This window comes from Burkholderia sp. Bmkn7, from assembly GCF_041103175.1.
GTDB classification, from domain to species: domain Bacteria; phylum Pseudomonadota; class Gammaproteobacteria; order Burkholderiales; family Burkholderiaceae; genus Burkholderia; species Burkholderia cepacia.
Window position 1 is genome coordinate 908471 of sequence record NZ_JBGCUH010000002.1, and the last position, 451699, is coordinate 1360169.

General features: G+C 66.5%; 413 protein-coding genes, 1 tRNA gene, 7 pseudogenes and 1 riboswitch (2 of these 422 cut by a window edge). Of the genes and pseudogenes, 259 read left to right on the forward strand and 162 right to left on the reverse strand.

Translation table 11 applies throughout. The features are described 5' to 3' along the window. Positions 1–452: the 3' portion of a hypothetical protein gene (locus AB3K92_RS10020; RefSeq protein WP_369464940.1), read on the forward strand. Its footprint begins 82 nt before the window's first position; 452 of the gene's 534 nt are visible here — the last part of the coding sequence; its start codon lies off the left edge, out of view; its stop codon occupies positions 450–452. A gap of 19 nt (positions 453–471) precedes the next feature. Here the strand turns inward: AB3K92_RS10020 and AB3K92_RS10025 are convergent, their stop codons facing one another. Continuing rightward, positions 472–1419, reverse strand: a complete 948-nt coding sequence (locus tag AB3K92_RS10025) for a LysR family transcriptional regulator (protein WP_021162619.1) — start codon at positions 1417–1419, stop codon at positions 472–474. Positions 1420–1645: 226 nt separating this feature from the next. On the opposite strand from AB3K92_RS10025, the gene AB3K92_RS10030 reads away from it, so the two are divergent. Beyond that, the gene (locus tag AB3K92_RS10030) at positions 1646–2674 is read left to right on the forward strand and encodes a DUF1338 domain-containing protein (protein ID WP_059488881.1); all 1029 of its coding nucleotides are present in this window, start codon (positions 1646–1648) and stop codon (positions 2672–2674) included. 364 nt (positions 2675–3038) lie between these two features. Here the strand turns inward: AB3K92_RS10030 and AB3K92_RS10035 are convergent, their stop codons facing one another. The 3 genes from AB3K92_RS10035 to AB3K92_RS10045 form a co-directional block, all read right to left on the reverse strand. Then, positions 3039–3236: a CsbD family protein gene (locus tag AB3K92_RS10035; protein WP_021162617.1), complete on the reverse strand. Its 198-nt coding sequence runs from the start codon at positions 3234–3236 to the stop codon at positions 3039–3041. Between the two features lie 56 nt (positions 3237–3292). Beyond that, entirely contained in the window at positions 3293–3643 is a 351-nt protein-coding gene (locus AB3K92_RS10040) for a BON domain-containing protein (protein ID WP_174415695.1), read from the reverse strand. 82 nt (positions 3644–3725) lie between these two features. Beyond that, on the reverse strand, positions 3726–3890 hold the full coding sequence (locus tag AB3K92_RS10045) for a hypothetical protein (RefSeq protein WP_021162615.1): 165 nt from the start codon (positions 3888–3890) through the stop codon (positions 3726–3728). 371 nt (positions 3891–4261) lie between these two features. Between AB3K92_RS10045 and AB3K92_RS10050 the strand changes: the two genes are divergently transcribed. The 4 genes from AB3K92_RS10050 to AB3K92_RS10065 all read left to right on the forward strand — a co-directional run bounded on the left by AB3K92_RS10050 (position 4262) and on the right by AB3K92_RS10065 (position 9062). Further along, a complete protein-coding gene (locus AB3K92_RS10050) occupies positions 4262–5794 on the forward strand; it encodes a PAS domain S-box protein (RefSeq protein ID WP_021162613.1) in 1533 nt (510 codons plus the stop codon). Between the two features lie 140 nt (positions 5795–5934). Next, a complete protein-coding gene (locus tag AB3K92_RS10055; protein ID WP_021162612.1) occupies positions 5935–6126 on the forward strand; it encodes a CsbD family protein in 192 nt (63 codons plus the stop codon). 416 nt (positions 6127–6542) lie between these two features. Next, positions 6543–7694, forward strand: coding sequence for a branched-chain amino acid ABC transporter substrate-binding protein (locus AB3K92_RS10060; protein WP_021162611.1), 1152 nt, complete (start codon positions 6543–6545; stop codon positions 7692–7694). 195 nt (positions 7695–7889) lie between these two features. After that, positions 7890–9062 carry an FAD-binding oxidoreductase gene (locus tag AB3K92_RS10065; protein ID WP_048021606.1) on the forward strand — a complete coding sequence of 391 codons (1173 nt, stop codon included), beginning with the start codon at positions 7890–7892 and terminating at the stop codon, positions 9060–9062. 92 nt (positions 9063–9154) lie between these two features. Here AB3K92_RS10065 and AB3K92_RS10070 read toward each other — a convergent pair whose 3' ends face one another. Continuing rightward, positions 9155–10336 carry a serine hydrolase domain-containing protein gene (locus AB3K92_RS10070; RefSeq protein WP_369464941.1) on the reverse strand — a complete coding sequence of 394 codons (1182 nt, stop codon included), beginning with the start codon at positions 10334–10336 and terminating at the stop codon, positions 9155–9157. Between the two features lie 335 nt (positions 10337–10671). On the opposite strand from AB3K92_RS10070, the gene AB3K92_RS10075 reads away from it, so the two are divergent. The 3 genes from AB3K92_RS10075 (at position 10672) to AB3K92_RS10085 (ending at position 12928) form a co-directional block, all read left to right on the forward strand. Continuing rightward, on the forward strand, positions 10672–11799 hold the full coding sequence (locus tag AB3K92_RS10075) for an aminotransferase class V-fold PLP-dependent enzyme (protein ID WP_369464942.1): 1128 nt from the start codon (positions 10672–10674) through the stop codon (positions 11797–11799). Between the two features lie 178 nt (positions 11800–11977). After that, positions 11978–12388: a GNAT family N-acetyltransferase gene (locus tag AB3K92_RS10080; RefSeq protein ID WP_059556121.1), complete on the forward strand. Its 411-nt coding sequence runs from the start codon at positions 11978–11980 to the stop codon at positions 12386–12388. Between the two features lie 141 nt (positions 12389–12529). Further along, positions 12530–12928 carry a hypothetical protein gene (locus AB3K92_RS10085; protein WP_369465803.1) on the forward strand — a complete coding sequence of 133 codons (399 nt, stop codon included), beginning with the start codon at positions 12530–12532 and terminating at the stop codon, positions 12926–12928. A gap of 433 nt (positions 12929–13361) precedes the next feature. Here the strand turns inward: AB3K92_RS10085 and AB3K92_RS10090 are convergent, their stop codons facing one another. Then, positions 13362–13997, reverse strand: coding sequence for a glutathione S-transferase family protein (locus AB3K92_RS10090; RefSeq protein WP_369464944.1), 636 nt, complete (start codon positions 13995–13997; stop codon positions 13362–13364). 169 nt (positions 13998–14166) lie between these two features. Here AB3K92_RS10090 and AB3K92_RS10095 point away from each other — a divergent pair, with 169 nt between their 5' ends. The 11 genes from AB3K92_RS10095 (at position 14167) to AB3K92_RS10145 (ending at position 27038) form a co-directional block, all read left to right on the forward strand. Further along, a complete protein-coding gene (locus AB3K92_RS10095; protein ID WP_051392129.1) occupies positions 14167–14475 on the forward strand; it encodes an acyl carrier protein in 309 nt (102 codons plus the stop codon). Further along, complete coding sequence (locus AB3K92_RS10100; RefSeq protein WP_369464945.1) at positions 14472–14987, forward strand: gamma-glutamylcyclotransferase family protein; 516 nt, start codon at positions 14472–14474, stop codon at positions 14985–14987. The genes AB3K92_RS10095 and AB3K92_RS10100 overlap by 4 nt, the downstream gene beginning before the upstream one ends. A 467-nt stretch (positions 14988–15454) precedes the next feature. Continuing rightward, on the forward strand, positions 15455–16759 hold the full coding sequence (locus AB3K92_RS10105) for an MFS transporter (protein WP_048021613.1): 1305 nt from the start codon (positions 15455–15457) through the stop codon (positions 16757–16759). Between the two features lie 37 nt (positions 16760–16796). Then, entirely contained in the window at positions 16797–17321 is a 525-nt protein-coding gene (locus AB3K92_RS10110; RefSeq protein ID WP_048021615.1) for a flavin reductase, read from the forward strand. Positions 17322–17347: 26 nt separating this feature from the next. Beyond that, complete coding sequence (locus AB3K92_RS10115) at positions 17348–18418, forward strand: DUF6421 family protein (protein ID WP_369464946.1); 1071 nt, start codon at positions 17348–17350, stop codon at positions 18416–18418. 51 nt (positions 18419–18469) lie between these two features. After that, positions 18470–20311: a dihydroxy-acid dehydratase gene (ilvD, locus tag AB3K92_RS10120; RefSeq protein ID WP_060159995.1), complete on the forward strand. Its 1842-nt coding sequence runs from the start codon at positions 18470–18472 to the stop codon at positions 20309–20311. Between the two features lie 2 nt (positions 20312–20313). Further along, positions 20314–21504, forward strand: a complete 1191-nt coding sequence (gene metC / locus AB3K92_RS10125; RefSeq protein WP_021156685.1) for a cystathionine beta-lyase — start codon at positions 20314–20316, stop codon at positions 21502–21504. Between the two features lie 68 nt (positions 21505–21572). Next, positions 21573–22889 carry an LLM class flavin-dependent oxidoreductase gene (locus tag AB3K92_RS10130; protein ID WP_021156686.1) on the forward strand — a complete coding sequence of 439 codons (1317 nt, stop codon included), beginning with the start codon at positions 21573–21575 and terminating at the stop codon, positions 22887–22889. Between the two features lie 36 nt (positions 22890–22925). Beyond that, positions 22926–24587 carry a glutamate--cysteine ligase gene (gshA, locus tag AB3K92_RS10135; RefSeq protein WP_369464947.1) on the forward strand — a complete coding sequence of 554 codons (1662 nt, stop codon included), beginning with the start codon at positions 22926–22928 and terminating at the stop codon, positions 24585–24587. A 40-nt stretch (positions 24588–24627) separates the two neighbouring features. Continuing rightward, on the forward strand, positions 24628–25818 hold the full coding sequence (locus AB3K92_RS10140; protein ID WP_059488897.1) for a benzoate/H(+) symporter BenE family transporter: 1191 nt from the start codon (positions 24628–24630) through the stop codon (positions 25816–25818). A 59-nt stretch (positions 25819–25877) separates the two neighbouring features. Beyond that, positions 25878–27038, forward strand: coding sequence for a mandelate racemase/muconate lactonizing enzyme family protein (locus AB3K92_RS10145; protein ID WP_369464948.1), 1161 nt, complete (start codon positions 25878–25880; stop codon positions 27036–27038). Positions 27039–27167: 129 nt separating this feature from the next. Here the strand turns inward: AB3K92_RS10145 and AB3K92_RS10150 are convergent, their stop codons facing one another. Together AB3K92_RS10150 and AB3K92_RS10155 are read right to left on the reverse strand one after the other, a co-directional pair. Continuing rightward, positions 27168–28079: a LysR family transcriptional regulator gene (locus AB3K92_RS10150; RefSeq protein WP_021156690.1), complete on the reverse strand. Its 912-nt coding sequence runs from the start codon at positions 28077–28079 to the stop codon at positions 27168–27170. A 329-nt stretch (positions 28080–28408) separates the two neighbouring features. Further along, positions 28409–28867, reverse strand: a complete 459-nt coding sequence (locus tag AB3K92_RS10155) for a GNAT family N-acetyltransferase (RefSeq protein ID WP_021156691.1) — start codon at positions 28865–28867, stop codon at positions 28409–28411. A gap of 244 nt (positions 28868–29111) precedes the next feature. Here AB3K92_RS10155 and AB3K92_RS10160 point away from each other — a divergent pair, with 244 nt between their 5' ends. The 8 genes from AB3K92_RS10160 (at position 29112) to AB3K92_RS10195 (ending at position 36416) form a co-directional block, all read left to right on the forward strand. After that, positions 29112–29978, forward strand: a complete 867-nt coding sequence (locus AB3K92_RS10160; protein ID WP_369464949.1) for a helix-turn-helix domain-containing protein — start codon at positions 29112–29114, stop codon at positions 29976–29978. Between the two features lie 85 nt (positions 29979–30063). Further along, positions 30064–30978, forward strand: a complete 915-nt coding sequence (locus AB3K92_RS10165; protein ID WP_060129323.1) for an alpha/beta hydrolase — start codon at positions 30064–30066, stop codon at positions 30976–30978. 742 nt (positions 30979–31720) lie between these two features. Then, positions 31721–32095, forward strand: a complete 375-nt coding sequence (locus AB3K92_RS10170) for a VOC family protein (RefSeq protein ID WP_021156694.1) — start codon at positions 31721–31723, stop codon at positions 32093–32095. A 127-nt stretch (positions 32096–32222) separates the two neighbouring features. Next, positions 32223–32450 carry a hypothetical protein gene (locus AB3K92_RS10175; RefSeq protein ID WP_021156695.1) on the forward strand — a complete coding sequence of 76 codons (228 nt, stop codon included), beginning with the start codon at positions 32223–32225 and terminating at the stop codon, positions 32448–32450. 157 nt (positions 32451–32607) lie between these two features. Next, positions 32608–33051, forward strand: coding sequence for a hypothetical protein (locus AB3K92_RS10180; protein WP_060376961.1), 444 nt, complete (start codon positions 32608–32610; stop codon positions 33049–33051). 108 nt (positions 33052–33159) lie between these two features. After that, the gene (locus AB3K92_RS10185; protein WP_369464950.1) at positions 33160–33696 is read left to right on the forward strand and encodes a GNAT family N-acetyltransferase; all 537 of its coding nucleotides are present in this window, start codon (positions 33160–33162) and stop codon (positions 33694–33696) included. Between the two features lie 44 nt (positions 33697–33740). Then, complete coding sequence (locus tag AB3K92_RS10190) at positions 33741–35633, forward strand: SAM-dependent methyltransferase (RefSeq protein WP_369464951.1); 1893 nt, start codon at positions 33741–33743, stop codon at positions 35631–35633. A gap of 105 nt (positions 35634–35738) precedes the next feature. Next, a complete protein-coding gene (locus tag AB3K92_RS10195; RefSeq protein ID WP_021156699.1) occupies positions 35739–36416 on the forward strand; it encodes a hypothetical protein in 678 nt (225 codons plus the stop codon). Between the two features lie 83 nt (positions 36417–36499). Here the strand turns inward: AB3K92_RS10195 and AB3K92_RS10200 are convergent, their stop codons facing one another. Beyond that, positions 36500–37471 carry a LysR substrate-binding domain-containing protein gene (locus AB3K92_RS10200; RefSeq protein WP_021156700.1) on the reverse strand — a complete coding sequence of 324 codons (972 nt, stop codon included), beginning with the start codon at positions 37469–37471 and terminating at the stop codon, positions 36500–36502. 136 nt (positions 37472–37607) lie between these two features. On the opposite strand from AB3K92_RS10200, the gene AB3K92_RS10205 reads away from it, so the two are divergent. Next, the gene (locus tag AB3K92_RS10205; protein WP_369464952.1) at positions 37608–39908 is read left to right on the forward strand and encodes an NADP-dependent malic enzyme; all 2301 of its coding nucleotides are present in this window, start codon (positions 37608–37610) and stop codon (positions 39906–39908) included. Between the two features lie 23 nt (positions 39909–39931). Here the strand turns inward: AB3K92_RS10205 and AB3K92_RS10210 are convergent, their stop codons facing one another. After that, positions 39932–40618: a TetR/AcrR family transcriptional regulator gene (locus tag AB3K92_RS10210; RefSeq protein ID WP_369464953.1), complete on the reverse strand. Its 687-nt coding sequence runs from the start codon at positions 40616–40618 to the stop codon at positions 39932–39934. A 99-nt stretch (positions 40619–40717) separates the two neighbouring features. Between AB3K92_RS10210 and fabF the strand changes: the two genes are divergently transcribed. Together fabF and AB3K92_RS10220 are read left to right on the forward strand one after the other, a co-directional pair. Then, entirely contained in the window at positions 40718–42007 is a 1290-nt protein-coding gene (fabF, locus tag AB3K92_RS10215) for a beta-ketoacyl-ACP synthase II (RefSeq protein ID WP_369465774.1), read from the forward strand. A gap of 742 nt (positions 42008–42749) precedes the next feature. Further along, positions 42750–43652, forward strand: a complete 903-nt coding sequence (locus AB3K92_RS10220; RefSeq protein WP_224052045.1) for a hypothetical protein — start codon at positions 42750–42752, stop codon at positions 43650–43652. Between the two features lie 40 nt (positions 43653–43692). Here the strand turns inward: AB3K92_RS10220 and AB3K92_RS10225 are convergent, their stop codons facing one another. Then, complete coding sequence (locus tag AB3K92_RS10225; RefSeq protein WP_048021638.1) at positions 43693–45387, reverse strand: bacteriophage N4 adsorption protein A; 1695 nt, start codon at positions 45385–45387, stop codon at positions 43693–43695. After that, positions 45384–47345 carry a glycosyl transferase family protein gene (locus AB3K92_RS10230; RefSeq protein ID WP_059654021.1) on the reverse strand — a complete coding sequence of 654 codons (1962 nt, stop codon included), beginning with the start codon at positions 47343–47345 and terminating at the stop codon, positions 45384–45386. Before AB3K92_RS10230 ends, AB3K92_RS10225 begins: the two co-directional genes overlap by 4 nt. A 961-nt stretch (positions 47346–48306) precedes the next feature. Between AB3K92_RS10230 and AB3K92_RS10235 the strand changes: the two genes are divergently transcribed. From AB3K92_RS10235 to AB3K92_RS10260, 6 genes are all read left to right on the forward strand, one after another. Beyond that, entirely contained in the window at positions 48307–48612 is a 306-nt protein-coding gene (locus AB3K92_RS10235; protein ID WP_081058816.1) for a hypothetical protein, read from the forward strand. Positions 48613–48624: 12 nt separating this feature from the next. Then, positions 48625–50268: a DUF2334 domain-containing protein gene (locus tag AB3K92_RS10240; protein WP_059654018.1), complete on the forward strand. Its 1644-nt coding sequence runs from the start codon at positions 48625–48627 to the stop codon at positions 50266–50268. A gap of 106 nt (positions 50269–50374) precedes the next feature. Further along, positions 50375–51343 carry a hypothetical protein gene (locus AB3K92_RS10245; RefSeq protein WP_369464954.1) on the forward strand — a complete coding sequence of 323 codons (969 nt, stop codon included), beginning with the start codon at positions 50375–50377 and terminating at the stop codon, positions 51341–51343. A 321-nt stretch (positions 51344–51664) separates the two neighbouring features. Further along, the gene (locus tag AB3K92_RS10250; protein ID WP_060225222.1) at positions 51665–52864 is read left to right on the forward strand and encodes a PLP-dependent aminotransferase family protein; all 1200 of its coding nucleotides are present in this window, start codon (positions 51665–51667) and stop codon (positions 52862–52864) included. A gap of 12 nt (positions 52865–52876) precedes the next feature. After that, positions 52877–53068, forward strand: a complete 192-nt coding sequence (locus tag AB3K92_RS10255) for a hypothetical protein (RefSeq protein WP_048021647.1) — start codon at positions 52877–52879, stop codon at positions 53066–53068. Between the two features lie 95 nt (positions 53069–53163). Continuing rightward, positions 53164–53760 carry a pyridoxamine 5'-phosphate oxidase family protein gene (locus AB3K92_RS10260; protein WP_369464955.1) on the forward strand — a complete coding sequence of 199 codons (597 nt, stop codon included), beginning with the start codon at positions 53164–53166 and terminating at the stop codon, positions 53758–53760. A gap of 10 nt (positions 53761–53770) precedes the next feature. On the opposite strand, the gene AB3K92_RS10265 is transcribed toward AB3K92_RS10260, so the two are convergent. Next, complete coding sequence (locus tag AB3K92_RS10265; protein WP_369464956.1) at positions 53771–54052, reverse strand: hypothetical protein; 282 nt, start codon at positions 54050–54052, stop codon at positions 53771–53773. Between the two features lie 26 nt (positions 54053–54078). Next, positions 54079–55020: a transcriptional regulator GcvA gene (gene gcvA, locus AB3K92_RS10270; RefSeq protein WP_369464957.1), complete on the reverse strand. Its 942-nt coding sequence runs from the start codon at positions 55018–55020 to the stop codon at positions 54079–54081. Between the two features lie 134 nt (positions 55021–55154). Here gcvA and AB3K92_RS10275 point away from each other — a divergent pair, with 134 nt between their 5' ends. Continuing rightward, positions 55155–55859, forward strand: coding sequence for an SDR family oxidoreductase (locus AB3K92_RS10275; RefSeq protein WP_027790713.1), 705 nt, complete (start codon positions 55155–55157; stop codon positions 55857–55859). A gap of 95 nt (positions 55860–55954) precedes the next feature. Here AB3K92_RS10275 and AB3K92_RS10280 read toward each other — a convergent pair. Beyond that, positions 55955–56744 (reverse strand): annotated as a pseudogene (locus tag AB3K92_RS10280) (transposase). A gap of 1119 nt (positions 56745–57863) precedes the next feature. Here AB3K92_RS10280 and AB3K92_RS10285 point away from each other — a divergent pair. The 11 genes and pseudogenes from AB3K92_RS10285 (at position 57864) to AB3K92_RS10335 (ending at position 72075) form a co-directional block, all read left to right on the forward strand. Further along, on the forward strand, positions 57864–60653 hold the full coding sequence (locus tag AB3K92_RS10285; protein WP_369464958.1) for a type VI secretion system Vgr family protein: 2790 nt from the start codon (positions 57864–57866) through the stop codon (positions 60651–60653). Positions 60654–60656: 3 nt separating this feature from the next. Continuing rightward, a complete protein-coding gene (locus AB3K92_RS10290) occupies positions 60657–63047 on the forward strand; it encodes a DUF3274 domain-containing protein (RefSeq protein WP_369464959.1) in 2391 nt (796 codons plus the stop codon). 93 nt (positions 63048–63140) lie between these two features. Then, positions 63141–64691: a DUF2875 family protein gene (locus AB3K92_RS10295; protein ID WP_369464960.1), complete on the forward strand. Its 1551-nt coding sequence runs from the start codon at positions 63141–63143 to the stop codon at positions 64689–64691. Positions 64692–64700: 9 nt separating this feature from the next. After that, positions 64701–64961, forward strand: coding sequence for a PAAR domain-containing protein (locus tag AB3K92_RS10300; RefSeq protein ID WP_369464961.1), 261 nt, complete (start codon positions 64701–64703; stop codon positions 64959–64961). A gap of 514 nt (positions 64962–65475) precedes the next feature. Next, entirely contained in the window at positions 65476–65724 is a 249-nt protein-coding gene (locus tag AB3K92_RS10305; protein WP_369464962.1) for a hypothetical protein, read from the forward strand. Between the two features lie 17 nt (positions 65725–65741). Then, positions 65742–66017, forward strand: a pseudogene (locus AB3K92_RS10310) (epoxide hydrolase); the annotation flags it as partial. A 441-nt stretch (positions 66018–66458) separates the two neighbouring features. Then, on the forward strand, positions 66459–67238 hold the full coding sequence (fabI, locus tag AB3K92_RS10315; RefSeq protein ID WP_369465775.1) for an enoyl-ACP reductase FabI: 780 nt from the start codon (positions 66459–66461) through the stop codon (positions 67236–67238). Positions 67239–67306: 68 nt separating this feature from the next. Then, on the forward strand, positions 67307–69655 hold the full coding sequence (locus AB3K92_RS10320; RefSeq protein ID WP_369464963.1) for a DUF3141 domain-containing protein: 2349 nt from the start codon (positions 67307–67309) through the stop codon (positions 69653–69655). A gap of 19 nt (positions 69656–69674) precedes the next feature. After that, on the forward strand, positions 69675–70613 hold the full coding sequence (locus AB3K92_RS10325; protein WP_059494477.1) for a phosphate acetyltransferase: 939 nt from the start codon (positions 69675–69677) through the stop codon (positions 70611–70613). A gap of 4 nt (positions 70614–70617) precedes the next feature. Further along, positions 70618–71796: an acetate/propionate family kinase gene (locus tag AB3K92_RS10330; protein WP_059494479.1), complete on the forward strand. Its 1179-nt coding sequence runs from the start codon at positions 70618–70620 to the stop codon at positions 71794–71796. Positions 71797–71820: 24 nt separating this feature from the next. Beyond that, positions 71821–72075, forward strand: a complete 255-nt coding sequence (locus AB3K92_RS10335) for a hypothetical protein (RefSeq protein ID WP_021156724.1) — start codon at positions 71821–71823, stop codon at positions 72073–72075. Between the two features lie 120 nt (positions 72076–72195). Here the strand turns inward: AB3K92_RS10335 and AB3K92_RS10340 are convergent, their stop codons facing one another. Next, positions 72196–72600, reverse strand: a complete 405-nt coding sequence (locus AB3K92_RS10340) for a hypothetical protein (RefSeq protein ID WP_219705791.1) — start codon at positions 72598–72600, stop codon at positions 72196–72198. A gap of 339 nt (positions 72601–72939) precedes the next feature. Between AB3K92_RS10340 and AB3K92_RS10345 the strand changes: the two genes are divergently transcribed. Both AB3K92_RS10345 and AB3K92_RS10350 read left to right on the forward strand, forming a co-directional pair. Continuing rightward, positions 72940–73983: an alpha/beta fold hydrolase gene (locus AB3K92_RS10345; RefSeq protein ID WP_059488935.1), complete on the forward strand. Its 1044-nt coding sequence runs from the start codon at positions 72940–72942 to the stop codon at positions 73981–73983. Continuing rightward, entirely contained in the window at positions 73983–74528 is a 546-nt protein-coding gene (locus AB3K92_RS10350) for a cytochrome P460 family protein (protein WP_060160024.1), read from the forward strand. Before AB3K92_RS10345 ends, AB3K92_RS10350 begins: the two co-directional genes overlap by 1 nt. Before the next feature lie 235 nt (positions 74529–74763). On the opposite strand, the gene AB3K92_RS10355 is transcribed toward AB3K92_RS10350, so the two are convergent. Next, the gene (locus AB3K92_RS10355; protein ID WP_226281727.1) at positions 74764–76020 is read right to left on the reverse strand and encodes a virulence factor; all 1257 of its coding nucleotides are present in this window, start codon (positions 76018–76020) and stop codon (positions 74764–74766) included. 258 nt (positions 76021–76278) lie between these two features. Between AB3K92_RS10355 and AB3K92_RS10360 the strand changes: the two genes are divergently transcribed. The 10 genes from AB3K92_RS10360 to AB3K92_RS10405 all read left to right on the forward strand — a co-directional run bounded on the left by AB3K92_RS10360 (position 76279) and on the right by AB3K92_RS10405 (position 87945). Next, the gene (locus tag AB3K92_RS10360; protein WP_059494485.1) at positions 76279–76605 is read left to right on the forward strand and encodes a DUF4148 domain-containing protein; all 327 of its coding nucleotides are present in this window, start codon (positions 76279–76281) and stop codon (positions 76603–76605) included. A gap of 93 nt (positions 76606–76698) precedes the next feature. Further along, a complete protein-coding gene (locus tag AB3K92_RS10365; RefSeq protein WP_059494487.1) occupies positions 76699–77490 on the forward strand; it encodes an alpha/beta fold hydrolase in 792 nt (263 codons plus the stop codon). A 76-nt stretch (positions 77491–77566) separates the two neighbouring features. Next, positions 77567–78967 carry an amidase family protein gene (locus AB3K92_RS10370; protein WP_059494489.1) on the forward strand — a complete coding sequence of 467 codons (1401 nt, stop codon included), beginning with the start codon at positions 77567–77569 and terminating at the stop codon, positions 78965–78967. Between the two features lie 422 nt (positions 78968–79389). Continuing rightward, positions 79390–79860 carry a rhodanese-like domain-containing protein gene (locus AB3K92_RS10375; protein WP_021156736.1) on the forward strand — a complete coding sequence of 157 codons (471 nt, stop codon included), beginning with the start codon at positions 79390–79392 and terminating at the stop codon, positions 79858–79860. 28 nt (positions 79861–79888) lie between these two features. Beyond that, positions 79889–80827 carry a serine O-acetyltransferase EpsC gene (gene epsC, locus AB3K92_RS10380; protein ID WP_069254189.1) on the forward strand — a complete coding sequence of 313 codons (939 nt, stop codon included), beginning with the start codon at positions 79889–79891 and terminating at the stop codon, positions 80825–80827. Between the two features lie 8 nt (positions 80828–80835). After that, complete coding sequence (locus tag AB3K92_RS10385) at positions 80836–81057, forward strand: helix-turn-helix domain-containing protein (protein ID WP_021156738.1); 222 nt, start codon at positions 80836–80838, stop codon at positions 81055–81057. Positions 81058–81195: 138 nt separating this feature from the next. After that, positions 81196–82128 (forward strand): family 2A encapsulin nanocompartment shell protein, encoded by a 933-nt coding sequence (locus tag AB3K92_RS10390; protein ID WP_021156739.1) that lies wholly within the window; start codon positions 81196–81198, stop codon positions 82126–82128. Beyond that, on the forward strand, positions 82103–84103 hold the full coding sequence (locus AB3K92_RS10395) for a family 2A encapsulin nanocompartment cargo protein cysteine desulfurase (protein WP_369464965.1): 2001 nt from the start codon (positions 82103–82105) through the stop codon (positions 84101–84103). The genes AB3K92_RS10390 and AB3K92_RS10395 overlap by 26 nt, the downstream gene beginning before the upstream one ends. Positions 84104–84873: 770 nt before the next feature. Further along, positions 84874–86433 carry a methyl-accepting chemotaxis protein gene (locus tag AB3K92_RS10400; protein ID WP_021156742.1) on the forward strand — a complete coding sequence of 520 codons (1560 nt, stop codon included), beginning with the start codon at positions 84874–84876 and terminating at the stop codon, positions 86431–86433. Positions 86434–86796: 363 nt separating this feature from the next. Next, positions 86797–87945, forward strand: a complete 1149-nt coding sequence (locus AB3K92_RS10405; protein ID WP_124922550.1) for a porin — start codon at positions 86797–86799, stop codon at positions 87943–87945. A gap of 41 nt (positions 87946–87986) precedes the next feature. Here AB3K92_RS10405 and AB3K92_RS10410 read toward each other — a convergent pair whose 3' ends face one another. From AB3K92_RS10410 to AB3K92_RS10425, 4 genes are all read right to left on the reverse strand, one after another. Continuing rightward, complete coding sequence (locus AB3K92_RS10410; protein ID WP_124922551.1) at positions 87987–88880, reverse strand: acetylglutamate kinase; 894 nt, start codon at positions 88878–88880, stop codon at positions 87987–87989. A 48-nt stretch (positions 88881–88928) separates the two neighbouring features. Next, positions 88929–89450 carry a PTS sugar transporter subunit IIA gene (locus AB3K92_RS10415; protein ID WP_124922552.1) on the reverse strand — a complete coding sequence of 174 codons (522 nt, stop codon included), beginning with the start codon at positions 89448–89450 and terminating at the stop codon, positions 88929–88931. Between the two features lie 137 nt (positions 89451–89587). Continuing rightward, positions 89588–89806 (reverse strand): hypothetical protein, encoded by a 219-nt coding sequence (locus tag AB3K92_RS10420; protein ID WP_369464968.1) that lies wholly within the window; start codon positions 89804–89806, stop codon positions 89588–89590. Between the two features lie 47 nt (positions 89807–89853). Further along, a complete protein-coding gene (locus AB3K92_RS10425) occupies positions 89854–90225 on the reverse strand; it encodes a DUF6697 family protein (RefSeq protein ID WP_021156747.1) in 372 nt (123 codons plus the stop codon). Between the two features lie 84 nt (positions 90226–90309). Between AB3K92_RS10425 and AB3K92_RS10430 the strand changes: the two genes are divergently transcribed. Beyond that, positions 90310–90441: a hypothetical protein gene (locus AB3K92_RS10430; RefSeq protein WP_257250325.1), complete on the forward strand. Its 132-nt coding sequence runs from the start codon at positions 90310–90312 to the stop codon at positions 90439–90441. Positions 90442–90667: 226 nt separating this feature from the next. Here AB3K92_RS10430 and AB3K92_RS10435 read toward each other — a convergent pair whose 3' ends face one another. From AB3K92_RS10435 to AB3K92_RS10450, 4 genes are all read right to left on the reverse strand, one after another. After that, on the reverse strand, positions 90668–91960 hold the full coding sequence (locus tag AB3K92_RS10435) for a hypothetical protein (protein ID WP_369464969.1): 1293 nt from the start codon (positions 91958–91960) through the stop codon (positions 90668–90670). A 185-nt stretch (positions 91961–92145) separates the two neighbouring features. Next, on the reverse strand, positions 92146–93786 hold the full coding sequence (gene groL, locus AB3K92_RS10440) for a chaperonin GroEL (protein ID WP_021156751.1): 1641 nt from the start codon (positions 93784–93786) through the stop codon (positions 92146–92148). Between the two features lie 12 nt (positions 93787–93798). Further along, positions 93799–94089, reverse strand: coding sequence for a co-chaperone GroES (gene groES / locus AB3K92_RS10445; protein ID WP_027790739.1), 291 nt, complete (start codon positions 94087–94089; stop codon positions 93799–93801). A gap of 154 nt (positions 94090–94243) precedes the next feature. After that, positions 94244–95203: a LysR substrate-binding domain-containing protein gene (locus AB3K92_RS10450; protein ID WP_059653926.1), complete on the reverse strand. Its 960-nt coding sequence runs from the start codon at positions 95201–95203 to the stop codon at positions 94244–94246. Positions 95204–95387: 184 nt separating this feature from the next. Here AB3K92_RS10450 and AB3K92_RS10455 point away from each other — a divergent pair, with 184 nt between their 5' ends. The 3 genes from AB3K92_RS10455 to AB3K92_RS10465 are packed head-to-tail and all read left to right on the forward strand — an operon-like array spanning position 95388 to position 98605. Further along, the gene (locus tag AB3K92_RS10455; protein ID WP_369465776.1) at positions 95388–96521 is read left to right on the forward strand and encodes a M20 aminoacylase family protein; all 1134 of its coding nucleotides are present in this window, start codon (positions 95388–95390) and stop codon (positions 96519–96521) included. A gap of 50 nt (positions 96522–96571) precedes the next feature. After that, a complete protein-coding gene (locus AB3K92_RS10460) occupies positions 96572–97369 on the forward strand; it encodes an ABC transporter substrate-binding protein (protein WP_059494531.1) in 798 nt (265 codons plus the stop codon). A gap of 51 nt (positions 97370–97420) precedes the next feature. After that, positions 97421–98605, forward strand: coding sequence for a porin (locus tag AB3K92_RS10465; protein ID WP_369464970.1), 1185 nt, complete (start codon positions 97421–97423; stop codon positions 98603–98605). Between the two features lie 49 nt (positions 98606–98654). Here AB3K92_RS10465 and AB3K92_RS10470 read toward each other — a convergent pair whose 3' ends face one another. Further along, positions 98655–99674, reverse strand: coding sequence for an NAD(P)-dependent alcohol dehydrogenase (locus AB3K92_RS10470; RefSeq protein WP_059494536.1), 1020 nt, complete (start codon positions 99672–99674; stop codon positions 98655–98657). 127 nt (positions 99675–99801) lie between these two features. On the opposite strand from AB3K92_RS10470, the gene AB3K92_RS10475 reads away from it, so the two are divergent. Continuing rightward, entirely contained in the window at positions 99802–100713 is a 912-nt protein-coding gene (locus AB3K92_RS10475) for a LysR family transcriptional regulator (RefSeq protein WP_048021706.1), read from the forward strand. 36 nt (positions 100714–100749) lie between these two features. Here the strand turns inward: AB3K92_RS10475 and csgH are convergent, their stop codons facing one another. From csgH to AB3K92_RS10505, 6 genes are all read right to left on the reverse strand, one after another. Then, positions 100750–101070 (reverse strand): curli-like amyloid fiber formation chaperone CsgH, encoded by a 321-nt coding sequence (gene csgH / locus AB3K92_RS10480; protein WP_059494537.1) that lies wholly within the window; start codon positions 101068–101070, stop codon positions 100750–100752. Positions 101071–101141: 71 nt separating this feature from the next. Further along, the gene (locus AB3K92_RS10485; RefSeq protein WP_124922623.1) at positions 101142–102518 is read right to left on the reverse strand and encodes a hypothetical protein; all 1377 of its coding nucleotides are present in this window, start codon (positions 102516–102518) and stop codon (positions 101142–101144) included. Between the two features lie 129 nt (positions 102519–102647). Then, on the reverse strand, positions 102648–103190 hold the full coding sequence (locus AB3K92_RS10490; RefSeq protein ID WP_369464971.1) for a hypothetical protein: 543 nt from the start codon (positions 103188–103190) through the stop codon (positions 102648–102650). A gap of 29 nt (positions 103191–103219) precedes the next feature. Further along, a complete protein-coding gene (locus AB3K92_RS10495; RefSeq protein WP_042976486.1) occupies positions 103220–104119 on the reverse strand; it encodes a CsgG/HfaB family protein in 900 nt (299 codons plus the stop codon). Between the two features lie 64 nt (positions 104120–104183). Further along, the gene (locus tag AB3K92_RS10500) at positions 104184–104606 is read right to left on the reverse strand and encodes a curli assembly protein CsgF (protein ID WP_225723295.1); all 423 of its coding nucleotides are present in this window, start codon (positions 104604–104606) and stop codon (positions 104184–104186) included. Between the two features lie 46 nt (positions 104607–104652). Next, positions 104653–105258, reverse strand: coding sequence for a CsgE family curli-type amyloid fiber assembly protein (locus tag AB3K92_RS10505; RefSeq protein ID WP_369464972.1), 606 nt, complete (start codon positions 105256–105258; stop codon positions 104653–104655). A 460-nt stretch (positions 105259–105718) separates the two neighbouring features. Between AB3K92_RS10505 and AB3K92_RS10510 the strand changes: the two genes are divergently transcribed. From AB3K92_RS10510 to AB3K92_RS10535, 6 genes are all read left to right on the forward strand, one after another. Continuing rightward, positions 105719–106438 carry an SDR family oxidoreductase gene (locus tag AB3K92_RS10510; protein ID WP_021161665.1) on the forward strand — a complete coding sequence of 240 codons (720 nt, stop codon included), beginning with the start codon at positions 105719–105721 and terminating at the stop codon, positions 106436–106438. Positions 106439–106653: 215 nt separating this feature from the next. Continuing rightward, positions 106654–108612, forward strand: a complete 1959-nt coding sequence (locus AB3K92_RS10515; RefSeq protein ID WP_048021715.1) for an arylsulfatase — start codon at positions 106654–106656, stop codon at positions 108610–108612. 15 nt (positions 108613–108627) lie between these two features. Continuing rightward, positions 108628–109677 (forward strand): formylglycine-generating enzyme family protein, encoded by a 1050-nt coding sequence (locus AB3K92_RS10520; protein WP_060070924.1) that lies wholly within the window; start codon positions 108628–108630, stop codon positions 109675–109677. Further along, positions 109674–110519: a MetQ/NlpA family lipoprotein gene (locus AB3K92_RS10525; protein ID WP_369464973.1), complete on the forward strand. Its 846-nt coding sequence runs from the start codon at positions 109674–109676 to the stop codon at positions 110517–110519. The genes AB3K92_RS10520 and AB3K92_RS10525 overlap by 4 nt, the downstream gene beginning before the upstream one ends. Then, the gene (locus AB3K92_RS10530) at positions 110513–111499 is read left to right on the forward strand and encodes a flagellin N-methylase (RefSeq protein ID WP_369464974.1); all 987 of its coding nucleotides are present in this window, start codon (positions 110513–110515) and stop codon (positions 111497–111499) included. The genes AB3K92_RS10525 and AB3K92_RS10530 overlap by 7 nt, the downstream gene beginning before the upstream one ends. Positions 111500–111564: 65 nt before the next feature. After that, a complete protein-coding gene (locus AB3K92_RS10535; RefSeq protein ID WP_021161671.1) occupies positions 111565–111891 on the forward strand; it encodes an antibiotic biosynthesis monooxygenase in 327 nt (108 codons plus the stop codon). A gap of 182 nt (positions 111892–112073) precedes the next feature. Here the strand turns inward: AB3K92_RS10535 and AB3K92_RS10540 are convergent, their stop codons facing one another. Beyond that, positions 112074–113006, reverse strand: coding sequence for a LysR family transcriptional regulator (locus AB3K92_RS10540; RefSeq protein ID WP_021161672.1), 933 nt, complete (start codon positions 113004–113006; stop codon positions 112074–112076). A 193-nt stretch (positions 113007–113199) separates the two neighbouring features. Between AB3K92_RS10540 and AB3K92_RS10545 the strand changes: the two are divergent. From AB3K92_RS10545 to pdeR, 4 genes and pseudogenes are all read left to right on the forward strand, one after another. Beyond that, positions 113200–113985: pseudogene (locus AB3K92_RS10545) on the forward strand (putative hydro-lyase); the annotation flags it as partial. Positions 113986–114075: 90 nt separating this feature from the next. Continuing rightward, the gene (locus tag AB3K92_RS10550) at positions 114076–115374 is read left to right on the forward strand and encodes an MFS transporter (protein ID WP_021161674.1); all 1299 of its coding nucleotides are present in this window, start codon (positions 114076–114078) and stop codon (positions 115372–115374) included. Positions 115375–115494: 120 nt separating this feature from the next. Further along, a complete protein-coding gene (locus AB3K92_RS10555) occupies positions 115495–119142 on the forward strand; it encodes a hydantoinase B/oxoprolinase family protein (protein WP_369464975.1) in 3648 nt (1215 codons plus the stop codon). 575 nt (positions 119143–119717) lie between these two features. Next, positions 119718–121721, forward strand: a complete 2004-nt coding sequence (gene pdeR, locus AB3K92_RS10560; protein ID WP_048024380.1) for a cyclic di-GMP phosphodiesterase — start codon at positions 119718–119720, stop codon at positions 121719–121721. A gap of 45 nt (positions 121722–121766) precedes the next feature. Here the strand turns inward: pdeR and AB3K92_RS10565 are convergent, their stop codons facing one another. Continuing rightward, positions 121767–122630: a crotonase/enoyl-CoA hydratase family protein gene (locus AB3K92_RS10565; RefSeq protein WP_021161677.1), complete on the reverse strand. Its 864-nt coding sequence runs from the start codon at positions 122628–122630 to the stop codon at positions 121767–121769. A 503-nt stretch (positions 122631–123133) separates the two neighbouring features. Between AB3K92_RS10565 and AB3K92_RS10570 the strand changes: the two genes are divergently transcribed. Further along, positions 123134–125104 carry an APC family permease gene (locus tag AB3K92_RS10570; protein ID WP_060048384.1) on the forward strand — a complete coding sequence of 657 codons (1971 nt, stop codon included), beginning with the start codon at positions 123134–123136 and terminating at the stop codon, positions 125102–125104. Positions 125105–125174: 70 nt separating this feature from the next. Here AB3K92_RS10570 and AB3K92_RS10575 read toward each other — a convergent pair whose 3' ends face one another. Beyond that, on the reverse strand, positions 125175–125333 hold the full coding sequence (locus AB3K92_RS10575; RefSeq protein WP_021161679.1) for a hypothetical protein: 159 nt from the start codon (positions 125331–125333) through the stop codon (positions 125175–125177). A 198-nt stretch (positions 125334–125531) separates the two neighbouring features. Between AB3K92_RS10575 and AB3K92_RS10580 the strand changes: the two genes are divergently transcribed. Then, complete coding sequence (locus AB3K92_RS10580; protein WP_369465778.1) at positions 125532–127418, forward strand: DUF3857 domain-containing transglutaminase family protein; 1887 nt, start codon at positions 125532–125534, stop codon at positions 127416–127418. Between the two features lie 70 nt (positions 127419–127488). Beyond that, complete coding sequence (locus AB3K92_RS10585) at positions 127489–127656, forward strand: hypothetical protein (protein WP_021161681.1); 168 nt, start codon at positions 127489–127491, stop codon at positions 127654–127656. 16 nt (positions 127657–127672) lie between these two features. Here AB3K92_RS10585 and AB3K92_RS10590 read toward each other — a convergent pair whose 3' ends face one another. Further along, complete coding sequence (locus AB3K92_RS10590) at positions 127673–128722, reverse strand: AraC family transcriptional regulator (protein ID WP_124922566.1); 1050 nt, start codon at positions 128720–128722, stop codon at positions 127673–127675. A 70-nt stretch (positions 128723–128792) separates the two neighbouring features. Between AB3K92_RS10590 and AB3K92_RS10595 the strand changes: the two genes are divergently transcribed. Further along, positions 128793–129995 carry an MFS transporter gene (locus tag AB3K92_RS10595; RefSeq protein ID WP_021161683.1) on the forward strand — a complete coding sequence of 401 codons (1203 nt, stop codon included), beginning with the start codon at positions 128793–128795 and terminating at the stop codon, positions 129993–129995. A 67-nt stretch (positions 129996–130062) separates the two neighbouring features. Here AB3K92_RS10595 and AB3K92_RS10600 read toward each other — a convergent pair whose 3' ends face one another. Next, a complete protein-coding gene (locus tag AB3K92_RS10600) occupies positions 130063–130941 on the reverse strand; it encodes an aldo/keto reductase family oxidoreductase (protein ID WP_059488999.1) in 879 nt (292 codons plus the stop codon). A gap of 95 nt (positions 130942–131036) precedes the next feature. On the opposite strand from AB3K92_RS10600, the gene AB3K92_RS10605 reads away from it, so the two are divergent. After that, positions 131037–131936: a LysR family transcriptional regulator gene (locus AB3K92_RS10605; RefSeq protein ID WP_060196616.1), complete on the forward strand. Its 900-nt coding sequence runs from the start codon at positions 131037–131039 to the stop codon at positions 131934–131936. Between the two features lie 37 nt (positions 131937–131973). On the opposite strand, the gene AB3K92_RS10610 is transcribed toward AB3K92_RS10605, so the two are convergent. From AB3K92_RS10610 to AB3K92_RS10625, 4 genes are all read right to left on the reverse strand, one after another. Beyond that, positions 131974–132819, reverse strand: a complete 846-nt coding sequence (locus AB3K92_RS10610) for a helix-turn-helix domain-containing protein (RefSeq protein ID WP_060160076.1) — start codon at positions 132817–132819, stop codon at positions 131974–131976. Positions 132820–132867: 48 nt separating this feature from the next. Then, the gene (locus tag AB3K92_RS10615; RefSeq protein WP_048020420.1) at positions 132868–133425 is read right to left on the reverse strand and encodes a carboxymuconolactone decarboxylase family protein; all 558 of its coding nucleotides are present in this window, start codon (positions 133423–133425) and stop codon (positions 132868–132870) included. Between the two features lie 138 nt (positions 133426–133563). After that, positions 133564–134325 (reverse strand): isocitrate lyase/phosphoenolpyruvate mutase family protein, encoded by a 762-nt coding sequence (locus tag AB3K92_RS10620; RefSeq protein WP_059489005.1) that lies wholly within the window; start codon positions 134323–134325, stop codon positions 133564–133566. After that, the gene (locus AB3K92_RS10625) at positions 134322–135368 is read right to left on the reverse strand and encodes a trans-acting enoyl reductase family protein (protein ID WP_369464976.1); all 1047 of its coding nucleotides are present in this window, start codon (positions 135366–135368) and stop codon (positions 134322–134324) included. Before AB3K92_RS10625 ends, AB3K92_RS10620 begins: the two co-directional genes overlap by 4 nt. 117 nt (positions 135369–135485) lie before the next feature. Here AB3K92_RS10625 and AB3K92_RS10630 point away from each other — a divergent pair, with 117 nt between their 5' ends. Further along, positions 135486–136097: a TetR/AcrR family transcriptional regulator gene (locus AB3K92_RS10630; protein ID WP_060129449.1), complete on the forward strand. Its 612-nt coding sequence runs from the start codon at positions 135486–135488 to the stop codon at positions 136095–136097. An 18-nt stretch (positions 136098–136115) separates the two neighbouring features. Here AB3K92_RS10630 and AB3K92_RS10635 read toward each other — a convergent pair whose 3' ends face one another. Continuing rightward, positions 136116–136583 (reverse strand): MarR family winged helix-turn-helix transcriptional regulator, encoded by a 468-nt coding sequence (locus AB3K92_RS10635; protein ID WP_369464977.1) that lies wholly within the window; start codon positions 136581–136583, stop codon positions 136116–136118. A gap of 81 nt (positions 136584–136664) precedes the next feature. Between AB3K92_RS10635 and AB3K92_RS10640 the strand changes: the two genes are divergently transcribed. Then, positions 136665–137033 (forward strand): hypothetical protein, encoded by a 369-nt coding sequence (locus tag AB3K92_RS10640; RefSeq protein ID WP_048020413.1) that lies wholly within the window; start codon positions 136665–136667, stop codon positions 137031–137033. A gap of 86 nt (positions 137034–137119) precedes the next feature. Beyond that, on the forward strand, positions 137120–137737 hold the full coding sequence (locus tag AB3K92_RS10645; protein ID WP_060275530.1) for a glutathione S-transferase family protein: 618 nt from the start codon (positions 137120–137122) through the stop codon (positions 137735–137737). Positions 137738–137845: 108 nt separating this feature from the next. On the opposite strand, the gene AB3K92_RS10650 is transcribed toward AB3K92_RS10645, so the two are convergent. The 4 genes from AB3K92_RS10650 to AB3K92_RS10665 form a co-directional block, all read right to left on the reverse strand. Continuing rightward, complete coding sequence (locus AB3K92_RS10650) at positions 137846–138568, reverse strand: HAD family hydrolase (RefSeq protein WP_369464978.1); 723 nt, start codon at positions 138566–138568, stop codon at positions 137846–137848. A 23-nt stretch (positions 138569–138591) separates the two neighbouring features. Further along, on the reverse strand, positions 138592–139563 hold the full coding sequence (locus AB3K92_RS10655; protein WP_369464980.1) for an ornithine cyclodeaminase family protein: 972 nt from the start codon (positions 139561–139563) through the stop codon (positions 138592–138594). A gap of 108 nt (positions 139564–139671) precedes the next feature. Continuing rightward, complete coding sequence (locus AB3K92_RS10660; protein ID WP_369464981.1) at positions 139672–140802, reverse strand: DSD1 family PLP-dependent enzyme; 1131 nt, start codon at positions 140800–140802, stop codon at positions 139672–139674. A gap of 145 nt (positions 140803–140947) precedes the next feature. Beyond that, the gene (locus tag AB3K92_RS10665; protein ID WP_369464982.1) at positions 140948–141874 is read right to left on the reverse strand and encodes a LysR family transcriptional regulator; all 927 of its coding nucleotides are present in this window, start codon (positions 141872–141874) and stop codon (positions 140948–140950) included. Positions 141875–142105: 231 nt separating this feature from the next. On the opposite strand from AB3K92_RS10665, the gene AB3K92_RS10670 reads away from it, so the two are divergent. Then, entirely contained in the window at positions 142106–142234 is a 129-nt protein-coding gene (locus tag AB3K92_RS10670; protein WP_369464983.1) for a hypothetical protein, read from the forward strand. A gap of 283 nt (positions 142235–142517) precedes the next feature. Here the strand turns inward: AB3K92_RS10670 and AB3K92_RS10675 are convergent, their stop codons facing one another. Further along, a complete protein-coding gene (locus tag AB3K92_RS10675; RefSeq protein WP_369464984.1) occupies positions 142518–142928 on the reverse strand; it encodes a lecithin retinol acyltransferase family protein in 411 nt (136 codons plus the stop codon). A 40-nt stretch (positions 142929–142968) separates the two neighbouring features. Here AB3K92_RS10675 and AB3K92_RS10680 point away from each other — a divergent pair, with 40 nt between their 5' ends. The 7 genes from AB3K92_RS10680 (at position 142969) to AB3K92_RS10710 (ending at position 149380) form a co-directional block, all read left to right on the forward strand. Continuing rightward, a complete protein-coding gene (locus tag AB3K92_RS10680) occupies positions 142969–143334 on the forward strand; it encodes a helix-turn-helix domain-containing protein (RefSeq protein ID WP_369464985.1) in 366 nt (121 codons plus the stop codon). Between the two features lie 315 nt (positions 143335–143649). Next, a complete protein-coding gene (locus tag AB3K92_RS10685) occupies positions 143650–143970 on the forward strand; it encodes a hypothetical protein (protein ID WP_369464986.1) in 321 nt (106 codons plus the stop codon). Continuing rightward, a complete protein-coding gene (locus tag AB3K92_RS10690; protein WP_369464987.1) occupies positions 143967–144392 on the forward strand; it encodes a hypothetical protein in 426 nt (141 codons plus the stop codon). Before AB3K92_RS10685 ends, AB3K92_RS10690 begins: the two co-directional genes overlap by 4 nt. Positions 144393–144559: 167 nt before the next feature. Continuing rightward, on the forward strand, positions 144560–146299 hold the full coding sequence (locus AB3K92_RS10695; RefSeq protein ID WP_369464988.1) for a hypothetical protein: 1740 nt from the start codon (positions 144560–144562) through the stop codon (positions 146297–146299). A gap of 71 nt (positions 146300–146370) precedes the next feature. Further along, positions 146371–147309: a patatin-like phospholipase family protein gene (locus AB3K92_RS10700; RefSeq protein WP_369464989.1), complete on the forward strand. Its 939-nt coding sequence runs from the start codon at positions 146371–146373 to the stop codon at positions 147307–147309. 10 nt (positions 147310–147319) lie between these two features. Continuing rightward, positions 147320–148210 carry a nucleotidyltransferase gene (locus AB3K92_RS10705; protein WP_369464990.1) on the forward strand — a complete coding sequence of 297 codons (891 nt, stop codon included), beginning with the start codon at positions 147320–147322 and terminating at the stop codon, positions 148208–148210. A gap of 117 nt (positions 148211–148327) precedes the next feature. Then, positions 148328–149380: a hypothetical protein gene (locus tag AB3K92_RS10710; RefSeq protein WP_369464991.1), complete on the forward strand. Its 1053-nt coding sequence runs from the start codon at positions 148328–148330 to the stop codon at positions 149378–149380. 97 nt (positions 149381–149477) lie between these two features. On the opposite strand, the gene AB3K92_RS10715 is transcribed toward AB3K92_RS10710, so the two are convergent. The 3 genes from AB3K92_RS10715 to AB3K92_RS10725 are packed head-to-tail and all read right to left on the reverse strand — an operon-like array spanning position 149478 to position 152256. Then, positions 149478–150176 (reverse strand): HNH endonuclease, encoded by a 699-nt coding sequence (locus tag AB3K92_RS10715; RefSeq protein ID WP_369464993.1) that lies wholly within the window; start codon positions 150174–150176, stop codon positions 149478–149480. A gap of 32 nt (positions 150177–150208) precedes the next feature. After that, positions 150209–150436 carry a helix-turn-helix domain-containing protein gene (locus AB3K92_RS10720; protein WP_369465779.1) on the reverse strand — a complete coding sequence of 76 codons (228 nt, stop codon included), beginning with the start codon at positions 150434–150436 and terminating at the stop codon, positions 150209–150211. Further along, a complete protein-coding gene (locus AB3K92_RS10725) occupies positions 150433–152256 on the reverse strand; it encodes a hypothetical protein (RefSeq protein ID WP_369464995.1) in 1824 nt (607 codons plus the stop codon). The genes AB3K92_RS10720 and AB3K92_RS10725 overlap by 4 nt, the downstream gene beginning before the upstream one ends. Positions 152257–152566: 310 nt before the next feature. Here AB3K92_RS10725 and AB3K92_RS10730 point away from each other — a divergent pair, with 310 nt between their 5' ends. The 6 genes from AB3K92_RS10730 (at position 152567) to AB3K92_RS10755 (ending at position 159837) form a co-directional block, all read left to right on the forward strand. After that, on the forward strand, positions 152567–154453 hold the full coding sequence (locus AB3K92_RS10730) for a P-loop NTPase fold protein (protein WP_369464998.1): 1887 nt from the start codon (positions 152567–152569) through the stop codon (positions 154451–154453). Next, complete coding sequence (gene qatB, locus AB3K92_RS10735; protein ID WP_369465000.1) at positions 154453–155274, forward strand: Qat anti-phage system associated protein QatB; 822 nt, start codon at positions 154453–154455, stop codon at positions 155272–155274. Before AB3K92_RS10730 ends, qatB begins: the two co-directional genes overlap by 1 nt. Then, the gene (gene qatC, locus AB3K92_RS10740; protein ID WP_321900398.1) at positions 155271–156557 is read left to right on the forward strand and encodes a Qat anti-phage system QueC-like protein QatC; all 1287 of its coding nucleotides are present in this window, start codon (positions 155271–155273) and stop codon (positions 156555–156557) included. Before qatB ends, qatC begins: the two co-directional genes overlap by 4 nt. Continuing rightward, positions 156554–157288, forward strand: a complete 735-nt coding sequence (qatD, locus tag AB3K92_RS10745) for a Qat anti-phage system TatD family nuclease QatD (RefSeq protein ID WP_369465003.1) — start codon at positions 156554–156556, stop codon at positions 157286–157288. Before qatC ends, qatD begins: the two co-directional genes overlap by 4 nt. Positions 157289–157548: 260 nt before the next feature. Further along, the gene (locus AB3K92_RS10750) at positions 157549–158400 is read left to right on the forward strand and encodes a hypothetical protein (RefSeq protein ID WP_369465006.1); all 852 of its coding nucleotides are present in this window, start codon (positions 157549–157551) and stop codon (positions 158398–158400) included. A gap of 459 nt (positions 158401–158859) precedes the next feature. Next, positions 158860–159837, forward strand: coding sequence for an HNH endonuclease (locus AB3K92_RS10755; RefSeq protein ID WP_369465008.1), 978 nt, complete (start codon positions 158860–158862; stop codon positions 159835–159837). Positions 159838–160157: 320 nt separating this feature from the next. Here the strand turns inward: AB3K92_RS10755 and AB3K92_RS10760 are convergent. Further along, positions 160158–160487 (reverse strand): annotated as a pseudogene (locus tag AB3K92_RS10760) (FAD-dependent oxidoreductase); the annotation flags it as partial. Positions 160488–160626: 139 nt separating this feature from the next. Between AB3K92_RS10760 and AB3K92_RS10765 the strand changes: the two are divergent. From AB3K92_RS10765 to AB3K92_RS10780, 4 genes are all read left to right on the forward strand, one after another. After that, complete coding sequence (locus AB3K92_RS10765) at positions 160627–161067, forward strand: Rrf2 family transcriptional regulator (protein ID WP_059489022.1); 441 nt, start codon at positions 160627–160629, stop codon at positions 161065–161067. 250 nt (positions 161068–161317) lie between these two features. Beyond that, the gene (locus AB3K92_RS10770; protein WP_021158373.1) at positions 161318–161908 is read left to right on the forward strand and encodes a DUF2760 domain-containing protein; all 591 of its coding nucleotides are present in this window, start codon (positions 161318–161320) and stop codon (positions 161906–161908) included. Beyond that, positions 161905–163746: an Hsp70 family protein gene (locus tag AB3K92_RS10775; RefSeq protein ID WP_059624180.1), complete on the forward strand. Its 1842-nt coding sequence runs from the start codon at positions 161905–161907 to the stop codon at positions 163744–163746. The genes AB3K92_RS10770 and AB3K92_RS10775 overlap by 4 nt, the downstream gene beginning before the upstream one ends. A 5-nt stretch (positions 163747–163751) precedes the next feature. Beyond that, positions 163752–166502 (forward strand): Hsp70 family protein, encoded by a 2751-nt coding sequence (locus AB3K92_RS10780; protein WP_369465013.1) that lies wholly within the window; start codon positions 163752–163754, stop codon positions 166500–166502. A 130-nt stretch (positions 166503–166632) separates the two neighbouring features. Here AB3K92_RS10780 and ctlX read toward each other — a convergent pair whose 3' ends face one another. Together ctlX and AB3K92_RS10790 are read right to left on the reverse strand one after the other, a co-directional pair. Beyond that, complete coding sequence (gene ctlX / locus AB3K92_RS10785) at positions 166633–167634, reverse strand: citrulline utilization hydrolase CtlX (RefSeq protein ID WP_059489024.1); 1002 nt, start codon at positions 167632–167634, stop codon at positions 166633–166635. A 58-nt stretch (positions 167635–167692) separates the two neighbouring features. Then, the gene (locus tag AB3K92_RS10790) at positions 167693–168772 is read right to left on the reverse strand and encodes an ornithine cyclodeaminase (protein ID WP_059494576.1); all 1080 of its coding nucleotides are present in this window, start codon (positions 168770–168772) and stop codon (positions 167693–167695) included. A 297-nt stretch (positions 168773–169069) separates the two neighbouring features. On the opposite strand from AB3K92_RS10790, the gene AB3K92_RS10795 reads away from it, so the two are divergent. The 6 genes and pseudogenes from AB3K92_RS10795 to AB3K92_RS10820 form a co-directional block, all read left to right on the forward strand. After that, positions 169070–169501, forward strand: a complete 432-nt coding sequence (locus AB3K92_RS10795) for an Lrp/AsnC family transcriptional regulator (RefSeq protein WP_042974028.1) — start codon at positions 169070–169072, stop codon at positions 169499–169501. 631 nt (positions 169502–170132) lie between these two features. Next, entirely contained in the window at positions 170133–174980 is a 4848-nt protein-coding gene (locus AB3K92_RS10800) for an RHS repeat-associated core domain-containing protein (protein ID WP_369465017.1), read from the forward strand. Between the two features lie 12 nt (positions 174981–174992). After that, positions 174993–175478, forward strand: coding sequence for a hypothetical protein (locus AB3K92_RS10805; RefSeq protein ID WP_369465020.1), 486 nt, complete (start codon positions 174993–174995; stop codon positions 175476–175478). 401 nt (positions 175479–175879) lie between these two features. Then, positions 175880–177244, forward strand: coding sequence for an RHS repeat domain-containing protein (locus AB3K92_RS10810; protein WP_369465021.1), 1365 nt, complete (start codon positions 175880–175882; stop codon positions 177242–177244). Then, on the forward strand, positions 177214–177699 hold the full coding sequence (locus AB3K92_RS10815) for a hypothetical protein (protein ID WP_369465022.1): 486 nt from the start codon (positions 177214–177216) through the stop codon (positions 177697–177699). The genes AB3K92_RS10810 and AB3K92_RS10815 overlap by 31 nt, the downstream gene beginning before the upstream one ends. A 223-nt stretch (positions 177700–177922) precedes the next feature. Continuing rightward, positions 177923–178033, forward strand: a pseudogene (locus AB3K92_RS10820) (Lrp/AsnC ligand binding domain-containing protein); the annotation flags it as partial. Between the two features lie 59 nt (positions 178034–178092). Here AB3K92_RS10820 and AB3K92_RS10825 read toward each other — a convergent pair. Genes AB3K92_RS10825 through AB3K92_RS10840 form a run of 4 tightly spaced genes read right to left on the reverse strand, consistent with a single transcriptional unit; the run spans position 178093 to position 181737 of the window. Then, entirely contained in the window at positions 178093–178686 is a 594-nt protein-coding gene (locus AB3K92_RS10825; protein WP_175891058.1) for a peroxidase-related enzyme, read from the reverse strand. After that, on the reverse strand, positions 178683–179213 hold the full coding sequence (locus AB3K92_RS10830) for a CMD domain-containing protein (RefSeq protein ID WP_369465023.1): 531 nt from the start codon (positions 179211–179213) through the stop codon (positions 178683–178685). The genes AB3K92_RS10825 and AB3K92_RS10830 overlap by 4 nt, the downstream gene beginning before the upstream one ends. A 44-nt stretch (positions 179214–179257) precedes the next feature. Further along, the gene (locus tag AB3K92_RS10835) at positions 179258–180691 is read right to left on the reverse strand and encodes an NAD(P)-binding domain-containing protein (protein ID WP_369465024.1); all 1434 of its coding nucleotides are present in this window, start codon (positions 180689–180691) and stop codon (positions 179258–179260) included. Next, the gene (locus AB3K92_RS10840; protein WP_059676773.1) at positions 180688–181737 is read right to left on the reverse strand and encodes a LysR family transcriptional regulator; all 1050 of its coding nucleotides are present in this window, start codon (positions 181735–181737) and stop codon (positions 180688–180690) included. Before AB3K92_RS10840 ends, AB3K92_RS10835 begins: the two co-directional genes overlap by 4 nt. 355 nt (positions 181738–182092) lie before the next feature. On the opposite strand from AB3K92_RS10840, the gene AB3K92_RS10845 reads away from it, so the two are divergent. From AB3K92_RS10845 to AB3K92_RS10860, 4 genes are read left to right on the forward strand one after another with little or no spacing between them, the layout of a single operon-like run. Next, positions 182093–183286, forward strand: a complete 1194-nt coding sequence (locus AB3K92_RS10845) for an ABC transporter substrate-binding protein (RefSeq protein ID WP_021158383.1) — start codon at positions 182093–182095, stop codon at positions 183284–183286. A gap of 34 nt (positions 183287–183320) precedes the next feature. Continuing rightward, the gene (locus AB3K92_RS10850; RefSeq protein ID WP_369465780.1) at positions 183321–185132 is read left to right on the forward strand and encodes an ABC transporter permease; all 1812 of its coding nucleotides are present in this window, start codon (positions 183321–183323) and stop codon (positions 185130–185132) included. 11 nt (positions 185133–185143) lie between these two features. Further along, positions 185144–186001 carry an ABC transporter ATP-binding protein gene (locus tag AB3K92_RS10855; RefSeq protein ID WP_059653840.1) on the forward strand — a complete coding sequence of 286 codons (858 nt, stop codon included), beginning with the start codon at positions 185144–185146 and terminating at the stop codon, positions 185999–186001. Next, positions 185998–186759 (forward strand): ABC transporter ATP-binding protein, encoded by a 762-nt coding sequence (locus AB3K92_RS10860; RefSeq protein ID WP_124625306.1) that lies wholly within the window; start codon positions 185998–186000, stop codon positions 186757–186759. Before AB3K92_RS10855 ends, AB3K92_RS10860 begins: the two co-directional genes overlap by 4 nt. Before the next feature lie 57 nt (positions 186760–186816). Here AB3K92_RS10860 and AB3K92_RS10865 read toward each other — a convergent pair whose 3' ends face one another. After that, complete coding sequence (locus AB3K92_RS10865) at positions 186817–187437, reverse strand: TetR/AcrR family transcriptional regulator (protein ID WP_021158387.1); 621 nt, start codon at positions 187435–187437, stop codon at positions 186817–186819. A 370-nt stretch (positions 187438–187807) separates the two neighbouring features. On the opposite strand from AB3K92_RS10865, the gene AB3K92_RS10870 reads away from it, so the two are divergent. The 8 genes from AB3K92_RS10870 (at position 187808) to AB3K92_RS10905 (ending at position 197877) form a co-directional block, all read left to right on the forward strand. After that, positions 187808–189865 carry a beta-glucosidase gene (locus AB3K92_RS10870; RefSeq protein ID WP_369465026.1) on the forward strand — a complete coding sequence of 686 codons (2058 nt, stop codon included), beginning with the start codon at positions 187808–187810 and terminating at the stop codon, positions 189863–189865. 32 nt (positions 189866–189897) lie between these two features. Further along, positions 189898–191145: an MFS transporter gene (locus tag AB3K92_RS10875; RefSeq protein ID WP_059512256.1), complete on the forward strand. Its 1248-nt coding sequence runs from the start codon at positions 189898–189900 to the stop codon at positions 191143–191145. Between the two features lie 31 nt (positions 191146–191176). Further along, entirely contained in the window at positions 191177–192664 is a 1488-nt protein-coding gene (locus tag AB3K92_RS10880) for a sulfatase-like hydrolase/transferase (RefSeq protein ID WP_369465027.1), read from the forward strand. A 160-nt stretch (positions 192665–192824) separates the two neighbouring features. Beyond that, complete coding sequence (locus AB3K92_RS10885) at positions 192825–193862, forward strand: porin (protein ID WP_059653825.1); 1038 nt, start codon at positions 192825–192827, stop codon at positions 193860–193862. A gap of 66 nt (positions 193863–193928) precedes the next feature. Further along, a complete protein-coding gene (locus AB3K92_RS10890) occupies positions 193929–194336 on the forward strand; it encodes a BON domain-containing protein (protein WP_369465029.1) in 408 nt (135 codons plus the stop codon). Between the two features lie 128 nt (positions 194337–194464). Continuing rightward, the gene (locus AB3K92_RS10895) at positions 194465–196090 is read left to right on the forward strand and encodes a sulfatase (protein WP_369465030.1); all 1626 of its coding nucleotides are present in this window, start codon (positions 194465–194467) and stop codon (positions 196088–196090) included. Positions 196091–196165: 75 nt separating this feature from the next. After that, entirely contained in the window at positions 196166–197137 is a 972-nt protein-coding gene (locus AB3K92_RS10900) for a formylglycine-generating enzyme family protein (protein WP_165589145.1), read from the forward strand. Between the two features lie 287 nt (positions 197138–197424). Then, positions 197425–197877 (forward strand): hypothetical protein, encoded by a 453-nt coding sequence (locus tag AB3K92_RS10905; RefSeq protein ID WP_060225169.1) that lies wholly within the window; start codon positions 197425–197427, stop codon positions 197875–197877. Between the two features lie 51 nt (positions 197878–197928). On the opposite strand, the gene AB3K92_RS10910 is transcribed toward AB3K92_RS10905, so the two are convergent. Then, complete coding sequence (locus AB3K92_RS10910) at positions 197929–199350, reverse strand: sensor histidine kinase (protein ID WP_060048334.1); 1422 nt, start codon at positions 199348–199350, stop codon at positions 197929–197931. Further along, on the reverse strand, positions 199337–200002 hold the full coding sequence (locus tag AB3K92_RS10915; RefSeq protein ID WP_059489055.1) for a response regulator transcription factor: 666 nt from the start codon (positions 200000–200002) through the stop codon (positions 199337–199339). The genes AB3K92_RS10910 and AB3K92_RS10915 overlap by 14 nt, the downstream gene beginning before the upstream one ends. Before the next feature lie 238 nt (positions 200003–200240). Between AB3K92_RS10915 and AB3K92_RS10920 the strand changes: the two genes are divergently transcribed. From AB3K92_RS10920 to AB3K92_RS10935, 4 genes and pseudogenes are all read left to right on the forward strand, one after another. After that, positions 200241–201257, forward strand: a complete 1017-nt coding sequence (locus tag AB3K92_RS10920; protein ID WP_027790810.1) for an ABC transporter substrate-binding protein — start codon at positions 200241–200243, stop codon at positions 201255–201257. Positions 201258–201368: 111 nt separating this feature from the next. Then, on the forward strand, positions 201369–202679 hold the full coding sequence (locus tag AB3K92_RS10925; RefSeq protein ID WP_369465031.1) for an MFS transporter: 1311 nt from the start codon (positions 201369–201371) through the stop codon (positions 202677–202679). A 117-nt stretch (positions 202680–202796) separates the two neighbouring features. Next, positions 202797–203072: a YlcI/YnfO family protein gene (locus tag AB3K92_RS10930; RefSeq protein ID WP_059494613.1), complete on the forward strand. Its 276-nt coding sequence runs from the start codon at positions 202797–202799 to the stop codon at positions 203070–203072. Next, positions 203069–203369 (forward strand): annotated as a pseudogene (locus AB3K92_RS10935) (type II toxin-antitoxin system RelE/ParE family toxin). Before AB3K92_RS10930 ends, AB3K92_RS10935 begins: the two are co-directional and overlap by 4 nt. A 54-nt stretch (positions 203370–203423) precedes the next feature. Here AB3K92_RS10935 and AB3K92_RS10940 read toward each other — a convergent pair. Next, a complete protein-coding gene (locus AB3K92_RS10940; RefSeq protein ID WP_369465032.1) occupies positions 203424–205214 on the reverse strand; it encodes an MASE4 domain-containing protein in 1791 nt (596 codons plus the stop codon). Continuing rightward, the gene (locus tag AB3K92_RS10945) at positions 205211–205855 is read right to left on the reverse strand and encodes a response regulator (RefSeq protein WP_369465033.1); all 645 of its coding nucleotides are present in this window, start codon (positions 205853–205855) and stop codon (positions 205211–205213) included. Before AB3K92_RS10945 ends, AB3K92_RS10940 begins: the two co-directional genes overlap by 4 nt. A gap of 344 nt (positions 205856–206199) precedes the next feature. Between AB3K92_RS10945 and AB3K92_RS10950 the strand changes: the two genes are divergently transcribed. Continuing rightward, a complete protein-coding gene (locus tag AB3K92_RS10950) occupies positions 206200–206652 on the forward strand; it encodes a hypothetical protein (RefSeq protein WP_059484700.1) in 453 nt (150 codons plus the stop codon). Between the two features lie 102 nt (positions 206653–206754). Beyond that, positions 206755–208773 (forward strand): LssY C-terminal domain-containing protein, encoded by a 2019-nt coding sequence (locus AB3K92_RS10955; RefSeq protein WP_301855127.1) that lies wholly within the window; start codon positions 206755–206757, stop codon positions 208771–208773. Between the two features lie 16 nt (positions 208774–208789). Here the strand turns inward: AB3K92_RS10955 and AB3K92_RS10960 are convergent, their stop codons facing one another. From AB3K92_RS10960 to AB3K92_RS10975, 4 genes are all read right to left on the reverse strand, one after another. Beyond that, positions 208790–209119: a DNA-binding protein gene (locus tag AB3K92_RS10960; RefSeq protein ID WP_011356110.1), complete on the reverse strand. Its 330-nt coding sequence runs from the start codon at positions 209117–209119 to the stop codon at positions 208790–208792. After that, the gene (locus AB3K92_RS10965) at positions 209116–209448 is read right to left on the reverse strand and encodes a type II toxin-antitoxin system RelE/ParE family toxin (RefSeq protein ID WP_369465034.1); all 333 of its coding nucleotides are present in this window, start codon (positions 209446–209448) and stop codon (positions 209116–209118) included. Before AB3K92_RS10965 ends, AB3K92_RS10960 begins: the two co-directional genes overlap by 4 nt. A 338-nt stretch (positions 209449–209786) precedes the next feature. After that, positions 209787–212237, reverse strand: a complete 2451-nt coding sequence (locus AB3K92_RS10970; protein WP_226286183.1) for an alpha/beta hydrolase fold domain-containing protein — start codon at positions 212235–212237, stop codon at positions 209787–209789. Then, complete coding sequence (locus AB3K92_RS10975) at positions 212224–213933, reverse strand: GMC family oxidoreductase (RefSeq protein WP_111997417.1); 1710 nt, start codon at positions 213931–213933, stop codon at positions 212224–212226. The genes AB3K92_RS10970 and AB3K92_RS10975 overlap by 14 nt, the downstream gene beginning before the upstream one ends. Positions 213934–214231: 298 nt before the next feature. On the opposite strand from AB3K92_RS10975, the gene AB3K92_RS10980 reads away from it, so the two are divergent. Next, complete coding sequence (locus AB3K92_RS10980; protein WP_369465035.1) at positions 214232–215263, forward strand: AraC family transcriptional regulator; 1032 nt, start codon at positions 214232–214234, stop codon at positions 215261–215263. A gap of 55 nt (positions 215264–215318) precedes the next feature. Further along, entirely contained in the window at positions 215319–215828 is a 510-nt protein-coding gene (locus AB3K92_RS10985; protein WP_369465036.1) for an N-acetyltransferase family protein, read from the forward strand. A gap of 16 nt (positions 215829–215844) precedes the next feature. Here AB3K92_RS10985 and AB3K92_RS10990 read toward each other — a convergent pair whose 3' ends face one another. The 3 genes from AB3K92_RS10990 to AB3K92_RS11000 all read right to left on the reverse strand — a co-directional run bounded on the left by AB3K92_RS10990 (position 215845) and on the right by AB3K92_RS11000 (position 217823). Then, positions 215845–216798: a leucyl aminopeptidase (aminopeptidase T) gene (locus AB3K92_RS10990; protein WP_048020334.1), complete on the reverse strand. Its 954-nt coding sequence runs from the start codon at positions 216796–216798 to the stop codon at positions 215845–215847. A gap of 58 nt (positions 216799–216856) precedes the next feature. Then, positions 216857–216979, reverse strand: coding sequence for a hypothetical protein (locus AB3K92_RS10995; protein WP_021158412.1), 123 nt, complete (start codon positions 216977–216979; stop codon positions 216857–216859). A gap of 388 nt (positions 216980–217367) precedes the next feature. Next, the gene (locus tag AB3K92_RS11000) at positions 217368–217823 is read right to left on the reverse strand and encodes an Lrp/AsnC family transcriptional regulator (protein WP_011356102.1); all 456 of its coding nucleotides are present in this window, start codon (positions 217821–217823) and stop codon (positions 217368–217370) included. A gap of 123 nt (positions 217824–217946) precedes the next feature. On the opposite strand from AB3K92_RS11000, the gene AB3K92_RS11005 reads away from it, so the two are divergent. Together AB3K92_RS11005 and AB3K92_RS11010 are read left to right on the forward strand one after the other, a co-directional pair. After that, on the forward strand, positions 217947–218492 hold the full coding sequence (locus AB3K92_RS11005) for an alpha/beta hydrolase (RefSeq protein WP_042974041.1): 546 nt from the start codon (positions 217947–217949) through the stop codon (positions 218490–218492). 165 nt (positions 218493–218657) lie between these two features. Further along, complete coding sequence (locus AB3K92_RS11010) at positions 218658–219926, forward strand: YbfB/YjiJ family MFS transporter (protein ID WP_124588740.1); 1269 nt, start codon at positions 218658–218660, stop codon at positions 219924–219926. Between the two features lie 11 nt (positions 219927–219937). Here AB3K92_RS11010 and hpaC read toward each other — a convergent pair whose 3' ends face one another. Beyond that, complete coding sequence (hpaC, locus tag AB3K92_RS11015; protein ID WP_048020438.1) at positions 219938–220483, reverse strand: 4-hydroxyphenylacetate 3-monooxygenase, reductase component; 546 nt, start codon at positions 220481–220483, stop codon at positions 219938–219940. 353 nt (positions 220484–220836) lie between these two features. Here hpaC and AB3K92_RS11020 point away from each other — a divergent pair, with 353 nt between their 5' ends. Then, positions 220837–221469: a response regulator transcription factor gene (locus tag AB3K92_RS11020; protein WP_369465038.1), complete on the forward strand. Its 633-nt coding sequence runs from the start codon at positions 220837–220839 to the stop codon at positions 221467–221469. A 104-nt stretch (positions 221470–221573) separates the two neighbouring features. On the opposite strand, the gene AB3K92_RS11025 is transcribed toward AB3K92_RS11020, so the two are convergent. The 5 genes from AB3K92_RS11025 to AB3K92_RS11045 form a co-directional block, all read right to left on the reverse strand. Continuing rightward, on the reverse strand, positions 221574–222317 hold the full coding sequence (locus AB3K92_RS11025) for an SDR family NAD(P)-dependent oxidoreductase (protein ID WP_021161076.1): 744 nt from the start codon (positions 222315–222317) through the stop codon (positions 221574–221576). Between the two features lie 59 nt (positions 222318–222376). After that, positions 222377–223501 (reverse strand): amidase, encoded by a 1125-nt coding sequence (locus tag AB3K92_RS11030; protein ID WP_369465039.1) that lies wholly within the window; start codon positions 223499–223501, stop codon positions 222377–222379. Between the two features lie 31 nt (positions 223502–223532). Further along, on the reverse strand, positions 223533–224096 hold the full coding sequence (locus tag AB3K92_RS11035) for a nuclear transport factor 2 family protein (RefSeq protein ID WP_369465040.1): 564 nt from the start codon (positions 224094–224096) through the stop codon (positions 223533–223535). Between the two features lie 8 nt (positions 224097–224104). Further along, positions 224105–224482, reverse strand: a complete 378-nt coding sequence (locus tag AB3K92_RS11040) for a hypothetical protein (protein WP_021161073.1) — start codon at positions 224480–224482, stop codon at positions 224105–224107. Positions 224483–224595: 113 nt separating this feature from the next. Continuing rightward, positions 224596–225789, reverse strand: coding sequence for an acyl-CoA dehydrogenase family protein (locus tag AB3K92_RS11045; protein WP_059589487.1), 1194 nt, complete (start codon positions 225787–225789; stop codon positions 224596–224598). Positions 225790–225955: 166 nt separating this feature from the next. Here AB3K92_RS11045 and AB3K92_RS11050 point away from each other — a divergent pair, with 166 nt between their 5' ends. Beyond that, on the forward strand, positions 225956–227503 hold the full coding sequence (locus AB3K92_RS11050) for an ATP-binding protein (protein ID WP_369465042.1): 1548 nt from the start codon (positions 225956–225958) through the stop codon (positions 227501–227503). A 50-nt stretch (positions 227504–227553) separates the two neighbouring features. Here the strand turns inward: AB3K92_RS11050 and AB3K92_RS11055 are convergent, their stop codons facing one another. The 3 genes from AB3K92_RS11055 to AB3K92_RS11065 all read right to left on the reverse strand — a co-directional run bounded on the left by AB3K92_RS11055 (position 227554) and on the right by AB3K92_RS11065 (position 229903). After that, a complete protein-coding gene (locus tag AB3K92_RS11055; RefSeq protein WP_021161069.1) occupies positions 227554–227940 on the reverse strand; it encodes a 2-hydroxymuconate tautomerase family protein in 387 nt (128 codons plus the stop codon). Positions 227941–228119: 179 nt separating this feature from the next. Then, positions 228120–228623, reverse strand: a complete 504-nt coding sequence (locus AB3K92_RS11060) for an aromatic-ring-hydroxylating dioxygenase subunit beta (protein WP_021161068.1) — start codon at positions 228621–228623, stop codon at positions 228120–228122. Beyond that, complete coding sequence (locus AB3K92_RS11065) at positions 228620–229903, reverse strand: Rieske 2Fe-2S domain-containing protein (protein ID WP_369465043.1); 1284 nt, start codon at positions 229901–229903, stop codon at positions 228620–228622. Before AB3K92_RS11065 ends, AB3K92_RS11060 begins: the two co-directional genes overlap by 4 nt. A 322-nt stretch (positions 229904–230225) precedes the next feature. Here AB3K92_RS11065 and AB3K92_RS11070 point away from each other — a divergent pair, with 322 nt between their 5' ends. From AB3K92_RS11070 to AB3K92_RS11095, 6 genes are all read left to right on the forward strand, one after another. Continuing rightward, entirely contained in the window at positions 230226–231560 is a 1335-nt protein-coding gene (locus tag AB3K92_RS11070) for an MFS transporter (protein ID WP_060222100.1), read from the forward strand. Between the two features lie 62 nt (positions 231561–231622). Beyond that, positions 231623–232816 carry an acyl-CoA dehydrogenase family protein gene (locus AB3K92_RS11075; RefSeq protein WP_059484712.1) on the forward strand — a complete coding sequence of 398 codons (1194 nt, stop codon included), beginning with the start codon at positions 231623–231625 and terminating at the stop codon, positions 232814–232816. A gap of 38 nt (positions 232817–232854) precedes the next feature. After that, the gene (locus AB3K92_RS11080; protein ID WP_059589592.1) at positions 232855–233376 is read left to right on the forward strand and encodes a flavin reductase; all 522 of its coding nucleotides are present in this window, start codon (positions 232855–232857) and stop codon (positions 233374–233376) included. Between the two features lie 3 nt (positions 233377–233379). Next, the gene (locus tag AB3K92_RS11085; RefSeq protein ID WP_124588748.1) at positions 233380–234084 is read left to right on the forward strand and encodes an ethyl tert-butyl ether degradation protein EthD; all 705 of its coding nucleotides are present in this window, start codon (positions 233380–233382) and stop codon (positions 234082–234084) included. Positions 234085–234148: 64 nt separating this feature from the next. Further along, complete coding sequence (locus AB3K92_RS11090) at positions 234149–235069, forward strand: LysR family transcriptional regulator (RefSeq protein WP_369465044.1); 921 nt, start codon at positions 234149–234151, stop codon at positions 235067–235069. Positions 235070–235161: 92 nt separating this feature from the next. Then, positions 235162–236082 (forward strand): LysR family transcriptional regulator, encoded by a 921-nt coding sequence (locus tag AB3K92_RS11095; protein ID WP_021161061.1) that lies wholly within the window; start codon positions 235162–235164, stop codon positions 236080–236082. Between the two features lie 171 nt (positions 236083–236253). Here AB3K92_RS11095 and AB3K92_RS11100 read toward each other — a convergent pair whose 3' ends face one another. After that, positions 236254–237243: a PDR/VanB family oxidoreductase gene (locus AB3K92_RS11100; RefSeq protein ID WP_059494647.1), complete on the reverse strand. Its 990-nt coding sequence runs from the start codon at positions 237241–237243 to the stop codon at positions 236254–236256. A 156-nt stretch (positions 237244–237399) separates the two neighbouring features. Then, positions 237400–238797, reverse strand: coding sequence for a spinster family MFS transporter (locus tag AB3K92_RS11105; RefSeq protein WP_369465045.1), 1398 nt, complete (start codon positions 238795–238797; stop codon positions 237400–237402). Positions 238798–239207: 410 nt separating this feature from the next. On the opposite strand from AB3K92_RS11105, the gene AB3K92_RS11110 reads away from it, so the two are divergent. Beyond that, a complete protein-coding gene (locus AB3K92_RS11110; protein WP_369465046.1) occupies positions 239208–240326 on the forward strand; it encodes a porin in 1119 nt (372 codons plus the stop codon). 47 nt (positions 240327–240373) lie between these two features. Here the strand turns inward: AB3K92_RS11110 and AB3K92_RS11115 are convergent, their stop codons facing one another. Together AB3K92_RS11115 and AB3K92_RS11120 are read right to left on the reverse strand one after the other, a co-directional pair. Continuing rightward, positions 240374–241408, reverse strand: a complete 1035-nt coding sequence (locus tag AB3K92_RS11115; protein WP_369465047.1) for a LysR family transcriptional regulator — start codon at positions 241406–241408, stop codon at positions 240374–240376. After that, positions 241405–242379 carry an AraC family transcriptional regulator gene (locus tag AB3K92_RS11120; RefSeq protein WP_369465048.1) on the reverse strand — a complete coding sequence of 325 codons (975 nt, stop codon included), beginning with the start codon at positions 242377–242379 and terminating at the stop codon, positions 241405–241407. The genes AB3K92_RS11115 and AB3K92_RS11120 overlap by 4 nt, the downstream gene beginning before the upstream one ends. Positions 242380–242528: 149 nt before the next feature. Here AB3K92_RS11120 and AB3K92_RS11125 point away from each other — a divergent pair, with 149 nt between their 5' ends. Together AB3K92_RS11125 and AB3K92_RS11130 are read left to right on the forward strand one after the other, a co-directional pair. Continuing rightward, the gene (locus tag AB3K92_RS11125) at positions 242529–243635 is read left to right on the forward strand and encodes an NAD/NADP octopine/nopaline dehydrogenase family protein (protein WP_369465049.1); all 1107 of its coding nucleotides are present in this window, start codon (positions 242529–242531) and stop codon (positions 243633–243635) included. Continuing rightward, positions 243632–244642 (forward strand): 3-hydroxybutyryl-CoA dehydrogenase, encoded by a 1011-nt coding sequence (locus AB3K92_RS11130; RefSeq protein WP_369465050.1) that lies wholly within the window; start codon positions 243632–243634, stop codon positions 244640–244642. Before AB3K92_RS11125 ends, AB3K92_RS11130 begins: the two co-directional genes overlap by 4 nt. Positions 244643–244764: 122 nt before the next feature. On the opposite strand, the gene AB3K92_RS11135 is transcribed toward AB3K92_RS11130, so the two are convergent. The 8 genes from AB3K92_RS11135 to AB3K92_RS11170 form a co-directional block, all read right to left on the reverse strand. Further along, a complete protein-coding gene (locus AB3K92_RS11135) occupies positions 244765–246129 on the reverse strand; it encodes an MFS transporter (RefSeq protein WP_369465051.1) in 1365 nt (454 codons plus the stop codon). A 164-nt stretch (positions 246130–246293) separates the two neighbouring features. Next, complete coding sequence (locus AB3K92_RS11140) at positions 246294–247340, reverse strand: ABC transporter substrate-binding protein (protein WP_048020295.1); 1047 nt, start codon at positions 247338–247340, stop codon at positions 246294–246296. Further along, positions 247337–248488: an NAD(P)/FAD-dependent oxidoreductase gene (locus AB3K92_RS11145; RefSeq protein WP_369465052.1), complete on the reverse strand. Its 1152-nt coding sequence runs from the start codon at positions 248486–248488 to the stop codon at positions 247337–247339. The genes AB3K92_RS11140 and AB3K92_RS11145 overlap by 4 nt, the downstream gene beginning before the upstream one ends. Continuing rightward, entirely contained in the window at positions 248481–249914 is a 1434-nt protein-coding gene (locus AB3K92_RS11150; RefSeq protein WP_369465053.1) for an FAD-dependent oxidoreductase, read from the reverse strand. Before AB3K92_RS11150 ends, AB3K92_RS11145 begins: the two co-directional genes overlap by 8 nt. Further along, positions 249911–250258 (reverse strand): (2Fe-2S)-binding protein, encoded by a 348-nt coding sequence (locus AB3K92_RS11155; RefSeq protein ID WP_021158738.1) that lies wholly within the window; start codon positions 250256–250258, stop codon positions 249911–249913. The genes AB3K92_RS11150 and AB3K92_RS11155 overlap by 4 nt, the downstream gene beginning before the upstream one ends. Further along, positions 250258–251052: an ABC transporter permease gene (locus AB3K92_RS11160; protein WP_021158739.1), complete on the reverse strand. Its 795-nt coding sequence runs from the start codon at positions 251050–251052 to the stop codon at positions 250258–250260. The genes AB3K92_RS11155 and AB3K92_RS11160 overlap by 1 nt, the downstream gene beginning before the upstream one ends. Then, entirely contained in the window at positions 251049–252032 is a 984-nt protein-coding gene (locus AB3K92_RS11165; protein ID WP_369465054.1) for an ABC transporter permease, read from the reverse strand. Before AB3K92_RS11165 ends, AB3K92_RS11160 begins: the two co-directional genes overlap by 4 nt. Then, the gene (locus AB3K92_RS11170) at positions 252033–253115 is read right to left on the reverse strand and encodes an ABC transporter ATP-binding protein (RefSeq protein ID WP_059484727.1); all 1083 of its coding nucleotides are present in this window, start codon (positions 253113–253115) and stop codon (positions 252033–252035) included. Positions 253116–253409: 294 nt separating this feature from the next. Between AB3K92_RS11170 and AB3K92_RS11175 the strand changes: the two genes are divergently transcribed. The 5 genes from AB3K92_RS11175 (at position 253410) to AB3K92_RS11195 (ending at position 259062) form a co-directional block, all read left to right on the forward strand. Next, on the forward strand, positions 253410–254297 hold the full coding sequence (locus tag AB3K92_RS11175; RefSeq protein ID WP_059653728.1) for an IclR family transcriptional regulator: 888 nt from the start codon (positions 253410–253412) through the stop codon (positions 254295–254297). 351 nt (positions 254298–254648) lie between these two features. Further along, positions 254649–255737 carry a porin gene (locus AB3K92_RS11180; RefSeq protein ID WP_369465781.1) on the forward strand — a complete coding sequence of 363 codons (1089 nt, stop codon included), beginning with the start codon at positions 254649–254651 and terminating at the stop codon, positions 255735–255737. 39 nt (positions 255738–255776) lie between these two features. After that, entirely contained in the window at positions 255777–255989 is a 213-nt protein-coding gene (locus AB3K92_RS11185) for a DUF3311 domain-containing protein (protein ID WP_059494669.1), read from the forward strand. Beyond that, the gene (locus AB3K92_RS11190) at positions 255986–257464 is read left to right on the forward strand and encodes a sodium:solute symporter (RefSeq protein WP_059484730.1); all 1479 of its coding nucleotides are present in this window, start codon (positions 255986–255988) and stop codon (positions 257462–257464) included. Before AB3K92_RS11185 ends, AB3K92_RS11190 begins: the two co-directional genes overlap by 4 nt. A 113-nt stretch (positions 257465–257577) precedes the next feature. Further along, on the forward strand, positions 257578–259062 hold the full coding sequence (locus tag AB3K92_RS11195) for an amidohydrolase family protein (RefSeq protein ID WP_124841631.1): 1485 nt from the start codon (positions 257578–257580) through the stop codon (positions 259060–259062). Between the two features lie 158 nt (positions 259063–259220). Here AB3K92_RS11195 and AB3K92_RS11200 read toward each other — a convergent pair whose 3' ends face one another. Continuing rightward, positions 259221–260276, reverse strand: coding sequence for a DUF1176 domain-containing protein (locus tag AB3K92_RS11200; protein WP_369465055.1), 1056 nt, complete (start codon positions 260274–260276; stop codon positions 259221–259223). A 258-nt stretch (positions 260277–260534) separates the two neighbouring features. Between AB3K92_RS11200 and AB3K92_RS11205 the strand changes: the two genes are divergently transcribed. Further along, a complete protein-coding gene (locus tag AB3K92_RS11205) occupies positions 260535–261197 on the forward strand; it encodes a hypothetical protein (protein WP_175851161.1) in 663 nt (220 codons plus the stop codon). A gap of 36 nt (positions 261198–261233) precedes the next feature. Here AB3K92_RS11205 and AB3K92_RS11210 read toward each other — a convergent pair whose 3' ends face one another. After that, positions 261234–261821: an N-acetyltransferase family protein gene (locus AB3K92_RS11210; RefSeq protein WP_369465056.1), complete on the reverse strand. Its 588-nt coding sequence runs from the start codon at positions 261819–261821 to the stop codon at positions 261234–261236. Between the two features lie 114 nt (positions 261822–261935). On the opposite strand from AB3K92_RS11210, the gene AB3K92_RS11215 reads away from it, so the two are divergent. Next, a complete protein-coding gene (locus tag AB3K92_RS11215; protein ID WP_048020274.1) occupies positions 261936–262319 on the forward strand; it encodes a hypothetical protein in 384 nt (127 codons plus the stop codon). Positions 262320–262397: 78 nt separating this feature from the next. Here AB3K92_RS11215 and AB3K92_RS11220 read toward each other — a convergent pair whose 3' ends face one another. From AB3K92_RS11220 to AB3K92_RS11230, 3 genes are all read right to left on the reverse strand, one after another. Continuing rightward, positions 262398–263168, reverse strand: coding sequence for an ABC transporter substrate-binding protein (locus AB3K92_RS11220; RefSeq protein WP_369465058.1), 771 nt, complete (start codon positions 263166–263168; stop codon positions 262398–262400). A 144-nt stretch (positions 263169–263312) separates the two neighbouring features. Further along, positions 263313–264542, reverse strand: a complete 1230-nt coding sequence (locus AB3K92_RS11225; protein ID WP_369465059.1) for a cyanate transporter — start codon at positions 264540–264542, stop codon at positions 263313–263315. A gap of 285 nt (positions 264543–264827) precedes the next feature. Next, a complete protein-coding gene (locus AB3K92_RS11230; protein ID WP_369465060.1) occupies positions 264828–265679 on the reverse strand; it encodes a helix-turn-helix transcriptional regulator in 852 nt (283 codons plus the stop codon). 95 nt (positions 265680–265774) lie between these two features. Between AB3K92_RS11230 and AB3K92_RS11235 the strand changes: the two genes are divergently transcribed. After that, positions 265775–266668, forward strand: coding sequence for an SDR family oxidoreductase (locus AB3K92_RS11235; protein ID WP_369465061.1), 894 nt, complete (start codon positions 265775–265777; stop codon positions 266666–266668). A 204-nt stretch (positions 266669–266872) separates the two neighbouring features. On the opposite strand, the gene AB3K92_RS11240 is transcribed toward AB3K92_RS11235, so the two are convergent. Then, the gene (locus tag AB3K92_RS11240) at positions 266873–268252 is read right to left on the reverse strand and encodes an FAD-containing oxidoreductase (protein WP_048020266.1); all 1380 of its coding nucleotides are present in this window, start codon (positions 268250–268252) and stop codon (positions 266873–266875) included. A 223-nt stretch (positions 268253–268475) separates the two neighbouring features. After that, positions 268476–269054, reverse strand: coding sequence for a hypothetical protein (locus AB3K92_RS11245; protein ID WP_369465062.1), 579 nt, complete (start codon positions 269052–269054; stop codon positions 268476–268478). Positions 269055–269309: 255 nt separating this feature from the next. Between AB3K92_RS11245 and AB3K92_RS11250 the strand changes: the two genes are divergently transcribed. After that, positions 269310–269948: a LysE family translocator gene (locus AB3K92_RS11250; protein ID WP_021163579.1), complete on the forward strand. Its 639-nt coding sequence runs from the start codon at positions 269310–269312 to the stop codon at positions 269946–269948. A 142-nt stretch (positions 269949–270090) separates the two neighbouring features. Here AB3K92_RS11250 and iteS read toward each other — a convergent pair whose 3' ends face one another. Both iteS and iteA read right to left on the reverse strand, forming a co-directional pair. Next, a complete protein-coding gene (gene iteS / locus AB3K92_RS11255) occupies positions 270091–272391 on the reverse strand; it encodes a S8 family anti-phage peptidase IteS (RefSeq protein ID WP_369465063.1) in 2301 nt (766 codons plus the stop codon). Further along, positions 272339–273520: an anti-phage ATPase IteA gene (gene iteA / locus AB3K92_RS11260; RefSeq protein WP_260435579.1), complete on the reverse strand. Its 1182-nt coding sequence runs from the start codon at positions 273518–273520 to the stop codon at positions 272339–272341. Before iteA ends, iteS begins: the two co-directional genes overlap by 53 nt. Positions 273521–274057: 537 nt before the next feature. Between iteA and AB3K92_RS11265 the strand changes: the two genes are divergently transcribed. The 4 genes from AB3K92_RS11265 to AB3K92_RS11280 are packed head-to-tail and all read left to right on the forward strand — an operon-like array spanning position 274058 to position 279175. Continuing rightward, entirely contained in the window at positions 274058–274849 is a 792-nt protein-coding gene (locus tag AB3K92_RS11265; RefSeq protein ID WP_059676823.1) for a DUF3348 domain-containing protein, read from the forward strand. 10 nt (positions 274850–274859) lie between these two features. After that, positions 274860–277907: a DUF802 domain-containing protein gene (locus AB3K92_RS11270; RefSeq protein WP_369465064.1), complete on the forward strand. Its 3048-nt coding sequence runs from the start codon at positions 274860–274862 to the stop codon at positions 277905–277907. Positions 277908–277910: 3 nt separating this feature from the next. Then, positions 277911–278555 (forward strand): OmpA family protein, encoded by a 645-nt coding sequence (locus AB3K92_RS11275; RefSeq protein WP_021163899.1) that lies wholly within the window; start codon positions 277911–277913, stop codon positions 278553–278555. Then, positions 278552–279175 (forward strand): DUF2894 domain-containing protein, encoded by a 624-nt coding sequence (locus tag AB3K92_RS11280; protein WP_369465065.1) that lies wholly within the window; start codon positions 278552–278554, stop codon positions 279173–279175. The genes AB3K92_RS11275 and AB3K92_RS11280 overlap by 4 nt, the downstream gene beginning before the upstream one ends. A gap of 34 nt (positions 279176–279209) precedes the next feature. Here the strand turns inward: AB3K92_RS11280 and AB3K92_RS11285 are convergent, their stop codons facing one another. After that, positions 279210–279713 (reverse strand): DM13 domain-containing protein, encoded by a 504-nt coding sequence (locus AB3K92_RS11285; RefSeq protein ID WP_027790874.1) that lies wholly within the window; start codon positions 279711–279713, stop codon positions 279210–279212. Between the two features lie 248 nt (positions 279714–279961). Between AB3K92_RS11285 and AB3K92_RS11290 the strand changes: the two genes are divergently transcribed. Beyond that, positions 279962–280279: a DUF4148 domain-containing protein gene (locus AB3K92_RS11290; protein ID WP_048020252.1), complete on the forward strand. Its 318-nt coding sequence runs from the start codon at positions 279962–279964 to the stop codon at positions 280277–280279. Between the two features lie 79 nt (positions 280280–280358). Here the strand turns inward: AB3K92_RS11290 and AB3K92_RS11295 are convergent, their stop codons facing one another. From AB3K92_RS11295 to AB3K92_RS11310, 4 genes are all read right to left on the reverse strand, one after another. Continuing rightward, positions 280359–280931, reverse strand: coding sequence for an NADPH-dependent FMN reductase (locus tag AB3K92_RS11295; protein WP_369465066.1), 573 nt, complete (start codon positions 280929–280931; stop codon positions 280359–280361). A gap of 54 nt (positions 280932–280985) precedes the next feature. After that, positions 280986–281663, reverse strand: a complete 678-nt coding sequence (locus AB3K92_RS11300; protein ID WP_369465067.1) for a histone acetyltransferase — start codon at positions 281661–281663, stop codon at positions 280986–280988. A 757-nt stretch (positions 281664–282420) separates the two neighbouring features. After that, positions 282421–283704, reverse strand: coding sequence for an isoprenylcysteine carboxylmethyltransferase family protein (locus AB3K92_RS11305; protein WP_369465068.1), 1284 nt, complete (start codon positions 283702–283704; stop codon positions 282421–282423). Positions 283705–283824: 120 nt separating this feature from the next. Continuing rightward, entirely contained in the window at positions 283825–285126 is a 1302-nt protein-coding gene (locus AB3K92_RS11310) for a collagen-like triple helix repeat-containing protein (protein WP_021163890.1), read from the reverse strand. A gap of 37 nt (positions 285127–285163) precedes the next feature. On the opposite strand from AB3K92_RS11310, the gene AB3K92_RS11315 reads away from it, so the two are divergent. Both AB3K92_RS11315 and AB3K92_RS11320 read left to right on the forward strand, forming a co-directional pair. Then, a complete protein-coding gene (locus AB3K92_RS11315; protein WP_369465069.1) occupies positions 285164–286501 on the forward strand; it encodes a highly repetitive protein in 1338 nt (445 codons plus the stop codon). Positions 286502–286640: 139 nt separating this feature from the next. Further along, positions 286641–287039 carry a carboxymuconolactone decarboxylase family protein gene (locus AB3K92_RS11320; protein ID WP_059484750.1) on the forward strand — a complete coding sequence of 133 codons (399 nt, stop codon included), beginning with the start codon at positions 286641–286643 and terminating at the stop codon, positions 287037–287039. Positions 287040–287102: 63 nt separating this feature from the next. Here the strand turns inward: AB3K92_RS11320 and AB3K92_RS11325 are convergent, their stop codons facing one another. From AB3K92_RS11325 to AB3K92_RS11335, 3 genes are read right to left on the reverse strand one after another with little or no spacing between them, the layout of a single operon-like run. Next, positions 287103–288089, reverse strand: a complete 987-nt coding sequence (locus AB3K92_RS11325; RefSeq protein WP_059589546.1) for an alpha/beta fold hydrolase — start codon at positions 288087–288089, stop codon at positions 287103–287105. A gap of 7 nt (positions 288090–288096) precedes the next feature. Beyond that, positions 288097–289662, reverse strand: coding sequence for an NAD(P)/FAD-dependent oxidoreductase (locus AB3K92_RS11330; protein ID WP_059484752.1), 1566 nt, complete (start codon positions 289660–289662; stop codon positions 288097–288099). Continuing rightward, positions 289659–290561 (reverse strand): SDR family oxidoreductase, encoded by a 903-nt coding sequence (locus AB3K92_RS11335; protein ID WP_021163138.1) that lies wholly within the window; start codon positions 290559–290561, stop codon positions 289659–289661. The genes AB3K92_RS11330 and AB3K92_RS11335 overlap by 4 nt, the downstream gene beginning before the upstream one ends. A gap of 103 nt (positions 290562–290664) precedes the next feature. Between AB3K92_RS11335 and AB3K92_RS11340 the strand changes: the two genes are divergently transcribed. From AB3K92_RS11340 to AB3K92_RS11350, 3 genes are all read left to right on the forward strand, one after another. Then, on the forward strand, positions 290665–291306 hold the full coding sequence (locus AB3K92_RS11340) for a TetR/AcrR family transcriptional regulator (protein ID WP_369465070.1): 642 nt from the start codon (positions 290665–290667) through the stop codon (positions 291304–291306). Positions 291307–291406: 100 nt separating this feature from the next. Continuing rightward, positions 291407–291679: a type II toxin-antitoxin system Phd/YefM family antitoxin gene (locus AB3K92_RS11345; RefSeq protein ID WP_060058995.1), complete on the forward strand. Its 273-nt coding sequence runs from the start codon at positions 291407–291409 to the stop codon at positions 291677–291679. After that, a complete protein-coding gene (locus AB3K92_RS11350; RefSeq protein ID WP_124468696.1) occupies positions 291676–292005 on the forward strand; it encodes a type II toxin-antitoxin system RelE/ParE family toxin in 330 nt (109 codons plus the stop codon). The genes AB3K92_RS11345 and AB3K92_RS11350 overlap by 4 nt, the downstream gene beginning before the upstream one ends. Positions 292006–292048: 43 nt before the next feature. On the opposite strand, the gene AB3K92_RS11355 is transcribed toward AB3K92_RS11350, so the two are convergent. Then, positions 292049–292990 (reverse strand): LysR family transcriptional regulator, encoded by a 942-nt coding sequence (locus AB3K92_RS11355; protein WP_369465071.1) that lies wholly within the window; start codon positions 292988–292990, stop codon positions 292049–292051. Between the two features lie 127 nt (positions 292991–293117). Here AB3K92_RS11355 and AB3K92_RS11360 point away from each other — a divergent pair, with 127 nt between their 5' ends. The 6 genes from AB3K92_RS11360 (at position 293118) to AB3K92_RS11385 (ending at position 301012) form a co-directional block, all read left to right on the forward strand. After that, positions 293118–293762, forward strand: coding sequence for a glutathione S-transferase family protein (locus AB3K92_RS11360; protein ID WP_175925090.1), 645 nt, complete (start codon positions 293118–293120; stop codon positions 293760–293762). 36 nt (positions 293763–293798) lie between these two features. Further along, positions 293799–295919 carry a pyridoxamine 5'-phosphate oxidase family protein gene (locus tag AB3K92_RS11365; protein WP_369465072.1) on the forward strand — a complete coding sequence of 707 codons (2121 nt, stop codon included), beginning with the start codon at positions 293799–293801 and terminating at the stop codon, positions 295917–295919. Between the two features lie 123 nt (positions 295920–296042). Further along, entirely contained in the window at positions 296043–296246 is a 204-nt protein-coding gene (locus AB3K92_RS11370) for a DUF2970 domain-containing protein (RefSeq protein ID WP_021164122.1), read from the forward strand. Positions 296247–296861: 615 nt separating this feature from the next. After that, positions 296862–299093 carry a TonB-dependent siderophore receptor gene (locus tag AB3K92_RS11375; protein ID WP_369465073.1) on the forward strand — a complete coding sequence of 744 codons (2232 nt, stop codon included), beginning with the start codon at positions 296862–296864 and terminating at the stop codon, positions 299091–299093. A 59-nt stretch (positions 299094–299152) separates the two neighbouring features. Beyond that, the gene (gene pnuC / locus AB3K92_RS11380; protein WP_060322359.1) at positions 299153–299785 is read left to right on the forward strand and encodes a nicotinamide riboside transporter PnuC; all 633 of its coding nucleotides are present in this window, start codon (positions 299153–299155) and stop codon (positions 299783–299785) included. 36 nt (positions 299786–299821) lie between these two features. After that, positions 299822–301012, forward strand: a complete 1191-nt coding sequence (locus AB3K92_RS11385; RefSeq protein ID WP_369465074.1) for a phosphotransferase enzyme family protein — start codon at positions 299822–299824, stop codon at positions 301010–301012. 163 nt (positions 301013–301175) lie between these two features. Here the strand turns inward: AB3K92_RS11385 and AB3K92_RS11390 are convergent, their stop codons facing one another. Continuing rightward, positions 301176–301625: an OmpA family protein gene (locus AB3K92_RS11390; RefSeq protein ID WP_081078247.1), complete on the reverse strand. Its 450-nt coding sequence runs from the start codon at positions 301623–301625 to the stop codon at positions 301176–301178. A gap of 15 nt (positions 301626–301640) precedes the next feature. Then, positions 301641–302357 (reverse strand): M35 family metallo-endopeptidase, encoded by a 717-nt coding sequence (locus AB3K92_RS11395; protein WP_081057293.1) that lies wholly within the window; start codon positions 302355–302357, stop codon positions 301641–301643. A gap of 477 nt (positions 302358–302834) precedes the next feature. On the opposite strand from AB3K92_RS11395, the gene AB3K92_RS11400 reads away from it, so the two are divergent. From AB3K92_RS11400 to AB3K92_RS11420, 5 genes are all read left to right on the forward strand, one after another. Then, complete coding sequence (locus AB3K92_RS11400) at positions 302835–304175, forward strand: TolC family protein (protein WP_369465075.1); 1341 nt, start codon at positions 302835–302837, stop codon at positions 304173–304175. A 34-nt stretch (positions 304176–304209) separates the two neighbouring features. Further along, positions 304210–305685 carry an efflux RND transporter periplasmic adaptor subunit gene (locus AB3K92_RS11405; protein ID WP_059649165.1) on the forward strand — a complete coding sequence of 492 codons (1476 nt, stop codon included), beginning with the start codon at positions 304210–304212 and terminating at the stop codon, positions 305683–305685. A gap of 173 nt (positions 305686–305858) precedes the next feature. Next, positions 305859–309083, forward strand: a complete 3225-nt coding sequence (locus AB3K92_RS11410; protein ID WP_059493688.1) for an efflux RND transporter permease subunit — start codon at positions 305859–305861, stop codon at positions 309081–309083. After that, a complete protein-coding gene (irlR, locus tag AB3K92_RS11415) occupies positions 309083–309766 on the forward strand; it encodes a heavy metal response regulator transcription factor IrlR (RefSeq protein WP_021157388.1) in 684 nt (227 codons plus the stop codon). Before AB3K92_RS11410 ends, irlR begins: the two co-directional genes overlap by 1 nt. Further along, positions 309763–311187: a heavy metal sensor histidine kinase gene (locus AB3K92_RS11420; protein ID WP_369465076.1), complete on the forward strand. Its 1425-nt coding sequence runs from the start codon at positions 309763–309765 to the stop codon at positions 311185–311187. Before irlR ends, AB3K92_RS11420 begins: the two co-directional genes overlap by 4 nt. Positions 311188–311266: 79 nt before the next feature. On the opposite strand, the gene AB3K92_RS11425 is transcribed toward AB3K92_RS11420, so the two are convergent. After that, positions 311267–311554: a DUF4148 domain-containing protein gene (locus AB3K92_RS11425; protein ID WP_059622338.1), complete on the reverse strand. Its 288-nt coding sequence runs from the start codon at positions 311552–311554 to the stop codon at positions 311267–311269. Between the two features lie 206 nt (positions 311555–311760). Here AB3K92_RS11425 and AB3K92_RS11430 point away from each other — a divergent pair, with 206 nt between their 5' ends. Next, positions 311761–312108 carry a hypothetical protein gene (locus tag AB3K92_RS11430; RefSeq protein WP_369465077.1) on the forward strand — a complete coding sequence of 116 codons (348 nt, stop codon included), beginning with the start codon at positions 311761–311763 and terminating at the stop codon, positions 312106–312108. 310 nt (positions 312109–312418) lie between these two features. Here the strand turns inward: AB3K92_RS11430 and AB3K92_RS11435 are convergent, their stop codons facing one another. Then, the gene (locus AB3K92_RS11435; protein ID WP_369465078.1) at positions 312419–313579 is read right to left on the reverse strand and encodes a porin; all 1161 of its coding nucleotides are present in this window, start codon (positions 313577–313579) and stop codon (positions 312419–312421) included. A gap of 317 nt (positions 313580–313896) precedes the next feature. Here AB3K92_RS11435 and AB3K92_RS11440 point away from each other — a divergent pair, with 317 nt between their 5' ends. Together AB3K92_RS11440 and AB3K92_RS11445 are read left to right on the forward strand one after the other, a co-directional pair. Next, on the forward strand, positions 313897–314172 hold the full coding sequence (locus AB3K92_RS11440; protein ID WP_369465079.1) for a DUF4148 domain-containing protein: 276 nt from the start codon (positions 313897–313899) through the stop codon (positions 314170–314172). A gap of 65 nt (positions 314173–314237) precedes the next feature. Beyond that, positions 314238–314741, forward strand: coding sequence for a hypothetical protein (locus AB3K92_RS11445; RefSeq protein ID WP_059554536.1), 504 nt, complete (start codon positions 314238–314240; stop codon positions 314739–314741). Between the two features lie 22 nt (positions 314742–314763). On the opposite strand, the gene AB3K92_RS11450 is transcribed toward AB3K92_RS11445, so the two are convergent. Further along, complete coding sequence (locus AB3K92_RS11450) at positions 314764–315489, reverse strand: ZIP family metal transporter (protein ID WP_059684648.1); 726 nt, start codon at positions 315487–315489, stop codon at positions 314764–314766. A 182-nt stretch (positions 315490–315671) separates the two neighbouring features. After that, positions 315672–316967, reverse strand: coding sequence for an O-acetylhomoserine aminocarboxypropyltransferase/cysteine synthase family protein (locus AB3K92_RS11455; RefSeq protein WP_021157380.1), 1296 nt, complete (start codon positions 316965–316967; stop codon positions 315672–315674). A 133-nt stretch (positions 316968–317100) separates the two neighbouring features. Between AB3K92_RS11455 and AB3K92_RS11460 the strand changes: the two genes are divergently transcribed. Continuing rightward, a complete protein-coding gene (locus AB3K92_RS11460) occupies positions 317101–317769 on the forward strand; it encodes an O-methyltransferase (RefSeq protein ID WP_021157379.1) in 669 nt (222 codons plus the stop codon). A 19-nt stretch (positions 317770–317788) separates the two neighbouring features. On the opposite strand, the gene AB3K92_RS11465 is transcribed toward AB3K92_RS11460, so the two are convergent. The 6 genes from AB3K92_RS11465 to AB3K92_RS11490 form a co-directional block, all read right to left on the reverse strand. Continuing rightward, complete coding sequence (locus tag AB3K92_RS11465; RefSeq protein ID WP_369465080.1) at positions 317789–319093, reverse strand: nitrite reductase; 1305 nt, start codon at positions 319091–319093, stop codon at positions 317789–317791. Positions 319094–319154: 61 nt separating this feature from the next. Then, positions 319155–320303, reverse strand: coding sequence for a DUF1176 domain-containing protein (locus tag AB3K92_RS11470; RefSeq protein ID WP_369465081.1), 1149 nt, complete (start codon positions 320301–320303; stop codon positions 319155–319157). 261 nt (positions 320304–320564) lie between these two features. Beyond that, positions 320565–321377, reverse strand: a complete 813-nt coding sequence (locus AB3K92_RS11475) for a nucleotidyltransferase domain-containing protein (protein ID WP_369465083.1) — start codon at positions 321375–321377, stop codon at positions 320565–320567. 57 nt (positions 321378–321434) lie between these two features. Then, positions 321435–322658 (reverse strand): RtcB family protein, encoded by a 1224-nt coding sequence (locus tag AB3K92_RS11480; RefSeq protein WP_059554548.1) that lies wholly within the window; start codon positions 322656–322658, stop codon positions 321435–321437. A gap of 62 nt (positions 322659–322720) precedes the next feature. Further along, complete coding sequence (locus tag AB3K92_RS11485) at positions 322721–323860, reverse strand: slipin family protein (protein WP_059554550.1); 1140 nt, start codon at positions 323858–323860, stop codon at positions 322721–322723. Positions 323861–324118: 258 nt separating this feature from the next. Then, positions 324119–324191 (reverse strand) — tRNA-Cys (locus tag AB3K92_RS11490). A 336-nt stretch (positions 324192–324527) separates the two neighbouring features. Between AB3K92_RS11490 and rtcR the strand changes: the two genes are divergently transcribed. Together rtcR and AB3K92_RS11500 are read left to right on the forward strand one after the other, a co-directional pair. Beyond that, positions 324528–326147, forward strand: a complete 1620-nt coding sequence (gene rtcR, locus AB3K92_RS11495) for an RNA repair transcriptional activator RtcR (RefSeq protein ID WP_059554552.1) — start codon at positions 324528–324530, stop codon at positions 326145–326147. 79 nt (positions 326148–326226) lie between these two features. Further along, complete coding sequence (locus AB3K92_RS11500) at positions 326227–326739, forward strand: SUKH-3 domain-containing protein (protein ID WP_230950850.1); 513 nt, start codon at positions 326227–326229, stop codon at positions 326737–326739. A gap of 25 nt (positions 326740–326764) precedes the next feature. Here the strand turns inward: AB3K92_RS11500 and AB3K92_RS11505 are convergent, their stop codons facing one another. After that, positions 326765–327355 carry a nuclear transport factor 2 family protein gene (locus AB3K92_RS11505; protein WP_369465084.1) on the reverse strand — a complete coding sequence of 197 codons (591 nt, stop codon included), beginning with the start codon at positions 327353–327355 and terminating at the stop codon, positions 326765–326767. 128 nt (positions 327356–327483) lie between these two features. Between AB3K92_RS11505 and AB3K92_RS11510 the strand changes: the two genes are divergently transcribed. Beyond that, positions 327484–328026, forward strand: a complete 543-nt coding sequence (locus tag AB3K92_RS11510; RefSeq protein WP_059554553.1) for a MarR family winged helix-turn-helix transcriptional regulator — start codon at positions 327484–327486, stop codon at positions 328024–328026. A 39-nt stretch (positions 328027–328065) separates the two neighbouring features. Here the strand turns inward: AB3K92_RS11510 and AB3K92_RS11515 are convergent, their stop codons facing one another. After that, the gene (locus tag AB3K92_RS11515; protein WP_059554556.1) at positions 328066–329277 is read right to left on the reverse strand and encodes an IscS subfamily cysteine desulfurase; all 1212 of its coding nucleotides are present in this window, start codon (positions 329275–329277) and stop codon (positions 328066–328068) included. A 255-nt stretch (positions 329278–329532) separates the two neighbouring features. Between AB3K92_RS11515 and AB3K92_RS11520 the strand changes: the two genes are divergently transcribed. From AB3K92_RS11520 to AB3K92_RS11535, 4 genes are all read left to right on the forward strand, one after another. After that, positions 329533–330081, forward strand: coding sequence for a flavin reductase family protein (locus tag AB3K92_RS11520; protein WP_081052576.1), 549 nt, complete (start codon positions 329533–329535; stop codon positions 330079–330081). A 36-nt stretch (positions 330082–330117) separates the two neighbouring features. After that, positions 330118–331596, forward strand: a complete 1479-nt coding sequence (locus AB3K92_RS11525; RefSeq protein ID WP_369465086.1) for a 4-hydroxyphenylacetate 3-hydroxylase family protein — start codon at positions 330118–330120, stop codon at positions 331594–331596. Between the two features lie 48 nt (positions 331597–331644). After that, positions 331645–332031, forward strand: a complete 387-nt coding sequence (locus tag AB3K92_RS11530; RefSeq protein ID WP_059554557.1) for a hypothetical protein — start codon at positions 331645–331647, stop codon at positions 332029–332031. Positions 332032–332102: 71 nt separating this feature from the next. Next, positions 332103–332792 carry a DUF2848 domain-containing protein gene (locus AB3K92_RS11535; RefSeq protein ID WP_060071238.1) on the forward strand — a complete coding sequence of 230 codons (690 nt, stop codon included), beginning with the start codon at positions 332103–332105 and terminating at the stop codon, positions 332790–332792. 19 nt (positions 332793–332811) lie between these two features. On the opposite strand, the gene AB3K92_RS11540 is transcribed toward AB3K92_RS11535, so the two are convergent. Further along, the gene (locus AB3K92_RS11540) at positions 332812–333576 is read right to left on the reverse strand and encodes a bifunctional 2-polyprenyl-6-hydroxyphenol methylase/3-demethylubiquinol 3-O-methyltransferase UbiG (protein WP_059622324.1); all 765 of its coding nucleotides are present in this window, start codon (positions 333574–333576) and stop codon (positions 332812–332814) included. A gap of 13 nt (positions 333577–333589) precedes the next feature. After that, entirely contained in the window at positions 333590–334216 is a 627-nt protein-coding gene (locus AB3K92_RS11545; protein ID WP_059521594.1) for a LysE family translocator, read from the reverse strand. A 181-nt stretch (positions 334217–334397) separates the two neighbouring features. Here AB3K92_RS11545 and AB3K92_RS11550 point away from each other — a divergent pair, with 181 nt between their 5' ends. From AB3K92_RS11550 to AB3K92_RS11560, 3 genes are all read left to right on the forward strand, one after another. Continuing rightward, entirely contained in the window at positions 334398–335198 is an 801-nt protein-coding gene (locus tag AB3K92_RS11550; RefSeq protein WP_042973320.1) for a helix-turn-helix domain-containing protein, read from the forward strand. Between the two features lie 122 nt (positions 335199–335320). Further along, complete coding sequence (locus AB3K92_RS11555; RefSeq protein ID WP_021157363.1) at positions 335321–335740, forward strand: hypothetical protein; 420 nt, start codon at positions 335321–335323, stop codon at positions 335738–335740. A 99-nt stretch (positions 335741–335839) separates the two neighbouring features. Beyond that, positions 335840–336841, forward strand: a complete 1002-nt coding sequence (locus AB3K92_RS11560) for a LysR family transcriptional regulator (RefSeq protein ID WP_369465088.1) — start codon at positions 335840–335842, stop codon at positions 336839–336841. A gap of 25 nt (positions 336842–336866) precedes the next feature. On the opposite strand, the gene AB3K92_RS11565 is transcribed toward AB3K92_RS11560, so the two are convergent. The 3 genes from AB3K92_RS11565 to AB3K92_RS11575 all read right to left on the reverse strand — a co-directional run bounded on the left by AB3K92_RS11565 (position 336867) and on the right by AB3K92_RS11575 (position 339765). Next, positions 336867–338138 carry a type II toxin-antitoxin system HipA family toxin gene (locus AB3K92_RS11565; RefSeq protein WP_021157361.1) on the reverse strand — a complete coding sequence of 424 codons (1272 nt, stop codon included), beginning with the start codon at positions 338136–338138 and terminating at the stop codon, positions 336867–336869. Continuing rightward, positions 338135–338647, reverse strand: a complete 513-nt coding sequence (locus AB3K92_RS11570; protein ID WP_059554568.1) for a helix-turn-helix transcriptional regulator — start codon at positions 338645–338647, stop codon at positions 338135–338137. Before AB3K92_RS11570 ends, AB3K92_RS11565 begins: the two co-directional genes overlap by 4 nt. A gap of 197 nt (positions 338648–338844) precedes the next feature. Continuing rightward, positions 338845–339765, reverse strand: coding sequence for a LysR substrate-binding domain-containing protein (locus AB3K92_RS11575; protein ID WP_059859312.1), 921 nt, complete (start codon positions 339763–339765; stop codon positions 338845–338847). Positions 339766–339873: 108 nt separating this feature from the next. Between AB3K92_RS11575 and AB3K92_RS11580 the strand changes: the two genes are divergently transcribed. Together AB3K92_RS11580 and AB3K92_RS11585 are read left to right on the forward strand one after the other, a co-directional pair. Continuing rightward, positions 339874–340956, forward strand: a complete 1083-nt coding sequence (locus tag AB3K92_RS11580; protein ID WP_021157358.1) for a tartrate dehydrogenase — start codon at positions 339874–339876, stop codon at positions 340954–340956. A gap of 216 nt (positions 340957–341172) precedes the next feature. Continuing rightward, positions 341173–342483, forward strand: a complete 1311-nt coding sequence (locus AB3K92_RS11585) for an MFS transporter (protein WP_059586089.1) — start codon at positions 341173–341175, stop codon at positions 342481–342483. 67 nt (positions 342484–342550) lie between these two features. On the opposite strand, the gene AB3K92_RS11590 is transcribed toward AB3K92_RS11585, so the two are convergent. From AB3K92_RS11590 to AB3K92_RS11610, 5 genes are all read right to left on the reverse strand, one after another. Beyond that, complete coding sequence (locus tag AB3K92_RS11590; RefSeq protein ID WP_260435709.1) at positions 342551–342685, reverse strand: hypothetical protein; 135 nt, start codon at positions 342683–342685, stop codon at positions 342551–342553. A 51-nt stretch (positions 342686–342736) separates the two neighbouring features. Next, positions 342737–343234, reverse strand: coding sequence for a shikimate kinase (locus AB3K92_RS11595; protein ID WP_175851130.1), 498 nt, complete (start codon positions 343232–343234; stop codon positions 342737–342739). Positions 343235–343457: 223 nt separating this feature from the next. Beyond that, positions 343458–344792, reverse strand: coding sequence for an argininosuccinate synthase (gene argG / locus AB3K92_RS11600; RefSeq protein ID WP_021157353.1), 1335 nt, complete (start codon positions 344790–344792; stop codon positions 343458–343460). A gap of 328 nt (positions 344793–345120) precedes the next feature. Beyond that, entirely contained in the window at positions 345121–346191 is a 1071-nt protein-coding gene (locus AB3K92_RS11605) for an FUSC family protein (protein WP_021157352.1), read from the reverse strand. Between the two features lie 164 nt (positions 346192–346355). Further along, a complete protein-coding gene (locus AB3K92_RS11610) occupies positions 346356–347888 on the reverse strand; it encodes a diguanylate cyclase (RefSeq protein ID WP_124590089.1) in 1533 nt (510 codons plus the stop codon). 609 nt (positions 347889–348497) lie between these two features. Between AB3K92_RS11610 and AB3K92_RS11615 the strand changes: the two genes are divergently transcribed. From AB3K92_RS11615 to AB3K92_RS11655, 9 genes are all read left to right on the forward strand, one after another. After that, positions 348498–350033, forward strand: coding sequence for an amino acid permease (locus AB3K92_RS11615; RefSeq protein ID WP_042973318.1), 1536 nt, complete (start codon positions 348498–348500; stop codon positions 350031–350033). Between the two features lie 263 nt (positions 350034–350296). Next, positions 350297–350542 carry a DUF3717 domain-containing protein gene (locus AB3K92_RS11620; protein ID WP_042973317.1) on the forward strand — a complete coding sequence of 82 codons (246 nt, stop codon included), beginning with the start codon at positions 350297–350299 and terminating at the stop codon, positions 350540–350542. Between the two features lie 185 nt (positions 350543–350727). Then, positions 350728–351645, forward strand: coding sequence for a LysR family transcriptional regulator (locus AB3K92_RS11625; protein ID WP_021157347.1), 918 nt, complete (start codon positions 350728–350730; stop codon positions 351643–351645). 109 nt (positions 351646–351754) lie between these two features. Then, positions 351755–352615, forward strand: coding sequence for an alpha/beta fold hydrolase (locus AB3K92_RS11630; protein ID WP_369465094.1), 861 nt, complete (start codon positions 351755–351757; stop codon positions 352613–352615). Between the two features lie 437 nt (positions 352616–353052). Next, positions 353053–355947: a type VI secretion system Vgr family protein gene (locus AB3K92_RS11635; RefSeq protein WP_081057292.1), complete on the forward strand. Its 2895-nt coding sequence runs from the start codon at positions 353053–353055 to the stop codon at positions 355945–355947. Further along, entirely contained in the window at positions 355947–356507 is a 561-nt protein-coding gene (locus AB3K92_RS11640) for an NlpC/P60 family protein (RefSeq protein ID WP_046549398.1), read from the forward strand. The genes AB3K92_RS11635 and AB3K92_RS11640 overlap by 1 nt, the downstream gene beginning before the upstream one ends. Continuing rightward, positions 356507–357406, forward strand: coding sequence for a hypothetical protein (locus AB3K92_RS11645; protein ID WP_124468646.1), 900 nt, complete (start codon positions 356507–356509; stop codon positions 357404–357406). Before AB3K92_RS11640 ends, AB3K92_RS11645 begins: the two co-directional genes overlap by 1 nt. Positions 357407–357478: 72 nt before the next feature. Next, a complete protein-coding gene (locus tag AB3K92_RS11650; protein WP_124468644.1) occupies positions 357479–358081 on the forward strand; it encodes a hypothetical protein in 603 nt (200 codons plus the stop codon). After that, a complete protein-coding gene (locus AB3K92_RS11655; RefSeq protein WP_219705987.1) occupies positions 358068–359039 on the forward strand; it encodes a hypothetical protein in 972 nt (323 codons plus the stop codon). Before AB3K92_RS11650 ends, AB3K92_RS11655 begins: the two co-directional genes overlap by 14 nt. Positions 359040–359145: 106 nt before the next feature. Here the strand turns inward: AB3K92_RS11655 and AB3K92_RS11660 are convergent, their stop codons facing one another. Next, on the reverse strand, positions 359146–359499 hold the full coding sequence (locus AB3K92_RS11660; RefSeq protein ID WP_021157344.1) for a hypothetical protein: 354 nt from the start codon (positions 359497–359499) through the stop codon (positions 359146–359148). A 250-nt stretch (positions 359500–359749) separates the two neighbouring features. Further along, positions 359750–360370, reverse strand: a complete 621-nt coding sequence (locus AB3K92_RS11665; protein ID WP_060309665.1) for a TetR/AcrR family transcriptional regulator — start codon at positions 360368–360370, stop codon at positions 359750–359752. 94 nt (positions 360371–360464) lie between these two features. Between AB3K92_RS11665 and AB3K92_RS11670 the strand changes: the two genes are divergently transcribed. Next, on the forward strand, positions 360465–361706 hold the full coding sequence (locus AB3K92_RS11670; protein ID WP_369465096.1) for a glycosyltransferase: 1242 nt from the start codon (positions 360465–360467) through the stop codon (positions 361704–361706). Between the two features lie 15 nt (positions 361707–361721). Here AB3K92_RS11670 and hutC read toward each other — a convergent pair whose 3' ends face one another. From hutC to AB3K92_RS11685, 3 genes are all read right to left on the reverse strand, one after another. Further along, on the reverse strand, positions 361722–362417 hold the full coding sequence (gene hutC / locus AB3K92_RS11675; RefSeq protein ID WP_048022472.1) for a histidine utilization repressor: 696 nt from the start codon (positions 362415–362417) through the stop codon (positions 361722–361724). Positions 362418–362599: 182 nt separating this feature from the next. Beyond that, positions 362600–363727, reverse strand: a complete 1128-nt coding sequence (locus AB3K92_RS11680) for a porin (protein WP_060217920.1) — start codon at positions 363725–363727, stop codon at positions 362600–362602. A gap of 152 nt (positions 363728–363879) precedes the next feature. Continuing rightward, on the reverse strand, positions 363880–364194 hold the full coding sequence (locus AB3K92_RS11685) for a hypothetical protein (RefSeq protein WP_081071587.1): 315 nt from the start codon (positions 364192–364194) through the stop codon (positions 363880–363882). 334 nt (positions 364195–364528) lie between these two features. Between AB3K92_RS11685 and kdpF the strand changes: the two genes are divergently transcribed. From kdpF to AB3K92_RS11750, 13 genes are all read left to right on the forward strand, one after another. Then, on the forward strand, positions 364529–364609 hold the full coding sequence (gene kdpF / locus AB3K92_RS11690; RefSeq protein ID WP_063623159.1) for a K(+)-transporting ATPase subunit F: 81 nt from the start codon (positions 364529–364531) through the stop codon (positions 364607–364609). A gap of 138 nt (positions 364610–364747) precedes the next feature. Further along, entirely contained in the window at positions 364748–366451 is a 1704-nt protein-coding gene (gene kdpA, locus AB3K92_RS11695) for a potassium-transporting ATPase subunit KdpA (protein ID WP_060230279.1), read from the forward strand. A 10-nt stretch (positions 366452–366461) separates the two neighbouring features. Continuing rightward, the gene (gene kdpC, locus AB3K92_RS11700) at positions 366462–367160 is read left to right on the forward strand and encodes a potassium-transporting ATPase subunit KdpC (RefSeq protein ID WP_369465099.1); all 699 of its coding nucleotides are present in this window, start codon (positions 366462–366464) and stop codon (positions 367158–367160) included. Positions 367161–367243: 83 nt separating this feature from the next. Next, positions 367244–369268 carry a potassium-transporting ATPase subunit KdpB gene (kdpB, locus tag AB3K92_RS11705; RefSeq protein WP_369465782.1) on the forward strand — a complete coding sequence of 675 codons (2025 nt, stop codon included), beginning with the start codon at positions 367244–367246 and terminating at the stop codon, positions 369266–369268. Positions 369269–369348: 80 nt separating this feature from the next. Further along, complete coding sequence (locus AB3K92_RS11710) at positions 369349–371055, forward strand: DUF4118 domain-containing protein (RefSeq protein WP_059493630.1); 1707 nt, start codon at positions 369349–369351, stop codon at positions 371053–371055. Further along, on the forward strand, positions 371052–371804 hold the full coding sequence (locus AB3K92_RS11715; protein WP_021157331.1) for a response regulator: 753 nt from the start codon (positions 371052–371054) through the stop codon (positions 371802–371804). Before AB3K92_RS11710 ends, AB3K92_RS11715 begins: the two co-directional genes overlap by 4 nt. A 300-nt stretch (positions 371805–372104) precedes the next feature. Then, positions 372105–372878, forward strand: coding sequence for an ABC transporter substrate-binding protein (locus tag AB3K92_RS11720; RefSeq protein WP_369465100.1), 774 nt, complete (start codon positions 372105–372107; stop codon positions 372876–372878). 175 nt (positions 372879–373053) lie between these two features. Further along, positions 373054–373743 carry an ABC transporter permease gene (locus tag AB3K92_RS11725; RefSeq protein ID WP_021157329.1) on the forward strand — a complete coding sequence of 230 codons (690 nt, stop codon included), beginning with the start codon at positions 373054–373056 and terminating at the stop codon, positions 373741–373743. Beyond that, complete coding sequence (locus AB3K92_RS11730) at positions 373740–374453, forward strand: ABC transporter permease (RefSeq protein WP_011355969.1); 714 nt, start codon at positions 373740–373742, stop codon at positions 374451–374453. Before AB3K92_RS11725 ends, AB3K92_RS11730 begins: the two co-directional genes overlap by 4 nt. A 43-nt stretch (positions 374454–374496) precedes the next feature. Continuing rightward, positions 374497–375264: an ABC transporter ATP-binding protein gene (locus AB3K92_RS11735; protein ID WP_042973307.1), complete on the forward strand. Its 768-nt coding sequence runs from the start codon at positions 374497–374499 to the stop codon at positions 375262–375264. Positions 375265–375338: 74 nt separating this feature from the next. Beyond that, positions 375339–375773, forward strand: coding sequence for a cupin domain-containing protein (locus AB3K92_RS11740; protein ID WP_021157328.1), 435 nt, complete (start codon positions 375339–375341; stop codon positions 375771–375773). 333 nt (positions 375774–376106) lie between these two features. Continuing rightward, positions 376107–376244, forward strand: coding sequence for an HHHH-motif protein (locus tag AB3K92_RS11745; RefSeq protein WP_021157327.1), 138 nt, complete (start codon positions 376107–376109; stop codon positions 376242–376244). Between the two features lie 61 nt (positions 376245–376305). Next, complete coding sequence (locus tag AB3K92_RS11750) at positions 376306–376773, forward strand: DUF3761 domain-containing protein (RefSeq protein WP_059493626.1); 468 nt, start codon at positions 376306–376308, stop codon at positions 376771–376773. 108 nt (positions 376774–376881) lie between these two features. On the opposite strand, the gene AB3K92_RS11755 is transcribed toward AB3K92_RS11750, so the two are convergent. Beyond that, on the reverse strand, positions 376882–378237 hold the full coding sequence (locus AB3K92_RS11755; RefSeq protein WP_059859293.1) for a polyhydroxyalkanoate depolymerase: 1356 nt from the start codon (positions 378235–378237) through the stop codon (positions 376882–376884). A 288-nt stretch (positions 378238–378525) separates the two neighbouring features. Here AB3K92_RS11755 and AB3K92_RS11760 point away from each other — a divergent pair, with 288 nt between their 5' ends. From AB3K92_RS11760 to AB3K92_RS11820, 13 genes are all read left to right on the forward strand, one after another. Next, positions 378526–379188 carry a glutathione S-transferase family protein gene (locus AB3K92_RS11760; RefSeq protein WP_021157324.1) on the forward strand — a complete coding sequence of 221 codons (663 nt, stop codon included), beginning with the start codon at positions 378526–378528 and terminating at the stop codon, positions 379186–379188. A gap of 237 nt (positions 379189–379425) precedes the next feature. Next, the gene (locus AB3K92_RS11765; RefSeq protein ID WP_048022418.1) at positions 379426–380670 is read left to right on the forward strand and encodes a Crp/Fnr family transcriptional regulator; all 1245 of its coding nucleotides are present in this window, start codon (positions 379426–379428) and stop codon (positions 380668–380670) included. Between the two features lie 14 nt (positions 380671–380684). Next, positions 380685–381449 carry a flagellar motor protein gene (locus AB3K92_RS11770; RefSeq protein WP_021157322.1) on the forward strand — a complete coding sequence of 255 codons (765 nt, stop codon included), beginning with the start codon at positions 380685–380687 and terminating at the stop codon, positions 381447–381449. Positions 381450–381486: 37 nt separating this feature from the next. Further along, entirely contained in the window at positions 381487–382152 is a 666-nt protein-coding gene (locus tag AB3K92_RS11775; protein ID WP_369465105.1) for a flagellar motor protein MotB, read from the forward strand. A gap of 158 nt (positions 382153–382310) precedes the next feature. After that, the gene (locus AB3K92_RS11780; protein ID WP_059649136.1) at positions 382311–384173 is read left to right on the forward strand and encodes a methyl-accepting chemotaxis protein; all 1863 of its coding nucleotides are present in this window, start codon (positions 382311–382313) and stop codon (positions 384171–384173) included. A gap of 104 nt (positions 384174–384277) precedes the next feature. Then, positions 384278–385066: a hypothetical protein gene (locus AB3K92_RS11785; RefSeq protein ID WP_059649187.1), complete on the forward strand. Its 789-nt coding sequence runs from the start codon at positions 384278–384280 to the stop codon at positions 385064–385066. A gap of 181 nt (positions 385067–385247) precedes the next feature. After that, a complete protein-coding gene (locus tag AB3K92_RS11790; RefSeq protein ID WP_369465107.1) occupies positions 385248–385703 on the forward strand; it encodes a GNAT family N-acetyltransferase in 456 nt (151 codons plus the stop codon). A gap of 266 nt (positions 385704–385969) precedes the next feature. Then, a complete protein-coding gene (locus AB3K92_RS11795) occupies positions 385970–386173 on the forward strand; it encodes a cold-shock protein (RefSeq protein ID WP_006485974.1) in 204 nt (67 codons plus the stop codon). A 280-nt stretch (positions 386174–386453) separates the two neighbouring features. Beyond that, positions 386454–386678 (forward strand): hypothetical protein, encoded by a 225-nt coding sequence (locus tag AB3K92_RS11800; protein WP_021157316.1) that lies wholly within the window; start codon positions 386454–386456, stop codon positions 386676–386678. A 325-nt stretch (positions 386679–387003) separates the two neighbouring features. Next, the gene (locus AB3K92_RS11805; RefSeq protein ID WP_048022468.1) at positions 387004–387414 is read left to right on the forward strand and encodes a TIGR02594 family protein; all 411 of its coding nucleotides are present in this window, start codon (positions 387004–387006) and stop codon (positions 387412–387414) included. A gap of 144 nt (positions 387415–387558) precedes the next feature. Continuing rightward, positions 387559–388191 (forward strand): glutathione transferase, encoded by a 633-nt coding sequence (yfcF, locus tag AB3K92_RS11810; protein WP_081057290.1) that lies wholly within the window; start codon positions 387559–387561, stop codon positions 388189–388191. 147 nt (positions 388192–388338) lie between these two features. Next, positions 388339–388962 carry a LysE family translocator gene (locus tag AB3K92_RS11815; protein ID WP_060217927.1) on the forward strand — a complete coding sequence of 208 codons (624 nt, stop codon included), beginning with the start codon at positions 388339–388341 and terminating at the stop codon, positions 388960–388962. Positions 388963–388969: 7 nt separating this feature from the next. After that, a complete protein-coding gene (locus tag AB3K92_RS11820; protein ID WP_369465112.1) occupies positions 388970–389152 on the forward strand; it encodes a hypothetical protein in 183 nt (60 codons plus the stop codon). Between the two features lie 50 nt (positions 389153–389202). On the opposite strand, the gene AB3K92_RS11825 is transcribed toward AB3K92_RS11820, so the two are convergent. From AB3K92_RS11825 to AB3K92_RS11845, 5 genes are all read right to left on the reverse strand, one after another. Next, positions 389203–390639, reverse strand: coding sequence for an efflux transporter outer membrane subunit (locus AB3K92_RS11825; protein ID WP_369465113.1), 1437 nt, complete (start codon positions 390637–390639; stop codon positions 389203–389205). 16 nt (positions 390640–390655) lie between these two features. After that, a complete protein-coding gene (locus tag AB3K92_RS11830; RefSeq protein WP_059484128.1) occupies positions 390656–392230 on the reverse strand; it encodes a DHA2 family efflux MFS transporter permease subunit in 1575 nt (524 codons plus the stop codon). A 13-nt stretch (positions 392231–392243) separates the two neighbouring features. Next, on the reverse strand, positions 392244–393338 hold the full coding sequence (locus tag AB3K92_RS11835) for an HlyD family secretion protein (RefSeq protein ID WP_059493614.1): 1095 nt from the start codon (positions 393336–393338) through the stop codon (positions 392244–392246). Between the two features lie 68 nt (positions 393339–393406). Next, positions 393407–393838, reverse strand: coding sequence for a MarR family winged helix-turn-helix transcriptional regulator (locus tag AB3K92_RS11840; RefSeq protein ID WP_059649132.1), 432 nt, complete (start codon positions 393836–393838; stop codon positions 393407–393409). 107 nt (positions 393839–393945) lie between these two features. Further along, positions 393946–394866 (reverse strand): LysR family transcriptional regulator, encoded by a 921-nt coding sequence (locus AB3K92_RS11845; RefSeq protein WP_021157308.1) that lies wholly within the window; start codon positions 394864–394866, stop codon positions 393946–393948. Positions 394867–394957: 91 nt separating this feature from the next. Here AB3K92_RS11845 and AB3K92_RS11850 point away from each other — a divergent pair, with 91 nt between their 5' ends. The 3 genes from AB3K92_RS11850 to AB3K92_RS11860 all read left to right on the forward strand — a co-directional run bounded on the left by AB3K92_RS11850 (position 394958) and on the right by AB3K92_RS11860 (position 397267). Next, entirely contained in the window at positions 394958–395386 is a 429-nt protein-coding gene (locus AB3K92_RS11850) for a MarR family winged helix-turn-helix transcriptional regulator (protein ID WP_021157307.1), read from the forward strand. 185 nt (positions 395387–395571) lie between these two features. Beyond that, the gene (locus AB3K92_RS11855) at positions 395572–396819 is read left to right on the forward strand and encodes an aconitase X (RefSeq protein ID WP_369465116.1); all 1248 of its coding nucleotides are present in this window, start codon (positions 395572–395574) and stop codon (positions 396817–396819) included. Continuing rightward, complete coding sequence (locus AB3K92_RS11860) at positions 396812–397267, forward strand: DUF126 domain-containing protein (protein WP_059484125.1); 456 nt, start codon at positions 396812–396814, stop codon at positions 397265–397267. Before AB3K92_RS11855 ends, AB3K92_RS11860 begins: the two co-directional genes overlap by 8 nt. 29 nt (positions 397268–397296) lie before the next feature. On the opposite strand, the gene AB3K92_RS11865 is transcribed toward AB3K92_RS11860, so the two are convergent. From AB3K92_RS11865 to AB3K92_RS11875, 3 genes are all read right to left on the reverse strand, one after another. Continuing rightward, positions 397297–397884 carry a hypothetical protein gene (locus AB3K92_RS11865; RefSeq protein ID WP_369465117.1) on the reverse strand — a complete coding sequence of 196 codons (588 nt, stop codon included), beginning with the start codon at positions 397882–397884 and terminating at the stop codon, positions 397297–397299. Between the two features lie 11 nt (positions 397885–397895). Next, the gene (locus tag AB3K92_RS11870; protein ID WP_060155351.1) at positions 397896–398441 is read right to left on the reverse strand and encodes a hypothetical protein; all 546 of its coding nucleotides are present in this window, start codon (positions 398439–398441) and stop codon (positions 397896–397898) included. 97 nt (positions 398442–398538) lie between these two features. Continuing rightward, positions 398539–399621, reverse strand: coding sequence for an AraC family transcriptional regulator (locus tag AB3K92_RS11875; RefSeq protein WP_060128008.1), 1083 nt, complete (start codon positions 399619–399621; stop codon positions 398539–398541). A gap of 75 nt (positions 399622–399696) precedes the next feature. Between AB3K92_RS11875 and AB3K92_RS11880 the strand changes: the two genes are divergently transcribed. Continuing rightward, on the forward strand, positions 399697–401730 hold the full coding sequence (locus AB3K92_RS11880) for an FAD-dependent oxidoreductase (protein ID WP_369465119.1): 2034 nt from the start codon (positions 399697–399699) through the stop codon (positions 401728–401730). Between the two features lie 24 nt (positions 401731–401754). Here the strand turns inward: AB3K92_RS11880 and AB3K92_RS11885 are convergent, their stop codons facing one another. Both AB3K92_RS11885 and AB3K92_RS11890 read right to left on the reverse strand, forming a co-directional pair. Beyond that, entirely contained in the window at positions 401755–402165 is a 411-nt protein-coding gene (locus AB3K92_RS11885; RefSeq protein WP_021157300.1) for a DUF2471 family protein, read from the reverse strand. 138 nt (positions 402166–402303) lie between these two features. Then, on the reverse strand, positions 402304–403197 hold the full coding sequence (locus AB3K92_RS11890; RefSeq protein WP_369465121.1) for a LysR family transcriptional regulator: 894 nt from the start codon (positions 403195–403197) through the stop codon (positions 402304–402306). Between the two features lie 86 nt (positions 403198–403283). On the opposite strand from AB3K92_RS11890, the gene AB3K92_RS11895 reads away from it, so the two are divergent. After that, entirely contained in the window at positions 403284–404066 is a 783-nt protein-coding gene (locus AB3K92_RS11895; RefSeq protein ID WP_060058875.1) for an NAD(P)H-dependent oxidoreductase, read from the forward strand. A gap of 209 nt (positions 404067–404275) precedes the next feature. Here AB3K92_RS11895 and catC read toward each other — a convergent pair whose 3' ends face one another. The 3 genes from catC to AB3K92_RS11910 are packed head-to-tail and all read right to left on the reverse strand — an operon-like array spanning position 404276 to position 406677. Further along, on the reverse strand, positions 404276–404566 hold the full coding sequence (gene catC, locus AB3K92_RS11900) for a muconolactone Delta-isomerase (RefSeq protein ID WP_011355923.1): 291 nt from the start codon (positions 404564–404566) through the stop codon (positions 404276–404278). Between the two features lie 43 nt (positions 404567–404609). After that, entirely contained in the window at positions 404610–405512 is a 903-nt protein-coding gene (catA, locus tag AB3K92_RS11905) for a catechol 1,2-dioxygenase (protein ID WP_042973294.1), read from the reverse strand. A gap of 31 nt (positions 405513–405543) precedes the next feature. Next, positions 405544–406677 carry a muconate/chloromuconate family cycloisomerase gene (locus tag AB3K92_RS11910; protein ID WP_060071319.1) on the reverse strand — a complete coding sequence of 378 codons (1134 nt, stop codon included), beginning with the start codon at positions 406675–406677 and terminating at the stop codon, positions 405544–405546. A gap of 91 nt (positions 406678–406768) precedes the next feature. Here AB3K92_RS11910 and AB3K92_RS11915 point away from each other — a divergent pair, with 91 nt between their 5' ends. Further along, a complete protein-coding gene (locus AB3K92_RS11915) occupies positions 406769–407659 on the forward strand; it encodes a LysR family transcriptional regulator (protein WP_021157296.1) in 891 nt (296 codons plus the stop codon). Between the two features lie 230 nt (positions 407660–407889). Here AB3K92_RS11915 and andR read toward each other — a convergent pair whose 3' ends face one another. Continuing rightward, positions 407890–408849: an anthranilate 1,2-dioxygenase regulatory protein AndR gene (gene andR / locus AB3K92_RS11920; protein WP_021157295.1), complete on the reverse strand. Its 960-nt coding sequence runs from the start codon at positions 408847–408849 to the stop codon at positions 407890–407892. Positions 408850–409062: 213 nt separating this feature from the next. Here andR and andAc point away from each other — a divergent pair, with 213 nt between their 5' ends. The 5 genes from andAc to AB3K92_RS11945 all read left to right on the forward strand — a co-directional run bounded on the left by andAc (position 409063) and on the right by AB3K92_RS11945 (position 413892). Continuing rightward, positions 409063–410334, forward strand: coding sequence for an anthranilate 1,2-dioxygenase large subunit AndAc (gene andAc / locus AB3K92_RS11925; protein ID WP_059694307.1), 1272 nt, complete (start codon positions 409063–409065; stop codon positions 410332–410334). Positions 410335–410351: 17 nt separating this feature from the next. After that, positions 410352–410837 (forward strand): anthranilate 1,2-dioxygenase small subunit AndAd, encoded by a 486-nt coding sequence (gene andAd, locus AB3K92_RS11930; RefSeq protein WP_034196026.1) that lies wholly within the window; start codon positions 410352–410354, stop codon positions 410835–410837. A 20-nt stretch (positions 410838–410857) separates the two neighbouring features. Next, entirely contained in the window at positions 410858–411184 is a 327-nt protein-coding gene (gene andAb / locus AB3K92_RS11935) for an anthranilate 1,2-dioxygenase ferredoxin subunit AndAb (protein ID WP_006479527.1), read from the forward strand. Then, positions 411174–412394, forward strand: coding sequence for an anthranilate 1,2-dioxygenase system ferredoxin--NAD(+) reductase (gene andAa / locus AB3K92_RS11940; RefSeq protein ID WP_369465131.1), 1221 nt, complete (start codon positions 411174–411176; stop codon positions 412392–412394). Before andAb ends, andAa begins: the two co-directional genes overlap by 11 nt. A gap of 211 nt (positions 412395–412605) precedes the next feature. After that, the gene (locus AB3K92_RS11945) at positions 412606–413892 is read left to right on the forward strand and encodes a DUF445 domain-containing protein (protein ID WP_021157291.1); all 1287 of its coding nucleotides are present in this window, start codon (positions 412606–412608) and stop codon (positions 413890–413892) included. 56 nt (positions 413893–413948) lie between these two features. On the opposite strand, the gene AB3K92_RS11950 is transcribed toward AB3K92_RS11945, so the two are convergent. Both AB3K92_RS11950 and AB3K92_RS11955 read right to left on the reverse strand, forming a co-directional pair. Continuing rightward, entirely contained in the window at positions 413949–414248 is a 300-nt protein-coding gene (locus tag AB3K92_RS11950; RefSeq protein WP_021157290.1) for an addiction module antidote protein, read from the reverse strand. Between the two features lie 3 nt (positions 414249–414251). Continuing rightward, on the reverse strand, positions 414252–414569 hold the full coding sequence (locus AB3K92_RS11955; protein WP_021157289.1) for a type II toxin-antitoxin system RelE/ParE family toxin: 318 nt from the start codon (positions 414567–414569) through the stop codon (positions 414252–414254). Between the two features lie 360 nt (positions 414570–414929). On the opposite strand from AB3K92_RS11955, the gene AB3K92_RS11960 reads away from it, so the two are divergent. The 12 genes from AB3K92_RS11960 to AB3K92_RS12015 all read left to right on the forward strand — a co-directional run bounded on the left by AB3K92_RS11960 (position 414930) and on the right by AB3K92_RS12015 (position 431624). Further along, positions 414930–416570: an acetolactate synthase large subunit gene (locus AB3K92_RS11960; protein ID WP_369465135.1), complete on the forward strand. Its 1641-nt coding sequence runs from the start codon at positions 414930–414932 to the stop codon at positions 416568–416570. A gap of 29 nt (positions 416571–416599) precedes the next feature. Beyond that, entirely contained in the window at positions 416600–418033 is a 1434-nt protein-coding gene (locus tag AB3K92_RS11965; RefSeq protein WP_369465137.1) for an aldehyde dehydrogenase family protein, read from the forward strand. A 272-nt stretch (positions 418034–418305) separates the two neighbouring features. After that, entirely contained in the window at positions 418306–419889 is a 1584-nt protein-coding gene (locus tag AB3K92_RS11970; protein ID WP_021157285.1) for a Na+/H+ antiporter, read from the forward strand. A gap of 483 nt (positions 419890–420372) precedes the next feature. Beyond that, complete coding sequence (locus tag AB3K92_RS11975; RefSeq protein ID WP_021157283.1) at positions 420373–421506, forward strand: hybrid sensor histidine kinase/response regulator; 1134 nt, start codon at positions 420373–420375, stop codon at positions 421504–421506. A 122-nt stretch (positions 421507–421628) separates the two neighbouring features. Next, positions 421629–423305, forward strand: a complete 1677-nt coding sequence (locus tag AB3K92_RS11980) for a methyl-accepting chemotaxis protein (protein ID WP_042973283.1) — start codon at positions 421629–421631, stop codon at positions 423303–423305. Continuing rightward, complete coding sequence (locus AB3K92_RS11985) at positions 423302–423817, forward strand: chemotaxis protein CheW (RefSeq protein ID WP_021157281.1); 516 nt, start codon at positions 423302–423304, stop codon at positions 423815–423817. Before AB3K92_RS11980 ends, AB3K92_RS11985 begins: the two co-directional genes overlap by 4 nt. Then, the gene (locus AB3K92_RS11990) at positions 423814–425235 is read left to right on the forward strand and encodes a CheR family methyltransferase (protein ID WP_048022198.1); all 1422 of its coding nucleotides are present in this window, start codon (positions 423814–423816) and stop codon (positions 425233–425235) included. Before AB3K92_RS11985 ends, AB3K92_RS11990 begins: the two co-directional genes overlap by 4 nt. 45 nt (positions 425236–425280) lie before the next feature. Then, entirely contained in the window at positions 425281–425988 is a 708-nt protein-coding gene (locus AB3K92_RS11995; RefSeq protein ID WP_059484112.1) for a chemotaxis protein CheW, read from the forward strand. Then, entirely contained in the window at positions 425985–428294 is a 2310-nt protein-coding gene (locus tag AB3K92_RS12000) for a hybrid sensor histidine kinase/response regulator (RefSeq protein ID WP_369465144.1), read from the forward strand. Before AB3K92_RS11995 ends, AB3K92_RS12000 begins: the two co-directional genes overlap by 4 nt. Beyond that, complete coding sequence (locus AB3K92_RS12005) at positions 428291–429310, forward strand: chemotaxis response regulator protein-glutamate methylesterase (RefSeq protein WP_369465146.1); 1020 nt, start codon at positions 428291–428293, stop codon at positions 429308–429310. Before AB3K92_RS12000 ends, AB3K92_RS12005 begins: the two co-directional genes overlap by 4 nt. 92 nt (positions 429311–429402) lie before the next feature. Then, positions 429403–429506: riboswitch (Fluoride riboswitch) on the forward strand. Positions 429507–429585: 79 nt separating this feature from the next. Continuing rightward, on the forward strand, positions 429586–430827 hold the full coding sequence (locus AB3K92_RS12010) for a voltage-gated chloride channel family protein (protein WP_369465148.1): 1242 nt from the start codon (positions 429586–429588) through the stop codon (positions 430825–430827). A gap of 218 nt (positions 430828–431045) precedes the next feature. Then, a complete protein-coding gene (locus tag AB3K92_RS12015) occupies positions 431046–431624 on the forward strand; it encodes a hypothetical protein (RefSeq protein WP_369465151.1) in 579 nt (192 codons plus the stop codon). A 14-nt stretch (positions 431625–431638) separates the two neighbouring features. On the opposite strand, the gene AB3K92_RS12020 is transcribed toward AB3K92_RS12015, so the two are convergent. Beyond that, entirely contained in the window at positions 431639–432352 is a 714-nt protein-coding gene (locus AB3K92_RS12020; RefSeq protein ID WP_048022213.1) for a riboflavin synthase, read from the reverse strand. A 208-nt stretch (positions 432353–432560) separates the two neighbouring features. Then, on the reverse strand, positions 432561–434423 hold the full coding sequence (locus tag AB3K92_RS12025) for an ABC transporter ATP-binding protein (protein ID WP_369465153.1): 1863 nt from the start codon (positions 434421–434423) through the stop codon (positions 432561–432563). Between the two features lie 488 nt (positions 434424–434911). On the opposite strand from AB3K92_RS12025, the gene AB3K92_RS12030 reads away from it, so the two are divergent. Next, entirely contained in the window at positions 434912–435793 is an 882-nt protein-coding gene (locus tag AB3K92_RS12030; protein WP_021157611.1) for a Dyp-type peroxidase, read from the forward strand. Positions 435794–435898: 105 nt separating this feature from the next. Here AB3K92_RS12030 and AB3K92_RS12035 read toward each other — a convergent pair whose 3' ends face one another. Together AB3K92_RS12035 and AB3K92_RS12040 are read right to left on the reverse strand one after the other, a co-directional pair. Further along, entirely contained in the window at positions 435899–436300 is a 402-nt protein-coding gene (locus tag AB3K92_RS12035) for an OsmC family protein (RefSeq protein WP_059591685.1), read from the reverse strand. A gap of 169 nt (positions 436301–436469) precedes the next feature. Then, complete coding sequence (locus AB3K92_RS12040; protein ID WP_059675043.1) at positions 436470–437393, reverse strand: LysR family transcriptional regulator; 924 nt, start codon at positions 437391–437393, stop codon at positions 436470–436472. 498 nt (positions 437394–437891) lie between these two features. On the opposite strand from AB3K92_RS12040, the gene AB3K92_RS12045 reads away from it, so the two are divergent. The 6 genes and pseudogenes from AB3K92_RS12045 to AB3K92_RS12070 all read left to right on the forward strand — a co-directional run. Continuing rightward, a complete protein-coding gene (locus tag AB3K92_RS12045; protein WP_369465783.1) occupies positions 437892–438944 on the forward strand; it encodes a helix-turn-helix domain-containing protein in 1053 nt (350 codons plus the stop codon). Further along, positions 438893–440209: an Nramp family divalent metal transporter gene (locus tag AB3K92_RS12050; protein WP_042973617.1), complete on the forward strand. Its 1317-nt coding sequence runs from the start codon at positions 438893–438895 to the stop codon at positions 440207–440209. Before AB3K92_RS12045 ends, AB3K92_RS12050 begins: the two co-directional genes overlap by 52 nt. An 81-nt stretch (positions 440210–440290) precedes the next feature. Further along, positions 440291–440881: a phosphatase PAP2 family protein gene (locus AB3K92_RS12055; RefSeq protein WP_021157606.1), complete on the forward strand. Its 591-nt coding sequence runs from the start codon at positions 440291–440293 to the stop codon at positions 440879–440881. 458 nt (positions 440882–441339) lie between these two features. Then, entirely contained in the window at positions 441340–442128 is a 789-nt protein-coding gene (locus AB3K92_RS12060) for an SDR family oxidoreductase (protein ID WP_369465159.1), read from the forward strand. Between the two features lie 37 nt (positions 442129–442165). After that, complete coding sequence (locus tag AB3K92_RS12065) at positions 442166–443182, forward strand: NADP-dependent oxidoreductase (protein ID WP_021157603.1); 1017 nt, start codon at positions 442166–442168, stop codon at positions 443180–443182. 145 nt (positions 443183–443327) lie between these two features. Further along, positions 443328–443405, forward strand: a pseudogene (locus AB3K92_RS12070) (thioesterase); the annotation flags it as partial. A 43-nt stretch (positions 443406–443448) separates the two neighbouring features. Here AB3K92_RS12070 and AB3K92_RS12075 read toward each other — a convergent pair. The 4 genes from AB3K92_RS12075 to AB3K92_RS12090 form a co-directional block, all read right to left on the reverse strand. Next, positions 443449–444501 carry an AI-2E family transporter gene (locus AB3K92_RS12075; protein WP_042973615.1) on the reverse strand — a complete coding sequence of 351 codons (1053 nt, stop codon included), beginning with the start codon at positions 444499–444501 and terminating at the stop codon, positions 443449–443451. Between the two features lie 250 nt (positions 444502–444751). Then, positions 444752–445336 (reverse strand): YSC84-related protein, encoded by a 585-nt coding sequence (locus AB3K92_RS12080; protein WP_369465163.1) that lies wholly within the window; start codon positions 445334–445336, stop codon positions 444752–444754. 64 nt (positions 445337–445400) lie between these two features. Continuing rightward, positions 445401–445787, reverse strand: coding sequence for a YqjD family protein (locus AB3K92_RS12085; RefSeq protein WP_021157600.1), 387 nt, complete (start codon positions 445785–445787; stop codon positions 445401–445403). 285 nt (positions 445788–446072) lie between these two features. Further along, positions 446073–447938: an ExeM/NucH family extracellular endonuclease gene (locus AB3K92_RS12090; protein WP_369465166.1), complete on the reverse strand. Its 1866-nt coding sequence runs from the start codon at positions 447936–447938 to the stop codon at positions 446073–446075. A 204-nt stretch (positions 447939–448142) separates the two neighbouring features. Between AB3K92_RS12090 and AB3K92_RS12095 the strand changes: the two genes are divergently transcribed. The 6 genes from AB3K92_RS12095 to AB3K92_RS12120 all read left to right on the forward strand — a co-directional run. Next, the gene (locus AB3K92_RS12095; RefSeq protein WP_021164040.1) at positions 448143–448496 is read left to right on the forward strand and encodes a YciI family protein; all 354 of its coding nucleotides are present in this window, start codon (positions 448143–448145) and stop codon (positions 448494–448496) included. Positions 448497–448621: 125 nt separating this feature from the next. Continuing rightward, entirely contained in the window at positions 448622–449041 is a 420-nt protein-coding gene (locus tag AB3K92_RS12100; RefSeq protein WP_021164039.1) for a YciI family protein, read from the forward strand. Positions 449042–449076: 35 nt separating this feature from the next. Then, entirely contained in the window at positions 449077–449493 is a 417-nt protein-coding gene (locus tag AB3K92_RS12105; protein WP_321898182.1) for a VOC family protein, read from the forward strand. Beyond that, on the forward strand, positions 449490–450758 hold the full coding sequence (locus tag AB3K92_RS12110) for an RNA polymerase sigma factor (RefSeq protein WP_021164037.1): 1269 nt from the start codon (positions 449490–449492) through the stop codon (positions 450756–450758). Before AB3K92_RS12105 ends, AB3K92_RS12110 begins: the two co-directional genes overlap by 4 nt. Positions 450759–451142: 384 nt before the next feature. Then, on the forward strand, positions 451143–451565 hold the full coding sequence (locus AB3K92_RS12115; RefSeq protein ID WP_006497294.1) for a rubrerythrin family protein: 423 nt from the start codon (positions 451143–451145) through the stop codon (positions 451563–451565). Between the two features lie 118 nt (positions 451566–451683). After that, a protein-coding gene (locus AB3K92_RS12120) for a heterodisulfide reductase-related iron-sulfur binding cluster (protein ID WP_021163255.1) crosses the window boundary here: on the forward strand, positions 451684–451699 show its start. 1322 nt of this gene lie beyond the right edge of the window; the window shows 16 of its 1338 coding nt (coding positions 1–16); the start codon lies at positions 451684–451686; the stop codon falls past the right edge of the window.

A 451699-nucleotide genomic window follows, 5' to 3' on the forward strand; every position in this document is an offset into this window, starting at 1 on the left:
CCCGCACGCTGTGCGCCGTATTGTTGCTGGCGTGCGGCCCGGCCGCGGCGGGCGAGCAGCCGATCCTGGCCGATGCCGAGCCGGAATGCCATGCCGTGCATGTCGACCGGACGATCACGCTGTCGGGGCGTTACGCGGTCGATTACGACGATGAAGCGATCGGCCCGGACGTGTGGTTCGAAGACGACGATGCGTCGGCGATGCGCTTGCCCGACCGCTCGCAACGTGCGGGCATGATCGTTTTCACGAACCAGGACGTTGCGCGGCGCGGGCTGCGGCTGCCCGCCGCGCAGCCTCACGGCGTTTGCCGGCTCGACGGGCGCGCGACGCTCGTGATCCGCGATCTGTATACCGCGTGCCCGGGGCTGGAAACGCCCGATAGCGCGCGGCTGGTGAAAGTCGTCAAGGCCAGCGTACCGGCGCGGCATGCCTGCAACGCCACCGTGCCCTGACGCCGACGCCACCGCGCCGTTACTCGACGTCCTCGTCATCCTCCAGATCGGCATCCTCCTCCGCGCACTCCGGCGCCGCATACGCGCTCGCCTGCTCGAGCAGCCAGCCGCGAAACAGTTCCAGCGGCTTGCTGTGGCTGAACTCCGTCGGATACACGAGGTAGTACGCGGAATCGCCGACCGTCGCCGCGTCGCACGGCACGACCAGGCCGAGCTGCTGCAACTGTTCCTCGACGAAGAATTTCGGCACGAGCGCGACGCCGAGCCCGGCCGCGGCCGCGCTGATCAGCATCGTGTGCAGCTCGTAGCGCACGCCCTGCATCGTGCGGATGTCCTCGACGCCATGTGTCTCGAACCACTGCGCCCACGCGCCGGGGCGTGTCGTCGAGTGCAGCAGCGGGTAGGCGAGCAGATCCTCGACGCGCTCGACGGGCCGGTCGAGCAGCGCGGGCGAGCAGATCGGCACGACTTCCTCGCCGAACAGGTAGTCGGACGACGTACCGGGCCAGGTCGGCTTGCCGTAGTGGATCGCGGCCTCGAAGTGCGTGTCCTCGAACGAGAACAGGTCGGTGCGGCTGCCCATGTTCACGCGCACGTCGGGCGTGCGGTCGTAGAAGCTCTTGATGCGCGGGATCAGCCAGTGCGACGCGAAGGTCGGCAGCACCGCCAGCTCCAGGTAGCCGCCGCCGCTGCCGTGCGCGATGATCGACAGCGTGTCGCGGTCGAGCGCTTCCAGCGCGCGGCGCACCTGCGTGCCGTAGAGCTTGCCGGCGCGCGTCAGCACGACGCGCTGCTTCACGCGTGCGAACAGCCGCACGCCGAGGCTGGCTTCCAGCGTCGCGATCTGGCGCGAGACCGCGCTTTCCGTCAGGAACAGCTCCTTGGCCGCGTGCGTAAAGCTCTCGTGGCGGGCGGCGGCTTCGAAAGCCACGAGCGCGCCCATGTTGGGGATCTTGAATTTGCGCATGATGTTCGATTCGTCTGACGGTCAGGCCCGCGCGGCGCCGGGCGGAAGGCGGGGCCGAGGAACGGCTGATAATTCCAAAAACTCATCACGTATCAATTTAATCTCGCTTTACGCCCGGCTGCAACCCTTTGAATAATGCTCCCCACGCAAGGTCAGGCGCCCGCTGGGCAGCCGGCCGACGAGTTGCCGGCACGTTTGCCGGCGGTCCCCCGAGACGAGAATCCTGATGCGCAATCCGAATATCGAGAGCTTGCTGACGAAGCTGCTGGGACAGGCGAAGACCGACGCCCTGTTCTCGACCCTGAACATGCCGGCCATCCTGGAAGAATGGGAAGAAGGTGTCGTGACGCGCGCGGAAATCGCGCAGGCGATGAACATGGCGCTGTTCGAAGGGCTGCTCGAGCGTTCGGCGAACGGCCGCGCTTATACGGCCGACGCGATCGAAAGCGGCGGCTCGGTCTATTTCGACCACGGTGCGCTGCGCACGGTGCGCTGGCCGCATACGGGCGCGCTGCCGCCGGGCGAGGCCGCGTTCACGCGCATCCTGCGTCCGCTCGGCTTCCGCCTGAACGGTCGTTACCCGCTCGACAAGCTCGGCATGACGGGCCGCGCGTATGCGCATGAAGACGCGCCGGACGAAATCGCGCAGTTCTTCGTCAGCGAACTGCATCCGGAACGTTTCTCGAAGGAATTCCAGCAGGCCGTGACGAACGTCGTCAGCTCGTCGCGGGATCCGCTGTCGCCGGCGGCCGTCGCGCTGCTGTGGGAAGTCGAGCGCGAAGGCTGGCTGTCGCTCGACGCCGCGCACGCGCTGCTGCCGGAGATCGTCGGTGCGTTCGCGCGCCAGCACGATGTGCCGAACGAACTCGATTACGAAACGCTGCTGCTGGAATCGGCGGAAATGGCGTGGATCGCGACCGAAGGCAACGCGTTCAACCATGCGACCGACCGCGTGGCCGACGTGTTCAAGCTGTCCGACGACGAGAAGGCGAAGGGCCGGCCGATGAAGCCGGAAGTCGAGCGTTCGCGCTCGGGTCGCGTGTTCCAGACCGCGTATCGTGCCGACACCGTCGAGCGCGAGTTCCGCACGCGCGACGGCGGCACGGTGAAGCGCAACGTGCCGGGCTCGTTCTACGAGTTCATCACGCGCAAGCGCACGTTCGACCAGGCGGCGCGCCGCTGGGTGACCGACCTGCGTTTCGATGCGGGCAACGCGCAGGGCATCTTCAAGATGACGGCGAACGCGGCGAAGTAACGACGCGAAAGCGCGGTACGTCGCTTTCGGAAGAGACGAGCGGATCGGGCAGGACGCAAGGGCGTTCTGCCCGATTTGCGTTGGGGACCCCGCGATGCCGCGCAATACGCGCGATCGGGCGAATGCCGGATCGCGGCGTCACGGTCATCGATCTGATTGGGGAAAGTGGAAAGCGGAAAGCGGCATAGCGGCTGGCGCATGCCGCGCGCCGTGCCGTCAGAACACGTGCGTGATCAGAAAGAACAGCACCAGCAGCCCGACCGGCACGCCGAGCAGCCAGGCGATCAGGTATTTGCCCATGTCGTAGGTCCTGGTGGCCGCGACGCCGTCGGCGCCGCGGCGGTTGGATGAATGTGCTGTCGCGTCACAGCTCGCGGTCGAATTCCTTCAGCTGCTTCTCGGCCGCGTCGCGGGCGATCCCGTACCGTTCCTGGATCTTCCCGGCGAGATACTCGCGATTGCCGTCCGCGACGGCCAGGTCGTCGTCGGTCAGCTTGCCCCACTTGGCCTTCAGCTTGCCGGTGAGCTGCTTCCACTGGCCCTTGATCTTGTCCTCGTTCATCATGTGCTCCTTGTCGTGCAGGGATAAAAAGCGCGGCGGCGTGCCGCGCCGGGAGGTCAGGCCTTCGCCTTCAGGCCGGATGCGTCGACGTGCTTCACGCCCTTGACCGCGCGCGACACGGCGATCGCCTTCTTCACGGCGATCTTCGTCGGCAGCACGCCCGTCAGCGTGACGACGCCGTCGACGGTCTTCACGCTGATGTCGACGCTCTTCAGGCCGTCGGTGGCGGCCAGCTGGCCCTTCACCTTGGTCGTGATCCATGTGTCGGTGACGGGCTGGTTCGATTCGGTCTTCACGCCGTTGTCGGTGGATGCGTCCTGCGCAACCGCGTTCGTGAGCGGCGCGGCGCCGAGCAGGAAAGCCGCGCTGACGGCGAGCAGTGTCGAAAGGTGCGAGATTTTGTTCATTGATGTTCTCCTTCGATTGATGGGGTGAGTGGACCGATCGTGGAGCACGGATCGTGCCGCGCGTTACTACCGCGTGACTTCATTACCCGGCGATCGGCGTGTCGTAGCCGGGCTCGCGCGGCGGCATGTCCGGGCGCGGCACGTCGGGCGGCAGCGGAACCGGCGGATCGGTGCCGGGCGGCGGTTCGGGCGGGTTGTCCGGAGGCGGTTCAGGCCGCGTCGGATCGGGTGTCTGATGCAGCTTCATCGTGCTTCTCCTCTGCGGTTCGGATGGCAGCGCATGAGCGCCGATGCAGAACCAGCGTACCGGGTCGAACGTGCACGGGCATCGCGCAAATTCACCTGATCGGCTAGTGCGTTTGCACGGGGGCGTCGTGAAGGGGAGGAGGGGCGCCCGCGCGTTGCGGTGCGCGCAAAGCAGGCGCGGAGAATGCTTCGGGGATCGGCGGGATGCCGCACGGTGGCGGCACGCGATGCGAATGTACTATGGCGGTTAGTGCATCCGCGCCTGTCGCGCACGGATGCGGCGCGCGATCATCGCCACACGCGCCGGCCGGCGCGTGCCGACGAAGCTGCAACCGGGCCGGCGGTCATGCTGACGACATGGACAACCATTCGATGAACGAACAGGTAAACGAACAGGCGCTGAAGTCGCATACCGACCGGCGCCAGCTGCACCAGATCATCGCGGGGCTCACCGAGGGCGTGATCCTGGTCGAGCCCGACCAGCGGATCGTCTGGGCGAACGAGGCCGCGCTCGCGATGCACGGCGTGACCGAGCTGAAGGCGCTCGGCGAGACCGTCACCGATTACCGCGAGCGCTTCCGGCTGCGCTACCGGAACAACCATCCGGTGCGCGACGGCCACTATCCGATGGATCGCGTGATCGCGGGCGAGGAGTTCAGCGACGTGACGGTCGAAGTGGAATCGGCTGCCGACGAAACCGTGAGCTGGGTCCACCGCATCCGCAGCCTCGTGCTGACGAACGCGGCCGGCGAACCCGACTGCCTCGCGCTGGTGCTGCACGACGCGACCGAATGGGCGAGCGCCGAGGAGCGCTTCGAGCGCACCTTCAACGCAAACCCGGCGCCGGCCGTGATCTGCCGGCTCGACGACCTGCGCTACGTGAAGGTCAACCAGGGTTTTCTGGACATGACCGGCCACGCGCGCGACGACGTGCTCGGCCGCTCGGTATACGAGGTCGACGTGCTCGAACAGGCCGAACGGCGCGAGCTCGCGATCGAGCGGCTCGGCGAAGGCGCGACGATTCCGCAGATGGAGGCCGTGCTGAAACTCGCGGACGGCAGCACGAAGGCCGTGGTCGTCGCCGGGCAGCCGATCGACATGAACGACGAGGCATGCATGCTGTTTACGTTCATGGATCTCGAGCCGCGCAAGCAGGCCGAGCGCGCGCTGCGGCAGAGCGAGGAACGCTTCGCGACGGCGTTCCGGATGGCGCCGGTCGCCACCGCGATCGTCACGGCCGACCGCTTCGAATTGCTCGACGTGAACGACGCATTCGCCGCGATGACGGGCCATGCGCAGGACGACCTGCTCGGCAAATCCGCGGAGGAAATCGGGTTGTGGGCCGAACGCGGCGCGTGGCAGCGCATCGAAGGCCGGCTCGCGCGCGACGGCAACGTGCGCAACGCCGACGTGCAGATTCGCACGCGCGACGGTGACGTGCGCGATTGCGTCGTGTCGGCCGACCCCGTCGCGATACACGGGCGCGACTGCCTGCTCGTCGCGCTGCTCGACATCAGCGATCGCAAGCGCACGGAGATGGAACTCGTGTACGCGATCGAAACGGCGATGCAGGATGCGTCATGGTTCAGCCGCACGCTGATCGAGAAGCTGGCGAACGTGCGGCGCGCGAACGCGCCGGATGCGGGCGCCCAACTGTCGGACCTGACCGCGCGCGAGCGCGACGTGTTCGACCTGCTGTGCCACGGTCTCGCCGACAAGGAAATCGCCGGCCGCCTCGGGCTCGCGCCGAACACCGTGCGCAATCACGTCGCGACGATCTACGCGAAGCTCGACGTGCACAGTCGCGCCGAGGCGATCGTGTGGGCGCGCGAACGCGGGATCGTCGGCGCGGCCGATGCGAACGGCACGCGCGGCGCGAAGGCGGGCGAGAACGGCAAGGACTGACGCCGTCGGTACGAATGCACCATGCGCGCTGGTGCATCCGCATCTGCCGCGCGCGGCGCCCGCTTGCGATCCTGTCCACTCGGCGGTGCGGCGCTGGCCGTCACGCCGCCGGTTCTCCCCAACCATCGCAGGAGACGACCATGGACAGGAATCGGATCGAAGGCAAGCTGAAACAGGTCAAGGGTTCGGTCAAGGAAGCGCTCGGCAAGGTCACGGGCGACCGCAAGACGGAACTGGAAGGCGTCGCCGAACAGCAGGCCGGCAAGCTTCAGGAGCAGGCCGGCGAGGCGGCGGATGCGGCGCGCAAGCAGACGGACGCCGATCGGCATTGACCGATGACGCGGCGCCGCGGGCGTCGCGGTGGCCGGCCGGGCCGTCGTCGCAACGATGATGCGCTGCCGGCATGACCACGACCGGCCTTGATGGACGGGCGCCGGCGCCGCTTCCCATGAAAACTGCCTGCCCGCGGTTCACGGTTGCGCGGGCCGCGGGCCGGCCGCGCATGCGGAACTTGATGACAAATCCTCACTACATAGTTCCGATATTTCGTTTGCTGCACGGGTATTGGCTGCCCACAATCCATTCACCTCTTTCGCGATGAAAGGCTCTTCGGAGACGGAGCTGCGGCGATCGACCGGCCAGGTGCGTTGCACGACGCCCCGGTAGCGGACGAGACGACCGGCACGCGAGAGGGCGCCGACGCGCGGTGGTCGCGCGTTGCATCCCGGCCCCCAGAACAAGGATTGTCATGACGTTCCGCATTCGTTCGCTTTCCGGCGTCGCATTGACCGCCGCGATTCTCGCGCTCCAGACGGGCGCGGCCCACGCGCAGGAGACGGTCGTCAAGGTCGGCGTCGCCGGCCCGCTGACGGGAGGCGGCGCCGCCTACGGCAAGGACATCGAGAACGGCGTGCGCATGGCCGTCGACGAAGCGAATGCCGCGCATCCGACGGTGGGCGGCAAGCCCGTGAAGTTCGTCGTCGCGTCGCAGGACGACCAAAGCGATCCGCGCACCGGCGTGCAGGCCGCGCAGCAGCTCGCCGACGCGCAGGTGGCCGTCGTGATCGGCCACTTCAATTCGGGCACGACGCTGCCCGCGTCGAAGATCTACGCGAAGGCCGGCATTCCGATGATCACGCCGTCGGCGACCAATCCCGACATCACGCGCGCCGGGCTCGGCACCGTGTATCGCGTGATCGCGACCGATACGCAGAACGCCGGCAATGCGGGCGCCTATGCGGCGAGCGTGACCAAGGCGAAGCGCATCGCGATCATCGACGACCGCACGGCGTTCGGCCAGGGCGAAGCCGACGAATTCGAGAAGGCCGTGAAGGCGAACGGCGGCACGATCGTTGCGCGCGAATTCACGAACGACAAGGCGGTGGATTTCAGCGCGCAGCTCACGAAGATCAAGAGCACCAACGCCGATCTCGTGTTCTTCGGCGGCCTCGACGCGCAGGCCGCGATGCTCGTGAAACGCATGCGCCAGCTCGGCATTCGCGCGCAGTTCCTCGCGGGCGGCGGCGTGATGAACGCGAACTTCATCAAGCTGGCCGGCAACGCGGCGGAAGGCGCGGCCGTGTGGGAATACGGGCAGCCGCTGTCGCGTCTCGCGAAGGGCAAGACGTTCGAAACGAAATTCCGGCAGAAGTACGGTGTCGACATGCTCGCGTATGCGCCGTTCGCGTACGACGCGACGTGGATCGCGATCAACGCGATGCAGAAGGCGAACTCGACGAAGCCGGCCGATTTCAACGGCGCGCTGAAGGGCACGCGCTACGACGGCATCACGGGCACGATCGCGTTCACGAACACGGGCGACCTGAAGAACCCGAGCTCGACGCTGTACGAGGTGAAGAACGCCGCGTGGCAGCCCGTCACGACGAAATCGGCGGATTGAACGCAACAGGCGCGCGCGGACTTTCGCGGAGCTGCCGGACGTGCTGAAATGCCATCGGCGATCGGTTGCGATCGCGGCGCACGCCGGTGCGGCAGCCGCACGAGTCCGCCTGCGCGACGCCGCGTGCGACGCGGCACGAACAACCCACGGGCGCAGCCGGCCGGCCGCGCCCTTCATGTGCAACTGGAGTCAGTCGTGAGTTCTCAAGTCGTCATCGTCGGCGGTGGTGTGATCGGCAGCTCGATCGCCTATTTCCTGCGCGCCACCGATCCCACGGTATCCGTGACCGTCATCGAGCGCGACCCCACCTATGCGAGATCGTCGTCGGCGTTGTCGGCCGCGTCGATTCGCCAGCAGTTCTCGACGCCGCTGTCGATCCAGATGTCGCTGTTCGGCATCGACTTCCTGCGCACGATCGGCGAACGGCTCGAAGTGGACGGCCACCAGCCGTCGATCGACCTGCACGAAGGCGGCTACCTGTTCCTCGCGACGCCGGCAGGCGACGCGACGCTGCGCGAGAACCATGCGCTGCAGACGAGCCTCGGCGCGGATATCCGGCTGATGGACCGCGATGCGCTGCGCGCGAAGTTTCCGTGGCTGAACGTCGACGATCTCGTATCGGGCTCATATGGCGTGAGCGGCGAAGGCTGGTTCGACGGCTACGGGCTCGTGCAGGCATTGCGCAAGAAGGCGCAGGCGCTGGGCGCGCGCTACGTGCCGTCCGACGTGACGGCGGTGGTGCGCGACGGCCGCAAGGTGACGCATGCGGTCACGGCCGACGGCGAACGCCATGCGTGCGACACGCTCGTCAACGCGGCCGGTGCATGGGCCCGCACGCTGTCGTCGATGATGGGCATCGACATCCCCGTCCATGCGCGGCGGCGCAGCATCTTCAACGTGTCGTCGCCCGCCAGGCTCACGGATTGCCCGCTGCTGATCGACCCGACCGGCGTGTATTTCCGGCCGGAAGGGCGCACGTACATCTGCGGGACGTCGCCGAGCCCGGATCGCGATCCGGACGACCTGCCGCTCGACGAAGTCGACCACGACCTGTTCGACGAGGTGATCTGGCCGACGCTCGCGAACCGCGTGCCGGAGTTCGAGGCGCTGCGCGTGGAGAACTGCTGGTCCGGGTACTACGAGTACAACGTGTTCGACCACAACGCGATCATCGGGTATCACCCGGACCTCGACAACGTCGTGTTCGCGAACGGCTACAGCGGCCACGGGCTGCAGCAAGGGCCGGCGACGGGGCGCGGGGTCAGCGAACTCATTCTGGGCGGGCGTTACGACACGCTCGACCTGTCGTCGCTCGGCTGGGCGCGAGTGCTGGAAAACCGGCCGATCGTCGAAAAGAACGTCGTGTAGCGCGGCGTACCCCGCCCCGTGTGGTGGGCGGGATTCTCCTTGTGTCTCGACTCATTGGCCCGACCGTGTCGGGCCTTTTTTTGTTGCGCGTGTCAGCCGGCGCCGTAGATCGCGTCGCGCAGATCGATCGTGTACTGGCCGTTCATCCCTTCGTAAAGCGTGTTCGACAGCGACACGACGGTGAGCCCCCGGGCGCGGTCGACGAACCACGAATGCCCGTACACGCCGCCCCAGCGCCACGTGCCCACCGACTCCGGCGAGGCCGCCGCGAGCGGGTCGCGCAATACCGAGAACCCGATTCCGAACCCCGCGCCGGGCAGGTCGGGCAATTCGAGGTTGCCGGTGTGGATGCGGCCCATCTCGTCGACCAGGTCGGCCGGCAATAGCGAGCCGCCACCGGCACGCAGCGTGTCCAGCAGGTTCAGCACGTCGGCGGCGGTGCCGACCATCCCGGCGCCGCCCGACGGGAAGGCATCCGCGTCGAGCGCGCGCGACGGCGAATACGTCACGCCGACGGTTCCGTCGAAGATGGGCACGGTCTCGTTTTCGGCGAGCCGGTGCGGTTGCGGCGTGTCGTTGACGTAGGGCGTCGCGAGCCGCGCGGGATCGCGTGCGACGAATCCCGTGTCGCGGGCGCCGAGCGGGCGGAGCACGAGCGTGTCGATGGCGTCGGCGAGCGGCAGCCCGCTGACGGCCTCGATCAGCGCGCCGACCACGTCGATGGAAAGCGAATAGTTCCAGCCGGTTCCCGGCGCGAACTGCAGCGGCACGCTCGCGATCCTGCGCAGGTTTTCGGCGAGCGTGATCGATGCGGCATCGAGCCCGTCGGAGGCGCCCGCGCGCGCATAGGGGCCGGTCGCGTCGGCTTCCGTGAAGCGATAGCCGAGGCCGGCCGTATGCGTGAGCAGGTGGCGCACCCTGATCACCGGCACGCTGCCGTCGCGCAGCGCCGGGCGGAACTCGGGCAGCCAGCGCGTGACGTTGTCGTCGAGCGACAGCTTGTGTTGCGCGACGAGCGCCATCGCGGCCGCCGAGACGATCGGCTTCGTCACCGATGCGAGCCTGAACAGCGTGTCCTCGCGCATCGGCGTGCGCGCTTCGCGATCGGCGAACCCGGCCGCGCGGCGATAGACGAGTTCGCCGTCGCGTGCGATCAGGACGACCACACCGACGAGGCGATGTGTTTCGAGTTGACGGGACAGTACCGCATCGACGCGCTCGGCGAGTGCGGGATCGGCCGACGGCTGCCGGGATGATGCGCGGTTGGGGATCATCGAAGACTCTGTCGTGAAAGGTGTGCCGACATGGTAGGCGGCATGCGCCGGAAGTGGCGTTTATCCATACGTCGAACAGGGCTTCGTGCGCCGCACCGGCCGGCGCGGGCGGCCACGGGGCAGGAGATTGAACCGGGCGCCACGGCAGCCGCGTTGCGGTGCGTCATGCCGGGCCTGCGCCGGGCAGCCGCCAAAATATGCCCCAAGCGGCGGGCGGCGTTCGTTAGAATCTGCTTTCGTCGAGGAAACAGCGCAATTGCATTGGGGCAGGGCGGTATCGCGTCACGGACACTGCTTGCCCGGAATTCATCGTTCATTTTTCACCGGAGGCGAGCATGCCAGGTTTACTTCCCGATGTTGACCGCGAGGGGCTCCTCGAATATTCGGTGGTGTACACCGATCGCTCGGTCAACCATATGTCGCAACGCTTTCAGGGCGTCATGCGCGACATCTCCGGCACCCTGAAAAAAGTCTACAACGCGAAGTCGGTCGTGATCGTCCCGGGCAGCGGGACGTTCGGCATGGAAGCCGTCGCGCGGCAGTTTGCAACGAACAAGAAGTGCCTGGTCATCCGCAACGGCTGGTTCAGTTTCCGCTGGTCGCAGATTTTCGACATGGGCAGCATTCCGTCCGAAACGACGGTGCTGAAGGCGCGCCCGGTCGAAGCGGGGCGGCAGGCCGCGTATGCGCCGGCCCCGCTCGACGAAGTGGTCGCCGCGATCAAGGAACACAAGCCGGATCTGGTCTTTGCGCCGCACGTCGAGACCGCGTCCGGGATGATGCTGTCCGATGCGTATCTGCGCGCGGTGGCCGACGCCGTGCATGCGGTCGGCGGCATGTTCGTGCTGGATTGCATCGCGTCCGGCACGGTGTGGGTCGACATGCAGGCGAGCGGCGTCGACATCCTGATCAGCGCGCCGCAGAAGGGCTGGAGTGCGTCGCCGTGCTGCGCGATGGTCATGCTGAGCCCGCTCGCCCGCGAGCGCATCGACGGCACGACCAGCACCAGCTTCGCGTGCGATCTCCGCAAGTGGCTGCAGATCATGGATGCCTACGAGGGCGGCGGGTTCGCATACCACGCGACGATGCCCACGGACAGCCTCACGACGCTGCGCGACGTGATGAAGGAAACCGAGGCATACGGGTTCGACAAGGTGAAGGCGGAGCAGCTCGAGCTCGGCAAGCGCATTCGCGCGCTGCTGGCCGACAAGGGTTTCCGGAGCGTCGCGGCTGAAGGCTTCGAGGCGCCGGGTGTCGTGGTCAGCTACACGGACGACGACGCGATTCGATCGGGGAAGAAGTTCGCCGACGTGGGCTTGCAGATCGCGGCCGGCGTGCCGCTGCAATGCGACGAGCCGGAGGATTTCAAGACCTTCCGTCTGGGGTTGTTCGGCTTGGACAAGCTGCATGATGTCGACGGTGCGGTTGCGCGGTTTGCCGACGCGCTGGAGCGGATTCTCTAAGCCGCTTTGCGGACCTGGGCGAGGCCGTGGGCGGTGGGGCGTTGTACCCGCGGCCTGCCGCCTCGCCCGATTCGTCGTCACGGTCTCGTTCGATGCGCGCGCCCGGGCTCCGGGTTCGACGGACTCATCCGCGGCGGGGCCGATCCATCCGCCTGTACGGCTTACCTGAAAGGCTCGCATGGCTTACATCATTCGACACGAAGTTCCGCCGGTATCCACCTACATCGACATTCGTCTCGCCGCAGGGTTGAGCAGGAAGTCGGAACAGGCCGCGACGATCGGGTTGAAGAACGGGCTCTTCAGCGTCGTGGCTTACTGCGACGGTGTGCCGGTCGGAATCGGCAGGGTCATCGGCGACGGCGGCTGCTTCTTCGAGATCGTGGACATCGCGGTGTTGCCCGCTCACCAGAAGAAAGGCGTAGGTGACCTGATCATGCGGGCGCTGATGGGTTACGTTCACGAGAATGCGCCGCCGACCGCGTATGTCAGCCTGATGGCCGATCACGGTACACCGAAGTTCTACGAACGCTATGGTTTCCAGCCGTCGTCGCTGCCGGAGAAGGCGGGGATGTTCCTGCGGATTGCGTAGCGCGCGGGAGGCCGATCGTCGCGGGTGATCGCTGGCCGTCGACAGCGCCGGAGACAGTAGATGTGCGCGCTCACCGCCGCTCATCGTGGCGACGGTCCGGTCTTCCTCGAGTTTGTCGACACGCTTTTGCACTGAGCGCGCGTGCTTTTCGTTGTCATGCTCACGGCCCCAGGCGGCGACGCGTTTGCCGCCGATGGCGAGCCGGTCAATTTCCTTTTGTTCGGCGGCACGGCGCACCTGCGTTGCCGCGTCGGCATCGGTGATCCGAATGAACCACAGGCGGGCTGGCGCCGTGCGTTCGGCAATACCCAGCAATACGCAGCCGGGCTCGACTTTGTCGTTCGCGAGCGGCGGGCCGCTGTTCCGCACGGCCATCGTGGCTTTCGTTGCGCTAACAACGACCTCGGCGGAACAAGTCGGAACAAGTCGGCACGACGTCGGCAGCCGAAGCATTCCGCGAATTCACTCAACGAAATCCGGAAGCTCGATTGCGTTGCTGACGTGCTATATCGAAACCGCTCGGGGTTGGTCGCCAGTTGAAGCCAATTTTGCCCCGGCAATGCACGCTAATCCCGCTCCATCCGTTGCAATCAATTCGCAAGGATTGGCAATATCGGACTCGCTGGCCAATCGCTGATTAATATGCGTGGCGACTTAGTGGAAGACGAAAAATATATTGGACGTCACGAAATGGATGTTGCATTGTTCACGCATTCGATGCGATCGCAGAAAATGAGCTGAGCGGTGTAGCGCCGCACAAGCAGAGAACGTCATATGCGATTGCGGTCGTGGCTCCTGTTCCCGGAGTCGCGGCCTGGACGATCCGCGGCGTGCGCGACGCCTGTGCGCGCGCGTATGCAGGATCGGCGCAACAGACAAAGAAAAGCGGCGAAAAGGACCTGAGAAGATGAAGGAGACGCGACGGACGCGGGCGGCATTCCGGATCGGGCGCAAACCCGACCCGGCTTCGCCGCTACGCCCAGATCGAGATCTGTTCGACCGACAACGCGGTCGCGACGGCAGGGCGGCGGAGCATGCGCTCCGTATGCGCGGCCCAATGTTCGAACCCGCGCATGTCGAGCTTCAGCATGTTCCCCCATTTGAAAAATATCAGCAGCATCGGATCGACGATCGAGTAGTGCTCGCCGAGCGCCCAGTCGCGCGCCGCGAGCCGTTCGTCGATCTGCGCATACGCGGCGAGGATGCCCGCACGGCCTTTCGCGCGAATGCCGTCGTGCGCAGCCGGGTCCTCGCTGAAACGCGACGGATGGAAGTTGAGCGCGACCGTTCCGGGCAACACTGACGCCAGCCAGTTCATCCACTCGACGGCACGTGCGAGGCCCATTGCGGTATCGGGCACGAGCCGCGCCTGCGGAAAGCGCAGCGCGAGATAAAGCAGGATCGCCGACGACTCCGTCAGCACGTCGTCGCCGGTGTGCAGCACGGGCACCTTGCCTTTCGGGTTGAGCTGCCGGAATTCGGGGCTCTGCGTCGCACCGTCCTTGATCGAGACGAGTGCGAGTTCGAATGGTTCGCCCAGCTCGCGCAGGATGACGTGCGGTGCAAACGAAAGATGGCCGGGGCAGTAGAACAGCGTATGAGTTGTCATATTGATTAAGTCTCCTATTTATCTCTGGTGGAGATGCTGACCGGGTTTGTCGTGTCGACGCGTCGCATGGTGCATGACGCCCGATCGAAAGTCAAAAGCGAAGGACGATGTGAAGGATCTTGCGGTTCGGTGAAGACGAAGCCGGCCAGTGCGATGCGCGCGGGCCGGGATGAACGTGCGTTTCTGGAGCGTGATCGTGATGCGGATGATGAGCCTCGACGAATTGATCGACAGCGTGAAGACGTTTCTGGCCGGGATCGACCCGGGCGCGCCGGCGCGCGTGACCGCGCAGACGAACCTGCTCGACGCCAACCTGCTCGACTCGCTGTCGCTCGTGCACTTCGTGCTGTTCATCGAGCAGACGCTCAGGATCGACATCCCGATCGGCGACTTCGTGCTCGACTCGATCGCGTCGGTCGCGGCGATCTACGACCACTACGTGCTCGGCACGCCGCATGCCGCGAGCGCGTCGCGATGACGCCGGACAACCTGCTTCGTGACGAGTCGTTCACGTATTTCGCATACGGCTCGTGCATGAACCTCGCGAGCCTGTCGACGTCGCTCGGCTGCGACGCGGCGACGTACTTCGCGGGCGCGGCGCAGCTCGACGGCCATCGCCTCGCGTTCAATTACGCGTCGCTCAACGAGCCGGTCTGCTGCGCGAACATCGAGCCGGCTGCCGGTGCGATCGTCGAGGGCGCGTTATACCGGTTGCCGATGCGCATGCTCGACGCGCTCGAGCGTCGCGAAGGCGTGCATCTCGGCCGCTACGTTCGCTACGCGGTCGAGGTGCTGGCGCCCGGCGGGCGGCGCGTACATGCGCTGACGTATCGCGGTGCGGTCACGCTCGATTGCGACGCCGCGCCGAGCGCGCGCTACCGCGACCTGCTGGTTCGCGGGCTCGCCGACGCGGGCGTGTCGGCGGCGTATCGCGAGCGCACGGTCGCCTACATGGCGGGGCTGCGCGATCGGCCGCCGCGTGCGGCATGACGGAATCAAGGCATCGTGCGCTCCACAAGAGCGCCCGATCCAGCGGTGCGTTCGCGACTTCGAACGTCGACGAGCGTTTTAAAGGCGCCCTAAGCGGGCATGTGAGCAAAAGGTTGAACATGAACCAGGCTTTCGACCATCCGCGCGTCATGCGCATCTTGCGCGTTGCCTGCGACGCAGCGCCCGGGCACAACGACGTACAACGAGCCCCCGGATCCGCAGCAACACCACGAACCGACCTCGCGAGGCCGATGCGCACCTGATCCGCGCCCGCGAGCCGGATCGACACCCGCCCGGCGTGCCGCACACAGGTGTGCGGCACGCGGCACCCCGCATGCGAGAACGCGCCGACCGGAGGAGGACGGCTCGCTGCCTCGTGCGCTGGATCGCGGGTGCCGCCGTCGGGCGACGCGTGCAAGGCGCCGCGCGCAACGAATGACAATCGATCGCAAACAAGGAAAAAAATCATGGAGACGCTCGTATCGACCGTATTGCCCGCAGCGGGGGTGTCGGAAGACGCCGCCTATCGCAAGGTCGCGTGGCGGCTGATGCCGTTGCTGCTGTTCTGTTACCTGGTGTCGTATCTCGACCGCGTGAACGTGGGCTTCGCGAAGCTGCAGATGGCCGGCGATCTCGGGCTGTCCGACGCGGCCTACGGGCTCGGCGCCGGCATCTTCTTCTTCGGTTATTTCATCTTCGAGGTGCCGAGCAACCTGATCCTCCACCGCATCGGCGCACGCGTCTGGATCGCGCGAATCATGGTGACGTGGGGCGCGGTGTCCGCGCTGACGATGTTCGTCACGACGCCGACGGCGTTCTACGCGATGCGGTTCGTGCTCGGCGCCGCCGAGGCCGGTTTCTTTCCGGGCGTGATCCTGTACCTGACCTACTGGTATCCGGCCCATCGGCGCGGGCGGATCACGACGGTGTTCATGACGGCCGTCGCGCTGTCGGGCGTCGTCGGCGGCCCGATTTCCGGCTACATCCTGAAAGCATTCGACGGCATCAACGGGTGGCACGGCTGGCAGTGGCTGTATCTGCTCGAAGGGCTGCCGTCGATCGTCGCGGGTTTGCTCGTCTACGCGCTGCTCGACGACCGGATCGCGCAGGCGAAGTGGCTGAGCGACGAGGAGCGCGCGCTGCTCGAACGCAACGTGAATGCCGAGGACGCGGTCAAGTCCCACCTGTCGCTCGGCGCGGTGCTCGCGAATCCGCGCGTGTGGCTGATGTGCGCGATCTACTTCTCGTTCGTGATCGGCCTGTACGGCGTGGGCTTCTGGCTGCCGACGCTCATCCATGCGACGGGCGTGGCCGATCCGCTGACGATCGGGCTGCTGTCGACGGTGCCGTATGCGCTTGCGGTGGTCGCGATGATCGCGATCGCACGCAGTTCGGATCGCCTTCGCGAACGCCGCTGGCACCTTGCGGTGCCCGGTGCGATGGGCACGGTGGGGCTCGTGCTCGCGGTCGGCTGGGCGCATCAGACGGGGCTTGCGATCGCGGCGCTGACGCTCGCGACGATGGGCATCCTCACCGCGATCCCGCTGTTCTGGAGCCTGCCGACCGCGTTCCTCGGCGGCACCGCGGCCGCCGCCGGGATCGCGATGATCAATTCCGTCGGCAACCTCGCAGGCTTCCTCGGCCCTTACCTGATGGGGCTGCTCAAGCAACTGACCGCATCGAACGACGCGGGCCTCTACATGATGGCCGGCTGCATGGCGCTGGGCGGACTGCTCGCGCTGTCGCTGCCGAAGGCGCTGGTGAACCGGTAGCGATGCGCGGCTTTTCCCCCATGCACGGAGACAGGACATGATCCACAACGAACCCGCACTGTTCCCCGACCAGTCGATGGGCGCCTCGCCGCAGCGCTTTCGCGACGCGATGTGCCGCGTGGCATCGGCCGTTCACGTACTCACGAGCGACGGACCTGCCGGGCGCTGCGGCATGACGGCGACCGCCGTGCTGTCGGTGTCCGATGCGCCGCCGACGGTGCTCGTGTCCGTCAATCGCGGCAGCGTATCGGCGCAGCGGCTGATCGCGAACGAGGTGTTCTGCGTGAACACGCTCGGCGCCGCCGACCGGTTTCTCGCCGACGTGTTCGCGGGCCGGACCGCGCACGCGCGCGATGCGCGCTTCACGGTGGGCGAATGGGGCGAGCTCGCGACGCGCGCGCCGGTGCTGGCGAGCGCGCGCATCGCGCTCGACTGCCGGCTCGTCGCGTCGATGAGCGCGGCGACGCACGAGCTGCTGGTCGGCGAAGTCGTGGCGCTGCACTGTGCGGCGCCCGACGACGACACGCTCGTCTATCTGCAGCGGGAGTTCCGCGTCGTGTGACGACGCGTGCCGACAGGATGACCGACATGAAACGCGAAATCGTACTAGCCACCAACCGCTGCCGCGGCGAGATCCTCGCCGGCGGTTTTCGCACCGACGTCGCGCGCATCGCGCAGTGCGCACGTACGCATCTCGGCGACTACGCCGACAACCCGCATGTGCGAGCGCTGCTCGTGGCGCTGGAGAACCGCTGCCTCGCATCGGGGCGCCTGCTCGATCTCACGTACTCGGTGGACCCGAGCTTCATCCTCGGGTTCTTCGACGTGCCCTACAACGTCGACGCGTTCCTCGAGGCGGCCGCGATCGCGCCCGTGCCGATTCCGCCGAGCGTGCTCGCGATCGCGCCGGACGGCAACGCGTTGCCGGTGCAGATCCGCATGTGCACGGACGGCTTTCTCAATCCGCTCGCGGTCGCGGTATTCGGCGAGAACTTCATCGACGCCGACCTGCGCGCGTATCACAAGGCGTACTACTTCATCGACAAGTTCGTCGAGCGCTTCAAGCGCCATACGCGCCCGGCAATCGAAGCGAACTGGTCGCCCACCGCGTTCCCGGATCTGCTCTCGGCGGACGACGAGCTGCTGACGCAGGCGAGCGCGATCTGGGTCCATCTGCACGAGTACCACCATCGCACGGGCTTCCTGCCGATCCCGGAGTACCTCGATGCGAAGAGCACGCGCAACGGTGCGGGCGCGGAGGAGTTGCGGGTCGACATCCTGTCGATCCTCGCGCTGTTCCGGCTGCGCTCGGACGACCGCGTGCTGCGCGCTTCGATCCAGTACATCCTGGCCGAACGCCTGATCCGCTACCCGCTGCAGGCGCCGCCGCTCGACAACTACGACGCGCGCTCGTCGGTCGCGCTGTTTCATTACCTGTCCCGTCACGGCGTGATCGCGCAGCGTGGCGGCTCACTCTATTTCGAAGGGGGCTACGAACGCCTGACCCAGGCGCTCAGGTCCATCGTGATCAAGCTGACGGCGCTCGAATACAAGCTCAGCGTGTCGTCCGATCTCGACCGGAGAAAGATCCTGTCGTTCGTGCTGCCGACGCTCGCGAAGAACGACAACAACTGGGGCGCGGCCGGCAGGCCGCATTGACGGAAGTCCGCCGCCCGCCCCCATTTCGCAACGAATCAACCGAGGATCACGATGCCCACCTATCGTTCACGCACTTCCACGCACGGCCGCAACATGGCGGGCGCGCGCAGCCTGTGGCGCGCCACCGGGATGACCGACGCCGATTTCGACAAGCCGATCATCGCGGTCGTCAATTCGTTCACGCAGTTCGTGCCCGGTCACGTGCACCTGAAGGATCTCGGCCAGCTGGTCGCGCGCGAGATCGAAGCGGCCGGCGCGGTCGCGAAGGAGTTCAACACGATCGCGATCGACGACGGCATCGCGATGGGCCACGACGGCATGCTGTACAGCCTGCCGTCGCGCGAGCTGATCGCCGACAGCGTCGAGTACATGGTCAACGCGCACTGCGCGGACGCGATGGTCTGTATCTCGAACTGCGACAAGATCACGCCGGGGATGCTGATGGCCGCGATGCGCCTGAACATCCCGGTGGTCTTCGTGTCCGGCGGCCCGATGGAGTCCGGCAAGCTGACGTTCCGCGGCAAGCGCCGCGCGTTCGACCTGATCGACGCAATGGTGGTGGCGGCCGACTCCCAGGTGACGGACGACGAGGTGCGTGCGGTCGAGAACGTCGCGTGCCCGACCTGCGGCTCGTGTTCCGGGATGTTTACCGCGAACTCGATGAACTGCCTCGCCGAGGCGCTCGGGCTCGCGCTGCCCGGCAACGGCTCGGTGCTGGCGACGCATGCCGAGCGCAAGCGCCTGTTCATCGAGGCCGGGCGCACGATCGTCGATCTCGCGCGCCGCTACTACGAGCAGGACGACGCGAGCGTGCTGCCGCGCTCGATCGCGACGCGCGATGCGTTCGAGAACGCGATGACGCTCGACATCGCGATGGGCGGCTCGACCAATACGGTATTGCACCTGCTCGCCGCCGCGCACGAAGGCGAGGTGCACTTCACGATGGCCGACATCGACCGGCTGTCGCGCCGCGTGCCGGTGCTGTGCAAGGTCGCGCCGTCGGTGCAGGACGTTCACATGGAGGACGTGCACCGGGCCGGCGGCGTGATCGGGATCATGGGTGAACTCGATCGCGCGGGGCTGCTGAACACGACGCTGCCGACCGTTCATGCGCCGAGCGTCGCGCACGCGCTCGCGCGCTGGGACGTGATGCGCAACCGCGTCGACTCGGTGTCGCGCTTCTATCGCGCGGCGCCCGGCGGCGTGCGCACGCACGTCGCGTTCAGCCAGGACAACCGCTACGACGAACTCGATCTCGACCGCGCGAACGGCTGCATCCGCGATGCCGAGCACGCATTCTCGCGCGATGGCGGGCTCGCGGTGCTGTTCGGCAACATCGCGCGCGACGGCTGCATCGTGAAGACCGCGGGCGTCGACGGCGGGATGCTGAAATTCACCGGCACCGCGCGCGTGTTCGAAGGGCAGGAGGAGGCGGTCGAAGGCATCCTCGGCGGTGCGGTCGGCCCGGGCGACATCGTGATCGTCCGCTACGAGGGGCCGCGGGGTGGCCCGGGCATGCAGGAGATGCTCTATCCGACCAGCTACCTGAAATCGAAGGGGCTCGCGAAGCAGTGCGCGCTGATCACCGACGGTCGTTTCTCCGGCGGCTCGTCGGGGCTGTCGATCGGGCACGTGTCGCCCGAGGCGGCGGAGGGCGGCGAAATCGGGCTGCTCGAGAATGGCGACGCGATCGAGATCGACATCCCGAACCGCTCGATCAACGTCCTCGTGTCCGACGACGAACTGCGGCGGCGCCGCGCGGCGATGGAGGAGCGCGGCGCGCGTGCGTGGCAGCCCGAGAAGCGGCAGCGCCGCGTGTCGGGCGCGCTGCGCGCATACGCGGCGATGACGACGAGCGCGGCGCGCGGCGCCGTGCGGATCGTGAAGGGCTGACCGTGCGGCCCGCCCCGAACCATCCGGCGGCCGATGCGCAGGTCGACACCGTGCTCGTCACGGGCGGCCGCGCGCCGGCCGCGCATCACGGCTTCGTCAACCCGCCGGTGTATCGCGGCTCGACGGTGCTCGCGCCGAGCGTGGCCGACCTGCTCGGTTACACGCAGCCGTACGTGTACGGCCGGCGCGGCACGCCGACCACGGCCGCGCTGCAGGACGCGGTGCGCGCGCTCGATCACGGCGCGGGTGTCGTGCTGTGCCCGTCGGGGCTTGCCGCGATCACGACCGCGCTGTCGTCGTGCCTGTCGGCCGGCGACCATCTGCTGATGACGGATGCGGTGTACAAGCCCGCGCGCCAGCTGTGCGACGGCGTGCTGCGGCGCGCGGGCATCGAGACGACCTACTTCGATCCGCTCGCGTCGGTTGACGCGCTCGCCGCGCTGATCCGGCCGAACACGCGCGCGCTGTATCTCGAAGCGCCCGCGTCGCAGAGCATGGAGCTGTGCGACGTGCCGGCGTTCGCCGCGCTCGCGCGCGACCGCGGGCTCGTGGTGCTGTTCGACAACACGTGGGCGACGCCGCTGTTCTTCGACGCGTTCGCGCACGGCGCCGATCTCGTGATCCAGGCCGGCACCAAGTACCTGGCCGGTCATGCGGACGTGATGATCGGCATGGTGTCGGCGTCCGCGCGCGCGCTGCCGGCGCTCGAACAGTATCAGCGCGACACGGGGCAGTGCGTCGGCTCGGACGACGCGTTTCTCACGCTGCGCGGCATCCGGACGCTCGGCGTGCGGCTTCGCCAGCACCAGGCGAACGCGCTGCGTGTCGCGCGCTGGCTCGCCGCGCGTCCGGAAGTGCGGCGCGTGTGCCATCCGGCGCTCGAGGACGATCCCGGCCATGCGCTGTGGGTGCGCGACTTCGGCGGCGCGACGGGGCTGTTCTCCGTCGTGCTGCGCCCGGCGCCCGCGCAGGCCGTCGCCGCGCTGCTCGAGGGGCTCGCGTATTTCGGGCTCGGTTATTCATGGGGCGGCTATGAAAGCCTCGCGATGCCGTTCGACTGCAGTGCGTACCGCACCGCGTCGCACTGGGACCCGGGCGGCCCGTGCGTGCGCTTTCACATCGGGCTCGAAAACGCCGACGACCTGATCGGCGACCTCGAGACCGGCTTCGCCCGCTTCAACGCCGCGCGCTGACGCCGACACGGGCAGCACGCGCGCGGCCCGCACGTTTCGCGCCGCATTCCAATGACGAGGAATCCCGTATGACGAAGCAACTCTGCCTGGGTGGATTCATGCGCCCCATCTGCCTGCACACGGCGTGGTGGCGGCACCCGAGCGCGCCGACGCTCGCGAACTTCAACTGGCCGGTGATCCGGTCGCTCGCGCAGAAGCTCGAGCACGCGTGCTTCGACGCGGTCTTCACCGCCGACCACCTCGCGGTGATGCCGATGCCGCCGAATGCGCTCAAGCGCAGCGGCACGATCACGTCGTACGACCCGCTCGTGATGCTGTCGGCGATCGCCGCATGCACCGACCGCATCGGCCTGATCGCGACCGGCACGACGAGCTACGAGGATCCGTACCTGCTTGCGCGCCGCTTCGCGTCGCTCGACCACCTGAGCGGCGGCCGCGCGGGCTGGAACATCGTCACGACGGTGAACCCGGAGGCTGCGCTCAACTTCGGTCTCGAGACCGCGCTGCGCCACGCCGAACGCTACGAGCGCGCCGAGGAGTTCTTCGACGTCGTGACGGGGCTGTGGGACGGCTGGTCCGATCACGCGCTCGTGATGGACAAGGAGGCGGGGGTGTTCTCCGATCTCGACAAGATCCGGCCGCTCAACCACAAGGGCAAGTTCTTCTCGGTCAAGGGGCCGCTGAACATCGCGCGGCCCGTGCAGGGCTGGCCGGTGATCGCGCTCGCCGGTGCGTCGGAGGAAGCGCGCGACATGGCCGCGCGTTCGGCCGACCTGGTGTTCGGCAACGCGCGCAGCATCGAGACGGGCCGTGCGTTCTACCGCGACGTGAAGTCGCGCGCGGTCGCGGCCGGGCGCAACCCCGATCACGTGAAGATCCTGCCCGCCAACCAGGTGTATGTCGGCCGCACGCGCGCGGAGGCGCTCGCGAAGAAGCGCTACATGGACGATCTCGTCCACGTGGACAGCAACATCCCGAACCTGTCGATCCGGCTCGGCGTCGACTGCTCGAAGTTCGATCCCGACAAGCCGTTGCCCGAGCTGCCGCACACGGAACAGGGGCAGGGCAACCAGCGCGAATGGGCGGCGCTCGCGCGCCGCGAGGGATTGACGGTGCGCGAGCTGGCGAAGCGGGCGGCCGAATCCGGCACCGGCGAGATGGTCGGCACCGCGTCCGAGATCGCCGACCAGATGGAGGAGTGGCTGATGACGGAGGCGTGCGACGGCTTCATCGTCGTGTTCTATACGGTGCCTGACGGCTACGACGACTTCGTGACGATGGTGGTGCCGGAACTGCAGCGGCGCGGGCTGTTTCGCACCCGCTACGAAGGCACGACGCTGCGCGAACACATCGGCCTGCCGCGGCCGAAGAGCCCGCTCGACTGAGCGGCGCGTCGCCAGATTTCGTTCCGGGAGACCGCAATGACCCACGATTCACCCCGATCCACATGGATGACGACGCCGTACCACCGCCGGCTCGGCGTGCTGAGCGACGCCGCACATCTGCCGCTGCTGGGCGACGGGTTATGCGGCGTCGAGCGCGAGACGCTGCGCGTCGATGCCGCCGGCCGGCTCGCGCTGACGCAACACCCGCACGCGCTCGGCGCGGCGCTCACGCACCCGTCGATCACGACCGACTACGCGGAGCCGCTGCTCGAGTTCGTCACGCCGCCGCAGCACGACGCGGCCGACGTGATCGAGCGGCTCGACGAGCTGCACCGCTTCGCGTGCCGCGCGATCGGCGACGAGCTGCTGTGGAGTCAGTCGATGCCGTGCCCGCTCGACGACGACCGGCGCATTCCGATCGCGTGGTACGGCACGTCGAACATCGGCATCCTGAAGCACGTGTACCGGCGCGGGCTGGCGTTCCGCTACGGCAAGGCGATGCAGTGCATCGCCGGGATCCACTACAACTATTCGCTCGCCGATGCCGTGTGGCCGCTGCTGCGCGACGTGCGCGACGGATGCGAGCCGGCGGGCCGCGACGCGCGCGACATGCGCTCGGCAGGCTATCTCGCCCTGATCCGCAATTTCCATCGCTACGGCTGGCTGCTGCTGTATCTGTTCGGCGCGTCGCCGGCGCTGTGCGCGGGTTTCGTCGCCGGCGACCGGCACGGGCTCGACGCATTCGATGCGCAGACGCTGTACCTGCCGCACGCGACGAGCTTGCGGATGAGCGACCTCGGCTACCAGAACCGGGTGCAGGGTGCGTTCGCGCCGTGCCTCGACAACCTGCCTGCGTACCTGGACGGCCTTGCGCGAGCCGTCGCGCAGCCGTGCCCCGAGTACCAGGCGATCGGCGCGAAGCGCGACGGAGAATGGCTGCAGCTCAGCACGCACTTGCTGCAGATGGAGAACGAGTTCTACTCGTCGATCCGCCCGAAGCGCACGGTGCGCAGCGGCGAGCGGCCGCTCGACGCGCTGCGCAGCCGCGGCGTCGAATACGTCGAGGTGCGTTGTCTCGACATCGATCCGTTCGCGCCGCACGGCGTCGCCGAGACGACGCTGCGCTTTGTCGACGCGTTCCTGCTGTTCTGCGCGCTCGACGACAGCCCGTGCCTCGCCGGTGCCGAGCAGGACGCGTGCCGGCGCAACTTCGCGGCGGTCGCGCGGGAAGGGCGGCGCCCGGGGCTCGAGTTGCAGCGTGGCGGCGAGCGCGTCGCGCTGCGCGTGTGGGCGCACGAACTGCTCGCGCGAATCAACGAGGCGGCCGGCGTGCTGGATCTGCAGCGCGGTGACACGCGCACGACCGCCGCGCTCGACGCGCAATACGCGAAGCTCGACGATCCGCGGGCGACGCCGTCGGCGCGCGTGCTCGATGCGCTGCACACGCTGCGCGACGATCCGGGCGGCGCGTGCTTCGCGTTCGGGATGCGGCAGACGCTCGCGCATACCGGGGCGTTCCGCGCGCGTCCGCTGCCGGCCGACGTGCAGGCGCGTTTCGACGCGATCGCGGCCGAATCGCTGAGCCGGCAGGCCGACCTGGAGCGCACGCAGATCGGCAACTTCGACGCGTTTCTCGCCGCGTATCACGCGGGAACGTTGAACCAGGAGTGCGGCGAGCCGACATATGGTGCGCACTGATACGGTCGCCGCCGTATCGAATCCATCTCACGGAGGACAGATGAGCAGTATCGCGGAAATGAAGACCGATCGCGGGTTCTCGGCGCGGGCGGCCGGCGCGGGCGCGCTAGCGTCGTTCGTCGGCTTTGCATCGACGTTCACGCTGATCGTGAATGCGCTGACGAACGTCGGTGCAACGCGCGCGCAGGCCGCGTCCGGCCTGATGGCCGTCTCGATCGTGATGGGGCTGGCCGGCATCGTGCTCAGCTACCGGACCCGGATGCCCGTCAGCGCTGCGTGGTCGACGCCCGGCGCCGCGCTGCTGCTCGGCCTGGGCGCCGTGAAGGGCGGCTATCCGGCCGCGGTCGGCGCGCTCGTGCTGACCGGCGTGCTGCTCACGCTGGCCGGGCTGTGGAAGCCGCTCGGCCGCGCGATCTCGAGGATTCCGCTGCCGATCGCCAACGCGATGCTCGCGGGGATCATCCTGAACCTCTGCGTCGCCCCGGTGCACGCACTCGAGCAGTATCCGCTGTACGTCGCGCCGGTCCTGCTCGTGTGGGTCGTGATGATGCGGGTTCGCAAGATTCTCGCGGTGCCGTGCGCCGCGGTCGCGACGCTGATCGTGATCGCGTTCATTGCGAAGACGGGTGGCGTCGGCGCGACCGGGATGTTGCCGCACCTCGCGCTCGTCGGGCCCGTGTTCTCGGCATCGACGATGGTGAGCGTCGCGGTGCCGCTCTTCATCGTGACGATGGCGTCGCAGAACATCCCGGGCGTCGCGGTGCTCAACGTCAACGGCTACCGGCCCGAAGCGTCGCGGCTGTTCACGGCCACGGGGCTGTGCAGCCTGCTCGCGGCGCCTTTCGGCGCGCCGCCGATCGGACTGGCCGCGATCACCGCCGCACTGTGCGCCGGCGAGGAGGCCGGCCCCGACGAATCGCGGCGCTACTGGGCCGGCATCGTCTGCGGTGCCGCGTACATCGTGTACGGGTTCGCGGCGAGCGCCGCGACGCTGTTCATCGCGGTCGCGCCGCCGATCATCATCGAAGCGGTTGCCGGCCTCGCGCTGATGAACGCCCTCGGCGGCGCGCTGCTCAACGCATTCACCGACAAGGACGCGCGCGAGGCCGCGATCCTGACCTTCCTCGTGACGATGGCGGGCCATGCGTTTCTCGGCATCGGGGGCGCGTTCTGGGGCCTGCTGACCGGCATCGGGCTGACGTTCGTGCTGCGTCGCGAGAAGGGCCGGTGATGCCGCGCGACGACGCGGCCCCCGCAGTTCTGCCATTCCCTCAAAAAAACGGAGAAGAGATGCAGCACAACATCGTGAAAGTGACCGCGACGCCGGTGTTCGCGCGCGGCGACGCTGAGATCGCCGGCGTGCGGTTGTCCGGCAAGCTGTCGGGCGTCATCGTCGAAATCGAGACGTCGCAGGGCGTGGTCGGCCACGGCTTCACGGCGATTACCGACGAAGCGGTCGTGGCCGCGGCGATCGATCACGTCGCCGCACCCAACCTGGTCGGGATGAACGTCGTCGAGCGCGAGCGGATTCTCGACAAGCTGTACTGGCTGTTATGCCCGCGCGGGCAGACCGGCTATGCGGGGCACGTGATTTCCGCGATCGACATCGCGGTCTGGGATGCGATCGGCAAGATCGCCGGGCTGCCGGTGTGGAAAATGCTCGGCGGCGCGCGCCCGGTCGTGCCGCTGTATACGACGTTCGGCTTCGCGTCGCTCGAGCGCCCGGAGCTGATACATGCCGCGCGGGCGCTCGTCGGCGCCGGACATCGCCGCATCAAGATGATCGTCGGTTATCACGCGCTGGCGCGCCGCGACGAAGGGCGCTCGCTCGACCCGGTCGTCGCGGACGACGTCGCGCGCGTGCGCGCGGTGCGCGATGCGGTGGGCGCAGCCGCCGAGATTTACATCGACGCGAACTGCGGGCTCGACCACTATCACGCGCTGCGGCTTGCCGAGCGCGTGGCCGATTGCGACATCGGTTTCTTCGAGGAGCCGATCGCCGAGAACGACCCCGCGAAGCTCGCCGACCTGAGAAAGCGCGGCGGCATTCCGGTCGCCACCGGGCAAAGCGAGGGGCAGTTGTTCCGGTTCAGGGATTTCCTCGTGCACGACGCCGTCGACATCCTGCAGCCAAACGTGTGCGTGTGCGGCGGCTTCTCCGTTGCGGCGCGTGCGGCCGCGCTCGCGCAGGCGTTCGGCGTGCCGATCGACAATGGCGGCACGTTCCCGTTCCACAACATGCATCTGCACGCCGGGCTCGCGAACGGCGGCTCGGTCGAGTGGCACGTCGTCGCGGTCGAGATCTGCCGGAACCTGTTTACCGGCCTGCCGGCCGAGCAGAACGGGACGCTGGCACTGCCCGACACGCCGGGCCTCGGCTTCGGCATTAATCGCGATGGTGTCCGCGAATTCTCGTCGGGCCCGGGATCGCAGGGGCACGGCAAGGCGTGAGCGTCGGCCGGCGCGTCCGCGAGCGAGGACGCGCCGGCCGTGCGTCGACGGCTTCCCGCGCGTCGTCGCGCGGCAAGCGGCCTGCCGATCCGCCCGGACATGCCGGAACGGATCCGCCTGCGGCCGGCATCATGCCGAGGCCAGTGTCCGCACGATATTGATGAAGCTGGCAAGGACGTGCCCGATATCGCCTTTGCGCCAGACGAGGCCGGTTTCGACGACGAAGGAACCGTGTGCGAGCGGGCGATAGACGACACCCGTTCGCCGCAGATTGCGCAACGATTGCGGCACCAGCGCGACGCCCATGCCGGCGGACACGAGGCTGACGATCGTCTGCATCTGGATTGCTTCCTGACCGATGTGCGGGACGACACCGACGTCGCTGTAGCACTCCATGATCGCGTCGTAAAACCTCGGGGCGAGACGGCGCGGAAAAATCACGAGCGGAAGGTCCGCAACTTCCTTCAGGTGAATCGGCACATCGTCGGGTGCCGTCGACGCGGCGCTCGGCATCGCGAGCACGAGCGGCTCGCTCAGGAGCGGCAGATACGACAGCTCGGCCACGTAGCGTGGCGGCAATGGCGGAATGATCAGGCCCGCGTCGATGTGGCCCGCGACCAGCTCTTCGATCTGCACGTCGCTCGTCGCTTCGGTCAGTTGCAATCGCACCAGCGGATAGCGCATGCCGAATTCGCGCAGCAGCGAGGGCAGCAGCCCGTAATCGGCAATCGAGACGAACGCGAGCGACAGTCTTCCGGTCTCGCCGAGGGCGAGGCTCTTTGCCAGCGCGGGAAGCTCCTCGGCCGCGGCAAGCAGTTTCAGCACCGTCGGAAGCAACGCCTCGCCGACTGCCGTGAGCGCGACCGCACGCTTCGTGCGTGCGAAGAGCTCGACGCCGAGTTCGCGTTCCAGCGAGCGTATTGCCTGCGACAGCGGCGGCTGGGTCATCGAGAGGCGCGCAGCCGCACGGCCGAAGTGCCGCTCCTCGGCAACGGCCGCGAAGTAATACCACTGGCGAAGATCCGGGGGGAAGTTGGGCATTCGTTCGACCTGAAGCGGCTGAATGGTGATGAATCATATATTGGACCAGCGGCCTGTGGCGCATCGGGAGCCGGTTCGTTCTTGTGTGTGCGAGGCGTATAAGCCGATGGCCAGCGCGCCACTTCATGCGACGCAAACGCCTGGAAAGCCAGCAGGTAATTGACGGATCGCGTGTCGCTACGGCTTTTGTGACACGTGATGGCAACACCGGATCGAGATGGCCGACACAACACGGCCGTTCGCCGACGAATTGCCCCGTCTTTTCCGGCTCCGAGCCCGCTTCAATCCCACCGACGACAGACCGGCGACGTGGAGCATGCGGACGGAAGCTACCGCGTCAGGCAATACAACACATCGGGACACCCTTCCTCGTTCCTGCTTCCGTCGTTATATGCAATGGCTACGAAACCATGCCGCTCATAAAACGCGGCGGCATCGCGATTCATCTGGAACGTATAGAGCTGGAGCTTGCCAACCGTCTGCGACTTCACCGATTCCAGGAGGGCGGAACCGATCCCTTGTCGTTTGAATTCGGGGCACACGTACAACTGGTCGAGCCATGCCGTACCGTCGGTGATGACGTGTGCGGCCATGCCGACCATGCGATCGTCGTTCATCGCAACGGTCACGTTGCCCGACGGTACGAGTACGTCGGCAATCCAGTCGCGGACGGCGGCTTCGGAGTGCGCGAGCGGCGCGTAGGATGCGAGCGTGTTGCGCGACCGCAGATACACGTCAGCCACCTCCGCGGCATCAGCCGCCATCGCTCGGCGCAAGATCAAGGGCATGTATCGGCTGCTCCGGAAAATTAATTGCGTGCACAACGATAGCAGCACGGAATCGAACTTCCAAGTTCGCACGGCATGCCGCTGAAACCGGCGACACCGGAAGTCCGGCGCTGCTTGTCGAGTTTGCGGTATGGCGGTGAGATCGGGTTGCCGATTTACTGCTTCATTCCGACATTCCCGTATCATCCGTCCGGTTCGCCGGATCGCACGCGACGGCGATTCCGCACACATGAAAGGACGAGCGATGAAGGTCGAAAGGCGCGGCCACGGCAAAGCGATCGGGCACGGCGAGGCGGCGGATCCGAAGCGGACCGGCGTCCCACCGGTCACGAAGAGTACCGACCCGCGCGACTACCAGCATGCACCCGCCATCGCGGCCGTGATGCCGAAAGCATTTCCCGACGGCTTCGTCGTCGCGGAGCACCGGCACACGCGCGCGCAACTCGTCTACACCACGACAGGTATCGCCGAAGTCATCGCCTGCCAGTCGCTGTGGATGATCCCGCCGCATCGCGCACTCTGGATTCCACCCGACCTGCCGCACGCGATGCGCGCACACGGGCAACTCGAAATGCGCACCGCCTACGTCGACCCGCGAGCCTGCCGATCCGCTTACCCGGATCAGCCGGGCCTGGTCAACGTTTCGCCGCTGCTGCGCGAGTTGATCGTGCGTGCGTCGTCGTTCCCGGTCGAGGTCGATCCCGACGGACGCGACGCGCTCGTCATCCAGCTCATGCTCGCCGAAATCGAGTGGTCCCCCGAGCAACCGTTGCGGCTGCCGTCCGGCCAGGACCGGCGTCTTGCCCGGGTCTGCGACGCGATGCTCGCGAATCCGGCCGATCAGCGAACGCTGACGCAATGGGCCGACGAAGTCGGTGCGTCGAGCCGGACACTGGCCCGGCTGTTCACTGCCGAAACCGGGCTGTCGTTCAGCCAGTGGCGCCAGCAGGCCAGGATTTCGGCCGCGCGCCCGCTGCTGGCCTCGGGACGCTCCGTGATCGCCGTCGCGGCCGAACTCGGCTACGAAACCACGAGCGCCTTCTCGACCGTGTTTCGCCGGTTTGCCGGCATGACACCCAGCGCGTACGCGAAACTGTCCGATTCCGCGTAGCAAACGTCTTTCCAGCAAACGCGGGGCGCGGCGCGCACGCTTATCGTGTCGGTCATCGAATCCACACCGAACGAGGCAAGCCGACATGACGCGACACGACATCGAATTCCTGTCCGAAGCCGCCACGCTGCGAGGCTGGTACTACGAACCGGCGCGGCGCATCGCCGGCACGCAGGCGTATCCGGCCATCGTGATGGCGCACGGCTTCTCAGGCGTGAAGGAACAATATCTGGACCGCTACGCCGAGGTGTTTGCCGCCGGCGGCTTTGGCGTGCTGCTCTACGATCACCGGAATTTCGGTGCGAGCGACGGGTATCCGCGTCAGGAGATCGACCCCGTGCAGCAGAAGCGCGGTTATCGCGATGCGATCAGCTATCTGCTGACGCGCCCGGACGTCGATGCCGCACGCATCGGCATCTGGGGCACCAGCTACAGCGGCGGCCACGTGCTCGAAGTCGCGGCCATCGACCGGCGCGTCAAATGCGTGGTGTCGCAGGTGCCGACGATCAGCGGATATCAGTCGGCGTTGCGCCGCACGCGTTCCGATCTGGTGCCCGCGGCGCTGGCTCGCTTCGATGAAGATCGCAGGCAGCGATTCGCGGGCGGCGTGCCGGCGATGTTGCCGGCGGTCAGTGCGGACCCCGCGACAGCCTGCGCGATGGCGGGCGCGGATGCGTACCGGTTCTTCACCGAGTCGGCGGCGCGGTGTGCGCCGAACTGGAAAAACGAAGTGACGCTGCGCAGCGCCGAAATGTCGCGCGAGAACGAGCCGGGCCAGTATGTCGATCGCATCTCGCCGACCCCGTTGCTGATGATCGTGGCCAACGAGGACCTGCTGACGCCGACCGACCTGTGCCTCAAGGCGTGGGAAAACGCGCTGGAGCCGAAGCGCCTGCTGCAGATCAAGGGCGGGCATTTCACGCCGTATATCGAGCATTTCGACGAAACGAGCCGGGCGGCGGTGGAGTGGTTCACGCTGCATCTGTCCGGCGCGCGCTGACCTGACCGGTTGCGGCGCGTGCGTGCGGTGTCCACGGCGGGCGCGAATGGCGATACCGCCAGCTTCGGTGGTGCCTGCGTTTGCGGGGAAGGCGGCAACGCATGCCGAGGCGCGACCGCATCCATCGCCCGCCCGAAGCGACACCGGCGAACGGCACGCCGCGATGCCGCACGCGCTCGCGGACGATGTGTCGCCTCTTGGCCCGCACACGGCGGCGGCCGATGCTTCGTCATATGGAGTAATAGCTGTAATCCGGCCTGAAATTTTCTTTCCGGCGACTCGGGCTAGACTGGTCTCGCCTTGATCCCCCCCAAGGTGTTGTGTGTTCTCGGCTTGGCCCGCGCTTTCAGGTTCTCAGGTGCGGGCCAATTTTTTCGGGCGGGCGCCACCGGCCGTTCCGCTCCCGACCCTGCCGGCGGGGGCGTCATCCGGCACCCCCGTTTCGCCATAGCCATTCTTTCCGAACCCTTTCATGGAATCCTGACGATCGACGATCGGTCGCAACGTCGTGTGCAATCGTCGGCTCTTGCCCGGATCGTGATGACGTCAGGCAGCACGGTGTGACCGCTCGATGAGGGGTGAGCGGGATTCTTCTTGTATCCCGCTCGTTGGCCCGACCGTGTCGGGCTTTTTTTGTTCGAGGGCGGGCAGGTGTGCCACCGATCGCTGCATGTGGCAACATCGCGGTGATTTGCATATCCGATCCGGGTGCCGGCAGACCCATCCATCCGAAGGGGGAGTCATGTTTGACCATGTCAAATTCGGCGTGAGCGACTTTGCAGCCAGCAAGACGTTTTTCCTCAACGCACTTGAACCGCTTGGCGTCGTGGTGGTGGGTGAGGGCGATCCGTCGTACGGCATCGAGATGTCGCCACCTGGCAAACCATCGTTGTGCCTGTTCCAGACGTCGGAGAAGCCGGCGCATCTTCACATCGCGTTCGTGGCCGACGACCGGCAGCAGGTCGATGCGTTCTATCGCGCGGCGCTGGAGGCGGGCGGGAAGGACAATGGCGCGCCGGGGCTGCGGCCGCATTATCACGCGAACTACTACGCGGCATTTGTCATCGGGCCGGACGGGCACAATATCGAGGTGGTGTGCCATCAGGCGCAGGGGTGATGCCCTGTCGGGCAGCATGGGGCGGCGCGGCGGCTTGCAAGGTCAGGTGCGGAGGGACGGCGGTCGACCGACGCCGTCGAATCGATGAGCGAACGCATGCCTCATGCGAGCAACGGAGCTTTCCGGGATGAGTGACATCGCCATTGACCTGCCTTTTCCCGTCATCGCGATTCTCATGGGGGCCATCTACTGGCCCGTGACGCTTTGCGTCGGCGCTGTCGGGTTGTATGTCGGCGTGGCGCGCCTGCGCGGTATCGGGCGCGTTGTGTGCGTCGCCATTGCACTCCTGTTCATCGTTGATGCCGGCGCGGGGATCTACGAGGCTCTCCGGCAGGGCTTGAATGCTTCGCACTAGACGCGTGTTCGGCGTGCGTGCGCGTACGCGTACGCGTCTGCGGCGATCGCGGATGGACTAGACTCGGCCGAAACTCGCTGCGTCGTGAAATCGGCAAGCGGCAAATACGATACGAACACAATCCGGGGCGGGGAGCGCAAGCTTCCTGAAAGAGACGATGCCAATCAGCAAGTTGAAGGCCATGCCGGCGTTTCGCGCCGACGCACCGCTGCAGATCCGTCACGCTATCGCGCTCTTCACGATCGTCTGGCTCATCGAGGCCGGATTCGCCGTCTGGCTCACGATGCTGGGTTTCGACCAGGCTGGCGAAATCCCCGCGGCGAAAGCCGTGCTCATGCGCAAAGGCGCTGCGATGATCGGGATCATCCAGGCCTTCTGGCTTTTGCTGAACGCGAGCCTGATCGTGGGCCTGTGCCAGCGACAAAAGCTGGCGCGTGTGCTGGAACTGGGGCTCACGGTCGTCACGACGATGGCCCTTCTCGTGATGGGGCTCCCTTTCAGGCTGAGCCTGATCGAAGTGGGCTTTCTCGCCAATGCGATCGCGACCGTGCTCATTTACACGGGCCCGTGTACGCGCTGGTTCCAGACGGCAGCTTCATGAGAGCGTCGTCCCTTCGGCTGACCGGGCGAGTGCCCGCTGTCGAAAATGCGGCTTGGCGGGATGGCGGCTGCCGAGCCGCGACGTGACGACGCCACGGAGAAACGGGCGATGACTTCGACAAGCATCCGCAGGGCAACGGCAGACGACGTACCGGCGCTGACCCGGATCCGGAACGACGCACACGCGAAGAAGCTCACGTACGGCGACCATGCGTGGGGCAAGGAAGGCGACGGATTCTCCGAACGGTGGGTGCGGCGCAACGTTTCTGAAAAGGACGTGTATGTCGTCGAGCTGGACGGCGCGTTGGCCGGAACGTTCTCGCTCGGCTTCGGCGAAGACCGGCACTGGGGGCCGCAGGCACCGATCGCCGGTTACGTGCACGGGCTTTGCGTGCGGCAAGGCTTCAACGGGCTCGGGCTCGGCGGTTTCATGCTCGACTGGTGCGCTCGCCAGGTGAGCAGCTTGAACCGGCATTATGTCCGGCTCGATTGCGCTGTCGAAAACGTGACGCTCTGCGCTTATTACGAGTCGCTTGACTTCATTCGCGTGGGGTTGATATCGGACGGGATTGTCTGGTCGCTGTACGAGAAACCCGCTCCTTGGCGTTCAACTGGATACGCCCCCTTCGATTTCCCTTGCACCTGACGCTACGTCAGCTTTTATGGTCGACACCGACGACCGGGAAAAAAATGCGACTGAAAATCGGCGATCTGGCGAAGAAGGCGGGACTGAGCGTCCGTGCGTTGCACCACTACGATGCGATCGGGCTGCTGTCGCCGACGCAGCGCACGGACGGCGGCGCGCGCCTGTATGGGCGGGACGACCTCATCCGGCTGCATCGGATCGAGGCGCTGAAACGCTTCGGGTATTCGCTGCCGGACATCAAGGCGAGCCTCGACGGCCAACTGGCCGGCTCGCCGCTCCAGCTTCTGCAGCGCCAGATCGCGGAACTCGATGCACAGGCATCGCGCGCGCAGCGCCTGAGTCGTCACCTGCAATACATCGTGGACATGATCGCCGCCGGCGACGAGACCACGGCGACCGACTGGCTGAACGCTCTGGAGTGGATGAACATGATCCAAAAACACCTTGAAGACGACGAACTCGATGCGTTGCTCGCATCCGAGCCGGATACGATCGCGCCGACGGATCCGTCGTGGGCCGCGCTGATCGAAGAAGTTCGCGTTGCCCGGCAGCAGGCGCTGCCGGCCGGCAGCGAGGCCGCCCAGGCACTGGCGTGGCGCTGGATCCGGCTCGTGGTCCGGATGACCCGCAACGATCCGACGCTCGCGACCAAGCTGATGGCGATTCAGCTCGACGAACCGCGTGCTCCGCAAATCGTCGGCATCACGGCGGAGATGCTGGCATGGATCGACGAAGCGTTCGTGCACGCGCGCTGCGCGCTGCTTGCGAAACACCTCGACCCGACCCAGGCCGACGAGGTGCGGCGGCGCCAGTTCGCCGCCATGAAGCATCGAGCGTGGCCGGCGCTGGTGGTCGAACTGAGAGCGCAAATGGATGCGGGCGTCGACGCCGGCGCCGCACCGGTGCAGGCGATCGTCAAGCGCTGGCAGCAGCTGTTTCTCGACAGCTTCTGCGGCGACGACGCGGCGCTCGAAGCACGCGTGCGCGATGCGATGATGCGCGAACCGGATCTGCAACTGGGCATCGGCCTCGACGATGCGTTGCTTGCTTATCTGAACCGGGCGTATGTCGTCGGCCCCGACACGACGCCGGTGAACGCCGGGCCCAAGCCGAGCGCGTTGCTGGTGGCCACGCAGCGGGCCGCGCACCAGCTGCTCGACCGGCCGCTGGTGCTCGACGATCCGGCCGCGCTGACCGTCCTCGGTGCGGCTGAGGCGCAAGCCTTGCGCGACAACCTCGACAAGTTCCGCCAGCCAATGACGGTGGGTATGCGCAGTACGGTGGTGGTACGCAGCCGGCTTGCCGACGACGTGTGGGCCGACGCGATCGAACGCGGCATCCGCCAGTATGTGGTGCTGGGTGCGGGGCTCGATACCAGCGCATACCGGCGAGCCGATGCGCCGGGGCGCGTGTTCGAGGTCGACCTGCCGGCGACGCAGGCGTGGAAGCAGGCTCGTTTGCGCGAGGCGGGCATGGCGGTGCCGCCGTCGCTGCAATTCGTGCCGGTCGATTTCGAGCGGGTCGGTCTCGCGCAAGGGCTGGCGCGCGCCGGTTTCGATGCCGATGCACCGGCGCTGTTCAGCTGGCTCGGCGTGACGATGTATCTCGACGAGGCCGCGGTGATCGACACGCTGCGCTTCATCGCCGGGTGTGCCAAAGGCAGCGCGGTCCTGCTCGAATATGTGGTTCCGCTGTCGAGCCTGCCGCCGATCATGCGCATCGCGATGGAGCAGATGACGGCGCGATTCGCCGAGCGTGGCGAGCCGTGGAAAAGCTTCTTCGAACCCGACGCACTGACCGCGACGCTCGCCGCGCTGGGCTTCAGCCACAGCAACACATGGACGCCGGACGAGTTGAACCGGCGCTATCTCGCGAATCGCGCCGACGGGCTGCACATCGGCGCGTCGCCGGGGCGGCTGGTTCTGGCGACGGTCTGACGAACCGGCGCGACGCGCAGCGCCGGCCGCAACCGCCCATTCGACAGAAGCGGCCGGATCATCGACAATTCGCGGCTATCAAAACATGAGAGAGAGGGCAGGTGCATGCGCAGGGTCGTCAAGTCGCTCGGGGTGATCCTGGGCATTTCCGTCGCCGGCATCGCGGGTGCGCAGGCCGCCCCGAGCGAACCGGCATTCCCGCGTTTCACCCAGGCGGAGGGCCGGCAGGATTCGGACGGGCTTCCGCTGTCCGGCGTGAAACTCTGCGTGCTCCCCGATCGTGCGCCGTGCTTCGAGATGCCACCCGAGCCGGTTCCCCATTCGTCGAAGGAGCTTTACCAGTTCGGTCTGATGCCGCGGTCCGAGCGGCTGCCGATTGCGTCGGGCGGCTCGTGGGTGTTCTTCTCGGGGATGTTCTCGGGCGGGGGCAGCGGGATGCTGGAGCGCGTGGCGATATTGCGTTATGGCGCGAACGGCAAGATCGAGAACCTGATGCCGGAAGTCACCCAGACCGAGACGGCCGATCGCGCGATGTGGAAGGTGCCGGACGTGTCACCCTATCCGGTGTTCGTGCGGGCGGACTTCGTGTGGGCCGACGACGAGGATCATTTCGGCAAGCACTTTTTCGTCGTCGACGCGTGGACGTTCGATCCCGCCATCGGGCAGTACAGGAAGCGGTTTTCCTACCGGACCGCGAAGCGTTATGACCGCGGCGAGGGCTCGGATCACGTGTTGAGCGCCGAGCGTGCGGACATTCTGCGTCACCTCGCCGCCAGCAAGTAGCGCGCTGCCGGTGCGGCGAGCCGCCGCCGCGCGCGTGGGTTGCCGGCGGGGGCGAACCGCCGTTCAGGCGGCCGCCCGCAGCCTCATCGCTGCGCTTCCCCGTAAGTCTCCCTGCATACCTCGCGCAACGCGTCGACGAGCAGATCCCGCGCCGGCGAGCGCGAATCGGCGGCGCGGGTAAAGAGCGCGATGGGCGGGAGTGTCCAGACCAGCGAGTACGGCACGATCGCCACGCCGGCGATCCGCACCAGTTCTTCCGCGATGTCGGCGGGCACGATCGATACGGCCTCGTCGCTCGACGCGATCATCTCGCCGATCAGCTTGGACGAGTAACTTTCGACGATCGGCACGGGCGGCGGGATGCCGGCCGACAGGAACAGGTCGGTGACCTGTTCCCGCATCGGCGTATGCGGGGCGCCGAGAATCCAGTCGAGCGCGTGCAGCTTGTGCCAGTCCAGCGCGGTGCGGGCCAGCTTCGCGGCAAGACGCCGGCTCGCGATCATGCGCGGCTGCTGCTGGTACAGCACCTCGAAGGAAACCTGCCCCAGGTCGATCGCCGACGACGCCCGCCCGATCACGATGTCGACGCTGTGGTCCTTGAGCTGCAGCAGGAGCTGATCGCTGGTGCCTTCGTGAATCGTCACGGTCAGGCGCCGTTCCATGCGCGCCTGCAGCCGCTTGAGCGCCGCCGACAGCATCTGCCCGGAAATGAACGGGATCACGCCGATGTGCAGGTGGGCCGCATGCCCGGCGGCGACGGCCTCCATTTCGCGGGCGAGGTGGTCGAGATCCTTGATCATCGCCTTCGCCCGCTCGAGCACGACCGCGCCGAGCGCGGTAGGCCGCATGCCGCGCGACGAGCGCTCGAAGAGCGGCGTGCCGAACATGCTCTCCAGCTCGGACAGCGCGTTCGTCACGGCCGGCTGGCTGCTGGCCATGTGCTCCGCGACACGCGTCAGCGACCCGTGCTGCTGGATCTGCAGCAACAGCACCAGGTGCCGCATCTTCAGGCGCGCGCCCAGCCGCCTGACCACGTCGTTCGCGTCAAAAGTCATTGACTGGTCACGTATTCATCATGAAAAAGTGATGGAGCGATATTAAAACAGAATCATCACCTTATGGCGGATCCCTAGAATCACCTTCAAGGATCGCGCCGGGACTGGCCTGGCGCCCGTGCCCGGATCGAAAAACATGAAACAGACTGAGACACAGCAGCAGGCAGCGTTCGACTATCACGAATTTCCGACCCCGGGAAAGATCTCGGTCGTCGCCAGCAAGCCGCTCGTGACGCAGCGCGATCTCGCGTTGGCGTACACGCCGGGCGTGGCGGGCGTGTGCGAGGCCATCGCCGCCGATCCGCTGCAGGCGCACCGCTTCACCAGCCGCGGCAACCTGGTCGGCGTGATCACGAACGGCACGGCCGTGCTGGGTCTGGGCAACATCGGCCCGCTCGCCTCCAAGCCGGTCATGGAAGGCAAGGCCGTGCTCTTCAAGAAGTTCGCGGGGATCGACGTCTTCGACATCGAGATCAACGAAACCGATCCCGACAAGCTGGTCGACATCATCGCGGGCCTCGAGCCCACCTTCGGCGGCATCAACCTCGAGGACATCAAGGCGCCCGAATGCTTCACCGTCGAGCAGAAGCTGCGCGAACGCATGAAGATCCCGGTCTTCCATGACGATCAGCACGGCACCGCCATCACCGTGTCCGCCGCGTTCATCAACGGGCTGAAGGTCGTCGGCAAGTCGATTTCGGAAGTGAAGGTCGTGACGTCGGGCGCAGGGGCCGCCGCGCTGGCCTGTCTGGACCTGCTGGTCGACCTCGGGCTGCCGGTCGAGAACGTGTGGGTGACCGATATCGAAGGCGTCGTCTATCGCGGGCGCACCGCGCTGATGGACCCGGCCAAGTCGCGCTTTGCGCAGGAAACCGATGCGCGCAAGCTGGCCGACGTGATCGGCGGCGCGGACGTGTTCCTGGGCCTGTCGGTCGGCGGCATCCTGAGTGCCGAGATGCTGAAGGAGATGGCGCCGCGCCCGCTGATTCTCGCGCTGGCCAATCCCACGCCGGAAATCTTCCCGGAACTGGCGCATGCGACGCGCGACGACGTCGTCATCGCGACGGGCCGTTCGGACTACCCGAACCAGGTCAACAACGTCCTCTGCTTCCCGTACATCTTCCGCGGCGCGCTGGACGTGGGCGCGACGACGATCACCCGCGACATGGAGATCGCCGCGGTGCACGCGATCGCGGGGCTGGCCGAGGAAGAGCAGAACGAAGTCGTCGCGGCGGCCTACGGCGCATACGACGTGGCGTTCGGCGCGCAATACCTGATTCCGAAGCCGTTCGACCCGCGCCTGATCGTCCGTATCGCGCCGGCCGTGGCGAAGGCGGCGATGGAGGGCGGCGTGGCGAAGCGCCCGCTGACGGATCTCGACGCGTATGTCGAGCAACTGCAGCAATTCGTCTACCACTCCGGCGCGTTCATGAAGCCGCTGTTCGCGACGGCGCGCCGGCTGGTGCGTGACGGCGGCAAGGCGCGGATCGTCTTCACCGAAGGCGAGGACGAGCGCGTGCTCCGCGCGGTGCAGGTGATCGTCGACGAGAAGCTGGCGCGTCCGATCCTGGTCGGGCGCCCGGAAGTGCTGCTGGCGCGCATCGAGCGGTTCGGCTTGCGGATCCGGCTCGGCCAGGATGTCGAGGTGACGAACCCCGAGTACGACGAGCGGTTCCCGCAGTACTGGACGACGTATTGGGAGCTGCGCTGCCGGGATGGCATCTCGAAGGAAATGGCGCGGGTCGAGATGCGGCGCCGCCTGACGCTGATCGGCGCGATGATGGTGCGGCTCGGCGATGCGGACGGGATGATTTGCGGCACGGTCGGCGAATATCACAACCACCTGCGGTTCGTCGACGAGGTGATTGGCAGGAAGCCGGGTGCGTCCACGTATGCGGCGATGAACATCCTGTTGCTCGACCAGCGGACGGTCGCGCTGGTGGACACGCACGTCAACGACAATCCCGATGCCGAGCAGATCGCGGAATTCACGATTGCCGCGGCTCGTCAGATGGAATGGCTGAACCTCACGCCGAAGGCGGCGTTGCTGTCGCGGTCGAACTTCGGGTCGGGGAGTGCGGCGTCGGGCGTGAAGATGCGCCGGGCGCTGGAGATCATCCGGGGGCAGGCGCCCGATATCGAGGCGGACGGCGAGATGCATGGCGACTGCGCGCTCGACGAGGGCTTGCGGTCGAGGCTGCTGCCGATGTCGCCGCTGAAGGGGGCGGCGAACCTGCTCGTGTGCCCGAACGTGGATGCGGGGAATATCGCGTACAACCTGCTCAAGACGGAGGCGGGCAGCAATGTGGCGGTGGGGCCGTTCCTGTTGGGCGTCAACGCGCCGGTGAACATTCTGACGTCCAGCGCGACGGTGCGGCGGATCGTGAACATGACGGCGTTGACGGTGATCGAGGCGAACCGGAACGCGTTTGTTTGAGCGGAAACCGGAAGGGGGCGGGTTCACCGGACGCGGTGTGGTTCGGGGGGACTCGCCCCTTCGGCGATCGATTTCCAGTCGCGCCCGTCGACGTTGGCTTCATCGAGGCCCCATGTGGCCGCAAGATGATCGCGCAAGGTCGCGAGAATCTCGTCCGATAGCGCGGGCAATCCCCGCGCGGTGGCTCGGGCGAGGATCAATCCGCCCACCATTGTCGACAGCATCGAAATTGCTCGAACCCGGTCCTCGGGTTCGATCTGCGCAGCCTCGGTGCCATCGGGCCTCCGCTGCGCGAATAGCGTCATGTAGCGCCCGATGCCTTGGGCGAAAGCGTCTGCGATCGCACCCGTTTCGCGTGCCGCGTCTGCCGCGAGCGCGGCCACCGGGCAGCCCTGGCCGACACTGTCGCGATGCTGCGGCGACAGGTAATTCGCGACGCCGGCTCGAAGGAACCCGTCGGCGTCGGTGTTCGCATCGGCATCCGGTGTCTCCAGCTCGGAGAGTTTCCACTCGAACGCATATTCCGCGGCCTCCGCTGCCAGTGCATCCTTCGATTCGAAGTGCCGGTACAGCCCGCCGTGGGTGAGCCCGGCCTCGCGTGTGATGTCGGCCACTCCCACGCCGGTGAAACCGCGTTCGCGGTACAGCCGGGCCGCGGCCTGCAGGATGGCGAGGCGGTTCTCGGCCACCTGCGTTTTCGAGACTTTCATGAAGATCCTTTCGTGCGCATGGCATTGCGTGTTGATGACAATCATACTCAATACTGTATGATGTCGATCATCATCAATAGATCGACCAGGACAGAATCCATGCACATCATGCCCACTGCGAACCGCCGAATCGTCGTCACCGGGATGGGAATGGTCTCGCCGCTGGGGTGCGGAGTCGAGCTGGCGTGGCAGCGGCTGCTGGCCGGTCAGTCAGGCTTGCGCCGGCTACCGGATTCGATGACGGCGGACATCGCGGCCCGCGTGGGCGGTGTGGTGCCCGATGTGCACGAGGACGGGTGCGGCGGCTTCGACATCGACCGCATCGTGTCGACCAAGGACCAGCGCAAGATCGACCGCTTCATCGCCTTCGCGCTCGCCGCCGCGCAAGAGGCACTCGCGCAGGCGCAATGGGCTCCGGCCGACGAAGCGTCCCAGCGGCGCACCGCCACGGTCATCGCGTCGGGCATCGGTGGATTTCCGGCGATTGCGGGCGCGGTGCGGACGACCGAGACGCGCGGACCGAAGCGTCTGTCGCCGTTCACGATCCCCTCGTTTCTCGTCAACCTTGCCGCGGGCCACGTGTCGATCCGGCACGGCCTGAAGGGGCCGATGGGTGCCCCGGTGACGGCTTGTGCCGCGAGCATCCAGGCCATCGGCGACGCGGCACGGCTGATCCGCTGCGGCGAGGCCGACATCGCGGTGTGCGGTGGCGCCGAGGCCGCAATCGATCGCGTCAGCCTGGGCGCCTTCGCCGCAGCGAAGACCTTGTCCACCGGCTTCAATGACACGCCCACCCGCGCATCGCGACCCTTCGACCGGGCCCGCGACGGTTTCGTGATGGGCGAAGGCGCCGGCATGCTGGTGATCGAATCGCTCGAGCACGCGCTTGCGCGCGGCGCCGCGCCCCTGGTCGAACTCATTGGATATGGCACCAGCGCCGATGCGTTTCACATTACCTCCGGCCCCGAAGACGGCAGCGGCGCGCGACGCTCGATGCAGACGGCGCTGACGCAGGCCGGCCTGACTCCGTCCAACCTGCAGCATCTCAACGCTCATGCCACCTCGACGCCGGTCGGCGACCTGGGCGAATTGGCCGCGGTGCGCGACCTGTTCGGCGTCGACGTCCCGCTCGCCATCACCTCCACCAAGTCGGCGACGGGCCACTTGCTGGGCGCGGCCGGTGGCGTAGCGGCGATCTTCACCGCCCTGGCCTTGCGCGATCAGGTCGTCCCGATGACGCTGAACCTCGAACAGCCGGACGCACTCGCCGAGGGCCTGGACATCGTGCGCGATGCGCCGCGGCACATGCCGATCGTTCACGCGATGGCCAACGGTTTCGGCTTCGGCGGCGTGAACGCCAGCGTCGTCTTCAAGCGTTGGGGAGCGTGATGTCGCATGCGTCTGCGAAGCCTGCCGGGTGCCGGTGGCCCGGTCGGCTTCTCGATCGGCGATCGGTTCACGGTCAAACGCTCGGCGGATGCCTGAAGTCCGGGCCATTCGCCGAAACCCTTCGGGGCACGGTCTAATCGGAATATTCAATTGAGCATTCGCTCTCGGCATCAGCGAATGCGCCAGAGTGCGTCGGCTTCGGGTCGATCACGGCCCGTGATGGCGTGACGGCGAAGCAATCCCAGGTCTGATCTGACGCAGGCCGAGAGATCAGGGTTTTGACTTACCCGTCTGATCTCACTCTCGCGACGGACGTTCCGGCCGCCCTGATTTCTTCGGGCCGTTTCAACGAGGCGCGGCCCTGGCGAGCGGCTCCCTTCACGCTGCCGCGCTTGTCAGTCGAAATCCGTTGTTACCGGCTTGGGATGTCCGCAATCGTTTGCAAGCAACCACCCGGATATCGGCTAAACCCTTGGACGCCTCCACCGCGTCTCCGCGCCTCGTGCCGATTTAATCAGTATTTCGTAACAATCGCCCGTCGCGACACGCCGGATAGCGCGTATTCGATACCAATCCTAACGAAGTTTTAGGGCCCGCTACTTCGCGTATCATCCGATAATTAGCTTTTATTTTCGTCTAAAATCGCGCTTCCTCTTACTTTATAACGGAAAGCGTTTTGAAAGGACTGACGAAAAAAATCTCGCGCACGGCCATCGCCGCATGCGTCGCTTATGCCGGGCTCATGCCTTTATCCCGGCCCGCCGAAGCCCAGGTCGAACCTCTGAAGAATCCCGTCTACGGTGTGACCCTCGACGACCTGACCAAACTGGACGCCATCGTCGCGTCGCTGCAGAACCTGCCGTACAAGCCCACCGTGCGTGTCGTGTTCGATCCGGGTACGTCGGCCGCCGACTACTACGCGCCTCTGCTGCGCCTGCACGCAGTCGCGTACGTGATGGGCGAAGTCTACGATTCCTACTATTTCCCGACGGATCTCGCCACGTATCAGGCGCGCACGCAGGAACTGGTGTCGCAGCTGAAGAACACCGTCGACGTCTGGGAGATCGCGAACGAAATCAACGGCGAATGGCTGCGTAACAACCCGAGCGGCACGAATTCCGTGGTCAACTCGCAAGAGCAGCAGATCGGCCAGATGGTTGCGGCGGCCAACCAGATCGTCAAATCGAACGGCGGCAAGACGGCCATCACGCTGTACTACAACGACGACAGCAAGGGCAACAACTGCTGGGAGAAGCCGCAGGATTACTGGAAGACGTGGCCGACCACGTTCCTGTCGTCGACGGTCCGCCAGCAGGCCGACTACGCGCTGTTCAGCTACTACCCGTATCAGGATTGCCCGGGGCTGAACCCGACGTGGAAGAACGATTTCGCGGCGCTGGAAAGCATCTTCCCGAACGCGAAGGTCGGCTTCGGTGAAATCGGCACCTCGGATACCTCCGCGCCCGCATCGGTGCAGCAGAACCTGATCAAGACCTACTACCCGATGGTCAACAGCATGGCCGATCCGCGTTTCATCGGCGGATTCTTCTGGTGGAACTACGTCGAGCAAATGCTCCCGTATTCGACGAGCTCGTACTTCCAGCTGTTGCGTCAGACGATCATCACGCTCAAGGCGCCCAACTAAGCGAAAAGCGCCATCCAGGAGCAAGCGTCAGCGTCGTTGGTTAGAACCACAATGTCGCGCGTACCACGAGACCACGTGCGCGTGCCGCTGACGTCAATCCGAACCGGTATTGCACCGTGACATCCAGATAACTTGCCGGCGCGCTGTACCGCCCTTCGCGGAACCAGTACCGCAACTGGATGCCGGGCCCGGCGCCGATCGCCGTCTTTTCCGGCTGTCGATTGTCGTGATCGCCGGCCACCGCCGCGTGCGGGTAGATGGTCAGCCGATCGCTGATCATCGGCAAACGCCAGGTGTGCCCGTAACGCAACTCCGAATAAATGATGTATCGACCCGCGCTGATGAAGTACGCGCCCTCGACATACGCCTGCCAGCTGCGCCAGCTCGGTTCGGTCACCCTCAGGTCGGTCCCGGCCTCCGACGAATAACCCACGCGCATCAGCCAGTCCGTCATCGACAGGCTGCCGACGTGGAACAGCCGCTCGGCGGTCAGCACGACGTTCTGGTCGGGCAGCGGCTTGTAGCGCGCGCCCACCGAACCCTGCACGGTCGGCATGCCGGTCACGTTGCCCGTCCCGTCGTAGGCCGTGCCGTATCCACGCACGAAGAACTGGAAGATGCGGCCGTTCTGGTAGCCGATCTTCGGCGGCTGCCAATACGCTTCGATACCCGGCTGCAACACGCTGATCGTGCCTTGCGGGCCGAACGCGGCCGACTGGTACGGCGCGCTCAGCACGAAGCCCCAGGTGCGCTGAAGCTGCTCGACTTCCCGTCGATAGCCGAACTTGTGCTGCGCATCGAATTTGTGTTCGTTCTCGTCGGCGTCGAGGCTGTGCTCGAACAGGTCGATGGACTCGTCGTTCAACCCGATCCGCTTGGCGGCATAACCCGCGTCCGCGTAGTTCATCGCGTTGCCGGCGCCGCCGGCGAATCCCTCCTGGAATGCGTCGAGTGCCTCGCGATCCTTGTGGTCGCGCAGCAGGTCATAGGCTTCCTGCAATTTCTGTTGCGCGGTATTGTCCACCGGCGCCTGGGCGGGCTGGTCTTCCTGCCGCGCCTGCGCCGCGATCGATGCGGCCATGTTGCGCTCGCCTTCGGTCGTCGCATCGCCGGCCGCGAGATCCGCCATCCGGATCGCGGTATCGCGGTCGCCCGCCTGCAGGCTCAACTGCGCGATGCGCAGCTGCACCACGGCCGATTTTTCATCGGCGAGCGGGGCCAGCGCAATGCCGGCTTCATGCGGACGATTCGCCGCGAGAGCGCTGTCCGACCAGGCGAGACGCAGGTTGCGCTGCTGCTCCTTGCTCCATGTCCCGGTTGCGACGGCGGCCGAGAAATCGCTGCAGGCGACGTCGTAGCGCATCTGCCGCTGCGCCAGGTAGCCGTGCTGCGCGCGCACCGCCGCACTCTTCGGAAAACGAACCATCAGCGATTCCACCAAGGCGTCCGCTTCGTCGACCTTTCCTTCCCGCCTGTATACGTCGACGAGCAGCAGCCCGAGCTGTTCGCTACCGGGCTGAATCCGGATGGCGCGCGACGCATACACTTCCGCGAGGGGCAGGTCGCCGGCATTGATCGCCTTGTAGGCGCTGTCGGCGAGCCGGTAGGCCTTGGGCGTCAGCGGCTGCGCGGCGGAGGCCGGCGCGTGCCACGCCAGCGACACGGCGATCGCCAGTGCGCTCAACCGTGCGCAGCGCTTGAGGCCGGCCGCGATCGGGGGTTTCGAATGCTTCATGCCTGTTCTCCCGACGGTTTCGTCACGAGGGCGCCCTGCTGCGCCGCCGGGTCGCCGTCGCGTGCGCGGGCGAGTTCGACGAAGCGCGAGTGCCGCGAGAGTTCGGCGGCAATCTCCGCATCGCAGGCGATGAAGTAGGCCACGTTCGATCGCGCGCCGCGCCGCACGACGTCCTGTTCGTCCGGCGTGAGCGGTCGCCCGACCGCAACGTTCAACGTGCCGTCTTCCGCGGTCGAAAACGGCACGGCGTGGTACGCGTACTGCAGCTCGAATGCCAGCGAATCCGCGAAGTGGCCCACCGCGACGTTGCCGAGGCTCACCCGGGGCAGTTCGGCTTGCTCGGCGATTGCATCCGCGAGCGATTCGGCGGATATCGCGCAGCCTTCGACCAGCAGTTCACCGAGACGTTTGCCGCAGGTCAGCTGCTTCTCGAGGCTCGCCTGCAATTGCTCCAGCGTGACCACGCCCCAGCCGACCAGGATCTCGCCGACTTTCATGCGCGCTTTCCCGAGCGCTTCGTTCGACAGGTAGGTATGGCTGGTCTTGTCCCACGCGATGGGCTTGCCGGTCACCAGGTGGCCGATGTAGATGCGCCACGCGCGGCAAACCGCGTAGAAATTGATCAGGTTGTTGACGAACATCCGCGGGATCGACAACAGCCCCTGGGTCGGGCCGTTCAGCTTGCTGACGAAATGGAAGCGCTGGCCGGCCCGCGCAAACAGCATGGCGGTGTTGATCCACAGCAGCGGCGCGACCCAGTGGCTCGCCATGAAGAGCGGGGCGCCGACGGGGATGACATGGAGGGATCGCTGAAGTGCGCCGAGCAACAGGAAGTTGACCAGCACGCCATAGGCAATGACCGAAAACAGCGAGGTCACGATGCCCTTGCGATCGTGGAAGAACATGTATCGGGTGAGAAGATTGCCTTTCCAGCCGAGTTGCTCCCAGCCCTGAAAGGCGATGCCGAGGATCCAGCGCGTGCGCTGACGGTACGCGGTACGAAATGTCTTCGGAAAATACTCGCGCGTGGCCAGCAGGTTGCGATTGGCGACGCTACCCGTTGCGCGTCTTTCCGCTGCATCGCGCGTGATGCCCGTCAATGGAATGCATGCAAAGGTTTCCTTCATCCCCAGGTCTCTCAACCGGAAGCTGAAGTCGTAGTCCTCGGTCAGCGAACTGGTGTTGAACGGCGAGCCGTTGCGTTCCTTCATCGCCGCTTCGATCGAGCGCCTGCTGTAGCACGATGCAACGCCCGCGCCCGGGACGACGCCGGTCAGGCGGGCCCGAACCGGCACGTCCTTCTGGTGCGTTTCGCTGAAATCGTCCAGGTAGCATCCGGCGACGAACTCGTTCCATTTTCGCGGCAAGGACAGCACGGGAAGCTGGACCAGGTCGCTATCCGCCACTGCGTGGTTGAGGTACTTGAGTTCGACCGGATGAATGACGTCCTCGCAGTCGTGCATGACGACGCCCGCGAATTGAATCCGGTGGACCGCTTCGTAGCGCAGGATCGCTTCGATGATCCAGTTCAGGCAGTCCGCCTTGCAGGTCGGCCCGTCGTTCATCACGGTCGCGCGCGTGACCCTGCCCGGGTACCGGCGGACCATGCGTTCGACCTCGGCCGTGGTTTCGGCATCGTTGTGATAGGTGCCGACGAATATCACGTAGCGCTCGTACTCGAGGGTCGCCAAGGTGTTTTCGATCATCTTGGCGATCACGTCGTATTCCTTCCAGGCCGGAACCATCAGCGCCAGATGCCGTTCTTCCAGCCCGCGCAGCATGCCGATATCGATCGTTTGCGATTTTTCACGGCGCAGGATGCGCCGGATTTCAAACGACCAGTAACAGGCATCCAGCGTGAGGTCATCCAGTGTGCTCACCAGGATGACAATTGCGGTCACAATGGCGACAAGGTTAAGTGCGTATAAGTACGCACTCCAAATCATGTTATCCATCATTTTTTCCGCGATTTTATCTTTTATTTGATTATTTCCCCTCGTATCGACGAAAGACGAAAGTTCCCCGTCCTCGCCGGCCCCGTCACGTCCACTCCGTGGCTTGCGCCGCGCGAATTCCCGCCGTTCGAAAAAGCCGGCAGCACGCGAGCTTTCCCGATGTGGTCACGTTGCATCGCGAACGATGCGACGTGTTCAGTGGATGACTTTTTGACTGCCCGTTTACCGCTTGCCTGCCTGCCTCCGTCCCTGCATTCCTGATCGCTTGCAGCCGCTCTCCACCCGACGCTTGCGCAGTGCCCCCGCGCACCGACTCCGCAGCACACAGGTCATGTAGCAAGTCGTGCGCCATCGCTGCGCGACCCTTGACGTTACGTACATCGCGGCTAGCCGAACGGGATCGGCCCGCCGAATCCGAGCCAAATGTTTCAGTGCTGAAACACGCCGTCGATCGACCGGATGACACATCGTTTCCCGACCCGCTGCCGGGCCTCGATTGTCGCTGTCGGGAAATCGTCACGCGATTCCGGCGGTGACCAGCCGGATGAACCGGCGTCGAACCGGAAAGCCGGTGCTTCAGTCGTCATTGCACATGCATGTCGTCGGAGGAAATTTTCGCGTCGTGCTCGGCGAAGCTCGGCGATTGACTGGTTTTCCCTGAATCGTACGAACAGGGTTCGCGCGTTTGTCCGATTAAATTCATGACACCGCCGCGTTGCACGCCTGAAACGTTTTATCGACGCAATTTTTGAGTGGCGTCGATGCGTCAATTTCACCCCCTTAACGCAAGCCCATTTGCGACCGATGGTACGGATCTAGCTTGAAAGTAAAGCCATCTCCTCCCGGATTTATTTGTCTGGTTTCAATTGCGCAGCAAAAATCAACGACATGGCGCCCCGATTCCGGAGGGTGATTCTCCATGCTCGTCTCGTGAGCGAGATGAACTTATTTTGCATATCAAAGGATGAAAATCATGCCTTCGCATCGCAATGAATCTTTTCGAAACGGGTTGAGCATCGCCGGATCACTCGTCGCATTGATCACCACGTTCGCCATCGCCGTCGGCGTTCAGGATGCGAATGCGCAGGCGACAGGCAACGCTTCCGTCATGAACATCAAGCCGCCTCCGCTCCCGAACGGCTCGGCTCACGTCAACGTGAAAGCAGGGATGGCCGACGAGGATTGGGAGAAGGCATACAAGGAAACGGGGCGCCCGAAGTTCACCAAGAATTCCGTCAAGAAACTCAACGGCAATGTGGAACGCGACTAGGGAGAAACGGCCATGAAAAAGATCTTGCTCGTCATCGCCCTGCTAGCGGGGCTCGCGCAAATGACATTGCCGGGCACCGCGCACGCGCAGGCCACCACTGCCCATACGCTCGTGCTGTACGACAACCCGGCCAACGACCCCTATTCGAAGCTCGGCCTGATGTACAGCATCATGCTGAGGAACCTGCTTGGCCATTTCAATGCGACGATCGATCTGGTTCCGATCCAGAACTACACGTCCGGCATGGTCGGCAGCCACGACGTCACGTTCTATATCGGCGACTACTACAACAACCCGATTCCGACGGCGTTCATGAGCGACGTGATGACCACCAAGAAGACGGTGGTCTGGTTCAAGTACAACCTGTGGCAACTGGCCTGGAACACGGCCTTCACGTTCAATCAGACCTTCGGGTTCAGCTTCCTGGGCCTCGCGGGGATGAACGCGACGCCGTCGGCGAGCAATCCGAATCCGGGCTTCTACGATACGGTCACGTACAAGAACCTGTCGATGGTCAAGTACTACGCCTATAACGCGTCGACGGGCGTCATCAGCGCGGATCCGGACATCGGATTGACCCAGGTCGTCGATTCCACCAAGGCGCAAGCGCTCGTCACCATCAAGAACAGCCAGAGCGGCGCAACCGCGCCGTACATCATGCGCTCGGGCAACTTCTGGTACTTCGCGGACATGCCGTTTTCCTACATCGGCCCGACGGATCGCTACCTGGTGATCTGCGACATCCTGCACGACATCCTGCAGACCAATGCACCGGTGAATCATCGTGCGCTCGTCCGTCTGGAAGACCTCGACGCGTATACGACGACGAGTTCGATGCAGCAGCTGACAAACTACATGTACTCGAAGCACATTCCGTTCACGATGGCAACCATCCCGTTGTATACGGACCCGAACGGCTATTACAACGGCGGCGTGCCGGAGACGATCCATCTGGCGCAGGCGACGGGCCTCAAGAGGGCGCTGAACTACGCGCTCGCGCGCGGCGGCTCGATCGTGATGCACGGTTATACGCATCAGTACGATTCGACGCCGAACCTGCTGAATGCAGTCAGCGGCAGCGACTACGAGTTCTGGTACGCGGTGCAGAACCGGCCGGTTGATGAGGACTCCATCCCGTGGGCGGAAGGCCGAATGGCCGACGGCCTGCTCGAGTTCACGCTCAACGGCTACAAGATCGTCGGCTGGGCCGCGCCGCAGTACCAGATGTCGCCGGCCGCGTCGTCGGCGACAGCCCTCACGTTCCCGACCACGTTCCAGCGGGCCGTGTACTACACGTCGACCAAGCCGCAACTCGGAACGGGTGCCGCCAACCAGGACTTTTCGGCCGGGCAGTTTTTCCCGTACATCATCAACGCCGATTACTACGGGCAGCGGATCGTTCCGGAGAACCTGGGCAGCGTGCAGTACAACATCTGCAATATCGACCCGTTCTCGTGCATCACGTACACGTGGCAGCAAATCGTGACCAATGCCCGGTATGGCCTGGCGGTACGCGACGGTTTCGCGTCGTTCTTCTTCCATCCGTACTGGCTTGAACCGGATCTCGGATTGCCGGCGCTCCAGGACTTCCAGAGCATGATTACCGGCATTACGAATCTCGGCTACACGTGGGTGGACGGCACGACGGCCAAGTGATGCAGGCGTAGCGACAGCCCTGTGCGACCCGCATTGCCGATGCGGGTCGCACGTTTGTGTTCGATCGGCTACGATGACGCGCAGGCATGCTTCCGGAGAGCCAGCGATGACCACGTACGCGATCCCGGCCTGGCGCAGGATTCAACGGCGTATGGGCCGGCTTCGGCTCGCCGCGCGACCGAGCCCGCTTTCAGTCGCGCCGCGTTCGCCCCGGGCGGCGACGCTCGCGGCGATCGGCGCCTCGCTCGTCGTGGCCGCCTGCAGCTGGACCGCGCACGACGTGCACGCGGACGGCATCGTCTGGCAGGTGGACAACTCGACGACGAATCCGGTCGGCAACTGGCAGATGCTCGGCATTCACGATCTGCTGATTCAATGGACCGTCGTCGACGATACCGCGTTCATCGCCGGCACCTCGATCCAGCCTGCCGCGCACCTGCCCGACTGGGAGCGCATCGGTCGTGAGCCGTGGGCCAGGAACGTCATCCTGGGGCTGGCCGGCTACCAGGACGAAAAACGGGCGCGCACCCATCTGTCGACGCTCGCCGACCAGTCGCTGGAAGTGGCGCGCGCACCGGTTCCGCTGCATGTCGCCGGCTACTACTTTCCGGTCGAGATCGATCCGACCTGGCAGGACGCGCCAAAGCTCGCCGCCGTCCTGCAACGGCTGCCGCGGCCGCTCTGGGTGAGCGTGTACGACCAGACCAACATCGGCGGAAAGGCGCTCGCGGACTGGCTCGCGGCGTGGCTGCCCGCGGACGTCGGCGTGTTCTTTCAGGACGGCTGCGGTGTCTATGCCCGCGAGCCGTATGTCGCGCGCGCCTACCTCGACGAACTGGTTGCAAAATTGGGCAAGCGACGCGTGCGGGTCATCGCCGAGGCGTTCAGGCCTGCCGAGCGGGGCGGATTCCGTTCGGCCAGCGCCGACGAGCTGGGCAAGCAACTGCTGGCGTATCGCGGTTATCCGGTCTACCTGTTCGATGGTCCGCACTATGTGTCGGACGACCTCACGCGCACGCTCTCGACGTGGAAGCCGAAGCCGCCGCCGGCCGCGCCGGTGGGCACGGCGCACTGACCCGGTTCGGACCCGGCGAGCGGGGCGGCCAGGGAGCGCGTGCGGCGAAACAATCGGGCGGATCGGCTTTCCGGCGGCAACGCGTGCCCGGCACCCGGCGCCGGCATGCCGGCGTACGCGGCCGATCGTCCATTTGCTGCTCCCGCGCCACACCCCATTTGATGACCAAACCGCAAGACCTAGTGCATAGATATCGTTTGCCGCGGCCTTAATGACTATCGACAATCGTGGCTCGATTTCGCCGCCGTGGCGCCAGAAGCGCCGCGGTGGCCGGTACCTGGCGGCTATCCCGGCCGTCCGCGCCATCCAGCTCACGACGACATGTACGCGTTCACTCCCTCATTCCAGAATCCCGCCGGCTCGCCGATCCGCGAACTGTTCAAGTACCTGTCCGAACCGGGCATGATTTCCTTCGCGGGCGGTTATCCGGCCAGCGACCTGTTCGACGTTGACGGCCTGAACGCGGCCGCCGGGCGCGCGTATGCGCAGCCGGTGCGCTGCCTGCAATACGGCCCGACCGATGGCCTCGCCGAACTGAAGCAGCAACTGATCGCGTTGATGGCGCGCCGCGGTGTGGCGTGCACGGCGGCGGAGCTGCTCGTCACGACCGGTTCGCAGCAGGGGCTCGACCTGTTGCTGCGCGTGATGGTGTCGGCCGGCGACGTCGTGCTGACCGAGCAGCCGGCCTATCCGGCGACGCTGCAGGCGATGCGTCTGCAGCAGGCGCGCATCGTGACGATTCCGGTCGACGGCGCGGGGCTCGACGTCGATCGTCTCGGCGAACAGCTTTCCTCCGGCGCGATCGCGCAGCCGAAGCTGCTCTACACGGTCCCGACCTTCGCGAACCCGACCGGCGCGACGCTCACGCGCGAACGACGGCTGAAGCTGCTGCGTCTCGCGGTGCAATACCGCTTCCTGATCGTCGAGGACGATCCGTACGGCGACCTGCGTTTCGCGGGCGAAGCCGTGCCGTCGATGCTTGCGCTGGCCGACGAAGTGGACGGCGCACGCGACTGGATCGTGCATTTCGCGAGCCTGTCGAAGATCGTCGCGCCGGGGCTGCGCGTGGGCTGGACGATCGCGCCGGCCGAGATCGCGCGCCGCTGCGTGATCGCGAAGCAGACGGTCGACCTGTGCAGCACGCCGTGGACGCAGGCGACCGCCGCCGAGTATCTGGCCGACGGCGCGCTCGAACGCCATCTGCCGCGCATCACGGCCGCTTACCAGCGCAAATGCGCTGCGATGTGCGACGCATTGCGCGACGGCCTGGGCGATGCGATCGAGTTTCATCGTCCCGAAGGCGGGATGTTCGTGTGGGCGCGGATCGGCGCGGTGTCGTCGGACGTGCTGCTGCAACAGGCGATCGCGAACAAGGTCGTGTTCGTGCCGGGCAAGGCATTCTTCGCGGACAACGTCGACGCGGCATCGCTGCGCCTGTCGTTCGCCGCGCCGGACGTCGATGCGATCCGGGAAGGCGTCGCGCGCCTCGTGCGCGCGTATGGAGCGGCGCTCGCCGCGTGAGGAGACAGCAACGTGAACATCACCGTCAACGACACCGTACCGATGGGCGCGGCACCGCGCGCGGGCGATAACCGGCCCGTCGCGCACCGCTCGTCGCAGATCAGCGCAGGGCCGCAGTATGTGGCCGACGTGCTCGGCCGCTTCGGCGCACAGCCGGCGGACGACATCGGCGATGCGGCATCGGTCGTGCTCGGCTACAACTGAGCCGCACGGCGACGGCCGGCGCGCTGCACGCGTGCCGGCGCCGCCGCAAGCGGTTAAGCTTGCGCGATCGCAACACGCACGATCGCCGCTTCGCCATGTCCGACTCAACTTCCGAATCGCTCGCGCACACATACGAGCGCCTCTGGTCCTGCCTCGCATCCGGCGTGAGCGCGCAGCGTTCGCCGTTCACGATGCTGCAGGCCGCGACGCTCGGTATCGACGGCGCGCCGAAGGTACGCACGATCGTGTTGCGTCAGGCGAGTCGTGCCGATCGTGTGCTGTCGTTTCATACCGATGCGCGTTCGGAGAAGGTCGCGGAGCTGCGCCGCGATCCGCGCATCGCGCTCGTCGCCAGCGATCTCGATGCGCTCGTGCAGATTCGCGTGGAGGGCGTTGCATCGGTCTGCGACGACCAAGCGCAACGCCGCTCGATCTGGCAATCGAGCCGCCCGCATACGCTGCTGCTGTATCGCGCTCCATTGCCGCCGGGCACGCCGGTCGAGTCGCCTGAAGCCGCGCATGTGTCGGCGAGCCCGCGCGCCAATCCCGACGACGACGGTTGCGAGAACTTCTGCCTGCTTCACGTGAGCGTGACGCGCATCGACTGGCTCGAACTCGCGCGAGCCGGCCATCGCCGCGCGGTGTTCGACCTGCACGAAGGCGGCTACGAAGGGCGGTGGATCGCGCCCTGAGCCGGACTGCTCATTTGCTGATTTCGACGTGACGGGCCAATGCCGCGGCGAGGTACTGCTCGCCGTCGTCGATCGACCCGACGATCGCGGGCGCGCTGACTTCTCCCCAGAACGGCAGACGCCACTGCGGATCGGGGTGATGCCCCAGGACGACGGCCCGATACAGGCCATCGGGCCGTTGCGCAATCAGCGTGACCAGATGCCGATCGGCGAGGTGCGTTTCGGCAACGGGTTGCTCGCCGGGCATCAGCACGCCCTTCCAGATGCCGCCGTATCGTTCTTCCCATCCCATCGAGTGTCTCCTCGCGGCATATCGCCCTAAGCGCGCTTTCTCGCGCCGCGGCTGCCCGCCGAATCGGGTGAATCGGGCGGCCGCCCGTCCGATGCCGCCTGCGCGGTCATCCATTCGCGCATCACGACGATGGCGTCGTCATCGCGCCGCTCGGCCGGATACACGAGATAAAACCCCATCGACAGCGGAAACGCGAAATCGAACGGCTTGCACAGCCGGCCGGCGGCGATGTCGCGCTCGACGAGCGGATCGGTGGCGAGCGCGATGCCCTGGCCGGCGACGGCCGCATCGATCGCGAGCGACGTCTGGTTGAAGCGCAGCCCCTTGTGCGGATCGAGGTCGACGGGCTCCGGCATCGCGGCGAGGAACTCGGGCCACAGGTCGTGCGCGTCGTGCAGCAGCACGTGGCTTGCAAGCGCGCGCGGCGACGCCGGCGCGGCCAGCAGCGCGGGGCTGCACACGGCACACACGTCGAGCGGGAACAGCGCATGCGTGGCGAGATGCTTGCCGAACGGCGGCTTGCCGTAACGGATCGCGAGATCGACGCCGTCATGGCGGAACGTCGCGATCTGCGGGTCGGCGATCACGCGCACGTCGTAGTCGGGGTGTGCGTCGGTGAACTGCGCGAGCCGCGGAATCAGCCACTTCGACGCGAACGACGGCGTCGTGCTGATGGTCAGCGCGGCGCGCCGCTTCACGAGCTTGTCGGTTGCGTCGACGATCGCGTGCAGCGCGCGCTGCACGTCGGAGAAATACGCGGCGCCGTCGTGCGTCAGCGCGAGGCCGCGCGGCAGGCGTTCGAACAGCTTCAGGCCGAGCACGTCCTCGAGGTGGCGAACCTGCTGCGCGACGGCGCCCTGCGTGACGCCGATCTCGTCGGCGGCGGCGCGGAAATTGAGGTGCCGCGCGGACACTTCGAACGCGCGGAGCGCATTCAGCGGCGGCAGGCGGGAGGGGCGAGGCGGCATCGTCAGGCTGTAGAAAAACTATCGGCTGGAGGCAGAAATACTGGTTCGACAGTCGTTATCGATGCACCTACATTACCACCATGGCGCACCGAACGGCGGTTGCGCGGCGGCAGGATTCGAACGAGGAGCAGATCGTGACTGTAGAAAAAGTGGCGTTGATCACGGCGGCGGGCAAGGGCATGGGCGCGGCGATCGCGCGCGAACTGGCGGCGACGGGTTATCGCGTCGCGCTGATGTCGCCGTCGGGCAGCGCGGTGGCGCTCGGCGAGGAACTGGGCGGATTCGGCATCCAGGGTTCGGTGACGGAAGAAGCCGACATCGACCGGCTCGTGCAGGAAACGCTCGCGCGCTACGGCCGCATCGATGCGGTCGTGAACAACACCGGGCATCCGCCGAAGGGCGAGCTGCTGGCGATCACCGACGACAACTGGCATGCCGGGCTCGACCTGATCCTGCTGAACGTGGTGCGCGTGATGCGCCGTGTGACGCCGGTCTTCCAGAAGCAGGGCGGCGGCGCGGTGGTGAACATCTCGAGCTTCGCGGCGGACGCGCCCGAGCAGCCGATGCCCGTTTCGTCGGCACTGCGCGCGGCGCTGAGCGCATGGACGCGTCTTTACGCGGAACGTTACGCGGCCGAGCACATCCGGATGAACGCGGTGCTGCCGGGCTTCATCGACAGCTGGCCGGAAACGCCGGAGATCGTCGCACGCATCCCGGCCGGCCGCTTCGGCAAGACCGGCGAGATCGCGAAGACGGTCGCGTTCCTGCTGTCCGACGGCGCGGGTTACATCACCGGGCAGAACATTCGCGTCGACGGCGCGATCGTCAAGGCGCTGTGAACGTCGCGCGGGCGAGCGGCCGCAGCGGCCGGGCCGCTCGCCGCGCAGTCGCTACAAACGCGTACAAACCAGACAAATCCGGGATACTGTAGTCGTCAACTAATCCCGGACACTGGGTTAAGTTTTTCTTCCGCAACGGCCGGTGCCAGTCCGTCATTGAACTGATGCGGTCGTATCCAGTTGTACCGGTGCATCGGGTGGTGGCAAATATCCCGGTGTGCTTCCTGCGCCGACATATACCCCACTGACGGTAGCCATTCCGTCTTGAAGCTGCCGAACAACCTTTCCATCGGGGAGTTATCCACACTATTTCCTCGATGGCGCATGCTTTGCTGTATCCGATAGCGCCAGAGGCGCTGACGGAATTTGCGGCTTGCATATTGGGCAGATTCAACCGGGTGAAACGGCAAGCCTTGCGGTCGACCACGTTGCGCATAGGCCATCTCCAACGCCTGCACGACCAGATCGGCATCAACGCGGCGGCCTCGCCCTCGGTGTGCATACAGGCAGGACCGCGCGACACGTCGAATACCGCGCAGATCAGCTCGACCGATTCGCTTGCGCCAATCCGATCAATTACTTCGTACGTTCGATGCCTTCCGACATCAATAGTGCGGTGGCCTTCTTTAAAATGGTCTCCTCACGCACGAGGCGTTCGATACGCGCTTCGAGTTCCTGAATGCGCTGTTGATTCGGCGTAATTGCCTTGCCCTGCGGCGTGACGCCCTGGCGCTCCATCTTAAGTTGCCGCACCCAGCGGGGCAGCACCGTCTCGCCGACGTCGACCGAGTGGCTTGCTTCCATATGGCTATAGCCCTGGTCGAGCACCAGACAGGCGGCTTGCTGTTTGAACTCCGGGGAAAACGTACACTGTTGCTTGCTCATCAGACACTTCTTCATGGCGACCATTCTCGCCTAAATCAGTGTCCGGATTCATTAGACCACTCCACCCGTCGTGATCTCGAAGAGCAGAGAGCGGTCGAGGCGACGCAGTCGACCTATCGGTACGTCCTTGTTCGCGCGTGCCTTAATTCCCGACGATATCCATATATTAAATTAATATATTCAATAAATTCATTATTTGCGCGATCCGCAACAATTTATCGACCGCAATGGCTCGCCCCCCCGAATTTCTCGCAAGAATCAAATGAAATTGTAAGCTTTGCGTTCTTGAGTCGGCCACGAGGGCACCGTAACAAAGCTTGACGATCTGAGTCACGCAGTCCGTCTAGAATGGCTTTGCTAAATCGGCATATGGTCTAATAGCCGAACCTTGAACGTCTTGGAAAGCGCCGGGAAACTTCCGTTCGGCACCATGAGGATGCTGGATTACGAGCACGCGGTTTATGTCCTGACGACGCCCGCACCGATGGATGTCTTGTCGGTATTGGGCGATCGGTCGGATTTCGGTCCAGCGGTTCGCTGTTTCCCGCCGCCATTCGATGCGCTATTGGAGATGGTGTTCCTGTTGCGACACGATGCAAAGGCAGTTGAAGGCGTCTTGCTGTCGAGTCACCTACCGTGCCGCGTCCTCTGTTCAGGAAGGTATCGACAGCGGCCGCTCACAGTGCGTCTCGCGTGGCTTGCCCACGAGAACCGGTTCGTCGTGCATCACGATGGCCATCTCTTCAGGGTTGCTCGAGACCAGGCTGCACGATGGCGTCAGCACCAAACGGCGGTAGCAATTGAAGCAACGACGTGGTTGACGCTCGATCGACTGTACCAGTCCGCAGACCTTTTTTGCATGGCAAGAGACATTGCAGATCGCTCGACGGTGGTTGGCGTCGCCGGCCGTTAAGAGGCGTCGCTCCGGCGGTCGGTCGGGGCGCTCGACGCTGAGGATGTGATCGTTGTACCTCCCGGCGATGCCGAGCAGTTGGCGCTGTACAACCCGGAAGCCGGGTGCTGGCACTTCGTGCCGCGAGTCGAGACCGTCTGACAAAAAATTGACGGTGGGCCACCTTGTGGCTTGCCGGATATAAACATAAAACTGAGAGGGCCGAAGTGAGCATCAGCGACACACTTAGTAGCTTCGCGTCGGGGGCCGTCGACTGGAACCGACGTCCGGTCGCTTTGAATTTCGGGCGGCTGCAAGGGACGTTGGGGCGCTTGCTTGCGCTTCAGCACGCAAACGTTCACGAAGGGCTGATGACCGGCATCCACGGCCATCTCACGTGCGTATCGACACGACACGACCTACCACCCAAGTTGTTTATCGGCGTGCCTGTTTCATTGCGACTGGTAACCGACCGTGGCCAGCTGCAGACGATCAACGCGATCGTTCAGAACGTACAAATCGGACAAAGCGATGGCGAGCTGTGCGTTTACCAGCTGACGATTTGTGATGCTTTGTCCCTGATGGACAAACGGACGAACTCGCGCGTCTTCCGCAAACAGAGCGTCGTTGACGTGCTCACGGTGATGTTCAACGAATGGCGGCAGCGTAGTCCGGCGCTCGCGCGCGCCTTCGAATTCGACCTGTCATTCCTGAATCGCGATCGCTATCCTGCTCGAGAATTGACGCGCCAGGTGAACGAGTCGGACGCAGCGTTTGTGCGGCGCTTGTTGCGTCGCGAAGGGATTTCGATCTTCGTCAAGGCAGGGCCCGCCAAGGGCGGATCCACCTCCGAAGACGACACCCCCGTGCACACCTTGGTCTGTTGCGACAATCCCGATTCGTTGCAGGAAGGACCAGCGGGAACGGTGCGTCTACACCCACGCGACGCCGGTACCGAAGAGCGCGATACGGTCACACTGTTCGCGCTGCACGCGCGCCTGGTGCCGGGCGCAGCGAGTCGACCATCATGGGACTACAAGAAGGCGCGTATTGACGAGTCGACCGTGGCGGGCGAAGTCGACCAGGGCGATGCCGGTAACGATCTGGCAAAGCTCCTGACCGACGTCGCGATCGATGTCCCGCATGCGGGCGACTCGTGGGACGACCACGATCGCCTTACGCGCTCGCGTATGCTGGCGCACCAATTCGAAGCTGAACAGTACGACGGCGCAAGCGGGATCCGCGATCTCGCCGTCGGCACCTGGATCACGCTGACGGGTGACCCCGACCTGGACATGCAGTCGGCCGACAAGCGGCAGTTCGTCGTCACGTCGATTCGCCACGACGTCTCGAACAACCTCCCGAAGGGGTTGACCGAACGCGTGCAGCAGCTCTTTGCAGCGAGCAAGAACCTCGTATCGCCTTCGCCGGCCCAACTGGCCCCGTCGTCCGCTGAATCGGATACGCGCTACGAAAACACTTTCACGTGCGTGCGCCGCGGCGTCCCGATCACGCCGGCATACGATCCCAGGATTGACCTGCCACCCGTTCATTTGCTGACCGGGGTCATCGTTACGCGCGACGGTGATGAGGTTGTGACCGACGAGCTCGGGCGGGTCTACGTGCGGATCCAAGGACTGGATCCTGCCGATCACTCCCATGCACAAGGGGCCGGCACGAACGATAACGCCGGCGACAGCGCGCCGATCCGGGTGGCGTCGAGCCTCGCGGGCACGCAGTTCGGTGCGTCGTTTCTGCCACGCATCGGCATGGAGGTCCTGCTCGGGGCGATTGGGGGCGATCCCGACCGGTTGGTGATCATCGCTGTCCTCGGCAATGGGGCGAACCCGCCGGCGGCGTTTACGCACACCGGTTCGCTGCCTGGCAACCGATACGTGTCGGGTATCAAGACGAAGGAAATCAAGGGGCAGCGCTACAACCAGTTGCGGCTCGACGACACGCCAAATGAAATCAGCGCACAGCTGGCGAGCGAGCACGCGCATACGCAGTTGAACCTCGGGGATCTGACGCATCCACGTGAGAACGGCACCGGACAGGCGCGCGGCGAGGGCGCTGAGCTGCGCACCGACGCGGCGGCCGCGGTGCGGGCCGCTCGGGGCATACTGCTCACTGCCTATGCCCGTACTCGCGCCAGCGGCGATCAGCTTGATCGTGACGAATTGATCGAACTCCTCGGCGAATGCGCTCAACTCTTCAAATCGCTCGGGGACTACGCCGGTCAGCACGGCGGGCAGGCCACCGACGTTGCGGGACAGCAAGCAGTGGCAACGGCTTTCAAGGATTGGATTGCAGGCGATAGCACATCCAACAACGGCGCCAGTTCGTCGACCAGCACACCCGCTTTGATGGCATTCGGAGCGCCGGGGGGATCGGTGAACGTGACGCCGAAAACCCATGTGACCTATGCCGGCGAGAACGTTGACCAAATCGCGCAGCAGCACATGCAGCTCGTGAGCGGGCAACGGCTGAACGCAATGGGTGGACAGGGCGTGCAGGTGTTCGGACGCGGCGAAGGCGTGAGCGCAATCGCTGGCGAGGGGCCTCTGACGCTGCAGGCGCAGAAGGATGTGATGTCGGCAATCGCCCAAAAGGGCGTGCAGATCACGGCGGTTGACGGGGAGGTCGTGATCAGCGGCAAGACGCTGCGGCTGGTCGCGGAAGACGGCAGCTACGTGAAGATCGGTGGAGGTGTCCAGGTTGGCTCGAATAGCGCGTTTACCGCGCATACGGCCGGACACGATTTCGTTGGCCCTGATACCGATCACGTCGCGCAGCCTGGGTTCAATCAGGCGCCGACGAGCCAGAAGTTCCGGCTGCGATACCCGGGTACCGATACGAGCGAGGTTCCGCACTCGGTGCCGAATCGGCCTTACAAGATCACGCTGAATAACGGCCAGGTCATTCAAGGTGTTTCCGATCACGAAGGGTTGACGGATCTCGCCGAAAGCGACGTGATGCACATCGCCCACGTTCAGGTTTTCGACGCACAAGGATAAATCATGGCGAGTCCTCAAAATCCCCCGAGGGTGGTCGGCGAGAAGAAGGCCGTCACGCAATCCAATCTTCCGAAAGACGCGCCTACTCCTGTCGACGTCGAGCATCGGTTCCCGTGCACGACGATTCTCATTCACGGCGTGAACGATCTCGGGACCGACTTTGCTACCGTCGAGGGCGGTCTCTGCGAAGGCCTTAAGGATCGGCTCGGGCGACCCGATCTCCAGGGGGCCGAGTATGTGCACGGGCGCATGGCCCATGATGATCCGAGCAAAAAAGCCGTCACCGCCGCCGACCTCATGAAAAACCTCGACGATGTGCTATATCGGCGTCAGGAATCCCGCAACACGCGTAGCCCACTTATCCCCTTCTATTGGGGCGTCCGCGCCAATAAGGACGATCTGCCGAAGGACCCCAACAAGCAGACCGTTAACGGCCAGTATGTGGACAAGTTCGGTAACCGCCTAGACGCACACCGTGCCAAGGGTGGCGGTTTCTTCGCCAACGCCACGACCGACATTCCGGGCATGTTCGCCACGCATTTCAAGGGTGGAAAACTTACCGCCACGCTCAACTATGCCTCGGGCGATCCCACCCATCCATTGCTCGAAGCCCCGAGCCGCCATTACATGGTGTTGGCTGCGGTCCGGCTGGCTGCACTCATCCGGCAGATTCGCATCATCAACCCTGACGAGACCGTGAATATCATTGCCCACAGTCAGGGCACCCTGATCTCGTTACTCGCTCAGGCCTTCTTGATCAATGGCCTCAATCCGGACGCTTGCAGTGTCGGCGATCGCCCCGCCGATACACTGATCTTGATCGACTCACCCTTCACCCTCGAACAGGAATTGGCGGAGCGCTTGGGCCAGACCGGTGACGAACAGCAAACAACTTACGCGCGCACCAAAACCCTCGCAAATCTCACGCAGTTGGTCGCACAAGCGAAGCACAGCGCGCCAGCACTCGATCAGCTCTCAGCCACTGACGGGCAGGGCAAAGTCGTGCGCGACAACTTCGGTATCACCGGCCCTAAATGGGGTCCCCAGCATGCGACGCGCTTGACCGGCCCCAAAGATGACAGTAAAGAGATCTTGGCCTTCGCCGAACGTGACAATCGCGGCAAGGTCTATCTGTACTTCTGCCCGGAAGATTCCACCGTCGCCATGAACGGCATCAACGGCATGGGAGCGTCCGGCCTGCCAGATTCGCGCAGCGTCACGGCCTCGCGCGACGGTGCAAAACCCGAAACCATCCGGCTCCTGTCCGATAGTTTCCGCCAACGCGTGTTCACGCGCCGCTTGCGCAACGGCCAACCAGTACTCGTTGGTGATGCCCCTGGCCCTTTCACCTTACGCGAGAAAGGGGAAAGCGCCCATGGAACCAGCGGGTGGAAGGAAAAATTGAAGCGCGCCGACATCCCGGAAGGCACTGTGCGTACTATCAATGGCGAAGCGTTACCTCCGCCGTTTCCACCGGACATGCAAGCCAATGTGATTGACGGTACCCAGCGCACCGCGCTCGATGGCAGTGCAAACGAGTTTGAACCGGGTCAGCAGGCCCTCGACCAGCTCGAAGCCGAGATAGTGTTGAGCACCAATGGCGGCCCCGGCACCCTGCAGAAGCTACCGATGCAAACCATCGACTGGCCCGGTTTCGGTATTGGTAGCCAGATCCCCGATCGAAGCACGGTCGAAGCCCGACTGAATGACAACAAGACCGATCCCAATGATCGATGCCGCGTGCTCCAGGTCACAGCCCCCTTTCCGCTCCAGCCTGGCAAGTTGCAGATCATCCGAGAGGAAACCCCCAACGAGGCCAAGGTGCGCATCATGAACACCCAGCGCTCCCCCGACTCGTATCACTCGGCTGTCATGAGCGGGCGGCGCAACCACCGCTGTGCCACCGCCTTCGATGTCGCCATCGGCCAGGGGCGCGCCGTCGATGACCCGGCATGGGCAAAACTGCTGCGCGCCATCGCGGATTGGCGGATATCCTTGGATAAGGTGCAGCGGGCATCAGGAAAACCAAAATATTACGAGCTCGATGCCGTTACCCGTGAAATCGTCGAAGCGAACTGCAAATACTACAACGACGGTACGTTTCCGGACGTGCATCTGGTGCCCAAGAGCCCCCCGCCACAGGTGGTAAGCGAGATCTACCAGCAACAGCAGGACTTTAAGAAGAAGCAGGAAGCCGAACAGGATCGCAAGCGCATCGAAGAGCGCAACCAGCGCTTGAAGGCACAGGCAGATCAGGTTAAAACCCAGGTTCAGCAGGGTATAGCTCGCGGCCAGGAATACCTTGGCAAGCAAGCCGATGCCGCGAAGCAGGGGTTGGACGGGGCGCTCGACAGTGCCAAGCAGGGCGTCAAGGATCTCTGGAACAAATTCTGATTCGCGATGACAATCACATCTTCTACCCGCGCATCGAAACGACCCCTGTTCGGGGCTCTGATCATGGTCCTGGCCTTGCTCTGGACCGCCGTATTGAAGCTGCTCACTGTGAGCGGCACTCTACCCTGGGGAACCACACCAATGACTCAACGCGTGCTGCTCTGGCTGCTTCCGATCGCTCTCATCGGCGGCATCGCGTATTCCGGTTACAGTGTATGGGCACGCCAAAATGCGCCACGCTCCATTGATCCGACGGCGGTGCAAGCAGTTGCCACACATGACGATGCGGTGCCTGTCGCCGCCGCTCGCGATCCGCGCTTCACGCTGGAGATCCGCCGCTTTGGCGTCACGGTCGACCGCTTCCGTCAGCGCGCGCTGCTAATGCGGCTCGATGAGGCGGGCGTGAACGGCAAACTGCTCCTGCAGGATCCGAAAGACTACCCGTGGGAAGCGATGGCGCGGATGTCCGCAGAGGAACAACGCGAAAACAATGTGTTCGGCTACACACTGCGCAACTGGACGGATTACTGGCCGATCCCAGTCATCGTTGCAGGGCCTCCGAGAGATGAGCACGACTCCGATGCCGGTCGCATGGCAACCCATATTAGCAGCGCCGATAACGGTGCCGGCATTGGCAACACCCTGTACATTCGTCTCGATGAGATCCACACCGAACGCGGCGACGAAATAGTGTCACGTGTATTCGACTTCTTCGATCAGCATCCAGACCTACCGGCAGTCGTGCTCCTAATCGAGGACGGGTTGAATACTCGTTCATATTTGAGTACACCGGGCGAAGACCTGACACAACAGAATAAGAACGGCAATTTTGTGCCAACAAGACCGGACAGTTTTGTGGCCGTGCTCGTAACACGCAAAGATCGCGTCGACCGACTGATCCGACCGTACACGGCCGATGTGCCGGAAGCGATCGACAATACGAAGACCCAGTACGACGTGATCAAGCTGTGGAATTTCTTTTGGGCCGAACAGAAAGCTTATTGGGCAGCAGGCGACGCAGCAGGCGACGCAACCCACAAAGAGATGCCTTGGGACTACTGGCAATCGAAGCTGCCGGAATTCTGGAAAACAACGCCGCTGAAAGTGCCGGAAGGTTTCAAGCCTAATCCATGGGTGCCGGTGCCATGGACGACCTGGCAATTGAAGGAGTACGACGCCTGGCCGGTTCTGGCATATCTGCATCGACCGGTACGCGTGGATCTGAGTGACGGCCACGGCGAATCGCTGAAGAAGGGCGAAAAAATCGAGAAACTACGCGCGGGCTGGCAGCAGGCTATGGACACGCTTCCGACAGGCATCCACCCATCCCGCATGTTCTACGACACGGGGGCGTCGAACAGCCAGTTGGCATTGCTGGTGCAGTCGCTGCACGACAATCCGCAGCACATCGATCTGGACGACTCCAAAGATGCGTTCGACATGCAACGACGAATTGGGGGTGACACGGGAATGAGCTCGACCTGGGTCCAACTCGCGCTCGCACTGATGTTGGATTACGGCGACGGCAAGACGAGCGCATTGGTGAACCTGCGCGACCCGCTGCACGGAACGATCGTGATGCTGACGCCCCCGGACGAAGCGGCTCGGAAGGCGAACCCACAGACGTTCGGCTGGGATTTTTAGGAGTCGGTCGTGAGCGAAAAACCCTACGTCCTTGAGGGCGATACCCATAGTCATGGGGGGCGAGTCCTGTCGGGCGCGCCCCATTCTCGTATCAAGGGGCGAGCGATCGCGCGTTTGCACGATCCGGCGATTTGCGAAATTCACGGCCCTACGACCATCGCGAAGGTATCGGGTCGTGGCCGTTTCGACGGTCGGCCGGCGGCTTGTGACGGCGACGAACTGGCTTGTGGAGCGAAGCTGATCGCGAGCCAGACCAATACGGGCGGCTGATATCACGGGATGGTGAACCGTGTCGCGCTCACAAACGCGTGCGAGCTCGGCATTGCCCGGTGGGTCACGACGGGGCACGTGACGCCGTAGAGGAGGGCCTTGATTCCCGTACATTCTTCCGGTTAGACGCCTTTAAGCCAGGCAAGGCTCGCTTTTGCGGCCCCAAATAAAGATTGATATATGCCAATGGGTTGACGTCTACCCTTTGCCCGAAGAGCGGGGATCGTCTTCGGAGGCGGCAGTGTCGGTCGAGGGACGGCTCATCTTGGATACACCGCGTCCGGAGACGCCTTCTGCTTCGTTGGCGAACGGTGGGCGCTAACTCATCGTTTCATGGAGCAGTTATTAGGGGTTGCTAGGACGAGCCTTGCCTGACTTAAAGGCCTCTAACCGGAAAAGAGCATAGAAATCAAAGGCACCTTTAACCACTGAGCACGCGAAAGATGCGTTAGATTGGGTGCGGGTTGCGGTCCACTAATTCACACGTCGTTCGCTTTCGTTGTGGGGAATTTTTATGGAACCAGTAGCGTATAGACCCTCTCGCCATCAGCAGCTCATGGGGTGGGGCGCAGGGCTGATTGTCGCCGGGGTTGGGCTGTTCTCTGTCTTCATTGTCTTTATGGCCATTGGTGCATTCGACCAGTGGCATATTCAAAACGATACGCAGTTGACGTTGGTCTTTGCCGTGCCCGTTTTAATGGCGGTCGCCGGACTCACCCTGTTCGTTGTAGGCGTAGTCAACGCATTCAGAGCGCGTAAATGAACCGATACAGCCACTTTGTCTACTGGCTGACGAACACCGCGACGTCCGCCGCGCAGATCTACTGGGAGGATCACTCGAACAACTTCAATGCGGTGGATATCGCGTTGCCGGCCGCGATCACGGTGTTTCCGGGCGAGATCTACCAGGCGCCGCGCAGCTGGGCCGAGCGCAGCTATCACAACCTGATCTACTTCAACGAAGTCGACAAGGGCGGGCATTTCGCGGCATGGGAGGAGCCGGAGTTGTTCGCGCGTGAAGTGCGCGCCGGGTTCCGGCCGTTGCGGCGCGTGTAAGCGAGGGAGGACGGGCGAACGCGGGCCGGCGCGGATGCGGCCGGCGTTTGCTTCCGTCGTGCACGTTCCTGAATTCACCGTAGCGTCGTTATTGCTGCCCGCGTTACCTGTTTAAGCGGCCGTTTTACGGCAGAAACAGCACGGCGCTTCCGTTCACGATTGAATGACATATCGATGAACAAAACCCGTTCTGGAAGAAACATTCCATCGTAATTATTTGATTAAAAAGCGATTTTGATAAAAATCAAAATATGTCGCGTGAATTGACTGATGTATTGAAACCCTCAATACAATGATCCGCGACTGCACCTGAGTGCGGACAAATCATCCTGTTTATTGGCACGCGGCAAAAAGCCGAATCGGCTTTTTCACGGTTTCGCCCGGTGAAAAAATACGACCCGAGGTTTCGCGATGACGAATAACGACGTGCGCGAGTCACGCATGGCTTGCGACGGCATGCGCCCGCTTGAAGGTCGGAGAGGCATCGTCGTCGGCCTGGCGAACGAGCAGAGCATCGCGTGGGGATGTGCGCGCGCATTTCGTGCGGCGGGTGCCGAGCTGGCGGTGACGTGGCAATCCGACCGGGCGTTGCCGTACATCGCACCGTTGCTGGACCAGCTGAAGCCGGCGATTGCGATGCCGCTCGACGTGAGCCGGGCCGACCAGATGCGCGAGGTGTTCGACACGATCGGCGAACAGTGGGGCGGCCTCGATTTTCTGTTGCATGCCGTTGCCTATGCACCCAGGGCCGATCTGCACGGGCGCGTCGTCGACAGTTCGCCGGAAGGGTTCGCGCTCGCGATGGATACCTCCTGCCACTCGTTCATCAGGATGGCGAAACTGGCCGAGCCGTTGATGACGTCCGGTGGAAGCCTGATGGCGATGACCTATATCGGAGCCGACCAGGTCATCGCGGAGTACGGCGTGATGGGCCCGGTCAAGGCGGCGCTGGAGGCCACCGTCCGATACCTCGCTGTCGAGCTGGGGCCGGCCGGCATTCGCGTGCATGCGGTGTCGCCCGGGGCACTGGCCACGCGGGCAGCATCCGGGCTGCCGAACTTCGACCATCTGCTTGACGACACAGCCCGGCGTGCGCCATTGCGCCGTCCGCTCGACATCGACGACGTCGGTGCGTTGTGCACCTTTCTCGCCGGCGATGCCGCACGCGCGATGACCGGCGGTATTCACTACATCGACGCGGGGATGCACGTGCTCGGCTGACGCCTGGCGCGAGGCGGCCGCTCCCGGAATGCGTCGAGATTCACCTTGCCCCTCTGGAGAACAGTGTTATGGATGCTGCCACGCAACTGGCGCGCAGTCATGAGATCGCCACGGAGATTGTCCACGTCCTGCAAAAACGCACGCAGCACGCGCTGGAACAGTACGGGAAACGGTTGGGCGAAGCGTTCGACGGCAGCGACGGCCCCGGCCAGGCGCCGGGCGCCGACCCGTTTGCCATGCCATTCTCGCGGCTGGGCGCGTGGCATTACGCGGTCGACGCCGCACAGCGCGCGCTGCTGTTCTGGGACACGCTGCGCGAGCGCGGCATGCAATATGTCGAGCGCATGGCCGAGGGGCTCAAGCCGGTGCTGCATTTCGACTACGACGTCGTGCTCGACGGCCGGCAGTTTGCACGGCCCGTCAATTACGCGCTCGTTCACATCCAGCCGCCGGATGGCGTGATCGTCGACGCCGGCAAGCGGCCCTACCTGATCATCGATCCGCGCGCGGGGCACGGCCCCGGTATCGGCGGCTTCAAGGACGATTCGCAAGTCGGCGTGGCGTTGCGCGCGGGGCATCCCGTGTATTTCGTCGTGTTCTTCCAGGAGCCCGAGCCCGGCCAGACGTTGCTCGACGTGTGTGCCGCGGAACAGGCGTTCGTCCGGAAAGTGCGGGAACTGCATCCGGACAGCCTCAAGCCGGCCATCGTCGGCAACTGCCAGGGCGGCTGGGCCGCGATGATGCTCGCGAGTTCGTCGGCGGACGATACGGGCCCGATCGTCATCAACGGCGCCCCGATGTCGTACTGGAGCGGCGCGTGGAGCGAGGGGCCCGGCGACAATCCGATGCGCTATGCCGGCGGCATACTCGGCGGCACGTGGCTCGCGTCGTTTGCGTCGGACCTGGGCAACGGCAAGTTCGACGGCGCCTATCTCGTGCAGAACTTCGAGAACCTGAACCCGGCGAACACGTTGTGGGACAAGTATTACCACGTGTACGACCACATCGACACCGAGCCGCCGCGCTTCCTCGAGTTCGAGCGCTGGTGGGGCGGCTACTACCTGATGAACCGCGACGAGATCGAATGGATCACGCGCAACCTGTTCATCGGCAACAAGCTCTGGTCCGGCGAAGTGAAAGACGGATCGGGCAAGGCGTTCGACCTGCGCGAGATCCGTTCGCCGATCATCCTGTTCGCGTCGATGGGCGACAACATCACGCCGCCGCAGCAGGCGTTCAACTGGGTCGCGGACATCTACGGCAGCACGGAGGAGATCAAGGCGCGCGGGCAGGTCATCATCGGGTTGGTGGAAGAGGACGTGGGGCATCTCGGCATCTTCGTGTCCGGCAAGGTCGCGAAGAAGGAGCACGCGCAGATCGTCAGCGTGCTGGATGCCGTCGAAACGCTGCCGCCCGGCCTTTATGCGATGTCGATCGAGGAAGTGAAGGGCGCCGACGGGAAGGTCACGTACGACGTCACCTTCGCCGAGCACCGTCTGGAAGAGATCGCGCAATACTTCAACCGCTTCGGGCGCAAGGACGAACAAGCGTTCGAGGCCGTCGCCGCGCTGTCCGAATTCACGCAGCGCGCGTATGAACTGTTCATGCAGCCATACGTGCAGCAGGCATCGAACGAGACCACCGCGCACCTGTTGCGCGACTTTCATCCGCTGCGCTTCCAGCGCTGGGCGTTTTCGGACCTGAATCCCTGGCTTCGCTGGCTGAAGCCCGCCGCCGACACGGTCAGGGCCCACCGCCAGCCGGCCGACGACATCGAGCCATGGCGCAAGCTCGAACGGCGTGGCTCGGATATCGTCAGCGCGTCGCTCGATTGTTTCCGCGCGATGCGCGATGCAAGCATCGAGTCGCTGTTCTTCACGCTGTACACCCAGCCGGCCTTGCTTCATTTCGGGGAGCAGTATCGCGACCGCCACGCGGCTGCGCCGGCGGCGGCGGACCCCCGCGACCTGCCGTTCGTGAAGGCGGCGCTCGCGTCGATCGACCGTGGCGGCTACACCGAAGCGGTTGCGCGGGCGGCGTTCCTGCTCGAGCGCAACGGCGAACCGTTTCCGCTGGCGCAGCTTGCGGCCGAGCGCGAGCTTGCCGAAACCTACGCCGAATACCTGCCGAACCTGCCGCCCGACCAGTGGCGGCGCATCTATGGCGAGCAGGAGATCATCGCGACTTACGCGCCCCAACAGGCCGTCGCCACGCTGCCGGTGCTGCTTGCCCGGCTGGAGGACCGCCAGCGGCTGCTGACGCTGCTGGACAAGCTGCTGGGCGATGCGCGCGTGCAAAGCGCGTCGGTGAGCGAGCAACAGTGGGCGGCGCTGCAACGCATTCGTGCGGTACTGGGCGCGCCGCCTGCCACGCTGCCGGCCAGGGGGCCGCTGGCGACACTCGAACGCGTGCAGTGACGGACAGCGAGGAACCGCAATGGAAACCCGACACGAGAAATATCGCCGCCTCATCGAACACTGCCAGGCGCTTGCGCCGATGCCGACGGCCGTCGCGCATCCGTGCGATCGAAGCTCGCTCGAGGGCGCGCTGGAGGCGGCGCGCAAGGGGCTGATCGAGCCGATCCTGGTCGGCCCGCGTGCGCGTATCGAAGCGACCGCCGCGGAGTTGCAGCTGCCGATCGGCGATCACGAGATCGTCGATGCGCCGTACAGCGAGGCGTCGGCAGCGGCGGCGGTGCGGCTCGTACGCGACGGCCGCGCGTCCGCGTTGATGAAGGGCAGCCTTCACACCGACGAACTCATGGCCGAAGTGGTGCGGCACGATGCCGGGTTGCGCACGGGCCGGCGCATCAGCCATTGCTTCGTGATGGACGTGCCCGCGCACGCCGACCCGCTGATCGTGACCGACGCGGCGATCAATATCGCGCCGACGCTCGAGGAAAAGGTCGACATCCTGCAGAACGCGATCGATCTCGCGCATGCGCTGGATTTTGCGCAGGTTCGTGTGGCGATCCTCTCGGCCATGGAGACGGTCAACCCGAAAGTGCCGTCGACGCTCGAAGCCGCCGCGCTGTGCAAGATGGTGGATCGGCGGCAGATCACCGGCGCGCTCGTCGACGGCCCGCTGGCGCTCGACAACGCGATCGATCCCGAAGCCGCGCGCATCAAGCAGATCGATTCGCCGGTGGCCGGCCACGCGAACGTGCTGATGGTGCCGAACCTCGAAGCGGGCAACATGCTTGCCAAGAGCCTGTCGTTCCTGGCCGGCGCGGATGCGGCGGGCATCGTGCTCGGCGCGCGCGTGCCGGTCATCCTGACGAGTCGTGCCGATTCGTTGATCACCCGGCTGGCTTCCTGCGCGGTCGCGATGCTCGTCGCGAACGTGCAGCGCGAAGCGGCCCGGCGCGTGGGGTGACGCCATGGCAGACGTGATTCTGGTGTTGAATGCCGGCTCGTCGAGCATCAAGTTTTCCGCATTCGACGTGCACGGCGACACGCTCGGCCTGATCGTGCATGGCCAGGTCGAGGGCCTGTACACGGCCACGGCGCACTTCAGCGCCGTCGACCGCCACGCGGAGCGTCACGAACGGCAATGGGCCGGCGGCGATACGTTCGGCCATCAGGAAGGGCTCGAGCAGATCGCCGCGTTCCTGGGCGCGCATCAGGAAGGGCACCGTCTCGCGGCGGTGGGCCATCGCGTCGTGCACGGCGGACAACGCTTCAGCGGCCCGGTGCGCGTCACGCCCGAGATCGTGGCCGAGCTGGAGAAACTCACCCCGCTCGCGCCTTTGCATCAGCCGCACAACCTGACGCCGATTCGTATCCTCGAAACGATGCGGCCCGGCGTCGAGCAGGTGGCCTGCTTCGACACGGCGTTCCACTGCACGCAGCCCGCGGTGACCCAGGCGTTCGCGCTGCCCGCGTCGATCACCAGCCGGGGCGTGCGCCGTTACGGTTTCCACGGGCTCTCGTACGAGTACATCGCGAGCGTGCTGCCCGACGTCGCGCCGGCGGCGGCGCGCGGGCGCACGGTCGTCGCCCATCTCGGCAACGGCGCGAGCATGTGCGCGCTCGTGGGAGGCAAGAGCGTCGCGAGCACGATGGGGTTCACGGCGCTCGACGGGCTGCCGATGGGCACGCGTTGCGGCAACCTCGATCCCGGTGTCGTGATCTTCCTGATGGAAGCACTCCGGATGGACGTGCGCGCCGTCGAGGATCTGCTCTATCGGCGTTCCGGGTTGCTCGGCGTGTCCGGCCTGTCGAGCGACATGCGCACCCTGCTCGCGAGCGACGACCCGCACGCACGCTTCGCCATCGAGCTGTACGTCTACCGCATCGCGCGCGAACTCGGTTCGCTTGCGGCCGCGATGGAGGGAATCGACGCCGTCGTGTTCACGGCGGGGATCGGCGAGCACGCGGCGGCGATTCGCGAGGGGGTGTTGCGCCGTGCGGCGTGGCTCGGCGTCGAGATCGATGTCGACGCGAACGGCACGGGCGGGCCGCTGATCACGACGGCATCGAGTCGCGTATCGGCGTGGGTGATCCCGACCGACGAAGAACTGATGATCGCGCGCCATACGCACCGGCTGATCCGGTGACGGACGAACGAGCAAGGAATCCTCATGGCTGAACTACTGCTGGTCAATGTCGAAGAACACGCGCGCGACGACGAGGTCGGCGCGTTCCTGGCGCGGCATGGATTCCCGCAGTTCGATGCGATCGAGCGCGTGCCGGCCGGGATCGGCACCCCCATCGCACTGCTCCGGTTCAACACGCTGTCGTCGGTCGCGCTTTACTCGCTGCGCGCCCGGATCGATCACATCTCGTGGCGGGGCCGCTCGATTCGCGCGCATATCCTGCCGGACCGGAAGGACTGAACGGCTGCGTGCGGCGGCGTGGTTCGAGCGGTGAATGCGCGCCGGCCGGCATGCGGCCCGTGTTCATCGGCGGAGTGGGGCGGTGTCATGCCGCCGCGATGTCTCGGGGCGGCGTCGCCGTCAGATGATCCGGCACGTGCCGTGTACGTCCCTCAGCCACGTGAGAAGCATCATCGCGGCATAGACACAAGGCAGCACGATCAAAAATCGACGCCACGTTACCTTGAAACGCGGAAGCCGCCGGACGACCACGGCGAGCGCGATGCAGGCAACCAGCCCGACCGGCAAGATGTTCCAGTTGTCCCGGAAGGCGGCAAAAACGAAAGCCGCCGTGAAAAACACGACCCAGACCACGGCACCGCCAAGGGTGTCGCAGTAGGCGGTGGCGTATCCGGAGAACCACGCGAGCAGAAGCGCCGCAAGCCCGAACGCGGTCAGGATGGTCGCGAGCCAGAGCGGCGGCCCGTGCGTGCCCGCCTGTCGCACGGGAGCGTCTTGTTGGTCGGCATCGGTCAATTCGGTCACCTGCAATCGGGCGGGTTGTCACGGCAAGCGGCGTAGTATCGCCGCGTTTCGGCGCCGAAGCGAGAGGCGGTGCGTGGCCATGCCATCGGCGGGGCAGGCCGGCGCGTGGCACGTGGCCCCTGCGAACCCGTATTTCCCGCCCGATTTTTGAATCGTCGTGTGTCGTGTTCGCCGACAGATACGTTGGGATACAAAGCCTCGCCAGGGCTCGGGTATAAAACCGGTGAAGCGATTCACACGGCGGCGCGATGCCATGCGCCGCTGCCGAGAATGCAGATTCCCGAGTGCCCGCACGTGCCGCGGTCACCTTCCTTAGCGATCGACACTGGAGAACGAGTCATGCCCGAAACCGTGAACACCCGCCGCCGCCTGATCCTGGGTACGACGCTGGCGAGCCTCAGCCTCGCCGACCTCGGCTTCAGCGCCCTGGCGCACGCGCAGTCGGCGCCCGATGCAGCGCCTGCGAAGCGCGCGGCCGGTGCCGCGTCGCTGGGGACGATCCACCAGATCGACGCGGGCGTGCTCAACGTCGGGTATGCGGACCTCGGGCCGAAGAACGGCCCGGTCGTGTTCCTGCTGCACGGCTGGCCGTACGACATCTACAGCTATGCGGAAGTCGCGCCGCTGCTCGTCGCGGCCGGCTATCGCGTGATCGTGCCTTACCTGCGCGGCTACGGGTCGACGACGTTCCGCTCGGCCGACACGGTGCGCAACGGCCAGCAGGCCGTGACGGCCGTCGACATCGTTGCGCTGATGGATGCGCTGAAGATCGACCGGGCGGTGTTCGGCGGTTACGACTGGGGCGCGCGCACGGCCGACATCATCGCGGCGCTGTGGCCGCAGCGCGTGAAGGCGCTGGTGTCGGTGAGCGGCTACCTGATCGGCAGCCAGGAGGCGAACCGCAAGCCGCTGCCGCCGCAGGCCGAATTCCAGTGGTGGTATCAGTTCTACTTCACGACCGAGCGCGGCGCGCTGGGCTACGCGGCGAACCGCGATGCGTTCAACAAGCTGATCTGGCAGCTCGCATCGCCGAAATGGCAGTTCTCCGACGAAACCTACGCGCGCACGGCCGCGTCGTTCCAGAACCCCGATCACGTGGCCGTCGTGATCCACAACTATCGCTGGCGTCTCGGGCTCGCGAAGGGCGAGGCGCAATACGACGACCTCGAGCGGCGCCTTGCGGCCGGCCCTGCGATTACGGTGCCGACGATCACGATGGAAGGCGATGCGAACGGCGCGCCGCATCCGGAACCGGCCGCGTACGCGAAGAAGTTCACCGGCAAGTACCAGCACCGCACGATCACCGGCGGCATCGGCCACAACCTGCCGCAGGAAGCGCCGCAGGCGTTCGCGGATGCGATCCTGCAAGTGGAGCACCTGTGATGCGGGCGCGCATGGGTCGCGTGCGGCGCGGCGTGCGCCGCGGGTTCGTCGCGGGCGTGCTGCTGGCCGGCGCGTGGTCGGCGAGCGGCCCGGCCGCGTTCGCGGAGCAGCCGAAGCCGGCTGCCGCCGCCGCGTCGCCGATTTACGGCGTGACGATCCCGCCCGGCTACCGGAAGTGGGAAATGGTCGCCCCGGCCGAAGAAGCCGCGCCGCTCGATGAACTGCGTGTCGTGCTCGGCAATCCCGTCGCGATCCGTGCGCTCGAACAGGCGACGCTGCCGTTTCCGGACGGCACGATCCTGGTGAAGCTCGCGTACAAGCGCAAGCAGTCCGACGAGTTCGCGCCGGCGACGGTGCCCGGGCAGGCAACGACCGTGCAGGTGATGGTGAAGGACTCGCGCCGCTATGCGTCGACGGGCGGCTGGGGGTTCGGGCGGTTCATCAACGGCGTGCCGGCCGATATCGGCCAGCACCAGACGTGCTTTGCGTGCCACCAGGCGCGGGTGAAGAATCACGATTACGTGTTCACGCGGCTGGCGCCGTGACGGGGGCGTGAGCAAGGTGAGTCGCCGGGATGCTCGCGGCTCATTAACGTCCCGTCACCGGTGGCGAATGGTGTGCGACTGCTCGCCCCATAACCTCGCTCGTGCTGGCTCCGGATTCGACCCGGCCGCCGTAGGCGCGTCGCCTGCGTGGCCGATTCCCGTATTGCGTCCATTCCCATGAATGACTCGGCGACGCGATCCTGGTCGCACGGATCGCGCCTCCGAGCCATCTGCGTCACCACGAATAGCCCTGCATTCCGTAATTGGTGTCGTGCCGGCGTCCCCACCACGGCAGGTACGCATTGTTCCCGCCACGCGCGCGGAACCAGTCCTTGTCCGGATCGATCGGCGTGAGCGTCGACGGTGGCCTGACGACGACCGCGACGGGATGCTCCGGGTCGGTCGTGCCGGCGACCAATGCGTTACCGCCGAAGTGATTGATCCGGCCGATCGCCAGCGCAACGTCGGTCAAGGCGCTGCCGGTTCCCATGTCACCGAGCAGGGCGGCCGTGTTGAAGGCCTGTTGCCGGGGATCGTATTCCGGGAGCGTTTCCGTCAAGGTCTGCGCGAGTGCGACGAGACGTGACGAGGCCGCGTCACTGCCTTTCCCTGCGTCGTGCACGATGTACTCGAGATCCGGGACTGCGACGCCAGCATTGCGCGCTGCCTGGTCGACGGTCGCTTTCCACGCCTGCACGGTTCGCGTCGTGCCGACCTTCGGCGAGAACGCTTGCGTGTTGCCGGTGGCGGCCTTGCCGATCCAGGCGAGCGGTTCGCGCTGCGTGTCGAAGTTCGGGCCGGCGAGAAACAGCACGACGAGGTTCTCGTTGATCTGCGCGTCGAGCGGCGGAAAATTCGGCGCATCCCAGTTCACCACCCACGCGGTCTTGTCGGGGTTGTCCCGCAGGTAGTCCAACGCCTTGTTCAGCGCCGCGAAGCCGGCGTTCGCGCCGCCTTGCGTGATTTGCACATCGGGCAGTGTGTCGCGGCTCCACATCGTCGGGAAATACCGATTGCCCATCGAAAACGTCTTTCGAATCGAGTTTTGCAAATAGCTCTGCGATTCGTCCGCCTCGAGTCGCTCCGGAATCGCAAGCTCGACGCGAATGCCTGCCAATTCGCGCCAATCCTTTTTGTTGGCGGGCTGTACCGTGTAGAAGTATTTGGGATTGGAGGCATAGCGCGAATGAAGCAGCAGCGGAAACCTATACATGTACTTGTGGTAGAAGCCCTTGAACGTCTCCGTGCCTTCGTTGCCGTATGCGATACCCGCTACCGATTGCAGCGTAGTAAAGGACTTCGGATCGGTGCAGACCATATCGTCGTTCTTGTTGGGTGCGGCGAGCCCCTGCGTCCACAACGTCAGAATGTGTTTCCGGGCAGGAATCAGGTGTGTTGCTTCGTCACTGGAAAAGCGCGGCAGAAGCAAGCGGTTTCCCCATCCGTCGAGATGGTCAGGTCCGTCATTAGCCGAAGCCGCCGGGTGACGCACTTGTACTCGGCGCCGTGTCCTGATCGGCCGGTGATTGAGTCGATATCGTCCGTACCTGCATGGCGAATTCGACGAGTTTGTATCGCACTGTATCCAGCGCTGCTCCGGAAACATCGGATTGCACTGAAACCCTGCTTCAGAAACATGCCGGATACGTGGGCGGGTTCTACTGTCGACATGCAGGAAACGTTCGATGCCAGACGATCTGGATCGGATGCCGAATGATCGACCGACCTACTTCCTTCAAGGAGAACCCTCATGAAAGCCGCTCGCATCCTCGCCGTTGCCGTCCTCGCCGCCGTCCCCACCCTGTCGTTTGCCGATACCGGCCACGGCCTCACGCGTGCCGACGTGCGCGCCGAACTCGTCCGCCTGGAACAGGCCGGCTACAACCCGGCGCGTAGCGAACCGCATTACCCGGAAGACGTCGCCGCCGCGCTGCAGGTCGCGCGTTCCGACCAGAACGGCCCGTCGAAGTCGCAAGGCGACAACGTGGCCGACGCATCAACGCGTGCCGGCCATCGCGACGCGGCGCAAGCGCATTCCGCGCACAACGCATACGACGACCTGTACGCGCATTCGTGATCCGGTGCCGCGCCTGCCTCGTGCGCAGGCGCAGCCGCCACCGCGGCACGTTCAGACAACACAACACAACACAACAGAGCAAGGAGCAAGACGATGGCCGGTTTGATGAAGCGCGTTCTGGTGTCCGCCGCGGTGATCGGCGGACTGTTCGGTGCGGCCGCGGTGCAGGCTGCGCAGAAGGACGACCTGAAGGGCACGAACGTCGTGCTCGTGCACGGCGCATTCGCCGACGGGTCGAGCTGGAACCGCGTGATTCCGCTGCTCGAGGCGCGCGGGCTGCACGTGGTGTCGGTGCAGAATCCGCTGAGCTCGCTCGCCGACGATGCAGCCGCGACGAAGCGCGCGATCGACGAGCAGAAGGGGCCGGTCGTGCTGGTCGGCCATTCGTGGGCCGGCGTCGTGATCAGCGACGCGGGCAACGACGACAAGGTGAAGTCGCTCGTGTACGTCGCCGCGTTCGCACCCGACAACGGCCAGTCGATCGCGGACGTCACGCAGGGGCTGCCGGCACCCGCATGGGCCGGCGAACTGCGCAAGGATGCGGGCGGCTTCGCCACGTTGTCGGACAAGGCGATCGCGCAGGATTTCGCGCCGGACCTGCCGCCCGCACAGCAGCGCATCGTCGCGGCGACCCAGGGGCCGTGGTACGGCGGTTGCATTTCGGAGAAGGTCACGCAGGCCGCGTGGCATGTGAAGCCGTCGACGTTCGTCGTCGCGACGCAGGACCGGATGATCGATCCGAAGCTGCAGGAAACGATGGCGAAGCGGATCGGCGCGACGGTCGCGCGCGTGAACGGCAGCCACGTGTCGATGCTGAGCCAGCCGAAGGCCGTGGCCGACGCGATCATCGCGGCGGCGGAACGGGCGAAGCAGGAAACGCAGTGAGTGAACGCGGCACCGCGCTTTCGCAGGCAAGCGCGGTGGCGCGAGTGACGGAGATGTCTTTTCACGAGGAGGAGTCATGACGCAACTGTGGCAACTGCCGGCAACCGAACTCGCGAAACGCGTCCGGCATCGTGACGTGTCCGCGCGCGAAGTCGCGGACGCCGTGCTCGATCGTCTCGACGCGGTGAATCCGGCGATCAACGCGGTGATCGAACACCGGCCCGACGACGTGCGGCGTCAGGCCGACGAAGTCGATCGCGCGATCGCGCGCGGCGACGATCCGGGGCCGCTCTCGGGCGTGCCCGTCACCGTGAAGATCAACGTCGACCAGGCGGGTTTCGCGACGACCAACGGCACGCGCCTGCAGGAGAACCTGATCGCGCATGCCGACAGCCCGGTGGTCGGCAACCTCAGAAAAGCCGGCGCGATCCTGCTCGGCCGCACCAATTCGCCGACGTTCGCGCTGCGCTGGTTCACGTCGAATCTCGTGCACGGCCACACGCGCAATCCGCGTCATCCGTCGCTGACGCCGGGCGGATCGAGCGGCGGCGCGGCGGCGGCCGTGGCCGCGGGAATCGGCCCGCTTGCCGTCGGCACCGACATCGGCGGCTCGGTGCGTTACCCCGCCTACGCATGCGGCGTGCACGGAATCCGGCCGTCGCTCGGGCGCGTGCCGGCGTTCAACGCGTCGTCGCCCGAGCGGGCGATCGGTGCGCAGTTGATGTCGACGGCCGGCCCGATCGCACGCACGATCGACGATCTCGCGCTCGCGCTGCGTGCGTTCGCCGCGCCCGACCCACGCGACCCGTGGCACGTGGCGGTGCCGTTCGACGGGCGCGAGGTGCCGAAGCGCGCGGCACTATGCGTGCGGCCGGGCGGCCTGCAGGTCGTGCCCGAAGTCGAGGCCGCGTTGCGCGATGCCGCGCGACGGCTGGTCGATGCGGGCTGGACCGTCGACGAGATCGACGACACGCCGCCGATGCGTGAGGCCGCACTGTTGCAGGAGCAGCTCTGGCTCGGCGACGGTTTCGATGCACTGGCGAACGCGGTTGCCGGCGACGGCGATCCGGGCGCGGCGGCGGTGGTCGAGGCCGTGCGCGGCAAGGTGCGCGACCTGCCGGCCGATGTGATCGGTCGCGCGCTCGTCCGGCGTACGACGCTGACACGGCAGTGGCGGCTGTTTCTCGATGAATATGCGGTCGTGTTGCTACCGGTATCGTCGGAGCTGCCGTTCCCGGACGATCTCGACCGGCAGGGGCAGGACGGGTTCGATCGCGTGTGGGAGGCGCAGCTCACGTTGCGCGCGCTGCCGGCGATGGGGCTGCCGGGGCTTGCCGTGACGACGTCACTCGAGAATGGCGTGCCGGTCGGCGTGCAGGTGGTCGCCGCGCACCATCGCGAGGATCTGTGCCTGCTCGCCGGGCGCGACATCGAAGCGCGCGGCGTGCCGGTTGCGCCGGTCGACCCGGTACAGTAACCGGCAGACGCACAAGCGAATGCGTCGGCGATGCCCGTCAGGCATCGTGCAGACGCGTGCCGGCAGCAGGACTTCTTGCGTCATCCATGCAGGCGCGCCAGCGCCTGCATCCCGTTTCGGATTTCATCGCAACGCGCCACCCGCCGCGTTGATCGTCTCCCGCGATTCCTTTCGAATGCCTTCGATGCGCGACATCGAACGGCCACCATTGCGCCTGTTCTGCTCACCCGCGAGCCCGCGGCGATAGCGCGCGTCTGCTATTGCATTCCCCGCAACGCTGATTAGGAAATGAATTTTTATTGGTTCAGCTTCCCCGGCCGCCCTCGCATAGTGGCGCTGACGGCTATAGACAGCACGCAAGCTGCAACGGCCGCATTCCCGGTGTTTTTGTTCATACGAATCCGCGAAAACAAGGAAGTGTCATGACGGTTGAACTGGAAGAACGAACTGCTGCGCAGCAGGCGCTCGAAGACGCGCGCGCGGCCGCTGCGGCGGCCGGCACGCCCTATGCGGGCGGTGTCGCGCCGGAAGTCGCGTGGGCGCTGTTCTCGTCCGGCGATGCGCTGCTGGTGGATGTGCGCACCGCCGAGGAACGGAAATTCGTCGGTCACGTGCCGGAATCGCTGCACGTGCCGTGGGCGACCGGCACGAGCCTGACGCGCAACCCGCGCTTCGTGCGCGAACTGGAAGCGAAGACGGGCAAGGCGGCCGTCGTGCTGCTGTTGTGCCGGAGCGGCAACCGCTCGGCGCAGGCGGCCGAGGCCGCGACGAAGGGCGGCTTCACGCAGGTATTCAACGTGCTCGAAGGGTTCGAAGGCGATCTCGACGAACGGCAGCATCGCGGCGGCAGCAATGGCTGGCGCTTTCGCGGCCTGCCGTGGGCACAGGACTGATTCACGGCCGAGACAGGGAGAACGCAGCATGGCCGCATTCGACATCGACGACATCGTTCAATCGCTGCAGACCGTACGCCGCGCATGGCGCGAGAAGCAGCGGCGCTCGCTCGAACCGGGCGGGCGCGACCTGCCGGCGCGCGAAGCGCTCGCGCAGATCATCGGCGCGCTGAAGGGCGTGCTGTTCCCGATGCGGCTCGGGCCGCCCGAGCTGCGCCAGGAGAGCGAGAACTTCCACGTGGCCCATGCACTCGACGCGGCGCTGAACGCGCTGCTCACGCAGGTCAAGCTGGAATTGCGCTACGCGGCGCGGCAGCGCAATGCCGACGGGCCGGTCGATCATGTCGACGAAGTCGCGTCGACGGCCGTGCAGGCGTTCGCCGCGCGCCTGCCCGAGATCCGCCGGCTGCTCGACAGCGACGTGCTGGCCGCGTTCCACGGCGATCCGGCGGCCGGCAGCGTCGACGAGGTGCTGCTGTGTTATCCGGGCATCCTCGCGATGATCCATCACCGGCTCGCGCACGAGCTGTACGGGCTCGGCCTGCCGCTGCTCGCGCGGATCATCGCCGAACAGGCGCATGCGGAGACCGGCATCGACATCCATCCGGGCGCGCGCATCGGCGCGGGCTTCTTCATCGACCACGGCACCGGCGTCGTGATCGGCGAGACGGCGATCATCGGCGAGCGCGTGCGCGTGTACCAGGCCGTCACGCTCGGGGCGAAACGCTTTCCGCGCGACGCGGCCGGCCATCTCGAGAAAGGGCTCGCCCGGCATCCGATCGTCGAGGACGACGTGGTGATCTACGCGGGCGCCACGATCCTCGGCCGCGTGACGATCGGGCGCGGCGCGGTGATCGGCGGCAACGTATGGCTCACGCAGGACGTGGCGGCCGGCGAGAACGTCACGCAGGCGGTGCTGCGCAGCGAAGCGAACGCCGCGCCGCGCGCGGCGGCGCGTGTCGCATAGGAGGCGCGATGAGCGACCTCATCCATCACTTCGGCGCCAACGTGCGCAGGCTGCGCGAAGCGCGCACGTGGTCGCAGGAACAGCTGGCCGAGCATGCGGGGCTGAACCGTTCGTATGTCGGCGAGATCGAGCGCGGCGAGGCGATCGCGTCGATCGTCACGGCCGACAAGATCGCGCGCGCGTTCGACGTATCGATCTCGACGCTGCTGCCGGGCACGTTCGTCACCTGAGGCCGCCTCGTCACCTTTCCCTTTCGGTCGCACGCGGCATGACGGCTATAGCATGTTGAGCCGGCAGGTGCGTGCTTCCGATAATCACCCAGCGTCATAAGCAATCCCGTTTTTCATCTTAAGAACCCGGAGCCACACATGTCGACCGTTGCAAGCGGCACGGCTGCGCTGAGCGATCACGCCGCCCGCCAACTAGCGAACGCTACCAAGACCGTCCCCCAGCTTTCCACGATCACGCCGCGCTGGCTGACCCATCTGCTGCAATGGGTGCCGGTCGAAGCGGGCATCTATCGCCTGAACCAGGTGAAGAACCCGGAAGCCGTGCGTGCCGCGTGCACGCAGCTCGAGGACGAAAGCGTGCTGCCGCAGACCTTCGTGCCGTATGAAGAACAGCCGCGCGAGTATTTCCTGAACGCGGTGAGCACCGTGCTCGACGTGCATACGCGGATCTCCGATCTTTACAGCAGTCCTCATGACCAGATCAAGGAACAGCTGCGCCTGACGATCGAGACGATCAAGGAGCTGCAGGAAAGCCAGCTGATCAACAACCCCGACTACGGGCTGCTCGCGAACGTGACCGACGACCAGCGGATCTTCCCGCTGACGGGTGCGCCGACGCCGGACGACCTCGACGAACTGCTGACCAAGGTGTGGAAGGAACCGGCGTTCTTCCTCACGCACCCGCTCGCGATCGCCGCGTTCGGCCGTGAATGCACGCGGCGCGGCGTGCCGCCGCCGACGGTCAGCCTGTTCGGCTCGCAGTTCCTCACGTGGCGCGGCATTCCGCTGATCCCGTCGGACAAGGTGCCGGTCGCGGACGGCAAGACGAAGATCCTGCTGCTGCGCGTCGGCGACAAGCGTCAGGGCGTGGTCGGCCTCTATCAGCCGGGTGTCGCGGGTGAGCAGGGCCCGGGCCTGTCGGTGCGCTTCATGGGGATCAACAACCAGGCGATCGCGTCGTACCTGATCTCGCTGTATTGCTCGCTCGCGGTCCATTCGCCGGATGCGCTGGCTGTCCTCGATGACGTCGAAATCGCCAAGTTCCATGACTATCCCGACACCTACCGTTAATCCCGGCCTGGCCGGCGGCGACGCGCACGCGCTGCCGCACGCGCCGTTGCCGGCCGGCTTGCCCGATCCCGCGACGCTGGCGCGGCTCGCGTCCGAGTTCTTCTCGACGCCGCCCGGGCAGGCCACCGCGCCCGGGGTGTCGGCGGGCAGCGGTGCGGTCGGCGGCGTGCCGTCGGCCTTGCCGGCCGCCGCGCCGATCCTTGCGTCGGTGAGCAACCCGGTTCCGGGCGGCTCGCCGCTCGCGGGGCCGGGCGGCGCGGGCACCGGCGTGCCCGGTCTCGCGCTCCCGCAAGGGAAAGTGCCCGGCGCGAACCTCGCGCCGTCCGCACCGACCCACGTGCTGTCGCTCGGCAACCGCGCACCGGCGCTCGCGCCGCATGCGGCCGCGCAGAACGGGCTGCCCGACAACGCCGTGTCGATCGCGCCCGCGCTCGAACCGCGCGTCGGCGGCGCGGCGCTCGGTGTGCCGCAAGTGAATGCGCCGGCGCCGGACGGTGCGGCGAAGGCATCGCCGTACTACTTCACCGACGGTTCGCTGCAGGGCTGGCAGGCGACGCCGCAGGACATCGTCGTGCCGTCGAACGGCCTCGCGTCGCCGGAAGCGTTCGGGCTGCCGGGCGACGACGCGCTGCGCGAACTGCTCGCCGTGCATCGCGACGTGCCGGCGTCGCGCGCATCGGGCAGCGAGGTGCCGCGTTATTTCATCGACGATACGCACGCCGCCGAGCCGCAAGGTCAGTTGTATCGCGGCGCGCACCCGCCGTTCGACGTGAACGCGATTCGCCGCGATTTCCCGATCCTGCAGGAGCGCGTGAACGGCAAGCAGCTCGTCTGGTTCGACAATGCGGCGACGACGCACAAGCCGCAGGCCGTGATCGACCGCCTCGCATACTTCTACGCACACGAGAACTCGAACATCCACCGCGCGGCGCATGCGTTGGCCGGCCGCGCGACGGATGCCTACGAGCATGCGCGGGAAACCGTGCAGCGCTTCATCGGCGCCTCGTCGCCGGACGAGATCGTGTTCGTGCGCGGCACGACCGAGGCGATCAACCTGATCGCGAAGTCGTGGGGCGTGCAGAACGTCGGCGAAGGCGACGAGATCATCGTGTCGAACCTCGAGCATCACGCGAACATCGTGCCGTGGCAGCAGCTTGCCGCGCTCAAGGGTGCGAAGCTGCGCGTGATTCCGGTCGACGATTCGGGGCAGGTGCTGCTCGACGAATACCGGAAGCTGCTCAACGACCGCACGAAGATCGTGTCCGTCACGCAGGTGTCGAACGCGCTGGGCACGGTCGTGCCGGTGAAGGAGATCGTCGAGCTTGCGCATCGGGCGGGCGCGAAGGCGCTCGTCGACGGCGCACAGTCGATCTCGCACATGCGCGTGGACGTGCAGGCGCTCGATGCGGATTTCTTCGTGTTCTCCGGGCACAAGATCTACGGGCCGACCGGGATCGGCGTCGTGTACGGCAAGCGCGCGATCCTCGACGACATGCCGCCCTGGCAGGGCGGCGGCAACATGATCGCGGACGTGACGTTCGAGCGCACGGTGTTCCAGCCGCCGCCGAACCGGTTCGAGGCCGGCACCGGCAACATCGCGGATGCGGTGGGGCTGGGTGCCGCGCTCGACTACGTGAGCCGGGTCGGCATCGAGAACATCGCGCGCTACGAGCACGACCTGCTCGCGTATGCGACGAGCGTGCTCGCACCGGTGCCGGGCGTGCGCCTCGTCGGCACCGCGCGCGACAAGGCGAGCGTGCTGTCGTTCGTGCTGAAGGGCTATGAGACCGAGGAAGTCGGGCAGGCGCTGAACGAAGAGGGCATCGCGGTGCGCTCGGGGCATCATTGCGCGCAGCCGATCCTGCGGCGGTTCGGGCTCGAGGCAACGGTGCGGCCGTCGCTCGCGTTCTATAACACGTGCGACGAAGTCGATGCGCTGGTGAGCGTCGTGAGAAGGCTGGCGACGCGACGCTGACGCATGTCGTCCGCGAGGAGCCCGCTTGTGGCGCCCGGCAACGGGCTGTCGCAAGCGGGCTCATTTGCATGGCGATGCGGGCATGACGCGCCGCTCGACGTTCCGTGAGCATCTATCCGTCGCGCTCCATCCTCCATAGCCCGGCCGCTGGCACCGGATCGGCAACCGGCGCATCGACGGGAGCGCCATTGCGCCGTGCGTTGCGCCTGGCATCCCGCCGCGGCGGCCAGAGCCGGTCGTCGCGCCGGTGCGCGGCGCGGCGCTGGGCGATCGCGGTCGAAGCGGTGATCACGAAGTTCGGGCATGGCCCGGCCAGGCTGCGCAGCGGGACGCTGGCGAGCAGCGGTCCTGCGGGTTGATTGCTCGCCGGGTGGCTGAGGCATTATCGGCGAGCTTCGGGCAGGACGGTCGAATGGTTTGGTATCCAGATCAATTCGCGTGGAAGCCGGTACGCAGCGAGCACGGTCGAAAGCAGCCCGACGTGAGCGCAGGGGCGCATTGGCGTGCGATCACGCGACACGCGCGCCCGCCGGCGCCCGGGCACCCGGATATTCATCGGACGATTCGGCGTGCGAGCGTTGCACACCTCGCTATCACGGACTTGTGCGGATCACAACTCGCCGCTTCTGGAAACGTCCGTTACGGATTCCGCGTTAATCCCGGCGTCACTTTGGTCGTTATCGGGAAGTCGACCTTGCACGTGCCGTACCCGACTGGTTTCACGCGCATGCGTCGCATGCACCGGCGGCGTGCTCAACGCTCTCCTGACCATGATCAAGAATTTCAGCATTCGCACCCGTCTGGCGCTGGCGATGGGTTTTCTCGGAGTATTGCTGGTCGTCGGCGGCATCATCGGCGTGGTCGGCATGGCAATCGGAAACAACGACGTGAAGACGCTCTATTCCGAACGGCTCGCTTCGTCGGAGGCGCTCGGGCAGGCGAATGTCGCGCTGTCGAGGACGCGCCTGTGGCTGTATCGCATCGCGCTCGATCCTGCCAGCGACGAAGTTCCGCAGGAAACCGGTGTGGCCCGCGACATGCTGGCCGCATCGAGGAAGGCATGGGACGCCTATCGTGCGCTGCCGTTTTCCGGCCCCGAAGAGGCCCGCCGCGCGGCCGACGCCGGCAGCAAGTTCAAGGCGCTGGTCGACAACGGTCTGGAGCCGATGTTCGAGGTCATCGCCACCCATGATGCGGCCAAGATTCCGGAAGTCTGGCGACGCATCCCGCCGTCGCTGTTCATCGACGCGTCCGACGCCATGGATGCGCTCGGACAGCTCCAGATCACGGCTTCGCGGGCGACATTCGATGCCGCGCAGGCGCGCTTCCACTGGTTCATCGGCATGGCGTTTGCCGGGAGCCTGGTCGCGCTCGGGGCGGCCACGCTGACATGGTGGTCGCTGCAACGGGCGATCGGCACACCGCTGGCGAACGCACTGGGCCATTTCGGCGCCATCGCCGAAGGCGACCTGACGACCCGGGTGGAGGTTCATTCGACCGACGAAATGGGGCAACTGCTGACCGGCTTGCAGACGATGCAGGGCGAACTGCTCCAGACGATCCGGGCGGTGCAGAACGGCTCGCACGCGATCGACGCCGCCGCTCGGGAGATCGCGGAGGGCAACATGGATCTGTCCCAACGGACCGAGGAGCAGGCCGCGTCGCTGGAGGAGACGGCCGCGTCCATGGAGCAGCTGACGTCGACGGTTCGCCAGAACGCCGAGAACGCGAAGCAGGCCAGCCAGGTGGTGAGCGACGCGGCGCTGCTGACCGAGCAGGGCAATCAGGCCGCGCAAGAGGTCGTCAGGACGATGCGGGGGTTGTCGGAATCGTCAGGCAAGATCGCCGAGATCATCACGGTGATCGAAGGCATCGCTTTCCAGACCAACATCCTGTCGTTGAACGCCGCGGTCGAAGCCGCCCGGGCCGGCGAACAGGGGCGCGGGTTCGCGGTCGTGGCGGGCGAAGTGCGCTCGCTGGCCCAGCGCAGTGCCGCGGCATCGCGTGAAATCAAGGAACTGATCACGGATTCGCTCAGGCGCGTCGACACCGGCGCACGGCAGGTCGATCGCGCGACGGGGACGATGACGGAAATACTGGCGTCGGTGCGACGGGTCGACGTACTGATGAGCGAGATTACCGCCGCGTCCGACGAGCAGTCGCGAGGCATCGAGCAAGTCAATCAGGCCGTCGCGCAGATGGATCAGGTGACGCAGCAGAATGCCGCGCTGGTGCAGCAGGCATCGGCTGCTGCGGCGGCGCTGAAAGCGCAGGCGGGGCAGCTGGAAGCGACGATCGCGGTATTCCGGATCGATGCCGCCCGCGCCTGATTCGACGCCGGGGCATCCGGTCGCGAAGGACGCACCGTGTCGGGATCGTTCCCGCTCCGCGCGCCGTGGCCATGCTCCGACAGCCGGGCATCGAACCGTCGGTGCCGCGTTTCGGTACGGTGCGATTCATCGGGGCGGCACGTGATTTGCCCGCCGTCCGGCAGGCCGCGACAGCGGATCTCGATCGCGCCGGGCCGCCGCATCGTGCACGACAGCGATTGTTGACGACGCTGGAAAGGTCCAATCCAGAAGCGGTAATAGGTGCCGCGAATATGGCCGATTATTCTCCCGTTCGCAGTAATGGCGTCCGTCCACGAATACTGTCGGACTGCTTACAAAATCAATGGCTCAGGGAGGCCTTTCATGAGACGCACCGTTGTCACCGGTTGTATCGGCGCCGCTTTCACGATGTCAGCATCGTGCGCGTTCGCGCAGAGTTCGGTTACGTTGTATGGCCTCGTCGATACGGCGATCCGTTATCAGACGAATGCCGGCCCTGACGGCAAGGACCTGATCGGAATGACGGTCGGCCCGGAAACGCACAGCCGCTGGGGCTTGCGCGGCAGCGAGGATCTCGGCGGCGGGCTGTCGGCGATCTTCCGTCTCGAGAACGGTTTCGAGCTGGGCGATGGCAAGCTGCACGTCGCGAACACGCTGTTCAGCCGGCAGGCCTACGTGGGCCTGTCGAGCGGCCGATACGGCACGCTGACGTTCGGCAACCAGTACGCGCCGCTGTACGACACGATGGGCGACGTATTCGATCCGATGACCGTCGGCGACTACTGGCAAGACAGCTGGGCGTACAACGGCATTGGCAACTACCTGACGGTGCCGAACTCGGTGAAGTACGCATTCACGTACAACGGGTTCAGCGTCGATGCGATCTACGGCTTCGGCAATCATGCCGGTGCGATGGGCCTCGACAGCACTTACGGCATCGAGCTTACCTACGCGCATGGGCCCGCGTCGATCAACGCAGGCTTCCAGCAGACCTCGGTATCGTCCGTGAACGGCAGTGCGACCAACGGCGCGAAGGTGAACTTTCTGCACGTGAGCGGCGCGTATCAGGTGACGCCCTCCGTCCGCCTGCTGGCCGGCTGGCTGCACGGCCAGGACAAGACGGGCACGACCGACTTCAACATGCAGCAGGCCGGCGCACCGGCGTTGAGCGGCGGGAGCCCGAACCGCATCGACGACACGTTCTACGTCGGCGCCAACTGGCAGGCCACCGCGCCGCTGCTGATCACGGTGGCCGGCTATTACGGCCACGCACGCAACGCGGAGCGGCTCGACGGCACGCTCGGCTCCGGGATCAACTACTCGGCGACCGTGCTGGCCGAGTATGCGCTGTCCAAGCATACGGAGGTCTACGGCACGGTCGATTTCTCGCGCGGCAACGGTGCGTTCGCGGCCGACTATCCGGGTGCCACCAACCGGCTCACGGGCAAGGTCGACCAGATCGGCAGGACCAACAATGTCGGGGCTGCCGTCGGCCTGCGCCAGATGTTCTGACGGCACTGCGCACCGCGCGGCGAGCGTTTCTGCAGCAAGATTCAGAACCGCACGACCTGCTTCTGCTCGACGTTGAAGCCGTCGCGCAGCACGCTCGCCGAATCCGCGAAGTAGCGGCGGGTTTCCGCTAGCAGGTCGGTGTTGCCGCGCCGGCAGAACACGACCCCCGATCCTTCCTCGGTCAGCAGTTCGTCGATCAGCGATTCGGGTTGCCCGATATCGGCGAGATGGACGTTCTGCACGCCGTGCGCGAGCGCATCGAGCGCGTCCCGCACGCAAGGCGCTGCGGTTGCGGCCGGATGCTCGGCCAGCCATTGCTCGAGTTCCGTGATGCCATAGAGCCCGGCGAGCTCACCGAGTTCGCGCAGCAGCGTGCCGTCGACCATCATCACCAGCGTCACGGCGCCCGTGCGCTGCGCGAAGAGGCTGCCGAGCCGTTCCGCGCGCAGCAGGTGATCACGGCCTGCGTCGTCCGGGGCGACCGGCATCACGACGGGCACGAGCCCGTTCTCGAGAAGCGCGGTCAGCGCTGTGCCGTCGAAGCGGGCGACCGCGCTCGTGTCTGTGCGGTCGGAACGGGCGCTCGCTACCAGCAGGCCGCCGTCGTGGCCGTCTATGCCGATCGCCTTGGCGCCGTGACTGCCGATCAGGCGCACCAGTTCATGATTGACGCCCGCCATCGCCGCATGAACGGCGTGGATCGATTGCGTACCGGATGCGGCCGGCACACCCTGGACGACGATCGGTCGAACGCCGGTGAGCGCGAGCAGCGCGACATCCTGCGCGAAGGCGTGGCGAGCGTGCGCGTCGCTCGCGGTGCCGCCGTCTACGATGACGACGGTCTGCCCGTGCAGGGCCTGCATGAACGGCAGCGAGCGCGCCAGGCCGGCCACGCGATGCGACGTAAGGGTGGAGCTTTCAGGGTCTGGGAACATGGGAATCCGGATGGATGAAGGGAGTGCCTGACGCCGCACGGTGCGGCGTCAATGCATGCGTTGCATGAGCCGGTGAATCTCGTCGGGCGTCAGCGCGTCGCGCGACGCTTGCCGGAACGGGCGGTCGCTGAAACACCGTGCCGCGTCGGCGAGCAGTTCGAGGTGCGCGCGATCGTCCGCTTTCGGCAAGGCGAGCACGATGAATTCGCGCACGGGCTTACGGTCCGGCGCGTTGAACGCGAACGGGTACAGTGCGCGCACGAACAGCGCGACGGCCGAGCCGAGCCCATCGATGCGCGCATGCGGAATCGCGACGCCCTGGCCGAGGCCGGTCGAGCCCAGCTGTTCGCGCCTGATCAGTTCGGTCCTGATGCGCTCCGCCGGCACTCCGCTGCCGCGCTCGATGTATCGCGCGGCGAGGTCGAACAACTGGGTCGCGCTTTCGACCGGCACGTCGAGCAGGATGTTGTCCGGCGGGCACGCGTCGGCCAGCCGGATCGCGGCAGGCGTGGCGACGCGGCGGCGGGGAAGGTCGGGGTGACCGCCGATGGCGGCCTGCTGCGTTTGCATGCGGATCTCTCCGTGTCGGGATGACAGGGAAATCCTAGACAAAAGCGCGTAAAGACGGTGTCAGAGACGCGGGGGCGCCGCATTAAAATTTCGTATCGATTGCGCTGGCGCCCGCCGCGTGTCCGACAAGGACATCGTCAGGTACCCGACAGCACGAACGGCAACGTCGTCAGCAGGAACACCGAAATGCCGACGACGGGCGCGCCGAACGCGATCGCCGCAAATGCCACCGCGACGCTCGTCAGCACCAGCGTCCTCGAGCGCACGCGGTGGCGGCCGAGTGCCGTTGCGCGATCGTCGCGGGCGGCATCGGGTCGTGTGCCGATCACGTGTTTCCAGAACGTCAGGCCAAGCATGATTGCTCCTTGATGAAAGGCGACCGGAAAGGCGCGCGCTGCGCGCGTCAGCAACGCTTGAGTTTCAGCACGCGCGAGATCTGCCCGGGCGTGAAGCCGCTGTTGCGCACGTAGGGTGCGCAGTCGAGCGGTGCGGTGAGCGATTCGCTGACGACGTACCGGCCGACGAAGCGGTATGCGTCGGTTGCCATGCGGATGAACACCGGAATCGCATCGCGTTGCGCGGCGAGCGTCCTGCCGGCCGCGCGCGCGGATGCACTGCCGTCGCAGAGGATCACGTCGGGTGCGTGCGGGTTGAGGTCCGTGCGCAGGCACGCGGCCACGACCTTGCCGTTCTTCGTCGGCAGGAATGCCTGTTTGCTCCCGCCGCACGCGGTATGGATGAATTCGCGGGTGTACTGCTTGTCGATCTCGAACATGATCGGGCTCCGGTATCGGGAAATTCAGTGGGTTAAATCAGGGATGCGAAGCAAGGCGACTGGATCGACATGCCGGATGCGGGCATGCCAGTCGATCGTTGCCTGAGGGGGCGGATCGATGGCGCGACGTTGCAAGGGATGTTCCGCGGGAACACGCTTGCCCGCACGACGCGCGATCAACGCATCGACGTCGTGTTCAAGCGTGCACGGGAATGACTACGGCGCGCACCGTCCGCCTGCTGGCAGGACGGTGGCTCGGGAAAAGAGAGACGCAGGCGTCCTGCCTGTCAGGCAGAAAAGCAACTCGGAGGGCGAGGACTTCGGATGCGCATGTACGTACTCGGTGATGGATCGATTGCGAACACATTCTAGTGAACGCATGCGCGGGCGCAAGTAAAAAGGTCGTAAAGGTTGCGTGGCCGGTGCGGGATCGCGCCGTGAACTACGTGCACTGCCAGAGATGCGCGCTGGTGCGGCACGGCGCGCACCAGAACGTGTAGTTCGCGCCGCCGCTGCCCCACAGCCATTCGCCGCCGTCCGTTTGCGGAAAGTGGGAGTCGAGTTGCATGACGAATGACATCTTGCGGCCGCAATCCGGACAGTCGGGATACCACGCCGACTGTACCCACGACGGTGCGCCGCCGACACGGCTCAGGTTCTGCCTGTCGTTCGATTCGCCCCAGTCCTGCCGCGTCCAGCGTGCCGGCGCGGCGAAGAGTGCAACGTCTGCTTCCACGAACGCGGCCGCCGGATACTCGGGCTGGATCGCGATGTCGCGTTGCTGGGACGGGTGCGCGCAGGCGTTGCCGGCGTCGTCGTGCCGGTGGAACAGCGGGCCGTCGCTCTCCCAGCCGACGCACGACAGGCAGGTGTCGAACGATACGGGCGTCGCGCTGTCGATGCCGGCTGCCGCGGGTTGCGGTAGCATCAGCAGCCGATGCAGCGGCTCGTGACACAGGCCGCATCGATGCGGCGACACGCCGCCGAAGCGCGCGCCCGATCGATGCGAATCGCGTGCGTGCCAGGTCGGGTGATGCGCGTCAATCTCGCGTTTCCACTTCGGCATCTCGCGGAGCCTCGGCGCACGCAGCGTCGGGCCGAAGTCGATGTGCAGCGGCGACTCGCCATGCAGCGCGCGCAACGTGTCGTGTTCCTGCGCATAGCCGGCAGACATGAGCCAGTTGGCGCACTTGCCCGGATCGTCGGAAAACAGCCACGCCGCCGCGTCGCGAACGGCCGCGGGGTGTCGCGAATGAAGCAGCGCGATGGCGCGTTCGCGCGCCGCGTCGTCGCCGGAGGGGGTCTCGGCAAGCCGGCCGCGCCATGCATCGACCGTCGCCGGATCGAGCATCCGCCACGCGTTTTCCTCGTAGTACACGCGCGGCGACCGCTTCGTGGTGGCGATGTCGAGGAACACGTCCCAGTGATCGGAAAATACCTGCGGCGTCTGCATCACCACGCTCGACAACACGCTCGCGAGCCGCTCGTTCCACGCGCCGTTGCGGACGTCTTGCCACGCTTCGGCCGCAGTCTTCGCGAAAGCGAGGTCGTCCATCAGGTCGAGTGCGGCATCGAGGAACGTCGCATGTGGCAACGCCCGATCGAACGATGCGATCACGAGGTCGGCGAGCGCGGTCGGATTGTCGCGTCGCAGCGCCAGCATCTGCGACATCGGATCGTTGCCTCTCCAGCCGAGGCGTTCGTAGTCGTCGAGAATGGTTTGTACGGTCGGCATGGCGTGAACGGCGGGGCGGCGGACGGGCGTTCATCTTACCCGAGCGCACCGGCGTGCCGGCACGCCGCCCGTTTTCGCCAGTCACATGAAAAAAACGCGTGACGACTTTCGTCGCCACGCGTTGCCTGCGTTTTGCTGTGCGTGCCAGTCGCGCATGCCGGCGAACCGGCACACGCGACACGCCGTCAGAAGTCGAACCCCGGCCCGCCCGCACCCGGGCCGCCCGGCGCAGCCGCCGGTGCCGCATCCTTCGGCGCTTCGAAGACGGTTGCATCGGTCGTCAGCAGCAGCCCCGCGACCGACGCCGCGTTCTGCAGCGCGGTGCGCGTGACCTTGGTCGGATCGAGCACGCCCGATTCGACGAGGTCGCCGTATTCGCCCGTCTGCGCGTTGTACCCGAAGTTGCCCGAGCCTTCGGCCACCTTCGCGACCACGACGCTCGCTTCCTCGCCCGCGTTCGTGACGATCTGGCGCAGCGGTTCCTCGAGCGCGCGCAGCACGATCTTGATGCCCGCGTTCTGATCGGCGTTCACGCCCTGCAGTTCGCGGATCGCCTGCCGCACGCGGATCAGCGCGACGCCGCCGCCCGGCACGATGCCTTCCTCGACGGCCGCGCGCGTGGCGTGCAGCGCGTCGTCGACGCGGTCCTTCTTCTCCTTCACCTCGATCTCGGTGGCCCCGCCGACCTTGATGACCGCCACGCCTCCCGCGAGCTTCGCGACCCGTTCCTGCAGTTTCTCGCGGTCGTAGTCCGACGTCGCTTCCTCGATCTGCACGCGGATCTGCTTCACGCGTGCCTCGATGTTCTTCGCATCGCCCGCGCCGTCGATCACCGTCGTGTTTTCCTTGCCGACCTCGATGCGTTTCGCCTGGCCGAGTTCCGCCAGCGTCGCCTTCTCGAGCGTCAGGCCCGTTTCCTCGGCGATCACCTGGCCGCCGGTCAGGATCGCGATGTCTTCGAGCAGCGCCTTGCGGCGGTCGCCGAAGCCCGGCGCCTTCACGGCCACCGTCTTCAGGATGCCGCGGATGTTGTTGACGACCAGCGTCGCGAGCGCTTCGCCTTCGACGTCTTCCGCGATGATCAGCAGCGGCCGGCCCGATTTCGCGACCTGTTCGAGCACCGGCAGCAGGTCGCGGATGTTCGAGATCTTCTTGTCGTGCAGCAGGATGTACGGGCTTTCGATCTCGGCGATCTGCTTGTCGGGATTGTTGATGAAATACGGCGACAGGTAGCCGCGATCGAACTGCAGCCCTTCGACGACATCGAGCTCGTCCGCGAGCGACTTGCCGTCCTCGACGGTGATCACGCCTTCCTTGCCGACGCGGTCGATCGCTTCCGCGATGCGCTGGCCGATCGATTCCTCGCCGTTCGCGGAGATCGTCGCGACCTGCGCGATTTCCTTGCTCGTGGTGGTCGGACGGCTGATCTTCTTCAGCTCGTCGACGGCCGCCGCGACGGCCTTGTCGATGCCGCGCTTCAGGTCGAGCGGATTGAGCCCGGCCGCGACGTACTTCTGGCCTTCGCGGACGATCGCCTGCGCCAGCACGGTGGCCGTCGTGGTGCCGTCGCCTGCCGCATCGCTGGTGCGCGACGCGACTTCCTTCACGAGCTGCGCGCCGATGTTCTGCAGCTTGTCCGCGAGTTCGATTTCCTTCGCGACCGACACGCCGTCCTTCGTGACGACCGGCGCGCCGAAGCTGCGTTCGAGCACGACGTTGCGGCCCTTCGGCCCGAGCGTGACCTTTACCGCGTTCGCGAGAATGTTCACGCCTTCGGTCAGCCTGGCCCGTGCGACGTCGCTGAAAATGATTTCCTTCGCTGCCATGATTGCGCTCCGTTACTGGTTGACGACTGCGACGATGTCTTCCTCGCGCAGCACGAGAAACTCGGTGCCGTCGAGCTTGACGGCCTGGCCCGCGTACTTGCCGAACAGCACGCGCTCGCCGACCTGCAGGTCGGGCACGATGCGCTGGCCGTCCGCATCCTTGCGGCCGGGGCCAACGGCGATCACTTCACCCTGGTCGGGTTTTTCCGCGGCGCTGTCGGGGATCACGATGCCCGACGCGGTGGTGGTTTCCTGGTCGAGTCGCTTCACGATCACGCGGTCGTGCAAGGGGCGTAGGCTCATAGGTTCGTCCTGTGCTGTTCTGTCGAGATTGGCTGGCACTCTTTGGAAGAGAGTGCTGACGAGTATAAAAATGCGCGGCGGCCCGATCCAATAACGGATTCGGAAATGCTTTTTCGCGAATGCGCTTTGGAGGAAAGACGAACGGGGCCGCGCGTCAGACCAGCAGCGACAGCGTTCTGAACAGCGCGAGATCCGCCTTGCGTGCCGATCGCGCATGGCGGCGGATCACGTGCAGCAGGCAGTCGATGAAGCAGCGCGCCGCGTCGCTCAGCGTGCTGCTGCGCCGCGTGACGATCCCGAGGTCGCGCGGCTCGAAAGTCTCCTTCAGCTGCAACGCGCGCATCCGTTCGCCGAACGGCGGCACCGCGGCGAGAATCGTCGGGCACCACGTGCACATGTCGGCCTGTTCGAGCATCGTCTGCAGCATCGCCGCCGACTGCGCGCGGACGATGCGCCGTTCGTCGATGTCGGCACCGTGGCGCGTGAACAGGTAGTCGACGAGCGCGGCCTGCCCGTCGGCCGCGAAATTCAGCACCCAGTCGTTCTCGAGCAGGTCATGGATCGATCGCGCGTGTTCGCGCGGATGGCCGGCGCGCACCATCACCGATGTCTCGTAGCGCAGCATCGGCTCGAACGCGAATTCCTGCGTGCCGCCCGGTTGCACGTGCCCGAGCGCGAAATCCATGCTGCCGTCACGCAACAGCGGCTGCGCGACGGCCATCAGCGCCTCGTAGAGTTCGAGGCGCACGTCGGGCATCCGCTCGCGAAAGCGCAGCACCGTTTCCGCCAGGAACGTCTTCGTGAGCCACGGCGTCACGCCGATGCTCAGCCGGCCCTCGATGCGGCCGCGCATGCGTTCGAGATCGCTCTGCGCATGTTCGAGCTGCTTCAGCACGAGCTTCGCGTGCGTGAGCAGCGTCTTGCCGTATTCCGTGAAGCCGATCCCTTCCGGCGCGCGCACGAGCAGCGGCAGGCGCTCGCCGGCCTCCAGCTCGCGCAGCGCGCGCGTGACGGCCGCCTGCGACAGCCCGAGCGTGCGCGCCGCGCCGCGGATGCTCCCGGCCTCCGCGCTCGCGACGAGCGCCTGAAGCTGATGCAGCCTGATCGTACCCATGGCGTGATACCCGACAACGAAAGGTTGTCATCATAACGAAACCGCGGCTGTTCGCCGGGATTTTCGCTGCCTACGATGCGGCCACGATCGGTCATTCGGGCGATCGGCAACCGGTGTACATCGAGGAGAATCGGGGTTGAACCACACACCAATCCAGCCGGAATTGGCGGCCATCGAGACGGAGATGATCGCGCTGCGCCGACGGCTGCACGCACATCCGGAGCTCGGCTTCGAGGAACATGCGACGAGCGACCTCGTGGCCGGCTTCCTGACAACGCGGGGTTATCGGGTGACGCGCGGGCTCGGCGGCACGGGCGTGGTCGGCACGTTGACGCGAGGCACCGGGAAGCGGCTCGGGCTGCGCGCCGACATGGACGCGCTGCCCATCCGCGAGGCGACCGGGTTGCCGCATGCGAGCCGGTGCGACGGCGTGATGCACGCATGCGGCCACGATGGCCATACGGCGATGCTGCTGGCGGCGGCGCGGTGCCTGGCCGAGCGCGCCCGCTTCACGGGCACGCTGAACCTGATCTTCCAGCCGGCCGAGGAAGGGCTCGGCGGCGCGAAGCGGATGATCGACGACGGGCTGTTCGAGCAGTTTCCGTGCGATGCGGTGTTCGCGATGCACAACGTGCCGGGCCTGCCGGCCGGCGTGCTCGGCTTTTGCGACGGCCCGGCGATGGCATCGGCCGACGAGGTGCGCGTGCGCGTGACCGGGCGCGGCGGGCATGGCGCGGCGCCGCATACGACGAACGATCCGGTGGTCGTCTGCGCGTCGATCGTGATGGCGCTGCAGACCGTCGTGTCGCGCAACGTGAACCCGCAGGACCTGGCGATCGTGACGGCCGGCTCGATCCATGCGGGCACCGCGTCGAACGTGATCCCGCCGCACGCGGATCTGGCACTGAGCGTGCGCGCACTGTCGCCGGACGTGCGCGCGCTGCTCGAACGGCGCATTCGCGAGATCGTGCACGGGCAGGCCGCGAGCTACGGCGCGACGGCCGAGATCGATTACCGCCACGACTATCCGGTGCTCGTCAATCACGCGGCGGAAACCGCCTTTGCGCGCGACGTCGCCCGCGAATGGGGCGGTGACGGCGCGCTGATCCCCCATCTGCGGCCGATCGCGGCAAGCGAGGACTTCGCGTTCATGCTGAACGCTTGCCCCGGCAGCTACCTGTCGATCGGCAACGGTGACGGCAACGGCGAAGGCGGCGCCGGATGCGGGCTGCACCATCCCGGCTACGACTTCAACGACACGTGCCTCGCCACCGGCGCGAGCTACTGGATTGCGCTGGCGGAGCGTTATCTCGCGTGACGCAACCGCATGATCTTGACTGACGATTCACACGAGGAAGGAGACTGGCAATGAAGCAGTGGAAGCAATGGAAACGGATGGCGGCGCTCACGTTGGCGCTGGCGGCGGGGGCGGCGCATGCGGGTGACTGGGCGGGCAGGGAGATTCGCCTCGCGGTCGATCCGACTTACCCGCCGCTCGAGTACAAGCTGCCCGACGGCACGCTGACGGGCTTCGGGATCGACATCACGAATGCGTTGTGTGCGGAGCTGCATGCGCGCTGCGTGTGGGTCGAATCGAGTTTCGACGGGATGATTCCGGGGCTGCTCGCGCGCAAGTTCGACGTCATCGCGTCGTCGATGACGATTACGCCTAAGCGGCAGCAGCAGATCGCCTTCACGAACCGGATCTCGAATGCGCCGGCGCGCCTCGTCGCGCGCAAGGGTTCGCCGCTGCTGCCGACGGCCGGCGCGCTGAAGGGCAAGCGTGTGGGCGTCGAGCAGGGCTCCACGCAGGCCGACTATGCGATCGCGAACTGGCAGCCGGCCGGCGCGCAGATCGTGTCGTACCCGAACCAGGACCAGGTCTATGCCGATCTCGTGACGGGCCGGCTCGACGCGGCGTTCCAGGCATCGATCGCGGCGAGCGACGGTTTCCTGAAGAAGCCGCAGGGCAAGGATTTCGCGTTCGTCGGAGCGGCGATCGACGACGTGAAGTATTTCGGGCAGGGCGACGGGCTCGGGCTGCGCAAGCAGGACAACGACCTGCGCGACGCCTTCAACCGCGCGCTCGCGACGATCCTCGCGAACGGCACGTACCAGCGGATCAACCGGAAGTATTTCGACTTCGACATCTACGGCGCGAAGTAAGCGGTGGCGCCATGCATGGCGCGGTAACGACACAATAAATAAGGATGACGGATGAACTGGAGACTGATTTTCGTCGCGATGCCGGCACTGTGCGCCGCGCCCGCGTTCGCGCAAGGCAGCGTCACGCTGTACGGCCTCGTCGATGCGGGCATCGACTACACGAACAATGTCGGCGGCCATGGCGCATGGCAGATGGCGAGCGGCTTCGCGCAGGGCAGCCGCTGGGGGCTGAAGGGCAGCGAGGACCTGGGCGGCGGCTACAGCGCGCTGTTCCAGGTCGAGAACGGCTTCAACGTGAACAACGGCACGCTCGCGCAGGGCGGCCGCATGTTCGGGCGGCAGGCGTACGTCGGCCTCGGCAGCGCGCGGTTCGGCACGCTGACGCTCGGCCGGCAATACGATGCGGTGGTCGACTATCTCGCACCGACCACCGCGAACGGCAGTTGGGGCGTCTATCCGTTCTCGCATCCGCTCGACAACGACAACACCGGCAATACGTTTCGGGTCAACAACACGGTCAAGTATGCGAGCCCGGATTTCGCCGGCTTCTCGTTCGGCGGCACGTACAGCTTCAGCAACGACACGGGCTTTGCGAACAACCGGCAGTGGAGCGTCGGCGCGCAGTACGAGCAGGGCGGGTGGCTCGTCGGCGCAGCCTTCCTGAATGCGGACAACCCGGGTGCGACGCCGAGCGGCGCGATCGCGGGCTCGGGATCGGTCGGCGCCGATGCGAACTTCGCGTCGGCGCGGCTGCGGATCTTCGGTGCGGGCATCAACTACACGGCGGGGCCCGCGACGGTCGGGTTCGCGTACACGAGCAGCAACGTCACGCGGCCGACCGCGAACGTCGGTTACCTGTTCGGCGACGAAACGATCGAGCCCGTGACCGGCCCGCTCGCAGGCGGCACGGTGACGTCGATCAAGTACCGGAACTTCGAAGTGAACGGCAAGTACCAGGTTACGCCCGCGCTGTTCGTCGGGGCGCAGTACGTGTACACGACGGTGCGCTACGACGCGACGACGGGCACTGCGAAGCCGAAGATCCATTCGCTCGGGCTGATGGCCGACTACACGCTGTCGAAGCGCACGGACGTATACCTGATGGGCGCCTGCCAGCGGATCGCGGGCGACGCGACGGGCTCGTCGCTCGACCAGGCCTATGTTCCCGGCGCGGCGGACCTGTCGTCGACCTCGAAGCAGCTGATGATTCACGCGGGGATCCGTAACAGGTTCTGACGCCGGATGCAGCGGGCGAAGCCGCCCGCTGCCCGTCACCCCGATGCGCTTACTGCGCGACGCGGATCACGACCTTGCCGAAGTGCTGCCCCGACTGCAGGTACGCATACGCCTGCGGCGCTTCGTCGAAGCCGAACACGCGATCGACCACCGGCTTGATCCGCTTCGCGTCGACGAGGCGCACGACGTCGTCGAGCATCGCGCGGCTGCCGACCATGATCCCCTGCAGCCGCCGGATCCCGCCGATCAGCGACAGCAGCCCGAGCTCGGGGCCGCCGAAGCTGCTGAGGCCGCCGATCACCGACACGGTGCCGCCCATCTTCGTCGCGGCGACCGAGCGCGGCAGCGTATCCTTGCCGCCGACTTCGACGACCAGATCCGCACCCGCGCCGCCGGTGAGCCGCAGCACGTCGTGTTGCCATTCGGGCGTGGCGCGATAGTTGATGGTTGCGTCCGCACCGAGCGCGCGGGCGCGTTCGAGCTTCGCGTCGCTCGACGACGTGACGATGGTGCGCAGCCCCGCGGCATGCGCGAGCTGCAGCGCGACGACCGACACGCCGCCCGTGCCGAGCAGCACGACGGTCGCGCCGGGCCCCAGGCCGCCGTCGGCGAACAGCGCGTTCCATGCGGTGATGCCCGCGCACGACAGCGTCGCCGCCTCGTCGTAGTCCAGATGCGCGGGAATCGCGACCAGCGCCGCTTCGTCGGACACGAAGTGCTCGGCCAGCACGCCGTCGAAATGCGAGCCGGGCGATCCCGAGGTTTTCTGCGGCGTCGGCGGCCCTTCGATCCAGCTCGGGAAGTAGGTGTTGATCACGCGATCGCCGGGCTTGAAGCGCGTGACGTCGCGGCCCGTTTCGATGACTTCGCCGGCGCCGTCGGCAACCGGAATCAGCGCTTCGTTGCCGATGCCGAGATAGTCGCCGCGCGCGAACATCAGGTCGCGATAGTTCAGGCCGGCCGAATGGATCTTCACGACGACGTCGGTCGGCCCGACCGCGCGGCGTGTCGCGTCGATGCGCCGAAGCCCGGCCACACCGTCGCCCGGTTTTACTTGCCATGCGTGCATGTCGACTCCTTTTTCGAGATAGTGCGGACTATCATAGTGTTGCGCGCAGGGACGCATTGACGATAATTCGGCCGACGACTGTCGCCTGCATGGACACAAACCTGTTACCCAACCGGAGCGAAATGGCATGGACGAGCGGCTCAGAGGGGTTGCCGAATTTGTCGACGTGGTGGATTCGGGCAGCTTCGCGGCGGCCGCGCTGCGGCTCGGCGTCACGCGCTCGGCGGTCGCGAAGGTCGTCGCGCGGCTCGAACGCCGTCTCGGCACCCGGCTGCTGCAGCGCACGACACGCCAGCTCGGCCTGACCGACGAGGGGCTCGTCTATTACGAACAGTGCCGGCGGCTGCTCGCCGAACTCGGCGAGACGGAGGCCGCGCTCGACGCGGGCCAGCGCGAGCCGGCGGGGCGGCTGCGCATCAGCGTGCCCGTGCTGTTCGGCCGGCAATGCGTGGCGCCCCTCATGCGGCGCCTCGTGGAGCGCCATCCGCGGCTCGAAATCGACGTGTCGTTCAGCGATCGCGTGGCCGACCTCGTCAACGACGGCTTCGACATCGCGGTGCGCATCGGCGAGCTCGCCGATACGAGCGCGCTCGTCGGCCGCAAGCTCGGCGTGCAGCGCATGGGCATCTGCGCATCGCCCGCGTATCTCGAACGTCATGGCCGGCCGGCGGGGCTCGACGAACTCGCATCGCACGTCGGCATCGCGTATTCGCGCGGCGGGCAGCCGACGCCGTGGCCGATAGTCGGCGCGAACGGCGCGGTGCACGACCATCGTCCGGCCGGGCGCCTGCGGCTCGACGACCTGCAGGCCATTGCGGATGCGGCCGCCGCCGGCGCGGGCCTCGCGTGGCTCCCCTGCTGGCTGATGGCGCCTTACCTGCGCGACGGCCGCCTCGCGCTCGTGCTGGACAGCAACAGCGTGTCGGGCGCCGAAGTGTTCGCGGTGCGGCCGGCATCACGCCACGTGCCGTCGAAGGTGCGTGTCGTCATCGATGCGCTCGTCGACGAGATACCGAAGATGCTCGCGTCGGATGGGTGAGGCGTACGCGGTCGGCCATGCGGTCGCCGCAACATCTCAACTCGACGCACCACGCGGATTGCAGTCCACCGAATACTCCGCATGCTCGCCGTTGACGTGCAGAACCAGCGTCGCCTTGCAGATATCGCTCGAATCGACGCTCAGCCGAAGCGTCGCGAGCGGCTGATCCTCGCCGCCCGCGAGCCGCGATTCGCCGGAGCGCGTCAGCGAGGCCGAACCCGCGCCGCCGGTGCGGGTGATGCGCAGGCTGTACGACACGTCGACCGGTGCGGCCGCGCGCACGTGCGGCACGATATTCACGCCGCCGGCGCTGGCGGCGATGTCGAAATAGGCGCTGAGATCGTGAATGCCAACCATGATCGTCCCCTGTCGAATGAAAAAAAGGCCGAACGGGCATCCGTCCGGCCTTTCCGTTACGCCGGCGGCGCTTAGTGCTGCTTGACCGAAACGGTGTTGTTGAAGCCGTTCTGGTTGATGCTCGCGTAGTTGGCGTTGCCTTGTTGCACCAGCGTGGCGTTGTTGTTGTAGCCGGTCTGCGTCACGTAGCCCAGGTTACCCGTGCCGGACACTTGCGACGCGTTGATGACGTTGAAGCCGCCGGCCTGCGAAAGGCTCAGCACGTCGTCCGCACCCGTCTGCGACGCATTGGCGTAGTTGCCGATGTCGAGCGTCTGGTTCACCGTCGTCAGCGACCCCGATGCCGCCGATTGCGCCACGTACGCCTGGTTGTTCGCCGAGCTCTGCGTGATGGATGCCGTCGAGCCTGCCGAACTGGTTTGCGTGATCGTTGCCAGGTTGTTCGCGGCGGTTTGCGTGATGGTCGCGCTGTTGCCGAAGCCGAACTGCTGCGAGATCGCCGCGGTGTTCTGGGCGGCCGACTGGTTGATCGTCGCGGCGTCGCCGAACTCGAGCGTCTGGTTGACCATGGCGTTGTTGCCGTCCGCCGTCTGCGTGATCGAGGTGGTATTGCTGCTCGCCAGGATCTGGTTGACCGTCGCGGTGCTGCCGGCCACGCCACCCGATTGCGAAATCGTCGTCAGGTTGGCGCCGCCGAACCACGAATTCACGTTGGCGGTTGCGGTGCCGCTCTGGTTCGTCGTGACATTGTCGCCACCTTCCGCGAACTGCGTCACGTTGGCGTTGGTCGCGCCGCCCGTTTGCGTGATCGACGTCGTGTTCGCGCCGCCCCAGGAGGTCTGGACAGACGCGGTGCCGTTGTTGCCGGTCTGCGTGATGCCGACGGTGTTGCCGATGGTGTCCGTCTGCGTCACGCTCGCGTTGTTGCCGATCGCCGTCTGGCTCGGCGTGCCCTGGTTGATCGTCACGGTGTTCCAGCCGCCGCCCTGCTGCGAGATCGACGCGGTGTCGATGTAGCTGTGCTGGTTGATCGTGTTGACGTCGTATTGCGGGCCGCCCGTGTACGCCGACGTCGTCTGCGTGATGGTCGCCGAGAAATCGCCGCCGCCGGATTGCGTCACGTAGTTCTTCTCGTGCGACGAGCCCGTTTGCGACACGTTCACGCTCGAGTACGGCTGCGCCCACCAGGAGTTCTGGTTGATCACGGTCGTATCGTCGGTACCACCCTGGGTCGTCACGTTGGCGACGAACCCGTAGCGGGGATCGTTGCCGTACGCCGACTGGCTAATCGCCACCGAATCCCCGGTCGTCGCCGTCTGTTCGACGGTTGCCGAGTTGTAGTTGCCGGTTTGCCCGATGCTCACGGTGTTACCCGATGAATCGGCCTGTGCGGCGGCCGATGCGAGCATCAGCACGGCGATTGCGATTGCAGACTTGGTCACCTTCATTTGTTGCTCCTGATTCGAAAGAAAATTTGCCGGAAAAGTCGGTCTTTGCCGGCACCCCCGCCATTCGAGGACGCTCTCACGCCTCACCCCTCTGCACTTCAAGCACAGCACCTGCGACCTGCGTAACCGTTACCGCGTCAGCACCGTGGCGCGCGCACCGTGGCCGGTCTGAATCACCTGGATGCCGGTGTTCGAGCCGCCTTGCACGATGTTCACCGCGTTGTTGCTGCCGTTCTGCGTGACGCGCGCCGACAGCGACGTGCCGACCTGCGTCGAATCGACCGAATTGCCGGCGCCGTTCTGCTGCACCTGCAACGTGTTGCCGTTGCCGCGCTGCGTCGCCTTCAACGTGTTGCCGAAGCCGGCCTGCGAAGCCGCGACCCAGTTCTGCGCACCGGTCTGCCGCGCGACGATCGAGTTGCCGTCGCCGGCCTGCCGGATCAGCGCACCGTTGTGGCCCGCCTGGTCCAGCGACGCGCCGTTGCCGCCGCCGTCCTGCCGGACCGCGACGATGTTGCCGCTGTAGTCGAATGCAGGTTCGGGCGGGCCGAGATCGCTGAGCGGCACGGGTGCGCCCGACGCGGCCTGCATGGCCGCCGCTGCCGCCGCGGTCGCGAGCACCCGCCGCATCACGCGGGCACGCCCGTTCCGCTCACGCTGTCGATTCATCATGTTTTCTCCGCTGGCCGGCCTGATGCCGGTTAATGAGTGGACGCGCCAGGACGATCGATCTTCTGCGGGTCGTACGCGGTGTTGGCGTCCTCCATGTCCTGTGCGTATTGCCGGTCTTCCTGCAGATACCGCTGCATCGTCGGGTCGTACCAGTCCTGGTCGTTCTTCAGCGCCCAGGTCTGGTTCGCGACACCCTGGACGATCAGGTGCGTGAGCGCCGATTCGATCGCTTCGTTGACGCAGATCTGCGCGGGTTCATTGCGGGTCAACCCGACTTCCGCCTGCAGCAGGTCCTTGAAGCCGACGAAGCGATAGACGCCCGTGTCGACCTGATACGAGTAGACGGTCTTGGTCGTCGAGACGCTGTTGAGCACCTGGCCCGTGCGGATGTCGATCGCGCGCAGGTTGACGGTGACCTGGTCGACCCGGTATTGCATCGATCCGCTGATGCCGAGGTAGGCGACACCGGCCCCGCCGGTCCGGACGTTCGTGTCGTAGCCGACGATGCCGCCTTCGAGCACGATGTTTGCCGGCATGAGCGGCGCCATCGCATCGTTCTGCGCCTTCTTCGCATCCGCGCCGTCGGTGGCGCGCATGATCTTGCGTTCGGTCAGGAGGTCCTGCAGGTTTTCGCGTTCCACCGGCGTGAACCAGCCGGAGTCGCGCATCGCCTTGACCAGGAACGACGCGCCGCCCTGCGTGACCTGCGACGAAAACGAGCTGTCCGGCGACGCCTTGTACTGCCCGGTCAGGTCGCGAAAGCCGTAGACGGCCGCGACGATCTTGCCCTTCGGCGGCGGGAGATGCGTGAGGTCGCGCGTGGTGCGCGTCGGCGGTGTCAGCGTGGCATTGCTCAGCGCGGGCATCGGCCGCGTGACGCAGCCGGCCAGCGACAGCAGCAGCGCTGCAATCGTTGCGATCCGTGTCATCCCCGTGTCGAAGCGTGCCCGTTCAGCGTTTTTTCTCATGATTCGCCCAGTCGTTTTTTTCGATTCATTGGCCGTTGCTGACGATGAAGGTCGACGTCGCGCCCGTCGTCTTGTCGGTGGTCGTCACTTGCAGGTTGCCGTTGCCGGCCGCACTCACGACGATCGTGAAATTGCCCGTGCTGATCGTTCCCGGCTTGAGGTCGCCGTTGGTGCCGACGATCGAGTTCGTCACCGAGCTGGCGACGCGCGACAGGATCGCCTGCTGCAGCTGCGCATTGAACTGGTCGAGGGACGACGTGGAAGTCGGCGACGAATACGCGGACAGCGACGGATCCGTGTGCTTGTTCTGCGCATTCGCCTCGTTGAGCAGGTTGGGGCCATTTGCCGGGTTGCCGCCGAAGTTCGGGTTGTTCGGCTGATAAACCAGTGTCGACGACCATGTGCAAGGCGAAACCGCGGTCATCGCGACCAGGGCGATCAAGCTCAATCCGTTTCGATTCATTTCTCCTAACCCCTTGTTTTCGATTAATCGACTAAATCTCGTCTTTCGCCAGATCCGAATCGGGGAACAGCAAATTCGACAGATCGTCCTGAATGACGGTTTGAAAGGAAATATTGGCGGCGCTTTCGGCCACGGCCTTGACATTGGCCCGCGCAATCGGCAGGAAGGTCTGGAATACGCGCTTCTGCTGGAACTCGACCCAGATCAGGCTGCCGTAACGCCCGGACGGGCGTTCGTGAATGGCGACCATGTAGCGCTCGCTCAGCGGGATTTCCGACCACGTCTGCGAGAAGTAGGTATAGAAATCGCGGCCGGCGAGCGTCACGGCATCGGTGGTCACCGTGCCGCCGAGCTGATCTTCCGGAAGGGCGTGGCGGGCGGCCGCCCGTGCGCCGGCCGCCGCGGCGCCCGCCGCCGGCTGCGCAACGGCCGGGCCCGCGCCGGGCGCGGGCTTCGGTGCTTCGAGAACCCGCTCGGCGTTCAGCAGCGTCGAAGGCGGCGCGATCGGATGTCCGCCGTTCGCCGCGGCGGAAGGCGGCGCGACGACGGTGTCCTGGGCCTGCGCGCGTGCCGTCGCGACCAGCGACAGGCACGTCACGGCCCCCCAGGCAAATCGCCTGCTTGCGCTCGATTCCATTTCCCCGACCCCGGATTCATTTGTACGAAATATGGCGGCGCCCGATTTTCGGGTTATTCGTTCCTGGTCGAACGCGGCACATGGTGGGGGGAGTCAGCAAGAGGCATGCCTGTCGCTGTTTCAAACGGAATTTATTTTAAAGTCGTTATTCGTCTAATTTTTATGATGTACATTTCATTCGCGTAAAACGTTTGCGGATGTGATATCTCATTAACAATCTTTCTTTTTCATTCGGCGTATTGCGATTAAATCAGACGATAAATCGTGCCAATCGTGATTTGGAAATTCCTTACGCAGCTGATGCGCGGTAAACGTAACGTGTTGCTACGGACACGCTCGTAACGACACGACGTAACGTCCGTTACGCACGTAGAATCGTCCGACCAAAGCGCAGGTTCCGGATCTCCACTCCGGCAACCTCTCTCCACGCTCTTCACGTGAACGGACTTCGGGAGCACGCATGTCATCTCGCACCTATCTCGTCACCGGCGCAACGCGCGGCATCGGCCTCGCGGTCAGTACCTTGCTCGCACGGCACGGTCATCACGTCATCGGCCTCGCGCGAAATGTGCAGGGCATCGACTTTCCCGGCGAATTGCGCGCGTGCGATCTCGCCGACATCGAACAGACGGCCGCAACGCTTGCCCGTATCGGCGAGCAGCACGTTGTCGACGGTATCGTGAACAACGCGGGCATCGTGATGCCGCAACCGCTCGGGCAGATCGACTTCCGGTCGCTGCAGACCGTGTTCGATCTCAACGTGCGGGCCGCGATCCAGGTCACGCAGCACTTTGCGGACGCGATGAAGGCGCGCGGCCACGGGCGCATCGTCAACATCTGCAGCCGGGCGATTTTCGGCAGTCTCGATCGCACCGCGTATTCCGCCGCGAAGAGCGCGCTCGTCGGCTGCACGCGCACGTGGGCGCTCGAACTGGCCGAACATGGCGTGACCGTCAACGCGGTGGCGCCGGGGCCGATCGAGACGGAACTGTTCCGGCTGACGCGGCCCGTCGGCAGCGAAGCCGAACGCAAGGTGCTCGCGACGATTCCCGCGCGCCGGCTCGGCACGCCCGACGACGTGGCGGCCGCGATCGCGTTCTTCCTGTCGGACGAGGCCGGCTTCGTCACGGGGCAGGTGCTGGCCGTGGACGGCGGCGGCAGCCTCGGCGGGCGCAGCTGAAGTACGACGCACAGTCGCGCAGCCGAGCCGTCGCGCGGCCCGGCGGCGGCCGGCCTCGGCGCGCGGCGCGGGCGCATGCATACGCGCGTGCTGATGGCCGGTATTCGGCTTGCGCGCATATTCCGCCGCCCCGTTAGCATGTGACGAATCGGACTTTGGGGGCCGCGCGCGCGACGCTAAGATCGCCGATCCCGTAGATCGCGCGTTCCAGAACGATGAAAAAGTCCGCTTCGCCGTTGCATGCTGTTCGTTTCCGTGTCGTCTGCGCCGCGATTGCCGGCGCGTTGTCGCTCGCATCGTGCGGCGGCGTCGACAGCGATCCGCCGTCGTCATCGACGAACCCCGCGCCGCCGCTCGCGGCGAAACGCCCGAACATCCTGTACATCATGGCCGACGATCTCGGCTATTCCGACATCCATGCATTCGGCGGCGAGATCAACACGCCGAACCTCGACGCGCTCGTCGCGTCGGGCCGCATCCTGTCGAACCATCACACGGGCACCGTCTGCGCGATCACGCGCGCGATGCTGGTGTCCGGCACCGATCACCATCTGGTCGGCGAAGGCACGATGGGGGTACCGACCGACGAACGGCGCGGGTTGCCCGGCTACGAGGGCTACCTGAACGATCGTGCGCTGTCGTTCGCACAACTATTGAAGGATGCCGGTTACCACACGTATATCGCGGGCAAGTGGCATATCGGCTCGGGGATCGTCGGCAGCGCGACGGGCAGCGGGCAGACGCCGGACCAATGGGGCTTCGAGCGCAGCTACGTGCTGCTCGGCGGTGCGGCGACCAACCACTTCGCGCACGAGCCGGCCGGCTCGTCGAACTACACGGAAGACGGCCGTTACGTGCAGCCCGGCCAGCCCGGGCAGCCGGGCGGTGCGGGCGGCAGCCCGGCCGTGTTCTATTCGACCGATTTCTATACGCAGAAGCTGATCTCGTACATCGATTCGAACAAGCGCGACGGCAAGCCGTTCTTCGCGTACGCGGCGTATACGTCGCCGCACTGGCCGCTGCAGGTGCCCGAACCATGGCTGCACAAGTACGCGGGCGTGTACGACGCCGGCTACGACGCGATCCGCAATGCGCGGATCGCACGGCAGAAGGCGCTCGGCCTGATCCCCGCCGATTTCAAGCCGTTCGACGGCCTGCCCGAAACGACGGCGGCGTCGCCCGCGACCGCGAACAACGGCACCGCGAATGCGAAATACGTCAGCGCGGTGCATTCAGCCGCCGACGGCTACAGCGACTACGGCCCCGGCAAGGTCGACAAGCTGTGGTCGAGCCTGTCGCCGGCCGAGCGCCGGGCGCAGGCACGCTATATGGAGATCTATGCGGGGATGGTCGAGAACCTCGACTACAACATCGGACTCCTGATCCAGCACCTGAAGGACATCGGCGAATACGACAACACGTTCATCATGTTCCAGTCGGACAACGGCGCGGAAGGCTGGCCGATCGACTCGGGCGCAGACCCGACGGCGACCGACACCGCGAACGGGCAGGAGCCGGTCTACTCGACCCTCGGCACCGACAACGGCAAGCAGAACGCGCAGCGCCTGCAGTACGGGCTGCGCTGGGCCGAGGTGAGCGCGTCGCCGTTCCGGCTCACGAAGGGGTATTCGGCCGAAGGCGGCGTATCGACGCCGACGATCGTGCGCCTGCCGGGCCAGACGCAGCAGTTGCCGACGCTGCGCGCGTTCACGCACGTGACCGACAACACGGCGACGTTCCTCGCGATCGCGGGCGTCACGCCGCCTTCGCAGCCGGCGCCGCCGCTCGTCAACACGCTGACGGGCGTCGACCAGAACAAGGGCAAGGTGGTCTACAACAACCGCTACGTGTATCCGGTCACCGGCCAGTCGCTGCTGCCGGTGCTCACGGGGTCGGCGACGGGCGAGGTGCATACGACGCCGTTCGGCGACGAAGCCTACGGCCGCGCCTACCTGCGCAGCGCCGACGGCCGCTGGAAGGCACTGTGGACCGAACCGCCGCTCGGGCCGCTCGACGGACACTGGCAGCTTTACGACCTCGCGTCGGATCGCGGCGAGACGACCGACGTGTCGGCGCAGAACCCGTCGGTGATCGGCACGCTCGTCGACCAGTGGAAGACCTACATGAGCAACGTCGGCGGCGTCGAACCGCTGCGTCCGCGCGGTTACTACTGATACCGGGGCGACACGATGCGGTTCCGGTTCTGGACGATCGGCGCGGCGCTGGCCACCACGTTGTTCGCCGCCGCGTTCGCGGCCGGTTATGCGAATCCCGTCGCGCCGGGGGGCGACGCATTCGACGACGCGAATCGCGGCCGCGCGCTCGCGCCGCTCGGCTCGGAGCGGCAATGCGAGCGTTACTCGGGGCTGCCGGCAAAGTGGCGCGACGACCCGAAGGCCGGGATGGTGCATCTGCGCGGCGGCGCGTTCGTGTTCGGCAGCACGCGCGGCTACGCGGACGAGCGCCCGGTGGGCGACGGCCGCACGCGTGTCGGCGGCTTCTGGATCGACCAGACCGACGTGACGATCGCGCAGTTCGCCGCGTTCGTGCAGGCTACCGGCTACGTTACCGAGGCCGAGCAGCAGGGCGGGGCGGCCGTGTTCCATGTGCCGACGCGCGACGAGATGAACGCGCGTGACCTCGCGTGGTGGTCGTGGGTGAAGGGCGCATCGTGGCGCCATCCGCGCGGGCCGGGCAGCGGCGTCGACGGGATCGGCAACCTGCCCGTCACGCTCGTCACGCAGCGCGATGCGCTCGCGTATGCGCGCTGGCTCGGCCGCGACCTGCCGACCGAGGCCGAATGGGAATACGCGGGCAAGGCGGGCCGCGACGACGCGTCGCTCGACGCGGCGCCGCGCGACGCGCAGGGCAAGCCGGCCGCGAACTACTGGCAGGGCGCGTTCCCGGTGCTCGACACGGCCGAGGACGGCCATGCGGGGCTCGCGCCCGTCGGCTGCTACGCGGCGAACGGGTTCCGGCTCTACGACATGATCGGCAATGCGTGGGAGTGGACGAAGGACGCCTATACGGGCCCGCACCAGTCGCATACCAACGGCGACACGGCAGCCGTCGCGCCGCCGACGCGTCGGCACGATACGCCGATGGTCATCAAGGGCGGCTCGTTCCTGTGCTCGCGCGATTACTGCGTGCGCTATCGCGCGTCGTCGCGTGAACAGCAGGAAGCCGATCTCGGTGCGTCGCATATCGGATTTCGCACGATTCTGAGGGATGCGTCATGAAGCGCGTCGTGCACTACCTGGGCGCGTGGCTGATGGTTGCGTGCGGGGGCGCTCATCCGGCTTTGGCCATCGCCGCTGAATCGACTGCTGCGACTGCACCGACTGCTGCGACTGCGGCGACTGCGGCGGCCGTCCGCGTCGGCGTGACGCGCGGCGTGCATGCGCAGATCCTCGACGAAGTGAAGCGGGTCGCCGCGTCACGAGGATTCGGCATCGACGTCGTCGAATTCGACGATGCGTCGCGCATCGACGCGGCGCTGGCCGATGGCCGGATCGACGCGGCCAGCTTCGAGGATGCGCAACAGCTTGCCGCGACGCGCGCGCAGAAACGCTACGCCCTGACCGGGATCGCGCCGACCGTCACGCTGCCGATGGCGCTTTATTCGCGCAAGCTCAAGAACCTGAACGAACTGCAACCCGGTGCGACGGTCGCGATTCCCGCCGATCCGCGCGGGATGGCGCGTGCGCTCGTGCTGCTGCAGAACGACACGCTGGTGACGCTGCGCGAGCAGGCCGGCCTGCATGCGACGTTGCGCGACGTGACCGGCAACCGGCTCGGGCTGAAGCTCGTCGCGCTGCGCCGCGAACGCCTTTACGCGGCGCTCGACAAGGCCGCGTTCGTTGCAATCGACAGCGACGATGCCGCGCGTGCCGGGCTGCAACCCGCGCGCGACAGCATCAGCCTCGAGGACGCGCGCTCGCCGTATGCGAACGTGCTGACGGTGCGCGATGCCGATCGCGCGAAGCCGTGGGTGACGCAGCTCGTCGCCGCCTATCACTCGGACGACGTCGCGCGCTTCATTCTCACGCGCTACCAGGATTCGGTGCGACGGCCGTGGTAGACACCTACCTGCTCGCGTGCAACGCATGCGGACGCTGCTGCAACAGCGCGCCGACGCTGTCGTTGCGCGAACTGTTCCGGCATCGGCATCGCTTCGTCGGTGCGCTGACGATCGGTCGCGTGCCGAAGCGGCGGATCGGCGAGCGCTGGCGCGCGGGCGGCCGCGAGCACGCGTTCGATGCCGACGATGTCGCGGCTTTCGATGCGCTGGCCGGGCAGTTGTTTCACCGCACCGGCGGCGCGGGGAGCGAATGGATCGCGCTGACGCTGCAGGGCTACGACTATCCGTCGCTCGGCCGTTGCGCGGCACTGGCCGACGACGGCCGCTGCAGCGTGCATGCGGACAAGCCGTCGATCTGCGGCGCGGTGCCACTCGATCCTATGCTGCCCGACCGGTTGCAGTCCCGAGTGCTGGCTGCGCGGCGCGACGATGCGGCGTGGCTTGGCGCGGACTGCATTGTCGAAACGACGAGCACGCAATCTCCCGTCGCGGCTTCGTTCCCGATTCCGCTGGTGACGGCCGGACAGGTCGCAGACCGCGCGGCGCTCGATGCATATCGCGATGCGCTCGTGTTCGAGCGCGCGGTGTGGCGCGACGCGGTGTTCGCATCGTTGACCGGCGGCGGGCAGGAGGGACATCGTGCGCTGTCGCGGCTTGCACCCGGCGGCTACCTGACCGTGTCGATCGTGCCCGTCCTGCTCGCCGTTGCGTCGGTATCCGCGCATTGCCGCACGCTGTGCATCGACTTCATCGACGCTCAGCGTGCATTGATCGCCGTGAACATCGACGCGGCACTCGCACGCCGGCATGCCGGCGACCGCCCCGCGACGCGCGAGTTGCGCGGCTTCGGCGAGGCGCTCGAACGTGCACGGCACGCGCTGGCCGCGATGCCGGCGCCCACGGCCGGCATGCGTGAAGACGCGCCGCGCATCGACGCGTGGCTCGCCGGCCGGGCCGGTGCCGATCCGCTGGCCGCGTGACGATCGCGGCACGCTGCCCGTGCCTTACAATCGCCGCTCTTTCAATCGCTATCGCTGGAGCAGGCATGTACGCGTCGACCTTCATTTTCCGTGCCGGTCAATACGACGACGAGTTCCACCGGCTCGACCGGCAGATCGCCGACATGGCGCGCGCGACCCCCGGTTATCTCGGCGAGGAGACGTGGGAGAACGCCGAATCGGGGTTGATCCAGAACGTCTACTACTGGGAGTCGGAGGCGGCGCTGCAGCAGTTGATGCAGCATCCGGCGCATCGCGAGGCAAAGGCGAAGCAGGCGCGCTGGCTGGACGGCTATCGCGTCGTGATTTCGAAGGTGCTGCGCGAGTACGGCGACGGCAAGCTGATGCAGCCGCACGGAGGGTTATCCGCGTGAATAGCTGTCTGAATCATTTATTTCGCATTGCAGATAAGTAACGACATGCCGCGTCTGGAAGCTCGCGCTTGAACGCGGATTTCCGCGGTATCGCGTGCAATCAATTCTTCATCAAGCATGGCCAAGGTGGCTGGGCTATACGCTCAGGCACCCGAAAAACACGGCTTTGCGCAACCCACGCCTCAAAGCGCTTCAACCAACCGCCGCGTACTCTTCTCGCAATACTCATGACACGCGACCCGCGCCGCAATCGACGCGCCGTGCACGAACCTCGGCGCATCCGCCCGCCGCGACATCGACACGACGATCGACGGCGGTGACGGCTGCAGCGGCAGTTCGACGACTTCGCCGCTCTCGATCAGCGCATCGACGAACAGCACCGGAATCGCCGCGACGCCGAAACCGTCGCGCACGAGCTGAACGATCACGGAGATGGAAGGCGACCCGGTGATGCGCGTGTCCGACAGCGGCACGCCGTGCGCATGCGCAAGGGTACGGACGATATCCTCGAGCGCGCGGTGGGGCGCCGTACCGCGCCCATACGTGAGAATCGGCTGGCGCAGCACCTGCCGCGCGAGGCCCGAGCGCGTATTCGGCAGCAGCCCCGCCCGCGCGATCCAGCGCACCGGATAGTTCGCGAGCGCGTCGCACACGACCGACGCTTCGTCGCTGCCTTCCACGCGGATGATCAGGTCGAGCTCGCCGGCCATCAGCCGGCGCTGCAGCACGACGCTGACGTCGACGGTCAGGTCGATTTCCAGCTGCGGATAGTCGGCCGCCAGCCGCCGCATGTAGTGCGGCAGCCAGCTGTGCACGACGGTCTCGATCACGCCGAGCCGCAGCTTCCCGCGCAGCGCACTTTCGCCGGACGCGGCGGCCAGCAGTTCCTGCGTCGCCTCGACCACGGCTTTCGCGTAGCCGAGCAGGTATTCGCCGTTCGGCGTGAGCCGGAACTCGCGGCTGTCGCGGTCGACGAGTACCGTCTGCAATTCGTCCTCGAGCGCCTTCAGGCGCTGCGAGATCGCGGCCGGCGTCGCATGCAGCGCGGCGGCCGTCGTGCGGAAGTTGCGCAACTTCGCGAGCGTGACGAAGGTTTCGAGAAAACGCGTGTTCATGGCGGTCGGACGGAGCGTGGATGCGCACTTTGCCGGTGAGGAAAAGTGAACGGAGCCGGGGAAAACCCGAAGATCTGTTAAGAAATTCTATACACGAAGCGCAAAAAAACTCGTTGGCGACAAAATTTTTTCTTTTCTATTCTTCGCCGTATCCGATGACACGGCACCGTCATCCCGACGACACACCGACAAGCGACAGAACCTCATGACGCCTTCCGAATTCCGCCAGTCCGTGCGCCGCGGCGCATTCCGCGGCCCGACCGCGGGCCATTGCGGTCCGTACGCGCAAGCGAACCTCGCGATCCTGCCCGATGCGTACGCGCACGATTTCCTGCGCTTCTGCCAGGCGAACCCGAAAGCCTGCCCGCTGCTGGGCGTCGGCGAACCGGGCGCGTTCCGGGTCGACGCGCTCGGCGAGGATCTCGACATCCGCACCGACGTGCCGAGCTACAACGTCTACCGCGACGGCCGCCTGACCGAGCGCGTCGAGTCGCTGGAAGCGCTGTGGCGCGACGATTTCGTCGTGTTCGCGATCGGCTGCTCGTTCTCGTTCGAGGACATGCTGGCCCGCGAAGGGATCGGCCTGCGCCACGTCGAGGAGGGGCGCAACGTGCCGATGTACCGCACGTCGATCCCGAACCGCCGGGCGGGGATCTTCGGTGGCCAGCTCGTCGTGTCGATGCGGCCGATGCGCGGCGCCGACGCGATCCGCGCGGTGCAGGTCACGAGCCGGTTTCCGGGCGTGCACGGCGCGCCGATCCATCTCGGCGATCCGCGCGAACTGGGCATCGCCGACCTGAACGCGCCCGAATTCGGCGACGCGGTGACGATCCGCGACGGCGAGCTGCCGGTGTTCTGGGCGTGCGGCGTGACGCCGCAAACCGCGCTGATGGACGCGAAGCTGCCGATCGCGATCGCGCACACGCCCGGCCACATGCTGATGACCGACATCACGAACGCGTCGCTGGCCGTATTCTGATCCGGGGCGACGACGGCCCGCACCACATATCGCACGACATACCGCACGCACGACCGCCGTTTGACGGCGCATCACGACAGGAGCATCACCATGGAAAGCAAGACCCTCGCGGCGAGCGCCGCGGAGCCCGCGAGCCCCGAGCGCAACGGCCTGTTCTCGTGGTACGGCGACGCGCAGCCGCGCGAGCGCCGCGCGTTCTGGAGCTGCAAGGTCGGCTACATGCTCGACGGGATGGACACGCAGATGCTGTCGTTCGTGATCCCGACGCTCGTCGCGACCTGGGGCATCTCGTTCGCGGATGCGGGCTTCATCGGCACGGTCACGCTGCTCGCGTCGGCGGCCGGCGGCTGGATCGCCGGCATCCTGTCCGACCGGATCGGCCGCGTGCGCACACTGCAGCTCACGGTGCTGTGGTTCGCCGTGTTCACCGCGTTGTGCGGGCTCGCGCAGAACTACCATCAGCTGCTCGCCGCACGCGCGCTGATGGGCTTCGGCTTCGGCGGCGAATGGACGGCCGGCGCCGTGCTGATCGGCGAAGTGATCCGCGCGCGCGACCGCGGCAAGGCGGTCGGCCTCGTGCAGTCGGGCTGGGCGATCGGCTGGGGGCTGTGCGCGCTGCTGTATGCGCTGCTGTTCTCGGTGCTGCCCGCCGAGCAGGCGTGGCGCGCGCTGTTCCTCGTCGGGCTCGCACCGGCGCTGCTGGTCGTCGCGATCCGCCGCTACGTGAAGGAGCCGGACGTCTACGAGAAGGAGAAGGCCGCGCAGGCGAAAGTGGCCGACGCGCCGCGCCTCACCGAGATCTTCGCGCCGAAGCTGATCACGACGACGCTGCGCGCGGCGCTGCTGACGACCGGCGCGCAGGGCGGCTACTACGCGATCACGACGTGGCTGCCGACCTTCCTGAAGACCGAGCGCCACCTCACGGTGATGGGCACCGGCGGTTATCTGGCGATGATCATCTTCGGCTCGTGGGTCGGCTACCTGACGAGCGCGTACCTGACCGACCGCCTCGGCCGCAAGCCGAACTTCATCCTGTTCGCGCTCGGCTCGATGGTGATCGCGTTCGCGTACACGTCGCTGAACCTGACCAACGCGTCGATGCTGTGGCTCGGTTTCCCGCTCGGCTTCTTCGCATCGGGCATCTTCTCGGGGATGGGCGCATTCCTCACCGAACTGTTCCCGACCCGCGTGCGCGGCTCCGGCCAGGGCTTCTGCTACAACGTGGGCCGCGCGATCGGTGCGCTGTTCCCGTTCCTGATCGGCGCGCTGTCGAAGCAATACGGGCTCGGCATGAGCATCGGCATCTTCGCGGTCGCCGCATACGGCGTGGTGATCGTCGCCGCGCTGACGCTGCCCGAGACACGCGGCCGCGAACTCGACGCCGCCTGAACCGGCGGGGCGGTCCGCCCCGCGTTGTCCCCCCCTTTCATCGCCCCCGTGACATGGCGCGCCGCGCGCGCCGTGCGGCGGCGCTCGTCCCTCGATTTCACGACGCATCGACCCGACATCATGACTGACCGACACGACACCCCCGTTTCCTCCGACGCCGCGCGCTGGCAATTCTGGATCGACCGCGGCGGCACGTTCACCGACATCGTCGCGCGCCGGCCCGAGGGCACGCTCGTCACGCACAAGCTACTCTCGGAGAACCCCGAGCAGTATCGCGACGCGGCCGTGGCCGGGATTCGCCACCTGCTGGGCCTTGCGGCCGGCGAGCCGATCACGCCCGAGCGCGTCGACATGGTGAAGATGGGCACGACGGTCGCGACCAACGCGCTGCTCGAACGCAAGGGCGAACGCACCGCGCTCGCGACGACGCGCGGTTTTCGCGACGTACTACGCATCGCGTACCAGAACCGGCCGCGCCTGTTCGATCTCGACATCGTGCTGCCCGACGCGCTGTACGAAACCGTCGTCGAGATCGACGAGCGCGTCGGCGCGCACGGCGACGTCGTCGTGCCGCTCGACGCGGAGCAGGCCGAAGCGTCGCTGCGCCGCGTGTACGACTCGGGCGTGCGCGCGCTCGCGATCGTGCTGATCCACGGCTATCGCTACACCGCGCACGAGCGCGCGCTGGCCGCGCTGGCGCGCCGGATCGGCTTCACGCAGGTATCGGTGTCGCACGAGGTGTCGCCGCTGATGAAGATGGTGTCGCGCGGCGACACGACCGTCGTCGACGCGTACCTGTCGCCGATCCTGCGTCGTTATGTCGAGCAGGTCGCGCACGAGATGCCGGGCGTGAACCTGCAGTTCATGCAGAGCAGCGGCGGCCTCACGCGTGCCGACGCGTTCCAGGGCAAGGACGCGATCCTGTCGGGCCCGGCCGGCGGCATCGTCGGGATGGTGCGCGCCGCGCAGGCGGCCGGCTTCGAGCGCGTGATCGGCTTCGACATGGGCGGCACGTCGACGGACGTGTCGCATTACCACGGCGAGTTCGAGCGCGTGTTCGAGACGCAGGTCGCCGGCGTGCGGATGCGCGCGCCGATGATGAGCATCCATACGGTGGCCGCCGGCGGCGGCTCGGTGCTCGGCTTCGACGGCGCGCGGCTGCGCGTCGGGCCCGAGTCGGCCGGGGCGAACCCGGGGCCGGCCGCGTACCGGCGCGGCGGCCCGCTGACGGTGACCGACTGCAACGTGATGCTCGGCAAGATCCAGCCCGATCATTTCCCGCGCGTGTTCGGCCCGCATGCGGACGAACCGCTCGACCGCGACGGCGTGGTCGCGAAGTTCGCCGCGCTCGCCGACGAGATCCACGCGGCGACCGGGCGGCGCGAGACGCCCGAGGCGCTCGCCGAAGGTTTCCTGGAAATCGCGATCGGCAGCATGGCGAACGCGATCAAGAAGATCTCGGTGCAGCGCGGCCACGACGTGTCGCGCTACGTGCTGACGACGTTCGGCGGCGCGGGCGGCCAGCATGCGTGCGGCGTGGCCGACGCGCTCGGGATGACGCAGGTGTTCGCGCACCCGCTCGCGGGCGTGCTGTCCGCATACGGGATGGGCCTCGCCGACCAGACCGCGATGCGCGAGCGTGCGGTCGAGGCGGTGTTGTCCGACGCGTCGCTGCCGGCGCTGAACGCGGCGCTCGACCGGCTGGCCGACGAGGCCGTCGGCGCGCTGCTCGAACAGGGCGTGCCGCAGGCGCGGATCGCGATCGAGCGCCGCGTGCACCTGCGCTACCAGGGCACCGATTCGACGCTCGACGTGCCGGCCGGCAGCGTCGCCGCGATGCAGCAGGCGTTCGAGGCCGCGTACCGGCAGCGCTACGCGTTCCTGATGCCCGGCACGCCGCTGGTGGCCGAACTCGCGTCGGTCGAGGCGATCGGCCGCTCCGACGCGCCGGTGGAGATCGCCCCGCTCGCGCCGCGCGGCGACGGCAGCGACTCTGACGCGCTGCGCGCGCATTCCGCGGTGCGCTTTTATTCCGGCGGCCAATGGCACGATGCGGCGCTCTACGTGCGCGACACGCTGCTGGCCGGCGACGCGATCGACGGCCCGGCGATCGTCGCGGAACAGAACGGCACGACCGTCGTCGAGCCCGGCTGGCGCGCGCAGATGACCGCGCAGGGCAACCTCGTGCTGACACGCACGACGCCGCTGCCGACGCGCCGCTCGCTCGGCACCGACGCCGACCCGGTGCGGCTCGAGATCTTCAACAACCTGTTCATGTCGATCGCCGAGCAGATGGGGCTGCGGCTGCAGAACACCGCGTACTCGGTGAACATCAAGGAGCGGCTCGACTTCTCGTGCGCGATCTTCGACGGCGACGGCAACCTGATCGCGAACGCGCCGCACATGCCGGTGCACCTGGGCTCGATGGGCGAGAGCATCCGCACGGTGATCGAGCGCAACCGCGGCCGCATGCGCGACGGCGACGTGTTCATGCTGAACGATCCGTATCACGGCGGCACGCACCTGCCGGACGTGACCGTCATCACGCCGGTGTTCGCGGACGGCTCGGACGCGCCGCTGTTCTACGTCGGCTCGCGCGGCCACCACGCGGACATCGGCGGCACGACACCGGGCTCGATGCCGCCCGATTCGACGCATATCGACGAGGAAGGCGTGCTGATCGACAACTGGCAGCTGGTGTCGGCCGGCACGCTGCGCGATGCGGAAACCCGCGCGCTGCTCGCGTCGGGCCGCTACCCGGCGCGCAACGTCGAGCAGAACATGGCCGACCTGCGCGCGCAGGTCGCCGCGAACCAGAAGGGCGTCGACGAGCTGCGCCGGATGGTCGCGCAGTTCGGCCGCGACGTCGTGCTGGCGTTCATGGGGCACGTGCAGGACAACGCGGAAGAAGCGGTGCGGCGCGTGATCGGCGCGCTGCAGGACGGCGCGTACCGCTACCCGCTCGACAATGGCGCGGAGATTCGCGTCGCGATCCGCGTCGACCGGGCCGCGCGGCGCGCGGAAATCGACTTCACGGGCACGTCCGCGCAGCTCGACAACAACTTCAACGCGCCGAAGGCCGTGTGCATGGCCGCCGTGCTGTACGTGTTCCGCACGCTGGTCGGCGACGACATCCCGCTGAATGCCGGCTGCCTGAAGCCGCTCACGGTGATCGTGCCGGCCCGCTCGATGCTGAATCCCGAGTATCCGGCGGCGGTCGTGTCGGGCAACGTCGAGACGTCGTCGGCCATCACCAACGCGCTGTACGGCGCGCTCGGCTGCGTTGCGTCGAGCCAGGGAACGATGAATAACTTCACATTCGGCAACGATCGCTACCAGTACTACGAGACGATTGCGGGCGGCAGCGGTGCCGGCGAAGGCTTCGCGGGCGTCGGCGCGGTGCAGACGCACATGACGAACTCGCGGCTCACCGATCCGGAGGTGCTGGAATGGCGCTACCCGGTGCGGCTCGATTCGCACCGGATCCGCGCCGGGTCGGGCGGCGGCGGCCGCTGGCGCGGCGGCGACGGCGCGGTGCGGCGGATCCGCTTCCTCGAGCCGATGACCGCGTCGATCCTGTCGAACAACCGGATCCACGCGCCGTTCGGCGCGGCGGGCGGCGAGGCCGGCGCCCTCGGCCGCAACTCGATCGAGCGCGCGGACGGCACGGTCGAGGCGCTCGAGCATATCGGCCGTGCGCAGATGGCGCCGGGCGACGTGTTCGTCGTCGAAACCCCGGGCGGCGGCGGATACGGCGCGGCGGGCTGAGCCGGGCGACCGGCGTGGGCGACCGGCGCGGGCGCCCCGCGCCGGCACGCGGATAACATTGCAACGGACTGTGGAATAAAGCCGTGCATTAATGCCCGAACGGAATCAAAAAATACGGAAAACCGGGTCGCAGGAACGCGATCCGACCCTGTCGCCACGAGCCCGCCGCAGCGTTGCCCCCGTACTCCGGAATCGGCCGCAAACGCCCGCTCGGCGGGGCGTTCAGCCTGTCGCGCCAGGCGCGTTGTGCACCGCCGCACCCGCGTTCAGACGGGCTGCCAATCATGAAAAATCCGGCTTGCCAATCGAGTCCCAATTCCTTGACACTCTGCTCTAAATGTGAGTGCCATTCTCGATCGTCATTTGATAAGATGGCTCTCATCATTCGTTAGGCACAACCTGCGCGCATCACGCGCGAACGCCGGGTCGCATTAGCTGGAAACAAGTACGGGACGAGGCCCATCATCACGGCAACCACGGTTGCCTTTCCGGGAGCGCGCTGCGCGGCCCGGAGGGGCGGTCGGCCGACTCGCCTCCGTCTACACTGTGCGTTTTTTCTGGATCGGGGCGTCTCCATGGATGACGAAAACGATAGCGCGGTGCTCGAGGCGCACGTCGGTACGCGCAGCCCCTGCTGGCGTCTCGGCAGCGACAGCAATGCACTTGAACTGGCGGCCGTCCGCGGCCTGACCAACGTCGCCGTCGCGCTGACGGCCGAACAGGCCGCGAGCATCCGCGCGCTGACCGGCGTCACGTCGCACCTCGTGCTCGACATCGCGCTGTACGGCGAACCGGTCAGGCTCCATCTCGTCGGCCGGAAGGTCGACACGACCAACTGGGCCGGCACGGCCTCCGCCTATTCCGATGCCGAGTCCGTCGCGGTCGATCTCGCGCACGGGCTCGCGTTCGCCGAGCAGGTCGTGTCGGAGGTGAACTCGCTCGTCGTGATCCTCGACCGCAACGGGATGGTGCAGCGCTTCAACCGCCTGTGCGAGGAAGTGACGGGCAAGCGCGAGGTCGATGTGATCGGCCGCAGCGCGTTCGAGCTGTTCATGAGCCCGGAGCAGGGCGCGCAGTCGCGCAGCAACATCACCGGCTTTTTCGCGAGCAACCACTCGTTCGCGGTCGAGCGCTACATCAATACGGTCAACGGGCCGCGCCTGTTCCAGTTCCGCAACAAGTTCGTCCAGAGCGGCAGCGGGGTCGACGAGCAGTTCCTGATCTGCTCCGGCATCGACATCACCGAGGAGCGCAGCGCGCAGCAGCGGCTCACCGAACTCGCGAACACCGACGTGCTCACCGGGCTGCCGAACCGCCATGCGATCAGCGAGCGCATCCACGCGGCGATCGCCGCGGAAACCGCCGCGACGCGCGGGCAGGTCGGCATCCTGTTCCTCGATCTCGACAACTTCAAGCGCGTCAACGATCACTACGGGCACATCACCGGCGACCGGCTGCTGCAGGACGTGTCGGCGATCATCAGCGGCTGCCTGCCGTCCGGCGCGACGCTCGCGCGGCTCGGCGGCGACGAATTCCTCGTGCTGTTCGAGCACGGCACGCGGCCGCTGCTCGAAGCGACCGCGCAGATCATTCTCGAGCGGCTGCGCACGCCGATCCATCTCGGGCTGATGGAGGTCTACACGAGCTGCTCGATCGGCATCGCGATGCATCCGCAGCACGGCGACTCGCTCGAGACGCTGATCCGCAGCGCGGATACCGCGATGTACGTCGCGAAGGAAGAGGGCAAGCATACGTACCGCGTGTTCTCGCTGGAGATGAACCAGAAGGTCGCGAAGTACATGTGGCTCGACACGAACCTGCGCAAGGCGCTCGAAGAAGAACAGTTCGTGCTGCACTACCAGCCGGTCGTCGATATCGCGACCGGCGACGTGCATGGCGTCGAGGCGCTGATCCGCTGGCAGTCGCCCGATCGCGGGCTCGTCGCGCCGATCGAATTCATCCGCTTCGCGGAGGAGTCGGGCCTGATCGCGCCGCTCGGGCGCTGGGTGATGCGCACCGCGGCCGCGCAGGCCGCCGCGTGGAAGGCGAAGGGGCTCGGTATCCGGATCGCGGTGAACGTGTCCGCGCGGCAGTTGCAGGATATGAACATCGTGCACCAGATGGCGTCGATCCTCGACGCCGCGGGCCTGAAGCCCGGCCTGCTCGACATCGAGCTGACCGAGAGCTGCTTCATCGAGGACGAGGAGGCGGCCAACGGGCTGATGCGCCAGTTCCGCCAGCTCGGCGCGGAGATCCATCTCGACGATTTCGGCACCGGTTATTCGTCGCTGTCGCAGTTGTCGCGCCTGCCGCTCGACGCGATCAAGCTCGACCGCACCTTCATCACGGCCATCGACCGCAATCCGCGCTCGCAGGCGCTGGTGCGCTCGGTCGTGTCGCTCGCGAAGGCGCTGAATTTCGCGGTGATCGCCGAAGGTGTCGAAACGCATGCGGAAGCCGAGTTCCTCAAGCAGCTCGACGTCGATCACGCGCAGGGCTACTACTACGCGCGCCCGATGCCGGCACAGGCGTTCGAGGCGTGGCTCGCGGAAACGAGAAAGCTCAGGCTGATCGCCTGAGCGCCGTTCATGAAAGGGCGCCGCCCGCAGGCGGCGCCCGTCGCACTACACCGTGCGCAGCTTCGACACGCGCCGGTTCTGCAGCATCACGAGGCGTTCCATGTACGCGAGATCCTTCGGCTCGATCGTGAACGCCGCATGCACCCATGCTTCCGTGATGTCCATCAGCTCGGAGCGCGACAGCTGGAACACCCGCTCACGCGCGCGCAGCATCGCGCGCACGCCGTTCAGCTTCGGCTTCGTCACGTCGATGAAGGTACGCGTCGCGAGATACGCGTCACCCGCGTCGAACGTCTGGTCGATCAGGCCGCGATCCTCGTACCACTCGGATGCGTGCGCTTCGCCGGTCGCGATCAGTTGCTCCGCGAGGCCCCGATCGGCCTTGCGCGCGACCAGTGAATAGCCGCCCATGCCCGGGAACAGGTTGAACGCGATCTCGGGGAACCCGAGCTTCACGCCCTTCTGCGCGAGCACGTAGTGATGCGCGAGCGCGGCCTCGAAGCCGCCGCCGAGCGCGCTGCCCTCGACCATCGCGATCGAGATCGCCCCGGTGCCGAAGCCCGTGTAGATCTCGTACACGCCGTCGATGCACGAGCGCGCGTAGGCCATCAGCAGGTCGCGCTTGCCGCTGCGGATCGCATCGACGAAGAAGCTCAGGTCGCCGCCGACGTTGAACAGCTCGGGGACGAGCGAGCCCGTCACCCAGAAGTCGAACGGCAGGCCCGAGTCGCGTGCGACGCGTGCGAGATGGATGATGTCGGTAACGAGTTGCTGGTTGAAGCACGGCCGCGGCTCCGATCGCAGCATCATCCACATGACATTACGTCCTTCTTCGTAAAAGGCAGTCAGTTGCGTGAGTTCGCCGGCTTCATAAAACGGGCGGCACGCGGGATGGGATTGGAGTTGCATGGTATGTCCTCGAGAGATGTGGTTTTTGAAGACCGTCGCGCCCGGTGCCGAGCGGGAGACGGGTTCCCGCAGGGCGCCGGGCGCGAGGCATCGCCATTGTTGCGCGCGCACAAAAGTCGAATTGCGGGGAACAACGCACGAACGGGGCGCAGGTGCCGGTTGCGCCGGGGCGGGGGGGGAAGGTGGCGGCGAGCGGGGTGGGCCGGTATCGGGCGGTACGACGTGTGGGGCCGGCGGGCGCGGGAAGGCGGCCGGCAAGATCACCGTGAAGGTCGCCACGAAGATCACCGCGAAGGTCGCCGGGGCAGGTTCGTCGTGTTGCGCGAGTGCGTGCGGGCGGACGATCCGGCGCGTGGCTGCCGGCGTCGTTCGTTTACACGCTGAAAGCGGTGCCGGGCCGCCGGGCGGCCCCTATGGAAGATGCGGACTGGCGCCGCGCCCGTGCGTCGATTAGTTTTAAAAGATCACGCAGCGCGTGGTGCCGGACGTTCCGGGAGGGGACCATGACCGCATTCCAGAAAGTGTGGCAATTGCTCGTCGGCAAGCCGCTCGACCCCCTCGATCCGCGCACGCGGCATGCGATCGCCGTGACGCCGCTGCTGGCCTGGGTCGGGCTCGGCGCCGACGGCCTGTCGTCGTCGTGCTACGGCCCGGAGGAGGCGTTCCTCGCGCTCGGCCAGCACCACGCGCTCGCGCTGTTTCTCGCGCTGGCGACGGCGGCTACCGTGTTCATCATCGCGCTCGGCTACAACCAGGTGATCGAGCTGTTCCCGACGGGCGGCGGCGGCTACCGCGTCGCGACGGCGCTGCTCGGGTCGAAGCCCGGGCTCGTGTCGGGCGCGGCGTTGCTGGTCGATTACGTGCTGACCGTCGCGACGTCGCTCGCGAGCGGCGTCGACGCATTCTTCAGCCTGCTGCCGGTCAGCGCGCAAGCCTTCAAGCTCACCACCGAGATCGTGCTGATCCTGATGATGACGGGGCTCAATTTCCGCGGGATGCGCGAATCGATCATGGTGCTGCTGCCGATCTTCATCGGCTTCGTGATCCTGCACTTCGGGCTGATCGTGTACGGCGTCGCCGTGCACGGCAGCAGCCTCGCGATGGTTGTGCCCGACGCCGTGCACGAAGCGCACGGCATGTCGCAGTCGCTCGGCCTGTTCGTGCTGCTCGCGCTGCTGATGCGCGCGTTCTCGCTCGGCGGCGGCACCTATACGGGCCTCGAGGCCGTGTCGAACAACGTGAACATGCTTGCCGATCCGCGCGTGCCGAACGGCAAGGTGACGATGTGGTACATGTCGACGTCGCTCGCGTTCACGGCCGGCGGCATCATCCTGCTGTACATGCTGTGGCACGCGAAGCCCGTCGACGGCGAGACGCTCAACGCGGTCGTGTTCGGCAGCGTGATCGACCACCTCGGGCTCGGCTCGGCGTTCGCGCGCCACGCGCTGCTCGCGGCCGTGCTCGCGTTCGAGGCCGGGCTGCTGCTGGTCGGCGCGCAGACGGGCTTCCTCGACGGCCCGGCCGTGCTGTCGAACATGGCGTCGGATTCATGGGTGCCGCGCCATTTCCGCGACCTGTCGGGGCGCCTCGTGCGGCAGAACGGCATCATCGTCGTCGGGCTGTCGAGCCTGCTGATCCTCTTGTGGACGCACGGCAACGTCGACGTGCTCGTCGTGCTGTACAGCATCAACGTGTTCCTCACGTTCAGCCTGTCGCTGCTCGGGCTGTGCACGTACTGGTGGCGTCATCGCAGCGAGCCGGGCTGGCTCAAGCACTTCTTCCTGTCGGCGCTCGGGCTGAGCGTGACGGCGACCGTGCTCGGCATCACGCTGATCGAGAAGTTCACGGCGGGCGGCTGGCTCACGGTGCTCGTGACGAGCGCGGTGATCGCGCTGTGCTTCATGATCAACCGCCACTACGCGTATACGCGCGCGCAACTCGCCAAGGAGGACGAACTGTTCTCGGGCAAGGCGCCCGAAGTCGACGAGGCGACCGCGCCGGGCAAGCCAGACCCGTCTCAGCCGACCGCCGTGCTGCTGGTCGGCAAGCATCGCGGTGCGAGCATGCACGCGCTGCTGTGGGTCAACCGGCTGTTTCCCGGGCACTTCCGCAACGTGATCTTCCTCGCGGTGGGCGAAGTCGACGCGAAGGCGTACGACGGTCACGAACATCTCGAACGGCTGCGTCACTCGATCACCGAGGCGCTCGACTACTATGTCGCGCACTGCCGTCGCAGCGGCATCGCGGCCGACTACCGGATCGCGTTCGGCACGAACCCCGTCGTCGAATTCATGAACCTCGCGTCGTCGACGCTCGATGAGTACCCGAATGCCGTGTGCTTCGCGAGCAAGCTGATTTTCCGGCGCGTGAATTTCCTGACGGCCTGGCTGCACAACCAGACGCCGGTCGAGTTGCAGGCGCGCCTGCACGTCGAGGGCAAGCAGATGGTGCTGCTGCCGATGAACGTCGGTTAGCGAGCGGGCGCGGCCGCGTTGCACGCCCGCGTGGACGCGGCACGCTTCGCCGGCGACCGGGCAGCGGCCGTCAGGGCCGGTGATGCCGATGCGGACGGTTCGGCCGCCGCAGCAGCGGATGATGGAATCTGGCTCTCGCGCGGTCGCGCCCCGGGCGCTTGAAGAAGAACAGCGCGGCGAGTGCGGCGAATGCCAGCAGGACGACGCCTTCCACGATTGCGCTTTCCATGGTGCCTCCCGGCCGCGCGCGATGACACATCGATGACTCATTGTAGGTCGGCCTGCGCCGGCTTGACGCGTGCGGATGCGTCGCCCACACTGGCCGGCACGAGGGCCGCGCGCGTGACCTTGCCCGCCGCGAGGCCGCGTTTTCCGAACCGCGACGAGGTGCGATGTGGTGCGCTTTTCTGTCGGCCTGGCCGGCTGGATGTTGGCATGTGCTGTTGCGCTCGGCGCATCGCATGCGGCCGGTGCGAGCCCGGGTGCGAGCGTGGCCGCCGACGCGCCGCACGACGCGGCCGGCACGGCGCCCGTCACGCTCGTCAGCGACGTCCACGAATTCGTGATCCAGCACGACGGTTCGCTCGACGAGCACGACGATTCGACGCTGCGCGCGAACGACGCGAACGGCATCGACGCCGTCGCGCAGCGCTACGTGTGGTTCGACAAGAATCTCGAGAAGGTGGAGCTGCTCGCGGCCGAGACGATCGACCGCGACGGTGTCGCGCATCCGGTCGGCGTGGACGGCATCCGCGACGTGCAGGAACCGCGTTCGGCCGGCGCGCCGACGTTCCAGGACGGGCTGTTGCGCACCGTCGTGTATCCCGGCGTCGAAGCCGGGTCGAGCACGCGCGTGGCGTTCCGCAAGACCCGCACGAAGCCCGTCAACCGCGGCTACTTCGGCTACACCGTGGAGCCGTCGCGCGAGCCGGTCGACAACCAGCGGCTGATCTTCGACGTGCCGGCCGACATGCCGCTGTACGCGGATGCGCGCGGTTACGTCGCGCTGCCTCCGGTCACCGCGAACGGCCGCACGCGCTACGAGTTCGACTACCGGCACGGCCCGTACGACCGCATCGAGAACGGCGCGGTCGGCTACGCGACCTACGGCGACCGGCTCGTCGTGTCGACGCTGCCCGACTATGCGGCGTTCGCCGCGCGCTACCGCAACGCGGCCATCGATCCGGGCACGGACGATCCGGCCGTGACGCAACTGGCGCGCGCGCTGACCGCGGGCGCCGCCGATCCGCGCGACAAGGCGCGCATCCTGTACGACTGGGTGCAGGCGAACGTGCGCTACGTCGGGCTGTTTCTCGGCGAAACGGCTGCCGCGCCGCATCGCGTCACCGACATCCTGCGCAACCGCTACGGCGACTGCAAGGATCATGTCGCGCTGTTCGGCGCGCTGCTCGCGGCGGTCGGTATCCGCAGCGAACCGGTGCTGATCAACCTCGGGTCCGTCTACACGCTGCCGTCGGTGCCCGGTTACGGCGGCGGGGCGATCAATCATGCGATCACGTGGCTGCCCGACCTCGCCCGTTATGCGGATACGACGACGGCCGGCATCGCGTTCGGCTATCTGCCGCCCATCGTGATGGATCGTCCCGCGCTGCTCGTCGATACGGGCGTGCTGTCACGCACGCCGGCCACGCAGCCGCGCGGCCGCGTCGCGCGGGTTCAAATCGATGCGGCCGGGCCGGGTGCCGCGCAGTTTCACGCGTACATCGAGGATGACGGCTGGACGGCCGAACTCGAACGCAACCTGTTTCGCCGTGCGCCGCCCGACGCCATCGTCCAGCTCGCGAACAACCGTCTGCGGCAAAGCGGCTTGCGCGGCCGCGCGCAACTGTCGACCAGCGACCGGCGCGTGACCGACGGGCCGTTCGACGTGACGCTTTCCGGCACGCTCGATCATTTCGTATGGCCCGACGGCACGACCGCGTTACCCGCGCTGTCGAGCCTGACGGGCGGCATCGCGACGCAGGTCGAGAGCTGGCTGGCCGAACCCGTGCGCACGCAGCCGTGGGGCTGTATCGGCGGCACGTTCGACGAGACCGGCCAGATCGCGCTGCCGGCCGACGTCGCGGTGACCGACCTGCCGGCCGATACGGCCGTGCACGACCGCTTCGTCGACTTCACGTCGCATTACGTATTCGACGCGGCCGCGCATGTCGTGCAGGTCTCGCGGCGGATGACGGCGGATTTCGGCCGCCAGGTGTGTACGCCGGACGAATTCACGGCGTTGCGCGCGTCGCTCGAACGCATCGAGCGCGACACGCAGGCGCAGATCGTCGTGCGGGCGAAAGGGCGCTGAACGTTGAACGTTGAACGGGCAGGGGACGTGAGCGCGTGGAGACCATCGGTCGACGCGCAGGAGGGACATCATGACGGAACGGGATCACGAGATCGCCGATCTCTCGAAGGAATTGCTGGGCCGGATCGTGCAAGGCACCGTTGCCGGCGGCGCGGTGGTGGATGCGGAGCAGTGCGCGGCGCTTGCCGTGCAGTGCGCGACGGCGCTGGTCGACAGGCTGGAAGCGCGCAGCGGCTGAGCGCGGCAATCACGCGTTACGCTTCGACGCGCGCCTCGCCGTCCGCGCGCACGGCGCCCGGCGGCTTGCCCACCACGCGCTTGAACGCGCGGCTGAACGCGGCGAGCGAGCCGTAGCCGAGCCGGTACGCGACGGCCTCGATCGTCTCGTGGTCGCGCGTGATCCATTGCGCGGCGAGCCGCATCCGCAGCTCGGTCAGGTAGCGCACGGGCGTCATCCCGGTGGCCGCGAGAAAGCGTTCGGCGAACACCGAACGTGACACGCCCGCTTCGGTGGCGAGTTCCGCCACGCTCCAGTTGCGGCCCGGATCGCGATGCAGCGCGACGATCGCGCGGCCGAGCTTCGGTTCGCGCAGCGCCTGCACCCAGCCCGTCGCGTCGCCGCAGCCGCATTCGACCCAGCCGCGCACGATGAACGCCGCGACCACGTCCGCGAGCCGCGCGAGGATGCCGGCGAAGCCCGCGCGCGCCGAACAGGATTCGCGCTCCATCGCATCGAGCATCGGGCGGATTTCCGGGTAGCGCGCGAGCAGCGTGCCGACGTGCATGAACTCGGGCATCGTGCCGACGAGCGGCTGCATGCCGCCGAGGTCGAGCTCCATGCACGCGCTGAAGATCAGCGCGTCGCCGGCACCCGGCTCGGTCGTCGCGCAGCTTGCCGGCGACGCGCCCGCCGATGCCACCGATGCGACCGTATCGCAGATCTTCGCGACCTCGAAGCCGTTGATCTCGCGGCACGGCGCATCGGGGTCGGAGACCAGCGCGTGCATGCCGCCGTGCGGCAGCAGGATCGCGTCGCCGGCTTCGAGCCGCATCGTCTCGCCGTTCGCGTCGCGCAGCAGCACGGGCCCGCGCCCGACGAAATGGAACTGCGCGCGGCCCGGCGCATCGCCGAAACTCAGCCCGAACGGCCGCGCCACCTGGATGCGGCGGTACTGGACGCCGCTCAGGCGCATCCCCAGCAGCAGTTCGCTGACGAGGTCGTGTACGTCGGACGCGGGGGAAGACAAGGGCTCGGACATGGCGAGATTCGGACGATCGATCAACAAGAGCGGATTGTATGTCATAGACCGTCCTGCTGTGGTTCCTTACGATACGCCGTCATCGGTATTTTCCCTAAACGACACGGAACGACGCATGAATCCCGGAATTTCCTCTGTCGCCGCGACGGCGGCCCCCCGCGAACCGGCCTGGGGCGCGGTATTTGCGATGGCACTCGGCGTGTTCGGGCTCGTCACGGCCGAATTCCTGCCCGCGAGCCTGCTGACGCCGATGGCCGAGAGCCTCGGCGTGACCGAAGGCGTCGCCGGGCAGGCCGTCACGGCCACCGCGACGGTGGCGCTCGTCACGAGCCTCCTGATCTCGGCGGTGACGCGCACGATCGACCGGCGGCGCGTGCTGCTCGCGTTTTCGGTGTTGCTCGTCGCGTCGAATCTCGCGGTCGCGTTCGCGACCAGCCTGACGATGCTGCTGATCGGCCGCGTCGTGCTCGGCGTCGCGCTGGGCGGCTTCTGGACGATGGCGACGGCCACCACGATGCGGCTCGTGCCGACGGCGATGGTGCCGCGTGCGCTGTCGATCATCTTCAGCGGCGTGGCAGTCGCGACGATCGCGTCCGCGCCGATGGGCAGCTACTTCGGTCACCTGATCGGCTGGCGCAACGTGTTCCTGATCGCGGGCGCGCTCGGCGGCATCGCGTTCGTGTCGCAGCTCGTCACGCTGCCGTCGCTGCCGCCGAGCGGCACGACGCGGTTGCGGACGCTGATCGACGTGCTGCGCCGGCCGACCGTCGGCCTCGGGATGTTCGCGACGATCCTCGTGTTCACCGGGCACTTCGCGTTCTTCACGTATCTGCGGCCGTTCCTCGAACAGGTCGCGGGCGTCGGCGTGAACGGCCTGTCGGCGATCCTGCTCGGCTACGGTATCGCCAACTTCGTCGGTACGTCGCTCGCGGGCCGCGTGCTCGAACACCGGCTGCGGCCGATGCTGATCGCGATGCCCGCGCTGATGGTCGTGCTCGCCGTCGCGCTCGTCGCGCTCGGCCGCGCACCGATGATCGATGCGGTGCTCGTCGCGTTGTGGGGGATGGCCTTCGGCGGCGTGCCGGTCGCGTGGTCGACCTGGGTCACGCGCACCGTGCCCGATGAGGCCGAAAGCGCGGGCGGGCTGATCGTCGCGGCGATCCAGCTTGCCATCGCGACGGGTGCGGCGGCCGGCGGCGTCGTGTTCGACGCGAACGGCGCGGCTGGCGTGTTCGTGGGCGCGGCCGTCGTGCTGGCCGTCGCGGTCGCGGCGATCGTGACGGGCGTGCCGAAGCGGGTCGGCGTCGCCGCGTCCTGACCGGCCGGCAGGCCGGCATGGTGGCGCGGTGGTGCAGGCCCGTCGGCGGCCGTCCGCCCGTCGGGCGTCAGGCGGTGCCGGCGCCTGCGATGCGGTCGAGGTCCGCGAGCGCATCGTCCGGCAGCACGAGGCCGGCCGCCGCGAGGTTCTCGCGCAGATGCGCGACCGACGACGTGCCGGGAATCAGCAGGATGTTCGGCGCGCGACGCAGCAGCCACGCGAGCGCGACCTGCATCGGCGTCGCGCCGACGCGCGCCGCCACGTCGGACAGTGTCGACGACTGCAGCGGCGAGAAGCCGCCGAGCGGAAAGTACGGCACATAGGCGATGCCGTCGCGGGCGAGCGCGTCGATCAGCGCGTCGTCGCCGCGATGGGCGACGTTGTAGTGGTTCTGCACACACACGATGTCGCAAATCCGCCGGCCCTGCGCGACCTGCGCGGGCGTGACGTTGCTCAGGCCGACGTGGCGGACGAGCCCGCGCCGCTGCAGGTCGGCGAGCGTGCTCAGCGGCGCCTCGATCGATCCTTCTGCCGGCCCGTGCGGGTCGAACATGATGCGCAGGTTGACGACGTCGAGCACGTCGACACCGAGGTTGCGCAGGTTGTCGTGTACGGCCCGTTCGAGTTCGGCGGGCGCGAAGGCGGGCAGCCACGATGCGTCGTCGCCGCGTCGCGCGCCGATCTTGGTGACGATCACGAGATCGTCGCGATACGGATGCAATGCTTCGCGAATCAGCCGGTTGGTCACGTGCGGGCCATAGAAATCGCTGGTGTCGATATGGTCGACGCCGGATGCGACGGCTTCGCGCAATACGTTCAGGGCGGCATCGCGGTCCTTCGGCGGGCCGAATACGCCCGGTCCCGCGAGCTGCATCGCGCCGTAGCCGATGCGTTTGACGTGGCGGTCGCCGAGCCGGAAGGCGGCGGTGTGTCGAATGTCGGACATGACTGTGCTCCTGTCGAAAGTGAGTCCAGCATAGGCATTGGCCGTCTGCGCGATAAGCCGTCATAATCCGAACGGGTTGTACGAAAAGGCGAACAATGCAAACCGATCTGGGCGACCTGAATGCGTTCATGGCAGTGGCGCGCGCCAGCGGCTTTCGCGACGCCGCGCGCATGACGGGCCTGAGCGCGTCGGGGCTGAGCGAGGCCGTGCGCCGGCTGGAAGCACGACTGGGCGTGCGCCTGCTGCATCGCACGACGCGCAGCGTCGTGCTCACCGAGGCCGGCGAGCGGCTGCTTCTGCGTCTCGGGCCCGCGCTCACCGAAGTGGAAGCGGCGCTCGACGGGGTCGGCGAATTCCGGGACAGGCCGGCCGGCACGCTGAAGCTCAACGTGCCGGTCAGCGCGGCCCGGCTCGTGCTGCCCGCGATCGTGCCGCGTTTCCTCGATGCGTACCCGGATATCCGGCTCGAAGTGATCGCCGACGAGAACTTCGTCGACGTGCTGGCGGCCGGGTGCGACGCCGGCATCCGCTATGACGAACGGCTCGAACAGGACATGATCGCGGTACCGATCGGCCCGCGCATCCAGCGCTTCGCGACCGCGGCCGCGCCCGGTTATCTCGACCGTCATGGCCGGCCGCGTCACCCGCGCGATTTGCTCGATCATCGCTGCGTGCGCGGACGCTTCGCGAGCGGCGCGATGCCGCCGTGGGAGTTCGAGCGCGACGGCGAGGTCGTGCGGGTCGAGCCGGCCCCCGGGCCGCTGCTGGTGCAAATCGGCGGCGCGACGGACCTGATGGTCGACGCGGCGATCGCCGGCACCGGGATCGTCCATCTGTTCGAAGACTGGCTGCGCCCGCATATGGACAGCGGTGCGCTCGAGCCTGTGCTCGAACCGTGGTGGCGACCGTTTTCGGGGCCGTTTCTCTACTACCCGGGGCACCGCCTCGTGCCGCCGGCGCTGCGCGCGTTCATCGATTTCGTCAAGGCATCCTGAGTTTCGAAGGTGTCGCGCGTGCGCCGGATGCCCCCGCTCAGCGCATCGGCGCGTGCGCGTCGAGCAACTGCCGGTGGCGCGCGTCGGTTGCGTCGTCGGCGGGGAACATGCATTCCATGCGCAATTCCTGCGCGGCGGCGCTTTGCGGCGTCCCCACCGTCGTGACCAGCGAGAAGTAGCGCAGCACGACGCCTTCATGCACGAAGCCGATCGGGATGACCGGCAGCGACGGCGCGGCGGCGGGGGCCGGCGGCGATGCCCAGTCGCTCGGCGCATCGGAGGTGGCGAGCAGGTCGTCGAGGAGCAGCCGCGTGTCGTCGTCGATCACGCGGCCGACCGATTCGCGATGCACGCGCTGCAGCAGGCTGCGCGATACCGTATCCCAGTCGGCGATGAACGGCCGCATGCCGTGCGGATCGAACATCAGGCGCAGCAGGTTGCGCGGGCCGTCGCGCGCGGCCATGTCGATGAAGCAGCCGAAAAAGCGCGGTACCGCGTCGTTGGTCATCAGCACGTTCCAGTGGCGATCCATCACGATCGCCGGAAACGGCTCGTGCTGGTGCACGACCCGCTCCAGCGCGCGGATCACGCCGTGCATCTCCTGCGCATCCCACGGCGCTTCCGAATACACGGGCGCATAACCGGCCGCGAGCAGCAGCGCGTTGCGTTCGCGCAGCGGCACATCGAGCGTCTGCGCGAGCGTCAGCAGCGTGTCGCGGCCCGGCACGCTGCGCCCGCTTTCGATGAAGCTGATCTGGCGCTGCGAGATGCCCGCGTCGAGCGACAGGTCGAGCTGGCTCACGCCGCGCACGTCGCGCCAGTAGCGCAGCAACCGGCCCAGTTCGTGCGGCGGCGCGTGCCGATCGCGGCGGCTGGCGTTCATCGTGCCTCCGTGGGCGTTCCGTGAGCGACGCGAACGACTATATCGGACTCACGCGGCATGCGCATGCCACGCGAACGCGTCGAACGGTGCTTCGAGCGCGGGCCGCGTCACGCTGCCGACGTAGTTCGTGATCGTCGACGCGGCGACCACCGCGATCACTTCCAGCAACTGTTCATCGTTGAAGCCGGCGTCGAGGAACGCCTGCCGGTCGGCATCGGCCAGGCGGCCGCGGGTGTCGATCAACTGGCGTGCCGTGGCCGACAGCGCGGCCAGTTGCGCATCGCCGGGCAGGTTGCCGCGGCGGATCGCGTCGACGTCGGCGTGGGTCACACCCTGTTTCAGCGCCAGCGCGGTATGGAATGCGACCGGCCACTCGCTCGCGTTCGTGACCGCGTTGGTGAGCAGGAGCGTCTGGATCTGCGGCTCGGTGAGGCTGCTTGCGTGCACGCGCTCGAACAGGCCGATGAAGCCGTTGATCAGCACCGGTGACGCGGCCATGGCCGCCGCGATGTTCGGGATCGTGCCGAAGGTGTGCTGGAGTTGCTGGAGCACGGGCTTCGATTCAGCCGGTGCCGAGGCGAGGGTGTGAAGCGGGTAGGCGGACATGACGTCTCCGGGGCGATGAGCGCCGCCGGAATGGCGGCGCGACACCCGAAGCGTAGGAGCGGCCGTGTCGTGCGCCAATTACACGGGATGTAATCGTTCGATCGATGCGCGCGCGAGGCCGTTCGTCCCGCGAATCGCCTAGCCGCCTTGCCTGACCATCTCCGCCAGCGTCTTCATCGCCTGCAGGTACGGATACGGCCCGTGACTGATGCGGGCCACGCCGTAGTCCGCGAGTTCGGCCAATGTCGGCGTTTCCGCGACGCGCATCACGTTCACCGGCAGCGGCGATGCGGCCGTCAGCGCGCGAATGAGCGCCGGCGAGCGCAGCCCGGGCACGAAGAGCCCGTCGGCGCCGGCCGCCGCGTATGCGCGTGCGCGGGCCAGCGTGGCGTCGAGCAGGCGCTCGTCGTGCGTGTCGGCCGGCGCCTTGAAGAACACGTCGGTACGCGCGTTGATGAAGTAGTCGGCGCCTGCCCGATCCGCAGCCTGCCGGGCTGCCGCGAGACGCGCAGCGGCGGCTTCGACGTCACGCAATTCGCCCGTCGCCGGAAAGCTGTCCTCGAGGTTGCAGCCGATCGCGCCGGCCTCGATGCTGAGCGCGATCGTTGCGGCGACATCTTCCGGCCGCTCGCCGTACCCGCTTTCGAGATCGACGGTGACGGGCAGGTCGGTCGCGCGCGTGATGCGCTCGAGCACGTCCATCATGAGCGCGCGCGGCATCTGCTCGCCGTCGACGAACCCGTTGGCCGCCGCGACCGACCAGCTGCCGGTTGCCAGCGCGACGGCGCCCGCGTCGGCCGCCGTGCGCGCGCTGCCGGCGTCCCACACGTTGAATAGCGCCAGCGGCTGGCCCGCGCGGTGAAGCGACCGGAAATACGCGCCTTTCTCGTTGCTGCTCATGTTTGTGTCTCCTTGTGGAAAACCGGGTCGGTCGTCGTGCCGAACGATACTGCCACCGAATCGAGCGCCGCGAGAAAATCGCGTGCGTCGAACAGTTCGCCGAGGCTGCGCACGCCGCCTGACACGACGGTGCGGCCCGTCATCAGGCGCACGGCGGCTTCGACGATGATCGGTGCGCTGACCGCGTAGATGTCGCGCCCGGACGCGGTCGCGCGGTGCGTCGTGCCGCCCTGCACGACGATCGCGTCCATCGCGAACTGCTGCGCCGAGCGGCCCAGCGCGTCGGTCGGCTCGGGCGGCGGCGTGGCGGCATCGCGCACGTCGCGCAGCGCGAGCGTCGCGAGCCACGATTCCATCGTGTCGATGCGCAGGTGGCGCGAGAGCGTCATCACTTCCGAAAACGGCAGCAGCGTGACGTCAACCCGGCCGATCGGCGGCGGGAACGGCCATGCGCGTTCGCGTGGGGTCGACGGCACCGGCGTCGGTTTTCCGTCCTTCTGCACGAGCCGTACCGCGCGGTTGCGTTCGCCCGTCACGCGCGTGCCGCGCGTCGGGTGCCAGCGGTCGAGCCCGGTCGCGATATCGACGCGCTCGATCGGCAGGTTCTTGTCCACGATGGCCGTGACGAGCAGGTCGGCCAGGCCGCCGTAGAACGCCGCGGCCGGCACGACGGTCACGCCCGCGGCGCGTGCCCGGGCATCGCAGTGTTCGGCCAGCGCCAGCACCGACGGCTGCTCGGCCGTCAGGTCGAGATAGGGGATGCCGGCCCGCAGTGCGGCATCGGCCAGCGGCAGCGCGGTATCGAGATACGGCCCCGCGCAGTTGATCACGGTATCCGCGCCGCGCAGCGCGGTGTCGAGCGCGGCCGGATCGTCGATCGCGGCGACGCGCGCGAGCGACGCTTCGCCGCCGCCTTCCGCGAGCCGCGCCGCATCGCGGCCGATGCGGATCGCGCGCAGGCCGCGCCGTGCGAGCTCGGCGACGACAAACCGCCCGGTATGACCCGTGGCGCCATAGACTGCAACCGTCGTTCGATCGCCCATGATCAACTCCGATACAGAACGGTCTGTTTTATAGTACAGACCTGTATCGTCGTCAATCCTGCGGTGCTATGATCGGCTCACTGTTGCGGCAAGGGCGGCCAGTACGGCCGGGTCGGGATGAAAAAGGAAACAGGTACACCAGGGAACGCGCCCGATACGCGCGAACGCATTCTGCAAACGGCCAGCGAGCTGTTCTACCGGGAGGGTACGCGCGCGGTCGGCGTGGACCTGATCGTCGCGCAGGCGGGTGTGGCGAAGACAAGCCTCTATCGTCACTTCGCGACGAAGGACGACCTGATCGAAGCGTTCCTGCTGCGCGAGGACGCCGATTTCTGGGCGCATTGGGATGCGGTGGCCGCGCGGTACCGTCGCACGCCGCGCGAGGAACTGGATGCGCAGCTGCAATGGATCGGTGAACGCATCGCGCGCCCCGGCTATCGCGGTTGCCCGCAGATCAACATCGCCGCCGAATACGCGGACGGCAATCATCCGGCCCGCAAGGTGGCCGTCGCGCACAAGCAGGAGCTGCGGCGCCGGCTGACCGAGCTGGCGGGCGCGATGGGCGTCGACGAACCGGAAACCTTCGCGCTGCGGCTCGCGACCGTCATCGACGGCGCGCTGAGCAGCGGGCAGGCGCTGCATGCGCACGGGCCCGTGGCCTTCCTGCAGGAATTCGCCCAACTGCTGTCGCCGAAGAAAGGCCGGAAGCCGGCCGGCCTGCCGCGGTAAGTCGCGCGCCGGTTCCGTTCAGCCGCGTGCGGCCGGATCGACGGACAGCACACGCAACTGGCCGCGCAACTGATCGACTTCCTCCGGTGCGAACGGCCGTTCGATCTCGGCATGCGTCTGCTGCCACAGCGGAAATGCCTCGGCCAGCAGGTCGTGGCCGGCCTGCGTCAGTTCGAGCAGACGGCTGCGCCGGTCGTCCGGGTCCTGCGCGATCGTGACGAGGCCGCGCCGCTCGAGTGGTTTGAGCGCGGCCGTGAGCGTGGTGCGATCCATCGCGAGCAGCGAGGCGACCGATTTCATCGGCGCCGGCTGCGGCCGGTTCAGCGCCATCAGCAGCGAAAACTGGCCGTTGGTGAGGTCCAGCGGGCGCAGCACATCGTCGAAGATCCGCGCAAGATTACGCGCCGCGCGCTGCATGTGCAGGCACAGGCAGCAATCGCGCACCATCAGCGTCGTTTCGAAAGGGAGCTTTTCTTTTCGTGCCATGTTGCAATTGTGTTGATATCAACCTATCGTGTCAAGGTCGAGGCGCGGCAGTCCGTCGTGCCCGTCACCGGAGGAGGCGGCATGAGTGCTCAACAGCAGTTGTATCTCGCGGTATTTCTCGGCGCCAAGGATAGCCCGGCCATGAAGGCCTGGCTGGCGCTGCCGGAAGACGAACGGCGCACGCGCGAGCGCGACGGTATCGCCGCGTGGCATGCCTGGGTCGACCGCAATCGCGACGCGATCGTCGAGATGGGCGGGCCGCTCGGCAAGACGAAGACGATCGATGCGGCCGGCGTCACCGACACGTCGAACGCGATGAGCGGCTTTACCGTCGTGCGGGCGGCGTCGCACGATGCGGCGGCCGCCCTGTTCGAAGGCCATCCGCATTTCACGCTGTTCCCGGGCGTGGCGATCGACGTGATGCCGGTGCTGGCGATTCCCGGCGCGTAAACGACGCGTAAGGCCAGGCGTTGCGGATCGGCGAAGCGCCGTGGCCGGCATGCGGACATTTCCGACATTCTGGATGGAGACTGGCGATGAAGCTTTACGGATTTGCCGGCACCCGCTCGCAACGCGCGCTGTGGGGGCTGAAGGAGCTGGATGCCGACTTCGAGTTCGTCTCGGTGAACCTGCTCCAGGGCGAGCACAAGCGGCCCGAATTCCTGCGCCTCAATCCGGCCGGCAAGGTGCCCGTGCTGGTGGACGGCGACCTCGTGATTCCCGAATCGGCCGCGATCCTGCTGTATCTCGCGGACAAGTACCCGGAGAAGGCGCTGCTGCCGGTCGATCCGGCGCTGCGCGCGCAGGCCTACCGGTGGGTGATGTTCGCGGTGACGGAGCTCGAGCAGCCGCTGTGGCGGATCACGCGGCATTCGTTCCTGTATCCGCCGGAGAAGCGCTCGCCGGCCGACATCGAGCTGGCGCGCGACGATTTCAGGACGATGGCCGCGATTCTGGACAAGCATCTGGAAGGGCGCGAGTTCATCGTCGGCGACACGCTGACGGTGGCCGATTGCGTGACGGCTTACCTGATCGACTGGGCCGGCGAGTGCAACCTGATCGAATCGTTCCCGCAGCTGCGGGCGTACCTCGAACGGCTGTATGCGCGGCCGAACGCGCCGCAGCGGATCGCGGACGCGCGCAAGGCGGCGTGAGCGTGCGGCGGCCGGCCGTTCCATTTGCGCAGCGGGCGAGTGCCTGTCGTCAGCAAGTCATGGCGGTAATGCGTGCGTCGCGCACGCGGCGCACGCAGGCGCTTGCGCTCACGCTACGTCGTCAGGCCCGCCGAGCGCGCGACACAGCATCGACAGGTCGTTGAGCGTCAGGTGCGGCGCGGCGGCCTGTTGCTGCACACGTTCCGGTTCCGGATGCGGGTCGCGAACCACCCACGCTGCCTGAAGCCCCGCGTTCAACGCACCGACGATATCGAGGTGATAGTCGTCCCCGACGTGCAGCAGTTCCGCCGGCCGCACGTCGAGCGTTTCCGCCGCCGCATGGAAGATCCCGGGCTCCGGCTTCGCGACCCCGAACGCCTGCGCGCTGAGCGTCGCACGAAAGTATTCGCAGCCGCCGGTCATCCGGAGGTCGGCGTTGCCGTTGGTCACCGCGATCAATGGAAACCGCGCACTCAGCCACGCGAGCGCCGGCAACGCATCGTCATAGAATTCGACCCGGTTGCGCGCGGCAAAGAACGCCGCGTACGCGTGCTCGGCGAGCGCGACATCCTCGTTCGCACGCTCCAGCGCAAGCCGGATCGATCCGATCCTCATCGCACGGAAATCGCCGGCGAGCCCGGGGAATAATCGTTCGTATTCCTCACGCAATCCGCTCAACGCCTGCTGCGTGGACAGCACACGCGCGGTACCGGGCGCGTGCTCGATCAACCATGCGTGAAGCGCCGCTTCGGCCCGTACGACGGCAGGCCCGAACGGCCACAGGGTGTCGTCCAGGTCGAACGACAGGGCGGAAACTTTGGCGAGACGCATGGCGGTTGACGAGAGGGTTTCGTTTACCACGGCCACGGAATGGAGATTCCGGTGCCGTTTTCGAGGGCCTGTCGATACAGGAAGCGGGCGACGGTCAGGTCCTGAAGCGCCAGCCCGGTCATGTCGAAGACGGTGATCTCGTGCGGCGCGCGGTCGACCGACGCGGTTCCGGCGAGGATGTCACCGATTTCAGTGCGTGGCAAATCCGGCGCCCACTGGCACTCGCCGATGCTGCGCGCCTGATCGTGATCGTCCACGACGATGCGCGCGCGTTCCAGCACGCCTGCCGGAAGCTCGCGCTTGCCGGCCGTGTCGGCGCCGACGCAGGTCAGGTGGGTGCCCGGCCGAACCGCATCCGCATCGAACAGCGGGCCGCCGCCCGGCGTGGCCGTGATGACCACGTCGCTATCGGCCACCGCGTCGTTCCGGTCGCGTGCCACGCCGATCGTGCATCGCTCCCGGAACGCCGATTCGAACCCCGGGTCGGGCTCGCCGCTGACGTTCACGTACCGCACCGTGCAGCGTTGCGGCAGCAGCCCGAGCGCGTAGTCGAGCTGGACGCGCGCCTGCACGCCCGTGCCGAACACGCAGATTCGCGTGCTGTCGCGCCGCGCGAGCAGTTGCAGCCCGAGGCCGCCGGCGGCACCGGTTCGCGCGGTGGTGATCGCATTGCCGTCCATGATGCACAGCGGGCGGCCCGTGGCCGGATCGAACAGCGCGACGGTGGCCTGATGCGGTTCGCCGCCGAGCACCCGGTTGCCGGGCCAGAACCCGGCCGCCTTGAAGCCGAGCAGCGCCTGACGCGCGACGTCGCCCGACTTGATCCCGAATACGCCGCCCGTGTGCAGCTTCTCGCGAACCACCGGAAACACGCGCCCGGCCCGTTGACTGTGCAACACGAAGGCTTCGCGAACCGCCGCCGTCACTTGCGCGGCCTCGAGGGCGGGTTCGACGGCATCGCGGTCGAGAAGCAGGAGTCGGGCGTCTGTCGGCATGTTCGGGCAAGCGCTTTCGGCGCAACGCAAAACGAGGTGTTTAAATTTTGTCCAATTTTGGACAAATAGTCAATGTATCGGCGAAACGGTGCAGGCGCGCGGTTCGGCTCACCAACCATAGAAGCGCGGCCACGCCTGCGCGCTGCCGTCGTCGCCGATCGCCTGATACTCGGGATGTTGCGCACCGGTGGCGCACGCGTGATTCGGCAGGATGCGCAGGCGGGTGCCGATCGGAAACCGTTGCGCGATGCCGGAGTCGGGTGCGCCCGTGTGCGACACGATCCCGTGTTCCTGGTTGGCGGCGCTCATCACGTAGCCGCCGAGCACGTCGCCGTGTTCGGTGCACACCTGCCCGTAGCCGAAATCGCGCGCCTGTCGCTGCGTGCCGCGGTCGCGGCTCATCGCCATCCAGCCTGCGTCGACGATCGCCCAGCCTTTCTCTTCCTGGTGCCCGATGACGGTGGTCAGCACCGACAGCGCGATGTCGGACAGGTCGCACACGCCGATGTTGTGCATCACGAGGTCGAACATCACGTACACGCCGGCACGCACCTCGGTGACGCCGTCGAGGTGTCGCGCCGCGAGCGCGGTGGGCGTCGAGCCGATACTCACGACCGGGCAGGGCAGCCCGGCGGCCCGGAGGCGTTCTGCCGCGCGCACGGTGCGGCTGCGCTCCTGTTCGGCGATGGCCGCCAGTGCTTCGGGCGTGCTGTAGTCGTAGCTGGAGCCCGCATGCGCCAGCACGCCGCCGAGCACCAGCCCGCCGTCGACGAGCGCGCGGCCCACGTCGATCAGCAGGCCGGCGTCGGGCGGGATCCCCGAGCGGTGGCCGTCGACGTCGACCTCGATCCACACTTCGAAGCGCTCGCCATGCGCGCGCCCGAATTCGGCGATCGCGTGTGCGGCGGGCAGGCTGTCCGTGACCAGCTTCAGGTCGCAGCCCTGCCGGCGCAGCGCGAGCGCCTGGCCGAGCTTCGCGGGCACCATGCCGACCGCGTAGACGATGTCGCGGATACCGTGCGCGAAAAACTGTTCGGCTTCCTTGAGCGTCGACACCGTGACGCCTTGCGCGCCCGCGGCGATCTGGGCATCGACGACGTGCGTGCATTTGGTGGTCTTGACGTGCGGCCGGAACCGCACGCCGAGCGCGTCCAGATGTGCCTGCATGCGGCCGATGTTGTGACGCATGCGGCCGACGTCGATCAGGGCGGCCGGGGTGTTGAGGGTTTGAAGGTCCACGATGCGTTGCCTCGGAAGGTTGCCGATGCGAACACTGTAGGGGCGTCGACGGGCCGCGTGTTTAACGCAACGCTAATACGGCATTAAACACGGTTTAATCGTCCGGATCGCGTGGGCCCGAGCCCGAGCTCGAGCTCGGCGCAACTCATGCCTTGCCGCGCCACGGCGGCGGGCTCAGCAACCGCGTCGCGGCGTCGAGGAAGACCCGTTGCCGTGCGGAGCGGCCGGTGCGCGACGGCAGCAGCGCCGTGACCGGCGCGGGCGGCAGGTGCCAGTCGGGCAGCAACCGGACGAGCCTGCCGTTCGCGAGCAGCGGCGCGACGTCCCACTCGGAGCGCTCGACGATCCCGTGCCCGGCCAGCGCCCATTCGGTGATGACGGTGCCGTCGTTGGAGGATAGCGCGCCGGTGACGCGGATCACGGCGGACCGGCGTGGGGCACCCTTGACGTCGTCGCCAGACGAGAAGCGCCATCGTGGGATGTCCTCGTCGTTCTCGCGCAGGCACAGGCAGTCGTATCGGGCCAGGTCGGACGGATGGTTCAATGCCTTGATGCGACGGGCATAGCCAGGGCTCGCGCACAGAAACCGCTCGTTGGGCGCAAGCGGATAGCCGATCCACGACGACGACTTGAGGCTGCCGACGTGCACGACCACGTCGGCCCCCGACGCGCTGGTCAACGGGCTGTCCGACAGGTGGAGCGCGATGTCGAGTTTCGGGTGTGCACGCTGCAGGTCGCGCACGATCCGCGCGACGTACTTTCGCCCGAAGCCGAGCGGGGCGACGACGCGCAGCGTGCCCTGCACGTCGCCGTGGTCGCCTGAAATGCTGACCGGCAGCGCTTCCACTCGCTCGAGAATGTCGACGGCCTCCTGGTACAGCCGTTGTCCTTCGTCGGTCAACGCAACCCCTTTCGACTGCCGCACCGCGAGCCTGGCGTTCAGGCGCGCTTCCATCCGCTGCAGGCGGATCGTGACCGCGGGCGGCGTGAGATCGAGCAGCCGGGCGGCGGAGGCCAGCGAGCGCGACGTACCGATCGCGCGTACGAGCCGAAGGTCGTCGAGGTCGAGCATTTCGTGTCTCTTAATGTGAACGATGCAAGGCATTAAACCGCATATCACGCGTCGTAGCCATCGGAGCGGCGGCGCGGGCGACGTCGCCGGTATCGACGGCTTAAAGAACGGTCGCGTTGCGCCGATATAGAGACGACGTCCGGCTTTCTGTGCAGCGTGTCCAGACCAGCACGGTGCATGCCGTGGAAGGCCGAGACCTATTCCAACGAAAAAAATGGAGCCTCTCACCTTATGAAGTCCGTCTTTACCCGTCCCCTGGCAGGCCGCCTCGCAATCGTCGTCGCGGCCGCTTCGCTCGCCGCATGCGGCGCGACGAACCCGCTTCAACAGGCCGGCCAGGGGATCATGGGCGCGCGCTGACGTCCGAACCTTAAGGGGTGTTTCTAACAGTTAGACTGTACATTTCTGTTTAATTTCAATTACTTGAGCGAACTAACATGTCTTGAGGGAGGCGTAAGCGTTTCACGGACAACAAGATTTGTGCTGCCCAAGGTAAGTTACCCCACGTGTAGAGACCGGGCTCGACTAGTCGTGCCAAATTATGGAAATACGGGTCCTGACGGCGATCGCAATGTTGTTCAGGTGATCTCGTTCCTGACGAGCGATGCACCTGAATGCACGCCTTCTGCGAGTAGGGGATCGACTACGCGCGAGCAGCTATGGCTAACAATCCCAGGGCGCCTCCAAGAAGCGTCCACAATTGCAACTGTGGACTTTGGATGACAGTCCCGTGTGCATATCGCACAAAGTGCTCGCAATTCAGGGTCATCAGGGCATAGCGACGTCCTTCCATGGCTCGTGCTCGCTGCATGACGATCATCGGGTGAAGGCTGCCGGGGAAACCATCGACCTTCACGTCCCGCCCTCGAGCGAATTCGCTAAACGGTTCCTCGATAAAGCCGCCAGCCTGTGCAGAGAAGGAAAGTACGCTCCGCTCCCCTCCGGTCAAGCGATCTCCGAGCATGCCGACATGCTCATACCACCCATGATTGACCCGAACCACCGTGCCAGGTTGATAACTCCAGATGTCCTGCTGACGTTCAACAGAATCCATGGTACTCTCCAATTTGTACATATTTGCATTAAATGCATAGATGCAGAAAAAGTCAACGCTCACCCCAGCGCCCGTCGTTTCATACTCAGCCTTGGTCGGCAAGTTGCTTGTGCAGCGGCGTGAGCAAATCGGCCTGAAGCAGGGTGAACTGGCTGCCGCCCTCGGAATGTCGCAGTCGGCGTACTCAAGGCTGGAGTCGGGGGAATCGGTGCTAAATATTTCGCAGTTACGGCGGGTGTGCGCTTTACTCCACACCAGTTCTGCCGAAGTCTTGCAAGAAGCTGACGCATACGAAGCACGCTTGGTAAGCGAAGGCGTCGAGGTCATTACTGAAAAGCCCCTTAACCAGGCAGCAATTGCGATCGGACTGGGCTTGCTTGCCGCACTGCTTCTCAGCAGCAAATAGTCCGGGGTATATTGAGATGCAGGACGTTCCGCTGCCGTCGACTGAGGTGTTCAGCATCACTCGAAAAGTAGCGCCAGGCGCGGGGGACGTTTCACATGATTTGGAAAAGTAGCCCTGAGCGTTTAAGCGTTTCACCGGTTCAAATGACTAGGGTCGGAATGGCCCGGTCAGAACCTTAAATCGGGAGTTCGAGACACGTCGGGCGTCCGAGAGAATCGAATCAAATGAGTGCGCAAGGGTTGAAAATCTGTAGAATGATTTAAAAATATATAGCTCAGGTGATTTTTTACAACCACGGGACTGATTGGGTCGGGGATGAAGAATAAAATAACAGTTGCTCCTGCGAATCGAGGTCGTATTCAGGCACAGGGCGGGGGAATTGAGGAATCAGAGCCTTGGGCGGATCCTGTGCCTTTGCCGTGTAAAGACGGGTTGGTAAAAAGCAAGGCGTTGGAATCGGGGTTGGCCAAAAAAGAACAAAAGATCAGAAAAGATGCTTTTGCTCGCGCTCGCGATTTCATGCGCAGATGTGCAAAGAATGGTGGAGCCAGCGTAACTTCAAAGTCATATCCGATCAGGGACGACAAGGATCGTCGAGTTGATATTGAGGTTAAAGCGGGGCGGGCGTTTGTATGAGCGAGATTATTTATAGAGGGTTTTATAATAATTGGGCGATATATCGTGCGAATCGAGCTTACTGGTTTGGCCGGTTCTGGTCAAAGCATAAGGGTGGGGGCGACTGGTCCAAAGCGGATGACAGTTATCGTAGGCGATACAAGCCTTACTTGTCCGATCGATTCAATAATGGAGTATTTTTTTTAGACGGCAATCCAATTTTTAACCTCTGGAACGTCGAGACGGGTAAGGTGGCGCGTGTAGTTCAGTTAGAGGCTGAAGGAGACGATGATCGCTATTTTCACAGCTTCACCCAGAAAATTGAGATGGCGCCTATCGGCTATGAGGAAATCCACCAACTCGATGAACTCGTTGTCATACTTGTCTTGTCTACCGGTTTGATAGAGCAGGCGGTGGGTGAATTAAGAGAGTGGCTTCGGTAGTAATTCTACAATTGACTGATATCGCTAAAGACGGGAGCGCTGCTCAAGGTAGTCAGTTTGAGAGTGAGCAAGCGATTGTGCGACGGCGTCGTCGATGTGGTGTCTCGGGCACTGGGATCGATGTCGCTTGAGCATCACGTGATCTGGAACACGGAGTTCAGACGGTCATGCACTACGTCGATCTGTATATGTTCGAATATCAGCGCAGCTTTCGCATTGGCCTCGAAATTTTGGCCAAAGGTGTATTTGAAAAGATAGGTGCGGATATCACTCCGCGGGTTTTGTTGGTGGGCGCAAAGGCGCCGCAGGCGACGGCGCGCCATCCGGTGTGCCTCGAACCCGAGGATGACGAATGGGATCTTCAGCCGTTTGCAGATTTGCTCGAACAAATCGAGTCAATCATACCTGGCCACCCGCTTCAGAACATGATCTATGGCGACGCGCCACGTATGCGCGAAAAGCCGGAGAACATTCGCCGCAGTTCGGTTCGAATGGCGGTGCACGCGGCGCTCAAAAATGGGGACAAGGAAAACGCCAGGCGATCATTTTGTGGGTATCCCATGCTCGTCGACAGCTACTATGTTGTCCCGGTCCTCCAGGTCCCCGAGAAATTGTTCGAGCAATTTCCGCCATTGGAGCAACCGGATACAGATGATCCAAGAATACCGCGCGGCGTTGCTAGCTTCGTACAGGCCTGCATTGGCGAGTTGCTGTCCGCAGCCAGCGACGAATTGCGGCTTCCCGAACCTGGGCGGGGGGCGAAATTTGGTGGGCAGAAATCAGAGGAGATTGTTCGACGGGCCGCGAGCAATTTTATGCGTACTCCTGCCTATATGGTGTCGGGGCACTATGTGCCGGGAGACCTGTTGGAACGGTTCAATATGATTTCCTCCCTTATGTATGAGGGGATTCATGGTGTTGGTCAGCTCGTTCTTGCTGATCCCAAATCCGCAGCGATCGACTACCTCCTAAGGTTCGATGAGCCGGTCCCGTTCCGCGAGCCGCGGTGGGCTAGGAAAATTCTGCAAATGGCATCTAAAGACGTCGCCCTCATCGCGGATAGCGAGTTGATCTACGGACTCGGCCAAATTAACTCGGATCGCGATCTCGACGGCTCCCCTGTCTTTATTGTCGATTTTCTTGACCACTACCATTGGGAGGTTCGCCTAGGCGAGCGGGGTCTGCTCAGATGTCGATTTGGCGAGCCGACCCTACCGCAGGAGCCGATTACGCAGGATCGATTTATCGATAACTATTCACGCCTATTCCCTGCGTCGTCCCTTGATGCAAAGCAGCTGATGTGGGAACTGTTCTGCAACGCGGTTCAGCAAAAGCACGGAAGTATGATCGTGGTCGCCCAGGATGCTGAGTTCGAAGCACGCCGTCTCGCTCGGCAGGGGACGACCATTCAAGCAGTCAAAATAACCTCGGCGCTGTTCGAACGAGCGAGCGGCATCGACGGGACCATTCTTGTTGACCCAGAAGGTACCTGTCACGCAGTTGGGGTCATTCTCGACGGGATGGCGACATCTGCGTGTACGCCATCGCGCGGATCAAGATTCAACTCTGGCGTGCGATATGTGTCCAGCGGCAACTCGGCGCGACTTGCAATCGTCGTGTCTGACGATCGGACTGTCGATGTGTTTCCCCTGCTGCGTCCACGAGTCGGTCGAGATGAAATCGAGAAAATGGTTTCGACTCTGGAAAACGCAACAAGCAACAATTACTATCGCTCACGTAACTGGCTCGATGAGCATCGGTTTTACTTGAACGCCGATCAATGTTGGAGGGTGAATGCAGCCCTGAAGCGGATCGAAGCGTCGATGGAAGGGGAGAGGTCGATTATCTATAGAGTTTCCGAGTTTAGCCCTGACTCGGACATGAACGACGGCTACCTTAATCCTTGAACAACGTGACTGCCTAGGTGTAGTCATGCATTCCACCAGGGGCGATCGCGACCGAGTCTTCAAACGCTCTCATGACAATCGTTGACGATACACAAGGTGTATGCAGAATCCTCAGCTTAGACGGAGGTGGGGCCAAGGGATTTTATACCCTTGGCGTTCTGAAACAGCTTGAGGCCACGCTGGGTGGTCAGCCTCTTTCTGATCACTTCGACGTGGTGTTCGGAACCAGCACGGGCGCAATTATCGCGTCGTTGCTAGCACTCGGTAAGAGCGTCGATGAAATACATACGCTGTACCGGACACACGTCCCGTCATTGATGGGACTTCGGACATGCGCGGGACGCACCAAAGCCTTGGTGCAGCTTTCACATGACGTCTATGGGGACCTTAAATTCGACGCAATGAAGACGCATGTGGGCATCGTCAGTGCTCGCTGGAGGGAAGAGCGTCCGATGATCTTTAAGAGTAACGTTCGGCAGGCGCACGGCAGTCGTGCGACCTTCGTTCCCGGCTTCGGCTGCACTGTAGCGGAGGCTGTCGTAGCATCATGCTCTGCATATCCGTACTTCAATCGAAGGCTCGTCACCATCCATGACGGAAGCGAGGTCGAGTTGATCGACGGTGGATACTGCGCCAATAACCCTACCTTGTTTGCGATCGCGGAAGCGACTATGGCACTTGGCTACAAACGCGACCAACTACGGGTAGTTAGTTTGGGTGTTGGTAATTACCCGGAGCCGCCGCGTTACGCGCATAAGTGGTTGATATTCCGTTTTTTCCTTGTCAGACTTCTCCAGAAAACACTCAATATAAACACTACGTCGATGGAGACGCTTTCGGACATCCTTTTTCACGACGTGCAGATGGTTCGAGTAAACGATTCCTTTACCACGCCGGACATGGCAACGGACCTGATGGAACATGACATCCGGAAGCTGAATATCCTGTACCAGCGTGGAACAGAGTCGTTCGGCAAACACGAACGCGATCTACAAGCGTTGCTGGCCTGAGAGGAAAGTCGTGGCTATTCCAGAAGATCAACTTGCAACGTGGGCACAGATCGGTGCACAAGCCACGTCCAGGGATACGTATGCATCAGTGCGAAGAGCGCTTCTTGCTGACGGAACGGGATATCACGATAAGCTATACAGCATTTTCCTACAGGGATCCTATGGAAATGACACCAACATATGGAGGGAGAGCGACGTAGACATCGTAATCCAATTGGATTCTGTTTTTACCTATGAGCTGGGAGTGCTGCCGCCGATGCAGCAATTGGTGTTTCATGCCGGCCTGGTCTACGCCACATATTCCTATGAGGAGTACCGGGCTGATGTGTTGGCAGCTTTGCGGCGAGTATTTGGTGACGCGGTGGAGCCTGGGACGAAGGCAGTGTCCATCGGACCATCAGGCAATCGGCGGAAGGCGGATGTTTTGATCGCAAGGCAGCATCGAAACTACTTGCGCTACGCCGGAGGTGTTGATTCCTTGTATGTCGAGGGAATCAGCTTCCATAAAAGCGACGGGACGCAAGTTGTAAACTATCCTAGGCAGCATCGTGAAAACCTTGTTGCAAAGAATCAGGAGGCAAGCGAATGGTTCAAGCACATCGTCCGGATATTCAAGAACGCAAGAGAGCGGATGATCGAGCTAGGTCTCTTGGCCCAGGGAGTAGCTCCGTCATACTATATTGAAGGATTGCTGTGGAACGTTCCATCGCATTGCTTCGGAAATACTTATCAGGCGACCGTGTTTGCGTGTTTGAATTGGTTGTGCAGCGTCGATCGCTCGGCATTTCTTTGCGCAAACGCGCAATACACGCTACTTAACGGAAATGGCGATGTAACCTGGAATTCGCAGGACTGTGATGCGTTCCTGAGAGCATTTGTATTGCTTTGGAATGGGTGGTAAATTTAATGCCAAACAATCTCTGCAGTTGGTAAATGATTATTTCATTCTGTTCGCAGCCGAGTGTATGGCGATTAGAGTTGCGGCACACCCCCAATTTTGTCGACCTTTCCGCTTCCGATGAAACCTCCGTTCAAAAAAGCTGCGATACATGCCGCGATGGAATCGCCTCAAGTTGGCCTGCCCGGGGCATCGAAGGTCACTTTCATTGTCGCTCCGATTCCGAAGAAAATCTTCAAGCCGGGCCCATTCAGGTTGTCCAAGATTTCTGATGAATATCCGTATTTTTCGCACCTCTTGAACGCTATTGTTCAGGAAAAGATTCGCGAATTGCCTGATTTTTCCGACGATAGGAATATCGCTGTCATGTCAGACATCGGTGGCGAACACGAGGCAGCACGATTTATCACCTATTCGTTCCTGTTCTTGGCATATAACAAGGTGGGGCCGTTCGAAGAGAAGGTAAAGGCGTTACGGGAAAAGTACGGTTTGCTGACGCCCTATAGCGAATTTTCTTACAAAAAGCTAAAGTCCGGGGCAAAGTCGCGTGCCCTAGGGGAGTACCTCGAGATTGTTGATAGCTACATCCATGGGACTGTCATCACGATTGCCATTGATACGAAAATCAAGACCGTGTTTGGCAAGGAGAAAAGGCAAGTTCATCCCGTTGTGACTGAGCAGTTGGAGAGGGAAGACCTTGGGATTTGGGCCGGACCTGCGGCTGAGAGGGTTCTTCGTGTGACGAACATTATTGCCGTGTTCGCAGAGTTGCTCACGTACGAGAATCAACGGTTGTTTTGGTACTGCGATAACGATCAAATTAACGACGACGGCAAGAAGCGGAACTTCAAGCATACCCAGCAGATACTCGATCGCGTGCTCAACATGTATCTGACGCACAAGCTCGACAAGGTCGGTGTGGGGAAATCCTTCGATGGAAAAAGCCATCTGGACGACCTCTTGAGCGTGCCAGATCTTGCCGCAGGGGGTGTACAGGATCTATTGTTTCAACATGAAACCGGGAACGATGTTCCCGGTGGCGATGAGAAGATGATGGTGATGCGATGGATTGCTACGCCGGCGAGACATCTTGCCAAGATCAACATTCAGGTAACGCGAATGGATAACGGGGAGATTGGGTGCGGATCCATCGATATGGCGGTGCCGCAGTAGGGGGATATGGGCGTGACTCGTCGTCACTGAAATCTCTTGAGAGTTAGCAACTGGGTGAATCCCGTCTCTTGTAGCTCGGCACAAGTTTTCCAGTGATCTACAGCGTATTTTCGCGCGCGAGGAACAGGTTATGGTGGCGCTTCAGCTGATCTGCGGATGGCTGGTCATTCGGAGCGTCAGGAAACACAACGAAGCGCTGGCCGTGGAATTGCGCGTACTCCGTCCCTTCTAGCGTGCGCGAAACCACTACATAGGCGCCTGCCTCGACGGCGATCAGGTGCAGGTCGAACAGAGTGTGGATGTCGGCGCGCAACAGCAGCCCATTCGACGTGGAGTAGTCAGTTTTGAGCGCGTGCGGCACGATGTGCGCCGCCTCGAGAAGGGCCGTGACCTTCGAACCAGTGATCGCGCAGGTGCCGTCATACGCTATCCGGAGACGGTTGCGGAAATCGGTCTGGCCACGCCGCGTCTTGATGTTGACGAGTTGTCTGTTCTCGCTGTCAGCAGCATCATCGCCGACGTCATCTGTCAACGTTATGGATTCGAGTGGTACAACGCGTCGTAGGTCAACGTACCATTGATCGAAGTTGTGATTTGACTTTTCCCATCCGGCGCGTAACCAAGCTGCAGGAATAGGTTGGGTCTTCGAGTTGCTCAGGTACTGCTTTGGGTGTTTATACGCGGAGGCAGGCAGCTTTTGTGGGGCAATCAGCTCATTGATTTCGTCAAAAGTGAGTCTGACAGTGTCGCCGAGCAGGCTGCGCAGATATGCCTCGAGTGCGTTGTATGTCGCCATCGTGCTTGTGTGAGATAGCTGGTGTGTTCGCCTTAGAGTCCAGCCGCAGCCAGCAAATCTGAGGGACGGCAAGAGAGCGCACGCGCGATTTTCACCAGATTCAGAAGCGTGACGTTTCGCTCACCACGTTCAATCTTCCCCATGTGGCTTCGGTCTATGTCGGCGATGTTTGCGAGCGCTTCCTGAGAGATGTCCAGTTCGAGTCGACGAGCGCGGATACTGGTAAATATTATCGACCAGAAGTCTTGCTCATCGATTATTCTTTTTGCGAAAAAAGAGATTTTCCAGTATGCCAAATTGCCCGGCCAAAATTATATATTAGTTGCTCACCTTGTCTCATAAACGACCTTCCTTCGTCAATTCCGGCAAGCTTTATCGCGTCGGATATTTTCGACCCGGTCGGATGGGCATCGCCCACTCGCATATCGTATGCGCCCGCAATTTCGCTGAAAATTGCGCGTGCTTCTTCGGCTCCAACTTTCTGAGATAATATATCTTGAAGAAGTTTGTTCGATCCCAACTTGTCTTTTTCTGCATGGGTTGAGAGCTTGCGAAGCTCTCGAACATTCAGTCGATCGGAAAACGTGCGAACGAGCTCCTTTGCTAAGCGGAGTAAAGTAGATTGATCCTTACTTGCGAAGCGACAGACGTGTTGCATAAGTTCTTCATCGTCGACGTCATGAGTGAATAGCGAGATGCCCCAATCTCGTTGGAACCCCGCTTCTAACATCCGCATGCTTTTAAAGAACATTACCTCGGCTGCATGAGTGGAGGCTGGATCAGTCCTCACTTGTGATGCTAGTAATTCGCTTGAGACTCCTCCTTCAGGAGCAACGTTATGAGCTGCCCAAATGCGCTGTTCCCACGCGGCAAGTCTGGTGACATCTTGGGCATAAACGGTTACGAGGTCGGAGGAGTTTATACCGAAATGCGGCGTAAACCCTGAGGTAGACCGAGTGCCGCCCGTTTCGGCCGTATACCACTTGAGCGAGAAGCCGCGGTGACTGAGAAGATCGCTTACTACGCTGAAACGGAACCACAGCCATCGACCAACGTCTTCGTAGTTCAGTTCGACAGATGGCATTCGTGTCCCGTCGGTCTCCACGATGTATTGAGGAAGAGTTTGATCCGCGTCGCCTCGAACACGCACACTGAGTCCTCGATGATCGATCCATTCGTCTCGCCAGAACTCGCCCTCAAAACGCACACCGTCATAATTACTCTCATGCCCGCGAGAGGTTTCGGATGCCGTGTTATCGTCACTTTCCGGGCCCATCACCGGGGCGTCTTCTTCCTCATCGATGTCGGTTCTCCAAACCCGGAACGTTGCCCAACTTCCACCAAAGACATCTTTTAAACTGCGAATCCGAAGCTCAAAGCGACCATTGTCTCGGTCCCCTTGCCGTTCCTCTAGATCCGCATAATCGCTATCCGCAACTACCGCCACATTTTCGACTCTTTGGCGATAGTAAGAGAGTCGCAGGGAAAGATTTCTCGCCGCTAGATAGTCCATGAGAAATTCCCGCTTGATCTCGATCGAGCGAAAATCCCCATTCTCGTCAACAATCTCACGGACAACGACCACGAAATCCTCTTCTGGTCGTACCCAGTTATTTCCTTCTTTAATCAGGCCGAGAGCCACAACTAAATCGGGATTAAGTATCCAAAAGTTGCCGCCCACTACTGGTTGATTGTGTTCGAAAACAAGCTCGACGCCGATCGGTTCTTTGTCACGATATTGGTACTGATCGATAGGTGAATAGTGACCATCTTCGTAGGCATGTGGCCGTGCGCTGTGCCCGATACCGATGTCACTCCAGTGAAGTCTCTCTGCAACTTTTCGATGTTCTGGCGGAAATGCGACCGATCCGCAGCCGAAATACTCGCTGATATAGCCAATCTCGCGAACCTGGCCCGGAGCGTTTTCATCGTTGATCGACGCTCGAAGCGGAACCCAAGTAGCCGTGGCGAAGAGTCTGCGAGTTTCCTTCTCTTGAAGAATCCATTCTTTTTTCATAGCTGCTTTCTCTTTATCGGTCTCTGCGCGTAACGCGGATTTGATGGAACTGCGATGAGACATCGTATCATCCCAATCAACGCATGCTTCCGTTCCGATTGAGACTCATGCAGTTAGCATGACTCTGCATTCACCATCGCTCTCAATTGAGAGGGGCCGCCGCTCAACGACCGTCGCAGCCATGTGAACGATATTCGCGGTTACTCGCCATGACGAACTGCCGGCCTGTTGTCTTTCGGTATGTGCTAACGGCCGGAGTGAGTATAGGGCGATTTCGTGTTGTTCTGCCACGTTGGTAGATCGAGCCAGGAAATTTACCTGTAATATGGCAATATCAGGGGAAAGAAATAAAAGCGCCTTAGGGGAAAACGACATGTGGCACGACATTGAGGCAGAAGTTGATTTGCTCAACTTCGGGGTGGTTGCTCGCGCGGCAGCGGATTTGATTCGACAGGCGGGTGGCGCACCGCTGACCATTGGCGTGTCGGGCGGTTGGGGCACTGGTAAGTCGACACTTGTAAAGTTGACCAAGGCTGACCTCGAAACCGGGGCGGCGAAGGGTGCTCCCGATTCTAGAGCGTATATCGTTATGGAGTTTAACGCGTGGCTCTATCAAGGGTATGAGGATGCGCGCCAAGCACTACTACAGGCGGTTTCGGACCGGCTGCTCGAAGAGGCACAAGAGCGCAAGACGTTTGTCGACAAAGCGCTAGATTTCGCAAAGCGCGTTCGGCTGCTGAAGGTGGCGCGCATCGCCGCACCGATGTTCGCTCACGCTGGCGTTGGCTCGGTCGCCGGCGGCCCACTGGGCGCTTTCATCGGTGCGGCGACGGGGTTCGTGAAGGGCCTCTCCGACGAGGCGAAGAGAGAAGAACAGCTGACGGCACTAAAGGATGCCTACGCTGATCTCAAACCTGAGTTGAAGGAACTGATTGCTGAGCGTCAGGAAGACTCTTTACCCAAGGAGATTCACGCGCTCAGGGAGGCCTTCGCAAAGCTGCTTGCCGACATGGGTGTCACTCTCGTCGTGTTTGTCGACGACTTGGACCGATGCCTGCCTCACACTGCTATCGCAACCTTAGAGGCCATGCGGTTACTGCTGCACGTAAAGAACACGGCATTCGTAATCGCCGCGGATGAAAGCATGATTCGCGGAGCGGTCCGAGCGCACTTCGCAGGCGTAGATATAGAGAGCGGGCTTGTGACGAGCTACTTCGACAAGCTCATCCAGGTTCCGCTCAAAGTGCCTCGGCTCGGTGTGAACGAGGTGAAGGTGTACCTCGCGTTGCTAATGGCTGAACTGGCCGTTAGGCAAGGGCAACTGACCCCGAAGGTTCAGGCGCAAGGGCAGGACGCTCTTCTTCAACTTCTGAAGACTGCTTGGGGAAAGGGCATCGCACGCGACGACTTGGCAAAGGTGTACGGCAGCGAGGCTAAAAGCATCTCGAACTCACTGGATATCGCAGACCAGCTTGCACCACTTTTAGTCAGCGCGAGCGATATCGCTGGCAATCCGCGACTCATCAAGCGTTTCCTGAATAACCTCATGATTCGGCTGACCATCGCGAAGGCGATGAATATGCCTATCGCCATCGAGCAATTGGTGAAGGTGCAGCTACTCGAGCGCGTGGCATCGCCAGCGGCGTTTGAGTTTTTCGTCAAAGCGGTCGCCTCTAGCCTTAATGGCGAGGCCGAGTTTTTGGAGTCACTAGAAGTTGCTGCGCAGGCGGACGACGAGTACGTTGCGCCACACGCCTCGTGGTCAACGTCCTTTTATCAGCAGTGGGTGCGTTTGAGTCCTCGCTTGGCAGGTTCGGACCTGCGAGCCCTTCTGCATCTGAGTCGAGACCGCTCGCTTGGACTGGCGGCCTATGACGAGCTGTCTGAGGAGGCTAAGCGGCTTCTGGAGGCGACGATGGAGGCAAAGGAAGTTTCCAATGTCCTGGTAACCCAACTCATGGCGCTGAGCCAAGCGGACGTATCGCGCATCCTTACCCGGGTTATTCGAAAGGCTCGAGATGGGCAGTGGGACACCGTAGATCTTCTGCGCTGCTTGAACTGCACCGAGGCTCATCCTGAGCTAGGTGGGCAGTTTGTTCAAGCACTGGAGGAAATTCCGCCGGCTCAGAGGCCCGTCGCGATCCTCCCCAAGCTGAAGAACAAACCTTGGGCAGCGCTTCTGCTCGCAGACTGGCGCGACGACCTGGAGTCGACTGAGCCGGTCAAGAAGTACCTGAAGACGTTCAAGGGGGGGAATTGATGGGAACTTCGACTTCAAGCCGTGGGCCTGGCCCGAATGTGAGTCTTGATCCTCCTTGGCTTGACGACGTGCTCGAGGGGCTTGGCGGCGACACGGTTCCGGCTACGGATGATGAACCGGTTCCGCCAGCGGGCGCACTTGGAACCGCTCAGCCTGCTCGGTTCGCTGAGGCGCGGCGCGAGCTAAAAAAATTCATCAAGAGCGGTAACACCGACAGCCTTCGAGACGCCCTCGGACATTACTCACGTAAGGGCAGCGGAGGGGCCAGTGCAGCATCGACCCGAATGCGCGTCTCGACGCGAGCCGGCGCAGAACTATTCACCTTTCTCAACGCAGTTACCCAAGGCAGCTCCGTTGAGGCGCGACAGTGGGTGCAGGACCTGCAAAGCGGAAGTCCGACCGCGGATGACGTAGTCGACGCCATTGTCCGGGAGCTTTCTCCGCCGGGTGGCAGTGCCGATGAAGAGGCGCTTCGTGGTTCGATGGCGTCGGCGCTAACGGAACTTGTCTTGGACAACCCTGGCATAGACCTAATGCATCTGCAGACGCCCGACATCTGGGAGCTCATGAAGAATTACCTCGCATTGGAGGTAACTCATCGGCTTTGCTTTGACCTCGGTCCACTCTTGGAGAGTGCGAAGGTCGACCCAACCATCGCGGTCCAGCGCGAGCGTGAAATGCGCATCTTCATCAAGTTAGAGATCGGTGAACACCTTGATCTGCTTCGGGGCACGAATCCAAATCCTACGCGGTCGAACCTGGACGCGATCTTCCAGGAGACCCTGAAGATGACCTTTGAACTCTTCGAGGCAGGTTTATGACACGCGTGTTTTGTGGACCGAAGGATTGCATTCCTACTGAACGAGAGTTCGGAGTCGACTACGTCTCGATGTACGAGCACGATGGCCTGGCGGACGTGAGTACGGTTGGAACGGCGCTCATCAAGGACATCGTCGCTGCTGGTGTTGCCCCGAGCGCCCGGAGCTGGGACTTCTTGACACTTGCACTGGCCGTGAACGCAGCCGACAACGTCCTCGAGCGAGCGCAAAGTCCGGATGGTTGGACCCGCCAGATAGAGCTGGAGGTGGTGCTCTACGAGCCCGAACCGTACCAGGCCCTGACCGCGAAGATTGAAGAGGCCTTACGTTTCCTGACCGGCGATTTCTGGACGCTTACCTTTACTGATGGCGGCTATCCCCCTCCGCGGCCAAAGGTGCCGACCATCTTCAATGCGGACTGCGTTTGCTTGCTATCCGGCGGCCTGGACAGTCTTGTGGGGGCGCTAGACTTGACCGAAGAAGGTCGCCACCCGTTGCTTGTGTCCCAAACCGCCAAGGGTGATAAGGAGACGCAGAGTCGCTTTGCGATCGGACTGGGCGGGAACGACCGGCATCTGCAATGGAACCAGAATATCCGTCCGAAGGTGGAGGATATCGAAGGTTCGACGCGCGGGCGGTCCATCGGCTTCTTCGCGTTCGCGGCGGTCGCTGCAGACCATCTCGCGACTACGATCACTGCATTGCCGAGGCCCGTCGAAGTCTTCGTTCCAGAGAACGGACTCATCAGCTTAAACATACCGCTCAACCCTGGTCGAGTCGGAAGCCTTAGTACCAAGACCACACATCCTGTGTTCATGGCGCGATTACAAGCGCTGTGGGATGAGCTTGGAATTCGAGCCGTGCTGCGTCTTCCGTATGCGGCGATGACAAAAGGGGAGATGATGGCCGAATGCCGGGCATCTACAGTGCTAGCTGATGTTGCCTCGGAAGCCACGAGTTGTGGTCGTTTCGTCCGGAACGGCTATAAACATTGCGGCCGCTGTGTTCCATGTTTGGTTCGCCGTGCATCATTTATTCGAGCCAACCTCCGAGACGACACGACTTACGTGTATCCCTCACTTCGAGGAGCGCAACTCGAAAACGAGCCCAATGACATCGGTGCAGTCGCAGTTGCGGTTTTGAAGGTCGAGCAGAGTGGCGTCCGCCTCTTCACTGCTGGCCAGCTGTCCTTCGCAGAGCCAAGCCTCCGAAGAGAGTTCGAAGGCGTCGTGCAACGTGGCTTAGCGGAACTGGGCGTGCTTTTGCGGCATGAGCAAATCCTGTGATTGACTTTCATTCACACCTTGACCTGTATCCCGATGGCCTCAAGCTTGCGCAGGAGGTGAACAGAAGGAACGAGTTTACCCTCGTGGTCACCACTAGTCCGCGCGCCTACCGGGCAACGTCGCATGTGTTTCGCGGTTTGAAGAACATCCAGGTTGGAATCGGCCTGCATCCGGAAGTGGCTGCGGCCAAACACGAAGAGCTGGACGACCTTATTGAGGGAATCTCACGAGCACGTTTTGTTGGCGAGATTGGGATGGATGGTTCTCCTAGATTTCGAGGATCTCTTTCCATTCAGGAGAGGGTCCTTCGGGCGGCCCTCACTGAATGCGGACGGTGCCAAGGAAAGGTGATGAGCATCCACTCGCGCGGTGCTGGACGCCGAGTCTTGGAACTGCTGGCTACGACGAAGCATGCCGGCGTACCTGTGCTTCATTGGTTCTCGGGCGGGTTCGCTGAACTTGAGACTGCTGTCCGCATTGGTTGTTGGTTCAGCGTTGGTCCTACGATGCTCGAGGGTGAGAAAGGGCGGGCGCTGGTGGCGCGAATGCCTCTACACCGAGTGCTACCTGAAACGGACGGTCCGTTTACGAGCGTAGCTGGGATGCAACTGCAGCCGTGGGATGCATGGTCCGTGCGAGTCCCACTGGCGGCGATATGGGGCATGCAGGAAGATGAGGTGGGGGAGCAACTGAAGCAGAATCTCTGCCACTTGCTGCGACTATCAGGCTGAGTAGACTTCGGTTAGCTGTATAAAATTGGACTAGACTAAGCAGGCAGCGTCAGATCGTCTGACTCAGTTCAGCCAAGGGCAGTCGTACGCCAGCAGCGGCTTTCGATGCGTCCATTCAAGGCTTCCTCTTTTGGATCGTGAAATCCCTCAGGCCTGGGGGAGTATCGACCTATGATTGGCTAGGGCGCCCTATATTCAGAGCATCGGACGCACTCTGACTATGTGCGGGTGAGGCAGCGTCGGCTTATGAAGTTACTCTAATGATCAAAACGGAACTGCAAGTGCGCGCGCGCCGGCTTGTGGAGGGCCGAGCCACTCCCGAAGATCTTGATCGTCTGTTCCTCGACCAACGGGAGTCCTCCCATGGCACGGAGAGCTTCCGTGAGGTTGGAGACTTTCTTGCTCATCGCGACCAACGGAGCAAAGGCCCTGTCACGCAACGAGTTCGCGATGTCTTCACGAGCTTTCGTGTCTGGAGCCTCGGTCTTCGGGGGCTGAAACCGACGCTTGAAGATCTGAGGGCGGCTGGCTTCGCGAATCTAAGCTTGTCGACGGACGAAGAGCTAAAGTTGGGTTCTGGATTGAGGCGGGACGCGGCACGGCAAAAATTCGATAAGGCACTGCGAAAGCTAACCGCGGGCGAGCTACTGTCTCAGAGCGATATGGCGTTGGTCGGCTACCTTGCCAACCGATTTGTCTGGAAGCCGGCATTTACCGACGAGGCGCTTTACGAGGGCTTTGTGCAGGTATGTATGAGTAATGGCGTGGTTGAACGCGCAGATCTCGAGAAGCTGGCAGGGGCAAAGAGTTTCGTAAGCCTATGGGCGATCACTCGGCTGCATGGCGCCGTAATCAAAGTCGCCGAAGGCCACCTTGTTACGTTGTATGCCGGATTCGCGAATGACGGACGCCTTCTCGAGGTGAAAACCGACCTGGCGTCTGAGAGCTGGTCCAAGCCGGTGCACGCACCGATTTGTATGTTCCTGACCAGAATGTCTGCGGACGATCACTGCTGCCCCGAGTTGCTGCAGACGTTCGAGCCCAGGATGTGGAACAGTTGGACTCAGGCCATCGAACTTGGAGCGGATGCGAAGCTTCGCGTCCTCGCATAGGGATCCCAGTGGAATTGAAATCAGAGGTCTCGCGTGCCGCAGAGGGGCGAAAGCACGGGTAGGGGCTCCGACCGAGCGAAGTGCCGCTTCCCGGCAGCGAGTCTCGTTGAGGTAAGCGACCGCAACGGATGGTGGAGTCAACTGGTCGATGCAACAGCTTGATGAAATCGTTCAGCTGGTGTATCGAAGTTTAGTGTCTCGCGTGAATGTTGGTGGAGCCGTCCGCCATTGATGCACTCATATTTTTCCTATCAACAACCAGCGTCATCTGCTCGAAGGTAAAAAACGCATAATATCGCCTGACGGCAGCATAAGTTGGGGCATGTTGACAGTCCGCCGTCTCGCGGCGCTTGTGCATTGCGTAGTGCAGCCACGAACGGTTTAGTCAAAGGGGAGTCGTCGAATTCCGCAATTGAGCCACTGACGAACAAAAATCTTTATCTCGTTCAGGAAGAATCTATGACACAGCACGACGACAATGCACGGAAATGTTCAATTGCCGATGCTCTCAATTTTTACGAAGCAAATTTCGAAGCGGCAGGCCAGTGGATTTTGGAGGCCGGAAGCAAGGTTGTATTGAAGCGTGCAGACGGCCTGCATATTTGCCGCTTTTGCGGACGCAGCGATGCTGAGGTCACGTTTGAAACGGTAGCTCATGCGCTACCTGAGGCCCTCGGCAACAAAAGTCTTTTTTCGGAATACGAGTGCGACGAATGTAATGGCCAGTTCGGAAGAACCATTGAGAGCGACTTCGGTACTTGGTCGCAGCCAATGCGCACGATGATGCGCATCAAAGGGAAAAACGGGGTGCCGACGATGGCTAAAGGTTCCCGTGACGGCTGGCGGATTGAGTACAAAGAGAGCCGTCTGAAGGTCACGGCTCGTGAGAGCGACCCTATCTTCCAAGTCGATGAGGCAAACCGTCAAGTTACTTTCACGTTGCGTCGCGATCCCCATACACCGATCGCCGTTCTCAAAACGTTTTGGAAGATGGCCTTGACCGTTATGTCGGAACAGGATGTTGCCGAGTACGCTCACGCACTAGCGTGGCTACGAGCGCCGCATGCACCGACCGGTCTTGCTCAGATTCCAGTATTTCGCACCTTTGTGCCCGGCCCACTTCCGAACGACAAGATCGCTATTCAGTTGCTTCGGCGCAAGAGCGACGACATCGCCGTTCCCTACATGTATTTCATCCTCATGTACGCGAACGAGATGTTCCAAGTAGCTCTCCCAGCAGTGGGCCGCGACGCACACCTTGATGGCAAGACCACCACCATCCCGTTCTACCCGACACCGTACGACTTGTTGGATGCGTGGCCGTTTGGTCAGACGCAACGCGGACCATTGTTCTTGTCTGGGGCTGAAGTGGTACCAGTTAAGACTTTTCCCCTGACAATGTCATACGACAGCATCGGCGACAACGAGACGCCGTAATCTCGCAGTCGTGTGTTTGCTATGAAGAGGCGTACTTCCTTACACCATCAGTCCCATCTCACCGTTAGGTTCACGCAAGAATCGCGAGCGGTGAATTGGAGTCTGCCGATATAGTGAAGTCTGCCCGGATTTGCCAGTGGCCCGCTCGGGGCCGCTCAAGGTTCCCGATTCGGCCGGTTGCTGGCGATCATGGCCGCTGGCTAATCGATCTAATCATTTTCGAATGATGCTTTGTAGAACGCTCTGACGTTCCCGCTGGCTGCGGCAGCTTTGAGAGTACGAACTCGGATGAGCAACGTCTCGTTGATGCTTGCGAGGTTGCCCGTCGCGAGGATCAGCCGGTCGGCGCTGGCCCGGCTGCCGTCGGCCAGCGTCACGTGGAAGCGGCCGTCCGCATCGCGGTCGACCGTGCGCGCGTCGCCTGCGATCCGCCGCACGGTCGGATACGCGGCGAGTTGCGCGGCGGCTTCCTCGACGATCTGCGCGGGCGGCTTGCCGTCCTGCCCGAAAAAGCCGTGCGCGTGCGCGGCAAAGCGGTTGCGCGGCCGGCCGGCGTCGATCACGAGCACGCGGCGGCGCGCCCGCGCAAGCTGCATCGCGGCCGACAGCCCCGCAAAGCTGCCGCCGATCACTTCATGATGGTCATGCATGCACCCGCTCCTTTCCTGAACCTGCGTGAATGAAGGGCGTGTTCCGATGGCGGCCAACTCATGAAACACGAGAAGTTGCATGATAGGGCGGTGGTATCATTCACGCAACTTCAAAAGTTTCGAGAGAGGGGCGCCGCCCGTGAGAACCGATAGCCGTTTGTCGCGCATGCTGCACGTGCTGATCCACATGGACCAGGCCGACGGCCCGCTGACGTCGGAGACGATCGCGACGATGCTGGGCACGAACCCGGTGGTCGTGCGACGCCTGCTCGGCGGCTTGCGCGACCACGGCTACGTGCAGTCGGAGAAGGGGCATGGCGGCGGGTGGGTGTTGAGCGTCGCGCTCGACGACATCACGCTGCTCGACGTCTATGGCGCGGTGGGCGAGCCGCCGCTGTTCTCCGATCTCGTCACCGACGACGAGGCCGAATGCCTGGTCGAGCAGGCCGTCAACGCGCACCTGTCGGCCACGCTGAAGGAGGCCGAGACGACGCTGCTCTCCCGCTTCGGCGAAGTCACGCTCGGCATGCTGTCGCGCGATTTCGAAGCGAAGGCGGCCCGGCGGCGCAAGCCGCGCTGACGCGCCGCAGCATCGCGGCCGGGCACGGCCGCCGTGCGCGCCGGCGCGGCCGAAACCGTCGCGCCGCGACGTTCTGTCCCCCAACTTCTGCCCGGTTCGCCCGCCACAGGGCAAAATACGGGTTTTCCGCACCCGCGAGGGCGCGACCGAATCACGCGCCGGGCGGCGGCAGTGCGCAATCCGCACGCCGCCGCCCGGCGCCCAGGCAAGATCGCTCGCCGTGTCGCGAGCCCACAGGAGTCCAGACCTCATGCCCGAATCCAACCTGTCCTTCTTCGGCCGGCTGTCGCTTGCCGTCGGCACGTTCTTCTCCGTGCTCGGCAACCGCGAGTTCGCAGCCGGCGTGCTGCGCGTGCGCGACGGCGCCCCGGCGCCGGTCGCGCCGACCCCGGCCCCGGCTGCCGCGCCCGTTGCGCCGGCCCCCGCACCCGTGAAGGCGCCTGCCCCCGAGCTGCGCGAAGCGAGCCCGCAGGCCGCGCTGCAACTGCTCGGCCTGCTGCAGCGCGATGCGCGCTTCATCGATTTCGTCGAGGAAGACATCGCCGGTTACGCGGACGCCGAGATCGGCGCAGCCGCCCGCCTCGTGCACGACGGCTGCCGTGCCGCGCTGCGCGAACACTTCACGATCGTGCCGGTGCGCGACGAAGCCGAGGGCAGCCGCGTGACGCTGCCGGCCGGTTTCGATGCGACGGCCGTGCGCGTGACCGGCAACGTGGTCGGCGCCGCGCCGTTCACGGGCACGGTCAGCCATCGCGGCTGGCGCGTGGCCGACGTGCGCCTGCCGAAGCTGACGGGCAGCCACGACGCCTCGGTCGTCGCACCGGCGGAGGTGGAACTGTGAGCGATCCGCGCTATTCGATCGGTATCGATCTCGGTACGACCCACTGCGCGCTGTCGTATGTCGACAGCGCCGCGAGCGACGGCGAAACCATCACGCAGCAGGTGCTGCCGATCGCGCAGCTCACCGCGCCCGGCGCGCTGGAGTCGCGCGACCTGCTGCCGTCGTTCCTCTACCTGCCGCATGAAAGCGAACTCACGCAGGGCGACCTGACGCTGCCGTGGACGGCCTCGCGCGGCTTCGCCGTCGGCGAGATGGCGCGCACGCGCGGCGCCGGCACGCCGATCCGCCTCGTGTCGAGCGCGAAGAGCTGGCTGTGCCACCCGGGCGTCGATCGCCGCGCGGCGATCCTGCCGAGCGATGCGCCGCCGGAAGTGTCGCGCGTGTCGCCGCTGGAAAGCTCGATCCGCTACCTGACGCACCTGCGCGAAGCGTGGGACCACGCGCATCCCGACGCGCCGTTCGCCGACCAGGACGTGACGGTCACGATCCCCGCGTCGTTCGATCCGGCCGCGCGCGAACTGACGGCGGAGGCCGCCCGCGCCGCCGGCTATTCGCGGATGACGCTGCTCGAGGAGCCGCAGGCTGCGCTCTACAGCTGGATCCAGAAGAGCCAGGGCGGCTGGCGCAAGCAGGTGCAGGTCGGCGACCTGATCCTGTGCGTCGACGTCGGCGGCGGCACGACCGACCTGTCGCTGATCGCGGTGGTCGAGCGCGACGGCAATCTCGAACTGCATCGCGTGGCGGTCGGCGAGCACATCCTGCTCGGCGGCGACAACATGGACCTCGCGCTCGCGCACGTGGTCGCGCGCAAGCTCGCGCAGCAGGGCACGCAGGCCGATCCGTGGCAGCTGCGGGCGCTCACGTACGCATGCCGTTCCGCGAAGGAAACGCTGCTGTCCGATCCGTCGACCGACGCGGTGCCGCTCGTCGTGCCGAGCCGCGGCTCGAAGCTGATCGGCGGGTCGATCCGCACGGAGCTCACGCGCGCGGAACTCACGCAGACGATCCTCGAAGGCTTCTTCCCGCAGGTCGACGCAGCCGCGCGCCCGGTGAGCCGCGCACGCGTCGGCCTGACGCAGCTCGGCCTGCCGTATGCGCAGGATGCCGGCATCACGCGCCATCTCGCGGCGTTCCTCGGCCGCCAGGTCGCGGCGCTCGACTCACTCGAGGGCCTGCAGCGCACGCTGCCGCAGGGCGCGACGTTCCTGCACCCGACTGCCGTGCTGTTCAACGGCGGCGTGTTCAAGTCGACGCTGCTCACGCAGCGCGTGCTCGATACGCTCAATAACTGGCTCGCCGCCGAAGGCGCGCCGCCCGCCCGCCTGCTCGAAGGCGCGGATCTCGATCTCGCGGTCGCGCGCGGCGCCGCGTACTACGGCTACGTGAAGCGCGGGCGTGGCGTGCGCATTCGCGGCGGCACGGCGCGTGCGTACTACGTCGCGATCGAATCGGCGATGCCCGCGGTGCCGGGGCTCGAGCCGCCGGTGCAGGCGCTGTGCGTCGCGCCGTTCGGGATGGAGGAAGGCTCGGACGCGGCGCTGCCGCCGCAGGAGTTCGGCCTCGTCGTCGGCGAACCGGTGCAGTTCCGCTTCTTCGGTTCGTCGGTGCGCCGCCAGGACCAGGTCGGCACGCTGCTCGACTACTGGTCGCCGGAAGAACTGCAGGAGCTCGAGGAAATCCAGGCGACGCTGCCGGCCGAAGGGCGCACCGTCGGCGAGGTCGTGCCCGTGAAGCTGCATGCACGCGTGACCGAAGCCGGCACGCTCGAACTCGAGGCGATCCCGAGCGGCACGAACGAGCGCTGGAAGGTCGAGTTCGACGTGCGCGGCGCCGCCTGAGCGCGATGAAGCGCTATACGGTCGGGATCGACCTCGGCACGAGCAATACGGTCGTCGCTTACGTCGAGGCCGGTTCCGATGCGATCCGCGTGTTCGACGTCGAGCAGCTGGTCGGCCCCGGCGCGGTGGCCGCGCAGCCGCTGCTGCCGTCGGTGCGCTATCACCCGGCGGCGGGCGAGCTGCCGCCGGACACGTTGCGGCTGCCGTGGGCGGCCGCTGCGAAGGCAAGCGCAAACGCGGCCGCCGATCCGCCGGCCGTGATCGGCCGCTACGCGCGCACGCTCGGCGCGCAGGTGCCGGGCCGGCTCGTCACGAGCGCGAAGAGCTGGCTGTCGCACGCGTCGGTCGACCGGCTCGCGGCGATCCTGCCGTGGGGCGCGGCCGACGGCGTCGACAAGGTGTCGCCGGTCGACGCGAGCGCGAGTTATCTCGCGCACGTGCGCGATGCGTGGGACGCGCGTTTCCCCGATGCGCCGCTCGCGAAGCAGGACGTGATCCTGACGGTGCCCGCGTCGTTCGACGACGGCGCGCGCGCACTGACGGTCGAGGCCGCGCGACGCGCGAAGCTGCCCGCGCTGCGGCTGCTGGAAGAGCCGCAGGCCGCGTTCTACGACTGGCTGTACGGCCAGCGCGACACGTTGCGCGACACGTTTGCCGCCGCGCGGCGCGTGCTGATCTGCGACGTTGGCGGCGGCACGACCGACCTCACGCTCGTCGATGTCGCGCCGGGCGACGACGGCGAGCCCACCTTCACGCGCGTCGGCGTCGGCAACCACCTGATGCTCGGCGGCGACAACATGGACCTCGCGCTCGCGCGCCTGGTCGAGACGCGGCTGACCGAGCCCGGCACGCGGCTGTCGGCCGCGAGCCTGTCGCAGCTCGTCGAGCGCTGCCGCGCGGCGAAGGAACGGCTGCTCGGCGACGATGCGCCGGCGTCGGTCACCGTCACGCTGCTCGGCGCGGGCAGCAGGCTCGTCGGCGGCGCGCGTTCGGCCGAGCTGACGCGGCAGGAAGTCGAGCAGATCGTCGTCGACGGGTTCTTCCCGCAGGTCGAGGCCGGCGAGCTGCCGCGCCGTGCGCGCGCCGCGATCGTCGAATTCGGTCTGCCGTATGCGAGCGACGCGGCCGTCACGCGGCATGTCGCCGCGTTCCTGCAGCGCCATGCGGACGGCCCGCTACCCGACACGCTGCTGCTCAACGGCGGCGTGTTCCGCGCGGGCGCGCTCGCCGGCCGTCTTGCGCAGACGCTCGGCGCATGGCGCGGCGCGCCGCTCGACGTGCTGCACAACGCGCATCCGGACGTGGCCGTCGCACGCGGCGCGGTCGCGTACGGGCTCGCGCGTGCCGGGCATGCGCCGCGCATCGGCGGCGGGTCCGCGCGCAGCTATTTCCTCGTGCTCGACGACGGCGCGGCCGATTCCGCCGCACGCGGCGTCTGCCTGCTGCCGCGCGGTGCGGAAGAGGGCCGCGAGATCCGGCTCGACGATCGCACGTTCGCGTTGCAGCTCGGACAGCCGGTGCGTTTTCACTTGATGTCGACCGTGGCCGAGACCCCGTACCGGCCCGGCGATCTCGTCGATCTCGACGGCGGCGATTTCGTGCGGCTGCCGCCGATCGCGACGGTCGTCGACGCGAAGGCGGGCGGCGACGCGCGCGAAACGCCGGTGAAGCTCACCGCGTCGCTGACCGAGGTCGGCACGCTCGAGATGCATTGCATCGCGACCGACGATGCGGCGCGCCGCTGGAAGCTCGAATTCCAGTTGCGCGGCGATGCGCCGGTGCACGGCGACGACGCCGCGCCCGCGCGACATCCGCGGCTCGATCAGGCGATCGAGCTGATCGAGCGCTCGTTCGGCAGCAAGGCAGCAGGTGTCGCGCCGAAAGACACGCGCCGGTTGCGCGCGCAACTCGAACAGGTGCTCGGCGCGCGTGAAGCGTGGGACGTCGCGCTCGCGCGCGAGCTGTTCGACGCGCTGCTCGCGCGCGCCCGCCGCCGCCGCCGCTCGGCCGATCACGAGCGCGCGTGGCTGAACCTTGCCGGGTATTGCCTGCGTCCGGGTTTCGGTCATCCGCTCGATGCCTGGCGCATCGAGCAGCTGTGGCCGCTGTTCGATGACGGGATCCAGTACGTGACCGACGGGCAGGTGTGGTCGGAGTGGTGGACGCTGTGGCGGCGCGTGGCCGGCGGCCTCGACGACGATGCGCAGGCGCAGGTGCGCGATGCGATCGCGTTCCTCGAACCGACCGACGACAAGCGGCGCAAGCTGCCGTTCGATCCGGGCAAGGTCGGCCCGGCGGACATGACGCGGCTGTCCGCGTCGCTCGAACGGCTGCCCGTCGAGCGCAAGGTCGAACTGGCCGAACGCCTGATCGCACAATTGCAGAAGCCTGCCGAGCGTGCGCTGTGCGCGTGGGCGCTCGGGCGCATCGGTGCGCGCCGGCCGTTTTACGGCAGTGCGCACAGCGTCGTGCCGGCGGAAGTCGCCGGTGGCTGGCTCGATGCGCTGTTCGCGCTCGACTGGAAACAGGTCGAGCCGGCCGCGTTTGCCGCTGCGCAGATTGCGCGGATGACCGGAGACCGTTCGCGCGATTTGCCGGACGTGACGCGCGACGCGGTAATCAAGCGCCTGTCGGCCGCGAATGCGTCGCCGGCGTGGATCGACATGGTGCGCGAAGCGATCGCGTTCGACGAAGCCGATACGGTACGCGTTTTCGGCGAGACGCTGCCGGCCGGGTTGAAGTTGCTGGCGGGGTGAGCGGCGCGGTGACGCGACGGTATCGTCGGGATACCTGAGCATGCCGTCGATGCTCACGGATTCGACGACCTTGAAAAAACGGCTGCCGATGCATCGGCAGCCGTTTTCGTTTGTACGGATCGTGCGGCGGTCAGACCGGCGCCATCGCTTCACGCAACGATGCGGCCGACTCCACGGCGATCGCGTCCGGCGCAACGGCCCGCCGCGCGAGATGAATCCCCGCGAGCATGCAGCGCACCGACCCGCCGGCCAGCTCGATCGTCGGCACATCGAGCGGCAGCAGCCGCGCGGAGCGCTCGATCACCGTGCGCTGGTCGCGCGTGAGGCAATCGAACGCGCGCCGCGACAGCGCGAGCACACGCCCGTCCTTGCCCGACAATTCCAGCGTGTTGCCCGCGAAATTCGCGATCTGCGATGGATCGAGCGCGATCACCGCGCGCCCCGTTTCGGTCAGGCGTTGCGCGATTTCTCCGCGACGCCGGCTGTCGGCGATCAGGTCGAGGCCCACCATCGCGAATTCGGTGGCGACGCTCATCATCACGTTCGTGTGATAGATCGCGCGCCCGTCGGCATCGGCCGTGTCGAAGCAGATCGGCTCGAAATTGAAATGCGTGCAGAAGCGTTCGAGCGCGACCGGATCGGCGCGGCGCGAGCGCGCGGTGTAAGCGATCCGCGCGACGTGGTCGAGCACCATCGCGCCGGTACCTTCGAGGAACACGTCGTCGTATTCGAGGCCCGAGTAGTCGATCACGTCCTGCACGCGATATTCGGCCTTCAGCATCTCGATCACGTCCGCGCGCCGCTCGCGGCGGCGGTTCGGGCTGTACATCGGATACAGCGCGATATGGCCGCCCGGGTGCGTCGAGAACCAGTTGTTCGGGAATACGGAGTCGGGCGTGTCGCGCTCGCCGTGGTCGTCGAATACATGCACGCGCACGCCCGCCTCGGCGAGCGTCTGCGCGGCGGCCGTGACTTCGTCGCGCGCGGCGGCCGATACCGACGGCAGGTCGGGCGTGCCGTTGCCGGCCGTGCGCTGGAAGGCGTTGTCGGCGGCGGTCTGCGGGTTCGGCAGGAAGCGGTGCGGCCGGATCATCACGACGGCGGCCGGCGCCTGGATCGATACGAGATTCATGACAGGCAGGAGCGAAGGGCAGAAAACGGGCGGCGCACCGGCCGCCCGGGCATCACGGTCAGCGCGCGAACGCGGCGACGGCTTCGGTCACGTATGCCGCGTGACCCTGCGCGATCGCGGCCGGATCGTCGATCAGCGCGAACAGGTTCTTCGGGTCGACGGCCGGCGGAATCAGCGCGATCTCGACGCCCGCGTTGTGCTGCTGCGCGAGCGCATACAGGTAGCGCAGCGCCGAATAATCCTCGAGCGCGAAGCCGACCGAGTCGAACACCGTGACTTCGTCCGCGCGTTCGCGGCCGGCCGTCTCGCGTTGCAGCACGCGCCACAGCTCGGTGACGGGGAAGTCGGCCGGCATCTGCTGAATCTCGCCCTCGATGCGCGACTGCGGCTCGAATTCGACGAACACGCGGCCCGCATGCAGCACGCCTGCTTCGAGCTCGGTCTTGCCCGGGCAATCGCCGCCCACGGCGTTCAGGTGCATGCCGGGCTCGATCATGTCGGCCGTGACGATCGTCGCGTATGCCTTGTCGGCGGTGACGGTCGTCACGATGTCGGCGCCGCGCACGGCGTCGGCGGTCGATGCGGCACGCACGACGCGCAGTGCCGGGTACGCGGCGAGGTTCCGCACGAGCTTGTCGGTCGCGCGCGGATCGACGTCGAACACGCGGATTTCGTCGATGCCGAGCAGCGTGTGGAACGCGATCGCCTGGAATTCGCTCTGCGCGCCGTTGCCGATCAGCGCCATCGTGCGCGAATCGGGGCGGGCGAGTACCTGTGCGGCGAGCACCGACGTGGCGGCCGTGCGCAGCGCGGTGGTGAGCGTGAGTTCGGCGAGCAGCAGCGGGTAGCCGGTGTCGACTTCGGCGAGCGCGCCGAACGCCATCACCGTGTGCATCCCGCGCGCGGCGTTGACGGGGTGGCCGTTCACGTACTTGAACGCGAACAGCGACGCGTTCGCGACGGGCATCAGTTCGATCACGCCGTCGCGCGAGTGGCACGCGACGCGCGGCGACTTGTCGAAGTCGGCCCAGCGCAGGTAATCGGCGCGCAGCGTGTCGACGAGTTCGCGCAGGAACGTCGTGACGCCGGTGCTGGCGATCAGTCGGGCGGTGGCGGGAACGTCGAGGAAGCGGGTCATGCGTCTGTCTCCAAGTTCTCAGTGCCGGTACGGATGTCCCTGGCGTTCTGGTCGACCGGGCGGTGCTTCGGCGCGGCTCGGGCTTGTATGGAAAGCGGCGGCGCGGCGTGTCCGGCCGGTCGATACGTCATTATTTCCGCGAGTCGAGCCAACAAAAAGACAGCAAAAGTGGCAGATTTATCGATAGACTTGGCAGAATGCCAACCCGATCCGGCACTTTGACAGGTTTCGCTGGCGCAGAATGCGCAGCCTCCGGCACGCTGGCGGCCGGTTCACGTTCAACAGGAAGCTCCGCCCATGATCACGCTCGACGATGTCGACCGGCAGCTCATCGCGCTGCTGCGCGACAACGCGCGACTGCCCGTCGTCGCGCTGGCGAAGGAACTGCGCGTCGCGCGCGCGACCGTGCAGAACCGGCTGACGCGGCTGGAGAAAAACGGCGTGATCGTCGGTTATACGGTGCGGCTCAAGCCGGCGGCGGAACGCCACCGGATCCGCGCGCTGATGTCGATCGCCGTGCAGGGCAACCGCGGCGCGGAAGTGGTGAAGGTGCTGCGCGGGCATCCGAACGTCACATCGATCCACAGTACCAACGGGCGCTGGGATCTCGTCGCCGAGCTGCATGCCGATTCGCTCGAGCACTTCGATCGTGTGCTCGGCGCGATCCGGTTGATCGACGGGATCGCGAATACCGAGACGAGCATCTTGCTGTCGACGCACAAGGCGTAGTCGCCGACGTGCATCGCCCCGTATGGATACGGCATTCAACTGGAAGCCGTCCGAATGCGCGTCGTTCAATCGCAGTGATCCACAACACGCTGATCACCGCCATGTTGCCGCACGAGCGCGGGCAACGGGCCATCCTGTAATTCGTTCCATTCGGTATGCTGCGCGGCCCACGGGAACGCATCGAATGCCTGCGTGAACGACGGCTAGGCCGTCGCTCCCTCAGAATCCAGCTGGTTGTAGTCGTAGCCTACTTTCTGAGTCCAATAGGTCAACATGGTGCGCCACCTCGTGGCGCGCGTCGTCCTAAGCGCATCACGCTACCGCTGAGTTGCGGTGCGCTTCTCGATATCCGCCGCATCATATGGACGAAGCAGATGGCATTCACCGACACAGCCCTGAGGGCACTCAATCCGAGGGGCAAGATCCACATCGTCAACGACGATCGTGGATTGAATTTCGTACGAGTTGCGGAATTTCGGCATGAATTTTCGGTGTCGTCTCATATCCCCGCCGTTGATCAATGCCCATGCTGGCGTCTGAAGAAGTCCATGTACATCCACATTTGCTGAGGGGCTTGCGGCTAACCCGGTTTGCCGTACCGTAGCCGCAGGTGCTCGGCTTCGGGAGATCTATGGCAGGCCAGACATCCAGCACTTCCACCAACGCATCCCGCGAGCGTTCAATCTCGGTTGCCCCGCTCAACCAGATCCAGTTGGGCGACGTGGCCCTCAGCATTTCGGCGTTCGACGAATGGCTGGGCGCAATCAGCCATGGCAGCGTGAACCTGGACCGTCTGCGCGCCGTCGCCGGGAATTTCCCCGCCGTTCTCAACATCCTGAACCTGGCCGATCTGCTCGGCGATATCGTCACCCTCACGACCCACCCCGAACCTCACGCCTCTGACTGGTTGAGCGTCAGCCTGAACCTGATCGGCCTGATGCCCGAGCCGGGTACCGCCGCTGCCCGCATGATGCTGCGGCCCACCCTGTTCCTGGCGCGGCAGGAACTCCTGCAGGCCAGTAATGGGCTGGTGGGCGAGGCGGCACTGCGCACCCTGACCGCCAACCTGAACAACAGCATCGAGGGGGAACTGGACAACCTCGCGCGACAGGTGCAGTCAAGACTCCCCGCTCTGCTGGACGCGGCGGCCGCCTTCGGCGAAAGCCTGCTCTTGGACCTTGCGAACGGCCTGGAGGCCCTGGCCCGGATGAAGCCTTCTGCGCCGGCCACCCTGGGGGCAAGCACATCGGCAACGACCGAACTGCGCGATCCAGCCGCTGCGTTTTCCAACCTCTACGACGCAGCCTATCAATTCCTTCGCCGCAACGCGGCTGCCCGCCCCCCTCTCGAACAGAATTCACCCCTTGAGTCGCCGGCGCTGGTCAGCACCAACGCCCAGGCATTGCGCCAGTTCGCCGCATTGTTGGGCAAGCAGGTGCGGCAACAAGGCAAGGCCACGCAGGCAGGCTGCGTGGGGTGGGTTGCAGCAGGATTGCTCCGCTCGCTTGATGCCCGGAAAGCGGGCGCCGGGCAGAGTGCCAGCATCAAGCCCGACGCGACCAGCATCGCTGGACGCCAGATCCCCGGCGAGTCCCTTGATGTACGGGTCAAGGAGCGGCCCGCCGAGCAGGACGCCAATCTGTGCAAAAACGGCGCACCGCCGGGCAGCGGCGGCAGCATCAGTTTTGCCACGGGCGCCGAAACCCGCTCGCACACCGACTTCGCGCTGCCGGGCCCGTTCCCCCTTGCCTGGACGCGCACCTACCGCTCCAGTCTGGACGCCTACGACCACGACGAACTCGGCGCGCGCTGGATCACCCCCTGCACCACACGCATCGACGTGCAAGGCGACGGCCTGCGCTATCACGGCGCCGACGGCCGCAGCCATGACTACCCGTTACCCAAGGTCGGGCAGTTCCATGAGGATCGCATCGAAGACCTCCTCCTCGTGCGCGCAAGCGACCACCAGCTCGTCCTGTGCCGCGGCTACGAGCGCCGCGAAACCTACCAGCGCCACGGCGAGCGCTTCCTGCTCGTGCAGGTCGAGCTGCGCGGCGGCGCCGGCCTGCTGCTGGGTTACGACCACCGCGTGGACGAGCGCGTCGTGTTGTCGGACCTGGTCACCTATCAGGACGACCCGAGCCGGCCGCACACGCACCTGGGCACCGACGTGGACGCCCATGGACGCATCATCGGCCTGTGGTTGATGGGCGAGGACGAGCCCCTGCGACGCCTGTGCCTGTACCGCTACGATGAAGCCGGCGACCTCACGCTGGCCCAGGATGAAAACGCCGAGGTCTGGACCTATCAGTACCAGCACCACCTGATCACCCGCTACACCGACCGTACCGGCCGCGGGATGAATCTGGAATGGCAGGGCGAAGGCCCCGACGCTCGAGCCGTGCACGAGTGGGCCGACGACGGCAGCTTCGAGGTGCGGCTGGAGTGGGACTCGAACATCCGCCTCACCTACGTCACTGATGCCCACGGGCAGGAAACACGGCATTACTACGATAGGCTCGGGTACACCTACCGCATCATCCATCCGGACAAACGCTCCGAGTGGTTCCTCCGCGACGATGCCAAGAACATCGTCCACCACATCCGTCCCGATGGCAGCGACGACCGTTACGCCTACGACGAGACCGGCAACCTGCTCGAACACATCCGGGCCGACGGCACCACCGTGCACTACGCGTGGGATACGAAAGACCAGCTCATCAAGATCAGCGATGCCGAGGGCGGCCTCTGGCTGCGCGACTACGACACGCGCGGCCGGCTCACAGAGGCGATCGATCCGCTGGGCAACAAGACCGAGTACGCGTACAACCTGATGGGCCTGCCCATCGGCATCACCGACGCCAGCGGCAAGACCAAGCAGCTCGAGTACAACGCCAACGGCCAGCTCACGCGCTACGTCGACTGTTCGGGCAAGGCCAGTACGTGGGCCTACGATGAACGCGGCCAGATGATCCAGTTCACTGACGCGGCCGGACAGGTTAGCCGCTATCGTTACGAGGCCGGCCAGCTCGCCGCCATCCGCCACCCGGACAACAGCGAAGAACACTTCGAGCGCGACGCCGAAGGGCGTCTGCTGACCCACGTCGATGCGCTGGGCCGGCGCACCGAGTGGGGCTACACCGAGGCCGGGCTGCTCGCCAGCCGGGTGGACGCGGCCGGCCAGCACCTGCGCTACCGGTGGGACAAGCTTGGCCAGCTCACCGTGCTGCGCAACGAAAACGGTCGCGACTCCGAGTTTCACTACGACCCGATGGGGCGCCTGCTGGCCGAAACCGGCTTTGACGGCGCCACCACACGCTACGAGTACGAGGAAACCACTGGCAAGCTGGCGCGCGCGGTGGACGGGCAACGCATCACCGCCTACACCTTCGACGCCATGGGCCGTCTTGTAGAACGCCGTGCGGCGCTGCAAACCGGCGATGCCGAACCGGGAGAGAAGGATTGGCAGCGCGAGCAGTTTGCCTATGATTTCAATGGCAACCTGGCGCTGGCGACCAATGCCGACAGTCGCCTGCAATGGTTCCACGACGCGGCCGGCAACCTGGTGCGCGAGCATCAGCACTACATCAGCCTGGGCAAGCCGCTGGTAGCGGTATGGCAGCACGAATACGACGCGCTCAACCAGCGCACGGCCACCGTGCGCCCGGACGGGCACCGCGTAAGCTGGCTCACCTACGGCAGCGGCCACCTGCTGGCGCTGCAACTGAACGAGCGCGAACTGGTCAGCTACGAGCGCGACGACCTGCACCGCGAGGTGGCGCGCCTGCAAGGCAACCGCCTGCTGCAGACGCAGCAGTGGGACGCCATGGGTAGGCTGAGCGAGCAGGTGCTGGCGCGCGACACGCTCCAGCCTGTGGGGCCGGCCGCGCAGACCGGTGGCGGCAGCCGTCTGCTGGTGCGTCGCTACCGCTACGATGCCAGCGGCCAGCTCACCGATATCAACGACACGCGGCGCGGCCAACTGGCCTACCGCTACGATCCGGTGGGGCGGCTGCTGGAGGCACAAAGCCGCCTGGGCCATGAAACCTTTGCGTTCGACCCGGCCGGCAACCTGATCGACCCAGCCGAGCAGCGCGAGGCCGAGCGCCAGCACATGCCTCGTATCAAGGCGCTGGACAACCTGCTCAAGCAGTACGCCGGCACCCACTACCAGTACGACGCGCGCGGTAACCTCAGCAAGCGCTGGCACCAAGGCAAGGAAAGCCGCTACACCTGGGATCTGTTCGACCGGCTCACACACTACGAGGATGAGCGCCTTGCGGTCGATTACACCTACGACGCCCTCGGCCGACGCCTGTCGAAATACAGCAAGGCCCACTACGAGGAACGTCGCGAGGCCGGCCCGCACTGGAACCGTGCCAAACGGGTGAAGCGCAACCGCGACCTGCAATGCGGCTTCACACTCTACGGCTGGGACGGCGACACGCTGGCGTGGGAGAGCAAGATCGCCGACGAGGATGGCTTCGGCGCGCGCACCACGCACTATGTCTACGAGCCGGGTAGCTTCGTGCCGGTGGCGCAGGCGGTGAGGCAGGACGCCATCCTGCTGCTTGACCAGCCCGAGTACGGCGACTACTACCGACAGGACGAAGACCCGCTGTGGATGCCACCGCCGCCCGCGCCACCGATAGATGGCTTAGCCTGGTATCAGTGCGATCACTTGGGCACGCCGCAGGAGCTGACCGACGAGCACAGCGAGATTGTGTGGAGTGCAGAGTATCGCGCGTGGGGCGCGGTCAAGGAGGTCGTTCGCAAGGCATCCGATGGGCGCGTGGAATTGCGCAACCCGATCCGGTTCCAGGGGCAGTACCATGACCACGAGACGGGGCTGCACTACAACCGGTATCGGTACTACGATCCGGAGGTGGGGCGGTTCGTCAGCAAGGACCCGATTGGATTTGCAGGCGGGCTGAGTCTGTACCAGTTCGCCCCGAATCCGGTGGGATGGGCGGATCCGTTGGGGTTGAGTGGCACAATTGCGGTGCCATCGCCTCTGTCTGTCCCCAAAGATGTTCCTGTACCCTCAGTCAGGACAGCAGGGGCGCTGTTGCCACTCCTATTGACAGGTGATACCCCCAATCGCCTGCCGTATTACCATGCAACGTATACAAGGACTCATCCAATGACTCGGCAGGTGTATTGTGGGCGAACGTCAGGATATGGTGATCCCAATACGCTGGTACACAGGCGAGGGCTGCAGCAAGGCCATCTGAATGCGGAAGGATTTGCTCCACCGGTCTTGGATAAGTTCTCGGTTAATAGAGAAGCGATACGTGGCCGGGAGCAACAGCTCATAGACTTTCACGGTGGCGCTCAAAGTGTTGGTGGGAGCGCAAGAAACATGATTAATGGGGTCGGGGATTGGAATCCACGCGGCTTCCTGTATGACGCTGCTTCGACGGCGGAATTCGGAGCACTCCAAGATAATTCCCCATCTAGATTCAGAATTTGGAAATAGTGAGCGAATTTCATGACCAGAACGTCAAAAAAAACAGCTGAGTTGATGAAGCTTCTTGGCACCTTCGACCGAGTTGTTTCTCTCTTGGCTAGTTATCAACACCCTATGCTGTTGAGGTTTAAGGAGTCCTGGGAGGTTGGTCGAAAAAAGTACTCTCAAGGACTGTCCGAGGGTGTATCTGCTTCAACTTTGGCTGAGGGAGTAAGGCAAGGGCTCCGAGGGACTAGTGATTTCATGAGTTACATACCGATCGCTGAAAGAAGGGATTTTATAAAAAAATACAACCAAATCATCACAAATGATTTTCCTGACTTCTTTGATAAGGATAGGAAGAAGCTAGATGCCATTCTGAAAAGGGGGGGAATCAGGAGCGAAAATGAATACTATCTCGCAGAGTTATTTTTTGAGCGATTGCATGAAGCGAATCCCGATGGCGAAGAATCAATCGCTTTGCGTCGAATTATGGATGAGTTTGAGGCTAGTGATTTTCGCGGCTAACGCAATGGCGCCATGGCGACGAATGTGAACGAACTACGGTTTCGTATAAATTCATCATGAACTAACTCTAGGCGGAAAGAGGTTGCAGAGATTTCGTTCGCGTTAGAATGCATTTATTTAACATTTTATCTTCTGCCTGAGGATAAATTTTCACTGTATCTGGAAGTATTGTCGGATCCTCTAATTTTCTCTGGGCAAGGTATATGGGATTAATTTATGGAATGAGTAATGACTTCGAGAGGATCGCCATCGATCAAAAAGGCATCTTGTTGGAAGCCTTGGTTAATAAATCAAAAGGTTATGGCGATGAGAATCTGTGCTTCTCTGTTGTGGGGATATGATCGCTCGAAAGTACTCTGTCCAAGTTGCACTGGACGCTTTCCGCCGAATGTGGGCCTCGGATGAAAAAGGCTCCCGATTCATTGCTCAATTCGGCGCATGTTCTATCCCTTTCTCTGCCAAAGCGCGAGGCGGAGCGCCAGCACATGCCGCGCATCAAGGCGCTGGATAACTTGCTCAAGCAATACGCCGGCACCCACTACCAGTACGACGCGCGCGGTAACCTCAGCAAGCGCTGGCACCAGGGCAAGGAAAGCCGCTACACCTGGGACTTGTTCGACCGCCTCACGCATTTCGAAGACGAGCGACTGCAGGCCGACTACAGCTACGACGCTTTGGGCCGGCGGCTGACAAAGTACAGCAAGGCGCACTACGAGGAACGTAGAGAAGCAGGGCCGCACTGGAACCGCGCCGAGCGGGTGAAGCGCAACCGCGAGTTGCAATGCGGCTTCACGCTGTACGAGTGGGACGGCGACACAATGGCCTGGGAAAGCAAGATCGCCGACGAAGATGGCTTTGGCGCGCGCACCACGCACTACGTGTACGAGCCGGGCAGTTTTGTGCCAGTGGCGCAGGCCGTGCGTGACGACGCCATCCTTCTGCATGACCAGCCCGAGTACGGCGACTACTACCGGCGGGACGAAGACCCGCTGTGGCTACCGCCACCACCCGCGCCGGCCATCAATAGTCTGGCGTGGTACCAGTGCGACCATCTGGGCACGCCGCAGGAACTGACGGACGAGCACAGCGAGATTGCCTGGGGCGCGGTCAAGGAAGTGATCCGCAAGGCATCCGATGGGCGCGTGGAATTGCGCAACCCGATCCGGTTCCAGGGGCAGTACCATGACCACGAGACGGAGCTGCACTACAACCGATACCGGTACTACGATCCGGAAGTGGGCCGGTTCGTGAGCAAGGACCCGATGAGGTTGGCCGCTGGTATAAACCCGCACGCATACGCGCCCAACCCCGTCAGGTGGGCTGACCCTTTGGGCCTCGACTACGGAATTGGCATTGATCCCGCGGCAGCCGGTGGGAACGGGCACGCGACACTCTATTTCCTGAATGAGCGTGGAGCTTGGTTCGCTTTCAACCAAGGCGCTGCTGGCGAAACATCGTCTGGCGGGAACATCGGATTCTTGACGGGTTCAAATGCGCCTGCCGGTGTTAGCATCGAAGCCATTGCAATGCCGCCGGATGGGACGCTTATGTACAAAACCACAACAGATCAAGACAGGGCAATTGCCATGTGCGCCAATGGATCAATGGATGCTCACAATTCTGGTGAACGCAAATACAATCTTTATAGAAATAATTGCAAAGACTTGGTGGTTGATGTGTTGGGCTGTGCCGGCATAAATGTCCCAAATCCAACGTTCACATTTAGACCTAACTCGTGGATAAAGCTTCTTTATCCAAAAAAGTGATGCCTAGTAGAAAACCATCTTGGATCGCCGTATCTTTTGTGTTCTTCTTCCTCGCGCCATCGGCATCTGGATATTCTGAAGAGGTGAGCATGCTGCAGTCCACGGAAAAATTTGGCAGAACAGAAATTCATGTCGAGATAGAGGGCGGAAAAGCATATCGAGAAGCCGAAATAGATAAGGCGCTGGTATACGGGAAAATGAGGATAGGTGATTCAAGTGCCGGTGCGATCAACATAAAAGTCAACCTCACTTGTGTATCAATATCGATTAATCAAGTTCGGAGTGAGAGAATTTATATCGACAGCGTGGCGCATATTCTTCCGGAAAATTATTTGATGAATAACGGCGAGGCCAAAGTGTATTGGAAAATGGAAAGGTTTGTGGACGTCGGCAAATCGAACGGGTCACTTTCAATCAGTTTAAAGAAGGGTTGTGCGCTATTTCCATCCAGATGACGCGGTAACGGCGCTGCATTCCAACCGGTACCGGTACTGCGATCCGGAGGGAGGCGGAGCGGTTTGTTAGCGAGGAGCCGATCGGATACGCCGGAGGCATCAATGTCTACGGCTATGCAAATGGAAAGCCGGTAAGCGATGTCGATCTTATTGGTTTGGCTGCTTGCAATGTGCTATTTCCAAGCCGGGGCCTTCTGGCCTGTCAGAGCCTCGTACCGATCCCGTGCATGCCGATTCGCTCGAGCACTTCGATCGTGTGCTCGGCGCGATCCGGTTGATCGACGGGATCGCGAATACCGAGACGAGTATCTTGCTGTCGACGCACAAGGCGTGACGCGGGCGGCGCCTGCGTCAGCCCGTGTTCGGGGTGGGGCGGGCGTCAGGCGCCAGGCATCAGGCGAGTGACGCCGGTTCCGGAAACACCGGCTCGCCCAGCGTCAGCATCAACCGGTTCGCCCACGCGAAGATCGCGACCGCGTGCGACAGGTCGAGAATCTCCTCATGGGTCAGCCCTTCGGCTTGCAGCGCGGCGATATCGCGCGCATCGACCGTTTCGGGCCGCTCCGTCAGTGCGATCGCATAACGCACGATCGCGCGTTCGCGCGCCGTCGTGCCGGCCGTCGCCGGATCGTCGAATACCTGCTCGATCACGTCGGTGCGTTTCGCGAGCTGCGCAAAGCGCTGCGCATGCACGGATGCGCAATACACGCAGCCGTTCACGCGCGACACGGCCGTGCTGGCGAGTTCGCGCTCGGCGCGCGACAGCCCGCCGGGGCCGTACATGATCGCGTTGAACACGCCCGAGCGTTGCCGCAGGATCTCGGGCAGATGGACGAGCAGCAGGTAATAGTCGGATGTCTTCGCTTGCGGGTGGCTCGCGTCGAGCACGGCCAGCTGCTCGGGCGTCGCGGCATCGAGCGAAACGATGTCGAGCCACGCACGCCAGCCGAGCGTGTCGGACGTGAAGCCGTGGGCGGTCGTCGTCATGCGGCCTCCGTTGCAGTGCGTGCCTGAAGCGCCTGCGCGGCAACGGCGACGCGCAACTGGTACGCGACGAACGCCACGAGCTGCGACAGCGCGACGATCGCGGGCGTCGTGAGCCCGGCCGACTTCAGCGCGTCGAGATCGGACGGGCGCGCATCGACAGGGGCGAGCGTCAGCAGGCGCGCATGCGCCAGGATCGCGCCGATGCGTCGAGGCAGCGCGTCGAACGCATCGACACCCGCGCGAGCGATATCGTCGAGCGTGCCGCCCGCGTCGATCAGCCGCGCGCGATAGGTATCGGTCAATGCCGGCGCCTTCGATTTGTGCGCGACATACCGGGCCGTGTGCAGTCTTTCGATTAACGAAAGATCGGGCAGCGCGGGATCGAACAGGGCAGCCTCGCTCAGCCGCGTATGAAGCAGCACCTTCTCGCGTGCGCGGCGCAGTGCGGCGATCGCGTCGCCGTCGTGCAGGCCGGCCACCGCATCGATCGTGTCCGGCGCATCGGCCGGCGTGATGGATTCAGTCATCGTTCAGGATTCCTTGGTCGTTTATGTGGTCGATGGGCGAGCGCTCATGCATCGGCGTCGCGCCATTCGTCGCCTTGCAGTTCCGCGTTCGCGTATGCGACGAGCGCGTCGTAGTGGCGATCGCGATCCGCATCGAACAGCCGGCTCGCGATGCCGCGCGCGAGCCGCTCGGCGCCCGCGCTGATCGCCGGGATATCGCCTGACAGCTTGCCGTGGCTCAGGCTCGCCGCATGGTTGAAGCAATGGATTCGCGTGACGGCCGGGCATGCACCGGGCTCGCGTTCCTGGAACGAGAATGCGGGGCCGAGATCGGGCGATTCCGCGAGTTCGTCGAGCCACAAACCCCATGCCGGCCGATAACGATCCTTCCAGCGCCGCACGTGCGAGCCGAACGACGCGAATTCCGTACGTGTCGTCCAGTCCGAATGAAAGCCCGTCGCGAAGATCAGGAAATCGACGGTGTAGCGCCCGCGCGGCGTCGTCACGTCGAGGCCGTCCGCATGTTCGGCGAGCGTCTCGATCGGGCTGCCCGCATGAAAATGCGCATGCTCGTGACGCGACACGCGCAGCACGCTGTCGCGCGGCGGCGGCGTCTGCGACGTCAGCGCGTAGTGCATGAAGCGCCACTTCGTCGCGTCGTCGAGATCGGCATAGCCGTGTACGAGCCCGGGGCTGCCGATGCCCGTCAGCTTGTTGATGCGCGGAATGTCCGCGCGGCGGAAGAACAGGTCGACGCGCGCGGCGCCGGCTTCGAGCGCGGTACCTGCGTTGTCGAACGCGGACGCGCCCGCGCCGACCACGCCGATGCGCTTGCCCGCGAGCGCCGCGAAGTCGATCGGCTCGGACGAATGGGCCCAACGCGCGCGCGGCGCGCGGTGCGCGACGGGCGGCACGTACGGGCCGCCGAGCCCGTCGCGGCCGGTCGCGAGCACGACGTGCCGCGCGAGCAGCGTCTGCGCTTCGCCGTTGCTGTGCACGTCGAGCGCGAGCAGGCCGTCGTCGCGCGGGCGCAGCGCGACGAGCGTGGTGTCGTTGCGCACCGGCAGGTCGAGCACGCGCCGGTACCAGCGCAGGTAATCCATCCATTGCGTGCGCGGAATCTTGTAGAGCGCGTCCCATGCATCGCGGCCGTATTGCGCTTCGAACCAGGCGCGGAACGTCAGCGCGGGCAGGCCGAGCGCAGGGCCCGCGAGCTGCTTCGGCGAGCGCAGCGTGTCCATCCGCGCGAACGTGACCCATGGCCCTTCGTAACCGGCCGGCGCGCGGTCGATCACGCACTGGTTGTCGATGCCGAGCAGGCGCAGTTCGGCCGCCGCCGCGAGCCCGGCCATGCCGCCGCCGACGATCGCGACGTCGAGCACGCGTGTGCCGTCGGCTTCGCGCGGCGGCACCCACGACGGCGCGGGCAGGTCGAGCCAGCGCAGGTCTTGAGCGAGCCGGGTTTCGAGTGCGTGGAGTGCATCGGGGGGCATCGTCATGCGGCCTCCGGGCGCGTGCGGCGCGATCGTGTCGTGCGTGGCGGGCTGGAAGGGCGTGAAGGATTTGAAGGATTCGAAGGACGTGGCGGGCGCCCGGCACGCAGCCGGTCGCCGCGCAGCAGCGCGTCGTGCGCGGCGGCCTCGTGAAAGATCACGTCGTCGAGCAGGGTGCGCGTCGTACGGTGCAGCGCGTCGAGCAGCGCATCGACGGCCGCCGTGCGCGCCTTGCCGGCCGGCGTCGCGACGCCGAACGCGAACGGGATGTCGACGTCGAGCGGGCGGGCGACGACGCCGTCCACCGGCAGTGCGACACCGGTGGCCGGATCGACGATGCCGATCCCGATGCCGGCACGCGCGGCCATCACCGCATTCAGCGACGCATTGGTTTCGATGAAGACGCGTGCGTCGACCCGCGCGGCCGCGAATGCCGCATCGATCCGCTGGCGCAGCCGGTGCCGGTTCGCGACCGTCACGATGCGGCGGCGCGCGAGATCGCGCAGCGCGATGCGCGGCTGCGCCGCGAGCGGGTCGCCGGCGGGCAGCACGGCGACGCACGGCGTCTGCGCGATCCAGTGCACGTCGAGCCCCGCATGCGCCATCGGCAGCGTGACGACGCCGATGTCGGCCGTGCCGGCCAGCACCTCGTGCACGACATGCTCGGCCGATTCGCTGCGCAACTGGTAGTGCGGCGCCTGCGCGCCGTCGGGCAGGCCCGCGAGCGCGGCCGGCACGAGCGTCGCCGCGAGCGAAGGCGTCGCCGCGATGCGCACGGGTTCGGCGGTTTCGTCGCCGAGCGCCCGTGCGCGTGCCTCGATCGCACGCAGGCCGACCAGCGAGCGCTCGACTTCCTCGTAGAGCAGGAACGCACGCCGTGTCGGCGTGACGCGCGGGCCGTGCCGGTCGAACAGCGCGTAGCCGAGATCGGCTTCGAGCTCCTGGATCTGCCGCGTGACGGCCGGCTGCGAGCGGCCGAGCAGTTCGCCCGCGCCGGTCACGCTGCCGGTCGACATGACCGCGGAAAACGCTTCGAGTTGATGCAGCTCCATGACACCTTCCGATGATGCGATTTGCGCATTGTAGAAGTGTGAGCATGCGTGATTCATATAATGAATTTTGCTATCGACAGCGCGAAAACTGCGAAGCGCAGGATCGTCGCGATGGCCGGACGGGCGCGCGGGCACATCGGTGGCGACGCGTGACGTACCGGAAACGCCAATCGAATCAACGCGATGCGATGCGTGCCGCCTCATCGCGCGCGGCAGCGCGTGCAGGCGGCCGTTCGCGGGCGTCGCCGGCTTCGCGCCGCGCCCGATATCGATATACGCAAAACTTCGTTGGATCGTCCTGAACCGGATGGTTACATGCCCTCACTCTTTTCGACTGACTGAAGCTGGGGGACGCATGAACGTTTCGGGGAACGACGCACGCGGCGCATGGCGGCGCGTGCTGGGCACGGTGGCGGCGCTCGCTGCCGCATGGGGCTTGTCGACGGGCGGCGCGCTCGCCGCGGGCGTATCGGGCGAGCCGGTGGTGATCGGCGTGAGCGGGCCGCTCACGGGCCAGGACGCGCAATACGGCGAGCAATGGAAGCGCGGCTTCGATCTCGCGCTCGACGAGATCAACGGCAGCGGCGGCATCCATGGCCGGCCGCTCGCGATCGACTTCCAGGACAGCCGGAGCGACCCGCGCCAGGCCGTCGCGATCGCGCAGAAGTTCGTCGCCGATCCGCGCATCGCGATCGAGCTGGGCGACTTCTCCAGCGCGACGTCGATGGCCGCATCGCCGATCTACCAGCGCGGGCAGCTGATCCAGTTCGGCTTCACGAACTCGCACCCGGACTTCACGAAGGGCGGCGATTATCTGTGGAGCACCGCGCTGAGCCAGGCCGAGGAGCAGCCGCTGCTCGCGCGCTACGCGGTGAAGGAGCTCGGCTTCAAGCGGATCGCGGTGCTGTACCTGAACACCGACTGGGGGCGCACCAGCAAGGACATCTTCGCGAAGGCGGTGGCCGGGCTCGGCGCGCAGGTCGTCGCGGCCGAAGGCTACCAGCCGGCGGAGAAGGATTTCCGTTCGACGCTCGTGCGCATCGGCGAATCGAAGCCCGATTCGATCGTGCTGATCTCGTACTACGCGGACGGCGCGCAGATCGTGCGGCAGGCGCGCACGTCGGGCGTCACGCTGCCGATCGCGGCGGTCGGCTCCGTGTATTCGCCGAAATTCCTGGAGCTGGGCGGCGCGGCCGTCGACGGTGTGTATACCGAATCGAACTTTTTCCCGGCCGAACCGCGCCCCGAGGTGCAGGCGTTCGTGCAGCGCTATCGCGCGAAATTCCATGCCGATCCCGATTCGTTCGTCGCGCGCGCATACGACGCGCTGATCCTGTCGGCGGAAGTGCTGCGCCGCTACGGCACGACACGCCAGGCCGCGCACGACGGCTTCGCGAAAATCAGCGACGTGCCGAGCGTGATCTTCGGCAAGGTGCGCTTCGATCCGCAGACGCGCCGCGTCGCGGGCGCGCGCACCGTGTATCTCGTCGTGAAGCAGGGGCAGTGGGCGCTGTGGGACGGCGCGAAACCGCAGCTCGCGGCGCGCTGACCCCGAACCGCATGCACGTGACGGACGCATCGTGATGGCTTCCTGGCTCGACTACACGCTCAACGGCCTCATCGTCGGCAACATCTACGCGCTGCTCGCGGTCGGGCTCGCGTTGATCTTCGGCGTGTCGCACCTGATCAACTTCGCGCATGGCTCGGTGTACATGGTCGGCGCATTCATCGGCTGGCTGTGCCTGACGCGCTTCGGGCTGCCGCTGCCGGTCGCGCTCGCGGCGGTCGTCGTCGGCTGCGGCGCGCTCGGCGTCGCGATCGAGCGGATCGGGCTGCGGCCGCTGCGCCACGCGGCGCGCATCGCGCCGCTGCTCGCGACGATCGGCATCAGCTTCATCCTCGACCAGCTCGCGCAGCTCGCCTTCGGCGCGGACCCGCGTGCGGTGCCGACGCCGCTGCCGGACTGGCATCTGCGCATTGCCGGCGCGACGCTCGGCTCGCTCGACCTGCTGATCGCGGGCATCGGCATCGCGGCGGCCGCGCTGCTGTACGGCTTCCTGCGCTTCACGCGGCTCGGCTGGGCCGTGCGCGCGACCGCGCAGGATCGCGACGCGGCGCTGCAGATGGGCGTCGACGTCGACCGCGTGAACCAGACCGTGTTCGCGATCGCGTGCGCGCTCGGCGGCGTGAGCGGGCTGCTGGTCGGCATGTACTACAACAGCATCGATCCGGCGATGGGCTTCCAGGCAACGCTGAAGGGCGTCGTCGCGCTGCTGATCGGCGGGCTCGGCAACGTGCCGGGCGCGATCGCCGGCAGCCTGCTGCTCGGTCTCGTCGAAAGCTACGGCGTCGCGCTGTTCGGCACGAGCTACCGCGACCTGTTTGCGTTCGGGCTGCTGATCGTGTTCCTCGTGTGGCGGCCGAACGGCCTGTTCAGTGGGAACCGCACGCTGCCGCCCGAGCCGATGACGGGCACCTTCCTCGCGGCCGCGAAGGCCGTGCGCGTGCCGCGTCCGGTGCTCGTCGCGCTGATCGCATTGGCCGCCGTGCTGCCGTGGCTCGGCGCGTCGCCGTACGTGCTGCAGACGCTGACCAACGCGTGGCTGTACGGGCTGCTCGCGCTGAGCCTCACGCTCGTCGCGGGCACGGTCGGCCAGATCTCGCTCGGCCACGCGGCGCTGCTCGTGATCGGTGCGTATGCGTCGGCGCTGCTGTCGTCGGATCTCGGCTGGTCGCCGGCCGTGACGATCCCGTGCGCGGGTGTCATCACGGCCGTGCTCGGCACGGTGCTCGTCTATCCGGCGTTTCGCCTGCGCGGGCACTACGTGTCGATCGCGACGCTCGGCATCGGCGAAGTGGTGAGCCTCGTGATCCTGAACTGGGATGGCCTCACGCGCGGCCCGCTCGGCATCACCGGCATCGCGCCGCTGCCGTGGGCGAGCACCGCGCGCGCCGCGTACTGGTTCACGTTCGCGGTGCTCGTCGCGTTCGCACTCGTGCAGGTGCGGCTGCTGCGCTCGCATCTCGGCCGCACGCTGCGCGCGGTGCGCGAGGACGACGTCGCCGCGCGCGCACACGGCATCGCGCCGAACCGCTACAAGGCGATCGCATTCGCGGTAGGCGGCGTCGCGGCCGGCGTGAGCGGCGGCATTGCCGCGCACCTGTACAGCTACATCAATCACCAGACCTTCGATTCGCAGGTGTCGATCCTCGCGCTGACGATGGTGATCCTCGGCGGGCTCGGCAACGTGCTCGGCGGCATCGTCGGCGCGATCGCGCTGATCGGGCTGCCGGAGCTGTTCCGCTGGGCGGCCGATTACCGGATGCTGATCTACGGCCTCGTGCTGCTGCTGCTCGTCCGGTTCCGGCCGCAGGGCCTGCTCGGCACGGTGTGAGGAGGAACGCGATGACCACCAATCGACCCTTGCTCGACGTGCAGGGCCTGACGCGCCGCTTCGACGGCGTGACCGCGCTCGACGGTGCGAGCCTGACACTCGCCGACGGCGAGTTGCTGAGCGTGATCGGCCCGAACGGCGCGGGCAAGTCGACGCTGTTCAACCTGATCGCGGGCACCGACCGGCCTGACGCCGGCCGTGTGACGTTCGACAGCCGCGATATCACGGGCACGGCGCCCGAGCGCCTCGCGGCGCTCGGCATCGCACGCACGTTCCAGCACGGCCGCGTGTTCGGCAACCTGAGCGTGCTCGACAACGTGCTGATCGGCGCGCATGCGCGGCTGCGTGCGGCGCGGCCGGGCTGGCCCGCGCTCGGCGCGGCGGCCGAGGTGTGGCGCGCGCTCGTGAGGCCCGCGTCGGTGCGACGCGAGGAAGCGGCGCTGCGCGACGAGGCGCGCGACATCATCGCCGGGTTCGGCGAACGGCTTACGCCGCGCATCGATCATCCGGCGCACAGCCTGTCGTATGCGAACCGGCGGCGCGTGGAGATCGGCCGCGCGCTCGCGCTGCATCCGCGCCTGCTGCTGCTCGACGAACCGACGGCCGGGATGAACGAGACGGAGACGGCCGAGATGCTGCAACTGATCCAGTCGCTGAAGGCGCGCGGCCTGACGATCCTGCTGATCGAGCACAAGCTCGAACTCGTGATGCGCGTGTCCGACCGCGTGATGGTGCTCGACAACGGCGTGAAGATCGCCGAAGGCGCGCCGCGTGACGTGCGGCACGATCCGCACGTGATCGAGGCATACCTCGGCCGCCGCCATGCGGGCGGTGCCGACGCGGTACACACCACGCAGGCGGCCGCATGACCGCGCTTGCTTCCGAATCCGACACGACCATGACCGATGCGCTGCTGAAACTCGAACACCTCGACACGTTCTACGGGCCCGTGCAGGTGCATTTCGACGTGAACTTCGAAGTCGGTCGCGGCCAGATCGTCAGCCTGCTCGGCGGCAACGCGAGCGGCAAGTCGACTACGATGAAGCTGATTCTCGGGCTGATGCGGCCGAAGCGCGGCATCGTGCGCTTCGACGGCGACGACGTGACGGCGCTCGCGACGCCGCAGCGCGTGCGGCGCGGGATCGCGGCCGTGCCCGAGGCGCGGCGGCTGTTCGGCGACATGAGCGTGCGCGAGAACCTGCTGATGGGCGCGTACACGCGCGGCGACCGCACGGCGGTGGCGGAGGACTATGCACGCGTGCTCGACCTGTTTCCCCGCGTGCGCGAGCGGCTGACGCAGCGGGCGGGCACGCTGTCGGGCGGCGAGCAGCAGATGCTGGCGATGGCGCGCGCGCTGATGGCGCGGCCGAAGCTGATCTGCATGGATGAACCGACGATGGGGCTGTCGCCGCTTTACGTCGACAAGGTGCTCGAACTGATCGACGCGATCAACAAGCAGGGCGTGACCGTGTTCATGGTCGAACAGAACGCGAGCCTCGCGCTGGAGATCGCGCATTACGGGTACGTGCTGCAGACCGGGCGCGTCGTGCTCGAAGGCCCGGCGAGGGCGTTGCTCGACGACGAGCGGATCAGGGACGCGTATCTGGGCGGCGAGGTCGCGGCCTGATCGCGCGATCCGGGCCGGGGGCGCGGCGGTGCATGGCCCGCCCGCGCACCCGCCGCTTCAACGGAAGATGAACGCGACGACCGCGTCGCAATGCGCATCGATCGCTTTCTCGTCGAGCGCGTCGATGCCGTGCGCGTAGCGCATTTCCGCGGTCAGCAGGTACGGCACCTGCGCGATCGCGGTAATCATGTACAGCAGCACGACCGGGTCGATCCGCGCGAGCCCGTCGGTCGTTTCGCTGACGTAGCGCACCAGCGGCACCGAGCGATCGTGGCGCGGCCGCACGAAGGTTTCCGCCATCCACTTCAGGCGTTCCGAATCGCGATTGGCCTCCTGCATCATCAGCCGCGCGTGCTCGGGGTGCGCCGCGCAATAGCGCACGTAGTTGCGGATGTACTGCTTGACGGCGTCGATCGAGAACGTGTCCGACGCCGGGTCGGGCAACGCGACGCCTTCCATGAACCGGTCGAACAGCTGCGTCACGCTGGCGCGCCACAGGTTCTCCTTGTTGCCGAAGTAGTAGCGGATCATCGCGTGGTTGACGCCTGCCGCGTCCGCGATGTCGCGCAGGCTGACCGCGTCGAAACCGCGGGTCGAGAACTGTTCGAGCGCGATCCCCAGAATGTCCGAACGGGTCTGCTCGCTGCGTTCCTGCTGTGCCTGCCGTGCAATCTGCATCTGTCCTGTCCTTGATCGAATCCCCGGATTGTGCCGTCCGCGCGGATCGGCCGCAACGGGCCGTCCCGACCCGCCGCCGCGCGCCGGGGGCGACCTCCTGGCCCGCCCGGGTCGGGGAAAACCCCGCCGTCGTTGCCGCCTTTACCCGCTTGACACTCACGCCCAAAACAATAATTATCCACTCGGATAATTATTTGGTGGAAACAGTTCGGCTGACGGTGCAAGCGTGGTGTCGGCCGGTCCCATTCATACGAAGTAACGCGTGATGACATCCTCGACTCGACTGCAGACCCCCATCGAATCCCCGGCCGCCGCGAGCATGGCGCCGGCGGATTGTCCCGACGCCCGTGCGCGGGAGACCGAAGCCCGCATGACCGACGACGAGCGGTTTTCGCTGCTCTACAGCCTGATGGTGCGCGTGTTCGGCCGCACCGGCCGCGAGCCGCGCGTGCCGGCCGACCTGCCCGTCATCGCCGGCTACGTTCCCGGCGTGCCGCGCCTCGGCGTGCCGGCGCTGAAGCTGGCCGACGCCAGCCTCGGCCTGCGTCATACCGAAACCGCGGACGAGCGCGCGACCGCGTTCCCGGCCGGGCTGGCGCTCGGCGCGACCTTCCATCCGGCGCTGGCGCGCATGATGGGCGCGGCGATCGGCAAGGAGGCACGCGCACGCGGCTTCAACGTGGCGCTGGGCGGCGGCATCAATCTGGTGCGCGACGTGCGCAACGGCCGCAATTTCGAATACGTATCGGAAGATCCGCTGCTGTCCGGGCGGATCGGCGGCTGCGTGGTGGCCGGCACGCAGCGCGAGGGCGTGATCGCGCTGCTCAAGCACGTGTCGCTCAATGCGAGCGAGACCAACAAGTTCTTCCTGAACGCCGTGATCGATCCGGATGCGCATCGCGAGAGCGACCTGCTCGCGTTCCAGATCGCGATCGAGGCGGGCGATCCCGGCGCGCTGATGACCGCGTACAACCGGGTCAACGGCGAGTACACGAGCGGCAACCGGCATCTGATGCAGGACGTCGTCAAGGACGCGATGGGCTTCAAGGGCTGGATCATGTCGGACTGGCGCGCGGTGTACGGCTGGGAGTCCGCGCTCGCGGGCCTCGACCAGCACTCGGGCGCGCAGCTCGACGAGGCCGAGTGGTTCAACGAGCCGCTGCGGCGCGCGTACGACGAAGGCAAGGTGCCGCCGGCGCGCATCGGCGAGATGGTGACGCGCATCCTGCGTTCCTGTTACGCGGTCGGCATCGATCGCGAGCGCGCGCCGGAGCCGGTCGATTTCGCCGCGCACGACGCGATCGCGCTGCAGATCGCCCGCGAGGGCATCGTGCTGCTGAAGAACGAACGCGAGGTGCTGCCGCTCGCGCAAACGGCGCGGCGCATCGCGGTGATCGGCGGTTTCGCGCAGGCGGGCGTGCTGTCCGGGTCGGGCTCCAGCCAGGTGATGCCGCACGGCGGTTATGCAGCGGTCGTGCCGATGCGCAGCCATCCGCTGCTCGGGCCGACCGCGATGTGCATCGGCGGTGCGTCGCCGCTCGCGGCGCTGCGTGCGCAACGGCCGGACGCGATCGTCGAATACGACAGCGGCGCGCACGTCGCGGACGCGGTCGCGCTCGCGCGCCGCGCCGACGTCGTGATCGTCAACGCGATCCGTCACGAAGGCGAGCGTTTCGATTGTCCGGACATGACGCTGCCGTTCGGCCAGGATGCGCTGATCGACGCGCTGGCGCGCGCGAACGCCAATACGGTCGTCGTGCTGCAGACCGGCAATCCGGTCGCGATGCCGTGGAGCGGCGAAGTCGCCGCGATCGTGCAGGCGTGGTATCCGGGGCAGGCGGGCGCGCAGGCGATCGCCGAGATCCTGACGGGCCGCGTCAATCCGTCGGGCCGGCTGCCGGTCACGTTCCCGGCCGATGTCGCGGATACGCCGCATCCGGCGCTGCCGGGTGCCGATGTCGAACTCGGCACGCCGATCGACGTGCACTACCACGAGGGCGCGGAGGTCGGTTATCGCTGGTTCGCGAAGACGGGGCGGCCGCCGCGTTTCGGCTTCGGTTTCGGGTTGAGCTATACGCGCTTCGCGTACGACGACCTGCGGCTCGAAGGCGGCGACACGGTAACGGCGCGTTTCACGGTGACCAACACGGGCACGCGCGACGGCGACGACGTGCCGCAGCTCTACCTGACGGATGCATGCGGCGAGTCGCGCATGCGGCTGCTCGGTTTCGAGCGCGTGACGCTGCGCGCGGGCGAATCCGTCCGTGTGTCGCTGAAGGTCGATCCGCGCCTGCTGGCCCGGTTCGACGGACAGGCCGGACAGTGGCGGATCGACGGTGGCACGTATCGCATCGCGCTGGCGCATGCGGCGACCGATCACGCGATCGTCGGGGCGGTGCAGCTCGACGGGCGGGTGTTCGGGCGCTGAGCGGACGGCGGCGGACGATGAATGGAGAGATTATGGACGAATTGATGGTTGTATCGGCCCGCAAAACGGGCAACCGGTATCTCGGCGTGACGTTGACGGTCGCCTTCGTCGGCGTCTGGCTGGCGATGTTGCCGTATCCGATGGTGATCCTGCCGATGCTGGCGGAACGAATCTCGCCGACCGACAAGGCAGCCGTGCTGGCGCGGGCACTCGGCATCGGCTCGTTCATCGGCCTGATCGCGCAGCCGATCTTCGGTGTGCTGAGCGATCACACGCGCTCGCGCTGGGGCATGCGCAAGCCGTGGATCCTGGGCGGCATGCTGGGCGGGCTCGGTGCGATGGCCGTCATGGCGACCGCTCGCACGCCCGCGCAGCTCGCGCTCGGATGGGGGCTGATGGCGTTGACCTTCAATTCGACCTTGAGCGGTCTCAACGCGGTGCTGCCGGATCAGGTCCGCTCCGAAAAGCTCGGCGTCTATTCGTCGCTCGTCGGATTCACGCCGCCGATCGGTGTGTTGCTGGGCGTCGGGATCGCGAGGCAACTGGCGCCCGACCTCGTTTCGATCGCGCTGGTACAGGGGGCGATCGCGCTGGTGGCGATTGTCTGCTTCGTCATGCTGACCAACGACCGGAAGCTGGATGCCGGCCACGTGAAACCGCTGCAGTGGCGGCAACTGGCGGCGAGTTTCTGGACCAATCCGGTCAGGCATCCCGACTTCGCGATCGCGTGGCTGTCGCGTGCGCTGGTGCTGTTCGGCGTGAGCAGCCTGCAGTACTACCTGCTGTTCTATCTGCGCGACCGGATCGGCCTGTCGACGAAAGAGACGCCGCACGCGATGTTCCTGTGCCTGCTGGTGGCCACGACGGCCATGACGGCCAGCGCACTGGTGTTCGGTCGCCTGTCGGATCGGCTGCGGCGCCGCAAGGTCTTCGTGATCGGGGCCGGCATCGGGATGGCGCTCGGGTTTCCGGTGCTCCTGTTCTGCACGACGTTCCCGCAATTGCTGGCCGTGATCGCGTGGATCGGCGTGGCGCAGGGCGCGTATCTGGCCGTCGACCTCGCGCTGGTGACCGAAGTGCTGCCCGATCGTAATGCCGCGGCAAAGGACATGGGCGTGTTCCATCTCGCGAACGTCGTGCCGCAGTTGTCCCTGTCCCTTCTCGCCACCTGGCTGACGGGGCCGGGCGGTGCGATCCGCTTCGACGCGCTGTTCATCGCGGCAAGTTGCGCGGTGTTGCTCGGCGGGATCGTCATCGCCGCGATCAGGTCGGTTCGTTGACCTCGACGCGTATTTTTCCAACGGATATTTCATGACCACGAAGCCCAATTTCGTCATCATCGTCGCGGACCAGTTGCGTGCCGACTGCGTTCACGCGGTCCATCCCGCGACGCCCGTCCTCACGCCGAACCTCGACCGGCTCGCCGCCGGCGGCGTCGCATTCACGCAGGCATTCGGACAACACAGTGTCTGTTCGCCGTCGCGCGTGTCGTTCCTGTCGGGACAGTATCCGCACGTGGCCGGCCATCGCACGCTCGGTTACCTGCTGGGGCCGGACGAGCCGAATTTCCTGCGCGTCTTCAAGGAAAACGGCTATCACGTCGCGATGGCAGGCGGTCGCGGCGACTCGTTCGCGCCCGGCGCGACCGAGCGTTCGGCGCACGAGTATGGCTTCCTGCCGGAGGAGACGCGGCGAAGCGCGGCGGAATTCCTGCAGAGCAAGACAAAGGGAGACCCTGCCGACCCGATGGTGCGTGCGTTCTTTCGGGGGCAGCGTTCGAAGGAGCAGGCGGCGATCGAATACGACGAAGTGGTGATCCGCACGGCGGAGCATTGGCTTGCCGCTCCGCCTCGCGAGCCGTGGGTGCTGTATGTCCCGCTGTTCGCGCCGCATCCGCCGTTCGAAGCGGAGGAACCGTGGTTCTCGATGTACGACCGCGCCGCGGTGCCCGAGCGCGCCGTCGGCAGTGGCCGGATGCCGGCGTATGTCGATGCGCTGTCCAGCGCGCATGGATGGGACCAGCTGACCGATGCGCAATGGCGGGAACTGCGCGCCGTGTACTACGGCATGGTGTCGAGACTCGATCATCATGTCGGCCGCGTGATGGACGCGGCTGCCCGGGCCACGGAGCCGGAGCGCCTGATCACCACGTTCTTTTCGGACCACGGTGAATACCTCGGGGATTTCGGGCTCGCCGAGAAGTGGCCGTCGGGCGTGCACGAATGCCTGTTGCGCAATCCGCTGATCGTATCGGGCGCGTCCGGGCCTGACGTGGCCGGCACGACCTCGAGCGCAATGGTCGAGATGATCGACGTGTTTCCCACGCTGCTCGAGCTGGCGGGGCTGGAAGCGACGCATGCGCACTACGGGAAGAGCTTCGCACCCTGCCTTCGGGCGGCCGGAGAGACGCATCGGGAGCAGGTGTTCAGCGAGGGCGGCTTTCTGACCCGGGAAGTCGACCATTTCGAGCAGGCCGGCTTTCCGTACGACATCAAGGCGAAGCTGCAAAGCGGGCAACCGGAAACCGTGGGCAAGGCCGCTGTCATCCGGACGCCGGAATGGACGTATGTGTGGCGCCTTTACGAGGCGCCCGAGCTGTATCGGCGCACGACCGATCCGAGCGAGACGACGAACCTGGCCGGCCAGCCGGAGTATGCCGACATCGAGGCGGGGCTGCTGGAGCGCCTGTTGCGCTGGCAAGTCGAGACGGCTGACGTCCTGCCCGCCGCGAAAGGCTCCCGTTTCCCGCCGGTCGATTTGCCGCGACCCGGCGAGTGGCGCGCGCAGGAAGATCGATAGGCAATAACCGGGCGCGAAGGCGGTACGTTCACTACGCATTCGCGCCCGGCTCGCACAAGGCTCGGAGAAGCCAGGCGAGATGTAGTCCGGTGGAACGTGCAATTTAATAAGGATGATTAATTATTGGAGGAGCGGTGCGGTGAGGAGACTGACATTTGGCATGGTTGCGCTGGTGATTGCCGGAAGCGCGCACGCGCAGTCGAGCGTGACGCTGTTCGGCACGCTCGGCGGCGGTGTTCGATGGACCGATGGCGGGAAGGGCGGGCAACAGGTTGGCTTCGACAACAATCCGATTGCGGGCAATACCCTCGGTTTCACGGGCAAGGAGGACCTGGGCGGTGGAGTGAGAGCCGTGTTCCTGCTGCAGAGCGGCTTCAACCTGGGTACTGGTGCGTTGAAATCGTCGAGTACGCTTTTCTCGCAGCGGGCGTACGTCGGGCTGGAGGGGGGATTCGGCCGGCTGACGCTCGGGCGCCAGCTGAACGCCGCCGAAGATATCGGCGTTCAACTCGATCCGAACCAGGCCAATGGCTCGACGCTTGCGATGACGCCCGGCATTGTCTGGGGCGGCAATTTCTTTACGCTCGATGCCCGCTTCAACAACACGATCAAATACGTCGGCCGACTCGGCGGGTTTGCGCTGAGAGCAAGCTATTCGCCGGGCGGCGTGGCCGGCGACTGGCACACGGGTACGAATCTGTCCGTCGGCGCCAGTTATCAGTTCCGCTCGCTGCTGCTGGCGGCTGCGTACCAGAAGACCTACAGCGCCACCACCGACCAGTGGGCGAAAACCGCGATGGGCGGCGCGACGTGGCAACTCGGGCCGACGCGGCTGTACCTGAGCTACAGCACGCTGGCGGTTTCCGCGGCGAGCGCGGCCGGCAGCGAGCGGCGCGACAACATTCCCGGGGTCGGCATCGTCTACCAGATCACGCCGACGTTGCAGTTCACCGGCGCCACCTATTACGACATGGCCAGCAACCTGAAAAACGTTGCCGGGGCGGATGGCCGGAAGATGACCTCGTACGCGATGCTCGAATATTTCCTGTCGAAACGGTCGGAACTCTATGTGGAGTTCGACCGGAACGGCTTCTCGGGAGCCTACAAGAAGGATCCGACGAACGTGTCGGCACTGAACCTGCGTCCCGACGGGCGCACGGTGAGCGGTGTATCGATCGGCGTCATGACGCAGTTCTAGAGATATTGCCCATGGCGTCGCGGCGCATGAAGCGGCGCGATGCCAGGGAATCACGGGAGAAACGACATGCAGGTTGGTAGAACGGGATGCCGCCACGTTGCGGCAGCGATGATCGCATTGAGTGCGCTGAGCGCGGCGGCTCAGGAATCGCAGGGTGGCGCGGCATCGACGCCGGACGCGGTATCGGCGGCATCGGCGGTAGCGTCGGCGGTAGCGTCGGCGTCGGGCAGCGAGTCGCGCAAGGCGACGAAGGCGGCCGATCGCAAGTTGCGCAAGCAGGTGGCAGGCGTGCTGGCGCGAACGAAGCGTCTCGATGCGAGCCGTCTGCTCATCTTCGCGAAGTCCGGCGTCGTCACGCTGTCCGGCGAGGTGGCTGACGCCGAGCAGGCCGCGCTGGCCGTGTCGGCCGCGCAGCGCGTGCCGGGTGTCGGCGAGGTACGCAATCGGCTGCGCATCAGTCCGCAGACCCGGTAAGACGGGCACCCTTTGAATCATCGCGTGCGTTGCATCGGGCATGACGGCGCGACCGTTCCGGCGGCGAAACGCGCGTGAACGAGGCAGCCACGCACAACGCATCAAACGTAGAGTGAATTGAATCGATCATGAAAGCCATACTCGTGATGTACGACAGCCTGAATCGGCACATGCTGCCGCCGTACGGCAACACCTGGGTCCACGCGCCGAATTTTCAGCGGCTCGCCGACCGCAGCGCGACTTTCGACAACTGCTATATCGGCAGCATGGCCTGCATCCCGGCGCGCAGGGAACTGCATACCGGGCGCTACAACTTTCTGCATCGCAGCTGGGGGCCGCTGGAGCCGTTCGACGATTCGATGCCGGCCATGCTGCGCAAGAAAGGCATTCATGCCCATCTGGCGAGCGATCATCCGCATTACTGGGAAGATGGCGGCGCGACCTATCACACGCGATACAGCAGCTGGGAATTCTTCCGGGGGCAGGAGGGCGATCCATGGAAGGCGGAGCTCGGGCCGCCTCCGATGCCGGCCCGGCTCAAGGGCGCGTTGAAGGAGAGCGCCGCGCGGCAGGATTTCGTGAACCGCCAGTATTACCCGACCGAGGATCTTCATCCGCAAACGCTGACCTTCGATGCGGGCGAAGCGTTCCTGAGAAAAAATCACGACAAGGATGCATGGTTCCTGCAGATCGAGACGTTCGATCCGCACGAGCCGTTCGCCAGCTATCCGAAGTATCGCGACCTTTACCCGGGCGATCGAGGCGACGCGCACTTCGACTGGCCGCCCTACGGCCCCGTCTCCGCCGGCGAGACGGACGGCGACATGCGTACCGCGCAAGCCGGGTACGCCGCGCTCGTGTCCATGTGCGACCGTTCGCTCGGGCGGGTTCTCGACCTGATGGACGAGCTCGATCTGTGGCGCGACACGATGCTGATCGTGTGCACCGACCACGGGTACATGCTCGGCGAACACGGCTGGTGGGCGAAGACGGTCCAGCCGTGGTTCAACGAACTCGCCAACACGCCGCTGTTCATCTGGGATCCGCGCTGCCGTCGGGCAGGCGTGCGGCGCCAGTCGCTCGTTCAGATGATCGATATCGCGCCGACGCTGCTCGATTTCTTCGGGCTGGAATCCACGCCGGACATGCAGGGCGGCGCGCTCGGGAAAACGATCGACGAAGACATTCCCGTTCGCGAGGCTGCGCTGTTCGGCATGCATGGCGAACAGGTCAACGTGACCGACGGTCGTTATGTGTACATGCGCTCGGGCGCCGACCCGGACCGTAACGAACCGCTGTACGAATACACGTTGATGCCGACCCACATGCGGGAGATGTTCGGTGTCGAGGAACTGCAGGATATCGAACTGTCGGAACCCTTTTCGTTTACGAAGGGCGTGCGGACGATGAAGATCGCGAGCCGGCCGATCGGGTATGCGTACCGGTCGGGGACACTGCTGTTCGACCTGCATGACGATCCGAAACAGGAGCGTCCGCTGTACGACGAGTCGGTCGAACTGCGGATGGCCGGACTCATGCGCGACCTGATGCGGGCCAACGATGCGCCGCAGGAGCAATACACGCGGCTCGGGCTGCCGTCCACCGGCGCGATCGAGCCCGCACAGCTCCTGGCCCGCAGCCACGCGGATCGCGCCGAACGGTTGCGTGCGCATCTGGCCGTCCAGGCACGGGCGATGCGCGCCGAGATCGAGCGCAAGCGCGCGGCGCCGGCCGGGGCGACGTCGGGTGATTGACGTGCGATGCAATCCGGGTTTTGACATGCCGTGGCCGGCAGAGTCGGAGAAGCGGTGGTCCGGCGAGGAGGAAAATTGAACAACGACAAGCATCGATCGTGCTGTCCCGGCGCGGGAAAGCGCCAGCAACTGTCCGCCGTTTCGGCGCATGCGTGCGCGTCGGGCATCCACAGCACAGGCGCCGGCGTGCCGTCGAACCGGGACATCGTCTGGTTCGAGGCAGGCAAGAGCTGGGTCGGCACCGATACGCCCGTCATCAAGGCGGACGGCGAGGGGCCACGGCGGCGCGTTACGCTGCGCGCGTTCGGGATGGATCGTTATGCCGTCTCGAATGCGCGGTTCGCGGAGTTCGTCGCCGCGACCGGGTATCGCACGGAAGCCGAGCGCATCGGCTGGAGCTACGTGTTTCGATCGTCCGCCGTTTCCGCGAACCATCTGGTGGGCACCGCGGACGCGCCGTGGTGGCTGGCGATCGACGGCGCGAACTGGGCGGCGCCGGAGGGGCCCGGTTCGTCGCTTGGCGGGCGCGAGCAGCATCCGGTCGTGCATGTTTCGTGGAACGATGCGTGCGCCTTCGCGGCGTGGTGCGGCGGCCGGCTGCCGACCGAGGCCGAGTGGGAGCATGCGGCAAGAGGCGGCGCGCAGGCGCGCCGGTATCCGTGGGGCGATGAGGAGCCGTCCGACGAGATGCAGTGCTGCAATATCTGGCACGGCGTGTTTCCCCATCTGAACACGTCGCCGGACGGGTATGCCGGCACGGTTCGGGTCGATGCGTTTTCGCCGAATCCCGCCGGGTTGTACAACTGCAGCGGCAACGTGTGGGAATGGTGCGCCGATCCGTTCCTGACGCAGTCGTTGTCGAGCGCGGGAAAGGCCCGGAACCGTCAGGCGCTCGCGGAGCGGGAGCACACGCTGAAAGGCGGTTCGTATCTGTGCCATCGCGACTACTGTTATCGCTACCGCATCGCCGCCCGGACAGGCCGGCCGCGGGATACGTCGACCGGACACACGGGCTTCCGGATTGCGTACGACGCCGCGCACGAATGACTGGTGGCGTGCCGGCGGAGCGGCCGGGCGTTCTTGAATGGCCCGGCAGCCTGCATGCCGCAACGGTGGCGAATCGATCCTGGCATGCCGGCCATGTTCCCGTTCGACGCGATGTCGAACCGTGCCGATGGCGCGGCGATGCACGGGAGGCCGGTGCGGTTTGCCGGGCCACGTCGCGTGACGTGGCTCCCGCGCCGTTCCGTCAGGCCTGCGAAAAATAATGATCGGTGGCGGCATTCAAGGTAGATTGACGTTTTCGCGATCGCGAACGCCACGGAGTGCCGCGCATGTTGACCTATTCCGTCCAGAAAGTCGGCTACGACTTCGATCAGCTGGATCCGCAAGGCGCGACGGACTACGCGTCGTTCATGCACGCGTTCGACGCGTTCCCGTGGGTCGCGCAGCATGCGCAGTGGGACGACACGCAGACGGGCCCGTTGCCGGCCCTCGTGCTGCAGCATGCCGACGATCAGCGGGAGTTGTGGGTGACCGCGCTGAGCGATGCACACGCGGCGGGCTTCCAGTTGTTCGCCGTTTCGATGCGGATGAAGAAGGGGCTGTTCGGCCTCGGAAAGGGCAAGCTGGAGCGGAACGTCGACACGATCGACGTCGAATCGCGCGCGGACGTCGACACGTTGTGCCGGCTGTTTTGCGACCGCCGGTACGACGAACTCGACCGGCTGGCGGCGCGGCACGCGGAGCGCAGCGCGACGGCGTCTGGCGACGACGGCGACGATTGACCGCTGTCGCGCATCCGCATCAGGTGCCGCTGCATGCGCGATGCCGGCGGTCTAAGTCTCTTTCGTACCGGCCACCGCCGCGCGCGGAAACGTCAGCACGACCGCGAACCCGCCCGCGTCGGGAAACGCGAATCCGACCCGCCCGCCGTGCGCCTTCATCACTTCCTGCACGATCGCGAGCCCGAGGCCCGACCCGGTGCGCCGCTCGCTGCCGTCCGGCGCGATCCGCACGAACGGCTGCAATGCGGCGTCCCAGTGCTCGCGCGGGATGCCGCGGCCGTTGTCGGTGACGGTCAGCGTGATCGCGCCGTCGGGGTGACCGGCGGTTGCGACCGACACGACGATGTCGTCCGCGTGGCCGTGCAGCAACGCGTTGTGCAGTACGTTCGACAGCGCTTCCTGCAGGCTGATCGCGTCGCCGTCGATCCACGCCAGCGGCGCATCGCTCGCGAACGCCACGGCCACATCGCGCTCGCCCGCAAGCGGAATCGTGCGGCCGAGCACGTCCTTCGCGAGCGCGACGAGTTCGACCGGTTGCAGCGGCACGGCTTCGGTGCGATGGATCACCATCGCGTGATTGAGCAACTGGCCGGTGAGGCGACCGACGTCCGCGCTGGTCGCGCGCAGCGCGTCGAGGCGTGCCGCGTGGCGAGCGGGATCGGATTCGCCGTCGAGCAGTTCGATCTGCGCGTCGAGCCGCGCGAGCGGCGTGCGCATCTGGTGCGCGGCGTCGGCGATGAAGCGCTGCATCGCGTTGATGCGTTCGGCCAGGCGGTGTATCAATCCGTTGATCGACCCGATGATCGCGTCGATCTCGCTCGGCGTGTCGAAGGCCACCGGCCGCAGGTCGGCCGGATCGCGCGCGGCGATGATCGTGCCGATCTGCGCGAGCGGGCGCAGGCCGCGCCGGATCGCGAGGCCGCTCGCGCCGATCGCGAGCACGCTCATCAGCAGGATCAGCGTCCATACCTTGAGGCTCATGTCGTTGGTGAGCTGCTGGCGTGCGTTGGTTGTCTGCGCAACGGTCACGAGTGCCCAGCCCGGCGTGCTTTCCTCGGGCATGTAGCGCGCAATCGTTGCCGTGCGGATCCGGTGCCCCTGGTACAGGCCGTTCGCGAACGCCGGACCCTGTTTCGCGGCGGCGAGTGTCGCGGGGCTCGCGAGATCGCCGTAGCCGGCCACGACGATGCCGCGCGAATCGACGACCTTGTAGTAGACGAGGTCGTAGCGCGACAGCGTCGACAGCGCGGCCACCGGCGGATTCAGCGCGAGCACGCCGCCCTGCACGTAGAGGTTTTCCGCGACCTGGATCGAGGCGCCGGCAAGCAGCTGGTCGTACGCGCGCTCGGCCGCGACGCCCGCGTAGTAGCGCGCGATCGCCGCGAGCGCGAGCGCGCCGGACGCGACGACGAGCGCGATGAACAGCAGCGTGCGCCCGAACAGCGTCTTCGGGAACCAGTCAGTGCGCGGCAATCTGATACCCCATCCCGCGTGCGGTGCGGATCTCGACCGAGCTGCCCTGCAGCTTCTTGCGCACGCGTGTCACGTATTGCTCGACCGCATTCGCAGTCGGCTCGTTGCCGAAGCTGAACAGCTGGTTCAGCAGTTCGTCCTTCGAGAAGATGCGTTGCGGGCGGCTCGCGAGGATTTCGAGCAGCGCGAATTCCTGGCGCGACAGCGACAGCGGCTGGCCATCGAGTTCCGCGAGGCGGCTGCTGCGGTCGATCACGAGGCCGCCGAGCGTCAGCACGTCGTTCGCGTGGCCGCTGTTGCGGCGCAGGAGCGCCTGCACACGCGCGTCGAGTTCGCGGTAGTCGAACGGCTTCACCAGGTAGTCGTCGGCGCCGAGGCCGAGGCCGCTCACGCGGTCGTCGATCGCCGAGCGTGCGGTGACGAGCAGCACGGGTGTCGTGCTGCCCGACGCGCGCAGGTTGCGCAGCACCGCGAAGCCGTCCATGCCGGGCAGGTTCGCGTCGAGCACGACGAGGTCGAAGCGCTCGACGCGCAGCAGCCCGTTCGCGGTTGCGCCGTCGGTCTCGAGATCGACGGCATGGCCGAGCCGCGCCAGGCGGCTGCGGATCGCCGCGCCGATTTCGGCATCGTCCTCCACGACGAGAATGCGCATGGTGCCGTTTCGCAGATGAGTGGGTTAGGGGTTTTCCCGGGGCCGGGATGTCAGCATTTTCTCAGACTCGGTCGATAACCTGTGTCGAGCCGGATGCAGCACGCAAGGACGGCATTAATACCAGAAATATTCAAGGAGACGGCAACATGCAGCATGTCACGGGCACGACGAACGCGCGACGCAGCGCGACGCGGGCTTTCGCGTGGCCGTTTGCCATCCGTCGCACGGCGGCCCGCGCATGACGACGTCGCCGCGCCGCCGCGCATTGATCGCCGCCGGCATCGGCATGCTGGCCGCGCCGCCGCTCGTGCGCGCGAAGCCGCGCACCGTCCGGATCTCGAAAGGCTTCGGGGTGCTGTACCTGCCGCTGCTCGTGATGGAGAAGCAGCGGCTGTTCGAGCGGCACGCGGCGCGCCACGGCGTGCGCGACGTCGCGGTCGACTGGGTGCTGCTCGACGGCGGCAATTCCGTCAACGACGCGATGATGGCCGGCACGCTCGATTTCGCGGGCGCCGGCGCACCGGGTTTCATCGAGCTGTGGGCGCGGGCGCGCGGCATTCCGAACGTCGAGGTGATCGGCATCAGCGGGCTGTCCACCACGTCGCTGTCGCTGAACGCGAACCGCGCGGGCCTCGTGTCGCTGCGCGACTTCACGCCGTCCGACCGGATCGCGGTGCCCGGCATCCGCACGTCGCTGTCGGCGGTCGTGCTGCAGATGGTCGCGAGCCGGCAGCTCGGCGCGAAGCATTTCGCGCAGCTCGATTCGATCACCGTGAACCTGCCGCATCCGCAGGCGATGCAGGCGCTGATCCGGCGCGAGAACGGCGTGACCGCGCACTTCACGTCGCCGCCGTTCTCGACGCTCGAGCTGCGGCAGCCGGGCATTCACCGCGTCGTGAATTCGGTCGACGTGCTCGGCCCGCTGACGCTCGACGTCGTATTCGCGCCGAAGCGGCTCGTCGATACGGACCCCGCGCTGGCCGTCGCGTTTCTCGGCGCGCTCGACGAAGCGAACCGCCTGATCGCGCAGGACCCGCGCGCGGCGGCCGCGCTGTATGCGGCGTCGTCGGGCGTCGGCGTGTCGCACGACGACGTGATGCGGATGCTCGCCGCGCCCGACACACGTTTCTCGGTACTGCCGAACCAGCTGATGGACTACGTCGAATTCCTGTACCTGGCCGGCACGATCAAGGCGAAGCCGCGCGCATGGCACGAGATGTTCGCGCCGATGCTCGACGACTACCGGTCGCGCTGATGCCGCCGCTTCCTTTCCCCGACATGCCCCGCACCCGCGCGATCGTCGCGCGCGGCGCCGATTCAAACGACATGCAACCGCTATGCAACCGATTCACGCAAGGAGCCTGAAGTGAATGCTACCGACACCCTGGACCCCGCGTCCGCCGAAGAACAGCGCATCATGTCGAAGATGGCGCGGCGCCTGCTGCCCATCCTCGTCGTGATGTTCCTGATCGCGTTCATCGACCGGCAGAACGTCGGCTTCGCGAAACTGCAGATGGTGCACAGCCTCGGGATGACGGAAGCCGCGTTCGGGCTCGCGTCGTCGCTGTTCTTCATCGGCTACCTGCTGTTCGAGGTGCCGAGCACGCTCGCGCTGCATCGCTACGGCGCGCGCGTGTGGCTCGCACGGATCATGTTGACGTGGGGGCTGATCACGGTGCTGATGGGCTTCACGACGTCGATGCCCGCGTTCTGCGCGCTGCGCTTCGTGCTCGGCATCGCCGAGGCCGGCTTCTATCCGGGCGTGATCTATTACCTGACGTTGTGGTTTCCGCAGAGTTATCGCGCGAAGGTGCTCGGCATCTTCACGCTCGGCAGTGCGCTCGCGAACATGCTCGGCTCGCTGGTCGGCGGCGTGTTGCTGAGCCTGAACGGCGTGTGGGGGCTCGCGGGCTGGCAGTGGGTGTTCGTGGCGACGGGCATCCCGGCAGTGATCGTCGCGATCGTCGTGTTCCGCGTGCTGCCCGCGTCGGTGCGCGACGCCCTTTTCCTGGACGACCGCGAGAAGCAGGTCGTCGAGGCCGCGCTCGAACGCGAGAAACCCGCGCAGGCCGAGCACGGCCAGCCGTGGAAAGCGCTGCTCGACCCGCGCGTGATGCTGTTCGCGGCGACCTACATGCTGATGTCGACGTCGCTGTACGGCGTGACGTACTGGCTGCCGACGCTCGTGAAATCGTTCGGCGTGTCGAGCACGACGAACGGCTTCCTGAGCATGCTGCCGTGGGCCCTTGCCGTGCTGCTGCTGGTGTGGCTGCCGGGGAAACTGCGCCGCGCGAAGAGCATCCTGCGCACGATCGCGATCGTCGCGGCGCTTGGCGCGCTCGGCTTCCTGCTGAGCCTCGTGCTGCCGTCGACGCCGCTGCGCTTCATCGCGCTGGTGCTCGGCGGCGCATGCATCCCGCTGCTGTATCCGTGCTTCTGGTCGATGCCGCCGCGCTACTTCACCGGCGCGCGGGCGGCGGCGAGCGTCGCGGCGATCAACTCGATCGGCAACCTCGGCGGCTTCTTCAGCCAGAACCTGATGCCGTTTGCCGGCAAGGTCACGGGCACCGCGTTCGGGCCGATGATCGTGCCGATCGTGTGCCTCGCGCTGCTCGGAATCGGCGCGCTGGTCGCGTGGACCCGCTCGGAGCGGGGGATGGTGGCGGTGCGGGCGTGAGGCACGCGGCGCGGCCGGATTGTGGTCCCGGACACGTTGGTCAGGCCAAATGGCCGACTGCACGCGTAAAGGAGGGGGGGCTACCATGGATTACATATGTAATCCATGGAGTGTGCGATGAAAACCGCGACCATGCCGGCGCTGCGTGTCGATCCGCAATTGCGGGAGGCGGCAGAGTCGGTTCTTGAGGAAAACGAGACGTTGTCTGCGTTCATGGAGTCGGCGCTTCGCGATGGTATCGCGCGTCGTCGCCTGCGGCGCGAGTTTGTCACCCGCGGCCTTGCATCGCGCGACGAGGCACGCCGTACCGGCGAATACGTCGATGCCGCCGACGTGCAGGCCGAACTCGAGGGCATGCTGAACGCTGCGAGAGCAGCGACTGCGGCAGATTGATCTATCGGGTCCGATATACACGTGCGGCCCGTGGGGATCTGGCACGGATGCATCGATACCAGCTCGAACGTGATACCGATGCAGCGGCAGCGGGCTGCGGACGCGATCGAACAAGGTATCGCCATGCTCCGGATGTTTCCGTTCACATGCCGCAAGATCGACGATGGGAATCCGTTCCTGCGTGAGCTGATCGTGTCTTTCGGCAAGTCGGGCCATGTCCTGCTGTTCGAGATTGAAGCGGCCGAGCAAGTCACGATTCCAGCCGTGCGACATCAACGGGAAGACGACTACCACTGACGCATGATCGACGCGGCAGCCGGCATTCGCCGACATTACCGCCTCGATCAGCGATCAATCCTCGCCCCCCCCAGTCCCGCCATGCGCGACCGCAGCAGGCGCAGGCGACAGCGGAATCTCCACCTCGACCGTCGTGCCCTCGCCGAGGGTCGTCGCGATCCGCAGCGTGCCGCCAACGAGATACGCACGCTCGCGTAACCCGACCAGCCCGAACGATCCCGATTTGCGCGGCACGCCGGGATCGAATCCCGCGCCGTCGTCGCGAATCGTCAACTCGATCGCCTGGTTCGCCTGCACGAGCGCGACGTTCGCATGCGACGCGGCCGCGTGCCGTGCGACGTTCGCGAGCGCTTCCTGGGCGATGCGGAACACCGCCGTCGCGTAAGGCTCGTCGAGTTGCAGTTCGGGCGGGTCGACATGCAGCGCGCAGTCGATGCCGTGACGGTGCCGGAAATCCTCCACGAGCCATTGCATCGCGGCGGCGAAACCGAGATCGTCGAGCATCAGCGGGCGCAGGTCCGACGCGATGCGGCGTGTCGCGGCCACCGCGCCGCGCGCCAGCGTGTGCATCGCCGCGATCTTGCGTGCCAGCAGCGCGTCGTCCTGCGGCACGCGATCGATCAGCCATTCCAGATCGTTCTTCAGCGTCGCGAGTGTCTGCGCGAGTTCGTCGTGCAGCTCGCGTGCGATGCGGCGCTGCTCGGCTTCGCGTGCGCTCGCGCTGATCGCGGCGATCTCGCGCAGCTCCTCGCGCGACGCCTGCAGCGCACGCTCGGCGCGCACGCGTTCCTCGACTTCGCGCCGCAGGTCGCGGTTCGACGCGCTCAGTTGCGCGGTGCGTGCGGCAACGCGCTGTTCGAGCCGTTCGTTCGCGTCGTTCAGCTGCGCGCTCTTCTGCACGACGAGCAGATGCTGGTAGCGCGCGCCGGCCAGCGCGCGCACCGTCTGCGCATGCAGCCGGCCGTTTTCGAACAGCATCGCGAACAGCACGACGCCGGACGCGACCAGACCGTATGCGCGCCCCGCGTAGAAGCCGAGATCGTAGCGCCCGTGATTCAGCATCGCCGACAGCGCGATGTCGAACAGCCACGCGACGAGCACCGTCATCACCCACAGGTCGAGCACGGAATGACGCCGCCGCCGCTGCCACATCAGCATCAGCGCCACCAGGTTCAGCCCCCAGACGATCGTGATCGCGTTCGTCATCGTCGCGGCCATCCGGTTGCCGTTCATGATGCGCGGCAGCAGGTCGTGGCCGACCGTCGCGAGCAGCGCGAGCGCGGCCGTCGCACCGAGCGCGGCCGCGATGCACAGCACCACGGGAATCGCCGCGCGGCGTTGCGGAGCCGGGATCGGGCCCGCGGCACGCGATGCCGCACGCAGCAGCGCGTACGCGGCGACCGCCAGCGGGAAGCCGCCGTGCCAGAACAGGTAGAGCCAGGCGGTGGTCTGGTCGCCGGCACCGAGCAGGCCGGTCGGCGCGAACAGCCCGGGAAAGGTCAGCATGTGGGTGCCGGCCATGAAACCCGTGAACAGGTAGCCGCCCGCGAGCACGAGCAGCGGCTTCTCGCGCAGGATCGCGTACTGGCCGAGCAGCAGGCCGGCCGTCACCATGTCGTTGACGACGATCGCCGACTGGTACACGGGGATGAACGCCCAGCCCGGCGCAAGCGGCCTGCCCGCGAATGGCGCAAGCGCGGCGAAGATCACGGCGGACACGAGCACGGTCGCGAGCGCGAGCCGCCGTTCGCGCCGGCCCGGCGGCAGCGACGACATGAACAGGCGCGACGCGTCGGAGGTGTCGTCGTCCGGGGGCGAGGGCGGAAGGTGGAAGGCGGCCGTCATGCGTCGCCGCCGGGGTCGAGGTCGTGGCGCACCGCGTAGCGGACGAGCGCGGCTTCGTGCGGCAGTTCCATCTTCTCGAGGATCCGTGTCTTGTACGTGCTGACCGTCTTCGCGCTGAGCGCGAGTTCGGTCGCGATCTGCGTGACGGTCTGGCCGGCGACGATGCGGCGCATCACGTCGAGCTCGCGCGCGGACAGCCGTTCGTGCGGCAGTGCCGCGGCCGGCGCGCGCAGCGTGAGCGCGAGGCTTTCGGCCGCCGACGGGCTCACGTAGACGCCGCCCGCCGCGATCTTGCAGACCGCCTCCACGAGCTCGGCGGTCGCGCTGTCTTTCGTCAGGTAGCCGGTTGCGCCGGCCTTGAACGCGCGCGCCGCGTATTGCGCCTCCGCGTGCATCGTCAGCACGAGCATGCGCAGCGACGGCGCGTGGTGCTTCACCAGCCGGATCAGCTCGATGCCGGTCGGCGCGGGCATCGACAGGTCGAGCAGCAGCACGTCGGCGGCGCCGCGCTCGACCAGCGCGAGCGTGGCCGAGCCGTCGCTCGCCTCGCCGACGATTTCGAAACCGCCGGCCGTTTCCAGGATGTGACGCAGTCCGTCCCGCATGACTGCGTGATCGTCAGCCAGAATTACCCTGATCATCTAGCGATCCTCTTCGGGATGACGCCGCGCCCTGCTGTCCGGTGGTCGCCGCGGCCGTTCTTCTGATCAATATATTCCGCCGAATCCGAAAACGGTACACATCCGGGAAATTTTCGAGATGGGTTTTCGATGAATGTGTACTGAAACGAAATAATTTCCGGGAAAACGTACGCGGCGGGGCGGGCGCGAATCAGGGTATTCCCGGACGATCGCGGCGGCGGGCACCGGGCGGCTTGCGGGTCGCAAGCCGCCCCGCGAACCGCCCCGCAAGCCGCCCCGCGAACCGTCCGGATTCGGGACTAAACTGGTGCCCGATGCCACGACACCAACGAGGAGCCCCCGTGATGATCGATCTTGCCGATATCCTGCCGTCCGCACTGCCTGCCGCCGTCGCGTGGGCCGAAGCGGAGGCGGCACGCGGGATCGCGCAGGGTGCGCCGCTGACGCCGGCGCAGGCCGACGACGCGCGCGCGGTGGGCGTCGCGCAGCCGGAGCGGATCCGCTTGGTGATCGTCGAGCGCATGCCGTTTCCGGAGACGCCGACGCTCGCCGCGATCGCCCGCGACACGGGCCTGTTGTCGCCGGGGACGATCGGGCTCACGCTCGGTCATGCGGTGTACGTGCTGCGCGGACAGGACACGCGCCGCCTGCTGACCCACGAATTCCGCCACGTGCATCAGTACGAGGCCGCCGGATCGATCGGCGCGTTTCTCGCGCGCTATCTGCAGGAGATCGCGACGGTCGGCTACCACGACGCGCCGCTCGAGGCCGACGCGCGGCAGCACGAATTCGATTGATCCGCCACGCCCGCGCGACCGCGCGCACCGCCCGATGAACGCTCGCCATGCCATCGCCGGCCCGGTGTTCTCACGCCGGGTCGCTTCGCCATGGAGCGTGCAATGAGCGACACGATCCACGCGTGGATCGGCGCGATCGGCGCGCATCCGCTGCTCGTGCTCGCGGTCGTGTTCGTGACCGCGTGCGCCGAGGCGATCGCGCTGATCGGCACGGTCGTGCCGGCCGGCGCCGTGATGTTCGCGGCCGGTGCGCTGATCGGCGCGGGCGCGCTCGACGGCTGGACGACGATCGGCGTCGCGGCAGTCGGCGCCGTGATCGGCGACGGCATCAGCTACGAGCTCGGGCGGCACTACCGCGGGATGATCCGCAACGCATGGGCGCGCTTCGGTTATGCGAACGCCTACGGGCGCGGCGAGGAGTTCGTGCTGCGCCATGGCGTGAAGAGCATCGTGCTCGCACGTTTTCTTGCGCCGGTGCGCGCGGTCGTGCCGGTCGTCGTCGGCTGCGCGACGCTGCCGCGCCGGTCGTTCTATCCGGTCAACATCGTCTCGGCACTCATCTGGGCGCCCGTGCACGTCGCGCCGGGCATCGTGTTCGGCGCGTCGGCCGCGCTCGCGGCGGCGATCAGCGTGCGGGTCGCCGTGATCCTGCTGGTGGTCGCGGCGCTGGTCGCGCTCGTGTGGATCGGCGTGCGCATCGCGCTGCGGCGCGGTTGGCCGCTGTTGCGTCGTGCGCTCGTCGAAGGGGGGCACGCATGCGCGCACCGCTGGCCGCGGTTCGGCGCGCGGCTGCACGACGCGATCGCATACGTGCGCGGCCTGCCGGGCGCGGTGCCCGCGCTCGCGCTGTTGTTCGTCGGCTGTGTGTGGCTGTTCGCGGGTCTCGTGCAGGATGTCGTCGCGAACGATCCGCTGACGCACGCTGACATCGCGCTGTATGCGTTCCTGCAGAACCTGCGCACACCGCCGGTGGACGCCGTGATGCGCGCGCTTGCCGTATTGCACGGGCACGATACGGGGCTGATCGTCGCGGCCGCGTTTCTCGTCTGGCTGATGATCCATCGCTGCTGGCTGACCGCCGCGTGGTGGCTCGCGACCGTCGGCGTCGCCGTCGTGCTCGTGCCGGCGTTCGGTGCGGGCGTACCCGGCGCGACGCCCGCGAGCCTGCCGCCCGGCGCGCTGCACGTACCGCTGCCCGATGCCGAAGCCGCGTTCGCGATTCTCGCAAGCAGTGGCCTCGGCTGGGTGCTGACGCGTGACCGGCCCGCGCGGTGGCGGATCCCGGTCGTGACCGCGGTGGTGCTGTGGATCGTGCTCGGCGGTTTCGCGCGGCTGTATGTCGGAGACACGTGGCTGTCAGGCCTGCTGGGCGGCTGGAGCCTCGGGCTGGCCTGGTTCGCGTTGCTGGCCGGTGCCCATGCGTACTGGCGCGTGCGCGAGCACGTGCAGCCGAGGGGCGCGCTCATCGCGGTGACCGTGGTGCTCGCGACGGCCGGCGTATGGACGGTTCCTGCGCAATGGCAGCTCGACCGCGCGGCGCGCCCGCATGTCGGCGACGTGGTCGCGATGACCGTCGACCAGTGGCTGCGCGGCGGATGGCAGCGCGTGCCGGTGCGGCGTACCGAGATCGGCGGCGACCGCGAGGAATATCTGCCGCTGCAATGGAGCGCGACGTCGGACACGCTCGACCGGCATCTCGCGCAGGCCGGCTGGCAGCGCGCGACGCCGTGGTCGCCCGCCACCGCGCTGCGCTGGCTGCTGCCGCAGGCGCCCGCCGACGCGCTGCCGGTGCTGCCGCGTTACACGCACGGCGAAAGCACGCGCCGCGTGTTCGTGCGCGTCGATCCGGGCCAGCCGGAAAGCCGCCTCGTGCTGCGGCTGTGGCGTTATCCGTACGTGTTGCAGGACGCGCTCGGCATGCGGCCGCTGTGGTACGGCGCGTTGTATCGCGAGACGCTGCATCGGCCGGCGCGGCTGATGACGATCGTGCGCTCGACGACGATCGACGATGCGGCGTCGATCGCGAAGGCGCTGGCGGTCGAGCCGACGATCGAGCATCCGCCGGCGGGGACGACGGCCGCGCCGGCCGAGATGCTGCTGGTATGGATGGTCAGGCCGTGAGCGGGCCGTGCGCCGCTTACGCGTGCGCCGGCTGCGCGGGGACGACGGACAGGCGCAAGCCGACGGTCTTGAGCACCGCGAGCAGCGTTTTCAGCGTCGGGTTGCCGTTGGGGGACAGCGTGCGATACAGCGATTCGCGGCTGATGCCGGCTTCGGCCGCGACTGCGCCGAGCCCGCCGTACGCTTCCGCGACGGTGCGCAGCGCGAGCAGGCCGGCCGCGCGGTTGTCGGGATCGTCGAGCGACTCCATCGCGACGCGCAGATAGGCCACCGCGAGTTCGCGGTCGGCGCCGAGTTCGGCGACTTCCGCGTCGTGGTGCGATACCGCACCTTTGAGCTTGGTCATGTTTGCCTCCGTTTCCAGTTCGACCAGTGTTCCTTGGCGCGCCTGATGTCGTCGGGTTGGCTGCCTTTGTCGCCGCCTGACAGCAGCAGCACCAGTGCGCCGCCGTACCGCCCGAAATACACGCGATAGCCGGCGCCGACGTGGACGCGCAGTTCGATCACGCCTTCGCCGACAGGCTCGCAATCGCCGAAGTTGCCCGTCTGCACGCGGCGCAGGCGTTCGCGAATCCGGGCCTGAGCAAGCTTGTCGCGCACGGCGTTCAACCATTCGGTGAAGGGCTCGCGACCATCGTCGCACTGGTAGCGAAGAAGTTCGAACTTGGAGAGCATTGTAACTTATAAGCTACAAAAAAGGTGGATGAAAAAGGAGGCGGTCGTGCGCGTTGCCGGGTGGTGTGCGCAGGGGCGTGCCTATCGGCGAGCCGGAACGACACTGGACGCCGCATGCGTGGCAGTTGCAGTGCAGGCGGCGAAACCGGCTTCCCGGACGAAGATCATTCTTTCATCCGTTACCTGGCGTGGCGATTCGGCCGAATGGCCGGTGTCGATGGCGCGTGCCGAGGGCACGCGCCATGAGCGGGACGTGAAGCAAGTGCGCGAACAGTCCGACGGCGGGCGCATCGCGCGGTGCGTCCGCCGGAAAATCCTCGTGCGTTACCGTTGCATCGTCATGCCGTCGCGGCAACGCGTGCCGACGCAAACTCCGCCAGCGTGCGCAACGCGTCCCGCGCCGAGCGCAGGTAAAACGACTGCAGATGAAACACATGCCAGCGCGCCGCATGAATCTCCAGCCGGCACGGCACGCCGCAGGCCTGCGCGTGACTGGCCAGCCGCTGCGCGTCCGACAGCAGCACTTCCTGGTCGCCGGCCTGGACGAGCATCGGCGGCAGGCCGCGCAGGTCGGTATCGAGCGCGCCGCGGGCCGCCGCCGATCCGGCGCCGTGATACCAGCGCAGCCCTTGCTCGAGCCAGCCGCGGCGGATCATCGGATCGTCGTGGCGGCGCGAAGCCAGCGTCGCGCCGCCGAGCGCGGGATCGGTCACGGGCGAGATCAGCAGCAACGCGGCGGCGGCCGGCTCGCCGCGCTCGCGCAGCGCGATGGCCAGTGCCAGTGCCAGCGCGCCGCCGGCCGAATCGCCCGCGAGCGCGATCCGGTGCGGCGCGTAACCCTGCGCGCGCATCGCGTCATAGACGGCCAGCGCGTCGTCGAGCGCGGCCGGGCCCGGATGCTCGGGGGCCAGCCGGTAATCGGGCACCCACACCGGCAGGCCGGCGTCGTTCGCGAGCCGCGTCGTCACGCCGCGATGCGTATGCGGGCCGCCGAGGCAGAATGCGCCGCCATGCAGATAGAGGATCGCGCCGCCCGTGTCGCCGCGTTTCGGCGCGACCACTTCGACCGGCACGCGGTGCGCGAGCGTACGGTAGCGCAGCGTGCCGCCCGTGCCGGGCATCAGCGGCGACAGCAGCGCGACGACGCGGCGTTGCATGCGTGCGCCGAACGGCGGCCCGATCAGCGGCCGGAACGCCACGCGCAGGAAACCGCGCAGCGAGGCGGCCGTGAGCGCCTCCAGCGGGCCGGCGGGCGGCGCGACCACGACGTCGCGCGTCGGGGCAGCCGATTCGGGCGCCGGATGCGTGAAGCGGTAGGCGGACATCCCGGTGAAGCGGGTGATCCACCGGTAGGTCAGCGTGAAGCCCGGCCAGTTCGTGCTGTTGTGTCCCGATGCGTCGACATACCAGCTCTTGCAACTGTTCCACACCGATCCTTCGAGCCGCTGCTGCACATGCGCGTTGAAGCGCCGGTAGCGGCGCGCGTCGACGTCGATCTCGCGCGCGCCGTCGCGCCGCATCGCGTGCAGGCAGCGCATCACGTGCGCGATCTGGCTTTCGAGCATGTAGACGATCGAGTTGTGGCCGAGATTGGTGTTCGGGCCGTACAGCATGAAGAAGTTCGGAAAACCGGGCACGGTCAGCCCGAGATACGCCTGCGCGCCGCGCCGCCATGCGTCGTTCAGGTCGAGCCCGTCGCGGCCCGTGATGCGCATCGGCGACAGGAACTCGGTCGCCGCGAACCCCGTGCCGTAGACGATGGCATCGACCGGATGATGCACGCCGTCGACAGTCTCGATGCCGCGCTCCGTCACGCGCCGGATCCGCTGCGTGACGAGTTCGACGTTGTCGCGGCTCATCGCGGCCAGGTAGTCGCTCGACAGCAGGATGCGCTTGCAGCCGATCGGGTAGTCGGGCGTGAGCCGTGCGCGCAACGCGGCGTCCGGCACGTCGCGCGCGAGCAGCTTGCGGAAGGGCCGGCCGACCGCGACCTTCATCAACCCGTGCAGGCGCGTGAACGCGATTGCGCGCGATTCGTAGCGCAGGTAGATCGATGCGCGATGCAGCTTCATCGCCCACGGAAGCGTGCGGAACAGCGCCTTTTCCCACGGACGGTACGCACGGTCGGGGCGCGGCATCACGTAGGCCGGCGAACGCTGGAACACGGTCAGGCGCTGCACGTCGCCGGCGATCGCGGGGACGAACTGGATCGCCGACGCACCGGTGCCGATCACCGCCACGCGCTTGCCGGCGAGCGCGTAGTCGTGATCCCAGTGCGCGGAGTGGAATGCGCGGCCGCGGAACGTGTCGATGCCGGGCAGGTCGGGCATCGCGGGGCGGCTCAGCTGCCCGGTGCCGCTGACGAGCACGGCGGCGCTCAGCGTCGTGCCGTCGGCGAGCGTGACGCGCCACAGCGCGGCGGCTTCGTCGTAACGCGCATGCGCGACGTCGGCGCCGAAGCGCAGGTAGCGCGCGAGGCCGTACTTGCGCGCGCAATGCTGCAGGTACGCATGGATTTCTGGCTGCGGTGCGAACACGCGCGACCAGGCCGGATTGGGCTCGAACGAAAACGAGTACAGGTGCGAGGGCACGTCGCACGCGGCGCCGGGGTAGCTGTTGTCGCGCCACACGCCGCCGACGTCGTGCGAGCGCTCGACGATCGAGAAATCGTGGATGCCGGCACGTTGCAGCGCAATGGCCATGCCGATGCCGGCGAAGCCGGCGCCGATGATGATCGCCGCGAGCGGTGCGGCGGATTCGGTCAGGTGGGCAGCGTCACGCGACGACATGGCGGGTCTCCTCCGGCTGGACGGCTTCGTGCGCGGCGCGCGAAGCGGGAACGGTATCCGTAGCTATCCTGACGGTTTCGCGCTGCGGCCGCGCGGACGTGCGGCATACGCCGCGGATCAGGTCGACGGCCTTCTCGGCGATCATGATCGTCGGTGCGTTGGTGTTGCCGCCGACGAGCGTCGGCATGACCGATGCATCGACGATGCGCAGCCCCTGCAGGCCGCGCACGCGTAGCTGCGGATCGACGACGGCGAGCGCGTCGTGCCCCATCCGGCACGTGCCGACCGGGTGGTACACGGTGTCGGTGCGCCGCCGCAGCACGTCGCGGATTTCATCGTCGGTGTCGACGTTCGCGGTGAACAGGTCGCGCGTGGTCCAGCCGGCGAGCGCCGGCGCTTCCATCAGCCGTCGCGTGAGCCGGAAGCCCGCGACCATGTCGTCGAGGTCGCGCGGATCGTCGAAGAACGCGGGGTCGATGCGCGGCGCCGCGAGCGGATCGGCGCTGTCGAGCGTGACCGAGCCGCGGCTGCGCGGCCGCAGCAGGCACACGTGGCACGACAGCCCGTGGCCGGCGTGCAGCTTGCGCGCGTGATCGTCGACGAGCGCGACGACGAAGTGCAGCTGGATGTCCGGTGCGTCGAGGTCCGCGCGGGTCTTCAGGAAACCGCCGCCTTCCGCGAAATTCGACGTCAGCATGCCGCGCCGTTCGCGGCGAAAGCGCGCGAGCTCGCGCAGCATGCGCAGGCCGCCGCGCGCGGATACGCCCATCGTATCGACGCTGCGCGTGCGGTAGCCGAAGATGAAATCCGGATGATCCTGCAGGTTGCGGCCGACCCCGGGCAGGTCGGCGTGCACCGCGATGCCCCGTTGCCGGAGTTCGCCGCCCGGGCCGACGCCCGACAGCATCAGCAGTTGCGGCGTTTGCAGCGCGCCGGCCGCGAGCACGACTTCACGCCGTGCGCGCAGTGTGCGGACCTCGCCGTGCTGCCGGACTTCGACGCCGGTCGCGCGCGTACCGTCGAACAGGATGCGCAGCACCTGCGCATGCGTCTCGACCGTCAGGTTGTCGCGGCGGCCGATGTGCGGCAACAGGTACGCGCGCGCCGCGCTCCACCGTTCGCCGTGCTTCTGCGTGACCTGGTAGATGCCGATGCCTTCCTGCTGCGCGCCGTTGAAATCGTCGGTGAGCGGCAGGCCGGCCTGTTGCGCGGCTTCCAGGTAGCGCGCATGGAACGGGTTGCCGGTGCGCAGGTCGCTCACCCACAGCGGGCCGTCGCGGCCGTGCCACGCATCGTCGAAGCGCTCGTTGTGCTCGCTCAGGCGGAAGTACGGCAGCACGTCGTCGTAGGCCCAGCCTTCGTTGCCGAGCGCGGCCCAGCCGTCGTAGTCGACGCGATGGCCGCGGACATAGACCATCGCGTTGATGGCCGACGAACCGCCCAGCGCCTTGCCGCGCGGCTGGTAGCCGATGCGCCCGCCGAGGCCGCGCTGCGGCACCGTGTCGAAGGCCCAGTTGTTCACGCGGGTCGGCATCATCGCGACCGCGCCGGTCGGCACGTTGACGAGCGTGCCGTCGCCGCGGCCACCGGCCTCGAGCACGCAGACGGTCACGGCCGGGTCCTCGGTCAGCCGCCCGGCGACGACGCAGCCGCCCGACCCGCCGCCGACGACGATGTAGTCGAAAGTCCTGCTCATGGGTTCATCCTCCGATGGTCGATGGATCAGGCGGGGCGCGGCAGCGCGCACGGGCGGCCGGCGCGCGGCCGGGCAGGGGCAGGGGTTCGTGCAGGCACGGTGCGCCGGCGTGCGAAGCGGGCAGCGGGATCGGTCGGGCGACTGCGTCGCATGGTGTCTCCTCCGGAGGGCATTGGCGTCGTTCGGGCGACGACTGGGATGACGCCGATGGTGCTGGCCGCATGGGAAAACACCAATGCTGCTTCGGGACAATTGTTTTAGTATTTGGGCCAAATCGGCGCTTCGAGGGTTTCTCCGCATGAGCTTCTGGGATTTCACCCGGAGTCCGGCCAGCGCCCGGCTGCTGGTCGATTTCGGCGACGAACGCGGCGTGCCGCACGCGACGCTGCTGGCCGGCACGGGGCTCGCCAACGCGCAGCTCGACGATCCGAAGGTCGAGGTGACGGCCGCGCAGGAACTGCGGCTGACCGGCAACCTGCTGCGCGCGCTCGGGCGCGCGCCGGGCCTCGGGTTCGAGGTCGGCCTGCGCTACCACTTCTCCGCGTACGGCGTGTGGGGCTACGGGCTGATCGCGAGCGCGACCGCGCGCGACGCACTCGCGCTGGCGATGCGCTTCCTGCCGCTCACCTACGCATTCACCGTGATCACGTATCGTGAAGAGGACAGCACGTGCGTGCTCAGTTTCGGCGCGCCGGAACTCGATGGCGCGCTGAGCCGGTTCCTCGTCGAGCGCGACATGTCGGCGGCGGCCGTATTGCTGCGGGAAATCGGCGGCGACGCATTCGAGCTGTCGCGCTTCACGGTGCAGGCAACGCGCGCGCCGTCCGCGCCGGTGCCGCGCATCGCCGGCGTCGAGCCGGTTTTTTCGGCGCGCGCGAACAGTCTCGCGTTCGATCGCGCGTTGCTCGACCGGCCGCTGCCGCACGCGAATCCGCTGACGGTGTCGATGTGCGAGCAGATGTGCGGCCAGCTGCTCGAAGCGCGGCGGGCGCGGGTGGGCACGTCGGAGATGGTGCGCCAGTACCTGGGCGCGACGCCCGGCCCCGCGCCGTTCTCGCTCGAGGACATGGCGCGGCTGCTGAACACGAGCCCGCGTACGCTCAAGCGCCGGCTGCAGGAGGAGGGCACGACGTTCCGGGCGCTGCTCGCGCAGGCGCGCGGCGCGATGGCCGAGACGCTGCTCGGCGACGCACGCCTGTCGCTCGCGGAAGTGGCCGAGCGGCTCGGCTTCAGCGACCTGTCGAGTTTCTCGCAGGCGTTCAAGCGCTGGTACGGCGTGCCGCCGGGCGCGTATCGCAGCGCGGCGCAACGGGACGGCGGCCGTTCCTGAATTACGCCACGATCGCCGGCTGTCCGGCCGGCATTCCAATCAAGAGAGAACCCGCATGATCACGATTCGCCCGATGACCGACGACGATTTCCCGCGCTTCTGGCCGACCTATCGCGCCATCGTCGCTGCTCAGGAAACCTATGCATTCGATCCCGATGCGACACCCGAAGCGGCGCGCGCGTCATGGCTCGATGCGCCGCTCTGCACGTGGATCGCCGAGGAGGACGGCGCGGTACTGGGCTCGTACTACCTGAAGGCGAACGCGGCCGGCCCCGGCAATCACGTGTGCAATTGCGGCTACATGGTGAGCGAGGCCGCGCGCGGCCGTGGCGTCGCGCGCCTGATGTGCGAGCACTCGCAGCAGGTTGCGCGCGAGCGCGGTTTCCGCGCGATGCAGTTCAACTCGGTCGTCTCGACGAACGAGGTGGCGGTCGCGCTGTGGCAGAAGCTGGGATTTGAAATCGTCGGGCGCCTGCCGCGTGCGTATCGTCACGCGCGGCTCGGGTTCGTCGATTGCCTCGTGATGTTCAAGTGGCTCGGCGACACACCCGCCGCCGGAGCCTGAGCACGCAACGGCCGAATCAGACGGCGAACGCGCCGTCGAACACGATCCGGTCGTCGAGCGCGAGCGTGCCGCGCGCGAAGATCAGGTCGAGATGGTGGCTGCCGTTTTCGCCGCCGCCGAGCCCGAGGTGCAGGCCTGGATGACGTTCCTCGAACCCCGCATTGCGGCCATACAGCCCGCGAATGCCGAGGTTCGTGCCGATGCCGAATTCCTCGATCCGCCGGTGATTCGGATGCCGGTCGAGATAGGCCGAGAAATCGCGCCGGAAGCCCGTGTCGTCGGTATCGAAACCGACGATCGTGCTGTTCTCGACCTGCAGCGTCGCGAGCCGCTCGGCCACCTTGTACTTGATCGCGAACGGCACGGTGCCGAGAAACGTGCCGCTGAAGACGATCGTGCCGTTGAGATCGGTCACGTGCGTCGCGATCTCGCCGGGCACGACGTCGAGGTTGCCCATTCCGTCCACGCTCGTCCATTTCTGGTCCGGCGCGAGCGAGCCCGCCAGCGTGTTCCCGGCTTCGTCGATGAAACGGATCTGCGATGCGCGCGCGGCCGCGTCGATCAGCCGGCCGTTGCGTGCCGCGATGTCGTCGAGCGATTCGGCGAACGCCTCGTCGAGATGCGGGCCGTAATCCTTGAACAGCACCGACTTGCTCCAGTGCTCGACGATCGCCGGGCGGATCGCGGCGAGGAACGGCGGCCCACTTGGCGACGGTGTCGGCAGGCACGACGAGTCGTACAGCAGCACGAACAGGTCGGCTTCATCGAGTGCGGCGGTGATATCGGCGGGCGGGGTGCTTTCGAGGCAGAGGGTCGTGGCGTCGAGTGAATCGGGCAGGGCGGCAAATGCGCGCAACGCGATGTCGCGGTTGCGGGTGTCGTGACCGACCAGCAGTTTTCCCGATTCGCCGCGCGCCAGTTTGTCGCGCAGCGCGGGGTGGAAGCCGAGTGCGCGGTGCAGGTTCAGCATGCGTGTCTCCGGAAGCGGCGGAAGGGCCGCGGCCCTTCCGCGAGAACGGGTGGCCCGCTCAGACCGGCCAGAGCGCGGTGCCGAACGGCACCACGGCGTCCTCGACCATCATGTCGATGGCCTCGGGGTGCGTGTCTTCCTGCATCCAGTCAAGCAATTCGATCTGCTGGGTGTCCTGCATGTCAATTCTCCTGTGGTGAACATGAGTGTTTCAACATGAAAGCGCGGCTAAAAAGTTGCCACTCCTCATCAGGTATTTCGTGAATGCCAGATGAGTGGCGTTGATATTAGTCTGACGAATTTGCGAATGCAATGCGTTGCAAGGATTTTAGCGTCGGCGTGCTAAACAACGCGGGATGACGACACACGTGCGGTAAAAGGCGGGTAAAGAGATCGACGGATTCAATGTCATTTTTTCAATGAAATGAATCGGAATCGATGTATCGTATTCGGCGAATTGTTATCGGAATTTAGATAGCCTCGATCATGGCGACCGACGTCGTGCGCGGCAGCGCTGCATACGAATGCATCGCCGGTCGGCACGGGCGTGTCGGCGGCCCGATGCCGTGTCAGCCGAGCAGCGCCTTGCCGAGCGGTTTGGCCGGCTCGGAGCGGAGCACCAGCGACGTCGTGACCGCGCCGAACCGGGCAATCGCGTCGATGATGGTTTCCAGTTGTCCCGGTGTCGGCACGAGTACCTTCAGCAAGAAGCAATCCTCGCCGGTCATCCGGTGAACCTCGATGACGTGCGGCATCTCGGCGAATGCGCGCAGCGCGGGCTTGATGTGTTCGTGCGTCGTCTTCAGCCGGATGATGGCCATCATCCCCAACCCCAGCGCCGCCGGATCGATTCGCGCGCCGTAGCCGGCGATGATGCCGCGTTCTTCCAGCCGCTTGACGCGCTCCGACGTCGCCGGCTGCGACAGCCCGATGCGCCGGCCCACCTCGGACAGCGGCATCCGCGCGTTTTCCTGTAGTGCCTCGAGGATCGAAAGATCCAGGCGATCGAGCTCTCCATTCGACATGTCCGTTTTCCCGCTCCGTTAATTCATCGGCATATTGTCTCAATAACCGATGACTTGCCATTCCCGGCCGGTTTCCGGCGGACGAGACTGAGCGCTCGCCTGTTCATGGAGACGGAGATGGAGATGGACCAAACGATCGTGATCGTGCCGGGGATCGGCAACTCGGGACCGGATCATTGGCAGAGCCACTGGGAGGCCGCGATTCCGGGCGCCATCCGCATGGCGCCCGCGTCATGGGATGCCCCCGACCTGCGCGACTGGATGGCGGCGCTGGATGAAGCCGTCGCGCAAGCCGCGGCGCCGCCGGTGTTGATCTGCCATTCGCTGGGGTGCCTGCTGTTCGCGCACTGGCGCGCGGCGTCGGCGCGTGTCGTGCGCGGCGCATGGCTCGTTGCGGTGCCCGATCCGGGCGGCCCGCGTTTTCCGGCCGCGGCGCGTGCGTTCGCGAACGTGCCGGGCGGTGATTTCGGCGGTTTGCCGGTGCTGGCGATCGCCAGTTCGGACGACGGGTACGACCCGTCCGGGCGCGGTATCGCATGGGCGAGCGCACGTGGCGCGACGCCGCTGCGGCTCGGCCCGCGCGGCCACCTGAACGCGGAAGCGGGATTGGCGCAGTGGCCGGAGGGGCGTGCGTTGCTGACGGCCTTCATGGCCGGATTGCCGCGCTAGCGCCGGCAAGCGGCTGCCGTCCTTCCACGCGTGCTTGCCCGTGACGGCTCAAGTATGATCGGTCGACAGAATCGGAAGCCTCGACGGACAGTCGGGACCGGCGCGTGCGAAACGCCGGTTCCGTCGCGTCGACTCCCCGGCTTCGAACGACAAAGGAGACACGCGATGCGCGCAGCGCCGCAACCGGAGCCTGCCGGCCCGTCGCAGCCGGACACCGGCGCGACCCGCCATACCCCCGAACGTGACCCCGATCGCATGGCCGCGTGGCGGCTCGCGATCGGCCTGTCGCTCGGCAGCGCGATCGCGCTCGGCCTCGCGCGCTTTTCGTATGCGCTGCTGCTGCCGCCGATGAAGGCCGATCTCGGCTGGACCTTCGCGCAAGCGGGCGCGCTGAACACGGCGAACGCGGCCGGCTACCTGATCGGTGCGCTCGCGTTTCCGTTGCTGTCGCGACGCTGGCGCGCGGGCACGCTGCTCGCGGCCGGGTGCGTGCTGACCGCGTTGCTGATGGCCGCGTGCGGGCTCACGTCCGGCATGCACGCGCTGCTCGTGCAGCGGCTCGCGACCGGCGTCGGCAGTGCGCTGATCTTCATCAGCGGCGGCGTGCTGGCCGCGCGGCTCGCGTCGGCGTCGCCGCGCGATGCGGGCCTGCTGCTCGGCCTCTACTACGGCGGCACCGGATGGGGCATCGTCGCTTCGTCGCTGCTCGTGCCGGCGACGCTCGCGCAGGGCGTACATGGCTGGCAGCCCGCGTGGTTCGCGCTCGCGTTCGCATGCGTGCTGTTCTCGGCGGTAGCCGTGTCGGCCGCGCGCCGCATCGAGCGCGTGCACGCGGCACCCGCCGCGCCGCGCGACGGTGCGGTGCCGGCGGCGACCGCGAGCCCCGCGCGATTCGCCCTCGCGCTGGCCGGCTACGGCCTGTTCGGCGTCGGCTACATCGGCTACATGACGTTCATCGTCGCGCTGCTGCGCGGCGCGGGAATGAGCGGCACGGTGGTCGCCGCGTTCTACGTGATGCTCGGCGTCGCGACCGTCGTCTCGGCACGGCTGTGGTCGGGGCTGCTCGACCGGATGCGCGGCGGCCAGGCGCTGGCCGTGCTCAATGCGCTGCTCGGCATCGCGACGCTGATGCCGGCGATGTTCGTGCATCCGGTTGCCGCGTTCGCGTCGGGCGTGCTGTTCGGCGCGACGTTCCTGTCGGCCGTCGCGTCGACGACGGCCTTCGTGCGCCACAACCTGCCGCCCGACGGCTGGGCGAAAGGGATCAGCGCGTTCACGACGGTCTTCGCATTCGGGCAGATCGCCGGGCCGGTCGCGATCGGCTGGGTGTCGGACAGCGCGGGGCTCGCGCGCGGGCTCGTGTATTCGGCGCTGACGCTGTTCGCGGGTGCCGCGCTCGCGGCCGGGCAGCGCGCGTTGCGGGCCGCCGCGTAGTCACGCGCGATTCACCGCACGCACGCCGTGCGCGATACGCGATGAAACGCACGGCCGAAGTAGATCAGGCTGTCGCCGTCGTCGCGCACGCGGATCGATGTCGCCTCGATGAACATCACCGAATGCGAGCCGACTTCCTTCATGTCGGCGATCGTGCCCTGCAGGCTCGCGAGCGCGTCGCGCAGCACGGGCACGTCCTGCTCGCCGCGATCCCACACGGGCAGTTCGAAACGCCGGTCCATCGGCAGCTCGGTGAGCCCCGCGAAGTGCCGCGCGAGCTGTTCGTGTTCGGCCGGCAGCACGTTGATGCAGACGTGGCGATTGCGTTCGAACGTCGCATGCATCGCGCTCGACCGGTTGAGGCACACGAGCAGCGTCGGCGGCGTGTCGGTGACGGAGCACACGGCGCTCGCGGTGATCCCGCAGCGGCCGTGCGGCCCGGCGGTGGTGATCACGTTGACGGCCGCGCCGAGGTGGGCCATCGCTTGCCGGAAGGCCTTCTGCGCGTCGGTCGGCTCGACGCGTGCCGGTCGCTGGATATCGGTCGTGGAAGACATGGGCGCTCCTGGTTGGACGAGAGCGGCGATCGTGCGGCGCTGCGGGTGCAGCGCCTGATCGCCGACGATGACCCAAGCGTACGTCGCGAAAAGGCGGACGACCATTCGCACGATTGACGATGGAGATGGCGTTCTCGCCAACGCGTCTAAAGGTTCTACCTAGGTACGCGGCGCGACGCGCGAAAAAAACCGGGAATGTGCGTTCGTGCGGCCCGTGAAGGGGTTTTCAGCAGGTTTTCGGCTCGTTATGATGTGCCGCGCATCCCCAGCGAACGACGTGCGCGACGCGCCGGCAACCGGCCCCGTAGGCGGCGCGTGCGATACCCATACCGATATTCAGCGAGACCCCCGCGATGACGTCATCCGCACCGATCGTATACATCGTCGACGACGACAGCGGCATGCGGACGTCGCTCGCCTGGCTGCTCGAATCGGTCGGGATCGCGTCCGAGGGGTTCGCGAACGCCGCGGATTTTCTCGCGCGCTTCGACGTGAACCTGCCCGCGTGCCTGGTGCTCGACGTGCGGATGCCGGAGAAGAGCGGCTTCGACGTGCAGGCCGAACTGAACGCGCGGGGCGCGACGCTGCCGGTGATCTTCGTCAGCGGGCACGGCGATATTCCGATGTCCGTGCGCGCGCTGCAGAACGGCGCGATCGATTTCGTCGAGAAACCGTACAACTCGCAGCAGATGCTCGAGCGCGTGCAGCGCGCGCTGCGGCTCGCGCAGCAGCGGCACGCGGTGAGCCAGCGCCACCGCGAGCTGCGCCAGCGGCTCGATGCGCTGACCGCGCGCGAGAAGGAAGTGCTGCGCGGCGTGGTGGACGGCAAGGGCAGCAAGCAGATCGCGTCTGATCTGTCGATCAGCGTGAAGACCGTCGACGTGCATCGCGCGAGCATCAAGGAGAAGCTCGGCGCGACGTCGATCGCCGCGCTCGTGCGGGACGTGATGGTCGTGTGGGGCGACGACGGGGAGCCGTCGCGATAGGGGGGCGGGCACGCGGCGTTGGCCTGCTCGCACGAGTCTCACACGTGTCCCGCGCGGCACCGGTCGGCACCGGTCGGCAGCGCACAAGCGATGCAGCCCACCGCTCAGCGCATGTACAACCCGCCGTTGATGTCCCAGCACGCGCCGTTCGCGAAGTGCGCGTCGCCCGACGCGAGCAGCACGGCCGCATCCGCCACGAAACCGGCCGACCCGAGCTTGCCGCCCGGCAGGCTCGCGAGCACCTGGCGCAGTTTCTCCGGCGCGACGCTTTCATGCACGATCGGCAAATCGAGCGGGCCCGGCGAGATCGCGTTGACGGTCACGCCCCGCGCGGCGAGATCGCGTGCGAACACCTTGGTCAGCGTCAGCGTGCCGCCCTTCGCGGCCGCGTAGTGCGCGCCCGTTGCCGAGCCGCCGTTCTGGCCGGCGAGCGATGCGATGTTGACGATGCGGCCCGCACCACGTTCCGCGAAATACTGGCCGAACACCTGGCAGCCGAACAGCACGCTGCGCAGGTTCACGTCGATCACCTGGTCGAACTGCTCGGCCGTGATCTCCATCGCGGGCACGACCTTCGATGCGCCCGCGTTGTTCACGAGCACGTCGATCGTGCCCCAGCGCGCGACGAGCGCATCGCGCGCCGCTTCGAAATCGCGTTTCGACGTGACGTCGAGCGGCAGCGCGATCGCGCGTTCGCCGCCCGGGTCGAGTTCGCGCGCATGCGCATGAATGGCGTCGGCGGCGATGTCGGCCAGCGCGACGCGATAGCCGGCCGCATGGAAGCGGTCGGCGATGACGGCGCCGAGCCCGCGTGCGGCGCCGGTAACGAGGACGACTCGGTCTGACATGATGCGTGATTCCCTGGTTCGCGGGCGCGTGAACGGTGAAGCCGCGCCCGCATCGTGGTTCATGCGGCGAGGGCCGCTTCGAAGTGTGCCGCGATCGCGCAGACCCGCTCGTCCGCGCCCTTGCGCCCGACGATCTGCAGGCCCGCCTTCAGCGGCGAACCGGCCAGCGGCAGCGGCAGGCTGAGCGCCGGATGGCCGCTCAGGTTGAACGGCCGGATCAGCGACGACATCGCGATCACCGATACACCGTCGCGCGCCTGCTGCAGCGTGATCGGCAGCGCGGGCAGCGTCGGCAGCACGAGCACGTCCCCGAGTTCGAGCGCGGCGTCGACCTGCGCGGTGAAGCGTGCGCGTACGGCTTCGGCTTCCGCGAGGGCGGCGGGTGTCGTCGTCGCGGCGGTGCGCAGCCGCGCATCGAGATCGGCGCCGAGCTTGCCGGTGTCGACCAGATGGCCGAACGCGCGCGACGTTTCCGCGTTGATCACGGTGAGCCCCGCCGCGAAGGACGCCGGCATTTCGTCGAGCACGAGCGCGTGCGAACGCAGGCCCGACACGCGCACGGCCGCGTCGAGCGCGGCGGCGATCGCCGGATCGGCTTCGACGCTGATCTGCGCGATCGTGCAGCCCGCCACGGAGGCCGCCGCTTGCGCCCGATCGAAGCCCGGTGCGATCGCGGCCATCACCGCGGCCAGCGTGCGGATATCGCGTGCGAACGGCCCGACGCAATCGAGCGTGGTATCGGCCGGCGCGACGCCGCGCCGCGACACGCGGCCGAACGTCGGCTTCAGCCCGGCCACGCCGCAGCAGGCGGCCGGCCCGCGAATCGAGCCGCCGGTGTCGGTGCCGAGCGCCGCATCGACCGCGCCGAGCCCGACGAGCGAAGCGGAACCGCTCGACGAGCCGCCCGGGATGCGCGTCGCATCCTGCGGATTGACGGGCGTGCCCGTGTAGTCGTTGATGCCGGTCATGCCGAACGCGAGCTCGTGCATGTTCGCCTTGCCGGCGATCTGCCAGCCCGCGTCGAGCAGCAGGCGGACGACGTCCGCATGTTGCGCGGCCGGCGGAGCATCGGCGAGCGCGCGGCTCGCCGCGCGGGTCGGATGGCCCGCGATGTCGATCGTGTCCTTGATCGCGATCGTGGGGCCCGGGCCGCCGAGCGTGAAGGTGTCGATGAAGCCTGTCATGGTCGATATCGTGCGGAAGCGGTGGAAAGCATCAGGGCCGTGGCGCGGCGGCGAGCGGCCACGGGCCGTCGAGCACGCGTTCGGTGCGAAAGTGCCGGATCAGCCAGGTCGCCCCGTCGCCGGCCGGCATGAAATCGACGGTCAGCCGCGCGGCGATCAGCTCGGCCGTGCCGTTCGCGTAGCGCGACGCCTGCAGCATGATCCAGCGGCCGCGCGCGCTCGTGTTGCCGGCGCCGATCTCGATCGACTCCGACGTCAGGAAGTGCAGGTTCGCCGAGAAATGCGGATCGGGCGGCAGGTAGCGGCCCAGCATCGCGACGATCGCGGCCGTGCCTTCGAGGCGGCCGAACTTCTGCGCGTACTGCGGGCCGATGCCTTCCCACACGGCGTCGGGTGTGAACAGGCCGGCGAGCGACGGGCCGTCGCCGGCATCCTCGGGCACGTCGCACAGCGCCATGTAGCGCGTGATCGTCGCGCGCACCGCGCGCTCGGCGTCGAGCGCCGCCACGCGCTGCGCGAGTGCGTCGAGCGCCGCCACGCGCTGCGCGAGTGCGTCGATCAGGCCGGGGGACGAGCTGCGAGACAGGTCGGTCATCGCGCGCCTCACGACGCGGGTTTCGCGGCCGGCGGCACGGTCAGCGCGCGGCCGACCCGCGCTTCGATCTTGCCGTAGCGCCACAGGTTGTATTCGCCGACCGGCGTCGTGCGATACAGGTTGCACACGGCGACCGTCGTGTCGAAATCGGCGACGTCGGCCATGATGTAGAAGGTCCACGGCGCGCCGTCGGCCTGGCCGACCACGAGGCGGTCGTCGTCCATTACGCCGAGCACGCGCACGCCGGGCATCGCCTCGACGGCGGCGAGCATCGCGCCGTACGCCTGCCACACTTCGCCGATCTTCTCGCGCGGCAGGTCGAAGAAGTTCTGCGACACGCCGCAGCAGAACAGGACACGCAGCGGCAGCGGATTCGAATCGGACATCTCGGGTTCTCCAGGGGAAACGGTTGGGCGCATGCGCCGGCCGGTAGCGGTGCTTCCGCATCGGCGCCATGCGCGTTCGGGAAACAGCGCCGCCCGGGCGCGGGTTGCGCGGGTTACAGGTAGCCGGGAAACGGCGTGACGCCGGTAAATACCGCGCCCGCGCCGTCGAAGTTGCCCTCCGCGAGAAACGCGTGCTGCGTGACGACCATCGCGTCGCGCAGCAGCCGCTGAAGCGGATGCGTGCGATAGATCGCCGCCGTGCCGCCGAGGCGGTACGCGCGTTCGACGACGCTCGCGCCTTCGCGTGCGATATGCGTGGCCGCGAGCCGCAGCAGGCTGACCTGGTCGGGCGTCACGGGATTGCCCGCGAGGATCGATTGCCACACCGTGTCGGTTGCGTCGTAGAAGAACGCGCGTGCCGAGCGCAGCTGCGCTTCGGCCTTCGCGAGCTCGATGCGGAAATACGCGCGATCGGCGAGGCGCGGCGCGCCGGTCGTCGTCTGCCGGCCGCCCGACATGCGGTTCGCGACGTCGAGCGCCGCGCGCGCGAGGCCGAGATTGACGACGGCCAGCACCTGCGCCGCATACGCGACGGTCGGGTAGCGGTACAGCGGCTCGTCGACGGTCGGCTCGCCGCCGCGCACGAAGGTCCACGCTTCGGCCACGAAGCGGTCGTCGACGCGCAGGTCGTGGCTGCCGGTGCCCTGCATGCCGACCACGCTCCAGTTCTCGACGATCTCGACATCGGCCGCGCGGAACACGGCCGTGCGCGGCTTGTTCGGCGCGGCGTCCTGCGCGCCGGGCACGGCGATGCCGACGCCGAGCCAGTCGGCACCCTTGCAGCCGCTCGCGAATTTCCACGTGCCGTTCACGCGCCAGCCGCCCGGCGCGGCCTGCGCCGGCTGCACCGGGAACAGGCCGCCCGCGAACACCTGGTCGGGGCCGCTCGCGTACAGCTCGGCCTGGGTCTCGAGCGGCAGCGCGGCGAGATAGACGTTCGCGGAGCCGAAGCTCGCCACCCACGCGGCCGAACCGTCGGCGGTCGCGATCCGTTCGATCATGTCGAGGAAGGCGGTCGGCGCGAGCGCATCGCCGCCGAAGCGGCGCGGCGTGCCCGCGCGATAGATGCCGGCCTGCCTGAACAGCGCGATCACGTCGCGCGGCACGTGCGACAGGCGATCGAATTCGTCGCGGCGCGCGGCGACGGTTTCGATCACGGCGTCGAGCGGCGACAACCGCGCGGCCGCGGTGCCTGCCACGGGCTGGGAGGACGGCGCGGGTTCGATGGCGAGGGCGGCTTGCGGCATGGTTGTCTCCTGGACGGATAGGGGTTCGGATGCGGGGCGGCATGCGTGCTGTCTCGGGTGGCAACACGACGATGCAACCAGTCTAGAAACGCCGAAAACACGCAGCAATTGGTGCGTTGGGCCGCGCGACTGGTGAGGTTCCGTGCCGGCCTAAAGAAATCTTCAGATGCGATCGGCGCGCGCCGGTGCTATGTTGGCTTTCCGGCCGCGCGACGCCGCGCGCCTTCATCCGAAGCCGATCATGAGTTTCCCTGACGAAGACGATTTCCACCGGCTGCTCGACGCGCTGACCACCTGTGTGCTGCTGCACGACGCGCAGACGAAGGCGATCGTGTGGGCGAACCGCGCCGCGTGCATCGCGCTCGGTTTTTCCGTCGAGGAACTGCTGCCGCTGAAGGCGCCGGACATGACGCGTCCCGAGCCGAAATACCGGCGCGAGATCGCCGTGAGCGCGTGGGATCGCGCGCTCGTCGACGGGCCGCAGGTGTACGAATGGTGCTACCGGTCGCGCACGGGCGTCGACATGCTGTCCGAGGCGACCGCCACCTACGTGCCGCTGCGCGGGCGCGACGTCGTGATGGTGCAGTTCCGCGACATCAGCGCCGAAGAGGCGGTGCGCCAGCAGTTGCGCCGCTACGAGGCGCGGCTGCGCGAATTCATGCAGGATCTCGACGAAGGTATCGCGGTCGTCACGCCGCGCGGCGGCGTGCAGTTCATCAGCGAGTCGGGCCGCCGCGTGCTCGGGCTCGCGCCCGACGAAGCGCTCGGCGAGGTGCTCGACTACTGCTCCGAGGCCGATCGCGACCGGCTCGTCGCGCAATTGCACGATGCGCCGTCCGCGTGCCCGTCCGCGCCGCAGCGCTACCGGATCGTGCGGCGCGACGGCTCGCCGTGCTGGCTGCGCATCCTGTGCCGGCAGGTCGAGATCGAGGGCGATCTCGACGGGCTGCTCGTGCAGTTCCGCGACGTGAGCGACGAGGTCGCGATCGAGGACGCGCGCCGCGCCGAAGCGCGCATGCTCGAACACGCGGGCCGCTACAACGCGATGGGCGAGATGGCGAGCGTGATCGCGCACGAGCTGAGCCAGCCGCTCGCGGCCGTGCGCAATTTCATCGAAGGGGCGGTGCAGCGGCTGAACGGGCGCGGCGCGATCGACGACGCGATCTGGGGGCTGCGCAGTGCGGACCGCCAGGCCGAGCATGCGGCGCTGATCATCAAGAGCGTGCGCGAATTCATCGTGAAGCGCGAGCCGGTCGTCGCGCTCGCCGACCTGCGCGACATCCTCGCGGACGTCGCGTATTTCATCGAGCTGCGTGCGAAGGATGCCGGCGTGACGGTCGCGATCGTGCAGGCCGACGTGCCGCTGCCGATCCGTTGCGAGCGCGTGCTGATCGGGCAGGTGATCCTGAATCTCGCGTTCAATGCGATCGAGGCGTTCGCCGGTTGCGAACGCGTGCCGCGCATGCTGACGCTCGGCACCGCGAACGTGGCCGGGCACGCCGAGCTGCGCGCGATCGACAACGGCCCGGGCATCGCGGCCGGCGCGCACGGCCGGCTGTTCGACGGCTTCTCGTCGTCGAAGGCCGGCGGCAACGGGATCGGGCTGTCGCTGTGCAAGAGCATCGTGACGCGCCACGGCGGCCTGATCGGCGCGAGCGCGGCCGAGGGCGGCGGGCTCGACTGCCGCGTGACGCTGCCGCTTGCCGACGGGTGAGCGCAACCGCGTCGGTGTGTCGCGGCGAGGCGGCGACGCGCGATGCATGGTCAGCGCCCCAGCGCCCGCGCGGTCTGGCCGCCGATGCCGAAGTCCGTGTTCGGAATGTCCTTGATGATCACGCGCGTCGCCTGCAGCGGCGCGTCGAGCACGTTCGCGCCCACGTCGGACAGCGCGGCGATCAGCGCGCGTTTCTGTTCGTCGGTGCGGCCGGCGATCAGGATCGCGACGATTACCGGCAGCGACGGCGGCGCGCCGTCCGCGGCGCTGCGCCCGCCGAGGCCGATATGTGTCGCGGGCAGTTCGGTGAGCAGTACGCGCACGGATTCGATGGGTGCGCCGATCGCGTCGACGGTCGCGATGCTGAGCCGTGCGATCAGTTCGGCCTTGCGCGCGTCGTCGTGGCCGGCCGGCAGGAAAACTTCGAGTGTGGGCATGGTCGTCCGGAAAGGTGAAGGTGACTGGCTCACCGTTGCGCGGGCGACGGCGAACCGGTGGCCGTTCAAAGGTGAAGGTGACCGGCTCACCTTTGTGTGGGCGACGGCGAGCCGGCAGCCGCTCACAGGTGAAGGTGACCGGCTCACCATTGCGTTGGCGACGGCGAACCGGCCACGGCTCACAGCAGGAAGCCGATCGCGCTGAGCGCTTCGGTCGAGTCGATCAGGCGCACGACCTTTTCGGCAATCCGCATTTCGCCTTCGGCATCGACGTGCAGCTTGTGCGTGACGTCGGCCGCGAACAGCGTCGCGACGCCGCGCTTGTACGCGACGACGACCTGCGCCGATTTCAGCTCGACGGTGCCGGCGCTGCCGCTTTCCAGCGTGAAGCGCGACACGGTGCGCACCGTGCGCGCGGCGTCGGCGGCCGACGCCGAATAGCCGGACACCATCCGCTGCACGCGCTTCTCGCGCATGTCCTGGTCGTCGAATACGTAGTTCAGCGTCGCCGCGAAATCGGTCGTGTCGGGATCGATCGGCACCACGTAATGGCCGGCCGGATCCCACAGGTCGAGCCATGCGCGATAGTCGCGGCGGTCGAGCATCTCGGCTTCGCGCCACACGAATTGGACCGCGCGGGCGAAGGTCTGCTCGGAAAAGAGGGCGTTGCGGTCGTCCATCATTGCTGCTCCATCATCTTGCGCCATTGCTGGTAGGCCTCGCGCATGCCGGTTTCGTCGGTCGCATGGGCGGTCTTTTCGCCGTTCGCGGCGGTCGTCTCGCGGTTCAGCCCGCGATTCACGAGGATCGGCACGTCGGGGCCCGCGTGCGCGCCGCGCTGCACGCGCTCCCACGCTTCCGCGTCGTCGGGGCTCCCGAAGCCGAACGGGCCCTGGAAGTGCTCGTGAATGCGCAGCCGTTCGCGGTTCGCTTCGTCGGGGCCGCCGTCCATCGCGAGCGCGACGTGGCGGATCTCGGTTTCGTTCGCCGCGATCGGCCGCAGCACGCGGAAGAACGCCATCGACAGCGCGAGGTTCGGGAACAGGTTCAGGTTGAAGCCGACCCCCATCAGCGAGCGCACGATGCGGCGCACATCGTCCGGCGAGTGGCGTTCGGCGAGCTTCGCCGCGAGCGGCGCGAAGCGCTCGGGCAGCGGCGCGCCGTCGTCTTCGTCGAGATCGATCAGCTCGGGCATCAGCACCGCGAGGCTGTGGCCGTTGCCGAGCCCGCGGCAGAACGCGTCCTCGCTCGTCATGAAGCTCGTGATCGCGGCGGCCGTCTCGTCGTCGATCGACTTCATCCACGATTTGTGCACGACCGGGAAGTGATAGAGGTCGGTCGTGTTCTCGAGCTGGATCTTCCAGTTGCCCTTGAACTTGAACTTGTGCTCGCCGTTCGCCTTGATCGGGTAGCCGGCGCCCTGTTTCATGAACAGGTCGATCCACGGCTTTGCGCCGCCGAGGAAATCCTCGAGCGGCTCGATCGTGTCGTTGAAGCTCGCGAAGACCAGCCCCTGGTACACGCCGACGCGCAGCTTCACGAGCGGCAGGTCGCCTTTCTCGCACACGCCTTCGTAGCCGTCGCCGTAGGGCAGCGCGCGCAGCGTGCCGTCGAGCGCGTACGACCAGCTGTGATACGGGCACGTGAAGCCCTTTGCGTTGCCCTTGTGCGATTCGCAGACGGTCGCGCCGCGATGACGGCAGCGGTTCTGCAGCACGTTGATCTCGCCGGTCTTGTCGCGCACGACGATCACCGGCTGGCGGCCGATCGTCGTCGTGATGAAGTCGCCCGGGTTCGGCAGCTCGCTCTCGTGTGCGACCCAGATCCAGGTGCGGTAGAAGATGCGCTCGAGCTCGGCTTCGAACAACGCGGGATCGTGATACATCGCCGGTGCGATGCGGTCGGGTTGCGCGAGGCCGTGCAACGCGCTGGTGTCGATCGTCTGGTAGGGAATGTCGCTCATCGTTGTCGTGGGGGAAGAGTCGCGAGGAAGCGCAAGGCCCGGTCGGACGGACCTCGTGCGGATAGCGGAACCAGTTTCGTCGTCGCGATTCCATCCGTCAAATTGATCTAAAAAATGCAGTCAAATAAGCAGGATGAATAATTACGCGGGTGACTCGCGATGCGTCGCGACCATGCATGCGATTCATGGGCGGCATTTTTGGCAGGAATTTGACCGGGTCCGGCTGCGCTCTTATCGTGGTCGGACGCAGTGAACAGATTCGATCGCGGACCTGCCGCCGGATGCCGGACCGGCAGGACAACTGACTCTATTCGGACTCCACATGAACTCATCGGCGCCCCTGTCTGCGGTTGCGTTGCCCGCTTCCCGCAGCACGCATTCGGTTCGACGCGCGGTCACCACCGCCGTGCTCGGTCAGGCACTCGAATGGTACGACTTCTTCCTGTACGGGACGGCCGCCGCGCTGCTGTTCGGCAAGCTGTTCTTTCCGGTCGGCAGCGATCCGCTGACCGGCACGATCGCGGCGTTCGGCGGCTTCACGGTCGGCTTCGTCGCGCGCCCGATCGGCGGCCTGCTGTGCGGGCACATCGGCGATCGTTACGGCCGCAAGACCGTGATGATGCTGACGATGTTGACGATGGGTGCGGCGACGGTCGGGATGGGGTTGTTGCCGACCTATCGAGACATCGGCATCGCTGCACCGGTCGCGCTCGTCTTGCTGCGCGTGCTGCAGGGGCTCGCCGCCGGCGGAGAATGGAGCGGCAGCATCCTGCTGATCCACGAGAACGCGCCGGCCGGGCGGCGCGGCGCGCTGGCCGCGTGGAGCCCGTGCGGGGCGGCGTTCGGCTTCGTGTTGTCGACCGCCGCGTTCCTGCTCGTGCAGCAGCTGCCGGCCGCCGACGTCGAGCGCTGGGGTTGGCGCATCCCGTTCCTCGCGAGCATCGTGCTGGTCGGGTTCGGCCTTTGGATGCGCCGCTCGATCGGCGAAAGCGCGGAATTCGCCGAAGCGCGTTCGACGCAGAAGGCCAGCGCGACGCCGCTCGTCGACGTATTGCGCGAATGCCCGCGCGAGGTGCTGACGGTGTTCGGGCTGAGATTCGGCGAAGGCGCGGTGTCGTATCTGTTCTTCGCATTCTCGCTCGCATACGGGAAGTTCATCGGCCTCGATGCTTCGTGGCTGCTGAGCGGGCTCGTGATCTCGATGCTGCTGATGATTCCGGTGACGCTGTTCGCGGGCCGCCTGACCGATCGGGTCGGCCGCAAGCCCGTCTACCTGCTCGGCGCCGTCGCCGTCGTGCTGATCGCGTATCCGTACTTCACGCTGCTGCAGTCGGGCCGCTTCTCGCACGTGATCGTCGCGCTGATCCTGGCGAACAGCGTCGCGATCGGCATCCTCGAAGGCGCGCAGCCGGCGTTCATCAGCGAACTGCTGCCCGTGCATCTGCGCTTCTCGGGGCTCGGCATCGGCCGCGAAATGGCGTCGGTGCTCGGCGGCGGGCTGTCGCCGGTGATCGCGACCGCGCTGCTTGCGCATTACCGCAGCGCGACGCCGATCGTCATCTATCTCGTGATCCTCGGTGCGATCACGGTCGTCGCGACCTGCATCGCGCCGGAAACCCACCCGAAGGCGATGCGCGATGCAGCCCGCTCGCGCTGACCGTCGCCAAGCCTTTCGTCCAGACCCTTCGCCCAGACCCTTCGCCCTTTCAGGAAGTCACCATGCAAGCCAATTCCGCCATTCGTGCCGTCGTGCCCGACGCGCCCGCGTCACCGCAACCGGCCGACCGCTCGCCGCTGCCTCTCGAGGCGGTGATCGCCGAAGTCGAACGCAGGCGCGACGAGTTCGACCGGCTGTCGCACGTGCCGCGCGACGTGATCGCGATGATGAAGCGCGCGGGCATCTTCCGCGCCGGCACGCCGGGCCGCTTTGGCGGCGACGCGCTGCCGCCGCACGTGTTCCTCGCGATGCTCGAACGGATCGCGGTCGCCGACGGGTCGGCCGCGTGGGTCGCGGCATTCGGGTCGGCCAATACCTATCTCGCCGCGCTGCCGCTCGACACGCAACGCACGATCTATGCGGACGGTCCCGACCAGGTGTTCGCCGGTGGTCTGTACCCGCTGCAGCCGGCGCAGCGTGCGCCGGGCGGCTACCGCGTGACGGGGCGCTGGCGCTTCGCGAGCGGCTGCAAGGGCGCGGACTGGATCGGCGTCGGCATCGGCGGTGCGCCAGCCGACGGCGGGGCGCCGGGCAAGCCGTTCACGGCCGTGTTTCGCGCCGACGACGTCGAGATCGTCGAGAACTGGCGTGTGGTCGGCATGCAGGGCACCGGCAGTCACGATCTCGCGCTGAACGACCAGTTCGTCGACGAAGCCTGGACCTTCGTGCGCGGCGGCGAGCCGACCGTCGACGAGCCGCTGTACCGCTATCCGGCGGTCGCTTACCAGGCGCAGGTGCATGCGGCGGTCAACGTCGGCATCGCGCGCGCCGCGCTCGACCTGCTCACCGCCATGTCGGGCGCGACGAAGACGACGACCGGTGCGCCGCGTCTCGCCGATCGTCCGTACTACCGCGAGGGCCTCGCGAAGGCCGAGGCCGACTGGCGCAGCGCGCGCGCGTTTTTCTACGAGACGGCGGAGGCCGCGTGGGCGTCGCTGGCCGCCGGCCGGCCGGTGTCGCCGCAACAGGCCAACCTGCTGCGGCTGAGCGCGACGCACGCGGCGCAGGTGTGCGCGAAAGTCGTGATGCAGGCGTACCAGCTGGCGGGCACGGCCGCGATCTATCGCGAGAACCGGCTGCAGCAACTGGTGCGCGATTCGATCGTGGTCACGCAGCACGCGTTTCTCGGCGAGGCGACCTATGACGGCTCCGGTGCCGTGTTTGCCGGCATCGCACCCGTGACACCGTATCCGTGACCGGCGATCGCGCCGATTCTTCGCAGCAGGAGCTTGAGATGAACGATGCAACGATCCACGACGACATGCGCCAGGACTTTCGCGAGGCGATGTCGCGTCTGCCGGCCGGCGTCAACGTCATTACCACCGACGGCGTGCACGGCCGCTGGGGCATCACCGCGAGCGCGGTGTGCTCGGTGACCGACACGCCGCCGACGATGCTGGTGTGCGTCAACCGCGGCAGCCGTGCGCACGACATCATGCACGGCAACGGGCGCGTCGCGATCAACCTGTTGCCATCCGCGTGCCAGGAGGTCGCGAGGGCGTTCGCCGGCATGGCGCCGGGCGACACGCGTTTCGACGATGCGCGCTGGCGGGACGGGAAAACCGGCGTCCCGGTGCTGGCCGACGCGAACGTCAGCCTCGAAGGGCGCATCATCGACAGCAAAACGGTCGGCTCGCATTCGGTGATGTTCGTCGAGGTCGACCATATCGCGCTGCATGCGGCGGCCGACGGGCTGATCTACTTCGGCCGCGCGTTCCACCGGCTCGCGCATCCGCTGGCCGCGCAGGCGGGGTGACGGATGGACATTTGCCTGTTCCTGATCGTCGATCGTGGTGGCGACGATGACGCCGGCGTGCCGCCACCGGGTCTCGACGATGCGATCGCGGCGCTGCGCGCAGTGCCCGGGCTGACGCGGCTGGTCGTGCATCGGCCCGCCGCGCTGGCCGCCGATCGCGCCGACCCCGTCGCGCGCCCGCCGTCGCCGGCATGCGTGGTGCAAGGCTACTTTGCCGAACTCGGCACGCTCGAAGCGATGCTTGCGCCGACGGGGGCCGCGCATGCGTGCGTCGCGCGTTGGCAGGCAGCCGGGCGGCGCGTCGTCCAGCAGGCGATGGCCGTACGCCCGATTCCGCTGGCCGGCCCGCGCGCGGCCGCGCAAAGCTGCACCTACCTCGTCAGCTACGACGGCGAAGCCGCGGACCCGAACGCGTGGCTGTCGCATTATCTCGATCATCATCCGCCGCTGATGGCGCAGTTGCCGGGCATCCGCGCGATCGAGATCTATACGCGCATCGATTACCGGACCGCGCTGCCGGTGCCGCGCGCGGATGCGATGCAGCGCAACAAGGTCGTGTTCGACGATGCCGGTGCGCTGGAGCACGCGCTGGCGTCGCCGGTCCGGCTGCTGATGCGCAGGGACTTCGACGCGCTGCCGCCGTTCACCGGCGCCACGCCACATTTCCCGATGACGAGCGATAGTTTTGAGATAACATCGATCGAGTAGTCCGCGCCGCGTCGCGCGATTGCGGGTCCGCCGCGTCGGCGCCCCGCCGCGGCTCACGAGCGCCATGACCCAATCCCGTCCGGTCGTCACCGACCTCAACCTGCTGCGCGTGTTTCTCGCGATCTCGGAGCTGCGCAGCCTGACCGCGGCCGGCGAGCGGCTCGGGCTCACGCAGCCGGCCGTCAGCCACGCGTTGCGGCGGCTGCGCAACCTGTTCGACGATCCGCTGTTCGTGCGCACGCCGACCGGCATGGCGCCGACCGACACGGCGCGCCAGCTGCACGGCCCGCTGACGCGCGCGTTCGGCATCATCGATCTCGCGGTGCAGCAGGTCGCGCACTTCGATCCGGCCACCGCGAACCGTACCTTCCGGTTGTCGATGTCCGACATGTCGGAGTTCTATTTCCTGCCGCCGCTGCTGGCGAGGCTTGCGGACGTCGCACCCGGCATTCGCGTCGATATCGCGAGCGCAACCGTCGACGCGGTCGGCGCTGCGATGCGCAGCGGCGAGATCGATCTCGCGCTCGGCTACGTGCCCGATCCGGGACCCGGCTGCGTGAGCGAAACGCTGTTCTCGGACGAGCACGTGTGCATGGTGCGGGCCGGCCATCCGCTGCGCAAGCGCGCGCCGACGCAGGAGGACCTGACCGCGCTGCGCTACATCTACGCGAGCAGCAATGCGACCGGCCACCGGATGGTCGAGAAGTGGCTCGACGAGTTGCACGTCGAGCGCACCGTCGTGCTGCGGCTGCCGCACTTCATCGTCGCGCCGGAGATCGTGCAGCACACCGATCTGGCGATCATCTTCCCGCGCAGCGTCGCCGAGCGCTTCAACCGCGGCCGCGCGTTCCGGATCTTTCCGTTGCCGTTCGTGCTGCCGCCGATCGAAATCCAGATGCACACGCACGTGCAGTTCGCGGCGGACCCGGGCATTGCGTGGCTGCGCGGCGTGATCCACGAGATGTTCCATCGCCCGGAAGCCTGACGGCGATTGCGCGCACCTGCGTAAAAATCCGCTTCACTGATTTAGAATGCGTTCACGCATCAATTTGACGAATAGTGATAGTGGAGGCGGTCATGACGTCGGTCGATCATCTCGATCTGAACCTGTTGCGCGTATTCCAGGCGATCGTCGAGGAACGCAGCCTGACGAAGGCCGGCGAGCGGCTCGCGTTGTCGCAGCCGGCCGTCAGCTATTCGCTCGGCCGGCTGCGCACGCTGTTCGACGATCCGCTGTTCGTGCGCACGCGCTCGGGCATGCAGCCGACGCCGGTCGCGCTCGAACTCGCGGGCATCGTCGGCAAGGCGCTCGACATGGTGCGCGTGGCGCTGCGCTACGCGGAGCGCTTCGATCCGGGCACGAGCACGCGTACGTTCCGGCTGTCGCTGTCGGATGCGGGGGAGATGGCGTACTTGCCCGCGATCTGCCAGGCGCTGCGCGAGCGCGCGCCGCGCGTGACGCTGAGCGTGCAGCCGCTGCCGGTGGAGGAGATCGAGGAAGCGCTGCGCGCGAGCCGGCTCGATTTCGCGATCGGCAACCTGCCGGAGCTGATGCCGCGCACGCGTCACCAGATGCTGTTCGAGGAAACGTATGTATGCATGACGGGCCGCCGGCGCGGGTTGCCGAGCGGCGGCGCGCTGAGCCTCGAGCAATTCGTGCGCGCCGCGCACGTCAACGTGAAATCGGTCGAGCACAGCCACCACGCGCTCGACGACGCGTTGCGCGCGCAGGGCGTGGGCCGCAACATCGCGCTCGAGGTGCCGCACTTCGTCGCGCTGCCGAGCGTGCTGTCGGTCACGGATCTGTACGCGACGCTGCCGAAGCGGCTCGCGCGGATCCTGAACCGCGACAACGCGTTCCGCCTGTACGACCTGCCCGTCACGCTGCCGCCCGCGCCGGTGACGATGCACTGGCACGAGCATTTCCATGAAGACGAGGGCAATGCGTGGATGCGCATGTTGCTGGCCGAACTCGTCGAGCAGTTCGACAACGCGTGAGCCCTGAAGACGAAGGCGATGCCCGGATGCGCGCGTTGCCGGCCGGAAGCGTCGAGTGGTTCGACGACGCGCGACTCATGAGGACGAGGGCAATGCGGATGACCGGCCGATGTCGTCGAGCGGTTCGACGACACGGGACGTCTTGAACCCGCGCCGCGTGTGTCGCAGGCGTCAGAGATCGAGCACCAGCACCGCCGAGCGCGCGCGCGACACGCAGCAGCAGATCACCGTGTTGCTCGCGCGCTCGGCCTTGCTGAGACAGTGGTCGCGATGATCGGGCTCGCCGTCGACGACGGGCACCATGCAGGTGCCGCACACGCCTTCGCCGCATGACGTATCGACTTCGATGCCGATCCGCGCGAGCGCGTCGACGATCGACGTGTCGGGCGTGACGCGCACCGATTGCCCGCTGCGCTGCAGGCGGACTTCGAAGCCGTCGGCCGGGCCGGCGCCGGCTTCGGCGTGGCCCGCATCGGCCGCGACGGGTTCCGCCGCGAAACGTTCGAGATGGATCGAGTCTTCGGGCACGCGCGTCGCGGCCGCCGCGACGACAGCCTCCATGAACGGCCCGGGGCCGCACGTATAGACGTGCGCGCGTGCGTCGACCGATTCGACGCAGCGGCCCAGCGCGGCCACGAGCGCATCAGGCTCGACGCCGTAGTGGAACGTCACGTGCGACGCGAACGGCTCGGCCGACAGTTCGTCGACGAAGGCCGCGTGCTCGCGGCTGCGCGCGAAGTAATGCAACCGGTAGCGCGCGCCGCGCCGGTGCAGTGCATACGCCATCGACAGCAGCGGCGTGATGCCGATGCCCGCCGCGATCAGCACGTGCTCGCTCGCGTCATCCGTCAGACGAAACAGGTTGCGCGGCGTACCGATCGACAGCTCGGCGCCGACCTGCACATCGTCGTGCAGCGAACGCGAGCCGCCGCGCGACTGCGCTTCCTTTTTCACCGCGAACAGGTAGCTGCCGCGTTCGTCGGGGTTGCCGCACAGCGAGTATTGCCGCGTGACGCCGGACGGCGCGGTGACGTCGATATGGGCACCGGGTTCGTACGCGTCGAACGGCTGGCCGTCGATGCGCGAAACCCGGAAACAGCGGATGTCCTGCGCCGCGTCGATCAGCGCGTCGATCCGGACCTGGTGGCGGTTCGCTTGCATGGGAAATTCCGTGGGGTACGAGGAAAGCGGCGCGGCAGACACCGCGCCGTCATGCGATCGAGAATAGGGACGGGCATCGCATAAATCAAATCGATTAAAAAGCGATACCTGAATCAGTGAGATGGATGATGGTCGGCGTCGGAGCGCGCCCGTTATTCAGCGCGCGGCGATTGCGTTGCCCGCCTCGGCCGCCTGCGGTGCCGCTGCCGACGCATGGCCGCGCTCGCGATCGAGGCTGCGGCGATAGTGCCGGCAGCCGGCGGCGAGCAGCAGCGCGGCGAGCGTGGCCGCCGCGACGTTGACGATCGACATCGAATGGCCGACCGCCGCCGGCGCGCCGAACACGCGATCGGTGAACAGCGCGACGACGGTCGTGCCGACGCCGAGCGCGATCAGGTTCGACACGAGCAGGAACAGCGCGGAGATCTGCGCGCGCATCTGGTTCGGCGCGAGCGTCTGCATCGCGGCGGTCGACGTCGGCATCGGGAACGACGCGAAGAACATCGCGACGACGAGCATCGCGAGCGAAGCGGGCAGCGAGTCGAGTTGCGTGAACAGCGTCGCGGGAATCACCATGCACGCGGCGCCGATCGCGCCGGCACGCATCGGCGCATCGCCGCGGCCGCGTCGCAGCAGCCAGTCGTTGAGCCAGCCGCCGCAGAACACGCCGGCCGTGTTCGCGACCAGCAGCACGATGCCGAGCGTGTAGCCGGCTTCGACGGCCGTCATCCCGAAGCGGCGGATATAGAACGCGGGCGTCCAGCTCAGCAGGCAGTACAGCGTCATCGCGTAGAACGAGAAGCCGAGGTAGTGGCACGCGAAGGTCGCGCGATGCGTGCCGACGAAGCGCAGCGAATCGCGTATCGACACGCGCCGCACGGCGCCCGAGCGATCCTGCGCGAGCCCCTTGCGCTGCGGGTCGCGCACGGTCGCCGCGAACAGCAGCGCGACCAGCAGCCCCGGCAGCCCGACGATCAGGAACGTGACCTGCCACGCATGTACCTGCCCGACCACCGGCAGCGTGAACGCGCTCGCATGCTTGAGCAGCGCGATCACGTAACCGCCGATCAGGAACGCGACGCCGCCGCCGATGAACGAACCGAGCGAATACACGGCGATCGCGCGCCCGAGCTTCTCCTTCGGAAAGTAGTCGGCGAGCATCGAATACGCGCCGGGCGACAGCGCGGCCTCGCCGACGCCCACGCCCATGCGCGCGATGAACATCTGCACGAAATGCTGGCTGAGCCCGCACGCGGCGGTCGCGACGCTCCACAGCGCGATGCCGAGCGAGATGATCCGCGGGCGCGCGTAGCGATCGGCGAGATACGCGACCGGCAGCCCCATCACCGCATAGAACAGCGAGAACGCGAAGCCGTTGAGCAGGCTGAACTGCGTGTCGGACAGGTGCAGGTCGCGCTTGATCGGCTCGATCATCAGCACGAGGACCTGGCGGTCGACGAACGAAAAGACGTACGCGAGCATGCAGATGACGACGACATACCATTCGTACGTATAGCGCTTGCCGTCGGCAGCGCGGGCCGTGGATGCGGACATGCGGATTCTCCAGGAGCGGGCGGTGAATAAGCGCGGCATCGGCCTCGGGGGCCGGGCGCCGTCGCGGCGCGAAAGCGTGCGGGGGCACGTGTCGGAGACGCAGCGTAGTCGGCCAAATCCGGCCGCCATAGCCGGAGTGACAGCCGCGCCACACGGGCATCTACCGACCCGGATAAAGAAAACACCAGGGTTGCGCGCGCCGGCCGCCGCGCGGCGCGCTTGCAGCGGGGCGCGCGCGCATCATGCGACGCATCTATAAGCGTTATAGAGCGCATTGTGTCGACGTCCGAAATTGTCGTTCCTAGACTCGGCCCGTTTTTGATCGGCTGCGTTGGCCCTTCGCGGCGAACGCGCTTCACACCAGCCGGCGCGATACCGACAGGCGCCGGAACCTCTACGGGACGACGACGATGAATCAACCGAACAGGCGGGCCGACCGGCTTGCCGTACCGCTTGCCGCGCTGCTGGCCTGCGCGGCGCTGCCCGCATTCGCGCAATCGAGCGTGACGCTCTACGGCCGCGTCGACACGGCGATCGAATACGCGAACGCCGGGCCGAACCACGTGACGCGCATGGGCAGCGGCAACCTGTTCGCTTCGCAGTGGGGGCTGAAGGGCGTCGAGGATCTCGGCGGCGGCTACGCGACGATCTTCAAGCTGGAGGATGGCTTCAACGCGGCCAGCGGCGCGCTGTCGAACAGCAGCGCGCTGTTCGGCCGCGAAGCGTGGGTCGGCATCACGGGGCCGTTCGGCGGCGTGCAGTTCGGCGAGCTTTACACGATCCTGCACACGACGCTCGTCACGTACAGCCTGCCCGGACTCGGCGCGGGGCTCGCGTGGGGCAACGCGACGAACAACTTCGTCGGGCCCGCGTTCCTGCGCGTGCGCAACTCGATGCGCTATACGTCGCCGCGCTACGCGGGCCTCATGCTGCGCGCGATGGCCGCGCGCGGCACCAACGGCGCGGCCGGGCAGCCGGCGACGCTCGGCGATACGTACGGCGCGGGGCTCAACTACGTGCGCGGCGGCCTGTCGGTCGACATCGACTACATGCAGCAGAAGTTCAGCCCGGTGGCCGCGGCCGCGCTCGGCGACACGAGCCCGGCCGCGAGCGGCAACTACACGCTCGGCGCGATTTCGTACGACTTCAATGTCGTGAAGGTCGCCGCGCTGTACCTGCGCCATCGCGGCGGCCCCGACGTCGCGACCGCGATCGACAGCCAGAGCGCGTATCCGCACAGCGACATCATGGAGCTGAGCGCGACGGTGCCGATCGGGCGTGCGTCGCTGCTGCTGAGCGTCGGCCATTACCGCAAGGTCGCGGACAGCGACGGCAACGCCGATTCGTACGGCATCCGTTTCGACTATCCGCTGTCGAAGCGCACGGTGCTGTACACGGGCGCCGCGATGGTGCGCAACGGCGCGCATGCGCGCTTCGTCGTCAACGGCGCGGCGGGCGGCGGCGTCGCGGTCGCCAAGCCCGGTGCAACGGCGAGCTCGATCGTCGCGGGCATCCTTACGTCGTTCTGACCGGCGCGCGCCGCTGCCCGCTTGCGCCGTCCGAGCCCTTCGCGCCGTCATGCGCAGGCGGGCGGCTGCGGCGCGAGCCATGCGTCGAACGGCGCCAGCTCGCCGATGTGGAACAGCTCGAGCAGCAGCGCGCGCAACCAGCGATGGCCGGGGTCCGCGTCGAAGCGCCGGTGCCAGTACGCGTTGACGGCCCATTCGCCGGCACCGGCGATCTCGTACAGGGCGCACGGCTGCCGCGCCGCGAACGTGATCGCGATCGTCTCCGGCAGGATCAGCGCATAGTCGCCGTCGCGCAGCAGCGCGGGCACCACCATGAAATCGGGCAGCGCCGCGCGCACGCGCGGCATCAGCCCATGCCGTTCCAGCAGCTGCATCGATTGCGGATGCGACGTGACCGCGACGAAGCGCAATGTCTCGGGCGCCTCGCCATCGAGCACGTAATCGTCGGGGAGCGCGACGCGCTGCGCGGCGCGGCGCGGCATCAGCAGCACGCAGCGCTCGTGCAGCAGCGCGGTGCGCTGGAAGTGGCTCGACGCGTCGGCGAAATGCCCGAGCGCGAAGTCGATGCGCCCCGATTCGAGCGCGACGTTGAGCTGGCATTCGTCGACGTGCAGCGTCTCGATCACCGCGCCCGGCGCACGGCGGTCGAACGCGGCGAGCAGCGTCGGCAGGAACGCGCTCGCGGCGAAATCGCTCATGTGCAGGCGGAACACGCGCTGCGTACTGTCGGGCGTGAAGCGCGACCCTTCGTCGAGCACGTCCTGCAGGATCGCGAGCGCCTTGTCGACCGAGATCGCCAGCCGTTGCGCGCGCGGTGTCGGCTCGACGCCGGTGCCGGTGCGCACGAACAGCGCGTCGCGGAACATCAGCCGCAGCCGGCCGAGCGCATGGCTGACGGACGGCTGCGTGACGCCGAGCCGCAGCGCCGCGCGGCCGACATGCCGCTCCTCGTAGACCGCGCGAAACGTCTTCAGCAGGTTGAGGTCGAGATCCTGCACGCGCAGTTCCGACAGGTCGCTGTCGTGCGGCGTGGATTCCACGCGGGTCGGGGCCGCCGGGCGGCCGGTTGCGGCGTGCGTCATCGGGATTGCCTCGCGGTGACGGAAGGCGCATGGCCGTAGAGCCGCGCATACGCCTTCGCGAAATGGCCGAAGCCATGGATGCCGTGTGCGATCAGCACGTCGGTCACGCTGCACGTGTCGCCGCGTTGCAGCGCCGCGTGCACGGCGGCGAGCCGGCGCTCGCGCACGTAGGCGGCCGGCGTGGTGTGCAGGAACGCGCGAAACGCGTGCTGCAGCGTGCGGGGCGCGACGCCCGCGACGGCCGCCAGCGCGGCGAGCGCGAGCGGCTCGCCGAGGTGCGCGTCGACGTGATCGCACGCGCGGCGCACGTGCGCCGGCAACGGCGGCGTGCCGCGTGCGAGCGCGTCGCTGTACGAGTGCGGCAGGTGCGTGAGCAGCAGCGACATCAGCCACGCGGTGAGATCGGCGCCGAAGAGGGGCGAGGCCGTGCCGACACACGGTTGTGCGCCGAGCCTGCACAGGTATTCGAAGGTCGGCAGCACGAGCGCGGCGCCCGTGTCGGTGCCGCCGGCCGCGAGATCGAACTGCAGCGGCCGCGTGAGCGGTGCCCGCAGCATGTGCTGCAGCTTGCGTTCGAGCGCGCCGCGTTCGAGCCGCAGCACGAGGTTGCGGCAATCGGGGCTCGTGCTCAGGCGGCTGGCGAGCGCGGGCGACGATACGGTCAGCTCGCCCGGGCCGGCCCGCGCGACGACGCTGCCGGCCTGCAGTTCGCAGGCGCCGGCGAGCGTCAGCCTGAACAGGAAGTGACCGGCATCGTCGCCGAAGTCGATGCGCGTTTCGCGGCCGTAGCAGAGTTCGAGCAGCGCGCCGTGATGCAGCGGCACTTCGTACAGCTCCGCATGAAACGGATCGCGGCCGCGCGCGGCCATCCGGTGCGGCCCGAGCCGGTGCGCGACCGCGCGTTCGACTTCGTCGGGGGCGTGCAGCGTGCCGAGCCTATTCGGCGCATGGCGGGAAAGGGCGATATCCATTCACGGACCTCGTATCGGATGCAGGGGCGCGGTTTCGTGCGTGTCGCCCCGATTGCGTTGCGCGAACGGGCGTGCCGTTGCGCGTTTTGAAGCGACGCGGCGGGGGCGGACGCGTAGTCTCGGAAGCACTCATTCACCGGGAGAAGACGATGAAGGTATGTGTTCTGGGCGGCGGCCACGGCTGCCATGCGGCGGCCATCGACCTGTTCGAGAAGGGCCACGACGTGACGTGGTGGCGGCGCGACCGCGAGCCGCACGCGCGGCTGCGCGAGCTTGGCGTGCTGAACGTGACCGACTATCGCGGCAAGCGGACGGTGCCGCTCGGCGACGCGCCCGGCGCGATCCGCCTGAGCGGCGATCTCGCGGCCGCGTTGCGCGGCGCGCGGCTCGTCGTGGTGCCGCTGCCGGCCACCTCGCACGACGCGCTCGCCGCGCAGGTCGCGCCGCTGCTGGAGGACGGCCAGGTCGTGTTCCTGCCGCCCGGCACGTTCGGCAGCGTCGTGTTCGCGCGCGCGGCGGCCGATGCCGGCAACCGTTCGCGCGTCGCCTTCGCCGAGACGGGCACGCTGCCGTATCTCGTGCGCAGGCACGGCGACAACGACGTCGTGATCAGCGCGTACGCGACGCGGCTGCCGACCGGCGTGTTTCCGGCGAACGCGGCCGGCTGGGCGTTCGACGTGCTGCGCGCGGGTTATCCGTCGGTCGAACCGGTCGAGGATGCGTTGTCCGGCGCGCTGATGAACGCGGGCCCCGTGATCCATCCGCCGCTGATCCTGATGAACGCGGGGCCGCTCGAACACTTCGACGCATGGGACATCCACAACGAAGGCACGCAGCCGTCGATTCGCCGCGTGACGAACGCGCTCGACGCCGAACGCATCGCGGTGCGCGAGGCGCTCGGTTACCCGGCGCCGCATTTCCCGCTTGCCGATCACTACGCGACCGACAGCGACGAATGGATGTACGGGCGCGGCGCGCACGGCAAGCTGACCGATAGCGGCGACTGGCGCGAGAAGATCGATCTGCGCACGCATCGCTACATGCTCGAAGACACCCGGCTCGGGCTGTCGTTCATCGTGTCGTGCGGGCGTCGGGCCGGCGTGCCGACGCCCGTCGCGCAGGGGCTGTTGAGCATTGCGAGCGCGGTCGCGGTGCGCGACCTGTATGCGGAAGGCCGCACGCTGGAGCGGCTGGGGCTCGCCGCGCTGTCGATGGACGCGATGCGCGCGCTGCTCGACGCGGGGTACGCGGCATGAAGGCGGGCGCCGATGTGACGCGTGTCCACGTGCTCGGCGCGGGGCGCATGGGGCAGGGGATCGCGCTCGTGTTCGCGTTCGCGGGGCTCGACGTGACGCTGGTCGACTTCAAGCCGCGCGACGCGACCGGATGGTGCGCCTTCGAGGCACGCACGCGCGACGAGATCGAAAGGCCGCTGCATGCGCAGGTCGCGCTCGGCCGCATCGACGCCGCGCAGGCCGAAACCGTGGTCGCGCGCATCGCGCTCGTCGCCCGGGACGGTGCGGCCGATGCGGTGCGACAGGCCGGCATCGTGTTCGAGGCGTTGCCCGAAGTGCTCGATGCGAAGGCCGACGCGCTGCGCTGGCTCGGCGCGCATGTCGGTGCGCATGCAACGATCGCGTCGACGACGTCGACGTTCGTCGTCACCGAGCTGCAGCGCCACGTCGCGCATCCGGAGCGGATGCTGAACGCGCACTGGCTGAATCCCGCGCTGCTGATGCCGCTCGTCGAGATCAGCCGCAGCGATGCGACCGATCCGGCCGTCGTCGAGTCGCTCGCCGCGTTGCTCGAACGTGTCGGCAAGAAGCCGGTGATCTGCGGGCCGGCGCCCGGTTATATCGTGCCGCGCATCCAGGCGCTCGCGATGAACGAGGCCGCACGGATGGTCGAGGAGGGCGTCGCGAGCGCGGCGGACATCGACACGGCGATCCGCACCGGTTTCGGCCCGCGCTTCGCGGTGCTCGGGCTGCTCGAATTCATCGACTGGGGCGGCTGCGACATCCTGTACTACGCGTCGAAGTACCTGGCCGGTGAGATCGGCCCGCGTTTCGCGCCGGCCGCGAGCGTCGTGCGCAACATGGAAGCCGGGCGTGACGGCGTGCGCACGGGTGCGGGCTTCCACGACTACGCGGAGGTCGACGTGCCCGCGTACATGCGGCAGCGGCTCGGCGAATTCGCGCGCCTGCTCGATCACCTGGGGCTCGCGCCGGCGTTCGACGGCGCGCGGGGGGAGGGCGGCCACTAGGCGGCGCGCCGGGGTGGCGGGCGCGGCCGGTGGCACGCGCCCGGAACGGCCGTGCCGGCCGCCGCCGTGTTCGCCGCCTGCCGGTGCGGATCGGCCCGCTTGCGCGGATCGAAGCGTCGTGGTCACGCCGTGTCGCCGCGCGCGTCGGTAGCGGGAACAGCAGGAGCAGCGGGAGCGGCGCTCACGATCCGCGTTTCGCGCATCATGCACAGCGTCGCGACGGTGACGAGGCCGAGCGCGACGAGAAACAGCGACACGGGCCACGATGCGTGATAACGCGCGAGCAGCGCGGTGGCGATCAGCGGCGACATCCCGCCGGCGAAGATCGACGCGACTTCATGGCCGAGCGCGACGCCCGAGTAACGCACCTCGGTGCTGAACAGCTCGCCGACGAGCGCGGGCAGCGTGCCGATCATCGCGCCGTGGCTGACGGCCGTGCCGACCGTCAGCGCAAGCCAGACGAGCGGTGTCGCGCGCGTGTCGAGCAGCCAGAAGAACGGGAATGCGCACGCGACGAGGCTCAGCGCGCCGATCAGGTACACGGGCTTGCGGCCGATCCGGTCGGACAACCGGCCCCACGCAAGCATCGCACCCATCTCGACGATCATCGCGATCATCACGCCGGTCAGCATCACGCCGTTCGGAATGCCGACGTATTTGCCGTAGACGAGCGAGAACGCGAGAAAGATATAGGCGCCGCCGTTCTCGGCCACGCGCAGCCCCATCGCGAGCAGGATTTCCTTCGGATGGCGGCGGATGCACTCGACGATCGGCAGATGGGTGTGCGCGCCGCGCCGGCCGGCCTGCTCGAAGTCGCGGCTTTCGGGCAGGTGGCGGCGGATATAGATGCCGATCGTGAAGATCGCGATGCTCGCGAGGAACGGCAGCCGCCAGCCCCAGGTGCGGAACATATCGTCCGGCAGCGCCTGCGCGGCGAGAAACGCGGCCGACGACAGCACGAAGCCGCCGCCCACGCCGAGCTGGCTCCACGCCGCGTAGTAACCGCGCTGCTCGGGCGGCGCGTTCTCGCTGATCATCAGCACGCCGCCGCCCCATTCGCCGCCGGACGCGATGCCTTGCAGCAGGCGCAGCACGACGAGCGCCGCCGGTGCCCACAGGCCGACCTGCGCATAGGTCGGAAGCAGACCGATCGCGAAGGTCGATGCGCCCATGATCAGCAGCGTCCACACGAGCGACGCCTTGCGCCCGTAGCGGTCGCCGACGTGGCCGAACACGATTCCGCCGAGCGGCCGCGCGACGAAACCGAGCGCGAATGCCGCGAACGCGGCGAGGCTGCCCGCGAGCGGCGACGCGCCGGGCGGAAAGAACACGTGGCCGAACACGAGCGCCGCGGCCGTGCCGTACACGAAAAAGTCGTACCACTCCATCGCGTTGCCGGCGACGGAGGCGATGACGATCCGGCGCAGTTGCCGGTCGGCGAGCGGCCGGGCGGCGCTCGGGGATTGCACGGTGTCGGTCGGGTACATGGCGGACTCTGAAGGGGGGCGGGCGCGTGCCGTCTTTGCAGCACTGCGGGCTAGTGTTGTCGGCACCGCGCCCCCGGTCAAATCCGCAGAAAAAGGGGAGTGTCATCACTCCCGCAAATGATGGTCATGCGGCGCGCGGCCGTGCCCGCGCGCCCGGCATGCTGTCACCGCTCGATCTGCCGGTTCCAGCGCGTATCCCACTGCGCGCGGCGCGCGTTGATCGCGGTCCAGTCGACCACGGTCACCTTGCGCACGAGATCGTCGACATTGCCGAGGCTCTGTTGCATCGCGGCGGGCATCTTCGCGAGACGGTTGGTCGGAATCTGCTTGCCGGCCTCGGCCGCCTTCGTCTGCGCGGGCGCGGACAGCAGGAACTGCGCGAGCTTCTGCGCGAGCTGCGGATCGGGATTGTTCGCGACCACGCACAGGTCGACGAGCAGCAGCACGGGGCCTTCCTTCGGGTTCGCGTAGGCGACGGGGATGCCCTTGTCCTGCAGGTCGCCGACGCCGGTCGGCGTGAGCGGGAACAGGCCGGCTTCGCCGGTCTGCACCATCTCCGAGATCTTCGCCGAGTTCGGGATGTACTCGACGACGTTCGGCCCGACCGTGCTCGCCCACTTGCTGAAGCCGGGCTCGACGTTCTGCTCGTTGCCGCCGAGCAGCCGGTTGATCGCGAGGAAGCCGTGCAGCCCGAACGTGCTGCTCGACGCCGACTGGAACACGACCTTGCCCTTGTATTTCGGATCGGCGAAATCCATCCACGACGTCGGCGGCGTCCAGCCTTTCTCGGCGAACAGCTTCTTGTTGTACGCGATGCCGGTCATCCCGAGCTGCACGCCCGCGCCGACGTCGTCCTTCATCCGCGCGAACGGATACAACTCCTTCAGCACCGGCGAATCGTCGAGCTTCTGGCACACGCCGAGGCTGACCGCGCGCGCCATCACGCCGTCGTCGAGGAACGCGACGTGGATCTGCGGCTTGTTGCGGTTCGCGAGCAGTTTCGCGAGCACGTCCGACGACGTGCCGGGCACGACGACCACCTTCACGTTGTTCGCCTTCTCGAAGTCGGGCAGTACCTGGCTCGTGTAGGCCTTCTCCATCGGGCCGCCGTTCATGCCGACGTAGATCGTCTTCGTTTGCGCGAACGCGGGCGCGCCGGCACCTGCGATGCAGAGGGCGGCGGCCGCCGCGATCGTTGCGGGCAGTTTCATTTGTGGGTCTCCTCTTGACGGAAAGGGGCGGTCGGCTCGGCTTCGCGGAAGAAGCGGCCGATCGAGAATGCATCGAGCGGGGTGGCGGTTTCGCCGGTCGTGACGAGATCGGCGAGCACGTCGCCGACGCCCGGCGCGAGCAGGAAGCCGCCGCCGGAAAAACCGAACGCATGAAGCAGGCGCGGCGTCGTGCGGCTCGCGCCGATGATCGGGTTGTGGTCGGGCGTGCAGCCTTCGACGCCGCTCCACGTGCGGATCAGCAGTGCGTCACGCAGCGCGGGCAGCAGCGCGCACGCATCGCGCATCACCGCGCGCGTCGTATCGACCGACGGCTGGCCGAATTCGCCGTCGCCGCGGCCGCGCCCGCCGCCGATCACGCAGTTGCCGCGCGCGACTTGCCGCGCATACACGCCGCCGCCGTACACGCCGAGGTTGTGCGCGATGAACGGCGGCAGCGGTTCGGTCACCCACATGTTCGGGTAGATCGGCTCCATCGGCACGGCTTCGCCGAAGCGTTCGGCGATCGTGTTTGCCCACGCGCCGGCCGAGTTGATCAGCCACGTCGCGGTGCAGGCGCGGCCGCCTGCCCGAAAGTGAAAGCGTGTGCCGTCGTGGTGAACGTCGTCGACGGGGGTGTGCTCGAACACGTCCGCGCCCGCCGCGCGGGCCGCGCGCGCGAACGCGGGCGACACGAGGCGCGGGTTGGCGTGACCGTCGGTCTCGCACAGCGAGCCGCCGAGCGCCGCACGGCCGAGCCACGGGTAACGCCGCCGGAACGCATCGCCGCGCATCACCTGCAGCGGCAGGCCGTGTTCGCGGGCGAGCGTCGCGTAGGCATCGAGCGCGTCGAGGTCGGCGTCGCTGCGCGCGAGCCGCAGGTGGCCCGACACGACGAATTCGCCGTCGATGCCGATCAGTTCGGGCAGGCGATCCCAGATGCGCCGCGCACGCAGCGCGAGCGGCAGCTGCTCGGCGGGCCGGCCCTGGCAGCGCACGCCACCGTAGTTCACGCCGCTCGCCTGCGCACCGCAATCGCGCCGCTCGAACAGCCCGGTGCGCAAGCCGCGTCGCGTCAGCGCGAGTGCGGCCGACGCGCCGACGAGGCCGCCGCCGACGATCGCGACGTCGTAATGCCGGGTCTCATTCATCGCGTGCCTCGTCGGGAATCGCCGCGACATCGTCGCCCGCCAGCGCGGCCGAGATCGGGAATGGCTTCACGGGCGGTTGCGCACGCAACCGTCCGACGTCGGCGAGCGGGCGACCGGTTTCGGCGGCCAGCAAGAGCGCGGCCGCGTCGCCGCACATGCGGCCCTGGCAGCGGCCCATTCCGACGCGCGTCAGCGCCTTCAGCCGGTTCAGCTCGGTTGCCGCGCCGTCGCGGACGCAGCGGCGCAGCGTCCCTGCGTCGACCTCCTCGCAGCGGCACACGATCGTGTCGTCCGCGCAGCGTGCGGCCTGCTCGACCGGCGGCGCGAACGCCGCTTCGAGGCCCGCGCGGAATGCGGCGACGCGCGCGAGCGTGCGTTCGAGCGTCGCCGCGTCGGGTTTGCCGGCGGGCGCGGGCGACGCGATGCCGGCGTCGTCGAGCAACGCAAGCGCCGCGCGCCGGCCCGAAGCCTCGGCCGCGTCGGCGCCCGCGATGCCCGCGCCGTCGCCGGCGACGTAGAGGCCGCGCACCGACGTGCGGCCGGCCGCGTCGCGCTCGGGCAGCCATGCGCGGTTGAGTGGGTCGAACCCGAACCGGCAGCCGGCGAGATCGGCGAGCTGCGTTTCGGAGCGCAGGCCGAAGCCGAGGCCGACTGCGTCGCAGTCGAGCAGGCGCGGCGGTGCGCCGTCACCGGCGGCGCGCCATGCGATTCCCGTCACGTGCGGGTCGCCGAGCACGCGCTCGAGCCTGACGCCCGTTTCGATCGCGACGCCGTGCGCGCGCAGCCAGCCGATGTAATAGAGCCCCTTCGCGAACGTCGACGGCATGCGCAGCAGCGCGGGCGCGGCAGCGGCCTGGCGGCGCAGCGGGCTCGTGTCGAGCACGGCCGCGACCTGCGCGCCGGCCTTCGCATACTGGTAGGCGACGAGGTAAAGCAGCGGGCCCGTGCCCGCGAACACGACGCGCCGGCCGATCGCGCAGCCCTGCGCCTTCAGTGCCACTTGCGCGCCGCCGAGCGTATAGACGCCGGCGAGCGTCCAGCCCGGCACGGGCAACAAGCGGTCGGTCGCGCCGCTCGCAATGATCAGGTGCGAGTAGGGCACCGTCACTTCGCGGCCATCCTGCAGCGTGTCGACGCGGCCTGCGCCGCATGACCAGGCAAGCGTGTTCGGCCGGTAGTCGACATGCGGCAGCAGCGCGGCCATCGTCCGGTGCACGGCGTCGGCCTTCGCGGCCTCGAAGCCGTACAGCGTGCGCTTGCCGCGCGCGAACGCGCCGTCGGCCGGCGGCTGCCGGTAGATCTGTCCGCCCCAGCGCGCGTTCTCGTCGATCACGACCGGGCGCAGCCCCGAGTCGACCAGCGCTTCGGCCGCGCGCACGCCGGCCGGCCCCGCGCCGACGATCACCGGTTGCGGTGCGGCGCTCACGCTGCGTCTCCGGTCGCGGCCGGCCGGGCGGACGTGAGAATCCGCATGCCTTCGGCGATCGGCGTCGAGCATGCACGCACGCGCGCACCGGTTTCGGTGCGCACCCAGCAGTCCTGGCACGCGCCGATCAGGCAGAAGCCCGCGCGCGGCTGGCCGCTGAATTCGCTCACGCGCACGCGCCGCTGGGCAACGAGGATCGCGGTGAGCACGGTGTCGCCGGCGAGCGCGAGCGCGGGGCGGCCGTCCAGCGTGAACGCGACGGCGGCACGTTCGCGTTCGGCGACGCGCACGAACTGCGCACCGTCGTCCGGGATGCAGGTGGAACGGGAAACGGAAGTCGTCATCAGTGTTGGCCGATCAGGATGCGGTTCAGGCCGTACACGCGATCAAGCAGCAGCATCGCGCCGGCGGTGATGAAGATGACGAGCGCCGACACCGACGCCATCATCGGGTCGATCGACTCGGTCGCGTACATGTACATGCGCACCGGCAGCGTGACCGTCTGCGGCGACGTGACGAAGATCGACATCGTCAGTTCGTCGAAGCTGTTGATGAACGCGAGCAGCCAGCCGCCGGTGATGCCGGGCACGATCATCGGCAGCGTGATGCGGCGGAAGGTCGTCCACGGGTCCGCGCCGAGCGAGCACGCGGCTTGCTCGATGCTGCGGTCGAGGCCCGCGACGGACGCGAGCACGAGCCGCATCACGAACGGCGTGATGACGACCATGTGCGCGAGCACGAGCCATGCGAACGAGCCGGTCGCGCCGATCAGCGCGAAGAAGCGCAGCAGCGCGATGCCGAGCACGAGGCCGGGAATCACGAGCGGCGACAGCAGCAGCCCGTTCAGGAACGCGCGGCCGGGAAACGTCGCGCGGCCGATGGCGAGGCCCGCCGGCAGCGCGATCGCGAGCGACAGCGTCGCCGACGCGAACGCGAGCTTCACGCTGTTGAAGAACGCGGTGACGAAGTCGGGATAGTCGAGGATCGCGCGGAACCAGCGCAGCGAGAACCCGTGCGTCGGCAGTGTCAGCGTCTCGTCGGGCGTGAACGCGACGAGCACGACGATCACCAGCGGCGCGAGCACGAACAGGATCACGAGCGTGTGGAAGGCGAGGGCAAAGGGGCCGTTCTTTCTCATCGCGATGCGCCTCCGAGGCTGCGTGCGTAGCGGCGTTCGAGCACGCGGTAGTAAGTGAGCATCACGACGAGGTTCGCGACCAGCAGAAGCACGGCGATCGTCGCGCCGAGCGGCCAGTTCAGCGAGCCGAGGAATTCGTCGTAGACGGCCGTGGCCGCGACCTTCAGCCGGCGTCCGCCGAGCAGGCCCGGAATCGCGAACGCGCTCGCCGACAGCCCGAATACCATCAGACTGCCCGACAGCACGCCCGGCATCAGCTGCGGCAGCACGATGCGGCGCAGCGTCGTGAACGGCGATGCGCCGAGCGACAGCGCCGCATGCTCGGTCTGCGGATCGAGCCGCTGCAGCGCGGTCCACACCGGGATCACCATGAACGGCAGCATCACGTGCACCAGCGCGATCACGATCGCGAAGGTCGTGTATTCGAGCTTGTACGGCCCGAGGCCGGCGAGCCCGAGCGCCTGGTTCACGAGCCCGCTCGTGTTCAGCAGCATGCTCCAGCCGAACGCGCGCACGACGACCGACACCAGCAGCGGCGCGAGGATCGCGAGCAGGAACAGCGAGCGCCACGGGTCGCGCATTTTCGACAGCACGTATGCCTCCGGCGTGCCGATCGCGACGCAGATCGCGGTGGTCAGCGCGGCGATGCCGAACGTGCGCGCGAAGATCGTGTGGAAGTACGACGAGCCGAGCACTTCCGCGTAGTTGCCGAACTGGAACGCGGCGATCGGGCCGGTGGCCGGATCGAAGCGGTAGAACGTCAGCATGAACGTCATCGCGAGCGGCACGAGCACGAGCGCGGCGAACAGCGCGAACGCGGGTGCGCACATCAGCCACAGCGGTGCGTGGGCGCGCCAGCTCGCGCGCATCGTGGGCGCGGCGGCGGCGCGTGCCGGTGCGGCGTCGGCGGACACCGCGGCCGAGCGCGCAAGCCCGGCCGGCGCGCCGTCATTCGGGAGTGGACGGGCAGGCTGTCGCATTCAGGCCTCCCGGCGCATCACGCGCACCGCGTCGCTGTGCCAGTCGATCCCGACCGGCGCGCCTTCCGCGAGCGGCTCCGCTCCTTCGTTCTGGCAGCACACGAGCACTTCGCCGAGCGCGCTGTCGACGCGGTACAGCCACTGGCTGCCGAGGAAGAAGCGGCTCGTGACGGTCGCGGCGAAGCGGCCGGCATCGGGCGCGCACAGCCGCAGCTTTTCGGGACGGATGCAGACCGACACCGCATCGCCGATGCGCATGTCGCGCTCGCGCGCCGGCAGGTGCGCGAGCCGGCCCGTTTCCGCGAGATCGTGACCGAGGTCGATGCGGATCGCATCGCCGTCGTGCGCGACGATCGTGCCGGGCAGCAGGTTCGCCTTGCCGATGAACTGCGACACGAAACGGTTCTCCGGGCGCTCGTACGCGCGGTACGGCGTATCGGTCTGCGTGATGCGGCCGGCTTCCATCACGACCACGCGGTCGCTGATCGACAGCGCTTCCGACTGATCGTGCGTGACCATGATCGTCGTCGTGCCGATCTTGCGCTGGATCGCGCGCAGCTCGAACTGCATGTCCTCGCGCAGCTTCGCGTCGAGGTTCGACATCGGTTCGTCGAGCAGCAGCACCGGCGGCTCGATCACGACCGCGCGCGCGATCGCGACGCGCTGCCGCTGGCCGCCCGACAGCTCGCGCGGGAAGCGGTGCGCGAGCGCGTCGAGACGCACGAGCGCGAGGGCCGCGCGGATGCGCTCGGCGCGCTCGGCCTTGTCGACGCCGCGCATGTCGAGGCCGAAGCCGACGTTCTCGGCGACGCTCATGTGCGGAAACAGCGCATAGCTCTGGAACACGATGCCGAGCCCGCGCCGGTTCGGCTTCAGGTGCGTGATGTCCTGCCCGTCGAGCGCGATGCGGCCGCGCGTGACGTCGACGAAGCCCGCGATCATCTGCAACGTGGTGGTCTTGCCGCAGCCGGACGGCCCGAGCAGCGACACGAATTCGCCTTGTTCGACCGACAGGTTGACGTCGGCGACGGCGGTGAGTTCGCCGAAGGTTTTCGTCAGATCCGTAAGCGTGAGAAACGACATGGGAAGCTCCGGGTTCGCACACCGCGTGGCCGGTGTACCGATGTGGCGGACTCTAGCCAGCCATATTTCGGAGCGTCAATTTCGAATTCTGCTGAACGGGAGGAATTTCTGAAAAATTCCATTGAACGGAACGGTTGGGGAAATCGCGAGCGAATCGTTCCGCTGGGTGGCGCGTGGCAATGCCGCGAAATGCACGCGTCAATCCCGTGCACACCCGGATGCCCGTGGAATTTCGGCGGGACGACAATGGCGGCTCACGTATTCCGTTCAATGAAATCATCAAGGAGAGCCGGCATGCAGGAACCCCATTCGACCGGAACGTCGCCGGCCGCGCGCGCGCCGCGCCCGGACGAGGACGCCGTCGATGCGGCCGGCGCACCGGGCACCGGCATGCTGCAGCGCGCGTTCGCGATCCTGCGCGCGCTGGCCGGCATGCAGCAGGACGGCGTGCGCGTCACGCATCTCGCAAAGGCCGTCGGCCTCACGCAGGGCACCGCGCACCGGATCCTGCAATCGCTGATCGCGGAAGGGATGGTCGAACAGGACGAGCAGTCGAAGCTGTACCGGCTGAGTGTCGATTTCTTCGCGCTCGCCGCGCAGGCCGGCAACCCGAGCAGCATGCGCACGTTGTGCCGTCCCGCGCTGCTGAGGCTGTGCGCCAGCCTCGGCGAGACCATCTTCCTGCTGGTGAAGAGCGGCTTCGACGCCGTGTGTCTCGACCTGTGCGAGGGGCCGTTTCCGATCCGTTCGTTTACCGGCGACATCGGCGGCCGCATCGCGCTCGGTGTCGGACAGGGCAGCCTTGCGATCCTCGCGTTCCTGCCGGAAGCGGAACGCGAGGAAGTGATCCGCTTCAACGTGCCGCGCATTCGCGGCTACGGCGTGCTCGACGAGGTGTACCTGCGTACCGAGATCGAACGCGTGCGGCAGCTCGGCTACGCGGGCCGCAACAGCGGTGTGCTCGACGGGATGGCCGGTGTCGCGGTGCCGATCCTCGATCGCACCGGTTATCCGGTCGGCGCGTTGAGCGTCGGCACGCTCGCGTCGCGCCTCGGTGACGACCGGATGCCGATGGTCGTCGAACTGCTGCGGCGCCAGGCCGACGCGATCGGGCCACGTACCAATCCGTTCGACGCCGCGTTGCGGCGGCCGATGCACGGATTATCAGGGAAAACCGTATAGCCGCCTCGCGCGTCGCCGTTTCGTCAGCTTGCTTACGCAAGCCATTCACGTCCGATCAAAACGCACCGCGTCCAGCGGGCCCGCGTGCTTTCGTTTCCCTTGCGGGGCCGCGTGACCCCCGCTCATTTCCCCTCCCCCGCCTCTCATTCGATTTTCAACTGCCGGCCAGTTGAACATTTCATTTCTTGATGTGATTGCGGCTGGATACCATCCAGCGACTGTCTATACAACCCGGTCGGGAAGCATGGGCAGGACCAACAAAACACAACATCGATGAGCAGGTTTGGAGAGGAGATGACGGAGATGGTGCGAATGAAGGGTGGGAAGACGGGCGTCGCAATGGGCGTCGCAATGGGCGCCGCGATCGCAATGCTGTTTGCCGGCGCCGCGCACGCGCAGTCGACGGTGACGCTGTACGGGATCGTCGACGCGGGCGTGACCTACACGAACAACGCGAAGGGCCATTCGCTGTGGCAGTTCACGGGCGGCAACGAATCGGGGCCGCGCTGGGGCTTGATCGGCTCCGAGGATCTCGGCGGCGGCCTGAAGGCGAACTTCCGCCTCGAGAACGGCTTCAACGTCGCGAACGGCGCGCTCGGGCAGGGCGGCCGGATGTTCGGGCGTTCGGCGTGGGTCGGCCTGAGCGGCGCGAACTGGGGCACGGTGACGCTCGGCCGCCAGTACAACTCGACGCAGGACATCCTCGGTTCGCTGCAGATGAGCAGCTTCCTCGCGCAGTACTCGACGCACCCGTTCGACAACGACGACATCAACAACACGTTCCGTCTCAACAACGCGGTGAAGTACGTGTCGCCGACGATCGCGGGCCTGCAGGCGAACCTCGTGTACGGCTTCTCGAACTCGACCGGCTTCGCGAACGACAACAGCTGGAGCGCGGGCGTCACGTACGTGAACGGGCCGCTCAACGCGGGCGCCGCGTATGCGCGCGTGAACCATCCGGCGGTCAGCACGAGCGGCGCAGTTGCTTCGGATAACTACTATCCGTCGTCCGCATCGGTGTTCGGTGCGAGCCTCGGGAGCGCGATCCGCCAGCAGATCTGGGGGGCGGGCGGCAGCTACGCGATCGGGCCGGCAACGCTCGGCCTGCTGTACACGGGCTCGAACTTCGGCCAGGCGACGGGCGGCGCGCTGCGTTTCAACAACTACGAAGGCAGCCTGCGCTACATGGTCACGCCCGCGCTGATGGCGGCGGCCGGCTACACCTATACGCAGGTCGCGCGCGCCAGCGAAAGCGGCCATTACCACCAGGTATCGGCCGGCGTGCAATACCTGCTGTCCAAGCGCACCGACGTGTACGTGAACGGCTTCTACCAGAAGGCGTCGTCGGGTGTCGGCCACGCATGGATCGACGGCACCGACAGCGCGTCGACGACGACGTCGCAGGTGGCGGTGGTGGTCGGCATCCGCCAGAAGTTCTGATGTTCTGACGCACACGCGCGTCTTCCGGAGGAGGCACTCATGAAACTGAAACTGTTGCTGGCGGCGTTGCCGTTCGTCGGGATGTATGCGGGCGGCTCGCTTGCCGACGCGCGTCCGCTGCTGTTCGGGCTGCCGTTCCTGCTCGTCTGGAACCTGGTCTGGATGGCGGCCACGGCCGCGATTCTCGCGATCCTGTTCCATCTCGACGAGCGCGACGCGGCCCGCGCCGGCCGTTCGGGAGACGCGCGATGAACGCTTCGATCGTCATCATCGCGGCGTTCGCCGTGTTCGCGCTCGCCATCGGCGTGATGGCGCGCCGCGGCCGCAAGCTCACGCTCGAGCAGTGGGCGGTCGGCGGGCGCGGCTTCGGCTCGCTGCTCACGTTCCTGCTGATGGCCGGCGAGGCGTTCTCGACGTTCTCGTTCCTCGGCGCGAGCGGCTGGACCTACAGCAAGGGCGTGCCCGCGTTCTACATCCTGTCGTACGGCTGCCTCGCATTCGTGATCGGTTACTGGATGCTGCCGGCGATCTGGCGTTACGCGAAGGAACGCGGACTCGTGTCGTTCGCCGATTACTTCGCGTCGAAGTACGACAGCCGCGCGATCGGCGTGCTGGTGTCGATCGTCGCGGTGTTCGCGATGGTGTCGTTGCTGATGATCCAGTTGCGCGGGCTCGGCGTGATCGTGTCGGAGATGTCGTACGGGCTGATTCCGCAGGCGGCCGCGATCTGGATCGCCGCGACGCTAATGGCCGTGTACATGGTCGTGTCGGGCATCCACGGCTCGGCGAGCATCGCGATCTTCAAGGACGTGCTGATCCTCGCGATCGCGATCTTCCTCGGCCTGTACCTGCCGATGCATTACTACGGCGGGCTCGGCGAGATGTTCGCGAAGATCGACGCCGCGCACCCCGAACTGCTGCGCATGCCGGAGCACGGCTTCAACCTGAGCTGGTACAACTCGACGATCCTGCTCACGTCGCTCGGCTACTACCTGTATCCGCACGGCTTCACCGCGATCTACGTCGCGAAGGACGAGCGCGCGCTGCGCCGCAACGTGATCCTGATGCCGCTGTACCAGGTGCTGATCGCGTTCCTGTTCCTCGTCGGCTTCGCGGCCGTGATGACCGTGCACGGGCTCGAGGGCGCGCAGACCGATCTCGCTTTGCTGCGGCTCGTGAAGCAGACGTTCCCTGCGTGGTTCGTCGGCATCGTCGGCGGCACGGGGCTGCTCACCGCACTGGTGCCGGGATCGCTGATCATGCTGAACGCATCGACGACGATCGCGCGCAACATCTACCGCGAAGGCTTCGCGCCGAACGCGACCGACCGCGAGGTGACGCGCGTCGCGCGCATCGCGCTGCCGGTCTTCACGCTGGTGGTCGTCTACTTCGTGCTGCGCGGCGGCGCGACCTTCGTCACGCTCGCGATCTTCTCATCGAGCCTGCTCACGCAGCTCGTGCCGATGCTCGCCTCGAGCTTCCTGAAGCGGCCGTTCGGCACGCGTGAAGGCGCGTTCGCGGGCATCGTCGCCGGCGCGATCGTGATCGCGATGACGAACTACTATGGCGTGACGCTCGCGTCGCTGTTCCCGGGCGCATCGAACACGCTGACGTCGATCAACCCGGGGCTCGTCGCGCTCGCGGTGAACGCGGTGGTGTTCGTCGTGATCAGCGCGGTGCAGCGCAAGCTGAAGGCGCGGGTCGCCGCGCCGGTCGGTTCGGCGTGACGGTTTTTCGAGCATGACGCCGTCGCCGGGGCGCCGGGGTTCCACCCGGCGGCCCGGCCGCTCGGCCACTGGATGGCAGCAAGACCCATCGAACCACAACAGGACACCGAACAATGACGACCGAGGACAAGCGAGAGCGCATGCGAGAGGACGACCGCGAAGCGATCGACACGCTGATCGCGAACGGCTGCGTAATCACGATGGACCCGCAGCGGCGCGTGATCGAGAACGGCGCGGTCGCGGTCAAGGGCGAGCGCATCGTCGCCGTGGGCGGCACCGATGAACTGCAGGCGCGTTACCGTGCGGCGCGCACGATCGATGCGCGCCGCAAGGCCGTGCTGCCCGGCCTGATCGATGCGCATGCGCACGCGGGCCACGCGATGCTGCGCACGATCGGCGGCGCGGACGGCGATGCGTGGTCGGCCGCGGCCGAGACGATCTACACGCGCGCGTCCGACGAGGCGTTCTGGGAAGCCGAATCGCATCTCGCCGCGCTCGAACGCCTGAAGGCCGGCGTGACGACCGGCGTATCGCTGCTCGGCGGCGGCAATTCGATCATGCGCGTCGACGATCCGGTCTACGCGCGGCGCCATTGCGACGCGGTCGTGCGCACCGGTACGCGCTCGATCGTCGCGGTCGGCCCGTCGCGGCCGCCCGCGCCGCGTGCCTATACGCGCCACACGCCGGAGGGCAGCGACACGCGCGACATCGGTTTCGACACGATGTTCGACGTATGCGTGCGCATCGTCGACGAATGCCACGGCGATGCCGGCGGCCGGATCCGCATCGCGCTCACGCTGCCCGTGTACGGGCCCGAACACGATCCCGAGCTGGCGCAGTATGAACACGACTTCCGCGACCAGGCCGCCCGCTACGGCGCGCTCGCACGCGAGCGCGGGCTGACGTTCACGCAGGACGGCCACCGCGCGGGCACGCTCGCGTTCGCGCATCGCGAGCTCGGCTTGCTCGGCCCGACGTCGTTCATGTCGCACAGCATCGACCTGACCGACGACGACATCGCGGCGTGCGTCGAGACGGGCACCGCGATCGTCCACAACCCGAGCGCGATCATGTCGATCATCGGGCGCTGCCCGGTGCCCGAGCTGATCGATGCGGGCGTGACGGTGGCGATCGCGTCGGACGGTGCGGCGCCCGATCGCGGCTACGACATGTTCCGCCACATGTGGCAATGCATGCATTACCACCGCCGGCATTTCCGCGACCCGGACGTGCTGCCGCACGGCAAGGTGCTGGAGATGGTGACGATCGACGCGGCGAAGGCGCTGTCGATCGATCACGAGGCCGGTTCGCTCGAAGCCGGCAAGCTCGCCGACATCATCCTCGTCGACCTGTTCCGGCCGCACATGATGCCGATGAACATGCCCGTGTATCGCGTGACCTGCTTCGCGAACGCGGCCGACGTGTGCATGACGATGGTGGGCGGAAGGGTGCTGATGGAGGATCGGCGCGTGTTGTCGGTCGACGAGAACGCGGTGCTCGAACGGGTGAACGAAGTCGCGGCAATCACGATCGAGCGCAGCGGGTTGCGTCATTTGCTCGACGAGCCGAAGACGCTGTGGGGGCGGAGCCGCTATTGAGCGGGCGGGTGGGCGTTGTCGTGCGGTGGCGGGCCGGCGTGGCCGGCCTGTTCGTTCGACAGCGCCGCTGAATCGGCGGCGATGCTCCGGTCTGTCGATTCCAGTGTGGTCGAAACAACGACCGCATGGAACTTGCGCCATCGAGAGCGATCGTTGGGCTACTTCGTTCGCGACCGATAGAGCGTCGGCCAGTCGCCGCCTTGAACGCCGCCACACGTTTTCTGCTGCGACACAGCCGACATCCGGAACGCATGGCCATCCCAGATCCAGCTGGCCTGAAAGCCGCAATCGGCCAGCCCGCGTCCCTTGCCGAAGGTGGACAGCGTGCCGGTAGCCGGGTCGAAGTCCGGTTCGACCAGTGAAGGGTCTGAAAAGCCCCCTTCAGGAATCGGCAGCTTGACGGGCTCCGGTTTTCCGCCGCCGATACGCGGTGCGATGAACACATCCGACGAACCCTGGTAGGCGCCCATGATGCATGGAAGAAACACGAGCGCGTTGTGCTTGTCGAGTGCATACGCTGCTTCATGGAGATAGCGCGACGCATTCTCCTCGCAACTGCCGGCATCCCGGATTCGTTTCGCGCGCGCGATCAGGTGTTCTTCTTCCTGATCGGACAACTGCAACGTGATCTTCCGCTTCGGTACGACGGGCAGTGACGGAGCGGGTGTGACCTGCGACGCAGGGGCAGGCCCCTTGCGGATCAACGCGCTAGTTCCCCCGATGCGCCCTTGCCGGTCATCGATACGCAGGAGCGCGGCGACCATGCCATCGAGCGGAACATAAGCGCCTGCATCCTCGCCGAACTGAAGCTTCGTGCCGTTGCGAAGGCGTGAGACGAAGGCCGCCACAGCTGCCGGTTGCGTGGTCGACAACGTCGCTATCCCGTCGTCGAATTTCTCGCTCCAGGCCGAGTCGTCCAGCCGCATCGGCGCGTCGTCGACGCGCAGGTCATCGAGATTGATGCTGGTGTTGGTGGCGACGCTCAGCCGTACCGTGAGCGCGCCGTTCGGCCCGGCTGAGCGAATGAAGCGCAAGTCTGCGCCGGTCTCGCCACCGTTCGCGAGACCCTTCGCCTCGCACGTCAAACCGTTGTCGCAGGCGACCAGCCATGACTTGTAGGTGTCGTAGCTGGGCGCGCCGGGTTCCTGGGCAGACGCGGCGGCGGCGTAAAGCGCAACGAGCGCCGTGCCCACCGCAATGGCACGAGTTTTCATGTGCTTCCACGGAGTTGAGGATGGCGTGAATCGTAACGCAAGTGACGCGCCGGAAATGAAAGTATCCCGGAGCGGCGCGGCCTGAGTTGACGCAATGGTCGAATCGTTTTACGCACGTGCGCCTGCCCATTGTTCGTTCCGGTTACGTCACAAACCCCGGATACGGTTCGATTGATTGCAACGCGCCGGCATGGCCGCGCCGGGGCCGGTTGTAACATGCGTGGTGGTGAGTCGGCGCAACCCTGACGGAGCAAACACATGGAGCCGGTAGGTATCTATGCTGCTGTATCGATTGGCAGGACACAGTTGAGCCGATTCTATGCCGACTGGGGTGATGCGCTGATCGACGATGTTCGATGCATCCTCGGCATCAAGCCGGGGCTGCAGCCGGACAGTCAGGGCGGATTCGTGGATCCGGCAACCGGGTGGTATCACCATCCCGGCAACAAGCTGGTCATCCGGTATGACGCGGACACGGAGACGCTGTTCTATTTCTACCAGCTTGAATTACGCGATCCGGACAGCATGGCCGGCATTCCGTCCTTTCAGGCATTCACCCGCATTGCGGGGTATCGGCACGAAGCCGATGCGGACTATGTCGCATTTTCGCCGAGTGCGCCGAATTTCCTGAGCGACCGGCTCTGGCGTGTCTATCGATTCATGCATGACGGGCTGAGCACGATTGAGGTCGATGCACTTCCGGACGATCGACAGCGCGAGATGGACAGGTTGTCCTGGCAATACTACTGGGGGCCGATCGAAGCGATGTTCCAGAGGGCGGATCGACGCGAGGACGTTTCCTATTTCAATCGCTTCTTTCCGCAGCATTGCCTGGATCGGCAGCTTCTGTCCTTGCTGAATGTCGACATGCCTGCCGACGATCCGCGAATGACGCCGGCGCCTTATCCCCGCGGTTACTGAAGGCGCGTCAAGCGCACCGCTTCTCGATCCACCGCCTCAGCGTCGATAGATGAATTCCAGATCGGTCGATTCTCCGACCTTGAAATCGTATGTACCGACACGCGTGAACCCTGCCTTCTCATAGAAGGCAATCGCCTTCGCGTTGCCGGACCACACGCCAAGCCATACCGGGCCGGGCCGTTCCGTTGCCAGATACTCCAGCGCGGAGTCGAACAGGGCGCGCCCGGCGCCGGTTCCTTGCGTACCTCGCCGAAGGTAGATCTGATGGATCTCGCCCGAACCTTCCGCGACGTCCGGGTGCGGGAGCTTGCACGGCCCCGCGTGCGCATAGCCGACCAGCGTGCCGTCGTCGCTTTCAGCGACCCACGTGCGGCATTCGGGATCGTCGAGCTGGCCCGTGATCGTTTCTACCGAGTAGGTTCGGGCCTCATACGCAGCCAGGTCGTTCGGCGGGTAGTCGATGCCGAATCCGTCCTGCAGAAAGGTTTCGCGAAACGTGTCGCGTTTCAATTCGGCAAGCGGGACGGCATCGGACAGGGTTGCAACGCGGATCAACATGAGGGATGGCTCGGTTCGTCGGTCGAGCCGACAGTTTATCCCGGGTGACGTCGGTCTCGCGAGCATCCGGTCGACCCGGCTATCCGCATCACCCGCCCGGTGCCCATGTCGATGACGAAGACGGTGGTTGTCCTTCGGCGGACATGCTAGGATTTTCCGCAAACAACCTCGGAGACTGCCATGCCGTTCATCTGCGAAAACGTTGAATGCCGCGCCGTGCTCGCACGCGGGCAGGTCAGACCCCATCAGGAGGACGCGGGGTGGTGCTTCTACTGCCCGGACTGCAAAGCCAGGAACGAGTTGATGTACGCCGACACGGCCGGCGGTGCGGTCGAACTGATTCAGCCGGAGCGCGCCAGTCCTCCGCACAAGGTGGTGGCGACGGCTCGACCGCTGGAGGATGGCAAGTACGCGGCGCAGCTGAGCGTTCAGCGGGCGCTTGCCGTGAAGGGTACGTATGGAGCCGAGGAACACTGGGATCAGCTCGGTGTGTTCGGCGACGCGCAGGAAGCCGTCGAGCATGCGAGGTCTTTCGCAACGGATTTATTGCAGCGAGCGGCGTAGTCGATATCGTTCGGTGAACGAAGAAGAGGTGTGCGCATTCATGCGCGACGCCTCTTCGTGTTGTCCGCTGCGCGTCCGTCAGTTGTAGATATCGAACGAGAAATACTTCTTCGCGATCCGCTGGTACGTCCCGTCCTGGATCAGGCTCGCAAGCGCCTGGTTGATCTGCGTACGCAGCGCGTCGTCATCCTTGCGCACGCCGATCGCCGAACCCACGCCGAGCGTCTTCGGGTCGTGCAGCGGCGGCCCCGCGAATTCGAAGTTCGCGCCCTTCGCGGTTTTCAGGAAACCGAGGTCGGCCTGCACCGACGATTGCAGCGATGCATCGAGCCGTCCCGACAGCAGGTCCTGGTAGACGAGATCCTGCGTCTGGTACGTGCGGACGATCACGCCCTTCGGCTCCCAGTAGGTGCGCGCGTAAGTCTCCTGCGTCGAACCCTGCTCGACGCCGACGCTCTTGCCCTGCAGCGATTCGGGCGTCGGCTGCAGGTTCGAGCCGCGCCGCGCGACGAGCCGGGGCGGAACGTTGTTGATCTTGTCGGTGAATGCGATCTGCGCGAGGCGCTTCTCGGTCACGCTCATCGACGACAGCACGCCGTCGAACTTGCGCGCCTTCAGTGCCAGGATCATCCCGTCGAACGCGTTCTCGACCCACACGCAGCGCACCTTCATCCGTTCGCAGATCGCATTGCCGAGATCGATGTCGAAACCGACGAGCTTGCCGTCGGGCGCGAGCGATTCGAACGGCGCATAACTGGGGTCGACGCCGAGGCGCAGGACTGCCGGGTCCTTCGCGGTGGCGGCGCCTGCCGTCAGCGCGAGCGCAATGGCGAGAACGAGCTTTTTCATGGTTGTCTCCAATACCGGTCGATGTTGTATGTGGTGAAGCGAACTGGCGGCCGACAGGCGTGACTGCCCGCGCCCGGCCACGCGCGGGCGGCTGGACGTTTCGCCGGAAGCGGCCGGCGAAGCGTCCGGATTCGAAAGGGGGCGTTAGCGGGCGGCGCCGGTGATGCGCGCCATGCCGTGCCGGTAGCCGGCGGGCGAGAACACGGCGTTCAGCGCGGCCATCGCGGCGATCACGCCGAGATGCATCCACCAGGCGGTCGCGAAGCCGCCGCCCGCGTCGCGCAGCCAGCCGATCAGCCAGGGGCTCGCCGCGACGGTCAGGAAGCCGATGCCCTGCACGAATGCGGCGAGCGCGCCCGCGAGCCGCGCATCGGGCAGGTGGTCGAGCGTGACGATCAGGCTCATCGAGAAGAAACCACCGAGACCGAGGCCGACGCATGCGACCCAGAACGAGGGCGCGAACGCGGGCAGCGTCGCGAACCCGGCGAAGCCGGCCGCCTGCAGCGCGAGCGTGAGCCACAGCACGGCGCGGCGGTCGGGCGAACCTTTGGCGAGCAGCGGCATCGCGAGCGCGCCGGTCGCCTGGAACAGCGCCATCCACGCGAGCAGGTTGCCGCTCGCTTGCGGGCTCATGCCGATGCTGCGGTAGAACGCGGGCAGCCATGCGACGAGGCTGGCGTAGCCGCTGTTGCTGAGCCCGAAGAACAGCGCGAGCTGCCATGCGCGCGGAATGCGGGCGAACGCGGTGAGCGGCGCTGTCGCGGCCGTCGCGTGCACGGCGTCGCGCGGTGCCTTCGCGCGCCACAGCGCGAGCGTGACGAACGCGGGCACGGCCCACACGGCGAGCGCGAGATGCCAGCCGCCGTGCGCGGCGAGCCACGGGCTCGCGACCGCGCCGAAGGCGCCGCCGCCGACCAGCGCGGCCGAATAGAGGCCCATCGCGAGCGGCAGCCGGCCGGCGAACCAGCGCTTCGCGAGGCCGGGCGCGAGCGCCTGGACCACGGCGACGCCGGCGCCCGCGACGATGGCGGTCGCGATCAGGCCGGCGCTGCCGCCCGTCCACAGGCGCGCGGTGCAGCCCGCCGCGATCAGCGCCAGCGCGACGGTCAGCGCACGCTGCTCGCCGACGCGTCGCGCGAGCCCGACACCGGCTCCGGCGACGACCCCCATCAGCACGAACGGCAGCGTGGTCAGCAGCGCGGCCGCGCGAAAGCCGAGGCCGGTGTCGGCGCGCACGACGTCGAGCACGGGGCCGAACGCGGTCAGGAACGGACGCAGGTTGAGGCCGGCCAGCACCAGCAGCGCGAGCGCGCCATGGGACACGGAAGCCGCATGCGGGCGGCGGACAGCTTGCGCGGTGCCGGGGTCGGACATCGGGATGCTCCAGGGAGGGGCCGGTGGCCCTGTGATGCGATGCCGAAAGGGTAAGCGCGCGTTACGCCAGGTGAAAATTAAATATTCGACTGGGAATCAGTGCGGAATGCGATGGCCACGCGTAGTGAGCTTGCCGTCGGCCATCGAGGCTCGATTGCCTTTGGGGTTGGAGGTGTTGTCCGTCAGAACCCGGGATCGCCGCCCCGAGGCTGACAATCGACGCGCCGATAGTGGCGGCGCGTCGCACAAATATGGAGATTCGTCGTTTATCGAAGAGGGCGATCGTTACGCGAATCGCTGAATTTCGTATTTCTCGCGGGCCGCGACAAGCGCCCGAATGCGCGCGCGGTCGTCCGCCGTCTCCGGCGTAAAGATCACGAGCGTCTGGTCGGGCCGGCCGCTCACGGCGAATGCCGCGTATTCGAGCGCGATTCGCCCGACGGCGGGATGGTGGATCTCCTTGGTCCCTTCCTCGTGCGAGCGAATATCGTGGTCGCGCCACAGCGCGTCGAACTCGGCGCTCGTCGCGCGCATCTCGTCCACGAATGCCTGCACGGCCTGCGTCGCGCCGCCGCGCGCGACGTCGGCGCGAAACGCGCCCACCGCGAACTGCGCGACGCGTGCCCAATTCGCCTGCACGCCGCGCACGTGCGGATCGACGAAGATGAGCCGCAGGATGTTGCGCCGTTCCGGCGATAGCGTTGCGTAGTCGGTCAGCGTCGCGGCCGCCGCGTTGTTCCACGCGATGACGTCCCACGTCGCCGAGCGCACGATCGCGGGGCTCGCGTCGAGCGAATCGAGCACGTGCTGCACGCGCGGCGACACGTGGTCGGTCGCGTGATAGCGCACCTCCGGCGGATGGCCGACACCGATCAGGAACAGGTGCTCGCGTTCGGCGTCGTTCAACTGCAGCGCGCGGGCGAGCCGGTCGAGCAAGTCCGCCGACGGTGCGCCGCCGCGCCCCTGTTCGAGCCACGTGTACCACGCGGCGCTCACGTGCGCGCGCTGCGCGACTTCCTCGCGTCGCAGGCCCGGCGTGCGGCGCCGCGTGGCCGGCAGCCCGAGCGCGGCCGGGTCGAGTTTCTCGCGGCGGTCCCGCAGGTACGCGCCGAGCAGGTTGTCGGGGGTGTCAGCCATATCCTGTTAGTTCGTTTACCGGTAAACCGTCACGACTTCACCGCGAGCGGCCGTCGACAGATAGTAAGCCTCCATGCCATCCGGAGGTACTGAACATGCGTGTCTTTGTTACTGGAGCGTCGGGATTCGTCGGCTCGGCCGTGGTTGCCGAACTCGTGGCCGCCGGGCACTCGGTGCTCGGTCTTGCGCGGTCCGACGCGGCCGCCGCGTCGGTTGCGGCGGCGGGTGCCGACGTCCATCGCGGGTCGCTGGAGGACCTCGACAGCCTCACGCGCGGCGCCGACGCCGCCGATGCGGTGATCCACACGGGATTCAATCACGACTTCTCGCGCTTCGCGCAGAACTGCGAACTCGACCGTCGCGCGATCGAGACGATCGGCGCGGCACTCGCGGGCTCGGCCCGGCCGCTGGTCGTCACGTCGGGCCTCGCGCTTGTCGCGCCCGGACGTGCGGCGACGGAAGACGATCCGCACGTGCCGGTGTCGTCGGTTTATCCGCGTGCGTCGGAAGCGGCCGCGGTCGCACTGGAGGCGCGCGGCGTGCGCGCATCGGTCGTGCGTCTGCCGCCGTCCGTGCACGGCGACGGCGATCACGCCTTCGTGCCGCGCCTGATCGCGTTCGCGAGGGAGAAGGGAGTGTCGGCCTTCGTCGGCGATGGCGGCAACCGCTGGCCTGCCGTGCACCGGCTCGATGCGGCGCGCGTGTACCGGCTCGCGGTCGAACGCGGCGCGGCCGGCGCGCGTTATCACGCGGTCGACGACACGGGCGTGCCGTTCCGCGACATCGCGGAGGTGATCGGCCGGCGGCTCGACGTGCCGGTCGTCGCGAAAACGGCGGCCGAAGCCGGCGAGCACTTCGGCTGGTTCGCGATGTTCGCGGGGATGGATGCGCCGGCAACGAGCGAGCGCACGCGCGCATCGCTCGGCTGGGCACCGACGCAGCCGGGGCTGCTGGCCGATATCGACCGGCCGCGGTATTTCGAAGGCTGAGCGGGCGGCGGTCGTGCGGCCGCCTGCGACGGCCGCACTCGCCGCCCGCGCGACACCCTTCAGGCCGCGACGACGATCTTCCCGGCCTGCGCGCCGGCTTCCCCGTATCGATGCGCGTGCACGATGGCGTCGAACGCGAACGCGAACGCGAACGTGCGATCGATCAGCGGCTTCAGCGTGCGCGGCCGCTCGCCGGGTCGCGCGTCATTCGACCGGATGCAGATCCTGAAGCAGCGTCGGCACGAGCTCCGACACGGTCGGATGGATGTGCATCGCGCGGCTGATCGTCGTGTACGGCGCGCCCGCGGCCATCACGTCGAGCATCCCGTGCACGACTTCATCGCCCGTCACGCCGAGGATCGTCGCGCCGAGGATCGCATGGCTGTCCGCGTCGACGATCACCTTCATGAACCCGAGGCTTTCGCCTTTTTCCACCGCGCGGCCGACGCGTGTCATCGGGCGCGTGCCGACGAGCAGCCGGCGCCCGGTCTGCTTCGCTTCCGCGAGCGTCATGCCGACGCGGCCGAGTGGCGGATCGACATACATCGCGTACGCCGTGATGCGGTCGGACACCTTGCGCGGATCGTTATCGAGCAGGTTGGCCGCGACGATCTCGTAGTCGTTGTATGCGGTATGCGTGAACGCGCCGCGCCCGTTGCAGTCGCCGAGCGCCCAGATGCCGGGCACGTTCGTGCGCAACTGCTCGTCGACCTCGATATAACCGCGCGCATCGGTCGCGACACCCGCACGGTCGAGCCCGAGATCGTCGGTATTCGGCACGCGTCCGACCGCGAGCAGCAGGTGCGAGCCCGCGACCTCGCGGCCGCCGCCCGCGCAGTCGAGGCCGACCGCGATGCCGTCGCCGTCGCGCCGTGCACTCAGGCAGGTCGCATCGAGCTGCACGTCGATCCCTTCGCCTTCGAGGATCTCGCGCACGGCCTGCGACACGTCCTCGTCCTCGCGGCGGATCAGGCGGGGGCCCTTCTCGACGATCGTGACCTGCGACCCGAAGCGTCGATACATCTGGCCGAATTCGAGCCCGACGTAGCTGCCGCCGACGATCACGAGGTGCGCGGGCAGGAAGTCGACGTCCATCATCGTCGAGTTGGTCAGGTACGGCACCGTGTCGAGGCCGGGCATCGCGGGCACCTGCGCGCGCCCGCCGACGTTGATGAAGATGCGTTCCGCCTCGAGCAGCGCGTCGCCCACGCGCACCGCATCGGCGCGCTCGAAGCGGGCGTGACCCTGAAACACGGTGGTGTTCGCGAGCCCGCGCACCCATTGCTCGACGCCGTGGTTCGAGCGGCCGGAGATCTGGTCCTTGCGTGCCTTCACGGCTTTCATGTCGACGGTGACGGGGCCGCCGACCGACACGCCGTATTCGCCGGCCCGCCGCGCGAGGTGCGCGGCGTACGCGCTCGCGATCAGCGTCTTGGTCGGGATGCAGCCGGTGTTCACGCAGGTGCCGCCGAAGCGGCCGCGCTCGATGATCGCGACCTTCATTCCGGCGGCGGACAGCCGCGCGGCGAGTGGCGGCCCGGCTTGCCCGGTGCCGATGACGATCGCGTCGAAGTGTTGCGTCATGACGTCCTCCTGTGCGGGTGCAGCGAGGGAACGCGTGCGGGCGAGCCGCGTGCGAGGCCGGGGCCGGCGCACGGTCGCGCGACGGCGAGCGCCTATGGTAGTCCTGTTGGCGTGCGCTCGCGAGCGCCGGCGGGGCGGAGGCGGCGACGCGTGCCCGGGCCCGGCCGTGTCCGCGCCGGCCGGTGTGCGATGCAAGCGGTCGCGACGCGTTGCGCCGGCCGCGTCAGTCCTTGCGCGTCCACTGACCGAACGACACCGGCCGGTGTGCGTCGGCGCGCGTGACGGTCACGTGATCGGGCTGGTCGTCGAGCGGAAACGATTCGGTGACGATCCGGTTCGAAAACACCCAGCCATGCGTGTGCGGGTCGTAGCGGAACGTCACGTAGTCGGTCCAGTGCTGTCCGCACGCGACGAAGTTCTGCACGGTGAAATAGCGGCCTTTCACCGCGAAGCCGTTGTCGGCGGCATCGTCGGGATCGAACGGATCGCACTGGCCGCCTTCGTTCGCGCGCAGCACCACCTGGTCGTTGCGCGCGGCGAGCCGGAATGCGTGGTCGGCCTGCTCCTCGAAGATCAGCAGCGGGCGCGGCGACGGCTGCTCGCGCGTGTCGACCGCCCGGTGCACGACGACGAGGAAGCTGTGCCGTCCGTTGTCGAGATCCGGCCCGGCTTGCGCGAGCAGCGGCTGGTAGCCGCCCGGCAGCTGCGCGGCGATCGACTTCGGCAGCTCGGCCGCGCGGGCGTCGAGCGAAAGCACGGCGAGCAGCGAGGCGAGCACGATGGGCAGGTGGAAAACGCGCATGACGGGGTGTCCGGTCGAAAAGAGAGAGGGGGGCCGATCGCGCGGGGCGACCAATCCCGCCCGGGAAACGCGGTGCCCGGCACCGGATGGAGCGCGACGGGCGGCGCGAATGGCGCGACTGGCGGGAAAGAGGGCCAGCATAGCAGCGCCACGCAGCTTTCGGCCATGTGCAAAGCGTGCCAGAATCAACGGCTCGACCGTCGAACACGACATGCAGGCGCCGGCGCTTCGGCGTCGCTTACCAAGGAGACTTCGATGACCGCATCGGCTGCCGTACTCGCCATCCTGGCTGCGCTGTTTCTCGGCGCGATGATTCCGGGCCCGAGCTTCGTGCTGGTTGCCCGCAATGCGATCGGGCTGTCGCGCCGCGACGGGCTGGCCACCGCGCTCGGCATGGGCATCGGCGGCATCGTGTTCGGCGGCGTCGCGCTGGCCGGGCTCTACACGCTGCTGCAGGCCGTCGAATGGCTGTACGTGGGCCTCAAGGTGGCGGGCGGCGCGTACCTGATCTACATGGCGTCGAAGATCTGGCGCGGCGCCGACCGGCCGATCGCGATGGACGATCCGCGGGCGATGGGCGGCGGCAGCGCGCGCAAGTCGTTCTGGACGGGCCTCACGACCCAGCTCAGCAACCCGAAGACGGCGATCTGGTACGGCAGCATCTTCGCGGCGCTGCTCCCGCAGCATCCGCCGCTGTGGTGCTATCTGGCGCTGCCGCCGCTCGTGTTCGGCGTCGAGTTCGGCTGGTACACGATCGTCGCGCTGTGCTTCTCCACGCGCCGGCCGCGCGAGCTCTACCTGCGCGCGAAGAAGTGGGTCGACCGCGTCGCGGCCGGCGCGATCACGCTGCTCGGGCTGCGGCTGATCCTTAACGCGCCGAAAGCGGGAATCTGAGCGCGGCGGGGGCAGGGTACTGGTCTAGTTTTGCAAACTGAGGATTGTCCAGCCTCGATGAAGAACGAGTTGCAGAATAGGCCTGTTTGCAGGCCAGTTAAAATATAAGTGTCCCCGTCCGCCGTGGGCGGGGACCTTAGACTTAGGTAATGATCGGAATTCGATAGGGCAGAATGGTATGAGTCCACGACGTGTTGTTCAGCGCACGGACACCTTCTTCATAGATATTTGGATTCCCGTCTACGGATCTCAATGTGACCACAATTGTGGCGACCAACGGGTCAACTAATGCGGGCTGGAATGCACGGAGATTGACCCCTGCTTGCAGCGCCCACTGAGTTCCTTCGGTGCCATTGGGGAAGCGCTTGCGATGTATTTTAACAGGCGCCCATTTCCCTCCATGTTCTACCTGCGCCATTTCGTATCCGGTAGTTCCGACTTCGCTTTCGCCTGGCACTCGACCATGAAACTCACCTGTTGCGGAGAGAATGCCGAATCCCAATTCGATGTTGGCCCGAACATATTCACTTCCAGCATTTCCGTCGAGTGGAGGATTGTAGGTCGCAGTAATAATGACCTCTCCTCTAAATTTCCCATTTTGAATAAGTGATTCTGGGATTGGGTATGGGGATTTTCTCCAGCGCATCGATTGATATAGTTGTGCTTCGAAGACTAATGTGAAGCTATCGTCACTGTCATATAAAGTGCGAAGTATATTGTCAGGCCTGCCTGCGCCAAAATATCGACGATCGATCGGATTGTAGTCGGGGGACGACAATTGGGCCGCGTGAATCATCAATGCCTTCACGAGGGCCGGGTGCGGTGTGAGATTGCTTCTCCCCTCGAGTGCAAACCATGTATGAGCTGCAAGATTGGAGGCAATAGGTGCGGCAAAGCTAGTGCCAAATGTGTGAGCGATTTGGTTGTCGGGTGTAAGTGCTTTGATGCTGGCATTTCCAATGTCCCATGGCTTATGAACTCCGCCTCCAGCGTGCACAATGTCCGGCTTCGGAGTGAATACGGGGCCAGGGCCGCGACGTGAGTACGGAGGAGGTTCTCCGACGCTGGTATATGAGCCGAATGCAGTTAAATGAGTTACTGAGCCTACAGTGAGGGCTCGAACAGATTCCCCCGGGCTAGAGACGCGATCAGAAAGCGCAGTGGTTGGAGGCCACGTACGTCGAGGCGAGTCTAGGTAGTTTCCTGAGGCAACGACAAATAAGACGCCAAATTTATCACTGATAGCATCCAATTCTTTTGCGAATTCACTAAACTCGATATCGGAGCATTGATTTGCTCCAAGTGAAAGATTCCAAATCTTGATGTCTGGCTTTTTCTCGACTGATTCTTTGATGCGTTCGAGAAGAATTCCAATTCCGGCGCCATTTGATTCTAATCCGCAGACATCGTGAATTAAACATCCTACTCCTGGAAGCCAGCTGTGCCCGTCGTTCATGTGGCCGGAGCTGGTTATTAGCGAGGCTACCATTGTCCCATGTTCATAGTTTGTCTCGGGGGGTAATACGTAAATATCCTTGCTAGCGATCCATGGTTTTAGTGATGTCGCGCTGTTGGAGATGCCAGTATCAAACACACCAACAGTCGGAATTTCTCCCGCATCAATCTGCGCGTCTGGCGGTGGAATTTTCGCTACTTCGATGGCCACATTTCCGGACGTTACTTTTGCAGAGTACTGTGGTTCGGCATAGATGTGTCGAAGACCCGGGTAGGAAATGAGTTCTGCTAGATCGCTATCGTTGACTCTGTGGGAATCCCCAATTCGAAGCATTGGGATAGATTTGATGCGTTCAATTATTGAGAATTTAATATTCTTTTTATTGAGCCAGTTTTCGATGAAATTGAGGTTCCGCTTCGTGGCTTCTTCCGAAAAATATTGAAAAATGTCAACAATGATGCCACTTGTTTTGCGAAGAGAGGGGATTCCGTGTGGATTTCTTCTCTTGGTTGACCACGCCGAAATTTTCTCAATGGTACTGAGATTGGCTTTGATTTCGTGGATAGTGCGAGTCAGTATGACTGATCTCAATACTTGTAGAGTGGCTGCATTGGCTGCGACAAGCATTTCGTTGATGCCACCGTGCCCAGCTGGTTGAATCCCAGACTCTTCAACCAGCTTGAGTGGCCTATGAGTTTTCGCGACGGCATCCTCGCGAAGTGTGAAAACCAAGGGGCCTAAGGCGTTAGGGAATCGTGCCAAGTCATTCGCTAGATCAGCTGTTGCTGAGTCTAGCGAGCGGACCAAGGATCGTCGATATTCATCATCGACAGGAACGTGGATTTTTTTTGCTGATCCCCCCGTATTGGGAATGGATAGATCCTGTCGAGCAAATGGGACGTGAATAAATGGATTTTCAGCGTTAGCGGGCTTGCTAGTCTTTGAGTTTTGTCCCCTCGGACTTTGGACGCTTTTGCGTTGTACCATCGGTGCTTCCCCCGTTTAGTATAGTTGACACTTGACGTGTCGAAGAACTATACACTGCAGCAAGCGCGCGCAGCGAGAAAATTGTCCGGCACCACTCTCTCAAATATGCGATTTCTTGATTTTTCGTATTGAGTATCTTTCCATGTATTAGCGCAAGTGCGAGTCCGAGCCGACGGAATATCTGAAGTTGATCAATGGTCGCGTTGCCTGCGATGACTGCGCTACGCTTTGCGTCCAAGCACACTTGCTCAATGAGAGCGCCCGATGCGTCACTGGAGTAGTCAACAAGTACCTTCCATGCTAGATCCTTGGGTGCATAGTCGGCCAATAGATGACGCCAGAGCTTTTCGCGCATATGAGCATCTGGCAAGCTCATTGGAATCCTAAAACTAAAGCGGCGCCATACTGCGGGATCGAGCAACTGTTCATGATTGGTTGCAGCGACGAGGATGGTGTTGGGGGACAGCGCATCAATGTTCTGCAGGAGCGAAATGACTACTCGTTGCAATTCTCCAACGTCACGTTCGTTGCCTCTGGCGCCAGCAAGAGCATCGAACTCGTCCAAAAATAGAACGGACGTACTTTGCTCTGCGTAATCCATGACTCTGCGGAGGTTGCGACTTGTCTGGCCGAGCAGGCTACTAATTAAGGTGTCGCAACGTACAGTGAGCAGTGGCAAGTTTAGTCGTGCAGCGATCCAGCGCGCAGTCTGGGTCTTTCCTGTTCCCGGCGGTCCATAGAGCAAAAGGCGACTGGGTAACGCCGCGCGCGCTCGGAGAAGATTTTCGTAATGCTCGACATTTGCTAGGAAGTCGGCGAGACGACTTTCGACCGCGTCGGGAACCATCAGGGCAGTAGAGTCGGCCTCAGGTTTGCTGACGTCGACGGTGTGCAGTCGACTCTCGCCATCGACAGGAAGACTGTTAAAAGAGATTCCGTCTGCAGCATCCTGCGCGCTTGCCAGCGCACTTGGGGCTCTTGCGAGCCGTTCTCGAATGAGGCGGGCTTGTTGCCGTTCACCGACCTGTTCCAGCTTCTCAGCCAAGAGCCCAGCGTAGCTGGTTGCCATCGACGCGTTCGAGCGAAGGGCGCCGTCGAGGATTTTTAGAACCTCTGAAATATTTTCCATTCTGGTCGCCATGTTTGATGAAACGAAAACGTGTCGCATTGTAACGCGTTTCGCTATCTATGTTTCGGAAATTGGCCACATTGATGCGCTATCTGACGATGTTGTCGCACTTTTTGTGAATGCGATCTTGACCTCGCCAACACTGCCTCCTCCGAGTGGAATACTGTATGAATATACAGCATTGCGCTAGTGGGCAGTGTTGGCCCGAGATAGCCCCGTCAGCGTTCACTGTCCTGGTTGTGGTCTGATAACGAGTAAGTGCTGCCGAGTCGGCCGTCGCTGCTACAAGCATTCAAGGACGGGCTAGGCGGCCCTCAAGTCAATTCTGATAGGCTCAAATAGCGACTAGTCGTAGCAATAGTGGACTGGCTGAATGATCGTGCGTCAGATTGCAGGAAACTGCGCACGGCCCGCCAAGCCTTGTGTGGCGGGCGTTCGCGAGTGCCGCACGCGCCACCGGGCGGCGGCGCTTCCCCGATTCTGGCGGTCGACCTCCCGGCGACGTGTAAACTGCTGCCTTTTTTGACGGTTTGCAGCATGGTGCAAGCACCTCCGCGCCCGGCGCTGAGCGGCCCGGCGCTCGTCCGGCTGCTCGCGCGCCTGGCCGATGCCGACGTCGCGGAATCCCGGCAGACGCTGTCCGACCGGCTGAGCCAGTGGCTCGGCTGGACCGACGCGATCACGCTGTCGTCCGCGCTGAATGCGAGCCCGCCCGGCGTCGCGGCCGGCGTGCGCGGCTACGACGCCGAGCGCGACTGCGCACGCGTGCGCCACGAGCTCGCGCAGGCGATCACGGCCACCAACCGGCCGCGTGCGCGGCGCCGGCCCGGCGATCCGCCGCCGCCGGCCGCCGACACGGCCGATTTCGCGGACTTCCGCCAGCGTTACCTGTCCCTGCAGCAGGACATGGAAACGGCGATCGGCCAGTTGCGCGGCCGCCTGCGGGTCGCGCTCGCCGCCAGCTCGTCGGGGATGGCGCGGCTCGCGACGCTCGACGCGATCATGGAGCGCGTGCTCGGTGCGCGCGAGCGCAGCCTGCTGTCGGCCGTGCCCGCGCTGCTCGGTACGCGCTTCGGGCGGCTGCGCGACGCGGAGCGGCAGGCGCTGGCCGATGCCGAAGCCGCGGCGGCAGCCGCAGCGGAATCCGCGGCCGCGGCCGATCCCGCCGATGACGGCGCGGCGATCGTCGACAGCCCGGCCGTCGCGGCGATCGTGCCCGGCGCATGGCTCGATACGTTTCGCGACGAGATGCAAAGCATCCTGCTTGCCGAACTCGAAGTCCGGTTTCAAACGGTAGATGGGCTGCTCGCGGCCCTTCGCACCTGCTAATCAACACGCTATGTCCAGAATTCGCCTTGATCTCGTTGTCTTCGTCGCCGGTCTGCTCGCTGTGGGCTGGATCGGCGTCGGCTATGTCGCGTCGAACCCGCTGGCGTCGGCCGTCACGCTGCTGATCGCCGCGTGCTATGTCGCCGGCGCATGGGAACTGCTGCGCTACCGGCAGGCCACCGCCACGCTGTCGCACGCGGTCGCCCGCCTGACCGAGCCGCCCGCGAAGCTCGACACGTGGCTCGACACGCTGCACCCGGGCCTGCGCGGCGCCGTGCGCGCGCGGGTCGAAGGCGCGCGCGTCGCGCTGCCGGGCCCGTCGCTCACGCCTTACCTCGTCGGCCTGCTCGTGCTGCTCGGCATGCTCGGCACGCTGCTCGGGATGGTCGTCACGCTGAAGGGCACGGGCGCCGCGCTCGAAAGCGCGACCGATCTCGACGCGATCCGCGCGTCGCTGATCGCGCCGGTGAAGGGCCTCGGCTTCGCATTCGGCACGTCGATTGCCGGCGTCGCGACGTCCGCGATGCTCGGCCTGCTGTCCGCGCTCGTGCGCCGCGAGCGGATCGACGCGGCCCAGCAGCTCGACGCGAAGATCGCGACGACGTTGCGCGTGCACTCGTCCGCGCATCAGCGCGACGAATCGTTCCGGTTGCTGCAGCGTCAGGCCGACGTGATGCCGGCGCTGGTCGACCGCCTGCAGACGATGATGACGTCGCTCGAGGCGCGCAGCGTCGCGCTGCACGATCGCCAGATCGAGAGCCAGCAAGCGTTCTTCGATCGGACCGAGCGCGCGTATGCCGGCCTCGCGTCGAATGTCGGGGACGCGCTGAAGGAAAGCGCCGCCGAAAGCGCGCGCGTGGCCGGTGCCGCGCTGCAGCCGGTCGTCGCCGCGACGATGACGGGGCTCGCGCAGGAGATGGCCGCGCTGCGCGACACCGTGACGGGCGCCGTGCAGCGTCAGCTTGACGGGCTGACGGACGGTTTCGAGAAGACCACCGGCAACGTGACGGCCGTCTGGAGCCGCGCGCTCGACGAACAGCGCCGTGCGAGCGATGCCGTCGCGCAGCAGTTGCAGACGACGCTCGGCCAGTTCACCGAGACCTTCGCGCAGCGTTCGACGGACCTGCTCGACGGCGTCGCGACGCGCCTCGAATCGACCGAAAGCCGCCTGTCGGATGCCTGGCGCGATGCGCTGGCGCGTCAGGAGCAGGTCGGCGAGACGCTGGCCGGCCAGCATGCGCGCGCGCTGGGCGAGGCTGCCGCGACGTTCGAACGCCATTCGGGCGCGACGCTTGCCGCGATGCGCGAGTCGCACGCGGGGCTGCAGACCGAGCTGGCCGCGCGCGACGAACAGCGCCTCACCGCGTGGAACGAATCGCTGGCCGCGATGGCCGCGAAGCTGGGCGACGAATGGCAACGCGCAGGCGAGCACAGCGCGGGCCGTCAGCAGGAAATCTGCGACGCGCTGGCGCAAACGACGCGCGACCTGACCGCGCAGGCTTCGGCCTTCGAACAGCGCTCGAACGATCTGCTGTCGACGATCCGCGATTCGCACACGGGCCTGCAGACGCAACTGGCGGCGCGCGACGAACAACGCCTCACCGCGTGGAACGAATCGCTGGCCGCGATGGCCGCGAAGCTGGGTGACGAATGGCAGCGTGCAGGCGTGCATAGCGCAGGCCGTCAGCAGGAAATCTGCGACGCACTCGCGCAAACGACGCGCGACCTGACCGCACAGGCTTCGGCTTTCGAACAGCGCTCGAACGACCTGCTGTCGACGATCCGCGATTCGCACACGGGCCTGCAGACGCAACTGGCCGCACGCGACGAGGAGCGTCTCGCCGCGTGGAACGATTCGCTGGCCGCGATGGCCGCGAAGCTCGGCGACGAATGGCAACGCGCGGGCGTACACAGCGCAGGCCGTCAGCAGGAAATCTGCGACGCACTGGCGAAAACGACGCGCGACCTGACCGCGCAGGCTTCGACCTTCGAACAACGCTCGAATGACCTGCTGTCGACGATTCGCGAGTCGCACACGGGTTTGCAGGCGCAACTGGCCGCGCGCGACGAGGAACGCCTCACCGCGTGGAACGAATCGCTGGCCGCGATGGCCGCGAAGCTCGGTGACGAATGGCAACGCGCAGGCGTGCACAGCGCAGGCCGTCAGCAGGAAATCTGTGATGCACTCGCGCAAACGACGCGCGACCTGACCGCACAGGCTTTGACCTTCGAACAGCGCTCGAACGACCTGCTGTCGACGATCCGCGATTCGCACACGGGCCTGCAGACGCAACTGGCCGCCCGCGACGAAGCACGCCTCGCCGCGTGGAACGACTCGCTCGCCGCGATGGCGGCCGCGCTGCGCGACGAATGGGCGCACACGAGCGCGCAGGCCGCGACGCGCCAGCAGGACATCTGCGACACGCTGGCCCGCACCGCGAACGACATCACCGCGCAGGCGCAGGTGCATGCGAGCGACACGATCAACGAGATCGCGCGCCTCGTGCAGGCGGCGTCGGAGGCGCCGAAGGCCGCGGCCGACGTCGTCGCCGAGCTGCGCCAGCGCCTGTCCGACAGCCTGGTACACGACACCGCGATGCTCGAGGAACGCAGCCGCCTGCTCGCGACGCTCGAAACGCTGCTCGGTGCGGTCAATCACGCGTCGACCGAACAGCGCACCGCGATCGACGCGCTCGTCAGCACGTCGGCCGACCTGCTCGACCGCGTCGGGGCGCGCTTCAACGACACCGTCGACGCGGAAACGCGCAAGCTCGACTCGGTGGCCGCGCAAGTGACGGCGGGCGCGGTCGAGGTCGCGAGCCTCGGCGATGCGTTCGGGATGGCAGTGCAGGTGTTCGGCGAGTCGAACGACAAGCTGCTGACTCATCTGCAACGCATCGAGGCCGCGCTCGAGAAGTCGCTCGCGCGCAGCGACGAGCAGCTCGAGTACTACGTCGCGCAGGCGCGCGAGGTGATCGACCTGAGCATGATGTCGCAGAAGCAGATCGTCGAAGACCTGCAGCAGCTCGCCGGCCGGCGGGCGTCCGTCGGAGCGTAACGCATGCACGACGAAATCGACGGCGGCGCGTCCTCCGCGCCGGTGTGGCCCGCGTTCGCCGACCTGATGTCGGTGCTGCTCGGCGCGTTCGTGCTGATCCTCGTCGGCGTGATCGGCATGCAGTTGCAGCTCACGTCGAAGCTCGAGGAAGCCGTGCGTGCGCGCCAGCAGGAAGCGCAGCAGCGCAAGTCGCTCGAGCAGGCGCTCGCCGGGCCGCTCGCGGCCGGCCGCGTGACGCTCGTGAACGGGCGCATCGGCATCAGCGGCAACGTGCTGTTCGCGCTGAACTCCGACCAGTTGCAGCCTGCCGGCCGCGACCTGCTGAAGACGCTGGCCGCACCGCTCGCCGCCTACCTGAAGACACGCGACGAGATCCTGATGATCAGCGGCTTCGCCGACGACCAGCAGGTGCATGCCGGCAACCGCCAGTTCGCGGACAACTGGGAACTGTCGGCCAAGCGCGCGTTGACGGTCACGCGCGCGATGATCGACGCCGGCGTGCCGGCGTCGTCGGTGTTCGCGGCCGCGTTCGGCTCGGAACAGCCGGTCAGCTCGAATGCGGACGATGAAGGCCGTGCGAAGAACCGTCGCGTGGAGATCGCGCCGGTGCCGCGCAAGTCGGCATCGAACGGAGGGAACGCGAAGTGACCGACGACGCGACGCACGTTCGCGCGACGCTCGACGCATGGCGCGAGCAGGGCGCCGACCGGCTCGACCGCGTGCGCTTTCTACGGATCGACGCGCTCGAGCGGCGTGCGGCCGCGCTCGAAGGCAACGCGCGCGGGCTGCTCGACGCGCGGCTCGCCGCGCTGATCGAAGGCTTCGCGGCGGTCGTCGCGCGGGCCGACGAAGCGAAGGCCGCCGCGAGCGGCATCGCGCAAGCCGACGATGGTGCGGCCGGACGCGGCCCGTCGCTGGCGGCGCTCGTCGAACGGCTCGGCCGCGATGCGCAGGCCGACCGGCGCGGGCTCGATCCCGAGCTGGTCGACTACTTCCGCACGATGTGGTCGAAGGTCCGCACCGAACAGCAATACCGCCAGTCGCTCGACCAGGTGCCGCGCAACGCGGGGCCGCTCAATTCGAACAGTCTCGTGCACCGGTCGCTCGCGACGATGCGCGAGCTGTCGCCGGAATATCTGCAGCAGTTCCTGTCGTACGTCGATGCGCTCGCATGGCTCGAGGATCTCGCCGGCGGCGGCGCGCAGCCCGAGAAGGAAGCCCCGCGCGCGAAGACGGTGAAGAAGGGCGCGCGCGGCAAGAGCCGGTAGCGCGCGGGCACGCATCGCCGCCGCCGGGGGCCGGTCACATCGACGTCAGGCCCGACGCCGGCGCGCTTTGATAGCGGGCCGCGCTGATGAATTTCGAGAAGCGTTCGCACCAGATCACGACCGACGTGTATTGCGCGGGATTCACGTCGTCGGGAAGCGCCACGACGAAATTGCCGAATGTCTTCAGGTCGCCCACGCGTACGGCGCGCGCCTTGATCGCGAGGAACGACGCTCGCGTATCGACGAAGGCCGGCACGAGATAGAGCTTGTAGTCGGGGCCCGGTGCGATGTCGCCCTCGAACGCGATCGACGAATCGGTGACGGTCAGCTTGCCGTCTGCCCAGTGCAGCGCGTCGCTGCCCGGCAGGTTGCGTTCGAAGCGGCCGGTATGGCGCGCGTTTTCCGCGGCCACTTGCAGCTCGACGGCGCTTGCGCCTTCCGTCGCCGTGAGGATCGGCAGCACGTAGATGCCCGCGGCAAACGCCGCGAGCCCCGTCGCGAGATGCGACGCGATCAGTATCCAGATTCTGGTTTTCATGTCGGACCCTTTGAACGAAAACAGAGGGTGGCGCCGGGCCACATGCCGGTAGTCGCGCGAGCCGGCGGAATCTGACAGACGTTCGGGTTTTCGTTCAACGCGCCGTTACATGCCGCTCCTGCCGGCATGCCGCGTGGCACCTGCACCGCGACGCGATGCCGGATTTTTTCTTCGGCGAGTGTCATCTTTGCGCACGCGGCGCGACTCACTCTCCGTCGACAACGTCGTCGATGCTCAGGAGAGGTCAGATGAACAAGCTTGCCCTGTATGTTCTCGCGACGGTTGCCGCGACCGCTTCCGTTTCCGTTTCCATTTCCGCGTGGGCCGCGCCGCAGTCCACCGTGACGCGCGCGGAGGTGAAGGCCGAACTGGCCGCCCTGCGTGCAGCCGGCTACCGGCAGAACGGCGAAGACCCGTACTATCCGGCACGACTGGCGGAAGCGCTGAAGAAGATCGGTTCGACCGGCACGTCGACGGCCGATACCAGTGGATACGGCATGGCGGCACCGGCCGCGAGCGAATCGGGTTCGATGACGGCCGACAGACCGATCTATCGCGGACGATGATCCGGGCCGGACGTTGCGCCCGTCGATGGGCACGGCGTCCGATTAATCCGGACTGCGATGGAATCCAGGTTGCGCAACGTCAGCGTGTTGACGCGCCTTCGGCAATCTCCGCGCCGAACGCGTGCAGCGCCTCGACCAGCGCCGCCGCGAACGGCGGATGCGCGGCGATGCGTGCCGCGTCGAGCTGGCTGCCGAGGATCGGGAGCGTGATCGACGCGCGCTCGACGATGTTCGCCGACATCACCGACAGCGTTTCCCGCAGCGCCGCGTCCGCATGCGTCGCGCGCGGCGATGCGTTCAGCACCGCGACCGGCTTGTACACGAACGCTTCGCATCCCACGACCCAGTCGAGCGCGTTCTTCATCACGCCGGTCACGCCGTGCGCGTATTCCGGGCTCGCGATCAGCACGCCGTCGGCGGCGTTCAGGCGATCGATCAGGTCGCGCACCGCGGCCGGCGACGGATATTCCGCGTCGGGGTTGAACAGCGGAAATTCGCCGAGGCGATCGAAGCGCGTGATGCGCGTCCCGGGCGGCGCGACGCGTGCCGCCGCATCCAGCAGCGCCGCGTTATACGACTGCGCGCGCAGGCTGCCGCATAACGCGACGATGTCGATGCGGCGCTCGGAATCGGGTTGGAGTTCGGTAGCCATCGAGGAGCGTGTCGTTGGGTGGTTTGCGCGATGGGGGCGCGCCGGCCCGACGGATTATCGCATCGGTGCACGGGCGGAGTGACGCGCTTTGGCGCCCCCGTGCAAGCGGTGCGGTTCGCGCCTTTCCCGCGGAAATCCCGGGTGGCGACATTCTGCGGCAACGACGTCGGCCATCCCGGCCGCGCGCGCGAATGCGCCGATTTCCCACCCGTTGCCGAGCAGCAGACGACGCGTATGCAGCGCGCCGTGCACGTCGTCGGCAACGGCTTCGCCCAGATAGCACAGCGCGCGGCCTTCGATGTCGACGAAGCCGTGTCGATAGTCATGGGCCAGCGCGGTCCACAGCTGCGCCGCGCCGATCGACTGACGGGCGCCGCTGATCAGGCACAGGCCGGCGTCGAGTCCCCAGCGATACAGCGTCGTCGCGAGGCCCTTGCGTTGCGACGTGCTGCGCAGCCGCGTGTGCGGCGCGCGCAGGTAGCGGTCGGCGCGACGCGGGATTTCGGGCAGGCGGTTGAATACCGTATAGCCGGCGAGCTGGCGCGCGGCCGGATCCTCGACGTACAGGAAGTATTCGCCGTCCGCCTCGCGGTGGCGGACGATCAGGCCGGAGCGGCCGAGCGCGACGGCCGGCAGGCCGTGCAGGCGATGGCCCGGCTGGTGCAGGCGTGCGTAGAGCGAGTCGAGTTCATCGTCGATGTCGTGCTGGGAATGCTGTACGTCGATGCGCATGGCAAAAGGCGCCCGTCCCGGGCGGTCCGAGAAAGTGGTTCATCGCAAGAGGGGAGAGGAATGGGTGCGGCCCCCGGGCTCGGCGAAGCGAGCCGGGGCCGCGAATCAGCTGGGGATGTGCTGGAAACCGGCGGCGATCGCGGCGAGGCCCGCGATGCAGAGTGCGAACAGGATCAGGACTTTGTGAATCACGTCTCTCTCCTCATGAATGCGCGGCGCCGATGGGCGGTGCCGCGGAGACGGTGACGGCGGGCACGGCCCGCGCGGCCGTCGTGCGCGACGACGGTCGGGTGTCCGGGCGACCGATCGGGCGCGGACGGCCAGCACCATACGCGAGGAGTCGGGGGCGGGCAATCGTATCGGTGGAGAAAAGCGACGAAACGCGGAGAATCGCATCGTTTCGCGACAATTGGCCGCATGGGCGCATGTCGTAGCCTGAGCGGCGGGTGGGCCCGACAGTCTCTGCCGGGTAGTGCGCGCGTGGCCGGTGCCGTCAACCGGCCAGCGCGCGCTCGTAGAGCGAAGCGATGTAACCGCCGGGCAGCGGACGAAGCGCGACGCGTGCGAAGCCGAGTGCCTCGTCGTACGCACACGGCTTCGCGTTGCGCGGATCGCGATCGAGTCGCGGCAGCGAGCACTGCTGCGCGCGTATCTGATCGCGAGGGCGCGCGCACTGTGCCGGAACCGGCGAAACGGCGATGTGCGAACGCCGACGCAAGCGTGGGCGGGGCAGCAGGCCCCGCCTTGCGCCGCCGTGTCAGGCCGGCGCGCGCTGCCCGAACGCCTGCTTCATCCGCGCGAACAACCCGTGTTGCGCGATCCATTCGGCATACGCGCGATAATCGGGGTCGCGCATCAGGTGCCGCTCTTCGGTCTTCGCCCGCGTGTAGTAGATCAGGTTGACCGCGACGAGCCCCGCGCAGTGCATCAGCCCGACCTGCCAGCCGAGCGGCTCGACGAACGGCACCGACACCATCCAGTACGACAGGTTCTTCGTGATGTACGCCGGATGCTTCGTGAAGCGGTACGGGCCCGACGTGATGATCCCGCGGTTGGTGAGGTTCGAGAAACGCAACCCGAACGAGATCGTGCACAGCGCGTAGGTCAGCAGCAGCAGGATGATCACCGTGCCCCAGATCACGCGCAGCGTCGGGGCCGACTGCAGCCAGTTGTCCCAGAACAACGTGCCTTCGTAGCGGATGTAGTTGTTCGAGAACAGCGACCAGAACGGCTGGTAGCACATCAGCGCGGCTACCCAGCCGAGCGTCGTCGGCTCGACGGTGCGCACGTGGCTGTCGAGGATGCGGAACGTGCACAGGTAACCGACGGTGCCGAACATCAGGTCCATCGTGAACGACAGGTCGTACATGAACATGAAGGTCGCGATCGTTGCCGGCGCGTGCATCGCGTTCGCGAGCGACGCGGTCAGGTGATCGGCGTCCTTCGACAGGTAGACGGTCATCAGCGGCAGGAAGAACGCCTTCACGCCCCAGCCGGCCAGCATCTCGCGCACCGGCTTCCAGCTCGCGGGCTGCTCGCGGCGGAACTGGAAGCGGCCCCACAGCAGGTACGCGTCGTCGGTCTCGCGCTGGTGGCGATCCATCCACGCGAAGTAGAACGGCGCGGCGACGATCACGTACGGCGCGAGCGAGCGCAGCAGCGACCAGAACGGCCGGTAGAACGCGCCGTGGTATTCGGGCAGCAGCCAGTAGATCGCGCCGATGCCCGCATAGATCGACGCCAGCGCGCCGAGCCGCGTCGCGACGCGCGCGATGCCGAGCGGGCGCACGGCCTGCCGCGACAGGCCCGCGCTCGGGCGCAGGTAGACGCGCGAGATGAAGATTTCGTGCAGCGCGATCGTGCCGATGATCGCGAGGCTGGCGATGACCGCGCGCGTGGCTGCATCGAAAGTCGGCTGGCCGCGCGTGATCCACAGCGCGAACAGTCCGGCGGCGATGCCGAGCAGGCCGGCGCGCAGGGGCGTGGCGGAACGGGGTGGGCGGTCCTGGACCGCGGCGATGCCGTCAAGCGTGGAGTTCATGATCGGATCCTCGTACGGGTGAAGGCCGGCGCCCCCGCTGGGCGGGTGACGCCGGCCGTCGGCCGGGCTTTGTATGGATGCGCGCCCGGCCATTGGCCTGTGGTTCTGATAGGTAAAGCGTTACTTCTTGGTGCCGCCGCCCAGCAGACCGCCGAGGAGGTTCGTCACCGGCGACAGCAGGTTGCCGGCGCCGCCCGCGGCACCGCCGTTCGAGCTGCCGGTCAGGCCGGCCGCCACGGAGCCGCCGCCAGCCGGCGTCGTGGCCGTGCCGGCCGCGCCGCCCGGGCTCGCGGTGCCGATGGCGCCGGCGGCGCCTGCCGGCGTCGTCAGTGCACCCGTCACCGTGCCGACCGGGCCGCTCGACAGCAGGCCGCCGAGCGTGCCCGTCACGTTGCCGCCCGGCGTCGTGACCGTGCCCGTGAGGCTGGCGCCGAGCGGCGTCAGCGAATTGACGAGGTTGGTGACCGGCGCCAGCAGGCCGCCGACACCCGCGCCACCGGTGCCGCTGGTGCCACTCGTTCCGCCGGTGCCGCTCGTGCCGCTCGAACCGAGGCCGCCGAGCGCGCCCGTCAGCGAGCCGAGCAGGCCCGTGACCGGTCCGAGCGGGCCGCCGCTGCTCGTGCCGCTCGTGCCGCCCGAACCGCTCGAGCTGCCGCCGCCCAGGCCGCCCGTCAGCGTGCCGAGCAGGCCCGTGATCGGGGCGAGCGGGTTGCTGCCGCCCGTGCCGCTGCTGGAGCTGCCCGCGTTGTTGTCGTGGACGAGGCCGCCGGTGGACGTCACCGTGTTGCCGAGCTGTGCCACGACGCCGCCGAGGCCGGTGCCGACCGGGTTGCCGGTTGCGCCGCCGACCTTCGTGCCGGCGAGGGCGAGGCCGTTGCCGAGCGCGCTCAGCAGGCCGTTGAGCGGCGTGCCGAGCAGCGTGACGCCGCCGAGCGTCTGCGTGGCGCCCGGCGTCGTGACACCGCCGGTCAGCGTGTTCGTGATCGGGTTGATCACCTTGCCGACCTGCGTCTCGAGCTGCTGGACCGGCGAGCTGTTCAGCGCCGTGTTGAGGCCCGACGCGGTCGAGTTGACGGCGCCGCCCACGGTGTTGACGAGATCGCCGACGAGCGTCGTGACCGGCGACAGCGGCGACAGCGGGCCGGAGCCGAGGCTCTTCACCGCGTTGCCGAGGTTGTTGACCGCGCCGCCGGCGCCGGTCAGCAGGCCGGTGGTCGACGTCAGCGTCGGTCCGAGCGGGTTCGCCGATACGCCGATCGAGCCGAGGCCGGCCGCGACGCCGTTGCCGAGCGCCTGCACGCCGTTGCCGAGGCTCGTGACTGCGTTGCCGACGCTGTTGGCCGTCGTCGGGTTCGTGCCGGGAATCTGCACGCCGCCGATCACGCCGCCGCCGTTTGCGACCGTCGTACCGACTGCCGTCACGAGGTTGCCGGATTTCTGGAGGACGTTGCCGAGCGGGGTGACGCCGGTGCCGGAGGTGCCTGACGTACCGGAAGTACCCGAGGTGCCGGAAGTACCCGAGGTGCCGGAAGTACCCGAGGTGCCAGAAGTACCCGAGGTGCCGGAAGTACCCGACGTGCCGGAAGTACCCGACGTGCCGGAAGTGCCGGAAGTGCCCGACGTGCCGGAAGTGCCCGACGTGCCGGAAGTACCCGACGTACCGGAGGTGCCCGAGGTGCCCGAGGTGCCCGAGGTGCCGGAGGTGCCGGAGGTGCCGGAAGTGCCGGAAGTGCCCGAGGTGCCGGAAGTACCCGACGTACCGGAGGTGCCCGAGGTGCCGGAAGTGCCCGACGTGCCAGAAGTACCCGAGGTGCCGGAAGTGCCCGAGGTGCCGGAAGTACCCGAGGTGCCGGAAGTGCCCGACGTGCCAGAAGTACCCGAGGTGCCGGAAGTACCCGAGGTGCCGGAAGTGCCCGAGGTGCCGGAAGTGCCCGAGGTACCGGAAGTGCCCGAGGTACCGGAAGTACCCGACGTGCCGGAGGTGCCCGAGGTGCCGGAGGTGCCCGACGTACCGGAAGTACCCGACGTGCCGGAGGTGCCCGAGGTGCCGGAGGTGCCCGAGGTGCCCGAGGTGCCCGAGGTGCCCGAGGTGCCCGAGGTGCCCGACGTACCGGAAGTACCCGAGGTGCCGGAAGTACCCGACGTACCGGAAGTGCCTGACGTACCGGAGGTGCCCGACGTACCGGAAGTACCCGACGTACCGGAGGTGCCCGACGTACCAGAGGTGCCCGACGTGCCGGAAGTACCCGACGTGCCGGAGGTACCCGACGTACCGGAGGTACCCGACGTACCGGAAGTACCCGACGTACCGGAGGTACCCGACGTACCGGAAGTGCCTGAGGTACCGGAAGTACCCGACGTACCCGAAGTCCCCGAACTACCCGAAGTCCCGCCTCCCGAAGTCCCCGACGTCCCACCGCCCGACGTACCCGAAGTCCCCGAGCTGCCGCCCGTCCCTGACGTGCTCGGCTTGATCGTCGGCGGGGTCGTCGGTCCGTCGACCGAGCCGCAACCATATAGTGCGAGCAGCGACGAGACGGCCATCGTTACCGTCGTCTTCTTGAAGAGTGTGTGCATGTTGGCCTCGACATTGGAAGTGTGTCCAAGCCTTCTCTGCAAATTCCGCGCCACGACAGAATTCGCGAAACGGTGTCGCGCTTTATTGCAGGTATCGGGAATATCGGCGCGATTTAAACGGAGTAACGGCGCTTTCGCGCGACGGGCATGCTCGGTGCGCGGGCGCGGCGGTTGCGATGTTCCCGTAAGCCGCCGTAACGCGCGGCGTGATGTTACGTAGCGTTCGATATCGCGCTGCGCGGATGGCTTCGAACCGAGGGCCGCATCTTTGACGAAACGCGCCGGCCCGATGAACATGGCGCGAAATCCCCGGCTGCCGACGATGCCGACGCGGCCACGACTCCATACAGGACCCGGACATGAGCGAACAGGACAGGGAAAACGGCAAGGCGCGACGAATCGACGTGATGGGCGAGGCGTTCGTCGAGCGCGCGATGCGCGACCTCGACGGTTTTTCGCGCCCGCTGCAGGACTGGCTGAACGAGCATGCGTGGGGCAGCACGTGGCAGCGGGGCGGGATCGACCTGAAGACGCGCAGCCTGTGCACGTGCGCGATGCTGGCAGCGCTCGGCCGCAGCACGGAACTGAAGGGGCACATTCGCGGCGCGCTCAACAACGGCGCGAGCCTCGTCGAGATCCGCGAGGTGTTGCTGCACAGCGCGCTGTACGCGGGCGCGCCGGCCGCGGTCGAGGCATTCCGCAGCGCGCGGGAGGTGATCTCGGATCTCGGGCTGTCGGTGCCCGACGACGAAGCCTGATTCTGCCGCCGCTTCGGCTGCACGGCAGGCGCGGAATCAGGCCCGGTTTCGCCGGTTTCCGGCTCAGTGCGCGACGCGCGCTGCCTGCGGCGCCGCCTCGGCCGGCGCGGCGGCGACTTCGAGCAGCCAGTCGGCGGTGGCCTCCGGAATCGTGACCGGCAGCATGTGCCCGCCCTCGACGACCTTCAGCCGCACGCGCGCCGATTTCTTCGCGAGCGCGTCGCCGTGCTCGCGCCAGTTCAGGATCGGATCGGCGCGGCCGTACAGCACGTCGACCGGCAGCGCGAGTTCCGCGTAGCGGCGTTCCATCGCGGGCAGGTCGACGGGCGCCGACAGCAGGTCGGTCGCCGTCGCGTAGAACACGTGCGGGCGCATCCCGAGCAGGCCGCCGCCCTTGACCGGGAAGTCGCGCGGCACGTCTTCCGGCGCGAACACCTGGCGCACGGCCTTGCGGCCGGTCAGGATCGTCAGCGGGATCGCGAAGGTCCACGACACGAAGCGGCGCACGAGCGGCGAGGGCAGCATCAGCGGCTTGAACGGCGCCGGTGGCTCGGTCTGCTGGTGCGACAGCGGCGCGATCAGCGCGAGCCGGCTCACGCGGTCCGCATGGTTGAGGCCGACGGCAAGCGCGATCGCACCGCCGAGCGAGTGGCCGACCAGCACGGGCTTGTCGAGCCGCAGCGCGTCGATGAACGCGGCGACCGTGCGGGCCTGCGCGAACACGTTCGCCTGCGAAGCCGCGCCGCGCAGCGAGCGGCCGGCGCCCGGGCGGTCGATGAGGATCACGCGATGCTGCTGCGCGAGCCGCGCGAGCGGCAGGTACGCGAAATTGCGCAGTTGCCCGGCGAGCCCGTGGACGAACACGATCGGCGGGCCGCTACCGTATTCGACGTAGTGGATGCGGTCGCCGCCGACGTCGACGAAGCGGCCTTCGGGCGGAAACGCGCGCGTCACGCGACGGGCCACGTAACCGGTAAACAGCGCGAGCGCGGCGAGCGCCGCGACGACGCCGAGCAGGACGTTCTGGATCAGATGGAGCGTAGGGGTCATGTCGGCCTCAACGGGGTTCGAGTGCGGGTTCGGCAACCGGCGCCGCGGCGGCCGTGCCGGCTTTCGCGCGGCGTTCGAAATGCATCGCGGAATCGGCGAGCGCGCTGAACTTCAGCGACGCGAGATCGCGCACGTAGTTCTGGTGGAATTTCCACGGCTTGCGATGGCCCTGCTTCGGCAGGATGCCGGCCGCGCGCTGGATGTAGCCCGAGCTCAGGTTGACGGCCGGCACGTCGCCGAGCTCGCCGGCGCCGAGCCGAGGCACGCACGTGTCGTAGTCGTTCGCGCGCATGTGATTGAGCAGCCGGCACACGTAGCGCGCGATCAGCTCGGCCTTCAGCGTCCACGACGCGTTCGTGTAGCCGAACGACGACGCGAGGTTCGGCACGTCGCTGTACATCATTCCCTTGTACGACACGGTCTCCGGCAGGTCGACCGCGCGGCCGTCGACCGTGACGCGCGCGCCGCCGAGCATCTTCACCTTCAGCCCGGTCGCGGTGACGATCACGTCCGCGTCGAGTTGCTGGCCGCTCTTCAGCTTGAGGCCGGTCGGCGTGAAGCGCTCGATCTCGTCGGTGACGATCGACGCGCGGCCCGCGCGGATCGACTTGAACAGGTCGCCGTTCGGCACGAGGCACACGCGCTGGTCCCACGGCATGTAGCGCGGCGTCAGGTGCTTCGCGACGTCGAAGTCGGGGCCGAGCTGCTTGCTGGCCGCGCGGATGATGAACTTCTTCGTCTGGTCGGGCTTGCGGCGCGACACGTTGTACAGGTAAATCGTCAGCAGCACGTTCTTCACGCGCACGAGCCGGTGCGCGAGCCGGGACGGCAGCACGCGGCGCAACGCGTTCGCGATCCTGTCGCGCGCGGGCAGCGACACGATGTAGGTCGGCGAGCGTTGCAGCATCGTCACGTGTTGCGCGTCGGCCGCCATCGACGGCACGAGCGTGACGGCCGTCGCGCCGCTGCCGATCACGACGACGCGCCGGTTCGCGTACGACAGGTCCTTCGGCCAGTGCTGCGGATGCACGAGCTTGCCTTCGAACGTGTCCATTCCGGCCCAGTCGGGCAGGTAGCCGGCGTCGTAGTCGTAGTAGCCGCTGCACATGAACAGGAAGCGGCAGGTGTAGACGAGCGTGTCGGTCGTGCCGCCCTGCGTGCGCTCGATGCGTACCGTCCAGCGCGCGCGGTTCGAATCCCAGTCGGCCGCGACGACTTTCTGGCCGTAGCGGATCGTCTTGTCGATGCCGTAGGTGCGCGCGGTGTCGCGGATGTAGTCGAGGATCGTCTGGCCGTCGGAGATCGCCTTGTCGCTGTGCCACGGGCGGAAGCTGTAGCCGAGCGTGAACATGTCGGAATCCGAACGGACGCCCGGATAGCGGAACAGGTCCCAGGTGCCGCCGATCGCGTCGCGCGCCTCGACGATGGCCACGCTTGCGTACGGGCAGCGCTGCTTCAGGTGATACGCCGCGCCGATGCCGGACAGCCCGGCACCGACGATCAGCACGTCGAGGTCGCGGCTGTCGCCGGGGGCGGGCGGCGCGTCGCGCCGGTCGGTCGTCGTCGAGGTCATGCGGGGTCCTTGGTGGGCGTGGTCGGGAGCGCGGCCGGGACTTCCTTCGGGCGGAGGTTGCGGGCCCGGGCGCGGCGCACGTGGCGCAGCATCAGCCACTGGTAACCGGCGCCGAGCAGGCGCGCGATCCTGTCGAGCCGGCGTGCGTCGGCGCCGACAAGCACGCGGCGCGCATTGCGCTCGACACCCGCGAGGATCTGCCGCGCGGCCTCGTCGGCCGTCGTCGCGTTGATCAGCCGGTTCGCCTGGCGGCGATGGGTCGCTTCGTCCTGGCCCGTGAGTGCGTGGATGCTGGTATCGACGCGGCCCGCGTCGACGATGTTCGTCGCGACGCCGCCCGGATGCACGCAGGTAGCGCTCACCGGCGCGCCGTCGAGTTCGAGCTCCATCCGCAGTGCCTCGGTAAAGCCGCGCACCGCGAACTTGGTCGCGTTGTAAGCGCTTTGCGTCGGCATCGCGACGAGCCCGAACAGGCTCGACGTATTGACGACGTGTCCGTCGCCCGACGCGCGCAGGTGCGGCAGGAATGCCTGCGTGCCGTGCACGACGCCCCAGAAGTTGATGCCGACGATCCATTCGAGATCGGCGATGTCCGCGGTCTCGGCGCTGGCGGCCAGCGACACGCCCGCGTTGTTGAAGATCAGGTTGACCTTGCCATGCCCGGCGCGCACGAAATCGGCCCACGCGAATACCGCATCGCGGTCGGCGACGTCGAGCCGCCGCGTGCTCACGCGCACGCCATGCTGGGCGCAGGCGGCCGCCGTGCCGGCGAGGCCGGTTTCGTTGACGTCGGCGAGCGCGACCTCGCAGCCCCGCCGCGCAAGCTCGACCGCGAGGCTGCGGCCCATGCCCGAACCGGCGCCCGTGATCGCGGCGACCTTGCCGGAAAACCCGTTCATCCGTTGCTCCTCCCGTTCCGCTTGCCCTGTACCGGCGGCGCGTCTAATGTGGTGTTGGTCGTCACCACTTTAGTTTTCGGGTGTCCTGATGTCAAATAGCGGAATGGAGAAAGCACTCGAAACGGAAAAACGGGGCCGCTCGTATGGCGGCGTGGCGCCCGAGGTACGGGCCGCCGAGCGGCGCGACGCGCTGATCCGCGCGGCGACGCGCGTGTTCGGCACGGTCGGGTTCCGCAAGGCGACGGTACGGTCGATCTGCCAGGAAGCGAAGCTGAACGATCGCTATTTTTATGCGGCGTTCGACAGCACCAAGGATTTGCTGCGCTGCACCTACCTGCATCACGCGCAGCAGTTGCACGAGGCAGTCGCGCGGGCAGTGGCCGAGCGCGGCGGCGATCTGCGCGAGAGCATCGATGCCGGGCTCGCCGCGTTCTTCGCGTTCCTGCGCGACCCGTGCGCGGCGCGCGTGCTGCTGCTTGAGGTGATGGGCGTGAGCGCGGATACCGACATGACCTACCAGCGCATGCTGATCGACTTCGGCAAGCTGATCATGGCGATCGGCGCGCCGCGCGAAGCGGCGACGCCCGCGGAACGCACCGAGCAGCGGCTGATCGGGCTCGCGCTCGTCGGCGCGATGACGAACGTCGGCGCGGCGTGGTTGCTCACGGAATATCGCGATCCGGAAGCGCAGATGGTCGCGAGTTGCAGGAAGGTGCTGCTGGGGACGTTGCGGGAGGCGGGGTAGGAAAGGGGGAGCCGGCCCCGCATCGGCGCCCTTCCGTCCGAAGCAAGACTGAATTCGGACTATAATCAGTCTCATTGTGATCGGGCAGCAGGCGCTTCGTATGAAATTCTCCACTCAAGTCAAGCCAATCAGCTATCTCAAGAGTCATGCGGCCGAGATCGTCAAGGATATTTCGGAGAGCCGCGAGCCGATGTTGATTACCCAGAATGGCGAGGCGAAGCTTGTCGTCATGGATGTCAAATCGTATGAAGAGCATGAGGAGACGCTCGCGCTCCTCAAGCTGCTTGCGCTGGGCCACCGGGAGATCGAAAAAGGGCAATTTCGTCCTGTCGAGGACGTGTTCGCGGACCTCGACACGGATGATGAACAATGACGCTTCGTGCCGTTTTCATTCGGTCTGCAGAAGATGATTTGAAGGCGCTGAAACGCTATGTCGTATCGAACTTCGGGGCGGTGGCCTGGCGCTCGAGTTACGACGAGATCAAGAGCGCCGTTGCATCGATTCGAGTCTTCCCCGATCGAGGCAGGGTTCCGGATGAACTGGCGAATGTCGGCTTGACGCAGTACCGCCAGATCATCGCGGGAATGAATCGCGTCATTTACGAGGTTCGCGGCGACACCCTGTATGTCCATATCGTCTGCGATACGCGCAAGGACCTGAAGTCCTTGCTGATGCGAAGGCTCATGCTCGCGCATTGAGCGCTCCGGGCCTCCGTCATTCCCGGCGACCAAACGGCTTGCATCAACGCCCGCTTCCGCGCTTTGCCGGTTGCACGGGCCGCGTTTCCGCAATCCTCTGCTTCATCGCATCGATGAACGCCCGCACTTTCGGTGAAGGCAGCCGCGTCGACGGATACACCGCGTGAATCCCGGCCGGCGCCGAACGCCACGCGGGCAGCAGCCGCACGAGCCGGCCGGCCGCGACGTCGTCGGCGGTCGAAAAGTCCGTCAGCAGCCCGAAGCCGCCGCCCGCGAGCACGATCGCCCGGCACGCGGTGGCGGTGTTCGACACGACGTGCGCGACACAGCGCACCGAAGCGGTGCCGCCGTTCGCGTCTTCGAGTTCGAGCGTTTGCGGGCGCGGCAGCGTCGACAGCATCACGAACGGCAGCGCGGCGAGCGCATCGGTATCCTGCGGCCGCCCGTGGCGCGCGACGAACGCGGGGCTCGCGACCACCCATTTCTCGTAGGTGCCGAGCTGCACCGCGCGATAGTTCGAATCGGCGAGGCGGCCGATGCGGATCGCGACGTCGAGGTTGTCCGCGACGAGATCGACGACGCGGTCGTTCGCGACGAGTTCGACGTCGAGGCCCGGATGCCGGTCGCGCAACGCGACGACGGCAGGCGCGACGACCAGCGCGCCGTAGTCGATCGGCACGCTCACGCGCAGCGTGCCGCGCAGCGGCCCCGCGTCGGACGACACCGCGTCGAGCGCGCTTTCGGCGGCGCGCACGATGTCGCGGCACGCGTCGTAGAAGACCCGCCCGGCGTTGGTCACGCTCAGCCGCCGCGTGGTGCGCACCAGCAGGTTCGCGCCGACCTCGGACTCGAGGCGCTGCATGTGCGTGCTGACGACCGTCTTCGCCAGGCCGAGCCGCTCGGCCGCGGCCGTCAGCGAGCCGGCGTCGACCACCGCGACGAAGACCGCCAGCCGGTTCAGGTTCACGTCGCGCAGATCGGCCATCGTCTATTGTCCTATGGGAGCGGATAATGTTTCCACGATTATCCGTCTTCTGGCGACGAACGGCGAGCGCTACGCTGCAGGTGTTCGTCGCCGATCCCCGGCGGCGCGAGATTCCGGAGTGTTTTCCATGTCTGCCGTCCGCAAGCCTGCTTCGCCGATTCGCGTCTACTCGTTCCTGCTGTCCGGGCATGCGCATCGCGTCCGGTTGTTCCTGTCGCTGCTCGGCCTGCCTTCGGAGACCGTCGACGTCGATCTCGCGGCCGGCGCACAGCGCGAACCGGCGTTCCTCGCGCTCAATCCGCTCGGGCAGGTGCCCGTGATCGACGACGGCGGCACGGTGATCGCCGATTCGAACGCGATCCTCGTGTACCTCGCGAAGCGCTACGGCGACGCGCACTGGCTGCCCGACGACCCGGCCGGCGCGGCCGTCGTGCAGCGCTGGCTCTCGTATGCGGCCGGGCCGATCGCAGCGGGGCCGGCCGCCGCGCGGCTCGTGACCGTGTTCGGCGCGCAGCTCGACCACGAAGCGGCCAAGCGTACGGCCGCGAAAGTGCTCGACGTGATCGATCGCGAGCTGGCCGGCAAGCCGTTCGCGGCCGGTGCGCAACCGACGATTGCGGACGTCGCCGCGTACTCGTACATCGCGCACGCGCCGGAAGGCGGCGTGTCGCTCGAACCGTATCCGCACGTGCGTGCGTGGCTGGCACGCGTCGAGGCGCTGCCGGGGTTCGTTGCGATGCCGACGACGCGCGCCGGCCTGCTTGCCGCGTAACGCCCACCGACACCGCGCCTGCCCACGGAGAACGCGATGAACACCCCGACCACCGTCGTACCGGGCTGGGAACTCGATACCGCGCCGTTTCACGCGGGAGAACTTGCCGTGCAGCAGCGCGCGGGCGTGACGGAGGCCGCGGGTTCGGCCGGCCGGCGCGGGATCCGGCGTTTCATGCCGGACCAGCACCGGACGTTTTTCGCGCAACTGCCGTTCTTCGTGCTGGGCGGCGTCGATGCGAACGGCCAGCCGTGGGCGACGCTGCGGGCCGGCGCGCCGGGGTTCGTGACGTCGCCGGACCCGCGTACGCTGCGCATCGCGGCGCGCGCGTTGCCGGGCGATCCGCTGGACGGCGCGTGGCAGCCGGGCGCGCCGCTCGGCGGGCTCGGGATCGAATTCGATACGCGGCGGCGCAATCGTGTCAACGGCGTCGTGCGCGCGGTCGACGGCGACGCGCTGACGATCGCGGTCGAGCAGAGCTTCGGCAACTGCGCGAAGTACATCCAGGGACGCAAGCCGACATTCGTCGCCCGGGAAGCCGGCGCGTCCGCCGGGCCTGACGTATCGGACGCGTTGAACGACGCCGATCGAGCGCTGCTTGCGCAGGCCGATACGTTCTTCGTCGCGAGCGCGAACACGTCGACCGACGCGGGCGCTGCGCGTGGCGCGGACGTGTCGCATCGCGGCGGGATGCCGGGCTTCGTGCGCGTCGACGATGCGCACACGCTGACGACGCCGGATTTCAGCGGCAACCGCTTCTTCAACACGCTCGGCAACCTGCAGCACGATCCGCGCGCGGGGCTGCTGTTCGTCGATTTCGACAACGGCGACCTGCTGGTTGTGGCCGCGCGCGCCGAGATCGTGTGGGACGGGCCGCTCGTCGCGTCGTTCGACGGCGCGCAGCGGGTCGTGCGGTTCCATGTGCGGGAAGTGCGGCGCATGCGCGCAGTGTTGCCGTTCCGGTGGTCGGCGGTCGAACGTGCGCCGCAGTTCGCGGCGATGGCGGCGGGCGCGGGTGCGGGTGCGGCGGGCGGGTTGGTGCAGACTTCAACCACATCGGTCATCGCAGCCGCATCAGAATCAGCATCGGCATCGGCATCGGCATCGGCATCCGCGTCGACATCCGCATCGGCACCCGCATGGAGGCCGCTGCGCATCGCGAAGATCGTCGACGAAGCGCGCGCGATTCGCTCGTTCCATTTCGAACCGGTGGACGGCGGCGCATTGCCCGCCTACGAAGCCGGGCAGCACCTGACGCTGCGTGTCGCGCTGCCGGGAAGCGACGCGCCGACGATCCGCAGCTACACGCTCTCCGATGTACCGGGCGGCACGCATTACCGGATCACCGTGAAGCGCGAAGGGCGCGTGTCGGCGTGGCTGCACGATCACGCGCAGGCGGGCATGACGCTCGACGTGCAGATGCCGCGCGGGCGCTTCACGTTCGATCTTGGGAGCCCGCGCCCGGCCGTGCTCGTGTCGGCCGGCATCGGCATCACGCCGATGATCGCGATGCTGCGCCGCGCGCTGGTGGACGATCGGCCATCGCGCCGCGTGGTGTTCGTGCATGGCGCGCGCGACGCGGCCGACCGGCCGTTCGCGGCGGAGCTGGCACGTATCGCGGCCGCCGACGCGCGGCTGTCGCTCCACTGGTTCGACAGCCATCCTCACGATGGCTCGGCAGCGCAGGCAGGCCGCATCGACATCGCGCAACTGAAGCGGCTCCTGACGTTCGACGATTACGACTTCTACCTGTGCGGGCCGTCGGCGTTCATGCGCGACCTGTACGACGGGCTGCGCGCGCTGAACGTGCCGGACGAACGCATCCGCTTCGAGGCGTTCGGGCCGTCGAGCGTGGCCCGCAGCGCGACCCGCACGACGGGGGCGCAGGTCGCGAGCGTGCCGGTGGTGTTCCGGCGCACGGGCCGCGATGCCGCGTGGACGCCCGCCGGCGGCACGTTGCTCGAATTCGCGGAAGGGCAGCGCGTGGCCGTGCCGTCCGAATGCCGCTCCGGGTCGTGCGGCACGTGCGCGACGCGCGTGCTGTCGGGCGCGGTCGACTACGAGCAGGCGCCCGATGCGCCGGTCGAACCCGGCTGCGCGTTGCTGTGCGTCGCGCGGCCCGCGCAAGGGTCGGAGCCGCTCGTGCTCGACCGCTGACGTGCCCTGCGACATGCGGCCGCAGACGGCCTGCTGCGCGAAAAGCGCGCGCAACTGCTTCTTTTTTCGGATGCCGGTCGGATCGACGATAGCGTCAACCGATTCGATGAAAGGAGCACAACCATGAAACTGCTCGGCATGATCAAGCTGGTCCTGTGGAGTTTCTTCGGCGTACGCAACAGCAAGGCGCACGCGGCCGATCTCGCGAACGTCAACTACACGTTGCTGCCGTTCGTGGCGATCGTGCTCGCGCTGCTCGTCGGCGCGGTGATCTACGGCGTCGTGCACCTGGTCGTCGACCCGACCGCGACGATGCAGGGATTCTGACCGGCCGCCGAATCGCGAGCGGGCGAACGTTCCCGCTCCGGTTTCCGGCCGCATGACCGGCGCGCGACGGTGCCGGTCATCGAGGTGGCCGCGCACGACGCCAGTCATGCGCACATCGGCACCGTCGCCGTGCCGCGCGAATCGCGCGGTTCCCGTTCCCGCCTTCCTCGCCCATCCGATTCACCCGATTCGCCCGATTCCAGGGCAGCCCGCCCCGCCCGGGGTAAAATGCGCGCCGCGCCGCGATGTCGTGCGCGACGGGCACGCCGCCGTTCCAGCGAACGGCGCGTACCAGACCGTCGCGCCCGTACCGGGGCGTTCGAAGCGTCCTCCGCATGACAAGACCGCGCGATGCAGCCGGCCGCCCGACACGCCCCGACGAACCGGTCGACGGCAGCGTCGGTTCACGGTGCGTCACCTGAATCCGATGTCCCATCCTGCGTCTTCCCGACCGAGCGGCCCGCTTGCGTGCCGGATCGTCTGGTTCGCCCGGTTCGTCTGACGAATGTCGTGCCGGCGCGTGCGTCCGGCGGAGGCAGACCCGGTCGCGGGCACGCTTCGCAGCTTCGTAACGGGTTTCGACAGGGTCGAGTGGCGAGTTTTCCATCCAGAGCAATGACGGTGAATAGAACAACAGCGTCGCCCGCACGGCGGCGGCGCGCGAAGGTCGGGCTTGGTGTCGGCGTCGGCATCACGCTTTTCGCGGCCCAGGCCGCCGCGGCGCAGGGCGACACGCCGGCGCCGGACGCCGGCGCGGCCGGCAGCGCGACGCTGCCGACGATCACGGTGAGCGGCGAGCGCGGCAACGCGCTGCGCGCACGCACGGCATCCGTCGCGGGGCTCGACGACGCACCGCTGCGCGATACGCCGGCGTCGGTGAGCGTCGTCACGCGCGCGCAGCTCGACGACCAGCAGGCGAAGCGGCTGAGCGACGTCGTGCGCAACGACGCGTCGGTCGTCAACGACTATGCGCCGGTCGGTTATTTCGAAGGCTTTGCGATCCGCGGTTTTCCGGTCGATCTCGCGAGCGTGATCCGGATCGACGGGCTGACGGTGTCCGGCGAGCAGAACGTGCCGCTCGAGAACAAGGAGCGCGTCGAGATCCTGAAGGGGCTTGCGGGTATCGACAGCGGCGTCGTCGCGCCCGGCGGGGTGATCAACTTCGTGACGAAGCGCTCGGCGAACGTCGCGAGCGTGACGGGTGGCGTCGACAGCCGCGGCTCGACGTCGGCGGCCGTCGATCTCGGCCGCCGCTTCGGCCCCGACAATCAGTTCGGCTTCCGGATCAATGCCGCGAAGGAGAACATGCACTCCTACATCGACGGCACGAACGGACGGCGCACGTTCGGCTCGATCGCCGCCGACTGGGACATCAGCCCGCGCGCGAGCCTGCAGTTCAACGCCGAATTCCAGCAGTGGATCCAGCGTTCCGCACCCGGCTACCAGCTGCTCGGCGGCACCGTCGTGCCGTCGGTCAAGACGACGTCGAAGGCGCTCGGCACGCAGCCGTGGGCGAAGCCGGTGACGACCGACGCGCTGAACCTGAACGCGCGTTTCGACTACCAGTTCAACGACGACTGGAAAGCCTACATCGCCGCCGGCCGCAGCCGCACGATGATCGACGACAACAGCGCGTTCGCGTACGGCTGCTCGTACGCTGCGAGCTGCACGGCCGGCGCGACGTCGCCGTTCTTCTTCGGCGCGAACGGCGACTACGACGTGTACGACTTCCGCAGCCCCGGCGAATACCGGCGCAACGACGACCTGCGTGCCGTCACGACCGGCAAGTTCGCGACGGGGCCGCTGCGGCACGAGCTGACGCTCGGCGTGAGCGTGCAGCGCCGCGTCGTGCACATGGCGACCGCCGTGTACGACTATGTCGGCAGCGAGAACATCTACGGACCCGACGTCACGTTCGCACCGTCGCCGAATACGCCCGGGCCTTCGTATCCGCAGCTCGATTCGTGGCAGTACGGCGTGTTCGGGCTCGACCGCATCAGCATCGGCGAACACTGGCAGGTGCTCGCGGGCGGCAAGGAGGTGCTGCTGCGCCAGCGCAGCTGGAGCAGCCTCGACGGAGACGCGACGCACACCGACCGTTCGGTGTTCCTGCCGCAGGTCGCGCTCGTCTACAAGCCGGTGAACGTGCTGTCGCTGTACGCGTCGTACAGCAAGGCGCTGTCGCTCGGCGACCAGGCGCCCGTGCGCGCGACCAACGCGTATGCGTTCCTGCCGCCCGTCGAATCGCACCAGTTCGAGGTCGGCGCGAAATACGACTGGCTCGACCGGCTGAGCCTCACGGCCGCCGTGTTCTCGATCAGCAAGCCGTTCCAGTTCGCCGATCCGGACGCATCGGGCACGACCTACACGTTCGTGCAGCGCGGCACGCAGCGGCACCAGGGGATCGAGCTCGGCGCGGCCGGGCGCGTGACCGAGCGGCTGGGGCTGACGGCCAGCGTCGCGGCGATTCGCGCGCGCGCGTACGATTCGGGTTCGCCGGCCTACGAAGGGCACCAGGTCATCAACGTGCCCGCGCTGCGCGCGTCGCTGTATGCGGACTACGCGGTGCCGGGCGTGGCCGGGCTGAACGTGCTGGGCGGCGTCGAGTACAGCGCGGCCCGCAACGCGAACGAGGAGGGCACCGCGCAGGTGCCGGCGTGGTTCGTGTTCAATCTCGGCGCGCGTTATACGACGAAGATCGGCGGCCATCGCACGGTGTTGCGCGTGTCGGTGGACAACCTGTTCAACAAGTTCTACTGGCGCGATGCGGGCGAGCAGCAGGGCGATGCGTACCTGTTCCCGGGTGCGCCGCGCACCGCCCGCGTGTCGTTGACCTATGATTTCTGACCGTCCGGAACCGGCCGCGTGACCCGCAGCCCCGGCAGCTAACCTGGAGAGCACAGACGATGTCCCCACTCGAAATCGCCGGCGTGATCGTCAGCGCGCTCGCGATCTGGCTGACCGCGAAGCGGCGCATGCTGTGCTGGCCGGTCGGGCTCGTGTCGGTCGCGTTGTACGGCTGGATCTTCTTCGACGCGAAGCTGTATTCGGACATGCTGCTGCAAGGCGCATTCGCGGTGCTGCAGGTGTACGGCTGGCAACGCTGGCTCGCGCAGCGCGCGAGCGAGGCTGACGGCAATGCGGCGCCGGCAGGCGATGTCGCGCCCGTCACGGGCGTGCGGCCGATGCAGATGCTGCCCGACCTGATCGCGGCCGTCGTCGGCAGCGCGCTGCTCGGCGGCATGATGGCGCGCTGGACCGATGCGGCGCTGCCGTTCGTCGATGCCTCGCTGACCGCGTTCAGCCTCGTCGCGCAATACTGGACCGCGCGGCGCTACATCGCATCGTGGGGGCTGTGGATCGTCGTGAACGTCGTGTATGTCGGGATGTTCGTGTTCAAGGAACTGTATCTGACGGCCGGCCTCTACGCGTTGTTCGTCGGGCTGGCCGTCGTCGGCTGGCGCGACTGGAGCCGCACGGCCGCGGCGCTGCGCGCGGCGGCCGGCGGTGCGCTGGCAACGGGCGGCGGCGCGCGCTGATTCACGCGCCGATTCAACTACGGAGCAACGTCGTTCATGTCATTCCCACTCGAGCCGGACGGCGCCCTGCCGCGTGACGTCGCGCCGCCTCAATTCGGTGTCGACGGCGAGCAGGCCGAACGCGACTGGCCGCTGATGACGCACGACGAGGTGGCGGCGGTGCTCGCGCGCATCGACGGCGCCGGCGAGCCCGAGCGGCTCACGTGGCACAGCCCGCGACAGTTCGCGGCGGCCGTGCTCGTGCGGATGGCGGACGGGCGCGGGCTGTTCGTCAAGCGTCATCACGCGAGCCTGCGCGATGTCGCGGGGCTCGAGGAAGAGCATCACTTCATCGCGCACCTGCGCGAACGCGGCATACCGGTGGTCGACGTGCTCGCGGATCGCAACGGTGCGACCGCATTCGCGTCCGGCGACTGGACCTACGAAGTGCATGTGCTCGCGCCCGGCGTCGACCCGTATCGCGGCGTGATGTCGTGGCAGCCGTTCACGCATGCGTCGCACGCTTACGCGGCCGGCCGCGCGCTGGCCGAGCTGCATCGCGCGTCGGCCGGCTACGATGCGCCGGCGCGGCCCGTGCGCACGCTGCTGTCGAGCTTCCGCGTGCTGTCGTCCGACGATCTGGCGGGCGCGCTCGAACGCTGGGTCGAGGCGCAGCCGCTGCTCGTGCGCGCACTCGGCGCGCGCGACTGGCGCGGCGACGTGGCCGACGCGATCGGCCCGTATCACGCGCGCCTCGTGCCGCTGCTGCCCGCGCTGCCGCCGCTGTGGACGCACGGCGACTGGCACGCGTCGAACCTGCTGTGGACCGAGGCGGGGCCCGGCGCGCAGGTGCGGACGGTGCTCGATTTCGGGCTGTCGGATCGCACCTGCGCGGTGATGGACCTCGCGCTCGCGATCGAGCGCAATACGGTCGACTGGATGGCGCCGGCCGACGCGCGGCGCGTCGAGTACGCGCAGATCGACGCGCTGCTCGACGGGTATGAGTCACTCGAACCGCTGGGCGACGAAGCCTATGCGGCGCTGGTCGCGATGCTGCCGATCGTGCATACGGAGTTCGCGCTGTCGGAAGTGGCTTATTTCGGCTGCATCATCGATGCGCCGACCATCGTCGACATCGCATACGACGGGTATCTGATCGGGCACGCACGGTGGTTCGGTGAGCGCGACGGGCGGCAACTGCTCGACTGGCTCGTGCAGCGCCGGCGCGCGAAGCAAGGGGTCGTTTGATTTTTGAGAGTACCCTGGCAGCTTCGCTGGTTCGGCGATTGATATGTTGCTCGAATCGTTATCGAAATCTTACCTGGATAGATTCGATGGGCTGTCGCACGCGAGTGTCGGAAGCGCTGAGCTCACCGCAAACGCAGCGGCGATAAATAAGCCAACTCTCATGTCAATGGTCAGTACAGCAGTTGTCGAGGCAGCCGGGACTCACTTGTACGGTGACTTCACGGGTTACGAACGTTGATTCGCCCGCGCTGTTGATCGGATAAATTTGCGTTTTTATCTGAAATGGTGCGTTTATCAAACCATCGTCTATGATGGTCTTTGTCACTTCGGAAGCACGTTTTGTCGCGAGTTGGGTAGGAGTGGTTTCATTTCTGGATGCGCTGCCAATTATGTAGATCCAGTTCTGAATTGGGTGCTTGGAATTGATTTCTGACACCCAGCGTTCAATTCGTATTTTATCGGAATCGGTGATCTCGTGGCTGTTGGGTGAAAATGGCACGAACAGTTGTTGTGATGGAAGATTTTGTGATGCCTGGCATTCTGCAGTGGCGTATGCGGGAAAAATTAATAATCCTGAAATCGCGCTGACGAGTGTTGTGATAAAAATTCTCATGTTGATTTCGGTTCCTTAATCTGCAAATAAGCTTTCGCCGTAGATCACGAATCCGGTGAGTGTATCCGCATTTCTCAACGCCAGGTCAGGATTGGCCCTTGCCCATGCGGCTGCTGTGGGATCAATCCCGTAACGAGGGTCGCTGCTGCCGAAGGTGTCAATGAAATGTGTTACTTCGTGAATGAGCGTAGACAGCCGGGAATCTCCGAACATATTCTGGTCGCGCAAGCCGGTGCAGAATTTCACGGCGATACTTATAAGTTTTCGCTCCGTATTAGGTCCGCAAACATGAGCGGCCTCGTTATCGATGTCACTCATATTCGGAACGCAGCCTAACATTCGGTCGAGGTTCGGATCGGTTCGGACGAAGTTGTGTGGTGTTAGCGTCTTCAGTACGGAGAGATGTCGTGAGAAGCCGTTGATAAGATATCGCCGGGTATTCTCGTCGCATCGATTGAACCAATAGGTCATTCTATCCTTGATGGTCTTGTCATATCGATTCAGATCGGTAATCCTTCTTTCGACAAGAATGATGGACCATTTAAGCAGGCGCGCTACCATAATTCTGAATTCTTTGTTGGTCATGTTGGGGCAAATTGGTGTTGTGTTGATGTAAACGTCAACCGTTGATCCCGGATTTGTGTTGGTGACTGCTCCGGAGTGGACGAGAAACCAATCTTTGTCTCCGCCAGCATCAAAATTGTATTGGTTGTTGTCAGAAAAATTGTTCATGGCTTCAAGGCCCCATCGTTTAGATTTTCAAGGATGTTGTCGCATTGGTATCGAAGCTTCGCGTCTGCTCGGCGCTATCAGTGTTGCAGGTGAAGATCTGTGCGGTATCCGTTACGCTTCAATAGTCATGGAGCGGCGTGGTTACGTTCGTGTTTCCGGAACCTCGAACAATCATATTTTCAAGTGAACTTGTCTATAGAACTAGTTCGAAATTTCGGAATGCAAAGAGGTCTTTTGATTTGTACGTGATCGAATTGAATGATCGAAAGTAATGCGATCGGTCCGGCGAACTTTGATGGCTTCGCTGGATCGCACGCGACCGCTCGGACGCCGCGTACAGATGGCCCCCTGGGCAGATACGCACGCTGGTTGGGCGAGTACAACGCCCCCAAGATGACGGAAATGTCATCTTCGCCTCATGTTCGCACTGCGGCCGGACCGTAGCATCGGTCGCGAACCGTTACCGCAGAACCGAACATGCTCAAGCTCAACCTCGCCGTGGCCGTCGTCTTCGCGGTGGCTGCGACGGCCCATGCGCAGCCGTCGCTGTCGCCGGAGCCGGCTCCGGCAGCCTCCGGCGGCGCCGCGCCGATCGGCGCACCGCCCCCCGACGCACGCCCTTCCACTTCGTTGACGCTTGCCGATGCGCTCGCGGCCGCGGCCCGGAACAATCCGGCGCTGCGAGGCGCGCGTGCGGACGTCGATGCATCCGCGGGCGCGCTGATGCAGGCCGGTGCGCGCCCCAATCCGGAAGTGTCGTTCCTGCAGGAAAGCTTCCGTCGCGCCGAACGCACGTCGACCGTGCTGCTGAACCAGACGATCGAACTCGGCGGCAAGCGCGGCGCGCGGCTCGACGTCGCGTCGTACGGCAGGGAGGCGGCCAATGCGTCTCTCGACGAACAGGGCGCCGTCGTGCGCGCCGACGTGATCGCCGCGTTCTACGGGCTGCTCGCCGCGCAGCGCCAGCTTCAGGTCACCGAGGAATCGGCCGCGATCGCCGCGCGCTCCGCGGATCTCGCGAGCCGCCGTGCACAGGCCGGCAAGGTGTCGCCGGTCGAGGCGACCAAGGCGCACGTGGCGGCGGCCGGCGTGCAGATCGAAGTCGTGACTGCGCGCGGCCGTGTCGAGGTTGCACGCGAGAAACTGAACGCGGTGATGGGCGAGGCACGCGACGGCCGGCTGGCGGTGCTCGGCGACCTCGAAGCCGTGCCGCCGGTCGAGTCGCTGCCCGCGCTCACCGCGCAACTCGACGACGCGCCGCTCGCGCGGATCGCGCGCGCCGAGATGCTGCGCTCGAACGCGGCCGTATCGCTCGAACGCGCGCGGCGCATTCCGGACGTGACGATCAGCGCGGGCGTGAAGCGCGTGACCACGGGCGGCGTGCCGGACAACCAGGCCGTGGTCGGTGTGTCGATCCCGATTCCGCTGTTCAACACGAACAAGGGCGCGCTGCTCGAGGCGACGCACAAGGCCGCGCGGGCGAACGCCGATCTCGATCGCGAACGCACGCGCCTGCGGCTGGAACTCACGCAGGTCTACGCGAATTTCGAAGCCGCCGCGCAGGAAGCGCAGCGGCTGAAGGACGACATCCTGCCGGCCGCGCGCGTCGCGCTCGACGCGATGTCGCGCGGCTACGAACTCGGGAAGTTCAGCTTCCTCGACGTGCTCGACGCGCAGCGCACGCTGTTCCAGGGCCAGTCGCAATACGTGCGCGCGCTCGCCGACGCCCATACCGCGCGTGCCGACATCGGCCGGCTCGTCGGTACGCCGCTTGCACCGCTTGTACCGCTTGTGCCGCTTGTGCCTGTCACGCAATAGCGCAACAGACGCCTCCATTACCTGAAGGATCATCATGTCACGCAGCAGAATCCTGATCATCGCGGCGGTCGTGCTCGGCGCCGCCGGGATCGTCCTCGGCGCACTCGGCGTCACGCGCAACGGTGGCGGCAACGACACGTCCGCGTCGGCGGCGCCCGAAGCCGCTTCATCCGCCGAAGCCGCCGGCGAGCGCGGCGGTGTCGTGCTCAGGCGCGGCAAGCTGTCCGTCGAAATCGTGATGACGGAGAAGCCCGGCGACGCGCGCCTCGTCGTCTATCCGTTCGTCGACGGCAAGCCGGCCGGCAAGGGCGTCACCGTGTCCGGCACGCTGGTCCGCTACGACCGCACGCACGAGCCGTTGCGTTTCGACGCGGCCGGCCAGAAGTTCGTGTCCGCGCAGTCGATCGCCAAGCCGCACGTGTTCGATGCGACGATCGACGTGAAGGCGGGCAATGACGCCGCCTCGTTCCCGTTCGCACGCGCCGACGGTGCGATCGCGTTGACCGACGCACAGCTGGCGACCTCGAAGATCGCACTCGCGAAGGCCGGCCCCGCGCAGATCGCGACACCGTTCCAGTTGCCGGGCGAGATCAAGTTCAACGAGGATCGCACCGCGCACGTGGTGCCGCGCGTGGCCGGCATCGTCGAGCAGGTGTCGGTGTCGCTCGGGCAGAACGTCGCGAAGGGGCAGGTGCTGGCCGTGATCGCGAGCACCGATCTAGCCGACCGGCGCAGCGAGCTGCTGACGGCCGAACGCCGGTTGTCGGGCGCACGCGCGACCTACGAGCGCGAACGCACGCTGTGGCAGGAGCGTATTTCGGCCGAGCAGGACTACCAGCAGGCGCAGGTGCAGTTGCGCGAAGCCGAGATCGCCGTGCAGAACGCGCGGCAGAAGCTCGCCGCGCTGAATGCGCCCGCCGGCGCGGGCGCGCTGAACCGCTACGAACTGCGTGCGCCGTTCGCGGGCACGATCGTCGAGAAGCATGCGACGCCCGGCGAAGCGATCGCCGCCGATGCCAGCATGTTCGTGATCTCCGACCTGTCGACGGTATGGGCCGAGATGGCCGTGCCGGCGCAGCGGCTCAACGACGTGCGGGTGGGCCGCGACGCGACGGTCGTCGCGACCGCGTTCGAATCGCGTTCGAGCGGCCCGATCGCGTACGTGGGTTCGCTGCTCGGCGAACAGACGCGCACCGCGCCTGCGCGTGTCGTGCTGCCGAACCCGGACGGCGTGTGGCGGCCCGGGATGTTCGTGAACGTGTCGGTCGACGCGGGCAAGCAGGGCGTACCGCTCGCGGTCGCGAGCGACGCGCTGCAGGACGTCGACGGCGCACCGTCCGTTTTCGTGCGTTCTCCGAAGGGCTTCGTCGCGCAGGCCGTCGAGACGGGGCGGCGCGACGAACGTGCGACCGAAGTGCTGAAGGGGCTGAAGCCGGGCCAGGAATACGCGGCGTCGAACAGCTTCGTGCTGAAGGCCGAACTCGGCAAGGGGAGCGCGGAACATGAATGAGCATCACGTGTGCGCCGTGGTGCGAAGCACGGCCCGGTCTGCAGCCCGATTTGCGGCCAGATTCGCCGCCAGATTCGCCGCCAGATTTCCGGCCAGATTTCCGGCCCGCCGGGTGGCCGGCTGGGCGGCCCGTCCGTCGAAGGTGACCGTGCCCCGCTTCAAGGAACCCCGCCATGTTTGAACGCCTGATCCGCTTTGCGATTGCGCACCGCTGGCTCGTGATGCTGGCGATCGCGGCCGTGGCCGCACTGGGCGTGTTCAGCTACCAGAAGCTGCCGATCGACGCGGTGCCCGACATCACCAACGTGCAGGTCCAGATCAACACGGCCGCGCCCGGCTATTCGCCGCTCGAAGCCGAGCAGCGCATCACCTATCCGGTCGAGACCGTGATGGCCGGGCTGCCGGGCCTCGAGCAGACGCGCTCGATCTCGCGCTACGGGCTGTCGCAGGTCACCGTGATCTTCAAGGACGGCACCGACATCTACTTCGCGCGGCAGCTCGTCAACGAGCGCATCCAGGAAGCGAAGGACAAGCTGCCGCCCGGCATCGCGCCCGCGATGGGGCCGACGTCGACGGGGCTCGGCGAGATCTACCTGTGGACCGTCGAGGCCGATGCCGCCGCGCGCAAGCCCGACGGCACGCGTTATACGGCGGCCGACCTGCGCGAACTGCAGGACTGGGTCGTGCGGCCGCAGCTCCGGAACGTGCGCGGCGTGACCGAGGTCAACTCGATCGGCGGCTACGTGAAGGAATACCGTGTCGCGCCGAATCCGGCGAAGCTGATGTCGTACGGGCTGACGCTCGCCGACGTCGTGCGCGCGCTGGAACGCAACAACGACAACGTCGGCGCCGGCTACATCGAGAAGCGCGGCGAGCAGTATCTCGTGCGCGTGCCGGGCCAGGCGCGCACGGTCGACGACATCGCGAACATCGTGCTGACCAACGTCGGCGGCGTGCCGGTGCGGATGAAGGACGTCGGCGTGGTCGACATCGGCCGCGAACTGCGCACCGGCGCCGCGACGTCGAACGGCGAGGAAGTCGTGCTCGGCACGGTCTTCATGCTGATGGGCGAGAACAGCCGCACGGTCGCGAAGGCCGTCGCCGAGAAGATGGCGGACGTGAACCGCACGCTGCCGTCCGGCGTCAAGGCGATTCCCGTGTACGACCGCACGGTGCTCGTCGAGAAGGCCGTCGCGACGGTGAAGAAGAACCTGCTCGAAGGCGCAATCCTCGTGATCGCCGTGCTGTTCCTGTTCCTCGGCAACATGCGCGCGGCGCTGATCACCGCGCTCGTGATCCCGCTGTCGATGCTGATGACCTTCACCGGAATGGTCAACGCGAAGGTGAGTGCGAACCTGATGAGCCTCGGCGCGCTCGACTTCGGGATCATCGTCGACGGCGCGGTGGTGATCGTCGAGAACTGCGTGCGGCGGCTCGCGCATGCGCAGGCCGCCGCCGGCCGGCCGCTCACGCGCGACGAGCGCTTCGCTGAGGTGTTCGGCGCGTCGCAGGAAGCGCGGCGCGCACTGATCTTCGGGCAACTGATCATCATGGTCGTGTACCTGCCGATCTTTGCGCTGACGGGTGTCGAAGGCAAGATGTTCCATCCGATGGCCATTACCGTCGTGATGGCGCTCGCAGCCGCGATGGTGCTGACCGTCACGTTCATTCCGGCGGCCGTTGCGCTGTTCATCGGCGAGCGCGTCGAGGAGAAGGAAAACCGGCTGATGGGCTGGGCGCGGCGCGCGTACGAGCCGGTCCTCGCGGCATTCATGACGCGGCCGGTGCGCGTGATGCTCGGCGCGGGCGCGATCGTGCTCGTCACGCTCGGGCTGGCCACGCGGCTCGGCAGCGAGTTCATCCCGAGCCTGAACGAAGGCGACCTGGCGGTCGCCGCGCTGCGGATTCCCGGCACGAGCCTGTCGCAGTCGGTCGAGATGCAGAAGTCGATCGAGAAGACGCTGAAGGCGCGCTTCCCCGAGATTGAGCGCGTGTTCGCGCGCACCGGCACGGCCGAGATCGCGGCCGACCCGATGCCGCCGAACCTGTCGGACGGCTACATCATGCTGAAGCCCGTCGACCGGTGGCCCGACCCGAAGAAGCCGCGCGACCAGCTCGTGCGGGAGATCGAGGAAGCGCTCGCCGAGCTGCCGGGCAACGCGTACGAGTTCTCGCAGCCGATCCAGCTGCGCTTCAACGAACTGATCTCGGGCGTGCGCAGCGACGTCGCCGTGAAGATCTTCGGCGACGACATGGCCGTGCTGAACCAGACCGGCGAGCAGATCGCGGCGGCATTGCAGAAGGTGCCGGGCGCATCCGAAGTGAAGGTCGAGCAGACCACTGGGCTGCCCGTGCTGACCGTCAATCTCGACCGCGACAAGCTCGCGCGCTACGGCGTGAGCGTGGCCGACCTGCAGGATACGGTGGCCGCGGCCGTCGGCGGGCAGAAGGCCGGCACGCTGTTCCAGGGCGACCGCCGCTTCGACATCGTCGTGCGGCTGCCCGACGAGCTGCGCTCGGACATCGAGGCGATCAAGCGGCTGCCGATCGCATTGCCCGCGCCGGCGGCCGGCGCCAGCGCACCGCTCGCGGCGGCGCCGTACGTGCCGCTCGCGGAGCTCGCGACGATCGACGTCGCACCGGGCCCGAACCAGATCAGCCGCGAGGACGGCAAGCGGCGGGTGGTCGTCAGCGCGAACGTGCGCGGGCGCGACGTCGGCTCGTTCGTCGCCGACGCGCGCGAGCAGCTTCAGCAGGACGTGCGCGTGCCGGCCGGCTACTGGGTGTCGTGGGGCGGGCAGTTCGAGCAGCTGCAGAGTGCGAGCGAGCGCTTGAAGCTCGTCGTGCCGCTCGCGCTGTTCATGGTGTTCGTGCTGCTGTTCGTGATGTTCAACAACGTGAAGGACGGGCTGCTCGTGTTCACCGGCATTCCGTTCGCGTTGAGCGGCGGCGTCGTGTCGCTGTGGCTGCGCGGGATTCCGCTGTCGATCACGGCGGCGGTCGGCTTCATCGCGCTGTCGGGCGTGGCCGTGCTCAACGGGCTCGTGATGATCTCGTTCATCCGCAACCTGCGCGACGAAGGGACGCCGCTCGAGGCCGCCGTGCGCGAAGGCGCGCTCACGCGGCTGCGGCCGGTGCTGATGACCGCGCTCGTCGCGTCGCTCGGTTTCCTGCCGATGGCGTTCGCGACCGGCACCGGCGCCGAGGTGCAGCGCCCGCTCGCGACGGTCGTGATCGGCGGTATCCTGTCGTCCACGGCGCTGACGCTGCTGGTGCTGCCCGTGCTGTACCGCGTCAGCCATGCGGTGTCGTGGCGTGCCGCGCTGGCGGGCGGCTTCGGCGGCGGCTTCGTGTCGGGCGCGCTGCGCCGGCTGGGTTTTTTCAAGGGTAATGCGTGATGCGAATTCTGATTGTCGAAGATGAACCGAAGACGGGCGCATATCTGCGCAAGGGCCTGACGGAAGCAGGTTATGTCGTCGACTGGGTCGAGGACGGCATCACGGGCCAGCACCAGGCCGAGACCGAGGAGTACGACCTGCTCGTGCTCGACGTGATGCTGCCCGGGCAGGACGGCTGGACGCTGCTGCAGAACCTGCGGCGCAGCAAGTCGACGCCGGTGCTGTTCCTGACCGCGCGCGACGATGTCGGCGATCGCGTGAAGGGGCTCGAGCTCGGCGCCGACGACTATCTCGCGAAGCCGTTCGATTTCGTCGAGCTGACCGCGCGCATCAAGTCGATCCTGCGGCGCGGCCAGCCGCGCGATTCGAACACGCTGCGCGTGGCCGACCTCGAACTCGACCTGACGCGCCGCAAGGCCACGCGGCAGGGCGACACGATCCTGCTGACCGCGAAGGAATTCGCGCTGTTGTGGCTGCTGATGCGCCGCGAAGGCGAAATCCTGCCGCGCGCGACGATCGCGTCGCAGGTGTGGGACATGAATTTCAACAGCGACACGAACGTCGTCGATTCGGCGATCCGGCGCCTGCGCTCGAAGATCGACGACGCGTACGACCCGAAGCTGATCCACACCGTGCGCGGAATGGGCTACGTGCTCGAAGCGCGCGGCGGCGCGGCCGCATGATCGCGCGACTGCTGCCGCGTACGCTGCGCGGACGCCTGACCGCGCTGATCATCCTGTCGACGTCGGTGATCCTCGCGTCGAGCGGGGTCGCGCTTTACGAGGCGCTCAGCAATCGCGTCGAAACGACGGCCGCCGAGCAGATGGCCGGGATTTCCGCCGCGCTGGGCGCGCACCTGGCCGAAGCGCGCTCGACGGCAGACGTCACGCGCAACGTCGATATCTGGATCGACCAGTTGCACGGCCATCCGAACATGGATCTCGCGATCTACGACGCGACGGGCACGCGCCTCGTCGGCACGCCCGGATTCCGGCTGGTTGCACCGCTGCTGTCGCTCGACGCGGGGCGCGTGCCGGTCAGCGTCGCGCCGCCCGGCGCGCGGCAGCAGTATCTCGTGACGTCCGTGCCGCTCGCAGGCGCAGGCGCGCCGGTGGTACGCGTCGCGGTGCAGTACGACCGCAGCGCCGACATGCTGCTGCTGCGCACGCACGCTTATACGATCGTCGTGATCGAGGTGTTCGGCGTGATGCTCGCGGCCGCGATCGCGTACGGCATTGCGGCGCTGGGCTTGAGCCCGCTGCGGCGGTTCGCGGCGCGCGCCGAGCAGATGTCGACGAGCCGGCTCGCCCATCCGCTGCCGGAACTCGATACCGCGGGCGAGCTGAAGGAACTCGAGCACGCGTTCAACGGGATGCTCGGGCGGCTGAACGAGTCGTTCACGCGGCTGAGCCAGTTCTCGTCGAATCTCGCGCACGACATGCGCACGCCGCTCACGAACCTGCAGGCGGCCGCACAGGTCGTGCTGTCGCAGCCGCGCGGCGCGGATGAATACCGGAACGTGATCGAGTCGAGCATCGACGAATACCAGCGGCTGTCGCGGATGATCGAGGACATGCTGTTTCTCGCGCGTTCGGAACAGGCCGGCACGTCGATCGACGTGCGGCGATTGAATGCGGCGGAGGAGGCCGGGCGCGTGGCCGGCTACTACGAGGCGCTTGCGGAGGATGCGGGCGTGCAGGTGAAGGTCGACGGTCACGCGTGGGTCGATGCGGACCTGACGCTGTACCAGCGCGCGCTGAGCAACCTGCTGTCCAATGCGCTGAGGTACGCGCCGCGCGGCAGCGTCGTGACGATCGACTGCGTGGAGCAGGGTGGTGCGACGACGATTGCCGTGTCGGACACGGGGCCCGGCATTGCCGCCGAGCATGTCGGGCGGATTTTCGAGCGCTTCTATCGCGTCGATCCGTCGCGGCACAATTCGGCGTCGGGTACCGGGCTCGGCCTCGCGATCGTCCGGTCGATCATGGACAATCACGGCGGCGAATGCGGCGTCGACAGCGACCCCGGCCGCCACACGACGTTCTGGCTGCGCTTTCCGCGCCAGCCGGCCGAACCGAAGCGGCTGGCGGCCGCCAGCGCCTGACACCGCGGGCGGGCACGCCCGCGCGTTCGCCATGAGGCGGCCGCGCGTGGCGCGCTGCCCGCGGCCGTGCGGCCGGGCATCATTGCCGCGCGGTCAGTTCGTCGTGGTTGTCGGTCTGCGGCTTCTTCTCGCCGCCATGCACCGAAATCCCGTGAAGCTCCTTGTTGCGCGCGATGAGCTCGCCGCTCGGCGGGTACTGCGTCTTGCTCGTCGGCACGACGCCGTCGTGCTGCGCCTGCTTCAGTTCATTGACGACCTGTGTGCGGGTCTTGCCCTGCGTTTGCGTCTGCGCGAATGCGGGCTGCGCGACCATGCCGAGCGACAGCGTGGCGGTGACGAACAGTGCTGCGAGTTGTGCGGTTTTCATCGAGTGCTCTCCTTGATCAGGGCCGCCGGGTGGCGAACCATGGACCCAGTATGCGAAAGCGGCCGTGCGTGATCGTGATCGCGAGATGAAAAATGCGTCAGATTGCGTGATGCCGGGATGTGCCGTTCGACCGCGGCCGACATGATGCAATCGTCATGTTCGCGTCATGGGCGCGATGAGCGGGAAGCGGAACATGAAGCCTGCCGATGGTCGACCTGGCCGACGGCATTCGCGCCGTCCGCGACAGCAGCATGGAATGCGGGCGGCCCTTTCCGACTTTCACCCCGGACCGAAAATTGCATTGTCCCGCCATTCGCCTCGCCTTGATCGCAGTCCTTATCGTCCCGCTGTTCGCGGGCTGCACATCGACGCGTTCCGGCCCAACACCCAACGTATCGGCCACATCGACCACGCCGGCCGCCGCGCGCAAGCCGGTGCCGGCCGACCTCATGCCTGGCGAGCAGATCGACTATGCGGGGCATCGCTGCGGCAATCCGAACCTGTACGTCAAGACGCACGTGTGCCTGTTCCCGCAGCGCAGCGGCACGCGTTGACCGCGATCGCACCGCACGCGATTGCGCGCTCTCAGGTTGCCGGGTAGGCGGCGGGAGGCGTTCGGGATAGCGCGCGGTCGGTCGCGGGTTCGTCGCCGAACACACAGGATGTCGATTCGCGACGAGCAAAAAGAAGCCCGGCACTCGACGAGTCCGGGCCTAACGCGTGACGTGCCGTGCGGCAGCGACCCGCTTGCGTGGTCTGGAACGGGCGCTGCCCGTCACGTTTCCGATCGTAGCGAAGCGACGCTTCGCGAACCTGATCGGAACATGAAATTTTCGTCACGCGGCGCGTGTATCGCCGCCACGATCAGAACCGGTGGCGCAACCCGAGATTGACGATGCCCTGCGTGCGCGTTCCGCCATAACCATAGGAACCGATCGACGCCTGCGCCGTTTGCGTGCCGCCGTCGAGCGTGCGCTGTTCGCCGTTCGCGCGCTGCCATGCACCGACCGCGTAGAGATCGGTGCGCTTCGACAGCACGTAATCGGCGCCGGCGGACACCTGATGATAGGTCGCGCCCGTATCGCCGCGGGCGCGCGTGTAGCTGTAGCCGACGCCGACGAGCAGGCTGGGTGTCGCCTGGTAGTTGAAGAAGCCGCGCGCGGTGTCGTACTTCTGCGTGCTCTGGAATGCGGACATCGCATCGGCCTTGTACTGCGCGTTGCTGTAGTCGATGCCGACCGCGAACGGCGCGAAGCTGTAGCGCACCGCGCCGCGCGCGATGCCGATCGATTTCGCGGAGAGGTAGCCGCCGTTGACCAGCGACCCGTCGAACGTGCCGTCGGAGGTGCCGTTCCAGCCGGTGCGGATGCCGTTGGCGAGCGCTGAACGATTGGCGGCGTAGAAGTAGCCGCCGGCCACGTCGACCGGGCCGTTGCTGTACGACAGGCCGGCCGACCAGGTTTGCCCGGCGCCGCTCTTGCCGGCCACGCCGCCGAGCGCGTACATGCCGACGAACTGGAATCCGTTGATCACCGGCGACGTGTATTTCACCGCGTTGTCGGTACGCGACGACGTGTCGTAGTTGTCGACGTCGCCGGGTGTCGCATAGACGCTGCCGAAGTAGAAATCGCCGGTAATCGGCCACGCGACATCCGCGAGCGCGTCGTACTGGCGGCCGAGCGTCAGCGTGCCCCAGCGCGCGCTTTCGAGGCCGACGAAAGCCTGCCGGCCGAACATCCGGTTGCCTTGCCCGAGCGCGCCGTTGTTCGGGTTGAAGCCGTTTTCCAGGGTGAAGACCGCTTTCAGCCCGCCGCCGAGATCTTCCGCGCCCTTCACGCCGAAGCGGTTGCCGAGCAGGTTGCCGTTGCCGAGGCCGACGAGATTCCTGCCGTTCGCGTCGGCATTCCACACGTGGGTCAACGACGTATCGAACAGGCCGTACAGCGTGACTTCCGACGCGTGTGCCGCTTGGGCGGCCGCGAGCATCGCACCCGACATCATCGCGAGCCGAACTGGAGTTTTCATGGTGTGTCCCTGAGGTTCAAGAGGATCGATCCGTGCATCGGTCGATTCCGGCGCCGCGCGTTGGTGCGGCAGGCGCGGAATGTCGCAATCGCGCTGCCGATTCTGGAAAGCGTTCGGATCGTGAAGGTGAGGGACAAATGAGAAAAATGTCATCGCCGCGTCATCAGCCTGGAAACTTGCGACCGGTTTTCATTGGGAGTGCGATATAGAAGCGGTCGGGGCAGTGACGAAACCGTCATGCTGCGATCACGATTCCGCACCGCCGCCGGATCAAAGTGAAGGCTCCTGTCACATCTTTCCAGCAAGGAGCGAGCCACATGAACATTCCGCGACCGATGATCGTCATCGCCGCCGCCGTCCTGTCGATTGCGGCCCTCTCGCAGGCAGCGGCCGCGCAGCAGAAGACCCGTCAGGAAGTCCGTCAGGAACTGGTGCGTGCGCGCCACGACGGCGTGATCCCGAGCCCGAACCACGACTACCCGGCGAGCCCGGCCACCGTCGCGCGCAACCAGGAAATCCATCGCGCGACGGTACATCGCGGCGAGGTGGCGCCGCGGGTCGATGCGCACGACAACCGTCTTGCGGTTCGTTGATCGTTCATGCGCGGCCGGCCGGCACGGTGCCCGCCGGCCGCATCCCACACGAAGAGGAGAGTGCCATGCGCCATTTCGCGAAAGGAATCGTGCTCGCGGCGTGCCTGGTGTCGACGGCTGCGATCGCGGCCGGCTGGCCGGAACGCGCGCTGTCGCACGCGCCGGCGCACGAGGTCGGCCGCCGCGCGAACGAGCGGATGCGCTGCGAGCTCGCGACCGTGCCGGCCGGCGAGTGGAGCGCGACGTTCACGCGCGGACAATGCGAAGTCGGAAACGGACGGCTGACGTTCGTGCCGGCCGATGCAGGCGGCGGGCAGGATGTCGCGGAGAAGCGGATCCTGCTCGGCGATATCCGCACCGCGTCGCATCAGTCACGCAAGCTGAAGGAGCAACTGCAACTGACGACCCGCGACGAGGTGATCGCACTGAACGTGCTGACCGACGACGGCAGCCGCAAGTCGCGCGAACACGCGATCGACCTGTGGGCCGCGCTGCGCGACGAAGGCGTGACGCCGGTCAACGGCACGCGCATCGTCGATACGTATCCGACGGGCGCGACGACGTGGTAACCGGTACGCGGCCGCGCCCGGTTTATCCGGCCTTCACCGATCCTTCGATCAGGAAGAACACGATGAAGCCGATGAAGAACGCGGCCGTCGCAAACGGCGTTTCGGGCACCTCATGCGCTTCGACCAACAGTTCCTCGGTGACGAGGTACAGCAGCGCGACGGTGCCGAGCCCGAGCAGCGCCGCGTAGATATTGGCGGGAAGCCCTGCGAACGCCGCGTTGCCGGCGACGGCCGCGATGCTCAGCAGTGCCGCGAGCCCGACCGGCACGACGATCGACAGCATGCGGCCGATGCCGGCGGCCGCGAGCGCGGCGCTGACCGACAGCGCGAGGAACAGCACCTCGAGCGTCAGCGCGACGGTCAGGATGATGCCGCTTTCGGTGCTCGCGGAGAAGGCGATGCCGAGCACGAGGCCGTCGATGACGAGGTCGATCGCGGTGACGATGACGAGGCTCACGGGCAGCCGCGCGTCCTCGAAGCGCGTCTCGATCGCGCCGGACAACGCACGGATCGCGAGCATCAGCGCGATGCCGAGCACGAAGCCGACGACGACCGGAAACAGCGCATGCGCGCGATCTTGCGGCAGCAGTTCGAGCGCCGCGGCCGCGAACACGATGCCGCCGGTGAAATGCTGGATGACGCTCGACGTGGTCGGGCCGGGGGCGCGCCACGCGGCGGCGAGTGCGCCGAAACAGGCCGCCAGCACGGGCGGTAACGTCAGTAGCGCAAGCTTCGCGGTCGGTGTCATGAGGCTTCTCGAACGGTTGGCGTACCGCAGCGGGCTCGGCGTCCGGCTGCCCGGCCGCAGGGTACGGTTCATGCACGCCGGGCGTTGCCCCGGCATCAACCGGGGATTGAACACCCTGAAGCCGCTTCAAGGTCAACACATTCGATACAGGGCGCACCGGCAAGCCGGCGCGCCCGTGCCGGTCACACCTGCGCGAGCGCCTGGTCGAGATCGGCGAGCAGGTCGTCGATATGTTCGATGCCGATCGACAGCCGCACCGTTTCTTCCTTCACGCCGGCCTTCGCGAGTTCGGCCGGCGACAGTTGCCGGTGCGTCGTCGATGCCGGGTGCGTCGCGAGCGATTTCGTGTCGCCGATGTTGACGAGCCGCGTGAACAGCTTCAGCGCGTCCTGGAACTTCGCCCCGCCGTCGCGGCCGCCTTTCACGCCGAACGTCAGGATGCCCGGCGCACGGCCCGACAGGTAGCGCGCGACCAGCGGATGGTCGGGGTGGTCGGGCAGGCCCGCATAATTCACCCATTCGACCTGCTCGTGACGCGCGAGATGCTGCGCGATCTTCAGCGCGTTGTCGCTGATCCGCTCGACACGCAGCGCCAGTGTTTCGATGCCCTGCAGGATCTGGAAGGCATTGAACGGCGAGATGGCCGCGCCCATGTTGCGCAGCGGCACCACGCGCGCGCGGCCGATATAGGCGGCCGGCCCGAACGCTTCCGTGTAGACGACGCCGTGATAGCTGACGTCGGGCTCGTTCAGCCGCTTGAAGCGATCCGCATGCTCGGCCCACGGGAACTTGCCCGAATCGACGATCGCGCCGCCCAGGCTCGTGCCGTGCCCGCCGAGATACTTCGTCAGCGAATGCACGACGATGTCCGCGCCGTGCTCGAACGGGCGCAGCAGATACGGCGACGGCACCGTGTTGTCGACGATCAGCGGGATGCCGTGGCGATGCGCGACTTCCGCGAGCGCGGCGATGTCGGTGACGTTGCCGAGCGGGTTGCCGACCGATTCCGCGAAGATCGCCTTCGTGCGTGCGTCGATCAGCGGCTCGAACGACGCGGGGTCGCGCGGATCGGCGAAGCGCGTCGTGATCCCGTATTGCGGCAGCGTATGCGCGAACAGGTTGTAGGTGCCGCCGTACAGCGAACTCGCGGACACGATGTTGTCGCCGGCCTCGGCGATCGTCTGGATCGCGTAGGTGACGGCCGATTGTCCCGATGCGAGCGCGAGCGCGCCGATGCCGCCCTCGAGCGCGGCGATACGCTGCTCGAGTACGTCCGTCGTCGGGTTCATGATCCGCGTGTAGATGTTGCCCTGCACCTTCAGGTCGAACAGGTCGGCGCCGTGCTGCGTGTCGTCGAATGCGTACGCAACGGTCTGGTAGATCGGTACGGCGACCGCGCGCGTGGTCGGGTCGGGACGATAACCGCCGTGCACGGCGATGGTTTCGAGGCGCCAGTTCGAAGAGGCCTGATCGGTCATGGGTGCTCCGTCTGTTGTTGTGGTGGTCGAGCGATTATAGGAGCACGTGCGCGGCGGCCCTTAGAACGAATGGTTTGTTGCTTATGGCGGTGCGGCGCATAGAATGCCCTTTCCGCAAACAAGGGGGGGCGCGATGAATCAGGAACACTGGAACCAGGTGGATGCGTATTTCTCCGCGACGCTCGTGCCGTCCGACGACGCGCTCGACGCCGCGCTGGCGGCGAGCGACGCGGCCGGGCTGCCCGCGATCAACGTCGCGCCGAACCAGGGCAAGCTGCTGCAACTGCTCGCGACGATCCGCGGCGCGCGGCGGATCCTCGAGGTCGGCACGCTCGGCGGCTACAGCACGATCTGGCTCGCGCGCGCATTGCCGCCGGGTGGCACGCTCGTGACGCTCGAGCTGAACCCCGAACATGCGAAGGTCGCGACGCGGAACATCGCGCGTGCCGGGTTCGCGGAGGTCGTGACGGTGGTGGTCGGCAGCGCGAAGGACAGCCTCGCGCGGTTCGTCGACGCGGGCGAAGCGCCGTTCGATTTCATCTTCATCGATGCCGACAAGGACAACAACCCGGTCTATCTCGACGCGGCGCTGAAGCTGTCGCGGCCCGGCACGGTGATCGTCGTCGACAACGTCGTGCGCGGCGGGCGCGTGGCCGATCCCGGCAATCGCGAGCCCGACGTGGCCGGCGTGCGCGACGGGTTCGCGCGTCTCGCGGCCGCGCCGAACGTCACCACGACGGCCGTGCAGACGGTCGGGCAGAAGGGCTGGGACGGGTTCTCGATCTCGATCGTCGGCGCATGACGTGAGGGCGGCCCGCGCGCTAGTTCTGGTCGGGATTCCTGTCGTTGCACTGGTCGGGATCGTCGCGCAGCACGATGCGGCGGATGCGGCCGTTGTCGTAGAACGGCACGTCGGGGCAGAACTTCATGCCGGCGCGGGTCGGCGTGCGCTTCCACGCGACTTTTTCGGTGCGGACGAGCGTCGGCGCGTGGCCGGGCGCGCCCGGCTTCCAGATGCCGATGTACACGCGCGCCATCCACGGTGACGCGTCCGCCTCGCAGTCTTTCAGCGTGCCCAGCGTCGAGCGCAGCCCCGTGCCGGTCTGCTCGATGCGCTGCGGAAACTCGATGTAGCCGTCGCTGTAGCCTGGCGTGACGTAGCAATAGCGGCGCGTGTTCCCGTCGAGCACCGGCAGCAGGTAGCTGCTGGCGGAGTCGGTCTCCTTCACGTCGTTGCCCTGCCAGCGGTAGGTCGTCACGCCGTGCTCGCAGCAGCTCGCGCGCCAGCTCGTCCAGATGATCCGGTGCACGGCATCGAACTCCGGCGACGTGATGCCCTGCAGCCCCTGCGGCGCGTCGACGAAGCGCCGCGTCTTCGGGTCGAAGATCCACGTCTGGTATGGCATGTTCGGGCTCGCGCCCATCGATTGCGCGAGCATCAGGTCGGGCCAGCCGTCGAAATTCACGTCGGCGAAATCGGGCGTGAACAGGCCGCAGGTGCCGCGTGAATCGGTCTGCAGCGTCTGCACGAGGCGGCCGCGATCGTACAGGCGGATCGCGGCGACGTGCGGCGGGTCGTTGCACGAACCGTCGTCGTCCGGCAGCTTGTCCGCGACGAGGCGGATCTCGTAAGGGAACGGCCTGCCGTCCTGTTTCGTTGCGAGCGAGACGGGCAGCGTGCGTTTGCCGTCCGGCGACGCCCACGTGCCGGCCACCGCATTGTCGAGCGATGCCACGCGCCACGTGCCCGTTACGCGATCGGCGCCGGCTTTCGCGCCGCTGTCGCGTTCCGACAGCGTGGCGCCGTGCGCGTCGAGCGTCCCCTTCAGCGCGAGCCGGTAGCGTTTGTCGGACGTGCAGGGCGCGTAGCAGTACGAGCCCGATACCGTGCCGGCCACGCGCGACAGCGAGACTTCGACATGCCGGTTGCCGATCGTGCCGACCCAGTCGCGCGACCAGAACGGGATCTCGACCGCATCGTCGGCGCTTGCCGCGCGTGCTGCCTTCATTGGCGAAAAGGCGAACGCGGTGACGGCGAGCAGCGCGAACGCAATTGCGCCACGCCAGCCGCGCGTGCGCCGCGTCGCAGTCGCGTTGCGCGACGCGTCGATGAACGGGAGATGCATGGGTCGGCCCCTCGGTTTGTTATGGGTGTGACTGCCGGCGTGTTTCGGTGCGATGCACGCGTCAGCGGTTTCCCGGCGCATCGGCGCGTCGATACAGGCGTGGCCATTGATCGTCGAACAGGCCGTTGCACGTGCCGTGCGTGGCGATGTCGCTGAGCAGGAAGCGCCGGCCGTCGAAGATCCACGACGCGGTCGAGCCGCAATCGCCGGCACTGCGCAGCCTGACCTTGCTCGACAGCGTCGCGCGGGTACGGTCGTAGGCGGCCTCTGTCAGTTCGTTCGCGAACGACGCCGAGTCGAGCCCCGCGTTCGCGTTCTCGCCGAAATTCATCGCCGTCGGCGTGAACGGTGCCGTCCTTTTCACGCGATACCACAGGTCGGTGTGGTTATACATGCTGCTGGTCTGGCACGGTATCGCGACGAGCGCCTCGTCGGCGGAAATCGCCACGGCGCGCGACGCCTTCCGGCGATCGCCGGCCGACATTTCGTCTTCGACGTCGGCCGCACATTGCTTGATGTCGTCGCCGAACTTCGCGAGCACCGCGTCGACGAGCGGGCGCTGCCCGCCGGCCGGCAGGTCCGCGACGGCCGGCGCCGGCACGACGGCGGGCGGCAGTGCCGGCGCGGTCGGCACCGACGACGCGGGCCGGTTGCCGGGGCGCAGCAGCGCCGTCGTCGTGCCGACCCGGCCTTGCGTGTCGTCGATCAGCAGCAGCGCGGCGTTCAATCCCGTCAACGGCGTTCGAGCGGTTTGCGCCGACGCCGGATCGCCGAAGCTCAGCAGTTGCGCGGTGCGCGCCGCGGTGAGCCATGCGGCAACCGTTGCCGGATCGTCGGTGCGGATCCGGAACGGGTGTGCTTCGTCGTCGTCCGGTTTGCCGCCGAACGCATGCCACTGGGCCGCCATCGCGTCGAACGGGCGGCCGTCCGCGCGCGCGGTGCGCAGGTCGAGCGGCGCCGACGCATAGAGGGCGAGCGACGCTTGCGCGTCCGGGCCGGCATCGCGCGTCACGCGCAGGATGAGGCTGATGCGCGAGTCGTCGGTGTCGTCGGCATGGCTTTCGGCAATGCAACGATTGACGTTGTCGCAGACGACCGACCAGTTCTTGAAGTCGCGCTCGACCGGCGGCCGCGTGAGCGGACGGGCCTGGGCAACGATCGGGGAAACGGCGAGGAGGGCGGCGATGGCGAGCGAAAGGCGGTGCGACATGACGGTTCGTATCGACTGTGGATGGGCGGGCGCAAGACGTCGGACTGCAAGCGCATCGTCAGCAAGCGGGGCGGTCGAAGGCGGCGGCGCATGCAGCGGCGCGCTTTGCCGAACGGTGTCGAGTATACCGCCGCACAGCGCGCCGATCGCGGCGGCGACGCTTTGTGTGCGGGCACGTACGTTGCTGGGCGGTGTGGTCGCACGTGTACGGAACGGATGCGCAAACGGCGCGATGCCCGCAGGCACCGCGCCGTTCGCTTTTCATCGGGCGTCGACCACGTCGCGCAGGAACGCGTCGAGCATCGTCACGTCCCCCCATGGCCGCTTGTATTCGCGATCGTGTTCGGCATCGGCGAGCATCGTCTCGACGAGCGCGTGGATCGCCGGCCGGCGCGGCCCGTATTCGCTTTCGTTCGCGCTCATCTTCAGCGCGAGCAGCGCCTCGAGCTCCGCGCGCACCGACGGCTCGTGCACGGTGCCGTCGACGAGCGCCGCGAAACGCATCGGCGGCATCCCGAGCCCCGCGTCGATCCAGCGCACCGCGAGCAGCGGCCGCAGCACGTACAGGTATTTCTTGTAGCGTACCGTGTCGCCCTGCAGGTAGCCGCGAAAGTTCTTCTTCGCCATCGCGAGGTAGTGATGACGCCCGCGCACCGGCGAGAAGAACGCCGACGCCAGCGACCTGAGCCGCGGCGCCCAGCGCGCGTCTTCGCGATACACGACGGGCGAGTCGAGCCATTCGAGCAGTGTCGGGTTCGAGCGGCGCAGCAGTTGCAGCGCCTTGCGCAGTTCCCAGCCGCTGACGTCGAGCTCGTCGTCGAGCGGCCGCTCGATCACGTCGCGTTGCGCTTCGACGCTCAGGTACCAGTCGCGCCGGTGCGCATACACGAAGCGCACGTCGTAGTCGCTGTCCGGCGAGGCGAACCCCCACCCGCGGCTGCCCGATTCGCATGCGAACAGCACGCTCACGTCATGGCGGCGCTCGACTTCCGCGAGCTCCGCCATCACGCGCGCCCGCACGGCCGGGTCGACCGGGTGCGCACTGCGCACGGCAGTCAGTTGTTCCGTTTTCATGATTGTCTCGTTTCTCTCTCGTTGCGCGCGGCCGCCGGCCATCGGCCGCGCACCGCGCTATCCTTTCACGCACACCACCTGGCGCAGCGTGTGCACCACTTCGACGAGGCTGCGCTGGGCCGCCATCACCGCGTCGATGTCCTTGTAAGCCATCGGGATTTCGTCGACGACGCCCGAATCCTTCCGGCATTCGACGCCCTGGGTCGCCTTCACCTGGTCGTCGACCGTGAAGCGGCGCTTCGCCTCGGTGCGGCTCATCGTCCGGCCCGCGCCGTGGCTGCACGAGCAGAAGCTTTCCGGGTTGCCGAGCCCGCGCACGATGAAGCTTTTCGCACCCATCGAGCCCGGAATGATCCCGAGCTGCCCCTTCTGCGCGGACACCGCACCCTTGCGCGTCACGAGCACGTCTTCGCCGAAATGGCGTTCGCGCTGCACATAGTTGTGGTGGCAGTTCACCGCGTGTTCGTCGACCGAGAACGGCTTCGCGATCACGCCGCGCGCCGCGCCGATCACCGCATCCATCATCGCCTGCCGGTTGCGCCGCGCGTAGTCCTGCGCCCAGCCGACCGCCTCGACGTAGTCGTCGAAGTGGCGGCTGCCCTCGGTGAAATACGCGAGGTTGCGATCCGGCAGGTTCGCGATGTGCTGCCGCATGTCGGCCTGCGCGAGTTCGATGAACAGGCTGCCGATCGCATTGCCGACGCCGCGTGAGCCGCTGTGCAGCATGAACCACACGTGGTCCGCTTCGTCGACGCACACTTCGATGAAGTGGTTGCCGGTGCCGAGCGTGCCGAGGTGCGCGTAGTGGTTCGTCTTTTCCAGCTTCGGATACTTGTCGACGATCCGCTGGAAGCCCGGTTGCAGCGACTTCCACGATTCGGTCACGGCGGCCGGCGTGCGGTCGCCCCATGCGCCCGGATCGCGGCGGCCCGGCGCGCGGCCGTGCGGCACCGCGCGTTCGATCGCACCGCGCAGGCCCGCGAGCGAATCCGGCAGGTCGGACGCCGTCAGCGTCGTGCGCGCGGCCATCATCCCGCAGCCGATGTCGACACCGACCGCGGCCGGAATGATCGCGCCCTTCGTCGGGATCACGCTGCCGATCGTCGAGCCCTTGCCGAGGTGGACGTCCGGCATCACCGCGACGTGGCTGAAGATGAACGGCATCTGCGCGGTGTTGCGCAGCTGCGCGCGCGCTTCGTCCTCGACGGCGACGCCTTGCGTCCACATCTTCACCGGCTTGCCGTTCGCCAGTTCCATCACCTGGTAATCCATTGCACTCATTTGCTTCACCTGATTCCTTCATTCATGCGGCGCGGCACACTTGCGCCGCGCCGTTGCGCCCGTCAGGCGCCCTTGATGCTGACGAGTCCGTTCAGCACCTGGTCGAGACCGCCGAACACCGAGATGCGGTCGATCCGTTCCGCGACGCGCTCGAGCGTTTCCAGCTCCTTGAGCCGCAGCGCGGTCGGGTTTTCTTCCATCACCTTCGCGGTGTTCAGCAGCGAACGCGTGGCCGCCGTTTCCTCGCGGCGGCGAATCACGTTCGCCTGCGCGGACTTTTCCGCCTCGACCACCTGCGCGAGGATCGTCTTCATGTCGCCCGGCAGCACGATATCCTTCACGCCGACGCTGCGCACGTCCAAGCCCGAGTTGCCGAGGCGTGCACGCACCTGCGTGATCACGACGTCGTCGATCGACTGCTTGTCTTCCAGCAGTTCGTCGAGCGAGCGCGTGCCGACGGCCGAACGCAGGGCGAACTGCAGCTCGCGGTACAGGTGCTCGACCGGCTTTTGCAGCTGGCCGAACGCATGCAGCACGTCCGCATAACACCACGTCGCCGACAGGTTCAGCCGCAGCGCGACCTTGTCGCGCGTCAGGATTTCCTGTCCGCCGACTTCGAGCGCCTGCACGCGCAGGTCGACGAGTTCGACCGCGATGTCGCGGTTGAAGCGCCAGAACGCCGAGACACCCGCGTCCAGCAACCGCTCGATCTTGCCGTCGATCTTCAGCACGCCGACGTGGTACGCCGGCACCTGCGCCAGCAGTACGCCCGCCAGGCCCGCCACGCCGCGCGCCCGCAGTGCCGGTTGCGCGATGCGCTTCACGAGCGCGGCCGGCAGCACGCTGTCCTGCGCGAGATCGACGCGCTCGAGACGGTGCGCGGTCAGGCCGCGCCAGTACAGCCGGCGCGTGCCCGGCGCCAGGATCTCGACGAGCACGTCGTCTTCGTAGCGCAGGCCGGCTTCGTCGTCGGCGAGATCCATCGCGACGAAGTGCCGGGCGAGCACGTCCGGTGCGTCGTGACGCAGGTAATCGGCCAGTGCCGCGTCGGCGAGCGGCGCGTCGAGACGCGCGGTCTGCACCGACAGGCGCTTGAACGGATCGAAGGCCTTGAACACGCCCGGTTCGAGCACCTTCACGAAATCGCCCTCGTTCATCAGCAGCGCGCGTTCGTTCTTTTTCACTACATGTCGCATCCACATATTCTTGTCCTTTTCTTCGATGACCGCCGGGTGACGCGCGTCGTGCGGATCGCGGGGCGACGCAACCGGGCGGGCGGCGCGCAGGCCCGGCGCCGAAGTGCGCGGCGACGCATCCTGCTTCGCGTCGTCGTGCGCCTTTGCGCGGGCCGTGCGGCCGTCCGGCCGATCGCGCGGAACCGCAACCGGTCCGACGCGCGGCGGGCCTCGCGGCCCGCACCGGCGGGTACTGCTTTCATTACAAGGCTGTCCTTGCGGACAGCGTTCGAGCGGGATTCGAACCCGCTACACACCGGCTTGCGCCGGCTGCTCTACCCAAATGAGCTACCGAACGGAGGGCGCCCCGGGATTCGAACCCGGGCGAAGTTCCAGTACGCGCCCGTTTGCCTTCGTCTGCCCATGGCGGCATGCGCGACCGCGACGAAACAGGTTCGGCGGCGGCGCACCAGCAGGGCTTTGTGAACCCTGGCTCGCGGGCCAGCGGGACATCCGGCGCTTTCTATTTAGCGAGGAGCGTGCCAGCGGGCGGCGCAATGCGCGAAATAAATCGCAAGCATTTGAAATAAAAGGGGAAGTTATTTGTCATGACCGGCAGTGCATGGAAATCCGGCTATGGCTCGATCCGGAAAATTCGATACAATCGGATCGCCTCTTATCTTGTGGGATAAACATGCGCAAGACCGTCGCGATCGGTTTTCTCGGTACCGTGCTCGACCAGGGCGGCGGCTCGCAGCGCCGCTGGCGCAACTGGCGGCCGACGATTTCGCTGTGCGAGCAGCGCGACATGCCGGTCGACCGGCTCGAACTGCTGCACGCGCCGAACTTCGGGCGTCTCGCGAACCGCGTGAAGCAGGACCTCGAGCGCGTGTCGCCGCACACCGACGTGCGGCTCGTCCCGATGGAGATTCGCGATCCGTGGGATTTCGAGGAGGTCTACGCGACGCTGCACGATTTCGCGCGCGCCTACCCGTTCGATCTCGACCGCGAGGACTACCTGATCCACATCACCACCGGCACGCACGTCGCGCAGATCTGCTGGTTCCTGCTGGCGGAGGCGCGCTACCTGCCGGCACGTCTCGCCCAGACGGCACCGCCGCAGAAGACCGACGAGGGGTTGAGCGGGCCCGGCACGATGTCGGTGATCGATCTCGACCTGTCGCGCTACAACCGGATCGCGCAGCGCTTCACGCGCGAGCGCGACGAGACGGTGTCGTTCCTGAAGGCCGGCATCGCGACGCGCAACGCGCGCTTCAATGCGCTGATCGAGCAACTGGAGCGCGTGGCCGTGCGGTCGCGCGCGCCGATGCTGCTGGTCGGGCCGACGGGCGCCGGCAAGTCGTTTCTCGCGAAGCGCGTGTACGAGCTGAAGCGTGGCCGCCATCGGCTCGCGGGGCCGTTCATCGAGATCAACTGCGCGACGCTGCGCGGCGACGCGGCGATGTCGACGCTGTTCGGCCACGTGAAGGGCGCGTTCACGGGCGCGCAGTCGGCGCGTGCCGGGCTGCTGCGCGCGGCGGACGGCGGGCTGCTGTTTCTCGACGAGATCGGCGAACTCGGGCTCGACGAACAGGCGATGCTGCTGAAGGCGATCGAGGAGAAGCGTTTCCTGCCGGTCGGCGCGGACGTCGAGGCGACCAGCGATTTCGAACTGATCGCGGGCACGCACCGCGACCTGCGGCAGATGGTGGCGGCCGGCACCTTCCGCGAGGATCTCTATGCGCGGATCAACCTGTGGACGTACGAACTGCCAGGGCTGGCCGAGCGCCGCGAGGACATCGAGCCGAACCTCGAATTCGAACTCGACCGGTTCGGCCGCGAGCAGGGCGAGCAGGTGCGTTTCAACGTCGAGGCGAAGCGGCGCTATCTCGCGTTCGCCGCGTCGCCGCGTGCGGCGTGGGCCGGCAACTTCCGCGAGCTGTCCGCGTCGGTCACGCGGATGGCGACGCTGGCCGATGCGGGACGGATTACCGAAGCGCTTGCCGAACAGGAAGTCGAACGGCTGACGCGCACGTGGTCTCAGCCGGGCGGCGCGGGATCGTCCGACGCGTGTGTCGAAGCGGTGTTCGGCGCGCGCGCGGCGGAACTCGACCTGTTCGACCGTGCGCAGCTCGAACGCGTGCTCGACGTGTGCCGCGTGTCGGCAAGCCTGTCGGAAGCCGGGCGCACGCTGTTCGCGGTGTCGCGGCAGAGCAAGAAGCAGCCGAACGACGCGGACAGGCTGCGCAAGTATCTCGCGCGGTTCGGGCTGGATTGGGAGGGGGTGAGGGGCGCGCTCGATGCGTCGAGGTGACGGGCACGCGCGATGCATTTCCTGTGTCGCGCATGGTGGATAGCGCGTGCGGTATCGTGCACGCAAACTCGGGAGGGTGGTGGTGATCGCGATTCCTTTGTCGGTCAAGGCGCTGTTTGCCGATTCGGGGTGGCGTGGCGATTCCGGTTGCCGGGTGTCGTCCGGCGATGGCGAGCATCCGGGGGATGTCATCCTGCGCGAATTCGGCGGGCTGATCGTGGGCGCTTCCGCCAGCGGGCAGACCTGCGCGCGAATGGGGCTCGCCTTTCATGCGCTGGCGCGCAAGGATCACCAGATCGACGCGTGGGAACAGGCGCTCGGGACGACGATGATCGGCTTCGCCGAAGACGATCTCGGGTACGCCGAGTTTTATGTCGATGCGCAGGGCCGGGTGTTCTCGACCAATTGCGTGGTCGACGGTGTGCATCTGTGCGGATTCACGTTCGGCGAAGCGGTCGAGCGGACGCTGCTCGGGCGCGTCTCGATTCCGCTGTTGCTCGACCACCGGGCAACGATCGCCCATTACGGCGAGGTTCTGACGATCGACGATCCGCGCGTGATGACGGTCCGTCAGCTCCTTGCCCGCACGTGAAGCGGCGACGCGCTTCAGCCGTGTTTCAACCGGCCGCCGCTGCCGCCGCCTCGTGAAACGGCGCCAGGAATGCCCATTCCGGCTGCGCGGCCGCGACATCCGCCAGCCCGCGCGCGAACGCGTGCGCCGGCAGCCACGGATACCCGAACGCCGCATGCAGCGCGTCGAGTTTCGTCGACTTCGGATCGTCGATCGTATCCATGCGCGCGACATGAATGTGCAGCGCGGCGATCCGCGCACCGCCTTCGCTGTCGGGTGTGAACTGCCAGCGGTACGTGCCGTGCCCGATCCGCAACGCGCCGTTGTCCTTCTGCCGCATCACGACGAGCCACGACATCCCGCTGATGCCATGCGGGTCGACTTCGGATTCCGTGCAAACGTAATAGGTCCGGCACCGCTCGAACCGCTCGCCGAATTCCTCGACCAGGGTGCGTGCGATCGCGGCCGCGCCCGTCACGCGCGGCGGAAAATCGATGTCGTCGTTCGCGAGCGAAAAGCTCAGCTCGGCATCGGTCGCGAAGCAGTCGGCGATCAGCGCGGGCCGGTTCAGGTCCTTTGCGCGCAGATAGCATTCGAGCAGCGCGCGAACCGACGCGGGATGAAGCGGGAAGGGCATGGACGAGCCTCCTGTAGCGGGAAATGGGGTCACGCGCAGCGGCCGGATCTGGCCAGGGGCGCATGTGCCTTTGCCGTATAATTTCGTTTCAAAGCTAAATTCGCATGACCGTACGGAGCGTCGAAGTCATGGCCAAGCAGCAAGAGGAGTCCGTTCTGACCATCACCAACCCGGCCTGCCTGATCGACGGCACGGACACGGAATTTCGCCACCTGATCAACGGGCTGCTGCCGTTTGCGGCCCGCCTGCTGTCGGTACGCGACGGCTTCGGCTCGCTGATCGGCCTCACCGGCATCCAGTATTCGCTGCTCGTATCGGTTTCGCATCTTTCGCACGACGACGTCGTGACCGTCAACCGCCTCGCCGATCACCTGCACCTGAGCGGCGCATTCGTCACGATCGAGACGGGCAAGCTGAAGAAACTCGGCCTGATCGACAAACGCCCGGACCCCGACGACAAGCGCAAGATGCGTCTCACGGTCACGCAGGCCGGCTCGAAGCTGCTGAAGGCGCTCACGGATACGCAGCAGCGCATCAACAACGTGTTGTTCGAGGGCGTGACGAAGACCGAATTCAAGGCGCTCTGCTCGGTGATCGACCGCCTCGTCACCAACGGCGACCGCGCGACGCTCGATCTCGCGCACCTGATCGCGCGCCAGGAAAAAGGCTGACGCGCACGCGCCGCCAGCCCGCCTGACGCTCGACCGCACTCAGTGCGCGGCCCACTCGATCGTATTCAGGTCGACCCCTTCGAGATGCATGTCCCACAGCGGGCTCAGCGCGCGCAGCTTGCCGACCGTGTCGCGCACCTGCGCAATCACGCTGTCCACTTCGGCCTCGGTCGTGAAGCGGCCGAGCGTGAAGCGGATCGAGCTGTGCGCGAGCTCGTCGCTGCGGCCCAGCGCGCGCAGCACGTACGACGGCTCCAGCGATGCCGACGTGCACGCCGAGCCTGACGATACCGCGACACCCTTGATCCCCATGATCAGCGATTCGCCTTCGACGAAATTGAAGCTGACGTTCAGGTTGTGCGGAATCCGGCGGGCCAGATCGCCGTTCACGTAAACCTCGTCGAGCGTCGACAGGCCGGCCAGCAAGCGGTCGCGCAAGGCGCCGACGCGGGGGCTTTCCTCCGCCATCTCTTCCTTCGCGAGCCGGAACGCCTCGCCCATCCCGACGATCTGGTGCGTGGGCAGCGTGCCCGAGCGCATCCCTCGCTCATGGCCGCCGCCGTGCATCTGCGCTTCGATTCGCACGCGCGGCTTGCGGCGCACGTACAGCGCGCCGATCCCCTTCGGGCCGTAGACCTTGTGCGCGGTCACCGTCAGCAGGTCGACGTTCAACGCATTCACGTCGACCGGGATCTTGCCGGCCGCCTGCACGGCGTCGCAGTGGAACACGATGCCGCGCGCGCGGCACAGCGCGCCGATCTCGGCCACCGGCTGGATCACGCCCGTTTCATTGTTCGCGAGCATCACCGACACCAGGATCGTGTCGGCGCGCAGCGCCTGCCGCACCGTGTCGAGGTCGAGCAGGCCGTCTTCGCGCACGTCGAGGTACGTGACGTCGAAGCCCTGGCGTTCGAGTTCGCGGCACGTATCGAGCACGGCCTTGTGCTCGGTCTTCACCGTGACGAGATGCCTGCCCTTGCCCTGGTAGAAGTGCGCGGCGCCCTTGATCGCGAGGTTGTTGCCCTCGGTCGCGCCGGAGGTCCACACGATTTCGCGCGAATCGGCGCCGAGCAGCGCGGCGACGTGCGCGCGCGCTTCCTCGACCGCCTGCTCGGCATCCCAGCCGTAGTTGTGGCTGCGTGAAGCCGGGTTGCCGAACTGCTCGTGCAGGAACGGCACCATTTTGTCGACCACGCGCGGATCGACGGGCGTCGTCGCGCTGTAGTCCATGTAGATCGGGCGGGATTGCATCGATGCGGCTCCGGAAAACGGTGTCTCCCGCAGTGCGCGAAAGCACCGCGGAACAGGGTAGCCGCAGTGTACGTGGACATTCGCGGGCGCCGCGCAACACCCATCCCGTCAGTAGGGTTGTCTTTCAAACAAAGCTTTCTAGGTCAGGGTTTACGACAACTTGAACCCGCCTTTGTGTTTACATTTAATAAAAGCTAAATAACAAAGCTAAGTAACGGTGCTTTGTTGGGCTGGATTCCGCTGCGGAATCCGGCGATGCAACCCAAGGAGGACGAGATGAGCGAGAACCATGCCGGAACCGGTGCGGGTGCCGACGCGCAGCGGCGCTTTCGCACCGCGCTGTCGATGTTCGCGACGGGCGTCGCGGTGATTACCGCCCCGCGCAAGGAGGGGGCGCCGATCGGTATCACGGTCGCGTCGTTCAATTCGGTGTCGCTGGACCCGCCGCTGATCCTGTTTTCGGTCGACCGTCGCAGCCTGAGCCTCGGCGACCTGGCCGGTGCGGGCGGCTATGCGGTCAACGTGCTCGACGAGACGCAACAGCATCTGTCGAACTGCTTCGCGAAAGCGAACGGCGACAAGTGGGGCTGGCGTGCCGGCGCGGCCGATGACGACGGCGCGGTGTTGCTGCCCGATGCGCTCGCGACGTTCGAATGCGAGCCCTATGCGCAGTACGACGGCGGCGATCACGTGATCTTCGTCGGCCGCGTGACACGGTACCGCGCTCGTTCGGAAGGGCGCCCGCTGATCTTCTTCGGCGGCCGCTATCGCACGCTCGACGGCATGCACGCGCCGTCTGCCTGAATGCAATCCACGTTTCATTCCACCCAGGAGAACATCATGATCAAGAACGGGACCCAGCACATCGCGTCGCTGCGCGACGGGCGGCAGGTCTACCTGAACGGCCAGCCGGTCGGCGACGTGACCGCGCATGCGGCATTCCGCAATTCGATCCGCAGCTACGCGAGCCTGTACGACTACCAGGCTCGCGACGAGAACGTCGAGAAGATGACGTTCGTGTCGCCCGACTCGAGCAACCGCGTCAGCCGGATCTGGCAGCTGCCGACCTCCTACGACGAACTCGTCGAACGCCGTGCCGCGCTGGAAGCGTGGTCGGAGCTGCATTACGGCTTCATGGGTCGTTCGCCGGATCACGTCGCGTCCTGTCTTGCCGGCATGGTGATGGGCGCCGACGTGTTCGAGCAATACGATCCGGCGCGGGCGGGCGCGCTGCGCGACTACTACCGCTACGCACGCGACAACGACCTGTTCCTGACCTACGTGATCGTGAATCCGCAGGCGAACCAGTCGAAGGCCGCGCACGAGCAGGAGGACAAGTACCTCGCGGTCGGCATCGTCGATCAGGATGCCGAAGGCATCACGGTGCGCGGCGCGAAGATGCTCGCGACGAGCGGAATCATGGCGAACGAGGTGTTCTGCAGCTGCATCCAGCCGCTGCGCGAGGGCGACGAGATGTATGCGCTGTCGTTCGCGGTGCCGATGAACGCGAAGGGCATGAAGATCCTGTCGCGCAAGTCGTACGAGGAGAACGCGACGTCGGTGTTCGACAACCCGCTGTCGAGCCGCTTCGACGAGAACGACGCGGTGCTGTATTTCGACGACGTGAAGGTGCCGTGGGAACGGATCTTCGTTGCCGGCAACACGGCGATGTGCGCGAAGCAGTTCCACGCGACGCCCGCGCACGTGTACCAGAACTACCAATGCCAGGTGCGCCTGATGACGAAGCTGCGCTTCCTCGTCGGGCTCGGCCTGAAGATCTCCGAGGTCAACGGCACGAATGCATTCCCGCAGGTGCGCGAAACGCTGGGCCAGCTCGCGGCCGAAGCGTCGATGGTCGAGGCGTGGGTCTACGGGATGGAAGCGAAGGGTACCGTCGTCAACGGCTTCTACGTGCCCGACCGCAACATGCTGTACGGCTCGCAGGTCGTCACGCAGCAGCTCTATTCGAAGGTGCTCAACACGCTGCGCGAGCTCGCCGGCGGCGGAATGATCATGCTGCCGTCCAGCGTGCGCGATTTCGAGAACCCCGACCTGCTGCGCATCATCGAGAAGACGCAGAAGTCGCCGGTGTGTTCGTCCGAGGAGCGCGTGAAGTTCTTCAAGCTCGCGTGGGATGCGGTCGGCTCCGAATTCGCGTCGCGCCACAACCAGTACGAACTGTTCTACGCCGGCGCGTCGTTCGTCACGAAGGGGCATGCGTATCGCACGTACGACTGGCAGCGCGCGTCGCATCTCGTCGATTCGATGCTCGGCAGCTATTCGCTGAACCAGGAACTGTCGACGCCGCACGCCGCCTGACGCGCCGCATCGCGTTCGACTCATCCGCTATCGCCACAGGAGAGACAGATGGCCATCAACAAGCTTCACGACGAATTCCATGCGCTGGACATGCAGCGCGACTGGCAACTGCCGGAAGGCTATGACCCGGCATCCGGCGCGCAGGAACTGATCCTGTCCGGCGCGCTCGACACCGAGCGCAAACGCGGCAGCCGCACGCGCCTGCTGCGCCTGCCGGCCGGGCTGCATACGAAGAAGCCGTTCGTGCACGACTACTGGGAAGAGGTGTTTCTCGTCGAAGGCGACCTGACCGTCGGCAACGACGAACACGGCAACGGCGGCACGCCGTTCAAGGGCTACACGTACGCGGTGCGCCCGCCCGGCGCATGGCATGGCCCGTTCAAGTCGAACGGCGGCTGCGTGCTGCTGGAGATCCACTACTACGACCCGGCCTGAGCCTGGCCATTCACGACACAACGCGTGCGGCGCCGCATCGCGCGTGCGCTGTCCGCTACGAGGAGCATTCGATGAAAACCATCACGTTCGCGATCGACGGTCGCGACGGCCGCACCGAGCGCGCGATCGCGATCGACACGCTCGTGATCGCGGGCTGGACCGGCCGCGACACGGCCGCCATGGAGAAGCACATCCGCGAGCTGGAGGAACTGGGCGTCAAGCGCCCGGCGACGACGCCCGTGTTTTACCGCGTCGCGGCCGACCGCCTCGATCCGTCGCCCGCAATCCAGGTGTCGGGCGGGCAGAGCAGCGGCGAAGCGGAATTCGTGCTGGTGCGCGACGGCGGCGAGACGTTCGTCGGCATCGCGTCCGATCACACCGACCGCGAGGTCGAGACGTACGGGATCACGGTGTCGAAGCAGATGTGCGGCAAGCCGTGCGCGAACACGCTGTGGAAGTTCGACGACGTGGCCGGGCACTGGGATCAGCTCGTGCTGCGCGCATACGCGACGATCGAAGGCGAGCGCGTGCTGTACCAGGAAGGCAAGGTGAGCGCGATGCGCGCACCGGACGACCTGCTCGCGCAATTCGCGCGCCACGGCGGCCGCTTCGTCGACGGCACCGCGATGCTGTGCGGCACGCTCGCGGCGATCGGCGGCATCCGGCCGGCCGAGCGGTTCGAAGTCGAGCTGGACGATCCGGTGCTGGGCCGCACGCTGCGGCATGCGTATGCGGTGGACACGCTGCCGGTGGCGGGCTGACGCGGTCGGGAACGCGCACTCACGCGCGGCAGATCGCGATGATCTCCGCGCTGGCCGCAGCGTCGAACGGCGCGTGCTGCCAGTCGCCGTACCAGTCGGCCGACGGGAATCCGGCCGCGATCACGCGCTCCCGCAGGTCGGGTTGTGTGATGAAGCGCAGCCGGCTCGTGTTCGTCAGCACCGTGTCGTCGCGGCGGAAGCGGTAGTGCGTGTCGAACGTGACGATCGCGCCGTCCACGGAGCGCACCGCATGATGAAGGTCGACGATGCCCGATTCGCGCGATTCGACGCTGCGTGCCGAATGTGCCGGCGTCCATGCACGCCACGGCGCGATGCGCGGATTGCGGGTCTCGAACAGGAAGCGGCCGCCGTCGGCGAGCACGCGCCGCGCGCCGCGCAGCGTCATATCGATTTCCGCGTCGGTCAGCAGGCACTGGAACGCATGCCCGGTCATCACGACCGCATCGAACGGCGGCGCGTCGGGCGGCAGGCCGTCGAGCCCGCACGCAAGCCAGTGGACCGCGTCGGCGCCCGGCTGGCGTCGGGCGTATTCGATCATCGCCGGCGCGGGATCGATCGCCGTGACGTCGTGCCCGGCTGCCGCGAGCCGGCGCGCGAACGTGCCGGTGCCGCAGCCGAGGTCGAGGATGCGTCGGCGTGCGGTGCCGATCACGGACGCGTAGAACGCGAAATCCCGATCGCCCGCGTTGAACAGGTCGTAGACCGCGACGAGGCGCGGGTCGGTGTAGAGCGCTTCGCCGGCGGGCGGGGCGGCGGACGTCATGCGGCCGCGCGTGTCAGCGCTGCTGCACGGCCACGCGCAGCCCGAGCGCGATGAAGATCGAGCCGATGATCTTCCCCTGCCAGCGCGTGAGCCACGTGAGCCGCTTCACGATGCGGCCGAGCGGACGGATCGAGCAGGCGATCAGTGTCGTGTAGAGCGAGCTGAGCACGACGAAGATCAGCCCGAGCACCGCGAACTGCACGAACGTCGAGCCGCGTTCCGGATGCACGAATTGCGGCATGAACGCGAGGAAGAACAGCGCGGTCTTCGGATTCAGCACCTCGGCGGGAATCGCCTGCAGGTACGCCTTGAGCGGCGTGACGGGCGATACGCTCGGCAGCGACGGATCGGACTGCTTCTCCAGCAACGCGCGCACGCCGAGATAGATCAGGTACGCGGCGCCGATCCCCTTCACGACATTGAACGCGAGCGCCGACGTCATCAGCAGCGCCGACAGGCCGACGGCCGCGAACAGCGTATGCACGAAGTCGCCGCTGGCGACGCCGAGGCCGGTCAGGATGCCGGTCTTGCGGCCGCCCTGCACGGTGCGGCTCAGCACGAGCAGCACGGCGGGGCCGGGAATCAGGAACAGGCCCAGGACGACGGCCGTGAAGGTGGTCAGCGTGGTCAGGTCGAACATGACGGCTCCGGCAGGTGGGTGCGGCGGCGGGGGATCGGGGCATTGTATTCGCTTCGGCAGGCGGCTGCAGACGCCGCACGGACACCCGCCCGGGCGGCAGGGCCGCGCCGGCGCCTTTCTGGTATAAGCACGAAAGGACGCGCGGGCAGGGCGTCCGGCTTCCTCCATCGTCCACCGTTTCATGCGCCAGCTTCCTCCGACCACCGATCCCGCAGCGGATGACGAAGTCTTCCACGTGCCGCGTCCGCTCGTCGTGTTCGGCGGCTCGGTCGTCGAGCCCGAATGGCGGCTCGAGCGGCACAGCCATCCGCAGGCGCAGTTGCTCTACACGCTGAGCGGCGTCATCTATTGCGAGATCGACGGCGGCGTGTGGAGCGCGCCGCCCCAATGCACGGTATGGATTCCGGGCGACGTCCCGCACGCAGCGCGCGGCTCGGCCGGCGCGACGTTCTACGCGGTGCTGGTCGAACCGGATGCCGCCCTCGATCTCCCCGCGCGCTGCTGCACGCTGTCGGTGTCACCGCTGCTGCGCGAACTGCTGCTGAAGGCGGCGAGCTTTCCGAACCTGTACGACGTCGACGGGCCGCAGGGGCGGCTGATGGCGACGCTGCTCGACGAACTCGTCGCCGCACCGGTCGAGGACCTGTACCTGCCGATGCCTGCCGATCGCCGGCTGCGCAAGCTGATCGACCATCTGCTCGCCGATCCGGCCGACAAGTCGCCGCTGGCCGAACTCGCGCGGCGCGCGGGCATCAGCGAGCGCAGCCTGACGCGGCTCGCGGCGAAGGAACTCGGGATGAGCCTCGGCGACTGGCGCCGGCGGCTGCACGTCGCGCTGTCGCTGCGGATGCTGACGACCGGCCGCCGCGTGCACCAGATCGCGATCGATCTCGGCTACGAGAGCGCGAGCAGCTTCGTGACGATGTTCCGCAAGGCGACCGGCAAGTCGCCGACGCAATTCCTGACCGACCGGCAACGCTGAACGGTGCGATCCGCACCGTCGAGGCGCGATTGGCCGGATCGAGCAAGCGGTTGGCCGGGACGATAAATGACGCCGTGGGCCTCGATCCATAAAATGAGAATCGTTCTCATCTGGAGGCCGACATGCACATCACCACGACCGAATTCCCGTTTGTCTGGTTGCGTTACACCGGTTCGACGCACACCGACCCCGCCAGCCTGATCGCCGAGCTCGACGCGTTGCTCGCGCGTCGCGAACCGTTCGTTCTTCTGACCGACGATGCGCCGTCCGGCGATGACCGCGGCGCCGACGATCACGAGTTGCGCAAGCAGCTCGCGAAGTGGAGCAAGGCCAACCGCGCGCAGTCGCGCGAATGGATTCCCGCGATGATCGCGATCGAGCCCGACGCCGCGCGGCGCGTGGCGCTCGACGCGTTCTCGGGCGCGTTCGAGAAGGTCTGGGGTTATCCGCTGAACGCGGCCGCCACCCGCGACGACGCACTCGCGCTGGCGCAACGGCTGCTCGACGACCCGGCGCGCCGCGCCGCGGCGGCGAACGGCTGAACCGTCTGCCGCGCCGGCGGCGCGGCGTTCCTCGATACGCAGGCACGGCGGGCGCGCAAGCGTGCGCCGCGGCATGCGGCAAACATGCAGGGGTGTCCGGTGGACAATCCGATCCGCGCGATGCGCATCTTCACGCGCATCGTCGAAATGAACAGCTTTACGCGCGCGGCGCAGGCGCTCGGCATTTCGCGCGCCACCGCGACGCGGACCGTGCAGGAGCTCGAAACGGCACTCGGCATGCCGTTGCTGGTGCGTACGACGCGCGCGCTGCGGGCGACGCCCGAAGGCGACGCGTATTACCGGCGCTGCGTGCGCATCACGGCCGATGTCGACGAGCTCGAGGCCAGCATTCGCGGCGCCGCGCTGCACCCGAGCGGGCCGCTGCGCGTCGAGCTGCCGGCGGCGGTCGCGGACGCGATCGTGCTGCCGGCGCTCGGCGAGTTCCATGCGCGGCATCCCGACCTGGCGCTGACGCTGGGCGTATCCGGGCGCCCGGCCGATCGCATCGGCGACGCGATCGACTGCAGCGTCCAGCTTGGCGAACTGCCCGATTCGTCGCTCGTTGCGCGCCGGCTCGGCACGCTCGAGCGCGTGACATGCGCGAGCGCCGCGTATCTCGACCGCCACGGCGCGCCGCGCACGCTCGGCGATCTGGCCGTGCATCGTGCGGTCGGCACGTCGCCGGTTCCGGGGCAGCGTGCGGCCGAACTCGAGTTCCTCGTCGATGGCGCGGTGCGCAAGGTGCGGCTCGACGGGATCGTCAGTGTGGAGGACGAGCGGGCGTACCTGGCGTGCGGCGTGCATGGCCTCGGGCTGATCCAGCCGCCGCGCGTCGCCGCGCAGCCGCTGATCGACGCGGGGCGGTTGCGGGAAGTGCTGCCGTGCTGGCGGCCGGGTGCGATCGCGGTGTCGGCCGTGTACGTGAAGCGCCCGCATGTGTCGCCCGGCGTGCGCGCGTTCGTCGACTGGATGGTCGAGCGGTTCTCGGAAGCGTCGCGAAGCGGGGAGGGGCTGGTCGTTGCGGCGGGCGTCGTACGGCGGCCGGTGCCGGAAACGATCGAGGTCGGTGATCGCGAGCGTAGTGAGGCCGCGATGGTGTGAAGGAGGCGCGATGGATGTAGCGCGATCAAGCGCTCGCGAGATGGAACGCGCCGGCCATGCGTTCCTGTTCCCTTGCAGGGAGCGCGAGCCGTGTCGCAAGCGTTCTCCACTGGCCGACGATGCTGCTGAAGTCGGCGATGATCTCGTCGGCGTCCTGTAGCTTGAGCCGAAAATATTCGCATACCTCGCGGGCAAGTTCGAGGTCGAGAGCGTTGTCGGCTTCCGTAATGTTGAGTTTCAGCCCGTCGGCGACGGCGACAGGGTTCATGTCGTAGGCTGCCGAGAGCCGCCACCCCGCACCCGGTACCAGAATGAAGCCGTGATTGCGAAGATGATCGTCGGTGTTCGAGACCAGCAAGTTGAAGACGATTCGCGCCCACAGCTCGCGCAAGTCGGCGTTCGGCTGCGCGCCGTGCCGCATGAGCACTTCGGCCAGTTCAAGATAGCTGACGCCAGTCGACGCGTCGTCGCCGTCGACGTGGTTGGTCATGGTCATCGCCGACGCGAAATGCAGGCGTCGGCCCTCCGCCGTCCGATCGAATCGCCGAACCAGGAAGCAGTGATGCTCGCTGGCGAATTTTCGTGCTTCGGCGTGCGCGACGTTGAGGCCGCAACCCACCGCCAGCGCATTGACGACCATCTCCCAACCGCCGACGTCGTAGTCGTCGCGCGCGCTCGGAAACTTCGCGATATAAAGGCGGCCTTGATCGTCGGCCACGCTTGCCTTGGGTCTTGCGCCGCCGAGCGAGCCGCCGGGGGCGATGAGCATCGACAGCCAGTCGCGGCCATTCGGGGCGGTATTGTCGACGTCTTCCTCCAGCGCGCGACTCGCGCGCTCCAGTTCACGGATCTCGGCAAACGGCGGTGCGGCAAGATCGTGACGGTCGTCGAGGAATTCTCCGGTGTCGTCGAGCTTGTAACGCAATGCGCCGACACGGTACAGGTCGTGCACGCCAAGCAGGTAGTCCGACTCGTGCAGGCGAGTGCCTTTCGGTCGCAGGCCGGCGCGAATGTCACGCTCCAGCCTGCGATCCATCAGCATGCGGCCCCATCGATCGGGGCTGGAGTCGGCGAAGGCGCCGAACGTCTCTCGCGGTGGGGCCGGGTATTGGGGGCCGTCGAAGCAACCGATTGCCGGATCGATCTGCACGTTCGCGAATTCGGGTGCCGCCAGCGCGGCAGACGCATACTGGAACTCGAACCGTTCGCTCGCCCGCGTCTTGCGGCTGTGCAGGAGTCCGAGCTTTTGCGGTTCCGCCAAACCGTCCCAATCTGCGTAGATACCGATCGTCGTCATTTCCCTCGATGCTCCCCATGCCGCTTTCGTGCCGGCTTCAGCAATGCGGCAAGGTCGGCCGCCGTCGTGCCGCGGACATCGCCGTGGTCGGTGGTGTCGGAGGCGGCGCTGCCTGTGTCGGTCGCTTTCGTGGTGGAAGACGCGGTTGCACGATTGCGCCGTTTGGGCTCCGATGCTGAGGCAGAAGACGGCGGCGGCACGGTTCGTCGATCGGGCCTCGGTTTGACGAGCCGCGCGTCTTGAAGCTGGCGTCCGAATTCGTCCGTGGCAGCGAGATTTTCCAGATCGTTCTGGAGCCCCAGGACCTGCATGACGGACAGATACGCGCCCATGGTGACGCCCGACCCGCCGGCTTCGAGTGAACGGAGCGTCATCGGCGACATGCCGGCGCGTTCCGCGACCTGCTTGGCCGTCAGTTTCCGGCGCAGGCGCGCAAGTTTCAGCCGCTCGCCGAATTCGGCGAGCAGCTGGTTCGATACCGGCAGGAGCGGGGCGGTCTTCTTTGCCATGAGGCTAATATTTCAACGTTTTGCTAACGGAAATGCCAGAATATTAGCATAATCGGTGCGGTTCATCGGCGTCTCGCGGGCTGGTCGACTATGCGGGATGCCAATATTTTGGCTATTTCTCAAATAAATAGCCAAAATATTGGCATTCTTGTTTCCGTGCCGTGTGCGCGGAGACACCGGGCGTGCCGTGCCGATTCCTACACCGTCCTCAACCGCCCCAGCTCCTCCGCCAGAAAATCCACGAACGCCCGAATCCTCGCGGACATCTGGTGACGCTGCGCATACACCGCATAAATGTCGGCGCCCGGCGTTTCGTGATCGGGCAGCACGACGACCAGGCGGCCGTCGGCGAGGTAGTCGCGCAGATCCCATTCCGCGCGCATCAGGATTCCGTGCCCGTCGAGTGCCCACTTCACGGCGATCTCGCCGTCGTTCGTCGTCAGGTTGCCGTTGATCCGCACGGCTTCCGTATTACGCGCCGTGCCGCGCCCGCTCGTCAGGCGCCAGACGCCGTAACCCTCGTCGCCCTGGCGGATGCCGATGCAGTTGTGCCGCGTCAGGTCGTGCGGCGCGCCCGGGGTGCCGTGCCGCGCGAGATAGGCGGGCGACGCGCACAGCAGCCGGCGGTTCGGCGCGAGCCGCCGCGCGACGACGCGCGAATCGGGCGGCTCGCCGAAGCGGATGCACACGTCGAACGCGTCGTCGGTGAGCGGCGGCGGCATCACCGACAACTGCAGTTGCACCGACACTTCCGGATACCGCGCGACGAAGCGCGAAATCGCCGGGCCGACGTGGCTGCGCCCGAAACCGAGCGTCGCATTCACGCGCAGCAACCCCTTCGGGCGCTGCTTCGCGCTGCCGAGCAACTCGCCGAGTTCGTCCATCTGGTCGAGGATCCGGCGCGCGTAGTCGAGATACACGTCGCCTTCCGGCGTCAGCATCATCCGCCGCGTCGTGCGGTTCACGAGCGTGACGCCCGCGCGCCGCTCCATCTGCGTGAGCCGCTTGCTGACGGCCGCCGCGGTCAGCCCGAGTTCGCGCGCGGCCGCGCTGAGGCTGCCGGACGCGGCGAGCGTCGAGAAGAAGCCGAGATCGGCCGGCTGGACGGTATCCGCCATGACGGGATTCATGAATTCAAGTTAAAGATGCTTTGAGTCTAGCACCGGTTCCCGCACTCCTGGTTCGGTAAAGTGCCTCCACGCTGACGATCAATCGAGGATGTGCGCATGAAGACCTACCGTATCGCAACGATTCCCGGCGACGGGATCGGCAAGGAAGTGGTGCCGGCCGGCAAGCAGGTGCTGGAAGCGCTGGCCCGCGGCAGCGACCGCTTCGCGTTCGAGTTCGAGGATTTCGACTGGGGCGCCGATCATTACCGCGAGCACGGCGCGATGATGCCGGCCGACGGCCTCGACGCGCTGCGCGGCAAGGACGCGATCCTGTTCGGCTCGGCGGGTGACCCCGACGTGCCCGACCACGTGACGCTGTGGGGGCTGCGCCTGAAGATCTGCCAGGGCTTCGACCAGTACGCGAACGTGCGCCCGACGCGCATCCTGCCCGGCATCGACGCGCCGCTGAAGCGCTGCGGGCCCGGCGACCTGAACTGGGTGATCGTCCGCGAGAACTCCGAGGGCGAATATGCGGGCGTCGGCGGCCGCGTGCACCAGGGCCATCCGATCGAGGCCGCGACCGACGTGTCGATCCTCACGCGCGCCGGCGTCGAACGCATCATGCGCTTCGCGTTCCGGCTCGCGCAGTCGCGCCCGCGCAAGCTGCTGACCGTAATCACCAAGAGCAATGCGCAGCGGCACGCGATGGTGATGTGGGACGAGATCGCGAAGCAGGTCGCGCAGGAGTTTCCCGACGTGACGTGGGACAAGGAGCTTGTCGACGCGGCGACCGCGCGCATGGTCAACCGGCCGGCGTCGCTCGACACGATCGTCGCGACCAACCTGCACGCGGACATCCTCAGCGATCTCGCCGCGGCGCTCGCCGGCAGCCTCGGCATCGCACCGACCGGCAACATCGATCCCGAGCGTCGTTATCCGTCGATGTTCGAGCCGATCCACGGCTCCGCGTTCGACATCATGGGCAAGGGGCTCGCGAATCCGGTCGGCACGTTCTGGTCGGTCGTGATGCTGCTCGACCACCTCGGCGAAGCGGAAGCCGCCGCGCGCGTGATGCAGGCGATCGAGGCGGTGACGTCCGACCCGTCGCTGCACACGCGCGATCTCGGCGGCAGCGCGACGACCGCGCAGGTGACGGCGGCTGTCTGCGAGCGTGTCGCGAACGCGGCGATCGCCGCCTGACGACACGGGCGGCGATGGGCGGGCGGGCCGCGACGTAGCGGCGGCGCGCGTGCGCAACCGGTAAGCGGCCGTCGCCCGTTCTTCGTCCTCGTTTTCCTGCCCGCGACTCGCGCATCCGACGCGAGCCGGGCACCCGGGCGCCCGGGCACCCGCTTCGCGGCGGCGCCGGCAAGCATTCACGGACAGAGCACGGCTCGACCTCGAAGGAGGAGACACATGCAAGCGGATCTGGAAACCCGCGTCGCGCGGAAACTGATGTGGCGCATCATTCCGTTCGTGATGCTGCTTTATTTCGTCAGCTTTCTCGATCGCGTCAACGTCGGCTTTGCCGCGATGACGATGAACAAGGCGATCGGCCTGTCGCCGACCGCGTTCGGGTTCGGCGGCGGCCTGTTCTTCATCGGCTACTTCCTGTTCGAAGTGCCGTCCAACCTGATTCTGCATCGCGTCGGCGCGCGCATCTGGATCGCACGCGTGATGGTCACGTGGGGGATCGTGTCGGCCGTGTCCGCATTCGCGGCCGGGCCGACGAGCTTCTACGTGCTGCGCTTCCTGCTCGGCATGGCCGAGGCCGGATTCTTCCCCGGCATCATCCTGTACCTGAGCCTGTGGTTTCCCGCGAAGCAGCGCGCGGTGGCCGCCGCGTGGTTCATGGCGGCCGCGCCGATCTCGACCGCGATCGGTTCGCCGCTGTCGGGCGCGATCATGCAGATGCCGCCGATGTTCGGGCTCGCCGACTGGCAGATGCTGTACATCGTCGAAGCGCTGCCGGCGGTGGCGCTCGGCTTCGTCGTGCTCAGGTGCCTGACCGATTCGCCGTCGCAGGCCGGATGGCTGCGGGCGGACGAGCGCGACTGGCTGGTCGCGAAGCTGAAAGCCGAAGCCGATGCGCGCCACACGCATGCCGGGCATACCGCCGGCGCGTGGCAGGCGCTGCGCGATCCGCGCGTGCTGGCGCTTGCGCTGATCTATTTCGGCACGTCGGCGGGGCTGTACACGCTTGGCCTGTGGGCGCCGTTGATGGTCAAGCAGTTCGGTTTCACCGCGCTGCAGACGGGCCTGCTCACCGGCATCCCGAGCATCGCCGCGGTCGTCGCGATGATCGCCTGGGCGCGGCATTCGGATCGCAGCGGCGAGCGCACCTGGCACGTCGTGATTCCGTGCGTGCTCGCGTGCATCGGCTTCGTGTTTGCGGGGCAGGCGGGCACCGCGCTGCTCACCGTGCTCGCGCTAGTCGTCGTCAACATCGGGATCAGTGCCGCGAAGGCGCCGCTGTGGGCGATGCCGAGCGCGTTCCTGTCGGGTGCCGGCGCGGCGGCCGGCATCGCGATGATCAACTCGATCGGCAACCTCGGCGGGTTCGTCGGGCCGTTCGCGATCGGCTGGCTGAAGCACGTGACGGGTGGTTATGCCGCGGGGCTCTACGTGGTGGCGGGCACGCTCGCGGTGTCGGCGGTCGTCACGCTGATGCTGAGCCGCAAGGGCGAGAAGGAAGCGGCCGTGCCGGGCGTGCGGCATCACTCGTAGGCGCGGCCGGTGCGCCGGGACGGCGCGTATCGCGAGCCCGCCCGGCTTCGTGCACCGAGAGGCACGATCAGCTGTGCGTGAGCGTCAGCGCATGGAACTTCACGACCGTGCCGGGCGTCGTCGGCGGCGTGCCGGACACAACCGTCCGGTCGACGTCGCCGGCCTTGAAACGGAAACGCTCGCTGACGAAGCTCGAATCCATCGTGAAGGTCCCGGTCGTGCCGTTCGCCGTGACGGTGACCGTCGTGCCGCTCTACGACGCCGTCGCAGCGACGTGCCGCGCGATACGCGCCGCACAGGCGTCGGGCGTCGCGTCCGACGTATCGAGCACCATCTGGCTGAATGGCCGCGACGCATAACCTTCGCGATACATCTCGGCGATCCGGCTCCGCTCCCAGTCAGTCAGCGCGCGCGAGCCGCGATTCGACGACGCGATCGCTTCGGGCGGCGCGAGCGTCACGACGAACAACCGCGCATCGCGCGCCTCGCAGGCGGCGCGCAGTCGCCCGAATTCCGTGTCGCCGATCGGATAGGCGATGACCAGATGACGCTCGCGCGTGTTCGCGATCTGCGTGACGAGACGCTCGAGCGCGATCGCCCACTGCACGTCGAACGGTGCGTCTTCGGGCGCATCGTGATCGTCGCCGTCGATGAAGCGCGCATCGGGCAGCATGCGGGCGAGCGCGAGACCGATCGTCGTCTTGCCGCTGTTGATCGGGCCGTTCAGGTGGATGACGGTCAGGGTGGTCATGAGTCAACGAAGAAATCGAACGACTCGCAGCTTGCCATGATTGGTGCGGCGGCGCAGTGCCGTTGGTGCGCTACGCGGCGTGATGCAACTGCGGAAGGGGAAGCGGAAAGGCGGGGGAGAGGACGGGAGCGGCAGGCTGCGTGCGTGAAGAAGAGGATCGACCCGCGCAGCCTGCCCGGCCGTGCCGCATCCAGCGATGCGGCACGGCGTCGAGCGACGCGACTTACTTGTCGTCGCCCTTGATCTGCGGCAGCGCCGATGCTTCGCCCGGCGTCAGCAGCCCGACTTGCGAATACACGCGCAGCTTGTCGCGCGTATCGGTGATGTCGAGGTTGCGCATCGTCAGCTGGCCGATCCGGTCGCGCGGCGAGAACGTCGATGCCACCTTCTCCATCGACAGGCGTTCCGGCTGGTACGTGAGGTTCGGCGACTTCGTGCTCAGGATCGAGTAGTCGTTGCCGCGGCGCAGTTCGATCTTCACTTCGCCGGTGATCGCGCGCGCGACCCAGCGCTGGGCCGTTTCACGCAGCATGATCGCCTGCGGGTCGAACCAGCGGCCCTGGTACAGCAGGCGGCCGAGACGGCGGCCGTTCTCGCGGTACTGCTCGATCGTGTCTTCGTTGTGGATGCCGGTGACGAGACGCTCGTATGCGATGTACAGCAGCGCGAGGCCCGGGGCTTCGTAGATGCCGCGGCTCTTCGCCTCGATGATCCGGTTTTCGATCTGGTCGCTCATGCCGAGGCCGTGACGGCCGCCGATGCGGTTCGCTTCCAGCAGCAGCTCGACCGGGTCGGTGAACTCGACGCCGTTCAGCGCGACCGGCTGGCCGGCTTCGAAGCGCACCGTCACTTCTTCCGCGGCGATCTTCACGTCGTCGCGCCAGAACGCGACGCCCATGATCGGGTTCACGATCTTGATGCCGCTCTCGAGGCTTTCGAGATCCTTCGCTTCGTGCGTCGCGCCGAGCAGGTTCGAATCGGTCGAGTAGGCCTTCTCGGCCGACATCTTGTACGCGAAGCCTGCCTGGTTCATGAACTCGGACATTTCGGCTCGGCCGCCGAGCTCGTCGATGAACGTCTGGTCGAGCCACGGCTTGTAGATCTTCAGATCCGGGTTCACGAGCAGGCCGTAGCGGTAGAAGCGCTCGATGTCGTTGCCCTTGTACGTGCTGCCGTCGCCCCAGATGTTGACGCCGTCTTCCTTCATCGCGGCGACGAGCATCGTGCCCGTCACGGCGCGGCCGATCGGCGTGGTGTTGAAGTACGTGACGCCGGCCGTCGTGATGTGGAACGCACCGCTTTGCAACGCCGCGATGCCTTCTGCGACGAGCTGCGCGCGGCAGTCGATCAGGCGGGCGCCGGCTGCGCCGTATTCGATCGCGCGTTTCGGGATCGCGTCGTAATCGTCTTCGTCGGGCTGGCCGAGGTTCGCCGTGTATGCGTACGGGACGGCGCCCTTGAGTTTCATCCAGTGCAGCGCTGCGCTGGTGTCCAGGCCGCCGGAGAAGGCGATACCGACCTTCTGGCCGGTCGGGAGGCTTTCGAGAATCGTGCTCATAGGAATTACCGTGGATTGAAGCCGGTGGGATCGTATTTCGCGGAATATGCGAGTATCGGCTGTCCGGGAGGTTGGGGCAAGGGTTGATTTTTGTCCGGAACCGTCGCCGGGCCTGTCGCGGCGGGCCTGACGGGCGGTTAACCGGGTGGAGAACGCCGCCCGGGACGGCGCGAAATCACGGCAAATCAGGCGCCGATGAGCGCGGACGCCGGCCGTGTTTCCGGGGCCGGATCGGCCGGATGGCCGGGCTGCAGCGGTCGGGATGCCGGTGTGTCGCGCCGAAAGGAATATGAAAGACGCCGGCATAAAGCCCGGATGCCCGCGAGCGTCAGATATTCCACGACTGGGCGGTATCGAGCAGCTTCTCGCGCAACTGATCGACTTCGCCGGCCAGCTTGGCCGTGATCGACACGTAGCCGGACAGCTGCGGCGGCGGTGCGTCGTGCGCTGGCTCGGCCGGCCGGCGGCGCGGCGCGAGCCGGCTCGGCGTGCCGAACTTGAGCGCGCGGCTCGCGCCCACCAGCGTATCGCGGATGCGCCGGTTCACGGCCTTCATGTCGACGCGCATGTATTCGCGGGCCGCGAGGTCGTCGCGGGCCGGCACCGCGCTCGACAGGATCTCCAGGTAGCCGATGCACAGGCGCAGGCTGCGCTGGATCGCCTCGAGCTGCGTCATCGACGTCTCGCATTCCTTCGACACCGACGGCATCAGCGAGCGCAACTGCACGAGCAGCGCGCTCAGCGCGGCCATTTCCTTCAGGTGCGCGTCGTCGCTCACCTGGCGGTCGCCCGCGACCCGCGCATGCACGGCCGCGCACGCGCGCAGCGCGTCGGCGAGCTTGTAGCGCCACGAATAGGTCGCGTAGAGCGGCAGCGCGAACGAGAACGCCAGCGCGATCGCGATGCCGATCAGCACGTTCACCGCGCGCCACAGGCCGTCGACGATCTCGTTGTCGCCGTGCCCGGCGACGATCACCATCGTGATCGCCGACAGCAGCGCGATGTAGCCGGCCTTGCCGATCGCGTGATACGCGCAGACGCCGCACGCGAGCGCCATCAGCAGGTAGATCGCGATCGGCGCGTGCGCGGCGGAATACAGCAGGATCAGCCCGAGCCCCGCGAGCGCGCCGATCGACGTGCCGAGCGCGCGCTCGGCCGCCTTCTTGCGGATGTTGCCGTGATGCTGCAGCCCGCCGACGACGATCAGCACGGTAATCGTCGACCACTCGCCGTGCGGCACGTTCAGGCCGGTGGACAGCGCGATCGACACGAGAATCGCGAGCGCGACGCGCGCCGCATGGATCAGCTTCGCGTGCCGGTAGCGGCGGTACGGGTCGAGCAGCGGGCGGAGCGCGTTGCGCAGGAGCGGCGGCAGCCGGGCAGGGAACGGGGTGGTCATGGCGGAGCTGGAGTGGCCGGAACGCGCATCGCGGCCTGCGCGGGCCGGCGCCGCGCCGCGTGCGCAGCAGACGTAACGCTAGCCGAACGCGGCAGGGCTGTCCACGGGCGCGGTCGTCCGGCGGGGTCGGCCGCCGCGCGGCTTCGCGTCACGTCAGCGCGCTGTCATGCGTCCGCGGTGCCCGGCAGCGCTTCCAGCACGCGGTTGCGTCCGCCGGACTTCGCCCGGTACAGCGCCTCGTCGGCACGCTGCAGCAGCGTCGCGGCATTCAGGCGGCCGTCGGCCGAGGTCGCCGCGCCGATGCTCGCCGTGACACGTCCGTACGGGCTTTTCACGTGCTCGATGCCGAGCTCCGCGATCGCGCGCCGGATACCTTCGGCGACGGTCACCGCGCCTTGCGCATCGGTGTCGGGCAGCGTGACGACGAATTCCTCGCCGCCATAGCGCGCGACGTGATCGCTGTCGCGACGCAGGCAGCGCGACGCGGTTTGCGCGACGCGCCGCAGCACGTCGTCGCCGGCCGGATGGCCGTAGTAGTCGTTGAACGCCTTGAAGTGATCGACGTCGACGAACAGCACCGACAGCGGGCGGCCGCTGCGTGACGCACGCTGCGCCTCCTTCGTGAGCACCGTGTCGAACGTGCCGCGGTTGTCGAGGCCCGTCAGCGCATCGGTGTGCGCGAGCCGGTACAGCTTCGATTCGGCGACCTGCCGGCGCTTCAGTTCGCGCGACAGCGCCAGCGAGCCCCACGCGATGAACCCGGTGAACAGGCACATCAGCACGACGGTCCAGATCGCGCGGTGGTGCCACGACGCGTAGATGTCGACCTCGGCGGGCGCGACGTCGACGATCAGCGGCAGGCCGGCAAGATGCTTGTAAACATAGACGCGCCGCACGCCGTCGATGCTGCCGACGCCCGACAGCACGCCTTCCTGCCTGCGCAGCGCCTCGATGAACAGCGGCGACCCGCGCAGGTCGATGCCGACCACGCGCGCGTCGTAGGGCAGGCGGCTCACGAGCGTGCCGTTGAGCTCGGCGATGGCCGCGCTCCCGTGCTTGCCGACCGCGAGGCCGTCGAGCAGCGCGCGGAAGTAGTCGATGCTGAGCGTGCCGACGACGATGCCGCCGAACGAGCCGTCGGGCAGCGTGATCCGGCGGCTGAGCGCGATCGTCAGCGCGCCGCCGCGCAGCCGGGATGCGTACGGCCGACTGATATAGAGGCCCTGCGCGACATCGTTGCGGTGCACGGCGAAATAGTCGCGATCCGCAAAGTTGCCTTGCCGCGCGGGCGATGCGCTCGAATCGATCACGATATTGCCGTGCGCATCCATCACGAACAGCGACCCGAGATATTCGCCGGTGGCGGCGCGGTCGAACAGCAGCCGATGGCGCTGGCGGGGCGGCAATGTGGTCAGTTCCGGATCGGCGACGCCGTCGAGGACGTTCTGCAGCGACAAATCGTAGAGCTCGATATTGCGCGCGATATCGCGTTCGATCAGCAGCATCAGGTTGCGTGCATTTTCGACCGCATGGTCATATGCATCGCGTCGCGCCTCGATTAAAAGCGCCGTGGAAAGCCCCCAGCTGAACATCAGCAGCAAAATCCCCGCAACGAGCACGCCGCGGGGCGACAGAATGCGTGCCACGATCGACGCCGTATGGCGGCGCAGCGTGGCGGGCAGCGTGAATGACTTCATCCTCGAGGGCGGCGGGCGGCGGATATCGCGTCGTTGGCGATTCCGCTCGCTGTTGATTTCGAATCGGGCCGCATTATCTCGCGAATTCGCGGCATTCGTGTGCGCATGCAAAAGATGCATGCCCGGGCGGCGATTTGAAACGGTTACGCATCGTTACCGCTTTAGGTGCGGGTGATTTGATTTGAATCAATTGCCGATATCGGTCATTTTGTCTGAATAATCCCGTGATTACCCGGCGATTATGTGTGCCGTCGCGGTAGCTGGCGGATTGCGACAAGGTGGCGACAAGGTGGCGGAGAAACACCGTGGCAGCGGAAAACCGGATGACCACCCGATGCGCATGGTTTTTTTACCGGCGCGCGGCGACGGCCCGGCCGGCCCGGTCGCGACGCGGCCAACCCCTTGATTCTGCGAAATCTCCGGAGCGGCCGCGGGTGGCGGCACCTGAGCTGCCCCCGTGACGAATCAGGTAGAATCCGCGCTTCGCCGCAGGCGCCCGCCGCGCAACGCGTATCGGGGCCGCATCGAATGCATCGCAGGACGCGCCCCGCGCTCCGATTCCGCATGCGCCGGCTACGGATGCCGGCCCGCTCAACGTTCGTCTCGTTTATGTCCGCACTTCCGAAATCCGACCAACCCGGTTCGTCCGCGAACCCACCCAAGCTTCATCGCGCGCTGAAGGCGCGCCACCTGACGATGATCGCCATCGGCGGCTCGATCGGCACGGGCCTGTTCGTCGCGTCCGGCGCGTCGATCTCGCAGGCCGGCCCCGGCGGCGCGATGGTCGCGTACATGCTGATCGGCCTGATGGTCTACTTCCTGATGACGAGCCTCGGCGAAATGGCCGCGTTCATGCCGGTGTCGGGCTCGTTCGCGACCTACGGCGCGAAATACGTGGACGAGGGCTTCGGTTTCGCGCTCGGCTGGAACTACTGGTACAACTGGGCCGTGACGATCGCGGTGGAGCTCGTCGCCGCGCAGCTCGTGATGCATTACTGGTTTCCGGACGTGCCCGGCGTGTGGTGGAGCGCGGCGTTCCTCGGCGTGATGTTCCTGCTCAACGCGCTGACCGTGCGCGGCTTCGGCGAAGCCGAATACTGGTTCGCGCTGATCAAGGTCGTCACGGTGGTCGCGTTCATCGGCGTCGGCCTGCTGATGATCTTCGGCATTCTGAAGGGCGCGCCAAGCAACGGCTGGGGCAACCTGACGATCGGCGACGCCCCGTTCGCGGGCGGCCTGCCGGCGTTGATGGGCGTCGCGATGATCGCCGGCTTCTCGTTCCAGGGCACCGAGCTGATCGGCGTCGCGGCCGGCGAATCGGAAAACCCGCGCACGACGATCCCGCGCGCGGTGCGCCAGGTGTTCTGGCGGATCCTGCTGTTCTACGTGTTCGCGATCTTCGTGATCGGCGTGCTGATTCCCTACACCGACCCGAACTTGCTGAAGACGGACGTGACCGACATCGGCGTGAGCCCGTTCACGCTCGTGTTCCGCCACGCGGGCCTCGCATTCGCGGCCGGCGTGATGAACGCGGTGATCCTCACGGCCGTGCTGTCGGCCGGCAACTCGGGCATGTACGCATCCACGCGGATGCTCTACAACCTCGCGACCGAAGGCCGTGCGCCGAGGATTTTCGCGAAGCTGTCGCGCGGCGGCGTGCCGCGCAACGCGCTGTACGCGACGACGGCCGTCGGCGCGCTGTGCTTCTTCACGTCGCTGTACGGCGACAAGACCGTGTACCTGTGGCTGCTGAACACGTCGGGGATGACGGGCTTCATCGCATGGCTCGGCATCGCGGTCAGCCACTACCGGTTCCGCAAGGGCTACGTGAAGCAGGGCTACGCGCTCGACCAGCTGCCGTACCAGTCGAAGTGGTTCCCGTTCGGCCCGCTGTTCGCGTTCGTGCTGTGCCTCGTGATCGCGCTCGGGCAGGACTATCAGGCGTTCCTCGCGAACCGGATCGACTGGGCCGGCGTGGCCGCGACCTATGTCGGCATTCCGCTGTTCCTCGTCGTGTGGCTCGGCTTCCGGTTCCTGAAGAAAAGCCGTTTCGTGCGCTACGAGGACATGGAAATCGCGCCGTGGATCGCCGCGAGCCGCGGCGCGCAGCGGCAGCCGGTGGCGAACCGCGAAACCGCGGGCTGACGCGGGCGCGGCGTACAGCCGCGCGGCATGCGATGAAACGGGAAGCCGCGCGCTTCCCGTTTTTTTTGCCCGGCTTTTGCCTGCACGGGGTCAAAGCCGGTTATATTGCCCGACCCTACCGGGCCATGGCCCGGCCGGCGCGGGGCGCGCAGCGCGGATCGGCATCCGGCGCGCGCGCGGTGCGGCGGCCGGCGAGATGCCCGGCGTTTTCATCGTTCCATCCGGGCCGATAGGCCCGCGGAGCGCGCAACCCAGAGGAATCCATGAGCGCATCACCCGCCGAGCGGAAGGCCGGACCCGTTTCCATCGTGCGAATCGAAGCCGCGATCAACGCGTGGCGTGAAGTGTACCCGCCGGCGCCCGACGGCGAGGACGGCTACGCGCTCGATGCCGGCAGCAATTGCCTCGCGGAACTGTACGGCACGATGATCTGCTACCAGCTGCCGGACGTGCCGCTCGACTCGCTGAGCGACGCACAGCGCGACGCGCTCTACGCGACCGAGGTGTGACGGACGGCGCGTGACGCCGCCATGCCGCGGCGTCGATCAGGCAACGGGAAGCTCGCGGGCTTCCCGTTTTGCTTTGGGTGGCGCCGGGCGGGGGCCGTGCGTGGCGGATCGCGCCGCCTGCGGTATCGTGACGACATCGTCCGGCCGGGGTTGACCGCCGGATCGCTGTCCGGGAGACATCGAACATGGAGTTGAGACACCTCCGCTACTTCGTCGCGGTTGCCGAAGAGCGGAATTTCACGCGGGCGGCCGAACGGCTGCATATCGCGCAGCCGCCGCTGAGCCGGCAGATCCAGCAGCTCGAGGAAGCGCTCGGCGTGCCGCTGTTCGAGCGCAACGCGCGGCCGCTGAAGCTGACCGACGCGGGGCGCTTCTTCTATTCGCACGCGGTGCAGCTGCTCGCACAGACGACCGAGCTCGAATCGATGACGAAGCGGGTCGGCAAGATCGAACGCAGCATGTCGGTCGGCTTCGTCGGCTCGACGCTGTACGGGATGCTGCCGAAGATCATCCGGCGCTTTCGCAGCGAGTATCCGGCCGTCGAGCTGAGCCTGCACGAGATGTCGACGATGGACCAGATCAAGGCGCTGAAGGAAGGGCGCATCGACGTCGGGTTCGGGCGCATCCGCCACGAGGACCCGAGCGTGCGGCGCGTCGTGCTGCGCGAGGAGCGGATGATCGTCGCGCTGCCGGTCGGCCATGTGCTCGACAGCGCGAAGCCCGTGCTGTCGCTGCACGATCTCGTGAACGACACGCTGATCATCTTTCCGAAGGCGCCGCGCCCGAGTTATGCGGACCAGGTGCTCGCGGCCTTTCACGATCGCGCGCTGCAGCCGCGCAAGATCTACGAGACGCGCGAACTGCAGATCGCGCTCGGTCTCGTCGCGATGGGCGAGGGCGTGTCGGTGGTGCCGCACAGCGTGTACGGGCTGAAGCGCGACGACATCAGCTACAAGCCGCTCGACGATCCGAACCTCGTGTCGCCGATCATCATGAGCATGCGGATGCTCGACGAATCGGAAGACATCCGCGCGATGCAGGCGCTGATCTACCGGCTGTACGACGAGGCGCAGATGGAGTATCTGCCGCCGCAGCCCGAATGAACGCGCGGGCGGTGGGGGCTTGCTTGACGCTGGGCGCGGGCGCGGGCCAACATCGCCGGATCCGGCAAGGCCGCCGAGGCGCGGCCGCTTTCATGCAGACGACAGGCACATGACCGACATTCCGATCGAGGAGACAACCGTCGAGACGCCGCAAGGGCGCCTCTTCGTGAAACGCTGGCGCGGCGGCCCGGTGCAACGGGCAGCGGGTGCGGGCGAGCCGGCCGCCTCCGAGCCGGCCACGCCTGAGCCGGCCGCACCTAAGCCGGCCGCGCCGATCGTGCTGCTGCACGATTCGCTTGGCTGCGTCGACCTGTGGCGCGACTTCCCCGCGCAGCTCGCGAGCGCCACCCAGCGCGACGTGATCGCCTACGACCGCCTCGGCTTCGGCCGCTCGGACCGGCACCCGGGGAAACTCGGCACGACGTTCGTGCGCGACGAGGCCGACCATGCGTTCGCCGCATTGCTCGACCAACTCGATGTCGACGCGTTCGTCGCGTTGGGGCACAGCGTCGGCGGCGGGATGGCGGTCGGGTGTGCCGCCGCTTATCCGGCGCGTTGCCGTGCGCTCGTGACGATCGCCGCGCAGGCATTCGTCGAGGATCGCACGCTGGCCGGCATTCGCGATGCGGGGCAGCAGTTCGACGAGCCAGGTCAGCTCGACCGGCTCGCGCGCTATCACGGCGACAAGGCCGAATGGGTGCTGCGCGCGTGGGTCGACACGTGGCTGTCGCCGGCGTTTCGCCACTGGAGTCTCGACGACGAACTGCCGCGCGTGCAATGCGCGACGCTCGCGATTCACGGCGAAGACGATGAATACGGGTCCGACGTGCATCCGAAGCGGATCGCCGCGCGCGTCGCGGGGCCGTCGTCTTATCTGTTGCTCGGCCGGTGCGGGCACATGCCGCACCGCGAGCGGACCGACGACGTGCTCGACGCGGTGAAGGATTTCCTGACGCGGCATGGGGTGTGAGCGCAGGATGGTCGTGCGATGAGTTGTTGATCCGCCGTCCTGGCCTGAAAACAGAGGAATCGTTCGCGCCTGTGCAGTTGACCCGCGCGAGACCGACGAGGGGGACTGCATAAGACGACAACCATCGGGTTGAAACAAGAAATGGCGACCTCACGGACGCCGAGTTGAGTATGTGACCGCACTGTGTCGGTATTTTTTCTGAATCGATATTGAGCGGATGGTGTTTTTACCTTGCTGTGAGCAGTTAGGGCTAGATCTCTAATGGAAATGGGCCGGAGATGTCGCTCGAGCGTTTCTTTAAGAATCAACATGTAGTAAATTCCCAGTCTTTCCGGGGTGGTTCTGTGGCGGCACGTGAGGTCGGGGAACCATTTGTTCGCAGCAAAGTGCGGGCATGGGCGCGGGCGTATCCAATAAGAATGTCGAACGAGTGACGCATGAACATGATCGAACTGGCACAGGCCATTCGCGGTGGCCTGATTCAGCAAGACCGGCTGCTGAAATCTGAAATTCCGAGTCTACCCAGCAATACGTTATTACCCCGCAGGGCGGTTACCCATGTCGAATTAGGCCGGGATTTCGCCGTCGAGCTTGACATGGTATCAACGGCTGGCGACATCGAACTGAAGACGCTTATCGCACAACAGATGACGTTGTGGATTCAGCAAGAGGACAAATCTTATCTGCCGATCAACGGCTATATCCATACGGCCCGCCGATTGGGCGCCGATGGCGGCTTGACTGCCTATCAGTTGAGTTTCGCGTCGTGGATGCATTTCCTGAAGTTCCGCAGTGATATGCGGCATTGGCAGGACAAACCGGTCGACGAGATCGTCACGGATGTGTTCAACGCGCATCCTCAGGCGCAAGGGCAATTCCAGTTCGTGTTGTCCAAGCCGCTGCCATCGCGCTCATATTGCCGGCAAAGCGAAACGGACTGGAATTTCGTGCATCGGCTGCTGGAGTCCGAGGGGTTGTACGGCTTCTGGCGACAGGCGAACGACGGCAAGTCGCATACGTTCGTGATCGTCGACGATATCCACAATCTGGACAAGATGTCTCCGGAGACCGTGCGGTTCTACCGCTCAGGCGCGAATAGCGAGGCCAACGCGTTCACCCAGTGGTCCGGATCGCGCACGCTGCAAAGCGTGACCTACACGACCCGAACATTCGACTACAAGGCCCCCGCGTCGTCGTTCAGCCCGAAAGGCACGTCGTTGCCGTCGCGGCTGGATCAAGGCGACTTGCCCAGCCAGCTCGAGATCTATTCGTACACGGGCGCGTACACCTATTCGGATCAGGATCGTGGCGATCATTTGACCCAAATCCATCTTGAAGAATGGGAATCGCGCGCAAAGCGCTTCCATGGCGCGGGCGGTGTCCGTGGCATTGATGCTGGGCTTCGTTTCCGTCTGGAGAATCACCCCGAGCACGACAGCGATTCGGAGAGCCAACGGGAATTCGCTGCGATCAAGGTTTCCCGGTATATCGAGAATAATCTGCCGCTTTCCGGACAAGAAAAGAACTTTCCGCATAGCCTGAAGGGGCGGGTCGATGAAGCCATGGCCGGCTACTCGGGCGACGCGTCGCTCACGATTCGCCATTCCGACGGCAGCGAAGGTTTCTTCCTAGTACAGGTCGAAGCGCAGCGTGTCACGGTCCCGTACCGCAGTCCGTTTGAGCACACGAAGCCGGTGATGCATCTGGAGACGGCGATGGTGGTTGGACCAAAGGGTGAAGAGGTTTATACGGATGCGCTCAACCGGATCAAGATCCGGTTCATTTGGGATCGTCTCAACCCTGGCGACGAGAAGGCCTCTTGCTGGGTGCGCGTTGCGCAATCGGATACAGGCGGAGGGTACGGCGGTATTCACGTTCCGCGTGTCGGCGAAGAGGTCATCGTAGGGCATGTCGGGGGGGACTGTGATCGCCCAATTGTTTTGCATCGCGTATTCAATGGCGCCGTCCGGCCTCAGTGGCACAGCAACGGCATTCTGTCGGGTTACCGGACTAAGGAATACGCCGGGGCCGGCTTTAACGAACTAGCGTTGGACGACGCTACTGGACAAAACCGCGTTCGGCTGATGAGCAGCACCGGCAACAGCCTGTTGCATCTCGGGTACCTAGTTGAGCAGAGCGGCAATATGCGCGGCTCGTATCTCGGCAGCGGCTTTGACTTGAAGACGGACCATTACGGTGCTGTGCGAGCGAATCGTGGGCTTTACGTGAGCACACACTCGAAGGAAATGAGCAGCCAGGCATTGGATGCAGGCGAATCGCGAGGACAACTCGTGAACGCCGAGAGTCTGATGGAGACTTTATCGGATGCCAGTGTCCAGGCTCGCGCGGAAGGCACGAAAGAGGGGTATGGTGCGCTCAAGGCCTTCAGTGCTGCGATGGAGCAGAATACCGCCGGCGCTTCGACGGGCGGTCGAACTGCGGGTGGCGGAATGGGCAATGCAAATGGATTCTCGAAGCCGATATTGCTGATGGCGAGCCCGGCGGGCATTGCGTTGTCCACTCAACAGTCAACGCAAGTTGCAGCAGATCAGCACGTTAACCTCGTCAGCGGCGAAAGTACGCACGTTGTGGCCGGCAAATCCCTGCTTGCGACCATCGGTGAAAAGCTCAGTATCTTTGTTCAGAACGCTGGCATGAAGCTGTTTGCGGCCCACGGGAAGGTGGAACTCCAGGCGCAAGGAAATGCCATGGCACTCGCCGCCCTCAAGGACGTCACAATCACAAGCAGCAATGGAAGAGTAGTGCTGTCAGCTGAAAAGGAGATCTGGGTCGGAGCGGGCGGCTCATACATCAAGATCAGCGGTAGCGGGATCGAAAACGGCACGCCCGGGCAGATCCTGGAGAAGTGTGCATCGTGGGAAAAGACTGGCGCAGCAAGCGCAACGGTGCCCCTGCCTGTCATGCCAATAACGAAGCAGGAATCCGGCGACCAGCACTTTGTGCTTCGATCGCATGACGGTAAGCCCGTCCCGAATCAGAAATACCGAATGTCGATCGGCGATGACGTAATCGAAGGCACGACCGATGCGAGCGGAAAAACGCAAGTCGTGGAAGGCTACGTCGGACAGCCCGTCCACTTTGAAATCGTGGATGACGTCTACGACGAGCATTTCGTCGTGCGAGATGCTTTTGGCGAGCCGATCGCGAACATGCCCTATCAGATACGTGCGGAGGACGGTCGCCTCATCGAGGGCATGACCGATGACGAAGGCAAAACCTCATTGTTTACCAGCGAAAAGATCGTAAAAGTGGATTTGCTCTATAGGCCCGGCAATCATGATGACTATCCCGCAGACACCGGAGTGAACTAATGGATCCAGTTACATTGAGCTCATCCGCGACGAGTGATACGACCATCACAGCGGGCAAGGATTGCACGGCTGGCAGATTCATCACCGAAGACGAAGGTTGGAAAGTCGTGAACGTGGCGGCCACATGGGAAGGTACGCCATATCGCATGGTTGGCGCTGCGTCGGAAAAGTCCGTTCTCGGAGACTGTTCGGGGTCGACGAACAAGATTTATGTGGAGGCCGGATTTCCCTATCCATATCAGACGACTGCGTCATTTGCGGCTTTTGCGCGAACCACGAATCGCTTTCGTAAAATTGATCCGGCGAAACAGAAGTTGCAGGCGGGAGACGTGTTGCTCTGGGATGGCCATATGGCAATCTATGCGCCGTTTACGCCCGACAGCCCGAAATATGACGGAAACCTGTACAAGCGCGGGCAGAAAAAGTACAACAACATGTACACTGCGTTCAATGGCCGGACTCACCACCCATACGGGCCGTACAACATCGAAGTATTTCGGAGCGATCCGTACACGGTGTATCGATACTACATCCTACCGTCTGCCGACGATTGCAAATGATGAAGAGTGCGAAGCGATTTTTGATCGGGGCGATTATGACGATGGCGGCCACATGCACACAGGCCTTCGAGTTCGAAGATGCGGTGCCGCTGACGATCGGCGCGATACAGGGCAACGCCCGGCCATCTGACGTCGAGGTGTCGCTGGATGGGAAAACAGTCACCGTTTCCGCACGATTGAGTAATGAAACGCATGCTTTGGTGAAGAGGGGGTATTACGCATACACACCACTGTTTCACCGTCTTGGCGCTGGCGAGGAGAATTATGACAAAAGCTTTTCTGATTTGAAGGTGACCTTCGACGGAAAAGCGATTCCGCTCGTCACTGGGCGGCGCGCGTTTTTTCTCGGCAAGGACGTGACAGGCGAGGTAAGGGCGGCAGGCCTGGATCCGCTTCCGAGTGAAGAGAGCGATCTCGCGAAAGTTGCTCGAATTAAACCTCAGTTGGGAATGAAACTGAGCGATGGCCGCGATTGGGAAGGTTTCGTGTCGTACTCCTGGGTCATTCCAGTGCCGGCTGATTCGACGGGCGTATTGACCATCCGCTATCAGGCACTGCCGCAGTTCAGTCTCGATGAGGTGACGAGTGCGCGTTTTGCCCGTCTCGTCGAGCAGCACTGCGGCGACGTCGCGCAAGTGACACAAAGGCTGCACGCGATGGATGCGGGATCCGGACAGATTCTGGTTCAGCGATACGTGGTGCCCGTTTCCTTCATAAACAGGGCGCCGGTCAAAGTGAGCCTGTCGCAGCCAAGCCCCGACTGGATGGGCGGACGACCGTTGTTGTCGCTCACGTGCGGCTTGACCCCGCGCGACGGTGCGTCGCTTCCTGCAACAGGCCGGATCGACGATTCGGATGCGAATTTATCGATTCTGGTTATTTCGAGCCCGGCACGTTAACTATCGCTGCAAATCAAAAAATCGTACGACGAACGGCTTACAGTTCTGCAAGTGCATCAGGAGAAACAGGCAATGGCCCAGGCACAAGGAAAGGTCACCCCTAAAAATGATTCGGCAGGGGTTGAGGTCAATATTTGTCAGCCCCAATGGATCGATGAGCAAGAAACGTTCAAGATCGCCAACAGTCCTCCGCGTACGGCAAATCTGACGTTCTCTGGGGCAGACCTTAATTACCTGGCCCGGGTGTTGTATGCGGAGTCGAGCGGAGCAGGGATACTGCCCGATGAAAGCGATCGCCGGATCGAGAAAGAGGCTCTGTTGAACGTTTTCTATTTCAGATTGAATCGAAAGGGATATCCAAGAAACGATTATATTGCTAAGACGTTTTCCATGGTTTGCAATGCTGCTGGTCAATTTGACTCGTTGCAGCCGAAGCCGAGGCCGAAATTCATTAATTCCGGAAATCCGAAGTATAAGGCGTTGGGGAAGAGCGAGTGTTCTGATTTGCAGGAATCGATCGACGCAGTGAAGGCTTTCATTGCAGGTGGGCCGAACTCGAAATATATATACGATAACTTCAGATCCCGCTCCTCGCGTCATAGTGGCACGATTATCGGCAACTCAAAGTTTTGGCTTTCGGAATTGGGTAAGGAAGAATCCGATGCAGTGCGCTAAATGGATCAAGACTACGCTCGCTGCAGCCTTGTTTGCATTCGGGGGCGCGGCAAGCGTCGCTGATGCGGCGAATTCAGGCGCAGACAATCCGGTACACAAGCTGGAGATCGGTCGGCTGACGATTTTCCAGAAGTACTCGGAGTACCTGCGGTTCGTCTTGGCTGATGACAGGCAAATCGCCGTGACCGATACGGCGGGCTACTATTGGCCATTGGTGAGCGCCGACACGCAGGGGCGCTTCTACATCGGCAACAGGGTCATCGATAGCGCCAATGGTCGTGTGGTAAAAGCCGACGCAGATCGACGAGCCATCGTCCTCGGCGCTCATTACACCGTGTCTGCTGACGATGTTCGTCATTCGGTGAAGGTCCGGCGTGGTGGGCACGAGTGCGAAGTCAATGTCAGGAAACTGGGCCTTGATCCGGCAGACGGAAGTGCCAGCGAGTTTCTGCGCGGTGCCGTCCGCTTCGTTGATGCGGACGGGCCGCTGGTCGGCCTGGTAACGTTGGGCGGCAATCAGGCCGGCGATACTCGTTATCTTGCCGTCCGTATTTCGCCCGAGACATGCGCCGTAAAATCGACCGATCTCGGCAACCCGGATTATCTGTTTGAACTGGGTTGGACACCGAACGGACATTGGTGGATAACGGGCACGACCGAGGGAACGTTGATCCGCTCCGTTGATGGCATCACGTGGGTCACGACCCAATTGCCTGATACGATTTCCCAGGCTGTCAGTGCGTACGTTGCCGATCCGAACCATGTCTGGCTCGCAGCCAATTATGCGCATATGGCGGACAAGGACAATCCCGAGATCGTGTATTCGGAGGATGGTGGCAAGACATGGACGCCGCTCACGTGGCAGAGCAGCTTGATGTCCCGTATCCCGCCATACTGGCTGGAAGGGCAAATGCGTTCTAGAAGCAAGCCTGTCATGAACGAGTCCAAGACTCGCTGACACAAGTCATCGAGCGACGATGCGGGCGGACGGTCGACGTGCTCGCCGCGGTCTGCGAACTCCTGCACCGCTCGGGCGCCTGAGCCCCCGAGCGGGCAGCGTGCATTCAGAACGCGAGCTGGATCGCGAGATCGATCGCCAGCAGCGCGATCGAGAGACCGATGCCGAGAATCACGTTCGGCAGCCGGTGCTCGAAGTCGCGATTGTCGCGGCGCATCGCGGCGCCGAGCAGGAAGATCGCCTCGACGAAGATCTGCAGCCCGACGAACAGCAGCATCAGCAGATACTCGTAACCCATCTGCTTGAACGCGCCGAACTGCATCCCGTGATCGCGGATCCATTGGCCCACGCGCAGCAGCTCGTAGACGAACAGCAAGGCGGGAAACAGGTAGCTGATGAAATAGGTCGGCGCGGTGGCGTGCCGTAGTTCCAGGTGGAAGTGCTGATGCGTGGTTGCCATCACGAATCCCTCCTTGCAACGCATGATTGCGGTCGCGACGGCCGCGCGACGATGTGCCGATACAGGGATTACCCGAAGCGTCGTGCGCAGCCGTACGTCGCCAGCATACTGCCGCGCGGGAAATTTGGCATGCGATGCATGTGTTCGTCGTAAAAATGCGTATGCGCCGCGCGACGCGGTTATCGCACCGTATTCACCGTAGGCGCTGCGCTGGCCGGTTCTGTCGTGCTCGATGCATCACCGGCGCCGTTCAGCGTTTCGCTTCCGCGCCCTCGACAAACAGCTTCGCGACCGCCTGGAACTCCCGTTTCAGCGACAGCCCCGGCACGGTCAGCCAGCGCAGCATCGCCGCGAGATACAGGTGATGGAACCACGTCGCGAGCTGGTCGGCTCGCAGCGTGCCGTTCAGTTCTCCGGATTGCTGCCCGGCTGCGATCAGTTGCTGCCACACGAACGCGATATCGCTGCCGTTCTCGTTGCCGCTTTCCGGTTCGGTCACGCCGATGTTCAGGAAGCGATGGCGCAGATACGCGAGCAGGTACGCGGGATGCTGCTCGCACCACGCGGCCGATGCATCGAGCACACAGCCGATGCGCGACACGAACGTCTTGCGCCGCGCGACATCGCGCTGCAGATGGGCGAGATCGCGCGCGAGTTCGCCTTCGAGCCAGTGCGCGAGCACGGCTTCCTTCGTCGCAAAGTGGTTGTACAGCGTGCGCTTCGCGACATCGGCCTGCGCGGCGATCTGCTCCATCGTGACGGCTTCGTAGCCGTGCGCGTCGAAGAGGCGTGCGCCGGTGGCGGCGAGATGCGCGAGCATCTGGATGCGCTTGCGCGCGCGGCGGCCCGGATCGTCGGTCGGAGTCGGCATGGCGAGGGATCGGATAAAAGTGCACGAATTGCATTAGTATACGACGTGCATTTTTATGAATCCACCTGCCTCCGTCGGGTGCAAGGAGTCACGCATGAAGCTCGTCATCGCCACCTACGGCACCGAAGGCGACACGCGCCCGCTCGCGGCGCTCGGTCGTGCGCTGATCGATGCCGGCCATGACGTCCGGCTGCTGGCCGACGCGGCAACGCTCGGCTCGGCCGCCATGCTCGGCGTGCCGTCGGCGGCGTTGTCCGGCGATATCCGCCGCGCGATTGCGCCGGAGGGCGCATTGGCCGATGCGGTGCGCGGGCGCGGCGGCTTCAACGACACGTCGAAGGCGCTCGCGGCGATCGCCAACGCGAACACGGCCGCGTGGATGCGGCAGGTCGCGGAGGCGTCGGCCGGGTGCGACGCGATCCTCGTGTCGGGGCTCGTATCGTTCGTCGGCTTGTCGGTTGCCGAGTATCGCGGCGTGCCGGCGATCGGCGCCGGCATGATCCCGATTACGCCCACCGCGGAATTCGCGTCGCCGTTCCTGCCGCCGGGGAAGGTGCCGCGCTGGCTGAACCGCGCGAGCCACCGGTTCGTGAACGCGCTGTTGTGGCAGGCGTTCAGGAAGTCGACGAACGCGGCGCGCGCGAGCGTGTGCGGGTTGCCGCCGCGCAGGCGGGTGTGGGCCGATCATCCGATGCTGTACGGCGTGTCGCCGGCACTGCTGTCGGGCCCGGCCGACTGGCCGTCGCAGGCGCTGGCCTGCGGCCAGTGGCGAATCGATGCACACGCATGGGAACCGCCGCCCGATCTTGCGGCGTTTCTCGACGCGGGTGATCCCCCCGTGTACATCGGTTTCGGCAGCATGGCCGGCTTCGATCGCGCCGGGATGGCCGATGCGCTCGTGCGCGCGCTCGGCGGCCGGCGTGCGCTGTTCCATCCGGGCTGGAGCGGCATCGACGCGTCGATGCTGCCCGCGCACGTTCATGTGATCGGCGATACGCCGCATGACAGGCTGTTCCCGCGTGTGTCGATGGCGATCCATCATGGCGGGTCGGGCACCACGCATTCGGCTGCGCGGGCCGGCATTCCGTCCGTCGTCGTGCCGTTCGCGGGCGATCAGTTCTTCTGGGCGAACCGGCTGCAGCGGCTCGGCGTCGCGGATGCGCCGGTCGCGGGGCGGCGCGTGGAGGCCGCCGCGCTGGCGCGGGCCATCGCATTCGCGGAGCGCGGCGACACGAAGGCGCGCGCAACGGAACTCGGCGCGCGCATCGCGCGGGACGACGGCCTGACGCTGGCCGTCAGTGCGATCGAGCGCTGGGGACGGTCGGGCGCGCGCTGAGCCCGCGCGTCGACTTCAGAAATGCCCGGTGAAGCGATAGCGGCTGCCCGGGTGCCACAGGTTGGCGACCGACGCGACCATTCCTTGCGACCACGTGCGCCGATGCAGCAGCAGGCACGGCTCGCGGTCGTCCATCGTCAGGTGGCGGCGTGTTTCGGCGTCGGGCATCGCGGCCTCGATCCGGTATTCGACGCGCTGCAGCGGCGCGACGCGCGTCAGGTACTGGTTCGGCGTCGTCGTCGTGAAGTCCTGCAACGCGTATTCGGGCGCGCAGGCCGGATTGACCCAGCGTTCCTCGAGCTGCACGGGCGTGTCGTTCTCGAAGTGCAGCACGCGCGAATGGAAGATCGGGCTGCCCGCGTCGAGCTGCAGTTCGTCGGCGAGCTTCGCGTCGGCGACGGCCGCGCCGACCAGCAGCACCTGCGCGCGATAGCCGTGGCCGCGTGCGGCGACTTCGTCCGAGATGCTGCGGATCGCGACGAGCGTCGATTCGTACTTCGGCGACGCGACGTACGTGCCGGAGCCGCGCGTGCGCGTGAGCACCTGCTCGGCCGTCAGTTCGCGCAGCGCGCGGTTCACGGTCATCCGCGCGACGTTGAATTCGCGCGCGAGTTCGTTCTCCGACGGCACCTGGTCGCCTTCCGCCCATTCGCCGGCATGAATGCGCGCGAGGATGAAGTCCTTGATTTCCTGATAGATCGGTGTGGTCATGGGATCACGGTTCGAGAGTCGGCGGCGGCCCGCCGCCGAATGCCGATCCGGCGCGCGCCCGGCGCCGAGTGTACCGGTTTCGCGGGCGTGCGGGCCCGGATTTCCCGAATGATCCCTGTTCGGCCGGCGCGCGTCCATGCGGGATTGCACAGAGCGGCCGGCCCGCGGCAGTCCGCGCGCGGTCAGAACCGGTGCCGGATGCCGACCGTCGCGACCACCTGCGTGTTGGTCGACGAAGCCGCGAGCCCCGTCACGTTCGCGAAGCCGAGCGTCGCGCCCGACGGCACGCCGAACTGGTGCTGGTAGACCGTCTCCGCATATACGTCGGTGCGCTTGCTCAGCGCGTAGTCGGCCATCAGCGTCACCTGGTGCCATTTCGGCCGGTGGCTGCCGGTGGCGTCGTCGTAGCGGCCGTCGGTGAACGTATAGGCGCCCGCGAGCGAGACGGCCGGCGTCAGCGTGTAGCGCGCGTTGACCTCGAAGTTGTCGAAGCGCAGCGCGTTCAGCGCGCCGGGCAGCGACGACGCGGCCGTTTCGTCGAACATCGAGTGCGTCCACAGCGCGCCGACCGTCAGCCGGTCGAACGCGTAGCTGCCGCCCGCGCCCATCACGCGCTGGCGCACGGCCGGGAAGTTCGGGCCGTCGTTCGTCGACAGCGCGCCGCCGGCCGTCAGCCCGCCGCGGTTGAGCTGCAGGTACGCGGCGCCGAGGTTGACCGGCCCGTTCGCATACGACACGCCCGCGCTGTACGCGCGGTTGTTCGCGAAGCCGCCGGCCGCGTTGCTGAACCCGTACAGGCCGCCGAACTGCCAGCCGGCGAGCGTCGGGCTCGTGTATTTCACCGCGTTGTCGATGTAGAACGAATCGTCGATGTTGTCGTTGTCGAACGGATGGGACGCGAGATTGTTGCCGTCGCCGTTGTTCGCCATCGCGAGCGGGCCGAGGTAGTCGACCACGGCATCGTATTGGCGGCCGAGCGTCAGCACGCCGTACCGGTCGCTCTGCAGGCCGACGTACGCGCGGCGGCCGAACATCGTGTTCCGGTAGGACTGCGTGCCGTTGTTCAGGTTGAAGCCGTTCTCGAGGCGGAACAGTGCATGCAGGCCGCCGCCGAGATCCTCGTTGCCGCTCAGGCCGAAGACCGTATTCGACAGCAGGCCGCTGCCTTGCTGCCACGCGCTTTTACCCGACTGGTTGTTCGTATAGACGATGCCCGCATCCAGCATCCCGTAGAGCGTGACGCTGCTTTGCGCATGCGCGGCGGCGCCGAAGAATGCGAGGGAAAGGGTACCGACGACTGCTTTTTTCATTCTGAGTGCTTCCTGGAAAGGCCCGTCGCGACGGGAACGACGATTCGTCGCGCGTTCGCACCGGAACACGCGTTCGAATCGATGAATCGATGAATCGTTGAAAAGGGGAGGCGGCGCGTGACGCGTGTCACGCGCGGCCGCGGCGAACGCCGCTAGTGCTGCAACAGGCGGATCGTGCCGAACTCGGCGGCCGGCAGCAGGCGGAGGATCGACAGGATGGCCGGCGATGCCTGCGACCGTGCGACCTCGAGCTCGATGCAGGCGCGCCCGGTGCGCTCGTCGATCGCGGCCGTGTAGAAATTGAGCGCGGTGCCGACCGCCTGGTGCAGCAGGCGCCGCACGACGGCGAGGTTGTCGGATTCGACGCGGATCGACAGCAGCACGCGTTCGTCGGCGGGGTACCGGCGCCGCGAACGAACGGGCGGCAGATCGCGTGAAGCGGTGGTTTCGGTTCTGGTCGGTTTCATGCTGGCACCCCGGTCACATCGTGCTCCGCACCGCGGAGATCTCGTCCTGAACATGCCGCCCATTCTAGGAATCGCGGTGACGATACGGTGTATAGACTCGCGCGGGCCCTGAAAAGAACGCATAAAAATGCCCCGTCGGCCGGCTTTCGTCTTTACGGCTTTTTTATTCCCTGTAAAGAAATTGAACACCGCTTTGATACGCGGATTTCTACACTGTCGCATCCCATTCGCCAGACGAGCATGGGGGCGTCACACGGGCCTGCGCCGGCAAGGCAAGGCCCGCCACGCCGACGATCGCGCGGCGTCGCCGCGCATACGAAAAAAGGGGAAAGCCATGTTGTGGATCACCGGCGCGCTGTCGCTCGCGCTCTTTATCTATCTGTTTCATGCCTTGATCAAACCCGAGCGGTATTGATCGGCGCGATTCAACAGGAATTCGAAAATATCGGTGGATGTCATGAGCGATCTGCTTTTCATTCTGTTCACGCTCGCGTTCTTTGCCTTGACGGCCGGTTTCGTCACCGGCCTTGACCGGATCTGAGCGAGCGTCGACATGTTCAACAATCTCATTCAATTCGCGATCGTTCTCGCGATCATGCTGGCGCTGGTGCCCGTCGTCGGGAAATGGCTCGCGCACGCCTTTACGAGCCCGCGCCACGCGTGGGTCGAACGCCGTACCTATGCGCTGCTCGGCGTGAATCCCGACGAAGCGATGTCGTGGCAGCGCTACGGCATGGTGCTGCTGCTCAGCAATGCCGGGATGATGCTGCTCGGTTATCTGCTATTGCGCATCCAGGACACGCTGCCGTTCGACGCACTGCAGCGCGCCGCGCAAAGCCCCGACCTCGCGTTCAACACCGCCGCGTCGTTCATCACGAACACGAACTGGCAGGCGTATGCGGGCGAGAGCAGCCTGTCGAACTTCTCGCAGATGGCCGTCATCACGTTCCTGATGGTGGCCAGCGCGGCGACCGGCGTCGCGGCCGCGGGCGGCTTCATCCGCGGGCTGAGCCGCAAGAGCGCGGCGGACATCGGCAACTACTGGGTCGACTTCACGCGCGTGACCTATCGCGTGCTGCTGCCGCTCAGCTTCGCGATGGCGCTCGTGTACGTGTGGCAGGGCATGCCGCAGACGCTCGCGTCCGATGCGTGGGCGACCACGCTCGAAGGCGCGCGCCAGCAGATCGTGACGGGGCCCGTTGCCAGCCTCGAATCGATCAAGCACATCGGCACGAACGGCGGCGGCTTCTTCAGCATGAACGCCGCGCATCCGTTCGAGAACCCGACGCCGCTCACCAACACGCTGCACATGCTGTCGATGCTGCTGATTCCGTCCGCGCTGACCTACACGCTCGGCACGATGATCGGCCGGCGTCGCCAGGGCTGGGTGATCCTCGGTGCGTTCGTCGTGATGTTCGTCGGCTTCCTGGCCGTGATCTATTCGGCCGAGCAGCACGGCAATCCGCTCGTGGCGGGGCTCGGCGTCGACCAGCAGATGAGCGCCGCGCAGCCGGGTGGCAACATGGAAGGCAAGGAGATGCGCTTCGGCATTGCGCAGACGAGCCTGTTCGCCACCGTCACGACCGCCGCGACCACCGGCTCGGTCGACGCGATGCACGACTCGCTGACGCCGCTCGGCGGCCTCGTGCCGATCGCGCAGATGATGCTGAACAACGTGTTCGGCGGCGACGGCGTCGGCCTGATCAACCTGTTCACGTTCGCAATCCTCACGGTGTTCCTGGTCGGGATGATGATCGGGCGCACGCCGGAGTTCCTCGGCAAGAAGATCGAGGCGCGCGAGATGAAGCTCGTGATGCTCGCGGTGCTCGCGCATCCGTTCAGCATCCTCGGCTTCACCGCGCTGGCCGCGATGCTGAACTCGACGATGGACAGCCTCGCGAACCTCGGCCCGCACGGCTTCAGCGAGGTGCTGTACGCGTACACGTCGGGCACTGCCAACAACGGCTCCGCGTTCGCGGGCCTGAACGCGAACACGCCGTTCTTCAACACGACGATCGGCTTCGCGATGCTGATCGGCCGCTACCTGACGCTGCTGCCGATGCTCGCGGTCGCGGGCAGCCTCGCCGCGAAGAAGAGCGTGCCGGAAAGCGCGGGCACGCTGTCGACGTCGACGGGCCTGTTCGCTGGCCTGCTGGTCTTCGTGATCCTGGTCGTCGGCGGCCTCACGTTCCTGCCCGCGCTCGCGCTCGGCCCGGTCGTCGAGCACCTGCTGATGTCGGGCGGCCAACTGTTCTGAGGAAAACATCATGATGCAAGGCAATCGCCAGGCAGCGGCCGCCGCCGCGCCGGCACCCGGTTCTTCGTTCGGCGCGGCGACGCGCGGCCTCGTGCGGCCCGTGATCGCATCGTCGGTGCTGTTCATGCTCGTCACGGGCATCGCGTATCCGCTGCTCACCACGGGCGTCGCGAACGTGCTGTTCCCGTCGCAGGCGCGCGGCAGTCTCGTGGAGCGCAACGGCACGACGATCGGCTCGACGGTGATCGGGCAGCACTTCACGCGCGCCGGCTACTTCCACGGGCGGCCGAGCGCGACGACCGGCACCGATCCGGCCGATCCGTCGAAGACGGTCGACCAGCCGTACAACGCGGCCGGCAGCGGCGCCAGCAACCAGGGGGCAACCAGCAGGAAGCTGCTCGCGGATATCGCGCAGCGGGTACGCGCGTACCGGCAGGAGAACGCGCTCGCCGCCGGCATGCCGGTACCGGCGGATGCCGTGACCGCGTCGGCATCGGGGCTCGATCCCCAGATCTCGGTGGCGAACGCGCGGCTGCAGGCGGCACGCGTTGCGCAGGCACGCGACGTCGACGCCGCGCAGGTCGCGGCGCTGGTCGAACGCATCGCATCGCCGCGCCAGCTCGGCGTGCTCGGCGAACCGCGCGTGCGCGTGCTCGACCTGAACCTCGCGCTGGATCGCGCATTCGGCCAGGCGGCCGGCGCGAAGTAATGGCAGGAACCACGGAGTCACTCATGTCCCATATCGAAACCCCGATCAATCCGGCGGCGATCCCGGTCGGCGCCGTGCCGCCGATGCGCCGGACGGCCGTGCTGCGCGAGGCCTTCCGCAAGCTCGCGCCGCGCGTGCAGTTGAAGAATCCCGTGATGTTCGTCGTCTATCTCGGCAGCATCGTCACGACCGTGCTGTGGCTGCAGGCGCTGACCGGCACCGGCGATGCGCCGGCCGGCTTCATCTTCGCGGTCGCGTGCTGGCTGTGGTTCACCGTGCTGTTCGCGAACGCGGCCGAGGCGCTGGCCGAAGGGCGCGGCAAGGCGCAGGCCGACGCGCTGCGCGCGGCGCGCAAGCGCGTGTACGCGAAGGTGCTCGACGAACCGAAGCGGTACGGCAGCACCAGCCATCGCGTGCCGAGCGACGAACTCGCGACCGGCAGCATCGTGCTCGTCGAGGCCGGCGACACGATTCCCGCCGACGGCGAAGTGATCGACGGCGTCGCGTCGGTCGACGAATCGGCGATCACCGGCGAATCCGCGCCCGTGATCCGCGAGTCGGGCGGCGATTTCTCGTCGGTGACGGGCGGCACGCGCGTGCTGTCCGACTGGATCGTCGTGAAGATCACCGCGCAGCCGGGCGAGGCCTTTCTCGACCGGATGATCGCGATGGTCGAGGGCGCGAAGCGCGGCAAGACGCCGAACGAAGTCGCGCTGACGATCCTGCTCGTCGCGCTGACGATCATCTTCCTGCTCGTGTGCGCGACGCTGCTGCCGTTCTCGCAGTTCAGCGTGCTGCTGAACGCGTCGGGTTCGGCGGTGAGCCTGACCGTGCTGATCGCGCTGCTCGTCTGCCTGATCCCGACGACGATCGGCGCGCTGCTGTCGGCGATCGGCATCGCCGGGATGAGCCGCATGATGCGCGCGAACGTGCTCGCGACGTCGGGCCGCGCGATCGAGGCGGCAGGCGACGTCGACGTGCTGCTGCTCGACAAGACCGGCACGATCACGCTCGGCAACCGCGAGGCCGTTCAGTTCCGGCCGGCGCCGGGCGTGGACGAGCGTGCGCTGGCCGAGGCCGCGCAGCTGTCGTCGCTTGCCGACGAGACGCCCGAGGGGCGTTCGATCGTCGCGCTCGCGAAACAGCGGTTCGCGCTGGAGGGCAAGACGATCGACGGCGGTTTTGCCGTGCCGTTCAGCGCGCGCACGCGGATGAGCGGCCTCGATATCGGCGGGCGGCAGGTGCGCAAGGGCGCGGCGTCGGCGATCCGCGCACACGTCGATGCGCTCGGCGGTGCGTTTCCGCAGGCGGTCGAGACGGCCGTCAACGAAATCGCGCGGCGCGGCGGCACGCCGCTCGTCGTCGCCGACGGCGCCCGCGTGCTCGGCGCGATCGAGCTGAAGGACATCGTCAAGCACGGGATCGCCGCGCGCTTCGCCGAACTGCGCAAGGTCGGCGTGAAGACCGTGATGATCACGGGCGACAACCGCCTCACCGCGGCCGCGATCGCGGCGGAAGCCGGCGTCGACGACTACCTGGCCGAAGCGACGCCCGAGGACAAGCTGCGGCTGATCCGCGAGCACCAGGCGAAGGGCCATCTCGTCGCGATGACGGGCGACGGCACCAACGACGCGCCCGCACTCGCACAGGCCGACGTGGCCGTCGCGATGCACAGCGGCACGCAGGCGGCGAAGGAGGCGGCCAACATGGTCGACCTCGACAGCAACCCGACGAAGCTGATGCAAGTGGTCGAGGTCGGCAAGCAGATGATCATGACGCGCGGCGCGCTGACCACGTTCAGCGTCGCCAACGATCTCGCGAAGTATTTCGCGATCATCCCGGCCGCGTTCGTCGCGACCTATCCGGCGCTTGGCGCGCTGAACGTGATGGGCCTGCACAGCCCGACGTCGGCGATCCTGTCGGCGGTGATCTTCAATGCGTTGATCATCGTCGCGCTGATCCCGCTCGCGCTGAAGGGCGTGAAGTATCGCGCGGAGCCGGCCGGCAAGCTGCTGGGGCGCAACCTGCTGATCTACGGCGTGGGCGGAATCGTCGCACCGTTCATCGGCATCAAGCTGATCGACATGCTGTTGACGCCGTTTATCTGACCGAACGCGCCGTCGCGGCCCCGCTCACGCCTTCGCGGCGTGCGCGGGGCCGTTCGGCGTTTCAATTGCCGGAAGCGATCATGGATGTGAATGTGAACGTGAAGGATGCGAATCGACGGGCAACGAGGCGGCGGGACACCGCTGCCCGCCGCAGCGGGGCCGGCGCGCGCCGCGACCGCTGGCGAGCCGTGCTGCGCGCGTGCGCGGCGCTGGCCGACCGCATCGCGGGCGCGGGGCCCGATACGCGGCCGGCGCTGGCCGTGCGCGAGGCGCGCCCGCGCACGCACGTGTGGGTGTCGCAGTACGCGGTGCCGCTGCTGCTCGCCACGCTCGTGTGCGCGCTGGCGACGCTGGCGGCGAGCGCGCTGCTGCGCGTGTTCGACCTGTCGAACGTCGTGATGCTGTTCCTGATGACCGTCGTGCTGATCGCGCTGCGGCTCGGCCGGCTGGCCGGTGCGTGGGCCGCGTTCGTCTGCGTCGGCTGCTTCGACTTCTTCTTCGTCGAGCCGAGGCTGTCGTTCGCGGTGTCCGATACGCAGTACGTGTTCACGTTCGCACTGATGCTCGCCGTCGCGCTCGCGATCGGCCAGCTCGCGGCACGCCTGCGCGCGGAGGCGCGGGCCGCGCGCGCAAACGAGAAGCGCTCGGCCGCGCTCGCGCGTGTCGCGCACGACCTGTCGGCGGCGATCGAAACCGAACAGATCGCGTCGATCTGCACCGGCACGATCGCGCCGCTGCTCGGCGTGCGCGTCGCGCTCGTGCTGCCCGACGCGGACGACCGTCTGATGCCGGCGCCGCACGCCGCGTTCGTCGAAGCGCCGATCGCGCGCTGGGCCTACGAGCATGCGCGCGGGGCCGGGTGCGGGCTGCCGCCGTTCGAGCGCGCGGCCGCGCAGTACCTGCCGCTGAAGGCGCCGATGCGCGTGCGCGGCGTGCTCGTGCTGTTCGGCGACGCGCAGCCGGTACCCACGGACCCCGACGATCGCCGCCTGATCGACGCGCTGTGCTCGTCGATCGCGATGGCGCTCGAACGTGTGCACTACGTCGGCGTCGCGCAGCACACGCTCGTCCGGATCGAAGGCGAGCGGCTGCGCAACGCGCTGCTCGCCGCCGTGTCGCACGACCTGAAGACGCCGCTGACCGCGATCCGCGGGCTCGCCGAGACACTCGAGCGGCCCGAGCGGCTGGCCGACGGGCAGCCGGCCGCGCTCGCGCACGGCATCCGCAACCAGGCCGAGGCGCTGCACGGGCTCGTCGTGAACCTGCTCGATCTTGCGCGGATGCAGAGCGAGGGCGTGCGGCTGAATCGCGAGTGGCACATGCTCGACGAGATCGTCGGCAGCGCGCTCGCGCATTCGGCCGGCGTGCTGGCCGGCCGCGACGTGAGCGCCGACCTGCCGGCCGACCTGCCGCTGATCGACGTCGACGCGCTGCTGATCGAGCGCGTGCTGATGAACCTGCTCGACAACGCGGCGAAGTACGCGGGCGCGGAGGCGGCCGTGGCGGTGCGCGCACGCGTGTTCGGCGAAACGCTGTACGTGTTCGTCGAGGACGACGGGCCCGGCTTCGTCGCGCGCAACACCGAGCCGCTGTTCGAGCCGTTCGAGCGCGAGCGCAAGGAATCGTCGATCAGCGGCGTGGGGCTCGGGCTCGCGCTGTGCCGCAGCATCGTCAACGCGCACGGCGGCTCGATCCGCGCGGTGCCGCTCGATCCGCACGGCGCGCGGTTCGAGATTCGCCTGCCACTGGGTGCGCCACCCGACATCGAACACGAGAGCCGGACATGATCAGATCGCGCGTACTTGTCGTCGAGGACGAATCGGACATCCGCCGTTTCGTGCGGATGGCACTGGAACAGGAGGGGCTCGACACCTGCGAGGCGTCGACGGCCCGCGAGGCGCGGATGTACGCGTCGAGCAGCAAGCCCGATCTCGTGATCGTCGATCTCGGGCTGCCGGACGACGACGGCAAGACGTTCATCCGCGAACTGCGCGAATGGTCGACGGTGCCGGTGATCGTGCTGTCGGCGCGGCAGCAGGAGGTGGAGAAGGTCGCGGCGCTCGACGCGGGCGCGGACGATTACCTGCCGAAGCCGTTCGGCGTGCCCGAACTGCTCGCGCGGGCGCGCGCCCAGTTGCGGCGCGCGGCGTTCGTGTCGGCCGACGGGCAATCGTCGTCGATCGTGCGCTTCGGCGACGTGACCGTCGATCTCGGCAAGCACGAAGTCGCCCGCGGCGGCGAGCCGGTTCATCTGACGCGCCTCGAATTCCGGCTGCTCGCCGCGCTGATTCGCGCGCGCGGCGGCGTGGTCGCCGCGCGGCAATTGCTGGCCGAGGTGTGGGGGATCCACGACGCGGAGCGCGCGCACTACGTGCGCGTGTACATGACGAACCTGCGGCAGAAGCTCGAACCGGTGCCGGCGCGCCCGCGGCACCTGTTGACGGAACTGCAGTTCGGCTACCGGCTGGTCGGTCTGGAAACGGTCGGCATGACGGACGGGCAGCGTGATGCGGCGTCGACAGGTCTAGACAGGTGAAAACCCGCTCCCGGCCACCAACCTGCGCGCGGAGAAAGCCGTTGTTTAGCTCGATGTAATTCGTAATTAATTGAAATTGAAGGAAATTTGCGACCCACGGCCATAATCCGCCGACAATTAGAGATAAACACGGATTGCTGGTGGTGCACCTGCGCGGGCAAAGTTGTATGTACAACTTGGGCGGTCGCCGGACGAGGCGATGCCCGGGTTGGAAGGGTTCACGGCGGGGCGCCGTGCCGGCCGCGCCGGTGCGGTCCGTCCGACGGGACCCTTGCCCAGTTCGCCTACGACAGGAACGCCATGAAGAAACTCGCGCTCAGTATTGCCCTTGCCTGCATCGCGGTCGGTGCCCACGCCAAGGATTGGTCGACGATCCGGTTCGGCGTCGACGCCAGCTATCCGCCGTTCGAATCGAAGGACGCAAGCGGCAAGGTCGTCGGCTTCGACGTCGATCTCGGCAACGAGATCTGCGCCCGCCTGAAGGCGAAGTGCGTGTGGATCGAGAACGACTTCGACGGGATGATCCCCGCGCTGAAGGCGAAGAAGTTCGACGGCGTGCTGTCGTCGATGTCGATGACGCCGGCGCGTGCCGAGCAGATCGCGTTCTCCGACAAGCTGTTCAACACGCCGACGCGCCTCGTCGCGAAGAAGGGCGCGAACCTGCAGCCGACGGCCGAATCGCTGAAGGGCAAGTCGGTCGGCGTCGAGCAGGGCACGATCCAGGAGACCTACGCGAAGACGTACTGGGCGCCGAAGAGCGTGCAGGTCGTGCCTTACCAGAACCAGGACGGTGTGTACCAGGACCTGATGTCGGGCCGCCTCGACGCGGCACTGCAGGACGCGGTGCAGGCCGACATCGGCTTCCTGAAGACGCCGCGCGGCGCGAGCTTCGACTTCGCCGGCAAGGACATCGACGATCCGAAGACGCTCGGCAACGGCGCCGGCATCGGGCTGCGCAAGGACGACGCCGACCTGAAGGCGAAGATCGACCACGCGATCGCCGACATCATCAAGGACGGCACGTACAAGAAGCTCGAGAAGAAGTACTTCGCATTCGACGTCTACGGCGGCTGACCGTCCGTGCGGCGTGCATCGCCTGCGGCGCGCGCCGCATCCGTTGCCGGGTGCAATCCGCTTCGTGGGATGCCCCCGGCTTGATGAGCAAGTCGCATCAGGTAGTGCACAGATATCGTTTGATGCGCGGTTAATGGCTATTGACAATCCAGCCACTTCGTTCTGGATCCCTTCTATGATCTTCCAAGGATTTGGCCCGCTTCTGTGGGCCGGCACGGTCGAGACCGTGAAGCTCGCGGTGCTGTCGCTGGCCGCGTCGCTCGTTCTGGGCCTCATCGGTGCGAGCGCGAAGCTGTCGACGAACCGCGTGCTCAAGTCGATCGGCACCTTCTACACGACGCTGATCCGCGCGGTGCCGGATCTCGTGCTGATGCTGCTGCTGTTCTACGGGATCCAGATCCTGCTGAACAACTTCACCGACGCGCTCGGCTGGGACCAGATCGACATCGACCCGTTCGTGGCGGGCGTCATCACGCTCGGCTTCATCTACGGCGCGTACTTCACCGAGACGTTCCGCGGTGCGTTCCTGTCGGTGCCGCGCGGCCAGCTCGAAGCGGGCTTCGCATACGGGATGAGCGGCTGGCGCGTGTTCCGCCGCATCCTGTTCCCGCAGATGATGCGCTTCGCGCTGCCCGGCATCGGCAACAACTGGCAGGTGCTCGTGAAGGCCACCGCGCTCGTGTCGATCATCGGCCTCGCGGACGTCGTCAAGGCGTCGCAGGACGCGGGCAAGAGCACGCTCGATTTCTTCTTCTTCACGCTGGCGGCAGGCGCGATCTACCTCGCGATCACGACGGTGTCGAACGTCGTGCTGCATCACCTCGAGAAGCGTTATTCCGTCGGCGTCCGGAGGCTCGCACTGTGATCGAACTCGTCAGCCAGTACTGGCAAAGCTATCTCTACACCGACGGCTACCGCTTCAGCGGCCTCGCGATCACGCTGTGGCTGCTGGTCGTGTCGATCGCGCTGGGCTTCGCGCTCGCCGTGCCGCTCGCGATCGCGCGCGCGTCGTCGAACCGCTGGATCTCGGGCCCGGTGTGGCTCTATACGTACGTGTTCCGCGGCACGCCGCTCTACGTGCAGCTGCTGATGTGCTACACGGGCATCTACAGCCTGCAGGTCGTGCACAACCACGTGCTGCTCGACACGTTCTTCCGCAACGCGATGAACTGCACGCTGCTCGCGTTCGTGCTGAACGAATGCGCGTATGCGACGGAGATCTTCGCGGGCGCGATCAAGGCGACGTCGGCCGGCGAGATCGAGGCCGGCATGGCCTACGGGATGTCGCGCTTCAAGCTCTATACGCGGATCATCCTGCCGTCCGCGCTGCGCCGCTCGCTGCCGAGCTACAGCAACGAAGTGATCCTGATGCTGCACGCGACGACGCTCGCGTTCACCGCGACCGTGCCCGACATCCTGAAGGTCACGCGCGACGTCAATTCGGCGACGTACATGTCGTTCCAGGCCTACGGCATCGCGGCCGTGCTGTACGCCGTCGTCGTGTTCACGCTCATCTGGGCGTTCCGCAAGCTCGAGACGCGCTGGCTCGCGTACCTCTCGCCGCGCGGCCATTAACGGCCATTAACGCATTCGCAAGATTCGCAAGGAAGGACCCAGCATGTACAAGCTTACCGTTGACAACCTGCACAAGAAGTTCGGCGACAACGAGGTGTTGAAGGGCGTGTCGATGAAGGCGAAGGCCGGCGACGTGATCAGCATCATCGGCTCGAGCGGCTCCGGCAAGAGCACGTTCCTGCGCTGCATCAACTTCCTCGAGCAGCCGTGCTCGGGGCAGATCACGATCGGCAGCGAGCCGATCCAGACCACGCGCGACCGCAACGGCTCGCTGCGCGTGGCCGACCAGAAGCAGCTGCAGCGGATGCGCACCAAGCTGTCGATGGTGTTCCAGCACTTCAACCTGTGGGCGCACATGACGGTGCTCGAGAACGTGATCGAAGCGCCGATGGCCGTGCTCGGGATCGGCAAGGACGAAGCGATCGCCCGCGCACGCAAGTACCTGGAGAAGGTCGGGCTCGCGCCGCGCGTCGAGGGCATGTATCCGTCGCACCTGTCGGGCGGCCAGCAGCAGCGCGTGGCCATTGCGCGCGCGCTTGCGATGGAGCCGGAGGTGATGCTGTTCGACGAGCCGACGTCGGCGCTCGATCCCGAGCTGGTGGGCGAAGTGCTGAAGGTGATGCAGAAGCTCGCGGAGGAAGGCCGGACGATGGTCGTCGTCACGCACGAGATGGGCTTCGCGCGCAACGTGTCGAATCACGTGATCTTCCTGCATCAGGGAAAGATCGAGGAGGAAGGGAATCCGCAGGAGATTCTCGTGAATCCGAAGAGCGAACGGCTCGGGCAGTTCCTGTCGGGGCGGCTGAAGTAAGCAGGCGGGCGGTGGTGCAGGGTGGAACGCTAAATGCTTGTCACGCGGAATCCTTTCGATGAAGGAGCACCGCGATGAGCGAGCAGACCACCACCGCTTTTTCCCATGTGAAGCCGCAGGACACCGCGTATCGCGGCGAAGGCCTGCGCGACTTCTTCCTGTATCGCGATCTCGGCATCGCGGCTGCGACGAACGGCAAGGTCGTCGCGCAGCTTGTCAGGGCGAATCATGCACCGGAGGCGGGCACCGGCTGGCACCGTCACGAGGCCGAGTTCCATATCGTGATCATGCTGAAGGGCTGGGCGCGCTTCATGTACGGCGAACAGGAGACGCTGGTGGCGGCCGGCGACTGCGTGCATCAGGCGCCGGGGATCGTCCACTACCTGTTCGACTACTCGCCTGACATGGAATACCTGGAGATCGTCGGGCCCGCCGATTTCAAGTCGATCGACGTCGACGGGCCGTGCGCCGTGCCGCCGCCGACGCCGTGGGGGGAAGCGGGCGCGTAGCTGCCCGGTTGCCCTGGGCGCGCGTCACGCGCACGCCTGCATCGGACCGCCTTCGGGCGGTTTTTTTGTTGCGCGCTCCCCGGAAGCTTCCGTGCGTACCGATCACGCCTGCTGCACGTTTTCCCTTCCCCGGAAACATTCTTTCGAATTCCGAACGGTTGGAAAGCTGAAGATCCGGAAAGAAAAGAAAGACATTCGTCAGTTTCGAGGCGCTGGCCGCGCCACGATGTCAAAGATCGTCAATTGCGCGGGATGGCGGTGCACGGCCTGCCGACGACCGGCGTTAAGGAGGTACCAGCCGGATCGCCGGTTGACCTTACCCGGGAGAGTTTCATGAAGCGCATCGCGAAGATCCTGACGGCTACCGCAGTGGCATGTGCGGTTCTTGTTCCGGCGCTTGCCGAAGCGCATTCGCATCGTGTGTGCCACGTCGATCATCACCACCATCGCGTGTGCCGCTGGGTGCGGTAAGCGCGAATTTTCCGGGGCGACCCGGAATGCATTCTTCAGTCAGGCAAATCAGGAGAGGACCATGAAAAAAACGATGTTGATCGCCGCGCTGGTCGCCGGCATGGGTGTGTCGATCGGTGCGTTCGCGCAGGTTCCGGCCAGCGCGCCGGCCGGCACGACCGGTCTGTGCAAGGACGGCTCGTTCTACTCGGGCGCGTCGAAGAAGGGCGCATGCGCGGGCCACAAGGGCGTGAAGACCTGGTACGGCGCATCGGCCGCCGCGGCGGCGAGCGCACCGGCCGCGGCGCCGGCCATGGCGGCTTCCGCTACGCCGGCATCGGGCACCGCTCCCGCGAAGAGCGCCGCCGCGACGACCGCGGCCGCAGCGCCGGGCGGCGGCGCGGGCAAGGTGTGGGCGAACGACAGCACGAAGGTCTACCACTGCTCGACCGACAAGTACTATGGCAAGACGAAGCACGGCAGCTACATGTCGGAAGCCGACGCGAAGGCGAAGGGCTACCACGCGTCGCACGGCAAGGCCTGCTCGTAACGCGCAGGGCCGGCGCGCGAGTGCATGCACGCGCGCGTCGGCCGGACGCAGCCGCCAACGTCGCCCCGCCTCTGCGGCGGGGCGATGCATTTGTGCCGCCAACCGCGCTCAGTGCGCGTGATGCGAGCGTGTTTCCGCCGCCGCGTCGCTCCCGGTGGCACGCGCATCGAGCAGTGCACGCAGCGTGACGTAGTGGGTGCCGTCCGTATCGCCTTCCGCGCCCGCGGTGCGATCGTACGGCTCGTTGTCATGGATCGTCGCCCGCACGATCGGATAGATCTGCGTTTCCCACCGGCTGCCGTTGAACACGCCGTAATGCCCCACACCCGTCTGGACGTGGTGCGTCTTCAGATACGGCGGCAACCCCGAACACAGCTCCTGCGCGGCCACCGTCTGGCCCACCGCGCAGATATCGTCCTTCTCGCCTTCGATCGTCAACAGCGCGGTGCGATGAATCGCCGCCGGTTCGACGAGCCGGTCGCCGACCGTCAGCTCGCCGCGCGCGAGCGCGTATTGCTGGAACACCTTCTCGACCGTTTCCAGGTAGAACTCCGCGGTGAGGTCGGCCGTCGCGAAATATTCGTCGTAGAAGTGCCGCAGCGTGTCCGCTTTCGCGGGATCGCCTTTCGCGCGCTCGTAATACAGATCGGCGAACGACGCCGCGTGCCGGTCCGGGTTCATCGACATGAACGCGCCGACCTGCACGAAGCCCGGATACACGCACCGCTGCGCGCCGACGAAACCGGGCGGCACGACGCTGATCAGGTTGCGCGCGAACCATTCGATCGGCTGGCTCGTCGCGAGCGCATTGACCTTGGTCGGATTCACGCGGCAGTCGATCGGGCCGGCCATCAGCGTCAGGCTCGCGGGCTGCGCCGGATCGCTGCCGGCCGCCATCAGCGCGACCGCCGCGAGTGCGGCGACGGTCGGCTGGCAGATCGCGAGCACGTGCGCGTCCGGGCCGATCTGGCGGATGAAGTCGATCACGTGCGCGACGTATTCGTCGAAGCCGAAGCGCCCGGCCGTCAACGGAATGTCGCGCGGGTTGTGCCAGTCGGTGATGTACACGTCGTGATCGGCCAGCATCGTGCGCACCGTGCCGCGCAGCAGCGTCGCGAAATGCCCGGACATCGGCGCGACGATCAGCACGCGCGGCTGGCGCGCGACCGGCCGCGCCTTGCGGAAATGCAGCAGCGTCGCGAACGGCGTGACGGCCGCCGCTTCCTCGACGATCGGCACCGTGTCGCCGTCGACGACGATCGATTCGATCCCGAACGGCGGACGCCGGTGCGAGAACGCGCAGCACTCGAGCAGTTCGCACAGCGCGTCGAGCATGCGGCCGGTCGGCGTCGACGTCGCGGGCGGCCACAGCGACATCGTCGCGCGCGTGGTGGCCGCCCATGCACGCGCCGGGCGCAGGCATTCCGCAGACCATTGATAAAACGGATAGGCAAGCAGGTTCATGACCGTCGCTCGTTGCGCCGCGATGCAGGGAACGAGGCAAGCCGTGTGCCAGCGTGCGGCTGGCACGCGCGTTGCACGCAGTTCGGGAACGCGGCGGTGCAGGCGGCACGTGACGACGGACGGGTGCAGGAGACGTGCTGCCGAACCGGTTCCGCGCATGACTCATGGCGCGCCACCGTGCGGCACTGCGCCAGTTCGGCGAATGGGCCGCACAGGCATGGTGCGGGTAACGGCGTGACGCGTCCGTTTCGGTGCAGGGGCACGAACGGCAACCAGCAGAGGAGCGACATGGAATCCACCGGACAGACGACGCTGACCATCAGCAGCCGCAATTACTCGTCGTGGTCGATGCGCGGCTGGCTGCTCGCGAAGCTGAGCGGGCTCGTGTTCGAGACGGTCAGCGTGCCGATCGATGCCGCGTCGCGCGCGGAGCTGCTGCTGCTGTCGCCGTCGATTCTCGTGCCGTGCCTGACGCACGACGGCAACACGGTGTGGGACACGCTCGCGATCGCCGAATACCTGAACGAGATCCGGCCGCAGGCGCGGCTGCTGCCCGAGAACCGGCGCGCGCGCGCCCACTGCCGGTCGATCTGCGGCGAGATGCATTCCGGTTTCAGCGCGTTGCGATCCGCGCTGCCGATGAACCTGCGCGCGCATTTCCCCGGCTTCCGGATCTGGTCGCGCGCGCAGCACGACATCGAGCGGATCGTGACGATCTGGCGCGAGTGCCTGGCCGCGTACGGCGGCCCCTGGTTGTTCGGCGCGGAGATCGGGATTGCCGACGCGATGTATGCGCCCGTCGTCACGCGCTTCCTGACCTACGACGTGAAGCTGGAGCCCGATATCGCCGAGTACTGCATGCAGGTGCTCGCGCATCCGTTCGTGGCGGAGTGGATCGATGCGGCGAAGGCGGAGCACGAAGACATCGACGAACTCGACATGGAGTTCTGACGCGCGGGATCGCCCGTCGCTTTCAATTGCACTACACGCACCGGCATCGAAACGAACGTTTCGATCTGGCCGCGTAACGCGCAAACGTTTTACCTTGATTTCGATTCGACGCGAGGACGAATGCCCTAAAGGATGTTGAGCACGATGACGTAAACGAGTCACGGGGACGACTCGCGATCGCATGCTTCCGACGTGCGACGCGCAGTCCGCAACAATCAGCGCAGCAGGGGAATCGACTTGAATCGTCAGCAATCGTGGACGCGTACGGCGGCGCCCGGGGAAATCATTTATTCCGAGGGTTTTGCGGGCGAGCCCGTCATCTTTCTGATCACCGACGGTAAGGTCGAACTGTCCACGCGATGCGACGACAAGCGCGTCGTCGTCGCGACGCTCGGTCGGGGCGAGTTCTTCGGTGAATCGGCGTTGCTCGCGGCCGAGCCGCGTGCCCATACCGCGAAGGCGCTTTCATTCTGCCAGCTGACGGTCGTGCCGGCCGGCATGCTCGACGAGGAAATCGAGCGTGTGTCGGCGCTGCTGCGTCATATCGTGCGCACGATGATCCGCCGCGTGAAGCGCAAGGACGACCAGCTCGCGACCTATACGCATGCCGACTTCATGCCGGGCGTGCTGTCGTATGCGCATGTGCTGGCGCTGATGGCGGGCGCCGACGCGCGCGACGCCGGCGACTCATGGACGCGCCGGCCGATGCAGGCGCATGCGGCCGAAACGTCGGTGCCGCTCGCCGAAGTGATCCGCAAATGCCGCGCGATCGCCGGCCACTCGCGGCCGCACGTGCTCGCGATGCTGCGACGCATGGAGAAGCTCAATCTCGTCACGATCGAAGCGGCGCAGGCGGACCACGCCGGCGGGGCGGCCGATTATGCGGCGTCGTCGGATGCGCGCCAGGTCGTCACGTTCGACGCCGCGCGCGTGATCGATCGCGCGCAGCAGGTGGCCGATCACGATCTCGACCTGTCGATCAACAGCGAACTCGAGCTCATCGAGCTCGCCGATCTCGAATCGCTGATCGGCGTCGAGAAGACGATGCTGCTCAACAAGCTGTCGAACGGCGAGATTGCCGACGAAGTGTTCGCGTTCCGCAAATCGAAGGTGCTCAGTTACGTCGAACAGAAGGGCGTCGCGTACTTCTCGCGGCGCAATGCGCGTCGCGGCGGCGACGTGCGCGCGCTGGAGGATCTCGTGTGGATCGACCCGCGCACGCTGTTCGACGTCATCAGCGCGTTCGACACCTACGATCTCGCGAAGCTGATCGCGAATCTCGACGATCGCGCGGTGGCCGACAAGCTGTTCTCCGTGATGACCGAGGCGCGGCGCAACGAGGTGTCGTGGGTGATGCGTCGCGAGCTCAAGCTCGATCCGGTCGAGATCGAGGACATCGAGCGGCGCGTGCTGGATGCCGTTCGCGCGGCGAAGGCGCCGGCGGCGGGCACCGCGCCCGTCGCATCGGCATCGGATGCATGACCAAGGGGGCGCGCATGGATCTGTTGACCCTGGCCGGTGTGGTGCTTGGCGGCGCGGCGATCGTGTTCGGCTTCGCGCTCGAAGGCGGGCATTTCCCGATGCTGTTCCAGTTCGAGGCGCTTGTCATCGTGCTCGGCGGCACGCTCGGCGCGGTGATGATCCAGAACACCTGGGCACGCTTCTTCGACGCGGTGAAACAGTTGCGGCTCGCGTTCGTGCGGGCGCGCGAGGTCGATCGCAAGAACCTGTCCGACCTGCTCGAATGGGGCGACCGCGCAAAGCTCGACGGGCTGCTCGCGTTCGAATCGATGGACGTGAGCGGCATCCATCCGTTCGCGCGCCGCGGGCTCGAACTGCTGGCGAACGGCGTGTCGACCGCCGTGCTCGAGGACGCGTTGCAGCGCGAACTCGATGCCTACGAACGCAGCCGCCTGGCGGCCGCGCGCGTGTGGCAGCAGGCGGGCGGATATGCGCCGACGTTCGGCATTCTCGGGTCGGTGCTCGGGCTCGTGCAGGTGACGAGCCACATCCTCGAACCGGCGCAGCTCGGGCCGGGCATCGCGGTCGCGTTCATCGCGACGCTGTACGGGCTGGCGTTCGCGAACCTCGTGTTCCTGCCGCTTTACGGCAAGCTGCGCGCGCAGATCGATAGCGAGCTGCGGTTTCGCAAGCTGTATCTCGACGGTTTCCTGGCGATATCGCGCAAGGAATCGCCGCATACGATCGAAACGCGCCTGACCGGCGACGTGCGCGGGCGCGCGGTGGAATCGCTTGCGTGACGCGTGTGTCGGACGATCAACCCGGATTCCCAACAACATGACTGCTCGAACTGACGGTGTCTCCGCCGCCGATCGCGACGACGAGCTCGAAGGCGCGCAGTCCGGCCGCTGGCTGATTTCGTACGCGGATCTCATCACGACGCTGATGGTGCTGTTCCTCGCGTTGTACGTGCTCCAGCTCGCGAAATACAACGCACTCGACGCGCGGTACCAGACGCTTGCGCGGCAGGCGGGTGGTGCCGCGAGCGCTGCCGATGCGGCTACGCCCGACCCTGCGCCGCCGTGGCTCGCGTTGCTCGATTCGTTGAAGTCGAACGGCCGGATTTCGCTCGTGAAGGCGCCGCATGGTGTCGAGATCGGCATCGACGCGAAGATCCTGTTCAACGTCGGCGATGCGCGTTTGCTGCCAGATTCGTCGCCGGTGCTGAACCAGATTGCGCAGGCGCTGAGCGAGCACGCGACCGGCGACATCCTCGTCGAAGGGCATACCGACAGCGTGCCGATCGCGAACGCGAAATACGAATCGAACTGGGAGCTGTCGTCCGCGCGTGCGGGGAGCGTCGTGCGCTACCTGACCGAGCGCGGCGTGGCGCCGCATCGCGTGGCGGCGATCGGGCGGGCCGATACGCAGCCGCTCGTCGCGGGCGACGATGCGGCTTCGCGGGCGCGAAACCGGCGTGTCACGATCTTCGTTGCATACTGATCTGCGCTGATCGCGAGTCGACAGGCGGCCGGTTATGCCCGCCTGACAACAACATAACGAATCTCGCATGATGAACATCTGAAATCCGCGATGCGGTTCCGCGCGTGCATGCCGATAACCCAAACTGGCTCAGACCGAGCGGTTATCGAGGGTTCCCCATGCATTTCTGGCGCAAGCTTTCCATTCAGAACAAGCTGATTCTCAGCATGACGAGTTGCCTGCTCGTGTTCGTCGCGATCTCGAGCGGACTCAGCATCCGTCTGATCGGCAACGCGGTGCGCGACCGTGTCGTCCGCGAGGAGCTGCCGACGGCCGTGAACGGCATCCGCGCAGACGTGCAGCGGCAGATGGCCGGGCCGATCGCCGCGTCGCGGATTCTCGCGCGCGACGCGTTCCTGCTGCAATGGGAAGCCGACGGCGAACCCGACGCCGGCACGCGCAACTGGATCCAGCTCGCGAAGAACGTGAAGGACGAGCAGAAGGCCGCGTCGGTGCAGTGGGTGTCCGTGAAGAGCGGCAACTACTACAACGAATCCGGCCTGCAGCGGAAGGTGACCGACAAGGATCAGTGGCTGACCGGCTTCCTGTCGTCCGGCAAGGCGTTCGACGTGAACATGGATCGCGAGGTGACGGTCGGCGGCTACATGATGTTCATCAACAGCCGCGTCGAGCTCGACGGCGTGCCGATCGGCGCGGCCAGCATGAGCCTGTCCGTCGATGCGCTCGCGAAGGGGATCGCCGCCTACCGGATCGGCGAGACCGGGTTCGCGTATCTCGTGCGTCCCGACGGCGCGATCATGATGCATCGCGATTCGTCGCTGATCGACGGCAAGCATTTCATGAAGGACCAGCAGGGGTTGCCCGGCGATGCGTCGTCGACGCTGCTGGCCGGCAAGCCGTATGCGTACCTGAGCTACGACGGCGACGGCGGCGCGCGTTTCATCGCGACGTCGTTCATTCCGGAGCTGAACGCGTATGTCGTCGTCGAGGTGCCGCAGGCCGAACTGCTCGGGCCGGTGACACGCGCGATCCGCAGCGCGGCGCTGGTCGCGGCGGTGGTGGGCCTCGCGGTCGCGCTGCTCGTGATCTGGCTGGTGGGCCGCGCGATTGCCGCGCCGATCCGCCGCGCGGCGACGCTGCTGTCGGAGATCGCCAGCGGCCAGGGCGACCTCACGCGCCGGATGACGGTCGAGAGCCAGGACGAAATCGGGCAGTTGTCGGATGCGTTCAACCGGTTCGTGTCGTCGCTGTCGACGCTGGTGCACAGCATTCGCGCGGCGTCCGCGTCGATTGCCACGGGTTCGGCGCAGATTGCGTCGGGGAATGCCGATCTGAGCGAACGTACCGAAGGGCAGTCGAGCAACCTGGAGCGGACGGCTTCGTCGATGGAAGAGATCACGGCCGTGGTGCGCAACAACACCGAGACGGCCACGACGGCCGCGAAGATGATCAACGGCGCGTCGGATACGGCGGCGCGCGGCGGGCAGGTGGTGGGTGAGGTCGTGACGACGATGGAGCAGATCAGCCACGCGTCGCAGCGGATCTCCGAGATCATCGTGATGATCGACAGCATCTCGTTCCAGACGAACATTCTCGCGCTGAATGCGGCCGTCGAGGCGGCGCGGGCCGGGGAGCAGGGGCGCGGGTTTGCGGTGGTGGCGTCGGAAGTGCGGAATCTGGCGCAGCGCAGCGCGCAGGCGGCCAAGGAGATCAAGGCGCTGATCGAGCACAGCGCGGGCACGGTGAACACCGGATCGCGGCTGGTCAGCGAGGCAGGGAAGGTGATGAGCGATGTCGTGTCGCAGGTGCAGGGCGTGAGCGCGATGATGAGCGAGATCGCCGAAGCCAGCCTGGAGCAGAGCGCCGGGATCGACCAGATCGGCGATGCGGTGCAGTCTTTGGATCAGATGACGCAGCAGAATGCGGCTTTGGTCGAGGAAAGCGCAGCGGCGGCGGCGAGCTTGAAACAGCAGGCGGCGGAGCTGACGAGGCTCGTGTCGGCTTTCAAGGTGGATGAATGAAGCCTGATTCGCGTTTTAGAATGGAGCGTTTCTGAGGGACGGCTGCCGTGGGTTCACGGCAGCCGTTATGCATGTCGGTGCGGGATTCGGTGACGTCCATAAAAATGAAGCGTTTTTCCAGGTGGAAGATCGGGGTGGGGGCGGTGGTGCTCGTTGCGGTGATCGCCGGTGTGGGGGCGAAGGTGATTGCGTCGCCGACCGATTCCTACCTGGCGTATCGGAAGCAGGCTGTCGACGCGATCGAGGCGGCCAAACCGGACGACAAGGCGGAACTGGACAGGAAGTACACGTCGGAGGTGAATGCGCGGCTGGCCAGGCTTGTCGGGAAGGTCAGGGCGAGAGGCTTTTCCGCGACGGCGGGGAGCACCGTCGACGGTCTCTCCATCGACGACGGGATGACGCCCGGGCCGGATGGACTGTTCCTGAAGTCGGGTGACGGCAAGGTGAACCTCGTCGTGACGACGGTTCCGCTTTTGACGGCCTGGGCCAGGACGGCGGATGCGGGGATCAGGTCGACGGATGATGTCGCGTCGATTTTCGATAACGCGACGTTTTACACCGACGTGTTCGGCCACGACGCCGCGGCATTCCGGTTCGCCGAATTGCCGGTGAAGCGGAAGCCGGCCGATGCGGTGGTGAAGGCGTTGTTGCTCGGGGAAAGCCAGGACGGGATGCCGGACGGGCCGAATACGCTGGCCGTGTCGATCAGGCAGGGCGCGCGGATTTATATCCTGTGGCGGGACGCGACATTGCCGAAGATCGTCGCCTGCAGTGCGGAGCACGTGCCAGAGGAACAGCGGCCAGCCTGCTTCGCGCAGCAATTGCCCAAACAGCGGCGCTATTCGCGGTTTCTTTCCGAAGCACAGGCGATGGTCGATGCCGTCGTTCAATAGGACGGAATGCGATTGCCTCGGAATCGCGAGGCGAGCGGATTCGCCCGCTTTTTGACACGTTCGACAGCACCGGAAGCATCGCCGACAATCCGCGACTGAAGATCAGGCAGCCATCGATGTCGAATACCGCTTCGTCGCCGGGTACTTCAGTTTCCCTTTTCTGTGCCCAGCTTCGTCAGCCATGACCATTGCCTTCGAGTCCCCCGATCAGCCTGACGTGATCGCCCTCATCGCCGATCTCGATGCGTACCAGGACACCCTGTACCCGCCCGAGAGCCGGCACGCTCTGGATATCGCGTCGCTGAATCAAGCCAATGTGCTGTTTGCCGTCGCGCGGGATAGCGACGGCAAGGCGATCGGTTGCGGCGCGGTTGTCCTCAACCCCCAATTCGGCGAACTGAAGCGGATGTACGTCAGCCCGCGAGGTCGCGGGCAGGGTGTCGCGAGGAAACTCATGGCGCTGCTCGAATCACGGGCGATCGATCTCGGTTGCACGTTGCTCACGCTCGAAACCGGACCCTATCAACACGAGGCGCTGGCTTTATATGCATCCGCGGGATATCAGCGCCGCGGGCCGTTCGGCGGTTACACGAACGACCCGTTGAGCGTGTTCATGCAAAAACCCATCGCGGCTTGAGCGTTCGGTTCGCATGGTCAGGTCATGGCGACCTGCAGGGTCGCATCGCTTTGTCCGAAAAACGGGTCGCCAGCAGAAACAGTTACAAGTTAGCAGTTGACGCGCGCCGGCCTGGCGGTTAGTGTACGCATCGAAGTCCAAGAAGTCCGATTGCTGTTCATCAATTGCTCGCTCTCCGCAGCGGTATTCGTTGTCCTCTCCCTCCTTGACGCTTCACGCGCGCTTCAACAGCGCACATCTCTCTATTTTTTTCTCAAGGAATCTTCATGGATACCGGTATCGTCAAGTGGTTCAACGACAGCAAGGGTTTTGGCTTCATCACGCCGGATAACGGCGGCGACGACCTGTTCGCCCATTTCTCCGAAATTCGTGCCGACGGCTTCAAGACGCTGGCTGAAAACCAGAAAGTGAGCTTCGAAACGAAGCAGGGCCCGAAGGGTCTGCAAGCGGCCAACATCAAGCCGCTGTAAAGTTTGAAGGGCCCGGCCTCCCACGACGGACGCCGGGTCGCAGCGACACCCCCACGGAGCTTCGTCTCCTGAAGTTGGCGCGATTGCTCTTAGCTGCATCTGTTCATTCAGCAGCTCGCCAAGCGCCACACGCCTCGTTGCACTTCATTCCCCCCTCCGGCAGCAACGCCGCACTTTCGCTTTCCGAAAGCTTCAGATTCAGCTTGCAATGGCTTTGAATCGGCGCGTCCGTGCATATTGCGCACGGCATGCGCGCACTCGAACATGATTAAAATTAAAAATGCAAAACAAACGAATTCAACAATACAACGGCTATGCCGTCCAACCCTCGGCGCATCGTTTGCCCGACGGTAGTTTTTCATCCAACCTGGTGCTCGAACGTACCGACAGCACACCCGCGGAAGGCCGCTACCAGTTCTATTCGCTCGATTACTTCGCGAGCGAAGCGCAGGCACTGCGGCACTCGGCCCGCTGGGCACGGCGCTGGATCGACACACGCGGTTAACGGTAACGCCGCGGTACCCGACACCCCGCGCAGACGAGTCACCCGGGCGCGCACGACAACGCGCGTCCAACCCTTGCGCGCGATCGATTCGTTACGCTTCGATTCGATCAGCGCGCCACGCTCTCCCGGTTCCGAAGCTGGCCAGTCGCCGAGCATGGTCGGCGAACACTTGAACGCGCTCGTTCAACGCGAGGCCACGCGTACAGGTGCTCGTCGCCGCGCATCATTCGTGCGAAGATTGACCGCACATCACACTCGCCTGCCCGAGAACGACGTGACCTCATTCAACCCCGAGCGCAAACCGGACACCGCCCACCCGCCCTGGATGCCCGTCGCGATGGCGGAACTCGGCATCCGCCGCCATCCGCCCGGCAGCGTCAATCCGCGCATCGTCGAATACAACAACCAGACGAACCTGGTCGGCTACGACGACAAGATTTCCTGGTGCTCGTCGTTCGTCAACTGGTGCATGACGCATGCCGGCATTCGCGGCACGGGCTCCGCGCTCGCGCGTTCGTGGCTCGAATGGGGCCGGCCGCTGGAGCGCCCTGTGTACGGCTGCATCGCGATCCTGACGCGCGACGATCCCGCGAGCTGGAAAGGGCATGTCGGTTTCTACCTGCGTCACGACGACGAGCACGTACATCTGTTCGGCGGCAATCAACTGGAAGAGGTGCGCGAGCTCGCGTACCCGTTGAACGAAGTGATCGGCTACCGCTGGCCCCACGCCGTCTGACCAACCGCCGCGGCGCAAACAAAACTTCGAACATCGCTTTTCAAGCGGCGGCTAATCCGTCGCACATGCCGCATCGATCCACGCGGAGCCTGCCGATGCGCCTCCCGCACGGTCGCCGATCTCCGCCCTGACAAGGAGCCTGTCGTGCAAACCGGAAATCTCCGTCTCTATGCGGATACGCAATACGCGAGCCCTTACGCGATGTCGGTGTTCGTCGCCCTCGAGGAAAAAGGGCTGACCTACGAACGGGTGACCGTCGATCTCGGCAACCGCGCGCATTTCGCACCCGACTACGCGGCGACGTCGCTGACGCAACGCGTACCGACGCTCGTGCACGACGATTTCGCGCTGTCGGAATCGTCGGCGATCACCGAGTATCTCGACGAGATCTTCCCGGGCACACGGCTCTATCCAGCCGATCCGCGCCAGCGCGCGCAGGCGCGACAGGTGCAGGCGTGGCTGCGCAGCGACCTGATGGCGATCCGCACGGAACGGTCGACCGAAGTGCTGTTCTACGGGCCGTCGAGCGAGCCGCTGTCGAGCCTGGCGCAGGCTGCCGCGCAGAAGCTGTTTGCGGCCGCCGGCAAGCTGCTCGCACCGGGTGCGGCAAACCTGTTCGGCGAGTGGAGTATCGCGGATGTCGACCTCGCGGTGATGCTGAACCGTCTGGTGCTGAATGACGATCCGGTGCCGCAGCGCCTCGCCGACTATGCGCGTGCGCAGTGGGAGCGGCCGTCGGTGCAGCGCTGGGTGAAGCTGAAGCGGCCGCCGCTGTAATACGCGGGTGCAAGGCGCGCGGCGACGGCATGAGAAAACGTGTGCCGGCTGCCGGCGCGCCGCGTTTCAGATCGTCCCGCATGCAACCAAAATCGGCGTGCTAGAGTTAGCCGGCATTCCTCCTCACCTGAATCCTCCCGAACCGCCATGAGCTATCTTCCCCAACTCGCCGCAGTCGGCGGCGTGATGTTGCTGGCGTGCGTCAGCCCCGGCCCCGACCTGATCGCTGTTTCGTCCCATGCGCTCGGCAATCGCCGTGCGGGTTTGCTGGCCGCGTTGGGCATTGCGTCGTCGCATGCCGTGTGGGCGGCGATGGCGATTTTCGGGCTCGGGCTGATCGTCGCGAAGCTCGCGTGGCTGTACGAGGCGATCCGCATCGCCGGTGCGGCTTACCTGATTTACCTGGGCATCAGGACGCTGTGGGGCCTGCGCCAGTCGGCAAGGCAGGCTGAAGCGGCAAGCCAGCCGATCGTTCGCGGCGGCGTGCACGCATACCGGAAAGGGCTGCTGGTCGGCCTGACCAACCCGAAAGCCGCCGCGTTCTTCGGCAGCCTGTTCGTCACGCTGCTGCCCGCGCATGCGCCGGCATGGGTGCATGGCGCGACGCTGGCCGTGGTCGTCGCCGTATCGCTGACATGGTTCTGCACGGTGGCCGTGCTGTTCTCGACGAACCGCGTGCAGACGGGTTACGCGAAACTGCGCAAGCCGATCGATGCGGTGATGGGGACGATCCTGTTGGGGCTCGGCGCGAAGCTGGCGCTGGATCGGTAACGCTGCGATGAACGTGCTCGGCCCGATCCTCATCGGGCTCCTGCTGGCTGCCGGCGTGTTCGCTGCGATCCGGTTCTGGCACAAGCGCGTCACGCGTATCGTCACCGTCATCGCGGGGCTGGGCATTGCGTGGCTGGCGGTTTACCTGATCGCGTTGTCGTCGGTCAAATGTCTGGGGTCGTGCGGTTGACGAGCGGGACGCCGGCAAGTGTCGAGGCCGGCGTCGTATCGGGATCACGTTCAGTTCTTCGCCACCGCCTCCACCGTCGGCCCACCCGTCGCGTCGTTCCTGCTCCACCCGCCCCCAAGCGACCGATAAAGCGCGACCGCCGCGAGCGCATGCTCGCGCCTGACCTGGTTGAGCGAATCCGAATCGCGCAGATACACCTCCTGCGCCGACAGCACATCCAGAAAATCCGTCGCGCCACCCTTGTAGAGCTGATTCGCCAGCCCGAGCGCCTTGTCCGACGCAGCGAGCGCACTATCGAGCCGCCGCGTCGCCTCATCGGCGCTGACGAGATTCGCGCGTGCATCCTCGACTTCCCGCAACGCCTGCAGCATCGTCTGCCGTAACCCGAGTTCCGACTCGCGCATCCGGCTTTCGCTCTGCGAGATATCGGCCGTAATCCGCCCCGCATTGAAGATCGGGCTCGTCGCACTCAATGCCGCGCTGAACAGGTTGTCGGTCAACGTCGGCAACCCGAGATAGGAAGCCGCGAGAATCCCGTCCGTCAGGTTCAACGAAAACTTCGGATACCGCTCGGCCTTCGCCACGCCGACTTGCGCCGCCCGCCGCTCGACCTGCGCATACGCAGTCAGCACATCGGGCCGTCGCAGCAACGCCTGCGAAGGCAACGTATCGGGCGCGCCAGCCGGCGGCGCGGGAATGTCGCCGGCCTGCGCGAGCACGAGCCGATCGACCGATTCCGGCGTGCGCCCCGAATATACGGCAATGAGATTGAGCTGATGCGAGATCTGCGCCTGCGTCGGCGGAATCCGCGCTTCGAGCGCGTCGAGCTGGTTCTGCGCGCGCGTGACGTCGAGTTCCGTCGACAGCCCGAACGCCTGTCGCTTGCGCGTGAGCTCGAGCGCATGCTGTCGGATCTTCGCGTTGTCCTGAAGGATCTTCAGTTCCTGCTGTGCCCAGCGCAGATCGACGTACGCGGACGCCGCATCCGCTGCGAGCGCGAGCCGCATCGCATCTTCCGCATGCTTCTGGCCGACGAGTTCCGCCTGCGCGGCGAGCAGGGCGAGCCGTTCGCCGCCGAATACGTCGGGCGACCAGCTCAGCGCGAGCCCCGCGCCGGCCTGCCGCACATAGCCGAGCGGCGGTGGCGTGTTCTGGCGTGCGTCGGCCGCATGCGCGGTGGCGTCGACTTCGGGCAGCAGCACCGCGCGCTTCTGCACGGTCAGCGCCTGTGCCTGCTTCACGCGTTCGGCGGCGGCCTGCAGATCGAGGTTGCCGTCGAGCACAACCGCGATCAGCCGGTCGAGCACAGGGTCGTGGAATTGCGCCCACCAGGCGGCGGCGTCGATGTCCGCGCGCGGCACGTCGGTATACCATGCGGTGGGGGCGAGCGTCTGGACGGATTCGGACAGCGCCGGATGCTGCGCGGGCTGCACCGCGCACCCGGCGGCGAATGCGCTGACAGCCAGCGCCACGAGTAGCTTTTTCATGATGATGACCCTGGCCTCAGTGCGCGTCCGGCGGCGGCGCGTTCAACGTAATGGGTTTGGAAAACACGACGGCAAACAGCGCGACGACGAAACACAGCGACAGCACGTAATACGCATCCGCATAAGTGAGCGTCAGCGCTTCGCGATAGATCAGCCGATGCAGGTTCGCGAGCCCGGCCTGCGCGGTATTCAGCGTATTGCCGGCCACCGAGCCCCAGTAAGCCGCCTGTCGATCGAGCAGCGACGCGATCTGCGGTTCGCCGGCGCTCACGTGCTCGTTCAGCCGCAGGTAGTGAAAATTCAGCCGGTCGTTGAGCATCGTCGCGCTCACCGCGATGCCGATCGCGCCGCCGAGATTGCGCATCAGGTTGAACAGGCCGCTCGCCGATTTCAGCCGCGACTGCGGCAGCGAGCCGAGCGCCATCGTCACGATCGGCGGCACGCTGAACTGCTGGCCGATGCCGCGCAGCGCCTGCGGCAGCAGCAATTCGCGCCAGCCCCAGTCGTGCGTGATCGGCGTGTACAGGTAGCAGCCGAGCCCGAAACAGATCAGCCCGAACACGAGCAACGCACGCAGGCTGAAGAAGCGCGCGGCGAACGCATACGCGCAGAGCGCGATCAACTGGAACGCACCGACCGACAGCAGCGCGATGCCGATCTGCAGCGAGCTGAACGCGCGCACCTGCGCGAGAAACAGCGGCGTCAGGAACACGGTCACGAAGATCCCGATGCCGGTCACGAACGACAGCAGGCTGCCGATCCCGAAGTTGCGCACGGCGAGCGCGCGCAGGTCGACGATCGGATCTTTGGCGGTCAGCGCGTGCACGAGGAACAGGAAGCCGCAGATGCCGGAGATCCACGCGCAGATCACGATCGCATCGTCGCCGAACCAGTTCTTGCGCGGGCCTTCCTCCAGCACGTATTCGAGGCAGCCGAGGAAACCCGACATCAGCACGATGCCGAGGTAGTCGCCGCGCTTGATGAGGCTGAGATCGGGTTCGTCGATATGCACGTAGCGCGGCACGAGTGCGGCCACCGCGATGCCCGGTACGAGGTTCAGGTAGAACAGCCAGTGCCACGACCATTGATCGGTGATCCAGCCGCCGATCACGGGGCCGATCGCCGGAGCGAGCGACGCGAGCGCGCCGATGGTCGTCGACGCGATCAGCCGCTGCCTGCCCGGGAACAGCACGAATGCGGTGGTGAACACGGTCGGGATCATCGCGGCGCCGAGCGCGCCCTGCAGCCCGCGAAACAGGATCATCGAGTTGATGTCCCACGCGAGCCCGCACAGCATGCTCGTGATCGTGAAGCCGACGGCCGACGCGACGAACAGCCAGCGCGTCGACATCACCTTCGACAGCCAGCCCGACATCGGGATCACGATGATCTCGGCGATCAGGTAAGCCGTCTGCACCCACGACAATTCGTCCTGGCTGGCGGACAGGCCGCCGCCGATGTCGCGCAGCGACGACGCGACGATCTGGATGTCGAGCGTCGCCATGAAGAAGCCGACGCACATCAGCGCGAAGGCGAAAACGCGCTGCTTCGTCGGTTGCGACGCCGGGTCGCCGGAAAACGCGGTGGTCATCGTCGTCTCCCGTTCAGCTCGCGCGGCCGGTATGCACGGTCACGACCGCGGACAGGCCGGGGCGCAGCACGTGCTCGAGGCCCGGCTGCGGATCGAGATGCACGCGCACGGGCACGCGCTGGACGATCTTCGTGAAGTTGCCGGTCGCGTTCTCGGGCGGCAGCACGCTGAAGGTCGCGCCGGTCGCGGGCGCGAGGCTGTCGACGCGGCCGTGAAGGCGCGTGCTCGACGCATCGAGCGACACGTCGACGCGATCGCCCGCGTGCATCTTGCGCAGCTGGTCTTCCTTGAAGTTCGCGTCGATCCACAGTCCGGAAGCCGGCACGATCGTCAGCAGCGGCACGCCGACGTTCGCGAGCATCCCGACGCGGCCCGTGCGATTGCCGACGTAACCGTCGACCGGCGAGCGGATCGTCGTGTATTCGACGTTGAGCGCGGCGACGCGCTGCGCGGCGAGCGCGGTGTTCACGCGCGCCCGCGCGTCGGCGAGCTGCGCGCCGAGCACATCGAGCTGCCGCTTCGACGCGAGCAGCGCGGCGTCGCTGCGTTCGACGGCGGCGCCGGCCTTCGAATAATCGGCGTCCGCGCGTTCGACGATCTGGTTCGACACCGCGTCGGATTTCACGAGCTCGCGATAGCGCACACGATCCGATGCGGCGCGCGTCAGCTCGGCCGACGAAGCGTTCTTGTCCGCTGCGTGCTGTCCGATCACCGCATATTGCAGTTGCTGCTTCGCCTCGAGTTCGGTCACGGCGGAGCGCGCGCTGTCGACTTCGGCGCTGGCCTGCGCGAGCTTCGCGTCGTAGTCGCGCGCATCGAGCTGCACGAGCACGTCGCCGGCCTTCACGCGCTGGTTGTCGGTCACGAGGATCTTGTCGACGAAGCCGTTGACCTTCGGTGCGAGCACCGTCACGTCGCCGCCCACATAGGCATCGTCGGTGCTTTCCTGGAAGCGCAGCACGAACAGCCAGTCGAGCGCGGCGGCGGCCACGACGACGACGACGGCGCCCACCGCGATGCGCATCCATGGCACGCGGCGCTGTTGCTTCGCGGGTTGGTCGGTTGTGGCTGCTTCGCGTGACGCGGCAGCGGCTTGGGTCGTTTCCATCGATTCACCTATGTATATGCACGTATCAAAACGAAAGACGGCGTGCCGTCCGTCGGGGAAGTCGTCAATCAGCGTTCCGGCAGGTTGTGCGTGATCCGGAACAATTCGTCTCTGAGGCGGGCCGCCTGCGTCGACCCGAAACACCGCTCGAATGCTTCCTGCGCGGCGAGCCAGTGCACGTGCGCATCGGCGACCTTGGTTTCGCCGTGCGCGGTGAGCGCGAACGTCTGGCCGCGGCACGGCGGCTCGATCCGGCCCGCCACCAGCGCCGCGCCGACGAGCGGCTTGAGCGCGCGCAGCAGCGCGGTGCGTTCGATCACCAGCATGCTCGACAAGGTCGCCATCGTCAGGCCGGGCTGGTCGCGCAGCAGCGCGAGAATGCTGTATTGCGATGGCGTGACACCCGCGCGCGACAGATAGCGCTCGTAGAACTGCGAGATTCGCCGGGCGGCTTGCCGGACCGCAAAGCAATCGTCGTCGGTGAGCGTGGTCTTGTGCATGTGCACATGTTAGGGCGCTGGATCGCGTGAAGCGATGGGCGGGGCGGGATCAGATTGGTGTCGTGGCTGTACCAATCGGCTGCAACGAGGCGCGTTCGTGCGCCCGGTCAGGCCGCGGCGGGAACGATCCAGCCTTCGCGGTCGCAGTAGGCGGCCGTGTAGTCGATGAACGCCTTGACCTTCGCGGGCAGCAGCGCGCGGTTCGCGTACGCGAGCTTGATCTCGACGGATGCGTCGACGAGGTCGGCGTCGGGCAGCAGCTGCACGAGCGCGCCCGACGCGAGTTCGGCCTGGACGAGCGTTTTCGGGACGACGCCGATGCCGAAGTCGTGCATCACCATTTCGCGGTTGAAGACGGGGCTGTTCGACGAGATGTCGAAGCGGAACGGCACGGTCAGCAGGTCGCCGTCGATGCGGAACGACAGGGCGGGGCGGCGCAGCGAAGGCGAGATCGGCACGAACGGGTGATCGGCCAGGTCGGCCGGTGTCTCGGGGCGCGCATGCGCTTGCAGATACGCGGGCGTCGCGACGATCACGACCGGAATGCGCTCGATCAGCCGCACGACGGTCGATTCGCTCGTCAGCATGTACGGCACGACGATGCCGATGTCGTAGCCTTCGCCGACGAGATCGACCGGGCGCTCGGTCAGCGTCACGTCGAGGCGCACCTTCGGGTGCGCGGCCTTGAAGCCGGCGATCAGCGGCACGAGCCGGTTCAGCGCGGCCGTCGTGTGCGCGACGAGCCGCAACAGGCCTTCGGGCTCGCGCGTCGGCGCCTGCGCTTCCGCTTCGAGCGAGTCGAGCTCGTCCAGCACGGCCGCGCAGCGCTCGTAGATACGCTCGGCGGTTTCGGTCAGCGAGACCTGGCGCGTGGTCCGGTGTAGCAGCCGGCTGCCGAAGCGCGCTTCGAGATCCGCGACCGCGCGCGACACGACGGGCCGGGCGAGGCCGAGCATGTCGGCTGCGCGCGTGAAGCTGCGCAGCTCCACCACCGACCGGAAGATCCTCAGCTTGTCGATGTAGTCCATGTCCGTCTCCTTGACACGCGGGCCGGCCACCGGCCTGGTTACGGCGGAGTGTACATTGACTTTATGCATATGCACATATAAATTGCGAAACATGAACGACACCTCGATTGCCCAGGCGTGCAACTGTCTCGCGCTGCGTCAGGCGGCGCGCTTCGTCACGCAACTATACGAACGCCATCTGGCCCCGGTTGGCGTCACGCCCGCCCAGTTCTCGATCATGTCGAACCTGACGCGCAGGCCCGGCCTGCTGATGAGCGAACTCGCCGATCGCCTCGTGATGGATCGCACGACCCTGTTGCGCGCGCTGAAGCCGCTCCAGCGCGACGGGTTCGTCGCGACGGCCGCGTCCGAGCACGATGCGCGTGCGCATGCGTTGAGTCTCACGAAACCGGGCGAACGCACGTTCGCGCGGGCGCTGGTTGCGTGGCAGGCCGCGCAGGACGAATTCGAGACGCAGTTCGGACGCGACCGCGCGAAGGCGCTGCGCGACGAGCTGTTCAGCGTGACCGCGGAACGCTAGACGAACCGGCGGCAAACTGGAGCGGAATTCGAGCCATTGTCCACTTCGGTAACGCTGCAAGGCTGAAATTGGTTTTTTAAACTGTCCGGATCGACGTGGATCTGGACAGTTTTTATTTCCAGTTGTAGAGTCCCCTGACGGATTTCACGGGCCGGCGCCGCCGGCACGCGTCAGAGGAGCAACCGATGCTGCAGTTGAGTGACCGCGACAGCGCCATGCTGCGCGGAGATGACGGCGATGGCGTCGCGCGCGCGATGCGGATCGTCGCACGCACGGCGCAGGTGATGTCCGCGCCGCACCTGATCGACATCACGTCCGCGCATATCGACGGCTGCCTTTACCACGGCCGGACGAGCCTCGACTTCGTCGAATATTTCGTCGACACCGGCGCGAAGGTCGCGGTGCCGACCACGCTGAACGTCGGGTCGCTCGACCTGATCCATCCCGAGCTGTACCACGGCGATCGCACGATCCAGCGCGACGCGCAGCGCCTGATGGACGCGCATCTGCAACTCGGCTGCGAGTCGAGCTTCACGTGCGCGCCGTATCAACTGAAGAACCGTCCCGCGAAAGGCGAGCAGATCGCGTGGGCCGAATCGAACGCGATCGTGTTCGCGAACTCGGTGCTCGGCGCGCGCACGAGCCGGTATGGCGATTTTCTCGACCTGGCTGCGGCGATCACCGGGCGCGCGCCGTATGCGGGGCTGCACGTCGAAGCCAACCGCGCCGCGCGGATCGTGTTCAACGCGCCGGACTTCAGCCGCCTGCCGTCGCGCGACATTTATTTCGCCGCGCTCGGTCTGCTGATCGGCAGGATCGCGGGCGCGGTCGTGCCGGCGATCGTCGGGCTGCCGGCGGATACCACCGAAGACGAACTCAAGGCGCTGGGCGCGGCGGCCGCATCGAGCGGCGCCGTCGCGCTGTTCCATGCGGTGGGCATCACACCCGAGGCGCCGACGCTCGACGCGGCGTTGCACGGGCAGGCGGCGCAACGCACGGTCGATGTCGCGATGGCCGACCTCGACGAGATTCGCCGCACGCTGAACCACTGCGCGGCCGGCGACGCACTCGTCGCGGTGGCGCTCGGCACGCCGCATTTCTCGCTGGCCGAATTCCGCACGCTCGGCACCTTGCTCGACGCGTTCGACGGCAAGCCGGCCTGCGATTTCTACGTGAACACCAGCCGCTTCATCTTGTGGGAACTGGAGGAGGCCGGCCTTGCGGAAAAATTCGCCGCGCGCGGCATTCAGATCGTCGTCGACACCTGCACGTACATCACGCCGGTGATGAAGCAACTGTCGGGGCTGGTGATGACCAATTCGGGGAAATGGGCGTCGTATGCGCCCGCGAACATCGGCGTGACGGTCGCGTACGGCAGCATGCGCGAATGCGTGCGGTCGGCGTTCGAAGGAAAGGTGCGATTCGATGACTGAAGCGACGGCGACGGGCAAGGGCTTGACGGGCGACACGCTTGTGCCGGGCAGCGCATGCGCGCGCGCGTTCGTGCTCGACAAGCCGCTCAGTTTCTGGGGCGGCTACGACTCGGGCGCGGGAAAGATCGTCGATCGCGGGCATCCGCAGGCCGGTGCGAGCCTCGCGGGCAAGGTGATGGTGATGCCGCACGCGAAGGGCTCGAGTTCGAGCAGCAGCGTGCTCGCGGAAGCCGTGCGCAACGGCACGGGGCCGGTCGGGATCGTGCTGAAGGAGCGCGACCTGATCATCTCGATCGGCGCGATCGTGGCGGCCGAGCTGTATGCGATCGCGGTGCCGGTGGTGTGCGTGAGCGACGACGTGTACGACGCGATCGTCGCCGCCGAGGGCGAGGTGCGGATCGAGGCGGGCGAGGGTGACGGCGGAGCGCGGATCGTCGTCGGCTGCTGACGCGTCGCGTGCGTATCGCGTCGGAGAAGTCAGAGAAAACGGATGTTCGGCGTATCGTCGTTCGCGAGCGACAGCACCTGCCTTGCGGCGTTCATTTCGCGCTTGCCGCCGGGCTGCCTGAGCCGCCGGATCTCGGGCCACACGATCACGCCGAACACGGTGCGCAGGATCGTGCTCAGCAGGAAGAACCCGATCGCGCCCCCGGCGAACCACGCGAACGTGTCGAGCATCCCGTCGAGGCTGCGCGACACCGCGGACATGATGCCGAGAATGAAGACGAAGACGACCAGCAGGAATAGCGTCGCGTACACATCGATGCGGGCCCCGGCGACTTTCGCGGGTCGAACCAGATACACCGAGGCGTCGGTCGCGTTGCGGATGCCGTAGATGGCCGGGCGATCCGGGCCTTCGGCGTATGCCACCTCCAGCCGATCGCCCGCGACGATGAACAGGCTGCGCGTGGCGCCGGTCACGAGCGTGAGCGGCGCGTCGAACGTGTCGAGCTGCAGCGCGATCTCCTCGATGCCTTGCGTCGTCCAGCCGAGATTGTTGCTCCAGACCTGCGTAGTGATCGTCTTCTGGCTGACGGACGTCACGCGGCCGGATGCGATTTGCATGGTGCGGCCGGTCATCCGTTGCTCCGTTCCGTCGTGAACCCGGCGGGTTCGTACCGCCACTTTTCCTGCGCCTCGCGACGCTGAGGCCGGAACACCAGATCGGACAGCCCCGCTATCGCGAGCAGGATACCCAGCAGGCTGATGATGCTCGCGAGCAAGGCCAGGACGCCGACGAACGCCCAGCCCGATCTGAACACGGCGGCACCGATCAGCAGGCTCAGCACGAAGACGATCGACGCCCATGTGAGCAGCGTCAGGTTGCTGTCCCTTTGTCCGAGCGCATCGTAGGGTGCGATCGCCAGGTCGCTGCTTCTGAGCCACGCGATCCGGCGACGGCCGCGATCGTCGAAGATGCATGCGCGCACGGCCATCCCGGGCTTCAATCGATCGATCTGCTTGAATGCCTCCGCGTCGAAATCGTCGGCGGCGATGAAGTAGCAGGCGTTCCGCATCGTCAGGCGATAAAGCGGCACCTTACTGCTGTCGGCCTTGATCCGGACGAGGTTCGTATCGATACGGTCGATCGTCGACTCGATCAGCGTGGTGTGCTTGGGCATGGGGCGGGAGAGTGCGCCGGTCGGCGCCGCTTGGGCGTGGGATTGATCATACCGATGAAATCACGGGCCGGCACCTCGTGCCGGTCGCGGCCCTGCATCAGTCGCGTGCCGTGCCCGCAGCCGCCTCCCGATAGGCGCTCGGCGTCTGCCCGGCCCAGCGCCTGAAGGCGCGCGTGAAATTCGCCGGGTCGGTGAATTGCAGCCGCTCGGCGATCGTCTTCAGGTCGAGATCCGACGCGGCGAGCAACTGCTTCGCGTCGCGAAACCGCGCTTCGTCGAGCAACTGCCGATAGCCCGACCCGGCTTCCTCGAGCCGGCGCCGCAGCGTGCGGGTCGACACCAGCAGTGCATCGGCGAGCGTCTCCGGCCCCGGGTAATCGCCGGCTCCACGTGCCAGCTCCGCACGCACGCGTTCGACCAGATCGCCTTCCTCCTGGCGCACCTGCGCATACTCACGCTCCACCTGGACGAGCGCCTGCCGATGCGCGACTTCGTCGGCGAGCGGCAGCGGCCAGTCGAGCACGTCGCGCGCGATCCACAGCGCGTTGGCCGCGCAGCCGAATTCGACCGGCGGCAACTGGTCGCGATAGCGTGCGAAATAGGGCGGCTCCGGCCACGTGAATTGCAGCGCGATCGGCGGCGACGCGCGCCCGGCCCATTGCGAGATGTTCTGCGCGAGGCCGGTCAGCACGAACTCGAACATCACGTGATGCTGCAACACGGGGCTCGCCTGCACGCCGTGCAGTTCGAGCGTCGCGCCGCGTTCGTCTTCTGCATAGGTCAGGCGATATTGGCGGTTGCGCATCCGGAAGTAGCGCTGCGTGACGGATAGCGCGTCGCGGATGTCCCGCGCGGTCAGGGTCGCGTAGCCGAGAAAGCCGTGCACGGTCGGCTTCAGCAGCAGCCCGAACGCGAGCCCGATGCCCGGATCGCCGCCGATCTCGATCGCATTGAGCACGAGCCGCCCCCATTGCGACGGCGCGACGCGCGCGTCCGGTTCGGCCAGCACCGCATCGCGCAGGCCCGTGCCGGCGCGTACGGCGGTCAGGTCGACACCGCGCGCGGCCAGCGCCAGCAGCAGCAGGCGCGTGTAGGCGACCGGAATCGTCGGCCGGCGCAGCCCGAGGCGGTCCTTGGCGAGAGGGGAAGTCATGTCGTTTTGGCCGGAAATGACAAGCATTATGGCTGTTTGCCCCCTCACGTTCAAGGCGGCGCGCGCCTACGATGTCACGCATCGCTTACTGGCACGATCATCATGACGACACCCTTTCCCCACCTGCTCGCGCCGCTCGATCTCGGTTTCACGACGCTGAAGAACCGCGTCTTGATGGGCTCGATGCACACGGGCCTCGAGGACAGCCGCAAGACGCTGCCGCGGCTCGCCGAATATTTCGCGGAACGCGCGCGCGGCGGCGTGGGCCTGATCGTGACGGGCGGCTTCGCGCCGAACGTGGCCGGCTGGACCAAGCCGTTCGGCGGCACGCTGATGACGTCGGCCGCCGCGCGGCGCCATCGCGAGATCACGGAGGCCGTGCATGCGGAGGACGGCAAGATCGCGCTGCAGATCCTCCATACGGGCCGCTACGGTTATCACCCGTTCGCGGTCGCACCGTCGAAGATCAAGTCGCCGATTTCGCCGTTCGCGCCGCACGAGCTGAGCGCGCGCGGGGTCGAGCGGCAGATCCGCGCGTTCGTCCGTTGCGCGAAGCTCGCGCGTGAAGCCGGTTACGACGGCGTCGAGATCATGGGCTCCGAAGGCTACCTGATCAACCAGTTCATCTCGATGCATACGAACAAGCGCACCGACCAGTGGGGCGGGTCGTACGAGAACCGCATCCGGCTGCCGATCGAGATCATCGAACGCACACGCGAAGCGGTCGGCCGCGATTTCATCCTGATCTACCGGCTGTCGATGCTCGACCTGATTCCGGACGGCAGCGACTGGAGCGAAACCGTGCAGCTCGCGAAGGCCGTCGAGCGCGCGGGCGCGACGATCATCAACACGGGGATCGGCTGGCACGAGGCGCGCGTGCCGACGATCGCGACGTCGGTGCCGCGCGGCGCGTTCGCGTGGGTGACGAAGAAGATGAAGGGCGAGGTCGGCATTCCGCTCGTGACCACCAACCGGATCAATCGCCCCGAAGTGGCCGAGCAGATCCTCGCGGACGGCTGCGCGGACATGGTATCGATGGCCCGCCCGCTGCTCGCGGATGCCGAGTTCGTGGTCAAGGCCGCACAGGGCCGTGCCGACGAGATCAACACCTGTATCGGCTGCAACCAGGCGTGTCTCGATCACGCGTTCAAGAACAAGATTGCGTCGTGCCTGCTGAATCCGCGCGCGTGCCACGAGACGGAGCTGAAATACACGCCCGCATCGCAGCCGAAGCGCATCGCGGTGGTGGGCGCGGGGCCGGCCGGGCTCGCGTGTTCGACCGTGCTCGCGCAGCGCGGCCATCGGGTCGACCTGTTCGACGGCGCGGCCGAGATCGGCGGCCAGTTCAACATGGCCAAGCGGATTCCCGGCAAGGAGGAGTTTCACGAAGCGCTGAGCTACTTCGGCCGCCAGGTCGAGCTGACCGGCGTGAACCTGCACCTGAACCGCCGCGTCGACGCAAACGACCTGATCGCGGGCGGCTACGACGAAATCGTGCTCGCAACGGGCGTCGCGCCCCGCGACCCGAAGATTCCGGGGCAGGACGGGCCGAACGTGCTCAGCTACATCGACGTGCTCGCGGGCAAGCAGCCCGTCGGACGGCGTGTCGCGGTGGTCGGCGCGGGCGGGATCGGCTTCGATGTCGCCGAGTACCTGGTGCAGGACGGCGAATCGCCGGCGCTCGATCTGGACGAGTGGAAGGCCGAGTGGGGCGTGACCGACCCGGCCGCGACGCGTGGCGGCGTGACGCGTGCGCAGGTCACGCCGCCCGCGCGTGAAGTGACGCTGCTGCAGCGCAAGGCCGCGCCGCTCGGCAAGGGGCTCGGCAAGACGACCGGCTGGATTCACCGCGCGACGCTGAAGATGAAGCAGGTGAAGATGATCGGCGGCGTGAACTACGAATTGATCGATGCGCGCGGGCTGCACGTGTCGTACGGCGAGGAGCGCACCGATCACGAACTGATCGAAGCCGACACGATCGTGCTCTGCACGGGGCAGGAGCCGCAGCGCGCGTTGCTCGCGCCGTTGCAGGCCGCTGGGCGCTCGGTGCACCTGATCGGCGGCGCGGAACTGGCCGCCGAACTCGACGCGAAGCGCGCGATCGATCAGGGTGCGCGCCTCGCGGCGCGGCTGTAACGGTGGGGCCGCGCGTCGCCGCCGTCACTCCATCTCGGCGTGTTGGGTCTCGCGCTCTTCCGCTTCGAGCATCGCCTTGACGATCAGATAAACGGCGGGCAAATCGTCGTCGTCGCGCTTCCAGTCGACGGCTTCCTCGACGTCCGCGGCGACCAATCGGCTGTCGCGCAGCCGGATGAAGGCGTCGACGACCGTCGGATCGTTGCGGTTCAGGAAGCCGGAGTTCGAGAACGCCAGCTCCTCGACATTCAGCAGCGCCTGCCAGCTCATCGTGCGGACGGCGGCCGGATGGCTGCGGCGCCGCAAGCCGAGCGCCCGCTGCGCGGGGCCGCCGACGACACGCTGAAGATCGACGACCGCCTGCCGCGCGGCGCGCTCGAAGTGGACGGGATTGAAGCCGGGTTGCTCGGGATCGAATGCGGATGACTGGAACATGGTCGCCTCACTAAAGACCGTCTCGGGGGACGGAATTCGGGTCAAATGACGCAGAAACACTGTAAATATATACAGTGATCGGCACACTTTCAAGCCCCCGATGACAGCAGATGGCAGCCGTCCGGCAACCGGGCCGTGTCAGACCGCCGCCGCGATGGTCTCCCGCAGCCACCGGTGCGCCGGATCGCGATGCACGCGCTCGTGCCACAGCATCGACATTTCATAGCCGGGCACCTCGACCGGTGCGTCCACCACACGCAACGCAGGCACGTCGCGCACCAGTCGCTCGGGCAGCATCGCGACGAGATCGGTGCTCGCGACCGCCGACATCACGAACAGGAAGTGCGGCACGGACAGCACGACGCGCCGCACGGCACCGACCTTTGCGAGCGTTTCGTCCGTCACGCCGAAGAAGCCGCCGCCATCGGGCGACACGATCACGTGTTCGAGCGTGCCGAACTGCGCGAGCGTGGGGCGCCGCTTCAGCTTCGGATGCCCGGCGCGGCCGATGAGCACATAACGCTCGACGAACAGCGGCAGGCGCCGCATGCCGGCCGGCGACCCTTCTGTCGTATGAAAGGCGAGGTCGATGCCGTTTCGTTCGGCATCCTGCTCGATGCGCGGCGGCGCGAGTTCGACGACGGCGAGCCGCGTACCGGGCGCGGCCGAGCGCAGCGTGTGCAGCGCGGGCAGCACGATCGTCGATTCGCCGTAGTCGGTCGCGGCCACGCGCCACGTGTTCGTCGCGGTCGCCGGATCGAACGGGGTGGCCGGAACGACCGCGCGTTCGACGGCTTCGAGCGCATCGCGCAACGGCTCGCGCAGGGTTTCCGCGCGCGCGGTCGGCCGCATCCCGCGCGGCCCCGGCAACAGCAGCGGGTCGCCGAACAGGTCGCGCAGTTTCTGCAACTGCACGCTCACCGACGGCTGCGACATGTTCAGCTTCTCGGCCGCGCGCGTGACGTTGTGCTCGGCGAGCAGCACGTCCAGCGTGACGAGCAGGTTCAGGTCGAGTCGTCTGAGATTATTCATGGCTATACCTGGAATATCAGGAATTCATTTCAAATATACCTTTGGCGGCGGCATCCTGTAGTCGTTCAATCAAAGGAGTGACGAACATGAATGTGCTGATCGTTTATGCCCATCCCGAACCGCGTTCGCTGAACGGCGCGCTGCGCGACTTTGCCGTCGAGCATCTCGAAGCGGCCGGCCACGCGGTGCAGGTGACGGATCTGTATGCGATGAACTGGAAGGCGGCGTTCGACGCGAACGACGTGACCGGTCGCGCACCTGACGCGCGGTTCGATCCGTCGCTCGACTCGAAGCTCGCATTCGCGGCCGGCACGCAAAGTGAAGATATCGCGCGCGAGCAGGAGAAGCTGAAGTGGGCCGACGCGGTGATCCTGCAGTTTCCGTTGTGGTGGTTCTCGATGCCGGCAATCATGAAGGGCTGGGTCGAGCGTGTGTATGCGTACGGTTTTGCGTATGGCGTCGGCGAGCATTCGGAGACGCGCTGGGGCAACCGCTACGGCGAAGGGTCGCTGGCCGGCAAGCGGGCGATGCTGATCGTCACGGCAGGCGGGTGGGAATCGCACTATAGTGCGCGCGGCATCAACGGGCCGATCGATGACGTGCTGTTCCCGATCCACCACGGGATCCTGTATTACCCGGGGTTCGACGTGCTGCCGCCGTTCGTGATCTACCGGACGGGCAAGATGAACGACGCGCGCTTCGACGAAACGCGTGCGGCGCTCGGCAAGCGTCTCGATGCGTTGTGGACCGCGCCGCCGATTCCGTTCCGGCGACAGAACGCGGGCGATTACGAGATTCCGGCGTTGACGCTGAAGGAGGAGATCGTGCCGGGGACGGTGGGGTTTGCCGCGCATCTGGCGCACGCGTAGTGATGACGCATGGCGGGCCCGTTCGGGAAAGCGGCGCGCGGGCATATCGACACCTGCGCGCGAATCGAGCCGTTTCCGGAGATCGGCGCGACGGATGAGCGGAAGCCGGCCGCGTGGCAACCCGCTCCACCCCGGCGGATGGCGAAACGAAACGGGCGGCCCGCGATGCAATCTCGGGCCGCCCGTCTTGTCGGAACTCGATCGCCTGCTTACCGATCGTCTTCCCGCACCGAAGACGGATGCCGGCACAGCGCGCGCACTTCCATCTCCATATACGGGAACAGCGGCAACTGGCTCAGCAGGTCATGCAGTTGCTGCACGCTTTCGACGTCGAAGATGCTGACGTTCGCATATTGCCCGGCGATCCGCCACAGATGACGCCAGGTACCTTCGTTCATCAGCCGCTGGCACATCGCCTTTTCTTCCGCCTTCAGCGTGGCCGCCTTGACCGGATCCATGTCCGTCGGCAGACGGACGGTCATTTCCACATGAAACAGCATCCTGCACTCCTTGCGTTGTCGATTCGTCGAACGGGAAGGCCGCTCACGCCTGCGCGCGGGCTCGCTCGACTTCGCTTGCCGGCACGTCCTGCTTTTCCTTGAGCAGCGAGAAATCGAAGTCGATCAGCGCGAACTGCCCGTCGACGCCGTACGGCTTGCCTTCCGCGCCTTCGGCCTGCTTGATCTTCGGGATCAGCCCTTCGCGGGTCGCGAATGCGAAGTCGTCCCAGATGTGCGGATCGCCTTCGATGTTGATCTGCGTCGTCAGCTTACGATAACCGTCCGCCGAAACGAAGAAGTGAATGTGCGCGGGACGATGGCCATGGCGGCCGAGCTGGTCGAGCAACTGCTCGGTCTTGCTGCCCGGCGGCACGCTGTAGCCGACCGGCAGCACGCTGCGGAAACTGTAGCGGCCTTCCGCGTCGGTGCGGATCGAACGGCGCAGGTTGAACGCGGGCTGCGATTGATCGAAGTACGAGTAGTTGCCGAGATGGTTCGCATGCCACACCTCGACGAGCGCGTTCGCGATCGGCGCGCCGTCCTTGCCGAGCACCTGGCCGCGCATCACGAGCGTCTGGCCCGGATCGGTGCCGTCGTCGAGGCGCGCATGGCCGACCGATTCCGGCGCGCCGGCAACGTACAGCGGCCCTTCGATCGTGCGCGGCGTGCCGCCCTCGATGCCGGCCTTTGCTTCGGCCTCGTCCATCCGCACGTCGAGGAAGCGCTCGAGGCCGAGGCCCGCGGCGATCAGCCCGAATTCCCGACCGGCTTCGTTCAGGTAGTTGAGTGCCGTCCAGAATTCGCTCGGCTGCACGTCGAAATCCTCGATCGTGTAGCAGATGTCCTTCACGATCCGGTTGACGATCGCGCGCACGCGCGGGTTGCCGGGCTTCTCCGCGGCGTCGTCGAACGTTTTCAGCAGGGCGTCGATGGCTTGCTTGTCCATGTGTGTCTCCGGTTTCGGTTGTCGTGTGGGGTCAGCGGGCGTCGCGCTTCATGCGTTCGATGCGGGCCCAGTCGAAGGTGATGCCGAGGCCGGGCGTCGCCGGCAGGTGCAGCTTGAAATCCTCGTAACGCAGCGGCTCGACGAGGATTTCCTCGGTGAGCAGCAGTGGGCCGAACAGCTCGGTGCCCCATTTCAGCGAGTCGAACGTGCTGAACAGTTGCGCGGACGCCATCGTGCCGGCCGCGCCCTCGAGCATCGTGCCGCCGTACAGTTCGATGCCGGCCGCCGCCGCGATCGCCGCGACGCTCGCCGCGCCCTGCAGGCCGCCCGATTGTGCGATCTTCACCGCGAACACGTCGGCCGCGCGATCCTGCGCGAGCGCGAACGCATCGACGGGGCCATGCAGCGCCTCGTCGGCCATGATCGGCACCTGCGCGAGTTGCGTGAGGCGTTTCAGCCCCGCGCGGTTGGTCGCGGCGATCGGCTGCTCGACGAGGCTCACGCCCGCTTCCGCGAGCCGTGCGCCGGCCCAGATCGCGTCGGTTTCGCTCCATGCCTGGTTCACGTCGACCCGCACGTCGCCGCGCTCGCCGAGCGCGCGCTTGATCGCGACGACGTGTGCGACGTCGCTGGCGACCGCGTTCGAGCCGATCTTCAGCTTGAACGCACGATGGCGGCGCGCGTCGAGCATCGCTTCGGCTTCCGCGATGTCGCGCTGCGTGTCGCCGCTCGCGAGCGTCCAGGCGACGTCCACCGCGTCGGCCCGGCGGCCGCCGAAGAGGTCCGACAGCGGCACGCCGAGGCGGCGCGCCTGCGCGTCGAACAGCGCGGTCTCGATCGCGCACTTCGCGAAGCGGTTGCCCTGGAACAGCTTGCGGGCGCGCGCCATCGCGGCGCCCGGGCGGGTCGCGTCCATGCCCTGCAGCAGCGGCGCGAAGTAGGTGTCGATGTTGACCTTGATGCTTTCGGGGCTCTCCTCGCCGTAGGCGAGGCCGCCGATGGTCGTCGCCTCGCCGACGCCTTCGATACCGTCCGTGCATCGAACACGGACCAGCACGAGGGTCTGGCAATTCATCGTGGCGACCGACAATTTGTGGGGCCGGATCGTCGGCACGTCGACCAGCAAAGTCTCGATGCGTTCGATGGTGGCGGCAGTTGCTATCATGCGATTCCTCCTGTTGGTGCACATGGTAGGAATTCCCGCCCCGCGTCGTCCAACACTCTTTCCGACTACTTCCATACCTTTGAGGCATGAAATGGAATTGCGCCAGCTCCGCTACTTCATCGCCGTCGCCGAGGAAATGAACATCACGCGGGCGGCCGAGCGGTTGCACATGACGCAGCCGCCGCTGAGCCGCCAGCTCCAGGCGATCGAGGACGAGATCGGGCTGCCGCTGTTCGAGCGCGGCGCGCGGCCGCTGAAACTGACGGATGCGGGGCGCGTGTTCTATGCGCAGGCGAAACGCCTCGTCGACCAGGCCGACGAGCTCGGCCCGCTGACGCGGCGGCTCGCGCAGCTGTCGGAGCGGATCGTGATCGGTTTCGTGCCGTCGACGCTGTACGGCGCGCTGCCGGACGTGATCCGCGCGTTTCGCGAGGCGCAGCCGGACGTCGAACTGTCGCTGATCGAAATGTTCACGCTGGAGCAGCTCGGCGCGCTGAAGGGCGGGCGGATCGACGTCGGGTTCGGCCGCCTGCGGTTCGACGACGACCAGCTGGTGCGCGAGGCGCTGATCGAGGAAAAGCTGATCGCCGCGCTGCCGGTCGGGCATCCGCTCGCCGATCCCGATCGGCCGCTCGCGCTCGCGGATATCGCGAACGAGACGCTGATCGTTTATCCGAGCACGCCGCGGCCGAGCTTTGCCGATCAGCAGCTGTCGGCGCTGCGCGACGGCGCGCTGGTGCCGGCGGCCGTGCACGAGGTGCGCGAGCTGCAGACGGCGCTCGGGCTCGTGGCCGCGCAGGTCGGCGTGTCGCTGGTGCCGGAGAGCGTGGAGGGCGTGCGCGTGAAGGGCGTGGTCTACCGGCGGTTGCCGGAGCCGGCCGCGACGTCGCCGATCATCATGAGCCGCCGGCTGCACGGCGAAAGCGCCGCCACGGCCGCGTTCTGCGCGATTGCGCGGGAGATGATCGGGGCGTCGGCCTGACGGGCGTCGTCGCTTTCAGGCATTGCAACTAACGGTCTGTTTCGGCGGGCACCGGTGGATGCGGAGGGGGTGTCGTAATGTCACGCGCGTCGATGCAAGTGCCGCGCCGGTTTTGCGCGTCGAAGGCCATAAGCCATAAGCCATAAGCCATAAGCCATAAGCCATAAGCCATAAGCCACAAGCCGCAAGCCACAAGCCACAAGCCACCGGCCGCGCCAGCGAACGCGCCGCTATCGCTTCACGTCGAGCGTTTCCGACGGCGATTCGCCAAACTTTTCCCGATACGCGATCGCGAACCGGCCAAGGTGTGTAAACCCGCAATCGAGCGCGACATCGGCGATCCGCCGGTCGGACGCCGCGCCGCGCAGCAGCTCGCGCGCATGGTCGAGCCGCGTCGCGCGCAGGTACTGCATCGGGCTCATTCCCCGGAACTGCAGGAACGCGTCGCGCAGCGTCCGTTCCGGCACGTTGGCGGCCTGGACGATATCGGCGAGTTGCAGCGGTTGCGCGTAGTGCGCGTTCACGAACTCCTGTGCGCGCCGCACGAAGCCCGGCGCCGGGTCGCGGTGCGAGGCGTGCAGCACGGACGGCGGGTGGCCTTCGATCAGCAGGTCGATCAGCAGGTGTTCGAGCTGCGACGCGACGCGCGGGTTCGCGTTTGCGCGCTCGAGCAGCTCGGGCGAGCGTGCGACGAGCATCAGTTGCTGGCGCCACGCGGCGAGCGCGGCGTCGCTGACGTGCAGCACCGGGTCGAGCGTCGCGCGCGGGTCGCCCGTCAGCGAGCCGACCGTCGCCGCGTCGATACGCAGCACGAACTGCTCGCAATCGGCCGACAGCACCGCGTCGAAGCGCTCGCCGGGCGCGCACAGCACGCCGGTCTGGCCGTCGACGCCGAGCTGCCGCCCCATCGCGCGCACCTCGGCCTGGCCGGACAGGCAGAACATCAGCAGGTAGTAGCCGTCGACCGCGTCGACCTGCACGCGCATCGCGTCGCCGAATGCGATCGTGCCGATCCCGAGCCCGCCGAGCCTGACGAAATCCATGTGCGACGCGCCGTGCGTGCGGCCGGTCGGCAGCAGCGCATGCGGCTGCATCACGCGCGAGATCCGCTCGCGCGTCTCGTCGAGATCGCGGGATTCGAACAGCCGGTGCGCGCGCAGCGCGAGCGGCTCGAACGACGTTGGGGACATGGGCCTCAGCCTTTGTATGAGCGACGCGCGCTTCGATCCGATGAATGGGTCGCGATCGTGCGCAGGGTCGTGTGTGCCGTCATGCTAGCTCAGAAATCCGCCGAAAGTGGATATTGCGCCGCCGCAATCGCACTTTCCGGATAGACGGCGAATATTAGCCTTTCAAAAATGGACTCCATCTTGTTAATGAAACGGAACCACAAGGAGTCCGACATGGAGCAGACAGAATCGCCCGTCGTGTTCGCCTCGCGCGACGACGCGTCCGACGTGAGCTTTCCGCACGACGACGGCTCGCGCGTGCCGTACAAGGTGTTCAGCTCGCAGGCCGTCTACGAGCGCGAGCAGGAACGCATCTTTCGCGGCCCGACGTGGAACTTCGTCGCGCTGGAAGCGGAAATCCCGAACGCCGGCGATTTCAAGAGCACGTTCGTCGGCGATACGCCGGTGGTCGTCACGCGCACGGAGGACGGCGCGCTTTCCGCGTGGGTGAACCGCTGCGCGCACCGTGGCGCGCAGGTGTGCCGCAAGTCGCGCGGCAACGCGAGCTCGCACACGTGCGTGTATCACCAGTGGAGCTTCGACAACGCGGGCAACCTGCTGGGCGTGCCGTTCCGGCGCGGCCAGAAGGGGATGTCCGGGATGCCGGCCGACTTCGACCCGAAGCAGCACGGGCTGCGCAAGCTGCGTGTCGACAGCTATCGCGGGCTCGTGTTCGCCACCTTCAGCGACGACGTGATGCCGCTGCCCGACTACCTCGGCGAGCAGATGCGCCCGTGGATCGACCGGATCTTCCACAAGCCGATCGAGTATCTCGGCTGCACGCGCCAGTATTCGAAGTCGAACTGGAAGCTGTACATGGAGAACGTGAAGGACCCGTATCACGCGAGCATGCTGCACCTGTTCCATACGACCTTCAACATCTTCCGCGTCGGGATGAAGGCGCGCTCGATTCCGGACGCGAATCACGGGCTGCACAGCATCATCACGGTGACGAAGACGGGCGACGATACGTCGGCCGCGTACAAGCAGCAGAACATTCGCTCGTTCGACGAAGGTTTCCATCTGGAAGACGAATCGATTCTCGATCTCGTGTCGGAATACGACGAGGACTGCACGAACCATATCCAGCCGATCTTCCCGCAGCTCGTGATCCAGCAGATCCACAACACGCTGGTCGCACGCCAGATCCTGCCGAAGGGCCCCGACAACTTCGAGCTGATCTTCCACTTCTTCGGCTACGCGGACGATACGCCCGAGCTGCGCGCGCTGCGCATCAAGCAGGCGAATCTCGTCGGGCCGGCCGGCTATATCTCGATGGAGGACACGGAGGCGACCGAGCTCGTGCAGCGCGGCACGGTGCGCGACGGCGACGCGACGTCGGTGATCGAGATGTCGCGCGGCAATCCGGACCAGCAGGACACGGTGATCACCGAAAGCCTGATCCGCAAGTTCTGGGTCGGCTACCAGAAGCTGATGGGCTATTGAAGCGGGAGCGCGGAACGATGGAAAACCTGACGGAAGACATGAAGACGTGGTTCGAGATTTACATGCTCCAGAACCGCTATATCGGGCATCTCGACAACAACCGGCTCGAGGAGTGGCCGACGATGTTCACCGAGGACTGCACGTACGAAATCGTGCCGAAGGAGAACGCCGACCTCGGGCTGCCGGTCGGGATCGTCCACTGCACGAACCAGCGGATGCTGCGCGACCGCGTGGTGTCGCTGCGGCACGCGAACATCTACGAAGAGCATACGTACCGGCACATGACGTCGGGCCTGACGATCGTCGCGGAACGTGACGGCGAGATCGACACCGAGAGCAACTACGTCGTCGTGCAGACGCGCAGCAATGGCGAGTCGAACGTGTACCAGGCCGGCAAGTACTACGACACGGTCGTGCGCACGCCGGACGGGCTGCGCTACAAGACCAAGCGGGTGATCTACGACACGTCGCGCGTGCAGACGCTGCTCGCGACCCCGATCTGATACGGAAGCAAGGAACAGTCATGACTGAAGCAACGCTCGCCGAGTGGCATCCGCTCGGCGCTTTCGACGAATTCTCCGAAGACGAACCGGCGGCGCGCGTCGCCGGCCAGAAGCCGATCGCCGTGTTCCGGATCGGCGACGAACTGTTCGCGATGCACGATCTCTGCACGCACGGCCATGCGCGGCTGTCCGAGGGTTATGTGGAGGACGGCTGCGTCGAATGCCCGCTGCACCAGGGGCTGATCGACATTCGCACGGGCGCGCCGAAATGCGCGCCGATCACGGAGCCGGTGCGTACCTATCCGATCCGGATCGTCGACGGGCAGGTGGAAGTCAATGTCGGCTGATCCGTTCGTGATCGTCGGCGCCGGCCATGCGGCGCGGCGCACGGCCGAAGCGCTGCGCGAACGCGACGCCGCGGCGCGCATCGTGATGATCGGCGCGGAACGCGAGCTGCCGTACGACCGGCCCGCGCTGTCGAAGGATGCGCTGCTGAGCGAGGGCGGTGAGCAGCGTGCGTTCGTGCGCGATGCCGCGTGGTACGACGCGCAGCGCATCGAGCTGCGGCTCGGCACGCGCGTCGACGCGATCGAACGCGATGCATTGCGCGTGCGGCTCGACGACGGCACGACGCTGCCTTATGCGCGGCTCGTGCTGGCCACGGGCTCGCGGGTGCGCACGTTTGGCGGGGAGATCGACGAAGGCGTCGCGCCGCATTACGTCCGCACGGTCGACGATGCGCGTGCGTTGCGCGCGCAGCTCGCGCCGGGGCGCCGCGTGGCGGTGCTCGGGGGCGGTTTCATCGGCCTCGAGGTCGCGGCGGCGGCGCGCCAGCTCGGTTGCGACGTGACGGTGATCGATCCGGCGCCGCGCCTGCTGCAGCGCGCGTTGCCGGAAGTCGTCGGCGCGTATGCGCATCGGCTGCACGACGCGCGCGGCGTGGTCTTCCGGATGGCGACGCTGCCGCGCGCGATCCGTCGCGCGCCCGGCGGCGGCGCGATCGTCGAGACCGATCGTGGCGACGTGCCGGCCGATCTCGTCGTGGTCGGCATCGGGGTGGTGCCGAATGTCGAGCTCGCGCAGGCAGCGGGGCTCGATGTCGACAACGGGATACGCGTCGACGCGGGCTGCCGTACGGTCGATCCCGCGATCTTCGCGGCGGGCGAGGTGACGATGCACTTCAATCCGTTGCTCGGGCGTCACGTGCGGATCGAATCGTGGCAGGTGGCCGAGAACCAGCCGGCCGTCGCGGCGGCGAACCTGCTCGGTGCCGACGAAACCTATGCCGAGCTGCCGTGGTTGTGGTCCGATCAGTACGACTGCAACCTGCAGATGCTCGGGTTGTTCGGCAGCGAACGCACGATCGTCGTGCGCGGCGATCCGGCGAACGGGCCGTTCACGGTGTTCGGGCTGGGGGACGGCGGCAGGATCGTCGCGGTGGCCGCGGCGAACCAGGGGCGCGACATCGGCGCGTCGCGCCGGCTGATCGCGGCCGGGGCGGTGCCCGATCCGGTGAAGCTCGCCGATCCGACGGTGAATTTGAAGACGTTCCTGTAACGGCGGCAGGCGCGGCGAGTATGGCGGGCGCGGTGGACGGATCGCGTCGGCGACGACGTCGCCGGCCGCGCGCTTGCCGGACGATTGCACGACGCGGCGGGTGACGTTTTGCCCGGTGGCGGTCGCGCGGGGCCATCGCGTTTCATGCCGCGCGTTTGTCGGCCGGTGCGAAATCGGGGATATTAGCGGCATCGCCGATTCGCCTGCCGCCATGACGCCAGACAAAGCCCTCGAACTGAAACGCAGCAAGCGCCGCGCGCTGTGGCTGCTGCTGGCCGCCGTCGCGGTGTTCGTCACGACGATCCTGCTGCCGCGTGGCCCGTGGGTCGACGGCTTCAAGGCCGTGGCCGAAGCCGCGATGGTCGGCGCGCTCGCCGACTGGTTCGCGGTCGTCGCCTTGTTCCGCCGTGTGCCGATCCCGTTCGTGTCGCGTCATACCGAGATCATCCCGAAGAACAAGGACAAGATCGCCGACAACCTCGCGGTGTTCGTGCGCGAGAAGTTCCTCGGCCCCGACGCGCTCGCCGCGCAGATCCGCCAGCACGATCCTGCGCAGAAACTCGGCGCTTGGCTCGGCGAACCGGCAAACACTGACGCGCTCGGCGGCTATGTGACGAAGCTGATGAGTTTCGCGCTCGACATGACCGACGACGCGCGGATCCAGTCGTTCGTCCACGATGCGTTTCGCGCGGTGATCGACCGGGTCGACCTGTCGCAATCGGCCGGCGCGATCCTCGACACGCTGACGAAGGACGGCCGCCACCAGGTGCTGCTCGACGACGCGATCGAACAGGTGGTCGACGTGCTCGACAAGGAAGAAAACCGCGAGGTGATCGCGGGCTTCATCGTCGAATGGCTGAAGACGCAGTACCCGAAGGTCGAGAAGATCATGCCGACGCAGTGGTTCGGCGAGAACGGCGCGCGGATGCTCGCGAGCGCGGTGAGCCGCGTGCTGGAAGGCGTGGCGGCGGACCCCGAGCACGAGCTGCGGCAGCGCTTCGACCGGACGGTCGTGCGGCTGACCGAGCGGTTGAAGCACGATCCCGCGTTCATCGCGAAGGGCGAGGAGATCAGGCGTTACGTTCGCGACGGCGCCGCGTTCAACGAGTATGTCCGCGACTTGTGGGATCAGTTGCGCGCGTGGCTGAAGGCCGATCTCGCGCGCCCCGATTCGGCGCTGCACCGGCAGGCCGCGACGCTCGGCGGCTGGCTCGGTGCGCGGCTGGCGGAGAGTCCGGCATTGCGCGCATCGCTGAACGAGCATGTCGAGAAGGCGGTGCACGAGATGGCGCCGGATTTCGCGGATTTCCTGATGCGTCATATCCGCGACACGGTGCGCAACTGGGATGCGCGCGAGATGTCGCGGCAGATCGAGCTGAACATCGGCAAGGACCTGCAATACATCCGCATCAACGGCACGCTGGTCGGCGGGCTGATCGGGCTCGGGTTGTATCTCGTGTCGCTGGTGCCGCGCTGGGCGGCCGGCTGGCCGCACTGACGCGGCCACGGATATCGCGGGAGGGCGCGCTGGGCGCGACGGGTCGCGCCCGCGCGTCATGCGTGCGCTTTTGCGCCGTGCAGTTGCAGGCCGAGCGCCTTGATGACCTTCAGGATGGTGCCGAAGCTCGGGTTGCCGTCGTGCGACAGCGCCTTGTACAGCCCTTCGCGCGACAGGCCCGCGTCGCGCGCGACCTGCGACATGCCGCGTGCGCGTGCGATCACGCCGAGCGCGTGCGCGATGAAGGCCGGATCGTCGCCGGCTTCCTGCAGGCACGCTTCGAAGTAGTCGGCCATGTCGTCTTCGGTCTTCAGATGGTCGGCCGAATCCCACGGCCGGGTGCTGATCTTGTCCATCGATTACTCCATGTCGAGGTGCGCGAGCATCGCGTGCGCGGCGCGTATGTCGGCCTGTTGCGTCGATTTATCGCCGCCGCAGAGCAGGATGACCCAGATCGTTCCGCGCCGGACGTAGTAGACGCGATAACCGGGGCCGTGGTCGATCCGCATTTCGACGACCGGCGAGCCCGCGGATTTCCAGTCGCCCGGATTGCCCATCGACAGGCGGTCGATGCGTGCCTGGATGCGGCGCTTCGCGACGCGATCCCGCAGGCCGGCAAACCATGCGTCGAAGACGTCGGTGGTCCGGATGCTGAACGTAGGCGCACTGTAGGGCATTGATTGCGGTATGTCAACCATGGTTCACAGATGGGTCGGGTTGGATCGGGCTATTCGGTAGCCGCTACATTAGGGCTGCCCGCTTCGTTTGCGTGCCAAATGGCCATTCGGCCGAAGTCGGAGTTCTGCGAATCCGTCTACAATCAATCACGTCTTTGCCGCCCGTGCGCGCTTGCCGCGCGCGGGCGGATCCGTTTGTCCTCCGCTATCCGGAGGCGCCGCCGCGCATCGCTCGTTGCGCGGCGGGCAGTGCCGTGGTTTGTGTCCAGTAGGTAAAGCGTCCGCGTGCCGTAGGCCGGCGCGCGTTCTGAACGCTGCGTGTCCGTAGGCCGGGCAGGCGGCATCAACCGAGAGTCCCCCATGAAAGCATCGGATCTGTTCGTGAAGGCGCTGGAAGCCGAAGGCGTCGAGTACGTGTTCGGCATTCCCGGCGAAGAAAACCTCGATTTGCTCGAATCGCTGCGGCGATCGAAGATCAAGCTCGTGCTGACCCGGCACGAGCAGGCGGCCGGGTTCATGGCCGCCACCTACGGCCGCCTGACGGGCCGTACCGGCGTGTGTATCGCCACGCTCGGGCCCGGCGCGACGAACTTCGTGACGGCCGCCGCGTATGCGCAGCTCGGCGGGATGCCGATGCTGATGATCACCGGGCAGAAGCCGATCAAGTCCAGCAAGCAGGGCCACTTCCAGATCGTCGACGTGGTCGACATGATGCAGCCGCTCACGAAGTTCACGCGGCAGATCGTGTCGATCGGCAACATCCCGTCGGCGGTGCGCGAGGCGTTCCGCCGCGCGGAGGAAGAGCGCCCGGGCGCCGCGCACCTCGAGCTGCCGGAAGACATCGCGCACGAGGAGGGCGACGGCAAGCCGATCCCGCGCAGCTACAGCCGCCGGCCGGTGGCCGAGGAGAAGGCGGTCGCGCATGCGGTGGACGCGATCCAGGCCGCGCGCCATCCGCTGTTGATGATCGGCGCGGGCGGCAACCGCAAGACCACCTGCAAGATGCTGCTCGAATTCGTCGACAAGACGGGCATCCCGTTCTTCACGACGCAGATGGGCAAGGGCGTGATCGACGAGACGCACCCGCTGTGGCTCGGCAACGCGACGCTGTCCGACGGCGACTTCGTGCATCGCGCGATCGAGCATGCGGATTGCATCATCAACGTCGGCCACGACGTGATCGAGAAGCCGCCGTTCTTCATGCGCACCGACGACAAGACCGTGATCCACGTGAACTTCCTCGGCGCGCAGGTCGATCCCGTCTATTTCCCGCAGATCGAGGTAGTCGGCGACATCGCGAACGCGGTGTGGCAGATGAAGGAAGCGGTGACGCCGCAATCGCACTGGGATTTCGAGCGCTTCAGGATGATCAAGGAGCATTTCGACGCGCATCTGCAGAAAGGGCAGCACGACGCGCGTTTCCCGATGTATCCGGTGCGGATCGTCAACGACCTGTACAACGCGTTGCCGGTGGACGGCATCGTCTGCCTCGACAACGGGATGTACAAGATCTGGTTCGCGCGCTACTGGCGCGCGCACGAGCCGAATTCGCTGCTGCTCGACAACGCGCTCGCGTCGATGGGCGCCGGCCTGCCGTCGGCGATCGCGACGAAGATCGTGCACCCGCAGCGCAAGGTGATCGCCGTGTGCGGCGACGGCGGCTTCATGATGAATTCTCAGGAGCTCGAAACGGCGGTGCGCCTGAAGCTCGACATCGTCGTGATGATCCTGCGCGACGACGCCTTCGGGATGATCCGCTGGAAGCAGGAGAACATGAATTTCCCCGATTTCGCGATGACGCTGCAGAACCCCGATTTCGTGTCGTATGCGCGAAGCTACGGCGCGCACGGGCACCGCGTCGAATCGGCCGACGATCTCGAGCCGCTGCTGCGCGAGTGTTTCTCGACGCCGGGCGTGCACGTGATCGACGTGCCGATCGACTATTCGGACAACGAGCGCGTGCTGAACCGCGAGATCAAGCGCCTGTCGGCGCAACTCTGAATGTCCCGTTCACAGGAAGGAGTCGTTCCATGTTGAAGGAAACCTATCCGTACTACCTCGCCAACGAAGCCGTCTACGCGAACACCGATCTGGAGGTGACCGACAAGTTCAGCGGCAAGGTCGCCACGCGCGTCGCGCTGGCCGACGCGAAGGCGATCGATGCGGCGATCGCCGCGGCCGTCGACGCGACGAAGCCGATGCGCGAGATGCCGGTCTACAAGCGGCAGGCCGTGCTCGACCATTGCGTCGCGCGGTTTCGCGAGCGCTTCGACGAGCTGGCCGAGGCGCTGTGCATCGAGGCCGGCAAGCCGATCAACGATTCGAAGGGCGAAGTGACGCGGCTGATCGACACGTTCCGCGTGGCGTCCGAGGAGTCGGTGCGCATCGACGGCGAGATCATCAACCTCGAGATCTCCGCGCGCGCGCAGGGCTATACGGGCTACACGAAGCGCGTGCCGGTCGGCCCGTGCTCGTTCATCTCGCCGTTCAACTTCCCGCTGAACCTCGCCGCGCACAAGGTCGCGCCCGCGCTCGCGGCCGGCTGTCCGTTCGTGCTGAAGCCCGCGAGCCGCACGCCGATCGGCGCGCTGATCATCGGCGAGGTACTCGCCGAAACCGACTTGCCGAAGGGCGCATTCTCGGTGCTGCCCGCGCATCGCGACGGCGCCGACCTGTTCACGACCGACGAGCGTTTCAAGCTGTTGTCGTTCACGGGGTCGCCGGCCGTCGGCTGGGCGCTGAAGGAAAAGGCCGGCAAGAAGAAAGTCGTGCTGGAGCTCGGCGGCAACGCGGCCGCGATCGTCGACGCGGATCAACGCGACCGGCTCGACTACGTGGTCGAGCGCCTCGCGTTCGGCGCGTACTACCAGTCGGGCCAGAGCTGCATCGGCGTGCAGCGGATCCTCGTCCATGCCGATCTGTACGACGCGCTGCGCGAGAAGCTGATCGCAAAGACGCGTTCGCTGAAGATGGGCGATCCGAAGGATCCGTCGACGTTCGTCGGGCCGATGATTTCCGAATCGGAATCGCGCCGGCTGTCGGGATGGATGGACGCGGCCGTCGCGGCGGGCGCGAAGATCGTCGCGGGCGGCAAGGTAGACGGCGCGATGTTCGAAGCGACGCTGCTGGAAAACGTCGGGCATGAGCAGGACCTGTACCGGAAGGAGGCGTTCGGCCCCGTCGCGATCCTCGAGAAGTTCGACCGGTTCGACGATGCGCTCGCCCGCGTGAACGACAGCGACTTCGGGCTGCAGGCCGGCGTGTTCACCGATTCGCTCACGCATGCGCAGCGCGCGTGGGACGAGCTGGAGGTCGGCGGCGTCGTGATCAACGACGTGCCGTCGTTCCGCGTCGACAACATGCCGTACGGCGGCGTGAAGGACTCGGGCCTCGGCCGCGAAGGGATTCGCTACGCGATCGAGGACATGACCGAGCCGCGGCTGATGGTCGTGCGGCGCCGGTAACGCGGGGCGGGATGCGCGGTGCCGCGACGGCACGCGGGCGGGCGCAAGGCCGGCCCGCGTGCCGTTTTTCATGGCGTCGCGCGCAGCGGGCCGACGCCGGGCCCCGCCGGGCTCGCATCGCGCCCGGATCGTGTCCGGATCGTGCCCGCGTCGCGTGGCGGGCTGCCGGAACACGCTCGACTACGGGACTCGCCTCGTGATGTAATCGCGCGAAACTGCCGACCGGGGTACGACGCCGGAAAGCGCGAATTCATTCTTCACGAGGTCGATTCATGTCTCCCGTCTCGGCATTCAAGCTGGTTTTGTTGTCATTTCTCGCGATCGTCGCGCTCGAATGCCTCGCCAAGCGGCTGCGGCTGCCGCCTGCGGCCGCGCTGCTGATCGGCGGCATCGGCATCGCGTTCATCCCCGGCCTGCCGCCGATCGATCTCGATCCCGAGCTGGTGCTGCTGGTGTTCCTGCCGCCGCTGCTGATGGACGGCGCGTACTTCTCGGTGTGGGAGGAGTTCAAGCGCAACGTCGGCGGCATCCTGCTGCTGGCGATCGGCGCGGTCGTGTTCACGACGTTCGCGGTCGGCTTCGCCGTGCACTGGGTGGCGCCGTCGCTGCCGTGGGCCGCGTGCTTCGCGCTCGGCGCGATCGTGTCGCCGCCCGACGCCGTTGCGGCGAAGGCCGTGCTCGAACGCGTCGCGCTGCCGCGCCGTCTGATGGTGCTGCTCGAAGGCGAGAGCCTGCTGAACGATGCGGCCGGCCTCGTGCTGTTCCGCTTCGCGGTTGCGGCCGCGCTCACCGGCGCGTTCAGCCTCGAGCACGCGGTCGTGCGCTTCGCGGAGCTCGGGCTCGGCGGCGTGGCGATCGGCTTCGTGGTCGGCAAGCTCGTCGTGTGGTTCCTGAAGCAGCTCGACGACGACTATCTCGTGATCACCGTCGCAGTGATCACCGGCTGGATCGCCTATATCGCGGGCGAAATGGTCGAGGTATCCGGCGTGATCGCCACCGTCACGGCCGGCATGATCGTCGGCTGGCATCAGCACGAGGTGTTCTCGGCGGCCGTGCGCACGCGCGGCACCGCGTTCTGGCAGGTCATCGTGTTCCTGCTCGAAGCGATGGTGTTCGTGTTGATCGGGCTGTCGCTGCGCGGTGCGATCCACCGGCTCGGCGGCTTCGAGCAGGTGCTCGCGACGATGGTGCCGCCGATGTTCGCGGTGCTGGCGGCGGTGATCGTGTCGCGCTTCGTGTGGATCTATGCGGTCGAGGCGCTGAAGTGGCCGGTGCGGGGGATCGCGCGGCGCGGCGAGGCGCCGGACTGGAAGGCCGCGACGATCATGAGCTGGGCCGGGATGCGCGGCGTCGTCACGCTGGCGATCGCGCTGTCGTTGCCCGAGGCGATGCCCGGTCGCGACGTGATCCTGGTCGCGTCGTTCGCGGTGATCCTCGTCACCGTGCTGCTGCAGGGCACGACGATCGGGCCGCTGATCCGGCTGCTGCGCCTGCCGCAGCGCGAAGAACGCGCGGCGCACCACCTGACCGAGCCGCAGACGTGGGCGTACGTCGAGGCCGCGCAACTCGCGGCGATCCAGCCGCTCGTGCGCGACGAGAACGGGGTCGTGATCCATCCGCGCCTGCTCGAGCAGTACACGTATCGCGCGGAGTTGACCGAGCGGGCGAAGGACGAGCCGGCGTACCCGGCGGAAGTGCGCACCGCGCACTACGACGTCGTGCTGGCCGCGATCAGGGCCGGGCGCGCCGAATTGTTGCGCCTGCACCGTTCGGGCCGCATCCACGACGAAATGCTGCACGCGCTCGAACGCGACCTCGACCTGCAGGAAGTGTCCGCGCAACACGCGCGCGGATAGGGCTGCGCGGCGCCGTCATCCCGTCATCCGGCGGCCGTTGCCGGCGACCGGAAGCGCGCATGGGCAGATCGTTGCCCGGCGCGCTTTTTTTTCTTCCTCACGCCCGCCGATTGGGCGCATTCCAACCCGGCCCCAAATGTGACGGACAACCGGCCTTGCAGCGCATGCAAACCTTATGGCGCCGGTCTCGCAAACGTTATCGTCTTTCGAATCCGGAAATGATCTGATTTTACTGATTCCGTCTCTTTCTGCATATTTGGCAAAACTAAACCGGAAGGAGATAGATGCTGTGTTCTAATTTCATTTAGAATCAGCCGGTTATGTTTATTGAGAGAAAGGATGCGGAGGTAATGCGGCCGCCAACGGGGAGAAATCGGCGTCCGGATCCCTGCAAGGCCAATGCCGACAGGCCAAATCGGCGGAATCGGGCGGTTTTTTCAACCGCCTAATTAAGATAGCGTCCAAGTCTGATAAACAACTCCTATGAAAGAATCGATTGGAGAATCGGCGTTTGAAACTGTATTTATGAAAGAATCGAGCGTTGATAATGCCTCGGATTGTCTTGAATCGGGGTTATCGGTCCTTCTCGTCGACGATCAACCGTTCGTCGGCGAGGTGATCCGCCGCGCGCTGCGCAGCGAACACGACATCGACCTGCACGTGTGCACCGACGCGCACCGGGCGATGGCGGTCGCGCGCGACGTGAAGCCGACGGTCATCCTGCAGGATCTCGTGATGCCGGAGATCGACGGCCTCGATCTCGTCCGCGCGTGGCGCGCGGACGCCGGCACGGCTCGCGTGCCGATCATCGTGCTGTCCGCGAAGGAGGAGCCGATCGTCAAGCGCGAGGCGTTCATCGCCGGCGCGAACGACTATCTGGTGAAGCTCCCCGACGCGATGGAACTGGCCGCACGGATCCGCTATCACTCGAATTCGTACCTGATGTCCCGGCAGCGCGACGAGGCGCTCGATTTCCTGTCGCACGACATGCGTTCGCCGCAGACGTCGATCCTCGCGCTGCTCGACGTCTACCGCGCCGAGCACGGCGAGATGCCGGCGATCATGGAACGCATTGCCGGCCATGCGCGGCGCGCGCTCGCGCTTGCCGACGGCTTCATTCACTTGACCCGCGCGCGGTCCGAGCGCCGCGCGCATGAGGTCGTGAGCCTCAACGAGATCGTGCTCGACGCCGTCGACCAGCTGTGGGAGAAGGCGGCCGGGCTCGGCAGCCGGGTCACCGCGCACGTGCCCGATACCGAGTGCGTGACGATGGGCGACCGCATGATGCTGACGCGCGCGGTCGCGAACCTGATCGACAACGGGCTGAAGTACGGCCCGGCCGGCACGGACGTGCACTGCACGCTGAGCGGCGAGGACGACGCATGGCTGATCGGCGTCGAGGATACCGGCGCGGGAATCGCGCCGGAGCAGCGCACGGCCGCGACCGAGTCGTTCGTGCAGCTCGAGTCCGCGCATGGCGCGGCGCGCGGCGGCTTCGGCCTCGGGCTCGCGTTCGTCCGCGCGACGGCGGCGCGGCATCGCGGCCAGATCCTGATGCGCAATACGGCGCGCGGCTTCATGGTCGCGCTTCGGCTGCCGGCGCAAGCGGAGCGGTGATGTCACGGCGCGGCCTGCCGGCGCCGCGCTGCCCGCAAGCCCTGATGCGCTCGTGGCGCGCCGTCCGGCGCGCAGGCGGGCGCGGATTTTTTCAACGCTGATATAGAAAGCCCATAACGAACATGGCCACCGTGACGCCCCGCGCGACCAATGAAAGCCTGCATCCGACGATCGGCGCTGCCCGGCTGACGCTCGGCAATCGCATCCTGCTCAGCTTCGGCGTGCTGTTCGTGCTGATGCTGGTGACAGCCGGCGTGTCCTACGAGCGCTTGCGTGCAATCAACAGCGAAGCCGTCAGCATCGAGCGCGATTCGCTGCCCGGCGTCTACCTCGCGTCGTCGCTGCGCGGCGCAGTGAATGAATCATTCATGCTGCTGCAGCAGGCGACGTTCGTCGAGACCGATCCCGAAAGCGTCCAGCGCGATCTCGCGAAGATCGCCGAAGTGGCGAAGGACATCGATTCGTTGTCGGTCGAGTACCAGAACTCGATATTTCGCGACGACGACCGGCAGCGCTTCGCGACCTTCCGGGGCACCTACGACCACTACCTGCCGCTGCTGAACGAAGCGGTGCAGCGCCACCGTCAATCGCACGACGACGCGGTCGCCGGGTATTCGAAGGTGCAACCCGCATGGGCCGAGGTCGTGCGCAATGCGAATATTCTCGTGCAGGAAAACCGCAAGTTCGCCGATCAGTCGGCGAAGCTGATCCGTGAATCCGTGCAGGACACCGAGGTCGTGCTCGCGACCGCACTGGCGATCATGCTGCTGTCCGCGCTCGGGTTCGGCTACATGCTGTACCGTTCGGTCACCGTCCCGATGGCGCGGCTCGTCGAGGTGCACGACGTGATGCGTACCGGCAACCTGACGCGCCGCCTCGACCTGCGCCGCCGCGACGAATTCGGCACGCTCGAGACGGGCTTCAACCGGATGGCCGACGAACTGACCGAGCTCGTCGCGCGTGCGCAGCAGTCGTCGCTGCAGGTGACGACGTCGGTCGCCGAGATCGCGGCGACGTCGCGCGAGCAGCAGGCGACCGCGAACGAAACCGCGGCGACGACGACCGAGATCGGCGCGACCTCGCGCGAAATCTTCGCGACGTCGCGCGACCTGGTGCGCACGATGAACGAAGTGGCCGGCGTGGCGGAGCAGTCGGCCACACTCGCGGGCGTGAGCCAGAGCGGGCTCACGCGGATGGGCGAGACGATGCGCAGCGTGATGGACGCGGCCGGCTCGGTGAACGCGAAGCTCGCGATCCTCAACGAGAAGGCGCTGAACATCAACCAGGTGGTCGCGACCATCACCAAGGTGGCCGACCAGACCAACCTGCTGTCGCTGAACGCCGCGATCGAGGCCGAGAAGGCCGGCGAGTACGGCCGCGGCTTCGCGGTCGTCGCGACCGAGATCCGCCGCCTCGCCGACCAGACGGCGGTCGCGACCTACGATATCGAGCAGACGGTGAAGGAAATCCAGTCGGCGGTATCGGCGGGCGTGATGGGGATGGACAAGTTCTCCGAGGAAGTGCGCCGGGGGATGCTCGACGTGCAGCAGGTCGGCGGGCAGCTGTCGCAGATCATCGCCGAGGTGCAGACGCTCTCGCCGCGCTTCCAGATGGTCAACGAAGGGATGCAGACGCAGGCGAACGGCGCGGAGCAGATCACGCAGGCGCTGTCGCAGCTGTCGGAGGCCGCGCAGCAGACGGCCGAGTCGCTGCGCCAGTCGTCGCAGGCGATCGACGACCTGACGCTCGTCGCGAACCAGTTGCGCACCAGCGTGTCGCGCTTCAAGGTCGACGCGTGACGCGCGCCGACACGCAGAACGGCGCGCATGCGCTGTTCCTGATGTTCGAGCTCGACGGCGAACGCTATGCGCTCGACGCAGCCGGCATCGACGAGGTGCTGCCGCTCGCGGTCACGAAGGCCGTGCCCGGCGCACCCGAATGGATTGCCGGGCTGCTGATGCGCGGCGGCCAGCCGGTGCCGGTGATCGACGTGCCGATGCTGGCGCTCGGGCGCCGCGCGCATGCGCTGCGCTCGACGCGGCTCGTGATGGTCCGCTACCGGGCGCTCGAGGCGGGCGGCGAGCGCACGATCGGGCTGATCGTCGAGCGTGCGACGCAGACGATGCGGATCGACCGCGCGGCGTTTCGCGCGAGCGGCATCTCGACCGCGCGCACGCGTTGGCTCGGGCCCGTCGCGAATACGCCCGACGGCGTCGTGCAGCAGGTATCGGTTGCCGACCTGATCGACGACGTTGCACGCCTGTATCTGTTCGACGACGGCCTGCCGGGCCACGGGGGAGAATCCGCATGAAAGAGTCCGAATCGCGATTTCGCGGCTGGCTGCTGCGCGAGACCGGCATCGACCCCGATTCGCTCGGCAACGATTTCCTGACCCGCGCGCTGACGGAGCGCGTGCACGCGCTGCAGGCGGACGGCGAGCGCCTGTCGTCGGCGGCGCGGCCGCCCGTGACGCAGGACGCGCTCGACGCCTACTGGCAGCAGCTCAACGCATCGGCCGACGAACGGCGTGCGCTGATCGAGCTGTTCGTCGTGCCCGAGACCTGGTTCTTCCGCGACCGCGAGGCCTTCGCGACGCTCGCGCGGCTCGCGGCCGACCGGCTCGCGGCGCTGCCCGGCCGCGTGATCCGCGTGCTGAGCGCGCCGTGCTCGACGGGCGAGGAACCGTTTTCGGCGGCGATGGCGCTGCTCGACGCGGGGCTCGACCCGGCCAGTTTCACGATCGACGCGATCGACCTCAGCCCGCGCGCGATCGAGCAGGCACGGCTCGGCTGTTACGGGCGCAACGCGTTCCGCGGCACCGCGACGGAGTTTCGCGCGCGGCACTTCACGCCGACCCGCGAGGGCTGGCTGCTCGACGAGCGCGTGCGCGCCTGTGTGCAGTTCAGCCAGGCGAACCTCGTCGACCCGGTGGCGGACACGGGCCTTCGCTACGATTTCGTGTTCTGCCGCAACGTGCTGATCTACTTCGATCGCGACGCGCAGGATCGCGTGATCCGCTCGCTCGGCGAGCGTCTTGCCGACGACGGCGTGCTGTTCGTCGGGCCGGCCGAGACGGGGGTCGCGATGCGGCACGGGATGCGCTCGGCGCGCGTGCCGCTGGCATTCGCGTTTCATCGCGAGCCCGCCGGCGCGGCGCCCGATGCCTACGCGGCCCGGCCGGCGGCGCCGCTGTCCGTGGCGGCGGCGCCGTACCGGCGCGCGGAGCGCTTCACGGTCGCGCCGCCCGCGGCGACACGCCCGGTGCTGGCGGTCGCGCCGCCGGCCTGGCTCGGCGACGCACGCGAGCCGTTCGCGGCGGCGCCGCCGGCCATGCCCGCGGCCGCGTTCGACGCACGGGCCGAACTGCCGGCAGTGGCGGCCGAACCGGTTGCGCCCGTTGCAACGGGCGCGCCGCTGGCCGAAGGCCCCGCGCCGACGCTGGAAGACGCACAGGCGCTGGCGAATGCCGGCGCGTTCGACGAGGCCGAGCGCGTGCTCGCGCAGTTCTCGGCGCGCGTCGGGCCGCATGCCGATGCGTTCTACCTGAACGGGCTGATCGCGGATGCGCGCGGGCGCGCATCGGAAGCCGGCGATTTCTACAGGAAGGCGCTGTACCTGCGGCCCACGCATCACGAAGCGCTGACCCATCTCGCGACGCTGCTTGACGTCGGCGGCGATCGTGCGGGCGCGCAATGGCTGCTCGAGCGTGCACGGCGCTCGGCCGGCTGACAAGACTACGGTTGGGGACCGACACCGCGATGACCAGAGGAATTCATGAACCGCGCCGCCGCTGCCTTTGACGAGACGACGATCGACGTCGACGATTGCTGGAACCGGATCGGCACGCGCGGCGACCGCACGTGCGAGCGGCTGAACGAGTGCCTGCGCTGCCTGAACTGCCCGGTGTATGCGTATCACGCGGCGAAGCTGCTCGAGCGCCCGCTCGGCGGGGCGGAGATGGCCGACGCCACGCGCCGGATGAGCGCGCCCGGCGCGCCGCACGTGCGCGACGCCGACGCCGATACGCGCCATGCGGCGCTGGCGTTCCGCGTGGCCGACGAATGGCTCGCGCTGCCGATCGGCGTGCTGCGCGAGATCGCCGGCACGCGGCCGATCCATTCGCTGCCGCATCGCCGCAATTCGGCCGTGCGCGGCGTGGTCAACATCCGCGGCACGCTGCGCATCGCGATCTCGATCGGCGCGCTGCTCGGGCTCGATGTCGGCAAGGGCGGCAAGGGCGGTGATGACGGCCGCTTCACGCGGCTGCTGGTCGCCGCGCACCAGGGCGAGCCGGTCGTGTTTCCGGTCGACGAAGTCGAGGGTGTGTTGCGCTTCGGCGCATCCGACTGGGTGCCCGTGCCGGCCACGGTCGGGCGCGCGAGCGCCGGCCTGTCGCGCGGCGTGCTGTCGTGGCGCGGCAAGTCGGTGGGCCTGCTCGACGACGACCGCCTGTTCGACGCAGTCACACGGAGCATGCGATGAGCGGCGATGACGACCTGAGCCACCTGTCGCTGCTCGAGCTGTATCGCGAGGAGACGCGCACGCAGACCCAGGCGCTGTCCGAGCGGCTGCTCGCGCTCGAGTCGGGCGAGCCCGATTCCGTCGCGCTCGAGGCATGCATGCGCGCCGCGCATTCGCTGAAGGGGGCCGCGCGCATCGTCGGCGTGCCGCTCGGCGTCGACATCGCGGGGCGGATGGAGGAGTGCTTCGTCGCCGCGCAGGCCGGCACGATCGCGCTGACGGCCACGCACGTCGACGTGCTGCTGGCGGGCGTCGATTTGCTGGTGCGCGTCGGCGATCCGCAGGCGCAGCCCGTGACGCAGACGGAGATCGACGTGTTCGCGGCGGCGCTCACGGGCGCCGACGGCGCGCAGACGATGCAGGTGTCGGGCGCCGTCCCGCCGCAGGCGCCGCCGACGGTCGTGCCGTATCGCGAGCACGACGGTGCCGCGAACGAGCCCGTCGGGGCGAGTGCCGCGGTGCCGCCGCTTGCGGTCTCGGGCGCGGTGCCCGATCCGGCCCAGGCCGGCCGCGTGGCCGGCGCCGGCGCGATGCGCCGCGTGCGCGCGGATACGCTGAACCGGCTGCTGAGCCTGTCCGGCGAATCGCTGGTCGAATCGCGCTGGCTCAAGCCGTTCGCCGAATCGATGCTGCGCGTGAAGCGCGCCCAGCGCGACGCCGCCCGCTCGCTCGATTTGATGTACGAACAGTTCGCCGACGATCTCGACGCGGGCATGCTCGCGTCGATGAACGAAGTCCGGCACATGCTGAACGACCTGCAGCGCTCGCTCGCCGAGCGCATGGACGAATTCGACCGCTTCGAGCGGCGCAGCACGCATATCGCCGAGCAGCTGTACGACGAGGCGCTGCAATGCCGGATGCGGCCGTTCGGCGACGCGACGCGTGCGTATCCGCGCATCGTCCGCGATCTCGCGCGCTCGCTCGGCAAGCAGGTGCGTTTCTCGATCGTCGGCGAGGGCACGCAGGTCGACCGCGACATCCTCGACCTGCTCGACGCGCCGCTCGGCCACCTGCTGCGCAACGCGATCGACCACGGCGTCGATTCGCCGGAGGCGCGGCGCGCGCGCGGCAAGCCGGCCGAGGCGAGCGTGACGCTGGAGGCGCGCCACAGTGCCGGCTCGCTGCTGGTCAGCGTGATCGACGACGGCCCGGGCGTCGACATGGACGCGCTGCGCGCGGCCGTCGTGCGCCAGCGCCTGACCGACGACGAGACGGCCGCGCGGCTGTCCGATCCCGAACTGCTCGAATTCCTGCTGTTGCCGGGTTTCTCGATGCGCGACGCGGTGACCGACGTGTCGGGCCGCGGCGTCGGCCTCGACGCGGTGCAGGAGATGGTGCGCGGCGTGCGCGGCGCGGTGCGGATCTTCAACGAGCCGGGCGCGGGCATGCGTTTCGTGCTGCAGCTGCCGCTCACGCTGTCGGTGATCCGCAGCCTGCTCGTCGAGGTCGGCGGCGAGCCGTATGCGTTCCCGCTCGCGCACGTGCGCCGCACGCTCGAACTCTCGCACGACGATATCGACGTGCTCGAAGGGCAGCCGCATTTCCCGTTCGACGGCCGGCGCGCGGGCCTCGTCGCCGCGCATCAGCTGCTCGACGCGGGTGAGCCCGATGTCGCGCGCACGAGCACGGCGGTCGTGGTCGTCGGCGGGGAACCCGAGCTGTACGGCGTCGCGGTCGACCGCTTCCTCGGCGAGCGCATGCTCGTCGTGCAGCCGCTCGACAGCCGCCTGCACAAGATCCAGAACATCGCGGCCGGCGCGCTGCTCGAGAACGGCGATCCGGTGCTGATCGTCGACGTCGAGGACCTGATCCGCTCGGTCGACAAGCTCGTGCGCGGCGGGCAGCTCGCGCGGCTCACGCGCGACCCGCAACTGGCGCTGGCCGACCGGCGGCGCCGCGTGCTCGTCGTCGACGATTCGCTGACGGTGCGCGAGCTCGAACGCAAGCTGCTCGAAAAGCGCGGCTACGACGTGACGGTCGCGGTCGACGGGATGGACGGCTGGAACGCGGTGCGCAGCGATGCGTTCGATCTCGTCGTCACCGACGTCGACATGCCGCGCATGGACGGCATCGAACTCGTCACGCTGATCAAGGGCGATCCGATGCTCAAGCGCGTGCCGGTGATGATCGTGTCGTACAAGGATCGCGACGAGGATCGCCGTCGCGGGCTCGATGCGGGCGCCGACTACTACCTCGCGAAGAGCAGCTTCCACGACGAGGCGCTGCTCGACGCCGTGCACGACCTGATCGGGGACGCGCGAGGATGAACATCGGCATCGTCAACGACTTGCCGCTGGCCGTGGAGGCGCTGCGCCGCGTGATCGCGCTGCGCACCGACCATCGCGTGTTGTGGGTGGCGACCGACGGCGACGAGGCGGTGGATTTCTGCGTCGCGCATCCGCCCGATCTCGTGCTGATGGATCTCGTGATGCCGAAGGTCGACGGTGTCGCGGCGACGCGCCGGATCATGGCGCGCGCGCCCTGCGCGATCCTGATCGTGACGGCGAGCGTCAGCGCGAACACGTCGTCGGTCTACGAGGCGATGGGCGCGGGTGCGCTCGATGCGGTCGACACGCCGACGCTCGCGCTCGGGCTGTCGACCGATGCGTCGCCGCAGGCGCTGCTCGCGAAGATCGACCAGATCGGCCGGCTGCTCGAAAGCCGTTCCGCGGCGCTCGTGCCGCCGGGGCCCGCACCCGAGCGCGGCCAGCCGACGCTCGTCGCGATCGGCGCATCGGCGGGCGGGCCGACCGCGCTGACCGCGCTGCTGCGCGCGCTGCCGGCCGACTTTCCGGCGGCGATCGTGATCATCCAGCATGTCGACCAGGCGTTCGCGCTCGGGATGGCCGAGTGGCTCGACGGCTATACGCGGCTGCCGGTGCGCGTCGCGCGGCAGGGCAGCGTGCCGCAGGCCGGCGAGGTGCTGCTCGCGGCGACCAACGATCACCTTTACCTGTCGCCGCGCGGCGTGCTCGGCTATACGCGGCATCCGGTCGAGACACCGTACCGGCCGTCGATCGACGTGTTCTTCAACAGCGTCGCCGACGGCTGGCAGGGCGAAGCGTTCGGCGTGCTGCTGACGGGCATGGGGCGCGACGGTGCGCTCGGCCTGAAGGCGATGCGCGCAAAGGGCTGCCACACGATCGCGCAGGACGAAGCGACGAGCGCCGTGTACGGAATGCCGAAGGCGGCCGCCGCGATCGGGGCGGCGTCGGCGATCCTGCCGCTCGAACGGATCGCGCCCCAGCTGATCTCGCGCATCACGCGTCCGCTGCGCGACTGACGGCGCTCGAGGGGCCGGCGACACCGTCCCGTTCCGCTGCGCTGGCGGCCGCATTGCGGGCGGCGCGGAGCGTCGCGTACTCGCGTACAATGGCGGCCTGCGGAGATGGCATGCCTCCCTGCGGTCGTACGCGGCGCGTTGCGCACGGTGCGACCCTCAACCGCCGGTAAGCCCGGCTGATGATGCCTGCGTGTTCCTGGGTCGTCAGGAGGTCGCAGGCCGTCCATGCGGTATTCTGCCGCCCAGGTTTTGATGTGCCGTCGAATCTGGAAATCATGTTCTTCACGACTTCTGCCGATCTTCTCGCGACCGTGCGCTACGTGTGCCGCTGGCTCGCGCTCTCGGCCCTGCTTGGCGCACTGGCCGGCACGGCTTCCGCCTTGTTCCTGATCGCGCTCGACTGGGCGACCGGCACGCGCGTCGCGCATCCGTGGCTGCTGTGGGGGCTGCCGGCGGCCGGTTTCGCGACCGGCTGGATCTACCATCGCTTCGGCCAGTCCGTCGCGCGCGGCAACAACCTGCTGATCGACGAGATCCACGACCCGAAGGCGCTCGTGCCGAAACGGATGGCGCCGCTCGTGCTCGTCGCGACCGTCGTCACGCACCTGTTCGGCGGCTCGGCCGGCCGCGAGGGCTCGGCCGTGCAGATGGGCGGCGCGCTCGCCGATCGCGTCACGCACGTGTTTCGTCTCGATCGTGAACATCGCCGTGTGCTGCTGATGGGCGGCATCGCGGCCGGTTTCGCATCGGTGTTCGGCACGCCGCTCGCGGGCGCCGTGTTCGGGCTCGAGGTGCTGGCGATCGGGCGCGTGCGGTACGACGCGCTGCTGATCTGTGTCGCGTCGGCGATCGTCGCGGACGTCGTCTGTCGCGCGTGGGGCGTGCATCACACGGCCTATGCGATTCCGTTCGTGCCGGCCGTGTCGGCGACGGGGCTGGCCGTGACGGTCGTCGCGGGCGTGGCGTTCGGCGTGGTCGGGCGGCTGTTCGCGTTCGCGACGCATGCGCTGACCGCGTGGTTCCGCCGCGTCATCCGTTATGCGCCGCTGCAGCCGGTACTCGGCGGCCTGCTGGTCGCCGCGGCTGCGACCGCGTTGAACGTGCCGCAGTATCTCGGCCTCGGCATCCCGACGATCGAGGCCGCGTTTCACGGCCCGTTGCCGCTCTACGACTTCGCGGGCAAGTTCGCGTTCACCGTCGTCACGCTCGCGTCGGGGTTCAAGGGCGGCGAAGTGACGCCGCTGTTCTACATCGGCGCGACGCTCGGCAACGCGCTCGGCCAGGTGCTGGCGCTGCCGGTACCCGTGCTCGCGGGGCTCGGCTTCGTCGCGGTGTTCGCGGGCGCGGCCAACACGCCGATCGCGTCGACGATCATGGCGATCGAACTGTTCGGCGCGGACATCGGCGTGTATGCGATCGTCGCGTGTGTCGTTGCGTATCTGTTCTCGGGGCACGCGGGGATCTATCGCGCGCAGCGCGTGGCGGTGGGCAAGGGCGCGCAGGCCGAAGCCGAATGACACGGGCGAGGCAAGGCGATGCGGTTTCCCGCCTTCATGCGCCTGAACTGCAGGCGGTTCTCGAGCGACGGCGCGCCCGACCGCGTGGCGGGCGACATCGAACGCTTCATCGTGGCGTCGATGCCGTCGCGTGAACACGATCCGTGTCCGGTCGCGGGCGGCGGCCCGACGCATCCATGCGGCACCCGCGGTGCCGGAAACCGGGAGCACGACATTCAATGACGCTGGAAGACTTTCTGATCGAAGCGCGGCGCCTCGCCAGGCCATGCCGTCAATATCGCTTCGCGAGTGGCGGTGAACCCGTCACCGGCTACTGGCACGGTGTTGAAGCAGGCGCGCCGTGCGTCTCCGTCGAGCGGGACGGCACCTGGCTGAACGTGTATCTCGACGAGGGCGGGACATCGGGCCGCGTGGAAACCGCCTTGCAGCCCGTCCGGTCGGAACGCCCGCTGTGCCGGTCCGACGCGACGTCGCTCCCGCCGGTCGACGCGGTGTTCCGCTTCGGCTCAGCCGCGATCGACGCCTATCTCGACGCGCAGGGCTGGCAACGCGACTGGGGATTCAACGGCAACTTCAAGGGCATCGCGGCACACGACTACGAGCGTGAGTGGATGGCGCAATGCCCGCTCTACACGGGCGGGGTGGTCGCCGTCTCGGGCGGGTGGAACATGCACTGGCCCGACGACGACGAACCGGTCGATCTCGATCTCGTCCTCTGGACGTTCGAGGAAGCGGAGCCGTGGGTCGAGGTGTTTTGCGACGGCGGCCGGTACTCGGTGATCCAGCGGATCACCTAGCGCGCCGCCATCCGTTACGGCTTCGGCAGGCGCGCGACATGGCGCGCCAGCAGCTCCTCGATATCGATGCCCTTTTCGGCCAGCAACGCCGTGACGACACCGTTCAGTTCGCCGAGCGTTTCCTTGACCGATTCCCGGATCGTGTCCACGACCACCTGCGTGCTGCGCTCGATCTCGATGTTGACCGTGTCGTTGACGCCCTTCGCATCGAAGGTCGTCGCGCGTCGCGTTTCGGGAATCAGCCAGACATCGAACCAGCCTTCGTCGCGGTTGACGTCGGACACCGTCAGGCTGCAGCCGTTGATCGCGATATAGCCCTTCGCGAACACGTACCGCTTGAATGCGTCCGGCACGCCGATGCGCACCATCCGGTTATGCTCGGACGATGCGATGTGCCGGATGGTCCCGGTGAAGTCGACATGGCCGGACAGCGGATGCCCGCCGATCTCCGCGCCGTCCTTCGCGGCCCGCTCCACGTTGATCCGCGCACCTGTCGTGAGGTCGGCCAGCGTGGTGATTTTCAGGCTCGGCAGCATCACGTCGAAGTCGATCAGTTCCGGCGAATGGATGGTCGTCACCGTCAGGCAGACGCCGTCGACCGAGACGCTGGCGCCGATCTCGATGTCGTCGGTAAACCGTTCCGGGAATTCGATGCTGAAGGTTCTCAGTTCCCCGTGGTCGGCGATGGTCTTGATGGTGGCAACGCCCTGGACAATTCCTGTAAACATGGTCGATCCCTTGTCGCAAACTTGCTGGCCCACATGATAAGGGATACCGGAAGAGGCGGCCTTGCGGCGCGCGGCTTCCGGAGGGGCGGGCGGAATTCGCGGCCGAAAAAAAGGCCGTGCACCTGGCACGGCCTCGATCCGGATCCATTTGTCGACGCGCGCCGGCGGTGATGACCGCACCACCGGCGCGCGTCGCGCCTTTCTTGCGTCACGCCTCGGCCGGCTCGCCGAGCGGCCCGGCACGATTGTCCGCCGCGCGCCGCGGCGAATCGGCGAGCCCCTTCGCGAGTTCCAGCGCCTGCCGCTCGAACAGCCGGCGATAGATGCCGCCGTCGATGCGGATCAGCGCGTCGTGGCTGCCTTCCTCGATCACCGTGCCACGGTCGAGCACCAGCAGCCGGTCGAGCGCGCGCACGGTCGACAGCCGGTGTGCGACCACCAGCGTCGTGCGGCCGACCATCAGCCGCTCCATCGCCTGCTGGATCAGCAGCTCGCTTTCGCTGTCGAGGCTCGACGTGGCTTCGTCGAGGATCAGGATCGGCGCATCGGCGAGGAACGCGCGCGCGATCGCGACCCGCTGGCGTTCGCCGCCCGACAGCTTGATCCCGCGTTCGCCGACCAGCGTGTCATAGCCGTCCGGCAGCGCGGCGATGAAGTCGTGCGCGCTGGCGAGCCGCGCGGCGCGCTCGATGTCGGCCCGGCTCGCGTCGGGGCGTGCATACGCGATGTTCTCGGCGAGCGTACGGTGGAACAGCACGGGCTCCTGCTGGACGATCGCGATCTGGCTGCGCAGCGAATCCTGCCGGACCTGCGCGATGTCCTGGCCGTCGATCGTGATACGGCCGCCCGACACGTCGTACAGGCGCTGGATCAGCTTGATGAACGTCGTCTTGCCCGACCCCGAGTGGCCGACGAGGCCCACCCGCTCGCCCGGCGCGATGCGCATCGAGAAATCGTCGTACAGCGGCACCGGATGGTTGCCGTAGCGGAACGTCACGTGCTCGAAGCGGATCTCGCCTTGCCCGATCCGGATGGCCGGCGCGCCGGGACGATCGTCGATGCCGAGCGGCTGGCGTTCGAGCGCGACGAGTTCTTCCATGTCGTTCACCGAGCGCTGCAGGTTGCGGATGTGCATGCCGACGTCGCGCAGGTAGCCCTGCAGCATGAAGAACATCGTCAGCGCGAACGCGATGTCGCCGACGCTCGCCTCGTCGTTCACCCACAGCCGCAGCGCGGCGCCGATCATCGCGGCCTGCATCGCGACGAGCATCGCGCCCTGCAACCCGCCGTTGAGCGTGCCGCGCACCCACGTGCGGCGCGTGCGTTGCCGCCATTTGCCGATTACGCGGGCGAGCCGCGCTTCCTCGCGCGTTTCCGCGCCGAACGCCTTCACGACCGCGTTGCAGCTCACGGCATCGGCGAGCGCGCCGCCCATGCGCGTATCCCACAGGTTGCCGAGCCGGGCGGCCGGCGCGACGATGCCGAGCGACACCGCAACCGTCACCGTGATGTACAGCAGCGAACCCGCGCCGACGACGAGCCCCATCACGGGCCAGTGCGTGCCGAGCAGCACGGTTGCGCCGACGAGCATCGTGACCGACGGCAACAGCGCGATCAGCACGGTGTCGTTCAGCAGGTCGAGCGCCCAGATGCCGCGCGTGATCTTGCGCACGGTCGAGCCCGCGAAGCTGTTCGCGTGCCAGTCGGTCGAGAAGCGCTGCACGCGATGGAACGACGCGGCCGCGATCTCGCTCATCATCTTCAGCGTGAGCGTGATGATGTTCAGGTAGACGCCTTGTCGCAGCACCGTCGCGCCGAGGCCGAGCGCGGCGAGCGTGCCGAATGCGACGAGGGCCGCATGCCACGCGGCGGCGCGGTCGGTCAGCCCGGTTGACAGCGCGTCGACGAGGCGGCCGGCGAACAGCGGCGTGAGCACGTCGGCGAGCGCGGCGAGCAGCGCGAGGCTCGCGACCGTGGCGGTGCGTGCCGGCTGCTTGCGCCAGTAACGGAAGGTGAAGCCGAAGACGGCCTGGAATGCCTGGCCGCCCAGATGGGTGGTTTTTCTGGTCATGTGTCGTTGCCCGGCGCATCGCGCGACGGGGCTTTCCGGTTGGGCGAACATCGAAAACGCAACAGCCGGGCCGCGCGGAAACCGTGCGGCGAAACGAAACGGGGCTGTCGGGAAACGGCGCGGCTGACGGGTTAGCGGAAAACTCGGGAGCCGGCGCGGACGGCGGGCTGGATCAGCTGCGCCGTGGGACCACGTTCGGGAAGGATGCTGGCATTCGGAACATCTGCACCTCCCCTGAAGTGAACGGTTGAAAGGACGCCGAAAAGACGTGGAAATGATTCTATCAGCAGCGCCGGGCGCCCTGCAACGTCTGACGAATGCGGCGTTGCAGCGTCGATACGGTTAGTATTCAGGGCTTCGGCCCTTCTTTTGCGGGCCTTCCACAGTGCGGCAGCGCAGGGGCCGGCACACGCATCGATTACACTTCGACGTTTGCGGCGCACCGCGCCGAGACCCTCGCAGATTCACGATACATTCCTGAGGAAACGATGAGCGACGTTCAGCAAGGCATCCTGACCCCGATCGATACGGCGGCCCGATACCTCACTTTCACGATGTCGAACGACGGCAATGTGGCGGCGGCGCTGGCCGCGCTGCGCGAGATCGTCGACGGACGCGACACGGTCGTCGGGTTCGGGCATGCGCTGGCGGCGCACCTCGGGCACCCGGTGCCGGGCCTGACCGGATTCCCGGCGTTCGCGGTGAAGGACCGCACGCTGCCGGCGACGCCGGCCGACGTGTGGGTCTGGCTGCGCGGCGACGATCGCGGCGAGATCGTGCTGCGCGCGCGGGCGATCGAACGCGCGCTGGCGCCGGCGTTCGCGTTGCAGGATGCGGTCGACGGTTTCCGCTATTCGAACGATCGCGACCTGTCCGGTTACGAGGACGGCACCGAGAACCCGGAAGGCGACGAAGCCGTGGCCGCGGCGATCGTGACCGGGCAGGGCGCGGGGCTCGACGGTGCGAGCTTCGTCGCGGTCCAGCAATGGCTGCACGACTTCGAGCAGATGGAGCGCATTCCGTCGGGCGACATGGACAACATCATCGGGCGCCGCCGCTCGGACAACGAAGAACTCGACGACGCACCCGAGTTCGCGCACGTGAAGCGCACCGCGCAGGAAAGCTTCGAGCCCGAAGCGTTCATGCTGCGCCGTTCGTCGCCGTGGTCGGACGCGCGCCGCGCGGGCCTCTACTTCGTGGCGTTCGGCTGCTCGTTCCGCGCGTTCGACGTGCAGATGCGCCGGATGAGCGGCGCGGAAGACGGGATCGTCGACGGCCTGTTCCGCTTCACGCGGCCGTTGACGGGCGCGTATTTCTGGTGCCCGCCGATGAAGGACGGCAAGCTCGACCTGTCCGCGCTCGGACTGTAAGCGCCTGACGGTGTCGACGAACGGGGGGCCGCGCATCGCGCGCGGCCCCCCGTTTCCTTTTGCGCGGCGATTTGCGCGGCGCTCGTGTGTCGTGTGCGTTGCGTGTCAGTTCAACGTCGTGTCGATCCGCGTGCCGCGCTTGATGAACTGCGTGACCGGCGTCTTCTCGCAGATTTCGGCGAGGCGCTGGCGTTGCGCATCGTCGAGCGGGCCGTCGAGCGTCACGACACGGCGCACGTACTGCGTGCCTTCACGATCGGCGTGCAGCTCGGTGCGCACGTCGATACGCGCGGCCGGCCACGCCTTGCGCTGCATGTACATGCGCAGCGTCGCGGCCGTGCATTGCGCGAGGCCGGCCAGCACGAATTCATAGGGCGCCGGCCCGCGATCCTGGCCGCCCTCGCGTGGGGCTTCGTCGCCGGTCAGCGCGTGGGTGCCGGCCTGAAGCTGGACGACGTAATCGGGCGCATCGGCGTCGAGGACGGCGGCGGCGTGGATGAGCGACATGGCAAGTCTCCGGTCAGCGGGAAAAGGAAAAAGGGAATAAGGGAGCCGGGAAGCGGAAAGTGGACGCCGCGCGGCGGCGCGCAGCCGTCAGCATACCGCTCCGATGGCGATGGCGATGGCGATGGCGATGGCGATGGCGATGGCGATGGCGATGGCGCGCGCGATGCGGCTACGCGTCCGCGCCGCCGGCACTGCTGCGCACGAGCGCGGCGATGCGCTCGCGTACCCACTGGTGCGCACGATCGGCGTCGCGCGATTCGTGCCAGTACGCGAGGAGCGGGAACGGCTTGAGCCGCAACGGCAGCGGCCGCACGACGATCGGCAGCATCGCGGCCATCCGCAACGCATAGGTGTGCGGCAACGTGACCAGCAGGTTGCCGGTCGCGGCGATCTGGCACGCGGCGAAATAGTGCTGACAGGTGAGCCGGATATCGCGAAAGCGGCCATCGTTGCCGAGCAGCACGTCGAGCGATTGCGGCTCGCCGAGCGACGACACCGCGACATGCCGCGCCGCGAAATAGTCGCCGCGCCGCAACGGCTCGCGCGCAAGCGGATGATCGCGGCGCAGTGCGACGACGAGCGAATCGTCGAGCAGGTGTTCGGTGGCGATGCGCGGGCCGGTCGGCACGCGGCGATCGACGGCGAGATCGAGATTGCCCGATGCGAGTTCGCGTTCGATCCCGGCTACCGCGATGCGCCGGCTCACGAGCCGCAGGCCCGGTGCTTCGTCGGCGAACGCCGCGACGATCCGCGGCAGCGCGATCGATTCGAGCACGTCGCGAATGCCCACCGCGATGCTCAGGTCGAGCGTCGCGGGATCGAATGCCGACGGCGCGCGCGCGGTGCCTTGCAGGCCCTTCAGGTGCAGTTGCACGTCCGTGATGATCGAGCGCGTGCGTTCGGTTGCGACCACACGGTTGCCCTGGCGCACGAACAGCGGATCGTCGAAATGCGCGCGCAGCCGGTTGAGCGCGTGCGTGACGGCCGGCTGCGTGAGATGCAGCGCGCGGGCGGCCGCGCCGATGCCGCCATGCACGTAGACGGCGTCGAGCACGCGAAACAGGTTCAGGTCGAGACGATGGTCGGCGGGCACGGGGCGCGGGTGGCGTGGTGAATGGTGGAGCGATTCTAAAGGATGCGCGGGCAACGGATACGCGGGCTTTCCTGCGTGGCGATCGGCGGCGTTGAATACATGGGAATATCGTTTGCGCCGATATTCGGCGATGCATTTATCCGGATACCCGCCGCAATTCGTCGTCATGAAAATGCGCGGATTTCGATGCCCATGATCGCAACAATTGGCGATATCGGCCCGTGCAATTCCGCACCGGCCCACCAGCAACCCCTGGCAGCCTGTAGTAATCCGCCATCATGCTGTCCACCTCGGCCATTTCGCGCCAAAGCCGCGACCCGTTCGGCTAAGATGCCGTCGCTTCATATTTCGGGATAGCCGTCCTGTCGCACGCATTCAAACCAAATATAAGCCTGACAGTTCGACGGTATTAGAAGAAGTCGAAACAAGTCGGGGGCTTGGCCAGTGAATGCAGCAGATCAGAGATGGGTCGTTATCTATTTGAGTACGGGGTTTTCGTTGGCCCAGGCCGCGCGTATTGGCGAGGCTTTCAATCTGGCGAATCGCCTGCACGCATACAGTGCTGATTACCAGTTGAAGTACGTATCCGAAAGCGGGGGGCTGTTGCAGTCGTCGTCCGGGGTGAGCATCGCGGCCGATCCGCTCGGCGACGAGCACGGTCGCCGCGCGCTCGCGTTCTTTCATCTTCACGGCGACCGTGCGGCCGTCAATTGGGACGACGCATTGCAGCGTCGCCTCACCGACATCCGCCGCCACGCACGCTGGATCGTCGACGCGATGGACCTGCCGACGCTCGCGGCCATGCAGCGACCGTCGGCGGCGATCGAAGGGCGGCCGGGCCGGGCCGGCCGCCGGGTCGCCACGACGGTCGAGTTGCAGGCCGGCGAAGCCGACGTGTTCGCCGCGGTGCTCGACATGTTCCGCGTCGATCTCGGCGACGGCGCCGCGCAGGAGATCGCCAGCAACATGCTGCGGCCGGTCGAGCAACGCTATGCGCAGTCGATGTGGGCCTTTCGGGAGCTGAGCGCGAGCCCGTCGATCCGGATGTCGGCGCAGCGGCTGCGCGCGCAGAGCGTGAACCGCATCTCGATCGCCAACGCCGCGCAGGCCGCCGCGATGAGCGAGCGCAATTTCCTGCGGCGCTTCAAGAAGGAGATCGGCGTGACGCCGACCGAATTCGTCCAGCACGTGCGGCTCGAGCGCGCCTGCCACATGCTGGTCCACACGACGCTGCCGGCCGACAAGGTCGCGCGCCGCACCGGGTTCGGCAGCGGCGAGCGGCTCGCGAAGCTGTTCCGCCAGCGCATGCTGATGTCGCCGACCGAATATCGCGTCTCCGAGCGTGAACGGATCCTCACCCGCGGTGCGCCGACACTCGATGCGCACGGGGAGGCCTGCGACGGTGCCGGGGAGCCATGCGCCGCGTGCGCCGCCGCGCGGGAAAAAAAAGGACGGATACCCGTAGAATCGTCCTGTCGCGATTTCGATCCCCGGTTTCCATGTCCTTCCTCCCCACCACCGCCACAGCCCCTTTCTGCCCGTCGGAAGTAAAGGGCAGCATCACGATCGATGCCGGCGCGCCGCGCTGGCAGAAGCTCAAGCGCTTCTTCGGCCCCGGCCTGCTGGTCGCGATCGGCTACATGGATCCCGGCAACTGGGCGACCGACATCCAGGCCGGCTCGCAGTTCGGTTATTCGCTGCTGTGGGTCGTCGCGTTCTCGAGCCTCGCGGCGATCTTCCTGCAGATGCTCGCGGCGCGGCTCGGCCTCGTGGCGGGCAGGGATCTCGCGCAGGCCAGCTACGACCGCTACGGGCGGGTCGGCCGCATCGTGCAGTGGGTGACCGCCGAGGTGTCGATCATCGCGTGCGACATCGCGGAAGTCCTCGGCTGCGCGCTCGCGTTCAAGCTGCTGCTCGGCGTGCCGCTCGCGTGGGGGATCGTGCTGACCGCGCTCGACACGGTGATCGTGCTCGGCCTGCAGGGCAAGGGGTTCCGGCAGATCGAGGCGATCGTGCTCGCGCTGATCGCGACGATGGCGTTCTGCTTCGTCGCGCAGGTCGCGATCACGCCGCCCGACTGGCACGCGGTGGCCGGCGGGCTGGTGCCGGGCGATCCGGGCCACGACCGCAAGGACGCGATCGTGCTCGCGCTCGGCATCGTCGGCGCGACGATCATGCCGCACAACCTGTACCTGCATTCGTCGGTCGTGCAGACGCGGCGCGTGGTCGGCGGGGCGCGCGGGGTGATCCGCGACACGCTCGCGCTGGTGCGCATCGATACCTGCGTGTCGCTGTTCGTCGCGATGCTCGTCAACGCGGCGATCCTGATCGTCGCGGGCGCGGCGTTCCATGCGACGGGCCAGCACAACGTGACCGACATCGAGCAGGCCTACAACCTGATTACGCCGATCGCGGGCGGCGCGGCCGCGCTGCTGTTCGGCATCGCGCTGCTCGCGTCGGGGCAGAGTTCGACGCTCACCGGCACGATCGCCGGCCAGGTGATCATGGACGGCTTCCTGCATACGAAGATTCCGTGCTACCAGCGCCGGCTGATCACGCGCGGGCTCGCGCTCGTGCCCGCGCTGATCGGCGTGCTGTGGCTCGGCGACGGCTCGGTCGGGAAACTGCTCGTGTGGAGCCAGGTGCTGCTGAGCCTGCAGCTGCCGTTCGCGATGTGGCCGCTGATCCGCTCGGTCAGCGATCGCAACACGATGGGCGAGCACACGATCGGGCGCGGGATGCAGGCCGCCGCGTGGGCGCTGTTCGTCGTCATCACCGGTACGAACCTGCTGCTGATTACCGGTGTCGCGGGCTGATACAGCCTGTCACAGGCTGACACAGTCGCGCGGCGCGCATGCGGTAAACTGCGGCCTTTCGATCGTCGTCCGAAGTCCGTTATGTGGAGTGAAATCAGCAACATCGGCGATGCCGCGCTGACCTTGCCGATCGCGCTGACCTGCGCGGCCTGGCTCGCGCTGACCGACTGGCGCCTCGCCGCCCGCTGGGGCGTGCTGCTCGCCGCCGGCATGGGCGTCGTCGGCGCCACGAAGATCCTGTATGCCGGGTGCGGCATCGAGCTTCCGCAATTCGATTTCCGCGTGATCAGCGGCCATACGATGCTGTCGACGTCGGTGTGGACCGTCGCGCTGTCGATGCTGTGGCAGGCGTTCCGGCCGGGCAAGGTGCCCGGCATCGCGGCCGGGCTGGCCATCGGCGCGGTCACGGCCGTCGCGCGGGTGTTCGATCATTCGCATACCGTTCCTGAAGTGATCGTCGGCTGGATGCTCGGCGCGCTGGTCGCGCTGGTGTTCCTGCGCGGCTACGATGGTGTGCGGCAGCGCGCATTCTCGCCGCGCGTCGCGGCCGTGTGCCTGCTGCTCGTGTCCGGCATCGCGTACGGGCACCGCGCGCCGTTCCAGCAGATGATCGACACGCATTCGCCGCAACTCTGCGCGTTCGTGCGCGCGCCGTCGGGCGACGGCTTCTGACGGTCGCCGGCCGCGGCGCCCCGGCGCCGCTTTCCTGCCGCATTCGCCCGGCGGTTGCACGATTCCACGCCGCCCGTCTTCCCGATTGCTTCCTCGCCTGCGCGGAACCCGACCCTCGCCATGACACGATTCGACGAACCAGCCGGTCTGCGTGACCGGCCGCGCCGGCTTGCGCGTGCGTGCCGATACGCGAAGGTCATGAGCCCAGCCTATGACCGGGCATAACGAAGATTCATTTCATCGATCGGCGGCATTCGCGTACGCTGGCTGTCGTTCAACCGGGGCGGGCTGGCCGGCGTGTCCGGCGCGCGTCACGCTCATCTCGATATACTCGCGGAAACCGTGCGGCGCCTCGTGATGGCGGCGAAGGGTCGACCGGCCCGCGCTGGCGGGAACCGGCACGGAACATCCGTCGCGGCAGCGTTCCGCGACGACGATTCACGATAGGAGCAGGTCACATGACAGTCGTTTCTTCGCGCCTTGCCGGCAAGTGCGCATACATCACGGGCGCCGCAGGCGGTCTCGGCCGCGCGATCGCGCGCCGGATGGTCGAGCAGGGCGCGCGCGTGTTCGTGACCGACATCGCCGACGCGGAGGTGCTCGACGCGTTCGCGCAGGAACTCAACGCGGGCCATGCGGCGCCGGTCGCGTTCGCCGCGACGCAGGACGTGCGCGACGAAGCGCGCTGGCAGGCGCTGCTCGCGCAGGCGGTCGACGCGATGGGTGGGCTGTCGGTGCTCGTCAACAACGCGGGCGTCGGCTCGATCGGCTCGCCCGCGCAAATCGAGCTGAACGAATGGCGGCGCGTGATGGCGATCAACGTCGAGAGCATCGTGCTCGGCTGCAAGCATGCGCTGTCGTATCTGGCGGAAAGCCATCCCGCGTCGATCATCAACATCTCGTCGGTCGCCGCGTTCAAGGTCGAACCGGATTTCACCGCGTACAACGCGTCGAAAGCAGCCGTCGCATCGCTCACGAAGTCGGTCGCGATCGACTGCGCGCGCCGTGAGATCGACGTGCGCTGCAATTCGATTCACCCGGCGTTTATCCGCACGGGGATCGTCGAGCCGCTGTTCCAGTCGCTCGGCGAACGCGACGCGACGCGCAAGCTCGCGCGGGGCATTCCGCTGCGCCGGCTCGGCGAGCCGGACGACGTCGCGCATGCGGCCGTTTATCTCGCGTCCGACGAGAGCCGTTTCGTGACGGCCGCCGAACTCGTGATCGACGGCGGCATGTGCGCGGTCTGACGCGCATCCCGAACCACAACGATTGGAGGAGAACAGCATGTCGACACCCGTGAACCGCCAGCTGCTGCTGAAGACGCGCCCGGAAGGGCGGGTCGGCCGCGAACATTTCTCGCTCGTCGAAGCGCCCGTGCCGGCGCTCGCGGACGGCGAGGTGCTCGTGCGCGTGCTGTACCTGTCGATGGACCCGACCAACCGCGTGTGGATGAGCGACGTGCCGCAATACCTGCCGCCGGTGGCGATCGGCGAGGTGATGCGCGCGCTCGGCATCGGGCGCGTGGTGGCGTCGCGCAACGCGGGTTTCGCGGAAGGCGATCTCGTGCAGGGGCTCGTCGGCTGGCAGGACTATGCGGTCGTGCCGGCCGACCAGGCCGCGCAGCTCGTGAAGCTGCCCGCGCAGTCGGGCCTGCCGCTGCCGACGCTGCTCGGTGCGTGCGGGATGAGCGGGCTGACCGCGTACTACGGGCTGACCGACATCGCGCCGGTGCAGCCGGGCGAGACGCTCGTGGTATCGGCGGCGGCCGGTTCGGTCGGCTCGATCGCCGGCCAGATCGGCAAGATCCACGGCGCGCGCGTGGTCGGCATCGCGGGCGGCGCGGACAAGTGCCGCTACCTGACCGAGACGCTCGGCTTCGATGCGGCCGTCGACTACAAGGCCGACGATTTCCGTCAGCAGCTGAAGGCCGCGACGCCGGACGGCGTGCACGTGAATTTCGAGAACGTCGGCGGCGAGGTGATGCGCGCGGTACTGTCGCGGATGGTGATCGGCGGGCGCGTCGCGCTGTGCGGCGTGATCTCGAACTACAACAGCGGCCGGGCGGCGGACGACGTCGGCGTGCTGATCTCGAAGCGGCTGACGATGCGCGGCTTCCTTATCCTCGACTATCGCAAGAGCCGCGAGGCCGTGCAGACGCTCTCGGGCTGGCTGCGCGACGGCCGGCTCAAGGCCGAGGAGACGGTCGCAGACGGTCTCGAAAACGCGCCCGACGTCCTGAATCGCCTGTTCGACGGCGATCATCGCGGCAAGCTCGTGCTGCGCGTCGATCCGGACGCGTGAGCGGCCCGCGGCTCGGCGTGCGATGTCGTTCGCACGCTGCCGCGAGAGGGTGTCGACCGCGAGGCGGTCGATCAACCGCGCCCAAGTTTCGGACTTGTCTCATGTATTGTCGGGGCGTGTCTCCCTAAAGTGATTGCCAGCAGATGGCGGCGTGATGACGCTCGCGGCGGATGACGCGACGGGCGCCGTGGCGCCCGTCGTGATCCGCATTCGTCATCCGTGACGGCGCGCGTCGGCAGGGGCGTGGCACGTGGCCACGCGTTGCGTCATTCGTTCTGTTCGGCGCGTGCGTAGATGTCCCAGCTCGCCATGAACAGCGCGGCGACGAGCGGCCCGATCACGAAGCCGGTGATGCCGAACAGTGCCATCCCGCCAAGCGTCGAGATCAGCACGACCCAGTCGGGCATCTTCGTGTCCTTGCCGACGAGGATCGGGCGCAGCAGGTTGTCGACGAGACCGATCACGCCCACGCAGAACGCGACGAGGATCGCGCATTTCCACACCGCGCCGATCATCAGGAAGTAGAGCGCGGCCGGCACCCACACGAGGCTCGCGCCGATCGCGGGCAGCAGCGACAGGAACGCCATCAGCGCGCCCCACAGCACGACGCCTTCGATCCCGAGGATCCAGAAGATCAGGCCGCCGAGCGCGCCCTGCACGAGCGCGACCGCGATGTTGCCCTTCACCGTCGCGCGCACGACCGTCGTGAACTTGGCCAGCAGCAGGTTCTTGTGCTCGTCGTCGAGCGGCAGCGCGCGGCGCACGCGGCGGCCGATCTCGCCGCCGTCGCGCAGCAGGAAGAACACCATGTAGAGCATCACGCCGAAGCTCACGACGAACTGGAAGGTGTTCTGGCCGATGCTGAGCGCCTGGGTTGCCGCGAGCTGGCTGATCTGAGCGGCGCCATCGGTCAGCTTCTTCTGGATGCCCGGGAGGTTGCTCAGGCCGTATTTCTGCAGCAGGTGCTGGATCGACGTAGGCAGCGCGTGGATGATGTCCTGGAAGTACTGCGAATAGTTCGGCTGCGCGGTCTTGATTTCCTGGTACACGTATGCGATTTCCTGCACGAGCGTCGCGGCGACGAACACGAGCGGCAGGATCACGATCAGCACGATCAGCGACAGCGTCACGAGCGCGGCGAGGTTGCGCCGCTTGCCGAAGCGTGCGGCGAGCCACCGCTGCACGGGCTGGAAGAGGATCGCCAGTATGGTGCCCCAGAACACGGCGCCGGAAAACGGCGTGAGAATCCAGCAGAGTCCGACGGTGACCGCGGCCAGCAGGAAATAGAAGAATTTTTGGTGGTCGTGTCCGCTATCCATGGATGACATTCGCGCAGATTGATGCGTGGTTTGATTGAATCTCGTTGCCCCGTGCGCGATCGGTTCGCGATCGTCACGGGTTCACGGCGCAACGCGCTGCGGGCGGCCATCCGCCGGGCGGCCCGAACCGGAGTATGCCCGCAAAGGTGCCGCCATCATAGCGGCTGCGCGCGGCACATGCGAAAACGCCGCGGCCGGGGCCGCGGCGCTGCCGGGAAGCAAACGCGGCGCAACGCCGCGTGCCGCATCGTCAGATGTTGAGCTTCGTGACCTTCGTGCCGTTCACCGACAGGTCGCCCATCAGGCCGACGTTGGTCAGGATCAGCACCTCGACCGGTGCGGTGGCCGTGTTGGAGTCGACCGCGCCGTTCGCGCCGACCTTCACGACCGCGACCGACGCGTCGGCGCCGGCCGACCAGCCTTCGGACTTGCGGAACGAGTCGAGCGCATCCTGCGTCATGAACAGGAACACGACCGCCTTCGACTGCGCGCCGGCCTGCAGGCCGACCGACAGCGACGACGTGTTGTAGTAGCCGACCGTGCTGCCGCCGACGCGCAGCGCGCCGTTGCCGGACTGGCCGCCGACGATGAAGCCGGCCTGCAGCACGCTCGGGAACACGAGCACGCCGCGCGATTTCGCGACGAGTTCACGCGAGCCCGGCACCGTCGAATAGAGGCGCGAGAGCGTCGCGTTGACGCTGGCGTCGATCGACTGGCGCTTCGACGCGCTGGCCGCGGCGCCTTCCGGCTTGTCCGGCGTGGTCGTGCAGCCGGCGAGCGCGAGGCTGCCGAGCAGGACGGCGGCGGCGGCTTTCATGGCAAAGGTCTTCTGCATGGCGTTTCTCCTTCTTTGTCTGATTGATGACGGACGGGGCGGGCGGCGGGACGGCCGGCTCCGTTCAACGGCGGGCAAGGAGCAGGCCCGCAACGAACGCGAGGCCGGCAACGACGCCGGCGGTTTGCCACGGGTTGTCTTGCACGACCTGCGACACGCGTTCGGCGGAATCGCGCAGCCGGGCGGCTGCGCTGCCCGACGCATGGTCGAGCGCGCCGCGTGCTTCATCGAGCCTGGATTGCACGCGCTTGCGCAGCGCGGCAATATCGCCGTCGCCGTCGTTTTTCAGCAGATCTTCGAGTTCATCGACCAGCCCGCGCAGATCGTCGGTGACGTCGGCATGCAGGTCGCGGGCGGCCGAGCGCGTCGTGCGTCCCACGCGCCGGCCCGTGCGACGAATGTCGGACAGGCCGCGGTCCAGCTTGTGTTCGATCGAGTCAGTGAGCGCCATGGTGTTTATCCTCCTTCGATTCAAGGCCAATTTGAAGATAAGACGAATCCCAGCAACTAATGTGATTCACTTGGCCCGGTTGAGTTTCGAGACAAATTTTCAATTCGTTGGCGGATTTGCCGGAAAGCCCCGCCACGCGGGGCCGCGCGAAGATTGAAAAAAATTCTCAAATGGGCGAAACGCGTGCAACAAGAAGCGATACGAAGTGAATGTCCGGTAAATATGGCGTCGCCCGGGGTACCAGGTAAATAGTGCCATTGCAGGCGATGGGCTGATGCAAATGCACTAATCGACGCTGTACGGGCGAGCAGGGTTTGTGCCTGCGGCCGGCATTCGCGAGCCGTTGTCCAGTGCAAGGTCGACGACGACGGGATCGTGGTCCGACGATCTATACGCGTCGGGTGCGTAATAGGACGACCGATGTGCGGTCGTTTTGTAATCGGGCACGGGTTGCAGTGCAGACGGTTCATCGGCGTTGATGTGCCAGACGTGCACGGCTTTGACGCGCGCGGTCAGGGCCGGCGTCGCGAGCGCGTGATCGAGGCTGCCGGCCTCGCCGCGAAATACGTAGCTGTACGCAGTATCGCCGACGAAGCGCGCCACCAGGTTCGCGTAGCCGCGCGATTCGAGCGCGCGAACCGGATCTTCCTTCGCATAGCTGTTCAGGTCGCCGACCAGCAGTACGCCATCGGCCGCGGCGCCTGTCGGCGATCCGGCGAGCCAGCCGGCGATGCGCACGGCGGCCCGCGTGCGCGCCGCGTTCCAGCAGCCCTGGCCGTCCGACCGGTCGAGATCGGCGCCGGTCGCGTTCGGGCAGTTCTTCGATTTCAGGTGATTGACCGCGACCGTCAACGCGCGCGTGCCGCCGATGCGCCGGAATGTCTGCGCGAGCGGCGGGCGATGCCGGCCGCCGAGCGAGACGGTCGCGGCGCGGCCGACCGGCTCGACCGTGCGGCTGTCGTACAGCAGCGCGACCGCGATTGCATCGCGGCCGAGCCGCGCGGTGCCGGGATCGACCACGCGCCAGCCTTCGCCAAGCTGCGCGGCGAGACGCCGCACGGCGCTCGTGTCGCCGTGGCCGTTGTTCGCGATTTCCATCAGCCCGATCACGTCGGCACGCAGCGCGCGCAATGCCGCAACGATCTTCGCCTCCTGCCGCGCGAACACGGCGGGCGTTTTCGCGCCTCGGCCGGCCGGGGCATCGAATCCGCCGCCGTGCCCGTCACCATTGAAATAGTTGAATACGTTGAACGACACGATGCGCGCGTCGGCATCGGGATGACGGGCCGGCGCATCGGTACGCGGGTTCGAGGCGGCATCGAAGACGGGCGCCGCGCCGGCAACCGGTTGCAGCCTCCATGCGCCGTAGCGCAGTTCGAGCACACCCTCGCCGCCGCGCACCGTGTAGCCCGCGCGCAGCGTGTTGGCGGCGCTGAGCGCGGGTGGCGGATAGCGCACGGTTGCGGGATCGCGGCGGTTCGAGCCGTCGTCGAGCACGATGCGATTGCGTGCGTTGGCTGCCGCGAGCGTGGCGGCCTCGGCCGGCGGTGCGACGTGGGTCGGGATGCGCAGCCGGCCGTGGCTGAGGACGACGCTGCCGTAGCGGCCGAGTGCGTGGGTATCGCTGACCGTCAGCGTTTGCGGCAGGCGCACGCGCATGCCCTCATGCGCGGCCAGCACGGATAACGTGGCGACCGGCAGCGTAAGCGTCGCCGGGGTGACGGTCTGCCCGCTTGCGCAGACGGTCATGCCGCCCGACAGTGTGAACTGCGTCCGGCCGTAGCGCTCGTCGACGCGGCCCGTGAGATGCACGAGATCGCCGGCTTTCGCACGCGCGTTCGGTGCGTACACGAACACGCCTTCCGGGACGCCCGGCCGGTGCCGTCGCTGCGCGTCGGCCTGCTGGACGAAGAAGCCGCCCAGGCCGTCGGCGCCGGTGAATGCCGCGGTGACGATCGCCTCGATCGAGGTCGTTTGCCCGGCCAGCGGCGACGGGCCGCCGGCGCCGCGGAGGTCGGCAATCGGCGTGGTTGCGCCGCCGCAGCCGGCGCTGACCGGCGGCGCGGCCGCGGCGGGCCCGGCGAAGAGGACGAAGAGGGTGGAGAGGACGAAGAACGCTGCAACGGCAGGCGGCGAAAGCAGGCGTGACATGGGGCGGTCCACAGGAAGAAAATCCGACGATTCGGGAAAGCATCTTGACGGCAAAATGTCAGGAAGCGGCGAAATTGGCCGTCCGGCCAGTGTGCCGATCGGCCGACGATGCAACGCGCACGGCGGCTGTTACGCTTTTGCATCGGCGGCGCATCCCGATCGCGCAGCACACGCTGCCGCGCCCCGTTCCCACAGGAGAAATCCATGTCCTACATGCTGTTGATTGTCGAGCCGACCGACCAGCGTGCCGAGCGCACGCTCGACGAAGGCCAGGCGCTGTACGCGCGGATGGTCGATTTCGCCGAGACGCTGAAGGCGCGCGGCGTGCTGCGCGGTGTCGAGTCGCTGGAGCGTTCCGAGCGCGGCACGCGCGTGCAGGTGCGCGACGGCGAGACGCGCCTGCTCGACGGCCCGTTCGCGGAGGTGAAGGAGATGGTCGGCGGCTTCTTTCTCGTCGACGTCGACACCCGCGAGGAAGCGATCGAGATCGCGCGCCAGTGCCCGGCCGCGCAATGGTGCACGGTCGAGGTACGCGCGGTCGGCCCGTGCTTCCTGTGAATGCTGCGACTCGGTATTTACCCTGATTGGTAGAGGAACGTGTCGATCCGGGCGTCTTCCGGCCGTCGTCCGGATAAGGCGCCGCCGAACGCGCGCCGCCTTCCACCGATGACAAGGAGTAAACGATGCGATTCATGATCATGATCCGGGCGAACGCCGTCAGCGAATCCGACGCGTTGCCGGACAACCGGCTGGTCGAAGCCATGACCGTCTACCACGAGGAACTGGCCAGGGCCGGCGTGCTGCTCGACGCGAACGGGCTGCGGCCGAGCGCGCGTGGCTGGCGCGTGCGCTACACGGGCGGCAAGGGCACGGTGATCGACGGCCCGTTCGCCGAAACGAAGGAACTGATCGCCGGCTATACGCTGATCCAGGTGCGTTCGCGCGACGAGGCGCTCGAATGGACGCGCCGGTTCCCCGCGCCGTTCGGCGCCGAAATGGACTGCGAGATCGAGGTGCGGCCGCTGTTCGAGCTCGACGATCTCACCCCGAGCGACGCGGTCGAGCGGTTCCGCGATCTCCACGTCGGCCGCACCCAGGCCTGAATCCACCCGAATCCAGTCTCACCGGAGCATCCGTCATGCACAAGATGGTTTTCATCAACCTGCCCGTGGCCGACCTGCCGCGCGCGAAGACGTTCTACCAGGCACTCGGTTTCGAGGTCGTGCCGGCCTACACCAACGAACAGGCCGCCTGCATCAAGATCAGCGACACGATTTTCGCGATGCTGCTCGTGCGGCCGTTTTTCCAGACCTTCACCAGCAAGACCATCGTCGATCCGGCGACGCAGGTGCAGGCGCTGACGTGCCTCTCGTGCGACAGCCGCGCCGAGGTCGACGCGATCGTCGCGAAGGCGCTCGCGGCCGGCGGGTCCGCGCCGCAGGCGCCGCGCGAGTATCCGAACATGTACGGCCACGGGTTCGACGATCCGGACGGCCATGCATGGGAGCTGATGGCCATGCCGCTGGATGCGTCCGCCCAGGGGCAGGCGTCGTGACGCTCGAGGCGACTCACCGTGCGATCGAAGCGGTCTGGCGGATCGAGGCGCCCAAGATCATCGCGCGCGCCGCGCGCGTGGTGCGCGACGTCGGCGTGGCCGAGGAACTGGCGCAGGACACGCTCGTCGCGGCGCTCGAGCACTGGCCCGTCGACGGCGTGCCCGACAACCCGGCCGCGTGGCTGATGACGGCCGTGAAGCGCCGCGCGCTCGACCGGGTCCGGCAGGAGTCGCTCCACGCGGCGAAACGCGACCAGCTCGGCCACGAGATGGACGCGCTCGAAGCGCATGTCGTGCCCGACATCGCGGATGCGCTCGCCGACGCGAGCGACGACGACATCGGCGACGATCTGCTGCGGTTGATCTTCACGTCGTGCCACCCGGTGCTGTCGACCGATGCGCGCGTCGCGCTGACGCTGCGGCTGCTCGGCGGGCTGACGACGGGCGAGATCGCGCGCGCGTTCCTGACGCCCGAGCCGACGATCGCGCAGCGGATCGTGCGCGCCAAGCGCACGCTCGCGGCGGCGCACGTGCCGTTCGAGGTGCCGGCCGCCGATGCGCGGCCCGCGCGGCTCGCGTCGGTGCTCGAGGTGATCTATCTCGTGTTCAACGAAGGCCACGCGGCGACCGCGGGCGACGACTGGACACGCCCGGCGCTGTGCGACGAGGCGCTGCGGCTCGGCCGCGTGCTGGCCGGGCTGGCGCCGGACGAGAGCGAAGTGCTCGGGCTCGTCGCGCTGATGGAACTGCAGGCGTCGCGCATGCACGCGCGCACCGACGCGCAGGGCCGGCCCGTCCTGCTGCTCGACCAGGATCGCAGCCGCTGGGATCCGCTTTTGATCCGGCGCGGCCTCGCGGCGCTGGAGCAGGCGACGAAGCTCGGCGGCGTGCGCGGGCCGTATGCGTTGCAGGCTGCACTCGCCGCCTGCCATGCGCGTGCGCGGCAGGCGGCGGACACGGACTGGGCGCAGATCGTCGCGCTGTACGACGCGCTCGCCGAGGTCGCGCCGTCGCCGGTCGTCGAACTGAATCGCGCGGTGGCCGTCGGGATGGCATTCGGGCCCGCCGCGGCGCTCGAACTCGTCGACGTGCTGCGCGACGATCCGGCGCTTGCGCGTTATCACTGGCTGCCGAGCGTGCGCGGCGACCTGCTGGCGAAGCTCGGCCGTGCCGACGAGGCCAAGGCCGAATTCCGCCGCGCGGCGGAACTGACGCGCAACGAGCGCGAGCGCGAACTGTTGCTCAGGCGTGCGACCGACGCGTGAGGCGCGCAGCGCCCAGCACGCACACGCACACGCACACGCACACGCACACGCACACGCGAACGCGAACGCGAACGCGCACCGCGCACCGCGCACCGCGCACCGGACACCGGACACCACCCGCCACCCGCCACCCGCCACCCGCCACCCGCCACCCGCCACCCGCCACCCGCCACCCGCCACCCGGCAACGCATCCCGGCAACGCATCCCGCCCCGCCGCGCAACGCGCCGACTATCGTCCGGATTGAAAAAGCCTATTGGGGGATGCGAACGCGAGCGCCTAGATTGAAGAGCACGATACGCGCGCCGCGACGCACGCATCGTTCCCCACATACCTGATCGGCCCGGCTTCGCACGCGGCCGCGCCGACTCGAACGGAGGCGCAAATGGCTCAACTCAAGGGCAGCAAAACCGAAGAGAACCTGAAGGCCGCATTCGCGGGCGAATCGCAGGCGAACCGGCGTTATCTGTATTTCGCTTCGAAGGCTGACGTCGAAGGCCAGAACGACGTCGCCGCGCTGTTCCGCTCGACCGCCGAAGGCGAAACCGGCCATGCGCACGGCCATCTCGAATACCTGGAAGCCGTCGGCGATCCGGCAACGGGCTTGCCGTTCGGTTCCTCGCGACTGAATCTCGAATCGGCGATCGCCGGCGAAACGCACGAATACACGGACATGTATCCGGGCATGGCGAAGACGGCGCGCGACGAGGGCTTCGACGAAATCGCGAACTGGTTCGAGACGCTCGCGAAGGCTGAACGCAGCCACGCGAACCGCTATACGAAGGCGCTGGACAGTCTCGTCGACTGACGGGCCGCCGCGGGCCGCACGGCAGGCCGTGCGACCGGCAAGCGGCCGGCTGTTCGTTCATCGCTGCCCGCACGCGCGGGCGGCGCTGGCGCGCATGCGCGCCACGCTGGAGCGCCCCATGCCCCACAAGGAAG

Excerpts from the sequence above, each read along its gene's own strand:
- AB3K92_RS10800 (WP_369465017.1), top strand. The coding sequence starts at position 170,133 with ATGGCAGGCCAGACATCCAGCACTTCCACCAACGCATCCCGCGAGCGT.
- AB3K92_RS10840 (WP_059676773.1), bottom strand. The coding sequence starts at position 181,737 with ATGGAGCTGCATCAACTCGAAGCGTTTTCCGCGGTCATGTCGACCGGC.
- AB3K92_RS11710 (WP_059493630.1), top strand. The coding sequence starts at position 369,349 with ATGGATGTGAATGTGAACGTGAAGGATGCGAATCGACGGGCAACGAGG.
- AB3K92_RS11465 (WP_369465080.1), bottom strand. The coding sequence starts at position 319,093 with ATGCATCTCCCGTTCATCGACGCGTCGCGCAACGCGACTGCGACGCGG.
- AB3K92_RS11510 (WP_059554553.1), top strand. The coding sequence starts at position 327,484 with ATGGCCAAGCAGCAAGAGGAGTCCGTTCTGACCATCACCAACCCGGCC.
- AB3K92_RS10555 (WP_369464975.1), top strand. The coding sequence starts at position 115,495 with ATGACTGACCGACACGACACCCCCGTTTCCTCCGACGCCGCGCGCTGG.
- AB3K92_RS11440 (WP_369465079.1), top strand. The coding sequence starts at position 313,897 with ATGAACATTCCGCGACCGATGATCGTCATCGCCGCCGCCGTCCTGTCG.
- AB3K92_RS11520 (WP_081052576.1), top strand. The coding sequence starts at position 329,533 with ATGCAACCCAAGGAGGACGAGATGAGCGAGAACCATGCCGGAACCGGT.
- AB3K92_RS11065 (WP_369465043.1), bottom strand. The coding sequence starts at position 229,903 with ATGAGCGACATTCCCTACCAGACGATCGACACCAGCGCGTTGCACGGC.
- AB3K92_RS10565 (WP_021161677.1), bottom strand. The coding sequence starts at position 122,630 with ATGCAACTCCAATCCCATCCCGCGTGCCGCCCGTTTTATGAAGCCGGC.
- AB3K92_RS12080 (WP_369465163.1), bottom strand. The coding sequence starts at position 445,336 with ATGCAGAAGACCTTTGCCATGAAAGCCGCCGCCGCCGTCCTGCTCGGC.
- AB3K92_RS10045 (WP_021162615.1), bottom strand. The coding sequence starts at position 3,890 with ATGAAGCTGCATCAGACACCCGATCCGACGCGGCCTGAACCGCCTCCG.
- AB3K92_RS11320 (WP_059484750.1), top strand. The coding sequence starts at position 286,641 with ATGAGCGAACAGGACAGGGAAAACGGCAAGGCGCGACGAATCGACGTG.
- AB3K92_RS11650 (WP_124468644.1), top strand. The coding sequence starts at position 357,479 with ATGGCCCAGGCACAAGGAAAGGTCACCCCTAAAAATGATTCGGCAGGG.
- AB3K92_RS10240 (WP_059654018.1), top strand. The coding sequence starts at position 48,625 with ATGAAAAAGATCTTGCTCGTCATCGCCCTGCTAGCGGGGCTCGCGCAA.
- AB3K92_RS10110 (WP_048021615.1), top strand. The coding sequence starts at position 16,797 with ATGATCCACAACGAACCCGCACTGTTCCCCGACCAGTCGATGGGCGCC.
- AB3K92_RS10975 (WP_111997417.1), bottom strand. The coding sequence starts at position 213,933 with ATGAGCAGGACTTTCGACTACATCGTCGTCGGCGGCGGGTCGGGCGGC.
- AB3K92_RS11005 (WP_042974041.1), top strand. The coding sequence starts at position 217,947 with ATGGACCAAACGATCGTGATCGTGCCGGGGATCGGCAACTCGGGACCG.
- AB3K92_RS10425 (WP_021156747.1), bottom strand. The coding sequence starts at position 90,225 with ATGTTCGAGATCGACAAGCAGTACACCCGCGAATTCATCCATACCGCG.
- AB3K92_RS10895 (WP_369465030.1), top strand. The coding sequence starts at position 194,465 with ATGAAAGCCATACTCGTGATGTACGACAGCCTGAATCGGCACATGCTG.
- AB3K92_RS11245 (WP_369465062.1), bottom strand. The coding sequence starts at position 269,054 with ATGCGCGTTTTCCACCTGCCCATCGTGCTCGCCTCGCTGCTCGCCGTG.
- AB3K92_RS10370 (WP_059494489.1), top strand. The coding sequence starts at position 77,567 with ATGACGCAACTGTGGCAACTGCCGGCAACCGAACTCGCGAAACGCGTC.
- AB3K92_RS11020 (WP_369465038.1), top strand. The coding sequence starts at position 220,837 with ATGACGTCATCCGCACCGATCGTATACATCGTCGACGACGACAGCGGC.
- AB3K92_RS11670 (WP_369465096.1), top strand. The coding sequence starts at position 360,465 with ATGAAGCTCGTCATCGCCACCTACGGCACCGAAGGCGACACGCGCCCG.
- AB3K92_RS12010 (WP_369465148.1), top strand. The coding sequence starts at position 429,586 with ATGTTCTTCACGACTTCTGCCGATCTTCTCGCGACCGTGCGCTACGTG.
- ctlX (WP_059489024.1), bottom strand. The coding sequence starts at position 167,634 with ATGAATCTCGTATCGATCCAGGCGCCGGCCGCCGTCGTGATGATCCGG.
- AB3K92_RS11220 (WP_369465058.1), bottom strand. The coding sequence starts at position 263,168 with ATGAAAAAGCTCGTTCTCGCCATTGCGCTCGCGCTGACGGCAGGCGCC.
- AB3K92_RS11445 (WP_059554536.1), top strand. The coding sequence starts at position 314,238 with ATGCGCCATTTCGCGAAAGGAATCGTGCTCGCGGCGTGCCTGGTGTCG.
- kdpB (WP_369465782.1), top strand. The coding sequence starts at position 367,244 with ATGCGCCGGACGGCCGTGCTGCGCGAGGCCTTCCGCAAGCTCGCGCCG.
- AB3K92_RS11755 (WP_059859293.1), bottom strand. The coding sequence starts at position 378,237 with ATGAACCTGCTTGCCTATCCGTTTTATCAATGGTCTGCGGAATGCCTG.
- AB3K92_RS11240 (WP_048020266.1), bottom strand. The coding sequence starts at position 268,252 with ATGACGCAACACTTCGACGCGATCGTCATCGGCACCGGGCAAGCCGGG.
- AB3K92_RS10905 (WP_060225169.1), top strand. The coding sequence starts at position 197,425 with ATGTTGACCTATTCCGTCCAGAAAGTCGGCTACGACTTCGATCAGCTG.
- AB3K92_RS10325 (WP_059494477.1), top strand. The coding sequence starts at position 69,675 with ATGGAAACCCGACACGAGAAATATCGCCGCCTCATCGAACACTGCCAG.
- AB3K92_RS11515 (WP_059554556.1), bottom strand. The coding sequence starts at position 329,277 with ATGCAATCCCGCCCGATCTACATGGACTACAGCGCGACGACGCCCGTC.
- AB3K92_RS10320 (WP_369464963.1), top strand. The coding sequence starts at position 67,307 with ATGGATGCTGCCACGCAACTGGCGCGCAGTCATGAGATCGCCACGGAG.
- AB3K92_RS11760 (WP_021157324.1), top strand. The coding sequence starts at position 378,526 with ATGGAATCCACCGGACAGACGACGCTGACCATCAGCAGCCGCAATTAC.
- AB3K92_RS10570 (WP_060048384.1), top strand. The coding sequence starts at position 123,134 with ATGACCGCATTCCAGAAAGTGTGGCAATTGCTCGTCGGCAAGCCGCTC.
- AB3K92_RS10625 (WP_369464976.1), bottom strand. The coding sequence starts at position 135,368 with ATGGGCGATCGAACGACGGTTGCAGTCTATGGCGCCACGGGTCATACC.
- AB3K92_RS10780 (WP_369465013.1), top strand. The coding sequence starts at position 163,752 with ATGAAGCGCTATACGGTCGGGATCGACCTCGGCACGAGCAATACGGTC.
- groL (WP_021156751.1), bottom strand. The coding sequence starts at position 93,786 with ATGGCAGCGAAGGAAATCATTTTCAGCGACGTCGCACGGGCCAGGCTG.
- AB3K92_RS11750 (WP_059493626.1), top strand. The coding sequence starts at position 376,306 with ATGAAAAAAACGATGTTGATCGCCGCGCTGGTCGCCGGCATGGGTGTG.
- AB3K92_RS11270 (WP_369465064.1), top strand. The coding sequence starts at position 274,860 with ATGTCCAGAATTCGCCTTGATCTCGTTGTCTTCGTCGCCGGTCTGCTC.
- AB3K92_RS11190 (WP_059484730.1), top strand. The coding sequence starts at position 255,986 with ATGAACGCTTCGATCGTCATCATCGCGGCGTTCGCCGTGTTCGCGCTC.
- AB3K92_RS11915 (WP_021157296.1), top strand. The coding sequence starts at position 406,769 with ATGGAATTGCGCCAGCTCCGCTACTTCATCGCCGTCGCCGAGGAAATG.
- AB3K92_RS11955 (WP_021157289.1), bottom strand. The coding sequence starts at position 414,569 with ATGCCCTACAGTGCGCCTACGTTCAGCATCCGGACCACCGACGTCTTC.
- AB3K92_RS11070 (WP_060222100.1), top strand. The coding sequence starts at position 230,226 with ATGAACTCATCGGCGCCCCTGTCTGCGGTTGCGTTGCCCGCTTCCCGC.
- iteS (WP_369465063.1), bottom strand. The coding sequence starts at position 272,391 with ATGGTACAACGCAAAAGCGTCCAAAGTCCGAGGGGACAAAACTCAAAG.
- AB3K92_RS11435 (WP_369465078.1), bottom strand. The coding sequence starts at position 313,579 with ATGAAAACTCCAGTTCGGCTCGCGATGATGTCGGGTGCGATGCTCGCG.
- AB3K92_RS11590 (WP_260435709.1), bottom strand. The coding sequence starts at position 342,685 with ATGGATTCGAGCTTCGTCAGCGAGCGTTTCCGTTTCAAGGCCGGCGAC.
- AB3K92_RS12005 (WP_369465146.1), top strand. The coding sequence starts at position 428,291 with ATGAACATCGGCATCGTCAACGACTTGCCGCTGGCCGTGGAGGCGCTG.
- AB3K92_RS10190 (WP_369464951.1), top strand. The coding sequence starts at position 33,741 with ATGCGACTGAAAATCGGCGATCTGGCGAAGAAGGCGGGACTGAGCGTC.
- AB3K92_RS11545 (WP_059521594.1), bottom strand. The coding sequence starts at position 334,216 with ATGTTCGACCTGACCACGCTGACCACCTTCACGGCCGTCGTCCTGGGC.
- AB3K92_RS11085 (WP_124588748.1), top strand. The coding sequence starts at position 233,380 with ATGGACATTTGCCTGTTCCTGATCGTCGATCGTGGTGGCGACGATGAC.
- AB3K92_RS11615 (WP_042973318.1), top strand. The coding sequence starts at position 348,498 with ATGTCCGCACTTCCGAAATCCGACCAACCCGGTTCGTCCGCGAACCCA.
- AB3K92_RS11080 (WP_059589592.1), top strand. The coding sequence starts at position 232,855 with ATGAACGATGCAACGATCCACGACGACATGCGCCAGGACTTTCGCGAG.
- AB3K92_RS11305 (WP_369465068.1), bottom strand. The coding sequence starts at position 283,704 with ATGAACTCCACGCTTGACGGCATCGCCGCGGTCCAGGACCGCCCACCC.
- AB3K92_RS11870 (WP_060155351.1), bottom strand. The coding sequence starts at position 398,441 with ATGCCCAAGCACACCACGCTGATCGAGTCGACGATCGACCGTATCGAT.
- AB3K92_RS10170 (WP_021156694.1), top strand. The coding sequence starts at position 31,721 with ATGTTTGACCATGTCAAATTCGGCGTGAGCGACTTTGCAGCCAGCAAG.
- pnuC (WP_060322359.1), top strand. The coding sequence starts at position 299,153 with ATGTCCCCACTCGAAATCGCCGGCGTGATCGTCAGCGCGCTCGCGATC.
- AB3K92_RS11395 (WP_081057293.1), bottom strand. The coding sequence starts at position 302,357 with ATGAACAATTTTTCTGACAACAACCAATACAATTTTGATGCTGGCGGA.
- AB3K92_RS10685 (WP_369464986.1), top strand. The coding sequence starts at position 143,650 with ATGAAGAATAAAATAACAGTTGCTCCTGCGAATCGAGGTCGTATTCAG.
- AB3K92_RS10885 (WP_059653825.1), top strand. The coding sequence starts at position 192,825 with ATGGTTGCGCTGGTGATTGCCGGAAGCGCGCACGCGCAGTCGAGCGTG.
- andAc (WP_059694307.1), top strand. The coding sequence starts at position 409,063 with ATGGAGCAGACAGAATCGCCCGTCGTGTTCGCCTCGCGCGACGACGCG.
- AB3K92_RS10955 (WP_301855127.1), top strand. The coding sequence starts at position 206,755 with ATGAGCGACACGATCCACGCGTGGATCGGCGCGATCGGCGCGCATCCG.
- AB3K92_RS10615 (WP_048020420.1), bottom strand. The coding sequence starts at position 133,425 with ATGTCCGCCTACCCGCTTCACACCCTCGCCTCGGCACCGGCTGAATCG.
- AB3K92_RS10195 (WP_021156699.1), top strand. The coding sequence starts at position 35,739 with ATGCGCAGGGTCGTCAAGTCGCTCGGGGTGATCCTGGGCATTTCCGTC.
- AB3K92_RS10835 (WP_369465024.1), bottom strand. The coding sequence starts at position 180,691 with ATGACGATGCCCCCCGATGCACTCCACGCACTCGAAACCCGGCTCGCT.
- AB3K92_RS10940 (WP_369465032.1), bottom strand. The coding sequence starts at position 205,214 with ATGACGGCCGCCTTCCACCTTCCGCCCTCGCCCCCGGACGACGACACC.
- AB3K92_RS10175 (WP_021156695.1), top strand. The coding sequence starts at position 32,223 with ATGAGTGACATCGCCATTGACCTGCCTTTTCCCGTCATCGCGATTCTC.
- AB3K92_RS10600 (WP_059488999.1), bottom strand. The coding sequence starts at position 130,941 with ATGTCCGACATTCGACACACCGCCGCCTTCCGGCTCGGCGACCGCCAC.
- AB3K92_RS11205 (WP_175851161.1), top strand. The coding sequence starts at position 260,535 with ATGGAGCCGGTAGGTATCTATGCTGCTGTATCGATTGGCAGGACACAG.
- AB3K92_RS11430 (WP_369465077.1), top strand. The coding sequence starts at position 311,761 with ATGGTCGACCTGGCCGACGGCATTCGCGCCGTCCGCGACAGCAGCATG.
- AB3K92_RS12100 (WP_021164039.1), top strand. The coding sequence starts at position 448,622 with ATGCGATTCATGATCATGATCCGGGCGAACGCCGTCAGCGAATCCGAC.
- AB3K92_RS12060 (WP_369465159.1), top strand. The coding sequence starts at position 441,340 with ATGACAGTCGTTTCTTCGCGCCTTGCCGGCAAGTGCGCATACATCACG.
- AB3K92_RS11885 (WP_021157300.1), bottom strand. The coding sequence starts at position 402,165 with ATGTTCCAGTCATCCGCATTCGATCCCGAGCAACCCGGCTTCAATCCC.
- AB3K92_RS11950 (WP_021157290.1), bottom strand. The coding sequence starts at position 414,248 with ATGGACAAGATCAGCACCCGGCCGTGGGATTCGGCCGACCATCTGAAG.
- AB3K92_RS11835 (WP_059493614.1), bottom strand. The coding sequence starts at position 393,338 with ATGGAAACGACCCAAGCCGCTGCCGCGTCACGCGAAGCAGCCACAACC.
- AB3K92_RS11860 (WP_059484125.1), top strand. The coding sequence starts at position 396,812 with ATGACTGAAGCGACGGCGACGGGCAAGGGCTTGACGGGCGACACGCTT.
- AB3K92_RS10490 (WP_369464971.1), bottom strand. The coding sequence starts at position 103,190 with ATGATGAATCGACAGCGTGAGCGGAACGGGCGTGCCCGCGTGATGCGG.
- AB3K92_RS12020 (WP_048022213.1), bottom strand. The coding sequence starts at position 432,352 with ATGTTTACAGGAATTGTCCAGGGCGTTGCCACCATCAAGACCATCGCC.
- AB3K92_RS10260 (WP_369464955.1), top strand. The coding sequence starts at position 53,164 with ATGTCCGACTCAACTTCCGAATCGCTCGCGCACACATACGAGCGCCTC.
- AB3K92_RS11235 (WP_369465061.1), top strand. The coding sequence starts at position 265,775 with ATGCGTGTCTTTGTTACTGGAGCGTCGGGATTCGTCGGCTCGGCCGTG.
- AB3K92_RS11540 (WP_059622324.1), bottom strand. The coding sequence starts at position 333,576 with ATGACGTCCGCCGCCCCGCCCGCCGGCGAAGCGCTCTACACCGACCCG.
- AB3K92_RS10680 (WP_369464985.1), top strand. The coding sequence starts at position 142,969 with ATGCAGAAAAAGTCAACGCTCACCCCAGCGCCCGTCGTTTCATACTCA.
- AB3K92_RS11585 (WP_059586089.1), top strand. The coding sequence starts at position 341,173 with ATGCAAGCGGATCTGGAAACCCGCGTCGCGCGGAAACTGATGTGGCGC.
- AB3K92_RS10305 (WP_369464962.1), top strand. The coding sequence starts at position 65,476 with ATGGAACCAGTAGCGTATAGACCCTCTCGCCATCAGCAGCTCATGGGG.
- AB3K92_RS11010 (WP_124588740.1), top strand. The coding sequence starts at position 218,658 with ATGCGCGCAGCGCCGCAACCGGAGCCTGCCGGCCCGTCGCAGCCGGAC.
- AB3K92_RS10410 (WP_124922551.1), bottom strand. The coding sequence starts at position 88,880 with ATGTTCCCAGACCCTGAAAGCTCCACCCTTACGTCGCATCGCGTGGCC.
- AB3K92_RS10715 (WP_369464993.1), bottom strand. The coding sequence starts at position 150,176 with ATGGCGACATACAACGCACTCGAGGCATATCTGCGCAGCCTGCTCGGC.
- catC (WP_011355923.1), bottom strand. The coding sequence starts at position 404,566 with ATGCTGTTTCATGTGGAAATGACCGTCCGTCTGCCGACGGACATGGAT.
- AB3K92_RS11525 (WP_369465086.1), top strand. The coding sequence starts at position 330,118 with ATGATCAAGAACGGGACCCAGCACATCGCGTCGCTGCGCGACGGGCGG.
- AB3K92_RS11025 (WP_021161076.1), bottom strand. The coding sequence starts at position 222,317 with ATGTCAGACCGAGTCGTCCTCGTTACCGGCGCCGCACGCGGGCTCGGC.
- AB3K92_RS10160 (WP_369464949.1), top strand. The coding sequence starts at position 29,112 with ATGAAGGTCGAAAGGCGCGGCCACGGCAAAGCGATCGGGCACGGCGAG.
- AB3K92_RS11805 (WP_048022468.1), top strand. The coding sequence starts at position 387,004 with ATGCCCGTCGCGATGGCGGAACTCGGCATCCGCCGCCATCCGCCCGGC.
- ilvD (WP_060159995.1), top strand. The coding sequence starts at position 18,470 with ATGCCCACCTATCGTTCACGCACTTCCACGCACGGCCGCAACATGGCG.
- AB3K92_RS12075 (WP_042973615.1), bottom strand. The coding sequence starts at position 444,501 with ATGGATAGCGGACACGACCACCAAAAATTCTTCTATTTCCTGCTGGCC.
- AB3K92_RS10475 (WP_048021706.1), top strand. The coding sequence starts at position 99,802 with ATGGACGAGCGGCTCAGAGGGGTTGCCGAATTTGTCGACGTGGTGGAT.
- AB3K92_RS11735 (WP_042973307.1), top strand. The coding sequence starts at position 374,497 with ATGTACAAGCTTACCGTTGACAACCTGCACAAGAAGTTCGGCGACAAC.
- AB3K92_RS10725 (WP_369464995.1), bottom strand. The coding sequence starts at position 152,256 with ATGTCTCATCGCAGTTCCATCAAATCCGCGTTACGCGCAGAGACCGAT.
- AB3K92_RS11400 (WP_369465075.1), top strand. The coding sequence starts at position 302,835 with ATGCTCAAGCTCAACCTCGCCGTGGCCGTCGTCTTCGCGGTGGCTGCG.
- AB3K92_RS10385 (WP_021156738.1), top strand. The coding sequence starts at position 80,836 with ATGAGCGACCTCATCCATCACTTCGGCGCCAACGTGCGCAGGCTGCGC.
- AB3K92_RS11055 (WP_021161069.1), bottom strand. The coding sequence starts at position 227,940 with ATGCCCACACTCGAAGTTTTCCTGCCGGCCGGCCACGACGACGCGCGC.
- AB3K92_RS10700 (WP_369464989.1), top strand. The coding sequence starts at position 146,371 with ATGACAATCGTTGACGATACACAAGGTGTATGCAGAATCCTCAGCTTA.
- fabI (WP_369465775.1), top strand. The coding sequence starts at position 66,459 with ATGGCTTGCGACGGCATGCGCCCGCTTGAAGGTCGGAGAGGCATCGTC.
- AB3K92_RS11335 (WP_021163138.1), bottom strand. The coding sequence starts at position 290,561 with ATGAACGGGTTTTCCGGCAAGGTCGCCGCGATCACGGGCGCCGGTTCG.
- AB3K92_RS10455 (WP_369465776.1), top strand. The coding sequence starts at position 95,388 with ATGATCGCGCTGCGCCGACGGCTGCACGCACATCCGGAGCTCGGCTTC.
- AB3K92_RS11595 (WP_175851130.1), bottom strand. The coding sequence starts at position 343,234 with ATGACCACCCTGACCGTCATCCACCTGAACGGCCCGATCAACAGCGGC.
- AB3K92_RS11825 (WP_369465113.1), bottom strand. The coding sequence starts at position 390,639 with ATGAAAAAGCTACTCGTGGCGCTGGCTGTCAGCGCATTCGCCGCCGGG.
- AB3K92_RS11945 (WP_021157291.1), top strand. The coding sequence starts at position 412,606 with ATGACGCCAGACAAAGCCCTCGAACTGAAACGCAGCAAGCGCCGCGCG.
- AB3K92_RS11555 (WP_021157363.1), top strand. The coding sequence starts at position 335,321 with ATGCACATCACCACGACCGAATTCCCGTTTGTCTGGTTGCGTTACACC.
- AB3K92_RS11665 (WP_060309665.1), bottom strand. The coding sequence starts at position 360,370 with ATGCCGACTCCGACCGACGATCCGGGCCGCCGCGCGCGCAAGCGCATC.
- AB3K92_RS10945 (WP_369465033.1), bottom strand. The coding sequence starts at position 205,855 with ATGATCAGGGTAATTCTGGCTGACGATCACGCAGTCATGCGGGACGGA.
- AB3K92_RS11780 (WP_059649136.1), top strand. The coding sequence starts at position 382,311 with ATGCATTTCTGGCGCAAGCTTTCCATTCAGAACAAGCTGATTCTCAGC.
- AB3K92_RS10080 (WP_059556121.1), top strand. The coding sequence starts at position 11,978 with ATGGCTTACATCATTCGACACGAAGTTCCGCCGGTATCCACCTACATC.
- AB3K92_RS11175 (WP_059653728.1), top strand. The coding sequence starts at position 253,410 with ATGCAGGAACCCCATTCGACCGGAACGTCGCCGGCCGCGCGCGCGCCG.
- AB3K92_RS11405 (WP_059649165.1), top strand. The coding sequence starts at position 304,210 with ATGTCACGCAGCAGAATCCTGATCATCGCGGCGGTCGTGCTCGGCGCC.
- AB3K92_RS10345 (WP_059488935.1), top strand. The coding sequence starts at position 72,940 with ATGCCCGAAACCGTGAACACCCGCCGCCGCCTGATCCTGGGTACGACG.
- AB3K92_RS10035 (WP_021162617.1), bottom strand. The coding sequence starts at position 3,236 with ATGAACGAGGACAAGATCAAGGGCCAGTGGAAGCAGCTCACCGGCAAG.
- AB3K92_RS11815 (WP_060217927.1), top strand. The coding sequence starts at position 388,339 with ATGAGCTATCTTCCCCAACTCGCCGCAGTCGGCGGCGTGATGTTGCTG.
- catA (WP_042973294.1), bottom strand. The coding sequence starts at position 405,512 with ATGGACAAGCAAGCCATCGACGCCCTGCTGAAAACGTTCGACGACGCC.
- AB3K92_RS10995 (WP_021158412.1), bottom strand. The coding sequence starts at position 216,979 with ATGCAGGACACCCAGCAGATCGAATTGCTTGACTGGATGCAGGAAGAC.
- AB3K92_RS10860 (WP_124625306.1), top strand. The coding sequence starts at position 185,998 with ATGACCGCGCTTGCTTCCGAATCCGACACGACCATGACCGATGCGCTG.
- AB3K92_RS10965 (WP_369465034.1), bottom strand. The coding sequence starts at position 209,448 with ATGCTCTCCAAGTTCGAACTTCTTCGCTACCAGTGCGACGATGGTCGC.
- AB3K92_RS11350 (WP_124468696.1), top strand. The coding sequence starts at position 291,676 with ATGACGCTTCGTGCCGTTTTCATTCGGTCTGCAGAAGATGATTTGAAG.
- gshA (WP_369464947.1), top strand. The coding sequence starts at position 22,926 with ATGACCCACGATTCACCCCGATCCACATGGATGACGACGCCGTACCAC.
- AB3K92_RS10365 (WP_059494487.1), top strand. The coding sequence starts at position 76,699 with ATGGCCGGTTTGATGAAGCGCGTTCTGGTGTCCGCCGCGGTGATCGGC.
- AB3K92_RS11470 (WP_369465081.1), bottom strand. The coding sequence starts at position 320,303 with ATGTCGCACCGCCTTTCGCTCGCCATCGCCGCCCTCCTCGCCGTTTCC.
- AB3K92_RS11965 (WP_369465137.1), top strand. The coding sequence starts at position 416,600 with ATGTTGAAGGAAACCTATCCGTACTACCTCGCCAACGAAGCCGTCTAC.
- AB3K92_RS11535 (WP_060071238.1), top strand. The coding sequence starts at position 332,103 with ATGAAAACCATCACGTTCGCGATCGACGGTCGCGACGGCCGCACCGAG.
- AB3K92_RS11660 (WP_021157344.1), bottom strand. The coding sequence starts at position 359,499 with ATGGCAACCACGCATCAGCACTTCCACCTGGAACTACGGCACGCCACC.
- AB3K92_RS10095 (WP_051392129.1), top strand. The coding sequence starts at position 14,167 with ATGAACGTGCGTTTCTGGAGCGTGATCGTGATGCGGATGATGAGCCTC.
- AB3K92_RS10450 (WP_059653926.1), bottom strand. The coding sequence starts at position 95,203 with ATGGGTACGATCAGGCTGCATCAGCTTCAGGCGCTCGTCGCGAGCGCG.
- AB3K92_RS11910 (WP_060071319.1), bottom strand. The coding sequence starts at position 406,677 with ATGATAGCAACTGCCGCCACCATCGAACGCATCGAGACTTTGCTGGTC.
- AB3K92_RS10595 (WP_021161683.1), top strand. The coding sequence starts at position 128,793 with ATGAATCCCGGAATTTCCTCTGTCGCCGCGACGGCGGCCCCCCGCGAA.
- AB3K92_RS10515 (WP_048021715.1), top strand. The coding sequence starts at position 106,654 with ATGAAAAAGTCCGCTTCGCCGTTGCATGCTGTTCGTTTCCGTGTCGTC.
- AB3K92_RS10395 (WP_369464965.1), top strand. The coding sequence starts at position 82,103 with ATGACTATCCCGACACCTACCGTTAATCCCGGCCTGGCCGGCGGCGAC.
- AB3K92_RS11770 (WP_021157322.1), top strand. The coding sequence starts at position 380,685 with ATGGATCTGTTGACCCTGGCCGGTGTGGTGCTTGGCGGCGCGGCGATC.
- qatB (WP_369465000.1), top strand. The coding sequence starts at position 154,453 with ATGGGAACTTCGACTTCAAGCCGTGGGCCTGGCCCGAATGTGAGTCTT.
- AB3K92_RS10770 (WP_021158373.1), top strand. The coding sequence starts at position 161,318 with ATGCCCGAATCCAACCTGTCCTTCTTCGGCCGGCTGTCGCTTGCCGTC.
- AB3K92_RS11045 (WP_059589487.1), bottom strand. The coding sequence starts at position 225,789 with ATGCCGCAAGCCGCCCTCGCCATCGAACCCGCGCCGTCCTCCCAGCCC.
- AB3K92_RS11640 (WP_046549398.1), top strand. The coding sequence starts at position 355,947 with ATGGATCCAGTTACATTGAGCTCATCCGCGACGAGTGATACGACCATC.
- AB3K92_RS11110 (WP_369465046.1), top strand. The coding sequence starts at position 239,208 with ATGAATCAACCGAACAGGCGGGCCGACCGGCTTGCCGTACCGCTTGCC.
- AB3K92_RS10695 (WP_369464988.1), top strand. The coding sequence starts at position 144,560 with ATGCACTACGTCGATCTGTATATGTTCGAATATCAGCGCAGCTTTCGC.
- AB3K92_RS11745 (WP_021157327.1), top strand. The coding sequence starts at position 376,107 with ATGAAGCGCATCGCGAAGATCCTGACGGCTACCGCAGTGGCATGTGCG.
- AB3K92_RS11425 (WP_059622338.1), bottom strand. The coding sequence starts at position 311,554 with ATGAAAACCGCACAACTCGCAGCACTGTTCGTCACCGCCACGCTGTCG.
- fabF (WP_369465774.1), top strand. The coding sequence starts at position 40,718 with ATGCACATCATGCCCACTGCGAACCGCCGAATCGTCGTCACCGGGATG.
- AB3K92_RS12025 (WP_369465153.1), bottom strand. The coding sequence starts at position 434,423 with ATGACCAGAAAAACCACCCATCTGGGCGGCCAGGCATTCCAGGCCGTC.
- AB3K92_RS10805 (WP_369465020.1), top strand. The coding sequence starts at position 174,993 with ATGACCAGAACGTCAAAAAAAACAGCTGAGTTGATGAAGCTTCTTGGC.
- AB3K92_RS10115 (WP_369464946.1), top strand. The coding sequence starts at position 17,348 with ATGAAACGCGAAATCGTACTAGCCACCAACCGCTGCCGCGGCGAGATC.
- AB3K92_RS11480 (WP_059554548.1), bottom strand. The coding sequence starts at position 322,658 with ATGAGTGCAATGGATTACCAGGTGATGGAACTGGCGAACGGCAAGCCG.
- AB3K92_RS11605 (WP_021157352.1), bottom strand. The coding sequence starts at position 346,191 with ATGACCACCCCGTTCCCTGCCCGGCTGCCGCCGCTCCTGCGCAACGCG.
- AB3K92_RS11360 (WP_175925090.1), top strand. The coding sequence starts at position 293,118 with ATGTCTGCCGTCCGCAAGCCTGCTTCGCCGATTCGCGTCTACTCGTTC.
- AB3K92_RS11390 (WP_081078247.1), bottom strand. The coding sequence starts at position 301,625 with ATGAGAATTTTTATCACAACACTCGTCAGCGCGATTTCAGGATTATTA.
- kdpA (WP_060230279.1), top strand. The coding sequence starts at position 364,748 with ATGTTCAACAATCTCATTCAATTCGCGATCGTTCTCGCGATCATGCTG.
- AB3K92_RS11275 (WP_021163899.1), top strand. The coding sequence starts at position 277,911 with ATGCACGACGAAATCGACGGCGGCGCGTCCTCCGCGCCGGTGTGGCCC.
- AB3K92_RS11460 (WP_021157379.1), top strand. The coding sequence starts at position 317,101 with ATGAATCAGGAACACTGGAACCAGGTGGATGCGTATTTCTCCGCGACG.
- AB3K92_RS12030 (WP_021157611.1), top strand. The coding sequence starts at position 434,912 with ATGAGCGACGTTCAGCAAGGCATCCTGACCCCGATCGATACGGCGGCC.
- AB3K92_RS10505 (WP_369464972.1), bottom strand. The coding sequence starts at position 105,258 with ATGGAATCGAGCGCAAGCAGGCGATTTGCCTGGGGGGCCGTGACGTGC.
- AB3K92_RS10250 (WP_060225222.1), top strand. The coding sequence starts at position 51,665 with ATGTACGCGTTCACTCCCTCATTCCAGAATCCCGCCGGCTCGCCGATC.
- hutC (WP_048022472.1), bottom strand. The coding sequence starts at position 362,417 with ATGACCACACCGATCTATCAGGAAATCAAGGACTTCATCCTCGCGCGC.
- AB3K92_RS10220 (WP_224052045.1), top strand. The coding sequence starts at position 42,750 with ATGCCTTTATCCCGGCCCGCCGAAGCCCAGGTCGAACCTCTGAAGAAT.
- andR (WP_021157295.1), bottom strand. The coding sequence starts at position 408,849 with ATGTCCCCAACGTCGTTCGAGCCGCTCGCGCTGCGCGCGCACCGGCTG.
- AB3K92_RS10825 (WP_175891058.1), bottom strand. The coding sequence starts at position 178,686 with ATGACGACGACCGCCCACGGCTTCACGTCCGACACGCTCGGCTGGCGT.
- AB3K92_RS10060 (WP_021162611.1), top strand. The coding sequence starts at position 6,543 with ATGACGTTCCGCATTCGTTCGCTTTCCGGCGTCGCATTGACCGCCGCG.
- AB3K92_RS11090 (WP_369465044.1), top strand. The coding sequence starts at position 234,149 with ATGACCCAATCCCGTCCGGTCGTCACCGACCTCAACCTGCTGCGCGTG.
- AB3K92_RS10880 (WP_369465027.1), top strand. The coding sequence starts at position 191,177 with ATGACCACGAAGCCCAATTTCGTCATCATCGTCGCGGACCAGTTGCGT.
- AB3K92_RS11265 (WP_059676823.1), top strand. The coding sequence starts at position 274,058 with ATGGTGCAAGCACCTCCGCGCCCGGCGCTGAGCGGCCCGGCGCTCGTC.
- AB3K92_RS10040 (WP_174415695.1), bottom strand. The coding sequence starts at position 3,643 with ATGAACAAAATCTCGCACCTTTCGACACTGCTCGCCGTCAGCGCGGCT.
- AB3K92_RS11105 (WP_369465045.1), bottom strand. The coding sequence starts at position 238,797 with ATGTCCGCATCCACGGCCCGCGCTGCCGACGGCAAGCGCTATACGTAC.
- AB3K92_RS11990 (WP_048022198.1), top strand. The coding sequence starts at position 423,814 with ATGAAAGAGTCCGAATCGCGATTTCGCGGCTGGCTGCTGCGCGAGACC.
- AB3K92_RS11855 (WP_369465116.1), top strand. The coding sequence starts at position 395,572 with ATGCTGCAGTTGAGTGACCGCGACAGCGCCATGCTGCGCGGAGATGAC.
- AB3K92_RS10750 (WP_369465006.1), top strand. The coding sequence starts at position 157,549 with ATGATCAAAACGGAACTGCAAGTGCGCGCGCGCCGGCTTGTGGAGGGC.
- AB3K92_RS11785 (WP_059649187.1), top strand. The coding sequence starts at position 384,278 with ATGAAGCGTTTTTCCAGGTGGAAGATCGGGGTGGGGGCGGTGGTGCTC.
- AB3K92_RS11340 (WP_369465070.1), top strand. The coding sequence starts at position 290,665 with ATGGAGAAAGCACTCGAAACGGAAAAACGGGGCCGCTCGTATGGCGGC.
- AB3K92_RS11530 (WP_059554557.1), top strand. The coding sequence starts at position 331,645 with ATGGCCATCAACAAGCTTCACGACGAATTCCATGCGCTGGACATGCAG.
- AB3K92_RS10670 (WP_369464983.1), top strand. The coding sequence starts at position 142,106 with ATGAAGTCCGTCTTTACCCGTCCCCTGGCAGGCCGCCTCGCAATCGTC.
- AB3K92_RS11075 (WP_059484712.1), top strand. The coding sequence starts at position 231,623 with ATGCAAGCCAATTCCGCCATTCGTGCCGTCGTGCCCGACGCGCCCGCG.
- AB3K92_RS11135 (WP_369465051.1), bottom strand. The coding sequence starts at position 246,129 with ATGTACCCGACCGACACCGTGCAATCCCCGAGCGCCGCCCGGCCGCTC.
- AB3K92_RS10070 (WP_369464941.1), bottom strand. The coding sequence starts at position 10,336 with ATGATCCCCAACCGCGCATCATCCCGGCAGCCGTCGGCCGATCCCGCA.
- rtcR (WP_059554552.1), top strand. The coding sequence starts at position 324,528 with ATGCGCAAGACCGTCGCGATCGGTTTTCTCGGTACCGTGCTCGACCAG.
- AB3K92_RS11130 (WP_369465050.1), top strand. The coding sequence starts at position 243,632 with ATGAAGGCGGGCGCCGATGTGACGCGTGTCCACGTGCTCGGCGCGGGG.
- AB3K92_RS10830 (WP_369465023.1), bottom strand. The coding sequence starts at position 179,213 with ATGACTGAATCCATCACGCCGGCCGATGCGCCGGACACGATCGATGCG.
- AB3K92_RS11455 (WP_021157380.1), bottom strand. The coding sequence starts at position 316,967 with ATGACCGATCAGGCCTCTTCGAACTGGCGCCTCGAAACCATCGCCGTG.
- AB3K92_RS12050 (WP_042973617.1), top strand. The coding sequence starts at position 438,893 with ATGTCCTTCCTCCCCACCACCGCCACAGCCCCTTTCTGCCCGTCGGAA.
- AB3K92_RS11375 (WP_369465073.1), top strand. The coding sequence starts at position 296,862 with ATGACGGTGAATAGAACAACAGCGTCGCCCGCACGGCGGCGGCGCGCG.
- AB3K92_RS12000 (WP_369465144.1), top strand. The coding sequence starts at position 425,985 with ATGAGCGGCGATGACGACCTGAGCCACCTGTCGCTGCTCGAGCTGTAT.
- AB3K92_RS10640 (WP_048020413.1), top strand. The coding sequence starts at position 136,665 with ATGAGTGCTCAACAGCAGTTGTATCTCGCGGTATTTCTCGGCGCCAAG.
- AB3K92_RS10620 (WP_059489005.1), bottom strand. The coding sequence starts at position 134,325 with ATGAGCAGCAACGAGAAAGGCGCGTATTTCCGGTCGCTTCACCGCGCG.
- AB3K92_RS10790 (WP_059494576.1), bottom strand. The coding sequence starts at position 168,772 with ATGACCCGCTTCCTCGACGTTCCCGCCACCGCCCGACTGATCGCCAGC.
- AB3K92_RS11680 (WP_060217920.1), bottom strand. The coding sequence starts at position 363,727 with ATGAAAAAAGCAGTCGTCGGTACCCTTTCCCTCGCATTCTTCGGCGCC.
- csgH (WP_059494537.1), bottom strand. The coding sequence starts at position 101,070 with ATGGTTGGCATTCACGATCTCAGCGCCTATTTCGACATCGCCGCCAGC.
- AB3K92_RS11370 (WP_021164122.1), top strand. The coding sequence starts at position 296,043 with ATGAAACTGCTCGGCATGATCAAGCTGGTCCTGTGGAGTTTCTTCGGC.
- AB3K92_RS10665 (WP_369464982.1), bottom strand. The coding sequence starts at position 141,874 with ATGCTCGACCTCGACGACCTTCGGCTCGTACGCGCGATCGGTACGTCG.
- AB3K92_RS10710 (WP_369464991.1), top strand. The coding sequence starts at position 148,328 with ATGAAACCTCCGTTCAAAAAAGCTGCGATACATGCCGCGATGGAATCG.
- AB3K92_RS10200 (WP_021156700.1), bottom strand. The coding sequence starts at position 37,471 with ATGACTTTTGACGCGAACGACGTGGTCAGGCGGCTGGGCGCGCGCCTG.
- AB3K92_RS10435 (WP_369464969.1), bottom strand. The coding sequence starts at position 91,960 with ATGCCGACCGTACAAACCATTCTCGACGACTACGAACGCCTCGGCTGG.
- andAd (WP_034196026.1), top strand. The coding sequence starts at position 410,352 with ATGGAAAACCTGACGGAAGACATGAAGACGTGGTTCGAGATTTACATG.
- AB3K92_RS11685 (WP_081071587.1), bottom strand. The coding sequence starts at position 364,194 with ATGAAACCGACCAGAACCGAAACCACCGCTTCACGCGATCTGCCGCCC.
- andAa (WP_369465131.1), top strand. The coding sequence starts at position 411,174 with ATGTCGGCTGATCCGTTCGTGATCGTCGGCGCCGGCCATGCGGCGCGG.
- AB3K92_RS12065 (WP_021157603.1), top strand. The coding sequence starts at position 442,166 with ATGTCGACACCCGTGAACCGCCAGCTGCTGCTGAAGACGCGCCCGGAA.
- AB3K92_RS11250 (WP_021163579.1), top strand. The coding sequence starts at position 269,310 with ATGACCGCATCGGCTGCCGTACTCGCCATCCTGGCTGCGCTGTTTCTC.
- AB3K92_RS10330 (WP_059494479.1), top strand. The coding sequence starts at position 70,618 with ATGGCAGACGTGATTCTGGTGTTGAATGCCGGCTCGTCGAGCATCAAG.
- AB3K92_RS10755 (WP_369465008.1), top strand. The coding sequence starts at position 158,860 with ATGACACAGCACGACGACAATGCACGGAAATGTTCAATTGCCGATGCT.
- AB3K92_RS10415 (WP_124922552.1), bottom strand. The coding sequence starts at position 89,450 with ATGCAAACGCAGCAGGCCGCCATCGGCGGTCACCCCGACCTTCCCCGC.
- AB3K92_RS10105 (WP_048021613.1), top strand. The coding sequence starts at position 15,455 with ATGGAGACGCTCGTATCGACCGTATTGCCCGCAGCGGGGGTGTCGGAA.
- AB3K92_RS12090 (WP_369465166.1), bottom strand. The coding sequence starts at position 447,938 with ATGTCACGCCTGCTTTCGCCGCCTGCCGTTGCAGCGTTCTTCGTCCTC.
- AB3K92_RS10915 (WP_059489055.1), bottom strand. The coding sequence starts at position 200,002 with ATGCGCATTCTCGTCGTGGAGGACGATGCCGAAATCGGCGCGGCGATC.
- AB3K92_RS11565 (WP_021157361.1), bottom strand. The coding sequence starts at position 338,138 with ATGACGACGATCGGTATCTACGCAGATTGGGACGGTTTGGCGGAACCG.
- AB3K92_RS10655 (WP_369464980.1), bottom strand. The coding sequence starts at position 139,563 with ATGCCGACAGACGCCCGACTCCTGCTTCTCGACCGCGATGCCGTCGAA.
- AB3K92_RS11355 (WP_369465071.1), bottom strand. The coding sequence starts at position 292,990 with ATGGCCGATCTGCGCGACGTGAACCTGAACCGGCTGGCGGTCTTCGTC.
- AB3K92_RS10155 (WP_021156691.1), bottom strand. The coding sequence starts at position 28,867 with ATGCCCTTGATCTTGCGCCGAGCGATGGCGGCTGATGCCGCGGAGGTG.
- AB3K92_RS10245 (WP_369464954.1), top strand. The coding sequence starts at position 50,375 with ATGACCACGTACGCGATCCCGGCCTGGCGCAGGATTCAACGGCGTATG.
- AB3K92_RS10470 (WP_059494536.1), bottom strand. The coding sequence starts at position 99,674 with ATGCACGCATGGCAAGTAAAACCGGGCGACGGTGTGGCCGGGCTTCGG.
- AB3K92_RS11420 (WP_369465076.1), top strand. The coding sequence starts at position 309,763 with ATGATCGCGCGACTGCTGCCGCGTACGCTGCGCGGACGCCTGACCGCG.
- AB3K92_RS10890 (WP_369465029.1), top strand. The coding sequence starts at position 193,929 with ATGCAGGTTGGTAGAACGGGATGCCGCCACGTTGCGGCAGCGATGATC.
- AB3K92_RS10920 (WP_027790810.1), top strand. The coding sequence starts at position 200,241 with ATGACGACGTCGCCGCGCCGCCGCGCATTGATCGCCGCCGGCATCGGC.
- AB3K92_RS11865 (WP_369465117.1), bottom strand. The coding sequence starts at position 397,884 with ATGCAAATCGCATCCGGCCGCGTGACGTCCGTCAGCCAGAAGACGATC.
- AB3K92_RS11975 (WP_021157283.1), top strand. The coding sequence starts at position 420,373 with ATGAAAGAATCGATTGGAGAATCGGCGTTTGAAACTGTATTTATGAAA.
- AB3K92_RS10985 (WP_369465036.1), top strand. The coding sequence starts at position 215,319 with ATGATCACGATTCGCCCGATGACCGACGACGATTTCCCGCGCTTCTGG.
- AB3K92_RS11845 (WP_021157308.1), bottom strand. The coding sequence starts at position 394,866 with ATGGACTACATCGACAAGCTGAGGATCTTCCGGTCGGTGGTGGAGCTG.
- AB3K92_RS10090 (WP_369464944.1), bottom strand. The coding sequence starts at position 13,997 with ATGACAACTCATACGCTGTTCTACTGCCCCGGCCATCTTTCGTTTGCA.
- AB3K92_RS10140 (WP_059488897.1), top strand. The coding sequence starts at position 24,628 with ATGAGCAGTATCGCGGAAATGAAGACCGATCGCGGGTTCTCGGCGCGG.
- AB3K92_RS11120 (WP_369465048.1), bottom strand. The coding sequence starts at position 242,379 with ATGGATATCGCCCTTTCCCGCCATGCGCCGAATAGGCTCGGCACGCTG.
- AB3K92_RS11775 (WP_369465105.1), top strand. The coding sequence starts at position 381,487 with ATGACTGCTCGAACTGACGGTGTCTCCGCCGCCGATCGCGACGACGAG.
- AB3K92_RS11155 (WP_021158738.1), bottom strand. The coding sequence starts at position 250,258 with ATGACGACTTCCGTTTCCCGTTCCACCTGCATCCCGGACGACGGTGCG.
- epsC (WP_069254189.1), top strand. The coding sequence starts at position 79,889 with ATGGCCGCATTCGACATCGACGACATCGTTCAATCGCTGCAGACCGTA.
- AB3K92_RS11790 (WP_369465107.1), top strand. The coding sequence starts at position 385,248 with ATGACCATTGCCTTCGAGTCCCCCGATCAGCCTGACGTGATCGCCCTC.
- hpaC (WP_048020438.1), bottom strand. The coding sequence starts at position 220,483 with ATGTCTTCCACGACCGATATCCAGCGACCGGCACGCGTCGAGCCGACC.
- AB3K92_RS10635 (WP_369464977.1), bottom strand. The coding sequence starts at position 136,583 with ATGGCACGAAAAGAAAAGCTCCCTTTCGAAACGACGCTGATGGTGCGC.
- AB3K92_RS12115 (WP_006497294.1), top strand. The coding sequence starts at position 451,143 with ATGGCTCAACTCAAGGGCAGCAAAACCGAAGAGAACCTGAAGGCCGCA.
- AB3K92_RS11165 (WP_369465054.1), bottom strand. The coding sequence starts at position 252,032 with ATGCGACAGCCTGCCCGTCCACTCCCGAATGACGGCGCGCCGGCCGGG.
- AB3K92_RS10050 (WP_021162613.1), top strand. The coding sequence starts at position 4,262 with ATGAACGAACAGGTAAACGAACAGGCGCTGAAGTCGCATACCGACCGG.
- AB3K92_RS11345 (WP_060058995.1), top strand. The coding sequence starts at position 291,407 with ATGAAATTCTCCACTCAAGTCAAGCCAATCAGCTATCTCAAGAGTCAT.
- AB3K92_RS10535 (WP_021161671.1), top strand. The coding sequence starts at position 111,565 with ATGTACGCGTCGACCTTCATTTTCCGTGCCGGTCAATACGACGACGAG.
- AB3K92_RS10485 (WP_124922623.1), bottom strand. The coding sequence starts at position 102,518 with ATGAAGGTGACCAAGTCTGCAATCGCAATCGCCGTGCTGATGCTCGCA.
- iteA (WP_260435579.1), bottom strand. The coding sequence starts at position 273,520 with ATGGAAAATATTTCAGAGGTTCTAAAAATCCTCGACGGCGCCCTTCGC.
- AB3K92_RS10030 (WP_059488881.1), top strand. The coding sequence starts at position 1,646 with ATGCGCAATCCGAATATCGAGAGCTTGCTGACGAAGCTGCTGGGACAG.
- AB3K92_RS11100 (WP_059494647.1), bottom strand. The coding sequence starts at position 237,243 with ATGCAAGCGAACCGCCACCAGGTCCGGATCGACGCGCTGATCGACGCG.
- AB3K92_RS10235 (WP_081058816.1), top strand. The coding sequence starts at position 48,307 with ATGAAAATCATGCCTTCGCATCGCAATGAATCTTTTCGAAACGGGTTG.
- AB3K92_RS10230 (WP_059654021.1), bottom strand. The coding sequence starts at position 47,345 with ATGATGGATAACATGATTTGGAGTGCGTACTTATACGCACTTAACCTT.
- AB3K92_RS11655 (WP_219705987.1), top strand. The coding sequence starts at position 358,068 with ATGCAGTGCGCTAAATGGATCAAGACTACGCTCGCTGCAGCCTTGTTT.
- pdeR (WP_048024380.1), top strand. The coding sequence starts at position 119,718 with ATGGATGACGAAAACGATAGCGCGGTGCTCGAGGCGCACGTCGGTACG.
- AB3K92_RS10420 (WP_369464968.1), bottom strand. The coding sequence starts at position 89,806 with ATGCTTGGCCTGACGTTCTGGAAACACGTGATCGGCACACGACCCGAT.
- AB3K92_RS11450 (WP_059684648.1), bottom strand. The coding sequence starts at position 315,489 with ATGACACCGACCGCGAAGCTTGCGCTACTGACGTTACCGCCCGTGCTG.
- AB3K92_RS10185 (WP_369464950.1), top strand. The coding sequence starts at position 33,160 with ATGACTTCGACAAGCATCCGCAGGGCAACGGCAGACGACGTACCGGCG.
- AB3K92_RS11850 (WP_021157307.1), top strand. The coding sequence starts at position 394,958 with ATGAACGACACCTCGATTGCCCAGGCGTGCAACTGTCTCGCGCTGCGT.
- AB3K92_RS11795 (WP_006485974.1), top strand. The coding sequence starts at position 385,970 with ATGGATACCGGTATCGTCAAGTGGTTCAACGACAGCAAGGGTTTTGGC.
- AB3K92_RS10165 (WP_060129323.1), top strand. The coding sequence starts at position 30,064 with ATGACGCGACACGACATCGAATTCCTGTCCGAAGCCGCCACGCTGCGA.
- AB3K92_RS11550 (WP_042973320.1), top strand. The coding sequence starts at position 334,398 with ATGCGCCAGCTTCCTCCGACCACCGATCCCGCAGCGGATGACGAAGTC.
- AB3K92_RS11875 (WP_060128008.1), bottom strand. The coding sequence starts at position 399,621 with ATGCTTGTCATTTCCGGCCAAAACGACATGACTTCCCCTCTCGCCAAG.
- AB3K92_RS11630 (WP_369465094.1), top strand. The coding sequence starts at position 351,755 with ATGACCGACATTCCGATCGAGGAGACAACCGTCGAGACGCCGCAAGGG.
- AB3K92_RS10210 (WP_369464953.1), bottom strand. The coding sequence starts at position 40,618 with ATGAAAGTCTCGAAAACGCAGGTGGCCGAGAACCGCCTCGCCATCCTG.
- AB3K92_RS11095 (WP_021161061.1), top strand. The coding sequence starts at position 235,162 with ATGACGTCGGTCGATCATCTCGATCTGAACCTGTTGCGCGTATTCCAG.
- kdpF (WP_063623159.1), top strand. The coding sequence starts at position 364,529 with ATGTTGTGGATCACCGGCGCGCTGTCGCTCGCGCTCTTTATCTATCTG.
- AB3K92_RS11300 (WP_369465067.1), bottom strand. The coding sequence starts at position 281,663 with ATGCGCATCGACGTACAGCATTCCCAGCACGACATCGACGATGAACTC.
- AB3K92_RS10730 (WP_369464998.1), top strand. The coding sequence starts at position 152,567 with ATGTGGCACGACATTGAGGCAGAAGTTGATTTGCTCAACTTCGGGGTG.
- qatC (WP_321900398.1), top strand. The coding sequence starts at position 155,271 with ATGACACGCGTGTTTTGTGGACCGAAGGATTGCATTCCTACTGAACGA.
- AB3K92_RS11295 (WP_369465066.1), bottom strand. The coding sequence starts at position 280,931 with ATGGCTACCGAACTCCAACCCGATTCCGAGCGCCGCATCGACATCGTC.
- AB3K92_RS10690 (WP_369464987.1), top strand. The coding sequence starts at position 143,967 with ATGAGCGAGATTATTTATAGAGGGTTTTATAATAATTGGGCGATATAT.
- AB3K92_RS10145 (WP_369464948.1), top strand. The coding sequence starts at position 25,878 with ATGCAGCACAACATCGTGAAAGTGACCGCGACGCCGGTGTTCGCGCGC.
- AB3K92_RS11580 (WP_021157358.1), top strand. The coding sequence starts at position 339,874 with ATGAAGACCTACCGTATCGCAACGATTCCCGGCGACGGGATCGGCAAG.
- AB3K92_RS11385 (WP_369465074.1), top strand. The coding sequence starts at position 299,822 with ATGTCATTCCCACTCGAGCCGGACGGCGCCCTGCCGCGTGACGTCGCG.
- AB3K92_RS11960 (WP_369465135.1), top strand. The coding sequence starts at position 414,930 with ATGAAAGCATCGGATCTGTTCGTGAAGGCGCTGGAAGCCGAAGGCGTC.
- gcvA (WP_369464957.1), bottom strand. The coding sequence starts at position 55,020 with ATGCCGCCTCGCCCCTCCCGCCTGCCGCCGCTGAATGCGCTCCGCGCG.
- AB3K92_RS10980 (WP_369465035.1), top strand. The coding sequence starts at position 214,232 with ATGAGCTTCTGGGATTTCACCCGGAGTCCGGCCAGCGCCCGGCTGCTG.
- AB3K92_RS11715 (WP_021157331.1), top strand. The coding sequence starts at position 371,052 with ATGATCAGATCGCGCGTACTTGTCGTCGAGGACGAATCGGACATCCGC.
- AB3K92_RS10205 (WP_369464952.1), top strand. The coding sequence starts at position 37,608 with ATGAAACAGACTGAGACACAGCAGCAGGCAGCGTTCGACTATCACGAA.
- AB3K92_RS11575 (WP_059859312.1), bottom strand. The coding sequence starts at position 339,765 with ATGGCGGATACCGTCCAGCCGGCCGATCTCGGCTTCTTCTCGACGCTC.
- AB3K92_RS10265 (WP_369464956.1), bottom strand. The coding sequence starts at position 54,052 with ATGGGATGGGAAGAACGATACGGCGGCATCTGGAAGGGCGTGCTGATG.
- AB3K92_RS10055 (WP_021162612.1), top strand. The coding sequence starts at position 5,935 with ATGGACAGGAATCGGATCGAAGGCAAGCTGAAACAGGTCAAGGGTTCG.
- AB3K92_RS12035 (WP_059591685.1), bottom strand. The coding sequence starts at position 436,300 with ATGTCGCTCATCCACGCCGCCGCCGTCCTCGACGCCGATGCGCCCGAT.
- AB3K92_RS10675 (WP_369464984.1), bottom strand. The coding sequence starts at position 142,928 with ATGGATTCTGTTGAACGTCAGCAGGACATCTGGAGTTATCAACCTGGC.
- AB3K92_RS11980 (WP_042973283.1), top strand. The coding sequence starts at position 421,629 with ATGGCCACCGTGACGCCCCGCGCGACCAATGAAAGCCTGCATCCGACG.
- AB3K92_RS11995 (WP_059484112.1), top strand. The coding sequence starts at position 425,281 with ATGAACCGCGCCGCCGCTGCCTTTGACGAGACGACGATCGACGTCGAC.
- AB3K92_RS10875 (WP_059512256.1), top strand. The coding sequence starts at position 189,898 with ATGGACGAATTGATGGTTGTATCGGCCCGCAAAACGGGCAACCGGTAT.
- kdpC (WP_369465099.1), top strand. The coding sequence starts at position 366,462 with ATGATGCAAGGCAATCGCCAGGCAGCGGCCGCCGCCGCGCCGGCACCC.
- AB3K92_RS10845 (WP_021158383.1), top strand. The coding sequence starts at position 182,093 with ATGAACGTTTCGGGGAACGACGCACGCGGCGCATGGCGGCGCGTGCTG.
- AB3K92_RS12105 (WP_321898182.1), top strand. The coding sequence starts at position 449,077 with ATGCACAAGATGGTTTTCATCAACCTGCCCGTGGCCGACCTGCCGCGC.
- AB3K92_RS10430 (WP_257250325.1), top strand. The coding sequence starts at position 90,310 with ATGCCAGTCGATCGTTGCCTGAGGGGGCGGATCGATGGCGCGACGTTG.
- AB3K92_RS10375 (WP_021156736.1), top strand. The coding sequence starts at position 79,390 with ATGACGGTTGAACTGGAAGAACGAACTGCTGCGCAGCAGGCGCTCGAA.
- AB3K92_RS12095 (WP_021164040.1), top strand. The coding sequence starts at position 448,143 with ATGTCCTACATGCTGTTGATTGTCGAGCCGACCGACCAGCGTGCCGAG.
- AB3K92_RS10525 (WP_369464973.1), top strand. The coding sequence starts at position 109,674 with ATGAAGCGCGTCGTGCACTACCTGGGCGCGTGGCTGATGGTTGCGTGC.
- AB3K92_RS10520 (WP_060070924.1), top strand. The coding sequence starts at position 108,628 with ATGCGGTTCCGGTTCTGGACGATCGGCGCGGCGCTGGCCACCACGTTG.
- AB3K92_RS11645 (WP_124468646.1), top strand. The coding sequence starts at position 356,507 with ATGAAGAGTGCGAAGCGATTTTTGATCGGGGCGATTATGACGATGGCG.
- AB3K92_RS11890 (WP_369465121.1), bottom strand. The coding sequence starts at position 403,197 with ATGAATAATCTCAGACGACTCGACCTGAACCTGCTCGTCACGCTGGAC.
- AB3K92_RS11215 (WP_048020274.1), top strand. The coding sequence starts at position 261,936 with ATGCCGTTCATCTGCGAAAACGTTGAATGCCGCGCCGTGCTCGCACGC.
- AB3K92_RS10610 (WP_060160076.1), bottom strand. The coding sequence starts at position 132,819 with ATGAACGCCAGCCGCCGCGATCGGCACGCGCCGCCGCACGAACTGGGC.
- AB3K92_RS11170 (WP_059484727.1), bottom strand. The coding sequence starts at position 253,115 with ATGTCGTTTCTCACGCTTACGGATCTGACGAAAACCTTCGGCGAACTC.
- AB3K92_RS11225 (WP_369465059.1), bottom strand. The coding sequence starts at position 264,542 with ATGTCCGACCCCGGCACCGCGCAAGCTGTCCGCCGCCCGCATGCGGCT.
- AB3K92_RS10350 (WP_060160024.1), top strand. The coding sequence starts at position 73,983 with ATGCGGGCGCGCATGGGTCGCGTGCGGCGCGGCGTGCGCCGCGGGTTC.
- AB3K92_RS11820 (WP_369465112.1), top strand. The coding sequence starts at position 388,970 with ATGAACGTGCTCGGCCCGATCCTCATCGGGCTCCTGCTGGCTGCCGGC.
- AB3K92_RS10590 (WP_124922566.1), bottom strand. The coding sequence starts at position 128,722 with ATGACATACAATCCGCTCTTGTTGATCGATCGTCCGAATCTCGCCATG.
- AB3K92_RS10580 (WP_369465778.1), top strand. The coding sequence starts at position 125,532 with ATGTTGGCATGTGCTGTTGCGCTCGGCGCATCGCATGCGGCCGGTGCG.
- AB3K92_RS11180 (WP_369465781.1), top strand. The coding sequence starts at position 254,649 with ATGGGCGCCGCGATCGCAATGCTGTTTGCCGGCGCCGCGCACGCGCAG.
- AB3K92_RS10290 (WP_369464959.1), top strand. The coding sequence starts at position 60,657 with ATGGCGAGTCCTCAAAATCCCCCGAGGGTGGTCGGCGAGAAGAAGGCC.
- AB3K92_RS10855 (WP_059653840.1), top strand. The coding sequence starts at position 185,144 with ATGACCACCAATCGACCCTTGCTCGACGTGCAGGGCCTGACGCGCCGC.
- AB3K92_RS10795 (WP_042974028.1), top strand. The coding sequence starts at position 169,070 with ATGATCACGCTCGACGATGTCGACCGGCAGCTCATCGCGCTGCTGCGC.
- AB3K92_RS10495 (WP_042976486.1), bottom strand. The coding sequence starts at position 104,119 with ATGACACGGATCGCAACGATTGCAGCGCTGCTGCTGTCGCTGGCCGGC.
- AB3K92_RS11800 (WP_021157316.1), top strand. The coding sequence starts at position 386,454 with ATGCAAAACAAACGAATTCAACAATACAACGGCTATGCCGTCCAACCC.
- AB3K92_RS11740 (WP_021157328.1), top strand. The coding sequence starts at position 375,339 with ATGAGCGAGCAGACCACCACCGCTTTTTCCCATGTGAAGCCGCAGGAC.
- AB3K92_RS10025 (WP_021162619.1), bottom strand. The coding sequence starts at position 1,419 with ATGCGCAAATTCAAGATCCCCAACATGGGCGCGCTCGTGGCTTTCGAA.
- AB3K92_RS10865 (WP_021158387.1), bottom strand. The coding sequence starts at position 187,437 with ATGCAGATTGCACGGCAGGCACAGCAGGAACGCAGCGAGCAGACCCGT.
- AB3K92_RS11970 (WP_021157285.1), top strand. The coding sequence starts at position 418,306 with ATGTCTCCCGTCTCGGCATTCAAGCTGGTTTTGTTGTCATTTCTCGCG.
- argG (WP_021157353.1), bottom strand. The coding sequence starts at position 344,792 with ATGAGCACGATTCTCGAAAGCCTCCCGACCGGCCAGAAGGTCGGTATC.
- AB3K92_RS11210 (WP_369465056.1), bottom strand. The coding sequence starts at position 261,821 with ATGCTCGCGAGACCGACGTCACCCGGGATAAACTGTCGGCTCGACCGA.
- AB3K92_RS10850 (WP_369465780.1), top strand. The coding sequence starts at position 183,321 with ATGGCTTCCTGGCTCGACTACACGCTCAACGGCCTCATCGTCGGCAAC.
- AB3K92_RS11195 (WP_124841631.1), top strand. The coding sequence starts at position 257,578 with ATGACGACCGAGGACAAGCGAGAGCGCATGCGAGAGGACGACCGCGAA.
- AB3K92_RS10960 (WP_011356110.1), bottom strand. The coding sequence starts at position 209,119 with ATGACCAAGCTCAAAGGTGCGGTATCGCACCACGACGCGGAAGTCGCC.
- AB3K92_RS10540 (WP_021161672.1), bottom strand. The coding sequence starts at position 113,006 with ATGAACACGCGTTTTCTCGAAACCTTCGTCACGCTCGCGAAGTTGCGC.
- irlR (WP_021157388.1), top strand. The coding sequence starts at position 309,083 with ATGCGAATTCTGATTGTCGAAGATGAACCGAAGACGGGCGCATATCTG.
- AB3K92_RS11040 (WP_021161073.1), bottom strand. The coding sequence starts at position 224,482 with ATGTCCGATTCGAATCCGCTGCCGCTGCGTGTCCTGTTCTGCTGCGGC.
- AB3K92_RS10150 (WP_021156690.1), bottom strand. The coding sequence starts at position 28,079 with ATGCCCAACTTCCCCCCGGATCTTCGCCAGTGGTATTACTTCGCGGCC.
- AB3K92_RS10130 (WP_021156686.1), top strand. The coding sequence starts at position 21,573 with ATGACGAAGCAACTCTGCCTGGGTGGATTCATGCGCCCCATCTGCCTG.
- AB3K92_RS10390 (WP_021156739.1), top strand. The coding sequence starts at position 81,196 with ATGTCGACCGTTGCAAGCGGCACGGCTGCGCTGAGCGATCACGCCGCC.
- AB3K92_RS11230 (WP_369465060.1), bottom strand. The coding sequence starts at position 265,679 with ATGGCTGACACCCCCGACAACCTGCTCGGCGCGTACCTGCGGGACCGC.
- AB3K92_RS10605 (WP_060196616.1), top strand. The coding sequence starts at position 131,037 with ATGCAAACCGATCTGGGCGACCTGAATGCGTTCATGGCAGTGGCGCGC.
- AB3K92_RS11505 (WP_369465084.1), bottom strand. The coding sequence starts at position 327,355 with ATGCCCTTCCCGCTTCATCCCGCGTCGGTTCGCGCGCTGCTCGAATGC.
- AB3K92_RS10405 (WP_124922550.1), top strand. The coding sequence starts at position 86,797 with ATGAGACGCACCGTTGTCACCGGTTGTATCGGCGCCGCTTTCACGATG.
- AB3K92_RS10650 (WP_369464978.1), bottom strand. The coding sequence starts at position 138,568 with ATGCGTCTCGCCAAAGTTTCCGCCCTGTCGTTCGACCTGGACGACACC.
- AB3K92_RS10645 (WP_060275530.1), top strand. The coding sequence starts at position 137,120 with ATGAAGCTTTACGGATTTGCCGGCACCCGCTCGCAACGCGCGCTGTGG.
- AB3K92_RS11285 (WP_027790874.1), bottom strand. The coding sequence starts at position 279,713 with ATGAAAACCAGAATCTGGATACTGATCGCGTCGCATCTCGCGACGGGG.
- AB3K92_RS10550 (WP_021161674.1), top strand. The coding sequence starts at position 114,076 with ATGGAAAGCAAGACCCTCGCGGCGAGCGCCGCGGAGCCCGCGAGCCCC.
- AB3K92_RS11200 (WP_369465055.1), bottom strand. The coding sequence starts at position 260,276 with ATGAAAACTCGTGCCATTGCGGTGGGCACGGCGCTCGTTGCGCTTTAC.
- AB3K92_RS10930 (WP_059494613.1), top strand. The coding sequence starts at position 202,797 with ATGAAAACCGCGACCATGCCGGCGCTGCGTGTCGATCCGCAATTGCGG.
- andAb (WP_006479527.1), top strand. The coding sequence starts at position 410,858 with ATGACTGAAGCAACGCTCGCCGAGTGGCATCCGCTCGGCGCTTTCGAC.
- groES (WP_027790739.1), bottom strand. The coding sequence starts at position 94,089 with ATGAGCCTACGCCCCTTGCACGACCGCGTGATCGTGAAGCGACTCGAC.
- AB3K92_RS11325 (WP_059589546.1), bottom strand. The coding sequence starts at position 288,089 with ATGACCCCTACGCTCCATCTGATCCAGAACGTCCTGCTCGGCGTCGTC.
- AB3K92_RS11720 (WP_369465100.1), top strand. The coding sequence starts at position 372,105 with ATGAAGAAACTCGCGCTCAGTATTGCCCTTGCCTGCATCGCGGTCGGT.
- AB3K92_RS11725 (WP_021157329.1), top strand. The coding sequence starts at position 373,054 with ATGATCTTCCAAGGATTTGGCCCGCTTCTGTGGGCCGGCACGGTCGAG.
- AB3K92_RS10335 (WP_021156724.1), top strand. The coding sequence starts at position 71,821 with ATGGCTGAACTACTGCTGGTCAATGTCGAAGAACACGCGCGCGACGAC.
- AB3K92_RS11000 (WP_011356102.1), bottom strand. The coding sequence starts at position 217,823 with ATGTCGAATGGAGAGCTCGATCGCCTGGATCTTTCGATCCTCGAGGCA.
- AB3K92_RS10225 (WP_048021638.1), bottom strand. The coding sequence starts at position 45,387 with ATGAAGCATTCGAAACCCCCGATCGCGGCCGGCCTCAAGCGCTGCGCA.
- AB3K92_RS11125 (WP_369465049.1), top strand. The coding sequence starts at position 242,529 with ATGAAGGTATGTGTTCTGGGCGGCGGCCACGGCTGCCATGCGGCGGCC.
- AB3K92_RS11410 (WP_059493688.1), top strand. The coding sequence starts at position 305,859 with ATGTTTGAACGCCTGATCCGCTTTGCGATTGCGCACCGCTGGCTCGTG.
- AB3K92_RS10870 (WP_369465026.1), top strand. The coding sequence starts at position 187,808 with ATGACCGACGACGAGCGGTTTTCGCTGCTCTACAGCCTGATGGTGCGC.
- AB3K92_RS12015 (WP_369465151.1), top strand. The coding sequence starts at position 431,046 with ATGACGCTGGAAGACTTTCTGATCGAAGCGCGGCGCCTCGCCAGGCCA.
- AB3K92_RS10400 (WP_021156742.1), top strand. The coding sequence starts at position 84,874 with ATGATCAAGAATTTCAGCATTCGCACCCGTCTGGCGCTGGCGATGGGT.
- AB3K92_RS11050 (WP_369465042.1), top strand. The coding sequence starts at position 225,956 with ATGCGATCGGCGCGCGCCGGTGCTATGTTGGCTTTCCGGCCGCGCGAC.
- AB3K92_RS10465 (WP_369464970.1), top strand. The coding sequence starts at position 97,421 with ATGAACTGGAGACTGATTTTCGTCGCGATGCCGGCACTGTGCGCCGCG.
- AB3K92_RS11610 (WP_124590089.1), bottom strand. The coding sequence starts at position 347,888 with ATGAAGTCATTCACGCTGCCCGCCACGCTGCGCCGCCATACGGCGTCG.
- AB3K92_RS11060 (WP_021161068.1), bottom strand. The coding sequence starts at position 228,623 with ATGATGGACGACCGCAACGCCCTCTTTTCCGAGCAGACCTTCGCCCGC.
- AB3K92_RS11140 (WP_048020295.1), bottom strand. The coding sequence starts at position 247,340 with ATGAAACTGCCCGCAACGATCGCGGCGGCCGCCGCCCTCTGCATCGCA.
- AB3K92_RS12085 (WP_021157600.1), bottom strand. The coding sequence starts at position 445,787 with ATGGCGCTCACTGACTCGATCGAACACAAGCTGGACCGCGGCCTGTCC.
- AB3K92_RS12055 (WP_021157606.1), top strand. The coding sequence starts at position 440,291 with ATGTGGAGTGAAATCAGCAACATCGGCGATGCCGCGCTGACCTTGCCG.
- AB3K92_RS10990 (WP_048020334.1), bottom strand. The coding sequence starts at position 216,798 with ATGCTGAACCTGCACCGCGCACTCGGCTTCCACCCCGCGCTGCGCGAC.
- AB3K92_RS11185 (WP_059494669.1), top strand. The coding sequence starts at position 255,777 with ATGAAACTGAAACTGTTGCTGGCGGCGTTGCCGTTCGTCGGGATGTAT.
- AB3K92_RS10575 (WP_021161679.1), bottom strand. The coding sequence starts at position 125,333 with ATGGAAAGCGCAATCGTGGAAGGCGTCGTCCTGCTGGCATTCGCCGCA.
- AB3K92_RS11880 (WP_369465119.1), top strand. The coding sequence starts at position 399,697 with ATGACGACACCCTTTCCCCACCTGCTCGCGCCGCTCGATCTCGGTTTC.
- AB3K92_RS10100 (WP_369464945.1), top strand. The coding sequence starts at position 14,472 with ATGACGCCGGACAACCTGCTTCGTGACGAGTCGTTCACGTATTTCGCA.
- AB3K92_RS10585 (WP_021161681.1), top strand. The coding sequence starts at position 127,489 with ATGACGGAACGGGATCACGAGATCGCCGATCTCTCGAAGGAATTGCTG.
- AB3K92_RS11475 (WP_369465083.1), bottom strand. The coding sequence starts at position 321,377 with ATGAAAACGGAACAACTGACTGCCGTGCGCAGTGCGCACCCGGTCGAC.
- AB3K92_RS11290 (WP_048020252.1), top strand. The coding sequence starts at position 279,962 with ATGAACAAGCTTGCCCTGTATGTTCTCGCGACGGTTGCCGCGACCGCT.
- AB3K92_RS11895 (WP_060058875.1), top strand. The coding sequence starts at position 403,284 with ATGAATGTGCTGATCGTTTATGCCCATCCCGAACCGCGTTCGCTGAAC.
- AB3K92_RS11160 (WP_021158739.1), bottom strand. The coding sequence starts at position 251,052 with ATGAGAAAGAACGGCCCCTTTGCCCTCGCCTTCCACACGCTCGTGATC.
- AB3K92_RS11030 (WP_369465039.1), bottom strand. The coding sequence starts at position 223,501 with ATGACAGGCTTCATCGACACCTTCACGCTCGGCGGCCCGGGCCCCACG.
- AB3K92_RS10360 (WP_059494485.1), top strand. The coding sequence starts at position 76,279 with ATGAAAGCCGCTCGCATCCTCGCCGTTGCCGTCCTCGCCGCCGTCCCC.
- AB3K92_RS11570 (WP_059554568.1), bottom strand. The coding sequence starts at position 338,647 with ATGGCAAAGAAGACCGCCCCGCTCCTGCCGGTATCGAACCAGCTGCTC.
- AB3K92_RS11330 (WP_059484752.1), bottom strand. The coding sequence starts at position 289,662 with ATGACCTCGACGACGACCGACCGGCGCGACGCGCCGCCCGCCCCCGGC.
- AB3K92_RS10950 (WP_059484700.1), top strand. The coding sequence starts at position 206,200 with ATGATCGATCTTGCCGATATCCTGCCGTCCGCACTGCCTGCCGCCGTC.
- AB3K92_RS11625 (WP_021157347.1), top strand. The coding sequence starts at position 350,728 with ATGGAGTTGAGACACCTCCGCTACTTCGTCGCGGTTGCCGAAGAGCGG.
- AB3K92_RS11035 (WP_369465040.1), bottom strand. The coding sequence starts at position 224,096 with ATGACCGACCTGTCTCGCAGCTCGTCCCCCGGCCTGATCGACGCACTC.
- AB3K92_RS11485 (WP_059554550.1), bottom strand. The coding sequence starts at position 323,860 with ATGTGGATGCGACATGTAGTGAAAAAGAACGAACGCGCGCTGCTGATG.
- AB3K92_RS10460 (WP_059494531.1), top strand. The coding sequence starts at position 96,572 with ATGAAGCAGTGGAAGCAATGGAAACGGATGGCGGCGCTCACGTTGGCG.
- AB3K92_RS11635 (WP_081057292.1), top strand. The coding sequence starts at position 353,053 with ATGAACATGATCGAACTGGCACAGGCCATTCGCGGTGGCCTGATTCAG.
- AB3K92_RS10180 (WP_060376961.1), top strand. The coding sequence starts at position 32,608 with ATGCCAATCAGCAAGTTGAAGGCCATGCCGGCGTTTCGCGCCGACGCA.
- AB3K92_RS11830 (WP_059484128.1), bottom strand. The coding sequence starts at position 392,230 with ATGACCACCGCGTTTTCCGGCGACCCGGCGTCGCAACCGACGAAGCAG.
- AB3K92_RS11115 (WP_369465047.1), bottom strand. The coding sequence starts at position 241,408 with ATGACGCACGCCGCAACCGGCCGCCCGGCGGCCCCGACCCGCGTGGAA.
- AB3K92_RS10970 (WP_226286183.1), bottom strand. The coding sequence starts at position 212,237 with ATGTCGTCGCGTGACGCTGCCCACCTGACCGAATCCGCCGCACCGCTC.
- AB3K92_RS11840 (WP_059649132.1), bottom strand. The coding sequence starts at position 393,838 with ATGCACAAGACCACGCTCACCGACGACGATTGCTTTGCGGTCCGGCAA.
- AB3K92_RS11145 (WP_369465052.1), bottom strand. The coding sequence starts at position 248,488 with ATGAATGAGACCCGGCATTACGACGTCGCGATCGTCGGCGGCGGCCTC.
- AB3K92_RS10630 (WP_060129449.1), top strand. The coding sequence starts at position 135,486 with ATGAAAAAGGAAACAGGTACACCAGGGAACGCGCCCGATACGCGCGAA.
- AB3K92_RS10510 (WP_021161665.1), top strand. The coding sequence starts at position 105,719 with ATGTCATCTCGCACCTATCTCGTCACCGGCGCAACGCGCGGCATCGGC.
- AB3K92_RS11620 (WP_042973317.1), top strand. The coding sequence starts at position 350,297 with ATGAGCGCATCACCCGCCGAGCGGAAGGCCGGACCCGTTTCCATCGTG.
- AB3K92_RS11365 (WP_369465072.1), top strand. The coding sequence starts at position 293,799 with ATGAACACCCCGACCACCGTCGTACCGGGCTGGGAACTCGATACCGCG.
- AB3K92_RS10075 (WP_369464942.1), top strand. The coding sequence starts at position 10,672 with ATGCCAGGTTTACTTCCCGATGTTGACCGCGAGGGGCTCCTCGAATAT.
- AB3K92_RS10810 (WP_369465021.1), top strand. The coding sequence starts at position 175,880 with ATGAAAAAGGCTCCCGATTCATTGCTCAATTCGGCGCATGTTCTATCC.